General features: G+C 57.8%; 372 protein-coding genes, 9 tRNA genes and 2 pseudogenes (1 of these 383 only partly in view). 128 read left to right on the top strand and 255 right to left on the bottom strand.

Annotated elements, in window-relative coordinates; translation table 11 throughout:
• A protein-coding gene (locus tag HMPREF0573_RS05795; protein WP_013189191.1) for a DivIVA domain-containing protein crosses the window boundary here: on the top strand, positions 1 to 404 show its end. It extends 2,560 nt beyond the left edge of the window; only the last 404 of its 2,964 coding nucleotides appear in the window; its start codon lies off the left edge, out of view; it ends in the stop codon at positions 402 to 404.
• A 15-nt stretch (positions 405 to 419) separates the two neighbouring features.
• The gene (locus HMPREF0573_RS05790; RefSeq protein WP_013189190.1) at positions 420 to 1,484 is read left to right on the top strand and encodes a hypothetical protein; all 1,065 of its coding nucleotides are present in this window, start codon (positions 420 to 422) and stop codon (positions 1,482 to 1,484) included.
• Position 1,485: 1 nt separating this feature from the next.
• On the opposite strand, the gene HMPREF0573_RS05785 is transcribed toward HMPREF0573_RS05790, so the two are convergent.
• From HMPREF0573_RS05785 to lepA, 19 genes are all read right to left on the bottom strand, one after another.
• On the bottom strand, positions 1,486 to 2,022 hold the full coding sequence (locus HMPREF0573_RS05785) for a hypothetical protein (RefSeq protein ID WP_236589666.1): 537 nt from the start codon (positions 2,020 to 2,022) through the stop codon (positions 1,486 to 1,488).
• A gap of 65 nt (positions 2,023 to 2,087) precedes the next feature.
• A complete protein-coding gene (ilvD, locus tag HMPREF0573_RS05780) occupies positions 2,088 to 3,968 on the bottom strand; it encodes a dihydroxy-acid dehydratase (RefSeq protein WP_013189188.1) in 1,881 nt (626 codons plus the stop codon).
• A 203-nt stretch (positions 3,969 to 4,171) separates the two neighbouring features.
• Entirely contained in the window at positions 4,172 to 5,173 is a 1,002-nt protein-coding gene (gene era, locus HMPREF0573_RS05775) for a GTPase Era (protein ID WP_236589668.1), read from the bottom strand.
• A gap of 40 nt (positions 5,174 to 5,213) precedes the next feature.
• On the bottom strand, positions 5,214 to 6,494 hold the full coding sequence (locus tag HMPREF0573_RS05770; RefSeq protein ID WP_013189186.1) for a hemolysin family protein: 1,281 nt from the start codon (positions 6,492 to 6,494) through the stop codon (positions 5,214 to 5,216).
• Positions 6,495 to 6,502: 8 nt separating this feature from the next.
• Positions 6,503 to 6,955: an rRNA maturation RNase YbeY gene (gene ybeY, locus HMPREF0573_RS05765; RefSeq protein WP_004007262.1), complete on the bottom strand. Its 453-nt coding sequence runs from the start codon at positions 6,953 to 6,955 to the stop codon at positions 6,503 to 6,505.
• A 2-nt stretch (positions 6,956 to 6,957) separates the two neighbouring features.
• Positions 6,958 to 7,968, bottom strand: coding sequence for a PhoH family protein (locus HMPREF0573_RS05760; protein ID WP_013189185.1), 1,011 nt, complete (start codon positions 7,966 to 7,968; stop codon positions 6,958 to 6,960).
• A 2-nt stretch (positions 7,969 to 7,970) separates the two neighbouring features.
• Positions 7,971 to 8,873 carry an RsmE family RNA methyltransferase gene (locus HMPREF0573_RS05755; protein WP_004007264.1) on the bottom strand — a complete coding sequence of 301 codons (903 nt, stop codon included), beginning with the start codon at positions 8,871 to 8,873 and terminating at the stop codon, positions 7,971 to 7,973.
• Entirely contained in the window at positions 8,870 to 9,991 is a 1,122-nt protein-coding gene (gene dnaJ / locus HMPREF0573_RS05750; RefSeq protein ID WP_004007265.1) for a molecular chaperone DnaJ, read from the bottom strand. The genes HMPREF0573_RS05755 and dnaJ overlap by 4 nt, the downstream gene beginning before the upstream one ends.
• Before the next feature lie 68 nt (positions 9,992 to 10,059).
• Positions 10,060 to 11,139, bottom strand: a complete 1,080-nt coding sequence (gene hrcA / locus HMPREF0573_RS05745) for a heat-inducible transcriptional repressor HrcA (protein ID WP_004007266.1) — start codon at positions 11,137 to 11,139, stop codon at positions 10,060 to 10,062.
• A 128-nt stretch (positions 11,140 to 11,267) separates the two neighbouring features.
• Positions 11,268 to 12,407 carry a hypothetical protein gene (locus tag HMPREF0573_RS05740; protein WP_013189184.1) on the bottom strand — a complete coding sequence of 380 codons (1,140 nt, stop codon included), beginning with the start codon at positions 12,405 to 12,407 and terminating at the stop codon, positions 11,268 to 11,270.
• Entirely contained in the window at positions 12,404 to 13,174 is a 771-nt protein-coding gene (locus HMPREF0573_RS05735) for a hypothetical protein (RefSeq protein WP_236589671.1), read from the bottom strand. The genes HMPREF0573_RS05740 and HMPREF0573_RS05735 overlap by 4 nt, the downstream gene beginning before the upstream one ends.
• Positions 13,175 to 13,301: 127 nt before the next feature.
• Positions 13,302 to 17,159: a cell wall-binding repeat-containing protein gene (locus tag HMPREF0573_RS05730; RefSeq protein WP_236589673.1), complete on the bottom strand. Its 3,858-nt coding sequence runs from the start codon at positions 17,157 to 17,159 to the stop codon at positions 13,302 to 13,304.
• Between the two features lie 234 nt (positions 17,160 to 17,393).
• Positions 17,394 to 17,519, bottom strand: coding sequence for a hypothetical protein (locus tag HMPREF0573_RS10030; protein ID WP_269089671.1), 126 nt, complete (start codon positions 17,517 to 17,519; stop codon positions 17,394 to 17,396).
• A 21-nt stretch (positions 17,520 to 17,540) separates the two neighbouring features.
• The gene (locus HMPREF0573_RS09555) at positions 17,541 to 17,801 is read right to left on the bottom strand and encodes a Txe/YoeB family addiction module toxin (protein WP_013189181.1); all 261 of its coding nucleotides are present in this window, start codon (positions 17,799 to 17,801) and stop codon (positions 17,541 to 17,543) included.
• 1 nt (position 17,802) lies between these two features.
• Positions 17,803 to 18,060 carry a type II toxin-antitoxin system RelB/DinJ family antitoxin gene (locus tag HMPREF0573_RS05725; RefSeq protein WP_013189180.1) on the bottom strand — a complete coding sequence of 86 codons (258 nt, stop codon included), beginning with the start codon at positions 18,058 to 18,060 and terminating at the stop codon, positions 17,803 to 17,805.
• Between the two features lie 375 nt (positions 18,061 to 18,435).
• The gene (locus HMPREF0573_RS05720) at positions 18,436 to 19,875 is read right to left on the bottom strand and encodes an ATP-binding protein (protein ID WP_041797989.1); all 1,440 of its coding nucleotides are present in this window, start codon (positions 19,873 to 19,875) and stop codon (positions 18,436 to 18,438) included.
• Positions 19,876 to 20,000: 125 nt separating this feature from the next.
• Positions 20,001 to 21,428: a radical SAM family heme chaperone HemW gene (gene hemW, locus HMPREF0573_RS05715; RefSeq protein ID WP_041797988.1), complete on the bottom strand. Its 1,428-nt coding sequence runs from the start codon at positions 21,426 to 21,428 to the stop codon at positions 20,001 to 20,003.
• On the bottom strand, positions 21,428 to 22,375 hold the full coding sequence (trmB, locus tag HMPREF0573_RS05710) for a tRNA (guanosine(46)-N7)-methyltransferase TrmB (protein ID WP_013189176.1): 948 nt from the start codon (positions 22,373 to 22,375) through the stop codon (positions 21,428 to 21,430). Before trmB ends, hemW begins: the two co-directional genes overlap by 1 nt.
• Positions 22,375 to 24,225, bottom strand: a complete 1,851-nt coding sequence (gene lepA, locus HMPREF0573_RS05705; protein ID WP_036324867.1) for a translation elongation factor 4 — start codon at positions 24,223 to 24,225, stop codon at positions 22,375 to 22,377. Before lepA ends, trmB begins: the two co-directional genes overlap by 1 nt.
• A gap of 239 nt (positions 24,226 to 24,464) precedes the next feature.
• Here lepA and rpsT point away from each other — a divergent pair, with 239 nt between their 5' ends.
• On the top strand, positions 24,465 to 24,728 hold the full coding sequence (gene rpsT, locus HMPREF0573_RS05700; RefSeq protein ID WP_036325044.1) for a 30S ribosomal protein S20: 264 nt from the start codon (positions 24,465 to 24,467) through the stop codon (positions 24,726 to 24,728).
• A 368-nt stretch (positions 24,729 to 25,096) separates the two neighbouring features.
• On the opposite strand, the gene HMPREF0573_RS05690 is transcribed toward rpsT, so the two are convergent.
• Positions 25,097 to 25,573: a hypothetical protein gene (locus tag HMPREF0573_RS05690; protein WP_013189174.1), complete on the bottom strand. Its 477-nt coding sequence runs from the start codon at positions 25,571 to 25,573 to the stop codon at positions 25,097 to 25,099.
• Positions 25,574 to 25,790: 217 nt separating this feature from the next.
• On the opposite strand from HMPREF0573_RS05690, the gene HMPREF0573_RS05685 reads away from it, so the two are divergent.
• The 4 genes from HMPREF0573_RS05685 to HMPREF0573_RS05670 all read left to right on the top strand — a co-directional run bounded on the left by HMPREF0573_RS05685 (position 25,791) and on the right by HMPREF0573_RS05670 (position 31,433).
• Positions 25,791 to 28,712 (top strand): leucine--tRNA ligase, encoded by a 2,922-nt coding sequence (locus tag HMPREF0573_RS05685; RefSeq protein ID WP_013189173.1) that lies wholly within the window; start codon positions 25,791 to 25,793, stop codon positions 28,710 to 28,712.
• 89 nt (positions 28,713 to 28,801) lie between these two features.
• The gene (locus HMPREF0573_RS05680) at positions 28,802 to 29,740 is read left to right on the top strand and encodes a metal ABC transporter substrate-binding protein (protein WP_013189172.1); all 939 of its coding nucleotides are present in this window, start codon (positions 28,802 to 28,804) and stop codon (positions 29,738 to 29,740) included.
• Positions 29,737 to 30,543, top strand: coding sequence for a metal ABC transporter ATP-binding protein (locus HMPREF0573_RS05675; RefSeq protein WP_013189171.1), 807 nt, complete (start codon positions 29,737 to 29,739; stop codon positions 30,541 to 30,543). Before HMPREF0573_RS05680 ends, HMPREF0573_RS05675 begins: the two co-directional genes overlap by 4 nt.
• Positions 30,540 to 31,433, top strand: a complete 894-nt coding sequence (locus tag HMPREF0573_RS05670; protein WP_004007283.1) for a metal ABC transporter permease — start codon at positions 30,540 to 30,542, stop codon at positions 31,431 to 31,433. The genes HMPREF0573_RS05675 and HMPREF0573_RS05670 overlap by 4 nt, the downstream gene beginning before the upstream one ends.
• A 9-nt stretch (positions 31,434 to 31,442) precedes the next feature.
• Here HMPREF0573_RS05670 and HMPREF0573_RS05665 read toward each other — a convergent pair whose 3' ends face one another.
• Positions 31,443 to 32,918, bottom strand: coding sequence for a hypothetical protein (locus HMPREF0573_RS05665; protein WP_013189170.1), 1,476 nt, complete (start codon positions 32,916 to 32,918; stop codon positions 31,443 to 31,445).
• A 180-nt stretch (positions 32,919 to 33,098) separates the two neighbouring features.
• On the opposite strand from HMPREF0573_RS05665, the gene HMPREF0573_RS05660 reads away from it, so the two are divergent.
• Together HMPREF0573_RS05660 and HMPREF0573_RS10050 are read left to right on the top strand one after the other, a co-directional pair.
• The gene (locus HMPREF0573_RS05660) at positions 33,099 to 34,106 is read left to right on the top strand and encodes a ComEA family DNA-binding protein (RefSeq protein WP_236589675.1); all 1,008 of its coding nucleotides are present in this window, start codon (positions 33,099 to 33,101) and stop codon (positions 34,104 to 34,106) included.
• 9 nt (positions 34,107 to 34,115) lie between these two features.
• A pseudogene (locus HMPREF0573_RS10050) lies at positions 34,116 to 35,690 on the top strand (ComEC/Rec2 family competence protein); the annotation flags it as partial.
• Between the two features lie 43 nt (positions 35,691 to 35,733).
• Here HMPREF0573_RS10050 and holA read toward each other — a convergent pair.
• Positions 35,734 to 36,822, bottom strand: coding sequence for a DNA polymerase III subunit delta (gene holA, locus HMPREF0573_RS09915; RefSeq protein ID WP_041797986.1), 1,089 nt, complete (start codon positions 36,820 to 36,822; stop codon positions 35,734 to 35,736).
• Positions 36,823 to 36,908: 86 nt separating this feature from the next.
• On the opposite strand from holA, the gene HMPREF0573_RS05645 reads away from it, so the two are divergent.
• The gene (locus HMPREF0573_RS05645) at positions 36,909 to 37,409 is read left to right on the top strand and encodes an HIT family protein (RefSeq protein WP_004007288.1); all 501 of its coding nucleotides are present in this window, start codon (positions 36,909 to 36,911) and stop codon (positions 37,407 to 37,409) included.
• A gap of 177 nt (positions 37,410 to 37,586) precedes the next feature.
• Positions 37,587 to 37,662 (top strand) — tRNA-Lys (locus HMPREF0573_RS05640).
• 300 nt (positions 37,663 to 37,962) lie between these two features.
• Here the strand turns inward: HMPREF0573_RS05640 and nusG are convergent.
• The 6 genes from nusG to HMPREF0573_RS05610 form a co-directional block, all read right to left on the bottom strand.
• Positions 37,963 to 38,778 (bottom strand): transcription termination/antitermination protein NusG, encoded by an 816-nt coding sequence (gene nusG / locus HMPREF0573_RS05635; protein ID WP_004007289.1) that lies wholly within the window; start codon positions 38,776 to 38,778, stop codon positions 37,963 to 37,965.
• A gap of 45 nt (positions 38,779 to 38,823) precedes the next feature.
• Positions 38,824 to 39,084: a preprotein translocase subunit SecE gene (gene secE / locus HMPREF0573_RS05630; RefSeq protein WP_004007290.1), complete on the bottom strand. Its 261-nt coding sequence runs from the start codon at positions 39,082 to 39,084 to the stop codon at positions 38,824 to 38,826.
• 164 nt (positions 39,085 to 39,248) lie between these two features.
• Positions 39,249 to 39,324, bottom strand: a tRNA-Trp gene (locus HMPREF0573_RS05625).
• A gap of 180 nt (positions 39,325 to 39,504) precedes the next feature.
• Positions 39,505 to 40,710: a pyridoxal phosphate-dependent aminotransferase gene (locus HMPREF0573_RS05620; RefSeq protein WP_041797985.1), complete on the bottom strand. Its 1,206-nt coding sequence runs from the start codon at positions 40,708 to 40,710 to the stop codon at positions 39,505 to 39,507.
• Between the two features lie 90 nt (positions 40,711 to 40,800).
• On the bottom strand, positions 40,801 to 41,127 hold the full coding sequence (locus tag HMPREF0573_RS05615; RefSeq protein WP_013189164.1) for a hypothetical protein: 327 nt from the start codon (positions 41,125 to 41,127) through the stop codon (positions 40,801 to 40,803).
• Positions 41,128 to 41,432: 305 nt separating this feature from the next.
• Positions 41,433 to 42,578 (bottom strand): tyrosine-type recombinase/integrase, encoded by a 1,146-nt coding sequence (locus HMPREF0573_RS05610; RefSeq protein WP_013189163.1) that lies wholly within the window; start codon positions 42,576 to 42,578, stop codon positions 41,433 to 41,435.
• A gap of 85 nt (positions 42,579 to 42,663) precedes the next feature.
• On the opposite strand from HMPREF0573_RS05610, the gene mnmA reads away from it, so the two are divergent.
• Both mnmA and HMPREF0573_RS05600 read left to right on the top strand, forming a co-directional pair.
• A complete protein-coding gene (gene mnmA, locus HMPREF0573_RS05605; RefSeq protein ID WP_013189162.1) occupies positions 42,664 to 43,893 on the top strand; it encodes a tRNA 2-thiouridine(34) synthase MnmA in 1,230 nt (409 codons plus the stop codon).
• 150 nt (positions 43,894 to 44,043) lie between these two features.
• Complete coding sequence (locus tag HMPREF0573_RS05600; protein ID WP_013189161.1) at positions 44,044 to 46,632, top strand: glycogen debranching protein; 2,589 nt, start codon at positions 44,044 to 44,046, stop codon at positions 46,630 to 46,632.
• Positions 46,633 to 46,659: 27 nt separating this feature from the next.
• On the opposite strand, the gene HMPREF0573_RS05595 is transcribed toward HMPREF0573_RS05600, so the two are convergent.
• Together HMPREF0573_RS05595 and trpS are read right to left on the bottom strand one after the other, a co-directional pair.
• A complete protein-coding gene (locus HMPREF0573_RS05595) occupies positions 46,660 to 46,995 on the bottom strand; it encodes a hypothetical protein (RefSeq protein ID WP_004007296.1) in 336 nt (111 codons plus the stop codon).
• Positions 46,995 to 48,122, bottom strand: a complete 1,128-nt coding sequence (gene trpS / locus HMPREF0573_RS05590; protein ID WP_004009085.1) for a tryptophan--tRNA ligase — start codon at positions 48,120 to 48,122, stop codon at positions 46,995 to 46,997. Before trpS ends, HMPREF0573_RS05595 begins: the two co-directional genes overlap by 1 nt.
• Positions 48,123 to 48,329: 207 nt before the next feature.
• Here trpS and HMPREF0573_RS05585 point away from each other — a divergent pair, with 207 nt between their 5' ends.
• The gene (locus tag HMPREF0573_RS05585; RefSeq protein WP_013189160.1) at positions 48,330 to 49,931 is read left to right on the top strand and encodes a cell wall-binding repeat-containing protein; all 1,602 of its coding nucleotides are present in this window, start codon (positions 48,330 to 48,332) and stop codon (positions 49,929 to 49,931) included.
• A 217-nt stretch (positions 49,932 to 50,148) separates the two neighbouring features.
• On the opposite strand, the gene rpmG is transcribed toward HMPREF0573_RS05585, so the two are convergent.
• The 3 genes from rpmG to HMPREF0573_RS05575 form a co-directional block, all read right to left on the bottom strand.
• On the bottom strand, positions 50,149 to 50,319 hold the full coding sequence (rpmG, locus tag HMPREF0573_RS09550; protein WP_004007299.1) for a 50S ribosomal protein L33: 171 nt from the start codon (positions 50,317 to 50,319) through the stop codon (positions 50,149 to 50,151).
• 53 nt (positions 50,320 to 50,372) lie between these two features.
• Positions 50,373 to 50,446 (bottom strand) — tRNA-Met (locus HMPREF0573_RS05580).
• A 37-nt stretch (positions 50,447 to 50,483) separates the two neighbouring features.
• Positions 50,484 to 50,556, bottom strand: a tRNA-Thr gene (locus HMPREF0573_RS05575).
• Positions 50,557 to 50,923: 367 nt separating this feature from the next.
• Between HMPREF0573_RS05575 and HMPREF0573_RS05570 the strand changes: the two genes are divergently transcribed.
• From HMPREF0573_RS05570 to HMPREF0573_RS05560, 3 genes are all read left to right on the top strand, one after another.
• Positions 50,924 to 51,547 (top strand): vitamin K epoxide reductase family protein, encoded by a 624-nt coding sequence (locus HMPREF0573_RS05570; protein ID WP_236585831.1) that lies wholly within the window; start codon positions 50,924 to 50,926, stop codon positions 51,545 to 51,547.
• A gap of 16 nt (positions 51,548 to 51,563) precedes the next feature.
• Positions 51,564 to 52,187 carry a hypothetical protein gene (locus HMPREF0573_RS05565; protein ID WP_013189158.1) on the top strand — a complete coding sequence of 208 codons (624 nt, stop codon included), beginning with the start codon at positions 51,564 to 51,566 and terminating at the stop codon, positions 52,185 to 52,187.
• Positions 52,188 to 52,212: 25 nt separating this feature from the next.
• Positions 52,213 to 52,293 (top strand) — tRNA-Leu (locus tag HMPREF0573_RS05560).
• A 511-nt stretch (positions 52,294 to 52,804) separates the two neighbouring features.
• On the opposite strand, the gene HMPREF0573_RS05555 is transcribed toward HMPREF0573_RS05560, so the two are convergent.
• From HMPREF0573_RS05555 to HMPREF0573_RS05545, 3 genes are all read right to left on the bottom strand, one after another.
• Positions 52,805 to 55,630, bottom strand: coding sequence for a sulfide/dihydroorotate dehydrogenase-like FAD/NAD-binding protein (locus tag HMPREF0573_RS05555; protein ID WP_013189157.1), 2,826 nt, complete (start codon positions 55,628 to 55,630; stop codon positions 52,805 to 52,807).
• Positions 55,631 to 55,648: 18 nt separating this feature from the next.
• Positions 55,649 to 60,670, bottom strand: a complete 5,022-nt coding sequence (locus HMPREF0573_RS05550) for a 2-oxoacid:acceptor oxidoreductase family protein (protein ID WP_013189156.1) — start codon at positions 60,668 to 60,670, stop codon at positions 55,649 to 55,651.
• A 172-nt stretch (positions 60,671 to 60,842) separates the two neighbouring features.
• Positions 60,843 to 61,547, bottom strand: coding sequence for a PKD domain-containing protein (locus tag HMPREF0573_RS05545; protein ID WP_236589679.1), 705 nt, complete (start codon positions 61,545 to 61,547; stop codon positions 60,843 to 60,845).
• Positions 61,548 to 61,841: 294 nt separating this feature from the next.
• On the opposite strand from HMPREF0573_RS05545, the gene HMPREF0573_RS05540 reads away from it, so the two are divergent.
• Positions 61,842 to 62,657: an endonuclease domain-containing protein gene (locus tag HMPREF0573_RS05540; RefSeq protein ID WP_013189152.1), complete on the top strand. Its 816-nt coding sequence runs from the start codon at positions 61,842 to 61,844 to the stop codon at positions 62,655 to 62,657.
• A gap of 516 nt (positions 62,658 to 63,173) precedes the next feature.
• On the opposite strand, the gene HMPREF0573_RS05535 is transcribed toward HMPREF0573_RS05540, so the two are convergent.
• Positions 63,174 to 63,389: a hypothetical protein gene (locus tag HMPREF0573_RS05535; RefSeq protein WP_013189150.1), complete on the bottom strand. Its 216-nt coding sequence runs from the start codon at positions 63,387 to 63,389 to the stop codon at positions 63,174 to 63,176.
• 238 nt (positions 63,390 to 63,627) lie between these two features.
• On the opposite strand from HMPREF0573_RS05535, the gene HMPREF0573_RS05530 reads away from it, so the two are divergent.
• Positions 63,628 to 66,021, top strand: coding sequence for a cell wall-binding repeat-containing protein (locus HMPREF0573_RS05530; RefSeq protein ID WP_013189149.1), 2,394 nt, complete (start codon positions 63,628 to 63,630; stop codon positions 66,019 to 66,021).
• 364 nt (positions 66,022 to 66,385) lie between these two features.
• On the opposite strand, the gene HMPREF0573_RS09380 is transcribed toward HMPREF0573_RS05530, so the two are convergent.
• From HMPREF0573_RS09380 to HMPREF0573_RS05515, 3 genes are all read right to left on the bottom strand, one after another.
• Positions 66,386 to 69,040 (bottom strand): cell wall-binding repeat-containing protein, encoded by a 2,655-nt coding sequence (locus HMPREF0573_RS09380; RefSeq protein WP_013189148.1) that lies wholly within the window; start codon positions 69,038 to 69,040, stop codon positions 66,386 to 66,388.
• 390 nt (positions 69,041 to 69,430) lie between these two features.
• Complete coding sequence (locus HMPREF0573_RS05520) at positions 69,431 to 70,417, bottom strand: nucleotidyl transferase AbiEii/AbiGii toxin family protein (RefSeq protein ID WP_013189147.1); 987 nt, start codon at positions 70,415 to 70,417, stop codon at positions 69,431 to 69,433.
• Between the two features lie 3 nt (positions 70,418 to 70,420).
• Positions 70,421 to 70,978, bottom strand: a complete 558-nt coding sequence (locus tag HMPREF0573_RS05515) for a type IV toxin-antitoxin system AbiEi family antitoxin domain-containing protein (protein ID WP_013189146.1) — start codon at positions 70,976 to 70,978, stop codon at positions 70,421 to 70,423.
• 496 nt (positions 70,979 to 71,474) lie between these two features.
• Here HMPREF0573_RS05515 and HMPREF0573_RS05510 point away from each other — a divergent pair, with 496 nt between their 5' ends.
• Positions 71,475 to 73,760, top strand: a complete 2,286-nt coding sequence (locus tag HMPREF0573_RS05510; protein WP_013189145.1) for a cell wall-binding repeat-containing protein — start codon at positions 71,475 to 71,477, stop codon at positions 73,758 to 73,760.
• 282 nt (positions 73,761 to 74,042) lie between these two features.
• Here HMPREF0573_RS05510 and HMPREF0573_RS05505 read toward each other — a convergent pair whose 3' ends face one another.
• The 5 genes from HMPREF0573_RS05505 to HMPREF0573_RS05485 form a co-directional block, all read right to left on the bottom strand.
• Entirely contained in the window at positions 74,043 to 76,244 is a 2,202-nt protein-coding gene (locus HMPREF0573_RS05505; RefSeq protein WP_013189144.1) for a cell wall-binding repeat-containing protein, read from the bottom strand.
• Between the two features lie 462 nt (positions 76,245 to 76,706).
• Complete coding sequence (locus HMPREF0573_RS05500; RefSeq protein WP_236589681.1) at positions 76,707 to 77,606, bottom strand: PDDEXK family nuclease; 900 nt, start codon at positions 77,604 to 77,606, stop codon at positions 76,707 to 76,709.
• Between the two features lie 277 nt (positions 77,607 to 77,883).
• Positions 77,884 to 80,106 (bottom strand): 1,4-alpha-glucan branching protein GlgB, encoded by a 2,223-nt coding sequence (gene glgB, locus HMPREF0573_RS05495; protein ID WP_013189142.1) that lies wholly within the window; start codon positions 80,104 to 80,106, stop codon positions 77,884 to 77,886.
• Positions 80,107 to 80,146: 40 nt separating this feature from the next.
• Complete coding sequence (locus tag HMPREF0573_RS05490; protein WP_013189141.1) at positions 80,147 to 82,666, bottom strand: maltotransferase domain-containing protein; 2,520 nt, start codon at positions 82,664 to 82,666, stop codon at positions 80,147 to 80,149.
• Positions 82,667 to 82,824: 158 nt separating this feature from the next.
• The gene (locus tag HMPREF0573_RS05485) at positions 82,825 to 83,571 is read right to left on the bottom strand and encodes a VIT1/CCC1 transporter family protein (RefSeq protein ID WP_013189139.1); all 747 of its coding nucleotides are present in this window, start codon (positions 83,569 to 83,571) and stop codon (positions 82,825 to 82,827) included.
• 467 nt (positions 83,572 to 84,038) lie between these two features.
• Between HMPREF0573_RS05485 and HMPREF0573_RS05480 the strand changes: the two genes are divergently transcribed.
• The gene (locus tag HMPREF0573_RS05480; RefSeq protein WP_013189138.1) at positions 84,039 to 84,986 is read left to right on the top strand and encodes a tetratricopeptide repeat protein; all 948 of its coding nucleotides are present in this window, start codon (positions 84,039 to 84,041) and stop codon (positions 84,984 to 84,986) included.
• Here HMPREF0573_RS05480 and HMPREF0573_RS05475 read toward each other — a convergent pair.
• The 3 genes from HMPREF0573_RS05475 to HMPREF0573_RS05465 all read right to left on the bottom strand — a co-directional run bounded on the left by HMPREF0573_RS05475 (position 84,970) and on the right by HMPREF0573_RS05465 (position 90,082).
• Complete coding sequence (locus HMPREF0573_RS05475) at positions 84,970 to 85,710, bottom strand: TetR/AcrR family transcriptional regulator (RefSeq protein WP_004007322.1); 741 nt, start codon at positions 85,708 to 85,710, stop codon at positions 84,970 to 84,972. The genes HMPREF0573_RS05480 and HMPREF0573_RS05475 overlap by 17 nt on opposite strands.
• A gap of 311 nt (positions 85,711 to 86,021) precedes the next feature.
• Complete coding sequence (glgP, locus tag HMPREF0573_RS05470) at positions 86,022 to 88,643, bottom strand: alpha-glucan family phosphorylase (protein ID WP_179943735.1); 2,622 nt, start codon at positions 88,641 to 88,643, stop codon at positions 86,022 to 86,024.
• A gap of 107 nt (positions 88,644 to 88,750) precedes the next feature.
• Positions 88,751 to 90,082 carry a DivIVA domain-containing protein gene (locus HMPREF0573_RS05465; protein ID WP_004007325.1) on the bottom strand — a complete coding sequence of 444 codons (1,332 nt, stop codon included), beginning with the start codon at positions 90,080 to 90,082 and terminating at the stop codon, positions 88,751 to 88,753.
• A 201-nt stretch (positions 90,083 to 90,283) separates the two neighbouring features.
• On the opposite strand from HMPREF0573_RS05465, the gene HMPREF0573_RS05460 reads away from it, so the two are divergent.
• Complete coding sequence (locus tag HMPREF0573_RS05460) at positions 90,284 to 91,279, top strand: hypothetical protein (RefSeq protein WP_013189135.1); 996 nt, start codon at positions 90,284 to 90,286, stop codon at positions 91,277 to 91,279.
• Positions 91,269 to 92,255 (top strand): hypothetical protein, encoded by a 987-nt coding sequence (locus HMPREF0573_RS05455; RefSeq protein WP_013189134.1) that lies wholly within the window; start codon positions 91,269 to 91,271, stop codon positions 92,253 to 92,255. Before HMPREF0573_RS05460 ends, HMPREF0573_RS05455 begins: the two co-directional genes overlap by 11 nt.
• Positions 92,256 to 92,352: 97 nt before the next feature.
• Here HMPREF0573_RS05455 and HMPREF0573_RS05450 read toward each other — a convergent pair whose 3' ends face one another.
• On the bottom strand, positions 92,353 to 93,129 hold the full coding sequence (locus HMPREF0573_RS05450) for an alpha/beta fold hydrolase (RefSeq protein ID WP_004011101.1): 777 nt from the start codon (positions 93,127 to 93,129) through the stop codon (positions 92,353 to 92,355).
• A 176-nt stretch (positions 93,130 to 93,305) separates the two neighbouring features.
• Here HMPREF0573_RS05450 and HMPREF0573_RS05445 point away from each other — a divergent pair, with 176 nt between their 5' ends.
• Positions 93,306 to 94,592, top strand: coding sequence for an N-acetylglucosamine-6-phosphate deacetylase (locus HMPREF0573_RS05445; protein ID WP_004011102.1), 1,287 nt, complete (start codon positions 93,306 to 93,308; stop codon positions 94,590 to 94,592).
• A gap of 11 nt (positions 94,593 to 94,603) precedes the next feature.
• Positions 94,604 to 94,906 (top strand): hypothetical protein, encoded by a 303-nt coding sequence (locus tag HMPREF0573_RS09535; RefSeq protein WP_004011103.1) that lies wholly within the window; start codon positions 94,604 to 94,606, stop codon positions 94,904 to 94,906.
• A 129-nt stretch (positions 94,907 to 95,035) separates the two neighbouring features.
• Here HMPREF0573_RS09535 and nucS read toward each other — a convergent pair whose 3' ends face one another.
• The 21 genes and pseudogenes from nucS to rpmE all read right to left on the bottom strand — a co-directional run.
• Entirely contained in the window at positions 95,036 to 95,728 is a 693-nt protein-coding gene (gene nucS, locus HMPREF0573_RS05440; RefSeq protein ID WP_013189133.1) for an endonuclease NucS, read from the bottom strand.
• Positions 95,729 to 95,764: 36 nt separating this feature from the next.
• On the bottom strand, positions 95,765 to 96,202 hold the full coding sequence (locus HMPREF0573_RS05435; RefSeq protein WP_236589683.1) for a DUF2550 domain-containing protein: 438 nt from the start codon (positions 96,200 to 96,202) through the stop codon (positions 95,765 to 95,767).
• 180 nt (positions 96,203 to 96,382) lie between these two features.
• Positions 96,383 to 96,691, bottom strand: a complete 309-nt coding sequence (locus tag HMPREF0573_RS05430; protein ID WP_013189132.1) for a F0F1 ATP synthase subunit epsilon — start codon at positions 96,689 to 96,691, stop codon at positions 96,383 to 96,385.
• 6 nt (positions 96,692 to 96,697) lie between these two features.
• On the bottom strand, positions 96,698 to 98,143 hold the full coding sequence (gene atpD, locus HMPREF0573_RS05425; protein ID WP_004007334.1) for a F0F1 ATP synthase subunit beta: 1,446 nt from the start codon (positions 98,141 to 98,143) through the stop codon (positions 96,698 to 96,700).
• A 33-nt stretch (positions 98,144 to 98,176) separates the two neighbouring features.
• Positions 98,177 to 99,109 carry a F0F1 ATP synthase subunit gamma gene (locus HMPREF0573_RS05420; protein WP_004007335.1) on the bottom strand — a complete coding sequence of 311 codons (933 nt, stop codon included), beginning with the start codon at positions 99,107 to 99,109 and terminating at the stop codon, positions 98,177 to 98,179.
• A 70-nt stretch (positions 99,110 to 99,179) separates the two neighbouring features.
• A complete protein-coding gene (gene atpA, locus HMPREF0573_RS05415) occupies positions 99,180 to 100,802 on the bottom strand; it encodes a F0F1 ATP synthase subunit alpha (RefSeq protein ID WP_036324882.1) in 1,623 nt (540 codons plus the stop codon).
• A gap of 62 nt (positions 100,803 to 100,864) precedes the next feature.
• Positions 100,865 to 101,653, bottom strand: a complete 789-nt coding sequence (locus HMPREF0573_RS05410) for a F0F1 ATP synthase subunit delta (RefSeq protein ID WP_013189131.1) — start codon at positions 101,651 to 101,653, stop codon at positions 100,865 to 100,867.
• A 57-nt stretch (positions 101,654 to 101,710) separates the two neighbouring features.
• On the bottom strand, positions 101,711 to 102,259 hold the full coding sequence (locus tag HMPREF0573_RS05405) for a F0F1 ATP synthase subunit B (protein ID WP_004007338.1): 549 nt from the start codon (positions 102,257 to 102,259) through the stop codon (positions 101,711 to 101,713).
• 9 nt (positions 102,260 to 102,268) lie between these two features.
• Positions 102,269 to 102,484, bottom strand: coding sequence for an ATP synthase F0 subunit C (atpE, locus tag HMPREF0573_RS05400; RefSeq protein WP_004007339.1), 216 nt, complete (start codon positions 102,482 to 102,484; stop codon positions 102,269 to 102,271).
• Positions 102,485 to 102,545: 61 nt separating this feature from the next.
• Positions 102,546 to 103,370, bottom strand: coding sequence for a F0F1 ATP synthase subunit A (atpB, locus tag HMPREF0573_RS05395; protein ID WP_004007340.1), 825 nt, complete (start codon positions 103,368 to 103,370; stop codon positions 102,546 to 102,548).
• Positions 103,371 to 103,479: 109 nt separating this feature from the next.
• Positions 103,480 to 103,983, bottom strand: a complete 504-nt coding sequence (locus HMPREF0573_RS05390; RefSeq protein WP_004007341.1) for a Cg1360 family ATP-synthase-associated protein — start codon at positions 103,981 to 103,983, stop codon at positions 103,480 to 103,482.
• On the bottom strand, positions 103,980 to 105,164 hold the full coding sequence (locus tag HMPREF0573_RS05385) for an MraY family glycosyltransferase (protein WP_004007342.1): 1,185 nt from the start codon (positions 105,162 to 105,164) through the stop codon (positions 103,980 to 103,982). Before HMPREF0573_RS05385 ends, HMPREF0573_RS05390 begins: the two co-directional genes overlap by 4 nt.
• 130 nt (positions 105,165 to 105,294) lie before the next feature.
• Entirely contained in the window at positions 105,295 to 105,942 is a 648-nt protein-coding gene (locus tag HMPREF0573_RS05380; RefSeq protein WP_004007343.1) for an L-threonylcarbamoyladenylate synthase, read from the bottom strand.
• Between the two features lie 179 nt (positions 105,943 to 106,121).
• Positions 106,122 to 106,610, bottom strand: a complete 489-nt coding sequence (locus tag HMPREF0573_RS05375; RefSeq protein WP_004007344.1) for a response regulator — start codon at positions 106,608 to 106,610, stop codon at positions 106,122 to 106,124.
• A gap of 126 nt (positions 106,611 to 106,736) precedes the next feature.
• Positions 106,737 to 108,275, bottom strand: coding sequence for an ATP-binding protein (locus tag HMPREF0573_RS05370; protein ID WP_013189130.1), 1,539 nt, complete (start codon positions 108,273 to 108,275; stop codon positions 106,737 to 106,739).
• A gap of 84 nt (positions 108,276 to 108,359) precedes the next feature.
• Entirely contained in the window at positions 108,360 to 109,730 is a 1,371-nt protein-coding gene (locus tag HMPREF0573_RS05365; RefSeq protein WP_013189129.1) for an ABC transporter permease, read from the bottom strand.
• On the bottom strand, positions 109,727 to 110,533 hold the full coding sequence (locus HMPREF0573_RS05360; protein ID WP_013189128.1) for an ABC transporter ATP-binding protein: 807 nt from the start codon (positions 110,531 to 110,533) through the stop codon (positions 109,727 to 109,729). The genes HMPREF0573_RS05365 and HMPREF0573_RS05360 overlap by 4 nt, the downstream gene beginning before the upstream one ends.
• Positions 110,530 to 112,617 (bottom strand): efflux RND transporter periplasmic adaptor subunit, encoded by a 2,088-nt coding sequence (locus HMPREF0573_RS05355; protein WP_004009026.1) that lies wholly within the window; start codon positions 112,615 to 112,617, stop codon positions 110,530 to 110,532. The genes HMPREF0573_RS05360 and HMPREF0573_RS05355 overlap by 4 nt, the downstream gene beginning before the upstream one ends.
• Before the next feature lie 230 nt (positions 112,618 to 112,847).
• The gene (locus HMPREF0573_RS05350; RefSeq protein ID WP_013189127.1) at positions 112,848 to 113,720 is read right to left on the bottom strand and encodes a N5-glutamine methyltransferase family protein; all 873 of its coding nucleotides are present in this window, start codon (positions 113,718 to 113,720) and stop codon (positions 112,848 to 112,850) included.
• Between the two features lie 126 nt (positions 113,721 to 113,846).
• A complete protein-coding gene (gene prfA / locus HMPREF0573_RS05345; RefSeq protein WP_004007351.1) occupies positions 113,847 to 114,950 on the bottom strand; it encodes a peptide chain release factor 1 in 1,104 nt (367 codons plus the stop codon).
• A gap of 195 nt (positions 114,951 to 115,145) precedes the next feature.
• Positions 115,146 to 115,346: pseudogene (gene rpmE / locus HMPREF0573_RS05340) on the bottom strand (50S ribosomal protein L31); the annotation flags it as partial.
• Between the two features lie 202 nt (positions 115,347 to 115,548).
• Here rpmE and HMPREF0573_RS05335 point away from each other — a divergent pair.
• Together HMPREF0573_RS05335 and HMPREF0573_RS05330 are read left to right on the top strand one after the other, a co-directional pair.
• Positions 115,549 to 117,027 carry a L,D-transpeptidase gene (locus HMPREF0573_RS05335; protein WP_013189126.1) on the top strand — a complete coding sequence of 493 codons (1,479 nt, stop codon included), beginning with the start codon at positions 115,549 to 115,551 and terminating at the stop codon, positions 117,025 to 117,027.
• Positions 117,028 to 117,047: 20 nt separating this feature from the next.
• Complete coding sequence (locus tag HMPREF0573_RS05330) at positions 117,048 to 118,037, top strand: L,D-transpeptidase (protein ID WP_013189125.1); 990 nt, start codon at positions 117,048 to 117,050, stop codon at positions 118,035 to 118,037.
• A 13-nt stretch (positions 118,038 to 118,050) separates the two neighbouring features.
• Here HMPREF0573_RS05330 and HMPREF0573_RS05325 read toward each other — a convergent pair whose 3' ends face one another.
• Entirely contained in the window at positions 118,051 to 118,932 is an 882-nt protein-coding gene (locus HMPREF0573_RS05325) for a stage II sporulation protein M (RefSeq protein ID WP_414018034.1), read from the bottom strand.
• 120 nt (positions 118,933 to 119,052) lie between these two features.
• Here HMPREF0573_RS05325 and HMPREF0573_RS05320 point away from each other — a divergent pair, with 120 nt between their 5' ends.
• Positions 119,053 to 119,910 (top strand): RDD family protein, encoded by an 858-nt coding sequence (locus HMPREF0573_RS05320; protein WP_013189123.1) that lies wholly within the window; start codon positions 119,053 to 119,055, stop codon positions 119,908 to 119,910.
• A 28-nt stretch (positions 119,911 to 119,938) separates the two neighbouring features.
• On the opposite strand, the gene HMPREF0573_RS05315 is transcribed toward HMPREF0573_RS05320, so the two are convergent.
• The 4 genes from HMPREF0573_RS05315 to manA form a co-directional block, all read right to left on the bottom strand.
• Positions 119,939 to 121,600: a DUF5719 family protein gene (locus tag HMPREF0573_RS05315; RefSeq protein ID WP_013189122.1), complete on the bottom strand. Its 1,662-nt coding sequence runs from the start codon at positions 121,598 to 121,600 to the stop codon at positions 119,939 to 119,941.
• Positions 121,597 to 124,929, bottom strand: coding sequence for a glycosyltransferase family 2 protein (locus HMPREF0573_RS05310; RefSeq protein WP_013189121.1), 3,333 nt, complete (start codon positions 124,927 to 124,929; stop codon positions 121,597 to 121,599). The genes HMPREF0573_RS05315 and HMPREF0573_RS05310 overlap by 4 nt, the downstream gene beginning before the upstream one ends.
• A gap of 30 nt (positions 124,930 to 124,959) precedes the next feature.
• The gene (locus HMPREF0573_RS05305) at positions 124,960 to 125,253 is read right to left on the bottom strand and encodes a WhiB family transcriptional regulator (protein WP_004007361.1); all 294 of its coding nucleotides are present in this window, start codon (positions 125,251 to 125,253) and stop codon (positions 124,960 to 124,962) included.
• Positions 125,254 to 125,510: 257 nt separating this feature from the next.
• Positions 125,511 to 126,722, bottom strand: coding sequence for a mannose-6-phosphate isomerase, class I (manA, locus tag HMPREF0573_RS05300; RefSeq protein ID WP_013189120.1), 1,212 nt, complete (start codon positions 126,720 to 126,722; stop codon positions 125,511 to 125,513).
• Between the two features lie 96 nt (positions 126,723 to 126,818).
• Between manA and rfbA the strand changes: the two genes are divergently transcribed.
• Positions 126,819 to 127,682, top strand: coding sequence for a glucose-1-phosphate thymidylyltransferase RfbA (gene rfbA / locus HMPREF0573_RS05295; RefSeq protein ID WP_004007363.1), 864 nt, complete (start codon positions 126,819 to 126,821; stop codon positions 127,680 to 127,682).
• Between the two features lie 32 nt (positions 127,683 to 127,714).
• On the opposite strand, the gene rfbD is transcribed toward rfbA, so the two are convergent.
• Positions 127,715 to 128,578, bottom strand: a complete 864-nt coding sequence (gene rfbD / locus HMPREF0573_RS05290) for a dTDP-4-dehydrorhamnose reductase (RefSeq protein WP_013189119.1) — start codon at positions 128,576 to 128,578, stop codon at positions 127,715 to 127,717.
• Between the two features lie 130 nt (positions 128,579 to 128,708).
• On the opposite strand from rfbD, the gene HMPREF0573_RS05285 reads away from it, so the two are divergent.
• Positions 128,709 to 129,755 carry a glycosyltransferase gene (locus HMPREF0573_RS05285; protein ID WP_236589685.1) on the top strand — a complete coding sequence of 349 codons (1,047 nt, stop codon included), beginning with the start codon at positions 128,709 to 128,711 and terminating at the stop codon, positions 129,753 to 129,755.
• Here the strand turns inward: HMPREF0573_RS05285 and HMPREF0573_RS05280 are convergent.
• From HMPREF0573_RS05280 to HMPREF0573_RS05240, 9 genes are all read right to left on the bottom strand, one after another.
• Positions 129,723 to 130,997, bottom strand: a complete 1,275-nt coding sequence (locus HMPREF0573_RS05280; RefSeq protein ID WP_236589687.1) for a lipopolysaccharide biosynthesis protein — start codon at positions 130,995 to 130,997, stop codon at positions 129,723 to 129,725. The genes HMPREF0573_RS05285 and HMPREF0573_RS05280 overlap by 33 nt on opposite strands.
• 2 nt (positions 130,998 to 130,999) lie before the next feature.
• Positions 131,000 to 132,094 (bottom strand): glycosyltransferase, encoded by a 1,095-nt coding sequence (locus tag HMPREF0573_RS05275; protein ID WP_013189116.1) that lies wholly within the window; start codon positions 132,092 to 132,094, stop codon positions 131,000 to 131,002.
• Positions 132,087 to 133,814 carry a DUF2142 domain-containing protein gene (locus tag HMPREF0573_RS05270; RefSeq protein ID WP_013189115.1) on the bottom strand — a complete coding sequence of 576 codons (1,728 nt, stop codon included), beginning with the start codon at positions 133,812 to 133,814 and terminating at the stop codon, positions 132,087 to 132,089. Before HMPREF0573_RS05270 ends, HMPREF0573_RS05275 begins: the two co-directional genes overlap by 8 nt.
• Positions 133,811 to 134,896 carry a UDP-N-acetylglucosamine 2-epimerase gene (locus HMPREF0573_RS05265; protein ID WP_004007369.1) on the bottom strand — a complete coding sequence of 362 codons (1,086 nt, stop codon included), beginning with the start codon at positions 134,894 to 134,896 and terminating at the stop codon, positions 133,811 to 133,813. Before HMPREF0573_RS05265 ends, HMPREF0573_RS05270 begins: the two co-directional genes overlap by 4 nt.
• Entirely contained in the window at positions 134,893 to 135,327 is a 435-nt protein-coding gene (locus HMPREF0573_RS05260; RefSeq protein ID WP_004007370.1) for a DUF2304 domain-containing protein, read from the bottom strand. The genes HMPREF0573_RS05265 and HMPREF0573_RS05260 overlap by 4 nt, the downstream gene beginning before the upstream one ends.
• Positions 135,327 to 136,088: a glycosyltransferase family 2 protein gene (locus tag HMPREF0573_RS05255; RefSeq protein WP_004011133.1), complete on the bottom strand. Its 762-nt coding sequence runs from the start codon at positions 136,086 to 136,088 to the stop codon at positions 135,327 to 135,329. Before HMPREF0573_RS05255 ends, HMPREF0573_RS05260 begins: the two co-directional genes overlap by 1 nt.
• A 30-nt stretch (positions 136,089 to 136,118) precedes the next feature.
• Entirely contained in the window at positions 136,119 to 137,111 is a 993-nt protein-coding gene (rfbB, locus tag HMPREF0573_RS05250) for a dTDP-glucose 4,6-dehydratase (protein ID WP_004011134.1), read from the bottom strand.
• 78 nt (positions 137,112 to 137,189) lie between these two features.
• Positions 137,190 to 138,758: a DUF2142 domain-containing protein gene (locus tag HMPREF0573_RS05245; protein WP_004011135.1), complete on the bottom strand. Its 1,569-nt coding sequence runs from the start codon at positions 138,756 to 138,758 to the stop codon at positions 137,190 to 137,192.
• A 196-nt stretch (positions 138,759 to 138,954) separates the two neighbouring features.
• The gene (locus HMPREF0573_RS05240; RefSeq protein ID WP_013189113.1) at positions 138,955 to 141,309 is read right to left on the bottom strand and encodes a cell wall-binding repeat-containing protein; all 2,355 of its coding nucleotides are present in this window, start codon (positions 141,307 to 141,309) and stop codon (positions 138,955 to 138,957) included.
• Positions 141,310 to 141,507: 198 nt separating this feature from the next.
• Here HMPREF0573_RS05240 and HMPREF0573_RS05235 point away from each other — a divergent pair, with 198 nt between their 5' ends.
• The 4 genes from HMPREF0573_RS05235 to HMPREF0573_RS05220 all read left to right on the top strand — a co-directional run bounded on the left by HMPREF0573_RS05235 (position 141,508) and on the right by HMPREF0573_RS05220 (position 146,874).
• On the top strand, positions 141,508 to 142,368 hold the full coding sequence (locus HMPREF0573_RS05235; protein WP_004009002.1) for an ABC transporter permease: 861 nt from the start codon (positions 141,508 to 141,510) through the stop codon (positions 142,366 to 142,368).
• Positions 142,365 to 143,609: an ABC transporter ATP-binding protein gene (locus HMPREF0573_RS05230; RefSeq protein ID WP_004007376.1), complete on the top strand. Its 1,245-nt coding sequence runs from the start codon at positions 142,365 to 142,367 to the stop codon at positions 143,607 to 143,609. Before HMPREF0573_RS05235 ends, HMPREF0573_RS05230 begins: the two co-directional genes overlap by 4 nt.
• Positions 143,606 to 144,676, top strand: a complete 1,071-nt coding sequence (locus HMPREF0573_RS05225) for a rhamnan synthesis F family protein (protein ID WP_013189112.1) — start codon at positions 143,606 to 143,608, stop codon at positions 144,674 to 144,676. Before HMPREF0573_RS05230 ends, HMPREF0573_RS05225 begins: the two co-directional genes overlap by 4 nt.
• 68 nt (positions 144,677 to 144,744) lie before the next feature.
• The gene (locus HMPREF0573_RS05220; RefSeq protein WP_236585823.1) at positions 144,745 to 146,874 is read left to right on the top strand and encodes a glycoside hydrolase family 99-like domain-containing protein; all 2,130 of its coding nucleotides are present in this window, start codon (positions 144,745 to 144,747) and stop codon (positions 146,872 to 146,874) included.
• Positions 146,875 to 146,979: 105 nt separating this feature from the next.
• Here HMPREF0573_RS05220 and rfbC read toward each other — a convergent pair whose 3' ends face one another.
• The 3 genes from rfbC to HMPREF0573_RS05205 form a co-directional block, all read right to left on the bottom strand.
• The gene (gene rfbC / locus HMPREF0573_RS05215; protein ID WP_013189111.1) at positions 146,980 to 147,597 is read right to left on the bottom strand and encodes a dTDP-4-dehydrorhamnose 3,5-epimerase; all 618 of its coding nucleotides are present in this window, start codon (positions 147,595 to 147,597) and stop codon (positions 146,980 to 146,982) included.
• An 85-nt stretch (positions 147,598 to 147,682) separates the two neighbouring features.
• A complete protein-coding gene (locus HMPREF0573_RS05210; protein ID WP_236589689.1) occupies positions 147,683 to 148,852 on the bottom strand; it encodes a glycosyltransferase family 4 protein in 1,170 nt (389 codons plus the stop codon).
• Positions 148,853 to 148,943: 91 nt separating this feature from the next.
• Positions 148,944 to 151,097 (bottom strand): DUF6541 family protein, encoded by a 2,154-nt coding sequence (locus HMPREF0573_RS05205; protein ID WP_013189109.1) that lies wholly within the window; start codon positions 151,095 to 151,097, stop codon positions 148,944 to 148,946.
• Positions 151,098 to 151,218: 121 nt separating this feature from the next.
• On the opposite strand from HMPREF0573_RS05205, the gene wecC reads away from it, so the two are divergent.
• The 5 genes from wecC (at position 151,219) to HMPREF0573_RS05180 (ending at position 157,250) form a co-directional block, all read left to right on the top strand.
• Entirely contained in the window at positions 151,219 to 152,451 is a 1,233-nt protein-coding gene (wecC, locus tag HMPREF0573_RS05200; protein WP_013189108.1) for a UDP-N-acetyl-D-mannosamine dehydrogenase, read from the top strand.
• A 121-nt stretch (positions 152,452 to 152,572) separates the two neighbouring features.
• A complete protein-coding gene (gene wecB, locus HMPREF0573_RS05195) occupies positions 152,573 to 153,706 on the top strand; it encodes a non-hydrolyzing UDP-N-acetylglucosamine 2-epimerase (RefSeq protein WP_013189107.1) in 1,134 nt (377 codons plus the stop codon).
• A 38-nt stretch (positions 153,707 to 153,744) separates the two neighbouring features.
• On the top strand, positions 153,745 to 154,866 hold the full coding sequence (locus HMPREF0573_RS05190) for a glycosyltransferase family protein (protein ID WP_013189106.1): 1,122 nt from the start codon (positions 153,745 to 153,747) through the stop codon (positions 154,864 to 154,866).
• A 19-nt stretch (positions 154,867 to 154,885) separates the two neighbouring features.
• Complete coding sequence (locus tag HMPREF0573_RS05185) at positions 154,886 to 156,202, top strand: lipopolysaccharide biosynthesis protein (protein WP_013189105.1); 1,317 nt, start codon at positions 154,886 to 154,888, stop codon at positions 156,200 to 156,202.
• Positions 156,189 to 157,250, top strand: coding sequence for a glycosyltransferase (locus HMPREF0573_RS05180; RefSeq protein WP_169311388.1), 1,062 nt, complete (start codon positions 156,189 to 156,191; stop codon positions 157,248 to 157,250). The genes HMPREF0573_RS05185 and HMPREF0573_RS05180 overlap by 14 nt, the downstream gene beginning before the upstream one ends.
• Positions 157,251 to 157,308: 58 nt before the next feature.
• Here HMPREF0573_RS05180 and HMPREF0573_RS05175 read toward each other — a convergent pair whose 3' ends face one another.
• Positions 157,309 to 158,391 carry a glycosyltransferase family 4 protein gene (locus tag HMPREF0573_RS05175; protein WP_013189103.1) on the bottom strand — a complete coding sequence of 361 codons (1,083 nt, stop codon included), beginning with the start codon at positions 158,389 to 158,391 and terminating at the stop codon, positions 157,309 to 157,311.
• A 144-nt stretch (positions 158,392 to 158,535) separates the two neighbouring features.
• On the opposite strand from HMPREF0573_RS05175, the gene HMPREF0573_RS05170 reads away from it, so the two are divergent.
• A complete protein-coding gene (locus HMPREF0573_RS05170; protein WP_013189102.1) occupies positions 158,536 to 159,528 on the top strand; it encodes a glycosyltransferase family protein in 993 nt (330 codons plus the stop codon).
• 40 nt (positions 159,529 to 159,568) lie between these two features.
• Here HMPREF0573_RS05170 and HMPREF0573_RS05165 read toward each other — a convergent pair whose 3' ends face one another.
• From HMPREF0573_RS05165 to HMPREF0573_RS05135, 7 genes are all read right to left on the bottom strand, one after another.
• The gene (locus tag HMPREF0573_RS05165; RefSeq protein ID WP_041797979.1) at positions 159,569 to 160,933 is read right to left on the bottom strand and encodes a nucleotide sugar dehydrogenase; all 1,365 of its coding nucleotides are present in this window, start codon (positions 160,931 to 160,933) and stop codon (positions 159,569 to 159,571) included.
• A 170-nt stretch (positions 160,934 to 161,103) separates the two neighbouring features.
• Positions 161,104 to 162,180, bottom strand: a complete 1,077-nt coding sequence (wecB, locus tag HMPREF0573_RS05160) for a non-hydrolyzing UDP-N-acetylglucosamine 2-epimerase (protein WP_041797978.1) — start codon at positions 162,178 to 162,180, stop codon at positions 161,104 to 161,106.
• Between the two features lie 76 nt (positions 162,181 to 162,256).
• Complete coding sequence (locus HMPREF0573_RS05155; RefSeq protein ID WP_013189099.1) at positions 162,257 to 163,489, bottom strand: glycosyltransferase; 1,233 nt, start codon at positions 163,487 to 163,489, stop codon at positions 162,257 to 162,259.
• A gap of 149 nt (positions 163,490 to 163,638) precedes the next feature.
• Positions 163,639 to 164,625, bottom strand: coding sequence for a Gfo/Idh/MocA family protein (locus HMPREF0573_RS05150; protein ID WP_013189098.1), 987 nt, complete (start codon positions 164,623 to 164,625; stop codon positions 163,639 to 163,641).
• A gap of 116 nt (positions 164,626 to 164,741) precedes the next feature.
• Positions 164,742 to 165,842, bottom strand: coding sequence for a DegT/DnrJ/EryC1/StrS family aminotransferase (locus HMPREF0573_RS05145; RefSeq protein ID WP_004007393.1), 1,101 nt, complete (start codon positions 165,840 to 165,842; stop codon positions 164,742 to 164,744).
• 32 nt (positions 165,843 to 165,874) lie between these two features.
• Positions 165,875 to 166,507, bottom strand: coding sequence for an acyltransferase (locus HMPREF0573_RS05140; protein ID WP_004007394.1), 633 nt, complete (start codon positions 166,505 to 166,507; stop codon positions 165,875 to 165,877).
• A gap of 143 nt (positions 166,508 to 166,650) precedes the next feature.
• Positions 166,651 to 168,969 carry a cell wall-binding repeat-containing protein gene (locus tag HMPREF0573_RS05135; protein WP_013189097.1) on the bottom strand — a complete coding sequence of 773 codons (2,319 nt, stop codon included), beginning with the start codon at positions 168,967 to 168,969 and terminating at the stop codon, positions 166,651 to 166,653.
• A gap of 220 nt (positions 168,970 to 169,189) precedes the next feature.
• Between HMPREF0573_RS05135 and HMPREF0573_RS05130 the strand changes: the two genes are divergently transcribed.
• Both HMPREF0573_RS05130 and HMPREF0573_RS05125 read left to right on the top strand, forming a co-directional pair.
• Complete coding sequence (locus tag HMPREF0573_RS05130; protein ID WP_013189096.1) at positions 169,190 to 169,924, top strand: glycosyltransferase family 2 protein; 735 nt, start codon at positions 169,190 to 169,192, stop codon at positions 169,922 to 169,924.
• Position 169,925: 1 nt separating this feature from the next.
• A complete protein-coding gene (locus tag HMPREF0573_RS05125) occupies positions 169,926 to 170,378 on the top strand; it encodes a DUF2304 domain-containing protein (protein WP_004007398.1) in 453 nt (150 codons plus the stop codon).
• On the opposite strand, the gene HMPREF0573_RS05120 is transcribed toward HMPREF0573_RS05125, so the two are convergent.
• Positions 170,332 to 171,258, bottom strand: a complete 927-nt coding sequence (locus HMPREF0573_RS05120) for a glycosyltransferase family 2 protein (RefSeq protein ID WP_013189095.1) — start codon at positions 171,256 to 171,258, stop codon at positions 170,332 to 170,334. The two genes, HMPREF0573_RS05125 and HMPREF0573_RS05120, sit on opposite strands and share 47 nt — an antisense overlap.
• Positions 171,259 to 171,354: 96 nt before the next feature.
• Between HMPREF0573_RS05120 and HMPREF0573_RS05115 the strand changes: the two genes are divergently transcribed.
• From HMPREF0573_RS05115 to HMPREF0573_RS05100, 4 genes are all read left to right on the top strand, one after another.
• Positions 171,355 to 172,812, top strand: coding sequence for an LCP family protein (locus HMPREF0573_RS05115; RefSeq protein ID WP_004007400.1), 1,458 nt, complete (start codon positions 171,355 to 171,357; stop codon positions 172,810 to 172,812).
• The gene (locus HMPREF0573_RS05110) at positions 172,809 to 174,140 is read left to right on the top strand and encodes an LCP family protein (RefSeq protein WP_041797976.1); all 1,332 of its coding nucleotides are present in this window, start codon (positions 172,809 to 172,811) and stop codon (positions 174,138 to 174,140) included. Before HMPREF0573_RS05115 ends, HMPREF0573_RS05110 begins: the two co-directional genes overlap by 4 nt.
• Positions 174,141 to 174,612: 472 nt before the next feature.
• The gene (gene purE / locus HMPREF0573_RS05105; RefSeq protein WP_004008972.1) at positions 174,613 to 175,146 is read left to right on the top strand and encodes a 5-(carboxyamino)imidazole ribonucleotide mutase; all 534 of its coding nucleotides are present in this window, start codon (positions 174,613 to 174,615) and stop codon (positions 175,144 to 175,146) included.
• Between the two features lies 1 nt (position 175,147).
• Positions 175,148 to 176,302 (top strand): 5-(carboxyamino)imidazole ribonucleotide synthase, encoded by a 1,155-nt coding sequence (locus HMPREF0573_RS05100; protein WP_004011163.1) that lies wholly within the window; start codon positions 175,148 to 175,150, stop codon positions 176,300 to 176,302.
• A gap of 74 nt (positions 176,303 to 176,376) precedes the next feature.
• Here the strand turns inward: HMPREF0573_RS05100 and HMPREF0573_RS05095 are convergent, their stop codons facing one another.
• The 4 genes from HMPREF0573_RS05095 to HMPREF0573_RS05080 all read right to left on the bottom strand — a co-directional run bounded on the left by HMPREF0573_RS05095 (position 176,377) and on the right by HMPREF0573_RS05080 (position 179,086).
• Positions 176,377 to 177,216 carry a hypothetical protein gene (locus HMPREF0573_RS05095; protein WP_013189091.1) on the bottom strand — a complete coding sequence of 280 codons (840 nt, stop codon included), beginning with the start codon at positions 177,214 to 177,216 and terminating at the stop codon, positions 176,377 to 176,379.
• Positions 177,206 to 177,940 carry an ABC transporter ATP-binding protein gene (locus tag HMPREF0573_RS05090; RefSeq protein WP_013189090.1) on the bottom strand — a complete coding sequence of 245 codons (735 nt, stop codon included), beginning with the start codon at positions 177,938 to 177,940 and terminating at the stop codon, positions 177,206 to 177,208. Before HMPREF0573_RS05090 ends, HMPREF0573_RS05095 begins: the two co-directional genes overlap by 11 nt.
• On the bottom strand, positions 177,933 to 178,295 hold the full coding sequence (locus tag HMPREF0573_RS05085) for a GntR family transcriptional regulator (protein WP_013189089.1): 363 nt from the start codon (positions 178,293 to 178,295) through the stop codon (positions 177,933 to 177,935). The genes HMPREF0573_RS05090 and HMPREF0573_RS05085 overlap by 8 nt, the downstream gene beginning before the upstream one ends.
• Positions 178,296 to 178,411: 116 nt before the next feature.
• On the bottom strand, positions 178,412 to 179,086 hold the full coding sequence (locus tag HMPREF0573_RS05080) for a Maf family protein (RefSeq protein ID WP_013189088.1): 675 nt from the start codon (positions 179,084 to 179,086) through the stop codon (positions 178,412 to 178,414).
• Positions 179,087 to 179,409: 323 nt separating this feature from the next.
• Here HMPREF0573_RS05080 and HMPREF0573_RS05075 point away from each other — a divergent pair, with 323 nt between their 5' ends.
• The 4 genes from HMPREF0573_RS05075 to brnQ all read left to right on the top strand — a co-directional run bounded on the left by HMPREF0573_RS05075 (position 179,410) and on the right by brnQ (position 184,375).
• Entirely contained in the window at positions 179,410 to 180,087 is a 678-nt protein-coding gene (locus HMPREF0573_RS05075; protein ID WP_004007408.1) for a response regulator transcription factor, read from the top strand.
• A gap of 3 nt (positions 180,088 to 180,090) precedes the next feature.
• On the top strand, positions 180,091 to 181,410 hold the full coding sequence (locus HMPREF0573_RS05070) for a HAMP domain-containing sensor histidine kinase (protein WP_004007409.1): 1,320 nt from the start codon (positions 180,091 to 180,093) through the stop codon (positions 181,408 to 181,410).
• A 62-nt stretch (positions 181,411 to 181,472) separates the two neighbouring features.
• Positions 181,473 to 182,657: a site-specific DNA-methyltransferase gene (locus HMPREF0573_RS05065; RefSeq protein WP_013189087.1), complete on the top strand. Its 1,185-nt coding sequence runs from the start codon at positions 181,473 to 181,475 to the stop codon at positions 182,655 to 182,657.
• A 269-nt stretch (positions 182,658 to 182,926) separates the two neighbouring features.
• A complete protein-coding gene (gene brnQ, locus HMPREF0573_RS05060) occupies positions 182,927 to 184,375 on the top strand; it encodes a branched-chain amino acid transport system II carrier protein (RefSeq protein ID WP_004007411.1) in 1,449 nt (482 codons plus the stop codon).
• A 72-nt stretch (positions 184,376 to 184,447) separates the two neighbouring features.
• Here brnQ and HMPREF0573_RS05055 read toward each other — a convergent pair whose 3' ends face one another.
• From HMPREF0573_RS05055 to HMPREF0573_RS05040, 4 genes are all read right to left on the bottom strand, one after another.
• On the bottom strand, positions 184,448 to 186,142 hold the full coding sequence (locus HMPREF0573_RS05055; RefSeq protein WP_004007412.1) for a methyl-accepting chemotaxis protein: 1,695 nt from the start codon (positions 186,140 to 186,142) through the stop codon (positions 184,448 to 184,450).
• Between the two features lie 218 nt (positions 186,143 to 186,360).
• Positions 186,361 to 186,750 carry a 50S ribosomal protein L7/L12 gene (rplL, locus tag HMPREF0573_RS05050; RefSeq protein ID WP_004007413.1) on the bottom strand — a complete coding sequence of 130 codons (390 nt, stop codon included), beginning with the start codon at positions 186,748 to 186,750 and terminating at the stop codon, positions 186,361 to 186,363.
• 107 nt (positions 186,751 to 186,857) lie between these two features.
• Positions 186,858 to 187,379 (bottom strand): 50S ribosomal protein L10, encoded by a 522-nt coding sequence (gene rplJ / locus HMPREF0573_RS05045; protein WP_004007414.1) that lies wholly within the window; start codon positions 187,377 to 187,379, stop codon positions 186,858 to 186,860.
• A 445-nt stretch (positions 187,380 to 187,824) separates the two neighbouring features.
• Positions 187,825 to 188,511, bottom strand: a complete 687-nt coding sequence (locus HMPREF0573_RS05040; RefSeq protein WP_236585819.1) for a TetR/AcrR family transcriptional regulator — start codon at positions 188,509 to 188,511, stop codon at positions 187,825 to 187,827.
• A gap of 140 nt (positions 188,512 to 188,651) precedes the next feature.
• Between HMPREF0573_RS05040 and HMPREF0573_RS05035 the strand changes: the two genes are divergently transcribed.
• The 5 genes from HMPREF0573_RS05035 (at position 188,652) to HMPREF0573_RS05015 (ending at position 194,679) form a co-directional block, all read left to right on the top strand.
• A complete protein-coding gene (locus HMPREF0573_RS05035; RefSeq protein ID WP_004007416.1) occupies positions 188,652 to 191,195 on the top strand; it encodes a DMSO/selenate family reductase complex A subunit in 2,544 nt (847 codons plus the stop codon).
• A gap of 11 nt (positions 191,196 to 191,206) precedes the next feature.
• On the top strand, positions 191,207 to 191,845 hold the full coding sequence (locus HMPREF0573_RS05030; RefSeq protein ID WP_004007417.1) for a DMSO/selenate family reductase complex B subunit: 639 nt from the start codon (positions 191,207 to 191,209) through the stop codon (positions 191,843 to 191,845).
• A 2-nt stretch (positions 191,846 to 191,847) separates the two neighbouring features.
• A complete protein-coding gene (locus tag HMPREF0573_RS05025) occupies positions 191,848 to 192,843 on the top strand; it encodes a dimethyl sulfoxide reductase anchor subunit family protein (RefSeq protein ID WP_004011174.1) in 996 nt (331 codons plus the stop codon).
• Positions 192,844 to 192,919: 76 nt separating this feature from the next.
• Complete coding sequence (locus tag HMPREF0573_RS05020) at positions 192,920 to 193,855, top strand: TorD/DmsD family molecular chaperone (RefSeq protein WP_013189084.1); 936 nt, start codon at positions 192,920 to 192,922, stop codon at positions 193,853 to 193,855.
• Positions 193,852 to 194,679, top strand: a complete 828-nt coding sequence (locus tag HMPREF0573_RS05015; protein ID WP_013189083.1) for a 4Fe-4S dicluster domain-containing protein — start codon at positions 193,852 to 193,854, stop codon at positions 194,677 to 194,679. The genes HMPREF0573_RS05020 and HMPREF0573_RS05015 overlap by 4 nt, the downstream gene beginning before the upstream one ends.
• A gap of 74 nt (positions 194,680 to 194,753) precedes the next feature.
• Here the strand turns inward: HMPREF0573_RS05015 and HMPREF0573_RS05010 are convergent, their stop codons facing one another.
• The 12 genes from HMPREF0573_RS05010 to lepB form a co-directional block, all read right to left on the bottom strand.
• Entirely contained in the window at positions 194,754 to 195,707 is a 954-nt protein-coding gene (locus HMPREF0573_RS05010; protein WP_004011177.1) for a HaeIII family restriction endonuclease, read from the bottom strand.
• A complete protein-coding gene (locus HMPREF0573_RS05005) occupies positions 195,688 to 196,755 on the bottom strand; it encodes a DNA cytosine methyltransferase (protein ID WP_013189082.1) in 1,068 nt (355 codons plus the stop codon). Before HMPREF0573_RS05005 ends, HMPREF0573_RS05010 begins: the two co-directional genes overlap by 20 nt.
• A 232-nt stretch (positions 196,756 to 196,987) precedes the next feature.
• Positions 196,988 to 197,677: a 50S ribosomal protein L1 gene (gene rplA / locus HMPREF0573_RS05000; RefSeq protein ID WP_004007423.1), complete on the bottom strand. Its 690-nt coding sequence runs from the start codon at positions 197,675 to 197,677 to the stop codon at positions 196,988 to 196,990.
• 61 nt (positions 197,678 to 197,738) lie between these two features.
• Positions 197,739 to 198,164, bottom strand: a complete 426-nt coding sequence (gene rplK, locus HMPREF0573_RS04995; RefSeq protein ID WP_004007424.1) for a 50S ribosomal protein L11 — start codon at positions 198,162 to 198,164, stop codon at positions 197,739 to 197,741.
• Positions 198,165 to 198,379: 215 nt separating this feature from the next.
• Complete coding sequence (locus tag HMPREF0573_RS04990; protein WP_013189081.1) at positions 198,380 to 199,684, bottom strand: MFS transporter; 1,305 nt, start codon at positions 199,682 to 199,684, stop codon at positions 198,380 to 198,382.
• A gap of 9 nt (positions 199,685 to 199,693) precedes the next feature.
• The gene (locus tag HMPREF0573_RS04985; RefSeq protein ID WP_013189080.1) at positions 199,694 to 201,337 is read right to left on the bottom strand and encodes an MFS transporter; all 1,644 of its coding nucleotides are present in this window, start codon (positions 201,335 to 201,337) and stop codon (positions 199,694 to 199,696) included.
• A 48-nt stretch (positions 201,338 to 201,385) separates the two neighbouring features.
• Positions 201,386 to 201,470 (bottom strand) — tRNA-Tyr (locus tag HMPREF0573_RS04980).
• Positions 201,471 to 201,722: 252 nt separating this feature from the next.
• Positions 201,723 to 203,003 (bottom strand): UDP-N-acetylmuramate dehydrogenase, encoded by a 1,281-nt coding sequence (locus HMPREF0573_RS04975; RefSeq protein WP_004007427.1) that lies wholly within the window; start codon positions 203,001 to 203,003, stop codon positions 201,723 to 201,725.
• Between the two features lie 50 nt (positions 203,004 to 203,053).
• Positions 203,054 to 205,663 carry a hypothetical protein gene (locus HMPREF0573_RS04970; RefSeq protein ID WP_013189078.1) on the bottom strand — a complete coding sequence of 870 codons (2,610 nt, stop codon included), beginning with the start codon at positions 205,661 to 205,663 and terminating at the stop codon, positions 203,054 to 203,056.
• Between the two features lie 171 nt (positions 205,664 to 205,834).
• On the bottom strand, positions 205,835 to 206,884 hold the full coding sequence (locus HMPREF0573_RS04965; RefSeq protein WP_013189077.1) for an adenosine deaminase: 1,050 nt from the start codon (positions 206,882 to 206,884) through the stop codon (positions 205,835 to 205,837).
• 60 nt (positions 206,885 to 206,944) lie between these two features.
• A complete protein-coding gene (gene htpX / locus HMPREF0573_RS04960; protein WP_004007430.1) occupies positions 206,945 to 207,796 on the bottom strand; it encodes a zinc metalloprotease HtpX in 852 nt (283 codons plus the stop codon).
• A gap of 69 nt (positions 207,797 to 207,865) precedes the next feature.
• Positions 207,866 to 208,765, bottom strand: coding sequence for a signal peptidase I (gene lepB, locus HMPREF0573_RS04955; protein ID WP_004011186.1), 900 nt, complete (start codon positions 208,763 to 208,765; stop codon positions 207,866 to 207,868).
• A gap of 114 nt (positions 208,766 to 208,879) precedes the next feature.
• Between lepB and HMPREF0573_RS04950 the strand changes: the two genes are divergently transcribed.
• The gene (locus HMPREF0573_RS04950) at positions 208,880 to 209,740 is read left to right on the top strand and encodes an SDR family oxidoreductase (protein WP_004007432.1); all 861 of its coding nucleotides are present in this window, start codon (positions 208,880 to 208,882) and stop codon (positions 209,738 to 209,740) included.
• 115 nt (positions 209,741 to 209,855) lie between these two features.
• Here HMPREF0573_RS04950 and HMPREF0573_RS04945 read toward each other — a convergent pair whose 3' ends face one another.
• From HMPREF0573_RS04945 to ndhC, 15 genes are read right to left on the bottom strand one after another with little or no spacing between them, the layout of a single operon-like run.
• A complete protein-coding gene (locus tag HMPREF0573_RS04945) occupies positions 209,856 to 210,908 on the bottom strand; it encodes a polyprenyl synthetase family protein (protein WP_004007433.1) in 1,053 nt (350 codons plus the stop codon).
• A 10-nt stretch (positions 210,909 to 210,918) separates the two neighbouring features.
• Positions 210,919 to 212,505 carry an NADH-quinone oxidoreductase subunit NuoN gene (gene nuoN, locus HMPREF0573_RS04940; protein ID WP_013189076.1) on the bottom strand — a complete coding sequence of 529 codons (1,587 nt, stop codon included), beginning with the start codon at positions 212,503 to 212,505 and terminating at the stop codon, positions 210,919 to 210,921.
• Entirely contained in the window at positions 212,502 to 214,094 is a 1,593-nt protein-coding gene (locus HMPREF0573_RS04935; protein ID WP_013189075.1) for a complex I subunit 4 family protein, read from the bottom strand. Before HMPREF0573_RS04935 ends, nuoN begins: the two co-directional genes overlap by 4 nt.
• Positions 214,095 to 214,106: 12 nt before the next feature.
• Complete coding sequence (gene nuoL / locus HMPREF0573_RS04930; RefSeq protein ID WP_013189074.1) at positions 214,107 to 216,098, bottom strand: NADH-quinone oxidoreductase subunit L; 1,992 nt, start codon at positions 216,096 to 216,098, stop codon at positions 214,107 to 214,109.
• A 15-nt stretch (positions 216,099 to 216,113) separates the two neighbouring features.
• Entirely contained in the window at positions 216,114 to 216,413 is a 300-nt protein-coding gene (gene nuoK / locus HMPREF0573_RS04925; protein WP_004007437.1) for an NADH-quinone oxidoreductase subunit NuoK, read from the bottom strand.
• On the bottom strand, positions 216,410 to 217,384 hold the full coding sequence (locus HMPREF0573_RS04920; RefSeq protein WP_004007438.1) for an NADH-quinone oxidoreductase subunit J: 975 nt from the start codon (positions 217,382 to 217,384) through the stop codon (positions 216,410 to 216,412). Before HMPREF0573_RS04920 ends, nuoK begins: the two co-directional genes overlap by 4 nt.
• On the bottom strand, positions 217,381 to 218,118 hold the full coding sequence (gene nuoI, locus HMPREF0573_RS04915) for an NADH-quinone oxidoreductase subunit NuoI (RefSeq protein WP_013189073.1): 738 nt from the start codon (positions 218,116 to 218,118) through the stop codon (positions 217,381 to 217,383). The genes HMPREF0573_RS04920 and nuoI overlap by 4 nt, the downstream gene beginning before the upstream one ends.
• Positions 218,115 to 219,473 (bottom strand): NADH-quinone oxidoreductase subunit NuoH, encoded by a 1,359-nt coding sequence (nuoH, locus tag HMPREF0573_RS04910; protein ID WP_013189072.1) that lies wholly within the window; start codon positions 219,471 to 219,473, stop codon positions 218,115 to 218,117. Before nuoH ends, nuoI begins: the two co-directional genes overlap by 4 nt.
• 5 nt (positions 219,474 to 219,478) lie before the next feature.
• Entirely contained in the window at positions 219,479 to 222,091 is a 2,613-nt protein-coding gene (locus HMPREF0573_RS04905) for an NADH-quinone oxidoreductase subunit G (protein ID WP_004007441.1), read from the bottom strand.
• Positions 222,092 to 223,420: an NADH-quinone oxidoreductase subunit NuoF gene (nuoF, locus tag HMPREF0573_RS04900; protein WP_004007442.1), complete on the bottom strand. Its 1,329-nt coding sequence runs from the start codon at positions 223,418 to 223,420 to the stop codon at positions 222,092 to 222,094.
• Positions 223,421 to 223,422: 2 nt separating this feature from the next.
• Positions 223,423 to 224,124 carry an NADH-quinone oxidoreductase subunit NuoE gene (nuoE, locus tag HMPREF0573_RS04895; protein WP_004007443.1) on the bottom strand — a complete coding sequence of 234 codons (702 nt, stop codon included), beginning with the start codon at positions 224,122 to 224,124 and terminating at the stop codon, positions 223,423 to 223,425.
• Positions 224,121 to 225,494, bottom strand: a complete 1,374-nt coding sequence (locus tag HMPREF0573_RS04890) for an NADH-quinone oxidoreductase subunit D (RefSeq protein WP_013189071.1) — start codon at positions 225,492 to 225,494, stop codon at positions 224,121 to 224,123. Before HMPREF0573_RS04890 ends, nuoE begins: the two co-directional genes overlap by 4 nt.
• A complete protein-coding gene (locus tag HMPREF0573_RS04885; protein WP_013189070.1) occupies positions 225,491 to 226,231 on the bottom strand; it encodes an NADH-quinone oxidoreductase subunit C in 741 nt (246 codons plus the stop codon). Before HMPREF0573_RS04885 ends, HMPREF0573_RS04890 begins: the two co-directional genes overlap by 4 nt.
• Positions 226,228 to 226,773, bottom strand: a complete 546-nt coding sequence (locus HMPREF0573_RS04880) for an NADH-quinone oxidoreductase subunit B (protein WP_004007446.1) — start codon at positions 226,771 to 226,773, stop codon at positions 226,228 to 226,230. The genes HMPREF0573_RS04885 and HMPREF0573_RS04880 overlap by 4 nt, the downstream gene beginning before the upstream one ends.
• Positions 226,774 to 226,805: 32 nt before the next feature.
• Positions 226,806 to 227,165, bottom strand: coding sequence for an NADH-quinone oxidoreductase subunit A (ndhC, locus tag HMPREF0573_RS04875; protein WP_004007447.1), 360 nt, complete (start codon positions 227,163 to 227,165; stop codon positions 226,806 to 226,808).
• Between the two features lie 572 nt (positions 227,166 to 227,737).
• Between ndhC and HMPREF0573_RS04870 the strand changes: the two genes are divergently transcribed.
• Positions 227,738 to 229,042: an isochorismate synthase gene (locus HMPREF0573_RS04870; protein WP_013189068.1), complete on the top strand. Its 1,305-nt coding sequence runs from the start codon at positions 227,738 to 227,740 to the stop codon at positions 229,040 to 229,042.
• 468 nt (positions 229,043 to 229,510) lie between these two features.
• Here the strand turns inward: HMPREF0573_RS04870 and HMPREF0573_RS04865 are convergent, their stop codons facing one another.
• Positions 229,511 to 230,797, bottom strand: coding sequence for an ATP-binding protein (locus tag HMPREF0573_RS04865; RefSeq protein WP_013189067.1), 1,287 nt, complete (start codon positions 230,795 to 230,797; stop codon positions 229,511 to 229,513).
• Positions 230,798 to 230,995: 198 nt separating this feature from the next.
• On the opposite strand from HMPREF0573_RS04865, the gene relB reads away from it, so the two are divergent.
• From relB to HMPREF0573_RS04850, 3 genes are all read left to right on the top strand, one after another.
• Positions 230,996 to 231,223, top strand: coding sequence for a type II toxin-antitoxin system RelB family antitoxin (gene relB, locus HMPREF0573_RS04860; RefSeq protein ID WP_004007452.1), 228 nt, complete (start codon positions 230,996 to 230,998; stop codon positions 231,221 to 231,223).
• Positions 231,224 to 231,232: 9 nt separating this feature from the next.
• Entirely contained in the window at positions 231,233 to 231,517 is a 285-nt protein-coding gene (locus HMPREF0573_RS04855) for a type II toxin-antitoxin system RelE family toxin (protein ID WP_004007453.1), read from the top strand.
• Between the two features lie 373 nt (positions 231,518 to 231,890).
• Complete coding sequence (locus HMPREF0573_RS04850) at positions 231,891 to 232,583, top strand: class I SAM-dependent methyltransferase (protein WP_013189066.1); 693 nt, start codon at positions 231,891 to 231,893, stop codon at positions 232,581 to 232,583.
• Positions 232,584 to 232,777: 194 nt separating this feature from the next.
• On the opposite strand, the gene HMPREF0573_RS04845 is transcribed toward HMPREF0573_RS04850, so the two are convergent.
• From HMPREF0573_RS04845 to HMPREF0573_RS04800, 10 genes are all read right to left on the bottom strand, one after another.
• Positions 232,778 to 235,840, bottom strand: coding sequence for a glycoside hydrolase family 2 TIM barrel-domain containing protein (locus HMPREF0573_RS04845; protein ID WP_013189065.1), 3,063 nt, complete (start codon positions 235,838 to 235,840; stop codon positions 232,778 to 232,780).
• Between the two features lie 172 nt (positions 235,841 to 236,012).
• Complete coding sequence (locus HMPREF0573_RS04840; protein WP_004007456.1) at positions 236,013 to 237,956, bottom strand: trypsin-like peptidase domain-containing protein; 1,944 nt, start codon at positions 237,954 to 237,956, stop codon at positions 236,013 to 236,015.
• Between the two features lie 251 nt (positions 237,957 to 238,207).
• Positions 238,208 to 239,980 (bottom strand): 2-succinyl-5-enolpyruvyl-6-hydroxy-3-cyclohexene-1-carboxylic-acid synthase, encoded by a 1,773-nt coding sequence (menD, locus tag HMPREF0573_RS04835; protein ID WP_004007458.1) that lies wholly within the window; start codon positions 239,978 to 239,980, stop codon positions 238,208 to 238,210.
• A 245-nt stretch (positions 239,981 to 240,225) separates the two neighbouring features.
• Positions 240,226 to 244,479, bottom strand: a complete 4,254-nt coding sequence (locus HMPREF0573_RS04830) for an FtsK/SpoIIIE domain-containing protein (RefSeq protein WP_013189063.1) — start codon at positions 244,477 to 244,479, stop codon at positions 240,226 to 240,228.
• Positions 244,479 to 244,940 carry an FHA domain-containing protein gene (locus tag HMPREF0573_RS04825; protein ID WP_013189062.1) on the bottom strand — a complete coding sequence of 154 codons (462 nt, stop codon included), beginning with the start codon at positions 244,938 to 244,940 and terminating at the stop codon, positions 244,479 to 244,481. Before HMPREF0573_RS04825 ends, HMPREF0573_RS04830 begins: the two co-directional genes overlap by 1 nt.
• Positions 244,937 to 245,872: a PP2C family protein-serine/threonine phosphatase gene (locus tag HMPREF0573_RS04820; RefSeq protein WP_013189061.1), complete on the bottom strand. Its 936-nt coding sequence runs from the start codon at positions 245,870 to 245,872 to the stop codon at positions 244,937 to 244,939. Before HMPREF0573_RS04820 ends, HMPREF0573_RS04825 begins: the two co-directional genes overlap by 4 nt.
• A 47-nt stretch (positions 245,873 to 245,919) precedes the next feature.
• Complete coding sequence (locus tag HMPREF0573_RS04815; RefSeq protein WP_013189060.1) at positions 245,920 to 246,987, bottom strand: enolase C-terminal domain-like protein; 1,068 nt, start codon at positions 246,985 to 246,987, stop codon at positions 245,920 to 245,922.
• Positions 246,984 to 247,889 (bottom strand): hypothetical protein, encoded by a 906-nt coding sequence (locus tag HMPREF0573_RS04810; RefSeq protein WP_004007463.1) that lies wholly within the window; start codon positions 247,887 to 247,889, stop codon positions 246,984 to 246,986. Before HMPREF0573_RS04810 ends, HMPREF0573_RS04815 begins: the two co-directional genes overlap by 4 nt.
• Before the next feature lie 50 nt (positions 247,890 to 247,939).
• Entirely contained in the window at positions 247,940 to 248,992 is a 1,053-nt protein-coding gene (locus HMPREF0573_RS04805) for a 1,4-dihydroxy-2-naphthoyl-CoA synthase (protein ID WP_013189059.1), read from the bottom strand.
• Between the two features lie 44 nt (positions 248,993 to 249,036).
• Positions 249,037 to 250,158, bottom strand: a complete 1,122-nt coding sequence (locus tag HMPREF0573_RS04800; protein ID WP_013189058.1) for a DUF3048 domain-containing protein — start codon at positions 250,156 to 250,158, stop codon at positions 249,037 to 249,039.
• A 25-nt stretch (positions 250,159 to 250,183) separates the two neighbouring features.
• Here HMPREF0573_RS04800 and HMPREF0573_RS04795 point away from each other — a divergent pair, with 25 nt between their 5' ends.
• A complete protein-coding gene (locus HMPREF0573_RS04795; RefSeq protein ID WP_013189057.1) occupies positions 250,184 to 251,776 on the top strand; it encodes an AMP-binding protein in 1,593 nt (530 codons plus the stop codon).
• A gap of 25 nt (positions 251,777 to 251,801) precedes the next feature.
• Here the strand turns inward: HMPREF0573_RS04795 and HMPREF0573_RS04790 are convergent, their stop codons facing one another.
• The gene (locus HMPREF0573_RS04790; RefSeq protein WP_236585817.1) at positions 251,802 to 252,194 is read right to left on the bottom strand and encodes a hypothetical protein; all 393 of its coding nucleotides are present in this window, start codon (positions 252,192 to 252,194) and stop codon (positions 251,802 to 251,804) included.
• 155 nt (positions 252,195 to 252,349) lie between these two features.
• On the opposite strand from HMPREF0573_RS04790, the gene HMPREF0573_RS04785 reads away from it, so the two are divergent.
• Entirely contained in the window at positions 252,350 to 252,832 is a 483-nt protein-coding gene (locus tag HMPREF0573_RS04785) for a PLD nuclease N-terminal domain-containing protein (protein ID WP_004007469.1), read from the top strand.
• A 138-nt stretch (positions 252,833 to 252,970) separates the two neighbouring features.
• On the opposite strand, the gene HMPREF0573_RS04780 is transcribed toward HMPREF0573_RS04785, so the two are convergent.
• The 4 genes from HMPREF0573_RS04780 to HMPREF0573_RS04765 form a co-directional block, all read right to left on the bottom strand.
• Positions 252,971 to 254,380, bottom strand: a complete 1,410-nt coding sequence (locus HMPREF0573_RS04780; RefSeq protein WP_004007470.1) for an AI-2E family transporter — start codon at positions 254,378 to 254,380, stop codon at positions 252,971 to 252,973.
• 139 nt (positions 254,381 to 254,519) lie between these two features.
• Complete coding sequence (locus tag HMPREF0573_RS04775) at positions 254,520 to 258,413, bottom strand: DNA-directed RNA polymerase subunit beta' (protein ID WP_004008915.1); 3,894 nt, start codon at positions 258,411 to 258,413, stop codon at positions 254,520 to 254,522.
• Between the two features lie 30 nt (positions 258,414 to 258,443).
• The gene (gene rpoB / locus HMPREF0573_RS04770) at positions 258,444 to 261,950 is read right to left on the bottom strand and encodes a DNA-directed RNA polymerase subunit beta (RefSeq protein WP_004007472.1); all 3,507 of its coding nucleotides are present in this window, start codon (positions 261,948 to 261,950) and stop codon (positions 258,444 to 258,446) included.
• A gap of 428 nt (positions 261,951 to 262,378) precedes the next feature.
• Positions 262,379 to 263,164 (bottom strand): DeoR/GlpR family DNA-binding transcription regulator, encoded by a 786-nt coding sequence (locus HMPREF0573_RS04765; RefSeq protein ID WP_013189055.1) that lies wholly within the window; start codon positions 263,162 to 263,164, stop codon positions 262,379 to 262,381.
• 133 nt (positions 263,165 to 263,297) lie between these two features.
• Here HMPREF0573_RS04765 and HMPREF0573_RS04760 point away from each other — a divergent pair, with 133 nt between their 5' ends.
• From HMPREF0573_RS04760 to HMPREF0573_RS04745, 4 genes are read left to right on the top strand one after another with little or no spacing between them, the layout of a single operon-like run.
• Positions 263,298 to 264,179: an SIS domain-containing protein gene (locus tag HMPREF0573_RS04760; RefSeq protein WP_004011219.1), complete on the top strand. Its 882-nt coding sequence runs from the start codon at positions 263,298 to 263,300 to the stop codon at positions 264,177 to 264,179.
• A 21-nt stretch (positions 264,180 to 264,200) separates the two neighbouring features.
• Positions 264,201 to 265,262, top strand: coding sequence for an ROK family protein (locus HMPREF0573_RS04755; protein ID WP_013189054.1), 1,062 nt, complete (start codon positions 264,201 to 264,203; stop codon positions 265,260 to 265,262).
• A 20-nt stretch (positions 265,263 to 265,282) separates the two neighbouring features.
• On the top strand, positions 265,283 to 266,272 hold the full coding sequence (locus tag HMPREF0573_RS04750; RefSeq protein ID WP_013189053.1) for a 1-phosphofructokinase family hexose kinase: 990 nt from the start codon (positions 265,283 to 265,285) through the stop codon (positions 266,270 to 266,272).
• Positions 266,273 to 267,109, top strand: a complete 837-nt coding sequence (locus HMPREF0573_RS04745; RefSeq protein WP_013189052.1) for a class II fructose-bisphosphate aldolase — start codon at positions 266,273 to 266,275, stop codon at positions 267,107 to 267,109.
• A gap of 54 nt (positions 267,110 to 267,163) precedes the next feature.
• Here the strand turns inward: HMPREF0573_RS04745 and HMPREF0573_RS04740 are convergent, their stop codons facing one another.
• The 3 genes from HMPREF0573_RS04740 to HMPREF0573_RS04730 all read right to left on the bottom strand — a co-directional run bounded on the left by HMPREF0573_RS04740 (position 267,164) and on the right by HMPREF0573_RS04730 (position 271,200).
• Positions 267,164 to 268,123: an aldose 1-epimerase family protein gene (locus HMPREF0573_RS04740; protein WP_013189051.1), complete on the bottom strand. Its 960-nt coding sequence runs from the start codon at positions 268,121 to 268,123 to the stop codon at positions 267,164 to 267,166.
• Positions 268,124 to 268,438: 315 nt separating this feature from the next.
• A complete protein-coding gene (locus tag HMPREF0573_RS04735; RefSeq protein ID WP_013189050.1) occupies positions 268,439 to 270,112 on the bottom strand; it encodes an FAD-dependent oxidoreductase in 1,674 nt (557 codons plus the stop codon).
• Positions 270,113 to 270,285: 173 nt separating this feature from the next.
• Positions 270,286 to 271,200 carry a 1,4-dihydroxy-2-naphthoate polyprenyltransferase gene (locus tag HMPREF0573_RS04730; RefSeq protein WP_013189049.1) on the bottom strand — a complete coding sequence of 305 codons (915 nt, stop codon included), beginning with the start codon at positions 271,198 to 271,200 and terminating at the stop codon, positions 270,286 to 270,288.
• Between the two features lie 396 nt (positions 271,201 to 271,596).
• Here HMPREF0573_RS04730 and HMPREF0573_RS04725 point away from each other — a divergent pair, with 396 nt between their 5' ends.
• Entirely contained in the window at positions 271,597 to 273,114 is a 1,518-nt protein-coding gene (locus HMPREF0573_RS04725; RefSeq protein WP_013189048.1) for a DNA repair protein RadA, read from the top strand.
• 34 nt (positions 273,115 to 273,148) lie between these two features.
• On the opposite strand, the gene HMPREF0573_RS04720 is transcribed toward HMPREF0573_RS04725, so the two are convergent.
• The 12 genes from HMPREF0573_RS04720 to HMPREF0573_RS04665 form a co-directional block, all read right to left on the bottom strand.
• Complete coding sequence (locus tag HMPREF0573_RS04720) at positions 273,149 to 274,111, bottom strand: DapH/DapD/GlmU-related protein (RefSeq protein ID WP_004007483.1); 963 nt, start codon at positions 274,109 to 274,111, stop codon at positions 273,149 to 273,151.
• A 107-nt stretch (positions 274,112 to 274,218) separates the two neighbouring features.
• Complete coding sequence (locus HMPREF0573_RS04715; protein ID WP_004007484.1) at positions 274,219 to 275,523, bottom strand: citrate synthase; 1,305 nt, start codon at positions 275,521 to 275,523, stop codon at positions 274,219 to 274,221.
• Between the two features lie 228 nt (positions 275,524 to 275,751).
• Positions 275,752 to 276,075 carry a ferredoxin gene (fdxA, locus tag HMPREF0573_RS04710; protein ID WP_004007485.1) on the bottom strand — a complete coding sequence of 108 codons (324 nt, stop codon included), beginning with the start codon at positions 276,073 to 276,075 and terminating at the stop codon, positions 275,752 to 275,754.
• 24 nt (positions 276,076 to 276,099) lie between these two features.
• The gene (locus tag HMPREF0573_RS04705) at positions 276,100 to 278,004 is read right to left on the bottom strand and encodes a VanW family protein (RefSeq protein WP_236589700.1); all 1,905 of its coding nucleotides are present in this window, start codon (positions 278,002 to 278,004) and stop codon (positions 276,100 to 276,102) included.
• 46 nt (positions 278,005 to 278,050) lie between these two features.
• Complete coding sequence (gene typA, locus HMPREF0573_RS04700) at positions 278,051 to 279,970, bottom strand: translational GTPase TypA (RefSeq protein ID WP_004007487.1); 1,920 nt, start codon at positions 279,968 to 279,970, stop codon at positions 278,051 to 278,053.
• Positions 279,971 to 280,027: 57 nt separating this feature from the next.
• Complete coding sequence (locus HMPREF0573_RS04695) at positions 280,028 to 281,869, bottom strand: dipeptide ABC transporter ATP-binding protein (protein WP_013189046.1); 1,842 nt, start codon at positions 281,867 to 281,869, stop codon at positions 280,028 to 280,030.
• Positions 281,870 to 281,871: 2 nt separating this feature from the next.
• On the bottom strand, positions 281,872 to 282,840 hold the full coding sequence (locus tag HMPREF0573_RS04690; protein ID WP_041797971.1) for an ABC transporter permease: 969 nt from the start codon (positions 282,838 to 282,840) through the stop codon (positions 281,872 to 281,874).
• Between the two features lie 10 nt (positions 282,841 to 282,850).
• On the bottom strand, positions 282,851 to 283,777 hold the full coding sequence (locus HMPREF0573_RS04685; RefSeq protein WP_004008896.1) for an ABC transporter permease: 927 nt from the start codon (positions 283,775 to 283,777) through the stop codon (positions 282,851 to 282,853).
• A 170-nt stretch (positions 283,778 to 283,947) separates the two neighbouring features.
• Positions 283,948 to 285,663, bottom strand: a complete 1,716-nt coding sequence (locus HMPREF0573_RS04680; protein ID WP_004008895.1) for a peptide ABC transporter substrate-binding protein — start codon at positions 285,661 to 285,663, stop codon at positions 283,948 to 283,950.
• A gap of 350 nt (positions 285,664 to 286,013) precedes the next feature.
• Positions 286,014 to 286,307 (bottom strand): hypothetical protein, encoded by a 294-nt coding sequence (locus tag HMPREF0573_RS04675; RefSeq protein WP_004007492.1) that lies wholly within the window; start codon positions 286,305 to 286,307, stop codon positions 286,014 to 286,016.
• Complete coding sequence (locus HMPREF0573_RS04670) at positions 286,300 to 286,551, bottom strand: toxin (RefSeq protein ID WP_236585814.1); 252 nt, start codon at positions 286,549 to 286,551, stop codon at positions 286,300 to 286,302. Before HMPREF0573_RS04670 ends, HMPREF0573_RS04675 begins: the two co-directional genes overlap by 8 nt.
• Before the next feature lie 463 nt (positions 286,552 to 287,014).
• A tRNA-Ser gene (locus HMPREF0573_RS04665) sits at positions 287,015 to 287,099 on the bottom strand.
• Between the two features lie 180 nt (positions 287,100 to 287,279).
• Between HMPREF0573_RS04665 and HMPREF0573_RS04660 the strand changes: the two genes are divergently transcribed.
• The 3 genes from HMPREF0573_RS04660 to HMPREF0573_RS04650 all read left to right on the top strand — a co-directional run bounded on the left by HMPREF0573_RS04660 (position 287,280) and on the right by HMPREF0573_RS04650 (position 290,854).
• Positions 287,280 to 287,900, top strand: a complete 621-nt coding sequence (locus HMPREF0573_RS04660; RefSeq protein WP_004007494.1) for a superoxide dismutase — start codon at positions 287,280 to 287,282, stop codon at positions 287,898 to 287,900.
• A gap of 304 nt (positions 287,901 to 288,204) precedes the next feature.
• Complete coding sequence (locus tag HMPREF0573_RS04655; protein ID WP_041797970.1) at positions 288,205 to 290,181, top strand: cell wall-binding repeat-containing protein; 1,977 nt, start codon at positions 288,205 to 288,207, stop codon at positions 290,179 to 290,181.
• Positions 290,182 to 290,221: 40 nt separating this feature from the next.
• On the top strand, positions 290,222 to 290,854 hold the full coding sequence (locus HMPREF0573_RS04650) for a hypothetical protein (protein WP_236589702.1): 633 nt from the start codon (positions 290,222 to 290,224) through the stop codon (positions 290,852 to 290,854).
• A 159-nt stretch (positions 290,855 to 291,013) separates the two neighbouring features.
• Here HMPREF0573_RS04650 and HMPREF0573_RS04645 read toward each other — a convergent pair whose 3' ends face one another.
• The 3 genes from HMPREF0573_RS04645 to HMPREF0573_RS04635 all read right to left on the bottom strand — a co-directional run bounded on the left by HMPREF0573_RS04645 (position 291,014) and on the right by HMPREF0573_RS04635 (position 295,302).
• Positions 291,014 to 292,543, bottom strand: coding sequence for an NAD(P)(+) transhydrogenase (Re/Si-specific) subunit beta (locus HMPREF0573_RS04645; RefSeq protein WP_013189042.1), 1,530 nt, complete (start codon positions 292,541 to 292,543; stop codon positions 291,014 to 291,016).
• A gap of 3 nt (positions 292,544 to 292,546) precedes the next feature.
• Positions 292,547 to 294,079, bottom strand: coding sequence for a Re/Si-specific NAD(P)(+) transhydrogenase subunit alpha (locus HMPREF0573_RS04640; protein ID WP_013189041.1), 1,533 nt, complete (start codon positions 294,077 to 294,079; stop codon positions 292,547 to 292,549).
• Between the two features lie 119 nt (positions 294,080 to 294,198).
• Positions 294,199 to 295,302, bottom strand: a complete 1,104-nt coding sequence (locus HMPREF0573_RS04635) for a hypothetical protein (protein WP_013189040.1) — start codon at positions 295,300 to 295,302, stop codon at positions 294,199 to 294,201.
• 279 nt (positions 295,303 to 295,581) lie between these two features.
• Here HMPREF0573_RS04635 and HMPREF0573_RS04630 point away from each other — a divergent pair, with 279 nt between their 5' ends.
• Entirely contained in the window at positions 295,582 to 296,364 is a 783-nt protein-coding gene (locus HMPREF0573_RS04630) for a DUF4234 domain-containing protein (RefSeq protein WP_041797967.1), read from the top strand.
• Between the two features lie 3 nt (positions 296,365 to 296,367).
• Here HMPREF0573_RS04630 and HMPREF0573_RS04625 read toward each other — a convergent pair whose 3' ends face one another.
• The gene (locus tag HMPREF0573_RS04625; RefSeq protein ID WP_013189038.1) at positions 296,368 to 299,622 is read right to left on the bottom strand and encodes an MMPL family transporter; all 3,255 of its coding nucleotides are present in this window, start codon (positions 299,620 to 299,622) and stop codon (positions 296,368 to 296,370) included.
• Positions 299,623 to 299,738: 116 nt separating this feature from the next.
• Here HMPREF0573_RS04625 and HMPREF0573_RS04620 point away from each other — a divergent pair, with 116 nt between their 5' ends.
• The 3 genes from HMPREF0573_RS04620 to HMPREF0573_RS04610 all read left to right on the top strand — a co-directional run bounded on the left by HMPREF0573_RS04620 (position 299,739) and on the right by HMPREF0573_RS04610 (position 305,282).
• On the top strand, positions 299,739 to 301,565 hold the full coding sequence (locus HMPREF0573_RS04620) for a cell wall-binding repeat-containing protein (protein ID WP_236589704.1): 1,827 nt from the start codon (positions 299,739 to 299,741) through the stop codon (positions 301,563 to 301,565).
• A 94-nt stretch (positions 301,566 to 301,659) separates the two neighbouring features.
• Positions 301,660 to 302,322 carry a VTT domain-containing protein gene (locus tag HMPREF0573_RS04615; protein WP_013189036.1) on the top strand — a complete coding sequence of 221 codons (663 nt, stop codon included), beginning with the start codon at positions 301,660 to 301,662 and terminating at the stop codon, positions 302,320 to 302,322.
• Between the two features lie 14 nt (positions 302,323 to 302,336).
• Positions 302,337 to 305,282, top strand: a complete 2,946-nt coding sequence (locus tag HMPREF0573_RS04610) for an FAD-binding and (Fe-S)-binding domain-containing protein (protein ID WP_013189035.1) — start codon at positions 302,337 to 302,339, stop codon at positions 305,280 to 305,282.
• 320 nt (positions 305,283 to 305,602) lie between these two features.
• On the opposite strand, the gene HMPREF0573_RS04605 is transcribed toward HMPREF0573_RS04610, so the two are convergent.
• The 4 genes from HMPREF0573_RS04605 to HMPREF0573_RS04590 form a co-directional block, all read right to left on the bottom strand.
• Positions 305,603 to 307,300: a cell surface protein gene (locus tag HMPREF0573_RS04605; protein ID WP_236589707.1), complete on the bottom strand. Its 1,698-nt coding sequence runs from the start codon at positions 307,298 to 307,300 to the stop codon at positions 305,603 to 305,605.
• A 130-nt stretch (positions 307,301 to 307,430) separates the two neighbouring features.
• On the bottom strand, positions 307,431 to 308,894 hold the full coding sequence (locus HMPREF0573_RS04600) for an AI-2E family transporter (RefSeq protein ID WP_013189033.1): 1,464 nt from the start codon (positions 308,892 to 308,894) through the stop codon (positions 307,431 to 307,433).
• A 112-nt stretch (positions 308,895 to 309,006) separates the two neighbouring features.
• Entirely contained in the window at positions 309,007 to 309,516 is a 510-nt protein-coding gene (locus HMPREF0573_RS04595) for a GNAT family N-acetyltransferase (RefSeq protein WP_004007508.1), read from the bottom strand.
• A 124-nt stretch (positions 309,517 to 309,640) separates the two neighbouring features.
• Positions 309,641 to 310,537 carry a Bax inhibitor-1/YccA family protein gene (locus HMPREF0573_RS04590; RefSeq protein ID WP_041797966.1) on the bottom strand — a complete coding sequence of 299 codons (897 nt, stop codon included), beginning with the start codon at positions 310,535 to 310,537 and terminating at the stop codon, positions 309,641 to 309,643.
• A gap of 215 nt (positions 310,538 to 310,752) precedes the next feature.
• Between HMPREF0573_RS04590 and HMPREF0573_RS04585 the strand changes: the two genes are divergently transcribed.
• On the top strand, positions 310,753 to 311,712 hold the full coding sequence (locus HMPREF0573_RS04585; RefSeq protein WP_013189031.1) for a sensor histidine kinase: 960 nt from the start codon (positions 310,753 to 310,755) through the stop codon (positions 311,710 to 311,712).
• Positions 311,713 to 311,737: 25 nt separating this feature from the next.
• Entirely contained in the window at positions 311,738 to 312,484 is a 747-nt protein-coding gene (locus tag HMPREF0573_RS04580) for a response regulator transcription factor (RefSeq protein WP_004011247.1), read from the top strand.
• Positions 312,485 to 312,507: 23 nt separating this feature from the next.
• On the opposite strand, the gene HMPREF0573_RS04575 is transcribed toward HMPREF0573_RS04580, so the two are convergent.
• Positions 312,508 to 312,583: transfer RNA gene (locus HMPREF0573_RS04575), tRNA-Leu, on the bottom strand.
• A 73-nt stretch (positions 312,584 to 312,656) separates the two neighbouring features.
• Here HMPREF0573_RS04575 and nhaA point away from each other — a divergent pair.
• Both nhaA and HMPREF0573_RS04565 read left to right on the top strand, forming a co-directional pair.
• Positions 312,657 to 314,024, top strand: a complete 1,368-nt coding sequence (gene nhaA, locus HMPREF0573_RS04570) for a Na+/H+ antiporter NhaA (protein ID WP_013189030.1) — start codon at positions 312,657 to 312,659, stop codon at positions 314,022 to 314,024.
• A gap of 155 nt (positions 314,025 to 314,179) precedes the next feature.
• Complete coding sequence (locus tag HMPREF0573_RS04565) at positions 314,180 to 315,370, top strand: hypothetical protein (RefSeq protein WP_013189029.1); 1,191 nt, start codon at positions 314,180 to 314,182, stop codon at positions 315,368 to 315,370.
• Positions 315,371 to 315,641: 271 nt separating this feature from the next.
• Here HMPREF0573_RS04565 and HMPREF0573_RS04560 read toward each other — a convergent pair whose 3' ends face one another.
• Genes HMPREF0573_RS04560 through HMPREF0573_RS04540 form a run of 5 tightly spaced genes read right to left on the bottom strand, consistent with a single transcriptional unit; the run spans position 315,642 to position 319,655 of the window.
• Positions 315,642 to 316,670 carry a Ppx/GppA phosphatase family protein gene (locus tag HMPREF0573_RS04560; protein WP_004011251.1) on the bottom strand — a complete coding sequence of 343 codons (1,029 nt, stop codon included), beginning with the start codon at positions 316,668 to 316,670 and terminating at the stop codon, positions 315,642 to 315,644.
• Positions 316,670 to 317,242 carry a DUF501 domain-containing protein gene (locus HMPREF0573_RS04555; protein WP_004007515.1) on the bottom strand — a complete coding sequence of 191 codons (573 nt, stop codon included), beginning with the start codon at positions 317,240 to 317,242 and terminating at the stop codon, positions 316,670 to 316,672. The genes HMPREF0573_RS04560 and HMPREF0573_RS04555 overlap by 1 nt, the downstream gene beginning before the upstream one ends.
• A gap of 31 nt (positions 317,243 to 317,273) precedes the next feature.
• Positions 317,274 to 317,933 carry an FtsB family cell division protein gene (locus HMPREF0573_RS04550; protein WP_041797964.1) on the bottom strand — a complete coding sequence of 220 codons (660 nt, stop codon included), beginning with the start codon at positions 317,931 to 317,933 and terminating at the stop codon, positions 317,274 to 317,276.
• 33 nt (positions 317,934 to 317,966) lie between these two features.
• The gene (locus HMPREF0573_RS04545) at positions 317,967 to 318,713 is read right to left on the bottom strand and encodes a YggS family pyridoxal phosphate-dependent enzyme (protein ID WP_004007517.1); all 747 of its coding nucleotides are present in this window, start codon (positions 318,711 to 318,713) and stop codon (positions 317,967 to 317,969) included.
• Positions 318,714 to 318,722: 9 nt separating this feature from the next.
• A complete protein-coding gene (locus HMPREF0573_RS04540) occupies positions 318,723 to 319,655 on the bottom strand; it encodes an EamA family transporter (protein ID WP_013189027.1) in 933 nt (310 codons plus the stop codon).
• 233 nt (positions 319,656 to 319,888) lie between these two features.
• Here HMPREF0573_RS04540 and HMPREF0573_RS04535 point away from each other — a divergent pair, with 233 nt between their 5' ends.
• Genes HMPREF0573_RS04535 through HMPREF0573_RS04520 form a run of 4 tightly spaced genes read left to right on the top strand, consistent with a single transcriptional unit; the run spans position 319,889 to position 325,996 of the window.
• Positions 319,889 to 322,642 carry an ABC transporter ATP-binding protein gene (locus HMPREF0573_RS04535; RefSeq protein WP_013189026.1) on the top strand — a complete coding sequence of 918 codons (2,754 nt, stop codon included), beginning with the start codon at positions 319,889 to 319,891 and terminating at the stop codon, positions 322,640 to 322,642.
• 5 nt (positions 322,643 to 322,647) lie between these two features.
• Positions 322,648 to 325,221: an ABC transporter permease gene (locus HMPREF0573_RS04530; RefSeq protein WP_013189025.1), complete on the top strand. Its 2,574-nt coding sequence runs from the start codon at positions 322,648 to 322,650 to the stop codon at positions 325,219 to 325,221.
• 59 nt (positions 325,222 to 325,280) lie between these two features.
• Positions 325,281 to 325,700 carry a phage holin family protein gene (locus HMPREF0573_RS04525; protein ID WP_004007521.1) on the top strand — a complete coding sequence of 140 codons (420 nt, stop codon included), beginning with the start codon at positions 325,281 to 325,283 and terminating at the stop codon, positions 325,698 to 325,700.
• Positions 325,697 to 325,996: a DUF3618 domain-containing protein gene (locus tag HMPREF0573_RS04520; protein ID WP_013189024.1), complete on the top strand. Its 300-nt coding sequence runs from the start codon at positions 325,697 to 325,699 to the stop codon at positions 325,994 to 325,996. The genes HMPREF0573_RS04525 and HMPREF0573_RS04520 overlap by 4 nt, the downstream gene beginning before the upstream one ends.
• Before the next feature lie 103 nt (positions 325,997 to 326,099).
• On the opposite strand, the gene purM is transcribed toward HMPREF0573_RS04520, so the two are convergent.
• From purM to HMPREF0573_RS04475, 9 genes are all read right to left on the bottom strand, one after another.
• A complete protein-coding gene (purM, locus tag HMPREF0573_RS04515; RefSeq protein ID WP_004011259.1) occupies positions 326,100 to 327,386 on the bottom strand; it encodes a phosphoribosylformylglycinamidine cyclo-ligase in 1,287 nt (428 codons plus the stop codon).
• A gap of 5 nt (positions 327,387 to 327,391) precedes the next feature.
• Positions 327,392 to 329,065, bottom strand: a complete 1,674-nt coding sequence (gene purF / locus HMPREF0573_RS04510; RefSeq protein WP_004011260.1) for an amidophosphoribosyltransferase — start codon at positions 329,063 to 329,065, stop codon at positions 327,392 to 327,394.
• On the bottom strand, positions 329,062 to 329,283 hold the full coding sequence (locus tag HMPREF0573_RS04505; protein ID WP_004007525.1) for a DUF3073 domain-containing protein: 222 nt from the start codon (positions 329,281 to 329,283) through the stop codon (positions 329,062 to 329,064). Before HMPREF0573_RS04505 ends, purF begins: the two co-directional genes overlap by 4 nt.
• A 100-nt stretch (positions 329,284 to 329,383) precedes the next feature.
• Entirely contained in the window at positions 329,384 to 331,039 is a 1,656-nt protein-coding gene (locus HMPREF0573_RS04500) for an ABC transporter substrate-binding protein (RefSeq protein ID WP_004011261.1), read from the bottom strand.
• A 516-nt stretch (positions 331,040 to 331,555) separates the two neighbouring features.
• Complete coding sequence (locus tag HMPREF0573_RS04495) at positions 331,556 to 332,509, bottom strand: flagellin N-terminal helical domain-containing protein (RefSeq protein WP_013189023.1); 954 nt, start codon at positions 332,507 to 332,509, stop codon at positions 331,556 to 331,558.
• A gap of 237 nt (positions 332,510 to 332,746) precedes the next feature.
• The gene (locus HMPREF0573_RS04490) at positions 332,747 to 333,958 is read right to left on the bottom strand and encodes a flagellin N-terminal helical domain-containing protein (RefSeq protein WP_236589712.1); all 1,212 of its coding nucleotides are present in this window, start codon (positions 333,956 to 333,958) and stop codon (positions 332,747 to 332,749) included.
• Between the two features lie 243 nt (positions 333,959 to 334,201).
• Positions 334,202 to 334,618 carry a hypothetical protein gene (locus HMPREF0573_RS04485; protein WP_004007529.1) on the bottom strand — a complete coding sequence of 139 codons (417 nt, stop codon included), beginning with the start codon at positions 334,616 to 334,618 and terminating at the stop codon, positions 334,202 to 334,204.
• Positions 334,615 to 334,800, bottom strand: a complete 186-nt coding sequence (locus tag HMPREF0573_RS09810) for a hypothetical protein (protein ID WP_036324903.1) — start codon at positions 334,798 to 334,800, stop codon at positions 334,615 to 334,617. Before HMPREF0573_RS09810 ends, HMPREF0573_RS04485 begins: the two co-directional genes overlap by 4 nt.
• Before the next feature lie 735 nt (positions 334,801 to 335,535).
• Complete coding sequence (locus HMPREF0573_RS04475; RefSeq protein ID WP_236589714.1) at positions 335,536 to 336,057, bottom strand: CDGSH iron-sulfur domain-containing protein; 522 nt, start codon at positions 336,055 to 336,057, stop codon at positions 335,536 to 335,538.
• Between the two features lie 768 nt (positions 336,058 to 336,825).
• On the opposite strand from HMPREF0573_RS04475, the gene HMPREF0573_RS04470 reads away from it, so the two are divergent.
• Complete coding sequence (locus HMPREF0573_RS04470; protein ID WP_013189020.1) at positions 336,826 to 337,731, top strand: flagellin family protein; 906 nt, start codon at positions 336,826 to 336,828, stop codon at positions 337,729 to 337,731.
• A gap of 48 nt (positions 337,732 to 337,779) precedes the next feature.
• Here HMPREF0573_RS04470 and HMPREF0573_RS04465 read toward each other — a convergent pair whose 3' ends face one another.
• Positions 337,780 to 338,223: a sterol carrier family protein gene (locus HMPREF0573_RS04465; RefSeq protein WP_041797962.1), complete on the bottom strand. Its 444-nt coding sequence runs from the start codon at positions 338,221 to 338,223 to the stop codon at positions 337,780 to 337,782.
• 135 nt (positions 338,224 to 338,358) lie between these two features.
• Here HMPREF0573_RS04465 and HMPREF0573_RS04460 point away from each other — a divergent pair, with 135 nt between their 5' ends.
• Complete coding sequence (locus tag HMPREF0573_RS04460; protein ID WP_013189018.1) at positions 338,359 to 339,144, top strand: hypothetical protein; 786 nt, start codon at positions 338,359 to 338,361, stop codon at positions 339,142 to 339,144.
• Between the two features lie 201 nt (positions 339,145 to 339,345).
• Here the strand turns inward: HMPREF0573_RS04460 and galK are convergent, their stop codons facing one another.
• Positions 339,346 to 340,746, bottom strand: a complete 1,401-nt coding sequence (gene galK, locus HMPREF0573_RS04455; protein WP_041797960.1) for a galactokinase — start codon at positions 340,744 to 340,746, stop codon at positions 339,346 to 339,348.
• A gap of 98 nt (positions 340,747 to 340,844) precedes the next feature.
• Entirely contained in the window at positions 340,845 to 342,104 is a 1,260-nt protein-coding gene (gene galT, locus HMPREF0573_RS04450; RefSeq protein WP_041797958.1) for a galactose-1-phosphate uridylyltransferase, read from the bottom strand.
• 204 nt (positions 342,105 to 342,308) lie between these two features.
• Here galT and HMPREF0573_RS04445 point away from each other — a divergent pair, with 204 nt between their 5' ends.
• Positions 342,309 to 344,420 (top strand): hypothetical protein, encoded by a 2,112-nt coding sequence (locus HMPREF0573_RS04445; protein ID WP_013189015.1) that lies wholly within the window; start codon positions 342,309 to 342,311, stop codon positions 344,418 to 344,420.
• Positions 344,421 to 344,587: 167 nt separating this feature from the next.
• Here HMPREF0573_RS04445 and gdhA read toward each other — a convergent pair whose 3' ends face one another.
• From gdhA to HMPREF0573_RS04220, 44 genes are all read right to left on the bottom strand, one after another.
• On the bottom strand, positions 344,588 to 345,928 hold the full coding sequence (gdhA, locus tag HMPREF0573_RS04440; RefSeq protein WP_004007539.1) for an NADP-specific glutamate dehydrogenase: 1,341 nt from the start codon (positions 345,926 to 345,928) through the stop codon (positions 344,588 to 344,590).
• 276 nt (positions 345,929 to 346,204) lie between these two features.
• Positions 346,205 to 346,807: a redoxin domain-containing protein gene (locus tag HMPREF0573_RS04430; protein ID WP_004007541.1), complete on the bottom strand. Its 603-nt coding sequence runs from the start codon at positions 346,805 to 346,807 to the stop codon at positions 346,205 to 346,207.
• Between the two features lie 111 nt (positions 346,808 to 346,918).
• Entirely contained in the window at positions 346,919 to 349,249 is a 2,331-nt protein-coding gene (purL, locus tag HMPREF0573_RS04425) for a phosphoribosylformylglycinamidine synthase subunit PurL (RefSeq protein WP_004011275.1), read from the bottom strand.
• 68 nt (positions 349,250 to 349,317) lie between these two features.
• Positions 349,318 to 350,022 (bottom strand): phosphoribosylformylglycinamidine synthase subunit PurQ, encoded by a 705-nt coding sequence (gene purQ, locus HMPREF0573_RS04420; RefSeq protein ID WP_013189013.1) that lies wholly within the window; start codon positions 350,020 to 350,022, stop codon positions 349,318 to 349,320.
• A complete protein-coding gene (gene purS, locus HMPREF0573_RS04415) occupies positions 350,019 to 350,279 on the bottom strand; it encodes a phosphoribosylformylglycinamidine synthase subunit PurS (RefSeq protein ID WP_004007544.1) in 261 nt (86 codons plus the stop codon). Before purS ends, purQ begins: the two co-directional genes overlap by 4 nt.
• Positions 350,280 to 350,336: 57 nt before the next feature.
• Positions 350,337 to 351,320: a phosphoribosylaminoimidazolesuccinocarboxamide synthase gene (locus HMPREF0573_RS04410; protein ID WP_004007545.1), complete on the bottom strand. Its 984-nt coding sequence runs from the start codon at positions 351,318 to 351,320 to the stop codon at positions 350,337 to 350,339.
• A gap of 370 nt (positions 351,321 to 351,690) precedes the next feature.
• Positions 351,691 to 352,179, bottom strand: a complete 489-nt coding sequence (locus HMPREF0573_RS04405) for a hypothetical protein (RefSeq protein ID WP_004007546.1) — start codon at positions 352,177 to 352,179, stop codon at positions 351,691 to 351,693.
• Positions 352,176 to 352,535: a response regulator gene (locus tag HMPREF0573_RS04400; protein ID WP_004007547.1), complete on the bottom strand. Its 360-nt coding sequence runs from the start codon at positions 352,533 to 352,535 to the stop codon at positions 352,176 to 352,178. Before HMPREF0573_RS04400 ends, HMPREF0573_RS04405 begins: the two co-directional genes overlap by 4 nt.
• 21 nt (positions 352,536 to 352,556) lie before the next feature.
• Positions 352,557 to 353,021, bottom strand: a complete 465-nt coding sequence (locus HMPREF0573_RS04395) for a chemotaxis protein CheX (protein WP_004007548.1) — start codon at positions 353,019 to 353,021, stop codon at positions 352,557 to 352,559.
• A gap of 81 nt (positions 353,022 to 353,102) precedes the next feature.
• Entirely contained in the window at positions 353,103 to 353,477 is a 375-nt protein-coding gene (locus tag HMPREF0573_RS04390) for a response regulator (RefSeq protein WP_013189012.1), read from the bottom strand.
• Positions 353,474 to 354,298: a CheR family methyltransferase gene (locus HMPREF0573_RS04385; protein ID WP_004007550.1), complete on the bottom strand. Its 825-nt coding sequence runs from the start codon at positions 354,296 to 354,298 to the stop codon at positions 353,474 to 353,476. The genes HMPREF0573_RS04390 and HMPREF0573_RS04385 overlap by 4 nt, the downstream gene beginning before the upstream one ends.
• On the bottom strand, positions 354,295 to 355,422 hold the full coding sequence (locus tag HMPREF0573_RS04380; protein ID WP_004007551.1) for a protein-glutamate methylesterase/protein-glutamine glutaminase: 1,128 nt from the start codon (positions 355,420 to 355,422) through the stop codon (positions 354,295 to 354,297). Before HMPREF0573_RS04380 ends, HMPREF0573_RS04385 begins: the two co-directional genes overlap by 4 nt.
• A gap of 240 nt (positions 355,423 to 355,662) precedes the next feature.
• Positions 355,663 to 356,100: a chemotaxis protein CheW gene (locus HMPREF0573_RS04375; protein ID WP_004007552.1), complete on the bottom strand. Its 438-nt coding sequence runs from the start codon at positions 356,098 to 356,100 to the stop codon at positions 355,663 to 355,665.
• A gap of 6 nt (positions 356,101 to 356,106) precedes the next feature.
• The gene (locus HMPREF0573_RS04370) at positions 356,107 to 358,629 is read right to left on the bottom strand and encodes a chemotaxis protein CheA (RefSeq protein ID WP_013189011.1); all 2,523 of its coding nucleotides are present in this window, start codon (positions 358,627 to 358,629) and stop codon (positions 356,107 to 356,109) included.
• A 185-nt stretch (positions 358,630 to 358,814) separates the two neighbouring features.
• Positions 358,815 to 359,231 (bottom strand): carbon storage regulator CsrA, encoded by a 417-nt coding sequence (gene csrA / locus HMPREF0573_RS10140; protein ID WP_004011277.1) that lies wholly within the window; start codon positions 359,229 to 359,231, stop codon positions 358,815 to 358,817.
• Positions 359,232 to 359,557: 326 nt separating this feature from the next.
• Positions 359,558 to 360,967 carry a hypothetical protein gene (locus HMPREF0573_RS04360; RefSeq protein WP_013189010.1) on the bottom strand — a complete coding sequence of 470 codons (1,410 nt, stop codon included), beginning with the start codon at positions 360,965 to 360,967 and terminating at the stop codon, positions 359,558 to 359,560.
• Positions 360,942 to 363,035, bottom strand: a complete 2,094-nt coding sequence (gene flhA / locus HMPREF0573_RS04355) for a flagellar biosynthesis protein FlhA (protein WP_004007557.1) — start codon at positions 363,033 to 363,035, stop codon at positions 360,942 to 360,944. Before flhA ends, HMPREF0573_RS04360 begins: the two co-directional genes overlap by 26 nt.
• Positions 363,036 to 363,152: 117 nt before the next feature.
• Positions 363,153 to 364,256 (bottom strand): EscU/YscU/HrcU family type III secretion system export apparatus switch protein, encoded by a 1,104-nt coding sequence (locus HMPREF0573_RS04350; protein ID WP_004011279.1) that lies wholly within the window; start codon positions 364,254 to 364,256, stop codon positions 363,153 to 363,155.
• Positions 364,253 to 364,999, bottom strand: a complete 747-nt coding sequence (locus HMPREF0573_RS04345; protein WP_004007559.1) for a flagellar biosynthetic protein FliR — start codon at positions 364,997 to 364,999, stop codon at positions 364,253 to 364,255. Before HMPREF0573_RS04345 ends, HMPREF0573_RS04350 begins: the two co-directional genes overlap by 4 nt.
• Positions 365,000 to 365,012: 13 nt before the next feature.
• Complete coding sequence (locus HMPREF0573_RS04340) at positions 365,013 to 365,285, bottom strand: flagellar biosynthetic protein FliQ (RefSeq protein ID WP_004007560.1); 273 nt, start codon at positions 365,283 to 365,285, stop codon at positions 365,013 to 365,015.
• Positions 365,282 to 366,550 carry a flagellar type III secretion system pore protein FliP gene (gene fliP / locus HMPREF0573_RS04335; RefSeq protein ID WP_013189009.1) on the bottom strand — a complete coding sequence of 423 codons (1,269 nt, stop codon included), beginning with the start codon at positions 366,548 to 366,550 and terminating at the stop codon, positions 365,282 to 365,284. Before fliP ends, HMPREF0573_RS04340 begins: the two co-directional genes overlap by 4 nt.
• Positions 366,547 to 367,515: a flagellar biosynthetic protein FliO gene (locus HMPREF0573_RS04330; protein WP_013189008.1), complete on the bottom strand. Its 969-nt coding sequence runs from the start codon at positions 367,513 to 367,515 to the stop codon at positions 366,547 to 366,549. Before HMPREF0573_RS04330 ends, fliP begins: the two co-directional genes overlap by 4 nt.
• A gap of 30 nt (positions 367,516 to 367,545) precedes the next feature.
• Positions 367,546 to 368,298, bottom strand: coding sequence for a flagellar motor switch protein FliN (gene fliN, locus HMPREF0573_RS04325; protein ID WP_013189007.1), 753 nt, complete (start codon positions 368,296 to 368,298; stop codon positions 367,546 to 367,548).
• On the bottom strand, positions 368,295 to 369,215 hold the full coding sequence (locus tag HMPREF0573_RS04320) for a flagellar motor switch protein FliM (RefSeq protein ID WP_004007564.1): 921 nt from the start codon (positions 369,213 to 369,215) through the stop codon (positions 368,295 to 368,297). Before HMPREF0573_RS04320 ends, fliN begins: the two co-directional genes overlap by 4 nt.
• Before the next feature lie 105 nt (positions 369,216 to 369,320).
• Positions 369,321 to 369,911 (bottom strand): flagellar basal body-associated FliL family protein, encoded by a 591-nt coding sequence (locus tag HMPREF0573_RS04315; RefSeq protein ID WP_004007565.1) that lies wholly within the window; start codon positions 369,909 to 369,911, stop codon positions 369,321 to 369,323.
• Positions 369,912 to 370,114: 203 nt separating this feature from the next.
• Complete coding sequence (locus tag HMPREF0573_RS04310; protein ID WP_004007566.1) at positions 370,115 to 371,038, bottom strand: flagellar motor protein MotB; 924 nt, start codon at positions 371,036 to 371,038, stop codon at positions 370,115 to 370,117.
• 58 nt (positions 371,039 to 371,096) lie between these two features.
• On the bottom strand, positions 371,097 to 371,876 hold the full coding sequence (locus tag HMPREF0573_RS04305; protein WP_004007567.1) for a motility protein A: 780 nt from the start codon (positions 371,874 to 371,876) through the stop codon (positions 371,097 to 371,099).
• Positions 371,877 to 371,878: 2 nt separating this feature from the next.
• On the bottom strand, positions 371,879 to 372,151 hold the full coding sequence (locus HMPREF0573_RS04300; RefSeq protein ID WP_004007568.1) for a flagellar FlbD family protein: 273 nt from the start codon (positions 372,149 to 372,151) through the stop codon (positions 371,879 to 371,881).
• A 125-nt stretch (positions 372,152 to 372,276) separates the two neighbouring features.
• On the bottom strand, positions 372,277 to 373,731 hold the full coding sequence (locus HMPREF0573_RS04295) for a flagellar hook protein FlgE (RefSeq protein WP_004007569.1): 1,455 nt from the start codon (positions 373,729 to 373,731) through the stop codon (positions 372,277 to 372,279).
• A gap of 21 nt (positions 373,732 to 373,752) precedes the next feature.
• On the bottom strand, positions 373,753 to 374,517 hold the full coding sequence (locus tag HMPREF0573_RS04290; RefSeq protein WP_004007570.1) for a flagellar hook assembly protein FlgD: 765 nt from the start codon (positions 374,515 to 374,517) through the stop codon (positions 373,753 to 373,755).
• 16 nt (positions 374,518 to 374,533) lie between these two features.
• Positions 374,534 to 376,099, bottom strand: coding sequence for a flagellar hook-length control protein FliK (locus tag HMPREF0573_RS04285; RefSeq protein ID WP_013189006.1), 1,566 nt, complete (start codon positions 376,097 to 376,099; stop codon positions 374,534 to 374,536).
• A gap of 1 nt (position 376,100) precedes the next feature.
• On the bottom strand, positions 376,101 to 377,255 hold the full coding sequence (locus tag HMPREF0573_RS04280) for a C40 family peptidase (RefSeq protein WP_013189005.1): 1,155 nt from the start codon (positions 377,253 to 377,255) through the stop codon (positions 376,101 to 376,103).
• Positions 377,252 to 377,791 carry a flagellar export protein FliJ gene (locus HMPREF0573_RS04275; RefSeq protein WP_004007573.1) on the bottom strand — a complete coding sequence of 180 codons (540 nt, stop codon included), beginning with the start codon at positions 377,789 to 377,791 and terminating at the stop codon, positions 377,252 to 377,254. The genes HMPREF0573_RS04280 and HMPREF0573_RS04275 overlap by 4 nt, the downstream gene beginning before the upstream one ends.
• An 11-nt stretch (positions 377,792 to 377,802) precedes the next feature.
• Entirely contained in the window at positions 377,803 to 379,137 is a 1,335-nt protein-coding gene (locus tag HMPREF0573_RS04270; RefSeq protein ID WP_004007574.1) for a FliI/YscN family ATPase, read from the bottom strand.
• Entirely contained in the window at positions 379,134 to 379,838 is a 705-nt protein-coding gene (locus tag HMPREF0573_RS04265) for a FliH/SctL family protein (protein ID WP_004007575.1), read from the bottom strand. Before HMPREF0573_RS04265 ends, HMPREF0573_RS04270 begins: the two co-directional genes overlap by 4 nt.
• The gene (fliG, locus tag HMPREF0573_RS04260; protein ID WP_004007576.1) at positions 379,828 to 380,853 is read right to left on the bottom strand and encodes a flagellar motor switch protein FliG; all 1,026 of its coding nucleotides are present in this window, start codon (positions 380,851 to 380,853) and stop codon (positions 379,828 to 379,830) included. The genes HMPREF0573_RS04265 and fliG overlap by 11 nt, the downstream gene beginning before the upstream one ends.
• Before the next feature lie 2 nt (positions 380,854 to 380,855).
• The gene (fliF, locus tag HMPREF0573_RS04255) at positions 380,856 to 382,472 is read right to left on the bottom strand and encodes a flagellar basal-body MS-ring/collar protein FliF (RefSeq protein ID WP_004007577.1); all 1,617 of its coding nucleotides are present in this window, start codon (positions 382,470 to 382,472) and stop codon (positions 380,856 to 380,858) included.
• A complete protein-coding gene (gene fliE, locus HMPREF0573_RS04250; RefSeq protein WP_004007578.1) occupies positions 382,472 to 382,903 on the bottom strand; it encodes a flagellar hook-basal body complex protein FliE in 432 nt (143 codons plus the stop codon). The genes fliF and fliE overlap by 1 nt, the downstream gene beginning before the upstream one ends.
• Positions 382,904 to 382,910: 7 nt before the next feature.
• A complete protein-coding gene (gene flgC, locus HMPREF0573_RS04245; RefSeq protein WP_004007579.1) occupies positions 382,911 to 383,309 on the bottom strand; it encodes a flagellar basal body rod protein FlgC in 399 nt (132 codons plus the stop codon).
• Positions 383,306 to 383,653 carry a flagellar basal body rod protein FlgB gene (gene flgB, locus HMPREF0573_RS04240; RefSeq protein WP_004007580.1) on the bottom strand — a complete coding sequence of 116 codons (348 nt, stop codon included), beginning with the start codon at positions 383,651 to 383,653 and terminating at the stop codon, positions 383,306 to 383,308. Before flgB ends, flgC begins: the two co-directional genes overlap by 4 nt.
• A gap of 803 nt (positions 383,654 to 384,456) precedes the next feature.
• Positions 384,457 to 384,795: a hypothetical protein gene (locus HMPREF0573_RS04235; protein WP_013189003.1), complete on the bottom strand. Its 339-nt coding sequence runs from the start codon at positions 384,793 to 384,795 to the stop codon at positions 384,457 to 384,459.
• A complete protein-coding gene (fliS, locus tag HMPREF0573_RS04230) occupies positions 384,785 to 385,231 on the bottom strand; it encodes a flagellar export chaperone FliS (protein WP_004007582.1) in 447 nt (148 codons plus the stop codon). Before fliS ends, HMPREF0573_RS04235 begins: the two co-directional genes overlap by 11 nt.
• Before the next feature lie 96 nt (positions 385,232 to 385,327).
• Positions 385,328 to 386,947 carry a flagellar filament capping protein FliD gene (fliD, locus tag HMPREF0573_RS04225; RefSeq protein WP_236589716.1) on the bottom strand — a complete coding sequence of 540 codons (1,620 nt, stop codon included), beginning with the start codon at positions 386,945 to 386,947 and terminating at the stop codon, positions 385,328 to 385,330.
• A 134-nt stretch (positions 386,948 to 387,081) separates the two neighbouring features.
• Complete coding sequence (locus tag HMPREF0573_RS04220) at positions 387,082 to 388,383, bottom strand: sigma-70 family RNA polymerase sigma factor (protein WP_004007584.1); 1,302 nt, start codon at positions 388,381 to 388,383, stop codon at positions 387,082 to 387,084.
• Between the two features lie 180 nt (positions 388,384 to 388,563).
• Here HMPREF0573_RS04220 and HMPREF0573_RS04215 point away from each other — a divergent pair, with 180 nt between their 5' ends.
• The 4 genes from HMPREF0573_RS04215 (at position 388,564) to fliW (ending at position 392,677) form a co-directional block, all read left to right on the top strand.
• A complete protein-coding gene (locus HMPREF0573_RS04215) occupies positions 388,564 to 389,049 on the top strand; it encodes a flagellar protein FlgN (RefSeq protein ID WP_036324906.1) in 486 nt (161 codons plus the stop codon).
• Positions 389,050 to 389,175: 126 nt separating this feature from the next.
• Positions 389,176 to 391,239 (top strand): flagellar hook-associated protein FlgK, encoded by a 2,064-nt coding sequence (locus HMPREF0573_RS04210; protein WP_013189001.1) that lies wholly within the window; start codon positions 389,176 to 389,178, stop codon positions 391,237 to 391,239.
• Positions 391,240 to 391,244: 5 nt separating this feature from the next.
• On the top strand, positions 391,245 to 392,228 hold the full coding sequence (locus HMPREF0573_RS04205) for a flagellin N-terminal helical domain-containing protein (protein WP_004007587.1): 984 nt from the start codon (positions 391,245 to 391,247) through the stop codon (positions 392,226 to 392,228).
• A complete protein-coding gene (fliW, locus tag HMPREF0573_RS04200) occupies positions 392,225 to 392,677 on the top strand; it encodes a flagellar assembly protein FliW (protein ID WP_004007588.1) in 453 nt (150 codons plus the stop codon). The genes HMPREF0573_RS04205 and fliW overlap by 4 nt, the downstream gene beginning before the upstream one ends.
• Before the next feature lie 61 nt (positions 392,678 to 392,738).
• Here fliW and purD read toward each other — a convergent pair whose 3' ends face one another.
• Positions 392,739 to 394,001 carry a phosphoribosylamine--glycine ligase gene (gene purD / locus HMPREF0573_RS04195; protein WP_013189000.1) on the bottom strand — a complete coding sequence of 421 codons (1,263 nt, stop codon included), beginning with the start codon at positions 393,999 to 394,001 and terminating at the stop codon, positions 392,739 to 392,741.
• A gap of 81 nt (positions 394,002 to 394,082) precedes the next feature.
• Here purD and tmk point away from each other — a divergent pair, with 81 nt between their 5' ends.
• The 5 genes from tmk to HMPREF0573_RS04170 all read left to right on the top strand — a co-directional run bounded on the left by tmk (position 394,083) and on the right by HMPREF0573_RS04170 (position 399,030).
• Positions 394,083 to 394,802, top strand: a complete 720-nt coding sequence (tmk, locus tag HMPREF0573_RS04190; RefSeq protein WP_013188999.1) for a dTMP kinase — start codon at positions 394,083 to 394,085, stop codon at positions 394,800 to 394,802.
• Between the two features lie 20 nt (positions 394,803 to 394,822).
• Positions 394,823 to 396,139, top strand: a complete 1,317-nt coding sequence (locus HMPREF0573_RS04185; RefSeq protein ID WP_013188998.1) for a DNA polymerase III subunit delta' — start codon at positions 394,823 to 394,825, stop codon at positions 396,137 to 396,139.
• A gap of 22 nt (positions 396,140 to 396,161) precedes the next feature.
• The gene (locus tag HMPREF0573_RS04180; protein ID WP_013188997.1) at positions 396,162 to 397,733 is read left to right on the top strand and encodes an alpha/beta hydrolase; all 1,572 of its coding nucleotides are present in this window, start codon (positions 396,162 to 396,164) and stop codon (positions 397,731 to 397,733) included.
• A gap of 119 nt (positions 397,734 to 397,852) precedes the next feature.
• Positions 397,853 to 397,925 (top strand) — tRNA-Thr (locus HMPREF0573_RS04175).
• Between the two features lie 766 nt (positions 397,926 to 398,691).
• Entirely contained in the window at positions 398,692 to 399,030 is a 339-nt protein-coding gene (locus HMPREF0573_RS04170; protein WP_004007647.1) for a histone-like nucleoid-structuring protein Lsr2, read from the top strand.
• Between the two features lie 66 nt (positions 399,031 to 399,096).
• Here HMPREF0573_RS04170 and ispF read toward each other — a convergent pair whose 3' ends face one another.
• The gene (ispF, locus tag HMPREF0573_RS04165) at positions 399,097 to 399,684 is read right to left on the bottom strand and encodes a 2-C-methyl-D-erythritol 2,4-cyclodiphosphate synthase (RefSeq protein WP_013188996.1); all 588 of its coding nucleotides are present in this window, start codon (positions 399,682 to 399,684) and stop codon (positions 399,097 to 399,099) included.
• 35 nt (positions 399,685 to 399,719) lie between these two features.
• Here ispF and HMPREF0573_RS04160 point away from each other — a divergent pair, with 35 nt between their 5' ends.
• Both HMPREF0573_RS04160 and HMPREF0573_RS04155 read left to right on the top strand, forming a co-directional pair.
• Positions 399,720 to 400,913 carry a TFIIB-type zinc ribbon-containing protein gene (locus tag HMPREF0573_RS04160; protein ID WP_041797954.1) on the top strand — a complete coding sequence of 398 codons (1,194 nt, stop codon included), beginning with the start codon at positions 399,720 to 399,722 and terminating at the stop codon, positions 400,911 to 400,913.
• An 11-nt stretch (positions 400,914 to 400,924) separates the two neighbouring features.
• Positions 400,925 to 401,968, top strand: coding sequence for a TPM domain-containing protein (locus HMPREF0573_RS04155; protein WP_013188994.1), 1,044 nt, complete (start codon positions 400,925 to 400,927; stop codon positions 401,966 to 401,968).
• A 2-nt stretch (positions 401,969 to 401,970) separates the two neighbouring features.
• Here HMPREF0573_RS04155 and HMPREF0573_RS10025 read toward each other — a convergent pair whose 3' ends face one another.
• The gene (locus HMPREF0573_RS10025; RefSeq protein WP_013188993.1) at positions 401,971 to 402,102 is read right to left on the bottom strand and encodes a hypothetical protein; all 132 of its coding nucleotides are present in this window, start codon (positions 402,100 to 402,102) and stop codon (positions 401,971 to 401,973) included.
• Positions 402,103 to 402,143: 41 nt separating this feature from the next.
• Here HMPREF0573_RS10025 and HMPREF0573_RS04150 point away from each other — a divergent pair, with 41 nt between their 5' ends.
• From HMPREF0573_RS04150 to HMPREF0573_RS04130, 4 genes are all read left to right on the top strand, one after another.
• Positions 402,144 to 403,001, top strand: coding sequence for a phosphatase PAP2 family protein (locus HMPREF0573_RS04150; RefSeq protein ID WP_004008808.1), 858 nt, complete (start codon positions 402,144 to 402,146; stop codon positions 402,999 to 403,001).
• A gap of 90 nt (positions 403,002 to 403,091) precedes the next feature.
• Positions 403,092 to 404,552 (top strand): cell wall-binding repeat-containing protein, encoded by a 1,461-nt coding sequence (locus tag HMPREF0573_RS04145; protein ID WP_013188992.1) that lies wholly within the window; start codon positions 403,092 to 403,094, stop codon positions 404,550 to 404,552.
• Between the two features lie 149 nt (positions 404,553 to 404,701).
• Complete coding sequence (locus HMPREF0573_RS09905; protein WP_013188991.1) at positions 404,702 to 405,766, top strand: histidine kinase N-terminal 7TM domain-containing protein; 1,065 nt, start codon at positions 404,702 to 404,704, stop codon at positions 405,764 to 405,766.
• A gap of 908 nt (positions 405,767 to 406,674) precedes the next feature.
• Positions 406,675 to 408,111 (top strand): sensor histidine kinase, encoded by a 1,437-nt coding sequence (locus HMPREF0573_RS04130; RefSeq protein WP_013188989.1) that lies wholly within the window; start codon positions 406,675 to 406,677, stop codon positions 408,109 to 408,111.
• 29 nt (positions 408,112 to 408,140) lie between these two features.
• Here HMPREF0573_RS04130 and HMPREF0573_RS04125 read toward each other — a convergent pair whose 3' ends face one another.
• The 4 genes from HMPREF0573_RS04125 to HMPREF0573_RS09895 form a co-directional block, all read right to left on the bottom strand.
• Complete coding sequence (locus HMPREF0573_RS04125) at positions 408,141 to 409,307, bottom strand: pyridoxal phosphate-dependent aminotransferase (RefSeq protein ID WP_004007657.1); 1,167 nt, start codon at positions 409,305 to 409,307, stop codon at positions 408,141 to 408,143.
• Entirely contained in the window at positions 409,304 to 410,446 is a 1,143-nt protein-coding gene (locus tag HMPREF0573_RS04120; RefSeq protein ID WP_013188988.1) for a sensor histidine kinase, read from the bottom strand. The genes HMPREF0573_RS04125 and HMPREF0573_RS04120 overlap by 4 nt, the downstream gene beginning before the upstream one ends.
• Positions 410,385 to 410,540, bottom strand: coding sequence for a response regulator transcription factor (locus HMPREF0573_RS09900; protein WP_236589719.1), 156 nt, complete (start codon positions 410,538 to 410,540; stop codon positions 410,385 to 410,387). The genes HMPREF0573_RS04120 and HMPREF0573_RS09900 overlap by 62 nt, the downstream gene beginning before the upstream one ends.
• A gap of 104 nt (positions 410,541 to 410,644) precedes the next feature.
• Complete coding sequence (locus tag HMPREF0573_RS09895; protein WP_013188987.1) at positions 410,645 to 411,049, bottom strand: response regulator; 405 nt, start codon at positions 411,047 to 411,049, stop codon at positions 410,645 to 410,647.
• Between the two features lie 371 nt (positions 411,050 to 411,420).
• Here HMPREF0573_RS09895 and HMPREF0573_RS09890 point away from each other — a divergent pair, with 371 nt between their 5' ends.
• From HMPREF0573_RS09890 to HMPREF0573_RS04040, 15 genes are all read left to right on the top strand, one after another.
• Positions 411,421 to 411,774 (top strand): hypothetical protein, encoded by a 354-nt coding sequence (locus HMPREF0573_RS09890; protein ID WP_236585804.1) that lies wholly within the window; start codon positions 411,421 to 411,423, stop codon positions 411,772 to 411,774.
• Positions 411,775 to 411,787: 13 nt separating this feature from the next.
• Positions 411,788 to 412,066, top strand: a complete 279-nt coding sequence (locus HMPREF0573_RS04105) for a hypothetical protein (protein ID WP_004007661.1) — start codon at positions 411,788 to 411,790, stop codon at positions 412,064 to 412,066.
• Between the two features lie 344 nt (positions 412,067 to 412,410).
• Positions 412,411 to 414,306, top strand: coding sequence for a ribonucleoside triphosphate reductase (locus HMPREF0573_RS04100; protein WP_049776694.1), 1,896 nt, complete (start codon positions 412,411 to 412,413; stop codon positions 414,304 to 414,306).
• Between the two features lie 77 nt (positions 414,307 to 414,383).
• Positions 414,384 to 415,184 carry an anaerobic ribonucleoside-triphosphate reductase activating protein gene (locus tag HMPREF0573_RS04095; RefSeq protein ID WP_013188985.1) on the top strand — a complete coding sequence of 267 codons (801 nt, stop codon included), beginning with the start codon at positions 414,384 to 414,386 and terminating at the stop codon, positions 415,182 to 415,184.
• 66 nt (positions 415,185 to 415,250) lie between these two features.
• Positions 415,251 to 416,441 (top strand): variant leucine-rich repeat-containing protein, encoded by a 1,191-nt coding sequence (locus tag HMPREF0573_RS04090; protein ID WP_013188984.1) that lies wholly within the window; start codon positions 415,251 to 415,253, stop codon positions 416,439 to 416,441.
• Between the two features lie 21 nt (positions 416,442 to 416,462).
• On the top strand, positions 416,463 to 418,313 hold the full coding sequence (locus tag HMPREF0573_RS04085; protein WP_004007665.1) for an N-acetylmuramoyl-L-alanine amidase: 1,851 nt from the start codon (positions 416,463 to 416,465) through the stop codon (positions 418,311 to 418,313).
• A 66-nt stretch (positions 418,314 to 418,379) separates the two neighbouring features.
• A complete protein-coding gene (locus tag HMPREF0573_RS04080; protein ID WP_004007666.1) occupies positions 418,380 to 419,234 on the top strand; it encodes a DsbA family protein in 855 nt (284 codons plus the stop codon).
• A 70-nt stretch (positions 419,235 to 419,304) separates the two neighbouring features.
• Entirely contained in the window at positions 419,305 to 420,225 is a 921-nt protein-coding gene (locus tag HMPREF0573_RS04075; RefSeq protein WP_013188983.1) for a cytochrome c biogenesis CcdA family protein, read from the top strand.
• A 41-nt stretch (positions 420,226 to 420,266) separates the two neighbouring features.
• Positions 420,267 to 421,751: a magnesium transporter MgtE N-terminal domain-containing protein gene (locus tag HMPREF0573_RS04070; protein ID WP_004007668.1), complete on the top strand. Its 1,485-nt coding sequence runs from the start codon at positions 420,267 to 420,269 to the stop codon at positions 421,749 to 421,751.
• Entirely contained in the window at positions 421,744 to 422,298 is a 555-nt protein-coding gene (locus HMPREF0573_RS04065; RefSeq protein WP_004007669.1) for a DUF1003 domain-containing protein, read from the top strand. Before HMPREF0573_RS04070 ends, HMPREF0573_RS04065 begins: the two co-directional genes overlap by 8 nt.
• 59 nt (positions 422,299 to 422,357) lie before the next feature.
• Positions 422,358 to 423,335 carry a 23S rRNA (guanosine(2251)-2'-O)-methyltransferase RlmB gene (gene rlmB / locus HMPREF0573_RS04060; protein WP_004007670.1) on the top strand — a complete coding sequence of 326 codons (978 nt, stop codon included), beginning with the start codon at positions 422,358 to 422,360 and terminating at the stop codon, positions 423,333 to 423,335.
• 211 nt (positions 423,336 to 423,546) lie between these two features.
• On the top strand, positions 423,547 to 425,067 hold the full coding sequence (gene cysS, locus HMPREF0573_RS04055; protein WP_013188982.1) for a cysteine--tRNA ligase: 1,521 nt from the start codon (positions 423,547 to 423,549) through the stop codon (positions 425,065 to 425,067).
• A gap of 21 nt (positions 425,068 to 425,088) precedes the next feature.
• A complete protein-coding gene (locus HMPREF0573_RS04050) occupies positions 425,089 to 425,847 on the top strand; it encodes an AzlC family ABC transporter permease (RefSeq protein ID WP_013188981.1) in 759 nt (252 codons plus the stop codon).
• Positions 425,844 to 426,167, top strand: coding sequence for an AzlD domain-containing protein (locus tag HMPREF0573_RS04045; protein WP_004007673.1), 324 nt, complete (start codon positions 425,844 to 425,846; stop codon positions 426,165 to 426,167). Before HMPREF0573_RS04050 ends, HMPREF0573_RS04045 begins: the two co-directional genes overlap by 4 nt.
• A 78-nt stretch (positions 426,168 to 426,245) precedes the next feature.
• Positions 426,246 to 426,980, top strand: coding sequence for a phosphoglyceromutase (locus HMPREF0573_RS04040; RefSeq protein ID WP_013188980.1), 735 nt, complete (start codon positions 426,246 to 426,248; stop codon positions 426,978 to 426,980).
• A 269-nt stretch (positions 426,981 to 427,249) separates the two neighbouring features.
• Here HMPREF0573_RS04040 and HMPREF0573_RS04035 read toward each other — a convergent pair whose 3' ends face one another.
• The gene (locus HMPREF0573_RS04035) at positions 427,250 to 427,483 is read right to left on the bottom strand and encodes a hypothetical protein (protein ID WP_004007675.1); all 234 of its coding nucleotides are present in this window, start codon (positions 427,481 to 427,483) and stop codon (positions 427,250 to 427,252) included.
• Between the two features lie 139 nt (positions 427,484 to 427,622).
• Here HMPREF0573_RS04035 and HMPREF0573_RS04030 point away from each other — a divergent pair, with 139 nt between their 5' ends.
• Positions 427,623 to 428,105: a CarD family transcriptional regulator gene (locus HMPREF0573_RS04030; RefSeq protein ID WP_004007676.1), complete on the top strand. Its 483-nt coding sequence runs from the start codon at positions 427,623 to 427,625 to the stop codon at positions 428,103 to 428,105.
• Between the two features lie 89 nt (positions 428,106 to 428,194).
• Here the strand turns inward: HMPREF0573_RS04030 and HMPREF0573_RS04025 are convergent, their stop codons facing one another.
• From HMPREF0573_RS04025 to HMPREF0573_RS04010, 4 genes are read right to left on the bottom strand one after another with little or no spacing between them, the layout of a single operon-like run.
• Complete coding sequence (locus HMPREF0573_RS04025) at positions 428,195 to 428,506, bottom strand: P-II family nitrogen regulator (protein WP_004007677.1); 312 nt, start codon at positions 428,504 to 428,506, stop codon at positions 428,195 to 428,197.
• A complete protein-coding gene (locus HMPREF0573_RS04020) occupies positions 428,503 to 430,137 on the bottom strand; it encodes a DUF1538 domain-containing protein (protein ID WP_013188979.1) in 1,635 nt (544 codons plus the stop codon). Before HMPREF0573_RS04020 ends, HMPREF0573_RS04025 begins: the two co-directional genes overlap by 4 nt.
• Complete coding sequence (locus HMPREF0573_RS04015; RefSeq protein ID WP_004007679.1) at positions 430,138 to 430,815, bottom strand: P-II family nitrogen regulator; 678 nt, start codon at positions 430,813 to 430,815, stop codon at positions 430,138 to 430,140.
• On the bottom strand, positions 430,808 to 432,304 hold the full coding sequence (locus tag HMPREF0573_RS04010) for a DUF1538 domain-containing protein (RefSeq protein WP_013188978.1): 1,497 nt from the start codon (positions 432,302 to 432,304) through the stop codon (positions 430,808 to 430,810). Before HMPREF0573_RS04010 ends, HMPREF0573_RS04015 begins: the two co-directional genes overlap by 8 nt.
• A 595-nt stretch (positions 432,305 to 432,899) precedes the next feature.
• Here HMPREF0573_RS04010 and HMPREF0573_RS04005 point away from each other — a divergent pair.
• The 4 genes from HMPREF0573_RS04005 to HMPREF0573_RS03990 all read left to right on the top strand — a co-directional run bounded on the left by HMPREF0573_RS04005 (position 432,900) and on the right by HMPREF0573_RS03990 (position 437,668).
• Positions 432,900 to 433,628 carry an IspD/TarI family cytidylyltransferase gene (locus HMPREF0573_RS04005; protein WP_013188977.1) on the top strand — a complete coding sequence of 243 codons (729 nt, stop codon included), beginning with the start codon at positions 432,900 to 432,902 and terminating at the stop codon, positions 433,626 to 433,628.
• Between the two features lie 259 nt (positions 433,629 to 433,887).
• Positions 433,888 to 435,435, top strand: a complete 1,548-nt coding sequence (locus tag HMPREF0573_RS04000; RefSeq protein ID WP_013188976.1) for an MFS transporter — start codon at positions 433,888 to 433,890, stop codon at positions 435,433 to 435,435.
• Positions 435,432 to 436,154, top strand: a complete 723-nt coding sequence (locus HMPREF0573_RS03995) for a hypothetical protein (protein ID WP_013188975.1) — start codon at positions 435,432 to 435,434, stop codon at positions 436,152 to 436,154. Before HMPREF0573_RS04000 ends, HMPREF0573_RS03995 begins: the two co-directional genes overlap by 4 nt.
• 137 nt (positions 436,155 to 436,291) lie before the next feature.
• Positions 436,292 to 437,668 carry an MFS transporter gene (locus tag HMPREF0573_RS03990; protein WP_041797947.1) on the top strand — a complete coding sequence of 459 codons (1,377 nt, stop codon included), beginning with the start codon at positions 436,292 to 436,294 and terminating at the stop codon, positions 437,666 to 437,668.
• Positions 437,669 to 437,716: 48 nt separating this feature from the next.
• Here the strand turns inward: HMPREF0573_RS03990 and HMPREF0573_RS03985 are convergent, their stop codons facing one another.
• Positions 437,717 to 438,199, bottom strand: coding sequence for an ArsR/SmtB family transcription factor (locus HMPREF0573_RS03985; protein ID WP_013188973.1), 483 nt, complete (start codon positions 438,197 to 438,199; stop codon positions 437,717 to 437,719).
• Positions 438,200 to 438,394: 195 nt separating this feature from the next.
• Here HMPREF0573_RS03985 and HMPREF0573_RS03980 point away from each other — a divergent pair, with 195 nt between their 5' ends.
• The 4 genes from HMPREF0573_RS03980 (at position 438,395) to HMPREF0573_RS03965 (ending at position 444,207) form a co-directional block, all read left to right on the top strand.
• The gene (locus HMPREF0573_RS03980) at positions 438,395 to 440,035 is read left to right on the top strand and encodes an ABC transporter substrate-binding protein (protein ID WP_041797945.1); all 1,641 of its coding nucleotides are present in this window, start codon (positions 438,395 to 438,397) and stop codon (positions 440,033 to 440,035) included.
• Complete coding sequence (locus tag HMPREF0573_RS03975) at positions 440,023 to 441,036, top strand: ABC transporter permease (protein ID WP_013188971.1); 1,014 nt, start codon at positions 440,023 to 440,025, stop codon at positions 441,034 to 441,036. Before HMPREF0573_RS03980 ends, HMPREF0573_RS03975 begins: the two co-directional genes overlap by 13 nt.
• Positions 441,026 to 443,611, top strand: coding sequence for an ABC transporter ATP-binding protein/permease (locus HMPREF0573_RS03970; protein WP_013188970.1), 2,586 nt, complete (start codon positions 441,026 to 441,028; stop codon positions 443,609 to 443,611). Before HMPREF0573_RS03975 ends, HMPREF0573_RS03970 begins: the two co-directional genes overlap by 11 nt.
• A gap of 125 nt (positions 443,612 to 443,736) precedes the next feature.
• Positions 443,737 to 444,207, top strand: coding sequence for a peroxiredoxin (locus tag HMPREF0573_RS03965; RefSeq protein ID WP_013188969.1), 471 nt, complete (start codon positions 443,737 to 443,739; stop codon positions 444,205 to 444,207).
• Positions 444,208 to 444,320: 113 nt separating this feature from the next.
• On the opposite strand, the gene topA is transcribed toward HMPREF0573_RS03965, so the two are convergent.
• Positions 444,321 to 447,062 (bottom strand): type I DNA topoisomerase, encoded by a 2,742-nt coding sequence (gene topA, locus HMPREF0573_RS03960; RefSeq protein WP_013188968.1) that lies wholly within the window; start codon positions 447,060 to 447,062, stop codon positions 444,321 to 444,323.
• Between the two features lie 420 nt (positions 447,063 to 447,482).
• On the opposite strand from topA, the gene HMPREF0573_RS03955 reads away from it, so the two are divergent.
• On the top strand, positions 447,483 to 449,240 hold the full coding sequence (locus HMPREF0573_RS03955; RefSeq protein WP_013188966.1) for a CAP domain-containing protein: 1,758 nt from the start codon (positions 447,483 to 447,485) through the stop codon (positions 449,238 to 449,240).
• Positions 449,241 to 449,369: 129 nt separating this feature from the next.
• On the opposite strand, the gene HMPREF0573_RS03950 is transcribed toward HMPREF0573_RS03955, so the two are convergent.
• The 5 genes from HMPREF0573_RS03950 to uppS form a co-directional block, all read right to left on the bottom strand.
• Positions 449,370 to 451,211 carry a phosphoenolpyruvate carboxykinase (GTP) gene (locus HMPREF0573_RS03950; protein ID WP_004007693.1) on the bottom strand — a complete coding sequence of 614 codons (1,842 nt, stop codon included), beginning with the start codon at positions 451,209 to 451,211 and terminating at the stop codon, positions 449,370 to 449,372.
• A gap of 249 nt (positions 451,212 to 451,460) precedes the next feature.
• A complete protein-coding gene (locus HMPREF0573_RS03945; protein WP_036324921.1) occupies positions 451,461 to 452,747 on the bottom strand; it encodes an adenylosuccinate synthase in 1,287 nt (428 codons plus the stop codon).
• A gap of 116 nt (positions 452,748 to 452,863) precedes the next feature.
• A complete protein-coding gene (locus HMPREF0573_RS03940) occupies positions 452,864 to 453,037 on the bottom strand; it encodes a hypothetical protein (RefSeq protein WP_004007695.1) in 174 nt (57 codons plus the stop codon).
• A 150-nt stretch (positions 453,038 to 453,187) separates the two neighbouring features.
• Complete coding sequence (locus HMPREF0573_RS03935; protein ID WP_013188965.1) at positions 453,188 to 454,597, bottom strand: PhoH family protein; 1,410 nt, start codon at positions 454,595 to 454,597, stop codon at positions 453,188 to 453,190.
• Between the two features lie 97 nt (positions 454,598 to 454,694).
• The gene (gene uppS, locus HMPREF0573_RS03930; protein ID WP_004011335.1) at positions 454,695 to 455,471 is read right to left on the bottom strand and encodes a polyprenyl diphosphate synthase; all 777 of its coding nucleotides are present in this window, start codon (positions 455,469 to 455,471) and stop codon (positions 454,695 to 454,697) included.
• A gap of 83 nt (positions 455,472 to 455,554) precedes the next feature.
• On the opposite strand from uppS, the gene trhA reads away from it, so the two are divergent.
• Positions 455,555 to 456,274, top strand: coding sequence for a PAQR family membrane homeostasis protein TrhA (gene trhA, locus HMPREF0573_RS03925; RefSeq protein WP_236589721.1), 720 nt, complete (start codon positions 455,555 to 455,557; stop codon positions 456,272 to 456,274).
• Positions 456,275 to 456,468: 194 nt separating this feature from the next.
• Positions 456,469 to 456,954, top strand: a complete 486-nt coding sequence (gene greA, locus HMPREF0573_RS03920; protein WP_004007699.1) for a transcription elongation factor GreA — start codon at positions 456,469 to 456,471, stop codon at positions 456,952 to 456,954.
• Here the strand turns inward: greA and HMPREF0573_RS03915 are convergent.
• From HMPREF0573_RS03915 to xseA, 3 genes are read right to left on the bottom strand one after another with little or no spacing between them, the layout of a single operon-like run.
• Positions 456,945 to 458,042 (bottom strand): acyltransferase family protein, encoded by a 1,098-nt coding sequence (locus HMPREF0573_RS03915; RefSeq protein WP_013188962.1) that lies wholly within the window; start codon positions 458,040 to 458,042, stop codon positions 456,945 to 456,947. The genes greA and HMPREF0573_RS03915 overlap by 10 nt on opposite strands.
• Positions 458,039 to 458,299: an exodeoxyribonuclease VII small subunit gene (locus tag HMPREF0573_RS03910; protein ID WP_004011337.1), complete on the bottom strand. Its 261-nt coding sequence runs from the start codon at positions 458,297 to 458,299 to the stop codon at positions 458,039 to 458,041. The genes HMPREF0573_RS03915 and HMPREF0573_RS03910 overlap by 4 nt, the downstream gene beginning before the upstream one ends.
• Positions 458,300 to 458,305: 6 nt before the next feature.
• Positions 458,306 to 459,568 carry an exodeoxyribonuclease VII large subunit gene (xseA, locus tag HMPREF0573_RS03905; protein WP_013188961.1) on the bottom strand — a complete coding sequence of 421 codons (1,263 nt, stop codon included), beginning with the start codon at positions 459,566 to 459,568 and terminating at the stop codon, positions 458,306 to 458,308.
• Positions 459,569 to 459,751: 183 nt separating this feature from the next.
• Between xseA and ispH the strand changes: the two genes are divergently transcribed.
• Positions 459,752 to 460,762: a 4-hydroxy-3-methylbut-2-enyl diphosphate reductase gene (ispH, locus tag HMPREF0573_RS03900; protein WP_013188960.1), complete on the top strand. Its 1,011-nt coding sequence runs from the start codon at positions 459,752 to 459,754 to the stop codon at positions 460,760 to 460,762.
• Positions 460,763 to 461,373 lie beyond the last annotated feature (611 nt).

Genomic DNA, 461,373 nt, shown 5'->3' with positions numbered 1-461,373 from the left:
AGAATAATGAATCTACAAAGGGTCAACCGACACCGATTTTCCCTGATGATTCCAACCCGCGCCCCATGCTACAAGGCGAGGAGCCTCTGGCGGAAGTCGATCCGGACGGACGTTTCATCCCGCACTTCTTGGCTGGGTACCGCTCGAATTTGGACACATTCACTTCTGTGTATGGCTCCCTCGACGAGAGCGGTTCGCGGGTAAAACCGGCTTCTATTGCGAAACTCGAAGCCCAACAGCACCGTAAATCGATTACCACGGGATACCTGGTAACAGTAGCCACGTCGCGACCCCTAGGCGCGGATGATCAGGTCTTTGTGCGTCTCCCGGATGGACGCGAAGTCCCTGTAACCTCGGCGTCTTCGGACTTTGACGGTGTGCATTTGACCATTCCAAAAATTTGAGAGTTTGCCTATCTGATGTCTTACACCCCGAAACATTACAATCCCTATTACGATGCCGCCAGCGAGCAGCGGCGCCGAGTCCGGCGCGGCTTAGTGGCACTAGGGATAACCCTGCTGACCGGGGGTCTGGTAACGGGCGCGGTAGCCGTGACCGTTACTCAGCTGGCTCGTCAGCCTCAGGTGAGCGCCTCGCCCAGCCCTTCCCTCACCTCGCAACGCCCGGGGGATTCTGCGGGTTCAGACACTAATTCAGCGGCAACTAATCAACGCAGTTCCGATTCGAGCTCCGCCCCAGGTGCAAGCCCGAGCGATTCTCCCGCACCCCAGACTCCTGGTGGCGCCCAAGTCCAGGGCTGTGATGGCACGGTGCTGACGTCTCCCGCCGCCGGGCGACTCAGCAGCCAAGATTTGCGCGCGACATTCGAAAAAGTCGGTCGAGACACGGGCGCGACCATTTCTGTGGCTTGGTTTGACCCGACCAGCTCCAAGATTGAAACTGCCGGATCTGCACAAGCGTGGGTGGCATGGTCGACCTCGAAAGTTCCAGTTTCCGTGGCAGTCTCTCAGGCGGGGAAGGCGGGGGCTATGGCTGGTTCCATGTCAGCAGCTTTGCGTCACTCGGATAATGGTGCCGCCGAGGCACTGTGGAAATCTTTGGGCACAAACGATGCCGCTCGGGCTCAGGCCACCACGCAAGTTTTACGTCAAACCGGGGATAACTCGACCACGGTTCCTTCCACACGACTGCGTTCCGGGTTCACAGTTTTTGGGCAAACTCCCTGGACCACCGCATCCCAAGTAGGTTTCATGATGAAACTGCCCTGTTTAGCAGGTTCAGGTCCGGTTGTGTCCAATATGGGGCAAGTCAGTGGCGACCAGCGCTGGGGAATGGGTCGGCTACCCGGCGCGACCTTCAAAGGCGGTTGGGGACCGGGCGTCAGCGGAGGCTACCTGGTTCGCCAAATGGGATGGTACCAAAAAAGTGAAGGCAAGCGGGTACCCCTGGCTATCGCCGCCCAAGCCGGCTCTTTTGAGGGCGGTATCGGCGTGTTGAACAAGCTCGTCGCCGCCGTAGGCTGAGCTACTGTTGGATATAAACCACCGCGTTCTTGCCGCCGGTGCAAACCACCACGCTGGCCCGGGAAAGCTGGCAGTTCATTTTGTATTCTACGTTGGTGACTGGGCTGTACGCATAGACGGCTCCCGTACCACTTGACCGGTATGCGTCCGCCACATTTTGCGCGAAATCGCAACTGGTCACGTTGTTTACCGCGACAGTCGAGCCACACGTGGCGGTAGCGCCGCTGGGCGGCCAAGGAATCTGCCCCCCGCTCACATATTGGGTTTGGGTGGGTTGCTGCTGCACGGTTACGGTCGGCGCCGGGCTAACGGTAACAGTAGACGTTGGTTGGCTCTGTGGCTGTGCCGCATTAGTTTCAGCTCCAGACTTGTTGTGTCCTCCCAGAATTAGCACGACGAGGAATACTGCCAACGCCACGATGATAATTCCCAAACCGGCGGCAATACCGATTAAGACGGGGTTCGTTGAGGATTTTTGTGGCGTCGGGTACGCCATCGGCTGTTGAACGGGATATTGAGGAGGATTAGGGTACGTCATTGCTTTTCTCCTTCGGTATATCTCAGGAAAAATCGTACCACCTGAGTCCTCGCGAAATTGCCCTTTTACATACCGAGCCGAGCCAGCAGTCCTTTCACGTCACGAGCTGCGCCTTTATCGGCAGAGAGGGCGGTGGCTCCATAGAGCTTGAGAGCATCGGAGACTTTCCGATCCCGGTGAGGTTGCCACGGGTGCGGGCTTGCTTCCATCGCTGCGCGACGGCACGCGATTTCATCGTCCGGCACGTCCAGGGTCAGTTCCTCTCGGTTCACGTCAATAATGATCTTGTCGCCGTCCTCTATCAGACCAATTAGCCCGCCCGCGGCCGCTTCGGGGGAAATGTGACCAATGGAAATCCCGGAAGTGCCGCCAGAGAATCGACCGTCGGTAATGAGCGCGCAGGTTTTGCCCAGCCCCCGACCTTTCAAAAAGGACGTAGGATAGAGCATTTCTTGCATTCCGGGACCACCCGCGGGACCTTCGTATCGAATCACGACCACGTCTCCGGGCTGCACGGTCTTGTCGAGGATTTTTTCTACCGCTTCTTCCTGGGATTCCATCACGATGGCGCGACCTTCGAAGTGGAACAGCTCCGGGTCGATACCTGCGGCTTTCACGATAGCACCGTCCGGAGCGAGGTTCCCGCGCAGCACCGTCAGCCCGCCTTTCGCTACGTAGGCGTGCGCCACGTCGCGGATACAGCCCGTAGCCGCATCCGTGTCCAACGTGTCAAAGCGCGCGGTGGCAGAAAACGCGTGGATAGTGCGCTGGTTACCAGGCGCGGCGTGGAACAATTCGAGGGCTTCCGCGCTGGGGGTGCCGCCGCGCACGTCCCAGTCTGCCAACCAGGTGGCAAGGTCTGGATAGCACACGGAGTGAACATTGTGTTGCAAGAGACCGGCGCGGTCGAGTTCGCCCAGTAGCGCCGGTACTCCGCCGGCCCGGTGGACGTCCTCCATGTGATAGTCGTTGTGATTAGGGGCAATCTTTGCCAAGGTCGGTACCGTGCGTCCAATCTGGGCAATGTCCGCCAACGTGAAATCTAGTTCGGCTGCCTGGGCAGCTGCCAGCAGGTGCAGCACCGTGTTGGAGGAGCCGCCCATCGCCATATCCAGGCTCATCGCGTTGGCGAACGCCTCCTTAGTGGCAATGGACCGGGGCAGCACGGAGTCGTCCTCGTCTTCGTAATAGCGCTTCGCGAGTTGCACCACGAGCTGCCCAGCGCGGGCAAAGAGTCCCCGGCGCGCCACGTGAGTCGCGAGGGTGGAGCCGTTGCCCGGCTGCGCTAAGCCCAGCGCCTCGGTCAGGCAGTTCATCGAGTTTGCGGTAAACATTCCTGAGCAAGATCCGCAGGTCGGACACGAGATTTCTTCCACCCGGTGCAGTTCCGCATCGTCGATGTCGTCATTCGCGGTAGCGTTCATCACGGTAATCAGGCTCCCCCGACCTTCTCGTGACGGTCCGACGATGTCTTCCGCCGGGACGCCCTTGCCGGCTTCCATCGGACCACCTGAGACGAAGACGGTGGGAATATTGAGTTTTAGCGCCGCATTGAGCATTCCGGGGGTGATTTTATCGCAGTTAGAGATGCACACCAGGGCATCCGCGGTGTGCGCACGCACCATGTATTCCACTGAGTCAGTGATGATTTCGCGACTGGGCAAGGAATAAAGCATCCCCCCGTGACCCATCGCAATCCCGTCATCTATGGCGATGGTGTTGAATTCGCGCGGCACGCCACCAGCTTGGCGCACCGCTTCAGCTACGACCTTCGCAACCTCGCGCAGGTGAATATGACCGGGCACAAACTCAGTAAAGGAGTTCGCAATCGCGACAATCGGCTTGCCAAAATCGTCATCTTTCATGCCGGTAGCGCGCCACAGGGAGCGAGCGCCTGCCATGTTCCGCCCGGTAGTAGACGTTGCGCTGTTGAGTTTGCGAGTCATGGTGTCTCCTTAACGAGTTGCTTTAATACTCGGAGTTATTTTAATTATCCGGCGCGTATTCGGCGAAACCAGAGGGGTCTTTGCCCACATAATGAGCACAATGCGAGAGAAATAATTATACAGATTCAGGTATAGCCGTGCCGCAGGGTACGGAAACTCAGCTCCGCCCCTGATAAAATCTCACGTAGCAGCGCGATAGGACGTTAGAAACCCAGACGGTTCAACATTTTTGGATTGCGCTGCCATTCTTTAGCGGTCCGCACATGCAAATCTAAATACACGTGATGCCCCACCAAGGATTCAATTTGCGGACGAGCCTTTGTACCGATTTCTTTGAGCCGCGCACCCTTACGTCCGATGACGATGGCTTTTTGGCTGTCACGCTCCACAAACAGATTGACGTGAATCTTCCAGAATTCCCCATCCCCGGAGCGTCCGGGTTGCTTGATAATCTCCTCCACCTGCACCGCGAGAGAGTGAGGCAGTTCCTGGCTCAGGCTTTCCAACGCAGCTTCTCGAATCAGCTCGGAAATCATCGCGGTGTCGTCCTCATCGGTGACCTGGTCTCGGGGATACAGTGGCGGTGACAAGGGCAGGCGCTGCCCCAGCAAGTCAATCAGCGTTTGCACCTGGGTACCTTGGTGGGCTGAAATGGGCACGATTTCGGCGAAGTCGTGCAATTGTGAAACTGCCAATAGTTGTTCGGCAATCTGTTCTCGGGAGGCGGCGTCGGTTTTGGTGACGACAGCAATAGCGGGAAAATGCGCAGTTTTCAGTTGGGTTTCCACAATGCGCCGGTCGCCCGGACCGATAGGCTGGTCTGCAGGAACGCAAAAGACCGCGACATCGACTTCCGAAAAAGCGTCGTCCACCATGTCGTTCAGACGCTGTCCCAGCAGGGTGCGAGGTCGGTGAATGCCGGGGGTATCAACCAAAATCAGCTGAAAATCCGGGCGATGCACAATTCCGCGCGCCACTCGCCGCGTCGTCTCCGGACGGTCGGAAGTGATGGCAATCTTGCGCCCCACCATCGCGTTAATCAAAGTGGACTTGCCCACATTGGGTCGCCCAATCACCGCGGCGAAACCGGCACGGAAGTCCTCGGGCCAATCTCGGGTGAAGAGACCCGAAGCTGCTAAATCAGATGTTTCGTTGTCTCCCATGGTATCCATGGCATCCAAATCCGGGAAATTTATCTGATTCATGGTATAAATCCTCTTGCCTTTCAAACTTTGGTTTTGGTAGCTATTCTTCATCCGGCGCTGGAGGGACGAGCCGAACGGAGATAGCGGAGACCTGGCGGCGGCGCCCTTCTGCCTCGACCGCACACAGTTCCAATCCCTCAACAGTGGCACTCGCACCCACCAGTGGCACCACTCCGACGGCTTTGGTCAACAGACCGCCCACGGTATCCACGTCTTCATCATCAATCTCGGTGCCCAGCAAATCGTTGAGGTCGACCAGAGGCAGCCGCGCCGGGACAATCCAACTGCCGTCGGGCTGCAATTCGGGCTCCTTCTCTGCGTGGTCATGCTCGTCCGAGACTTCTCCAATGACTTCCTCGACCAGGTCTTCCAAAGTGACCAGACCCGCGATGAGACCATACTCATCCACCAGCACCGCCATGTGATAGCTGTTCTGCTGCATGTCGCGCAGGGTGTCATCGACCAGGTTCATCTCTGGAATGAACTTGGCTTCGCGCATAGCTTGTTCCGCGGTCATCTGTCGCGCCGCCGGATCTGAGTTGACGCGACGCAATACGTCTTTTAGGTATAGGATTCCGCGGATGTCATCCGCGTCTTCGCCAATGACCGGCACTCGTGAATAGCTGGAACGCACAAACAACGTCAAAGCCTTGTCCAGGGTCTTTTCCGATTCAATCGTAACCATGTCTACTCGCGGTACCATGACTTCGCGCACCAAAGTGCGCCCCATCTCGAAAACAGACCAAATCATCTCTCGGTCCGCATCCTCGATGGTGTCCGGCTCTCCCATTTGATCCACCATTTCGCGCAGGTCTTCGGCGACTTCATCGCGAGCTTCCTGGTCAGTCTGGCTGGAAGGACCCCGCGCGATACTCAATAGCATCCCGAAGGGTTTCCCTGCATTCCATGCCGTCACCAGGAACGGCGCCAGGTAACGCACTGTCACGTTCGGATAGCGCCGCCCCAACCGATTCCAGGGCAGAGTCATCACCACCAGCAGCAATGTCCCCACCCCGACGACCAGAATCGCCACCAGCCACCAGCTAAGAGGCAGCTGTGACCCCAGCAACGCTCCGCATCCCACCGCCGCGGTCGTCACGAAAGCACGGCAAGCCCGCAAGGATGAGAGCACTACCCGGCGATTCTCCGCCAGCAGCTCTATTTCCCTAGAGTGCTTCGCGCCTTCTTCAGCCAAATCTTCCGCCGAGGCGATGCTGAGCCGCGACACGGCACCTTCTCCCAAGCTCAGTGGCATCGCCAGCCCGAAAGACACTGCCGCGATGAGGGTGAGCACCACCCCAGCTATGTAGGAAAACTGCATGAGTGCCCCTACCGATTCGCCAGAAAGTTCAACAGCAGCTTGCGTTGCAGGGTAAACATGGTTTTTTCTTCTTCCGGCTCGGCGTGATCGAATCCCAACAGGTGCAGCAATCCGTGAACCGTCAACAGCAACATTTCTTCAATAGGAGCGTGCCCGGCGTCGCGGGCCTGTTCCGCGGCGACGTCAGGGCACAGCACAATGTCCCCCAGCACCCCGGCGGCACTGGGCACCCCCTCGCGCCCCGGTGTCAGTTCATCCATCGGAAAGCTCAACACATCGGTGGGACCGGGCAAATCCATCCACTTGACGTGCAGGTCAGTCATGGTCTTAATATCTACAAACATAATGTTGACCTCAGCGGCAGGAGACACATAGAGCTGTTCCAGGCAATACGACACCAGGTCTACGAACTCACTCATCTCCAGTTCCCACGCGGTTTCGTTATTGATTTCCACACTCATGGTTATTTCCTTCCCAAGCCCTGTGGGCTGCGCAATACGGTTTGGCTTTCGTAGGTGTCATAAGCGTTGATGATTTCCCCGACCAGCGAGTGACGCACCACGTCGGCTGCACTGAGGTAGCTAAACGCAATGTCAGGAACATCGCTGAGGATTTCGCTGACCTGTTTTAGACCGGAGGGCTGACGAGACGGCAGGTCTATCTGAGTGATGTCCCCGGTCACGACCATCTTGGAGCCGAAGCCCAGGCGGGTCAGGAACATCTTCATCTGTTCACTGGTCGTGTTTTGAGCTTCGTCAAGGATGATGAAACTGCCGTTCAAGGTGCGTCCGCGCATATACGCCAGGGCAGCGACTTCGATGGTGCCGTCGCTCATCATGCGACTAATGGTGCCCGTATCGAGCATTTCGCGCAGAGCATCATAGAGCGGGCGCAGGTAAGGATCGATTTTGTCAGTCAAGGTGCCGGGCAGGAACCCCAGGGTTTCCCCTGCCTCCACAGCCGGGCGGGTTAATATGAGTCGGGTCACTTCCCCTTCCAGCAGCGCTTTTACGGCGCGAGCCATTGCGAGGTAGGTTTTTCCTGTCCCTGCCGGTCCGATACCAAAAGTGATGGTGTGGGAGTTAATGTCGTTGACGTAGCGGGCTTGACCCTCCGTTTGCGGACGAATGACTTTTTCTCGGCTGACGAAAACCGCTCGGTACCGGGCGTCTGCAGCCCGTGCGGGCAGCTCCGAAAGTGCCGGAGCGAGCCGAGCGCGTTGATTAGTTTGCAAACCATAATCCGGTATAATTCGTTTTATATTGTTAGTCTTAGTGAACTGTGTCTGCACAGTCCGCACCGCCAGTTCCAGGTCCACGTCCGGACCTTGAATAAAAATCTCATTCCCGGCAACCCAAAAGTTAACCATGGGAAACTCGTCTTCCCATTTGTGCAGGTTGGCATCATTCACCCCGAGGACTTGAATCATCGGGATTTCCTCCGGAACTTCAACCGTGACTCGTTTCTGGACCATAGTCACCTACTCTCTGGCGGCGTTCCCCGCCAAGATCCCAGCTGGGATTGAATAACCGCCAGCGCCGCAGGTCCGGCGGAAGAACAGCGCAAAACAGTCGGTCCCAGCAGTGCTGGACGCGCCCCCGCTGCGGTGAAAGCCGTCAACTCCGGAGCGGTAATACCACCTTCTGGTCCCACAATGACCGCAATGTCCTCCGGGGTCTGACCTGCCCGTGCCAGAGGAATCAGCATTTGCGCCAGGTGCTCCGTGGCGAGCTCGTGTAGGACGAACACTGCGGTCCCGCCCTGCACCATCGCCTCGACTTCAGAAAAAATCGTGTTCGCAGCCGGTTTCACCGACTGAGTTTCTGCCCCCTGAGGTTCCGGCACAATGTCCCCGCCGCTTTCCAGGTACTCTGACACTTCTGCCAGCCTCGCCTGACGTGATTGTTTCATAGCAGAAACCGCCAGATTACGCCACTTTTCCCGACCTTTGGCACGCTTCGTGACGGTATCCCATCGGGAAACCGAGCGCGTAGCCCCCCAGGGGATGACTCGCCACGCACCCATCTCCACTGCGGATTCCAGCGCCTGTAAATCGCGTTTTTCCTTGGCTAATGCCTGAATCAGGGTGAGACGCAAGGGCGGCACGGGGTCTGCCACCGCATCCGCAAGCAGACGCAACCGCAACCTCGAATTCTGAGCCGCAACGACTTCTGCCCCAGCGCGCCAGCCCAACCCGTCGACCACATCGACGACCTCACCCAACCGCAGTCGCTTGACCGTAGCATGATGAGCCTCCGCGCCAACTATAGAAATTTCCTCCCCCTCGCGATAACCGCGCAAACCCGCAAATTCAGTGGCTGGTGATGTGCCCGCTTCCCCCGCGCTATCACCCGAAAACCAGAACGTTTGCCGGGTCATTTCCGACCCTTCCGGTGCACTCCGCCAGTGTTCCCGGAGGAGCTGTCGGCAGGAATCGGGGATTCCTCGCCACGCAACCGCGCCAGTTCGCTGAGCAGCTCACGCTGACGTTCATCCAGCCCGGTGGGGACCTCGATATTGAGGTGCACATACAAATCACCGCGACCTTGGCGGTGCAGCCTACCGACCCCCAAGCCTTTCATAATGATGACTGACTCGGGCTGAGAACCAGCCTCGACAGTGATTTTCTTGGTCCCGTCCAGGGTCTCCAGGGAAAATTCCATGCCCAGTGCTGCTGCAGTCATGGGAATTCGTAAGGAAGTGTGCAGGTCGTCGCCACGGCGCTGCAGGACTTCGTGCGGCAGCTCGTGAATTTCCACGTACAAGTCGCCTGACGCACCCCCGGCAGGTCCCGCTTCGCCTTCACCAGAGAGACGAATCCGCGTGCCGTTTTCCACCCCGGTTGGAATTTCCACCTTAATGTTGCGCGTGGCGCGCACCCGTCCTTCCCCGGAGCAATCCGCACAAGGGCGTTCGATGATGGTGCCGTGACCTTTACAGGTTCCGCACGGGGCGGTAGTCATTACCTGCCCCAGGAAAGACCGCGCCATACGTTGCACAGAACCGGTCCCGCCACAGGTAGAACAGGTTTTAGGGCGGGTTCCCGTCGCGCAGCAGCTACCTTTGCAAGTCTTACATTTCACAAAGGTATTAATCTTAATTTCCCGCTCGGTGCCAAACGTGACGTCTTTCAGCTCCACGTCAATCGTGGTCAGGATGTCTTGCCCGCGCCCCCCGCGCGGTGTAGGTCCACTGGTGGACGAAGCGGCACTAAAGAACTCATTGAGGATGTCCGCAAATCCAAATCCGGCAGCGTTGGCTCCATTGAATCCACTGAATCCGCCCCCACCGAACCCGGAACCACCCAGGTCATATTGCTGGCGTTTCTCTGGGTTGCCCAACACATCGTAGGCAGCACTGACTTCTTTGAATTCTTCCTCGTGTTCAGGACCAGCCACGTCAGGGTGCAGTTTACGCGCTAGTTTGCGGTAGGCACTCTTAATTTCGTCCTGTGTAGCGTTACGGCTCACGCCGAGGGTTTCATAGTAGTCGCTCAAAGTTTTTCTTTCCTGCTTGTCTCTGTTTTCGTCCGCTTCTCTCGGTTACTGGTCCGGATAGCTTTGGTTTACTGGTTTAAGATTCGTGACAGATACCTAGCTACTGCCCGTACCGAACTCATCGAGCTAGGATAGTCCATGCGAGTGGGTCCAATCACCCCCACGTGGGCTTGACCGGCTCCTGCTGGAGCGTAGCTGGAAGACACGATGGCGGTATCTTTCAACACCTCGTGACCAGATTCCTCACCGATAATCACGCTCACTGGCTCGGCTTCACGCATCTCGCCGAACAGTTTCAACAGCACGACCTGTTCTTCCAGGGCTTCAACCAAAGCGGTCAGGGTTTCGTTAAACGCACCTGAGCGCGACAGGTTCGCCATTCCTGCCATCACGATTCGCGTCTCTACCGCACCTTGCTCCAAGGCCGCCGCGATGTTTTGTGCCAAAATAGTAGCATTTTCTCGCAGGGCTTGATTGCCCACAGTAGCCAGCCATTCTTGCAAAGCAGCCTGTTGGGCAGGAATATCCGACTGTGCAAACACGGAGGTGAGCGGAGTGCCGATAGAACTGAGGTCTGCCTCGCTAACCTCGTGAGGAAGGTTCACCAGAATCTGATCCACCCGTCCCGTTTCGGAAATAATAATCGCCAATACTTTGCAGTCCGGTCCCGCCCCCAAACGCACCAGCTCCAAATGGCGCAGCCCGGAAGGATTGAACGCCGGAAACTCCACTACTGCCGTCTGGTGCGTCATCTGCGCCAAGAGGCGCACCGTACGCTCCATCACGTCCTCCAGTCCCACCGCGGAAGTAAAGAATTCGGTGATGGCTTTTCTCTCGGGTGCGGAAAGTGGTTTGATGGCCTCGATTTGATCCACAAAGTAGCGGTAGCCCTTGTCGGTGGGGATACGACCGGCAGAAGTGTGGGGCTGGCGAATCAGACCTTCTTCCTCCAGCTGCGCCATGTCGTTGCGGATAGTCGCGGCGGAAACTCCCAGTGAGTGCCGTTCTACCAGAGACTTCGAACCGACCGGTTCTTGGGTTTCAACGTAGTCAGAAACGATGGCTCGCAGCACTCCCAGACGCCGATCCGCCGCCTTGTCTGCCATCGTTCCTCCTGTTTCTCTCTGAGCTTGCCAGACAGTCGCCATGCTGACTCACGAGCCTTAGCACTCACAACCTCCGATTGCTAATCTTACCCCGCTTTGGCGCAAAACTCCCATCCCAGACCCCTGCCAACCGACCAAGCCCAGACTTTCCTGTGCCCGGTCCGACCTCACTAGTGCAAAGGAGAGACAGTCAACGGCCACGGCGATGTCCGCGGAGGCAGAACTCGTGCGAAAATGCCGCCGATGACGGCAGCGACAGCGAGCATAGTCAGCAAGATACCGGACACGGAGGTCGCTACGGAGGTGGCGTTAACCCCTGCTGTTAGGAACGGACCCAGCAGCGTGACCGTCATGACCGCACCAGCTTCAGAGCCGAGGACTTCACCCAGCAGCAAAGACAACACTGCCGCACCCAACAGTAGCCAGATGATAGCAGAGCCGCTGGAGACAGCTTCGGCAGGGATGACGCCCGCGGTGTTAATGAGCTGAGCCATCCACAGGGCAGAAGCGGCGGTAGATGCCACGTAAGCGACATTCAAGACCGCCTGCAAGCCGGCATCTGCCAACCACTTATATCCACTGGTAGACAGCGCCATAACCATGACTACCACCCACACGATTCCCCCCAAATCTGCCAAACCAATCGGCGTGGAGAGAGTCAAAACGATGGAAATGAGAGCCAGAAGGAAGGGAGGCAACAGGGTGAGGGCAGCGTGAGTCTTTGACGAACTGCGATGAACGGTGCCTTCCGCCGTCACTTCCGCGGTAGCTTTGGCAGTTTGTTTCCAAGATTCCCCGTCCGCGGAACGCATTTTTTTCATGGTCATTTGGCTGACCTGTGGCGCAGAGAGAATCGCGACCAGTCCCGCGAAAATCGCCAAAATTATCAGCAAAACCAGCATCAGTAACAGAAGGAAATGGTCATCGACTAACCCTGCTCCCGCTACTACCAGCAACAACGCCACGGTGGTCAGAGGCAGACCGTGAATCGAAACGGACCAGGCCTCCCGTCGCTGCCAGGTGACCTGGCGTCCCAGCAGAGTGTGCAGAGCGGACAAATACCGCTCCATCAGCCCGGATTCCACCATGATTCCGCCGATGACCATCCACAGGATGACCCCGGAAAAAGAATACAGATTAAACGCTCCCACCAGGGACCGCAGTCCCACTCCCGTTACTTGGTTACCGGTCATGAGCGCCAGATTTCCGAGCAATGCCGGCACCCCCAGGGCAAACATGATCGGTACTCGGATAGCCAGGAGCAGCACCGCTATCAGGACAGCTAAAACGACGATTACGGTTGCTGTCATTTCGCGCCGCCTTTCGCAGAGCCCGATTTGCGCGGGACGTTTCGACCCGTCGCCTGCACTCGAATGACTTTCGCTGTGTTGCTGGGCGTTTTGCCTCGCTTTGCGGGTTGAGACTTCTCGGTCTTTCCCCGGCGAGTCGCAGAAGGTCGGGGGGACGGTTTTTTGGTGGCGGGCGCCGGTGAGGGCGTGGGGTTCTCTGCATTAAGTACCCGATATGCCCCGATAAACGAACGCAGCGTGGTGTACAGCATCCCTATTCCGCCGATAAACACCGGTATGACCAGCACCGACATCGAGACACCGAGAGACTTTATTTCTTCGCTACTGACGCTGATGGTGGTGACAAACCCTACCACCGTAGCTAACAGAGCAAATAGCACTCCCATCGCCTCCCCAATCAGATTTTGCAGGGAGGTGCGTTCTTTTGGATCCCCCAGACGCGGTAAGCCCCACACCGTAAGCGCGACGAACAAACTCAGATAGGTGACCCATACCGCCAGGACTCCGCCCCACACTTCGACGGCAAAAAGCGAGATTTTGACAGGATCCGCAGCGGAACCTAACCAGGCTTGCGGCGACGGAAGCTGAAAACCGCCCCACCCGAGGACGGCGATACGGCTCGCTCCATGAAAAATGGAGATTACTGCCAGCACCGCGGACAGTAACATCACGACGAGTCCCGTGAGACGCAGCCACAGCGAACCCGGCACAGCGGAATCTTTCGCGGCTGCGCTCGAGACTGGTACAGTTGGCTGATTTTCACTCACCTTTCGAGTCTATCCGGAAAGCGGATGCCATTACTAGTATTTGAACCCAGTACTGGATTGTGGCGTAAACCAAGGAGGCGACAGCCTGAACGCTGCCGCGTCCGGTGGTGATTGAATTGTGCCAGTTTTATTTCTTTTCAGGGACAGGGTTCGCCTTACCGCTTAATGCTTTAGCCAGGGCATCCAAATCGGAAACTCCCAGCTGACTCATTACGGTCTTGAGAGAATCAGTGTCCTTAATCATGCCCCTGACGCGGTTCAAAGCATCTTGCTTCGCCTTTTCTTCCGCAGCCTTGGTTTGCGCTTCCAGGGCGGCTGATTCTGCCAGGGAGCCTTCCACGACCTTGGAGGCATCGTTGTTCAGTTTGGCACCATTCACCAGTTCAGCGACCTTCGGGCTAACCGCGGACGGACCGCCCACCACGATGGTCTTTTCCGAACCGTGACGGCGCAATGCCTGGTAGGACGGCTCCGGTAGTTCCTTGGCACGAGTCAAAATCAATGCCGCATTTTGATCAGCTGCCAATGCTCCGCCAGAAAGGGCATCGGGGAATGTCTCGCCGCTGACCAGTACCGCAGCCGTGCTACCAGGCTGCGACGCTGCCAGATTTGCCGCGGTTTCATAGCGGTCCCTGCCCATGATCGGTTTGATATTCACCGACATAGTCGTGGGCCAAGGGGTATTTTGTACCGCGCGCACTGCCGGTCCGCCGACCGCAGTAATCTGCAGCGGGCGGGTCTGACCCAACTCTGAGATATAGCTGTAGGTGGCAGGATCCAAGGTGTTGCCTTTGCTCAGCAGCATCAGCGAACCAGTGCGACCAGCTGCTGCCCCGGCGACTAATGCGTCCGGGAAGCCGACGCCATCGGCGATAAACAGGTTCAGCGGCTTGTGCGGGGCAGCCCCGATGAGAGGTTCCGTAGCACGGTTGACCGCCACGGCGGTGTTGAAACGGTCCGGTCCGGCAATACGGTGGATGTTTACCCCGGCATCGCGCAGTTCGAACTCGTCGTAAGGCGTCATCGGCACCTGACCGCCCACCAAGTAAAGGTTCTTCTTGCCCGAAGCCTTAATTTGGTCCATAACTGCGGGCTCCAAGCCGGTCTTCCAAGTGGTCAACAGAATCGGCGCGTGCAACCCGGCAGCAAACGGCGTGGCAGACAAACCGTCAGCAGCCACATTCCCATCAACCAGGACGATGGAATCCCCAGGGAATTTACCGAGTTTCCACGCCGCTATCGCACTCAGCACCCGGTTGCTACCCTCAGCTCGCAGGGTATTCTTGGACAGGGCTTTGGCCAGGCGCTTTTCGTCCGCCTTAGCTTTCTTGTCCCGCTCCGTCTGAGCCTTCTTAGCTTCGTCCGCAGCCTTCTTCGCCGCAGCCTCAGCAGCCTTCTTCTTGGCTTCCTCTTCCTTCTTCTTCTGAGCCTCGTACTTCTCCTTTTCCTTGGGGGACATGCCCGCAGTCGGGTCGTTCGGGTCGGGTTTGACAACTTTATCGTTGACTAACTTTCCGTAGGAGTTGAGGTTTTTCATGTCCTCGGAGGACTTGATAATTTTATTCAGAATATCCGTCAGGTTAAAGAAGGCCTTATTGGTCTTGTCAAGCAGACGGTCCATATCCTGAGCCGTTAAGTTTGGATCAGCCAGTTCATCACGAACTTCGCGCAAATTTTTCTGGTCGCTCTCTGCACCGTTATAGGCCAGGTTTGCGTTGTTATAATCCTTGATTGCCTTCTCATAGCCTTGGTCATGCATCATCTTTTTGAAGCTTTCCGGCATAGCTTCATACATCTTTACCAAGTCGGAATGATATCCCTGCATCTGACCGTATTCATTGGAAATACGCTTCATCAAATCCGCCTGTTTCGCCAAGATGCCCTTGATTTCCTGACGCATATCCTCACGGTCAGCATCATTAAGGGTCCCACCCTTCTTAAGCAGTTCCGTCATCCGATTCATATTCCAAATCTGATAACGTGCCTCCAACATAATTGGCACAGTTTCGTTGAGCGCCTTGTAGTAGGAATCGAGTTTGCGCGGTACTACTGATTCGGCGGCACCTTTGGTCAGGTAGGTGTTATAGGGGTTATTATCAAGAATAGTCTGATTAACTGGAACAGGCTTCTTTGGATACCCAGCATCACAGACAGTCTTTGACGTTACTGAATCAACATGGCAGTGAGCCGCATTGTCCGCTTTGAGAGCCACATTGTCTGCTTGCTTTTTCAGCTCCTTGAGGTAGTTGGTCATTGCTTGGGCGTATTTAGTCCGAAAGGCATCGTCTTCCTTCAGCCAATTATTCTGAGCAGTTTCCACCTTGTCACGCACTTCGTTAAGACCTGATTTAACGGCTCCCACCGCATCACTCACAACCGGATCGAGATGCTTGACTATTTGTTCCTTTATCTCAAGTTGTACCTTGTAGGCCTTAATCTTGCTATCTAGGTCTTCCTTGGCTTTTTTCTCCTCCTCAGCAGCAACTTTCCACGCGTCACGGTTCGCGGCATCCGCGGGATCCGCAGTATAAATCGCCTCAGCTTTCGCAGTAGTTGTCTTAGCCTTGTCGTAGGTAGTTTGGGCTTCGTTCTTGGCATTTTCAGCTTCGTCTATTTTACTCTGGACTGCAGCACGCTCTGTGTCATAAACCTTTTGGTCAGCTAAGGCGCGCTGGTACATAATCGACATGTCCAGAGGATTAGCACCATCAGCAGAGGTGCACATTGCCAACAATTCAGCCGGTTCTTTGGCGATATCCTTGATGTATTTAGGGTCTAGATACCCCGGAATTTCATAATTTGGAGCCAAAGTCGTAGGGGATTTGTAAAGCGATTGATTAATTTCGCCCGCGACGGTCGGATACGCACCAGCAAGCTTAGTGATGTACTCGTTGTGAGAAATGACCGAGTTCTTCGTATCAGACTGGTTCGTTTCAGCGTAGTGCTTAAAATCGTCTATCGGACCAGCTGGCGGCGGAGTCACTTGAGAACAGAGTGCATCCCGCAAATCTGTGTACTGCTTGACTAAATCTGCCTCACTGGACGCTTTAGCTTTCTTTTCCAGAACACGCTGCACGTGTTTACGATAAATCCAGTCCGAGACATTAGCTTCACCAGTGTCCATGAATACTGGAGCACCCTCCGTGGAATACCCCACCAAAAGACCTTGCAGCTTACCGTCTGCAGTGATGACCGGAGTACCCAGTTCTTTCACAGGGTCCTTGGATACGCGAGTCCCGTCAATCTTGAAGGCCGGGACAATATCATTCTTATCGCTAGCGCTGGGAATGTCGAGCCGAGGAATTGCCCCGGAGGTTTCCTGGAAATGTTCCCAGGTCATCGGGGACACCTCGTACTTGCCCGTGGCTCGGAAAGCAATCTGTTTGTCCTTCGTATTTATAGTGATGGCAGAAGCACCGGGAGCGGGTACGAAATCTGTGGTTTCCCAGCCCACCATGTTCACTCTGGTTCCGTCTTGCACGACTCCCGTAGCCTTTGTAACTGGCGAGATTCCCTGTACGTCCCGGTCAAGTTGCACAATGGAAAGCCCGTAAGTGGTTTGCGTCGGAGTCTCCACCCGGACAGAGAAATAAACCCGCTTATCCGCATCAGTCGTGCTTGTGGCATCTTTGCCGAATGTCACCCGGGCAGTTTTTGTAGCCAAATCTTCCATTTTGGTCTTAGCGCGGTTGAAGATATCTCCATACGGATCGTTAGAAAAGGAGAAACAGTCAGAGGAAGTCAACACCTCATTTTTGGATACCAACACACCGGTACAGGTCTTGTACTTTAAATCTTTCCCCCCTAGGGGCACTGCGATCTGAGCCACCGCTGCGCCATTTTTCCCCAAGTCACTGGTCTGCCAGTCTGGTCCACGCAGAGCGTTCGCCGGGGCGACGCCCGCAAAAGCTAAACCGACCGCAAATAGACCCACGATGCCCGCGCGGCGCATTTTCTTCACAACGACGTGACCGTATGTTTCCACTTTTTCCTCCTCGAATACCATCCATGGATTCGCTCGCTGCACCCTCCGGATGATGACAGCATAGTATTCCGAATACTCAGGCGTTTAGTTCGGCTAGCTACCTTTAATTGTGAGACTTTTAGCATCATTTCAGCGAAACCTCGCACACATCCCAGCGATTTTCCATAATTGCAGGTCAGCACCTCAAAGCGCAGGTCATACGACTGCCAATGCGCAAATCTTTTCCTCGCTTTACTAAATCTTGACCACCATGTCCGAACAAATCCTGTCCGTTGCCCCACGCCCCACCAGGCGGGGCTTCGTTTCGCAGGACCACAAGAGGGACGACCACAACCCCATCCGCCCGAATGTACGCGACATTTCCAGTCCCACTAGACAGCGTTAATCCTGGTAGTGTCCTCGGCACTGCAGAATCTCTAAAGTATCTCCTCTAAGACGATAGACCAGCCGGTTTTTCTCATCTATACGCCGACTAAAACACCCTGACAGCTCTCCTTTGAGCGGCTCGGATTTTCCCAATCCAGAAAGTGGATCCCGCTGGGTATCCTTCACCAACTTATTAATTCGGCGTAATGTCTTGCTGTCTTGGGTTTGCCAATACAGGTAATCCCCCCAAGCCCCTTCAAACCAAACGAGACGCACCTCATGCCTCAATCAGGTTGCGTTCCACGCCTTCACCGGCATCCAGCGCAGACTTTGCATCGCGCAGATTGCGCAGGTTCGACTCACTATAAAACGGGTCGGGACGTGAGACCTCAAACGGGATGCGGTTTTCCCCGGTCGCTTTCTTTGCGAAAATCGTAAATGCGGTAGTCATGTTCATTCCCAAATCGCGGCAAAGTTCTTCCATCGCCGCTTTCAACTCCGCGTCCATCCGAATCGTCACATTTGCTGTAGCCATTGCACTCACTTCGCACACTATTATACAACTAACGCACCACTAATTCACTCATGAATCTGTGCCAAGTCTCACCACCACGCGGGGCTTAGTTTCGCAGGGTCCGCAAACGGAACGACCACCACCCCACCCGCTCGAGAGTGCACAGCATTACCATCCAAAGGTTTTCGCCAGTTTCATCCAAAAGTTTCGCCGGATGCTGTGAGGTCAATCGGGCGGCTGCACCCAGTCGGGCACTATATAGCGACGTCAACAGGATTTGGCGCCCTTTTACGCCCGACACTTAACCCGAACTTCCCACTTAACATAACACTTGGGGAAGTTAAGTGGGAAGTAAGTGGGAAGTTTCACAGCGCGCTTTTGCCCCATGCGCTCCGCTCAACGAACCGAGAGAGTCCGATAACGCTGTTTAGGGCTACGAGCCGGTTCCATCGATTCCACCAAACCTTCCTCAATCAGCTGGTTGACTGCCCGCTGTACAGCGGTGCGACTTAACTCCGTAGCCTGAACAATCTCGGTGGTACTGCCAGTCGTGCGCGAATTCAAAATAGCGAGCACATGGTCTTTTGCGCTCGCATAGGTCTCGGTCTTGGCGACATGACGCCGCTCAAAAATAATAGTGAAGCTGGTCAAACTCTCGCGAACTTTTGCTGGAGGCATCAGCGCATCAGCTAGGGACTGCTCTATGACAGCGAAACCAGTGCCACGGTTCTCGGCTACCAATCCCCCATCGGGAGTTCTCACATTTTCCAAAAAAGTCGCTAACCACTGATTTCGAGTCGAACTAAGTCCGTCTTTACCCAAAGAATCCACCGTGACACCCCCGAACAGACCACCCGGACTTGTGATTTCCAACCTGTCTACAAACATATTGACCTGAACCTGCGTCCCCCTCGCGGTCGGAGAGTAGTCCCGGTGCAACAAAGCGTTGACAATAGCTTCGCGCACCGCAACCAGGGGATAATCGGGCAGTTCCTTACGAAAAACGTCATTTATGAGCGCACCCGTGCGCATATTGGCACGCACTTTCCCGATAACCGCCTCCACTAATTCCGGAATAGAGCCCGTGAGATTAGCGCTTTCCAGTAAGCGTAAACCCTTGGTGACATCGCCTTTGGAAGTGCCCGGATACAGTCCAAAAGTCACATTGAGACGCGGGAAAAATTCCTGCGGATACTCCCCCATAGCCAGCAGCGCAGCCAACGACGGGTGACCGTCCTTGGCAACGTGCAGACGCGCATAGGCAGTTTCCGCACCTTGTGCAAAAGTCTTGGGACGCAAAGACTTTTGTCCCGTCAAGAAATCCCGTAACGCCACCGAGTCGAGGTCCTCGATGCCCGCAAGCTCCACATATTCGGTGTCCCACAGCGGTTGATGCTGTTCCTCTAACAGTCGGTCAACTTCATAGTTACGCATCATTTGGTCGGCATCACCGACCCGCAAATAACTGCCCCGATACACGCCTTTCTCAGTCACGTATGCGGGACGTTCACTAGCCAGCACCGGCTCGATGGTGGCGACCAACAACTGGATATTTTCAAAAGGGACGATGTCGACCTGCGGGCGCAGGCACGGGGTAATCTGCGAGCATCGATCGATTAGCGCGTTGCGGGCAGCCAGAGCATCGAATTTGTCTACGGGGGTAAAACCGTCCGCTTCGGAAAGTCCGAAAATCAGCAGCCCTCCACTCGCATTGGCGAAGGCGCTGAGGGTCTCTAAAACCGACTTGCCCACCCCGGTCTTGACTTCGACATTTTGTTGATCTGCTCCGACTAAACGCAACTGCGTGATGATTCTGGCGAGTTCTTCCGCGTCCATTTTTGCCCCTTTACGCCCGACACTTAACCCGAACTTCCCACTTAACATAACACTTGGGGAAGTTAAGTGGGAAATAAGTGGGAAGTTCGACCGCAACAGTCGCGACGGTCACGGCTTGAACCTCTCTATGACACCCCTGCCAAACGTTGAATGACCGTGTCAGCCAGCAGCCGTCCGTGCCGGGTCAGCACCGCCCGGCCCGTGTTGCTGGTCAGAGAGTCAGTTGCCGAACCGTCCTGATGCAAAAGCCCGTCCTGGTGCGAAAGTCCGTCCCCCTGCGAACACAGTCCGACCGATAGCGAACCGTCCTTTTGCGCCAACTCACGGTCCCCCGACGTGGCATCTTCGGGCAGCAATGCGCCGTCCAGCAAGCCCTCCTGAGCTAACTCGTGCGCCTCAGAAAGTAACGCTGCCTGGTCAACCCCGAATTCGCCGGCATATTCACCCAAATCCAGACCCTGCCGCAGACGCAAATTCAGCAGGAGTCTCTCCAGACGGGCGCTGTCCCCCGTGACGATTTCCCGACCGTCAACAGGTCGGTACCCCGCCTGCAGGGACTGCATCCACTTTGCGGGGTGGCGCAAGTTCCAAAAGCGCGTACTACCCAGGTGTGAGTGGGCGCCGGGACCGAAACCATACCAATCTTGGTCACGCCAATATGCCAGGTTGTGACGGCATTCGTGGCCCGGGCGCGCCCAGTTGGAAATCTCGTACCATTGCAAGCCTGCCGCGCTGAGCGTCTCATCAGCCAGCTCGTATTTATCCGCCTGGTCGTCGGGGTCCACCGGAGGGATGTCACCCTGCGCGAGGGCACGCCCCAGCGCGGTCCCCGGCTCGATGACCAGTGCGTAGCAGGACACGTGGTCCACCCCAAGCTCCAGCGCCGCATCCAGCGAGGGCCGCCAATCCGCCAAGCTCTCTCCCGGCGTGCCATAAATGAGGTCCACGCTGACCTCGAGTCCCTGCGCGCGCGCTGCCCGCACGCCTGCCACCAGGTGCTTTTGCTGATGCGTCCGATTCAAAGTCGCCAAGACCGCAGGGACCGCCGACTGCATCCCAAAGGACACCCGCGTAAAACCGCCTGCCGCCAGGGCTTCTAAATACTGCGGCGTCACCGTGTCGGGGTTTGCCTCGGTCGTTATCTCCGCGCCCGGCACCAGCCCGAAAGTTTCGCTCAGACCGCGCAAGACTCGTACCAAATCAGTTGCCGGCAAGACTGTCGGGGTTCCCCCGCCGAAAAACACACTGGTCAGGGCGCGACCGTCCTGGCGACCGCCGCCCTTGTGACTGCCGTCCTGGCGACCAGCGCTGGCACCAGCGCCACCAGCACCGCCCTCGTGACCGCCACCCTTGTGCCCCCCGTCCGGGCACACCGCGACCGACACGGAACAATCCGGTGCGTACAAACCGATTTCACGGAGCAACGCCGCCGCGTAGCCCCCCACTCCGGGACCCAACGACAGATTCGAGTAAGTATTGAAATCGCAGTAGCCGCAACGCCGCAAGCAATAGGGCACATGCACGTAAGCGGAGAGCGTGCGCGGCGAACCCATCAGGCTTCGTCCGCCCCATACCACGGCTCACGCGGGACGAACCCGGACTCGACGGGCTTCTCCGTCTCGCTAACCCGTCCCAAACGTGCCGTCACTTGGAACGAAGCTGTCTGTTCACGTTCTGCCGCCGAACCGCGCGCCAGGCGCACCACGCACAAATCGTGCACACCGCGACCTTCACGAGCCGCCCGGCGTTCAAACGCCGTCACCACCCGACCGTCGAAACGTGGCGCAAACCCGCCGCGCTGACCTTGTGGATCGCTGACATCGGGACGCTGTCCACCATGCGGATTGGACAACCCGAGGGTGGACTCAACCACGTCACGCTGCTGCCAGGCGTAATCGTCCCAGTCAGTCGCCAGACGCCACCGTCCCCCATCCTCCAGCAGGTCAGCCACGATTGCCGCAAACTCCGGCGCCACCAGACGCCGCTTGTGATGGCGAGTCTTTGGCCACGGGTCGGCGAAAAATGTCCACATTTCGTGTACCGTCGCCTCACCGAGCAAAATAGGCAAGGCTTGCAGGGCGTCGACATCCACAACTTTCAGATTGGGCAAGCCGTCATAGTTACGCACCGCCGAGGACACGATTTTTGCCACTCCCGGCAGCCACACTTCAAATCCCAAGTAATTGTTTTCCGGGTGCAGCGCGGCTGAGTGGGTGATTTGTTCGCCGTTACCGCAGCCGACCTCGACAATGAGAGGAGCCTCGCGACCAAATACGACGCGAGGATCCAAGCGTTCCCCTTCGGCTACCATCGTCGGTCCTGCCCCACGTTTCACATCCAGCAGGTAGGCGTCTTTGTACTTTTCAAAGGTCTTTTCCAGAGTCTGCCCCATGCGGTCCCCGCGCCGAGCAAAAGTTCTGACCCGCGGGAAAGGACGTTGACGGTCAGGCATTTCATCGTCACTGCCGGACGGGACGTCGGCTCGAATCGTTTTGCCCATTATTTTTGCGTCTCCTCGTTGGATAGCGCGGCGATGAAGGCTTCTTGGGGAACCTCGACTCGCCCGATGGCTTTCATACGTTTCTTGCCGGCCTTTTGTTTTTCCAGCAGTTTGCGTTTCCGGCTGATGTCACCGCCATAGCACTTGGCAAGCATATCTTTACGCAGCGCCCGAATGTTTTCCCGAGCGATAATGCGGGTGCCGATAGCTGCCTGAATAGGCACCTCGAATTGTTGGCGCGGAATGAGTTTACGCAGTTTCGTCGCCATCGCCGTCCCATAACTGTAGGCATTGTCCTTGTGAACAATGGCAGAAAATGCGTCGACCTGTTCCCCGTTCAGCAAAATATCCACCCGCACCAGGTCGGCAGGAGCCATCCCATCCAGGTGGTAGTCCAGCGAGGCGTAGCCTTTGGTACGGGACTTTAGCTGATCAAAGAAGTCGTAAACAATCTCGCCCAACGGTAGGGTGTAGTGCAGTTCCACCCGGTCCGAACTCAAGTACTCCATGTTCTTCATAGTGCCGCGTCGATCTTGGCACAGTTCCATGACCGGACCGACAAAGTCCGAGGGGGTCAGAATCGTCGCGGTTACTACTGGCTCGAGGACTTCCTTGACTTTACCTTCGGGGAACTCAGAAGGGTTCATGACGTGAGTTTTACTGCCGTCCTCCGACACCACCACGTATTCCACATTCGGGGCGGTAGAAATCAGCACCAGGTCAAACTCGCGCTCCAGACGCTCGCGGATAATTTCGAGATGCAGCAAGCCCAAGAAACCGCAACGGAAACCTGACCCCAGGGCGGCTGATGATTCCGGTTCGAAAGTCAACGACGCATCGTTCAGCTTCAGCTTGTCCAGTGCGTCACGCAACACCGGGAAATCGGTCCCGTCAATCGGATACAGTCCCGAAAACACCATCGGCATCGGGTCGCGGTAGCCCGGCAAGGGCTCGTCGGCGCCCTTTTCCGCAGCAGTAACGGTATCGCCCACGCGAGATTGGCGCACGTCCTTTACCCCGGTAATGAGGTAACCGACTTCACCTGCCCCGATTCCTTTCGTAGGAATCGGTTCCGGGCTGATGACCCCGAGTTCCAGCAGCTCGTGGGTGGTGCCGGTGGACATCATGTTGATTTTTTGACGGGCTGTGAGCGAGCCGTCCATAACACGCACATAGGTCACGACCCCGCGATACGTGTCATAGACCGAATCAAAAATGAGCGCGCGGGTCGGGGCGTCGGGCTGTCCAGCGGGCGGCGGGACCTGGGAGACGATTTCGTCCAGCAGCGCCTGCACGCCTTCTCCGGTCTTGCCCGAGACTCGCAAGCAGTCCTCGGGCTGGCACCCGATGAGGTTCGCCAGTTCTTCGGCGTGCTTTTCCGGCATCGCGCCAGGCAGGTCGATTTTGTTGAGCACCGGGATAATGGTCAAGTCCCCCTCCAAGGCTAGGTAGAGGTTCGCCAGGGTTTGCGCCTCGATGCCTTGGGAGGCGTCCACCAGCAGCACCGCTCCTTCACAAGCCGCCAGGGAACGCGAGACTTCATAGGTAAAGTCCACGTGACCAGGGGTGTCAATCATATTTAGGGCATAGGCTTTGTCGCCCACCTGCCAGGGCATCCGCACGGCTTGGGATTTAATGGTGATACCGCGTTCGCGTTCAATGTCCATCCGATCCAAGTATTGGGCACGCATCTCGCGTTCCGAGACGACCCCAGTCAGTTGCAACATCCGATCCGCCAACGTCGACTTCCCGTGGTCGATGTGGGCAATAATCGAAAAGTTACGAATCAGGGACGGGTCGGTGGCGGCGGGCGCAATCGACTGTAACAGGGCATCACCAGGAATGGGCATGGATTTCCTTATCTTTCTCGCTAGACATTCCATTTTGTCATTTTTCCCCCGTTTGCCCAATCTATTTCCGGGGGACAATCATCACCGCTGCTAATTCCGCGCCGAGCGAGCCTAGATGCCGGACCAGAGGGCCGCGCCCTCCCCTCCTGCTAATTTGCGAATGTGGCATAAATTGACGTAGGATATTACCTTGTGTGTCGCCAAAACCGGCGAAAATCAATACTTTTGAGGGAAGAAAATTGGCAAATATTAAGTCTCAGATAAAGCGGATTCGCACCAACGAAAAGGCGCGCCTGCGTAACCTGTCCGTGCGCTCCGAGCTAAAGACCCTGGTGCGCAAGACCCGCGAGGCTATTGAAGCTGGGGATAAAGCCGCAGCCGAAGCCAACTTGAAGGTGGCTACCCGTCACCTCGACGTGGCAGCTTCCAAGGGTGTCATCCACAAGAACCAGGCGGCTCAGCGTAAATCTAAGCTCGCCACCCGCGTTGCCGCCATGCAGTAACCGGTTTCTCTAAGCTATTTGAAAACGTCCACCTCGGTGGGCGTTTTCCTTTTGCCCACTGACCCTTTAACCCCAATGCACTTGCACGAACAACCGATTTCACTTTGCTCCGTGCCGATTCTGCGCAACTGAAATCGCTATAACCTGTAAGTTTAGTAAACCAGGTGTCAGCAGGGACGCGTATTCTGGGTTGAAATCGGTCGCTCGTGCAACCACTCCAAAAACCAAGCACCCAGCTGCACTGAAATTCAGAAAATTAATAAAAGCACGCTGACGGAAACCAGCCCCGCGCCAAAACCGGCATCCAATTCCCCAGGCAGGGGTCATTGATGTTCAGGAGCGGGCAACTGCAACGTAAAGGCTGCCGCTCAGCCTTGTTCATGGCAAACTACGTACACGGAAGAAGTGTTGCACTGTTTACGCGCTTTGGACACGAATCGCTCTTCGTTGGTAAATCCACCGCCAAGGGAAACCTTCTTGCCGATTTCCAAAACAGTTCCATCCGGCAGAGTTACAGATTTGTCTGAGATCTGGCTTCCTTTGGGCAATAAAGGCATTATCGCGGGAACCTCGTCATCCCCTGCGAGAACCAAACATCCTTGCTCATCAACCTGCAGTGTTCCAGTTACCAAAGCTTCCATACACATATCACTAGACATGTCATTCACGATGGTAAAGAAGTCCACAGTTGCGCTGGGAGACGGGCTTGCCGGTTGCATTGTCGGGCTAGCCGCCGAGGCGTCATCAGCGGGCTGCGTGCCGGACCCACCGCAAGCCGACACACCAAATGCGAGAGCTGTCACTGCAACTATCCCCAACGCACTATTGCGAATAAACGTATTCATGATATTTCTCCCGGAGTCCGAATAACTGTTGAGAAAAAACCTAGCTTGCCGGCAATTTTATCAACCCGGATATTTGGTGTAAATGAATCAAATCCGCCGATTACAGCGTCGCATGGTCGCCTCGACACCGATTTAATACCCTCTGGGTCACGACTTTTTCGCCCGTAGGTCCCCTGGTCTAAACTGGATACGTTGATTGTCGGAAAGAAGAGGAATAATGGCTGAAAACACCCCGGATACCCCAGACACCCCGCAGTACCGCTACACGGCTCAGATGGCAGGGAATTTGGAAGCAAAATGGCAACGGATTTGGGACGAGACCGGCGCTTTTAACGCTGATAACCCCAGCGGTCCCCTGGCTGGTGACCTGGCAAAACGCGAAAAATACTTCATTCTCGACATGTTCCCCTACCCTTCCGGCAAAGGTCTGCACGTGGGACACCCGCTGGGCTATATCGCCACCGACGTGGTCGCCCGTTACCATCGCGCCCAGGGCAAGAACGTGCTCTACACCATGGGTTACGACGCATTTGGTCTGCCCGCCGAACAGTACGCCCTGCAAACCGGCCAGCACCCGGCCATCACCACGCACGACAATATCGCCAACATGAGCAAACAGCTGGCACGCATTGGCTTGTCCCACGACCGGCGGCGTTCTTTCGCCACGACCGACCCGAACTATTTCAAGTGGACCCAGTGGATTTTCCTGCAAATTTTCAACTCTTGGTATGACCCCGAAGCTCCGCGCCGCGACGGCTCCGGAAAGGGCGCGGCCCGGCCGATTACCACCCTTGTGAAGCAGTATGAGGACGGCACACGTCCCACCCCGGATGGACGGACTTGGACCGAACTTTCCGCAGTGGAACAGGCGGAACTCATTGATGCCGAGCGTTTGGCTTACGTGGCATACGCGCCGGTGAACTGGGCACCGGGCTTGGGCACGGTGCTGGCTGACGAAGAAGTCACCGCCGAGGGGCGTTCCGAACGCGGCAACTTCCCCGTGTTTAAGACGAAACTGCGCCAGTGGATGATGCGCATCACCCGCTATGCAGACCGTCTGGATGCCGACCTGGCCACGATTGACTGGCCCGATAAGGTCCGCACCATGCAGCACAACTGGATTGGCAAGTCTTTCGGCGCCACCGTAAACTTCCAGGTCGAAGCCGGTCAAGGGCCGCAGCCGCAGACTTTGCAGGTCTTCACGACCCGACCCGACACCCTGTTCGGCGCGACTTTCATGGTCATTTCCCCGGAACATCCGCTGGTGGGGGCCGAGGACTGCGCGGACACGGAACTGCAGGTGCCGGACACGTGGCCGGAGGGGACCCGACCGGAGTGGACCGGCGGATACGCGACCCCGCGCGAAGCGGTGGCGGCCTATCGAGCACAAGCCAGCGCCAAGAGCGACAGCGAACGGACTGCGGAAACCGACTTCACCGAAAAGACCGGCGTGTTTACCGGCATTTTTGGGACGAATCCGGTCAATAGTTCCCTGGTGCCGATTTTCGTGGCGGATTACGTTTTGATGGGGTACGGCACCGGCGCGATTATGGCTGTGCCCGCCCACGACGAGCGCGATCACGCCTTCGCTCGGAAGTTCAACCTGGACATTATCCAAACTATTTCCGGCCCGGATGGCCTGGATGTGCAAGAGGAACCCTGGACCGGCGACGGCGTCATTGAGAACTCTGCCAACAGCGAAATCAGCTTGAACGGGCTGGGCAAGGCTGAGGCTATCGCGAAAATCAGCGACTGGCTGGCCCAGACCGGGCGGGGCGAAAAGACCGTAACCTATCGCCTGCGTGACTGGCTGTTTTCCCGGCAACGCTACTGGGGCGAGCCTTTCCCCGTGGTTTACGGCTCTGACGGGCGGGTTCACGCCCTGCCGGAAGAGATGCTGCCCCTGGAGCTGCCCGAAGTGTCGGACTTCCGGCCCCGGACTTTTGACCCTGATGACGCCCACTCCACCCCGGAGTCCCCGCTGGGGCGCGCTACGGACTGGATGACCGTCGAACTGGACCTGGGCGAAGGCAAGCAGACCTACACTCGTGACCAAAACACCATGCCGAACTGGGCGGGCTCGTGCTGGTACGAGCTGCGCTACACCGACCCGGACAACCCCACGGCTTTTGCCAGCACCGACAACGAAGCCTACTGGATGGGTCCGCGCCCCGCAGCGGGCAACCTCAGCGGCGGTACGGATTTGTACGTGGGCGGCGTGGAGCACGCGGTGCTGCACCTGCTGTACGCGCGTTTTTGGCACAAGGTCCTCTATGACTTGGGGTATGTGTCCAGTTCAGAGCCGTTCCATCGCCTGTTTAACCAGGGCATGATTGAGGCTTACGCCTATACGGATTCGCGCGGGCAATACGTCCCGGCCGACGAAGTGGAGGGCAGCGAAGAGGACGGCTTTACCTGGCAGGGTCAGCCGGTCAACCGCGAGTTCGGCAAGATGGGCAAGTCGCTAAAGAACATAGTCACCCCTGATCAGATGTGCGCGGATTACGGCGCGGACACGTTCCGGGTTTACGAAATGTCGATGGGACCGCTGGATATGTCCCGCCCGTGGGACACTCGCGCGGTGGTCGGTTCCCAGCGTTTCCTGCAGCGACTGTGGCGCAATATCGTCGATGAAAACACCGGCACGCTCACCGTTACCGATGACGCCCCGGATTTGGCGACCGCGAAAGTGCTGGCTCGCACCATTCACGATGTCACCGTGGAGTATGACAATCTGCGCGTGAACACGGCTATCGCCAAGATGATTGTGCTGAATAATCACCTCACCGGTCTGCCGCAGGTGCCGCGCGAAGCCGCAGAAGCACTGGTCGTGATGGTCGCCCCCATCGCTCCGCACATTGCGGAGGAACTGTGGGAACGTTTGGGTCACCAGGGCGGAATTGCCCGTGCTACGTTCCCGGTCGTGACCGATGAGTCGCTGTTGGCTGCCGAGGAGGTCACTTGCGTGGTGCAGGTGGCGGGCAAGGTGCGCGCGAAAGTCTCGGTAGACCCCGAGATTTCCGAGGCGGATTTGCAGGCAAAAGTCCTGGCGGAACCGGCGGTGGTGAAGTTGCTGGACGGGCGCGAACCGAAACGGATTATCGTGCGTGCTCCGAAGCTCGTATCCTTGGTTTTTTAGGATTTGTCAGTACAAAAAAATCGCTAAATTACGGGATTTCAACGGTTTCGGGCTTGCAAAGTTAGGTATACCTAACTTAGGCTATACCCATGAAGAGAATTAAAAACAAGCAAATTAAAGAAACCTTGACCGTAGCTGCGCTTTTGTGCCTGGGAGCCTCTCTCAGCGGGTGCGGCGGGACCCCCAGCTCCAGCTCGGATTCAGCCGCACCAGGAAAACCCCTGGTTCTCACCACATTTACCGTGTTGCAGGACATGGCTCAAAACGTTGCCGGAGACCATCTGGAAGTCCGCTCTATCACCAAACCTGGGGCGGAAATCCACGATTACCAACCCACGCCCTCGGACTTGAAGTCGGCGCAGAAAGCGAAACTGATTTTAAATAACGGGCTGGATTTGGAACGCTGGTTCACGAAGTTTACCGCCGATCTGGATGCCAAAAAGGTCAATGTTTCGCAGGGCGTAGGGCCCATTCCGATTACCGAAGGCGACTACAAGGGTAAGCCCAATCCCCACGCTTGGATGAGCCCGAAAAACGGCGCCCTCTACGTGAAGAATATGGCAAAAGCCTTCTGCGATTTAGATGCAAAGAACTGCTCCGAGTACCAGGAAAATGCCAAACAGTATGGCGCCAAGATTGAAAAAGTCGGCGAGGACATCACTTCCACACTTTCCCAGCTCGACCCGTCACAACGTACTTTGGTCAGCTGTGAGGGAGCATTCTCGTATCTGACTCGCGACTATAACCTCAACGAGAAATTCTTGTGGGGCGTAAATGCCGAAGGAGCCCTCACTCCCTCTCGCGTAGCGGAAGTGGAAGACTACGTGAAACAAAACCACGTTCCCGCAGTTTTCTGCGAGTCCACCGTGGGAGACAAAATGCGACCCGTTGTGGAAGCCACAGGGGCGAAATTTGGTGGGGAATTGTATGTTGATTCCTTGTCAGACGCAGATGGAGACGTTCCGACCTATCTGGACCTGTTGCGCTACGACGCAGATTTGATTACCCGAGGATTGACTCAGAAATGAGCGATGCTCTCGACAACCGCATAGAGCCAGGCGGGGCTGAAGCTGAGTCCAGCTCAAATTCAGCCCTGCCTATATTAGAAGTCTCAGATTTGCATGTTCGTTACGGAGCTAATGTGGCACTGGAGGGTGCCAGTTTAACCGTGTCACGCGGTCAAATTTGTGGTCTGGTAGGGATGAACGGATCGGGAAAATCAACGCTGTTCAAATCCATCACGAACAGTGTTTCGTATCAAAAGGGCAGCATTAAAGTTGCCGGAATTGACGCGAACCAAGCCCGGAAACAGCGACTGATTGGTTATGTTGCCCAAAACGAGGAAATCGATTGGGACTTCCCGGTTAACGTAAACCAAGTCGTCATGATGGGGCGGTATGGATTTATGGGACCGACCCGTCGTCCCAAATCTGCAGACGTGTCAGCGGTGCAAGCCGCGTTAGAAATGGTGGAATTGCAAGATTTGCAACAGCGCCAAATTGGGGCGTTGAGCGGTGGTCAAAAGAAAAGGGTATTTATCGCCCGCGCGATTGCCCAAGGTGCCCCGCTCCTGCTCCTCGATGAACCGTTTGCCGGAGTAGACAAATATTCCGAAACCAATATCGTCGATTTGCTGCGCAAAATCTCGGCAAAAGGCACCACGGTGGTGGTTTCAACCCACGATTTGGCTTCTTTGGAAAAGCTCTGCGATGAAGTGGTTTTGCTGTATCGCCGCGTAGTTTATCAAGGTGATCCCGCTGGCGCCTTAGACCCGCAGAACCTCGCGAAAGCGTTTGGATTAAATCCCGCCGCGTCAGGAGGTGGACAGTGAATTTTTATGAAGCTTTCATCGAAATGTGGACGCAACAGTTTATGCTCCGCGGCATCATCGTCACCGGAGTCGCGGCGGCAGTTTGTGCCGTGTTGTCCTGCTGGCTGGTCTTAATTGGCTGGTCACTGTTAGGTGACGCCCTGTCCCACGCAATTCTTCCCGGAATCGTCGTGTCCTACCTTTTGGGAACACCCTTCGCAATAGGCGCCCTCGTGGCAGCTTTGCTGGTGGTGGGATTGATTGGCGCAGTGCGGGGGCGCGGACGAGTCAAAGAAGACACCGCTATTGGGGTGGTATTCACGACAATGTTTGCCTCCGGTCTGGTCTTAATCAGCCTGTTCCCCAGTCACATTGATTTGCACCACATTTTGTTTGGCGACATGCTCGGCATTACCAGAGCCGATATGTGGCAGGTCTTGATATTGAGCCCACTCGCTCTGGTGCTGTTGTTATACAAAAAACGGGATTTGGTGCTGTATGCCTTCGACAAGACTCACGCCCACGCTATCGGCATCTCTACAAGCTGGTTGGCGACTCTGTTGCTGGTAGCTCTGTCTTTGACAGTCGTGGTGGCGATGCAGGCAGTGGGCGCAATCCTCATCGTGGCACTGGTGATTACCCCTGGCGCAACCGCCCGGCTGCTCACAAACCGGTTCAACGCTATGCTATGGATAGCTCCCTTGCTTTCCGTATCCTGCGTCGTGCTGGGAGCTTATATTTCTTACTGGTTCGATACCGCGTCAGGAGCCACAGTCGTGCTGCTTGAAGGCGTATTGTTCCTGATCGTTTGGCTGGTGGATTTGCTTCGTCAACAGCGTCTGCAGCGCTATCATGGCGCGCAGTCTGCCGCCCCCGGTCCTGACCCGGAACCTCAACAGGTTGCTTCTTGAGGCACCCCTCTAGGGCAGGCCGAGGTAGCGCAACACTGCCTTGGCACTGCCCTTGTTGAGGTCACCCAGCTGCGCCAACTGACCCAGCCCTGACCCCAGGACAAACGTATCCCCGGTGGTGGCAGCTCCTTTCAATGGTGGCGCGATGCCTTCCCAAAGGAATTTCCCGTCGACCACCCCGTAACTCAGCAGTCCCCCGTTGCCCTCGGTAAACACGGCTTTTGTCGCGTCGGAGGTCAGCGGAGTCCCCGGAGCTTTCAGATTGATGGTGACGCCGTCCCCGGTGGTCCAAGTTTTGGCAGCGCAGCCGGGCCAGGACGCACAGGTTTCCCCGCGGTCCGCCAAAAAATACGTCCGATTGGGCATGAGGACAGGGATTTTCCCAGATTTTAGAGCTGCCATAGCACTGTCAGTGTCTAGCCGAAGTCCGGCGCGCAGTTGGGTGTGCAAGGCTTGTGCCGCCAGCGCGGGGCACTTGCCCTCCCCCACTATCGCACCGTCAGAACCGTAGACCTGCCAATCAATCTGCCCGTCGCCCTGCGGATCTGCGGACGCGAAAAATCCGGCTTCCAGCATCGACATCTGTGCGGCAGTACCAAGCTTAGAGGTGTCCAGGGAACCGATTTTCGTATTGATAATCTGAGAATAGCTCCAAGTATTTTGCCGGTTAGACCCGTCTTGGTTCGAAGTCGTCACCCCCAGCAGGGTCACTGACCCCCGAGTTTGCACCGATAGGGGCTGGGCAGCCTGCGCATTCGGCACCATGAGCGGGAATTTTCCTTTCCAGGCAAAGTCGGGCGTGATGTAAACCGCTTGTGCCCCTGCCGAATTTCCCTCTCCAACCGCAATAGGAACCACCAGGAACTGGTCAAAAATTGCCCCCAACACGTGCTCGCCGGTTGCTAAATTCCAAATGTCATTAGGTAAATCCCCCACCGCAACATTGCCGCTAGGGTCAATCCGCACCACCTTTTTGGCTTTATCAGATTCACAGGTAATCGAGCTCTGCCACAGTTGTTTCAGGCAATAGTCCAGGGGCAGGTCGTCGTAAGTTTTCGACCATTTGGCGGTGCCGGTGGTTTCGTCTATCAGCGCAACAGCCTGGGTTTGGGCTTTCCCATCAGTGCCCTTGACCAGCACCAGCTGTTCATTTTCTGCCAGTTTAGCCGTCACACCGGTAGCGGCATCCTGGGCAGCCAGAGAGTCTTGCGCATCCTGATAGCCCCACACTTGTGCCGTGCGCGGATCTTTCATTTTCGCGGGCATCGCCAGGGTCCAGGCTTCTTTCAGCGGCGCCACCGTGGTGATTTTTTTCACTTCCGCTTTGTTGCGAATCCGGGCGGTATCACCAAACCACTGCATCGTAGCGGTCACCAACACCACCACTGCCAGGACCAAAATAGCTGCGCCAATAATTCGTTCGACCAGGCGAGGCTGGCGCACCGCGGCCGCAGAATTACTTAAATCCGGTTTCTGTTTTCTCACTGCTTTAGTTTATCCCAGCGATAGCAACGAAAAACTACCTTTCAAGATGTTTTCCACAAGGGAAGGCAATTCCGGGTTGTCCACAGGTAAATCTTTTTGGAGTTTTCGCGCCGGCTGGTCGCGATTAGTTTCACAAGGGAGGGTCGCACAGTTCCCGGTGTGACAGAGGAGGCAGCCAGGATGCTAAATAAGTTTGGGCAAACGGACCGTGACCGACTCACGGCCGGGGTGTTTGAGCGAGCCAGAGCCGCGGGGGTGGGTTATCTGGACGACGCCGCGCCGGATTACCCCTCCGCGCGCCGCGCTACACCATCATCCGAATACAGCACGGAGGGGATGCCATCGGCTCGTGGCGCTCTGACGGGGCGTGCCGAAGACCTGGTGCACGGTTTTGAGAATAGCCTCCAGGTCAGACCCGTGGCACAGCGTGAACAGCGGTTACGCCTGGCTCCCAGCCCGCGGGTGGCGACCTTAATTGCAGTATTTATGCTGGTATGCGGGCTTTTAGTGGTGGGTTGGCAAGTCTTGGCCGCTCCCCCCGCGGCTCCGCCTGCCGGGGTGCTGTCCGGGGACGCCACGGGAAAACCGGATTCCAAAACAGGCAGTTCCGCCGGACCGGGGGCGGCGCTGGCAGCTGTGGAGAGAAAATCTGGAACAGCAGGGGTCCGAAAGGACGGTGGTGCTTCCTCACCGGGCGCTGCCCCGCATCTATATCTTCCTGGCGCAAACGGCGCCGAAGTGGTGGTTCACGTGGCAGGAGCGGTGAGCCGCCCCGGCGTGGTTCATCTGGCAGACCCGTCACGGGTAGCGGACGCTCTGGAAGTGGCGGGGGGAGCCTTGCCCGAAGGGGATTTGAGTACTCTGAATCTGGCTCGTCCCCTCACGGATGGGGAAATGATTTATGTGCCTCGACCTGGAGAGACTCCTCCGCCGAGCGTGGGTGGAAATGCGAACAGTGCCCCGGACGGAGGCACAAAATCAGCGGGAGGCGCAGGCGACAAGGTGAACTTGAACACCGCCGACCTGGGAACTCTGCAGACTCTGTCCGGTATCGGTCCCGCCCTGGCGCAACGTATTTTGGATTACCGCGAGTCTAACGGGCGTTTTGCTTCGGTGGATCAGCTCGACGAGGTTAGCGGTATCGGTCCGGCATTGATGTCGCGTCTGCGCGATCACGTGTGCGTGTGAGGATTCGCGATGACTGCGCCGAGTGAAACATCGCTGATTATCCGACGGTTGCGCACCGATCAGGACTACCGGGCTGCCCCGTTGGATTTACGGTTGGCGATTCCGGCAGTGAGCCTGTGGGGGGCGCTCTTAGTGGCAGGAAGTCGTGGAGAGTGCGTCGCCCTCGCGGTGAGCCTCGGATTTGCTCTGGTTGCGGTCATTTCAGCGGTTGCGTTGGGGCGGTTCAATCGTTCACAAGGGCGGGGAGGCAGTCGTCCCGACCACGCATCTGTCCGCGTGGGGACACGCGGCACCAACACCCCCACCCGCCGGCGTCATCGCCTGTTTCCGCGCGGCTCCGGGCTGGCTGCACTGCTGATTACTGCCCTGGTGATTGCCATCGTTTTTGGCACCCTAACGCTGCGTTTAGAGCTGATCTCGCGTGATTACCTGGCGGTAATTGGTGCGCATCCAACCGCCCGCTTTGACATAAAAGCCCAGGTTATTTCCACTCCGAAACCGAGCTGGGGAGACAGCTACCGCGTTGACTTGAGAGCGACCCGTCTGACTTGGCACGGCTTTACTTACCCCACCCGCGCCCGGTTGCAGGTCAAAGGTGCCGGCTGGGACGAAGTTCCGCTCGGCTCATGGGTACGTCTGCGTACCGGTCTGGCTGGTCGGGACCTATCCACTCAATACCTGGGCTATGCGAAGTCTCCGACCACCCCCGAAGTTATCGGACCTCCCACCGGACGGTTTGTGTTTGTCAATGCGGTGCGCCAGCGTCTGCGCCAGGCTACGTCTGGTCTCTCAGAATCAACGGCGGGAATGATTATGGCGATGAGCTTGGGGCTAACTGTCGCCCAAGATCCCCTAGATCAGGAGTCTATGCAGGTGGCAGGATTATCGCACCTGACCGCTGTTTCTGGAATGCACCTCAGTGTCCTGTTGTCCCTGGCGCTGGGATTGACTGCCCGGAAACCTCGTGGCGTGCAAGTCGTGGCGGCGGCAGGGATTATGGGAACTTTCCTGACCATGTTGGAAGGCTCTGCCTCCGTCACTCGCGCGGCGGTCATGGGGGTGTTAACGCTGGTGGGGTTGGGGATAGCCCGCCCCTCCCGCGCGGTGTCCTCCCTGTCCGCGGCGATTATAGGAATGCTGCTGGTACAGCCGTTCCAAGCAACTTCCTGGGGTTTTGCCCTGTCCGTAGTGGCGACGGGCGCTATCGTGACCGGCGGACCTTACTTGTCTGCCTGGTGCGCTCGGTTTTTGCCGCGCCTGCTGGCGCTGCCACTGGCTGTTTCCCTGAGCGCGCAGCTGGCTTGTGCGCCGCTGATGTTGGTGATGCGCGGGAAACTGCAAGTTTATTCCCTACCCGCGAATCTCTTAACCGGAGCGGTGTCCTCCCTGGTGACCGTGGGCGGTTTGGGGCTGGTTGCCCTAGCGGCACTGGCGGGACTCCCGACCGGTCCGTGCGCTATTTGCGCCCTGCCGGTACGGTTATTGGAACAGGGGGCGGCGCATTTCACCGGGTGGGCTGCCGCATGGATTTCGGGCGTGGCGCGATTCTTTGCCAGTCGCCCCGGAGCGGAAGTTGATTGGTTAGAAAACCCGGTGGCAGGAGTGGGTGGACTGTTGATAGTGGCACTCAGTTTCGCGTGGGTGGCATCCCAACTGGCTCACGCACGCCGCTGGCGTATCGGCACACTGCCAAAACCATGGCTTCCAGGGCATATTCCGGATCCCGCGACGCCCCTTTCACAGCTTCGTCCGCGCGGGCTACTGCCAGGATGGCTAGCCCCAGCCGCTCGTCATCCCAGCGCGGTGCGACCGCACGGATTCCCTGAGCAATCCGTCCAAACAGGGGTTTAGGCGGGTCCACCAGGTCCATCGCCGAGATCGCGGGGGGCAGCGAGGGGGAAAGGGACGTCAGTATCTGGCGGATTTTCGTAGCCATCGCGGAGACAATCAATACCGGCGCCACCCCGGTCGCTAAAGCGTGACGTAACAGGCGCAGCGCTTCGCCAACATTGCCGGTCACCGCCGCATCAGCGACGTTAAACCCGGTCGCCTCCACCCGCCCTTGCAAATACTGATCGACTTCAGCCAGACTCAGCGGCTGAGACGGATCTCCCACCGTTTGTAGCAGCTGGGTGGTCACGGCGAGCAATTCCTCGAACTCGTCCCCCAGCGCCGCCACCAGAGCCGCTACCGCGTCCGGGTGGAGAGGACGCCCCAGCCGTCCCGCTTCAGCCTGGAGGAACTGTGCTTTTTCTTCCGGCCAGCGCAGTTCGTCACAGGCATACACCTTTGCGGCACCCTTTTTGCACAAGTCCAGGACCTTTTTCCCGTGATTTCCCCCCGCGTGCCACAGCACCAGCGAAGCGTCCGCCGTGGGCTTTGCCAAGTAAGTTTCTAAATCCTGGAGCAGCTCCGGGTTCGCTTGTTCCAGTCCGGGAATGATAATCAGCGGCATTCCTCCAAAGAGAGAAGGAGAAGTCAGTTGGCTCAGACGGGATGATTCATAAGTCCGGGGGTTGACCTCGGTGATTTCCGGGGGTTCCATCGCCCCGGCTCTCTCTGCCGCGTCCAGGGCCGCCGCACGCAAGCTGGCTATGGCACGCTGCGCGAAAACCCGTTGTTTTCCCAGCAGCAATACCACCGGAGCCAAAGCTGCACGCGACCAGGGTTCAAAAGCCGACTTGGAGCCTCTCGGAGCGTTTTTCTTTGTTGCCACGCTTTAACTCTACATGCCCCCTCGGAGACAAAATTCCCCTACTATAAAAGCGGGACGACGCCGGGAAGTCTCTCCGGTCCCACCCGATGCGCCCGTTCCGCGGAAAAACTGCCCGACCGGACTTTTGCAAGCGAAAGGAAAACTTGATGGCCAGCGTATTTACAAAAATTATCAACGGTGAAATCCCCGGCAATTTTGTCTGGCAAGATGAACAATGTGTCGTGTTCGCCACCATTGAACCGCGCAGTGACGGTCACATGCTGGTGGTGCCGCGGGAGGAAGTCGACAACTACCTAGATGCCGACCCGGATTTGATCGCGCATCTGTCCCAAGTTGCGCAAATTATCGGGCAAGCCGGACGCGATGCGTTTAACGTGTCACGAGCCTTGATAGTCGTCGCCGGTTTTGATGTCCCCCACCTGCATATTCATGTGATTCCGACCGATTCTATGCAAGTACTCAATCCCGATGCCAAAGCGGCGGGAGTGGCGGATGGCATCAAAGCCAGCTGTGAAAAACTGCGCAGCGCCCTGGTGGAAATGGGTTATAGCGCCAATGTTCCCGCATCTTTGGAGTCCCTGGGATAACCGTGTCGCGCCGAGCGGCGCGTTAGTTCCGTCGCGCAGATTCCTAAAATCGCCGCAAATAAGCAGGTAAAAGCCAGTTCGCCAGATTTGCCTCCACGAATCTTAAGAATTGTGGCTCGTTCAATTTGTGAATCTTCCCTCGGAGCGTTAACATTGTTAACCGCGCCTGAAGCGCATGCACCACTAGCTCAATTGGCAGAGCAACTGACTCTTAATCAGTGGGTTCAGGGTTCGAGTCCCTGGTGGTGTACCACTCAGAACATCGCGATTTCAACAATTTCTCTCGCTAGTTTCCGATATTTTACCCCGCTCAATCGCGCGCAGATTAAAGATTAAGCGCGACCTCTCCCTCGTGCCCCCTCGCGGATTCCCGGCGCAATCAGCCAGCCTTCCCCGCCAGCTTTGAGAGTTCAGTTCCGCACCTCCGGCTGGACGAAAAGCCAAGTTTAACTGCGGCTGCTGATGAGATGACCCAGCCCGGCTTACAAGCAAGCCCTAAAAACCCCGGTGGGCGCGGGATGGAAATCCCGCGCCCACCGCCAAGCCTCAAGAATCAGTCGATTTTGGTGACCTGGTTGAAGTTCAACTCCACCGGAGTCTCGCGCTCGAAAATAGTGACCAGCACGGTCAGCTTCTGAGTTTCGGCGTTGACCTCGGCAATCGTCGCGGAGAGCGTCTCGAACGGACCGGAGGTAATAGTAACCGACTGACCCACCTCGAAATCCGCCGCCACCGGGGCAGTCCGCTGCGTCGCTTGTGAAATCTCGACCTGACCGTCTTCCACCGCCACTTTCGCGGCTTCCTTGGCGGTCGGAGCCAGCATATTGACCACTTCCGTAAGCGTCAACGGCAGCGGATCTTGCTGGTTACCGACGAAACCGGTCACAGCCGGGGTGTCCTTAACCAAACGCCAGGAGTTCTCATCCATGTCCATACGCACCAGAACGTATCCGGGGATGCGCGGACGCTGCACCACCTTGCGACTCTTGGGCTTAACCTCGACGTGTTCCTCCATCGGAATCTCGACCTGGTAGACGTAATCTTCCATGCCGGGATTATTTGCCACGCGCTGTTCGATGTTCTGTTTCACACGCTTCTCATAGGAAGAGTACGTGTGCACCACGTACCACCGGCCTGGCAGGGCGCGCAGCTCGACTTCGAGGGCCTGTTTCGGGTCGAGTTCTTCCGTCTCGGTGTCCGCAGTATCCGCGGCGTCCTCGATGATTTCACCAGTTTCCGGGTCCACATTGGCGGGAACTTCCTCCAAAGCGTCCTCGGCGGGCTGAGTGTCCTCAACCGGCTGGCTAGGTTCCGGCTGGGCTTCCTCAGCCACAGCGGCGTTTTCTTGCAATTCGTTTTCGTCTGACATTCTGTATTCCTCGTGGGGTAACGATGTTGAAAAGACCAAACTGGTCTAGCTAAAGATGACGTCGGTGAGGGCTCCGAAACCCAGATCCATCAACCCGACCGCGGTCATGATAATGGCCACAAATACAATCACGACCAAGAAGTAGCGCCACAGTTCTTCGCTGGTGGGATAGACGACCTTTTTCATCTCATCCACGACTTGGCGGAAAAACTGCACGATACGTGCAAAAAAGCCAAGATCTTGCTCAGCGCTAGGGGTCGGCTCGGCTTTTTTCGCCGGCTGAATGGCACCCTCGGTTTCTGCCATTATGTGTTCCTCCTGTAGGCAATTTTTCCCCGCCCAGGGCACACTTCACCCTAAGCAAATTAACGGGGGGATGAGTCAAATTATAGTCGAAAACCCTGCCTAAAGCTAATCGTCCGGGGCTCACCGACCAGACTCGATTGCTCAACATGGTCGATTTCAGCTACTGGCAGGGAAGACAGGACTCGAACCTGCAACCTACGGTTTTGGAGACCGTTGCGCTACCAATTGCGCCACTTCCCTAGGTTGAATCTCGCTTTCACACCGTCAGGTGGAAACGAAAAACACAGCGTCCTCAATGATAGGGCAAAGCCCCCCTAACTTTCAAGCGCACCCACACTGAACCGAACCAAACCAAGTCAAACCCAAAATTAAACCGGGGGCAACACACTAATGCGCTACCCCCGGTGAAATCCAAAAAACCTACTTCACTTTTGCCAACAAATCCTGCACCCGGCTGACCCCTTCGACCAGGTCAGCGTCGGAAAGGGCATAGGACATGCGGATGAACCCGCTGGGCCCGAAGGCTTCGCCGGGAACCACCGCGACCTCAGCCTTGTCCAAAATCATGGCTGCCAACTGGGAAGAGGACTCGATACGCTCCCCGTCCAAGCTGCGTCCAAACAAGCCCGTCACATCGGGATACACATAGAACGCGCCACGCGGCACGGGTACCTGCAAGCCGTCAATCTCGCTCAGCATCCGCACGATGGTCTGACGGCGCTGGTCAAAGGCTTGACGCATCTGTTCCACCGCATCCATCGGACCGGTCAATGCCGCAATGGCAGCTCGCTGGGCGATGTTGCACACGTTGGAAGTCAGGTGGGATTGAAAGTTAGTGGCAGCCTTGATGACGTCGGTCGGACCGTTCATCCAGCCCAGACGCCACCCGGTCATGGCGTAAGACTTCGCCACGCCGTTGACGACCACGCAGGTGTCTGCCAGTTCCGGAACCAGCTTCAGGATGTGGGCGGGCTGAGCACCGTCATACAGCAGGTGTTCGTAAATCTCATCACTAATAACCCACACGCCCTTTTCCACAGCCCACTGACCGATAGCGGTCAGTTCCTCGGGGGTATAGACCGCACCGGTCGGGTTAGAGGGGGAACAAATCAGCAGGACCTTGGTCCGCTCCGTGCGTTTCGCCTCCAAGTCCTCGGGCGTGACTTTGTAGTCCCGATCAGCACCGGCAAAGACTTCTACCGGAACGCCTCCAGCCAGGCGAATTGCTTCGGGATAGGTGGTCCAATAGGGTGCCGGCAGCAACACTTCATCGCCGGGGTCAACAGTAGCGGCAAAAGCCTGGAACACGGACTGTTTCCCACCGTTGGTGACAATGACGTTATTCGGGTCAATTTCGTAGCCGGAATCGCGCAAGGTCTTGGCAGCGATAGCTTCGCGGGTAGCCAGCATCCCTTTACCCTGAGTGTAGTGGTGGTTGGCGGGGTCTTTACACGCCGCCACGGCAGCTTCCACAATGTAATCGGGAGTCGGGAAATCCGGTTCACCAGCGCCGAAGCCGATGACAGGCTTTCCGGCAGCTTTTAGTTCTTTAGCTTTACTATCGACAGCGAGGGTCGCGGACGGGGCAATGGCGGCAAGGCGCGCAGAAACACGATTTTTACTCATGACCCCATTCTTGCACTTTTCATCAGGGCGACGCACCATCTCGTCGCGGCGGGCAGGTCGGGTGGTAGGAAACGCGCACCCGGGATAACCCTATTTCCGCAGTTCCGGGCAGGATTCTAAATCCTGTTTTACCGACCGGGCGGTCCTGACGTAATAGAGCACCGCCGCTGCCACCATCACGAGGCTGACCACGATGGAGGGATAGTCTCGATGCGCCGTGAGGGCAATCACAATCAATGTGACCGCCGCCACCACCGTGAACCCCAGCACCACGCGTGCCAGGAAAATGGCACGTTCGTATTCTTCACGAGTGCTGTGGGGTCTGCCCTGCGAGTTACAGGCAGTGTCTGCGCCTGGTTCACCGCCTGTCGGCTGACCGTCGGGCAGTCCGCCGGTTCCTGCTAAAGGTTCATTCATGGCTTTAGCCTATCAAAGCCGATGAACAGAATCGGAACGAAAGCTCCCCCCGTTCGCGCTGTTTCCACAGGTTATCCACAAGGGGTGGGGACGGGTTAGTGCTTTTGGTGCGGAAAACCGCCAGCGGCTCTGCTTCACCGTGGCCCCTCCCTTAACACCACCCTGAACTGCGGCTTTGTAATGCTTTACCCGAGATTACGCCATTTTTTCGCCCTCCTTATCAACCTGGACTTTACCTGCACATTTCCACCGTAGACTCACTAATCCACAGTTTTTCCACAAGCCGTGTGCATAACTCGTTCGCCCTAGGCAGCGGCTCGACGCAGGGTGCTCTGACGCATCCGACTCAGCGCCCCGGCGACATCTCCCAAGTCCGGTTCAAACAAGTCTGCGTACACATCGAGGGTCAGCGAAGCTGACGAATGTCCCAACATCCGCTGCACCGATTTCACGTTCGCGCCTGCCGAGACTGCCAAAGTGGCGGCAGTGTGACGCAGGTCGTGTATGTGCAATCCGGCTTGTCCGACCGCCAAGGCTGCCATGTCGAAGTGTAAGCGCAGGTTAGAGGCTCGCAGCGGGGTGCCATATTTGGTAGCAAAGAGAAAGTCGTCACCCCCGCGGGTCGCCCTGGTCAACACCCGCAAGTCCCGCCGCAAGAAATCCGGAATCGGCACGACTCTGGTGCGACCGTTCTTGGGAGTGCCAAACACCTGCCGCCCCGACACCTCCGACACTGCCCGCTCGATTCGCATAATGCGCCGATCTAAATCGAGGGCAGCGGGGGTCAACGCCAGGGCTTCCCCGATACGCAAACCGGTGTAGCCCAGCAAGCGCACCAGAATCTCCAGCTGGTTGCCATCCCGTGCGGGAGTCTGTCCACCGCGCACCCTACCCAGCGACGCCAAACCGGTGTCAATCGCCCCGGCCCGAGACTTGCGACGTGTCAGGTACCCGGCACGCCCTTTCTTGCGCAAGAACACCACGTTTTGTCCCCACCCGACGGGCAGACTGACCCCAGCGAGATCGCGGGTCAAACGCCACCACCCAATCTCCAGCGCCAGAGATTCCAGCTGCAACACGCTCAAGTACCGATGGCGTCCGGTACGGCACACTGTCGGCAACGGCACTCCGGCTGCCACGTTGCTTTCTATCTCCCCCAAACGGTTCGCCAACGCCAACACCTGCCCCACGATTTGATACGCCTGGCGCACCCCGGTGGGGCTGACTCCCTGTTCCGCAAGCTTTGCAACCCAGGAAACGACCTGCAGATAGCTGACCTGTTTCGGGGACAGTTCCCCAAATTCCAGATTGACCATGTTTAGCATCGACCGATAGCAAGCCCTGGTGGTCGGCTTTAAATCGACCCGGCTCTCTAACCAAATCCGACCAAAATCGGAGAAAGTCTGCGGTTCCAGGTGCGAGCGCGAGTCGGTGATTAGCTGATTTTCCATTGTTTTTCCTTTCAAATAGGCATCTTCCCGAGGTGTCGGGACCGGCGAGTGCCAGCTCAATGGGAAACGGTAGAATGTGAGGTCATTGAGGAGGAAAAACTTGGCAAAAATTTTAGTGGGACTATCCGGCGGGGTGGATTCGGCAGTGGCAACCGCGCGCCTGCAGGCTGCCGGTCACGAGGTTTCGGGATTCTTTATGCAGTTGGAGTCTCCCTCCCGCCCGTGGTCGCGACCTGTCACCTCCGCCGAGCCGGTGGACGCCCTGGCTGATGCGCATCGAGTCGCGGATTTCCTGGGGGTCGAGCTGCAGGTGTGGGACTTGGCAGAGCGTTTCAACCGGGTCGTGATGGATTCGTTCGTGCAAGCCTATCGTGACGGTCTGACCCCGAACCCCTGTGTGCATTGCAACCGTTTCATCAAGTTCGGCTATGTCATCGAACGCGCTCGCCGGGAGGGCTTCGATTATGTCGCGACGGGTCACTATGCCCGGCTGTGGCGTCCCGGTCAAGTAGGCTTGATTCCGGTGGGAGTCCCCCCGACCGTCGCGGAGGGCGCGTTTCCGGACTTCGCCCTGCTGCGCGGGTCAGCGATAGGTAAGGATCAAAGTTACGTTTTGGCAGGGGCACGAGCGGAGGCGCTGGCGCGAGCCGTGTTCCCGCTGGGTGACGTGACGGACAAAGCCGCCACTCGGGCAGAAGCGGAGGCACTGGGAATCCCGGTGGCGGGCAAGCGCGATTCTTTCGATATCTGTTTCATTCCCGACGGAGACACACGTGGCTTTTTGCGTGGCTGTATCGGGGCAGCCCTCGGTCAGATTGTGGATGAGGACGGGGCAGTGGTCGGCTCTCATGATGGCGCGTTCCAATACACGGTCGGACAGCGTCGCGGCCTGCACATTCCCCGCCCTCACCAGGACGGTGCCCCCCGTTACGTGGTAGGCACGGATGCAGAAACGAACACGGTGTTCGTGGCTCCCCGTCAAGCACTGACAGTCACGGAAATCCAAGCCGGTCCGGCAGTGAACTGGTTGACAGACCCCACCAGACTGGGGCTCGGCGCAACTGGTGAAGGCGAGTTGGACCCGGTCGGGTTGACTATCCAGTTCCGCGCCCACGGTCAGCCCGTCACACCCCAAGCCGTGCATCTGGAATCCAGCACGGACGGAACCAAACTGCAGGTGGCACTGTCGCCCACCGCCGGAGTCACCGGAGTGGCACCGGGACAGTCTCTGGTGCTCTACCAAGACAGTTCCCAGGGGGACCGAGTCATCGCCCAGGCGACCATCACCGCTACGGACTGCGGACCGAACTTGTGACCTCGGAAATCATTTACGAAAAACTCCAGTGCCTGAAATCGGGCAACCGGGGGGAATTCCGGACCTGAAAAAGCCCGATTTACCAGCCACAAGTTAGGCAAAGCTGATAAAATCCGGCAGGTGAAGCGTTTTCCCGGTAGTCTCGACTCTATGACTGTCCAAGAGAAAGGGACGACGCCGGCATTTGCCCCAACTGACGTGATTGCGGAGGAACCGAAACTCGACCCGCATCATTTGGGACCCACGATTACCCAATCCGGGGTCGCCTTTTCCGTCTATGCCCACCAAGCCACAGCGGTAGAGCTATGCCTGTTCGACGCTCCTGACGAGCACGGGCACTACCAGTCCGAACGGCGGATTCGGCTGCGCGGACCATTCCGCGGGATTTGGCACGGCAACATTCGCGGTGTGCGCCCCGGTCAAGTGTACGGGTATCGGGCATACGGACCGTGGGATCCCGACGCGGGATTGTTTTTTAACCCGCAAAAGGTCCTGCTCGACCCTTATGCAAAAGCGATTACGCGGACCCCTATTCTCAGCCCGCAGCTCTACGCCCACCAGGTCGATGCCGAGCTGAAGCCTGTAACCCATGAGCTGACTATGAATCCGCTTGATTCCGCGGATTACAACGCGCTCTCAGTCGTAGTAAACACGCATTCTTTCCCGGTGGCGGACCACCCGCGCACCCCGTGGCCGCGCACCGTCATTTACGAAGCGCATGTCAAAGGTTTGACCCGGCAATTGCCCGGAATTCCCCCCGAGCTGCAGGGCACCTATGCCGGTTTAGCAAACCCCGTCACCATTGATTACCTGAAAAACTTGGGCGTGACCGCGATTGAGCTACTGCCGATTCACGCGAAGATGCCCGAACCGTTCCTGGCGGAACGTAACCTGACTAACTATTGGGGCTACTCAACTTTGAGCTATTTTGCGCCCGAGCCGACCTACGCGACCGAAGCTGCCCAGCGGCAAGGTCCGCAAGCCGTGTTGGACGAGGTCCGTGGCATGGTCTCGTTGCTGCACCAAGCCGGTATTGAAGTCCTGTTGGACGTGGTTTACAACCACACCGCTGAGGGCGGTACCCTGGGTCCCTCCCTCAGCTTGCGCGGTCTGGATTCGCAAGCTTACTACATCTGGAATCACTGCTACCCCAACGAAATGGTGGACTTTACCGGCTGCGGTAACACGATTGATTTCACATCCAACCGGGCGGTGGCACTGTTGCTGGATTCGCTACGGTATTGGGCTGGAGAAGTCGGGGTGGACGGTTTCCGTTTCGATTTGGGGGTCACGTTGGGACGCAACCGCGAGCAGTATGCCCTGCGCCACCCCTCTTTTGTCGGCATGGCGACCGACCCGGTCCTGGCGGGCTGCAAACTCATTGCCGAACCGTGGGACATGGGACCGAACGGGTGGCAGACCGGCAATTTCCCTACGCCTTTTGCGGACTGGAACGACCGCTACCGCGACGGTATCAGGGGATTTTGGCTCACCGACGCGGCAGCGTTAGCGCAGGAGCGTCACGCGCACGGTCCGCACGAGCTCGCTACTCGCGTCTCCGGGTCGGCTGACCTCTACGGTTCCAACATCACTGAATACAACCGCGGACCGGGAGCTTCCATCAACTTCATCGCCGCCCACGACGGCTTCACGATGGCAGACCTGGTGACTTTTGACCACAAACACAACGAAGCCAATCTGGAAGGCAACCGGGACGGGACAAACAACAATAACTCGTGGAATCACGGTCACGAAGGTCATGTTCTCAGAGGTAAAGAACTCGGGGATCTACTCTCGCTCGAAACAGCGACACCAGACGACCCCACCCCGCAATCTGGGGAAGGTCTCTCCCCCCGGTTCAGCCGGATGGATCCCACGACCCCGTTCCAGGGGGATCCCCTGGAACGATCCGAGACGGTCGAAATCGCGACCAGCCGGCTAAAGACCTTACGAAACTTGTGGGGAACCCTGGCAATCAGTTCCGGGACACCCATGATTTTGGCAGGGGACGAGTTTGGGAACTCGCAGAACGGCAACAATAACGCCTACTGTCAGGATGGGCCGATTTCCTGGTTGGATTGGCATTGGCAGCCTTGGCAAAAGGGATTGTTCGAAACTGCCCGCTACCTGCTGCGTTTGCGCGCTGAGCACCCGGTCATGCGTCCCGATGAGTTCGCCTCCGGGATGCCTCAAGACGGGGATAAACTCCAGGATCTGTCTTGGTACAACCGCGAAGGCGAACCTTTAACCCCCGGCGCCTGGCATGATCCGAGTAACCGCGTGCTCCAGATGTTGCGTTCCGGTGCCCCTTGGGACGACGTAGATTTGCTGGTCATGATTAACGGGACCAGGGATGAAGTCCAGATTAATCCCCCGCGGGCGCGTTCCCGCGTGTTTAGGCTGGTATGGGATTCCACCTGGCCCGATCCGAGTGCTCGCGAGGGCAACGCTGCGGAAAAGCTGCAGTTGTTGACCGGTTTGAACTCTGCGGTGCCTTCACCGCAGTCTCGCGACACGAATGACCCGGTCGCACTGTTTGCCGAGGAGGTCGGAGTCACCCCCGGGTCCGGGATTCGTCTGGCAGAAGTCATTTCTGAGCTGCCCGTGACGGTACGCGGGATGAAGTCCCAAATGGAGCCGTTCTCGATGCGGATTTTCTTTGCGGAAGTGCCGGATAACCCCTCCGGGAACGAAAAAATCGATTTGCTCAACACCCTGCGCAAAGTCCAAAAGCGCTAAGGCGACGCCCCGCCCTTGTGAACGCGACTACTCGTCTAACAGATAGTCGCGACGCCCCAGCCTTTGCGGCGTCGCTTTCGCCAGCGAGGACGGGTAGGGTTTGTTTTCCCCTGCTGCCCCCGGACGCCCTTTGAACTCGCCGGCGCGGAAAGAATCCTCCCCGACTTCATATGCCCATTCCAGCAGCATGTCAGTAGTTTCTTCGACCAGCTCACCGCGGGTTTCCGGGCTGACCGACGCGCCTTGATGATCCAGATTGATAATCCACAGGGCGCGCTCTACCATGCGGTCTGCCACGGCCTGAGCATGGTCGCGACGCCGAATCAAGTCCTCTGGCTTCTTGTGATCGTCTTGCGTTTCCATCAAACCCCGTAGTTCATTCCCATAGCGACTTTCATTTCGCGCAGCACGTCGTTGGCTTCATCGCGGACTTTTTCATTGCCGCGCGCCAGCACACTCCACAAGTATCCTTCGTCGCGCATCAGCTCGGCGCGACGTTGACGTAGCGGGCGCAAGTGTTCGTTCAGCGCCTCTGTCACCAGGGCTTTCAGCGCCCCACCGCCACCGGCACCAATCTCCGCGGCGATGTCCTCGGGAGCCTGCCCGGTACACAGCGAAGCGATGAGCAACAGGTTTGACACTTCCGGACGCTGGACGGGATCGAAAGTAATCTGTCGATCAGAGTCGGTCACGGCTTTTTTCAGGACTTTCGCGGTGTCGTCCTCGCTGGCACGCAACTCCACCGTATTGTGCCGGGACTTACTCATCTTTTGACCGTCAGTGCCCAGAATCATCGCGCCCTGACCCAATAGTCCCTGCGGCAGGGGCAGCACGCCATGCCCGGTCTTTTTACCGGTCTGTGGGTCGCGTTGCGGATAACGTTTGTTGAACCGTTTGGCGAGCACCCGCGCTTGTTCCAAGTGCGGCAGCTGGTCCTGCCCCACCGGCACCAGGTTCGCCTTGGCGCACAGGATGTCCGCCGCCTGATGTACCGGGTAAGTCAGCAACAGCCCAGACATGGGACGCGCGGCGGCTTCCAGCTCGGCTTTTACGGTCGGGTTACGGTGCAGTTCCGCCTCAGTCACCAGGGACAGGAAAATGACCAGCATTTCGTGAATGGCAGGAATCTGAGAATGGCAGAAAATCGTGGATTTTTCGGGGTCAATCCCCGCCGCCAGGTAATCTGCCACCAGGTTTAACACGTATTCACGCACGTTGCCGAGGTTGTCCCGGTCAGTAATGACCTGGTAATCCGCGATGAGTACGGTGGTGTCAATGCCAAGGTTTTGCAGGTCCACCCTGGTTTTCAAGGTGCCAAAATAGTGCCCGATGTGCAGGAATCCGGTGGGTCGATCCCCGGTCAGGATGCGGTACTTTCCGACATTTCCCGCCGCGATGTCAGCTGCAATCGCTTTCGAGGTTTCCTGAGCTGCCTTCAAGGTAGCGCGTACTTCCGTCTCGCTGGCCACCTGATTTTCATCCTTAGTCATTTCTTCACTCACCGTTTAAGTCTAACCCACTAACCACGAAAGGCATTTTCAAAAATCCCGGCATGTTACAGTTAATGGTGTCTGTAAGAATCCCCACTTTTGAAACGTATTAGGGGTGTAAGGACTTCACCATCCCATGCGAGATGCAGAAGTAATCAATAGGATGAGTACGGAATTCATCCACCCAACAAGTTAGGAAACACAATTATGAAGAAGTCTGTTTTGACTTTCGGGGCGGCTGCAGCTGCCCTGGCTATGACCGTGCCGATGAGCGCGGTTGCGGCAACCGATTCCGACCGTTACGCTGGCGCAGACCGTTACAACACCGCGATTTCGGTGGCCAGCGCTTTTGGCACCTCCGACGTGGTTTATCTGTCTCGTGGCGACTCCCAAGCCGACGCAGTCGCCGGCGGCAAACTGCCCAGCGGTCCCCTTTTGCTGGTCAACGGCTCCCCCACCGTGCAAAAGAACGTTGCCGAAGCCATCACTAAGTTAAAGGCCACTAAAGTTGTGGTGCTGGGTGGCACTGGCGCGGTTAGCGACGCCACGGTAAAGGCAGTTGCTGGGAAAGCCACCGTGACCCGAATTGCGGGCGCGGACCGGTTTGGGACAGCAGCTGAGATTTCCAAGAACCTGTTCCCCGAGGGCAAGACCAGCGCCAAAGTTTACTTGGCTAACGGCATCACCTTGGTCGATGCCCTGGTTGGTGGCACCATGACCGATGGTGCCCCGGTTCTGTTGACCAACGGCTCCGGCACTTTGCCTGCCGCAACCCTGAATGAAATCAAGCGCTTGAAGCCCTCCGAGGTCGTCGCTTTGGGCGGCGAAGGCGCGGTTCTGCCTGCCGAATTGAACGCGGCAGCGACTGCTAACGGTGCTGGTGGCGGCTCTGGGATGACCAAAGATCAAGCGAAAGCTAAGCTCCAAGCTGATCTAGATAAAGCAGCTCGTGAAGCCGATATGAAACTCGATGGCTGGTACACCATTGCTGACGGCAAGACCGCGAAAGACTTCGTGAAATCCAATGTCAATAATAGTGGTGTCGAAAAAACTATCGAACTCACTGCACCCCGTGTTCTTAAGAGCGAGGTAAAAACGGCAGGCAATGACAAAATTCTGAAGTCTGACACCAAGACGGGTGCAGTTGCCCCCGCCGATGCTCCAGTCCAGCAGACTGAAAAAGATGCTAAGGGCAAGCTGGTGGCGACCTATGTCGGTATCAAGAACGTCAAGACAAAAGAGGACTTGAAGAAAGATTTCGATACTGCCAAGGCTGCTTACGAAGCCGATAAGACCAATAATGCAAAGAAGGAAGCTTATGATAAAGCTCAAGCTGCCTACGATGCCGCCCCTCTCCAAGCAGAGAAAGATGTTTTGGTCGCTCAGGCTAAATTGGAAAAGAAAAAGGCAGATGACGCAAGGACTGCTGGTCCGACCGATGCTGCCATCCAGGCTTACTTGGGTGGAGCGGGTGCCAAGGCTTCTCGCATCGCCGGGGCGGATCGCTACCTGACCGCTCTCGAGATTGCCAAGACGCAGTACCCGAACGGCACTAACGCCAAGGCTCTGTACTTTGCTAACGGTATGGCTTCGGCAGATGCCACCGTCGCTGGTTTCATCGATAATAAGGCTGAGCTGGCTGGTCCGGTTCTGCTGGTGCAGAAAGACTCCGCACCTGCGGAGGTAACCGCTTTTGCCAAGGCGGCTCGCACGGCAAATGCGGCGCTGGCTGGTAAATTCAAGGCTTTGGGTGGCGTAGGCGTAATCTCTGATTCCCTGGTTGACCAGTTCAAAGACTTGCTGAAGTAAGTTCTTCGGGCTTTTTTGGGGGGCGGCTGCAGCCGCCCCCTTCGCTTACCCGCATCCATTCCGCGCCCAGTCCCACCCAAAGCGCCACGCACCCCACGGAGACGCACACCACACTTGTGCCCCTCGCAGAACCCGCGTGTGCTTGTGACCTCGCTCATGAGACACGAAAAACCGGCGTCACCATAACGGCGACGCCGGGAAGCTTGTGAAAAAGCCCTTAGCGGGTTTCCTTATGCGACGTGGACTTCCGGCAACGCGGGCAGTACTTGTTCAGCTCCAAGCGATCCGGAGTGTTGCGCCGGTTCTTCTTGGTGATGTAGTTGCGCTCCTTGCACTCAGAGCACGCCAACGTAATCTTCGGGCGAATGTCTTTCGATTTTGCAGCCACTGTTTTACTTCTTTCTAATCGCTTATCCCCTGCGGTTATCCGGTTCGGGTCCGTAGCGGGGGAGGGATTCGAACCCTCGACCTCACGATTATGAGTCGTGCGCTCTCACCAACTGAGCTACCCCGCCTCGCTGCTCAGCGGCGCGAACCGTCAAGCGTGAAGCGAGCCCCGGCAGAGAATCGAACTCTGGACCTTCTCCTTACCATGGAGACGCTCTGCCGACTGAGCTACCGGGGCAACGAAAGTTTAGTTTACAGGATTCTGGCGCTCGTGACAAACTGAGCTCAACGCGCAGCTCTATACGTATTTTCGTGAGGTTTTCGGCTGGTTCTTTCACCGGTCCGTTTAGTTTCGCGTGCAGCAGGGAATTGTGGGGATTTCAGCGTTTTTGTACCGGTTTCAGGCGTGGGGTGAGTGCTGGGATTTTTTGGGCGTCACGCCCCGACGAAAGTTGGCGAACGGGATTGGCGGGGCAAAGTCGGCGAACGGGATTGGCGGGGCAAAGTTTGCGAGCGGGATTGCCAACCCCCCAGTCTGGTCCCATTTCCGCGCCGTACCGGCACACCAGGACCAGTGTGCAGACATAAAAGTTAGAATAACCCTCATGAAGCAAGAACCCGACGACGGGACGACCCTGAACGACTGCGCTGGTCGACCCACCACCTCCACCCTGGTGCTGCTGATAGTGCTGACGTTCATCGCTATGGCAGCAAGCGCGGAACTGGTGCTGTCCGAAATTCAGACGCTGAAACACCCCGCGGAGCATCTCGGATGCGATCTGAACCCGCTGATTGGCTGTTCGGCTTCGCTCACTACCTGGCAGGCTCACCTATTGTTTGGCATCCCGAACGCGCTGGTCGGAGTCGGGTTATTCGCTGGTTTGGCAGGTGTGTTCCTGGCTTGGTGCAGCGGGCAGATACCGCGCTGGCTGGGGGTGCTGATTGAAGCGGGGCTGACCGGAGGAATGGTGCTGATTGCGTTTTTCCTGCATCAATCCATTTTCGAGTTCACGAAACTGTGCCCGTTCTGTTTTATCGTCTGGACCTGCACGATTATCTTGTGGGTGCAGCTTGGGGCGGCACTGATGCGGCTCGGCTGGTTGTTTCCCGGCACCGGGTTTGCCCGGATTTGGACGGCGCAGCGTTGGCTTATTACCGCGATTATCTTGCTTTTGATAGTCTTGGTCGTAGCAGTGACGCTATCAGACAAACTTGTTTACTTATTCTGACCGAAAGGCGAATGCGGTGCGGAGAGAACTGACCGACGATGAGGAACAATTTTTAGAGACTATCCGCACGATGCTTTTGGCTCGACCGCGCGCCCACGCCGATGCCAGCCGCGAAAACATGCACCGCTTGGCGCGTTTGGCCCAGGCTTTTCTGGCGTCACCAACGTCGCTCAATAACCTGGTGGGACCCGTCTGCCGGACCGGTAATGTTTGTGACTGGCTGGGCGTGTCTCGCCAAGCGATTATGAAAGCCGTGCGGGACGGGCGTTTGCTGGGATTTCGGACTTTGGATCGGAAGTGGGTTTACCCGGCTTGGCAGTTTTCCTCAGCCCAGGCTTACGCGAACTGTGTGCGGATGTTACCGCCCGTAGTGGATATTTTGGGTTCGCGAGGTTTGAATGATTTTGACCGCGCCAAGTGGTGTTTTACGCCGAATGCGCTGTTGGCGAAGGCGGCAGCAGGTTCGGATCAGCCCGGTCCGCAATCTGAATGGCCTTCTCCCGAGGGGTGGATTCGCAATGCAAAACCGCTGGAGGATTTGATTCTGGCTGCCAAGAAGGCAACCCCGGCTCCCCCGGATTCTCCCCAGGCGCTGCCAACACCGCGACTGTCGGACATCGCGCTCGCAGATTTAGCTTGAAATCCGCTACACTATAGTGGCGCCAGGGCGAGTGGCGGAATTGGTAGACGCGCAGGATTTAGGTTCCTGTGTCTTTGACGTGGGGGTTCGAGTCCCCTCTCGCCCACTTTTGTTTGTTACCTGCCGCTTTCGCGGCACCCGGTGTGCGCGCGAGGACTGGCGGCGTTCGGGGGGATGCCTCTCAGTCGCAGAAATGGGGTCCCGTTCTGTTTTTCTAAGCGGCAAAGCCGCTAAGAAAAACTACGAACACCCATATGCTCCTTCGAGGTCCCCCCTCCACCACCGCCCTCGCGTATCCGAGCGAGCAAGTAAACGCCGGCACAATCTGGGGGTAGACGGGCGAGAGGATACTGGGCTACGAGCTTGGTTGCGGATAATGTAATCCACGCACACTCTGAAACCAAGTGAGTTTCACCCCTGAATAGCGCTAAATTCAGGCTATGAGCACAGGAATTTAGACTGGCGAGGCGAGGAGCGTTGGGGGCGACTCAGCGAGAGGCTGGGGGGTGAGCGTTTTGCGACAATAGTCGCGCAAAACGCGAGGGGGTACTCCCCCTTTCGCCTCTCGCGAGCGCCCCCGAGCGACAGCCCCGCAACAAATAACCGTTGGGAATTGCTTACCTGAGGGCAGCTTTTTCCTGAGCCTTGAACTGATTGAATCGGGGCAGGAATTTATCCCAATCGATAGCGTGTCCGTCCAGCTCAGGACCGTCAATACAGGCGTGTTTCCGCACCAATTTGCCAGTTTCGGGATCGACAAAAGGCACCATGCAGGCTCCGCACATCCCGGTCGCGTCAACCATAATCGAGTTCAGCGACGCCACGGTAGGCACGCCATACTTCCCCGTCAACAGACAGACAAACTTCATCATGATAGGCGGTCCGATAGTGGTGATTTCCGCAATCTGGCGCCCATCGCTGCGACCGTCCCGCAGCATTTCTTCCAGCGGCAACGTCACCACACCCTGACGCCCAAACGACCCATCGTCCGAGGTCAACACCACATCCAGCAAATCCGGATACTGACGACGCAGCACTTCAACACGCTCCGGGCTGACCCCGGCCGGATCCCCATACGGGTCGGTCCAGAACAGCAAGTCGCGATGGCGCGCCCCCAGCACCAGGGTCACGTGATTGCCCAGCTCCAAGTGTTTACGGACAATCGGATAGGCGGGCGCTAACCCAACTCCACCAGCCACAAAACACACACTTTGGGTGGCAGAGTCGAATTGTTCCATCTTTGACGCCAAGCCCAGCGGTCCGGCAATCCCGTAAAACGCCTGACCAACTTCCATCGCGCACATAATCTGGGTCGATTTGCCCACCGCTTGCACCACGATGGAAATCCAGCCCTGTTCCCGGTCGAAATCGGCAACGGTCAGGGGAATCAGCTCGCCTTTCTCGTGGGTCATGAACCGGGCAAACTGTCCGGGCTGCACCGCACGGGCGACCGCCGGGGCGTGCAGTTTCATTTCCCAAGTCCGTTCCGACAGTTGGCGTTTTTCCAAGATTCGATAGGCCGAGGCGGCGCTTTGCGTGTATTCCCAAGCGCGTTGCACCCGCTGGCGGACTTCCTCCGGTTCCAATTTGGTCGCCAAATCCCCCATCTGGCGGGCGGCGGCTTGGCCATCTCCGGCTGCCTTAATCGCGGTAGACCCGCCGCGAGAAGCGTCTCCGCCGGAGTAAATCCCCTCCAGATTGGTGGCTTGCGAGGGGGTTTCTGCCGCCCTATCAGCCCCATCAGCCCCGCCAGCCGTACCTGCGCCAGCGCTGCCAGCCTCACCGCCAGTGGCATCTTTACCGACCTTGATGACACCCCACTGCTGCACCGCTAGGTCGGGCTGGGAATCGCGGATAATCGGGTTGGAACTGTTGCCCAGCGCCATAATCACCAGGTCAGCGTCCATTTCCAGGATTTCCCCGGTCGGCTGGGGCCGGCGCCGCCCGGACTCGTCAGGCTCCCCCAGCTCCATCACCCCTACGCTGGCTCCGCAAACATGGTGGTTTTCATCCTCATGAAACTCAGTGGGCGAGCGCAGCTCAGCCACCACAATACCCTCTTCCAAAGCGTGATGCAGTTCCTCCACGCGAGCCGGCATTTCCGCCTTGGTCCGCCGGTACACAATCGTGACGTGACCGCCCAAGCGCCGGGCGGTGCGTGCCGCGTCCATCGCCGTGTTTCCTCCGCCAATCACCAGGATTTCTTTCCCCGCGACTTCGGGCAGGGGCGTGTCATAGTCGGGCAGGTTGCCGTGCATCAGGTTTACGCGGGTCAGGAACTCGTTGGCGCTCATGACCCCGTTGAGGTGCTCGCCGGGCACGTTCATGAACTTTGGCAGCCCGGCGCCGGTACCGACGAAAATGCGCCAAAAGCCCGCTGCTTTCAGGTCGTCTAAGGTCGCGGTCTTGCCCACCACGAAGTTCGTCACGAAACGCCCGCCCAGCAGGCGAATCTTGTCCACTACGTCGTCGACCAGCTCGTTAGGCAAGCGGAACTCGGGAATCCCGTATTTCAACACCCCGCCCAGGGTATGAAACGCTTCGAACACGGTGACCGGGAAACCCTGGTTCGCCAGCAAGAACGCGTTAATCAATCCGGAGGGACCCGAGCCGACGATGGCAATCGGGGGCTTTTCCGCGGTCTGCCACGGGTCGGGGCGCCCTTCGAAACGTTTGAGAATCGCTTCGTTGCCGTGCACAATTTTTTCCCGCTGGGGCAAAAACCATTCCAACTGACCAATCTCTATGGGACGCGCCTTGTGCACACACACCCCTTGACATTGCAGCTCCTGGGGACATACCCGCCCGGTCACGTTCGGCAGCGGGTTTGACTCTTCCACAACACGCAGTGCCCGGTCAAAATCGCCCTCTGCAATAGCCTGCATCACGTCCGGGACGTGAATCTGCACCGGGCAGCCCCCGACTTTGCGCCCCTGCAAGAAAGCGCCCAGTTCACAGGGGCGATCCGCGCAGTGTTTATCCCGCATGGATTCCAGCCACACAAACAGGTCGACTTCCCGCTGGGTATAGCCCTGGGTCAAATATCCCAAATACCCTTGCGTGACCAGGTCAAAGTCATGTACTCGCTGGGACGCCGGGCGCACGTAGGGAGCGACGTGGCTGGCAGCGGGCCAGTTGTCGCTCAGCCCCGCAAACATCGGGTAGCGCTCGGACAACCAGGTGTCAATCGCGCGAATAAACACGCGTTTCTTGCCCAGCGGCAAGTTCCACAGGAAACGCATCATGATGCGTCCCACCGTGTCCTCGCGTTCCAGCAGTTCCCAAATTTTGCGGGTCAGCGCCTCGGGCAGCTCTCCAGTATCAAAAGCCGCGTGCAGCTGCGCCAAGCCTTCAGCCACAAACATGGCTTGAAACAGTTTCGGGTCGGCGTTAAACCGGCGTTCCAAAATGTTGAGTTGCACCGTGTTCATCGTGTCAAGCATCGGTTTCCCCTCCCCCGGTCACGAGATGATTTCCGCGTCACAGTTCGCGACGACTTTCGCAATGCGGGCGCGCAACTCGTCGGTCACTTTCACGTTTTCCAGCGAGCCGGGAATCAGCCGCGCCACCGGAGTGGGCTTGCCATCAACGATTTCCGTAGAAGCCTCGAAATACTCGGGAATCTCTTGATAACAAGTCTTGCAGTCCGTGCATTGGGCTATTTTCTCTAGCTCGTAGCGAAAGGGCGTACCGGAACCTGCGGGGGCAGAACCGCTCGCGTCCGACCCGGAGGCACCACCGGTCGAGCTGGCTCCCCCACCGAATCCACCCAAGAACGGTAGTGGCGTCGTGGTAGTGCCGGTCGCGGCGACTTCTGCCATCGCTTTCGCCATGAGTTCAATCATTTCTTCTTGCGACTTCGCGGCGGCGTCACGAGTTTCGGTCAACTTCTTTTCCAGGTCAGCTTGGGCTTTCCGGGCCGCAGCCAGGTCTTGCCCGGCCAGGTATTGCAGGAAAGTCCAGTATTCCCGGCACTGCTCGGTCAGCTTCACGATGGAGGGCGACACCTGGATTTTCACCAGATTCCCCTCCGCGCCAGTCGTATAGATAAACGGAGTGGCGGTTTCCCGCGCGGTCGCGTCCATTTCTATATATTCCGCCACCAGGGTCGGGTTTTCGGCATTGTCCGGCAGTGGTTTGAAGTGTTTCTTAAACCGCAGCTCAGAGTAGGCAAAATCTGCTGGCGTGTACGGCAGGTCCATCAGCTGGGTTTTTCCGTCCGCATCGTGGTAGCTGAGTTTGTAGTGTGACCAGAGCTTCTTTACATCCGGGTTGCCGTCGATGATGAAACGGTCACTGAACTCGGCGTGTGCCGGTTCGTGAACAAACAGCGGGCTGACACGTGATTTCACCGCCATCCGACTGTGTTCACTGGCCATGTCGTCCCCGATTCCGTGTTCGGGCTGGCAGGGGGTGTACACGTCTATCAGCGCCGGGTAGTCGACTTGCGCCAGCGCGCGAGACACGTTCTTTAGGAAGTGCCCCTGGTAAGCCGTGGAGGTAGACACCACCAGGACGTTGGGGTGCATCGCTGCCAACAGACCCAGCTCTTTGCGCTGCTCAGATTTACCTTTCAAATATTTGCCGTAGCGGGACAGGTCCGCATCTTGCCCCTCCAGTGAAGCCGTGGACGCCTGACCGCCCGTGTTGGAATAGGCTCCCGTGTTCAACACCAGCATCTTTATGGGGGTTCCGGATGCCATGATGCGGCTCATCGCCCCAAAGCCAATGTCATAAGACGCCCCATCGCCACCGATGGTCATCACCGCCGGCATCAACGCGAGTTCCTCGTCCGTAAAGTGTTTCCATTCCGGAGCATCGCTGGGAATCGCCGCGCCGGTCGCGCCCGCGAGGATGGCACGGGCTTGACGCAGCGCTAACACGTCCATCGACAAATCGGCTGCCAAGCCCTCGTAAATACCCTTCGCCAAGGGTTGGGCATCTTGGAACAGCCCGTTGACCCAAGGCTGCTGGTAAGGGTTAAACGGTGCGGTCGAAGCATAAACCGAGGAACACCCGGTCGAGTTCGCCACTACCGCGGCCGCCGGACCCCGCCCTCCTGCCGGTCCTTCGTAACGATACAGACGCTGCTCCAGACGCGCACGCACCTGATCAATCAGCTCGCCCAGCGCCGTGTCGGTGACAGCGTGGCGCTTTTCTTCCAACGCTGCTACCAATTCCTCAAGTTCCTGACGGTGACGCAACACTCTGCCATTGTTGATGTCGTTAGCCAAAGCCATGGTTTGACGCACGGCAGTGACTTCGCCACATCCACGGCACGCCCCGTGCCCGCCAATGGTCGCGTAATAGTTGTCGCGGTTCAGGAAAATCCGCTTCATGTCGAGGCTGGGTCCACCGTTCGGGTCGCTGAATTCGCTCGGCGAGTTCGGCAGTTTTGTCAGGAACGCAAAGCGCTGCTGCGCCGTGTCCAGCACCTCATCGTCTTGGTCGGTACCAATCAGGGCGTGCGGACCACACACCGCCACGCATTCCAGACAGCCGGTACACTTCCACGGGTCGACAGTCGCGCTGAACAGGACTCCCGCACCGGGTTGGCGTTTTTCAGTGGAGTCAAAGAACGGTCGGGTGCGTGCCACCGGGAAGGTTCGTAACGTGTCTGCCACCGCCGCTACCGCCGCAGGGTCGGCATTTTGTGAGGTCGCCACCTCGGTAAAGACATCCGCGATTGCCGGACGCGCCTTCGTGTCCAACAGTGCCTGGCGCATCGCCCCGGCAATCGCCTCCACCTGCGATTGCAGGCTCGCGCCGGCTTCACCGGTCTGTTCTATAGCAGTCTCCAGCAGGGTGTCGATAGTGAACACCGTGTTTGGAATCGCCCCATCCGGGCACGCCAGAGCACATTCCATACAGCCGGTACACACGCTTGGGTCGAACACCGGGATAGTACGGCGGAACAGACCCTTGTCCTTTTCTGCCGAGGACGCCGGGGGCAAGAAATAGCCAGTGCCGGGATAAACCGGGGCTTCGCTGATGGTTCCCTGCGCAAAGGGTTCCGCCACGACCCGCCGGAAATAATCCCGATCGAACAGCCCGGCGGTCAACGCACAGCCACTGGCGCCACGCTGGCACATTGTGGCTGACAGGGAGGCGTTCAAAGCCGGACGGGAATGCCCGGATCCCGCCGTCGCGCCTGCCGACCCGCCCTCCGAATCAGCGTCGAGCTGTTCCCAATCGACCTTTTGCGTCGCGCTCGCCCCGTCCTGGACCACAGCCATATTTGCTTCTACAATCGCCGGACCTTTCGCCCCGAACTTGTGCTCGATTTGTTCGCGAATCTTTGCCAGCATGTCCGCTTCGCTGGCCCCGGAAGCAATCCGGTCCACTTTGGTGGCGATAGCCCCGATGAAAGCCACACCCATCATGCGGGTTTGCAAGCCCGGATTGGGGGCGTGCTTCAGCGCGACCCCAAAAGCGTCGAGGATAAACAGGTTGATGTGCCGATCCCGAATGATTTGTTTCGCCCGGCGCGGCAGGCTCGCCCACAGCTCGGCGGGAGTTTTGTCAGATTGCAGGATAAACGTCCCGCCCTCCGCCAAGCCTTTCAGCGGGTTCGTGTGCGCAAACACCATGTGGTCCGGGCTGACCACAATCTCTACGTCCTCCAGCTCGGCGTTCGTAATCCTGATAGTTTCCGGGCTCAACGTGATGTAGTAGTTCGTGGCAGCCCCCGATTTTTCCGAACCGTACTTCGGGGCAGCTTTGCTGTGCAAGTGCAGCATTTCTGCCAAAATGTCTGCCAACAGTTTCCCGGTAGCAATTGTGCCGTAGCCCCCCACCGAGTGGAACCGAATCCGCATCGCTTCCTTAGGCAGCAGGTCTTTCGGGTTTTCTTCCAGGTGAAGTGCCATTTTGGTAGTTTCCGGGTACGCTTCACGCAGCCGGTCCTGCATCGCTTTTTGTTCCCCGGTCGCGTCATCGTCAAAGAACGTCGAGCCGATATAGAATTCAGGAGCCAATTCACCCGCCTGCATCGCTTTGAACGTGGCGATGAGGTGACGCGGCTGGACATCGTGACCGCCCAAGCCAAAGAACCCGGTGGACAACTGGGGCATTTCCCCAGTCTCTACCGCCGGAATATCCGGGTAGCGCGCAGGCAGATTGCGCTGCACCGCCGCCGCATTTTGCCCGGCTTTCACCAGCGCGCTGTTGACGAACTTGGTCAACGCCGCCTGGTCGGAACGCTCCAACACCGTCACGGCTTTCGCGCCTTTGAGAGCCGCCACCAAGTCAGCCTCCGGGAACGGCTGCAACATGACAATCTGGACCAGACCGACCTTGAGACCCCGACTGCGCAAGTACGGCAGCACCGCCCGCACGTCCTCGCAAATCGAGCCGACCCCAACCATGATAAAGTCAGCGTCTTCACAGTTAAAGGTTTTCACCGGGGCGTAATCGCTGCCGGTCAGAGCGTTATACTCGTCCATCGCCTGGCGCACCAGCCGCGGCACATCCGCAACAAAGTGGGTGTGGTGATCAGCCACCCCGGCTTGGAAATCCGGCTGGTTTTGCACCGGTCCGGTCAAGCCTGGATTGTCAATATCCACCAGGGATGGGATCAGTTTACGGGTACCTCGCGCCGGCGCATTGACCCACTGGCGACGCCACTTGGCGACTTCCGCCGCGGGTAGATGCCCCGCGATTTCCCGATCAAACAGCTCTCCGCAACTATCGTTTTCGATGGCTTCGGCGTTATCGGCGCAGTTCAGGAACGACCGCAGCGCCTCGAGGGAGGCGGGCGCCAGCACCGACCTTTTGTTCTCCAGGAACTGACCAAACTGGAAAGCCCGACCTTTGGCACCAAACAAAATTTCCTGAGCGGCGGTGGGGCAGGGAATGTATCCCTTGGGATCGCCCAAGTATTCCTTTACCAGTTCGGCTTCCGGCAGGCGCGCTTCGCTCATCATGTGGGAAGTCGCGAAACCATCCATGCAGTTCGCCACCGGAATCAAGGACAGCGACGAGGCACGGTATGAAATCAGCGCCAGATTCGCGGCCTCCTCCGGGTTCGCTCCAAACAGGACCGTGTAACCGGCTGGGAGCAGGGCATATACGTCATCATGGCCACCCATCACGTTCAGCGAGTGCCGGGACACCACGCGCGCCGCAACCTGCAGCACAAAACCGCCGATGCGCTTGCCGACAGTGACATAGTGAGACTCCAAACCATAGAGAATCCCCTGCGAGCTGGAGGCATTTGAGATGAACTTGCCGCCGGTCAGCGCCGCGCCCATTGCCCCAGACTGAGCGGAATGCTCCCCCTCCGGCTCAAAGAAGAAGGGGTGCTGTCCCCACACGTTCTTTTGACCCGCCGCTACTGCGGCTTCGAACGTTTCCGAGATTTCCGTCGAAGGCGTGATGGGATACCCGATGACTCCTCCACACACCATGTTCATTACGCGGGCAACCGCACCGTTGCCGTTGATCACTTCCACTTTGCCGGGATACTTTGGCTGGTCTACCATTACAAATTCCTCTCGACGGGGTATTTTGGGATTGCGTGGCCGTGGCCCAGTGATTCGCATCCTACCCTGATTTTAGTAACGTCTCTTTGCCCACGCGAGGGCTCCGCGCGAGAGGCGATTTACCCGCTACCCTGGAACTGTTCGGAATTCAAGGGTTCGCGCGGTTTGGCATTTAGGAAAGGTAGGGAATCAAGTATTTGACGAGGAACTCGGTTGAGGTACTTTCGGTGACGACATCGCCGGGAATTTCCTGAGGTTTGTCTTTCCCAATAGCCCAAGTCGCCCGCCAGTGGATTCGGCAGTTAATCGTGTAGCTGCCAACACGTTGATATTTATGAGTAACTGTCCCCTCTGGCCAGGGCGCTCCCGCATTCGCGCCGGAATCCGTGGTGTTGCCGTCACCCCATTTCCATTCAAACCGTATTGGGACGGCGATGATGGTCAAAGTCTGCGATGCCACTGTTTTTACGAACTTTTGCGGCTTCGCGTCCGCCCAGACATACACGTCTTTATTCACCGCTACGTGACCTTTAGCGGGATTCATAAACAATTTGGGAGACTCAACTTTGACTTTCAGCGCTTCGCGAAGTTCCCGGTTCCAGTCATAGGAATTTTGGATGGAAACACCGTTTGTCGACTTTTTCTGACCTTTCGACCCGCCGGAGCCCTTCGCGGCGGAATTTGCCGAGGCCGAGTTGTAGCCGAAAGACTGGGAGCGAGAATCGGAAAAAGATCCGCTGATGACCCCCTGAATCACATTACCCATTCCGCTGAAGTCCCCAACGATGGCGTTCGCCACGCCGGTCCCCACGCCTGAAAGCGCAAATAAAGTCGCGATGGCTGCGGTAAACATCCGGGCACGTCGGGGAAAACTCACATTTTCAAGCTACCGTGAAGGTAGCGCACTGACCAAACCCGCGCCAGCCGGTCGGGGACCCGCCGTCCTGGGATTTCACGCAAACGCACAGGGCTGACCTGCGATTTGCCAAGTTTTTTGCCAGCATTCATTAATCATTGGATTTATAAGGTGGAATATGGGCAGTAGCTGCCATTATTGGCAGCTACTGCCCATATTCCACTGTTTATCCACAGCGACAGCGAAACCGGGGTTTTCCACAGGTAATCTGAATCGGCATTGATTTTGTTTCCGGCTGTGTCGCAAGGTGGGGTTATGGAAACGATAAACTGTGGCGTGTACACAGTAAAACAGCTGCTCACGGAGTACTCCACGCGCGACATTGCGGATTTGGTTGAGGCTGGCAACCTGGTGCGAATTATACGTGGCTGGTACGCGGGACCGGAAGCGGACCCGGATGTCGTCCGCGCGCTGAAGCATGGAGGCAGACTGGGTTGCCTGTCCGGGTGCGCAAAGTATGGACTCTGGGTTCCCCACCAAACCAACACGCACGTAATCTTGCCGGAAAATGTTCCCCTGCCCGCTGCGAGATTTGTCGAATTTCACCGCTGTATCGCGACCCAGCACGCCCCCGTTTTCGGCTTGGAAGATTGCCTGTACCAAGCCATGCGCCATCATGATGCCGAGACGGGGCTGATTGTGCTGGAATCGGCGTTGCAGGCAGGATGCATCGGTTACGACCAAGCAAAACATCTGGCAACGCGGGTGCAAAAGAAAAAAATGGCAACGTACCGGTTCCTGAACCGAGGGGCACAATCCGGTAGTGAAACCAGGGTCAGGTTATTTTTCCAGCGCCGCGGGGTCAGCGTGCGTACCCAGCATCGGACTGCACCCGGATGGGCGGACCTGCTGGTCGGCAACTCGTGGATAGTGGAATGCGATGGGAGGGAGTTTCATGACAATCCCCGCGCTTTTGAGATTGACCGCGAGCGGGATTTATCGAACGCCACCGCTGGATATCTGACTACCCGGCTGAGTTACCGCCAGATTTGGCACGACTGGGAGCGCACCACCCAGAGATTGAGCAATATTTTGCAAAAACGCCGACACCGCATCGCACCCCGAGCGTGACGAGATCCCCGGTTGGAGATATCCCAAGTAGGAAGTACTTATGATTGAAAGGGCTCAGATTGGAAGCAACCGGTTTAAAAGCACCCCGGTCGGAAATCACCCCGAATTCGAAAACACCGGGTAGGAAACCCCCGGGTAGGAAAGTGCCCCAGATTTAAAATTTGAAAGCACCCAGACGAAAAAGTATTACGAGTTTTAGGCACTCGGCGGTTTTACGGGCGGGCTTGTCGGTGAAACACCAACTATTGCCGAAGATTTGTCGGCAGTCGGCTGTCGATTTCGCAGAGGCTCCCGTCCAGACTCCAGATGTTCAAAATTGATGGCAGCCAGAAAACCGAACTGCGGAACTCCGCTTGTTTGATAGTGGATATTAGATAACAACTGCCGGGATTTTTCAACGCCTGCGCCTGAATCCGGGTGCTGCACCGTTGGCATCTGAGATTATGAGGTGGAATATGGGCAGTAGCTGCCAATAATGGCAGCTACTGCCCTATTTTCACCTTATATTCACATCCTTCATTGGTCACTGCCGAAGTTTTGCCCCCCAGCAGGACCGAATCGATCCGACATCCGAGGCGATTTCATCGCCAAAAATCCCTGCCAATTAGCTCCGAACTGGGGATTTGCCATACATAACAGCGGAGTTGACGATGCTCCGGCGATTTTCGCCCCGTTCTGATTCACCGTCCCGGCTCGCTGCGCTTTAAACCCACGACGTTTTTCTGTGGTCACGCGCCCCCATCCCACAAGCCGTGTTCAGATACCCAACCCCATCGCCACAGCAGCCCGAAGGAATCAACTCTAGGTCTCTCAAAGACCAAATCGGCTCCGAGTAGAATTGTTTTCGTCGCCACCAAAACGTCCCGCAATCGTTGAATCTGCGCGGTTTTTCAATACACTCCGGCGACCTTTTCAATTCATCTGAGCAAAATTCCACCCTTTATTACCCAGAAGAAGGGTTTATTTGAAGATGAATTTGAAGAAGAAGTTTGTGATTGGTGCTGCTTCGTTGGCGCTGGTTGCTGGCATGGGCGTCGCCCCCGCGATGGCTGCTCCGCAGCCTGGGGATGAGATTAAGTTCCCTGATGGTGGTACTTTCACTCGCGTGTTTGGTGATGAGCGTATTGATACTGCTATCGCGGTGGCTGATCGTTTGAACAAGGACACGGAGCAGAGTCTGAAGGTTGCTTACCTGGTGTCTGCTGGTCAGAACCATATGGTTGATGCTGCTACTTCCGGCATGTTGAAGGACGGTCTGGTGTTCTTGGTTCCTCAGGACAAGGCTGGTCAGCTTTTGCTGGGCGCGACCATGAAGAACAAGTTCTCGAACGTGAAGAAGCTTGTTGCTATTGGTGGTACGAGCGCGGTTTCTGATGAAGCGGTTGCTAATGTCAAGAAGATGAACGCTAACGTTACCACGACTGGTCGTCTTGAGGGTAAGAACCGTTACGAGACGAACGTGGCTGTGGCTAAGGCTGCCTACAAGAATAATGCTGGTATTAATCGGGTTTACTTGACTCGTGGCGATAACCTGGTTGACGCTTTGGCTGCTGGTTCCGTTGCTGATGGTCCGGTGCTGTTGGTTAACCATGAGGGCGATTTGGATCCTGCTACGGTGGCTTACTACCAAGGCTTGCCGAAACTCAACAAGGGTGTTGTCCTTGGTGGTCAGGCAGCTTTGTCTGATGAGCAGGTCAACAAGCTGCTGAAGGACATCAAGCTTCTCGATCCTTGGAGCTACTTGAAGTCCACTGCTGAGCGTAAGGCGGCTGTGCAGGCTGCTGCTGCTAATTACTTCGGTCAGGATGCTTGGCAGCGTCAGCAGAACTCGATGCCGCTGAAGGAAAAGTTCGAGCCGAAGAAACTGGATTCGTACGACTTCTTCGGTCAGGGTGCAACCGCTGCGGTAGCGGGTACTTCTAAGAATCCTTCTGATGTTAACACCAACGCTGTGGTGACTGATACGAAGAAGGCTTTCGTTGGTTACAAAGAGCCGATGACCCTGCTGAATAAGAACATGTTGGTGGTAACCAACAAGCATGTTGCTTTGCAAGCTGCTTTGGATGTTGCTCTGCGCAATGCTAAGGCCGAAAAGGTGAAAGCAGCCCAGTTAACATCTGCTCCTGCCGGTAATAATGCAGATGCTAAGTTGTGGCAAGCTGTTAAGGACATGTACGGGCTGGATCCGAAAGCTATGCAGGTCGTTATTAAGGACGGCAAGATTTCCGATTCTGGTGCTTTCGAATTTGATACCGACACCCAGGAGATTACTGGTTTGAATGATGCTTTGTTCGCTGATGTTCAGGCTAAGTTGTCTGACGGTGGTGACTGGGAAAAGAGCAAGGTCTACAAGGTTGGCGCTGCACAAAAGTCTACTTTGGCTGATACTGTTTACGCGGTAATCAATGCTGATACTGACGTCGTCGTGGGCGATGCTGTTACGGATAAGCTTATCGGTGTTAACTGGGATGCTTTGTTCAACGTGATGAAGGACGAGCAGGCTTCCATGGAGAAGAAGACCAAGGAAGCTAAGCAGGCTTTGCTTGATGCGGTCACGGCTTACTACAACGGTGAGGGTATGAAGCTGTTGACTGGTAGCGGTAAGGGCTGGTCGCGTCTTGATGGTGCGAACCGTTACGAGACTTCTGCCTTGTTGGCTGTCTACGAACTGCAGGAAGGTAAGTACGTTAACGGTTCTAAGGTTGATCCGGCTAATGGTCGTGTTTACCTGGCCTCTGGTGACGATGCTCACCTGATTGACTCTGTGGTTGCTGGTCAGTTGACGGATGGTCCGATTCTGCTGGTTCCCGCTTCTGGCGAGATTGACAAGTCTGTGATTCAGCACTTGGCTTACTTGAAGTACAAGCACACCAACCTGGGCACCTACATGATTGGTGGTAAGGTCGCGGTATCTGACGAAGTCCGCGACGAGGCTGTAAAAGCTTTGAAGCATGCTAAGGATTACGCTGGCGCTGATTCTCTCGGCTCGGTACCGGCAGCACCGGCAAAGCCTTACACCACTGCCCCGACCCTGCAGGCTGCTGCGACCCCGGCTAAAGATGGCACTTCTGTCAAGATTGGTGAAATCACCAACTATGCCGCTGTCAAGGCTTTGCTCGAAGACAAAAAGGGTGGTCCCATTGCAGCTGCTGACGTGAAAGTTACCATCTCCGCTGGCTCTGCATCCGATGTTAGCAACAAAGTAAGCGATGTTACAGTCGACCTTGCCAATGGCGAAATCAAAGCCAAGATTGATAGCACCGCTACTGGTTCTGGCAAGTTCAAGTTCCAGGTGACGGTCAAGGGCTACGGCGATCGTTCAGACACTAAGGCTACCGAAACTGAGGTAACTATCGCCGCCTAGGTCTACCGGTTACATTAGGCATAAATGAATAGAGTTGTGGCTCCCGGCGTATGCCGGGAGCCACTCTCGTTTAACCTGCTTTGTGTTCAGTATAGAGTCGCATTAACAAGTTCCTGGCTGTTTTTCGCGGGTGTAAACGCTGCCAGCCCGACACCCACCCAAACCAGAAAACCCAGATAGGTACTAAACTACGAGATTCTAAACACTACCCCGGCAGACAATCCCTAAACCTCATCGCCATTGATTCCGGCACCAACTCTAACCAGCACACAGCGCTGTGCCCCAGGACCGTGAGGTCCCGGGGCGCAGCGTTTATTTAGTTGGGGTCTAAAGACCAGGGGTCTTTAGAAAGTGTTACCAAGGGTTACTTGGCGGGTTTATCTTCGGACTTTTCCACGACCTTCTTGCCGAACATAGCGTTGACAGCGTTAGTGAACACGTCGTCGGAGATAGCGTTCTTGCCACCCACAGCCCAAACAGCGTTAGCAGCAATACCTTCCTTCAACAGTTCCGCCTTACGCGGGGCAGTGCCCTTACGCTTCAACTCAGAAGCAACCAAAGTCTCCACATCGCCCTGACCAGGAACCAACAGAATCGTGCCGTCCTTCACAGTCCCAGCGAACACCGGGTCAATCAAGTGATCCTGAGTACCAGAAGCCAAGTACACCGATTTCATCTGATCGAAACGACCCTCGCCCCACTGGCAGCCCTTCATGAGAACATCCGTATCAGGCTTGGACTGGAAGATAGACAACAGAGCCGAAGTCTGGTAACGATCCTTACCATTAATACGGCAAACACCATCCTTACCATCCCCACCAAGCATCTCAGAACCATTGGGGTTAACAACCCAGTTGTAATCCATGACCGCCTTAATTAGCTTCTCACCAGCAGCCTTCTGCATCTTCTCAAACTTAGCCACACGCTCATTCACAAGCGCCTTAACCGCAGCCCAGTTAATCGAATGATTCTTATTCACGTCAGTAGCGTTACCGTCAGTCTGGTTAGCCGTAAAGATATCTTTCAAGTCCTTAGCGTCACGCTCAGCCAAATCAGCAATAGTCGCGTTGAACTCGGTAGCAGACAAGCCCGCACTCGAAGCATCCTCAAATGCCTTCTTGTGGTTGCTATTGTTCTTGTCCTTCTCAATGTAGAACAAGTAAGCACCAGAAGCCTTATCAGCATTCACCATCGGAGTAGTATTCACACCCGACAAGCGAGCCGCCGAATCATTAGACACGAACGTGAACATGCCAGACTTCTTAATCTTTCCGTCGTTGGTCAGCTCAACCCAGTTCTTATCAACCGAATCCTTACCGAACAAAGCCACAGCAGCCTTGTACAAATCCGTAGTTTCGTGAGTACCAAAAGCAGCCGGAGCCATCAAATCGTCAATAGCTTCGTTAGCGTTATCCTTAGTTGCACTGGCAGCGCCCCAACCATTGGCAGCCGTGAAATTGGTCGTGTCTGCAACACAAACGCCAATAGCCTTAATCACATCATCCAACTTCGCGTTATCAGCAGGCTTTGCACAAGTAACACCATCACCGGCAACATCATCCATAGCCGTACGCAAAGCGGCAACCTTGTCAGCATCGACCTGCTTCAGCGTAGTAGCGGAGGTGCCAGCAGCAGAAGTAACAGCACCCGACAGAACGGTATTATCATCGCCAGCCTTACCACCTACGAGAGCAAGCACATTGGCGATAGCGGTCTTCAAAGCGGACGCATGGGCTTCAGAAACCTTGCCATTCCAAGCACCAGCATCACGGTGTAGCAACTCTTTACTTGCCAGCTGACCAGCAGTGACCTTAGCGTTCTTCACGTCCTGCACAGCCTTGTCCCAAGCACCCTGCAACGCATAGATACTCTGATTAGCAGCAGTGCTGTTATTCCACTGCTTTACCTTTTCGTACTTCGGAGCCAGCACCGTGTAGCCCTCGAAAGCCTTACCGGTAGCATCAATACCATCAGAGATATCGATATTGTTCTCGTTCTCAGTCATCTCACCCGGGTTCAAAGCGCTCTTACCCAAGGAGAAGAAACCCTCCGGGCTATTAATCGCTTCGAGTTCCAAAGCGCGCTTCTCCGGGGACAAACCGTCACCATAGTTCCAGCGAGGAGCCTTGGACATGTTCGCGGTAGTCTGCTGCCAAGCTGTCTGACCGAACCAGACCGCGGCAGCGCTCTTCACAGCAGCCTTGTAAGAAGCCTTCACTTCCTCAGCAGTCCACGGGGTAACATCAGGATGCTTAGGCAGATTAGCCCCCTTGAACAGCTTATCGACCTGCTCCTTAGACAGCGCGTCCTCGCCACCAATCACCATAACATGTGCGTCGCGACCGATACCCAGGCTCTTCACATAGTCAACCACGGACTTATCAACATCACCCTCATGGTTAACCAACAACACCGGAGCCTTCTCCAACGTGCCCGCAGCCAAAGCATCCACCGGGTTATCCCCACGCGTCAAATACAGGCGATCAGCCCCAGCCGGGTAAGCCTTCTTAGCAATCTCCACCGCGGTCTCGTAACGGTTCTTACCATTCAAACGATCAGAAGCCACACCCGCAGCATCCGCAACGTTCTTCAAATCAGCATCAGGCACCACACTCGTGCCACCCACCGCAACAATGGTAGAAACACTGGGGAAAGTCTTCTTAATGAACGCACCCAGCATCTTCTGAGTCGTCGCATCCTTCGGCGCAGACAACATCGGGCCATCCACAGACGCATCCAAGTTATTACGGTTCAACATACCCGCAGTCGCCGCGTCAACCACCGCGTCATAACCAATCAGGTACACAGTCTGAACCGTGTTCTCCTTATCCTTGTACGCCTTAGCAGCCACCGCCATCGACGTCGCCAAACGGCTCTCACCAGCTAAACGCTGCGCGTCCAGATTGAACTCACCGCCATTAGGCAACGGCACAACCGCAGCCATCGCGGGGGCGACGCCCATGCCAGCAACCAGCGCCAACGAAGCAGCACCAATCACAAACTTCTTCTTCAAATTCATCTTCAAATAAACCCTTCTTCTGGGTAATAAAGGGTCAGGAATTCCGGGTAAATACTGGGTAAATACCAGGGGCGCAGACGCGCGAGAAATCCCCGTGCCGATACCTGCCAGGGTTGCAGGCACATAGGCATTTTCGGGTAGACACCCGCCAGTGCTGCAGGCAAACCAGGAGGTTTTGTGAGGGGATACCTGATGGGGTTGTGACTAACTAGTGGTTTTTTGGCTGTAGCTGCCATTATTGGCAGCTACAACCCAAATACCACCTTATAAACCCCCAAACACCGAAACATCCACCCGACCAGACCCTAAAACCCCGGGCTACACGAACCGCAAAAACCGCCCGGGGATACTATTGAATCCTCGACAAACATTAATCACGCAAAAATGCTCTTAACTAGCTTCGTCGACGAGACAGAGCCAGGTATTGAGTTCCTCAACGCATACCTGGAGAGACCCGTTTACACCGCTTTCCTCAGATTCTGTAGTAAAACTTGTTTCCCAGTGCGGCCACGCCACTACTCGTGCAGGCCATGTTTGCACCTTCACGCCCAGGTTAGCGGCTTCGCGCGCCCGGACTTCGAACACGTCGTGTATCGCTGCTGCAATCTCATCCAGTTCTGGAGCCCCGCTACGTTGCACCAAGTCACGTAAAAGCAGCAGGTCAACCACATCACGCGAACGGTCGTTTACAAGCTCAGGGGGTTGATGCGGGCCGGTGACCGCGTGCACCTTCTGCGCTATCTGGTAGCTCATGGACAAAGTCGCAATCCTAGCTGGCGATTCAACACCAAAGCCAGCCAACGAGGGCGCCGCCACGCTTTCCACCAACCGCCCGGCATCACCCTCATCAGCGGAAATCTCGACCTGGACGCGACGCCACGTAACACCCTTAATCAACACCAAAACATCAAAACGCCGCGGTTTCAGCACACGCCCGGGCACCGTGATGACTTCCGCTTCCGTGCGTGAAAACTCGAAAGGACCCCAAGACTCAACTAAAACCTTGTCTAATTCATTAAAGAAAGTGTCGAAATCCGTACGCACCAGACCATCGATATCCCGCGTGTTGCGTGTCGTATCCCCGAGCCGGTACTGCAACATAGTCCCGCCTTTCAGCAAGAAAAACGGACCCGAATTCTTCCCATCTCCCGCAACACAGGCCCGCTGCAGCACTCCAGTCACCACCGTGGCAGCAATCAACCAACCCAACCGTGGCCCACGCGTCCCCAACTGCGCTTGAGCCTGTTCCACCCACTTATCCAAAACACGAGCCGAAAACGGCTCTTTACTCTTGGCTTGCAACAAACCCAGCCGCGCAGCTAACCCTTGCAAGCCCGCCGGTTCCTCCAGACGCTGGGAATCCCGCAATTCTGCCATGACTCACACCCCGTCCCGATGTGCCAAAGCAGACAAAAATAGCTCGTGCTGCGTCGAGGTCAACAGCCCCCGTTGCAAACCCAACTCACCCGCACGCTTCAGCACCCGTGTCGATACCCCGTAGTCCACGCACTGGATCAAGGCTGTTGACACTACCACCACCGGAAGCCCTTGGCACCAAGCTCGTTCCCGTGGCTCCAAATCCTGGTAATGAACCACAAACCCTTCACCATCTGAACGCCGCACACGTCGCCCCCGACCAACCGTCACATGCTTCACCTCGGGCAGGCTTTCCGTGACTTCCCACACCTCCAAAGCCGTCTCATGGCTCAAACAAGCCCGGGTCTCTCCTGTCCACAAAACCGGCAAATGGTAAGCATCCCAGGGCGTCTGCGCCACACCTGGCACACGATAAACACCCCGGACCAGACGCCCAATCCGGTCCCGAGATACCATCTTGGACAAATCCGCGTCTGTCACCCCTGCAGCGATTGCCTGACCTCGAGTCACAAATCCGTGCTGGTCAAGGGCAATCTCGCGCAAATCATCTAATCCAGACATGTCAATACCTTACCAAAAAGGAAAGGTATTGACAATCGCTGACCTCTCATGTTACGCCCTCAGCCTTGCAGGACAGACGGCCAACACGAGCGACCATACCCTCATTAACAAACTCCCCGGGTTACGTCGATCGGGTCGAGATTCTTCACCTTTCAATAGTCTCCCCGGGCGGTTTTTGCGGTTCGTGTAGCCCGGGGTTTTAGGGTCTGGTCGGGTGGATGCTTTGGGGTTTGGGGGTTTATAAGGTGGTTTTTGGGTTGTAGCTGCCAATAATGGCAGCTACAACCCAAAAACCACTAGTTAGCCACACCCCTGCCGAGTATCAACTTGCCAAACCTCCCCGGTTTGCCTGCAGCACTGGCGGGTGTCTACCCGAAAATGCCTATGTGCCTGCAACCCTGGCAGGTATCGACTCGGGGGTTCCCGCGTGTTTACGCCCCAGTATTTACCCGGAATTCCTGACCCTTTATTACCCAGAAGAAGGGTTTATTTGAAGATGAATTTGAAGAAGAAGTTTGTGATTGGTGCTGCTTCGTTGGCGCTGGTTGCTGGCATGGGCGTCGCTCCCGCGATGGCTGCAGCGGGTGACCCGGTTTTGTTGCCTGGCGGTAAGAAGCTGGTTCGTGTGGCTGGTGATGCTCGTGTGGAGACCTCTCTGGAGGCTGCGAAGTTGCGTATGAAGCAGGGCACTGTTTCGCGTGCTTATCTTGTGAACCAGAATGCTTTGGTTGATGCTGCTACGGCTGGCATGGTCAAAGACGGTGTGGTTATTTTGGTGCCTTCTGACAAGGCTGGTCAGTTGTTGCTGGGCGCGACTATGCATAAGGATCCTCAGCTGAAGGACGTTAGGACTCTTGTCGCTGTTGGTGGCGAAACTGTTATGCCTAAGGCTGCTGTGGATAACGTAGCGAAGATGAATCCCAGCATTACGGATAAGTCTGAGCGTTTGGGTGGCGAGAACCGTTACGAGACTAACGTGGCTATCGCGAAGAAGGTGTTCCCTAATGGGGGCGCAAATCAGGAGTTCTTGTTGGCTCGTGGCGATAACATGGTTGATGCTCTGACTGCTGGGGCTTACGAGAATGGTCCGACCCTGTTGGTGAATCCTTCCGGCAAGGTGGATCCTGCTACTGTGGCTTACGCTAAAAAGGCAAAGATTAGCACCAAGTCTGTGATTTTGGGTGGTGAGGGCGTGTTGCCTACCGCACAGGTCGAGCAGTTGTTCGAGGGCAAGGTTGCGGTTGATCCATGGAAGTATCAGACCACGAACGCGGATTTGAAGAAGGCTGTGCAGGAAGCTGCTGCGGCTTACGAGGGTCAGAAAGTGTGGCAGGGTCTGAACGGTAAGACCCAAGATGCCGACGATAACCTGAAGAATTTCTTCGGTCTGAATAAAGGAACTGTTAATTGTACCGAGACCGAGGACATCACTGATATTGATGTCAAAGATGGTATTGCGGCTGGCAAGAAGTGCTTCGTTGGCTACAAGAAGTCTTTGGCTAACTTGAAGGTTAACGCCCAGGCATTGTTGGATGCCAAGAATTCTGGCAAGAAGACGATTAAGAACCAGTTGGGTGCGGTGAAGGATGCAGTCGATGCTGCTGTAGCTAGTAACGTGTCCGCGATGTCCTCTGGACAGCCTGCGCCGAATACTGCTGCTGCTCTGGCTACTGCAGGTAATGCCACTTTCAACGGTATCAACCAAAAGTTTATGGCTGCTTATGGTGGTGTCTCATTGACCAAGCCGACTTTGGTGAATGGTGAGTTGGATAACCCGGGTTCCTTTACTTTCGATGGCGATGGCAACATGACTGGTCTGGATCAGAAGAAGATTGACCAGATCGTCGATAACTACATCGCGGACAAGGGCGATACTGAGTTCATCAAGGTTGATGGCAACCCTGGTGCTGGTGTGAAGCTGGCTGATGTCGCTAAGACTCAAGGTGGTACTGACTACGAGTTGACCGCCGTTAACGCTGGTGAGGTTTTGAACTACGCCGCGGTTAAGAAAGCTATTGAGGCTCGTGTGGCTGAGCAGGTGAAGACCACGGCGGAAGCGAAGAAGGCTTTGGATAAGGCTGTGGCTGCGTACAAGGCTGGTCCTGAGGCTAAGGTGACGGTTGGTACCGGTTCCGGTCTGGCTCGCTTGGTTGGTGAGGATCGTTACCAGACTTCTGCTTTGCTGTCCTACTGGCTGCGTGCAGAGAAGACATTCACTGATACCTTCGTGTACTTGGCTTCTGGTGACGATGCTCACCTGATTGACTCTGTGGTGGCTGGTCAGCTGCAGCATGGTCCGATTTTGCTGGTTCCCACGAGTGGTGACTTGAAGCCGTCTACCGTGTCCGAGCTGACCCTGATGGGCAAGCAGAAGACCCTGCAGGGTGGCTACGTCATGGGTGGCACCGGCGCTGTTGAAGACGCCGTCGCCCAAGCCGCAGGCAAAGCCATCGCTGAAGGCGGCAAGTTCGTGAACGCCCCCGCAGCACCCGCGGCTGCGAGCCCGGCATATGGCACAATGGATTTGTCCGATACTAACGAGAAGGTATTTCAGCCTACCAACGCTGCTGCTAATCCGTCCTGTACCGCTGAAACTCTGACACTGGATCCTTCTAGTACTGCAACAAACCCGACCAGTGTGGTTGCCAGTGTTGATGCTCAGTGCAAGATTAAGGTAAAGGATCCTGGCTACACCGGCAGTGACGCAAAAACTATTGTTTTGAAGATTAAGAACACTGGAGCTACGAATCCTCTCACCGTGACCGTCAATACCAAGCGGTAATTGAAGCCATAAGGTTTCACCAATAACTTCATATAGTTCTTTGCCGGGCTGGGCGACCAGCCCGGCAAAGAACTTTTTACAGCCCTAGACGACCGGAAAGGCTAAATACGTGGTAGCGGGTGACCCAGCCAGACCACTGTTTTATTGGTCATGCGCGTGTGCGGGCTGTTCACCCGGTCAAGGCGCGGTTCTACAAACAACTGTGCCCCAGGACCGTGAGGTCCCGGAGCACAGCGTTTATCTAGTTTTCAGTCAGTATTCAGAACGAATCCTGGTTTGAGACTACTTGACCTCGGTCCAAGTGGAGTAGGTCTCGGTAATGACCTCGCCAGAAGAGTTCTTAGCGGTAACCTTCACACGGACATAGGACTTCGGGTTAGGAACGTTATCGAAGATAATCTTGACCTTGCCATCCTGGTCTAGAGAAGTGGCAACACCGGTCACTTTTCCTTCGGTTCCGGGTGCTGTCTTACCCAACTTGGAATTCACCATCAGCACATCACCGGTGCCGGTATTGCCGGTACGACCGTACCACTCGATGGACAGGGTAGAACCGTTAGGCATATCCTTTGTGGTAACAGCAATCTCAGCTATCTTGGTGGCAGACGTATCCCAGGTTCCGAAAGAAACCTTGCCGGAAGCAGCGGTGGCCGGGGCGAGCTTCTCCAGCTCGGCAGCACCGTTCTCGTCAGAGATAACACCAGTACCACCAATGAAGGTCACGTTCTTACGAACGTAATCCACGGCCTTGTCCCAAGCCAGAGCCTGTTCACCAGTCACGGAAGGAACAGAATCCTTGTTGACCAACAACACCGGGCCAGGACGTTTCGAGTTATCAATGTAACCAGCGACAGCCGCGTCAGCGAAAGACATACCGTTAGCAAAGTAGATACGAGTCGGATCAGCCTTATCGCCCTTCTCACCGTAAACGTAAGCAGCAATCTTTACAGCAGTCTCGAAACGATCCGCACCACCAAGACGATTCACGTTGTAGTTCACAGCGGCACCATGAATCAGCTTGTCCAGAGCCTCAGAAGCCTTAGTCTTAGCCTTAATCGCAGCAGTATTAGCCTTACCAGCAGCAGCCGCATCGGCCTGCAACTTAGCAACCTGAGCCTTCAAAGCAGATTCCAACACTGCAGTCTGACCAGGGACGTCGGACGTCAACTTAGCAGGATCCAAACCGATAGAAGTCACGAACTCCTTACCAGTAGTCTTAGCAGTCACATCCGGGAACACCTTTTGAACATCAGCCAAGGCAACGCCAGAACCAAGACCCTTGTCGGCAGCGCTAATAACCTTGTCAAGGTCAGCATCAGTAGGAGCAGCGTTGATAATACCAGTAGCGGCGATCAGCTTGCTCTCCAAGGTGCCGGTAGGTGTTGCGTTGACATCAGCTGCAGCGGTATCAGCGGCTTTCTGAGCGTTCGCGACAGCCTTGGTGGTGCCCAGGTAGGCGGTGGCTTCAGCGCCGGACTCGAGCTTCTCCGTCGGGGAAGCATCCTGAATCGCGTTAACGTAAGTTTCTTTCTGTGCCACACCATCAGCATCATTCTTCAAGAACCATGCATTGGTAATACCGGCGGCTAGGGTAGCGTCGACCTTCGGCCAGGTCGCAGCAATCTTAGCCTTCGTAGTGGGGGTAGCACTGATAGCGTCAGTGAACTGGTCCTGGGTTGCGCCGTTGACCTTGACCCAGCCATTCACAGCCAAATCAGCCTTAGCGGAAGCCTCGACAGCAGCCTTGTTATCCTCCAAGAAAGAATCAATCAGAATGGTCTGAGACACAGCCGCACTCTTCAAGACCGCATCAGACACAGCACCGGTACCACCCAAAGCGTACAGGGAAGCCTTACCACCAATCTTGTTCAAAGCCTTAGCAGTAGCAGCCGGCAGTTTGTCAGCACCATCAGTCAGCAAGATCACACCATCTTTCAGCTGACCGCCAACCAAGGCATCAACCAAAGTCTGACCATTAGCCAAGTACACACGATTCGGCTTCAAACCCTGCTTCTCAGCAGCCTCCGCAATCTTAGCGGCAGTCTCGAAACGATCCGCACCAGCGATACGCTCAGTCGTGGCAGTACCAGCCACAGCCTTCAAAGCCTCATCAGACACGGCACCGGTACCACCCAAAGCGATAACCTTGCCAGCATTGAGCTTCTTAATCGCGTCAGCAACCTTAGACTGCACCGCCTTATCGCCGTTCACCAGCAACATCGGGCCATTCTTCAACACGCCACCAGCGATAGCATCCACCAAGGAAGCACCGTTAGAAACGTAAACCGTAGCAGCGGACGGATTCTCACCATTCTTGTCAGCCCAGCCCTTCAAGGCAACCTGAATAGCGGTATCGTAACGATCCGTACCCGCCCAACGATTAGCCGAAATATCAGCCGGAGCAGCCATCGCGGGGGCGACGCCCATGCCAGCAACCAGCGCCAACGAAGCAGCACCAATCACAAACTTCTTCTTCAAATTCATCTTCAAATAAACCCTTCTTCTGGGTAATAAAGGGTGGAATTTTTTAAACCACCCAGGTGATCCAGGACGGAAGCACCCAGGAAAAGTTTACACCACCCAAGTGTTCTGTCAATACTGCGAAAGACCCAGAGTCGCGAATTCTCGCGGTTTATAGGACCTCACGCTTCCGAGGACTTCCCCGGAACCAAGGAACCCAGCGCACCCCGTGGCTATCAGCTTAAAGGGACACAGGAACCTTGCTAACAACCTCTATATGTAAAGGCTCGACGCATTCTTACACAACACCGAGAAATATAGGTGTGATTTAGGTCACAGCTAGACCTAGAGCGGTTGTCTCTCCGACACGAACGACCGATTTCAACGCACTCCCACCCAGAACCTCGGGCAGCAAACGACCATCACCTGCGACTTTACCGACACCCCGGCGTACAATCACCCGTTTTCCCCGGCGAAATCGGTCGTTCATGCACCGCACCGGACCAGATAGCGCTGTATCGGGTCTAAGAATCGACCGCTGATCACATCGTTATACGTAAAACGCATGGTGTCGAAACCACGCAGCAACGCTTCACGAGAACGAGCGCGATCTTTATCAAACTCAGCACGGCCGCAGTGATATTCATAGCCATCAAATTCCACGATGAGATTACCGATTAAAAAATCCACCTCACCTATACCTTTTAAAGTCACCCCGGTTTTAACTTCCGCGTCGAGCTGCTCTCGGAGCTGTAAACGCCCCACAGTTTCCAGTGGCGACCGGGCTGCCGCATCGCAATCCTCTAGGGCTGCCTGAATCGCTGTGCGGCGAAGGTGAGCGACGGCATTTTCCAGTATTTCTCGATTTACCAGGCGTTTGTTTAAAACTGAATCCAGTATCACCACTCTCTCGATGTGGGTGTGCACACACTGCAAGGCTCGAAGAGTCGCGTTCAGCGGGCTGGCTAAATACGGACTGGAATAGCAATCATCTGCGTAAGCATAACCTTGACAGCCTCCTGGGAAGGTCTGCCGGAATCCACTTTTCGTGGAATGCAACCATTTCTCGCGATGCAACAGGACCTTGCCGGAATGGCGACTGTGATAGTCCTTGCTCACCGCCAAGTGAATACGTTCGGGGTTCTCCCAAAGAGCTACCCCCATCATCTCTAATGCGCTCACACAAGTCAGACAGCCTCGGTGAACGAAGGCAGCGACCACCCGAGAATCAACAGCGGGTAGAAATAGTGTGCTGCGTCCTTGACGCAATACCAGTTCCGACTCTAAGGCACGTCTGACTTTCTGCCTGCTGGTGGCTTTGATTGCTGCTCCCATAGTGGCTACCCCACCCTGGTCTTCCAGATACTCCTGCACAGTGTCATTCATGCATTTGATGATGTTATACATCTTTAGCTTATGCAAGCTTTGATTTGTCACTTGTGGATAACTCGTATTTTGGACAGATTATTGCTTGCACGAACGACCGATTTCAACGCACTCCCACCCAGAACCTCGGACAGCAAATGACCATCACCTGCGGTTTTACCTACACCCCGGCGCGCATACACCCGAATTCCCCGGCGAAATCGGTCACTCGTGCACCTGCCTCATTGACTATGACGCAAAATCCCAGGAGCGCCCTCTGGGGCGCGCTGCAACGTCCTTACCGCGGGCGGTACGGGTTATCCTCGGCGGGGCGCAAAATCACGACACCCAGCGGGGGAATCCGCAAAGATACCGAGCAGGGGCGGTTATTCCACGGAATCTCCTCAGCGGTGACCTGACCCAGGTTACCCACGCCGGAGCCGCCGTAAACTTCAGCGTCCGTGTTTAGCACCTCGTCCCACTGACCAGCGAACGGCAGTCCGACCCGGAACGGATCATGAGGATTGCCACTAAAGTTCGCCACCACTGCCAGCAAGTGACCCGATTCAATCCCTGAAGGATCCGATTCCGCCACGGACCGGCGCAGATACGTAATCAAGTTATGGTCAGCATCGCTGGGCTCAATCCACTCAAACCCGCGATAGTCATCACACCACAGCGCCGGGTTGGACGCATACAGGTGGTTCAAATCGGTGACCAGTTGACGAATCCCCTGATGCTCGGGAATGTCCAGGTGCCACCAATCCAAGGATGCCCCCGAATTCCATTCCGCGCCCTGACCAAACTCGGAGCCCATGAAGATGAGCTGCTTGCCCGGATGCGTCCACTGGTAAGCAAATAGCAGGCGCAATCCTGCCAACTGGCGCCAATAATCGCCGGGCATCTTGGACAGCAGCGAGCCTTTGCCGTGCACGACCTCATCGTGGGACAGCGGCAGCACAAAGTTCTCTGAAAAGGCGTAGACCAGGCTAAACGTCAGCTCGTTGTGATGCCACTTGCGGTTCACCGGGTCCTCTGCCAAGTAGCGCAGAGTGTCATTCATCCACCCCATGTTCCACTTGAAACCAAAACCCAGACCCCCCTCGGAAGTCGGCTGGGTGACGCCGGGCCAGGCGGTCGATTCTTCGGCAATCATGACCGTGCCGGGGCAAACCCGGTAGCAGGTCGCGGTGACTTCTTGCAGCAGGGCGATAGCCTCGAGGTTTTCCCGTCCACCGTACTGGTTCGGGTGCCACTGACCTTCTTTGCGGGAATAATCCAGATAGAGCATCGACGCTACCGCGTCCACCCGCAGACCGTCAATGTGGAACTCTTCCATCCAGTACAGGGCGTTAGCGACCAGGAAGTTCTTCACTTCACGCCGACCGTAGTTGAATACCAATGTCCCCCAGTCCGGGTGCTGACCCCGCTGCGGATCGGGGTCCTCGTACAGAGCCGTGCCGTCGAACCCCGCCAGCGCCCAGTCATCCTTGGGGAAGTGCGCCGGAACCCAGTCCAAAATCACGCCAATCCCGTTTTGGTGCAACGCATCCACCAGGTAACGGAAGTCGTCAGGCGTCCCAAACCGGGCGGTCGGAGCATAGTATGACGTGCATTGATACCCCCAAGACGGTCCGTAGGGGTGTTCCGCCACGGGCATGAACTCCACGTGGGTGAAACCCATTTCCTTAACGTAAGGCACCAGGTGTTCCGCCAGGTCACGGTAGCCATAGCCTTCTCTCCACGAGCCGATATGGCATTCGTAGATGCTCATAGGCTGGGTATGAATCGGATGAGTGTCCACGTTCGTGGCACGCTGTTCCATCCACTCCGCATCGTTCCAAGTGTGGAACTGGTCAGTGACCACCGAGGCGGTGGCGGGAGGAATCTCCGTAGCGCGCGCCATCGGGTCAGCCTTTTGACGCCAGTTCCCGTCGGGACCTTTAATGTCGTACTTGTAGCGTGCGCCTATCTCAACACCGGGAATGAACAGCTCCCACACCCCGGATGCCCCGAGGCTGCGCATCGCGCACCCCGACCCGTCCCAAAAGTTGAAGTCCCCCACGACCTTCACCGCTTGTGCGTTCGGCGCCCACACCGCGAAAGCCACACCTTTCACGACCCCCAGCGGACCCTGGTACTCCTTTAAATGAGCACCCAAAACGTCCCACAGACGCTCGTGACGCCCTTCTGAAATCAGGTAAGTGTCCATTTCGCCCAAGGTCGGCAGGAAACGGTAGGGGTCATCCCCCAAGACTTCCTGATCACCGTAGGTGACTTTCACCCGGTAGTCCTCGACTTCGGCGTGCGGGATGACTGCCACCCACACCCCGTCCTGTTCATGTTCCGCGGGGAAGTCACCGTGTTCGGTGACGATGGTGACGCTTTGCGCCATGTGACGCACGGTGCGGATGGTGACATCCTCGCCGTCCGAGTGTGGTCCCAGCACCGAGTGCGGAGAGTAGTAGTTCGCGTAGGCGACCTGGTTCAAAAGTTCCGGGGAAACGGTGATTTTAGCCATGAGGTAATTCTGTCACATTTTGCTGTGCTAGTGTTTGGGTTCACTCTGGAATGGGGCTGAAACTGAAAATATGACCGGGCGCGGTAGAGGGATTGAGCTGCACAAAATTATCCGTCCCCCAGGTATATTCACCGCCAGTCAGCTCATCATGCACCACAAACAGGCGTTGCCCCTCACCGGGCGCGGCAACCTCCGGGAACTCCTCCGGGCACAACCCTAGTGACGGCAAATCCAGGTGCACCCAGCCGGACTGGGTGTGATGCGGATCCAGGTTCACGACGACCAGCACCGTGTCCGCCCGACCGGTCGGGGAATGCGCCGCGTCAATATGCTTGGAAAAAGCAATAATGGCGTCATTCTCGATAGCGTGGAACTTGATGTTACGCAGCTGCAACAGTGCGGGATGCGCAGAGCGAGCCGCGTTCAAGGTGCGCAACAGGGAGGCGATGCCGTACTTGTCACGCGCCGCCCAGTCATAGACTTTCACCTCATATTTCGGGTTGTCGATGGATTCCTCGACGCCCGGACGCTGCACATGCTCGCAAAACTCGTAGCTGCCCCCGAGGATTCCCCAGGTCGGAGCGGCGGTGGCAGCCAGCAGCGCACGCGCTTTAAACGCTTCCACCCCAGCCGTCATATAGTCGGTCAAAATGTCCGGAGTCATGGGGAACAGCGCCGGTCGCAGCACGTGCGCCGTTTCATAAGCCAGTTCCTCGAAGTACTCGGTCAGCTCCGCCTTTGTGTTGCGCCACGTAAAGTACGTGTAAGACAGGTGGAACCCCGCTTTTGCCAGCCCGCGCATCATCGCCGGAGCGGTGAACGCCTCCGCGAGCATCACCACTTCGGGGTGGGTTTGGTGCAAGTCAGCCGCCAAGCGCTGCCAGAACCGCACCGGCTTAGTGTGTGGATTATCCATGCGGAAAATCGTGACCCCATGGTCAATCCAAAACTCGATTACCCGCCGGATTTCGGCATACAGCCCGTCCGGGTCATTATCAAAGTTCAGCGGATAAATGTCTTGGTATTTCTTGGGGGGATTTTCGGCGTAAGCAATCGAGCCGTCAGCCCGAGCCGAAAACCATTCGGGGTGAGCCTTTACCCACGGGTGGTCCGGAGAGCACTGCAGGGCAAAATCCAGCGCAACCTCCAGGTGGTTGCGCTGCGCCTCCGCGACAAACTCGTCAAACGCTGCAATTCCGCCCAAAGCCGGGTCGACCGCATCATGTCCCCCATGCTCGTTACCAATCGCCCACGGCGAGCCGGGATCGCGAGGTCCTGCCACCAGGGCGTTGTTGCGTCCCTTACGGAAAGCGCGCCCAATCGGGTGGATGGGCGTGAGATAGATAACATCAAAACCGTCGGCAGCCACCTCGGGCAAGATTTCCGCTGCCGTGCGCAAGGTCCCCGGCACAATTCGACCATCCAACCCGTAATATGCCCCGATGGAGCGCGGGAAGATTTCGTACCACGCTCCTGCCACGGAACGTGCCCGGTCCACCCGCAGCGGGCACAGTTTCGTGCGCGTCGCCAAATCCCGCAGCGGATTCTCTGCAAAAATGTTCGCGACCAGCTCGTTTGTGGCAGCCGAGAGACGCACCTGGGGGCGACGCTTTTGCTCACGCAAGCCCGCAATCGCGCCTTGCAGCACTGCCACGTCAGCCGGGGGCAGTGGTTCAGCGGGAGACGCGGTGTCACGAGCCGAACCGTGGGCGGGTTTCGCTTCGCCGGCAATCGCGCGTTCCAGCAGGCGGGCGCCTTCCTCCAGGGTCAGCTCCACGTCAATGCCCGCCGGAATTTTCACATTGGCGTCATGCACCCAGGTTCCATAAGCGTCAATCCACGACTCGACCGCGAAAGCGTAACGTCCCACGGTGTCGGGTTGGAGCCAAGCTTCAAATTGGTTTTCACCAGCGCCGATTTCATACATGCGAGCGCGATCCACGATTTCCCAAGCGGTTGGGTCGTCCGGGTCAGGAGCGCCCGCGGGGCTGCCCGCCGGCGCATAAAGGTCATAGCCCTCTTCGCCGCGGCGTTTCGGATCAGCGGGGCGCAACAGTACCGCGTCAGCGCCAAAGAGGGAATGCCCGTCTACAAACACGGTGGCGTGGACCGGGAACAGCTCACCGACCGCGGCTTTTGCCGGGAACAGCCCGTCCTCTACGGTGGGACGCAGCTCAGTGACGCTGATACGGTTTAGTTCCGCGTCAGCAGGCAGGTGGTAAAGGTTTGCGGAGGGTGCCGGAACCGCCGGGGTCGGGGTTGCGGTTTTTGCCGCAGTGGATTTTTCAGCGGTGGACTTTGCCGCAGTGGATTTTTCAGCGGTGGACTTTGCCGCCGCGGATTTTGCCGTCGCAGTCGGGGTTGATTTTGTGTTACGTCCCGCGGATTTTGCCGCCGGCTTGGCAGTGGTGGGGCGAGATTTGCGGGCGGCAGCCGGTTTACTGGGCTGGCTGGACGGGGGCTTTGCCGCCGGCTTCGTCGCCGGACGAGTGTTAGAAGTGGAATGGCGCCCCGGTTTCTTGGCGTCAGAATTGCCCGCAGAATTCGTCGTCTCGCTCACATCTGAAATTCTAAAGCAAAACCTGGGAAATTATGGTCGCTCCGGCAGGGGTACATGCGGCTATCGGAAAGCCGGAGGCAGCGTCGACATCCAACCAGCACACCCCCGCCGCGAGAAACTGAGACCACCCGGAAACCCGGCGCAACGCCCTTGTGAACCTAAACAGCAGCCCCCACGAAATGACCGACTCCGCCGGTGACAATCATCGCCAGGGCACCCCCGACCATGACCCGAATCACCGCCCGCAGCCGCGGAGCCTCGCCGCGCCATGCCGAAAGCCAGCCTACCAGCGCTAATGCCAGCATCACCAGGATGAAGGTGGCTTCGATTTTCCACGGACCATTGAGCAACAGAATCGCCAGTAGTGGTACCAGCGCGCCGACCATAAAGGAAACCGCCGAGGAAAAAGCCGCCGCCCAGGGCGAAGTGAATTCCTCAGAGCTCAAGCCGTAATGGGCTTGGACGTGAGCCTCGACCGGATCGTGGGCAGAATACTCCTGAGCGACCAGGGTTGCGGTGGCGCGGGATAAGCCCTTTTCGATGTAGTTTTCCACCAGACCTTGAAATTCCCGGTCCGGGTCCTGGGCAATCAGACGGCGTTCCTTTGCCACCACGGCTTTTTCCGTGTCGCGCTGGGTGGACACCGAGACGTATTCGCCTGCCGCCATCGACAATGCCCCCGCGACCACCGCCGCAATGCCAGCAGTCGCAATCGCCATCGTGTTTTCCGGGTTCGCTGCCGCCACACCCACGACCACGCCCGCGGTCGAGATAATACCGTCATTAGCTCCCAAGACTGCAGCTCGCAGTCGATTGAGACGCGAGGAAGTCACTGCCGACTGGTCGTGTTTTTCATCCACTTCGCGCGACTGTTCGCTAGGTTTGTGCGCCAAATGATTACTCATGATGCGTCACCCCCGTATCTCCGTCCAGTACTGTTTATCCGATTTCAAATTACGGGGTTTTTGGCGTTATTTCAACGAATCTAAGGCTTTCCTTGGTTAGGTGTGGCTACTCCCCGGGAGGGGTGGCACGCGGGGATTGGGGCGCCTGGTGAGGCGAGCAGAGCCAGGAGACAGCGCGAACGAATACGAGCACGGAGGGCGTGGCGGGCAAAGCGAGCAAGGCGAACGGGACGGGACGGGCGGGACGATAACGTCAAGGGCGGAACCTCACTTGTGAAAAATTCTGGCGTTTTGCAGCGCATTTGCGGAAATCCAGCCAGCTGGAGTCAATACCCGGACAGTTTTACGCGCTCCGCGATTTTCCCCGCTTGGACTTGATACCGTCGAGGCTTAACGGGTTAAATATCAACTAGACTGACTTGATTGATTGGTCACGCGGTCCGATTTAGGAAAGATGAGGCACAGACATGAACGTTCCCGCAGAACTGCACGATATTCCCGCTGGTCAAGATGGCGAAGCTGGTTCGGGCGGTTCCGGCACGCCGCAAACAATTCCGGGGCCGCTGGTGCGTGATGTCACTGATGAAACGTTTTCCCAGCTGCTAGAGCTTTCCAAGACAGTTCCGTTCCTTTTGGACATGTGGGCGCCCTGGTGCGCTCCGTGCCGTCAGCTGGGACCCATTTTGGAAAAGGCGGTAGCGCAGGCAGGCGGGCGCGTCGCTTTGGCAAAGGTCAACGTGGACGAAAGCCCCGCCATCGGTCAGGCATTCCGGGTGCAGAGCATTCCCGCCGTATTCTTGCTGATGAACGGTCAGCCCGCACCGTTGTTTAACGGCGCCTTGCCCGCTTCGTCCGTGCAGGAAGTCATCAACAAGGTCATCGCGTTGGCGCAAAAGGAAGGTGTCACGGGTCGCGTTGAGACTGACGGAGCCGAGACGGCTGGGCAAGCCGGCGCCAACGGAGTCACCGGGACTGCCACCCCGGCTCCGGACGCGCCGTCCGCGATGCCTGAGGAAATTGAAACCGCGCTGAAACTTCAAGCCCAGGGCGACTATGACCAAGCGATCGAGACGTTAGAGACTTATTTGAAAGCCAACCCCGGTGAATCTAGCAAGGTGAATCCGCTGCTGGCAAAAGTGCGGTTGCAAGCCCGCTCGGCAGAAGCCAAGCCTGCCACCGAGACAGCTGGTTCGACCGCAACCGGCGAAGTAGCAGCACAGCTTGAAGCCGCGGATGCCCAGATGAATGCGGGAGATGCCGCCGGGGCACTGTCCCGCTTGCTCGCAGTCGTGGCAGAAACCAGCGGCGAAGATCGCGACGCGGCACGAGCGCGATTGGTCGAGTACTTCGCGATTCTGGGCGATAATCCGCTGGTCCCGCAGATACGTTCGAAGCTGGCTACTTTGCTTTACTAGCCTTTTTTGCCGCGGGCTTGGCAGCAGCAGTCTTTCGCGAAGTTCGGCTCGCGGGCTTAGCAGCTGACTTAGCGGCAGGTTTCCGAGCAGGTTTAGTCGCTGGCTTAGCCGCCGGTTTGGCTGCGGGTTTAGCCGCAGATTTCCTGGTGTGAGACGTTTTTCCGGATGACCCGCTAGCTGCGGCAATAGCATTCGTGACCTCTGCCGACATAGTGCGCAAGCCCCGGGAAAGCGCTCCGGCATCATCAAAACCTGCTGCCAGCGTGAGCGTACCTTCCACCCCGGACAAGGTGCGTTCCGACAGTGAAGCCGCCAAGCCACGATCCACACCGAGGCTGAGCAGCGCTTTCGTCAGCGCGGCACGCCATGTGTTGAAATGTGCCTGCACTTCCGGCGCAAAATCACGAGCAGCAGCGTCATGAACAAGTTTGCCCCAAATGCTCTGTTTCTCGCCGTGGTCAAAAAACGCCAAGATTCCGGTGAACATCCCGGTGACATCCCCCGCTTCTAGCGGTGCCACCACGGCGGCTTGAAAGTCATGTTCCACTGCCACCAGGACTTCCCGCATCATCTGTGCTTTACCGTCAGGAAACAGGTGATAGAGCGAGCCGCGTCCCAATCCGGTCGTTGCTGAAATCTCTGCCATGCCCGCACCGGTATAACCTCGCGCCTGAAACAGAGCCGCCAGTTTTCCTACTATCTCCACGCGATTTGGTTTCCCCACCGCCGGTCCTTTCCGTGAGCCAATCTATCTAATCGACAGTATGGCGAATTTTTGACCGTTCGTTCCATTGACGCGCCGGCTTGCCCAGTTTTCGCGAAAAATCCCTCGGCATCGGGGGTGTGCGGAGATTATAAGGTGGTATTTGGGCAGTAGCTGCCATTATTGGCAGCTACTGCCCTATTTTCACCTTATATTCACACCCCAGCGAGTATCCCCCAACAAACAGCGACTCGAACGCCCGCAGGCATAGAAAAGCCCGGTCGGCTGGGTTTCCCCAGCCGACCGGGCAAAATGCGGTCAATCTCGCAAGTTTAGTTACCGAAATAGAAGTGCGTCTCCGGATTATCGGCGGCGCGCTCCGCGTTGGTCACCAGACCCAGCTCGGTGTAGCCCGCCATCAAGGGATGGGTCGGCACCACACGAACCTGGTATCCCAGCGGACCGGCATTGTTCAATCGAGTCTCCAGGCGGTAAGAAACCACGCCGTTTTCAGCATGTTCTGCCTGCATCGCCAAGACCTCAAAACCGGACAGGTCATCGTTAGATGTCACACGCCCCAGCAACAACTGCACCTCCACGTCTTCAGGATGCAGATGCCCCAGTTGCACGTCAGCAAAGAACGAGGCGCTGTCCCCCACGGTGGCGACATCGCCGACCTTGGCGTCAACGTGTTTCACCGCGACCTGGTTCCAGCCCGAACGCACCCGCGCCTTGTAGGCTGCCAAATCGCGAGCTGCCTGGTGACCCGTGCCGTTCAGCACTCGACTGGACGCAGCAACCGGAGTGTAGAGGTTTTCCACATACTCGCTGACCATTCGCTGCGCCTGTACGCGCGGTCCCAAAGTCGCCAACGTGTGACGTATCATTTCCATCCAGTTGCGCGGAATCCCGTTTTCGTCTCGATCGTAGAAGCGCGGGGCGACCGTGTTCTCAATGAGGTTGTACAGACCTTCGGCCTCGATAGCGTCACGGCGCTCCGGGTCATCGACTCCGTCAGCAGTGGGGATGGCCCAGCCATTGCGACCGTCATACATTTCGTCCCACCAGCCGTCCAAGATGGACAGGTTCAAAGCTCCGTTGATGGCGCACTTCATGCCGGAAGTCCCGGAGGCTTCCAGCGGGCGCAGCGGATTGTTGAGCCACACGTCCACGCCGGGCATCAGGGTTTGTGCCATATCCATGTCATAGTTGGGCAGGAATGCGATGCGATCACGCACGTCGTACTGGTCAGCGAAAGCCACCAGACGCTGAATCAAGCTGACGCCCTGTTCGTCGTCCGGGTGGGATTTCCCTGCCACGATGATCTGTACCGGGCGCTCTTTATTCGTCAAAATGGACGCCAAGCGTTCCGGATTGTTAATCATCAACGTCAGACGCTTGTAAGTCGGTACGCGACGAGCAAAACCAATGGTCAAGACGTCAGGATCGAGAATTCGGTTCGTCCAATCCAACTCGGCAGGAGACGCCCCGCGCTCCAGCCAAGACTCACGCACCCGCCGACGTGCGTCCAGCACCAACTGTTCACGCAGTTCACGACGCAAATTCCAGAGTTCCTCATCGCTGACGCCGCCTTCCTCCGGGGGACGCGCCCAGCGATAGGTGTTGACATGTTCGCCGGGTTCCTGGTGCTTGCGCGCCAGCTGTGCCAAACGACCATCGGTCCAGGTCGGACCGTGTACCCCGTTGGTGATAGAGGTGATGGGCACCTCGGAGACATCAAAACCGGGCCACAGCTGGTGGAACATGCTGCGTGATACTTTGCCGTGCAGCTGGGCAACACCGTTTGCCATGCGCGCCATACGCAAGCCCAAAACCGCCATATTGAACACGTTGGGATCCCCGCCCTCGTACGTTTCCGCACCCAGAGCCAGCAGCTGATCGGTGGTCACTCCGGGAATCTCAATCGGCGCCAAGTAGCGTTGCACCAGGGACCGGTCAAAACGGTCGATACCGGCAGGAACCGGCGTGTGGGTGGTGAACAGTGTGCCGGAACGCACCGCTTCAATAGCCGTACCGAAATCGAGGTGTTCCTCGCCGGTCATCAGCTCACGGATACGTTCCACCGCCATGAATCCGGCGTGACCTTCGTTGCAGTGATACACCTCGGGAGTCGGCGCGCCGGTCAAACGAGTGTAGGTGCGCAGGGCTTTCACGCCACCCACGCCCAGCAGCAGTTCCTGTTCCATGCGGTGATCTTTCGACCCGCCATAGAGACGGTCGGTAACCAGGCGAGCAGCCTCGTCATTCTTGACCACGTCAGAGTCCATCATCAGCAGGGCGATACGACCCACTTTCGCGACCCACACTTGTGCATACAAAGTACGGTGGTCGGGCAGAGGCACGTCCACCAGCGCGGGGGTGCCGTCGTTTTCCCGCAGCAGAGTCAGCGGCATGTTATCCGGGTCAATGACCGGGTAGGATTCACGCTGCCAGCCTTCGCGGGTCAGGGACTGGCGGAAGTAGCCCGCCTGGTACAGCAGACCCACGCCGATAATCGGGACGCCTAAGTCAGAGGCAGACTTCAGATGGTCGCCTGCCAGAATCCCCAGACCGCCGGAATACTGAGGCAACACAGCCGTTACCCCGAATTCTGCTGAGAAATACCCAATCGCGCTGGGCTTGTCAGCATTGTTGAACTCGGACTGGAACCACTGCGGCTTTTCCAGGTAGTCGCTCAGGTCGCGTTCCAATTCTGCGGCTCGGTTTACAATGTCCGGATTTGCGGATAATTCGTCCAGCTTTTGCACTGAAATCGAACCAAGGAAAGCCGCCGGATCATGACCGACTTCCTCCCAGACTTGCGGATCTAAGGACGCGAAGAAATCGCGTGTTGGCCGGTTCCAAGACCAGCGCAGATTTTGAGCCAAATTTCCAATTGGCTTCAAATTTTCGGGAAGAACGGATCGGACAGTAAATCTTCGTATAGCTTTCACAGTCCAATTCTACTGTGGGAGTCACCTATTTGCGAAAATCTTAACTCAAAATATAGTTTTGGCGGTCCCTAAGGACCGCCAAAACTTGGGGGTGTCATGAAAAAAGATTATTCGCTGGCTTCTTCCGGCAGAGCGTAAGCGTCGACGTCGGCGGGCAACTCGACCGGTTCGCGCGTCTCTTCTTCCTCTTCCAGAGCCTGCAAGCCAGAGATGGCATCGGCAGCGCGAGACCCCAACAGACCACGCATTTCGTCGAGGTAGGCGGCCACAGATTCGCGCTGACGTTCCAGCTTTTCGACCGTGCGCTGCGCGGCGGCGCGCTCGGCTTGGGCTTCGGCGCGAGCCGCTTCACGCAACTGCTGCGCTTCGACTTCCGCAGCCGAGATGGTCGCTTCGGCAGTGCGGCGGGCGTCCTCTTGACGGCGACGCACCACAGCATCGGTATCGGTCAGCAGGCGCTCGGCACGCTGCAAAGTCTCACCGAGGTGCTTCTCAGCGTCAGCAACCTGAGCCTTCGCGGTGGCGACCATCGCGGAGGTCTCGGCACGAGCCTGTTCGTGGGCTTGTGCGTCAGCTTCACGAGCGGCGGCACGAGCGGAGGCAATCTCAGTTTCGGTGTCTTGACGAGCCTGTTCGGACTCGGCGCGCAGACGCTCAGCTTCGGCACGAGCGTTAGAGATAATCTTGTCGGCTTCGGCGCGGGTTTCCGCGAGCAGCTTTTCAGCCATCTGCTGAGCCTGTTCGCGCACCTGGGTGGCTTCGGCAGTAGCAGTCTCGCGCAGCTCTTGAATCTCCGTCGCGGCTTCGTTGCGCAGGGCGGTGGTTTCCTGTTCAGCCTTTACCCGAGCCTCGACATAATCCTTTTCGGCTTGGGCGCGCTGCAGTTCGGTTTCGCGGTCAGCCGTGGCTCGCAGGTCGTTGACCTGGGTGTTCACCTCGGCACGCAAGGAGGCGGCTTCACGTTCCGCCGCGGCGACCAGTTCATCAGCGCGGTGCTGGGCGTTGGTGAGCACGGTTTCCGCTTCGGTTTCTGCCTGGGTGGTACGCTCCTCGGCTTCACGGCGGGCCTCAGCCAGCATCGAAGCCGCTTCGGCTTCGGCGCGCTGGGTCAGGCGCTGCGTGTTAGAGCGGGTCTTTTCCAACAGGGATTCCGCGTCAGCATTCGCCTTATTGATGACGGTAGTGGACTGTTCCTCAGCCGACCGCAGCAGTTGTTCGATGCGCTCACCCAGACCGGTATAGCTGGACTTGTCGCTTTCCTTTAGACGACGCTGAGCTTCACCCAAATCCCCAGCCAGGGTGGCGTTACGCGCGTCGAGGGTTTCGACCTCACGGCGAGCCTCAGCCAAAGCCGTCATTAAAGTTTGAATCTGCAGGTCAACCTGAACGCGGTCGTATCCGCGCATCACGATTGGAAAATCTGTCTGCTCTTCGGTCACTTGTGAGTCCTCCTAAAGACGTCAACCAACGGGCAAATTAACCTGCCCCGCCAAACTTAGTATAACGATACCCTAAGTCTATAACGAAACAACCCCTGATTAACCATTTACACGAACCTTTATGACATGGCTAAGTCGCTGTGCGTCGCCATTCTCGGTAAAGTTAAATGGTAGCCGGTTTCAAATTTTTCGAGGAGACTCATGTCATCGAATCGCACTGCCCGTTATCTCAGCATTGCCCTGCTGTTTCTCTCGCTTTTGGTGGCTTTCGCCGGGATTTCTCGCCTGACTTTCCTGCGCCCCAGCGCGAATGTGGCGTTTCAGAGTGAACCGACTCGGACAGCAGTCGTCCTGACGGGGAAAAATTTGCTGGAATCTACGGGAGATAAAGTCACGATTCGTGCCACCGGTCCCGCAAAACAAGAAGTCTTTTTAGGAATCGCCCTGACTGCCGACGCCCAGGCTTTCGCCAAGTCAGTCGACCACTTAGAACTCACCGATTTCAAAGCCGATAACCAACTGGCTTCCCGAAGCATTAAAGCGAAAAAAACTGATTCTGCTCCTGGCGAACAAACTTTGCCCGACGGCTTTCAACAATTAGCTACCCCCGCACAAAGCGACACCGCAGACCTAACATCCTTAGACATTTGGAAACAAAGCGCTCACGGCACCGGGAAAGCCTCCCTGACCTGGCAGCTCAGCGATAACCGCTGGAGCGCGGTGGCTTTTGTAGTGAATCCTCCTGACAAACCGGACAAAGCCGACAAATCTGACAAATCTAGCAAAGCTGCCCACACCCCCAAAGCGGCAGGACCGCAGCTGGAGCTGAAGTGGAAACTGAAGCACGAACCCTCCAGTTTCTGGGGAATTCTGCTGGTCATTGTGGGAATTATCGGCGCGGGAGCCATCGGAACTTTCCTGACTCTGCTGGTGCTGTCCGAACGACGTTCGCGCGCCAAACGCTTAGATACTTTGGAAAAGGATCAGGCACGCCAGATTGCCAGTCAGGTCACTTCCGCGGTCACCGGCGACGCCCCCACAGATACCGGCGTGATTCCGGCAGTCCATCCCACCCGGCGTTCCCTGCGGATGGCGGAAGAGGCCGAAAATCGAACTCGGCGTGCCAAAAAAACGCGGCGTCGCGCGGAAAAAGAGGAACCGAAAGACGCCGAGACGGAGGACACTCATGAAGAATAAACTGACCGCCCTGCTGACCGCGGGGGCAACCGCGCTCGCCCTGACCGCTTGTTCCTACACCCCCACCCTGGTGACCTCCCCGAAAGCCGGCAATGAGCCGCCCGCCTTGGACCAGCAGCGCATCACGAAAATCACCACGGAGGCAAACGCCGCCGCCACCGCCGCAGACGGCGCAAAAGACCAACAGCAGCTCACCAGCCGCTTCGTCAACCCGGCTCTGCGGATGCGCAACGGGGAATACATGATGACCAATGCGACCCGCGGCGCGAACCTGGGGTCACTCCCCCTGGCGAATCCCCAGGTCGCAGTGGTGCAGCAGGATTCAGACTGGCCGCGTTACGCCTTTACAGTTTCGCCCTCAGCGGAGGGACAGCCCCTGTACGTGTTCGGTCTGGTCCAATCCTCACCGCGCACTAACTACGCCGTGTGGGGCTACACAAAGCTGTTTCCCAAAGCGAGTTTCCCCGCGACATTCAAGCCTGAAGTCGGCTCGCCACGCCCCGCGGCGAAATCCAAAGATTTTGCGATGGCGCCCGGAACCTTGGCGCGGACTTACGCCGGCTACCTGAACGACCCCAACAGCACCAAAGACGCTTTTGACACCGAAAATGATTCTTTCGCGGCAACTTTCGCCAAACGACGCGCTGACTATGCCACTATCTCTCAGCAAAACCGCGGTTTGGAATTCAGCATGACCGCCCGACCTGCCACCGACGGATTCATCTCGCTGGGCACCACGGACGGCGGAGCCCTGGTCATGGCGACTCTCAACTACGACTTGACTATGAAATCCCCACGGAAACTCCAGCTTTCTGCCCTGGCTCAGGCCTATACCGGAAAAACGACCGCTGCTTCGACCCTAACTGAGACGCACACGGTGGTGGCGCTGTTTAACCTGCCAAACAAAGCCAGCCAGAACCAGAAAGTTACGGTTTTGGGCGCCTCCGATGCCGTCACGGCGATGACCGCGGACTAGGGCGTCGCGCTAGCCTTTCAGGGTAGGTTCCCAAGCAGCCTTCACCAGGGCGTTCGTTCACAAGGGCGGTGCCGCGGGCGGGTGGGTTGGGGACGGTTTACATGCACTGGGGATAGAGCGCCATCAAACGACGCGAGACGGCGCCAGGATTTTCAATCGGCACCAGGTGTGAAGTCTCGTGGACTTCCACGACTTCCGTGCGGGCAGCCTGTGCCGTCGCGGCGGCGCACTCCGGGGAAATGACCGGGTCTTCCTCGCCGCGCATGACCAAGACCGGCTTGTCAAAACTCTCCAACAGCGCAATCCGATCCGGACGAGCCGCCATCGCCCGCTGTGCCCAAGAAATTCCCTCGTTAGAGGCTTCCTCAGACCACTGCACTGCCTGGGAGACGACTTCGGGACGCGACCGGCGAGTCGAAGCGGTGAACTGAGATTCAATCTGGGGGGTCAGCAGGCTCGCGCGGTCCCCTGCCAGCATGGTGATGAGGTTTTCAAAACGATCGGCTTTTTCACTGACTGTATCCGCGTCTGCCCGCGTACCAATCAGACCCAGACCAGCCACCACGTCAGGGTGGCGCTCCAAAATCGCCAAAGCCACACAGCCCCCCAGCGAATTGCCCACCGGAATGATGCGCTCGATGCCGAACTTGCCCAAGTTTGCCACGATTTCATCCGCAAATACATCCAGCGAGGGGGTGTCCATCATCGGAGGAGTTTGACCAAATCCGGGCGCATCCACCATCAGCAGCGGCACCCCACCCAAACGATCCGCGGTCGGCAGCCACATCTGGTGATCCATCGGGAAAGCGTGCAGCAGCACCACCGTCGGACCAATCGGTCCGGGGATAATGTCGCGGGCAATCATGTTCAGCATGGTTTTATCTTAAAGGATTTCCTCTGATACCGGGTAAACCCGAACGGTTTTGCCCCATCTGCCGACTCCGCCAACAGCGACTCACCGGCACTCACCGGAGTCGCTCCCGCTGGCGACAGACAGGACACGGGGTCACATATTACTTTGAAACAACGCAAAAATGCGATAATCGGAACATGAGTGAACCTTTTGCAGTACGCGGACGCATCGTCACGCCGTCTTCCATAATTGTTGATGGAGCCGTCATCGTCGACGGGGAATCTATAGTGTGGATGGGAGAAGCGCCCCAGGCGCAAGCAGCAGGTTACGGTGCTGAGGTGGTGGCAGCGCCTTCCCCAACAGACGGACGCTACATTTTGCCCGGACTGGTCGATACGCACTGCCACGGAGGTGGCGGCAGCGCCTTTCCTACTGCCACCACGGTCGAAGCCATGATGACTGCCGTGTGGGAACATCGGGTTCACGGCACCACCACCCTGGTTGGTTCACTCTCTACGGCCTCCCCGGAAGACCTGCGTCGCCAGGGACAGATGCTGGCAGACCTGTGTGACGCCGGGGAACTGGACGGAATCCACTTTGAAGGTCCGTTCCTCGCCTCGGGACGGCTGGGCGTGACCGGGATGTTGCCCGGAGACTCCCCCGCCGATGCCATTCCGGGGGAAGGGCTCACCGCCCAAGAACGCGAGGACCGGGCTCGTGCCGTCCTCGGTTCGCAAGATTTCGCGCAAGTCCAGCCACCAAACCCCGCGCTGACCCGTGAGCTGATGATTACCACCCGCGGGCACACGGTGTCGATGACGCTGGCACCCGAAGGCAAACGCGCCATCGGTTCCGGCTCGGTGGCAGAAGTTTTAATCGAAAATGGGGCGGTCCCCGCTTTTGGACACACGGTCGCCTCGGCTGAGTTTATCCGCGGGGCTGCGGCGTGGACCCGAGAAAAGCTGGGGCTGACTCCCGCGGAAAAACTGCGCTGTCCTCGATACATAGTCACGCACTTCTTTAATGGGATGCAGCCTTTCCATCATCGCCATCCCGGTCCGGTGTTGGAGCTGCTGGCAGATGCCGCCGGAGGGGGCTGCATTCTGGAGCTGATTGCGGACGGGCAACACGTCGATCCCAGCGCCGTACGCAATGTGTTTGAGCTGGTCGGACGCGATTCGGTGGTGTTTGTCAGCAACGCTACCGCCGACACCGGCATGCCCTTTAGCGAACCAGACTCCGCCGAGGGCGAGCCCAACCTGCACTTGGTAGACATCGTGCGCCGGGCGTGGAAAGGCGCGGGAATCCCGCTGACCGACGCGGTGTACTGCGCTTCTGTACAGGGAGCCCGCATTTTGGGACAGACCAACATCGGTGAAATTACCCCTGGTAAACGCGCGGATTTGCTGGTCACGGACGAGAACCTCTATCCGCTGGCAGTGTATCGTCGCGGCGCTCTGGTGGCTTCCGTACCCAAGAATTAATCGGATCTGCAGTGCCCAGTCAGCGAAAATCCAAACGTCACGGTCAGCCCTATCGTCCCTTGGACATGCAGCGTCTCGCCAGTGTACCCCGAGTCGTGACGCGCGCCGGGCGGGAATACCACGTTCAGCGTCTCAGTGGCAGTGCCGGTCAGAAGTCATACGTCTGCCCCGGTTGTGGGCACCCGGTCGACGCCACTAGTCCGCACATTGTGGCGTGGCCGCTGACCGCTCCTTTTGGGGTGGACACGGGTGTGGGGGCGCGCCGCCACTGGCACACTTACTGTTGGGGCTCCGGCACCACCGGGGGATATTGAAGCCCCCGTGGCGCCGACACTCCGGTCAGGCTCGTGCAATCACGTCGTCCTTTGGCACAAGTGGGGGGGCGTCACAAATTGCGGTAATCTTTCGGGGGTCGGCAGCGTCAGAGGCAGGTTCCCCAAGGTTTAAAACAGCCGATTCTCGGCATCAAAATCCAAGCCGCGCATGTCATCGTAATCCAGCAAGACGCAGCGAATTCCCCGGTCTGTAGCCAGCGTACGCGCCTGAGGTTTAATCTCTTGGGCAGCAAAAATCCCGGTAATTCCCTCCAGGTCAGCCTGTCGCCCCAGCAAATCCAGGTAGCGAGTCAACTGTTCCACCCCATCAATTTCGCCGCGGCGTTTCACCTCTACCGCCACCGGACGCCCTTGTGCATCACGAACCAGCAGGTCAACCGGACCAATAGGAGTCGGCCATTCCCGGCGCACCAAAGTCCAGCCCTCGCCCAACCGCACCGCGACCTGTTCTGCCAGCAGCTTTTGCAGATGCGCCTCGACCCCGTCCTTTTCCAGCCCCGGATCGACCCCCAAATCGCAGACGATGTCTTGATAAACCGTCGAGATATTAATCAGCAGGGCGTCCCCGGATTTGGCTTGCACCCGCCACGTCTGGGAACCTTGTGGGGAATCGGGGTCTTCCAGCTCAATGTGCAGCTGACAGGGTGGACTCATCCAATTCAGGGGCTTGTAGGAACCGCCGTCGCTGTGAATCAACACAGAACCGTCGGCTTTGACCATCAACAGGCGTTTCGCCGCTGCCAAATGCGCGTCCAAACGCCCCGAGTAATTGACTTCACAATCCGCTATGACCAGGCGCATACAGCAAGCCTAACCGAAGCGCGCGAACCAGGAAACTCAGTAAACCATCTGGGTGCGCGGCGGAGCAGATTCTTTCCAGCTAACCAAGCCGGAATAATCATGTTCATTCATCGCCAGCCAAAAATCGTCCGGCTCGGAAAATCCCTGACGCGGCGCGCGGCAATGCAAAATAGCCAGGGCAAAGTCTGACCCCGGCTCTGTATCTATCGCTGCTTCTAAAATCTCAAAATCCGCGCGTTCCCAACGGCGATTTGAGCCCCAACGCAGGGAAATAACCCGATACCACTTCAGGAAATCCTCGGAATAATGGCACACCCCAGCCCGCCACGGATCACCGGTATGAGCCCGCCACGCCACATTAAAAGAGCCATTATTTTGAGCTTTAAAACGCAAGCGCGCCAGGAAATAAATCGCCAGCGCGCATATCAGGAACAGCATCAGGAGCAGTCCAGTCAGCATAAAACTGGTCGACATACCCATGAGCTCCTCCTCACATTAAGTGCCAAAACATCCAAACCTAATCAGGTCAATTTGCAAATGGCGGGCGTCTCGAAAGACGAACCCGCCACTGCCATCTCCGAGAAATCCCCGTAGAAAGCGAATAGCCTTATGGGACATCATATCCCAATCAGACTCATTCGTGTAAGTTGCACATTATCCTGCCACTGCAGGGGTCAATTCCGCAGAGCTGTCAGCCAAATTGCGTTCCAGCACCACGGTGACGGTGTCATTATCCACCGAGGCAAACCCAGCTTCGACCGGGAATTCATGCGAACCCGCTTTTCCGGTCGAGCCCGGTGCGTCCACGCGTACCTGACCTGCCCGCAGCACGACCAACAGCGGCTGGTGACCTGGCAAAACCCCCAGGTCACCGTCTGCGGCAGGCATGATGACCTGGGACGCTTCTCCCTGATACAGGGTGCGCGAGCGGTCTACCACCGCCACTTTCAGCGTGTCTGCCATGGTTTATCACATATCCTTTTGCAGTTTCGCCCAGGCCGCTTCGAGATCCTCGATGCCACCAATGTTAAAGAACGCCTGTTCCGGAATATGGTCATACTTGCCTTCGCAAATCCGCTTGAACGCCTCGATGGTCTCGCTCATCGGCACGGTCGAGCCGGGCACGCCGGTGAACTTTTCTGCCATGTAGGTGTTCTGGGACAGGAACTGCTCGATGCGACGTGCGCGCGCCACAGTGACCTTGTCCTCTTCGGAGAGCTCGTCCACACCGAGGATAGCGATAATGTCTTGCAGTTCCTTGTTCTTTTGCAGAATCTGTTTGACCTGGGTCGCGACCTCGTAGTGTTCCTTGCCGACATAGCGCGGATCAAGGATACGCGAGGTCGACGCCAGCGGGTCCACCGCCGGGTACAGACCACGCGACGCGATGTCACGAGACAGGTTCGTGGTCGCGTCCAGGTGCGCGAACGTGGTCGCCGGGGCCGGGTCGGTGTAGTCGTCAGCCGGCACGTAGATGGCCTGCAGCGAGGTAATCGAGTGACCGCCCGCGGAGGTAATGCGCTCTTGGAGCTGACCCATTTCGTCTGCCAGGTTCGGCTGGTAGCCCACGGCGGAAGGCATCCGACCCAGCAGAGTAGATACCTCGGAACCGGCCTGGGTGAAACGGAAAATGTTGTCGATAAACAGCAGCACGTCCTGGTTTTGCACGTCACGGAAGTACTCCGCCATCGTCAAGCCAGACAGTGCCACGCGCAGACGCGTCCCCGGCGGCTCGTCCATCTGACCGAACACCATCGCGGTCTTGTCCAAGACGCCCGCGTCTGCCATCTCGTGAATCAAGTCGTTACCCTCACGAGTACGCTCGCCCACGCCGGCGAACACGGACACACCGCCGTGATCCTGAGCCACACGCTGAATCATCTCTTGAATCAACACGGTCTTGCCCACGCCAGCGCCACCGAACAGACCAATCTTGCCACCCTGCACGTATGGGGTCAGCAGGTCGATTACCTTAATGCCGGTCTCGAACATTTGAGTCTTGGACTCCAACTTGTCGAAAGCCGGAGGGGTGCGGTGGATGGACCAGCGATCCTTGACCTCCAGGGTTTCGCCTTCTTTCAGGTTCAAGCATTCGCCAATCACGTTAAAGACGTGCCCCTTGGTGATGTCGCCCACCGGCACCGAAATCGGAGCGCCGGTATCCACGACCTTGGCTCCACGCACCAAACCGTCAGTAGGCTTCAGGGCGATGGAGCGGACGATGTTATCGCCCAAGTGCTGAGCCACCTCCATCGTCATGGTCTGGGTCTGTCCAGCTTCGGTGCTGCCCATGCCCGTGTACTCCACAGTCAAAGCGTTGTACATCTCAGGCAGTTGATCCGGGGGGAACTCCACGTCCACGACCGGGCCAATAACCCGGGAGATACGACCGGTTCCTGGGGTTTTCTCACTCATTTTCGTTTCCTCTAATCGGCGTTTGGTAATCGGTTATTTCTTAGAATCTTGGAGCGCATCAGCACCGGACACAATTTCCGTAATCTCGGTGGTGATGTCGGCCTGACGGGCCTTGTTCATGTCCAAAGTCAAGGTGTTAATCAGGTTGGATGCGTTATCGGTCGCGGCGTGCATAGCGTTTTGACGGCTGGCAAGCTCAGCAGCAGCAGCGTGCAGCAAGGCGGTACGAATCCGCGATTCTACATACAGCGGCATGACCGTCTCGAGGACTTCCTCGGCGCTGGGCTCAAAGTCATACAGGGGCATGACGGATTTGTCGGTCCCCTCGCCCAACCCCATGCCATCAATCTGGATAGCTTCGTCGGGGTCGATGACCTTAATCGGCAGCATCTTGCGCACCTGAGGCACTTGGGAAACCATCGAACGGAACTTGGTGTACACCATGTACAGCTCGGACACGCCACCCGCCTCGGGCGACTTGAGGAACGCCGCCAGAAGCGTCTTGGCGATTTCCATCGTCCGTTCCTCCGTCGGCTTGTCCGAGTCCCCGGTCCATGCCCGGCGCACTTCCATGCCACGGAAGTTGAAGTAGGACAAGCCGCGGCGACCCGAGACATAGATCACCGGGTCTTTGCCTTCCTCACGCAAACGCTCCAACAGGCGCTCCGTCTCCCGCAGGATAGACGCGGAATAAGCCCCTGCCATGCCACGGTCGGAAGTGACCGCTAGAACTGCCACCCGATTGGTGTCGGTGCGTTCGGTAATCAGCGGATGATCGAGTTTGGCGTGGGCAGACACCGCCGCGACTGCTGCTGCGATAGCCGAGTCATAAGTGGTAATTGATTCCGCCCCGGCACGAGCCTTGCCGACACGGGAGGCGGCAATCATCTCCATAGCCCGGAAAATCTTTTGCAGAGTCTCAGTAGACCTGATTCTCTGCTTGAGAGCCCTTTGCGAACCTGACACTTTGCCCTTCCCTTACGTTCTGTTCGGTTACTTCGTTGCTAATCTAGTTGCTCCCGTAGGAACATCCCTATTAGCGCTTGGCAACTATCTGTTCCTCGGATTGCTCTGCCTCAGCATCGCCTGCAGCGGCATCCAAGTCCGCCTGGGGAACCAGGTCGTAAGACTTGCGGAAATCCTTGACGGCAGTTTCCAAACGCGCCACCAGTTCATCCGGCCACGCACCCTTTTCCCGAATTTCAGCCAGGATGGTGCCTTCGTTACGCAGGTAATCCAACCAGTCCTTTTCGAACTGAAGCACCTTGTCGGTAGCGATGTCGTCCAGGTAACCGTTGGTGCCCGCCCAGATAGAGCAGACCTGTTCCTCGACGGGATAAGGCGTGTACTGGGGCTGCTTGAGCAGCTCCATCAGCCGCTCACCGCGGGTCAGCTGCTTGCGAGTCGTGGCGTCCAAGTCAGAAGCCAGCATGGCGAAAGCCGCCATCGAACGGTACTGCGCCAAGGTCAGCTTCAAGGTACCAGCGACCTTTTTCATAGCCTTAATCTGGGCGTCGCCACCCACACGGGACACCGAGATACCTACGTCCACCGCTGGACGCTGGTTCGCGTTGAACAGGTCGGACTGGAGGAAAATCTGACCGTCGGTGATGGAAATCACGTTGGTCGGAATGTAAGCGGACACGTCGTTCGCCTTCGTTTCGATAATCGGCAGACCGGTCATCGAACCGCCACCCAACTCGTCGGACAGCTTCGCACAGCGTTCCAGCAAACGAGAGTGCAAGTAGAACACGTCACCGGGGTAAGCCTCGCGCCCCGGCGGACGGCGCAGCAACAGCGACACCGCACGGTAGGCCTCAGCTTGCTTGGACAGGTCATCAAACACAATCAACACGTGCTTGCCCTGGTACATCCAATGCTGACCGATAGCCGAACCGGTGTAGGGAGCCAGGTACTTGAAACCTGCCGCATCCGAAGCGGGAGATGCCACGATGGTGGTGTACTCCATCGCCCCAGCGTCTTCCAGCGCGCCCTTGACAGAAGCAATCGTGGAGCCTTTTTGACCGACCGCCACGTAGATGCAACGCACCTGCTTGTTGGGGTCGCCCGACTTCCAGTTATCGCGCTGGTTCAAAATCGTGTCGATGGCGATGGCGGTCTTGCCGGTCTGGCGGTCGCCAATAATCAACTCACGCTGCCCACGCCCAATCGGAATCATGGAGTCGATGGCTTTCAGACCGGTCTGGAGCGGCTCAAACACGGAACGGCGCATCATCACGCCGGGAGCCTGCAATTCCAGCGCACGGCGCTCACCCAAGTCCTTGATTTCACCCAGACCATCAATCGGGTTGCCCAGCGGGTCAACCACGCGACCCAGGTAACCATCACCCACCGGCACGGAGAGCACGTCACCCGTACGGTAGACTTCTTGACCTTCCTCAATCCCCGTGAAATCACCCAGGACGATAGCGCCAATCTCGCGTTCGTCCAGGTTCATTGCCAGACCCAGGGTGCCGTCTTGGAAGCGCAGCAGCTCGTTGGCCATAGTGCCGGGCAAGCCCTCGATGTGGGCAATGCCGTCAGCAGTTTCGGTCACGTAGCCGATTTCCTCCGCAGTTGCGGCAGATGGTTCATACGCATCCACAAACTTGTCCAGGGCGTTCTTAATGTCCTGGGGACTTATTGATAGCTCAGCCATCAGCATTCCTTCTGTTGTCGTTCCATAGGGACTTGCCCTATCGGTCATATTTTCGTTTCGTTCTAGCTTGCCAGCTTGCGCCGGAACTGCTCGGCGCGAGACTTGACCGCGCCATCCATCACCGTGTCACCCTGCACAATCTTGATGCCACCCACCAGCTTCGGGTCTACCACTACGTTGACCTCGACCTGTTCGCCGGTACGAGTGGACAGCAACTGAATGAGCCGGGACTTTTGGGTGTCGCTCAACGGCGTAGCGGTGTAAACCGTCGCTATCCCCCGCTGCCGCAACCGCGCTGCCGAATCCAGCAAAGCCCGCAGGTCAGCAGTGAGCCGACCGGGAGCCGCTTTGGCAATCACCGCGTTTACCAGGCGTAATGCCAGAGGCTTGACCCCCTCACCGACCAGAGAGTTGAAAGTCTCCAGACGCTGATCCAGGGAAGCGCGATGATTGTCAGTCAAGAAGTTACGCAAATCACGGTTCTGGGATACCACCTGGCTCATCGCAAAGATGTCGCGTTCGACATCTTCAAGCTGACCATCATCCTGGGCAGTTTTCAGCAACACGTGGTTTGCCAGCAACCGGCAGGCCTCTTGCAAGTCAAGCTCGCTGGACCAGCGTCCAGCAGCGAGTGCCAGCACTCCTTCCAGAGCCGGGTCCGAAAGTTTCGAACCCAAGATGGTGCGAGCCAGTTCTTGCTTGTCAGCAGCGGTACGCGCCGGGTCAGACAGGTTACGTGCCAGGCGGATATTGTTTTCCAGCAGTTCAGACAGGGCAAAGTATTCCTCGGCGACCGCGGGACCAGTCTTGGTCGTGGCTTTTCCCAAGGTCTTATCGACAGCCATGACCATAGCGGCCAAGGTCCTTACCGACGAGGCTCTCATTGACTTCCCTTACTTTCTCTATCTTTAAGCCACCGGCTGAGCTTCGAGTTCGTCGAGGAAACGATCCACGACGCGAGAGCTCAGGGCTTCATCCTTCAGCTGTTCGCCCACAATCTTTTCCGCGAGCTGGGTAGCCAAATCGCCCACATCCTGACGCAGGGAGGCTTCCGCTGCCGCCCGCTCAGCAGCAATCTGGCGCTGAGCTTGCTCGATGATGCGCTTGGCTTCTTGATCAGCACGTTCCGTAGCACGGGACACGATGTCCTCCGCTTGCGCATTGGCTTTGTTGCGAATCTGGGCGGCTTCTTCCTTTGCGTCACGCAGTTCGGATTCAATCCGCTGCGCCGCAGCTGCCGAGTCCGCCTGTGCCTTTGCCGTAGCGTCCAAACCCTCTTGGAGCTTGTCAGCGCGTTCCTGCACCAGCCCGTCGTACTTCGGCAGAGCGACCTTCACAACCACCACCAAGATGACCAGGAAGATAATTGCCGACCAAACGATGTCGTAAGTCTCTGGCAGCATAGGGTTCGGGGTATCGCCCGCCTTAGCTACTAGTGATACCAAAGTGCCTAACATACGTGCTCCTTACCGGAACAGGAAGCCCGTTACCAAACCAATCAAAGCCAAGGCTTCGACGAAGGCGATACCGATGAACATGTTAGTGGTGAGCTTTCCGGACAGTTCCGGCTGGCGGGCAATAGCGTCCTGAGTGTGACCAATCAGAATGCCCAAGCCAATGCCAGGTCCAATGGCGGCCAGACCATAGCCGATGGTTGCGAGAACAAGTGCACTTCCAGTCATGTTTTCTTTCCTTATTTGTTGTTATTCTCATGCCGGTTGGCGTGAGAAGCCTATTGTTTTTCTAATGTGCGTGTACGGAGAGGTTCACATACACCGCGGTCAGAATCGCGAAAATGTACGCCTGTAGGAAAGCCACCAGGATTTCAAACAGGGTAAACGCGAAAGCTGCCGCAAAAGTCAGAATCCCTATCGGGGATAGCGCCGAGAGATGCGCAAAGAGGAAATAGTTCGTGGCGCTCAGAGTCAAAGCTAGCAAGAAGTGACCGGCAATCATGTTTGCCAACAAACGGACGAACAGAGTAAACGGGCGAATGATAAAGGTGGAAATCGCCTCAATTGGGGTCAGCAGGAGATACAGCGGCCACGGCACGCCCGGCGGGAATAGCGAGGACTTAAAGAAATGACCCACACCGGTCTCGCGAATTCCGGCATAAATGAAAACAAACCAGGCAAACACTGCCAACAGCAGCGGAAAGCCCGGTTTTGCGGAACCCGCCAGGTTAAAGCCAGGAATAATACCCGAAATGTTCATGAACAGCACCGAGAAGAATACGGTCGTGATAATCGGGGTGTATTTACGCCCGATTTCCTTACCGATGACTTCCTCAGCAATGCTCTCTTGGCAGAATTTAAAGCCAAACTCCAGCATGTACTGGGCACGTCCCGGAATGAGCTTGGCTCGCGTGGCATACAGCACCAGGCACAACACCAGCAGCAGGGTCATGATGAGACGAATCATCATGACGCGGTCAATAGTAAAAGGCGTTCCGGCGAAAGCAACTACCGGGGGGAACAAGTCCATAATGGTGGGGGCATGGAACGAGTCATCTGTAGTGGGAACCAAATTCGGCACCAATGCCGACATGAGCGTCAACTGCACTCCCATTGTTCTCCTTTGAGTCCTAATTCACGAGTTCGCCTAATAACGTTACCACGAAAATCAGCCGTGATTAACCCACCTCTTAACAAGATGTGGCGAAAAACACACTTTTGTTCTATCGAGATGGGTTTTCCTCGACCGTTTCAGATTGTGACGAGGTCACGACCGAGTCCAACAGGGGCACCCGCGCTTTGGTCAGCGCCACCGGGAAGACGATGGCTTGCACCAAAATCATTGCTAGCAGGGTGAAAAAGATGGTTTCAGCATCCAGCCCCGGCAATTTCCGCGCCACCCCCACAGCCACCAAAATGACAACTACTTTTAAGACGAAATCTCCGCCCATGCCTGCCATCATCAAGTCGGGATGATTCAGCGTAAACAGGTGTGTGGCAAACGTCACCGCCACCAGACCCGCGCCTACGACGGCACATAAACCAATGGAACGCAGCCCCGCCGCCCCCACCAGCCGCGCGGCTAAGCCCGCCGCGACCAGCAACACTGCCACCACCGCTAGGGAAATCGCAAGCAATGAAAACTTCACTGCCCGGCGCGTTCCCGCCCCCACCGAAGCCGCGTGAAAAGCGTCCGTTGGTACTGACAAAGGAGTCGTTTCGTTCACGACTTTACGCTATCAGAAAGGGCGGAGTCATGGTACAGGGCGTGTTCCGGACCGTGGGGCTGACGATATTTCGGGTTGAACCAGCGGTGTACGCCTTCGCGCCAAGCGGGCAGAATCTCAATTGTCGCCACCATCGACAGCAAGGACGCCACCAACATGACCACCAACACGTAGCGCATCCGGAGCAGAGTCAGAGACGCTGCCCCCAGGGAAAACACTGCCGTCCACAGATACATGACCAGCACGGCGCGCACTCGCGAGCGCCCGGCGTGGGAGAGGCGATGGTGCAGGTGACCAGCATCGGCTTGGAAGGGCGACTGGTGATGATACAGCCGCCGTATCACTGCGGTGACCATATCAATTATCGGGATTGCCAACACTGCCAGGGGCAAAACTATGGGCAGGAAGGACGGAAAAGCCTGGCGGAAATAAACTACTGCCGGGTCAATCTGACCGGTGACAATGATGGCAGAAGCCACGGTCAGTAAGCCCAGCAGCATCGCGCCGGTATCGCCCATAAATATGGAGGCGGGGGAAAAGTTGTGCGCCAAAAATCCCAGGCAGATTCCTGCCAGCGCCGCTGCCACCGTCGAAGCCAAAGAGGCATACGACGCAGCACCGAGCGTGCGCGTCAAAGTATAGGAATAGATGAACAAGCCGGTGGCGCTAATTGCCATCATGCCGGAGGCTAAGCCGTCCAAGCCATCTACGAAGTTCACTGCGTTGATTGCAGCCACCACTACCAGCACTGTGACCAGCAGAGACAATCGGGACGAACCAATCGTCAAGCCAAAAATCGGGAAAGACGTCAGCTGGATGCCCAACCAGGACATCAATCCTGCCACCAGGATTTGCCCTGCCAGCTTCGTGTACCAATCCAAATCCCAGATGTCGTCGATGACACCCAAAATCACAATCAGGACGACTCCCACTGCCAAACCTTTGATGTTATGAAAGCTAGCTGCGTCTGCCAAGAATGGAGTATGCGAAGCGATAGCTAACGCCGTGAGGAAACCCGCGCCCATGGCTACACCGCCCAGACGCGGGGTGGGAAATTCGTGGACGTCACGTTCCCGCACCGGCGCTAAAGTCCCGGTAGCCAGGGCAAACTGGCGTACCAGCGGAACCGTCAGGTACGTCACCGCGACCGCAACCAGGAATATCAACAGGTAAAACTTCATACGGGCTTTAGTTTAGCGGGTTAGTGGCGCGGGATTCGTGTTTGTTTTAAATAAAAGGTGGGATATGGGCTGCAGCTGCCATTATTGGCAGCTACTGCCCATATCCCACTATATAAACGCAGGGGAGCCATCAGACCAGGGCGGCGAGGATGTCAGACAGCGGAATATCGCCCTGACGCAGCAAGCGCGGGGAATCCTGTGTCAAACGGACAATGGTGGATGGATGCCCAGAGGGAGACACGCCAGCATCCACGTAAACGCTGACCCGTTCCCCAAAATAGTTCGTGGCGGCGGCAATATCGGTAGCGGGAGGTCGCGTATGCAGGTTGGCAGACGTAACCGCCAGCGGACCGGTATAACGCAGTATTTCGAGGGCACGAGGGTGGTCGGGCTGGCGCAACGCAATCGTCCCGTGAGTCTGACCCAGGTCCCAGCCCAAAGCTGGGTTGGCAGTCACGATTATGGTCAAAGCACCGGGCCAAAAGCGCTCTGCGAGCAAGCGGGCGGCGCGCCGCTGACTCGCGCTAGCCTGCGGTTCCGGCGCCATTAAATCCTCCAGTGCTGCCGGACCGGAAACCAACACCGGCGGAGGAAAATCCTCGCCCCGACCTTTGGCATTTTGCAAACGCGACACCGCCACGGGCGCGAACGGCACCGAAGCTATTCCATAAACCGTATCGGTCGGCATGACCAGCAGCTCGTCACGTTTCACCGCTGCGTCAATCACTGCCAAGTCAGTCTGGGTAATGGGACCGGTCAGAGCATCAATTATTTTCATAGAGCCGATTTTAGTCCCCCGGTCGACCAAGCTGACACCACCGGAACAGACACTCCCACCACCCTTGTGACCGAGGCACCAAAACAAATACCCGGAGCAGCTCCGCAGTAGCGCGCAATAAGCCAAAGCGCCCGAAGCGCTAACCTATTGCGCTGTCACCCCACGTGCTCAGCAATCGGCTATTCCGGGCGGTTGAGCCATTTGGTTAACTCCGTTGCCCGCGCCGACTCCAGGGCTGAGAGATAGGGCACCGGATCAATGCCCGCCAACTCTACGTAATCAGTCAACATGGTGCGCACCACGTCTTGCAGCTCCTCGGGTTTCCACGGTTTCGCCACGTACTGATCGAGCCCAGCTTCGTTCACCGCGCGCACGGTGTCAGCCAGGTCAGCCTGACCGGTCACCAGGACTTTGCGAGTCAACTGGGTGCGTTCGTCAGACATCATCTGGCCCATGAACTCGATACCGGTCGTGCCGGGCAACCGATGATCGCACAGCGCCAACGCCAGGGCATCACCATCGTCAGAGATTTCGTCGATAACCTCCCAGGCATCGGGCACATCCTCCGCCGGCTCAATGCGTAAAGTGTCCGCAAATCCCAGCAGGTCACGAGTCACGGCGGCACGAACTTCCGGTTCATCTTCAAGAATTAGGATGGCGAGTTTCATGGTTTCTCCTTCATTGGGGATGCTCCTATTCTTTCATCCCGTCGTGAAGTTTGGACAAATTTGCCCTAAACGTCAGAAAACGAGAACTGACGAGCCACGCAAACCTGCCCGACTTGGCTGGTGAATCTAAAGCGAGACGGGAGTCCCCGCGATTGGCAATTCCACGGTGGCCAGGGTGCCCCTCGGGTGGGAGACGTTTTCCAGGCGGATGGTCCCGCCGTGATTTTCCACAATCGAGCGGCACAACCCCAGACCAATGCCCATTCCAAACCGCACTTCGCCGCCCTTGGTGGAAAAATGCGGCTCAAAAATGTGTTCGATGACGTCAGCCGCGATACCCGATCCGGTGTCGCGGAAGGTCACGACGATTTGGTCGCCGCGGGCTCTGGTCGCGATGGTCAACTGACCAATCATTCCCGCCAGTTCGTCTCGATTGGTGGGGCGCTTGCCGACCGCGTCGCTGGCGGCAGAAGCCTCGCCGGACATGGCCTCTACCGCGTTGGTAATCAAGTTCGTCCACACTTCGTCGAGCTGGCCGGGATGGCAAGAAATTCGTGGTAGGTCGCCATAATCCACGTTGAGGTCGATTTTGTCCAAGCGGTGTGACAACAGGCGCAGCGTGTCCTGCAGCCCGGAGTTGATGTCGACGTTTTGTACCGGATCCCCATCGGGACGGGCATAAGAGCGCAGCGAGGCGACCAGGTCAATGATGCGTCCCGAGGCGGTGCGCAGGTTGCGCAGACTGGTGCCGATGGCAGCCGCCTGTTCCAAAGCTCCCAGATCCGCGTCCGGGTCGGCTTGCAGGTCTCTGGCGAGGTTGCGTGCCAAGTCGGTGCTGTAGACTCCCGCCACGGACAGGCGTTCCACCAGGCTCGCGTCTCCGAGGATTGCCAACAGCTCGCGTTTGCGCGCCCGCGTTTCCTTGGTGGACAAGAACGGGGCATCCTCCGCATTTTCCAGGGACTCCAGAGCCAGGTCGCGCCAAGTCGGGTCCGGGCAGGTCGACAGCAACATACGCATATCCTCATGAATGTAATCTGCGGCGCGGCGAATCGCTGCCACCGGATTGTTGAGTTCGTGCGCCACTCCCGCCGCCAACTCGCCCAGTGAAGCAAACCGGGCTTGAGCAGCCATTTCCTCCCTGGTTTCGCGGAGTATTTCCAGGGCTTTTGCCAAATTTGCCCGCTGCACTGCCAGTTGGTCTGCCAGCACTGCCGACTCAATGTGGAGATTTTCGGCACGCCGCAACCGGCGGTCATAAGTGCGCATAAACAGGGCTGCCACCAGCAGCGACACTCGTGAGTCCCCGGCGATAATCATGTTCATTTCGTCGAGAGTCAGTTCGATTCCAACGACTTCTTCGGTCACCACAGCGGTAAAGAACGCGCCGATTTCTTCCCCGGAGGATAACATCCCGATGATGCGCCCGGTCGAAGCGTGGTGCATCAGTAAGTCCCCGCTCGCCGAGGAACGTTCCAGCGCGATGCTGCCCGATAGTGCCAGGATAATGCTGCGAACCGGCTGACCTTCCTCCGTCAGATGCGCCCCCACCGGGAACGTAATCCGCTCCTGGGGTCCCAAGATAGTCTCGGCGCGACGCACGATTTCGGCAATGATTTCTTCATCGTCCTGTTCGAGGTCAAACACAAAGCGTCTTTCGTACATGCCACTATCATGCCGGAATTTTTCCTGCGCACAGGTAGGTTTGCGAGCCGAGGATTGTTTTGAATCAGGTCGACGAGACTCCGACTACTCGTAACGCAGCGCCTCGATGGGGTCGAGTTTGGCAGCTTTGGACGCTGGATAGTAACCGAAGAAAATCCCGATACCCAGCGAGAATGCCAGCGAGAACAGCACTCCGCCCAGGGGCGGAATCGCGGGATTACCCATCGCGTTAGCTCCCAAATATCCCGCGAGACCACCAAACGCCACTCCGAGAAGACCTCCCAGCAGACACACCATCATGGCTTCAACCAGGAACTGTAGCCGGATATTCCACTGGGTCGCCCCCAGGGCTTTGCGAATGCCTATCTCCCTGGTACGTTCAGTGACCGACACCAGCATGATGTTCATCACCCCAATACCGCCGACCAGCAAACTCAGACCCGCAATCACCGACAGCCCCATAGCGATAGTGGAAAAGACGTTCTTAACCTGGTCCATCATTGAATCCATAGAATCAATTTGCACTCCATACTCGGAGTCAGCCCAGGTCTTATCCAAGAACTCCTGCAAATCGTGTTTCAAAGCCTTCGCATCAGTACCGGGAACCGGGCGCACGGTCGCCCAGTTAAAACCGGGTTCTTTGGTGCCAGTAACTTCCTCTTCCAGGGTGTAAGGGATATAAAAGGTCGTTCCACTCGACCCTCCGCCCCCGCCGAGGAGGGCTCTGGCAGCCCCTTTCATTTGCACCTGCCGGACTACCCCGATGACTTGGAAAGTCGTTTGGGACTCGTCGCTGTCAAACTCGAAACTCTGACCCACGGCGTTTTGCGCCGCTCCCCCGAACAGTTTTTTCGCTATTTCGTCAGTGACGACTGCCACCGTGTCCGCACTGTCCACTTCGCTGTCTTCAAAACCGCGACCGGCGACCAGTTCCATGTTTGACCCGATGAGGAAATCCTGGTTGGTGGTTTGCACATCCGCGTCCACGTCTCCGCCCGTGCCCGTAGCGGTGCCGTAGCCACCCGCACCTTGCACGCTGATACCTTTGATTTGGCCGGAAAACTCCTCACGGATTTGGTCCAGGATTTCCGGAGTCAGATATTGGTCGTCGCCGTCGCTATCCGTGCCAACAGAGCTGGTACCGTCATTCCCGGACATGTCCTCGTCCTCTTCATCAGGCTCTGCGGGCATGCTGCCGTCATCTTCCGTACCAGGCTGATCTTCGTGAGATTTATTCTTGGCGATGTTTTCCTTGGTATCCACCGAGAGGTACATATCCTGCCCTCCCAGAGAACCCAACGAGTCAGTCACCGCGCTGGTCACCCCGCGGGAGATAGTGAGAATCGCCACCACGGAAGCAATCCCGATGATGATACCCAGCAGAGTCAGAATGGCTCGCATCTTGTTCGCCCACAGTCCCGCCAGGGCCAGGCGCACGTTTTCTCCAAAAGTCATTGGGCACCTCCTGGGGTGGGCACGCCCTCGCCCAGCACACCGTCCACCATGGTAAAGATGCGCTGGGTTTGCTGGGCAAGCTCGGGGTTGTGGGTAATCAACACGATAGTTTTACCCTGCTCGCGGTGCAGCCGGTGGAACAGGTCCATGACCATCAAACCGGTGGCGGTGTCCAAAGCACCGGTCGGCTCATCTGCCAAAATAATGTCCGGGTCATTGGCCATCGCCCGCGCGATTGCCACCCGCTGCTTTTGCCCACCGGACAACTCGCTGGGCTGATGGTGAATCCGTTCGCTCATGCCGACCAGTTCCAACAGTTTCAGCGCCCGTTCACGCCGCTGAGCACGCCCTACTCCGGCATACATCATGGGCAGTTCTACGTTCTTTAACGCATCGGTACGTCCCACCAGGTTAAAGTTTTGAAACACGAACCCGATGGAAAGCGAGCGTATCAACGCGGCTTCGTTATCGTCAGCTTCGGAAATATCCACATCTCCCAACAGGTAACGACCCGAAGTAGGTCGATCCAGCAGTCCGATAATGTTCATCAGGGTGGACTTGCCCGAACCGGAGGACCCCACGATGGACACGAACTCTCCCGGATAAATCGCCAGGTTTACACCCTTCAACACAGTTAGCTCGTGGTCGGTACCCAGAAAGAACCCCTTGTAAATGTCGCTCAACTGGATGACCGGCTGCGGTGCTACCGCCCCCGACTGACCGCCACCCTGCGGAGCGAGCGCGGGAGGGGACGCTGGTGCAATCACCTGACCCTCAGCATGACCTACCGGCAGGCTCATCATCCCATCGCTCCATCTGTCTGCTCCATTGTCTGTGGAGTGTCGACGTAGTGACCAGTTTCTCCAATCAAGTCGAGATAGTTCATGGCGTTATCCAGCACGGATGTGCCGTCTTTGATGCCTTTGCCCTTGATTGCTGCCATGCCGTTACCTTCCACCAGGACTTCTACCTGGACTTCACGAATCTTCGGCTGTTCTGAGTCAGGGTTTTCGACCACCAGCACGGACTTTGGACCATCATCAGCAGACGTCCCCGGCGCCATCATTCCTCCCGAAACGGGAGCTTTGGGAGAGTGCGAGTCCTGACCATCTACCGGGGTGGCAGAGTCAATGAGGGCACCTTTTGGCACAGTCAAAGCGTTCTTTTGCCCGGCGATAATCGCCTTAACCTTGGCGGTAGACCCCAGGCGCAAGCCCTGTAAATCGCCCGTCACCGTAATCTGCACCGGGAACATAACCGAAGTATTTCCACTCCCGCTCCCGCTGCTACCACCCTGGTCAGCACCCGGACCGGACGGCGCGGCGGTCTGGTCGACGGCTGCCGGAGAGATAAATGCCACGGTCCCCGTGAATTCCTTGTCTCCGGTGGCGGGGGTGGTAAAAGTGACCTGGTTACCCACGTTGAGCTTGGCGACCCCGGATTCTTTAATCTGGGTTTCAATGACCATATTTTGATCGTCTTCCACCGTCATCAGGGAGCCTTCCGGCGCGGCACCGACCTTGGCGGTTACGGAGGTCACAATGCCTGCCATCGGGGACGTCACGTGCGCCGAGCTAATGTCTGCCCGCAGCTTTTGGATGGCGCTCTGACCTTCTGCCATGCCCGAGCCGGCAGTGGCTTGCGCTGCCCGCAATGCCCGCAGATTTGAGTTCACTTCCTGGGCGGCATGGATTTTGGCAGAGTCCAGGGCGACTTTGGCGTCAGAGACGCCGGTTTGCGCCTTGGCGACCGCTTCGCCCGCATCGGCGATTTGGGAGTCAATCTGGCGCAGCGCAGCGCGGAATTGGCGCCGTGCCATGCCCAAGTTTTCGCTGGCGTGGTTGGCGTTTTGCTTGGCTTGAGCCTGCTGGGACCACGCGTCCTTGACGGCTTTCTCGGTAGCATCGGCGTTTTGGTCCTTCGCGTCGACCTCCGACAACAGTTCAGCGATACGTTGCTTGGTTGCCTCGATTAGCTCAGCGAGCTTATTCGGATAAGCCTTCAGTGTCGGGTCCTTCTTAATTCGCTCTAATTCTTTCCTCGCTAGTGCTAAATCGTCCTTAGCGGAGTCCCTTTCAATAGCCGCAATATCGCGCTGCGTTTTCGCATCTGCCACCGCGGCCCCAGCCCGGTTCGCTTCCATTTTGGCGTTTTCAGCTTCTTGATTTGCAGAACGCAAAGCATTTTCCTGGTCCAGCAAAGCCTGCAGAGTGCGGTTATCCTTTTCCTGCTTCATCTGGTCATAAGCGCGGGATGCTTTCACATATTCGTTCTGCGCTTCGTGCAGGGCGGTCTGCGCCCCGCGAATATCCTGGTTCAAGCCCTGATCCAAGGCACTTTTGGCGTTTTGGTAATTTTGCGCAGCCTCGTCAATGCTGTTTTGTTGAGTGACGCGACTCTCGTTTAGCTGGGACTGCTGACTGGACAGCTGGGACATGGCCTCAGAGCTGTCCAGCTGCGCTAAAAACTGCCCCCGACTCACGCGGTCCCCTGGCTTTACGTTGAGCGTCTGTACTTTCGAGTTCAACGACGAAAACAGGGTCATGCTCTTGGCGCTTTTCAGCGTGCCGGTCATGCTGAGGCTCTTGGTCACGTCGTCTTTCGTAACGGTAGCGACGTCCCCGCGATAAACGGCGGTCGGGTCGTACTTGGGCGCCCCTATCCCCAGCAACGGCGGAACAACCAGCCCGGCGACAACCAAGACTGCCACCACGCTCACCCCGATAATGATTTTCTTTTTCTTGCTTGATTTTTTCTTGCCGAATTTCAGCTTTTTCTTGTCCTTAATCAGGGATTTCGAGGACTTTGCCGAACCCTCTCCCGCCACGGCAGTGACAGGGGTGACAGTCGGGTCATCGACGGGAGTGATCACAGGTTCGTCGCTCACAATAACTCCTTATTATCAAAAACGCTTTTGAAAAACTATAAACTCCGGGGGACGATTTCGTCCTGTCAAAAGCGTCGTAACCAGGAAAATCAGTCCGAAGTAGGAGACTTTACCAGTGCCCGGATACGCCGCTCTCAACCCTCAGGAGGAGACAGTCCCAGATTATCCCGGCTCCCCGTCAGCTTGCAATCAGGGATATCCCTGATTTAACCCTGACCAGCCCTCAGCCTTCACGCCATAGCTTGCAAGAAACGAGGGCGTCCTGCCAGGTCACACCGGGTTTGCGCGCCCCTGAGTCCGAGTGCTTCGGCAGCTTTCACCAAGGCTTCACCTTGCGACTCGGCGTGTTCCATCACGATGGTGGCTCCCGGCAGTGCGACCGCGGCGGCGGCAGCCAAAAATGCCCGCGGGCGTTCCAAACCGTCAGTGCCCCCGCCATAGAGTGCCAACTGCGGGTCTTGGGCGGCTTCGGGTTGCGTGACCGGGTCGACCACGTAGGGCGGGTTAGTGGCGATAACGTGGAATTGTGGTGGGATTTCGGCGCGCACAAGGGCGTTGCGCAGCGTTTGCGGGTCGGTAGCGTCAGCGAGCAGGACCCGCGCCGCTACTCCGGTAAACCGGGCGTTTTCCGCCGTCAATTCCACCGCCGCTTCTGACACGTCCACGCAGGTCAGCACCGACTGGGGAACCTCGGAGGCAATAGACAACCCCAATGCCCCCGAACCGCAGCCGAGGTCCAGCACCCGCGGAGCGACCCCTTGCCGCACCCAATCCGCTGCCGCGTCGATGGCCCCTTGTGCGACCCACTCCGTCTCGGGACGCACCACAAACACCCCCGGGCGGGCGTGTAGGGTCAGGTGGCGAAAGTACATGACCCCCATGACGTGCTGCAACGGAACCCGGGTGGCGCGCTGTCCGACCAGCTCAAAGAACCGTTGCCAGGTAGCCCCGTCCAGGCGCTCGCCGTAGCCGGGTCGGTGACCCAACACGTGCTCCAGCAGCAGGCGCGCTTCACCGGGAGCATTGTTGATTCCGGCCTCGCTCAACACGAAAGCCGCGTCATTGAGCGCCGACCGCGCTGCCGCTTGCTGGGGTATCTGCATCGAATTCCTTCCGCCGTCTGGGAAATACACACCTATGCGGCGAATCCACGGGCGTCAAACCTGCTGTTTCGCCTGGATTGCCAGGTCTGACAGACCGGCGCTATGGGGAGGTTTGAGCCGGGGTGGTTAGTGGGCGGACTTGCCCACTGCCGCCAGGCGGGCGGCTTCGTCGGCATCAATAGCGGATTGGATGACCGGAGCCAGGTCGCCGTTGAGCACCTGGTCCAGGTTGTAAGCCTTGTAGCCGGTGCGGTGGTCAGCGATGCGGTTTTCCGGGAAGTTGTAGGTGCGGATTCGCTCGGAGCGGTCCACGGTGCGGACCTGGGAGGCGCGCGCCTCAGCCGCTTCAGCCTCGCGCTTCTCTGCCTCCAACTGCATCAGGCGGGAACGCAGCACCCGCATCCCCGCTTCTTTGTTTTGCAGCTGGGACTTTTCGTTTTGCATCGACACCACGATTCCGGTGGGCAGGTGGGTGATGCGCACCGCCGAGTCGGTGGTGTTCACGGACTGACCCCCCGGTCCTGAGGAACGGTACACGTCAATGCGCAGGTCATTAGGGTCAATCTCGATGTCTCCGGTTTCCTCAGCCTCCGGCATGACCAGCACGCCTGCTGCCGAAGTGTGGATGCGCCCCTGGGACTCGGTGACCGGCACGCGCTGGACCCGGTGCACCCCGCCCTCGTACTTCAGGTGTGCCCACACGCCTTCCTCCGGGGAGGGGTTGCCTTTCGCTTTGAACGCAATCGAAGCGTCTTTGACTCCACCAAGGTCGGATTCAGTCAAGCCCAGCACCTGTACCGCCCAGCCCATCTTTTCGGCGTAATGCTGGTACATCCGCATCAAATCACCAGCAAACAGGGCAGATTCCTCGCCGCCCTCACCGGCTTTGATTTCCATAATCACGTCACGGGCATCGTCAGGATCCCGCGGGGTCAGAGCCTCAATCAAATCAGCGTTGGCTTGCTCAAAAGCGGCTTCAAGACCGGGGATTTCCGCCGCAAAGTCCGGGTCCTCGCCTGCCATTTCGCGCCCGGCTTCCAAGTCGTCACGCGCCTGCAACCAGCTCTGCACCACGGTGTTGACACGGCTCAGTTCCGCGTAACGGCGACCGACCTTGCGGGCATGAGCCTGGTTGGAGTGCAGGTCCGGGTCGCTCATCTGCACCTCAAGCTGGTGATACTCCTCCAGCAGGGCTTCCACACCGGCAAATTCTTCAGGAAAGTCGCTCATTTCGGACCTTTCAGTTCGCTTTCAAAATCGAGGTGAGTACGGGGAAAATACCAGGGAAGTCCCTGGCAAATAAAAGACACCGGTCGGTAAAATGTACCGACCGGTGCCAAAGTTCTGCTATTCCGCTGCAGCGGCAGAAGCCTTTGCGGCGTCTTTCTTAGCTTTATCTGCAGCTTTCTTCTTGGCATCGTTAAACTTGGCGTAGCGAGCCTCGAAGCGAGCCACACGACCACCGGTGTCAAGAATCTTTTGCTTGCCGGTATAGAACGGGTGGCAAGCCGAGCACACATCCACACGCATCTGACCGGAAGTCAGGGTGGAGTGAGTGGTAAAGCTGTTTCCGCAGGTGCAGGTGACCTCGGTCAATACGTATTCGGGGTGGATTCCCTGTTTCATGATTACTCCTTGGGTATAAAGGCTCCGGGTCCCGCGGCGGAGGCTTAGGGTGAACCGGAAAAACCAAGGGTCTATTATGCCACAATCCACAAAGTCACACCAACTGGCGCTACTACGACCGTGGGGCTACACCCGCTGGTCTGGGGACTTCTCGATTCAATGCGGTAATCAGTTATCATAAACATGGCATAGAGGGGAAACCATGACACAAGATTCTACAAATCCACAGCTGGAAATTCGTGGTATCGTCAAGAAAAAACGCCGCTGGTCCATCGTGGTCGGCGTCAGCGCGGGGGTTCTCGCCCTCGGTTTGACCGGTGGCGGCTGGGCTTACGCCGCGCACTATTCCAAGTTGGCCCTGCCCCACACTACGGTCGGAAAACTCGACGTCGGGGGCATGACCCCCGATGAACTGAAACGCCATTTGACCGACAACTGCCAAAATCTGCGCGTCACCTTTAGCGGAGACATTCCCCAAAAATCCTTGAGTCTGGGACAGATGGGTTTTGACTGCGACGTTCCCGGCACCGCCGCTGTCGTGATGAAAGCCAACCACAACCTGGGCGAAGTCTTGGCGTCCACCGTCAAAGAACGCCAGGTCACCCCCCTTTTCACCCTTGATAAAGTCGTCGCCACCCAGGCCGCTCGTGCCCTGACCGCTGGACGATCCGACACCGTCGTTGACCCGCATCTGGGATTTAACAGTGAACGCGGCACTTTTGAGGTGCAGGCGGGCAGCGCTGGGCAAGGCGTCGACCCGAAAATCGTCATCGCCGCCGCTCAAAAAACCTGGAAGACCCAGACGAAACAAACCCTCAAGGTGAAACTGACCAAAGTTTCCCCCATCGCCCCGGATGCACAGCTGAAAACTTGGGCAAAGACCGGAAACGAACTGATTGCCCCGAAAGTAAACCTGATTGGTCGCAAAGTCGGGCATGTCATTCCCCCGGCAGATAAAGCCCAATGGGTCGAAGTCACCGAGAACGGACCGGTCATCAGCGAAAAGAAAGTGCTGGATTGGCTAAAAACGTTTACCGACGAAAAAATCGACGTGAACCATGGTCCCGGCGAACGCACCATGACGAAAGATGGCTACCTGTTGACCCTGACCAAAATGGCTCTGGACTCCAAGAAAGTCTCGAACAATGAGACCATCGCCGCCGAAATCACCGCCGCCCTGAAAGCCGGACAAAACTATCGCGGCGTTTTTGAAATGGCAGTCCAGGAAGGCAAATTTCACGACACGGTCGTGGACGAAAACCTGCCCCGCCCGCCCTACAAAGCCAAGCCGGGGGAAAAGTTCATCAGTATCGACCTGACCAACCACACCGTAGCGGCTTGGGAAGGCGACAAAGTTGTGTGGGGACCCGTCGAAGCAGTCCACGGATCGCTGCCATCCCCGACCTATCCCGGAATTTTTCACGTCCAAACCAAACTGGTGAACGCCCACATGAAAAACGATAACGCCTGGGACGGTGCTTATGACACGTGGAGCCCCTGGACCATGTATTATCACGGCGACTACGCCGTACACGGCACCAATACTCGCTGGAATTGGGTGCAGACGAACTACGGTGGGTCACACGGCTGCGTAAACTTAAAGCCCGCCAATGCCAAAGAGCTGTTCAATTGGGCTCGAGTGGGAACTCCGGTGGTCATCCACCGGGCTGGGGTCCTCTAGGTATTCGAAAGGTTCCATGGATGCCCTTCCCGTATCATCCGACGCATTTGACGCCGCAGCATCGGCGTGGGTCGCTCACATCCCACCCCGGCTCACTCGCGCTCGGGGCAGCGTTGCTGCTGGTGTTCGGAGCGAGCTGGCTGACATTTAGCCACCCGCCGGTGTGGAGCCCGGAGCAGTCTGCCCAAATCAGCGCTGCGCGCCAGGCAGCATGTCAGCGCAGCGTCACTTTGCGTCTGGGGAGCAAAAGCTTTTTAGCTAAGCCCGACCAGGTTTGCTCCTGGCTGCAGCCGGTACCGCAACCCACCAAACAGCTCAGTCCTCAGCCGCTGCCCAAGCCCCAGTTCAACGTCAACGCGATTACTCAATGGGTACACTCCTGCACCTCCCAAGTCGAAAAAACCGCCGTAAACGGAAAACGACAGGTGGACAGTGCGGGTCGCCTGGTGAGCCTGCTGAAAGATCCGGTCAATGGGGCGACGGTAGACCACCCGAACAGCCTGGTTACCCAGATTAAAACAGCCCTGCACAGCAGCACCGGCAACGTGAAAGTCGCCGGAAAGCTGTCTCCCCACCACGCCGGTTTCGATGACACCGTGGTGGCAGATCCGCCGCTGACCTACCACCCCCAACCCAATGAGAAATGGGTTGACGTCAACCTGACCACCCACACTTTGGCAGCCTACGAAGGCGATAAGCTGGTCATGGGACCAGTCCCGGTCGTTCACGGACACCGGCTCGCCCCCACCGTGCAGGGCGTGTTCAAGATTTATTCACGAGTTCCGTTCCAAGACATGACCGGGATCGGGTTTGACGGACCGTATTCCGAGCCGGCGAACTATATCCAGTATTTTCACAAGGGGTTCGCCCTCCACCCCGCACCGTGGCGCACCAGTTTCGTCTATACTCCCGATACCGGTTCGCACGGCTGCGTCAATATGCGTCCCGACGATGCCAAGTGGATGTGGGATTGGGCGGACACCAACACCACGGTGGTGACGCACCCGTAAGTCCGCCGGTCCGCTACGCGACGTAACCAGCAGCTGATTCGTCCAAATCCCCAGTCAAACCGGCGCGCTGCGCGCGTCGACCGAAAACCACAATCCACGCCACGAGGACCGCATAAACCACCACTGCCACCGCTATCTTTACCGGTGTCAACAATGCAGACGGCGTCAAGAACGCTTCTTCTAGCCCCGAAATCCCCAGCAGGATAATCAGCCCGGCTGCCACCGGTCCGAACTGGCGACCTGCCCGCGCCAAGGACACCATGCGTGGATCCTCACCGGGCACAAACAACGCCCAAAACAGCCGCAGCGCCGCGGCGCAAGACAACACGATACAAGACAGTTCCAGCAACCCGTGAGGGGTGATAAGCCCGAAGAAAATCCCCAAATCACCGTACTTTGCCATGATGGCTCCTGCCACCCCCACATTGGCGAAGTTCATCAACAACTGGTAGACCGGATAGGCACCGGTAAAGAACATAGCCACCATCATCACGGCAATCGTCGCGTTATTGGTCCACACTTGGGCAGCAAAATCCGGGGCAGGATAGTTTGAATAATAGGCTTTGAAAGAATCTTCGGCATATTGGCGCATCTCAATCTCGGTTTGCTGCGCCAGCAGAATCTCGGGATGGGTATAGATCCAAAAGCCCGTAAACACCGCGGTAATCAGCGATAACGCCAGCAGCGCCAGGAAAACCGGTCCAATTCGATACAGCGCCAGGGGCAGAGTCACGGTAAAGAACCCGCCCACGGACTCCCGAAACGTCCGGCGCGTCCCCCCGATACGCCCTCGTGCCGTGGACACCAGATTCGTCAAATCCAACACGACATCCGGGTCAGTCGGTACGGAAGTGATAGTCGCCAAATCCGCACTAGCGCGGTGATATAGCCCCATCAGTTCGTCGATTTCTGCCCCGCTCAGACGGGGTTTGCGGTTTAACGCCGCCAGGCGTTTCCAGTCCTCAGTCCGCCCTGCGGTATACGCATCGATGTCCATGCTGCTAATTTATACTCAATGGAACAATTTAGCGGAACGAAAATCCGACCCGACGTGGTCATCACCGGTGAAGCCATCGCCCTGCTGGTGCAGCCGGCGTCACTATTTTTGCGCGTCGCGGCAGCTATTGTCGATGCCATCGTCGTGATTTTAGGGATGATTATTACTTACGAAATCCTGTTCCTGATTATGGAGCTGCGCGGTGACGGCGACGAGATTCCATTTTTTTCCAACGAGGCACAAGTCGCCGCGTTCATCTCGATAGTCACGGCGGTATGGCTGTTTTTGGTGCCGATGCTGGTCGAGACGCTGACCCGCGGCAAATCGCTGGGACGTTTCATCGTGGGGACGCGCATAGTTCGTGATGACGGAGGTCCCATCACTTTGCGCCATGCTTTCGTGCGCACCCTGATTGGCTTGGGCGAGCTATGGATGACGATGGGTGCCGGGGCGATTATTGCGGCATGGACGAACCGGAGAGGCAAACGCATCGGGGATATTTTCGCCGGAACTTACGCCGTTTCCGAGGCGTCCGGAGTGACCCGTAGACCGCTGCTGCTGGCTCCGGAGCTGGCAGATTGGGCAGGGGACGCCAACGTCGGAGAGCTTGACGGGGTCACCACCGTAGCAGCACGCCGGTTTTTGCAAAGCGCCACCAAGATGGACCCAATCCACCGTCAGCGCACCGCCCAAGCGCTCGCCACCGCCCTGGTGAACAGGGTGTATCCACCACCGCCCCCCGGAACTGACCCAGAGCGCTTCATCGCCGCGGTCCTGGTGCTGCGCCGGGACGCCGAGTATCGCACGAACACTGCGATTCAGGCACGTTTGGAACAGAGACTTTCCGCGGTGTCTGGCTCGCGATACGGGATTTAGCGTCTCGCCCTCGCTTTTAAACCACTGCTCAGCTGGTGAGATGGACATAGATTTGGCTGGACACAGCCAGGTCGGGAATCGGCTCTAGGGCATCAATCCCATCACCGTCACCCAAGTTCGTGGTGACCAGCTGGGTTACATACAAATCCGGGGCTTCTACCAGCTGCGGAGTTTCTTCCTTGAGGGGCATCACCGCCGTGGTCATCGCGTTGACGACATGGGTGGTTTCCGCAATCCGATATTCCTGAGGTTTGTTGGTGAGATTTGTGACCAGCAGCTGCCGCTGGGTTGCGGCGGGTCCCATCACCACTCCTCCGCCGGTAGACAGCGCGGGCAGCCACGCCACATCGCGCACAAATTTGTCCGGGTCCGTGGGAGAAACCGAGCCTTGCCGATAGATGACCGCTCCTGCCACCACGGGCTGAGTGGCGTTGACAACCACCGCATAGTTGCCCGGCTGCAAGCCACCCAGCGTGAAATCCAGCACCGCGCCGGGATCCAAATCCAGGTCTTTGCCTCCCGGCAGCGGGAAACGACCGTTTTCGTTGACGACTTCAATGCTGGCTCGTGCCGTATCCGCACCAGGATTTAACAGGCGCACCGCGCCAAGACTCCCGTCCATCGCCACGCCCGGAATGACCTGGGTGGTGTGTGGCAGGGTCGAGGCGTGTACCAGGGAGACTCCCCCCGCGGTCAAGCCCAGCAAACTGTGCGTCTGCAGTGAAGATGCCAGACCGGCTCCGTTTGCGGTGACTCGCACCACCAGACGCTGGCTCCCTCCCACCTGGGATTCCAGGGGAATGGCTTGCAGCTGATGTGCAGGCACGTTGATTTTGTCCCCGCGGGGAAAATCGAGTTTCCCGGTGTCTCCCCAGACTTCGACCTTGGCATCCACCGGATTGGCGGAGGGGTTCATCAGCTGCAACACGCTCGATTCCCCGACCTCGCTCGAACCGCCGACCAGCCAGGATTCCAACTGTGCCGGTTGACAGGACGCACTGGCCAAACCACGATAGTCACCCGAAGACACCGACTGTTCGATGTCAGCCGCCGCCAGGGCAACTTTGCCATCCCACGGTTGCGCCGTGAGGAAACCGCTGACCGGAGTGGAAAAACTGCCGTACAGCATCGCCGATTTCGGGGTCAGCACGAGGTCGTTGCGGGGATTCTCCGGGGGCGGGGCGACTTCTTCGGGGTCATTTTTTGAGGCGTGCGCGGTCCCGGCATGATGCGACTTAGTTTGGTTCGGGGTCGTTTCTGCCGGAGTCGGAGTGGCGGGCTGCGGGGCGCGTCCCAGCGAGCCCAGGGGCTGGTAGACAGCCTTTTCCGGAACCCTATCAGTGCGCGCCAAAACGGTGGAGGTCATCGACCCCGCGATTTTGGGCGGGGTCAACGGCTTGCCCTCCCCATCGACCGCTGCCGGATTCACCGTAGGCGGCACCTGAGGACAAGCCAAGGTAATCTGACCGGGAGGAACCGGGACCGGCTCGCCATAGTGCGGCTTCTGAGCAGCTGCCGGTCGAGTCAAACCAATGGCGACCACCAGCCCGGCCACGGTCACGACCAGCAGGGTGGCGAGGAACCAACGTACCCGCTCCCACCGGCTGACCGTCGCGTAACGGGAGTCCGCCGATTTCACTTCTGGGGACTTCGCCTCTGGCAGCGTATCCTCAACCGTTTCGAGTTTCACAATCTCACCTCCGACACCCGACGCAGCGGTAGGGCTGCTGCCAGGGCAATCAGCAGGGACACCAGCAGCACCGCACCCCACAGCTGGTGGGGAAGATAAGCGTAGGTGATGGTCACGGTGCCGGAGCTGGGGGGCAGCTGATAGAGCGCATTCCACTGACCCGTTTCTACCGGGTCGATAATTTTGCCGTTAAACCGCACGGTAAAGCTGCTATCAGCACGTTCGCTCAACGCCAGCAGGCGTCCCGCCGGTCCCTCCGGGACACGAGCTTTCCCGCCACGCACGTTGAGAGCCTGCGCCTTGACTTCACCGGTCGGCCAGGACGGGTGTCCCCCCTTCCACTGGGCAGGAGCAATCCGAGCCAGGCTCGCCGTGGCGGAATCAGCCAGACGCCACACCGTGCCAGCCTCCGTGGTGGTAATCCGTTCCAGTGGCGCTGCCGAATCCAACGTGTTGACCAGGGCAGTGGTCGCGGCATCACGACTGGGGGGCACGATAATGAAGTTCACGTTCAACTGGGCGAGCTGTTCGCCCAGCTTCGGAGTGGAACCCCCCAGCACCGCTGCCACCGTGGTCTGTAGCACCGCGTCAGCCGCATCGGGGGTACGGGACCCGGTCACGTTACGGTAATTTTTCAGTTTCAGATAGGGGGAAGCCTCAAAAGTCGTGTCCCGCCAGTCCCGCCACAGACTCGCCGTCACCAGGGTGGATTGGTGCGGGGCGCTGGCGACCTCCAGGTTCAGCGCCCGCAGGTGGCGCGGGGAAGACTGCCCTTGCGCGACCGTAGCGGGAAGGCTCGCCTCCCGGAACGTTTTCAGGGCGTTAAAGCCGGAATCGGCAGGAGCCGCAAACTGGTTTACCAACACCGGGGTGGCACCCAAGACCGGAATCAACAGCGCGGCTGCCACCACGGCTTTAGCGCTGCGATTGCTCCAGTTGGCAATCTCTACCGGCATTGTCAGCTCGAGACGCCCCATCGAGAACAGGGCGGACGTAATCAATCCCGCGTGAAACACCGCCAGCCCCGGTCCGCCCCACGCGCATACGGCGTCAGCTCCCGAAACGGAAACCGGGGTGGAACTCGCCAGCCACGCCGTCACCACGCCCCCCAGCGCAAACAGCAGACTCCAGTGCGCCCCGGTGGAACGACCCGGAATAATCACCCCCACCACCACGGTGAGCAGCAACAACCCCAGGGGCAGGAAAGCGAGAATTTGCCAGCCCGGCAGGGCAATGGGCAGGGCCGTCGCCGCCACATCAAGCGGCCACGCCGTGAGCAAATCCCACCAGTTCGGCATAGAGACAGGCAGCGGCACCGACAGACTGGACAGCCACAGCGACCATTGGGCAGGCGAACTCACCGTGAGCATCGCTGTGGGCAAAGCCAGCAGCACCGCGGGAGACAACACAATCAGAGCATGAACGGCTTTCAGCCGTAAACGGGCAGGAATGCGGCTAAAAGTAGAAGCTCTCGTCTCCGCTTGCGCACCGGCATAAAGCGGGTTAGCGACTCCTTTCAGCATCGCCAGCCCCACCAGCAGCACCACGGGAATGACCATAATCACGGACGCACTCACTGTCAGGAACCCGGTGAGGGCAGCAATACCAACCTGAATAATCGCGGCAGAATGCACGCTGACGGTGACCGGTTCGATTTCTCCCATCACGGTGCGAGTCACGGGCATCCCCGTGCCCCGCGCTAGTGAACCAACGAAAAGGGGCACGCTCACTGCCAAAATCCACACCGGCAACTGCCCCAGCCCCATACTGACCAGCAGGTTCGGACTGAGAATCCAGGACAAGGCAGCGAGGGCACGCAACGTGCGAGAGTCCGTGAGGACTCCGCTAGCCCACCACGCGCTCAGCCAGGCGAGAGGCAGGGTCACAAACAACAGGACTGCCAGCACCACCGCCCCTTTTATTCCGACCAGACCGGCAACCTGTCCCAGGCTCGCCACTTCCAGCCCTAGGGGATCCGTTGCCCCGACTGTTGAGCCATAGCCCAGACCGGCAGGAATCCACCCGGAAATCAGGTCATTCCAAAAGTCTCGGTTGCTGGCCGGCAGGTTCGCCAATGCTCCCCCAGACACGCCGCCGATGGCAAAGCGCCAGCCCACCAGTGCTACCAGAATCAGAGCGGCAGCGACGCTCCACACGAGGGTGCGATCCAAGGATTTTTCGGTATAAAAATTACGTCGTGCGACCCCGTCCGGAATCTGGGGACGGCGCTGATCCTTCGCGACGCGCCGGGCAGTCGTTTTGGCTTGGCGGATTTGGGACGACTTCGCTTGGAGGGGTCGCAGGGTGCGGGGGCTAATCTTGCTTTGTCGTGCCCGTCGCAATCGGGATTGCCACGCTGCAAAAGGTCGGAACACCGTTACCAGGGTGGATTTCAGTTCTCCTGCCGCCAGTTTTGGCTCTTTCGTGATGATTCGCCAGAGCACCCGCAGTGCGCCGAGTACCAAAACTGCCAGGGGGAGGAAGATAAACTGCCACCAGGGCGCTGCCACCATCCAGTTGTGCAGCTGGGCGGTGCGCCGGGCAGCAAAGGAACGCTTCGGATTCGGTTCCAGCTTGCCGTTGGCATCCGCATCGCGCCCGGTGGGGTCAAAGCTGCGGGCAGAACGCGCGGGACGTCCTCCATCGGGACCGCGCAGCCCAAAGTAGCCTGCCATCTTGTGATAAACCACGGCGTGCGGCGCCACCATGACCCGATACCCCGCCAGGCGAACCCGCCGGGAAAACTCCAGACCATCACCGAAAGGTCCTAAGTGCGGGTCGAAACCGTCCAGACGGCGAAATGTGTCCCAGTCCACCAGCATTCCCGCCGTGCCCACTGCCAGCACGTCTCCGCGACCGTCGTATTGACCCTGATCGACTTCGCCGGTGTCCATTTCTTGCAGACGGCGCCCGGAGCGAGTCGCGTGGATGCCGACCTCGACGATTTGATTGGCTTTGTCCCACAGTCGCTGTTTCGCCCCCACCACTTTGATGGCAGAGTCAGATTCCAGGACTTTCAGCTGTTCAGCCAGGCAGGTGGGAGCGGGGGCGGAGTCATCGTGCAAAATCCACAGGGCGTGGGGTTGTCCCGGCGGGGGCGTCGGAAAATCGGGTTGCGCGGTAGCTTGCCGCAGCGCTTCGCCCAAGTTGGGGACTCCCGGCGTTTTCAGGACTTTTGTGCCGGAACGATGCGCGACCCCGGAGCTGGAAACGTCGATGACGAACACGTCGCGCGGCGCCAAGGTTTGTCGCGAAACCGCCAAAAGGGTCGCTGCCAAATAGGGCGTCTCCCCAGAAGTGACGATAAGGGCGGTAACTGCAGTGCGCACAGAGTTAAGGATATTACTTCCCTATTGGAGTCAGGACACGCGACGCTTCAAACGACGGCGTTCCCGCTCGGACAAGCCACCCCAGATCCCAAAGCGCTCGTCGTTTTCCAGCGCATATTGCAGGCATTCAGCCTTTACTGGGCAGCAGGAGCAGACGTTCTTCGCTTCCCGTGTCGAACCGCCCTTTTCCGGGAAAAAGGCTTCTGGATCGGTTTGAGCACACAGCGCCTGAGCTTGCCAAGCGAGTGGTCCGTTGAGAATTTCGTCAATCTCTGGGGCTGTATCAGCGAAATCGAGATCGCCTTCACCAAACAGATTCCACAAGGACCCTTCACCTCATTCGCTCGGACAACTTCTGTAGACTCGGCACCGCGTCTCAGAGGGGCCAAGAACCGTTACCTCTAAGTTACACGCGTGTGATTCCAGAGTTCAAGTGGGTTCAGGCTCAGAGTTTGGCTCCAGCACGCGAAAATCCACCAACCGCACAGCTTGAGCGCAAATGTGAGATATATCACATACGCTCGACACGCCCCTGGAACGTTTGCCACAAAAGCAGGTTTGAGAATAATTACCTACTCGTCTCAAGGAATATCGGTCTGGAGCACTACCCCAGTTCCAGCAGCATAGACCGGAACCTTATCTGCCCGGACAAACACAACCTCTCCCGGGTGCAACACCAGACCGGCAGTCGCCCCATCACGCATAGTCGGAGTACCCTCCAAACACAGAATCAGGCGCCCCCCGTGACCGGGCAACGCCAGTTCCCGCCCATCCAGGCGGGTCACCGAAAACTCGAAATCATCCACCGGTGCATAGAACACCTGGGTCGACTCCGTCACCCACTCGGGAGCGATGCGCACCGGCGGGGCAGCGACATAATCCAGACAGTTCAACAGCTCCTGACAATCCACGTGCTTTTCAGTCAGCCCTGCCCGCAACACATTGTCCGAACTGGCCATCACTTCCACCCCCAGCCCGGACAGATAGGCGTGAATCCCACCGGGGGGCGTAAACAGCACCTCTCCCGGTCGCAACGTCACCGGGTTCAGCATCGCTGCCACGATTACCCCCGCATCCCCCGGATAGGAACGTGCCAAACCCATCACGGTCCGGTCCACGCGCACGGACGGCGAGGTTCCCGCCTGCAGACGATCCGTCATCGCCGCCACCGTGGCCTCGACCTGCGCCGCTTGTGGAGTGGTATGGGGAGACAAGAGCCGATCCACTACCGTGCGGATGCCTTGGGGGGACGTATTGACCCGCAGCATGGACACGATTTGCACCGCTAGCTCGGTGTCTAAGTCAGCAAAAATCTCGATAATGCGCCGAGGCGCCCGAAACCCTGCCAGCGCCTCGAACTTCGTAATCGCATAGATGAGTTCGGGTTTATAGTTGGGGTCTTTGTACAGCCGCTGCGGAGAATCCAGCGGGATTCCCGCCAAATCCTCAGCTTTGTAGCGTGCCTCGGCACGGGATTTGTCCGGATGGACCTGCAGGGACAACGGGCGTTTCGGGGCGATGAACTTCATCAGGTAGGGCAGGCGCGGTCCGAAACGCTCCACCACCGAAGCCCCCAACGTACCGACCGGATCAGCCGCAATCCAGTCCTCCAGGGTCAAAGGGTCCTCCTCTACCTGACCGGACTCATCAAGCAAAACCGAAGGCGATAGCTGGTGAGCACCGAACCACACTTCTGCCAGCGTCTGACCGGGCGTACCAATGCCAAAGCGCTCCTGAATAGCACTATCTGAGCCCCAAGCGTAGCGTTTCTCAATCCCTCCGATGCGTTCCACGGTGTTTCCCCTTTCACTGGTCTGGGATTAATTTTAGGGAGGTTTTCGCCGTTCATAAGTCATTTCGGGAGGCTTTTGGTTGATAGGCTTAGTTTCATGCGTGGAATTATTTTGGCCGGCGGATCCGGCACTCGTTTGCATCCCATCACTCTGGGCACTTCGAAACAGCTGGTGCCGGTCTATGACAAGCCGATGGTGTATTACCCTTTGACGACTTTGATTCTGGCAGGAATTCAAGACGTCCTGGTCATTACCACCCCGCACGATGCCCCGTCTTTCCATCGTCTGCTCGGTGACGGTTCTCAGTTTGGGATTCACCTGGAATATCAGGTGCAAGAGGTGCCCAATGGGCTGGCTCAAGCGTTCGTGTTGGGGGCGGATTTCATCGGTTCGCAAGAAGCCGCCCTGGTGCTGGGGGACAACATTTTCTATGGTCCGGGCATGGGCGACCAGCTGCAACGCTTCAAGGGGATTGACGGCGGGGCTGTATTTGCCTACCACGTCCACAACCCCAAGGCTTACGGAGTGGTGGAGTTCGACGAAAACTTCCGCGCGATTTCTATTGAAGAAAAACCCGCGCAGCCCAAGTCAAACTATGCGGTGCCGGGGCTGTATTTCTATGACAACGACGTGGTAGAGATTGCCCGGAACCTACAGCCCAGCGCCCGCGGGGAATACGAGATTACAGACGTCAATAGGGTGTACCTCGAAGCCGGAAAACTGCAGGTCGAGGTCCTGCCGCGCGGCACGGCTTGGCTGGACACCGGGACTTTTGACTCCCTGGCGGACGCAACCGCATTCGTGCGAACCGTGGAAAAGCGGCAAGACCTGAAAGTGGGCTGTCCCGAAGAAGCCGCATGGCGCCGCGGATTTTTGAGCGACGCGGAGCTGGTCAAACGCGCCGAGCCGCTGCGGAAATCCGGCTACGGGGATTACCTGCTGGGGCTGCTGGAGGCATAGTGCCCCCGCGTTGACGCCCCGCAACGCGCGGTTCAATCCAAGTAATCAGCCAAAATCTCTTTAGCTGCTACTTCCCAGCGTTCCTCCCAGGGACCGATTGGCTCCAATCCCAGGTCACGGATAGTTTTGTGCGCCAAAACGGAGAAAGCCGGGCGCGGGGCCGGGCGCGGGAAATCAGCGGTGGTGACCGGAACGACCATCGACGGATCCTTGCCCAGGGAACGTACGATAGCCTGCGTGAAACCATGCCAGTTCGTCTTGCCCTGAGCTGTCCCGTGATAAATTCCGCTGGGCGCTTTCGCTGAAATCAGGCGCCAAATCAAATCTGCGAGGTCACGAGTCCAGGTCGGTTGACCATACTGATCTGCCACCACTGTCAGTCGGTCATGTTCCCCCGCTAAACGCGCCATCGTCTTGGGGAAACAATTGCCCTTGGCGCCATACAGCCAGGCAGTACGCACAATCAGGTAATCCTCGCTGAGGGAACGCAGCGCCCATTCTCCCGCCAGCTTGGTCCGTCCATAGGCTCCTGCCGGTTTCGGTAGAGCGTACTCTTCGCAAGGCGTCTCTCGGTCTGCCGGTTCATCAAACACATAGTCGGTAGAAATATGCACCAGGCGTGCCCCGATTTCCCGGCACTGCGCTGCCAGATACTGCACCGCGGTCGCGTTGATATCAAAGGCCGCACGTTCTTGTTCCTCAGCCTTATCAACCGCGGTAAAAGCGGCGGTGTTGACCACCACGTCAGCCTCCACCACGTGTTCTTTGACGGAAGACTGCACCGTCAAGTCGATTTCCGGACGGTCATAAGTGCGCACGTCCTCCCCCCGGGATTGCAACATCTCGACCAAATCCTGACCGAGCATTCCGTTTGCTCCCACAACTATCCACCGCATTTTGTTTCCCTTCCATTGATTCGCCTGAGTATCAGGACTGTTTTGGGACGCTTTCGCGAGCCAAACCTACCGGGTCTTGTTCCGTGTTCATCATACCCGGCTTTTTCGGCGGGCTTTTATAATGGTAGAGATGAGTACCCAGATTTGGCGCCGCGACCTCACCCCGTTCCCTCCCCACCCGACCTTGGGGGTGGCCATGACGACCTGTAACGGTTCCCGTTTTGTCGCCACGCAGGTACGCTCCATTTTGAATCAACAACTCCCTATTGACGAGCTCACCATCGGGGACGACGATTCTGGTGACAACACCGTAGAGATTGTGCAGAGCCTGGTGGATGATTTTAATCGTCAACATCCCGCCCATCCGATTCGTCTCAACTGGCGCTTACACCGTCCCCGGATAGGAATTCGCGACAACTTTTCTGACGCAATCAGTGCCACCACGACTGATGTCGTGTTTCTCTCCGATCAGGACGATGAATGGGGTCCCGAAAAGACCACGGTACTAACCGCCGCTTTGCGCGACGCGGAGCTGGTGCATTCCGATGCGGTCTTGACCGGCTCCGACGGGCGACCCCTGGGGAATCCGCAACGTCCCAAGAGCCTGTTGCGCGAACTAAAAGCCTCGCCGTCAGAACTGCAGCACTTGACCGAGGGAGATGCGTTTTCCGTACTTTTGAAACGTAATCTCATCACCGGGGCAACGGTGGCGCTGCGGGGAGAATTCGCCCGCGAAAATATGCCGACCCCACCGGGGCTGCTGCATGATGAATGGTTGGCAATGATGGCGGCATTAGACGGACGGTTACGCCTGGTGCAGACTTCTGTGCAACACCCACTAACGTACTACCGCCAACACGGAGGGAACGCAGTCGGGGCTCGCAAGATTACCTTGCGAGACCGTTGGAAACAGCTCACCGCGGGAAATGAATCGGATAACCAGCGTCGGCTGACCCGCGCGCGGTCCTTGGCTCAAGCTGCCGATACACGTCAGCTGGGCACGCCTTCGCAACGCCACGACCTGGTGAAAGCATTGGCGCACCAACAAAGCCGCAGTGACCTGCCCCACCATCGGTTAGCCCGGATTCCCGGCATCGCTGCTGAAGCCATCCGGGGCAACTACAGCCGGTACTCTCGCGGCTGGCTAACCATGATTCGCGACCTGCTCTCTGCCTAGACGCCCCAGCGCGAAGCGAAGCAACGAAGCAGAGAGAAGATATCCCAGCAGCGAAGCCACCACGAAGCCGGCAGTGCCTCGAGAAAGCGCCTCACCGGGAGTCACCCACAGTGCCGCTACGGTTCCAGCCAAGGTCACTGCCCAGGTCAGCACGGCATAGAGATATTTTTGTAATGAAACAAAAACTGCGGCTTGGAGCAAAGCTGCCCCCAAGACCACCGTCGCCGCGAGGATGACCGCCACCAACCAGCCGGGAGCCACGTAAGCGGGACCGAACAACAGGGCTACTGCCCACGGACCCAACCACCAGCCCAGAGCAAAACTTGTGAGGGCTACCGACACGGTCGCGAAAAAGACCTTTCCCAGCAGGGTATAGAGTTCTGCGGCGCGCCCCGCCGCGAGTATCCGGGTAGTCTCAGGAATGACCAGCGCCTGAATCGGGGAGAGCAGCACCAGCGGGATACGGCACAGCGTCACCACTGCAAAAAATACGGCAAGACCGCGTGAGCTGCCTAGTAAGCCGGTCACCAAAGCCGGGTATCCAGTCAAAATAGCAGCCAAAAGGGCGTTTGCCGCCCCCAATGTCAGCACCCGTCCCGCTACGGTCCGCCACGGCTCTCGTGAGTCTGGGGCAAATGGATGCACCCGTAAGCGCCCCAGAGCCACTATCCAACCGTAGGACCCCAAGGCGGTCGCGACTAATGCCCACAGCAGAGAAGGGGCGGTCAGCCAAATCACGAAAGGCAACAGTCCCAGCAGGCGCAGCACCGGTTCAGCCACCAATATCACCGCGTAGATGCCTTCCCTCCGACTCCCCAAAGCCAGACCTCGCATCGAAAATTGCGCTACAAAACCTAGATAAGCAAAAGCCAACACCGCCAGCGTAATCCAGTGAAAAGAACTGGTGCGAGACTCCGAAGTATCACTCCCAAGCAAAACCGCCCCTCCGGGGGTGACCCCGACAAGCAGCAACACCATCCAAGCAAATCCGAGAGCCACGAAGTTGAGCTGCCATATCGAAGCCGGAGGGTTCTGCCCGCGAGAGTGGGCTAGGGCGGTCTGACGCGCAGTTTCCTGTTCTACCAGGGATAGCGCCGACCCCCCGGCGAAAAGGACTCCCCACAAGGCGATAAACGCAGCGTTTTCATCAGGAGGAAGCCACCGTGCCACCCATGCCAACAGCAAGATTCCGAGCAGGCTGGCTGCTATCAGCGCCACCCCAATTATTCCCACTCGTTTCACGGTTATTCCCCCTGCGAAACCGTGGGGTCGAAGGATTGCGGTGTAAACGCGGCGGTTTCCTCGGGGCGCGATTGTTTTCGGTAGCCGGCACGGCATCCCAATGCCAAACCCCTCAAAAATCCGCTTCCGAAAATGATTCCGAACGGGAGAGTCAAGGCACCCACCGCACAGGCTTCGCCCCTGGTTCCCCCACAAGCCTTCACGGCACCTCCCGCCGCGGCACTACCAGCTAATGCCAGCCCTGCCACCACACGAGGATGCCAGTGCAGCAGCGCAAATCCAGCCAGGGCAGCACCTCCCGCCCCCGCAAGGATTCCCAGTAAGCCAAACCAAGGCACACTTCCCAAATAAGAATCCACAAAAGTGGTGCCGCGGTAAAAGCATTGCTTCGACCACTTTCGGGGTGTGTCTTTGCCGAAATAATCACAGCTCACTGCCGGATCGAGACTGATACCCGGCACAGCCGCCAAGGAACGCAGCAAACCGGTGTCATCCGAAACAAGTTTGGGATTGTCAAAGCTGGAGGAGAATTCCCCAACCGCTGCTAAGAGCCGTTCCCGCGGCGCAAAGAAAGCACCGGTGCCTTTGGGATAACTATTAAAGTTTGCGGAATTGATAGTGACGGGACGGGGGTTCATCCAGTAGTGACGCCACCAGACCTTTGTCAGTCCAGACCAAAACGCTGCCCAAGGACTGGTGGTGTTAGCCAGTTGAACATGAAAATTCCAGACCTCCCGAACCTGATGAGAGGCTTCACTGGCGAGCAGTTCCTGTCTGAGTCGGCGCAGCGCATCCGCGGCAAGGTTCACTCGGGCATCAAGGAGCAGGACATAACGGGTTTGCGCCGCGGCAAGCCCCCGGGAACGCGCCAAGAAACGCCCACTGTTTGGTTGACGCAGCAAGAAAATCTCGCCCTGCTGCGCCAAGACATCGAGTTTGGCAGCATCCACCGGACCGGATCCGTCATCAACCACGATGAGACGAGTTTTAATCCCCGCGTGGGCAGCAGCAATTTGCAGATGAGCGGCTGCATCGGAAACATGGTCGCCTTCGTTAAATACCGGCATAACTACGTCTAGCTCAGTAAAGTCAGGCATGGGATACCTCAAGTTCACCAGAGTTTGTTTCGGTAAGAGTGTCCCGGTGCGCGGGCGAAACGTGAACCAACCACAAGGTAGCGAAAACCGCGAAGATAAAGGTCAGCGCGCCGATAATCCAGGTCTGGAGAGGTAGCGGGGCGGGAAAATCCCACCACCATGAGATTTTACTATTGAGATTCACTCCACCTTTCCAGGTTTCGCCGCGAACGTAACGTCCTACCACCGCAAAGAGGGATTGCAGATTTGCCCAGCACATAAAGAGCAGCACAAAAATTTCATAGCACAGAGTACTGGTCACGAATTTGTGGGCAGGTTGGTCCGGCTCCGCGCAGACCGGCGGTAACAGCCAAATCACCATCACGATGACCAGCAGCGGAAGCATGTATCGGGGCTGGTAGCGGTTGATGTCGACGTAGTTTTGCAAAAACATCACCACGAAAGGTACTCCCAACAATGCACCCAAACTGAAAAAGATGCCCCAGAATTTTCGTGCCGTGAACGTGGACAAGCCCAGAGAAATCAGCACTCCCACCGCGATGGCAGAAGCAAAAACTCCTTCAGGGCGCAGGTTGACGTCAAACCATCCCGGCCCCCATCCGGCACCCCACAAACCGAAAAAGAATCGGGGCAGCGACATGGTCAAACCAAACAATTTCCCCAAAAGACCAGGCATTTCGCGATCATTATCGCCGGAATCGCTCAGGGCTTCGTTCTGTCCGGAGGTAGCGGTGACTATCAGACCGAGCACCGAAGCAATGATTGAAAAGATTAGCAGCCAACGGCGGCGTGGGCAGCGCGGAATCAGCATCCAGATGCTCAACGACACAACAAAAATATAAAACGCGGCATCAGCGCGCGACGCCATTGCCATCAGGCACCCCAGGGCAGAAAGCACCACTAAGACTATTTGCCGCCACCGCAGCGACACGGGAAGACGCGCGGGCGTTGTGGCGGGAAAAACTTCGCGGCGCGGCTCGCTGAATGCCGCGGCGTGAAGCCCCAGCCCGAATCCCGCGACTCCTATCAGAGCCCAGGAGGAGGGATTATTTGAGGCGATTAAATAAATCCCCATCGGGACCCACGACCCCACCAAAGCAAGGAAATACCACGGTCGGAATCGCGGTGGAGCCAGTAACAATATGACCCCGAGCAGCAGCACCGCCAAAGCCACGTTGCACATCCGCATTGCCACCACGGAAACCTCCACGTTTTTTCCCACCAGGAGATGCTGTAGCTGGTAGTAACCCCAGGGATAGTCGCCACGATCAACACGATTGGTAAATGCCGTCTCGCCGTCAAAGTCTTCGCTGCAAGCCGCTGAAACCTTTGACTTCGTCACAAAACAGGTCAACTGGGTGAAACGGGCGGGAACCTTCACCGCGGGTTTGCCGTCGATGGTCTTTGTGGCACATCCGGAACTTTCCACCGGTCGTGGACACCAGATACTAGCGAGGTGATAATCGTCGTCCGGAGAACCTCCCGGCGGGGAGGCTAATGACCAAGCGAAACCGGTGAGCAGAAACCCTCCCACGGCTATCAACACCAGCACCGCGCGCAGCCACAGTGGAGCCGCAACAGCCCAGTGTCCGATTTGGGCAAACTTTCTCCGCATGCCCCCTATGGGTTTTTCGGTAGCGGGGGTGGCACCAATCTGTACTGTTCCAGAACATGTTGGCGCCGGCTCGACACGGTCGGCGGGGAGGTTCGATTCGCTCATGCTTTCTCCGTCAGGGTGTCCGCGATGATTCGCGATGGATGATAAGCCTCCACCAGTGAATCAAACTGATATTCTCTCCAATGAGTTAGGAAATCATCCAAAATTGTTAAATCCATCTTGGTCAACACCACATTACGACCTAAGCCTTGTTGCCTTTCGGTGTGCGCCCGGTGCACCGCGGTCGGAACTCCCAGTACCGCGCATTCTTCTTGCAGTCCGCCGGAATCCGTGATGACTAAAGCTGCGCGGGTCAAAATCGCCATGAAGTTTATGTAGCGTTCTTTCTCTAAAACTGTGATGTTACCGTTCAAGATAGAGGTCAGACCATATTTCTTAAGCAGCACCCGTTCGGATTGTCCCAGCATCAGCACCACGGGCATATCCTCCGCGAGACGCTCGACTCTGCGCAATATCGTCGTATAGTCGTTCTGATTTTGCACCAGTTCGAAACGATGCAGGGTAACGAGTGCAAAATGTTCAGGTAAATCTTGCCGCGGGGTGGTGTGATTAATCGCGTAACGCAACGCATCAACTACCGTATTTGCTTTCGTCACGATAATCCGCGATCCCCGCGTCACAGAACTCGCGAGGTTATCCCTTTCCAGCTCTGTAGGGGCGAAATGCAGCTGCGCTAAGCGACCAACGATACGCCGGTTAATTTCTTCTGGGAAAGGATTAAACAAGGCTCCGCTGCGCAGCCCCGCTTCTACATGAGCGACCCGGCAACCCCACAGTCGTCCCATTAGCGCGCCGATAACAGTCGTGAAGGTATCACCATGTACCACCACAATCCCTCGGTCACACCGCCTGCGAAATTCCGGAAAGAAACGCACAAAAGTCCCAGCAATGCGGGCTAACCACGGGATGACTTGACCGGTCCTCGCCACGGTTTGACGATGCGAGGACGGCACAAAGTGCGCGTCTTCCGGAGGCAGTCCAAAGTCTTGCAGGACCTCGGAGGCGCCTTCGACATGCTGGTCAGTGGCCCATAGTTGGTATTCCACCCCTCGTTCCCGCAGTTCACGCAAGATGGGGGCGATTTTTATGTATTCGGCGGTAGTACCTGCGATGAAAGTAATCATTGTGATTTGTTCTCCTTTGCGTCCTCATCCGGAGCGAAATCAGTCGCATCAGCCCCTGCTCGCGGATGTCTGGTAACGCCGGTTTTCCGTTCCAAGACTTCAATCCGCTGTTTTAATAAAGCAACTTCTTCCACCAGATGCCTTTTTTCGGCGTCACTGCGGCTCAAATCCACCGAAAACTGTAAAGTCATCAGCAGTAAAACGACCCCAGAGAGGAAAAACCCCAAGTTCAGGGGCACTACCACACCGAGACTCTTTGCCACCCACGTCAAGACACCGGGGAAAATGGACACAACCAATACCGCTACGCCAACCAAAAACCACCATACGGAATATTTTTCTTTCATCCCCGAATTGCGCAGCGCCAAGATAATCATCAGGAACACCAGGAGAGAAAAAACCACCCCGATTAGGTACGTGCCACCCATCATCACTTTCCTCCCTTTCGCCGGGACAATGCTACCAACAATGCCAAACCAGCCCGGAGCAGGTACACCGCGGAAGCTACCGGACTGTGGGAAGGCTCTCCCCCCAGGCGCGGGCGCATCTCCACCGGCACTTGCATGATGCGCAGTCCCGCTTTTGCCGCAATAACCAGAGCTTCGATGGTGTCACCGAGATACTGGGCGGGGAGTTCCCGCGCAAAGAGTTCCATGCCCCGGCGATTGACCAGTTTAAATCCTGAAGTCGTATCCGTGAGTTTTGTCCCGCACACCCGGGAGAGCACTATTGCTAACAGACGCATCGCTAAACGCCGGGGTCCGCGTGCCTGATAGTCTCCGCGACCGGCAAAACGAGCGCCGATGACGATGTCAGCACCTTGTTCTTGACAGGCTGTCAACAGGTTTTCCACATACAGCGGATCGTGCTGCCCATCGCCATCAATCTGAATCGCATAATCATAGTCATGTTCCACCGCGTAGCGATAACCGGCTCGCATCGCTCCGCCAACCCCCAGATTTAAGGGCAAATCGAGCAGCTCCACCGGTGGACCATAATTGCGTACTATGTCGGGAGTGGCATCTGTGGAGCCATCATTGACCACCAAAATGTCGGCGCCCAAATCTGCCGCTACCACTTGGTCCAAGACCACCGGCAAGGTCACCGATTCATTCCAGGCAGGAATGATAATCAGGGTTCTCGCGGCTTGCAGCCCTGTCCCGGTTTGCTGCTCATCTGCATTTGCGTCCAAGGGTGCTCTCAGTCATTTTGTACGGAGTGTTCAATGACCTTGCTGAGCATATTTGGCCTCAGTTTCGACCTTGGCTCCTCGCCACCAGTCCTCGTGGGTGGTGTACCACTCGATGGTGTCGCGCAACCCCTCCTCGAACGAGGTGAACCGCGGGGTCCAGCCAGTTTCCTCGCACAGCTTCGTGTTGTCAATCGCGTAGCGTCGATCGTGACCGGGACGGTCCTTCACATGGTCAAAATCATCCTCGGGGAATCCCATCATGCGGTTCAGGGCTTGCACGACTTCCAGGTTGTTCTTTTCACCATTAGCACCAATCAGGTAGGTTTCGCCCAACCGACCTTGGTTAATAATCGCCCACACGGCAGTATTGTGATCCAACACGTGAATCCAATCCCGGACATTCAACCCATCTCCATACAGGCGCGGGCGCACCCCGTCGATACGGTTCGTAATCATGCGCGGAATGAACTTTTCCACATGCTGATAGGGTCCATAGTTGTTTGAGCAGTTTGAAATGGTCGCCTCCACCCCGAACGAACGCACCCAGGCACGAACCAACATGTCGGACCCCGCTTTTGAAGCTGAGTAGGGTGAGGACGGCAGGTAGGGAGTTTCCGGCGTGAACTTGTGGGGGTCGTCTAGCGCCAGGTCGCCATAGACTTCATCGGTCGAGATGTGGTGCAGACGCACGTGGTGGCGTCGGCAGGCTTCGAGAATGTGGAAGGTACCCACCAGGTTGGAGTAAATAAACGGCGAGGGATCCACCAGCGAGTTGTCGTTGTGGGACTCGGCAGCAAAGTGAACCACCAGGTCAGCATCCTTCACAAGGGAGTCCACCAGGTCACGGTCGGCCAGGTCACCGACCACCAGGTTCACTCGGTCCAGTCCTTCAATGGAGGCAGGATTGCCGGCATAGCCCAGCTTATCCAGCACCGTCACGGTGGCATCCGGGTAATCCTCTACAGTAGTGTGGACAAAGTTAGCGCCAATAAAACCGGCTCCGCCGGTGACTAAAACATGCATTCTCAGTTCCTTCTTTCGTCTCTCTACGTTTCTCAGCCTACCGTGGTACTGGAGAGATTTTAACCACTCTCGCCGCTGTTATTCCGTTCTGAGGTCCTTTTCAGCGCTTTCCGGCTGGTTTTGTCTCGATTCTCGCAAAATGATTACTGCCCAGATTCCAAAGGTTAGCACTTCCATGACCAACCAGAAATGGGGACCCGGCACTCCCTTCCACCACCAGGTCGATTCCCCCAGGAGATACTGTGTGCCACGCCAATAGCGCATCGCCACCGCATAGAGCGCGACAGACGCAGACACGGTCGTCCCCAATCCGGTTACCCACCGCTGCACAGAAACCATCAGGGCAGAGCGATTGAACGGATAAAGCCACACCCCCACAATTAGTGTGAGCAAAGGCAACAGGTACCGCGGTTGAACATAAACACCGACGGTAGCGTGTTTTTCAAACAACAAGAGTAACGGCATCGCCACATAAAACAGCAGCAATACCAACGCAATCAGGTTAGTTCGCCGCGACGCCTGACACAGCGCTAAAAATAGCACCCCGGAACAGACAGCGAAACCCAAGAACGGCACCACTCGAGGCAGGTCGATTTCCAGAGCACCCAGAGGCCACAGCCCGAAAACGCCCAGGAAATAATCTGGGATGTTGAGCAGATTCATGAAGATATCGTGACGGCTCTGTCTCTCCGCTGCATCGCGTCCCAATACCGCCGCAAAAAAATCCCCCAGCACGGTTGAGTGCAGGAAACGAGCGGACACGGCAATAATCACCAGCAAAAACACCACCAGGGAAACTGCCACCCCGCTGATGGTGCCTGCCCCCCGGAATCGGCGACGTAACGCCGAAAAATCCAATCCCCAAGCTAATGCCGCAAGGAGAGCCAAACCACAAAAGACGACGGAGTCCCAGCGGGCCCCAGAACCGTACATAAAAGACACCACCGCCAGAATCACCAAACCTGCCCGGCGCTTCACACTCGCTGAGTCCCGTTCCATAGCTCCGCAAATCGCAAAGAATACCAATACCGGAGCCAGCGTCGCCCAGGAACTGGGGTTGAGGGAAGACAGCAGGGACAATCCCAAGGGAACTTGGGTGACCAAAACGGTCAGCCACAGGTTACGGCGCCGGTTCCTCCCCAAAAGACCAGCAACCGCTCCGGTCAGTACCGCTGCCAAGGCTGCATTGACCAGGCGGGTCAACATGGTGGTCAAGACGAGGTTTTTCCCGGCATACAAGCTGTGGAATCTGTAATAAAACGACGGATAGGCACCCTCGGAATTCCAACGCTTCGTCCGGTGCATCTCAGCGTTGCCGGATTTCAGTGCAGACTCGACGCAGGCTGCAGAATCGGTGGGTGTTTTAATGTAGCAGTTCACCGCTTCAGTATTCGTGGGCACTTCCACAATGCGCGCATCGGTCGCGGAGTGACGGCAGGTTCCCCCACGGTTCTGCGCAGAACACAGGATGGAATTCAAGTGAAAGTCTGCATCGGGCGTGCCTCCCACCGGAGCAGCCACCGCCCACGGCACCAGAATCAGGAAAAACAGCAGCGGTAGAATTAGCAATTCGCCCCAGCACCGCCACCGCACAGACTGCGCAAACTGCGCAAACCGCGCCGCGGGATGGGAAACTTCGGACCTCAAAGTGTCTCCTTAAATGCGGTAAAGATAGCTTATTCATTGTAAGGGAAAGCTGCAGCAGGATGGGGCTTACGGTCAATCGAGTCCGCCAGGTACCGCAAGTTAATCAACATTCAGAGATTTTTTGGTGTCGGCTGGCGCGATTAGGGGTAAAAAGCAGTGGTGGGGACTTTGCAGTCCCCACCACAGACAGTTGCGATTAGTTGCAATCGTAAATACGCGGATCTCGCGGTACGTACGGATTGCTTCCTAAACCGGGAACTTGCCAGCCGGTGCAGCGCGCCCCGAACACTTGATCGTTGCCCAGCTGACCGTCGGGATTGTAGCCCCAGCACCGCGCGCCACCGTCACCGGTAATGGCGCAGGCGTGCGCCCACCCTACTGAAATGGCTTTCACATGGGTGTCTATCGAGCCTACGATACCAATCCGCACCGAAGAGTCATCGTTATCTTTAGCTGACTGACTCCTGCCGACCTGACCCGCATCGTTGAGCCCCCAGCAATAGACTCTGGAATTCGGCCCAATAGCACATGAGCTGTTACGTCCCAAGCTAAACCCTTTGATACTGCCCCAACCGGAAGCGGTATAAGACTGCGCGTGACGATGCACCGGGAATTGTCCATTTGTCGGTGCCATCGTCGCCGGATTAATGTCTTCAAAGAACTGCTCGCGAGAGTTGTATCCCCAGCAATGCATGGAATTCCCCATTTTGGCGCAAGCATAGTACGACCCGGTTTCCAGTTCAGTCGCCCCGTGTACCGAGGTCACCTGTCGAGGGGTCAGTGAATCTGCATAGGAGACGTTGGCTAGCCAGGGATAGCCTTGCCCAGCCACCTGGTTATTCGTGCCCTGACCCCAGTCATGACGGAACGTCCCCCAACAGTACACGTCACCATTGTTGGTCAGCGCACAAGAATAGGTTTCTCCAGTCACGACTTTCTTTGCAGCTTGAGGTATTCCAGAAACCGCTAGAGGCGTGGGTGATGAGATCTTGTTGCCATTACCCAGCTGACCCCACTTATTGTCGCCCCAGCAATAGACCGTGCCGTTCGCGACTGCGCAGGAATGTCCCGTCCCGGTGGGAATCCAGTCCGCCCTGTCTTTACGGATAGACCAAGGACCATTGGTTTCTCCCGCCGCGGCAATGGAGGTCACTCCCGTGAGCGACGGCACCAGAGCGGGGGTGGTCCGGGAGTTGGTGTCCCCTTGTCCCAGTTGACCGGTAACGTTGGACCCCCAGCAGAAGGCATGACCGGCGGCATCATAGGCACAGCTGTGGGTCAGACCCGAAGAAACTTCCGCCACATTGGTCAATGTCGACACCAGAGCCGGTTTGCCCACGTTCGCATTGTGACCGGTAAAGGAGTGATACGTTTCCGGCAGCGGATCGGTGGCTAGGTTAAAGCCATAATTCGGCGAGGCGTTGCCAATTCCAATCTGACCGAAACGGTTTGAACCCCAGCAGTACAGGTTTCCTGATTCGGCAACGGCGCAGGTGTGGTCACCGCCCGCACTAATCTGGCGCAGTTTCTTGGGATCGCCTTGTCCGGTCGCAGGTTTGCTGTCAGGTTTAGCCCGCCCCTCTGCCAGACGTTTTGCGTCTTGCAAAGCTGCTGTCGGCACGGAGCCTTCTCCGCCCAATGCCACGATTTGCTGGGGTCGAGTGCTAGATAGATACTGAGCGACAGCTTGCGGAATGGTATTGCTGTGCGCCACCAGCAGCACCGGACCATCGGTGAGGCATCCTGCCACGACCGCATCCGCGAAAATATCCCCACGGGTCAGGTAAACCCGAGAGACCTGATTGGGATTACTGACCTTCGCGATTTCTACAGAAGTGGCGTAACGATTATTTCCTTGCAATGCCGAAACTATCCCGTAGTGAGAGTTTTGGAAGTTGTTAAACGTGGCAGCTCCGCCCAAACGCACCGGGCTACCGCCCAAACGCTCAATTTCTGCCTTTACCGCCTTGGCATCAGCGCCGTCGGTACGGGGAGCTAGAAGAATTGCGGCTCCGGGAACGGTTCCTCCCGCTACTGCATCCGGAGAGCCGGTCCCGTCAGGTCCTAACCCGTCTGCCAAGAGAACTTTACTGGGCTTCGCGGCGGGGAAGGCCCGTTTAGTAATTTCTATAGCTGTCAAGAAGCGGGTTTTGCCGGCTAGTCTCTCGGTCTTTCGACCTTGCGCGGCGGAATCCAGCACTGCTTTCGAGACTGAGCCTTCGCCGCCCAAAGCCACGACGCTCTCAGGGTTCATGCGCGCTACCGCTTGACGAACCTCCACCGGGGCAGTGCCTGATCTCGGAACCAGCAGTGTCGGACCGTCCGTTAATGCTCCGGCGGCGAGGGCATCTGCAAAGACATCCTGACGTGCCAAATACACGTGCTTGGCAGTGCTAGGGAAGCAATGCAAGCCCACGTTAACTGCGGTACTGATTCGGTTAGCTCCAGCGATTCGTTCGGTGACGCTATTGGCAGCCCAAGCCGGAGCAGCTAGTGCTGCCGCGCAGGCAAATGCGCTGAAATAGACGACAACGTCCCGCAACTTTCTCATATTTCCTCCAGAAATCAAGATTGAGGGTTCTGATTTGATTTAAATCGCATTCTAAAGTAGTCCTGCATACACAGAGGGCGGTTTGATAAAACTCAGATATTTTTCAAGAAGACCTCAGGAGGGATGTCTAATCAGACTTTTGCCAGCAGCTAAGCGTTTCCGATATACTTTCTCGATGTCTCATTTCAAGGCATCTCGATGGCTTTTGGAGGATTGCTAAGCATGAGCTCAGGCAAGACCGAGTTTAACGATGTCCGCGACACTAATCTGATTTCTCGCCGCTGGAACCTCATTAGAGCTTTTGGGACACGCGATTTGAAAGCGCGCTACAAGGGATCTTTTCTGGGCTGGGCGTGGTCTTTGCTGGTTCCTTTAGCCACGCTAGGCATCTACACCGTGGTGTTTAGTGTGATTTTTCGTGGCGCTCCTCCGCCAATGGGAAATGGTCAAACTATTTTCGTTCTCTGGCTGTTTGCGGGTCTGACCACGTGGACATTTTTTTCATCATCGGTAAACGGAGGCATGGCAGCTCTGACCAGCTCCGGCGGAATGCTCCAAAAGGTGTATTTCCCCGCTTATGCCCCCGTCATGGGAGCGGGCTTGGCTGTCGGCGTGCAGTCGCTGATAGAAATCGGGATTTATGTCCTGGTGATGATTGTCCTGGGAAATATGAGTTGGACCTGGCTGTTGGTGCCGCTATGGATGATATTGTTCATCGCGGCCTGCCAAGCCTTCGCGGTGATTGTTGCGGTGCTCAACATTTACTATCGTGATTTGGCTCACCTCATCGCTATTGCTTTGCAGTTGCTGTTTTACGCGACGCCGATTATCTATCCCCTCTCCATGGTCAATGCCTCCTGGAAAGGGATCAGCTTAGCGTTCATAATCAAGCTGAATCCCCTCACCGAGTACATCGAGCTGTATCGTAATCTGGTTTACTCGTTGAATCCGGGTTCCCTCGGTCAGTGGGCGGTCTGCGTCGGTACTGCCATCGTGATGATGCTGCTAGCGTGGTGGGTATTAAGCAGAAAAGGTCGCGATCTGGGAGAGAGAATTTGAGCGATATTGCGGTTTCAGTAGAACACGTCACGAAAGAATTCGTCCTCCAAAACGAACGTCGTGATTCCCTCAAGGAACGCCTGGTAAAGGGGCGGTCTAAAGGCGGGAAAACTTTCCGAGCGTTAGATGATGTTTCTTTCCAGATTCCCAAAGGCTCGACTTTCGGACTGATAGGGCACAACGGTTCAGGCAAATCCACCATGCTCAAGTTGCTGGCAGGCGTGTATCGTCCCACCTCTGGAAGCGTCATGGTCAACGGGAAAGTGTCGGCTTTGCTGGAGCTGGGAGCGGGCTTTCACGGAGACTTGACGGGGCGTGAAAATATCTTTCTCAACGGCGCGATTCTGGGCTTAACCCATAAAGAAATCGAACACTCGATTGACGAAATCATCGAGTTTGCGGACATTGGTCAATTTATTGACGAGCCGGTAAAGGTCTATTCTTCCGGAATGTATGTCCGGCTCGGATTCGCCGTGGCGGTGACTTTAGATCCCCAAATCCTGATTGTGGATGAAATCATTGCGGTTGGGGACGAAGAATTCCAACGTAAATGCTTTGACCATTTGTATCAGCTTCGCAAGAAGGGCTGCACCATAGCTTTCGTTACCCATTCTTTGGGCTTGGCTCAGGATTTGTGCGACGAAGCAATCTGGCTCGATCACGGTAAGACTCAAAAATTAGGTAAGACCAGAGAAGTCATTGACAGCTATCTCAACGCGGTCAATTCTGCGGAAGCTGAAAAAGCCTCCGCGCAGAAACAGGACGTTTTAGCTCCCGTTCCACGCCAAGGATCCGGCGAAGTACGGATGTCCAAAGTCGAAATTATTGACGAAGCCGGGAAATCAGTGCCTTTTGCGGTGTTTGGCAAACCGCTAACGCTGCGGATTTGGGCTCATGCGGTAGAACCGGTCTCCGACGTGGAGGTCGGTCTGGCTTTCGTCCACCAAGATGGGATGACCTTGGCAGGACCAAATTCGGGAATGCAAAAGGTGAAGTATTCTTTCCCAATCGGTGATTCTTTCGTAGATTTTCACTGGTCGTCGCTGATGATTCAACCCGGCACCTACGGCGTATCCACTTCCTTTATTGATTCTGGACATCCCTATGATTATTCCGACCGGGAGTTCGACATCACTATCCGCAGCGAAAGCGCCATCCCCGATCCGGGTCTGGTTCGCCTCAACGGACAGTGGAGCCGCGAGATTAACGATTCTTTAGCCGGAAAGGATGCAGAGTCATGAATGATTCCGAGAACCCAGATTTGCGCGAAGAAAACAGGCTGCTGCGCGTGGCACTCGAACAGACAAAGCTAGATTTGGCGCGTGCCGGCGAGCAGGTTGAAAAACTCCAAGATGAACTGCAGCACCAGCGGATGTTCGCAGCCACAGCGATTGGTCAAGTGCAAGAAATGCGGGCTTCAAAATCCTGGCGCATCACCGCACCGCTGCGAGCTTTATCTCGTAAATCCCACGGAGCGAAGCAGCGAAAGCAAGATTCGGGACCAACTATTGTGCAATCCGGTAGAGACCAAATCACCGTGGAACGCGGAGACGAAACAGCCTTGACGACTGCCGAAAAAGTTGCGTTGGTCGCCTCCTGGAGTAAAGAGTGCACGGCGAGCAAGTCCGTTTCTGTCTATCTTCAAGAACTCGCGAAAAACGGCTACGCAACCGTCCTGATTTCTACTTGCGAAGCTCCCGGAAAATTGCAGTTCCCCCACGGAATTCCGCAGCAAACGATAGTGTTGCGTCGCCCCAATGTGGGATACGATTTCGGCTCGTGGGCGCTAACGCTGGATCGCTACCCACAAGTGCGTCAGGCTGCGCACGTCTTGATTACGAACGATTCCATGATTGGACCTTTCGAGTCACTCCAAGATTTACTACGCCTGACCGAAGAGCCCGGACCTGACGTCACTGCCGCAACGCTTTCCTACCAGGTCAGCGGTCATTTCCAATCTTTCTTCGTGTGTTTTCACAATGGTATTTTAGATGCTGAGCCGTGGCGACGCTTTTTTGATTCCATCCAGGAAAAGAGCGACAAGATGAGCGTGGTGCTCTCTTACGAGTTGGGGATGCATGACGTTTGTGTCAAAAATGGTTTTTCCCATAAGGAACTGTTCCTTCCCACCGACTTGAACTCCGGAGGTGGCAACCCCACCTTAGTGTCGTGGTCAGCTTTGGTAGAGAAAGGTTTTCCTTTTATCAAGCGGACGATTTATACAGATCCGTCAACTGCCCCCGGTGGAGAATCCCTCAAGGAATTCGTACATTACCGTTACAACGAAGATTTAGAAGATTGGGTTTGAGATTCGCCGCCGATAACCTTTGGTAACCATCTCGAAAGCGAAACTACCGGAACAGAAAGAAGTCTAGAGTGCGTTTAAAGTTTCCCACCCCCGCTAGAGTTCGTCGAACCTTGGCACGCTACCGGCAGGCTGCACGGGTACGCGTATATAACGCCATGGAGGACGGGCGACTCAGCCAACTCTGGAACAAAAAACACGCCCCGGTCGACTATTTAGACTGGGTAGCACGTGGCGCAGGACGACGCGATTCTGGGCACCCGGATGCCTGGCGGGTGGACTCACAGTTCGATTTTGAGACTGACTGCCGCCTGGCGGTAGTCATGCATGTCTACTATCCAGACTTGGTCACAGAAATCGTGCAACGACTGAGTAATATCCCCGTCGAGTTTGACATGTTTATCACCAATGCCAGCGGCGCGGATTTACCGCTGCTCCCCCAGCAGATTCACGAACGTCTGCCCCTGTTAAAACACCTGGTAGTGGTCCCGGTCGAGAATCATGGTCGGGATATTTTCCCACTGGTTCAGCTGGTAAATTTCGGGGCTTTGGATCCCTACCAGTTAATTTTGAAAGTCCACACCAAGAAATCCGCTTGGCGGGAGAACCACCCCGATCTGGAAGGTTCCGGAGCCCAGTGGAAGGACGAATTCTTAGACGCACTGCTGGGAAGCAAAGATTCCGTAGAAAAAATCATGAGCGCATTTGGCGCTGACCCCTGGCTGGGATTGGTGACCGCTCCCGGTAACATCGTGGGACCCCAATTTTGGGGCGGAGATCAGGCACTGACTGCCGAGCTGCTGCGCCGGCTGGAAATGCAGTTGAAGCCTTCTAAACTCAAATTTGCCGCCGGTTCAATGTACTGGGTCCGTGGCTTCGTGATTCAAGGATTACGGTCATTGGGTCTTTCTGCCACAGATTTCGAGACAGAGGCAGGGCAGATTGACGCCACGACCGCTCACGCCCTGGAGAGAGCTATCGGAATTCTCACGACCGAGGCCGGATTGAAACTGCGCGAGACTAACCAGCTCGCTCTCCCGATGGATAAATCCGGTAACGACCACGTGGTCCCAGGCACTGACCACTATCTTGAGCAATCTTGGCAGCGGTTCAACCCGACCTCACAGATTCAGCCCATTGCTCGGTTTATCCCGTTTTATCTGCCACAATTCCACCCCACTATCGAGAATAACCGCTGGTGGGGAGCCGGTTTCACGGAATGGACGAACGTCACCGCTGCCAAACCCGTTTATCAAGGTCACGACCAGCCAAAATTGCCTTCTGATTTGGGATTTTACGATCTCAGATTGGACGAGGTTCGAATCGCTCAGGCAGAGCTGGCCGCCCGCCACGGAATCAACGGTTTCATGTATTACTACTATTGGTTCGCTGGCAAACGCTTGCTAAATCTGCCGGTGGAACGCCTGCACAGCGCCGACCCCGCAACGGTCAATATGCCCTTCTGCCTCATGTGGGCCAACGAAAACTGGACCCGCAGTTGGGACGGACGCAACAAAGATATTCTGATTGGACAACGTTACGATGACGTTCCAGCCGAAAAATTTATTGACGATGTGGTGGAGTTCCTGCGCGATTCACGCTACATGCGCGTCGCAGGCAAAGCCATCCTAGCTATCTACCGTCCCGCCCAAATTCCTAACTTTACCGACGTGGTGAAGCACTGGCGGGAACGTGCTCGTGAGCTCGGCATCGGCGAACTGTGGTTATTGAGTGTGGACGTAGCTACCGAGTTCGATGGATTGGGAGCCTCCGTGTCCGAACTCGGTCTGGACGGTTCTCTAGGTTTTCCTCCACACAACCTGCCCTGGGAGGGAGCACCCGCCGGAAGCGTGAAAATGCGCCGGAAAATGCGCGGTTCGGTGCTGTCCTACCCCGCATTGGTTCAGGTAGCAACCGAAAAATTACGCCGCCTGCCCAGGGAATTATCCCCCGGAGTTATGGTTAACTTTGATAACACCGCCAGACGCCAATGGAAACCCGATGTCTGGTATGGTGCCAATCCTTATTTGTTCCGCCGCTGGCTAGCTGCTGCAGCACGCTCTGTACTGGATCGACCAGCACCGGAACGCATCGTGTTTATCAATGCTTGGAATGAGTGGGCAGAAGGCGCGATTCTCGAGCCCACCCAAAGGTTCGGTAAGACCTATCTACAAGCAGTTCGCGACGTCGCCTTCGGGTAACCACCGCGAGGGGCAACTCGACCTAAATCGTGAGCAACCAGCCCACCGGGTCGACCACGCTCTGTCCGCGAACGCCGGCTAGGTGTAGAGACTCGATTGACCAGCCTAGCGCCCCAGCGACGCCACGTAGTCCAAAGTCGCCTGATAGTCCGGCAGCAGGTCCTGTTCACGAGCCTCGACCAGGCTCGGCGCGGCGGTGTCCTTTTCCGAAAGAATGACCTCCAGCGGTCGACCCGCCAAGTCGTGGTCGGGCCACTTGAGCGCCACCTCGGGGTCGACCGGGGAAACCCCGTGTTCGCGCCCTGGATTGTAGCCCTCCGAACACAGGTAAACCACGGTGGAGTTGTCCTCCAACGCGACGAAACAGTGCCCCAAGCCTTCTGAAAGATAGATAGCCCGGCGATGCTCGCCCTCCAGCAGTACCGAGTCCCACTGACCAAAGGTGGGGGAACCCACGCGAATATCGACCGCGAAATCCAACACGGCACCGCGCGGACACATCACATATTTAGCCTGGCTGGGCGGCACTTCCGCGAAATGAATCCCGCGCACCACCCCGGCTTTGGAAATGGAACAGTTCGCCTGCACCAGGTTCAGCGGATGCCCCACGACCTCGGCAAACTCACCCATCTTGTACATTTCCATGAACGCCCCGCGCTCATCGGGGAACTGTTTAGGGGTAATCTCCCAAGCGCCAGCAATTTTTAGTTCGCGGTATTCCATCGCGTATTTCCTCCCTGTTCCGTGGCTGTTTCAGCCATCAATAGTTTAGTGGGTTTTTCCTCACGTGCAGAGCGAGGTCGGTCGGTCAGCGGGCAAATCCGCTGGCTGCCATCGTTTCGGCGTAGACCTCGTCGTATTCCGCAGCGATTGCGGACGGCGAATAGCGGTCCCCTTCCGTTTCGGCAATCTCGCGGGGTTCTATCGCGGCGGTCGCCGCCTGCAACTCCTGGCACGCCTGGGCCCAAACCTTCGAGTTCTTTTCCGACACGATGCGCACGAACCGCCCGGTATCCGCGCCAATCCACTGCAAATCGCGGGCGCCTTCGCCCAGCACCAGGGGGCGACCCGCCAGGAGCGCCTGGAGGGCAGGCACGTAAAAGTTTTCTTCCTTGGTGGGACCAATGAACAAATCCGCAGCGTTGAGGGCTTCCGTCACGCCGACCTCGGCAGCAGAGACGAAACGCACATACTCCTCGAGTTTCAGTTCTTTAATCTTTTCCTGGCTCCGAATCTTCGCGACGCCTTCACCGACCCAGGTCAGGGTCGCGTCCACCCCGGCGGCGCGCAGCGTTTTCACGGTGCGAATCGCCACTTCTGGCTGATGTTTCGCGTTGACCGCACCGACCGAAACCAAGCGCAGCTGACCTGCCACGCGCGGACGTGGGGCAAACTCACTATTAGCAGGAGCGGGGCTTGGCACCCCTGCCAGCTGCGGCACCGGGGGATAGAGCGGGGAAGGCACGATATAGGGCACCGCGGCGGTATAGGAGGCGAAGCGTCGGGCAGCAATATTCTCGAGCATTTTCACTGCCGGGGCGGTCAATCCGTCAGGTCGCAGCAAGATTTCCTCCACCGGCAAGACTTCCTGAGGCCAATCCATCGGGCTGGTCAGCTGCCACGGCTCGGTATGCACCCAGGCACAAGCCAGCTGTTCGTTCTCCCGCTCGGGCAACCCAAACGGAATCAGGGAACGCTGGTTCATGGTGTGAATAATGTCGAAACCGGGAGCTAGGGCGTACACAATCTGAGCAGCCCGTTCGAAGTCCTCCGGGGCACGCATTGTGTTCGGAAAGCCCCGCACATCCACGTTGGCGTCGGCGTAGTGGCTTTCCTCACCACCAGCCGCTTCGGAACGCAAATGCACCACCGTCACCTGGTGATTCATCCCGATAGCCTGGGCATTCATACGCACGAACACGCCGGAATTGGGTGATTCAATCGTGGGATATTCCGTAGTAACAATGGCAACCTTCATACTGTCCATTATGTCTCAATAGTGCGGTCAGGTTGCTGATTCTGGTTGATGGACTTGTATCGACTGCACCAGGGCGGGGGCACGGATTCGTTCAGCGCACGTGTCCGGGACAGGTGTCATAGTTGACACGGTACAGACGCTGACCGGTGAATTCGGTGCTCCTGGTGCCCACCGTGTTTTCCGCGATTTTTTGCAGCATTTGCGAGGGCGGACGAAAGATAGCGTTCGGTTCATTCCAAAACCAAATGTAGATGCCGTACCGCGAGCCAGCCGCCTGGGTGTCGTTGTCCGAGTAGTAGTGCGTCACCCCTTGTGCTTTCAGATAGTCACACGTTTCGGCGGAAATCTGACCGTCATAGAGGTCTTTCGTAACCGCTAGGGCTCGTCCCGTGGGATAGTTCAAAGCGGGACGCGCCACATGGACCCCGCCCAAAATCCACCAAAACGGGGTGCCAATCTGCGGAGCCCCCCAAATGACGGCATCGCGGGGCAAAGTCGGAGCCACCCGCTCAATAAACGCCTGTTCGGAAGCGGTGACCATCGTGCCGCGGACGATCACCGCCGGATCGTAGGAACCGTCAATCACCGTGAGACGTCCCCCCAAGGTGCCTCCGCACCCGCTAAGCAATACCACCGCAGCTAGTGCCCACGAAAACCACCGGTAGCTCCGCGGGCGAGCCCGCTCACGTGACCAGCCGACCAGCCGTTCCAAGCCGCGGGACAAGGCCAGTGACCCCAGCGGATAGACACACATCAACACCAGCGGGGCAATCCGACCGGACTGCAGGTACCAGGGTGCGGTGAGGAAGTATCCCGGCCACACCGGTCCGGCTGCCAACAGGAAAAACGTTACGCTCATGACCAGCCCGCCTACCAGCCACAACAAACGGCACTGACGCACCAGCCAGACGCTAGCCACCACCGCTGCCGCCGTATAAATCGCGCCTCCCAGCCCGAACCCCACAAAGAACGGCCCTTTCGGATAGTCCATCAGCAAACGCCAGGTCAGATCCCAAGTGTGGTTGTGCAAGTTGGCAAATTTCGACATGGAAACCAGGCGGGGCACCAGTGCCAGCCAAAACCCGACCCCCAGCAACACTGCCACCGAGAGGGGCACAAACAGTTTTACCCCTCGTGACACCTGCCACCTGCGCCACCTGCGCCACCCCAGCACCAGCACCGGCACGAACATCAACAGCACCAGATTGAACACTGCTGCCGGGTGGGTGCAGCCCAGACCTGCCAGTCCCACCAGCCACCCCAGGCTCATCCACGGGGCAAGCTGGGAGGACAGCAGGTTGCGGCGGAAGTTTTCGCGGACTTTTTGCGTGAGTCGCCGTACCGTTGAGGGGGCAGAAGGTGCCCGACCGGGCGTGTCCGGGGATGTCCCGGCAGTCTCGTGGCGGGGATATTTCACCGGGGTGGGACGCAACCGATAGATGGCGACGGCAAAAATCACCATGCCTGGGGTCGCCAGGAGCGAGAAAGTGTAGGGCGGGGTCGCCAGGTTCGCCACATAGTTGGCGGTTAGGGTCGAGCTGGTGGCAGTACCCAAGGCAGTTAGAGCCGCGATGGTGCGGCTCGCCGCACCCGCACCTTTCCAAGCAGTCAGCGTCAAGAGGGCAAACAGCCCCAGCAGGGCAGGCCACAGCACCAACACCGCCGTCATGGCACCCACGTAAGCCTGTAGCGGGGAACCGGGTAGCAGCGCCACCAGGTTGTGAAAGATATTGGGATAATATGCCCCGACCCCTTCGTTCATAGGGGCTAACGTGATCCAGGGACTAGCCGATGCAAGCTCGCGCGTATAGCGAATTCCGGACAGGTGAAACACCACGTCCCAGGTTTGGGGAATCCGGGTCGCGACGCGAGTCGACACCAGATAAGGCAATGCCGACAGTACGGCACAGCCGGCAAACACCGCCCACAATCCCCCGGAAACGCCACTGGAAGGAACCCGGGGCCACACCGCTCGTGACCCCGGACGCAGTGTCCACAGCCGACCCACCACGAAAGGCAGACAAATCACTCCCAGCAGGGGCAACGCCAGCCACGCCCGCCACGGCAACTGCAGCCCGATAGCAATCCAGGTCGCTCCTGCCCACATGCCCAAACTCACCGCCGGGGCGGCTACGACGCGCAGAGCTCCGTGAATCCCTAAACCCCACAGCACTGTCAGCCCCGGCACCAGCAGATAAACCAGGGCTACCAGCGTCGCACCAGTCAGCAACAGGGAGTTAATCAACGTCAGCGATTCCTTTCGGAGGATGATTTAATTCTAGCTGAGAGCGAGTCTCGAAGCTTTGCCAAGATTCTGAAAAGGTCCCTGACGACGACTATGATTTAGGGGACGAAAGGGAAGGCATATGGTTGCAAAAACGGTACAGGTCGTCGGATTGGGGTATATCGGACTGCCAACAGCGGTGGCTTTGGCAGGAGCCGGCATCACCATCAAAGGCATGGACGTGAATCCCACCCATGTGGATTCAGTCAACGCCGGAAAAGTACCGTTTTTAGAGCCCGGCTTGGATGAAGCCCTGCAAAAGGTTCATGCGCAGGGCTTGATTTCGGCTTCCACTCACGCCAGCGCGGCTGAGGCTTATATCGTTTCCGTGCCCACGCCTTTTAAAGGCAATCACGAAGCAGATTTAACTTATGTGATGGCGGCTGCCGACGAGATTTCTCCCTACGTGTCCAAGGGCGTTCTGGTCATTTTGGAATCGACGTCCCCGCCGGGAACGACCGAGGCTATGGCGGATCGGATTACCGCGAACCGACCGGAGCTGCGCGGTCAGCTGCTGTTTGCGCATGCCCCTGAGCGGGTGCTGCCGGGTCGGATTATGGTGGAGATTTTTGATAACAATCGCATTGTGGGTGGTTTGACTCCCGAAGCCGGAGACGCGGCACGGGAACTATACGCCACGTTCTGCCGCGGTCAGATACGGGTCACCGACGCGAAAACAGCCGAGATGTCGAAGCTGGCGGAAAACTCTTTCCGGGACGTGAACATTGCTTACGCCAACGAGTTGGCCAAGATTTGTGAACGTCTAGGCATCGATGTGTGGGAACTCATCGAGCTGGCTAATCTGCATCCGCGGGTCAATATCCTCCGGCCCGGTCCCGGTGTGGGCGGGCATTGCATCGCGGTCGACCCGTGGTTTATCGTTGACGCGGCTCCCGAACTGGCGCGCCTCATCCGTACCGCCCGCGAGGTAAACGACTCACGTCCCGACGACGTCATTACCCAGGTTCGTTCCACTTTAGCCACGCTGCGAGGGAAAACCGACGAGCCGGTGAAAATTGCGGCTCTCGGCTTAGCCTTCAAACCCGATGTGGACGATTTGCGCACGTCTCCGGCAATTACTGTCGCGGCGAAACTTGCGGAACTTCCGGGCGTTACCGTCTTGGTCGCGGAACCCAACGTCTCGACCCTGCCGACCGCATTGAGCGATAAGCCCAACCTGAAACTGGTAGACCTGAACCAGGCTTTACGTGAAGCCGACCTGGTGGTTGGCTTGGTCGCGCACAAACAATTCAAGGCACTCGACCCAGCTGCAGTTGCTCAGCCCGTGATTGATACCTGCGGAATTTGGCGCTAGCAGCGACGTGTCACCGCTACGCCAACGCGTCCACCGCACCCGTCACGGACGCCCTTGGGCAATGACCGCCTTTCTGCCCCTCACTTTTGTCTAAAATGGAACCGTGAGTAAACCGTGCGTATTGGTAATTTATGGCACCCGGCCGGAAGCCATCAAAGTAGCTCCCGTGGTGTTAGCTTTACAGGACTCTCAGCTGGATGTTAAAACCCTGACCACGGGGCAGCATCCCGAAATGGTTGCCCAGGTCAACAGCATTTTTGGGATTACCCCTGACTTTGCAATCGACGTGATGCGTCCCGGACAATCGCTCAATATGCTGGCTGCCCGAGTGCTGCAAGGCTTGGACACGAAATTGGCAGAAATCCGACCCGACGCCATCATGGTAGAGGGGGACACGACCACGGTAATGGCGGCTGCCCTGGCTGCTTTCAACCTGCATATCCCGGTGGTGCATTTGGAGGCCGGGCTGCGTTCGGGCAACATCAACCTGCCCTTCCCGGAGGAGGCTAATCGTCGCCTGGCGGGGCAAGTCGCGGCGCTGCACCTAGCGCCCACCCCGAAATCCCGGGACAACCTGCTGCGCGAAAACGTCGATCCCCGCCTGATTGCCGTCACCGGTAACACCGTCATCGATGCTCTGCACTACGTGGTCGACACAAACCAAGCTGGTGAGGGTTTGTCCCCCGAGTTTGACGCCGCCTTGACACGTCCCGGACTGAAAGTACTGGTCACCGCGCACCGACGGGAGTCTTGGGGACAACCGCTACGCGAGATGGCTCGTGCTCTTGCCCAGTCCGCCACCGACCATCCGGAAGTACATTTCCTGCTGCCTGCCCACGCCAACCCCGCCGTACGCGAAGTACTGACCGAAATTTTGGGCAGCATTCCCAACGTGACCATTGGCGACCCGCAACCCTATGCTGCCTTCTGCGGACTGTTAAAGGGCTGCGACCTGGTGCTGACCGATTCCGGCGGGATTCAAGAGGAGGCTCCGGCGCTGGGCAAACCGGTTCTGGTGATGCGCGACACGACCGAACGTCCCGAAGCCATCGCCGCAGGAACCGCCCGCCTGGTGGGGACCACTTATGAGTCCGTCCACTCTGCCCTGGAAGGAATGCTGATTTCTCCAGAAGCCCGCGGGGTGATGGCTCACGCCGTGAATCCTTACGGGGACGGTCGCGCCGCCGCGCGGGTAGTGGCAGCTCTGGAACAGCTGCTGGGGGTCGGAACACGTCTCCCGGACTTCGAAGCCTGAGAATCCAACGATAGAATACCCCTGTGGCTAAATTGAAGATGCTGATTGTGTCCTACTCCCGACTGGTGTCTGACGCGCGGATTTTGAAACAAATTAACCTGTTCAAAGACGCTTACGAGCTGACCACCTGCGGCTACGGACCTGCCCCGGAAGGTGTGGCTCAGCATTATGAAATCCCCGGTGAAGGCACGTATTGGCAGCGCAACCGGCTGGCCACCATCTTGCACCTGTACACCTGGGCGTATTGGTCCTCCACCGCCTCCGCGTGGTGTCGACGCAACCTGCCACAGGGATATTTCGATGTGACTTTCGCGGACGATATTGATTCCATCGGGGTGGGGCTGTGGACGAAACCAAAACTTGGTATCCATGCTGACCTGCACGAATACTCGCCGCGGGAAAAGGAAGACGTCCCCAGGTGGCGAATGTTTGTGAAGCCCTACATGGAATGGCAGGTGCGTCATTTTGTGAAACGGGCTGACTCGTGTTCCACTACGGCTACGTTCTTTGCCTCTGAATATGAAAAAAACTTTGGCATTAAACCAACGTTGGTCGTCAATGCCACCCCGTTCCATGATTTGCAGCCCACCGAGACTCCTAAAAACGGTCCGATACGTTTAGTTCACGCCGGAACTTGCCGACCGGACCGCTTTGCGGAAGTCATGATTGATGCGGTTGCTAGTTTGCAAGATAGATATACCTTGGATCTGTATCTGGTCAACAACAACTCCAGCTACTTTACGCAGTTAAGCGAGAAATGCCGCGAGATACCCAACGTAAATCTGTATCCCGGCGTGCCTTACGATAAACTCATCGACACGTTGCACCGCTACGACCTCGGTTTTCACAACCTTCCCCCGGTGAACTTCAATAACCGTTACGCTTTGCCGAACAAGTTTTTTGACTTCATCCAGGCACGTATCGGAATGGTCATCGGTCCGACCCCGGAAATGGTCTCCCGCCTTGATGAGTACCAGCTGGGTCGGGTCGCCGCTGATTTCACGACAGGAGCGTTGCGGGAGGCACTGGACAAAACCACTCCCGCAGAAGTCGCAGCGTGGAAACAAAACGCCCACCGCCACGCCCATGAACTGTCTAGTGAAAATGTCGTGGGGCTGTGGAAAGACGCTGTTGACCGCATCGTGGCAGCAAAGGGTTAACCCGGACGGAAATTAGCTGATGGACACCAACAATCGTCTGCGAGCTTGGCTGCGGAAACAAGCCGAGGCGCATCCCGTTTTGTCCAATATCAGCATCTTGGCGACGGGAACTGCCGCCAGCCAAGCCGTTGCCATCATTGTTTCGATATTCACTGCCAGAATTTTCACCCCGGAAGCATTCGGAGAATTTGCGCTCTTTTCCTCCATTTCCAGCATCTTCGTGGTCATCGCCACCCTGCGCTATGACGTGGCAATCGTGCTGCCGGATACGGATGACGAAGCTCGCCAACTGGCCCGTCTCGCCACCCGCGCGAACCTGGTCGTATCGGTCGTGGCGACAATCCTGGCTTTTGCCACGCGACCAGTCGTGCTACAGGTGTGGGGTTCAGAAACATTGGCCACCTGGCTGCCGCTGGTGGGACTGGCGATTTTTTGTTCCGCCCAAGTCGCGATTTGGCAGTATTGGTACAACCGCCAGCGACAGTACCGCGTCATCGCGCTGAATCGCTTTGAGTCTGGCGTGGGTTCGTCTCTGGGACAGCTGGGATTTGGACTCGGAGGTATGCGCAGTTTCCTGGGGCTGATTTTCGGGAACTTCATTGGCTTGCTGTGGGCGCTGTTCAATCTGGGGCGCCAATCGGGAACCGTCTGGCATCCCGTGGCCCCCGATACCCCCCGGATGCGCGACATGGCACGCAAATACCGCAAAATGCCCCTGCTGAACCTCCCCAATGCGCTGGTGGATGCGGTGCGAACCAACGGTATTCAGATGTTGATTGGGGTCGCGGCGCTCGGTTCACTGGGCCAGTTTAACTTGGCTTGGCGAGTCCTGCAGGCCCCGATTTCCCTGTTGAACGGGGCGATCTCTCAGGTGTTCCTGGAACGCATGGCACGAGTACAGCCGGGACAGCTGACCGGACTGGTGCGGGCGGTGATGAAACGCGCCTTCCTGTTCGGGGTGGGTCCTTTCGTACTGCTGTGGATTGTGGCGCCGTGGCTGCTCCCCTTCGTTTTCGGTCCCCAGTGGGTGGAAGCTGGCTTGATTACCCGCGCATTGGTGCCATGGTTGGCGGTAAACTTGATAACTTCCCCGATTTCTGGGGTGTTCGTGGTGACCGGGCGGCAGGCCTGGATTTTATTGCACGCCATCTTGTTTACCGCGATTCCCCTGGGTTGGCTGGCGTTTTCCCCGCTGGATTTCCTGTCAACCCTGCAGATTTTGAGCCTGATGATGGCAGTGATGCTGCTGATTTTGCTGGTATTGGCGGACCTTGCCGCCCAAGCCTGGGACCGGAATAGTGGAGCAAAGGAGACCAAAAACAGTGACCAAGAATGATACCACCGTAGTTATCGCCTGCCACGACCCCAACCGCCCGATTCGACGCGCGGTCGCTTCAGTGTTACGTTCCAGCGGAGTAAATGTGCTGGTCGTAGCCCATAATACGGATTCAGAAGGGATGCGCACCGCCTTGGGCCCGCTGGCCTCCCGGGTGCGTGTGGAGCCGTTTACGGATGGTATCCCCTCCCCGGCGGGGCCATTCAATCACGGGTTAGCCATCGCAGACACCCGCTTCGTGTCAATCATGGGTTCCGACGATGTCCTGGAAACGGGGGCAGTCGATTATTGGCGTGCGCTGGCGAAACGTTGGGACGCTGCTATGGTGTTGACGCGACTGCACCGCGGAAAAGCCCGCCGTCCGATTCATGCCCCCGCAGTTCGCCCTTGGCTCTACGGGATAGCAGACTTTGCCAAAGATCGGCTCTATTATCGTTCCGCCCCGTTGGGGTTAATGCGTCGCGAACGCCTGGAGGAACTGGGACTACACATGACTCCTGACTTTCCGGTGGGTGAAGATATTGCTTTTTCGATGCGACTCTATTCTTCGTCTCCAGTGGTGGTGCAGCGTCGCGGACCCGGCTACCTGGTCGGCGAAGACGCGAAAACGCGGGTCACCACTACGTCTCGACCGGTAGATCTGGAGCTGCAACACATCACTGATTTGTTGTCTCGGTCTTGGGTGGCAGATTGGAGTGCAGAAATGCGCGCCGGGGTGGCAATCAAGACTCTGCGGATTCACGTTTTTGGACTGTTACTGAACCGAGAAATGGATTTTTGGACACCCGCCCAACGTGTCTCTCTGGCGGCGATTGCCCAATCTTTGTGCGATTTTGCCCCCGGTTGTGAGCGGGCTTTCTCACGAGCTGACACGGCTTTGTTGCATGCCATCTTAAACCCACAATCCCCCAATGAACAGCTGCTCCAGTTAGCTCAGGCTCGGAGTCGGTTCTTTACGCCCGCAGCCCTCGTTCCGGCGTATGCACAAGGGTGGTGCCACCGGGAGGGACCACTCCGTTTTGACGTGGCTAGTTTCCTGGTGCGCTAACTTTAGCTCGACGCAAACTAAGGGCACCACGCGACCTGACGCCCCGACCTTGTGCGGTCTACCAGCCCCGCCAGGAAGGCAGCCGCTCCAAAAGTGCGGGGTCCCCCGCCACGGCGGCCTCATAAACTTTCCGGTAGGACTCCCCGACGGTTTGGCTGGAAAAGGCTGCGCCGATACTGGCGGCAATAGTCTCGGCACTAGGAGTGTTATCGGGAGTGGCAGTCAACAGTTCGGTCACCGCGTCCGCGTAGGCGGTCACGTCATGGGTGGCGATAGCCCGCCCCACAAAGTCGCGCATATACTCAGGGTGACCCCCTGCCGTGCCGACCACCACGGGACGACCGTTCAGTATCGCTTCGGCGCAAGACACAAAGAAATTATCGCCGTGAGTGGGACCAATAAACAGGTCTGCTGCCTGGAGTTCCGCCGAAACTCCGCCCTCCCCGGTATAGGGCAAAGGTCCGGTCAGTCGTAAAGGCAGACCGTGATTGGTCGCATAGTCACGCGCGGCTTCTTCCAAAGGTCCCTGACCCACCCAAGTCAGTTCCGCCCGACGCCCTCTGTGGCGCAGCTCCTCCACGACTTGTAGCGCAAAAATCGGATCCTTGCGTTCCACCAGTCCCCCGACTGAAATCAGACGCCAGGGCTCTGGGGCAGGTAGTTTCCGCGGAGTCAGGTCAGGCACCGGCTCTACGACGCAAGGAACCTCTACCGTGGGGCGATGCCGATATTGGCGGATTGGCTGGGACAGATAGGGGCAAACGGTAGTGACAATGTCCGGAAGTTTCTCCAGCCGAAAAATGACTTTTCGAGCCTGTCGTAGCAGTAAGGTCAGTGAGTCGGGGTTCGTCAGCCCGGACCAGTGCTCAGTGTGTACCCACGGCACCTGAGGGCGCGCCAAAGCTGTAGGCAACAGGGTGGACATCGCCATCGAGTGAATCACGTCGGCGTCCCCCACGGAACTGCGCAGGTGACGCGAAGCTGACACTGCCGAAAGCGGGTTGAGTGGCTGGAACGCGATTCGCAGCCCCGCGATGCCTTCGTATTGGAAACGTTGCGGGGAACCTCGGTGATCCGCGTCCAAATGAACGACTCGCACTTGGTTCCCGGCAGCGGCAATCGCATGTAAATCCTTCACCACAAAAGCACCGCTGGAGGGACGCTTCTGATGAGGAAACCAGGTAGTTACAGCCAAAACACGCACCTGACCAGTCTACACTGACCCAGACTCACGGTGATATCTAAGTATCGAGCGCCGACTGGCTTTTCCCCCTAAAATAGGGGTATGAGCAGCGCTGATTCCCCTCGAGTCCTGCACTTCAATGATTGTGCTAACGTCGGGCAGTCCCTGGTCCGCGCTGCCCGGCAGCAGGGTTGGGATTGGGATTATCTGTCGCCCGCCTTGGTGCGTCCCCAGGTCAATCCCGGATCCGGTCTGTCACGACTGGCTTGGACCCCATATTTCTTCCGTCGCTGGTCCCACCTGCGACGAACGGATGTGGTGCACGTTCACTACGCCACTTCGGTACCGCTGATTCACCAGTCTCCCCTTCCGCAGCGTCCTTACTTTCTGCACCTGCACGGGAGCGACATTCGTCGCCGCTGGAAAGAAGCACCGTACCATGACCAGGTACAGCGTGCCATCGACGAAGCTCAGGCAGTTTTTTACACAAACCTGGACACCATCGAAGAAGCCACCACCGCACGTGGCGACGCGGAATATATGCCGGCTTTCGTCCAGACTGAGTTCCTGCCGAAGTGGCAGCTAGAGCACAATGCCCCGAAAATTATTTTCACCTCGCGCTGGGATGACGACAAAGGCATTGCAGAACAACTACAATTCGTGAGCGAACTGCGACGGGCTTTCCCCCAGATTCCCTTGGAAGGCTTGGATTGGGGCTACGGCGCCGCAGCGGCGAAGTCTCTGGGCGTGAAGCTGCAACCAAAAATGAAACATGCGGATTACTTGCAGTGGCTTGCCGGCGGGACCCTCGCTATCGGTCAAGCCAACCGCATTCTCGCTGTCTCTGAATTTGAGGCTATGGCTATCGGTTTGCCCTTGGCGGCGCTCGGTTCCCGGATTCCTCGCCCGGATGACGGCAGCACCCCTCCCGTTATCGAAGGAGACATGGAAACCGTTATGGCAGGAATTGCTCAGGCATTGCCAGATCCTCCGGCAATGGCTGCCGCTCTGGGGGGCAAAGACTGGGTGTATAGTCACCACCAGGCTTCGCCTTATGCTGTTCGCTTGGAGAAACTCTACCGCGGCGCTATCTGAACTGACGCAGTCTGTACCAGAAACAAACAGGTTCGATTCTTTAAGCGTCAGTCGCCAGTTTGGCGCCAGCAAAAGCCGTGGTCGCGTCGCTGTCCGCGCTGGCGCCGCCACCGACCCGCAGGTAGCGCGCGGTGGGGAAACGCGAAGGCGTGAGAATGCCGCGACCGTCAAAAATCACTTTCGCCCCGGGCAAGTCCGACTCGGACAGTTCCCGGTATTGGGCGTGATCAGCCTGCAGGATGGCGGCTTCGACCGGCTCGCCCAGGTGATAAGGCTCCCAGCCAAAGCCACGCAGCTCCTCGTCACTAAACATCGGGTCGTGCACCACCACGTGCGCCCCGCGCCGCGAAAGCTCCGCGACAGTGGTAAACACGCCGGAAAACGCGGTTTCTTTGACGCCGCCGCGATACGCCGCCCCCAGCACCACCACGGTTGCCCCGGACAGCGCCGTGCCCTGCTCAGCGAGGGCTTGTGCGAGACGTTCCACCACGTAACCCGGCATTTCCGAGTTTGCCACCCGGGCGGAACGCACCACGGTTGCGTCAGGGTCAGTCGAGAGATACAGGCGGGGATAGACCGGGATGCAGTGCCCACCCACAGCGATGCCGGGACGGTGAATGTGGGAATACGGCTGAGAGTTACAGGCGTTAATGACTTTCATCACGTCGATCCCGGCGCTATCAGCGAAACGCGCGAACTGGTTAGCCAGCCCGATGTTCACATCCCGATAGGTTGTTTCGGCCAGTTTCGCCATTTCGGCAGCTTCGGCGCTGCCCATATCCCACACGCCGTTGGGCTGAGGCAGGTCGGGGCGCTGGTCAAAATCCAACACCGCGCGATAGAACTCGAGACCGCGCCGAGTCCCTTCCGCGCTCAGCCCGCCCACCAATTTCGGGTAGCGACGCAGGTCAGCATACACTCTCCCGGTCAACACGCGTTCGGGGGAGAACACCATCCAAAAGTCCTGGCTCTCTCGCAGACCGGAGAGTTTTTCGAGCATCGGCTGGAAACGGCGCCGAGTCGTGCCCACCGGCAGGGTCGTTTCATAGCTGACCAGCGTGCCGGCGGTGAGATTTTCTCCAACGGAAGTCGTGGCGGCGTCCATAATCGCGAGGTCTGGCTCCCAGGTCTGGTCATTGACGAACAGTGGCACCACGATTACGACCGCGTCCGCGCCGGGAATTGCCTCAGCATAGTCCGTGGTGGCGTGCAGCTGCCCGGTCGGAACCAGCTTTGTCAGGTATTCACCCAGGTGAGCCTCACCTGGAAACGGCTCCACCCCACTGTTGATGGACTCAACCGTGCGCGGATTGATGTCTACCCCCACGACCTGATGACCCTTTGACGCGTATTGCGTCGCCAGCGGCAGACCAATCTTTCCCATTCCCACAACAGCGATTTTCACGGCGTTTCCTTTCCTTCGCGACACTTTCGCGATGTCTTCTGGGCGTCTGGGCGTGAATTTGGCGCCATCCGTCCACGGTTGATTTTACGCTAGACGAGTCCCCCGGCGGGCAAGAGTTCCTGCGCCGTGACCGGCACAACCGAGCTGACAAACCGGGTCAAGGGCGCAAATTAGCTCTGCGCAGCGTGCTCCCGCAGGACCTTCACGACCTCTTGCGCTGCGGCACCGGTTCCGTAGGGGGTGGCGGTGGTTGGCTCCGGCAGAGGTCGGGTTGCCGACTGGACCAGGGAAGATGGCTCCGCCAGTTCATTCCAACCCAGCTCAACCGTCTCTACCCACTCAGTTTGTGGTCGCACCGTGGTGGCAGGGACTCGCAGCAAGAACGCTTCCTTTTGCAGTCCGCCGGAATCCGTGACAATGTGGCGGGCTTGCAGCGCTGCCGCTACCAGCTGCGGATATGCCAGCGGTTCGTGCAAGTGAATGGCTCCACGGGTCAGGTTCACGCCCGCCGCCTCCGCTTTGGCGCGCAAGCGCGGGTGGGCTAGCAGCACGACGGGGAACGGTAGTTCCGCGAGAGCCGCAACCACGGTCTCGAGACGGCTCGAATCGTCAGTATTTTCGGCTCGATGAATGGTGGCAAGGGCGTATTGAGAGGGCACCAAGCCGAGTTCAGCGGGAATCGGGTTCGCAATCTGCCCGGATTGCACCCGGTCGCGGATGGTGAACAGCACGTCAGTCATCACGTCTCCCACCAGGACCGTGCGATTCTGCAAACCTTCCTCTGCCAGGTGTTGCATCGCGACCTGGGTGGGTGCCAGCAGTAAATCCGCGGCGTGGTCGGTGAGCACCCGGTTGATTTCTTCTGGCATATCCCGGTTAAAGGAACGCAACCCGGCCTCCAGGTGTGCGACCCGCTGGTGAATCTTTACCGCCGCTAATGCCCCCGCCAGTGTCGAGTTCGTGTCCCCATAAACCAGCACCCAATCCGGCTGGGCCTCAGCAATGACCGGTTCCAGCTCGGCGAGCATCCGCCCGGTTTGCACCCCATGACTGGCACTGCCCACGTTGAGATGTACGTCGGGACGCGGAATCTCCAGGTCTTGAAAAAACACTTCGGACAGCATCGGGTCGTAGTGCTGTCCGGTATGGACAATCAGGTGTTCCACTGCAGTCTGGGCGCACGCCCTCGCAATCGGTGCCAGTTTCACAAACTGGGGGCGCGCCCCCACAATCGACATGATTTTCACGTCTCTAACTTACCAATCCCGGAGCATCTGTACCTAGGCATGACCCGCTAGCACCCCACGGACCTGACGCCGGAATCTAGTGACGTATCCGCGCCAAAACCACCCGTGCCGCGTTCTGACCGGTCAAACGCAACGAACGGTGCTCCTGCACCCACTTTCGCGTCTCACCAGACCGCAACCGCCCCTCTAAAACGCTGGTCAGTGCCATTTTCAAAACGTCGGGGTCATAAGGCAGGGCCAAACCTAACTGGTTTTCGGTGATGTCCGCGGCAGCCGGACCCGCGCCGACGTAAATTACCGGAGTTCCGCAAGCCAGCCCTGCCAGCACCTTGGTCGGGTAGGCAAAATCGTAGCCCTGTCCAGGTTTGATACTGACCAAGCAAGCTCGCGCCTGACGCTGCCACGCCGCGGCCTGTTCCGCAGACACTTGATCAAACAGAATCCGCCCCGGTTCTAGACGCGCAGCAATCTCGTGCATAGTGGCAAAAGAACTGCCCTGCCCCAGGAACAGCAGGCGGGCGCGGGGAAACTTCGGGGCAATTTCCGCAAACACCTCGGCAAAAATTTCTGCCCCCTGCCATTCCGAGGCAGTACCGGCATAAACCAGCCAATCCGTCTGTGCGACCTCATCCGCGCTCAACCCTGCCACCGGCAGCGGGTCAGGACCTAGCTCGGTGAACACCTCGGTATCAATCCCATTTTCCACCACTGCCACCCGCCGGGCCCCCAGCTCCTGACAACGCGCTGCCACCTGGTCAGACACGGCGATGACCGTGGCGGCTCCACGCAGGGCGAAACGTTCCACCACCCGCAACGCCCGCACCACCCAGCTCGGAGCGCTCGTCTGCGCCGCATCTGACCAAATATCAGCCGCGTAATAGACGTAAGGACGGCGTTTCAGAGCTGCCAAAACCCGCAGCATCGCCCCCGTGGTCGGCGGTGGCTCGCTGACATAAACCCTGGGGCTAGGGGCGCAAAGGAGCCGGAAAAACGCGGGAATATCAAAACTCATATAGGGCAGGTAGCCGCGGATATACCCGGTTTCGTCGCGTTTAGCCTGGACTCGTTGGACGTGCAACAGGTCCCCCGCGCCGGTTTGCGTTTCGACTTGCGCCCGCGCATCTCGGTCAGTGCCGGGAGCCGGAATCGTGGTCAGCACGCTTACGGCGGCACGTTGTTCTAGCAGGGCTTTCACTAGGGCTTCGAGCCGGAACGAGGCCGCGGCCGGCTCCGGGGCAAAAATCCGGGACACCACGGTGACATCAGGACGTAGGCGCATAGCTCTATTCTTTCCCAGTTTTGCGTTCATAAGGGCGGATTGGCTGCGTTTTTCGGTTTGTCAGGGGGCTGGTCGGGCGTGAACCCATCTTGTGTCGCTCTGCCAGCCGTGGCACAGCGACACATTTTGCAGATTTCTGACGGTGGACAGTAGCGCCGCGACACGTTCGGCTCGCAGCTCTACAAGTCGACCGTTTGCCCCGTGTCTCGTGACTGTACCATCGCCTCCAACACCCTGAGGGTCTGCAGCGCGTCCGTGAGCGGCACGATTCGGCTGGCGTCCCCATTCAGGGCAGCCACAAAATTCTCATGCTCGACCCGCAACGGTTCGCGCTGATCCAAGGCATATTGGGTTACTTCCCCCACACTGACCCCGCGAACGTTCGCCACCTGGTCCCATTCCACAGCCTTGGTGCCATTCTCATAGAACGTCAAAGTAGAGTTCATCGTGTCCGCGACCAGCGCGCCCTTTTCACCGGTAACGGTGGTCAGGCGCTCCTTGAAAGGACTGAACCAGTTAACGATGTGGTTCACCAGCACCCCGTTTTCCAGCACCCCGGTGGCAACCAGCAGGTCTTCATGTTCGCGGCCGGATTTACGAGCTGTCCGGGCAGACACGGATTGATAGCGAGCACCGGCAATCCACGCGGTCAAATCCACGTCATGGGTAGCCAGGTCCTTAATGACCCCCACGTCTGAAATTCGGGCAGGGAACGGACCTTGGCGTCGCGTGGCAATCTGGAACACTTCCCCGAGTTCGCCGGCAGCAACCCGCTTTTGCAGTTCGATTAACGCCGGGTTACAGCGCTCTACATAACCGGCAGCACCCACCAGATTGGATTGCTGGAAAGCGCCCACGATTTGTTCCCCTTCTGCAACCGTACGTGCCAGGGGCTTTTCGATGAGGGCCGGGATACCCGCGGCAGCCAGCTGCAACGCCACCTCCAGGTGAAAAGCCGTGGGCACTGCCACGACCGCTGCCTCGATACCGGCGCCAATCAAAGCGGTCACGTCAGGCAGGACCTCAAGCTCTCCTGCCACACCGAACTTGTCCCCTGCCGGATCCGCCACGGCTACCAGGGTTTCGCCGGGGGTTTCGCGGACGTTGCGGACATGGTGGCGACCCATACTCCCGATTCCGATTACTCCAACACGTATTTCCTTCATAACTTTCCTATCTGCTTTGAGTTCCGGCTAAAACGGTCCCCCGGACCGTTTCTAAACGCCTCCACACCACCACGCGGCGCCCCCATGCTAACGCACCGGCGCCACGCTGTTGTTATCTAGGCACCGGCTTTCACCAGGGCGTTGACGGCGGTCACGATGCGCTCCAGATCCTCCTGATCCAGGGAAGGGTGTACCGGCAGAGACACGACTTCGCGGGCCGCCGCTTCGGTCTGGGGCAGGTCCAAGCCCGGCGCAAAGTGGCACAGGGACGGCAACCGGTGATTGGGAATCGGGTAGTACACACCGGAACCAATCTGGTACTCCTCGCGCAAAGCCTGGACAAACCCATCGCGATCGGCCTTGACCCGAATCGTGTACTGGTGGAACACGTGAGACGCTTCTGGAGCAATCGCCGGGACGGTCACCCCCTGCAGGTTCGCACTTAAGAAAGCGGCATTTTCCTGGCGTTTCGCCGTCCAACCCGCGACCTTTTTCAGCTGCTCACGTCCGATTGCGGCGTGAATGTTCGTCATGCGCAGGTTAAAGCCAATAACTTCGTTCTGGTACTGCTTTTCCATGCCCTGATTGCGGTACAGACGACATTTACGGGCATGTTCAGAGGATTCAGAAGTAATCATGCCACCTTCACCGGAGGTCATGTTCTTGGTGGGGTACATCGAAAACGCCCCGAAGGTCCCAAATGTCCCCACCTGTTGACCATTCCAGGTGGCTCCGTGAGCCTGGCAGGCATCCTCAAAAATCATGAGGTCGTGTTCGCGGGCAATCCGACCCAGCTCGGTCATATTAGCCGGGTGTCCATAGAGGTGTACCGGCAAAATCGCCTTAGTGTTCGGTGTAACTGCCGCTTCAACCGCTGCGGGGTCGAGACAGAAGTGTTCCGCTTCAATGTCAGCGAACACGGGCTTTGCCCCGGTCAGCGCCACCGAATTCGCCGTAGCGGCAAAGGTAAAGGACGGCACGATAACTTCGTCTCCTGCCCCGATTCCCGCCGCCAGCAGCCCACACAGCAGGGCGGAGGTTCCGGCGTTGACCGCCACCGTTTCGCGCCCCGCTCCCAGCTGGGAGGCGAAAACATGCTCGAACTCGGCCACGACGCTGCCCTGAGCCAGCATCCCGGTGCGCAGTACCGCATCCACTGCTTCGCGTTCTTCCGCGCCGATAATCGGCTTCGCGGCGGGGATGAATTCTTTACTCATATTGTCTCCTTGCTTGTGTTTCTCAGCCGTACTTAGGCTTGGTCCAAAGTCAGTATTCCGTCGGTTTCGGTATAGGTCTGTCCGGTGACGGGGCACTGCCAGCGCCCGGTCTTGCCCGCCACTGGTTGCAGGCGCACCCCAGCGCGTCCCACCCAGCCAATCTGGCGAGCCGGAACGCCGACCACCAGGGCGTAATCAGGGACGTCGCGGCTGACCACCGCGCCGGAACCGACTGTCGCCCACTGCCCCACGGTAACCGGGGCGATGCACACTGCCCGAGCCCCGATGGCGCAGCCGTGACGCAATGTCACCCCCACGGCTTCCCAATCCGTTGCGGATTTCAAAGTACCGTCTGGGTTGATGGCTCGGGGCCACTGGTCATTGGTCAAAACCGCGGCCGGTCCAACGAACACGCCGTCTTCCAGCATGGCTGGTTCATAGACCAAGGCATAGTTTTGAATTTTGCAGTTCGCGCCGACTTTCACGCCGGCATCAATGTAGGCTCCGCGTCCCACAATGCAGTTTTCCCCCAGCACCGCGTCTTCGCGGACCTGGGCGTAATCCCAAATCGAGCAGTCGGCACCGATTGAGGCCGACGGCGCGATTTGGGCGGTTTCAACGATACGACCCATAGCTGCCTTTCCGAGCAAATCAAACTCCTCCATCTTATCCCAACCGGGTCTTACGGAACCCGACGGAATGCGGTAAATCTCAGACCTCTCCGGTTTCAGCGACCTCGACTCCGCCGATAGTTTGGGCGCAAAAAACGGGGGCTCGGGATTATTCCCGAGCCCCCGCTAGTCAGAACTTATTTGGAACCGGCTGGTGCAGCCGGAGCCGGGATAGTGTCCAGGGTCATGAAAACTTGTTTCATTTGCTCCGCAGACACCGCGCCCGGACCGCCCAAAGCGGTGGCAGCGCGCGCCTGGAGACGCACAATCTCAGCGGAAGTGGCTCCATCCAGAGAATTCCCCAGCGCGTTGGGCAACAGCAGAATCGGTCCGTCGCTGAGCACTCCTCCAGCTACGGCATCGACAGGGTTAGTGCCCGAAGCGAGATAGACATGTGCTGACCCATTGGGGAACTGATACTTGCTGATTTCACGAGCGGTCTGGTAACGGTCAGCCCCAAAAACCCGCTCGCTGGTTCGCTCGCCGGCAGCTTGCGACAAAACCGCGTCGGACACTGCTCCCGGACCACCCAAAGCCACTACTTTCGCCGGGTTAATCGCCGCAATCGTTTGGGTCACGACCGCCGGCAACTTGCCGTTGGTAGGAACCAAGATGACCGGCCCGGCGGTCAGTGAACCGGCAGCCAGCGCATCTACCCCTCGTGACATTTCCGCCAAGAAAACGGCACTGGCAGGTCGGGTTTCCGCAGCGTGACGAGCAATGAGGGCAGAAGTCTCCACCCGGTCGCGACCCCCGATTCGGTCAGTATCCACTCCTGCTGCCACCGTATTCAGCACCGCGTCACTGACCGCGCCGGTACCGCCCAAAGCGACCACCTTGGTAGCTTTCGCTTCTTTCACGTATTTCGCGACCGCGGCTTGGGCATCCCGCTTGTTCAGCACCAGCACAATCGGACCATCCGTGAGTGACCCTCCTGCCAGCGCGTCAGCGGTGTTCACCCCGTTGGCTACGTAAACCGTGCGCGCCCCCTGCGGGAAGGCATAACGTGCGATGGACAGGGCAGTCCCCACCCGGTCTGGTCCTGCCAAAAGCGTGGGGATACCCATGCCGGCTTGATTTCGCTGCGCTTGGCTGAGGCCGGGGGGAACGATGGGGTTTCCTGGCTCAGAAACGTAGTACGCCACCATTTGTCGCAGCGTCGGCAAGAATGCGTAAAAGGCGTTGCCCGGACAGGCGGTAGCCCCGACGTCACGGTGCCCGGAAACTACCGGAGCCAGAAAATCGTGTCCGTCTTTACGGATGTTGGTTCGCAGATTCAACGGATTCAAACCGGTGGGACGCAACTTGTAAGCCACGACGCGCGCCACCGTATCTACAGCCGCGTCCGAGGGGCGGTATTCCATGTAGTTGCCCAGCACGGAAATCCCGAAAGTCGTGCTGTTTACACCATAGGCGTGCCCGCCGACGATGTTGGAGGACCAGAAGTCACCCGCACGCCCTTGCCAAGCGCGACCAAAGTTATCCACCAGCACGTTGTAGCCGATGTCACCCCACTTCAGACTGATGGCGTGATAGCGATAAATGGAACGCAGGATAGCCGGAACGTCACCGGGGGAATAGTTATTTCCCGTGGCGGTATGGTGCACTACTGCTCCGCGGACCGCGCCTGCCCGGAGTCTCCATCCCATCCAAGACTCGTTCGCTCCCCAGTCGGCTCGGGAATAAACCGTGGCGGGACGTCCCGTTGCGGGGACATTGGTCCAAGCGTTTCGCGCCGGGTCGGGAGGAATGACCTGTTTACCAGCATCATTAGTTTTGTTGGGCTTTTCCTTGCCCCCATCGGGACCGGTGGCGATGCCAGGTTTCACTCCGGCAGACACAAATGCGTTCGTGTCTCCCGTTTCCACGGTCGCATAAGCGTGGTCCTCGGCTCTGGTTTGGGAATCAATCACTTCTACGGTGGGCTGCAGTTTCGCCCCCCGCGGGACTACCACCGCGATTTGCGCTTTCGCGACGTTGGTCAAAATCCAGGGTTCCGTCACGTTCAGCTTGTCGTCTTTCGTGGAATCGAATTCGTCGCCGATGGTTTGCCACTCGCTCCAGGTTCCGGCTTGCAGATAACGCCCCATTACCACCAGGGGCTGCGGACCGCGAGGTGACCACCGGGCTGCTATCAGCGCCACGGGTGCCTGCACTTTCACAGTGGAGACGAGTTTGTCTGTCGGGCCAGTGTTGGCAGCAACCTCGTGGTGCGAGGACCGGAGCATACCCCGACTGTCAAACAAAGGTACCTCGCCTCGCTGGGAGGCTTGGAAAGCTGCCGTTTTCTGGTTTAGCTCCGAGTCACCCAGAGTGTCCAGAGTTGCGTGGCTCGCAAAATTAGAGCTGACTTTATCGGTGATACCGCTGTCCCGTTCCGCTGCCACTGCCACCGCTGCCGGACTCGCCAACAGACTCAATACTACTAAAGACCACATGATGCCGCGTTTGCGCATAAGTTCCTCCCATCGGTGCTGCAATTTAGCATGACTATTTTAATCATCTCTGTCCAGAGATTTTTACAAAAAATCCAAAATTATCTCACGGTTTGATATGCTTTGATGCTTAATTTTCACACCAGCAACAATAGTAACGCAGCTGCAGCTATCCACCGCAGCTCTCTCGGTTCCAAAATACGCTTTCACTGATTTCATCCTCAAATGACACAATATAAAGGTGCACGAAACAGGGAAGGACACCAGCCAAGCTGTGCCGCAGCCATCACCAAACCAGCCTGCGGCTCAAGAGGTCGCTTTAGTGATACCCATCTATAACGAGGGTCCCGTCATCACCGAGGTCTTGCAGGAAGCCCGACAGACTTTCCCGCACCTCATTTGTGTCGATGACGGTTCCACCGACAATTCCGCTGCCCTGGCTCGCGCCGCTGGCGCCACGGTCCTGACTCACGCTATCAACCTCGGTCAAGGGGCCGCCCTACAGACCGGAATCACTTACTATTTGCAAGCCACTGACCTACCCTATGTCGCCACCTTCGACGCCGACGGTCAGCACCTCACTTCTGACGTCACCGAAATGTGGCAGCGCGCCAAAGCGGAGGACTTAGACATCATTTTTGGCTCCCGTTTCCTCTCTGACGTGCAAGAAATGGGACGAATCAAACGCATCGTCTTAAAAACCGCTGCCTGGGCTACCGCTCGCACGACCCACATGAACCTGACCGACGCACACAACGGGTTGCGGTTGCTCTCGCGCCGGGCTGCCAGCACCCTAAACCTGAAACAAAACCGCATGGCCCACGCTTCTGAAATCGTGGCACAACTGGGTAAAAGCGGGCTGCCGTGGGCGGAAATGCCAGTCCACATCCGCTACACCGACTATTCCAAAGCCAAGGGGCAGTCCCTGTGGAACTCAATAAACATCGTCATGGATTTGCTGATGGGGGTGCGTTAACGTGGACGTTTTCACAAGTGTGGCCGGGCTGGTTCCCGTCTCGGTTCCGACATTGCTGGCTGGAGTCGCCGCCGGTCAGTGGGGTATCAAGGTCGTCCTGCTCCTGGTGGTTGGGGTGGGGCTGGTTTACGTGTCTCGGCTGCAAGGCGCCCGCGACCTGGCAATGCGACGTATCTTGGCACTGCTGTTCGCGATTTTGGCAGCCGTGGCAATCATCTATCCGCCAGTGATTTCCGCAGTCGCTACGTTCCTCGGTGTCGGCAGAGGTACCGATTTACTGCTGTATCTGCTGGTCATAGTGGTGTTGGCAACCTGGCTGGTGCAGTGGCGTTACAACATCGCGGTGCAGGCGCGCCTGACTGAACTGACTCGGGCGTTGGCCCTGTCCGAGGCCCGTCACAACGACTCTAATGACGAGCCAAAACCCAATACCGCAGCCGCAGACCCCAGCTAATCAATCTCAGCAACGGCAACACAGAGGGACGACCCGCATAGAGCCGATTTAAGAAAATCCGCGCCGAATCGTGATGAGCCCGCAAGGCACGCAGGTTGCGTTTCGCTCCTGCCCCCAGCGTCTTGTCCCCTGTCGTGGCGCCCTGCTCGTGTATTGCTACGGCGTTGCCCACAAACAGCGCCCCGCGTCCCAGGAAACGCCGCGCCCGCCAAGCCAGGTCCATGTCCTCAAAGTACATAAAGTATGCCGGGTCAAAGCCACCCAGTTGTTCCCAATCCGCGCGGCGCAGCAGGATACACGCCCCACTCAGCCAATCAACCGCGGCCGAGTCCGTCCCGCGCCAAGATGATCCCCAATACCGGCGAGTCCACGGGTTTCCCGGCCACACTCGTCCCAGCAGCGCGTGACCAATCCCTATAGAAATATAGGGAAAAGACCGACCGGTCGGATAGCGCGTGCCGGTTTCGTCCACCAGCGCCGGACCGATGAGGGCAGCCTCGGGATGGGCTGCAGCAGCGGCAATCAGGGCATCCACAGCGCCGGGGGTCAGGCGCAAATCTGGGTTGGCGAACACCAGCCACGGCTCCGTTCCTCCGAAGTCAGAACCAAAATTGCTACCTGCCCCGAATCCCGGATTGTTAGGCAAGGAACGGTATTCCGCCCCGAATTCTTGACAAGCTGCCACCACCGCGGGGTCGGGAGCCTCTGAGTTATCCACCACGACGGCGTGAATCGACCGGGAAGATGCTGTCGCTAAGCTCTGCAGCAGCCCGCGAATTCCCTCCCCGCAGTGATAAGCGACCGTGACCAAGCGAATAGCCGAGTCACTGTCGCCAAATGCCGGAGTCGGGTTGGGGGGGGTGGCGGACACACTCGACACGTACTTTCCTTCCCGGGCGCACAAAATCTAGAAAAATCATCGGGTCTGGCACAGCCGTACCAGGAAATACCCGACACTTAAGTCTACAATGGCTTGGTGTCATCAAAGCACCACCCTATTGCCACGCACGCTGCCGCTCTGACCCGCCCGCGGCGGGGACTGCGCATTTTCAGCCTGGTGTTCATGTTCTTGGCAGTTTTTAGCCTGAGTTTCGCGGGCATGGTCAACGCAGATATTTCTTCTTGGACCAAAAAAGCCAACGTAAATAAATTTCTGGACCAGAATCGTCACGAAAAGAAAAATCCACGGGACAATTTCGCCAACCGTGACTTGAACGTGATGGTAATCGGGTCTGATCATCGAGCCCAGAAAGATTACGACGAAAACGGCAGGCTGGTTACCGGAATGCGTTCCGATACCACTATGGTGGCGCATATTAGCGCGGATCGCACCCGGGTAGAGGTCATGTCGATTCCGCGTGACCTGATGGTAAAGCGACCGGCTTGTCTGCGCGCTGACGGAAAGACTGAACCCGCCAGCCCAGGTTATGTCCAGTTCAACTCCATTTTTGCGCTGCTGGGACAGGAAGAAGACGTAGCTGCCGCTACTGCCTGCACCATGAAAACTGTCGAACAGCTGACCGGGATTTTCCTAGATGAATTTGTGGTCGTTGACTTTGATGGCTTTGAAAATATGGTTGCCGCCTTGGGCGGGGTGCCGATTTGCCTGGATGAAAAGATGAAAGACAGCAAAGGCGCCATCGACTTGCCCGCCGGTTGCCACACTTTGGATCCCCAACAGGCACTCGGTTTTGCTCGAGCCCGCTACGGGGTGGGAGACGGCTCGGACATTTCCCGGATTGGTCGCCAGCAAAAGCTGGTCGGAGCCATGATGAAGGAAGCCAAGAGCCGTAACATGCTGACCGATTTGCCTTCGCTCTATGCGTTCCTCAAAGCAGGAATGAAATCCCTCACCACCTCTGAGAACTTCGGCAATGCTAAAAACCTGGGCGGATTGGCATTTTCCTTGGCTAAAATCAAACCTGATAACATCCGCTTTTACACTCTGCCGTTTGGGGAATACGCTCCGGATCGGGCACGCGTCGCCGTGGCATACAATGCCCCGAATATGTTCGATGCGTTGCGTTTAGACCAGCCGGTTCCCCCCGAGTTCCCCTACCAGGACATGAACGGGAACCTTCACCAGCCCAGCGAACAGACCGCGACATCCTCGCCTTCGCCGGATTCCGCCAGTTCCGGGGGTTCCGTTCCGGCACAAGGGAGTAGCACCGGTCGCGCGGGAGGGGCACCTTCGCGGGGGACGACCGCGACGAGCAGGGCAAACGGGACGAACTTTGCACACGCCGGGCAACCCGTGGGAGGCTCCGCGAGCAGCAACTCTGCCAGCAACGTTGAAACTCCGGCGCGCGGCGCCGATACTGCCCCCAATTCAAACTCGGTGAGTACCGGCGAGGTCGGAGGAAACTCCGCGCACAATGCACCTGCCGGGGAGGCATCCGGAGACAGCAGCATGGGGCAGGAATCCGCGCAATGACCTTGCCACCGTCTTTTCCGCCAGGCAGTTCCCAGTCTCACCCTCACCCCGACAACTCTCCCCAAATTCGGCACCAGGCAGCGAATCAGCCGACTTACCCGGCTTTTCCCAGCAACCCCAACGGGACCAACCGCCCCGATTTGCGCACTGCTGTGGTGGTAGGCAGTTCCGCCACACCTGCGACGCAACACCAGGGGCTGAGCTATACGGATTTGGCGCTACCAGCCTCTTATGCCCCCGGTTCCGCAGCGAACCACTACCCCGGCACCCCCGGCGTACGCCCCGCGGAGTCTTTCCAGCCCCAGCCCGCCCCCACAGTGCCCGGTTCGGAGTCCTATCTGTCCGCCGAGCCTCCCCATTCCGGCGCTATCCACACTCGTAGCTGGTCCAAACGTATCTTCCTCACCCTTTTGACCCTGCTTTTAGCGATGGTTTTGGCGATTGTATTTTGGGGATTGTTCCTGAACAATCGGGTCAATACGAATATAGGTCGCACCGACGCCCTGAGCGGGACCGCCGACACGCCCGGCACGACTTGGCTCATCGCCGGTTCGGATTCTCGCGAGGGCACTGCCGAAGCCAGCCTCGGAGTGCAAGGTCAGCGTTCCGACACCATCATTTTGGTACACCAAGCCGCCAACGGCACCGCCATGATTGTTTCCCTGCCCCGCGACTCCTATGTCGAGATTCCGGGTCACGGTCATAACAAGCTCAATGCCGCATTTTCCGAGGGAGGTCCGGCGCTGCTGGTTTCCACCGTCGAAGGCTTGACCGGACTGACCGTTGACCATTATGTGCAAATCGGTTTCAACGGGGTCTCCCAGGTCGTCGACGGGGTCGGCGGGATTAACCTGTGCTGGGACCAGACATTTTCCGACCGGGTCTCCGGGCTCAGTTGGCAAGCCGGATGTCACGACGTAGACGGGACGACCGCCCTGCTATTTGCGCGGATGCGCTACGCCGACCCACTGGGTGACATCGGGCGCACCCAACGTCAACGCCTGGTCATCAGCTCTACCCTAAAGAAAGCGCTGAGCCCGGAAGTACTGATTAATCCGGCCCGGCAAGTGGCACTGGCAGATGCGGGCGCGGCGGCGCTGACAGTTGACCGCTCCACTCAGACGATTGACATTGCTCGGCTCGCGCTGGCACTGCGGAAGGCCGGGGACGCCGGTCTGCAGGGGGTGCCACCCATTGCGTCTCTCGGTTACAACCCCGGTGGTGGTGTGGGGTCGACGGTGAAGCTGGACGAGAACCGCACCCCCGCCTTCTGGGAAGGGCTGCGTAACGGGACCCTCACCCCTGCCGACCTGACCCCGCAGTTCTAAATCTGCTGTTATTGCTCATTTAGACAACTGACCGGGTGGGGTATAGCTCGTTTCAGATACCCCGCCGGTCGGGGTGTCGCTCGCGAAGAGCCGCGCTGGGCGGGGTATCGCTCGCGGAGGTCTCGCGCGACTTGGGGGGTCACAGACCCCCCTCGGAAAATGCTTGCGGAGCATAGCATTTTCCTCACCCCCTAGTGTCGCCTGCGAGTACCTCCGCCTTCGCTCTCCCCGCCCAAAATCACAACCCTCTATCCACACCCGAATCCCAGCTAACAACACTCGGATAAACCCCTGCCCAAACCGCAATCCTCGCGACGCCCAGCCAGATTACGGCGCGAGCGACACCTCGCCCCCAAACCACAACCCTTGTGATGCCCAACCAGATTATGGCTCGCGCGGTAACCAACAGAGCGCGGGGAGGAATGGCGCAATCTCCGCACCGGGCGGCAAATCGGCGGGGTAGAATGACATCATGAGCGATGCTGCAGAAACGCCCCTGGTGGGCTTGGTGATGGGTTCGGATTCCGATTGGGCGACGATGTCGGCTGCCGCGGAGGTGCTGCGCGACTTTGGAATTCCTTTCGAGGCTCGGGTGGTGTCAGCTCACCGGATGCCTATCGACATGCTGGAGTACGGCACTTCAGCGGAAAAGCGCGGTTTGCGAGTGATTATTGCCGGTGCGGGCGGGGCAGCGCACCTGCCGGGGATGCTGGCGGCAGCTACCGTGCTACCGGTCATTGGGGTGCCGGTACCGCTGAAACACTTGGAGGGCATGGATTCCCTGCTGTCTATCGTGCAAATGCCCTCCGGCGTGCCGGTCGCGACCGTTTCTATCGGCAACGCGAAGAACGCCGCCCTGCTGGCTGCCCGCATCTTGGGCGCCGGAGAAGGACCACAGGCGGAACAGATGCGCGAACGCATGTTGCAGTATCAAGCCCTGCTGCGTCAGGTAGCTATCGACAAGGGCGAAGCCTTAAAGAACGTGATGGACACGGAGGAGAACTGAGTTGACCACCTATCATCCGCCCGTGGTGGCGTGTATCGGCGCTGGTCAGCTGGCTCGAATGCTGGCTACCGAAGCCGGTGAGCTGGGATTTTGCCTGCGAGTTTTAGCTGACTCCCCCTCGGATCCGGCTGCTTTCGTGTGCCCGGAGACGGTGGTGGGTTCTGCTGATGACCCCGCAGCGTTGCGCGAACTGCTGGACGGGGCTGACGTGGTGACTTTCGAGCACGAGTTGATTCCGGACACGGTTTTCGATGTCGCCGCCGCGACTGGTGTCCCGGCTCGACCGGCTCAATCCGCACTGCTCTATGCGAAAGACAAGCTGGCGATGCGTCAGCGTTTGGGCGAGCTGGGACTACCCATGCCCGCTTGGGCCAATGGGGCAGACTTGGATGCGGTCAAGGATGTGGGTCGACGCTGCGGTTGGCCGCTGGTGGCAAAAATTAGCCACGGCGGTTATGACGGACGTGGGGTGCGCCTGGTATCCAGTTTGGACGAGTTCAAGACCTGGCGAGAGGGCTTGGATGAGGGCATCGAATGTCTGGTCGAGCAGAGGGTTCCTTTCAGCAGCGAGCTGGCGGTAATGGCAGCACGGCGCGCTTCGGGGGAACTGCGCACCTATATCCCGATGCAAACTTGGCAGGAACAGGGACAATGTGCGGCTGTTTTGGAACCGGCTCAGATTCCGGTGGACATCATTGACCAAGCCGAGGAATTGGCGCGCCAGATTGGCGTGGAGCTCGATATTACCGGAGTCTATGCGGTTGAAATGTTCCTGGTGAAAACTCCCAATGGCAAATACCACCTGTACATCAATGAGCTGGCGATGCGTCCGCATAACTCCGGGCACTGGACCCAAGACGGGTGCGTAACTTCCCAGTTCGAACAGCATTTGCGGGCGGTCTTGGACCTGCCGTTGGGCGATACTTCCCGCACTGCCCCCTACACCGCGATGGCTAATGTCTTGGGCAGCAAACTGGAGGACCCTGCCCAAGCCGTAACGAAAGTGATGGAGAAATATCCCGAAGCCAAGATTCACCTGTATCGCAAGAGTAACCGCCCGAAGCGCAAACTTGGTCACGTCAACGTCTGTGGCACCGACCCTGACCTGGAGCTTTCCTCCGCCCGCGCGGCCGCTAACCTGCTGATGGGCAAGTAACCAGCGCCCCGACCTGGTGACCCTAAAAAGTTGTGGCGGTCCGGAATACCGAGCCGCCACTATGAAACACCCGACTAGCGCAACGACAGGTGTCGAGACAGCGAGTTGTGGGCAAACCAGTAGCCGATAATCAGCAGGGGGATCATGCTCAGCGTTCCCAGCGGGAGGAATATGCCAGTCCCCTCGTTAGTCCGCGAGAGGATAGCGCCGAAAAGCAGCTTTGCCTTGGCGTCACCTGCCAAACTCGTAATGTGCAACGTCACCGGCACCAGGAAAGTAAACAGAGCCAACACCGCTTCATAAACCACATAGATGAGAATGGCGCTGATGGTCACCGCTTTGTTGGTGGACAGGTAAGCGAATCCGAAACGATTGGCTAGGGCGGAAAAGCACACCACCCACAGCACAAACTGTGCAGCTGTCAGCAGCAAGGTCACGATTATGAAGACGATGAGAACTACGGGAGCCCCTTGCAGGAGTTTCCCGATGGCTTCCCAGGGCGCCACGAATTTGTCGCCAAAGCTTAGCTTGGCGCCTGCCGCCCCCGCCATCTGGGTAAAGATAACCCAAGTCAGCGCCAGGCAGCTCCAACAAATGCTGAGCAGAACCGCGATAAACAGCCACAGGGACTTCGTCCCCAGCACGATTCCACTCGAGACGGGCAAGGTGTTTGTAAAGTAGCCGCGTTGCCCGTAGGTGGTCTGGTAGTAATACTTGGAACCCGTGATAAACACGAGGAAAGGAATGATGATTGACACCACGGTACCGAGGGTGGTCCCCGTTACCGACAGGAAACTTAGGTTAGTGAGGCTCAACAGCCCCGAGGCAAACACCACCGCCAAGCCAAGAACCAGATAAAGCAACAGTTGCCAGCCCATTTCCCTGGCTTCATGCTTGAATAACTTAGCAAACATGGGAGTATTCCTTCCTAAAGATTTGATCCAGGGACATACCGTAGGCTTCCCGCAGCTCATCGGCTTCGCCCTGTTTGAACAGTTTGCCCGCGTGCAGGAATACGGCTTCGTCCAGCACCGGCTCAATGTCGGTAACCAGGTGGGTGGAAATAAACAGAGTCGCTTCGGGGTTCCACCCTTTCACAATGGTGTCCAGCAGGGCTTGGCGCGCCGCCGGGTCCACTCCCGAAATCGGCTCATCCAGCAGGTAAAGTCGGGCGGAGCGTGACATTATCAGCGCTAGCTGCAGTTTTTCACGCATCCCTTTGCTCATATGGTTGGTGGTTTGGCGGCGTTGTAGCCCCAGGAATTCCACCAGTTCCATGGCTTTTCTCGCATCAAAGTCCGCGAAATAATCCGCGTGCCGGTTGATAGCCGCTGCTACGCTGATTGATTCGGGCAGCCAGGCGGCATCAGGCAGGAAAGAGGTCATGGCTTTGGTTTTCGCCCCGATCTCTTGACCACCAATGCGGACTTGCCCGCTGGTGGGTTCCAGTACGCCTGCCAAGATTTTTAGCAGGGTGGTCTTGCCGGAGCCATTTTCACCCAGCAAACCGATGATTTTTCCGGCATTCAAGTTAAGGGTGAGCTGGTCCAGTGCCGGCTTTGTCACCCCGTTTACTTTGATACCCCAATAACGTTTGGTGAGGTTGGACACTTCCACTAAGGGTTGCATCTCAATCACGTCCTTTCCATTGACTATTCAACAGATCTTGGGCTTCGCTGAGGCTTAGTCCCAAAGTTTTCATGTCTGTTATGAAGTTGCGCACGGAGGTTTTCGCCAGATTCTTGCCAAGTTCCCGGACAGCCCGGATATCCTCGGTGACGAAACGCCCCAAGCCCCGGCGCGAAGCAACCAAGCCGGTACGCTCCAGCTCGGTTAACGCCTTTTGCATAGTGTTGGGATTGACCCCGTACTCGGCGGATAAATCGCGCACAGAGGGAATCTGAGAACCCCGCTCCCACGCTCCGCTGGTGATGCGCCGTGAGAAGTCGTCAAGTAACTGACGCCAAATGGGCGTTCCAGTATCAAAATCCATCAGCTTCTCCTTACCTAAACAAACGCGGTACCATGTTTGTGTACTACAACACTAATACACCATCACACAGCTGTCAAGGGGAAACTTTTTCCGGGGTAAATAGAGGGGGATTCAACTTAGCCCCATAGAGAGGGCCAGAATATCCCCAGTTCGCCAGCCAGTTTTCGCAACAAGGGCAGAGAAATCCCGATGACATTGTGCGGATCACCCTCGATGCCACTAATGAATGCCCCGCCCAAACCGTCAATGGTAAACGAGCCAGCGACTTCCAGCGGTTCCCCGCTAGCCACATAGGCGCGGACCTCTGCCTCGCTGAACTGCGCAAAATGCACCACGGTAGACTCGGTGCGCCCTACTTCTGCAACCGGTTCGGCTGCCTCGCTGCGCAAACGCATCGCCCAATGTCCGGTGTGCAACACCCCCGAATCTCCCGACAGGGCGCGCACCCGCGCGAAGGCAACCTCCGGATCATGGGGTTTACCCAACACTTCGCCATGAAACTCCAGCATGGAGTCACAGCCCACCAACAAGGTGTCCGCACCCGGCGAAAGCGACGTCTCGAGTTCCCCCGCTACTGCCCGCGCTTTTGCCTGCGCCAAAGCCAAAACCTGCGCTGCGGGATCAGCCCCCTGGGCGCGCAGCTTGGTCAGCAGAGTATCCTCGTCCACGTGAGAAACCTGCACCACCGGGCACAACCCCGCCCCCTGCAACACTTTGCGTCGCGCCGGCGAAGCGGAAGCCAACACCAAGCTCACCGCAGCAGTACCCCTTACAGAATCAGATTTTTCCATGCCTCTAGCTTAATCGCGCGGGTTTAGATCGCCGCAACCCAGCCAGCACCACAGACGTTCCCGCAGTTCAGCCCTGATGCACCCAGCATCCACTACCGGCGGACATCGCGCCGTTGGACGCACCGAAAATGCGGAAAACTACTGTTAAAATTAAGCGTTCCGTTGAATAGCGCAACGGGTCAAAAAAGGGTAAAGTTTTATGCGATGATGACTTAGAGTTTCCATAATCTCCCAGTTTATGAGCACCCGCATTATTCCAGAGTGTCGGTCAAAGAAGAGAGAACAGAACCGGGAGGAATAAACACGAAAGCAGAGGAACAGGAATGACCAGAGTCCTTTTAGTCGAAGACGATCCCGCCATCGCGGAACCGCTGACTCGCGCTCTACAGCGGGAAGGCTACGAGGTCGGAGCGCACGTTACAGGCGGTTCTGCCCTGAAACAAGTCAATGACTCCGACATGGTGATTTTGGACTTGGGGCTGCCTGACATGGACGGTCTGGATGTGGCACGCACGATTCGCGCCCAAGGTATCACCATTCCGATTCTGATTCTGACCGCGCGTACCGGCGAAGTCGACATGGTGGTGGGCTTGGATGCTGGGGCAGACGATTATGTGACCAAGCCGTTCCGTCTGGGCGAGCTGCTGGCTCGCGTGCGGGCACTGCTGCGGCGTTCTGGCGGGGAAATCACTGAGGAAAGTGACCTTTCCGCACAGGACGTGCGCATTGAGGTTTCCGCTCATCGTGCTTTCCAGGGTACACGGGAATTACAGCTGACCGCGAAAGAATTTGAACTGTTGCGAGTGCTGGTGCGCGAGGCTGGCGCGGTCGTGGAGCGGGAAGCCATCATGCGGGAAGTGTGGGGCGGGGACCCGTCGGGTTCCACCAAGACCCTGGACATGCACGTCTCGTGGCTGCGCCGCAAACTCGGTGATGACGCGAACAATCCGCATTACATCACCACAGTGCGCGGCATGGGCTTCCGCTTTGAAACTGCCTAGCCCTTGCGCAAGCAAATCCTGGTTTCTATCCTCAGCGCGGTAACAATTGCTGTGCTGCTACTGGGTGTACCTTTGGCAGCTTTCGCCGTTAATCAGCTGTGGGACTCGGCACGCGCGGATGTTGACGCAGCAGCTAAACAGTATGCTCTGGCTCTGGATCGCACTTCCCTGACCGGGCACTACGTGACTGATGTCACCATAGCGAGCTGGCTGTGGCCGGGACGCGCTGCCGACACCAGGGTGGAAGTCACCACTCACGACGGGCGCGACCTAAGCTTCGGGACTCGCCCGGTGTTTCCGCTGGTCTCCCGAGTCGAGACTGCCACGGGTGCCACTTTGACGGTAATTTCTTCGTCAGACAACGCCCGTTCACGTTCTGTGGTGTTCGTTTTGGTGACTCTTTCCGGGGTGGCAGCATCAGTATTTGTCGGCGCGTTTATCGCGATGCGGTCGTCCCGTCGGATTTCAGCACCGTTGATTTATCTGTCTGCCCAAGCCGAACAGCTCGGTTCTGGCGGGGTACGTCCGCGGGTAACCCCTTCCGGTATTGAAGAAATCGACCTGGTGCAAGACGAACTGGTTCGTGCCAGTGAAAATCTGGCAGGACGTATCGCCGCGGAGCGCCAGTTCGCTTCGGATGTCTCCCATCAGCTGCGCACTCCGCTGACTGCCCTGTCTATGCGACTGGAAGAAATCCAGATGATCAGCAGCGAACCGGAGGTACAGCAAGAAGCCGAACAGTGCCTGGACCAGCTGGAACGCCTGACCGGCGTGATTGAAGACCTGAAACGTAACTCTCAGAACGCAGGCGGGGGCACCACCCAGGCGATTAACGTGGACGAATTCCTGGTACACCAGCAAAACGAGTGGGAAAACCAGTTCCGAGCGGCGGATCGCCCGCTGGTGTTCCGTAATGAAACGGACCGTCCCGCCCTGGCTACCCCCGGTTCACTCGGTCAGGTCATCGCCACCCTGCTGGAGAATTCGTTGAAATACGGGGCAGGCACGACTACCGTGCGCGCGAAGATGAGTGGCAACAAGAAGGGCATGTATTTCGAGGTCAGCGACGAGGGTCCGGGGGTGGATGACGAAATCGCCCCGGATATTTTTAAGAAGGGCGTTTCGGGACACGGTTCGACCGGGATTGGCTTGGCGCTGGCGAAGCAGCTCATTGAGGCGGACGGCGGGAAACTCGAACTCATTGTGCGCCGACCCCCGACGTTCCAGGCTTTTGTCGCCACCGTACCGGCATCTCTGGATCCGAACAAGGTGTTGCCCCAGGGTGCCATTATTTCCGTCTCCCATCCCAAGCGCCGATTCTGACTTTCCCGGTTTCTGCGGCGATTTTCCCCGGTAAAGGGCGTTTCCCTGGATAGGATTTTTTTGTGGATGATTTTCGGGAAGGTAACTGGCTGTTGCGTGCCGATGCCGCGACCGGTTTGCGGGCGCTGCACCAGGCTGGGCAACGTGTGCAAATGATTTACATCGACCCGCCCTATAACACCGGAAACACTTTCGCCTACCACGATCGGCGCGCCAAGGACGAGTGGCTTGCGATGATGCACCCGCTGCTGGCGACAGCCCGCGAAATCCTGACCCCCGACGGTCTCATCTTTATCTCGATTGACTTTAACCAACTGTGTGAGCTGAAACTGGAGATGGACCGCACTTTTGGCACCGAAAACCTAATTGGAAACTTCGTGTGGGTCTCTAACTTGAAAGGTCGCCAGCTGGGGGCAGGTCCTGCCGGAACGCACGAGTACATCTTGACCTATGCCCGTGACGCTGCGCAGGTCGGCAAGCTCCGCGGTCGCACCGAGCTTTTGCAAAAACTCATGCCTGCCGTATACCACCTGCCCCAGCGCCAGGTAAAGCATGATGCGCGCGGGGAGTATGTCACCAAGAATGAGCTGTATAACACGAACTCAAAGTTCAACGAGGTCACTGCCCCCTCGATGGTGTTCGATATTCTCTATCATCCCCAGACCGGGGCGGTACGCACCAGTGAGGTCGGGGCGGCGGACCCCGAACTGGCTGCTGCCGGCTGGATTTGCGCTCACCCTCATCCAAATGCGAAACCGGGACTCAAGTACCACGCGTGGCGTTGGTCGCGGGCGAAAGTGGAACGGGATTACGCAGACCTGGAATTTCAGGTGCGCGGACGGGGGGAACATCGCCATCTAAAGATTTATACCAAAATCCGTAACTTTCACGAAACTGCCCTGAAAGACCTGGTTATCGGACCCTCGACAATTTCAGGACAGCGGGAACTACAGCGTCTGGGTCTGGGCGGATTGTTTGAAACTCCAAAGCCCACGAAGCTGCTACAAGTCCTCATCGAGGCCGCCACCAGCCCCGGCGATACGGTCCTGGATTTCTTCGCCGGCTCGGGCACTACCGGGCAGGCGGCACACACCACGGGGCGACGGTTTGTGTTGATTCAACTGGAAGAGACGTTCAGCTCGGCTAAATCCACCCCCGCTAGCGAGCATGGACTCGACACTATTGCTGACCTGACAGCCGCGCGGCTGCGAGCCGCCCACGTCCCTTTCCGAGAAACGACACTGTAACCATCCCCGACCATCCCCGCAGTGCTCACCGGCACCCTTGTGAACACCCTTATGACCATCCCCTCGGGCACAGCCTTCGGCGGTATCCCGCGGAACTCCGACCTGCCACGACCGTGTACTGCCACGATTCCCCCCGCCCCCGACCCGCCTTGGTGCAGAAACCCTAAAAATCTGTGAAAAACCGGGAAATACGTGGTAAATCCGACTTGTGCTAGGCTTGATTCCCAAGAAAGTCTAAATAGTTTGCCACCATTAAGGAAGGTCATAGTATGAATTCTCCCAGCCGTAAAGGCTTCGACACCTACCTTTTAATTTCCGGGTTTGCCCTGTTTGCCATGTTTTTCGGCGCGGGCAACTTGATTTTCCCCTTCCAAGTCGGCGTCAGCGGGGGCGCCAATGTAATTCCCGCAGTCATCGGCATTTTGCTGACGGGAGTGCTGTTCCCCGTGGCAGGGATGATGGCGGCGTCCACCGACGCTTACGGCGCGGGGCGAATTGCCGACCGCATCGGGCACATTCCGGGGCTGATTTTGACCGTCGCGGTATTCCTGTTTTGTGGGATGTGTTACGCGATGCCCCGCGTGGCTACCGTATCTTGGGAGATGGCTATCCGCCCTTTGACCAGCTTGGGAACCCAGACCGGGGATAACGCCGCGAATCACGTCGGGCTGTTTATTTACTCGCTGATCTTCTTTGCCATCGTGTTGATTCTGTTGAACCGCCCCGATCGGATGCTGGACCGCATCGGACAGTACCTGACCCCGGCGCTGCTGATTTTGCTGCTGGTGATGATTGCCATCGCCATGTTTAAACTGCCCAGTGTCGAAACGATTCACCCCAATCCGTCCTATCAGGCTTCGCCCTTTACTGCCGGGTTGATTACCGGCTACGGCACGATGGACGCTCTAGCATCCCTGGTGTTCGGGGTGGTCATCATCACCCAGTTGCACGCTCACGGCTACAACGAAAAGCGTTCCGTGTTCCGGGCGACGACCTTTACTGCGGGTATTGCGGGAGCATCCCTGGCTATCGTTTACACGGGCTTGGCATTTGTGGGTACCCGCGTAGCGGATCAGGAGATTGCTAACCCGGCAGCCGGTCTGTCCTTGGCGGCGCAAATGATTTTCGGACCAATCGGACAAAGCCTGTTCTCGATTATCGTGTTCCTGGCATGCTTGACCACCGCTACCGGGCTGATGGGAGCTTCAACTCAGTACTTCTGCGATTTGCTCCCGAAGGTACACCGTTCCGCTATGCTGGCGATTCACGTGGTGATTTCCCTGCTGGTGGCTAATCTGGGTCTCGAGAACATCCTCGCCATCGTGGTGACGATTGGGTTGGCGACCTATCCTCCGGCAATCTGCCTGATTATGATCGCCCTGCTGGATTACACCATGAAACGCCAGCTGTTCTGGACCTACCGGCTCTCCGCCTGGGTAGCCACCCTAATCGGGATTTTTGAAGCCATCTCTACTTTCAAGCTCCCGGCTTGGGAGCACGTCACCGGCTGGCAGCAGGCTTTGCAAGATGTTTTGCATGTCCTTCCGCTGGGCGACGTGCAGATGGGCTGGCTGACCCCCGCTCTCGCTGGGGTCGCGGTCGGTATCGCCATTGACCTGCTGCACCCCATTGATGTGGCCAAATTGCCGATGTCCCAGACTCCGACCGGGATTCCCGACCGGGACTCAGAGAAAGACGACCTGCCTGTCGAAGGCTAAATCTAAATGTCTGTGTGGGGCTCTGCCGACCGGCAGAGCCCCACACATTTACCTAAATCAAACGGCGGTGAGTTAGAAACGGAACTTTTCCATCTCTGTTTGCAGACCTCTTGACTGGTTTGCCAGCTCTTTGGTCTGGTCTACCATTCGTCGCAAAGCTGCCGAGGAATTATCTGCACCGTGAGCCACCGAGGCAATATTTTCGGCAATCTGACCGGCACCAGCGGCCGCGTCCTGAACGGAACGTGACATTTCGTTGGTAGTGGCAGACTGTTCTTCCACCGCGGCAGCGATTGTGGTCTGGTAATCGTTGATGCTGGAAATAATCACTGAAATCCGCTCAATGGCACTGACCGCAGCCTCGGTATCCTGCTGGATTTGAGTGATTCGCGCACCAATATTTTCAGTAGCGGCCCCTGTTTGTGCCGCGAGATCTTTGACCTCCCCTGCCACCACGGCAAAGCCTTTACCGGCTTCGCCCGCGCGGGCAGCCTCAATGGTCGCGTTCAGGGCCAACAGGTTAGTTTGTTCGGCAATAGCCGTGATTTCACGGATGACCTCACCAACTTCCTTGCTAGATTCGCCCAGCTTTTCCACCACTTGACTGGTTTCTGCCGCAACCGCGGTAGCCTCACCTGCGACGCGCGCAGCATCGTTAGCATTGGCAGAAATTTCGCGTATGGAGGCACCCATTTCTTCTGCCCCGGCAGCAACGGTTTGAATTGACTGGGATACTTCATTCGCAGCGTTGCTAACCAATTCGGCTTCGGAACGCACTTGTACGGCTGCCGCCGCAGACTCATCAGCTTCCCGCGCCAAATCCATCGCGGTGGCATTGACATTGCCAGTCAAGCTCGCAGACTGGGTAATCAACTCGCCGATTTCAGTGACCGAGCGGTCCATTCCCTGGCAAATCGAACCCATTTCGTCGCGGGCTTCATAAGCGGTGCGTTGCGTGAGGTCACCGTGACCCATCGCCGCGACGACATCATTAACCAGCTGTAGCGGACGGCTTATGACCCGGTACAGCAATATCCCCAGTGCCAATCCGATTGCTAACGCCAGTGCCAACAATATGCCGATGATGATAATGGAACTGAGCCGGGTGTAGTCCACATCGGCCTTCCGCTCCCGCTCCAGCGCGGTAAAGCGTTCGGTGATGGTGTTATAGGCATCATAGTAGGCTTGGCGCGCATTTTGATACGACTCACCCTGGAGACGCTGCGAGTAGAGAGCACGGTCGTCCACAAGGGCGGCTGATACCAGTTCGTCTTCCAATACCTTTTGCCAGTGGTCGATTGCGGCAAAGTATTCATCGAGTTCTGGCACAGTTTGCGCGATGGGGTTAGAAGTGATTTCCTGACGCATTTTTTCCACATCGGATTGTTTAGCCTTGAACGCTTCATGGAACTTATTCTTTTCGGCAGGAGTAGGTAAGCCTAAAGTTAGCAACACATCAGAACGGGTCGAAATCAGGGTGGCATCCATGGCTGCCATTGACCGCGAGAACTGGCTGACAGCCAGCAAGCGGTCCGCGTCATCGCCTAGGGTGTTGAGTTTCACAATAGAGTATCCCGAGAGCACTACCATCAGTGCCAACAAGGCAGCAATAACGGTGGTGAACTTGGCAGACAGCTTTAGATTCGAAAATAAGTTTCGCTGAATCTTTGTGCTTACCCTCTTTGCTGGCGCTTCAGAACTTCCTGATTCCATAGCGTAATTCCTATCGTTGATTGTTGGATTATTAGACTTTATTTTTCTTACCATCGGTCAGTTTTTATTGCGCGCCCCGTAACAAAGTCACGGCGCGAGCAATATCATGGCATAACCGATAGCTCATAATAACCCGACTGCAACGCTTTGCTATTTATTTCAAAAAATTAACCACATACATATAAAGCAAGCACTGCAATTCCGTGCAGTGCTTGCTTTATATGTACTATCAAATCACGGTTTTCGGAGTGCCGCGCACTCCGAAAATGTGACTACTTCAAGGTGACGGTAGCGCCGGCCTCTTCGAGTTCAGCCTTGGCCTTTTCAGCGTCTTCCTTCTTGGCACCTTCGAGGATGGCCTTGGGAGCGCCATCAACCAGGTCCTTGGCTTCCTTCAAGCCCAGACCGGTCAGAGCCTTGACAACCTTGATAACCGGAACCTTGGAGGCGCCAGCGTTCTCGAGCACGACGTCAAATTCGGTCTGCTCTTCGCCACCAGCAGCGTCGCCACCAGCAGCCGGAGCAGCAGCCACGGCTACAGCAGCCGGAGCAGCAGCGGTCACGTCAAAGACCTCTTCGAACTTCTTCACGAAGTCGGAGATCTCAATCAGGGTCATATCCTTGAACACGTCGATCAGTTCATCAACAGTCATTTTCGCCATTTTTGGCATCCTTTCGGTTTATCCACCTGGTGATTCCTGCACACCGGGCGTCGCTCTCGCTGATGCGAGCGCTTTTTTCTTTGAATCTAGGTCTAAAGTAAAGCGCCTTAGGCCGCGAGCTTTTCGCGGTAGGCGTCGATGGTACGAACCGTCTTGGAGGCCGAAGCCTGGAACAGCCCGGCAGCGCGAGTTTGCAGCGCCTTGAGCAATCCAGCGGACTTCGCCAGCAAAACTTCGCGGGATTCCAGGGAAGCGAGTTTCTTAACCGCATCGGTGTCGAGGATTTCCCCGTCCATGATGCCAGCCTTCAAAACCAGCGCCTTGTTTTCCTTCGCAAAGGTATCCAGAGCCTTAGCGACGCTAACGACATCGCCATCGGCAGGAACGAAAGCAATCGCGGTCGGTCCCACGAGGTATTCGTCGAGACCTTCCAGCCCAGCTTCCTTCATAGCCAGCTTCGCGAGCTTGTTCTTCGCTACGGAGTAACGCACGTCCGTACCGAGCGAGGTACGCAGCTCTTTCATCTGCTTTACGGTCAGACCACGGTATTCGGTCAAAATAACAGCGGCGGAGTCCTTCGCGGATGCCGCGAGAGACTGCACATCTGTGACTTTATCAGGCCTTGCCATGAGCCCTCCTTCCGTTTTTAGCCGGCTGCACGGGATTCGGGCAATAAAAAAGCCCCGCGCGCAAGAGCCGGGGCGTACAGATACGGTTCCCGTCCGTTTTCTGGGTTTTATTGCCACAGAAGGTCGGTGGGTACCGTTCATGATTCGCTTATCGTTTCCTGCGCAGGCTCAGCTATCGCTGAATTATCCGTTCGGACCGGCGGTCTTAGGCTCGTTCAGGCTAGCACATTGCCCGCTTGGAGCCAAATTACGGTATCTGCACGCGGAGCTTGCCACTAGGCAACTCCGGTTGCTGGAGTTAGTGGAATGCTTGGCACCAACGACCGTTTTCACCCCGCCGAACATCCCTTTCACGAAAGCGAAATCGCCACCACCTGCATTTTTACCAAAACGAGAGATGAAGATAACCCTGAATCTGTGTTGAAATCGGTCATTCGTGTCCGCGCTAGGGGTGCAGAAGCTGCTCAATGGCGTGACGCCGCCGGTTTAAAGTGGTACCGGGTTGGTCGAACTTGGTGAACTGCCAGGGGGCAGCCAGACTCATGAAAGTATTAATGGCGACTTCCGGGCTGGTTTTCATTTCGTTTTGCAGCCAGGAGCGAATAATTACGAAAGTATTTTGCACCTGCTGCTCGGCAGCCATCTCTATCCAAAGCTCACCGTTGTTTTCTCCGGAATAAGTCACGTAATCCAGGACGTAGCGACGCAGGTATTGGTGAAAATAGTCGCTGAAATAGCCGCGCGTTCCCGACGAGGGCACGTCGAGGAAAATATGCCCGTAGACTTCGGCGTGACTGGCAATATGCTCCAGCAGCTCGATATAAATTTCGCGCCAGCGCAACAGGTAGTTTTCCCGGCTGGCACGGAGTAGCTGACCGATAGCCGGGAAGAACTCGTGGATTTCTGCCAGTAAACACTTGGCTAAAAGTTCGGCGGGGCTGGAGGCGTGAGCGTAAAACGTCCCTCGAGACACGCCCGCAGTTTTCGTTAGTTCTGACACGGAGACATCTTCTGGAGCCCGCGTGGCGCAGAGACGCAAAATGGCTTCATTCAGATTGGCTCGCGCGCGGGCATAGCGCGGATCCATCACTACTTCTCCACTCGGAAAGTTCAAAGGCTCATTTCTCGCCACAAAAGCATTGTGGCACAACCCTGAGACAGCCCGAAACAAAATGAGAATAACACAATACCCTATTGAACACCTGTCCAATAGGGCGTAATATAATTCCCGAAGCAAAGTGACTTCATTTCAACTCCGGAAAAGGAACACTTATGGCACATCAGAGCGAAACCCCCTCGGGAATCTCCCGACGGTCATTTTTACAATGGTCCGGTGTGGCTGCGGGAACCGCCACCTTGTTGAGCGTGGAAGGCTCCCTTCCGGGCTCTTCGGAGGCAAACGCGGCTGCATCTGACGACACCAAGCTGGTGTGGTCGGCTTGTACCGTGAACTGTGGTTCGCGCTGCCCACTGCAGCTGCAGGTTAAGAACGGTCGGGTAGTACGAGTTCTGCCTGACGACACCGGCACGAACGAACTCGGCTCGCAATCCGTGCGTGCTTGCGTGCGCGGTCGCTCCATTCGGCACCGGATATACAATCCGGATCGGCTGAAGAAGCCCTTGAAGCGTAAACCCGGCACGAAACGTGGTGCTGGCGAATGGGTCGAAATCAGCTGGAAGCAAGCCTTGGACGAAATCGCCCAAAAGATGAAAGAAATCAAAGCGAAGTACGGCAACGAAGCCTTTTACATCAACTACGGCACCGGCACCCTCGGATCTATCGTGTCTACCTCGTGGCCCCCGGATGCGACCGCCTTTGCCCGCCTGATGAACTGCTGGGGTGGCTACCTGGATCACTATTCCGACTACTCCACCACCGAAATCACCACTGCCTACCCGTACTTTTATGGGTCTTGGTTCGGTTCTAACTCACTCGATGACGCGGCACGCTCGAAACTGCAGGTCATGTTTGGCAACAACCCGCTGGAAACCCGCATGAGCGGGGGCGGGCTGACCTTCACCACGCTGGAGACAAAAAAGGCCTCTGGAGTGCGCACCATCATTATCGACCCGCGCTATTCCGAGACTGCCGTTGACCTAGCAGACCAGTGGGTGGCATTGCGTCCGGGGACGGATGCGGCTCTCGTGGCAGGCATGATTCACGTCATGCTGGAGGAAAACCTGCACGACCAAGCCTTCCTGGACACCTATTGCATCGGCTTCGACGAAGCCCACATGCCTCCCGGCGCTCCTGCGAATGCGTCTTACCGCGCCTATATCGAAGGCAAAAAGGACGGCGTCGAAAAAACTCCCCAGTGGGCTTCTGCCATCACCGGAGTTCCGGAACAAACCATCCGCCAACTGGCTCGTGAAATTGCCACCGCAAAGCCCTGCGCAATCACCCAGGGGTGGGGTCCGCAACGCCACGCCAACGGCGAAAACGCCGCGCGCGCCATCTTCCTGCTGGCTTGCGCGACCGGCAACGTGGGCGTCCCCGGCGGCGGTAACGGAGCTCGAGAGTCCTCACCCGGACTGGGAGTCGGCAAGAATCTGACCAGCTCGAAACCAAACCCGTCGATGAAGATTATCTCGGTGTTCTCCTGGCTGGACGCGATTGAACACGGCGAAAAAATGGACACGTTCAACTCGGGGGTCATGGAAAAGCCCGAGCCGGGAGCGCGTGACTTTAAAGTCCCGGTAGATGACAACGGCACCCCGACCAACACGAAGCTGGATGTCCCCATTAAGATGGTGTGGCAATACGGCGGAAACTCGCTGGTCAACCAAACTGGGGAAAACGCCGCTTCGGTGAAAATCCTCCAAGACGAATCCAAGTGCGAACTCATCGTCGATTGCGATATTCAGATGACGGTGTCTTGCCGATACGCTGACTACGTCCTACCTGGCACTTCTGCCGCCGAGGAATGCGACTATCATGCCGGGGAAAACGGCGCACCGATGGCGTATGGGATTGTTTCCTCCCAAGCCATCAAGCCTCTGTATCAGTGCAAGGACGTTTACACGATTTGCACCGAGCTGGCTGACCGCCTGGGTGTAAAGGATGACTTCACTGAGGGCAAGACTCGCGAAGATTGGCTGAAAGAGGCCATTGACACCGCGCGGGAGGATGACCCCGAACTGCCCACCTACGAGGAATGGAAAAAGATGGGCGTCTACCGTCGCTACGAAGGACCGATTGTCTCGATGGAAGACTTCCGCACGGACCCGCTGGCTAACCCCCTGTCGACGCCCAGCGGAAAGATTGAAATCTATTCCCAGCGCATCGAACAGATGGCTACCAAGTGGACTTTTGACGCCTTCCGCGAAAAAGCTGAAGGCGACCGGCTGGTGCCTTTGCCCGAGTACGTCGAGACTTGGGACGGACCGGCAGCCGCCATGACCGGCAAGTATCCGCTGCAATGCATCGGTCACCACTTTAAGGGTCGGACCCACTCCACGTATGGAAACGTGGACTGGCTGCGCGAAGCCCACCTGCAAACCATCTGGATTAACCCGATTGACGCCAAGGCTCGCGGAATCAAGAACGGCGATTTGGTGTTTGCCTACAATGACCGCGGCACCGTGCGAATTGAAGCGAAAGTTACTCCCCGCATTGCCCCCGGAGTGGTTTCCCTACCGCAGGGAGCCTGGTATCACCCGGTCGATGCCTCCGAGGTAAAACCTCCAGCCGGCGCCAATCCGGATATTCCGGTGGACATCGGCGGAAACACCAACACTTTGTCCTCGCTGCACCCCTCGCCCTTGGCGCACGGCAACGCGGTACATACCATCACCGTGGAAATTGAGAAGGCTTAGGAGGACATATCATGGCTGAAAACTTCACCAAAGCTGGCGCCAAGTACGGGTTCTATTTCAATCAGACCCGCTGCAACGGCTGCAAGGCCTGCCAGATTGCCTGTATCGACAAGCATGACCTGCCGCTGGGCGTACACTGGCGCAAAGTCGCGGAATACTCCGGCGGGACCTGGAAAGTCCAAGGCAACACCTTCCAACCGAAAGTGTTTGCCTACTATGTCTCCATTTCTTGTAACCACTGTGAATACCCGGTCTGCATGGAGGTTTGCCCCACCACCGCGATGAGCCGCCGCGAGGATGGCACCGTGTATGTGGATGAGTCGAAATGCGTGGGCTGCCGCTACTGCCAGTGGGCTTGCCCCTACGGCGCGCCCCAGCTCAACCCGGAGACTGGTCACATGTCAAAGTGCGACCTGTGCTACGACTATCGCTCGGAGGGCAAAGACCCGGCGTGCGTCGCGGCCTGCCCCTCCCGGGCTCTGGAGTGGGGTCCCATCGACGAACTCCGTAAGAAACACGGCAACCTCAACGGTATCGCTCCCCTGCCCGACCCGTCCTTGACGGAACCGCACCTGGTCATCGAAGCGCACCGGGACGCGGAACCGTGGGACCAAGCCACCGGCGAAATCACCAACCCGAAGGAGATCTGAAAATGGAAGAACTCCCTATGATTCTGTTTACCGTCATCGCCCAGATGGCGATTGGGGCTTTTTGGGCTCTGGGCTTTGTCCAGCTGCTCGGAAGGCTCCGCAAACTGCCTGGTGAATCCATTGACCGGGTGACTGACACCTCCCTGTTCGCAGTCGGACCGCTGCTGGTTCTCGGGTTCTTTGCGGCATTTTTCCACCTGAATGACCCGTTCCATGCGCCATTTACGCTGTTGCACGTCGGCTCCTCCTGGCTCAGCCGCGAACTGTTGAGCGGGGTACTGTTCGGCGGTTTCGGCTTCGTCTTTGCGGCATGCCAGTGGAATAAGTGGTTGACCCGAACCCTCCGTGACGCGTTGGCAGTCCTCACTGCGCTGAGCGGTCTGGCTCTGCTGGCGGCAATGAGTGGGGTCTATTGCACCGTCAAAACTATTCCGGCGTGGCATACTCCCGCGATTCCCGTGTTCTTCTTTGCCTCGGCTCTGTTGACCGGTCCGCTCGCGGTAGCGCTGAGCCTGCTGCTGGTGTGGAAAAAGGCACTGTCTGCGACCGATACGGTGTCTGCTCCCGAGAGCTGGAAAGACTGGCGTCAGCATCTGGCAGTCGGTCAAATCAGCGATGATCTGAAGTCGCTGGTGCATTCCGCGATGCAAATCCTCACCATTGTGTCGGCTGCCAGCGGCATCATCATCATGATTACCTACCCTGCCTACCTGTTGGGTCTGCATCAGCAGGGTGGGGCGGCAGCTCACGTAGCTGACGTTATCTCGGGTGGTTTCCTGACCTGCCGTCTGATCCTGCTGGGTATCGCGGTCGTTGGCGCGGGTGTGTTTGCGTTCACCCAGATTCGCTTGCATTCACAGCCCACTACCACTCTGACGGTCCTGCTGTGCGGATCGCTGCTGCTGGCATTCATCACTGAACTGCTGGGTCGAGCCGTCCACTACGAAGGCTTGTGGCATGTAGGCTTGAATACAGTGCAACACGTTATCGCACCCTAACCGGGGTCCTAGAGAAACCTCGGTGGCTCCCGGCGCATTACCGGGAGCCACGCTTTATTACAGAAGGAAGATACCCATGAGTCAGCTAATCGACGCGCCCTCTCTCGATACTTTTGCCGCGTCTTTTTTGGTCTTGGGCCGGCTGCACCTGGGCCACGCAACTCCGGACACCCGCCGCGAAGTCTATACGAACCTGTCCGACTGGCCCTTTTGGAACGAACCTAACCCCCACCCGGAGCTGGCAAGCCTCCACGCAGACGCCCACACTGCCCTCACTCGCGGCACCGACCTGCTGAAACGCTCTTGGGAAAGTCACGAAGAGGACTCCACGATTCGCATGGATCAGGATTTTCTTTATGGAGTTTCTGCCACCGCCCGAGTCTCACCCTTTGAGTCTGTCCACGTCGGCGAGGAACAGCTGGTGTTTGATACCGAGACGATTCAAGTCCGGTGGTACTACTCTCAGCTAGGTTTGCGGGCTCCCCAGCTGCATACCGAACCGGATGACCACCTCGGGTTGGAGTTCGCTTTTCTGTCTCAGGGCTGCCAACAGATGCTGTCGGCGCTAGATGCGGGGCGGATTGAGGATTACCACCGCGTGCGCGACATCGTGGTAGCTTTCACTCGCGAACATCCTTTGCGGTGGATTCCCGCGACTCTGCGCGAAGCCGAGGTCCAGGCGCAAACTGCCTGGATGCAGGGGGTCGAAGCCCTGAGCTACGCTGCCTTCGCGTCTTGGGTCGTGACCCTGTCGACCCGGGGTCTGCTTCCCGTCGCGGAGGTTACGTCCGGGTTCGCTGCCCCCTATCGAGGTATTACGGCAGTTCACAAGGGAGTTGCGACGGGTAAGTTTGGTGACCCCGGCGTACCGGGGGTAACGCGCGACGCGGGGAGCACCGCGGCACGCCTCCGCCATGACCTGCCCGGTGATTCCGGAACTTCGAGCGAACCAGGCACTCCTGACAGCCCCGAAAACCGCTCTGACCGCACTGTGGAAACCCCATCCTTATGAAAGACTCCCTGCGCGAACTGCTGCGCTATTTGAGCGCGGGGGAAGTCCCCGAAACTCTGGTTCTGGCGTGCGATCACAACCCCCTGCCGCACATACCCCGCCGGGTGTGCGCGCTGCATTACGATGCCTGCTGGAGCGGGGCACCTTTGGGTTCCCTCGCGCAGATTCTGGCACTAGGGGTGAGTCAGATTGCCTTTGTGCCGTGCTCACGAGGTGAGGGCTTGGGGCGGCTATTACAGCTCGGTGACGTGGTTTTCCCCGGTCGCTTGCGCCGGTGGGAGACAACCCACCAGGGCAGGTTCGCTGGAAAATGGGTTGAGGTTTCGCAGCTGGGGGTATCGCGCCGGTCGTTCCTAGGGCTATCCACCACCTGCGCCCTGGATCTTCACGCCAACTGGCAAGAACGCAGCGCGCAGGCTTTTGCCTTGTTGGGGGTATCTGAGCCGCCGTCGGACCTGCCACCAGCGTGGACACTGCAGGTTGGCAAGTGTAGCGTCTGCGGGGTGTGCGTCGCTGCTTGCCCACACCAGGCTTTATCTCTGACACCTGATCCCGAGGACGCGGATGTGCTCGCCCTCACGCAAGACTTGGCTCGCTGTGAAGCCGATGGCGCCTGCCTGAAGCTATGCCCGGAACACACCTTGACAGCGCAAGGTCACCCCACTTGGTCACAAATCCACACCGGAGCCACCCAAACCCTGACCGAAGTAAAAACGAAGATTTGTCCCTCGTGCCGTAGCCGTTTTCCCGCTACCGCTGGCGAGCTCTGTCCCCTCTGCGCATTCCGCCAGGACCACCCCTTCGGGTCCCTCATGCCCCGTTAGGAAATCAGAACCTCCGGGAAATCTGGTTTAGAAAATTGCACCGTCAGTTGACGGCATTCACCAGCAGCATGTCACTATTTCCATTTGCACTCTATGGTTAGTACCGAAACAGGCATACCGATAAACTGCACATCAAATTTGAGACTGGGTTCAACCCTAGAGCTGGCATTATGGATCCTGAAACTGAGCTGCCAACCATTGTTTAAATACATTTCTACAGTGTTGGTACTACCCTGTTTAAACTTTAGAGTCACAAGCTCGGTAGGAAGTTCAACTATAGGTGCAGATATTGTGGCTACAGTAATCGCGCTAGGTCTGTTCAATGTACCATGGATATTGAACGTGCTGATGATGGTGAGATGGCTGCGGTCATGGCTGACGACTTTGTAATAGTCTCTCGTACCAATGAGGTACTCAACCATTTTTCGCGGCATGTCAGGGTTAGCAGTATAGGCTCGGTACAGCTCGTCGATAAATGCCTGAAGCAGAGGTACGTAAACCGTTGTGTCTTTGTCGCGAATTTCGGACCACTTAAGACCTTGAGCTTTTTTAGCCGCCAGACAGGTAAAGATCGGCTCGACGTCATCCCAATACCTCTGACTACAGGGAATGCCGAACCACTCGTTGCCAAAGTCTAATTTGTGGCTGAGACGGCTATGCTTAACCGCTTCATGATTGTGCTTTACACTGAGACCGATTTCCCACTCAATAGCGTCCCGTTTTATAACTATGTCTCTAACATCGCCCTGTATTCCAGCACGGTCAGGTTGAAACTCTAACGTGAGCACATCTGGATTGTCCTCACTCAACATGGGTTCTAGCTGGAGGATTGCATCTACTGCGGAATCAGCGGAGAGCTGGAACACTTCGCGCATATCTCCGCCAATTTGATTCCAGGCACTTTGATTTGCATAGAAGCTAGAATTATGTGCAATTTGGGTATTCCTAGTGTGGTGAAGTGTCTTGAATAAGGAATTTATCCAGGCATACTCATAAGCGCGTCCGTGATCATTGCTGTTTGCACCCATGAGCTTTTTTACCTTTCGGCGCCATGCCTTTAACTTCGTGGCCTCTCCCGGTCAGGAAAAGCCTGATTGCGGTGGCAATCTCGAAAGCAAGATTAACGGGGACGGCATTCCCAATCATCTTGTAGGCATTATTTGTCTCTTTGTAGATAAATTTGAAATCGTCGGGGAACCCTTGTATTCGCGCCACTTCTCGTATTGTCATGCGGCGATAGAGATTCTCACTGCCTTCGACAAAGCGACAGTCATTTTGACCAAATTTGACCATTTTCGGGGCCTGCGGATGCAGTTGGCATTGGCGACCCGATGCCTGCACGGTAAACGCTTGCTCATCCCAATTTTTAACTCGGTTCCGGCTCATAAAAATTGGCGAAAATGCCCCGGTAAAGTATTCATTATTATTAATTGCCTGAGGATTGTGACGGTTTTTCTCTGCCGCGGGGACAGCCGTTTCTTGCAAATCCCATATCACATCGCGCAAAGTAATTTTTTTGGCATCATCCTCAGTGGACCCCTTGGGGAACACGAAATCGATGTTTAAATCTTTTCGGAATCCTATATAGAATACACGCTTTCGTTCTTCGGCAACCCCATAGTTTTTCGCATTGACCATCGTCAAAGTAACATCGTATCCGGCTTCTTCGAATAGCGTAATTATATTTTGTACAGCTTCACTATGCCGGTTTGCCAACATTCCGCTGACATTTTCTGCCAGAAAGAATTTCGGTCTGAATTCTCTCAAAATGCGAATGTAATCATAAAACAACTGCCCGCGAGCATCTTCAATCCCTCGTAAAGCCCCAGCTTCAGACCAAGACTGGCAGGGCGGACCACCGATGATGCCATCAACTTCACCATCAACAAAGGGCGCTATATCCTCAATAGTAACCCCTCTGATGTCTCCCTCAATGAGATGCGTATGCGGATGATTGGCTTTGAAGGTTTCATAGATTGTGGGATCAAATTCATTAGCTACCGGTATGTTAAAGCCGGCCTGTTCAAATCCCAGGTCAAGCCCCCCACACCCGCTAAACAAGCTAATTACATTCATACCATTTGTCCTCATTTACCATAAGCGTTGCCAAGCTCACCTACGAATCATCCCACTATGCGCCGTTTACGACGTTACTTACAGGTTTAGCTATCCCCTGCCGGACCGCGCAAATCCTCAACTTCAATCTATCAAGCGTCCGGATGGGTGCCTAATCACGCACCTTCCTTCCATACTCATTAAATACCTTGTGGGGTCAAGGTTACCCTTGACCCCACAAGGAAGATATTAACTATTCCTTGGTCGCTAGGGACAGCGGAATAGAGGGACCCATCGTAGTGGAGATAGAGACCTTCGTAATGTAGCGACCCTTGATAGTCGAGGGACGCAGGCGCTGGACTTCTTCCAGGACCGCCCGGAAGTTCTCTGCCAGCTTGGCAGGCTCAAACGAGCATTTGCCGACAATGAACTGCAGGTTGGCGTGCTTGTCGACACGGAACTCGATACGACCACCCTTGATGTCCTTGACAGCCTTCGCCACATCCATGGTGACAGTACCGGTCTTGGGGTTCGGCATCAGACCACGCGGACCGAGCACCTTACCCAAACGACCGACCTTGCCCATCAAATCGGGCGTCGCCACGGCGACATCAAAGTCGGTGTAGCCCTTGGAGACCTTTTCAATGAGTTCGTCCCCACCGACCTCGTCGGCGCCCGCAGCCTCAGCGTCTGCAGCCTTATCACCTACGGCAAAAACCAGGACCCGAGCGGTTTTGCCGGTGCCGTGAGGCAGAGAAACGGTGCCGCGCACCATCTGATCAGCCTTGCGGGGATCAACGTTCAGACGCATCGCAACCTCAACGGTCGCGTCGAACTTCACGGGGGAAGTATCTTTTACCAGCTTGAATGCGTCATCAATGGGATAGAGAGTGTCGGGAAGAATCTTCTTCGCGGCCTCGTTGTATTTCTTGGCGTGTTTCATGTTCTGCTCCTTACGCAGTCGTGGTGTGGGCAAACACTAAGCCCCTCCACAGTTTTGACGATTAACCGACCGTGATGCCCATGGATCGAGCGGTGCCCGCGATAATCTTCTTTGCGGCCTCGATGTCATTAGCATTGAGATCTTGCATTTTTTCCGAAGCAATCTTTTCTACCTGATCCCAGGTCAGATTGGCGACCTTGACGGTGTTCGGGGTGCCCGAACCCTTCGGAACGCCCGCAGCCTTACGAATCATCTCGGAGGCAGGCGAGCTCTTGAGCACGTAGTCGAAGCTGTGGTCTTCGTAAACGGTGATTTCTACCGGAACCACGGAGCCGCGCATCGATTCAGTCTTGGCGTTGTAGTCCTTGCAGAATTCCATAATGTTTACGCCGTGTTGGCTCAGTGCCGGGCCAATCGGCGGTGCCGGGTTTGCCCCACCGGCTTGAATCTGGAGCTTGATAACTCCGATGACTTTTTTCTTAGCCATATTTTGGGTCCTTTTCAATAGGGGTGTCGACCAGAGGTTTCCACCCAAACTCTTTTAACTTCATGAAAATCGTGATGACACGGTTTCCACTCGGTCTGTGTCCTCTCCCACGGCGGTTTCCCCGCGGGACGCTACCCGTTTATAGGCAGCAAAAGGCGCGCGCCATCAAGACGCACAAGGAAATATTCTAACGCTCCCCCGGCTTTTGCACCAATTTAGCCAATTCCCAGATGCGCGGCAGAGGGACGGGGCAGGAAGACCATCAACACGTAAAGCCCCAGCAGCACCAGGAATCCAAAGTGCAGACCCACGGCTGCCAGCAGCACCCCCAGCAGCAGCGGTGTCACGATAGCACCAGTCCCGGAAAGGCAACTAATGACCGCCGCCGCATGTTGCTTTTGCACCCCCGGCAACCCGGAAAACTCAGTCGCGCTGATGGGATACAGACAGCTCACACCCAAGCCGGTGATAAACAAACCAACTACTGCCACCGCGATTGAAGGCACAAAAGCGACCGCGACTGTGCCACAAAATCCTAAGCCCACAAACACCCACCAGGCCCAATAGCGGCGAGCAAAGGCAGCCCCACCCAGACGCCCCACCGCCATACCGACGGCAAATGCGGTCGCCAAACCCGAAGCCAGCGCCAATTCAACCCCCAATTCCCGCAGGCGCGTCACCGCCCAAGCGTACATGGCGAACTCGACTCCTGCAGTAAGCCCGAGCCTCATGATTTGGGAAGTAACCAGCCATCTGGAGGGCTTCACGCTGCCCCTAGGAGGGACTCCGGAGTCGGCGGCAGCGCCAGAAGTGCCCGTCTGGTCGCGGTGTCCGTCCGCAGCAGGGGTGGTGGCCGGGTCGCCGTGCCCCTCACCAGTTGCGGACACCGAATCGATTGCCGCACTCAACCCCTTTTGCAATACCTGACGGAACGGTACCGCCGGGAGCTTCCACCCCCATACCAAAGTGGGCACTGCCATCACCAGGACGAACCACAGCGCCATGCGACCAAAACCGGGAAAGACGCGTTCTACCAGGGCAAAAAGCACCGTCGTCACGATTGACACCGACGAGGAAATCCCGACAGTCAATGACATGTATTTCGTCCCCTCGACACCCACGAAAGTGCCGGCGACCCCTGCCGAAACAGTGGTGCCTCCCAAACAAGCCAAAGTCACCCCCACCAGGCTGACCGTAATCGAGGGACTCCAAGCTACCAGACACGTCCCCAGCAGGACCAACAGCGGAGCCAGCCGCAGCGACCAAACCGGTCCGTTGCGCATCACCCAGGGTGCCAGCAGCCCCGAAACCAACATGCCAAAGCCATAGGCGGCACCCAGCCAGTTAAGCGCCTCCGGTTTCACGCCGAGATCTCGGGACAGGGTGGCAATCAGAGAACCGGCAGCCGTGACGTAAAAACCTGCCATCGACAGCCCCAGTGCCATCGGCGGGAACATGCGTTTTTGGTCGTGCCAGATTTCCGGCCCTGCGTTTGCAGAGTTCTGTGGCTTCGCGTTCATGTCTCACCTTCATTTTTTCGCGGCGGTCGGGTGCGGCTGTCGAGGAAAGAAAACAAAGATTATGGCTACTACCAGGGCTATCACTATGCATCCCGTACACCCCGCGAAAGACAGCACATAGCCGTGACTCCAAGCGTTTGCCACCGCCAGGTCCACTCCCGGCGTGGTGGTTTCCAATCCCGCGGTGGCACTAAAGAACACCCCGGTGAGAATCGCCGTTCCGATAGCAGTAAATATGCGCTGTCCGGTTTGCTGAATACCCCCGGCAATACCGCCTCGAGATGGCGGGACTTCCAGCATCGCCTGCGTTTGGTTCGCCGATCCCATAGAACCCGACCCAAAGCCCAGGACTGCCAGCCCCACACTGATGAGCCACACGGAACCACCACGGGCGAACAGCACCGCCATTACCGCGGTCAGTACCACGCCCACCAGCATTATCACCAGCGACCAGGCTTGGATGCTCCGACCGTGTTTGATGGTGTAGCGTGCCACCACGATGGAAGTCAACCCGGATAGAAACGCGCCGGGCATCCCGCTGAGGCCGGCAATCAGGGCAGTCTCACCGAAACCGTTTTGCAAGAACATGGCGTTGATGGCATACACAGAGGGCATACCCAAAAATTGGATAGCACCAATTGCGCTGGCGAAACTGTAGGAGGGAATCTTAAACAGCCGCAAGCTCACCATCGGGTAGCGTCCTCGCGCCTCGTAGGCTCGTTCCCACCAGACCCAGCCGGCCAGCACCGCGAAAGCCGCGGGAATCAGGACGAAACGCCACAGCGAACCGGTCGTGACGAAAGGCAACATCATGCCGATGACTGCTGCCCCCAGCAAAATCATCCCCACCGGGTCAAGGTCGACGCGGGGACGTTTCGGGACTTTCTTGCCAGACTTGGTAGCGAGGGCGATGTCTGCTTCCAAAGCCTCGATGCGGGCGCGACGCGCGAAGATGCGTTCCCGCTTAAACGGCAGCCACAGAATCGCACAAGCCACCCCCAGCAGACCCAGCGGCAGGTTGATGGAAAAAGCTAACCGCCAGCCTTCTTCCCTGCCAAAAATTGCAATCAAGAGACCTGTCAGCATCGGTCCTAGCGCCACAGTGACGGAGACGACCAGCCCCATCAGAGCGTAAGCCAGCGCGCGAGCCTGACCCGAAAAATACTGTTGAATGATTCCCGCAGTCTGGGGGCTAAAGATACCTGCGGCAAATCCTTGCAAAATGCGCATCCACACCAGCATGGATCCGGAAGTTGAGATGGCGCACAGGAATGAGGACAGGGAAAATAGCGCCAGACCCAAGACGAACAGGAGTGACCTGCCAAACAAATCGCCAATACGCCCCATCGGCACCATCGATAGTCCAATAGCCAGGGCATACCCGGAAATAACCCACTGCACCTCTTGTGCGCTGGCTCCAATAGAATCGGGCAACACCGCGAGGGCAACGTTCACGGTGGAGACTTGCAGCAGGGTCAGAGCCAGTCCCATCAGGACCACAACCAGTATCAGCGAAGTGCGATATTTCTTGGAAGAACCGGGGACAGTGATAATCCGCGGGTCGCCATTATCAGCCTGGTGGAGAACCTGCGGGCTTTCGTTTTCATCTAAAAGTTCGCCGTTTTCATCGGGGACTTCAGTATTTTTTGCCATGTGTCGCCTGAAATTTCTGTGCCGTAAAAATAACCCAGAATAAAGTGATGGTGGCGGGTAAGGGATTCGAACCCCTGAAGCATTGCGCAGCTGATTTACAGTCAGTCCCCTTTGGCCACTCGGGAAACCCGCCATACGCTGAAAGCGCCCAACTAGGCTACCAGATACGACGCTATTTTCGCAAACATCGCTAGAGCAGAGTTTTGTAGATTACGGAGGCGATTGCATGAACGACCGATTTCAACTTGAATTCCACAGTCACGCTCGTAGTGATGTTTATAAAACTGCTGGTGGGCGCATTTTTAAGCTGTCAAGAATCTGATCAGGCGCGGCGAAATCGGTCGTTCGTGCCGAGTAATGCGTATCTGCGACCGCTCGCGGAGCATTACAAAATGACCGGCTCGGGCACCAGGGTAACCCCGTAAATCCCCTGCACCGCGGCAATGATATAGCTGGACAGGGCCGTGATGTCCGCGGCCGTGGCGTTGCCGCGGTTCGTCAACGACAGGACATGCTTCGTCGAGACACCCGCGCCTGCGCCCGGCAGGGAAAAACCTTTCGAAATGCCGGAGTGTTCGATGAGCCAGGCGGCAGATAGTTTCATTCCCGCCTGCCCGCTACCCCCCGGCAGCGTCGTCTCCCAGCGGGGAGCGTCCTCTGGCAACCCCAAAGCTGCCACCTCCGCGGTCGGCAATATCGGATTGGTAAAGAACGACCCTACTGACCAGGTGTCGTGGTCAGCGGGATCCAAAACCATGCCCTTGGAACGCCGCAACTCCAGCACCGCTGCGCGTATCTGCGCCGCCGGCACGACCGTGCCCAGCGGCACTCCGAGCGCCCCCGCCAACTGAGCGTATCTGACCGGGGTGCCCCCGCCGCGCTGCAGGACAAAATCAGCTTCCAGCACAATCCAGCGTCCGGTGGCAGGGTTTGTGCCGGGACGCGCCGGAGCGAACTGCGGTGTCCCGGAATCAGCCTCGACCTGCAGGCGAGACTGTTTCAGCAGGGAATCCCGGTAGCCGAACCGGAGGTCTGCCGCACGTAAATACACCAGCTGGCGCTCCTGTCGGTCCCACGCGGTGACTCCCAGCAGACAGTCCGCGACCTCCCCACCGTATGCCCCGATATTTTGCACGGGCGCTGCCCCGACCACACCGGGGATTCCGCTCAGCGCCTCCAGCCCGGAAAACCCTTGCGTCACACAAAACTCCACCAGCCGGTCCCAAGCCAGCCCGCCAGACGCGCTGAGAAATACGCACGAGGGAGTGGCAGCGGCCAGCTCCTGAGCTTGCGCCACGACCGCGGCGGCGTGGGAGTCTCGGGACGCACCAGGGCGCTGCTGAGGTCTGTCCGATGAGTTTACTCCGCCCGGATGCGAGTCAGGACCAGGTTCTGCAGTATGCGCCGAATCAGTACCGCCCATCCGCAAATCGCGAAACTCTGCCAGGGTAAATACCTGCACGTCCTCGCGACCATCGCGAAGCACCAATCCGGGAAAATCCCCATCCACTGGCACCAGGTTCGACCCACCACCCAGAAAGAGCAGCGGTTCTCTTGCCGCATCTGCCTGCGTAACCGCTTGAATCAGTTCGTCACGCTGCCGGCTGTGCAAAAATCGGCGCGCGGCTCCACCCACGCGCAAAGTACACAAATCTGCCAATCGCACTTTACGTCTCCTTACGCCCAAACCCTACCACCTGGTTCGGACCGCCCCGCTTAGGGCAGCTCTTCGATTTCGGCTTCGTCCTCGACGAATTCTTCGTATGGTCTGGGGGCAGGTCGCGGTTTCGCAAAGGTCGGCGGGTACACAGCCCGCGGGTCGATAGTTTCCTCGGCGGTTTCCGCGTTTGCCGGGGCATAAGGTTGCGCCGGATGAGGTTGGTTTGGTCCGGCAGCGTTCACCATGCCGGGATTTTGAACGAATCGCGGGTCCGCGGGTGGAACCGGTTGACCAGGGTTAACCGGCGCGCCGGACCCTTGCGCGCCCAGCGATACCGGGTTTACCTGCGGGGTTGCAACTTGCGCACCAAGCTGTCCCGCGTTGACCAGCGGGTGCAGGGACGGCGCTACGGGAGCACCCACGGTGGAATATCCTTCCATCGTTCGCGCCAAAAAGGGATAGCCCGGAACAGATTGATTTTCCGGCGTGGCGGGATTGGCAGGATTCACAAGGTCAGCCGGGCGGGCGGGATTCTCAGGTACCGCTGGTGCCTGCGGTGGGGATGGCGTGCCTGGCAGCGGAGCGTTCCCTCCCGGCATCGCGCCTGTCGTGGCAGCTCCCGGCAGTGGCGTGTTTGTCTGCATCGGTATCCCCGGCGTCCCCGATGCCGGCAGAGGTGTCGGCGCGCCTGGTTCTACCGGCACGTTCGGTACACTTAGCGCACCCGGCGCGTTCGGTACACCCGGCGCGGCAAAACCGGAATCCGGAGGGGCGACGGGATTGCCGGGAACTTCTCCGGGGACTCCATTGGTCCCGCCCGCGTCCAGGTAACCGTAGGGCTGCCCGCCGGGAATGGTCGGCGTGCCACCGGACCAACCCCAGGGGTATGCCCCGTAGGCCTCCGCGGCGCTGGGATCCATCTGCCAATATCCCCCGTTGTAACCGTAGGGGTCAAAACCGTATCCACCGTAGGGGTCAGCGTATCCGGGGTCCCCATATAAATCCGCGTAAGGGCTGGTCGTCCCATAGCTGTAGCTGTCTACATACGGCTGCGCATAAGGGTCCATCCCGAAGTCTCCGTAAGGGTTGCCGTACCCGCCGTAGGGGTTGGCATAACCGTAGGGGTCGTAGGCATAAGGATCGAATCCAAAAGTTTTGACCGCTAGTTCCTGCATCTCTTTTTGCTTTTCCCAAGCCTTTTCCTGACGCTCCATCGCGTCTTTTTCTTTGTAAAACTCGCCCCACTCCTGCAAAGTCTGTGAGTCCAAACCGACCGCGGTGTCGTTGACGGATTGTCCCAATAAGTTTGCCAAGCCCGAATCCAGATTTGCGGATTCTTCCTCGTGTTCTTCTGGTAAATCGACAGTTTCTCCAGGGTTACTGTTCGGGTCCCGCACGATGGCAGGGTCAACCGGAATCAAGCTGGAGGCTACGCCCTCGTTCAAGGCGACGCGGTGTTCCACCAGTTCGCGCACAGCTTGGCGAATCTCTGCCAGCCCTTGACGTTCCTCCGGACTCAACCCAACCCCCGCACGCGCCGCCACTTTTGCCATATATGAGAAGGCTTGGGCGACTTCCTCGGGGGCTGAACCGGAACCCGGCGCCGTCAGCAGGTCCTTTTGTGGATTGTCCAGCACGGTCAAGAAATAATTTTTCTTGGGCTGGGGGACCGACCCTTTAATGAGTTCGTCCTCGTTGTAGTCCAACATATTCCGGAAGTTTTCCAAGGTGAACAGTTTTGGGTCGCGTTTATCGCTGAGTATCTCGATTTTCAGTTCTTTCATCAGCCGCCGGGACGGATCCAGTTTGCGCATAAACCACCAGGTCGGGATGCAAGCGAGAGCTAGGGAGCTGAGAGATACCGCCCAGCTCAACAACAGAGAGACAGCCGAAATCGCAAACGGACCGCTTTCGTATTGCAGTTGCGCCAGGAACTGCAGGCACCGCGACACTCCTGCCCCCAAAATGAACGTGCAAAACTTTTGCACATTGTTCAAGTCCTCGCGGCGCAACGCCATGTCCACCGCCAGGGGCACCCCCGGAACGGGGTTGCGCCAAGAAATCCGGTACTGGATGTATATCGCCATGCTCAGGAAGATTGCGCCCTCTATCAGGTAGTATCCTGCCGATGCCATGATTTCTTCCCCCGAAATCGAGGCGTTGGGCTTTTCGAATACGACTCCCCCGACTACCAGCATGATTTCCGTCGCTATCCAGATGAGGATGTACACCATCCAGGCGCGAATCCGAAAGCGCGGACTGATGACCCAGTTGTGGTTCGGTATCCAATTCAGAGGTCGAGGAAACCACACGTGAATCATCAACAGGTACGGCACCAGGAAAGCCACCCCAATTAACAGCACCAGCATGGTATTCATGGAGTTAAACGCATTTTCGGAAAGCAACCCCGAGTTATACATACTAATCAGGACAGCCGGGCTGAACATCACGGCAATCAGGGCGAAAGATATAGCGACGCGGAAAGTCCAGCCCATTTGAATCAAAGCTCGCCGGTGGTGCATCGGCATGGCGCGGGGAACCTGGGGTCGGAGCGGAACCATGAGGATAAAAATCGACAGCAGAATCGGCAGCGGTCCGTATTTCGTAAAAATCTGAAATGCCCACGCCACCCCGTTAGAGGGGAAGGTTAGCCAATCATCGAACACTTTGACGCCTTACCGCTGGTAATCCTAGATGTTTCTCATAGAGCCGAGAGCTGCGGTGTTGTCCGCAACCGACTTCCTGCCGTTTCCTGTATAACACTCCCCAAACCAGCTCGAGACATCCAGCCAACTCGTCACTGTCTCGGAGAGCAAACATTATCAGATTTTACCCGTTTAATTCCCAGAATTTGAACCTTTGAGCCACGAATCAACCTGGGTCAGCAGTTTTGCTTTGTTTGACATGCTGGCTCGGGACGCCCGAATCGAACCCGCTGCCAACTCCGCCAGTTCCCGGTCGGTGAAGCCGGAGACCTGGCGGGCAGATTCATACTGGTCCAACAGCCGCGACCGGAACAGCAACGGGTCGTCCGCGCCCAGCGCAATCGTGGCACCGACCTGAAACAGGGTGCGCAAGGGAACTTCGGCGAGGGTGGAATACACCCCTAGGGATACGTTCGAAGCCGGGCACACTTCCAGGGCAATACCGTGGTCAACCAGCGATTTCAGCAGGTCGGGTTGTTCCGCAGCTCTGACTCCGTGACCCAGGCGGGCGGGGTGCAGGTGTTGCACCACCTGGGCGATATGTTCCGGACCGCGCAGTTCCCCACCGTGGGGAAAACTGGCGAGCCCTGCCCTGGCAGCGATACGAAATGCCGGCTCAAAGTCGGGGGTGGAACCGGCGCGTTCATCATTGGAGAGCCCGAATCCAATGACTTCCCCCGGCTGGTCGCCCGCATAGCGGGCAGCTAAACGCGCCAAAGTCCGGGCGTCCATCGGGTTGCGGGTGCGAGACGCCGCCACAATGACCCCGATTTCTACCCCGGTGGCGGCAGTGGAAATTTTCGCTTCGTCCAGGATGATTTCCAGGGCGGGGGTCAGTCCGCCCACCCAGGGGGCATAAGACGTGGGGTCGACTTGAATCTCTAAACGTCGCGAGCCTTCGGCGGCGTCGTCCTCGGCGGCTTCCCGCACGATGCGGCGCATCACCGCTTCGGAGCGCACCAAAGCTCGTGCCAAGTCATAGGAGCGCTGAAAGCGGAACCAGCCGCGTTCGTCAGCCGGGACGTGTAGCGGGTCGCCTTCTCCCATGAAACGCGGCAGACGCTGTCGGCTTTCCCGAGCCAGTTCCAGCAGGGTCTGGGGACGCATCGCCCCGGTGAAGTGCAGGTGCAGATGCGCTTTGGGCAAAGCCCGCAAATCCCGTTTTGGTTCACTCACAGTCATTAATCTAGGGGTTTTTCGCGCCGGGGGAAACTTCGCCCCGAAGTTGGCAGGGGCTCGAGATTAATATCCCGCCATTTCTTCCAGACGCCGAATCCGCTGATCCATCGGGGGGTGGGTGGAGAACAAGTTGCGCATCCTAAACGGGTTAGCAATCATCATGGCAGACACGGTTTGGCGCTGTGGGGTGGGCGCTAACGGAGCGCGCGCCACTCCGGTCTCCAGCTTCTTTAGCGCCGAGGCCAGCGCCAGCGGGTCATTGGCGAGGCGCGCCCCGTCCTCGTCCGCATCAAACTCGCGGGTCCGGGAGATGCTCAGCTGAATCAGGGAAGCCGCAATCGGCGCCCCCAAAGCGAGCAGTAAACTGGCAACCGCACCCCCGTTTTCTCGATCGCGCCCTGAGAAAAACAGGGCAAACTGGGCTATTGAGGTAATGACTCCCGCCAAACCCGCTGCCACCGAGGAAGTGAGAATATCCCGGTTGTACACGTGCATGAGCTCATGCCCCAGCACCGCCCGCAGTTCGCGGGGTTCCAAGATGTCCAAAATGCCCTGGGTGACGCAGACGGCGGCATGTTGGGGGTTACGCCCGGTCGCGAAAGCGTTGGGGGTTTGGGTCGGGGCTAGGTATAGCGCCGGCATGGGTTGGTCGGCTTGCTGGCACAAGCCCTGTACCATCGAGTACAGTTCGGGGGCTTGTTGGGGGGTGAGCGGCTGGGCGTTCATGGCACGCAACGCAATTTTGTCTGAATTCCAGTAACCCACTGCGGTTTGAATCAAAGCAATGGCTCCGAACACGATTATCCACATGCCGTTTCCGGTGCCGCGCGCCAGCAGAGCCCCGATTGCCAACAGTACCATCCACAGGATTCCCATCAGAGCTGCGGTCTTCAAGCCATTAAAATGTTTCTTCACGGTTTGATTGTAACGATAAGTGAGCTACTTCTCGCCGGAAAGTATCCGCCTACGGTACGAATTTTCGCGCTATTGGTTGTCTTTTGAATCCCGCGGGGAAACTTCCGCACCGGAGGTGGCACCGGGCGAGACAGCTGCGGGGGCAGGAGGTTGCGGCGAGGACGGTGGTTCAGACGGAGGGGGTGCTTGTTTCGTCACGCGCGGCAGCTGGTTGAGTCCGGGATTGGAAAAAACTTTCACCCTGTTCACCGGGAAGTAGCGCAGGATGGTGCGTCCGACGATTTGTTCTTCATCCACAAACCCGTGGTTGTTGTCGTCCTGATGGTAGCGAGAATCCCCGGAATTGTCTCGGTTGTCCCCCATCACCCAGTACTTGCCGGCGGGCACTGTCACGTCAAAAGGTACCGGCATCAGGTTCGCGCCCTTTTTCAGGTAAGGCTCTTCCACAACTTTGCCGTTAACCTCAATCTGGTTTTGGGCACTGCAGCAGGTCACGTGGTCTCCCCCGACCCCGATGACTCGTTTCACCAGGTATCCTCCGGGATATTCAGGTTTCAGCTGCAGCACGCGCAGTCCTTTATCAACAGCCTGTCCGAACGAGGTTGCAGCAAAACCGGTGGGGTTGTCGTTCTTGAACTCGTCGGGGAGCCAGTCGTGGCGGTCCTCGAATACTACGATGTCACCGCGTTCGACGGGCTGAAAGTTCTTCATTTTAGAGACAAAGATTCGATCCCCCTTCATCAGGGTGTTTTCCATCGACTCGGAGGGAATCACGAAAAACTGAAAAATGAACGCTTTTGCCAACGCCATTAAGACGACGGCGACAACAACTCCCACGACCAGGTCTAGCCACCACGGCGAGTCTTTAGCCCTGCCGCGGTGAGTGTGCGACCGTGTCGTATCGGGGGTCACCGTGGCGAGCTCGAGAGGGTCACCAGTCCCCTCGGTCCGCTGCGTCTTTTTTCTCACGCCCTCAATCCTACCGTTTGACTACCGAGGAATGCGTCTCAGGATTAGAATTTGGGCTAATCCGGGGTTTCTGCCAGCCCTCGGTTGAGAAATCTTTGCAGGAAGGCGATTGAGATGTTGTTTTTCAAACCTTACAGAGCGCCGGTTAAAGGGGCCGTGGTGTTGATTACCGGGGCGGGTTCCGGGATTGGTCGACTCATGGCGATAGAAGCTGCCCGACGTGGGGCGAGGGCAGTGATTGTGTGGGACATGAATGCCGAGGCCGGGGCGGAAACTGCCGGTTTGGCAGAAGCTGCCGCTACGGCTCCGCAGTTCCGTGCCGGGTCGTTTCACGTGGACGTCACGGATGCGACGGCGGTGCATGAAGCTGCCAATCAGACTTTGGATGAGTTCGCCAGGGTCGACATCCTCATCAATAATGCCGGTATCGTCACTGGGAAACCCCTGCTGGAGACAACTGACAGCGAGGTGCAGCGGTCTTTTGCCGTGAACACAATTGCGCACTATCGCACGGTTCGCGAGTTTTTGCCGGGCATGATTGCACGAGACCGGGGCTCGGTGGTGACTATTGCTTCGGCTGCCGGGTTGGTCGGGGTCCCGCGTCAGTGTGATTACAATGGTTCCAAGTTTGGGGCGGTGGGTTTCGCGCAGTCGATGCGTGAGGAGTTGCGCCACATGCGCAGTCACGTCCACACTTTGCTGTATTGCCCGTATTACATTTCGACCGGCATGTTTGACGGGGTTAAGACCAAGTTCCCCCTGGTGTTGCCCATTCTCACTCCGGAAAAAGTTGCTACGCAGGTTTTGGACGCGATTGACAGAGGGACCCAATTTAAGGTCCATCCTCCGATTGTGCGCCTGGTACAAATTTTGCAAGCATTCCCGGTACCTTTCATGGACGCCTTGGTGGAACTATTCGGCGTCGCCGACACAATGAATGAGTTCAGGGGGCGCGCCGGCGACGCTACGAAGTAGCGTCAAATCGGCGCGCCAGCAGCGCGTAGCCGTTAAGAAACGGCACCGATGTGCCGTTTTAGGCGAAGCACCACAAAACATAAACCGGCGACGCTACGAACAGGATTAAGCCTGACTATTGGAGCCGATTAATTTGGAGGTGCGCAAATTCGACCAGGGCGCGTTTCACTTCGCTATCCGGAATGTTTTGCAGGTGTGCCAGGGCGCGTTCTACCCATTCGCCCGCCAGGCGTTTCGTTTCTTCCGTCACCGGATGGGCTGCCAATTGGGCTGTGACCTGGGCTAAAACCGCATCGTCCTGCAGGGCGTCAGTATCGGCTATCGCCTGCAGCAAGGCGCGGTCAGGACCAGTGTCGCGACCGTCCTGCACGGTCTTTTCCAGCAGCAGGACGGGGAAGGTTTTCGTGCCGTCACGCAGGTCGGCGCCGGGGGTTTTCCCGCTTTGTGCCTCGGTGGCTTGCAAATCTAGCACGTCATCAGCAATCTGGAAGGCCACACCCAAATCCTCACCGAACTGGGTCACTGCCGAGACTGTAGCGGCGTCACAGCCGGATAGTTCCGCCCCGTACAGCGCCGCACAGCCAATCAGCGCGCCGGTTTTGTCTCGCAATACGTCAATATAGAACTCAATCGGGTCGTCATGGCTGTCGGGACCGAAAATGTCACGCATTTGCCCCTGACACAATCTCTCGAACGTTCGGGAGTGTTGCGCCACAATGGTGGGATTAAGCCCTGAAACCAGCAGGGACGCGCGGGAAAAAATCAAATCTCCTGCCATGACCGCCAGGGTGTTGTTCCACTGCACATGCGCCGCAGGTACCCCGCGACGCATGGTAGCTTCATCCATCAAATCGTCGTGATACAGTGAAGCCAAGTGAGTCAGCTCCACCGCGACTGCACCTTGCTTGACCTGGGAGGACACCGGCTGATTCGGGGCTCCCAGCTGGGAAACCAACAGGGTCAGCAGGGGTCGCATCCGTTTCCCGCCAGCGGCCCGCAGATGGGACACCAAGGCAGAGGTCTTTTCGCGCTGTGTCTGCGTTTCCTGAACCAGCATCTGTTCGATGTCATCCAAGGCATCCCGGAGTTTTGTTTCCAGTAAGCCTGGGGTTTCCAGAACAGATTCTGTCGAGACTGGGTAATGCGTGTCCGCCAGTTTTTTTCTCACGTATCCAAGACTATGCGCCGAGGGTAAACAACGCCAAAAGGGGCTGGCTGGCAACACCTAACGCAACGGTCGTCAACGCACACAGCACGATGACACACTTGGTCAAGCCGTCACCAGCGGAGATGGTGGCAGTGTCGGGGGCAGGTTCGGTAAAGAACATGCGCATGATGACCCGGAAGTAAAAGAACGCGGTCACGACTGAGGCCAGTAACCCAATCAGAATCAGAGTCCCGTTGGCAGGGTCAGCCGCCAAGCCCGCCTCGAATACGAGGAATTTACCGATGAATCCTCCGGTCAGGGGGATACCCGCAAAGCTCAGCAGGAAGATTGCCATCGCGGCTGCCATTGCCGGGTGCTTGCGCCCCAGACCGTCCCAAGAGCTCAGCGCCGAAGCCTCCCCACGCACCGTGCCTTCTGCGTCCTCGTCACGCACTATCGAGACGACCGCAAAAGCACCAATGGTGGCGACACCATAAGCCAGGACGTAAAAGGCTATCGAGGCAAAAGCGGTAGCCGCCGCCCCAAACAGGGCAATCATGATGAATCCCACGTGCGCGATGGAGGAGTAAGCCAGCATCCGCTTCACGTCGCTCTGGACGATACCCAGGAAAGTGCCCACCACGATGGTCGCGATAATGACCACCCACATGAGGATAACGAAGTCCCAGCTCAGTTGGGTGTACAGGAAACCGTACAGGTGCAGCAGCGCACCAAACGCAGCGACTTTCACACCTGCCGCCATGAAGCCAGAAATCGGCGACGGCGCGCCTTGATAGACATCGGGAGCCCAGGCGTGGAACGGTACGGCGGAAACCTTAAAGAACAAGCCCACCAGCAGCATGGCTCCGCCGGTCAGGAGCATCCAGTCCAGACCTGGATTCAGGGACACCGCAGTGGACATTTCTATCAGGTTCAGGGTCCCGGTGTAGCCGTAGAGCATGGTGATACCCATCAGGAAGAAAGCCGATGCGAACGCGCCGAGGATAAAGTATTTCAGACCGGCTTCTTGGCTCAACAGGCGGCGACGTCGACCCATCGCGCTCATGATGTAGAGCGGCAGGCTCATCAACTCCAACGCCACGAACAGGGTCAACAGGTTCCCCGCACTAATGAACGCCATCATGCCGCCCAGCGAAAACAGGAACAGGGCGTACAGTTCCGTGCGCTGGTAGCGAATCTTAATCGCGTAGTCCTCTTGGGACGAGCCGGGGGTGTCCGCTGCCTGGGGCGCAAAAGAGCCGTCGTTCGGGGTGGAACGGTCCACGACCACGAGCGCCGCCAACAGTCCCACGACCAGCAAAACCAGTTGGAATCCTAATGAGAGACGATCCTCCATAAAGGTTCCCGCCGCGATTTGTCGCGCTCCTTGGTGACCAACAGCGATAAAACGCCAACCCACCAGCACTATTGCGGCAAGGATGCTGGCAATAGTGAGGAATGCGTTGGCACCTTTACGGAAACTCGGCCAGGGGAAAGCCTCAATCAGGGTCGCCAATACGGCTGCCCCTAACAGCACCAACAGCGGGCTCAGCGCATCCCATTCCACCACGGGGGTAACCTCCAAGGTCTTCACAAGCACCGGAAGAATCGCGTTCATTGGGCGCCTCCTTCGTTCGTGGCTATGACTTCGGGGGCAGACGCCGACCCGCTCTGTGACACCGCTTGATACATGAGAGCAGCATCAGGCTTAATCAGGTTCAAAGTCGGTCCCGGCAGGACCCCCAAACCGAACATTGCCAAAACCAGCGGAACCATGATGAACTTTTCCCGCCAATTCAAATCTTTGACAGTACGCACCGCCCCGTCAATCGGTCCGGTAAACATATTCAGGTAAGGCACCAGCAGGTAAACCGAAGCCAACACGACCCCCAAGATTGACACCATCGCCGCTGCAATGTTCAGTTTAAACGTGCCGACCAGAATCAAGTATTCAGGCAGGAAACCGGACAGACCGGGCAGGGCGATAGCCGCCAAACCTGACACCAGGAACAGACCTGCCAAAGTCGGGGTCACCCTCTGGAAACCACGGTAGGCAGCAATTTCTTGGGTGCCACCGCGTGTGGTCAGCCAACCACTCAACAGGAATAAGCCGGCGATAGAGACCCCGTGGGCGACCATGTAGAGCATAGCGCCTTCAATCGCGGTCTGAGAGCCAATGTACAGTGCCAACACCATGAACCCGAAGTGGCTCACAGAGGTGAACGACACCAAACGCAGCAGGTCCTTTTGCGAAATCGCCGCCAGCGCCCCCCACAGAATCGAGAGCACCGCCAGCACCACAATAACCGGAGCTACTTTGGCGGATGCCGCGGGGAACAGCTGCCAGCAAAACATAATCATGCCCCAGGTCCCGACCTTGTCCAGCACGCCCACCAGCAGCACGGAGGTGCCACCACGGGCGACTGCCGCGGTCGAGGGCAGCCAGGTGTGTACCGGAACCATCGGGGCTTTAATCGCAAAAGCGACCAGGAAAGTCATCATCATCCACATGCCTGCCGCGCCGGGGTGGAAATTCCCGGAGGTTAGGTAATCCATGTGGAAAGCCTGGTCGCCACCACCGGAATGCACGTACACGCCGATGATGCCAAACAGCATCACCAAACCGCCCACCAGGGAATACAGCACGAACTTGATGGCGGCGTGGCGACGCACTTGGGCGTCCCCGTTACCGTAACGACCCACCAGGAAGTACAGCGGAACCAGCATCCCCTCAAAAGCGATATAGAACAGCAACAGGTCACGGGCACAGAACAGCAGCACCATGAAAGATTCCAAAGCTAGGATGAGGGCGGCGTAGCCAGCTGCCGTGTTCGGGTCGGTGTCGTCCCGCCAAGAAGCCAGAATGACCAGGGGGGTCAGGGCGGTGGCGAGGATAATCATCACCATCCCCAGCCCGTTGACACCAAGCGCCCAAGACAGCCCTATTGCCGGCATCCACTCGTAGGATTCGCCCAGTTGAAAAGCTCCTGGCGTATCCGGAGCAAAGTCAAAGCTGGTAAACAGGGCCACCAGTACGCCTGCCAGGACGGCACCGGACACGGCGAGGCAGATTTCCTTGCCGATGGAACGTAGCCAGGGGATGAGCCATATCGCCAGGGCGAAACCCATGGGGATGCACACCAGCAAAGTCAACCAGGGGAAACCAGCCGGGGTCGGAATAGTCGTTTGAGTCAAAACCATGTTCATCCTTTGTTTACCTCACAGCCTTGTCACCAATACCAGGGCAAGAGCCAAAACTGTGCCGAACAGGGTCCAGCCAGCATAGCGACGCGGCGAGCCGGAGTGGAGTGACGTCCCGACCTTACCGAGCCACAGCGAGAGCCGACCGGAACCTTCCACAATGCCGTCGAGGACCGCCCGGTCTGCCACTGCCACCCCGGAGGACAAAGCCAGCGTCGGGATAATAGCGACCTTTTCATTGACCGCATCTTGGTAGAGGTCATCACGCGCTGCCATAATCAAGGCGTTGGCTTCGGGAATGGCGGTTTCTACGGGGCGTTTCATAAACAGCGCCCACGCGGTGACCACGCCGATGATGACTACGGCTAAGGTCAGCCCCATCAGCAGGGCTTCGGGCATGACCGGCTCGCCGTGGGGAACCGTCTGACCGCGGGCACCGATATTCACAATCGGATTCAGCCAGGTCACAAAGAGGTTGCCTACCGAAAGCAGACCGCCCAGCGCGATGGAGAATACGGACAGCACCAGGAGTGGGATGGTCATCCACGGGCTCGCCTCATGCGGGTGGACCGGGGCACCTTCCGCCTCGGTGGTCCAGCGCGCCTCCCCGTGGAAGATGAGGAAGAACAGGCGAGACATGTAGAAAGCGGTGATACCAGCACCGACCAGGGCAACGAGACCAAATACCCAGGGGTACCAGGTTCCGTAGTTCGGGTTGGGCAGGAAGGCTGCCTCGATGATTTTGTCTTTGGAAAAGAACCCGGAGAACGGCGGGATTCCCAGGATAGCCAGCCAGCCGATAAAGAACGCGAACCAGGTAATTTTCATGACCCGGAACAGCCCGCCGAAACGGCGAATGTTGACCTGCTCGCTCATCGCGTGCATGACCGAGCCGGCAGCGAGGAACAGTTGCGCCTTAAAGAACCCGTGGGTAATCAGGTGGAAGATGGCAAACGCCCAGCCGACTGGACCCAAGCCCGCCCCCAGCATCATGTAACCGATTTGGCTCATGGTAGAGGCTGCCAGCACCTTCTTCATATCGTCTTTCGCGCACCCCACGACGGCGCCGAACAGCAGGGTGATTGCCCCGACAATGGCGACGACCAGGGACGCGACCGGGGTTTGGGTATAGATAGCGCCGGAACGGACCATCAGGTACACGCCGGCAGTCACCATCGTGGCGGCGTGAATCAGCGCGGACACCGGAGTCGGACCGGCCATAGCGTCACCCAGCCAGGCTTGGAGGGGGAACTGGGCAGATTTACCACATGCCGCCAGCAGCAGGAACAGACCAATCACGGTCGCCCAAACCGGCTGTAGTGTGGCGCCCAGCACCTCGGCAAAGTCCACCGAACCCACCACGGCGAACATCGACATCATCGCCAACAGCAGCCCCAGGTCACCCACACGGTTCATGATGAAAGCCTTGTTCGCAGCCAAGGCATTGTTGTGGACCTGGTTCCAGAAGCCAATCAGCAGGTAAGACGCCAAACCGACACCTTCCCAACCGACGAACGTCACCAGGTAAGAGTTACCCAGCACCAGGGTCAGCATGGATGCCACAAAGAAGTTTAGATACGCAAAGAACCGACGCCGATCGGGGTCAGCTGCCATGTATCCCACCGAATAGATGTGAATCAGACCGCCGACGAACGTCACCAGCATCACGAACGAGATAGATAGCGGATCCAGCAGCAGACCGAAATTCACCGTCAGTTCCGAACCGGGCAGCCAGTTCCACACCGTCAGGCTTTGTGCCCGATTCTCGGGGGAACGTCCCAGCATTTCTGTCAGAATGACCACGCCAATCCCGAAGGACGCCCACGGTGCCAGCATCCCCAGGAAGTGTCCCCAAGCGTCCACGCGACGTCCCGCAATGAGCAGGAACATGGAACTTATGAAAGGAATGGCAATCATCAGCCAGGCATATTGGGCCATGCCGGTGGCAGACCCGAATTGCAGAACCGCGCCGGTAGCCAGCCCGTTGAGTGGATTGAAAGTTTGCAGCATGTTTTCCTTTCCCCCTTAGCCGTTCAACAGGTTGAAGTCGTCGAGGGAGGTGGTGCGCCGGGAGCGGAACAGCGACACAATCAGCGCCAGACCGACCACGACTTCCGCAGCCGCCACGGTCATCACAAAGAACGCCAGGACTTGCCCGGTCATATTAGTGTTGGCTTCTCCCAGAGCCACCAGCGCGATATTGCACGAGTTCAGCATGATTTCCACGCCCATCAGGGCGATGACCGCGGAACGGTGGAGCAGCACGGTCAAGGCGCCTACGGCAAACAGGGCCAGCGCCACGAATACCAGGAACATCACGTTCATGCGTCTTCTCCTTCAGTCGTGGCGGTACCGGGTTCGGTGTGGTCCGCAATAGTTTTATCAAGCGGTTCTGCATGGTCTGGCAGGGCTTCGGGAGCGCCCGGTCCGGGCATTCCCACCGCGCCGGAACGGGCGACCGCCGCGGAGGCTTTCGCGCCATGCAGCCCGACTCCCCCACTAATTTCGGCAGCCAAAGCACGCGCTGTCCACGGCGAGGCTTCCCCGAGCGAACGGTCTTCCCCGAGGACTCGCACCACGCGCGGCACCGATTCCGGCACCGGGCGTTGAGTTTCACCGCTGATAGCCGGCACATCCAAAGCGTTGGTTTCCGCATAGACGCCCGGCGGCACGGTCTGACCCAGGACGTGACCACCGTCGCGGTATGCTTTCATCCGCTGCTTCACCAGGAAAGGCTGGGTCAAGCGCGGCAGCAGTGCCTCGGAGTGAGTCAAGCTCATCGCCCCGACCGCTGCCACAATCAGCAGGGTGGCAACCATTTCCAGCGGTGCGTAGTAGGTGTTGATGACTTCAGAAGCCAGGCGCACCGGATTGGGATCCCCGCTGGGGCGCGCCGGAGCCCCGTTCACCGTGGTGTTTACGGCAGCAACAATCGCCATAATCCCGAAAGCCACGACCAGCAGCACGGCTGCCGCTACCGTCCCGACTTTGGAGTCTCTCGGCGAGTCCACCGCTTGCACCCCCACCAACATAATGACGAACAGGAACATCATCATGATGGCGCCGGTGTAAACCACAATCTGAACCGCGCCCAGGAACTCGGCTCCGACCGAAAAGTAGATACCCGCGACACACACCATCATGGCGACCATATATACCGCGGCGTGAACTGCTCGATTCGACAGCGCTACCCCCAATGCCGCAATCAACGCCAGCGCGGAACATGCCGCTACGAAGATTGTCTGACCGGTGCCCATTTCGGGTAATTCCGCGACCGCTTGCAGCAAGTGGCTCATGCTTTCACCTCCTGTGCCGGTTTTCCGGCACTGACCAAGGAGGCATCCTGCGGACGATGACTCGCAACCCAGTCAATCTGGTCGGGAGTCGCGCCGGTGACGCTTCCGTTGTAGTAATCCATGTCAGAAGTGCCTGACGCCATCGGGTGCGGCGTGCTGAGCATCCCGGCGTTTAAAGGAACCAACAGGCGGTCCTTTTCAAAAATCAAATCCTCGCGGTTGTCGTCCCAAATCTCGTAATCGTTGGACATCGTGAGGGCTCGCGTCGGGCAGGCTTCGATGCACATGCCGCAAAAGATGCAGCGCAGATAATTGATTTCATAGACCCGCCCGTATCGTTCCCCGGCACTGTACTGTGCCTCCGGGGTGTTTGCGGCGGCCTCTACATAGATGGCGTCCGCCGGGCACGCCCAGGCGCATAGTTCGCAGCCCACGCATTTTTCCAAGCCGTCCGGGTAACGGTTCAATTGGTGACGTCCATGGTAGCGCGGCTGAGTCGGCACCTTTTCAAAAGGGTACTGTTCAGTCACGTAAGGGCGGAAGAAGTTGCGGAACGTGACTCCGAAACCGGCGACTGCTTTCAGCGATTCCGCCAGGGGACCTTTCTTTTTCCGTTGCCACAGTTGCGGATCTGGGTCCGCCACGGGTTCAGGATTGGTCAGTGCTCCAGCGTCGGGATTGTCCGGTTCGTCCGGGGATGCAACCAAGTTGTTGTCAGAAGTTTGCGCGCTCACTTTTCTTCCTTTCCGCCCGTGATGGCAGTCTCAGCCGGGGTGCTGGGAGTTACTTTCAAGAGTCCAGACCGCGGACTGGGAGGCAGCTCCTGTCCAGGGAGGGGCGGGACCGGGAAACCATCCGCCATCGGGTCAAAGGGCTCAGGGGCGACCGGTTTCACTTTCTTGACGGGAATCAGCATCACGATAATCAACAGCACCACGCAGACCCCAGCCACCGCAAACATGATTTGTTGCGAGTTGAAACCGAAGAATACGGGCAGAGCCTTAATCCACGCGACTGCCATCATCCACACGAACCCGACCGGAATCAAGACCTTCCAGCCGAGATTCATGAACTGGTCATAACGGAAACGCACCTGGGTGCCACGCACCCACACGAAAATCCAGAACAGAGACCACACCTTGACGTTAAACCACAGAATGCCCCACCACGGCGACCCGGTGACGGGATTCATCAAGTCCCACGCCCACGGCGCTTTGTAACCGCCCAGGAACATAGTCACCGCCACGGCGGAAACGTTAAAGATATTGATATATTCCGCCAGGTAGTACCAGGCGAAGTTCATTCCCGAGTACTCGGTTTGGTGCCCTGCCACCAGCTCGCTTTCGCATTCCGTCAAGTCGAAAGGCAGACGGTTCGTTTCCCCGAAAGAAGCGATGAGATACACGACAAAGGCAGGGAGCAGACCCAACAGCCAGCTCGGATCCTTTTGCGCCTCCACAATTTCGGAGGTGGACATAGAACCAGCCATGATGAACACACTGACCAAGGCGGTGCCCATCGCCAGCTCGTAAGAGATAACTTGTGCCGTGGAACGCACCGAACCCAACAGCGGGAACGGAGAGTTCGCGGACCAACCACCTAGGACGATGCCATAGATACCGAGGGAAGAAATCGCCAGCACAATTAGGGTGGCGACCCCGGAGTCGAACAGCTGCAGCGGGGTGGAAATCCCGAAAACTGTCGCATTTGGCCCGAACGGAATCAACGCGTAAATGGCAAAAGCCGTGAACGCCACCAGCATCGGGGAAATCAGATAAATCAGGGTGTCAGCGCCCTTGAGACGGAAGTTTTCTTTAAACACCATCTTGCCGGCGTCCGCAACGGCTTGGAGCAGACCGAACGGACCGCGCACATTCGGACCGGGACGGGTCTGGATGCGCCCCAGCCCACGGCGCTCTACCCACAGCGCCAACAGCACGTAGAGAATCAGCACCACGATGATAATCAGGGCTTTAATCAGGGAAATCCACCAGGTTTCCTGACTGAAGTCAGCCCCTTTCGGAGCCGGAGCCGCGGCGGACCACAGGTCAGTACCTAGGGCGGTCAGGATAGGAGTCAATGTGTACATAATGGTTACGCCTCCGCTGCTTTCAAGCTAACAAGCTGACCGTAAGCCGAACCCAAGGTTTCGTGAACCAGGGATCCGGGGGAGCATTCCGGCATCCACACGACCCGATCCGGCATGTCCGTGAGCACCACCGGCAGGGTCACGGTACCTCGCGGTCCCGTAATCTTGGCAATATCGGTAATGCCGTTCTCCTGGGCGGTTGCCGCGCTCAGGCGCACCACCGGGACTCTGGCAGTTCCTGCCAAATCCGGTTCGCCATCCTGGCAGCGACCCGCATCCAGCAGTGGCTTCCAGGTAATGACCAAAGCCTGCCCCGCTTCGGGGGGAACAATGGGGGGATCCTGCCGGAAAGGCGCCCCCAAACGAATGCCTTCCCAGGAACCCAGTTCCTCGTACTCATGCCAGATAGCAGCCAGAGAGTCCAACCCCAGGTCGTATCCCGCAGCCCGACCCAGCAGGTTCATGACCTTCCAGTCCGGCAACGCGTGCGATGCCAAAGCCTGACCGAAGGGACGCAGTCGTCCCTCCCAGTTGACGAAAGTACCGCTCTTTTCGTGGGGCGGTGCCACCGGCAGCACGACATCGGCATATTGGGTGATTTCGGTCTGGCGCACTTCCAGCTGGATGACATGCTTCACGCCTTTGAGGACTTCTCGTGTCCCCTCCGGGTCCTCCAGGTCGCGCAGGTCAACCCCACCCATCACCATAGTGGTGCCGGGCAGGAACTGTTCCCAAGCCTCGGGGGTCAGCATACACCGGAAGCACAGCGGCAGATTCTCGTGCAGCGGCTCCGTCAAGCCCCACGCCGCGTCAATGTTGGCACGAGCCATCGGATCGGTCACCAGGCGACCGCGTGGCAGCAGACCGGGGAAACAGCCCGCCTCGATGGCGGCACGCGAACCGGCGCGGCGCGGTATCCATGCCCACGCAGCGTTGGTGGCGTCAGCCAGGCGCGCGGCATACTCCAGCTCGTCAACGACCAGGCTGGCACGCTCCCCCATCAGCACCAGCGCACCGGGTTGGCTGAGGGATTCTTTCACCCAGGCAAACTCGCCTTGGCCAGCGATGATGTCTTGTAAAATCTGGAGTTGCTCCCCCGGCTGGTTTTGCACCAGGGTGGCGCCGAGTTTGCGCGCCCCATCGCTCAAGAACGGGGCCAGCGTGGCGACTTTCGTGCCGTGGTTTTGCGTGGCTTTCCGCAGCCGCAAGAACAGGGTGGCGCATTCGTCCTCCGGTTCCAAATCGACCAGGAACACAAACGGTGCTTTTTCAATATCTTGGTAGGTCACTGTTACCGGACGCCCCGCGACCCGCAGTTTGATGAAGTTCACCTCATCCATGCGGAAGTCTCGCGCCCGCGCATCCACGATGTTCGATTTGCCCACCACGTGCGCAAACTTGCCCCAAGCGTAGTAATCTTCGAGGGTGAGATGCTCGCCGGGAAAGAACGTGACCTCGGAGTTTTGTGCAGATTCTTTAACATAGGCGGCAGCCCGCGAAAGGGCGGTGCCCCAGTCAGTTTCCTCCAACTCGCCCGCGTCGTTACGCACCATCGGGCGGGTCAAGCGGTCTGTAGAGGACTGCCAGGCGAACGCGTAACGGTCCTTGTCAGAAATCCATTCCTCGTTGACCTCGGGATTATCCCCTGCCAGGTGACGCAACACGACCCCGCGGCGTGCGTCGACCCGGATTTCTGCCCCGCTAGCATCCTGGTCGGTAATCGAGGGGGTAGATATGAGATCGTGGGGACGCGCCCGGAACCGATAGGAGGCATTCGTGAGCGCCCCGACCGGGCAGATTTGGGTGACATTGCCGGAAAAGTACGAGGCGAAACGTCGACCGGACACGTCACGATGCGCCACGTCCGGGTGTCCCGAATGCATCGAACCGATGATGCCAGGCTCTCCGCTGGGGCCGGTCATTGATTCACAAGGGGTGACGGTAGCGCCGTCCGGGTTCGCCTCCTCGTCATATATTCCCAACACCTGCGTGTCGAAGGAACCGATGTTTTCCCCCATAAAGAAATGGTGATCGCATGGAGAGGAACCGCCACCCCGCCCTTGTAGGTCCAAAAATACGTCCCCGGCGATTTCCTTGCCGAAACGCACGCAGCGCTGGCACAGCACGCAGCGATCCCGGTCCAGCAAAATCTCGGAGGTCAAGCGCACTGGCTTGGGCCAGACTCGCTTTTTATCAGTGAAACGCGAAGTCGGATTGCCTTCCATGAAGGTCTGGTTTTGCAGCGGGCATTCCCCGGCTTTATCGCAAACCGGGCAGTCCAGCGGGTGATTGACCAGCAGGAACTCCAGGATACCGTTCTGAGCCTTCGCCGCGACCTCGGAGCTGAGCTGGGTGTAAATCTCCATCCGATCCGTGCAGGTGGTCGAGCAAGCCGGCATTGGTTTGGGCATCTTGGCGACGTCTCCCTGCCGGTTGGGCATGGCGACCTCCACCAGACACGCCCGGCATGCTGCCACCGGCTTCAGCAACGGGTGGTCACAGAAGCGCGGCACGTACACTCCAGCTTGTTCACAAGCCCGAATCGCCAAGGTGCCTTGGGGCACCTCCAGGGGCTTGCCGTCAACTTTAATATTGACCATTTGCACTTCGTCGCTCATTTATTTACCTACCTCACCCGCTGCCTCGTGGTAATACACGCTGCGTTCGTAGGGGAACAACTCCCAAGCCGGAGTTGTGTAGCCTTTTTCAAACTCGTCACGGAAACGTTCGATGCCCGACTTCACCGGCGTGATGGCCGCGTCCCCCAGCGCGCAGAAGCAGCGCCCACCAATCTCGGAAGTAATCGACAGCAGCTTGTCCACGTCACCCACTTCACCTTTACCGGCTTCGAGACGGTGCATGATTTGCTTCATCCAATAGGTGCCTTCCCGGCACGGGGTGCATTTGCCGCAGGATTCATGCTGATAAAAATCCACCCAACGGGTCATGACACGCACCACCGAAGTCGTTTCGTCAAACACTTGAATCGCTCGGGTCGCCAGCATCGACCCAGCGGCGGCGACTTCCTCATAAGTCAGGGGAACGTCCAGTTCAGCGGGGGTAAAGATGGGTGCCGAGGAGCCCCCGACCGCCCAGAATTTCAGGTCGTGTCCAGCTCGCACCCCGCCGCAGTATCCCAACAGTTGCCGCATCGTAATCCCGAACGGCGCCTCGAACTGACCGGGGCGGGCGACGTGACCGGAAACCGAGAAAATCCCGTGTCCCTTGGACTTTTCTGTGCCCATCGCGGCGTACCAGTTATCCGAATACTTAAAAATACCCGCGACCTGGGAAATCGTCTCGACGTTATTGATGACGGTGGGACGGGCGTACAGCCCCTGAGCGGCCGGGAACGGCGGTTTCAACCGCGGGTGTCCGCGCCTGCCTTCCAGCGAATCCAGCAGGGCGGTTTCCTCACCACAGATGTAGGCTCCCGCCCCGGAGTGGGCAGTAATCTTGAGGTCGCCCAGCAATCCCGCCTCGGTTGCTTCCCGGATAGCAGCCAGCAGTCGGCGCAGCGGGTGGGTCACTTCTCCGCGCAGATACACGAAAGCGTGTTCGCAGCGAATCGCGCGCGAACAGATTGCCATCCCCTCGATGAGGGCGTGCGGGTTCGCCATGATTTGCGGAATATCCTTGCAGGTCCCCGGCTCGGACTCGTCAGCGTTCACCGTCAGGTAGCGCGGCAAACCGTCATCGGGAGGCAGGAACGACCACTTCAACCCCGCGGGGAAACCGGCACCACCACGCCCGCGCAACCCCGAGTTCTTGACCGCAGCCAACACCTCCGCAGGATCCATCGAGTTGGCTTTTGCCAGACCCTGGTATCCCCCACGTGCCCGGTATGCCTCCAGGGTCCAAGACCGGTCCACGCCCCACATATCCGACAAAATCGGGGTCAGTGGCACCTCACCGCCAGGAATATCAGTCAGGTTCAATTCACTCATGACTATTCACCTTCCTTCGGTTCGGGAGCTGACCAGCCAGGGTCGCTGGGGATTCCCCAACCCTTTTCCGCGGCGATACGCTTGCCCAACAGGGTGGGGACACCGGCAGAATCACCCTCGTCCGCCAGTCCGTCCTCGAATCCCGCCAAGAGGTGTTCGTTTTCCTTAAAGGTCGGGACGCGATTTGGACCACGAGTCGGCTGCACCGGGTTGCCCGCCCGCAAATCGTCGACCAGTTTCACCGCCGATTGCGGGGTTTGGTTATCAAAGAATTCCCAGTTCACCATAATGACGGGGGCAAAGTCGCAGGCAGCGTTACATTCAATCGCCTCCAGGGTGACTTTCCCGTCCGCGGTCGTTTCTCCGTTGCCGATGCCCAAGTGGTCACACACGGTTTCCCAAATTTCGTCGCCCCCCATGACGGCGCACAGCGAAGTGGTGCACACCCCCACGTTGTATTCCCCGTTGGGACGGCGCTTGTACTGGGTATAGAACGTAGCCACCGCCGAGACTTCTGCGGGACTGATACCCAACAGTTCGGAACACAGCTCGATACCGTTGGCGGATACGAAGCCGTCCTCAGACTGGACCAGATGCAGCAACGGCAGCAGCGCCGAACGCGAGTGCCCCTCGGGATAGCGAGAAATAATCTCTTGACCTTCGCGAACCAGGCGCGCTTTGACGTCCTCGGGATACGGTTTCATCGATCCACACCTCCAAACACCGGGTCAATCGAACCGATTGACACCACCAAGTCAGAAATCAAACCACCCTCGCACATCATGGAGGCAGACTGCAGGTTTGCATAAGAGGGGTCGCGGAAGTGGGCACGGTACGGGTGGGTGCCCCCGTCGGTCACCAGGTGCACACCCTGGATGCCCTTAGCGTGCTCGACCTGGGCGTAAACCTGACCGGGCGGAATCCGGAAGCCTTCGGTCACCAGCTTAAAGTGATGTATAAGTTCCTCCATCGAGTGCCCCAGAATGTGCGACACATGCTCCGGGTCTTGACCTTGGCCATCGGCACCGATGGTGAGCTTGGAGGGGTAGGCGAACTTCGGGTCGGCAATCATCACCGGCTCTCCCTCGCTCTGTTCTAGGCGATCCAGCACCTGATACACGATGCGCAGAGACTGATACATTTCCTCGAAACGCACCTCGGTACGGGTGTAGCAGTCGGAATGGTCGCGGGTGGGAACATCGAACGTGTACGCCTCATACCCGCAGTAGGGCTGCAACTTGCGCATATCCAGCGGTAAACCGCCTGCCCGCAAGCACGGACCGGTCAGGGACAACGCCATCATGGTGGACAGCGGCAGCCACCCCACGTTCTTCATCCGACCAATAAAGATCGGGTTGGCCATAATCAAGTCCTGCATTTCGCCAATGTCGCGTTTCACCAGCGGAAGCTTTTCCCGAATCATGTCTATGGTGTCATCCAGCAGGTCGTTGGACACACCGCCGGGACGCATATAGGTGTTGTTCATTCGCAGGCCGGTGATGTGCTCGAAAATCCGCAGGATTTCTTCGCGACCCCGGAAACCGGTGGTCAGCATGGTCGTCGCGCCCAACTCGTTCGCGCCGGTACCGACAGCGACCAAGTGCGAAGCAATCCGGTTCAGTTCCATCAACAGCACCCGGATTTCGCTGGCGCGCCGCGGTACCTGATCCGTCACCCCCAGAGCTTTTTCGACTGCCAAACACCAGGCGACTTCTGAAAAGAACGGCGCTACGTAATCCATCCGGCTGCAGTAGGCGACGCCCTGATTGTAAGTGCGGTATTCCATAGATTTTTCGATACCGGTGTGCAGGTAGCCGGTGCCCAAACGGCAGTCCTTAACCGTCTCGCCTTCCAGCTCCACAATGACGCGCAGCACGCCGTGGGTGGAGGGATGCACCGGACCCAGGTTGACAGCAATCCGGTCATTGTGAGCCGACTCGAGGTCAGCCGACATCGCCGACCATTCCCCGTCATGAACGGAGAACTCCGGCATTCCCGCCACGGAGTCGCTCGCCCCCGCGGCAGCATGAACATGTTGCGTTTTTGCCTCTGGGTTTATCGTTTCGGTACTCAACTGTAGCTCCTCCGCGTGTCAGCCGGCGGGACAGTGCCGCCCTTGAATTGCACTGGAATCCCGCCCAGCGGGTAGTCCTTACGCTGCGGGTGCCCGACCCAATCGTCGGGAAGCAGGGACCGGGTCAGAGCCGGGTGCCCGGTAAAGATGATGCCCATCATGTCGAACGCTTCTCGCTCGTGCCAGTTGTTTCCAGGGTAAATATCCACGATGGAAGGGATTTTCGGGTCATCTTCGGGAGCCGCAGTCTCGATGCGCAAGTTGTGGTTGTGGGTCACACTGATGAAGTGATACACGGCATGCAGTTCCTGCCCGGTGTCGTGCGGGTAATGCACCCCGGAGACACCCATGCACAGTTCAAAGCGCAGGTCCTGGTCATCACGCAACGCTTTTGCGACTGTCACCAGGTGTTCACGGGCGACGTGAATCGTCAGCTCGCCGTGGGAAACGACGACCCGGTCTATGGCAGTGAGAGGATCCACCCCGGCCCCACGCAAATCCTCCTCCAGATAGTCCACGCAGTCATCGAACCAGCCCCCGTAAGGCTTCGGGGATTGCCCCGGCATCCGCACTTCTCGGTGCAACAGACCGTAGCCGGAAGTGTCGCCAGTGCCGTGGACCCCAAACGGGTTGTCCCGCACTCCCAGGGATTCGCCGCGAGGATTAGCGTACTGGGGCAGCTTCGGCTCCAGGTCACCCTCCGGGGCGGATTGCAAATCTTGAGTTTCTTCGCTCACGCCATCAGTCCCTTCATGTCGTTCAATGAGGCTGCCTGCAGCGCCGCCGCTTCCGCTTTGCGGATGGCTTCCTCACGATGCTTGCCCAAAGGATCTTGCTTGATGTGGTCGCGTAAGCTCAGCAATGCCCCCAGCAGCATTTCCGGACGCGGCGGGCAGCCCGGCAGATAGATGTCTACCGGCACCACGTGGTCGCAGCCCTGCACGATTGCGTAGTTATTGAACACGCCACCGGATGATGCACAAGCCCCCATCGAGATAACCCACTTCGGGTCTGCCATCTCGTCATATACGTTGCGCATGATGGTGGCCATCTTGTGCGAAACCCGACCCGAAACCAGCATGACGTCGGCGTGGCGCGGAGAGGAGCGGAACACTTCCGAACCGAAACGGGCAATGTCGAAACGTGACGCGGCAGTCGCCATCATCTCAATAGCGCAGCATGCCAGCCCCATCGTGACGGGCCAAATCGAGAGAGAGCGTGCAAAATCAGTAATTTTTTCCGGGAAGGCCGCCAAGCCGTCAGAATCTTGATCCATCATTTTTGGTTTCCTCCAAAATACTTGGAACGTTTTTAATTCCAGTCAAAGCCGCGACGGGCCCACACATAGATGAAAGGCACTGCCAGCAGTTCCACGAAAGTCATCATCACGAACAAGCCAAACTTTCCTTGCTGGAAAAAGGAAATCGCCCAGGGGTAGAGAAACACCACCTCGATGTCGAAAACGATAAACATCATGGCGGTCAGGTAATACTTAACCGGGAAACGCGCCTGGCTTCCACGATTCGGAGTGGGGTCGCAGCCACATTCATAGTTGGCATTCTTAACGCGGTTTGGCTTCGTGGGACCGAACAGGTAACCCGCCAAAACTCCTACTAATGCCACCACCCCGGCCACTAACAGCATAATCAGCAGCGCTACGTAAACATTCATAGCTTCTCCATCTTTAAACCGCCCGAGCTGCTTGCCGGCACTATAGCCAGCAGATTTTTCCCAAGCGAGTTGCCAGTTCCACCCTACAGTTTTTCCCTTTACTCCGGGAAGCTTTGTCTGCAAGGCGTGATTATCTCCGGGTTTGTCCTGGTTTTGCGCCCCCTGCAGCATTTAACGTGGATTCGATTTAGGAAAAAAAGAGTTTTCATATTGGGACCTGGGTCCCTCTCAGAGGGAAAGGAGCCAGGGGCACCAAAAAACGGGGAGGCAAAATAGCTCGGGTCCCTTCCAGACAGGAAAGATGCCAGGCAACAGCCGCCGGGGGTCCAGTCGCTCTGTAGCGTGGCTTCACCGGCTCAGTAATATCACGATGCGGCGACACAGAGACACGCTCGGGCTGAACGCCAGATTGAACCCCGGACCTCGGGAGCGCTCGGCAAACCTCGCCTCAAATTCCGGTGTTGCGACAGGCGAGCGGTTCTGCGCTCTCGGGCGTAGGGCTGCGTCGGGAGTCTACCCGCGTGCCACCCTGCCGGTTTTGGGCGCTGAGCGGGGGAACCTAGGATGGATGGGTGCTATTCGTCCACACTCGCGCCCTTGACCGCGATTTGTCCCCGGAGCTGTTCCCTATGGACGCCGCGGCACTCCCCACGAACGGATTTTTCTTTGCGTCTCCCCCTGCACAAGGCGCCCCCCTCACGTTGGCAGCGCCAGGTTTAGGGGATATTCCCGGTCAGGACTTTGCGCCAGCCTGGCATTGGGAGGACGGCTCAGACCTGGATCGGGCAGGCGCAGCGTGGTACCTGGTAGGACGCCACGCCCAGGTGTTTGATGCGGTGCAGCGACGCGGCACCGGTCCGGTGGCTTTCGCGTCCTTTGGTTTTAACAGCGCGGCGACCCCGGTTTTTGTCCTGCCGTCATTCCTGGTGGGCAGCGACGCCCAAGGGGCGTGGATTACCGTGGCTTATCAAGCCGAGAGTGTTGATGAGCCTAGAGCGGACCGATTGTATCGGACCGCCCTGGCTTGGATTAAAAACTTTCCCCACCGCCAGCGCCAAGATGCCCTGCAAACGCAACCTTCCGCCGTAGTGGGAAAAACGTCTTACCAGGAAAACGTTGCCGCCGCCGTGCGCGCTATCCGCGAGGGCAAAGCGGAGAAAATCGTGATGGCTCGCCCGGCTCGCTTCGAGTTCGCCGGGGAGGCTGGCGCGGAACGGGCACGGGCAGCCGGTGGGGCTTTGGCCTCCCGCCTGCGCGAACGCTACCCGACTTGCTGGATTTTCAACGTCGGGGGGCTGGTCGGGGCCACGCCGGAGATGCTGCTGGACGCTGCAGCGGGACGGGCACATTCGCGGGTTTTGGCAGGCACGGCGACGCCCGGCGAGGACGTAGATTTGGCTCATTCGGCGAAGAACCTGGCGGAACACCAGGTGGCGCTGCGTTCTGTGGCCGAGCCTTTGCGTCGCGTCGACCCCGATTTAGAGGCGAGCGGGCCGTACCTGTTACAGCTGCCGAATCTGACCCATTTGGCTACGGATTTGCACCTGCGGGTGCCGGCGGGCAAGACGCTGTTACACCTGGTCGCACAGTTTCACCCCACGGCGGCGGTGTGCGGGCTGCCGCGGGAGTTTGCGCGGACGTTCATCTCCCGGTTTGAAGCGGATCGCGGGCGTTACGCCGGGCCAGTCGGCTGGGTCGATGCCCAGGGCGGGGGCCAGTTGGCTTTGGCGCTGCGATGCGCCCAGCTCGATGCGCTCGGCGTGGAGGCCTGGGTCGGGGCGGGCATCATGGCAGATTCTGACCCGGAAACCGAATGGCAGGAAACCGGGGCGAAACTGGCGCCAATCCGGGATTGTCTGAACTTGTCGGCTGATTGACCCGCGGGGCGCGCCCCAAAATTGCAGCCCCGGCAGGGGGAACTGCATGAACGACCGATTTCAAAAGAAAATCCGTATCACAGCGCCCTTGCGCATTTGCAAAACCGCTGGTAGAAGCGTTTCCGGCTAAAACAGGGCGCGCCAAACCGAACCGAAATCGGTCATTCGTGCACGCCCGCTAGACTCCCCGGCGGGAATAAACAGTGGGATTTGGGCTGTAGCTGCCATTATTGGCAGCTACAGCCTTATTTCCACCTTTTATCCGCAAAAGTAACCCGGACCGGAACAGCGGGTACGACCGGAGCAGGGTGGCGACTCAGTGAGAGGCTGGGGGGGTGAGCATTTTGCGACAATAGTCGCGCAAAACGCTAGGGGGTACTCCCCCTTCCGCCTCTCGCGAGCACCCCCCGCGACGAAGCGCCCACCACCACTAAAAAACTTATCCCGGCACGGGACTAACCCCGGAAACTAATCGAGACTGTTGGGATTAAGCAAGAAATCGAGGACGCTCATGGTGAGGATTCCGTGCTGGTCATAGGTGGGTTTCACCGTATCGCGCACCAGCAAGATTTTCTTGAAACTGTCCGGGACCTCCACAAGCGGAGCTTTCTCTTGGCGTTCCTTTTCCGAGTCCGGGATACGCCAGGCAGATTGCAGGTAGCAGCGCCGCGAACCAAGATTTGCCACGAAATCTACCTCGAGGTTTTTCCGAATGACTTTGCCATCTTGACGAGCCTGTTTTTCCACGCAACCGACATCGACCGAGAAACCCCGCAGGCGCAGCTCGTTATAAATAATGTTCTCCATCAGGTGGTTTTCCTCGACTTGGCGAAAGTTCAACCTGGCGTTACGCAGGCCCACGTCCTCGAAATAGTATTTTTGCGGACTCCCGATATATTTCCGACCTTTCACGTCATAGCGAGACGCCGCCTCAACCAGGAAAGACTCCTTTAGATACGCGATATAGGACGCGATGGTGTTCGCGCTGAGTTTTGACTTGAGAACACTCTTGAATGTCGCCTCTATCCGCGACGGGTTCACCAGCGAACCAACCGAGGACGCCAGCACATTCACCAAGTCCTCTAGCTCTTGCGTCTTCTCAATTCCGTTCCGGGCAATAATGTCCTTTAAATAAGTTTCCGCAAACAAGTGTTCCAGGTAGCGCGACTTTTGCTGGTCACTACGCATTGACAGCACCAGCGGCATTCCCCCATAGAGCGCATACTCCGCCCAACCGCCATACCGGTCCCCGTCGAATCCACTCATGTACTCTGCAAAAGACAGTGGCCGCACCCGGACTTCGTCCCCACGTCCGCGAAACTCGGTCAGAACATCAGTGGAAAGCATCTTCGAGTTACTGCCGGTCACATAAACATCGATGTTGTGGGAACGGAGCAACCCATTCAAGACCCCGTAAAGGCGCGGAGCCGACGTTCCTTTCAGCTCTTGATCTGTTATCGCATACTGAACTTCGTCAATGAGCACGTAGTATTGTGAGGTTTTGTCAAGGAGTCTGGATTTCAGGTAATTGTTGAGCGCGCCGGGGTCGCGGTAAGCTGTCGCGTCTTCCGTATCCAGCGCGATTTCAATAATGTGTTCATCGTCCACACCCAGTTCCCGACGCAGATAATCGGCAAACAGCCTAAACAGCAGGTAAGTTTTTCCGCAGCGTCGAACCCCGGTAATGACTTTAATCATCCCGTTTTGCATCCGATCAATGAGCTGGTTGAGATAAACGTCCCGGCGGATTTCCATACTGTTAGTCTACTTCACTTTGAGCGATTTTGTTACATGTAGCAAAATCGCTCAAAGCACGCGTGTGCGCCAGACCAGACACAGGACTCTGCGCCATTAACACCAAACCCCCTCACCAACAGTGAACTATTCAACTCACCATCGACATTTAAGTGCTACACTTAACGTATTACAGCGCAATGCGAGGGGGAGATTACAATGGCGAAAACTACCACCGCGATACGTTTTGACCAGCAGGAACGTGAGTGGATACAAGCATATGCCGACTTCTTAGGAATCAGTTTTTCACAATTTATCCGTCGGGCAGCGTTAGAAAAACTGGAAGATGCCCTCGACACGCAAGACTATATGCAAGCCCTGAAAGAAGACGACGGCACCCGTTACACCACGGATGAGATTATGCGCGAAGTCATGGAAGACGAGTGACCCAAGCAAATGACTTATCAAGTCCGCTGGACCAATGCCGCTCGCAAAGACCTAAAAAGTATCCCTAAAAAGCAACGCATCCTCCTCGTGACGTGGGTCCGCGACCACCTGGACGGGTGCGAGAACCCCAGAGGCATCCCCCAAGGTAAACAGCTGCAGGGAACCAAAAACGGCTGGCGCTGGAGAATCGGTTCCTACCGAGTGATAGGACAGATTAAAGATCAGGAACTGGTGATTAACATTGTCCGCGCCGGGCACAGACAAGGTGTTTATCGCCCCTTACCCAAGATTTAAGCCACTGATTTATCCCACCAGCAAACACGAGCACTACACACGACCTTCCAACCCGACAAAACTAAAACCACAACCCCGGCACAGAGCGTTGTCAGGATGGCTTTTTGGCGAAAATAAGTACGTAAAATCGCCAATATTGGCGATTTTCAGGACCTAAAACCGGTTTTGGGCTTCATGCGCGGGATCTTATGGGGACTTACACGAACGACCGATTTCAAACCAAAATCCACGATATTGCCCCACCTTGCTTGTGCAAAACCGCTGGTAGACCCGATTCTAGCTGAATAAAGGGGCTCCAAAGCGAAACGTAATCGGTCATTCGTGCAGGGCATGACGTAAACCCCGCCACGGGCCTGGCGGTAGGATAGAACCTATGCGCGCGAACCTAGACAAGAATCCTCACGACGTCCAATCCATGTTCAATGCCGTGGCTCGACGTTACGATTTGATGAATTTCCTCGCCTCCCTGGGGCAGGAAAAAATATGGCGCGCCCACGTGAAGCGCGCGGTGGTGACGCGACCATTTCTGAAAGTTCTGGATGTGGCCGCTGGGACTGGCGCCAGCTCGATTGAGTTCGTGCGCGCCGGAGCCAAAGTCGTGGCAGTTGATTTTTCCGAAGGCATGATTGCCGAGGGGCGTCGACGTCACCCGGAGATTGACTTTCAGCAGGGTGACGCGATGAACCTGGACTTTCCCGACAATACTTTTGATTGCGTCACCATCAGTTTTGGGCTGCGCAACGTCTCGGATCCGGACCGGGCTTTGCGCGAGTTTTACCGGGTGGTGCGCCCCGGCGGGCACGTGGTGGTGTGCGAATTTTCCCGACCGACTTTTGCCCCGTTTAGAGCCGTTTATCGGTTCTTTTTGCACCGGGTTATGCCGCCGATTGCTCGGTTGTTCTCGACCGACGCGGTGGCGTATGACTACCTGGCGGAATCTATCTTGGCTTGGCCCTCTCAGTACCAGTTCGCCGCCCACCTGCGCGCGGCAGGTTTCGAGCGCCTGCAGCTCAAGAATCTCACCGGCGGTATCGTCGCCCTGCATCGAGGCTACAAACTGAAGTAACCGCCGGTCCGGGGGCATCTCCTAGAATCGGTAAAACGTAAAAGTTCCTGGTGGCGTTTTTTCGTCGCACACCCGGCTTTTACTGACAATGCGTGGTGATAGCCGCATCTCTCCGAAGTCCCGATGACGCCGGCGCTCAGCCCCACCTGGTCGTACCACTGGGGATATTTCTGGTCACCCCTGCGGCACCTCGCCTAATTGCTGGAACACTTGAGAGTGAAAGAAAATTCGTAGTGCGGTGCGGCGACTTGGTAGCATTCCTGCAACTTCGGTCCGCAGCTTTGGGAACCGATTCCCGCCATGCGATGATCCAGACACAGCACGGTTTCCGGGACCTCGACCAGTTCATAATCGTGAGCTTTCGCCCCCAGTTCTTCTTGCGTAAAGTGCGACGCGTTGAAACTGAATTCCGCCCCGCTCACCACCTCTAAACTGGCGTTCTCGCCGCTCAACTTGAGGTAGTCACAGGAGCAGCGCGACCCGTTTTCTTGTGGGCGCAAATAGTGCTGGAACAGGTCCCGAACGGGGCTGCAGAAACGCCCGTGCCAGGCAGAACGACGTTTGTCGAGGTAGTTTTCGTGCGGTCCCAGCCCTGACCAGTCCGCTTGGGTAAAGTCTTGGTCCAGGAAGATTCGCCATCCCAAGCGCGGTAGTTCCGGAAACTGCGTATCACGGGTGACGCTGGCGTTCATCCGCAAGGCTCCATCGTCGCCTAATACCCATTCCAGGTCTGCTTTTAAAATGGGCTGAATCGACGGCGCCACCAGCGCTACCTGCGATTTCACCACCATACTGGTGCCGGACACCACCTCGACTGAATAGGCATAGGGGGTGCAACGGTCATAGTGTGCCCGCTCCCACCGCGTCCGGATATACGCGTCGTTGTCGGTCGGGGCACGCCAAATGTTGAGTTCCATCGGTCGGGTCAGGAGCGCCCCCGCGCGGCCACGCCAATCGGTGAGCATTCCGGTGAACCGGGAAAACACGTAGGTGTATGCGCCCAGCTCAATCGTGATTTCCTTGGGACTGGTTTCGATATGGGGAGCGTGAGGTGCCGGAATGGTCCGGAGTTCCTGGCTGAGCTGACGGGCAGGCAGACAGCGCGGGTCGGCGTTATCCAGAGCAAACTCGTCGAACCCCAATAAATGCCCCGTCTCCAGGCAGGCGAACGGACGGGACAGGTACGTTTCCACCCTCAGGAAACACCTCCCGCCGGCAGGAACGTCCATGGAAAGAGGAATTTCTACACTCTGGTGGGGCGCCAGCGGGGGCAGCTCGATAGCGCCGCTGTCCTCCGCGCCGTCTCGCGCCCTCACCCATTTTAGGGTGGCAAAATCGGCGGTGTTGAGGTGATCAGCCATATTTGTCGCCCGCAGCAACCCAGCCTTTTGGTCATAGCTAAACCGCAAGGGACGGTACACATTTTTAACCTCCCACAGCCCGATATGCGGGGTGCGGTCGGGGCTGACCAGCCCGTCGACGCAAAAGTTCCCGTCGTGGGGGTATTCCCCCGAGTCTCCACCGTAGAGCAGACGACCGTCGGCGTCTGGCACCGCGTGGTCGCACCATTCCCAGATGAACCCGCCGCACATGCGCGCGTCTGCCTGCACCAGGGCCCAGTAATCCTCTAAATCCCCCGGACCGTTGCCCATCGCGTGACAGTACTCCACCAGCAGGAATGGCTTGTCGCCGAGATTATCCAAGTAGTCTGTGATGTCGGAAAGCAGGGGGTACATTCGGGAGTACAGGTCGATATTGTGGTAATCATAAGTGCGGTCGCGGGACCGATGATAGGCGCTTTCGTAGTGCGTCACCCGGGTGGGGTCAAAGTCTTTAATCCACTGCAGCGCGGTTTCGACAGTTACCCCGTAAGCACATTCGTTGCCTGCCGACCAGGAGAACACGCACGGACGATTCTTTTCGCTGTGAACACAGCGCTGGACCCGGTCCAGGATGGCAGGAATCCACTCCGGGTTGTCCGCGATGGGTTTATTCCACAGCTCCACCACGTTTTCTTCCGTTTCGTCGGTCAGGACGCGGTTTCGGGTGCCGTGGCTTTCATTATCCGCTTCGCTCATCACGTAAAATCCCAGCTCGTCGCACAGATGATAGAACTGGGGGCAGTTCGGGTAGTGGGAGGTGCGCACCGCGTTGATATTGTGCTGGCGCATCAGTTCTAAATCCCGTTTCATCTGGGCTAGCGAGACGACCGGTCCGGTTTGCGCTTCACTTTCGTGACGGTTTACGCCTTTGATTTTGATGGGGTTGCCGTTCATTTTCAGCACGGCGTCAGTGATGGTCACGGTACGGATGCCGACCCGTTCCGTGATGACTTCGTGCGCAGATTCCATCACCATGGTATAGAGGCGGGGTGCGCCGGGATTCCACAGTTTCGGGTGTTCGAGGTGGAACTCGGTGGCATGGGTGTAGGTTTCGTCCCCATCGCACAAGGGGTGTAGCTCGGTTTGCCCCACAATGTTGGGGCCGTCGGTGAGCGTTACCGTGACCGGGCAGGGTTCCCCACGGAAATTCGCGCGCAGTTTTACGCCGGCACCGTTGGGCTGTATCTCGGTGGTGAGGAAGTAATCGTTGAGGTGTACCGCGGGGCGTTTCAGCAGGTAGACATCGCGGATAATGCCCGAACAGCGGAACTTGTCCTGGTCTTCCAGGTAGCTGCCATCCGACCATTTACAGACCAGTACCGCCAGCGTATTCGTCCCCTCTCGCAGAAACTCGGTGACCTCAAAAGCGGAAACCGTGTGGGAGACTTGTGAATACCCCACGTAACGCCCGTTCAGCCACAGGTAGAAACACGAGTCAACGCCCTCGAAAACGAGGGTGGCATCGGGGGCTTGCGGATCTGGCTGGTAGTGAAACTCATGACGGTAAGCGCCAGCGAGGTTGGTATGGGGCACATAAGGGGGGTCAAAAGGGAAGGGGTAGTTGATGTTCGTGTACTGGTGGGAGTCGTAACCGTGGTACTGCCACGCGCCGGGTGTGGGAATCGTGTCGGGAAGCCCCGCAGCTCCGGGAGTGAAAAAATCCTCCGGCACGTCCTCTACGCAGGGATAGAATCCGAACTTCCACACACCGTTGAGCAGCTGGAAACGGTCTGAACGCTCACGGTCCAGGTTGAAATTCGGGATTTGCGCCGGGGCGCGCGCGACCTCGGGGGAAACCGGAATGTAGTAAGCCCGCGGCGCCACAGTATTTTCGTGTAAAACGTTGAGGTTCTGGTGGTGATTTGGTAACTGCATAAAAGTCTCCTCGGGGAGGTGCCATGGGAATCGTATCCACCGACGCTGGTGTCATCGTTCTCACCGGCACTGGTAACGATAACACAGTTTTGCCGGGGCCGGCGGTGCACATAATTGCCAGGCTGGCCGCCACCCGTAGGTAGCGACCAGCCAGCTAAGCTCATGCTCGCGACTATTGCGCCTGGAGCGTCACGGGAATCTTCTTTTCTGTCCCGCCGCGCACCACGGTCAGTTCCACCGTGTCACCCACGGCATACTGCCGCACGAAGCCGACCAGGGACAACGAGCCTTTCACGGGTTTGCCGTCAATCATGGTGATGATGTCCCCCTGTTTCAGACCGGCTTTATCAGCTGCCGAACCGGAGTTGATTTCTTGCACCCGCGCCCCCAAGCGGGACACTTTGTCTACGGTGGCGACCTCTTGACCCACAACTACGCCGAGCGCCGCGTGTACCGCTTCGCCGTGATCAATCAGCTGGGTAGCAATCATCGAAGCCTGATTAATCGGGATGGCAAACCCCAACCCGATAGACCCTGCCTGCCCCTCTCCGGTCGAGCCGCCAGAACCCGAAAGACTCGCGATAGACGAAGTCACGCCCACTATCCGCCCTCGTGAATCAAACAAGGGACCGCCGGAGTTACCCGGATTCACCGCCGCATCCACCTGAATCGCGTTCGTGGTGACTTCGGTGGGAGCGGTGCTTTTTTCAGGCTGGGAAGGCTGCAGCATCCCGCCACCACCGAAATAACGGCGCAGACCGAAGGGGTCACGTTCATCCTCATCATCGGAACCGCCCCCCTGCACCGCCTGCACTCGCACCGGACGGTTCAGTGCCGAGACAATGCCCGTGGTCACTGTGGACGACAGCCCCAGAGGGTTACCGATAGCCGCGACTGACTCCCCGACTTTCAAGTCGTCAGAGTTACCCAACGGCGCTACGGTCAAGTCTTTCGGAGGGTTCTCGATTTTTATCACTGCCAGGTCGGTCAGCACGTCACGACCCACAATTTTGGCTTTGTACAAGCGCCCGTCGGACAGTTCCACGGTAATGACTCCGTTGCCGTCCGCAGCCCCCGCCACCACGTGATTGTTGGTCAGGATGTGACCTTTCGAGTCGATAATCGAGCCGGAGCCCTGGTCGGATTCGCTGTTCGTTTCCACCGAGATTGCCACCACGGCGGGACGGACCGCTTTGGCGACTGCCTCCCAGTTCGGGTTCTGCGAGTTGGAGTTCGCTACCGGCTCGGGGGTGGCGACGTCTTTATCCTCTGGATTAAACAGGGTGGAACTGGTCGTTTCCCCGTCATGCCCGAGCAAACCGCTCTGTTCGACGGCGTACAAACCACCGGTGCTCAGCAGCGAAGCCGCCACTGCCACGCCAATCAAGGCTCCCCAACCAGGACGGCTTTTTTCCGCTTTGCCCCCTGGGGTTGCTGCCCAAGTCAAGCTGTTTTGCAGCGGGTTTGTCGCCCCGCGGCCGCCAGCAAAGGGGTCGGATGTCGCAAACGGGTTGCCTCCGGGATTGCCCGGCTGACCGGGGTTCATCCCGTTTGGCTGCCCCTGGTTCGGACTGGTCGCGGCAGGTGACGGGCTGGCAGGGTTCGCGAGGGGGTCAGAAAATCCCGGAGTGGTACCCCAAAATGCGTTGGCGCCGTACTGTGTCGAAGGGTTCGGCGATGCCGGATTGGTCGTGTTGGCAGCATTGGCAGAAGTGGGGTCGGTCGGTTTGGTCGAGGCAGCGTCGGGCACACTGGTGAAGTTACCAACGGGCTGTTCAGCCGGGACGCTCCCGGATGGACTGGTGAACCCGTCACCACCAGGACTTGTGAAACCGTCACCGGACGGACTGGCGAACCCCGCGCTGACCGCTTCGCCAGAGGTCGGCGCAACCGCGCTGGCTTGTCCAGCAGGGGTGACCGAGATAATCCGACCGCTCAGGCTCGGAGTTTGTGTCTCGGGGGTCTGCGGGCTGGCCGGCGCCGCGACCTCATTAGAGTTCTGGGGATTCATGGGAATCTGCGTTTCTTGATGTTCCGGGGTGGACCCGGTGTTTTCCCGGCGTTCCGGCGCGGACGCCTCCTCGGGGGAAGCCCAGGGATTATTCGTATCGCTCACTGTTTACTCCTCATAAGTTCTCTTCGGTTTTAACCCGGCGACTTCAAAATTACCTGGGATGCAGGCGGCTGGCAGTGACCAAAGCTCGTTCCCAGGTAGGATTTGCCGGGTTTGCGCTTACTTTCTGCCGGCACTGGCACAGCACAGGTATCGCGTCAACACCAGCACCGGAACCGACGTCAGCGTAAAGGGTCCCAACTTTGATTCGGACGCTGCGGGATATGTTGCCGCAGCTGCCGGAATCTTCAAAGTCAGGTGGACGGGAGGATGACCTCCATCAGGCTCAAACCCCTGACCGGTTGGCACAGAGCCGCCACCAGCTCTGCCGGGCTGCCTATCTGCACGGCTTGCCAGCCCGCTGCCCGAGCCAGCTCGCAAATGTCTCCGACCTGGGGGGTGAGGAACATCCGCGTGAAAGTATCCGCCGGAGCTGCGCCGTGTTCCAGGCTGCCAAAAATCCGTCCGCCCCCGTTGTTTATCACAATGACCTGCAAGTTTGGCACGGTTTCTACCCGACCGTGGCACAGCGCCCCCAGGTCATGAAAGAACGAAACGTCCCCCAAGACCAGCCGCATCGGTTGCCGCCGTGCCAGCGCGGCTCCCCACGCCGCAGCAATGGTGCCATCAATCCCCGCCAGGCCCCGGTTGGTAAAGACACGATGCCCCCCGAACGCACCGTCCTGGTGATTTACCGACTGGACGTCTGCCTGCTCGGGGGCTGGAATCAGGTTTCGGGCGAAATTGCGCGCCACCGTGTCAAAAACTCGGATGGTCAGGGAGGCTCCCAGGTACAAATCCAGCGGCTCGGACACAGTCATGGTGCTGTCCCAAATCGTTTGTGCGGCGCGGTGAAAACCCCAGTCACGGGTCAGCGCCGCGACGGCGTTTTCCCCCGCGGCACGCCACATTTCCAGCCAGTTTTCCGGGGTCTCGGCGGTGGGATGGCGGGGAGTCGCGACTGACGACGGTTTCGCCACTTTCTCCAGTTCACAAGCCAGGGTGGCAGCGTCTGTCCAGTGCCGCGCGATGTTGCCCGCCAGGTTCACCGTTGTTCCCGGTGCACCCACGGTTTCCACGGGAATGTCCCGGCGAGAAATGAGTCGCGTAATCGGCCGGGTCAGGGTGGGACGACCCGCGACGATGACTCGTTCCAGGTTGTGTTCGACCACTGCCGACAATGTGGTTCCGGCAGCTTTGGCGTATCCTCGCATCGCGTGAGGATGGCAGCGCCAGGCGGTTTGCGGCTCGGCAAGGACGGGAATCCCCGCGTTTTTCACTACCTCACGCAAGTCCGCGTAGGTGGCGTCGCTGAGGTCCCCGGCGATCAGCAGGGTGCCGCGGGGTGACTGGTCGGGGTCAAAAGGTTCCTCGCGGGCGTTGGCGCTGACGCTAGCGCTGGTTGCGGCGAACGCTTCGATAGCTTCGGGGGGCGCCAGAGGTTCGATAAAGCTAGCATTGAGGTGTGCTGGACCGGTGGCTGGGAATTGTTTTTCGTTGGTGGCAGGATGGGGAGGAGGAGCTTCACCCCGACAGGCTGCCGCGACCTCAGAGACTACCTCTGACAATACAGCGGAGGTAATGCCGGGTTGTATATCGGCAGCGAAACGCACGAATTCCCCGAAAATTCCCGGCTGCCAGGTGGTTTGATTCGCACCAGTGCCGCGTAGTGCGGCGGGACGATCCGCGCTGAGGATCAGCAACGGCACCCCCGCATGGGCTGCTTCCATCACAGCGGGGAGGGCGTTGCCCACCGCGGTGCCGGACGTCATCACCAGAACTGCCGGGTGACCCGCTCGTGCCGCCCCTAGCGCCATAAATGCCGCGTCCCGCTCGTCAATACGCACGTGCAGGTCCAGGCGGTGGCTGGCTGCCAAGTGGTTCAAGGCATATCCCAAGGGGGCATCACGAGAGCCGGGACAGTAAAACCAATGCGTGAATCCCTGCTGCACCAATAAACGCGCCAGCTCCTCAGCGTATTGCTGGGATGATGCGTCTTGACCGTGTCGCTGCCTGGTGTCGTCCACAACTCGCCCTTTCGCTGCTTTGCATCCTTTTTTGCGTCTCCCAGAATCTGGTGAAACCGTTGAAATGCCAGGAAACGAAAGCTGTTTCGGAAACTGCCAGATTTTCGTCTCCGGGGTCAATGCTACCTTTCAAGTACTATCGCACGTACCGAAGGGAGGTTTATGGACAGAACACCGTCAGACAGTTTCGATTCAGTTCAATGCTGACATGGCGCGAATGTTTAGCCATCTTGTTGTGCGGGCACTCAGCCGTTTTCTTGGGGCAGCTGGATTTTGGTGGCACGACCGCCGTGAATCCAATATCCGCGGGCAGGCGGAAAGGCAATGCCGTCTTGAGGGACGCTAACGCCAAAGATGGCGGCAGTGTCGGAGGCACTCAAACCTAGAGAGAGTCCCGCGGCGGGGGCTTTCACCGCCGCATTCAGCTCGGAGTCTGTCATCCAAGACAGTCCGTCGCGGGAAGTGGCAGCGCCGGAGGCAAAGACCAGGTGTCCCTGGCGACGTGCCGCGCGGATGATGTCTGCCATCGCTGTGGCAGCGTCCGTGTTCTGCGCGAATCCGGGCAGGTCGGCAATAAAGATAGCTAGACCGGGGAATCTCGGCGGGGACTTTTGCTCCGCGACGGAGAGCAGGTGGTGATAAAAGTCGCGGAAGTCTGAAAAGCCGCAGGCTACCGCGTCCCACATCGCCAGTCCTGCCAAGGTTTTCAACGCGGGCGAGCTTTCCTCACGGCTCTGTGCAGACAACAGCACCATCCCGGTGTCTGGGCTGGAGGTGCGCAGCGAACGAGCCAGCCAGCGCAGGACTGCCAAGCTCACCGCCCGATCGACTTCCCCGCTACCCCGCGCAATGAGGTACACTCCGCTGGTATTGGTGTTGATTTGTCGACCACCGGGGGCGCTCAGTCCCAGCGCCATTTCTCCCGCAGGAGGTGTGGCGAGGGCGGTGGCAAACACCGGCACGGCTAACCGGGCAATCCGGTGGGCTGGAGTTTTTGCCAAGGCGCTCAAGCGTTCCAGGATACGTGTTTGGGCAGGCTCGGAGGGGTCGTTACCGAGGACAGCTACCTGAATAGCTCGCGGGTCATCGGCAACCACGCCACTGCCGGGGATGGAACCGTTCAACTCGATTCGCATCCCAAATGCACCTCGCCAGGCCGCCGGGAGGTTCTCGACGCTGTCGGCACTGATGACGAAGTGGATCCCGACGACCCTGCCGCCGGTGATGAGTTCCAGAAAACTGGCGGAGCTGGCTCCCGGCAAGGACTCCAGCACGGTTTCCAAACCGTCAATCGCGACAATAATTCGCTCACCACGGTCCATTTCGTCGCCGTCAACAGCATCCGTGCCGAGGGGCATGCCAGGCTGCTTTGCAGGTCGTGTGCCACGCAGCACAGCGCGCAGTTCAGGAAAATCACGGGTGGCGTTGCGCTGCGCCACTGCAGTGCGCCAACGCCACCTGCTGACCAGGTATTCCATCGTGTCGGCAATTGTCTCCGGCTCGTTGGCATGAGCTACCACTCCCACGTTTGCCCAGTTAGACAGCACATCGAGAGTCGAGTCGGCGCTGCAAACATAGAGAGCAACGGGGTTACCTCCGGTGTTTAGACTATCGGCAGCAATAGCTCGCAACACTCCAGTGCGCCCACTACCGCGCGGACCTGCCACGAACAGGTTGCCCTCGTGGTCGGGACTAAACCCAAAGGGGACGACTTCTTGACGCCCCAGGTCATCGCGCACTCCCAGGCGGAACTCCGCATCGCTGGATTGCCCCAAAGACGCCAGGTCATAGACTTTCTCCAGCCCGGAGGTCCACCGCCGGACGGTAGATTTACCGCTATAAAACGACCCTGCCAGCACCGAAAGCGGGGTCAAAGCCGCCGAGTCCCCACTTGTGTCAGTCCGAGGAAAATTCCCCCTCACCAGAGCCGGGACTTGCCGCTGACTGCCCGTCGACAGCGCCGGGGGGAACTCCGTTCCGCCCAGGGGCGTGAAATTCACGGGAGCCAATTCGGGATCACTAAAATCCGTAACCATCAGGGAATTTAAGGTTTGAAAACTGGTCGCAACCCCGCCGACCAGCAGAATTCCGCGACCGGGATGTGAAAATGCCGACCGCGAATCAATTTCGAGACTGCCACAGACCACCTCCAGGGCTGCACCTTCCAGATGCAGCACAACACGTGTCGGCAGATATTTCAAGGCTTCACGGGGCAATTTTTCGGTATTCCCGATACTCACCACCAAATGCAACCCCAGGGAGCGGTACATATGCAGCCGTTCAGCCAGCTGCGAGAGCTGCCGCGCGGTAAACGACTCTCCCACGGCGATGACGACAATTAAATCCGCCGGAGTACCCGATATTTTCGCCGCGTGCGCCCGCACCAAGCTGCCCGCCCCGGATTCCCTCAGCCAGTTGTCTCGACGCTCAGTCTCCGCCTCCAGGTAGCGCAGCAACCGGGCAAACACAGCATTTCCCCGCCCCGACTCAATGCCTAAACAGTGTGGAGTTTGCCCCAGTTCACCCCAGTTCGTAGCGCGGGAATCAAAAATTACCCAGCTCACATCCTCCGGACGCCGGGTCAGCGCCAAACCCGCCAGGTAAGCAGCGATGGCATTGGTCCGGGCAGCCTGGTTTTCTCCCGCTACAACAGCGTTTTTACCGTCAGCCAAATCCAACAACACCGGACCGGCAGCACCGTAGCCTATCGCTGCCGTACAGCGACCCCCGTCTCCCGACTCACCAAAAACCGCCGTGCTTTCCTCAGCTGTCAGGGGATAAACATCGGTCAACTGGGCGCTAATAGGCAAAGGCTCGGTGGTTTTGCCCGGTAGCTTCAGATTAGCCAGGAGCTCCGTAACTTTCCGCGCACCAGGGGTAGTCAGCAGCAACGGTTCCACACTCAGTTGGGTCGGACGGGCTGACTGCAGTGGAATCCCGTTAGCGGCGGTGTGCCGTCCCGCCGGCGGGGTAGTTCCGGGAATGCGGGACACACCGTCCTGCCAAGACCCGGTCGCCAGGTCCAGAACTTGCCGCACGGCACTCACCGCACTGCCGAGATTATCAACGGCGTTAACCAGCCAAATCCCGGACTCCCAGGCAAAATCTTCCCATCGAGAGCCTGCCGGGACTTCTCCGTCGATTACCAGCAACAGGCGCTGACGCGAACCGCGCTGCCCCTTTTGACCGCTCCAGGCTTGCGCCAACCTCTCGGCGCTCGCTTCACTCAGGTCACAAACCGGCTCGACCGCTAAATCCTCGCGCACCGCGGCGCCGTGCGGCAGATAGTTAACCCACGTCCACTGTGCAGGTTTCGTCCCGGCGACCACGATTTTTAAGTCGGCAGGGGAATAGCGCAAGGCAGCGCGAATCAGGAACTGATTCAGCGCCGGTCCACGCAAGTTCTCGGGACCTGTCATCGCCAGCGGACCGGAATCCGCCGGAACGAAGACCACTTCCAGACCGGTATGCCCCTCGCCGATGGTAGCGGCACCAATGGCGTTAATCCTGCGGTTAATCGCCGCGATTTGCCCCGAGGCTGCCTGCCCCATCTCCGCGTTAGACACCGAGTCCGGGACCGCGGCTCCGGCTGACCGGTGGACGACCGCGGCGGCTTCTGACCCCGTACTCGATCCCGCAAGCGGTCCCCAGCCGCGAAACGGGGTCGCCGTTCCGTGACTGCTCAGCGTAATTTCTGGATAAACCTGGGTGAAACCGACCGGAATGCGCATTTGCACACTCGCGTGTCCCCACAGTCCAGGCAGCAGGGCGTGGTGGGGATCCGACAGGTCGGGAACACTGTCGCGTATCGCCACGTCACGGCGATGCAAAGCTGCCTGAATCTGGGGAGTGAGCGCAACCATGTCCCGCTCATAACGCACCCAAGCCGCCCGGTTTTGAGTCAACGCCCACCCGACTTCTGAGCCACCCGCAACTACTGCCAAACTCAGCAGGGCAAACGCGACGGCACTGGGGAAGATGACTGCCAGCACCCCAAACAGCACCACCGGCACCACGGGTAAGGCAAGCGTCGCGGGATTTGCCAACCACAAGCGTGGTCGCGCCGGCATTTCTATGTTGATTCCCAGCGGTTCGGGGTCAGCAGCCGGTGGGGGTGAATACGCCAGCAGCGACTTCATGCCCGCGGGAGCCGGCGGTAACTCGTCGCTCTCCCCCACCAGTGCCAAACCTGCCCCCGGCGGTATCGGCGCTTTTGCCAACGGCAAATCGCGCGGCAGCACGTAAGGTTTACCGACCTGCGCCGGATGTGTCCCGCCCGACTCACCGCGCGGGACTTGTGACCCCGACGTCTCGGCAACGACCGGCAGGGACCCGGTACCGCCCGGATCCAGCAGGGGCGCCAACGGCGTGACGCTGAGACGAGACGTCTGCCCGCCGCCTAAAGTGGTGACCACATCTGCCACTCGGGCACGGGCGTCTGCCTGCAGCAAGACTTCGGCAGGGCTGCCATCCACCAAGATTCGGACTGGTCGTCGCATCAGGCTGCAAACCTCAACAGGTAGTTTGGCGCCAGTTCCAGCACGTCACCGGGCTGAATGTTGTACCGCTTGTGCGGCTGTAAATCCACAATCTGACCCGTCGCCCGGCACAAGCGGGTGCCGTTATCAGACCCCAGGTCCTCCACGGTGACTTCCCACCCCTCGGTACAGATTCGGGCGTGAGTGCGGGAAATTTCGAGAATTTCCGGCGGGGTCGTCAGGGAAAATACCCCTTCGCGCCCGTGTGTCTCCGGGGCGCGACCGACCACTAATTCGCCTGTCAGCTCGACAGTCTGTTGGTCGGTGGAACGCACCCAGCCCAGTTTCGGGGATGCCACTTGCATCGGCGCGTCCAGGACACCACCGCACACTCGACAGCGGGGAAAATCCGGCGGGTTATGGTGACCCAGCGGACAAATCCGCACGGTAAACGGGGTACCTCCATCAGCACAGTGTTTCATCGTGCCCCCTCACTGCCCGGAGGAGGAGGCGGGGGTGGCAAAAGGGAGTTTGGGGGCGCGGGCGACTCGGAGAGCGCAGGATCAGCCGGTTCCGTGGGGGCGAGTGCGGATTCCGGGGCGGTCACGTCGAGCACAATCGCGGTCACATTATCGTGCCCGCCCGCCTGTAAAGCCAGATTCACCAGTGCGTTCACTGCCGCTTCGGGGGTGGGGTTGTCGCCCAGCGCCCGCCCGATGGCACCGTCATCAATCATGGAATGCAGCCCGTCGGAGCACACCAGGAAACGCCGGGGCGACGCTACCGGATAAGTCCAGGTATCAATCTGGGGTAACCCGGCTTGACCAGCGCCAATAGCGCGGGTGATGACGGAGCGGGTCGGCCAGACTCGGGCTTCTTCCACGGTCAGCATTCCCGCCTCGACCATCTCGGCGACTTGGGAATGATCCCGCGTCAGCCGGGTCAACAACCCCTCTCTCAACACGTAAGTTCGCGAGTCCCCCACATTGAGAACCAGGAACTGCGCCGGTTCTGACCCGTCCGTAGCGGGGGCTGACGCTGACCCGTCAGCCGCGGACTCCCCTAGTGGACCGAGCACCACCAGACCGGTGAGCGTGGTTCCCGGCGGCGAAATCGTGTAGTTAATGTTGGCTTCAACCAGCCCCATGACTTCCTCACAGGCTGCCTCCAGAGATTCCCGCACTACCCGCAGATTAACGTCCGTGCCGGTCAGAGGCTGAATGTGCCCCAGCAGCGTGGCAGAGGCTTGTTTCCCCCCGGCATGACCGCCCATCCCGTCTGCAACTAAAAAGAACGGTGGAGCCGCCAGGAAAGAGTCCTGGTTTTCAGCCCGTTTCAAGCCGATGTCGGTGGCGGCAGCCCAGCGCAGCGTCTCCCCGTGGGCGAGTGTCCAGGTGCCGGTTTCAATCTCCATCGGTTTCGTCCTTCGCTCTCTCCTGATAGCTTCATTGCCGCTGCTAACTAAAGTCTAGCGAACCTGGCGGCTACCTGTTCAACTCGATTCCGCCACCACTGCTGCACTTCCGGGCTGACAGGTGGCAGATTTCCTTTCAGTTCCAGGGTTTCCACCGGATACAGGAATCCGTTTTCGATACGGGGATCCGCGGTGAGGATACTATCTGTGCACAAGCGGAGTGTTCCAAGTCCACAGGCGGCTTTCGTTTGTAGCTGGGTCGCGAGAGCCAGTCCGGCACTCAAGCCCACCCCGGTATCTAAAGCAGAGGACACCACCAAAAGGGGCGCGCTTGTGCCACCCGGAGCAGCTGCCCGCAGCCCATCTGCCACCAGAGCCGCGGCACGCGCCGGTCCCCCCAGGGGCATTGCTTTGATGACAGCAGCGGCCAGCCCACTGGCGAGGACCTCGGTGAGCTGCCCGCCCAGGCGAATAGTTTCGTCTGCTGCCACCGGAATCCCCGTCGCCCGCTGCAGTTCGACCAGTTCAGCCAGAGTCTGACAGGGCTGTTCGGCATACTGCAGACCGCCCGGACCGGCGGCTTCACCCAACCGCGGCAGCGCGGCTGTTGCCTCAGCCAGGCTCCACGCCGCGTTCGCATCTACCCGAATTTGCCCGGTCGCCCCCAACGCCGCACGCACGGCGCGAATCCGCGCAATATCGTCCTCCAGGCTGCTGCGCGGGTCGGCGACCTTCACTTTTGCTGTGCTACAGCCGGACTCCCGGACCAGCCGCGCCGCGGTGTCCGGGTCCACCACCGGCACCGTGACATTGAGGGGAACCGGAGAGAGGGGTGCGGGAAGTCCCCGTGCCGCTACCGCAAATGCTCCCGCGAACCAGGTGGCAGCGACTGGCGGAGGATAGTTCCGGAAGGGCGCCGCCTCAGCCAGACCGGCACTGCCTTGTAAAATCAGCCCTTCTCGCACGATGATATTGCGAAACTTGACGCGCAACGGCACGGCAAACACCCATGCCCGCTCGATTCCCTGCGCCGTAAACAGCTCGGCACCGTCCGGACCGGGTTCAAAAGGGGACAGGCGGGCGGAACTGCCAGAATCTTCAACGTGGCTGGTCACGACGACACCAATGCACCGGTCGCCCTCCCGGACTCCGGTAGGGTCAGCGAGGCGGCGACTTTTGCTCCCACGTCTGCCAGCGGTCCGAAATCCGAGCCAGCTGCCTGAAAAGCCAACACCCACAGGGTGTCCCCGATAGCCGCCGCCCAGCGCTGCTGTACTCCCCGACCGTCGGGCAAGCACGAATCAGCCCAAATGGCAGGGCTTTCTGCCAACTGCGAAGTTCCAACTTCCCGCGGCTGCCAACCGGCAGGAACTGCCAGGCGGCGCAGCCAATTCACGCTATTCTCTGGATTTGCCAAGGGCGCGGACATCAGCAGAATCCGTGAATGCGGCGCAAAATCATGGGGGGTATCCAACGCAAAACGGCTTTGCAGTTTCAGTCCGGAGACGCGCGCGGGCGCGCTTGGTTCCAGGTTCAACACCCAGGTTTCGGGGTAAGCCAGGGAAACCCCGTCAATCATTTGGGTGTCGAAATAATCAAACCCACGCCGGTTGACTGCCCGTTCCCGGCGCTGCTGCGCGGAGCGGGTGCGTTCCAGTGCCCCCAAAGCTCCATAGAGACGTTCCTCTTTCATCCACCGCGGCTGCAACAGACTCGGCACCGGGGCGGGAACCAACGCCCAAAACGCCACGCCCAGACCTATCAGCGCCAGCAAAGCCGCCAGGGGGATGCCCCACACTCGCCAAAATGACAGCCCGGTTGCATAGGTCACGCAGGCCTCGAAAAATGTCACCCCCAGGCACAGGATGGTCAGACCCGGAATCATGATGGTGACGATGCGGTTACCCAAATCAGTCTTTCCGAATCCGTCCCGCAGGAATTTGGCGTAGGGCGTCGCCCAGGTCATGACTACCAGCGCGATTCCCACCAGCGTGGCAACCAGGAACGTGAAATCCACTCTGACCTTCTTTCGGGGTTACATTTCGGGTTTGGTGCTACCGCATCCTCTTAGTAATAATACGGAAACTCGTCCCAGTTCGGGGCGCGCTTTTCGAGGAAAGCGTCGCGCCCCTCGCGGGCCTCCGCGGTCCTATATGCCAGCCGGGTTGCTTCCCCGGCAAACATTTGCATCCCGACCAGGCCGTCATCCACCGCGTTGAAAGCATATTTCAACATGCGAATCGCCTGCGGGGATTTCCCGGCAATGGTCAGTGCCCAGTCCCAGCCGACGCGTTCCAGGTCCTCGTGCACCACCGCGCGGTTCACCACCCCCCAAGCCTCGGCTTGCGCGGCGGAATAGGTCTCAGCCAGGAAGAATATCTCGCGGGCTTTCTTATCTCCGACTTGCCGAGCCAGCAGCCCCGAACCGTATCCGGCGTCGAAGGACCCGACGTTGGCATCGACCTGTTTGAACTGGGCATGTTCCCGGCTGGCGAGTGCCAAATCACACACCATCACCAGCGAGTGTCCCCCACCGGCAGCCCACCCGTTGACCAGCGCAATGACCGGTTTCGGGGTGGCACGAATGAGGCGCTGCACCTCCAGGATATGCAGTCGCCCGTAGCGTCCAGCCGCGTCTCTCGGGTCGGGGAGGTCCGCAGTTTCAGGAGTTTCCGGGTGTTTCAGGTCAGCAGTCCGGTCGGCAAGGTTTTGGGGTTCACCAGGGCGTTCGGTCGGGTTTGCCGCGCCCTGTGGCGGTTGCAACGACTCGCTGCGCGGTACGGTCACGTGATACTGGTAACCGTCAGCGCCGCGCACCCGCTGATCCCCGCCACTGCAAAACGCATAGCCGCCGTCACGCGCCGGCCCGTTGCCAGTCAGCAAAATCGCTGCCACGCTGGCAGTCATGCGGGCGTGATCCAGGCAGCGATACAGCTGGTCGACAGTTTGGGGACGAAAGGCGTTGCGCACTTCGGGGCGATTGAACGCGATGCGCACCACCGGCGCCGGGCTGCCGTCTGCCAGCACGCCCCGGTGATAGGTCACATCGCTGAGCCCCTCCAGGTCGACTGCCCGCCACCGTTTTGCCTCAAAAATATCTGCCACCGCATTATCTTCCACGCTTAGATTCTAACTGTTCACCAGCGTGTTACGGTCGGCTGGGGTTATTGGAAACTGAAGTTCGGATTGGGCAGCAGCTCAATCCAGGTGGTACCCCGGTTGAGCAGGACGGGCTCGCCGGCAGAGTCCGTCAACTGCAGTGGCGAGCCTTCGGAGTCTTTGGACCAAGTCACTTTGGCGACTGACCCGCCACTGGCGACGTAGGCGGTTCCGCTGCCGGTCAGCACCGTTTCTGGGACTGTAGCCCCCGCAGCGTCTTTCGCACCAGTGTCGATGATGCTGGTCAGCACCACCACCACGTTATCGGTCTGCAACGGCGCTCCTGACCGAGCGCTCGCCGCTGTTCCCCCGTCAACCCGCTGCCAGCGAGAACCGGTCCAGTTGTAGCTTGCGACCAGGGACGGGAAATGCGCCACGAGGGTGTTCGCGGGGTTTCCGGACGAGACCGCGGTGGGCTGCTCCCCCTGGTCGGGGTTGGCGAAATCAAAAATTTGGGGAGCGTCAGGCTCCATAGTGTGTTCTTTGCCGACCTTTTCGTAAAGTTTAGGAATCGATAGATAGAGGTTGTGGGGCATGGCACGGAACTTCACCCGATACAGCGCCCCCCGCGCCTGATCTTCGTTGAAGCCGCGCAGTCCGGACGCGGAAACCTGAGATTCAAAGGCGGGGACACCCCCTGAATAGACCAGCATCCCACCGAATGGCGCGGCGATGCCCGGATCCATCGGACGCACGGAACGCACCGGACCGATTTCCTCGGGAGTATGCGCATGGAACACCGCGTTATACCGGGTCATCCCGCCTTCAACCTGTTCTTCGAACACGATGTCGGCGTCTTCCAGCCCGGATTGCGGACGCGCCGCCACGGTGTTTTCCACTTTCACCGCTACCACGGGGTGCGGAGTCGAGTCTTCACGAGGGAGACCGGTCAAGGGCCAAGTGGCGGGTTCCTCGGGCTGGGCGGTGGGGGTGGGAGTTTTTTTCCCAGGTGCCGGATTTACACATGCCGTCAGTCCCAGCATTCCCAGCATTGTCCAGAAAGCCACCAGAACCGCTAGAATCTTATTGAAACCGGCTGTATGACGGGTTCCAGGCGCGTTGCGACGCTCGTCGTAAACGACTCTGTTTGCCACATTTTCCGCGGTGTTATCCCAGGTTACAGCCATAAATGAACTTTAGCGTTAAGGCAGGGTGAAGTTGGTGAGTGACACAGCGAAGCGGGGGGTTCCCGTCCGGTTCTGTTTCCTGACGGGTGGCACGAAACCCCATGACGTAGTCAATCTGGCTGATGGTTTGGATACCGCGATTGCGCCTTTTCTGACTACCGAGGAACAACTCGCCCGCAGCGGTCGGCAGGTTACGGATGACTACGACTGGGAGGCTGCGCTCGCGGAAATTCGTGCCGAAGAAAACGCCGATGAGCCCACCTCACCCGCAGAAACAGACTCGCCGACGGAACCGGACTGGTCCGCACCAACCAGTGAGTCTCCCCAGGACACCGCCTCTCCGGAAACACCCCAAGATGACGCACCGGCGGATACCCCCTCAGATCAGGCTCCCCGCCAGGAGGTTCGGGAAATCCTGGTACCCATTGCTCCGGGAGTGGATCCGGAACGCGCCCGCAGGATTTTACGGTCGCGACTCAACGGTCCCCTCCCTGCCAAAACTGACTTGATTATGCAGACCTCCGGCTCCCAGACCGGCGACGGGCATTTGGTGGCAATTTCTGCCAGTGCCCTGGTGTCCTCTGCCCGTTCGACTCTGGCTGCCCTGGGCGGACCGGGTCGCTGGATTCTGGCACTACCGACTCACCACGTGTCCGGGCTGCAGGTGCTGACTCGTTCGCTCATTTCCGGGACAAAACCCATCATTGTGGACACTACCAACGGGTTTAAACCCGCCAGTTTGGTGCGCGCGGTTACCCGCGCTACCCAGAACTCCACCCTGCCGGTCTACCTGTCCCTGGTGCCCACTCAGGTATCCAAGATTCTGGACGAGGGCGGAGACGCGGTCGACGCATTGGCAAAAGTGGACACCATCCTGGTGGGAGGAGCCGCGTTTACCCCATTCCTGGCAGACCGGGCGAAAGCCGTAGGCTGGCATGTGGTAGAGACTTACGGGATGACGGAAACCTGCGGGGGCTGCGTCTATGACGGGATTCCCCTGCTGGGCACCCAAGTTTCTACTGTCGGCGATACCGTGTGGGTTACCGGCACCTCCCTGATGGAAGGTTACGTAGAGAAACCACCAGTCGGCATGGATCCCGCAGAGGCCTCTCCGTGGATTCAAATGGGACCACGTCGCTGGTTTAAGACTTCCGACACCGGTCGGATGGAAGGTCCGCGTTTGATTATTCAGGGGCGCACCGATGATGTCATCAACACCGGCGGGGTGAAAGTCCATGCTTCCGCGGTGGAACAGGCTTCTTTGAGTGTGACGGGGGTCGGTGAAGTGTGTGTGGTCGGGCTGCCCGATGCCCGCTGGGGTGAACTGGTCACCGCGGTGGTGGTACCCGGAGACGACCTCGATGTGGATTTGTTGGCTCCGATGCTGGGTTCTCCGGCGTCCTTGGGGGTTCTCGGAAAAGACGGAATGTCAGAGCCAGATTCTCTGGCGGCGCGGATTCGCACTGCTGTTACCGCGGAGCTTGGCGCTGCCCACGCGCCTCGTGTGGTGGTGGTAGTGCAGCATCTGCCCACCTTAGGACCGGGCAAGGTGGCTCGTCACGAAGTTGCCGAACTGGCGAAACGGGAACTTCGCGCCGGTCGCGCCTGGGTGCGCTAACCGAGCACCGCGGGACCGGGCGGGCTTAGGACTGCGCCCGGGGGCGTTGGAGGCGGTTTCGCACCAGCCCTGCTATGAGGTTGGGGATAAACGCGAAACCGGCGTAGATGCCGGTGAACAGGAAAAATTCATCCCAGTAGATACTGAGGTTAGTGGCAGCGTGCATCGCCAGAAAGAAATGCGGAATAAACAGTACCACCGGAGCGAGGAGCCACCACAGCGACCAGCCGTTGACGATTCCGTCTGCCACCCCGCATCCCAGTCCTAAAAGCGGTAACGCCAGGTAGAAAATCAGCAAAATCCACCCCATACCGTCATCGCCTACAGACTTAAAAATAGGTTGGGTCACATAGGGCAAAGCCAGGAACAGCACGGCGTAGGCTGACCAGATAATCCAGCGCGATTGGGGGTTAGACATCTGCCACCACTCCTTTGTGAATGAAAACCATTTGATAACCATGATACCGGTCGCCCCCCACATTATTTATACTATTTTTCCGTTGGCTATCTTCCAGGCATGTCCAGAAATCGACAAAGCAGGAAAGACCACGGGTTTTACGTTAAGATGAAGCCGTGGTCAGAGTTTTGTTGTTTATCTTGTGGTTGGCGCTGGCTTTGTATGCGCTGATTGATTGCATTCGCACCCCGAAAGATAACCTGCCCGGCAAGATACCAAAAGTTTTGTGGATTATGCTGATTTTGCTGATTAGCCCCATCGGGGCAATAGCGTGGATAATCGTGTCCCGCGTCGCCGCTGCCGAAGCCAAGGGTGGGGTGATTGAACCAAATATCTGGTCCAGTGAGGAATCCGTGTCCCTCAGTTTCGGGCACAGACCTGCCACGGAACAGCCCAGCGCTCCTGACGATGATCCAGAATTCCTCGAGGAAGTCAGCCGGAAATTGCGTGAAAAACAGCGTGAAGAATACGAACGCAAGAAGCGGGAGAAAGAGGATGAGAAGCTCCAACCCCGCCCGGACAAAAATTCCGCCCCAGAGAATCCCACTGACCCACAAAATCCTCCGGACCCCGCGGACTCCCCGGACACGAAATCCTGACATCCGGTCTCGTGCGCCTGCCCGCAGTCGCGCGCATTTGCTAATTGATAGCCCGCGCCCTGACTTCCTGCGCTAGCCAGCGGACCGCCAGATTTCGCATCGGGGAATCCAGCCCGGCAGGATCTGCAAGATTTACCGCTACTCCGCGGTTTTCGCGGACGGGTCGACCTTCTTGGCTTTCTCTTTTTCAGCCTTTTCCGCGGCTTGCTCCAAAGCCTCCTGGTTCAGCTCTTCCAGGGTGGCTTGCGCCCGCGCGCGTTCTTTTTCTGCCGCGTCCTGGATTTGTTCCTCACGCAGTCGCGTATCTATGCCTCGGGGTATCCCGGTGGTGTCGTCGACACCATCACCGTCACGGTCACGGAATTCACGGCTCGTCACCAGGGAGGTGGGGGCATCGGAAGGACGGAAGAACACATCAATCCATGCCGTGCGCGGGTCAGAATCCACGAAAATCGCTTTAAAGAACAGCGTCAGGGGCACTGCCAAAATCGCACCCAGCGGACCCATCACCGTGGACCAGACCATCAAAGATAGGAACGAAACAGTGGCGTTCAAGCCCACCGCGTTCCCGGCAATGCGGGGCTGCAAAATATTCAGGAACAGCAGCGACGCAACCATGTAACCGATGAATACCCCAACGGCGGGCCACACTCCATCTAGCGCCAAAGCCAGCAGGATTGGGGGAATCATGGACAGAATGAATCCCACCGCGGGAATGTAGTTCGCGACGAAAGCGAGGATACCCCAGGTCCAGGGGGTCGGCACCCCAAACGCATAGAGAATTCCGACGTCCACCAGTGCTACTACGGCACCAAAAACGGTGGTCATCAGGAAGTAGGTCCGCACCCGCAGGGAAAAGTTGCGCAGGGCGATGGCGAAACCGGGAGCATAGGATGCCAACTCGGCGGCGCGACGTCGCACCACCACGGTGTCTCCGACCACGAAGATCGCCACCATGATGATAAAGAACAGGGTGGTTCCAGCCCCGCTAATCTGGTTAGCAAAGCCGGAGAGGTAGGAAAATACCCGGTTTATGTCCACGTTCTTCCAGGAATCTAGCACGGCAGAAGTGTCGAAGCCACGCCGATCCAGCTGGTTGATGGCATGTTCATAGAGAGCCTGGAACTTTGCGCCGTAGCGAGGCAGTTCAGTCACCATTGCGGTGATAGCAATCGCAATCAACCCCAGCATGATGAACAGGATGGCGAACAGCAGCACAATGTTAACCAAAGCCGCCAACCCCACCGGCCAGCGATGGCGAATCAGCCATTCTGACGCCGGGCGCACCGCCAACGCCAGCGAAAATGCCAGGAAAGTCGGCATGAACACCCCGGCTATCAGAGATAGCAGGAAAATTATCAGCGCGCTGGCTGCCAAAGCGAACGCGAAACGCATCCCGGTCGGCCAGGCCTCCAAACCGGATGCTTTCTGCTCGGCTGCTTTTGCCGCGTTAGCACGCTCCGCTTCCGCGCCGGCGCTGCCCCTATCACTGATTACACCAGGCTTTACCGCCTGCACCATCCCTTTTGCCTTATCAAGCATTCCCATAGGAATAACCCTACCAACCGAGCATTGAAAAACTGAAGTTCCCGGTCCGCCAGCGCAAACTGGTGAACCGGGAACTCCCAAACTATTGAATTAAACCCGCTTCAACCCTGAAATCACGGCTGGTCGGGCAGCTTCGACCCTATCCCCACGGGTGTTCCAGGTCGACATCGTCATCGAACAGTCCGAATCCGGTCGTGTCGCTGTAAGGCAACTGCGACATCAACACTTCGTGACCGCCCGCGGAAGGCTTGATTTCCACGCGACGGTAACGGCTCAGACCGGTACCAGCCGGAATCAGCTTGCCCAGGATGACGTTTTCCTTCAGACCCGACAGCGGATCGTCGATGCCTTCCATTGCCGCGTTGGTCAGAACCTTCGTGGTTTCCTGGAAAGAAGCCGCGGACAGCCAGGAATCGGTAGCCAAGGACGCCTTGGTGATACCCATCAGTTCGGAACGCGCCGAAGCCGGCTGTTTGCCCTGTGTCACGACCCGCTTGTTTTCCTCGCGGAACTTCGCCTGGTCGATGAGCTGACCGGGCAGCAGCATGGTGTCGCCGGATTCCAGCACGGTCACGCGGCGCAGCATCTGTCGCACGATGACCTCGATGTGCTTGGCGTGAATGTCTACGCCCTGGCTGTGGTAGACCTGCTGTACTTCGTTGACCAGGGAACGCTGGGTTTCAGCTTGGCCTTTCACGCGCAGCAGCTTCTTCGGGTCGATGGGACCCTGGGTCAGGCGGTCGCCCACCTCCAGGTGATCGCCGTCGGAGACCAGCAGTGCCTGGCGGCGAGACACCTCGATGACCAGGTCTTCCTTGCCGTCGTCACGAGTGATGATGACCTCACGCGGACCGGACGGGTCGTCGTTTATCTTTACCCGACCGGCTGCCTCGGTGATGGTGGCTTCACCCTTGGGGGTCCGCGCTTCAAACAGCTCCTGCACACGCGGCAGACCCTGGGTAATATCGGCAGCCGAAGCCGCACCACCGGTGTGGAAGGTACGCATCGTCAGCTGCGTACCGGGCTCACCAATGGACTGCGCGGCAATAATACCGACGGCCTCGCCAATGTCCACGCGCTTGCCGGTAGCCAGAGACCGCCCGTAGCAAGCCGCGCAGGTCCCCACCGGTGCGTCACAAGTCAGCACAGAACGTACCTTAATCTGGGTGATGCCGGCCTTGAGCAGCTTCTTAATCGCCACGTCACCGACATCCTGCCCGGCTTCCAGCACGACGTTTCCAGCTTCGTCTACCGCGTCAACTGCCAAAGTCCGCGCAAAAGCGGTGGTCTCGACCAGCTCGTCGGGTTCAATCTGACCATCCTCGTTGACGAAACCGATGGTAATGTTCAAGCCCTTGCGAGTCCCGCAGTCTTCCTCACGGATGATGACGTCCTGAGACACGTCCACCAGACGACGGGTCAGGTACCCGGATTCGGCAGTACGCAAAGCCGTATCCGCCAGACCCTTACGCGCACCGTGGGTCGCGATGAAGTACTCCAACACGGACAGACCTTCGCGGTAGTTCGACTTAATCGGGCGCTCAATCAGGCGCTGCTTCGGGTCGGACACCAGACCGCGCATACCGGCAATCTGTTGAATCTGAGACCAGTTACCACGAGCCCCGGACTTCACCATGCGGTACACATTGTTGCGTTCGGGGAAGTTCTCGCGCATTTCCTCTGCCACTTCATTCGTGCAGGCTCGCCACAGGTCAATCAAGGCGCTGTAGCGTTCGTCCTCGGTGATGGCACCCAGGTCGTAGTCGGCTTGGACATCAGAAGCGAGGTTTTCGTACTTTTCCAAAATGGCGGGCTTGGTCGAAGGCGGCACCACGTCCGTGAAGGAAATCGTGATTCCGGACCAGGTCGACCAGTGGAAACCGAAGGACTTGAGGGCATCCAGGGACACCTCAATATCGGCCTTTTTATACAGCTCCGCCAAATCGTTGACGATTTTGCCGAGTTTCTTTTTCTCTACCACGTAGTTGACGAACGGGTAATCGCGCGGCAGCGAGTCATTAAAGATGACGCGCCCCAGGGAGGTCTTCAGCTCGAAGCGTTCTCCCGGCTGCCAGCCCTCCGGCATTTCCATATCCTCCGGAGGCAAGTCGCCCGGTTCCATGCGGATCACGCAGGTTTCCTGCAAAGCCAGGTCGCCATTGTCATAAGCCAGGCGGGCTTCGGCAGGGCTTGTGTAGTACTTCAGCACCCGGTTGCCGTCGGGGTCAAACCGCGGAGCATGAACCATTTCCGGATCTTCTTCCGAGGTCAGGTGGTAAATACCGATAATCATGTCCTGGGAGGGCATGGTCACCGGACGACCGTCCGAAGGCTTCAAGATGTTGTTCGACGACAGCATCAGCACGCGCGCCTCAGCCTGGGCTTCTGCCGATAGCGGAACGTGAACTGCCATTTGGTCGCCGTCAAAGTCCGCGTTGAACGCGCCACAGACCAGCGGGTGCAGCTGAATAGCCTTACCTTCCACCAGCAGCGGCTCGAAGGCCTGGATACCCAAACGGTGCAGGGTAGGAGCACGGTTCAACAGCACCGGGTGGTTGGTAATAACCTCGTCCAAAACGTCCCAAACCTGGGCGTTTTGCCGCTCCACCATCCGCTTGGCAGCCTTCACGTTCTTGGCTTCGCCGTTTTCCACCAAGACTTTCATCACGAAAGGCTTGAACAGCTCCAGAGCCATCGTCTTGGGCAAGCCACACTGGTGCAACTTCAACTGCGGACCAACCACGATAACGGAACGTCCGGAATAGTCCACGCGCTTACCCAGCAGGTTCTGACGGAACCGCCCCTGCTTACCCTTGAGCATATCGGACAGGGACTTCAACGGACGGTTACCCGGTCCGGTCACCGGACGTCCACGCCGACCGTTGTCAAACAGGGCGTCCACGGCCTCTTGCAACATCCGCTTCTCGTTGTTGACGATGATGTCCGGGGCCTTCAATTCCTGCAAACGATTCAAACGGTTGTTGCGGTTGATGACGCGGCGGTACAGATCATTTAGGTCAGAAGTCGCGAAGCGTCCACCGTCCAGCTGCACCATGGGGCGCAGGTCCGGGGGAATGACCGGAATTGAATCCAGCACCATCGCCGACGCCGGCTTGCCGGTCTGGAGGAACGCATTAATGACTTTCAGGCGCTTCAGGGCGCGAGTTTTCTGTTGGCCAGTCTTGCTCTCCACGACCTCTTTCAGCGCTTCGGCTTCCGCTTCCAGGTCGAAAGACTCCAAGCGATCCTTTACCGCCTGCGCGCCCATACCGCCCTTGAAATAGGTGCCGTACAGGGCGTACATTTCGCGATAGACCAGCTCGTTACCCTCCAGGTCGCCGACCTTCAGGCTCTTAAACCGGTCCCAAACTTCGTCATGCAGTTTCAAGTCAGACTCAGCCTGGTGGCGCAGCGCGCGCATTTCCTTTTCACCGTTGCGCTTGACCTTGTCGATTTCGGATTTCTCGGCGCCTTCCTTTTCCAGCGCCGCCATATCCTGTTCCATCTTTTGGGCACGCTTTTCGATGTCCAGGTCACGGTTCTTTTCGATTTGTTCACGAGCCAGGTCGGATTCCTTTTGCATATCGGCAAGGTCCTTGTGGCGGCGTTCCTCGTCAACGTCGGTAATCATGTACGCCGCGAAGTAGATGACCTTTTCCAGGTCTTTCGGAGCGATATTCAGCAGGTAACCAAGCCGAGAAGGCACGCCCTTGAAGTACCAAATATGCGTGACGGGAGCAGCGAGTTTAATGTGACCCATCCGCTCGCGACGCACCTTGGAACGGGTGACTTCCACCCCGCAGCGTTCGCAGACAATACCCTTGTAGCGGACGCGCTTGTACTTCCCGCAGGCACATTCCCAGTCACGGGTCGGTCCGAAGATTCGTTCGTCGAACAAGCCTTCTTTCTCAGGCTTCAGCGTCCGGTAGTTGATGGTTTCCGGCTTCTTGACTTCGCCGTGGGACCAGCTGTTAATGTCGTCCTCGGTCGCCAGACCGATGTGCAACTTGTCAAACTTGTTTGCATCCAACATGTGTTTTCTTTCCTCTTCTTCCGGTCCGTTTTAGGCGTTCATGAATTCATCGGTCGTCAATAGGCCGGGGGCGTTGGGTCGTTTGCCCAAGTCGAAGCCGAGACTGTTGGGTCCGCGGCTGGCTTCATCTTCATCATCGCGCAAGTCGATGGCGTTTCCGGCCGCATCCAGTGCTTCCACGTTCAGGCACAGCGAACGCATTTCCTGCATCAACACGCGGAAAGATTCCGGAATGCCCGGCTGGGGCAGGTCCTCGCCACGCACGATAGATTCGTAAACCCGCACGCGTCCTTGCACGTCATCGGATTTCACCGTCAACAGTTCCTGGAGGGCATAGGCGGCGCCGTACGCCTCCATAGCCCACACCTCCATCTCACCGAAGCGCTGACCACCGAACTGGGCCTTACCACCCAACGGCTGCTGGGTAATCATGGAGTAAGGACCGGTGGAACGGGCGTGAATCTTGTCATCGACCAAGTGGTGCAGTTTCAGCATGTACTTGTATCCGATAGCAATCGGGTACGGGAAAGGTTCCCCGGAACGACCGTCGAACAGCTTCGCTTTGCCCATTTCGTCGATGAGCGGACGGTCGAAGTCCTCGCGGACGCGGGTGTTTCGCAACAGACCGGTAATCTCGTCTGCCTCGGCACCGTCGAACACGGGGGTCGCCACGTGCTGTCCCGGCTCGCAGACTTCCAGCGGAACCCGCTGTGCCCACTCTTCACCGGCCTTGCGGGCTTCACTGACATCCCAGCCCTCGTGAGCCAACCAGCCCAAGTGGAACTCAAGTACCTGACCCAGGTTCATACGACCGGGCACACCCATCGGGTTCAAGATAATGTCTACCGGGGTACCATCCTCGAGGAACGGCATGTCCTCGACCGGCAGAATCTTGGAGACACAGCCCTTGTTACCGTGACGACCAGCCATCTTGTCGCCGACCGTCATCTTGCGACGCTGGGCGATAAAGACGCGAACCATGTGCTTTACGCCAGGTCCGAGCGCGGCGTCGTCGTCCTCATCGGTGAATTCCTTTACCCCGATGACGATGCCGGATTCACCGTGGGGAACCCGCAGGGAAGTGTCACGCGCTTCCCGTGCCTTTTCGCCCAGGATGGCACGCAGCAGGCGTTCCTCACTGGTCAGCTCGGTTTCACCCTTGGGGGTCACTTTACCGACCAGGATGTCACCCGCATTGACCTCGGCACCGACGCGGATAATGCCGCGTTCGTCCAGGTCCTTGCGAGCTGCTTCAGAAACGTTGGGAATATCCCGCGTGATTTCTTCCTCGCCCAGTTTCGTATCACGGGCATCGATTTCGTGTTCCTCGATGTGAATCGAAGTCAGCAAGTCCTCAGAAACGACCCGCTGACTCAAGATAATGGCGTCCTCGTAGTTCAGCCCTTCCCAGGACATGTACGCCACCAGCAGGTTCTTGCCCAGAGCCATTTCTCCGCCGTCGGTAGCGGGACCGTCAGCCAGCACGTCTCCGGCTTCGACCCGGTCGCCTTCGTCAACGATAGCCTGCTGGTTATAGCAGTTGCCCTGGTTGGAACGCTTGAACTTTTCGAGCGTGTAGAGGCGGGTTTCGCCGTCATCTTCCTGGAGACGCACCAAATCGGCGCTGACCTCGGTGACGACACCGCCCTTCTTGGCAACGACCACATCGCCGGCGTCAATCGCGGCGCGTTTCTCGATACCGGTGCCCACCAGGGGAGCTTCAGTCTTTAGCAGCGGCACTGCCTGGCGCTGCATGTTTGCACCCATCAGAGCGCGGTTCGCGTCATCGTGTTCCAGGAACGGAATCATCGCGGTCGCGACCGACACCATCTGACGAGCCGATACGTCCATCAAGTCGACTTCTTCCGGGCTGACCAGCACCGGGTCGCCGCCGGTAGAACGGCACAGCACGGTGGACTCTACGAAGTGCCCATCTTTCGTGAGCTGCGCGGAGGCCTGGGCGATGTTTTTGCCCTCTTCATCGTCCGCAGTGATGTAGTGGATTTCGTTGGTGACCACGCCGTCCTTGACCACGCGGTAGGGAGTTTCCACAAAACCGTATGGGTTGATGCGCGCGAAAGTTGCCAGCGAACCAATCAAACCAATGTTCGGACCTTCGGGAGTCTCCACCGGGCACATCCGCCCGTAGTGGGAAGGGTGCACGTCACGAACTTCCATCCCCGCCCGGTCTCGGGACAGACCGCCCGGACCCAAAGCCGACAGACGGCGCTTGTGCGTCAGACCTGCCAACGGGTTGTTTTGATCCATGAACTGCGACAGCTGCGAAGTTCCAAAGAACTCTTTGATGGCTGCCACAACGGGACGGATGTTAATGAGGGAGTTCGGGGTAATGGCTTCGACGTCCTGGGTGGACATGCGTTCCTTTACCGTGCGCTCCATGCGGGACATGCCCGTGCGCACCTGCATCTGGATAAGCTCGCCGACCGGACGCACCCGGCGGTTGCCAAAGTGGTCGATGTCATCCGTCTTGATATGCAGTTCGGTTTCCTGACCAGCAGCGTCCTTGACCGCAACCGTGTCATCCCCAGCGCGCAGTGCCAACAAGTAGCGGAACGCAGCCACGATGTCGGTCAGGTCCAGGGTGCGTTCGCCCATTTCCCTCTCCACACCGAGCTTCTTGTTGATTTTGTAGCGTCCGACCTCGGCGAGGTCGTAGCGCTTGGGGTTGGTGTAAAAGTTGTGCAGCAGGTTACGTCCGGCCTCCGCGCTGGGCGGCTCGCCGGGACGAATCTTGCGGTAGATGTCCTCCAGGGCCTGATCCTGGGTTTCAATCGCGCCATCTTTTTCCAAGGTTTCCAGCATCAACGGGAAGTCGTGGAAAGCCTCGCGGATTTCACCAACGCTCATCCCCAGCGCCTTGAGGAAAATAGTCGCGGACTGCTTGCGCTTGCGGTCGATACGCACCCCGACTGTGTCCTTCTTGTCAATCTCGAATTCCAGCCAAGCACCGCGGGAGGGAATGACCTTACCCAGGTAAATGTCACGGTCGGAGGTCTTGTCAGCAGTCTTTTCGAAGTACACACCGGGGGAACGCACCAGCTGGGACACGACCACACGCTCGGTACCGTTAACGATGAAGGTTCCGCGCGGGGTCATCAGCGGGAATTCGCCCAAGAACACGGTTTGGGTCTTAATTTCGCCGGTTTCGTAGGTAATGAATTCCGCGGTTACGTACATCGGCGCATTGTAGGTCAGGTCCTTGTCCTTGCATTCGTCGATGGTGTAGTGCGGGCTTTCCAAGGTGTAGTCCTTAAAGGACAGGCACATGGTGCCGCCATTGTCCTCGATAGGGCTCATCTCGTTCAAAATTTCTTGCAGTCCCGAAGTGCGGGGGACGTGCTTGTCACCGGTTTTGTCGGCTTCCTTGACGCGTTCCTGCCAGGCTTCGTTCCCCAGGAACCAGTCAAAAGATTCGGTCTGCAGCGCCAACAAATTCGGCGGTGCCATCGGTTCATCAATTTGGGCAAAAGACACCCGGAAAGGGTGAGTGGAGGATTCTTTGGATTTCGTAGCCAAGATTTCCGTTTCCTTTATGTCGTATAGATGGTCGGGATTTTCAAACCGGCTCCCCCGCGCACACGGTCGCGGCAATCAGCCTGGAAAATCTCGATGCGCTGCGGCGTTTGAACATCTCATCCCTCGCTCTACCTGCCCTGATATTGCCGGCGCATACTTACGCAATATCAACGGTAACAGGTGGCCTCGGACAGAGAACACGCAAATAACAACTCTATAACTTTTGCGGCTTGTAAGCAATTTTCCGCCGTTGAATTTCGGGGACTGTTCTCAGCGAGGGCAGCTACTCAATCCTCCCTGAAGTGAGTTTCCGGCAGACGCATTTCTCGAGGCGGAAAAGCGAACGTGAAAGTGCAGCTAAACCCGACAATGATTTTTATAAGTGTTTTGGCGCTGTTTAAACAACTTAATTTATTTGGTTATCGGTTCTAGGCTGTCAGCACCTCGATACCGTAGCTTTCCAGCGCTTCTAAGCAATGCGCTTCGACACTATCCGTGAGGATTTCGTCAATCGGAGCAAAATCGCAAATCCGGGCGGTTCCCAACGCGGAGAATTTGGAACTATCTGCCACCACGGTCACTCGTTGCGCGGAACGTAGAAAATCAGCGTTCGTTTCTGCCTCCAACAAGTCATCATTGAATAAACCACGGTTCACGTCAATGCTGACCACTGCCAAAAACACTCGCGACATTGCCAAATTGTCCAATACCAGTCCGGACATATTGCCCACGACTTCATAAGAACAGGGGCGTAGCGTCCCACCCACCACGATGACTTTGATTTGGGGGCGTAGCGCCAGTTCGTTAGCGATGTTAATGGCGTTCGTGACGACCGTAATCCCCTGGCGTTGAAACGCGGAATCTTTCGCAACACGCAGCGCCAGTTCGCGAGAAACTTCCGTAGTGGTGGTTCCTCCGTTCAAGCCGATAACATCTCCCGGTTTCACCATTTTGGCAGCCGCTTTCGCCAGACGTTGCTTGATCCTGCCTTGGTTGACGGGGCGATACCGCAGCGGCAAATCTCCTGACAGTGGATTCGCTACTGCTCCTCCCCGAACCCGGGTAATCATCTGTTGAGATGCCAATTTGTCCAAATCGCGGCGTGCGGTGGCGGGAGACACCCCCAGCAGGGTTTCGATGTCCTCTACCTGAATTGAGCCGTTTTCCAACACTAGATCGAGGATTTTGGTCAGTCGAAATGATTGATATGCCATACGCCTTGCCTCCTGATTGATTTAATATGTCTCTAACATGAAATTTAAATCAGTTTTAAACAATTTACTTCTGCTTGCGTGGTATTTTTATTTCTGAAAAATGTCGTCGATTTTGTAGGGAGAACACACCGCCATGAGCATCACCGCTGAGGAAATCGCCAGCCAACCCGAAACTTGGAAACGAGCCATTGACCTGCTCGTGTCCCTGGACTCTCAGTTTTTCCCGAAAAAGGGTCAGAGCGTCGCCATGATTGGCTGTGGCACCTCCTGGTTCATGGCACAAGCCTATTGCCGAGCCAGGGAAGTCGCCGGACACGGAGTTTCTGACGCTTTTACCGCCACCGAATTCCCCCTGACTCGCCACTATGACATGGTCATCACCCTGTCTCGTTCGGGCACCACCACGGAGATTATTGATATCCTCAAAGCCTTGCACGGCAAGGTTCCCACCCGTTTAATTACTGCCGTCGGCAACGGTCCCGCCACGCCCTTTACCGACCGGGAACTTGTTTTGGACTTTGCGGATGAAACGTCGGTCGTGCAGACACGCTTTGCCACTACGGCCCTGGCTTTGCTGCGTGCCAGCCTTGGGGAGGACCTGACGAAGGCTATTGCCGATTGCACCGCGGCTGTAAATGCAGAAATTCCCGCTGCGTTCATCGATGCGGAGCAGTTCACTTTCCTCGGCACCGGCTGGACTTACGGTCTCGCCAACGAAGCCGCGCTAAAGATGCGCGAAGCCTCGCAATCCTGGACCGAGTCCTATCCCGCAATGGAATACCGCCACGGACCGATTTCCATCGCCGAGCCAAACCGTATCACCTGGATTTTTGGCGCCATCCCGCAGGGTATGGAGACGCAAATCGCGGCTACCGGCGCCACTTTGGTCCACCACGACTACGATCCGATGGCGTCCCTGGTGCTGCTGCAACGCGTCGCGGTAGCAAGGGCGGAACACCGGGGGCTGAATCCTGACACCCCGCGTCACCTGACCCGTTCAGTGATTCTGTCCTAATTCCGCGCCCGTCTACACCTCATGCCCATGGAGGGACAGATGCCACCCGAGGAGCTTTCGACAGCCCACCCCGATTCCGCCCCGGTCTATGCGTTAGCTTTTGACGTCGGGGGGACCGACACCAAGGTGGCTTTCGTGTCCAACCGGGGTTCACTGGTGAAGCTGCCCACCCTGCCCACTTCCACCGGTGGTGCGGTCGGGCTGATTGCACAGATTAACGACCAGTATCTGCAGATTCAACAGGCGTTGCGCCAGGGCAAAATCCGCGACGCCGACGGCACCGCACTGCCGGCGGCGCGGGTGTGCCAAGCCGTTGGGGTGGGCGTTCCCGGCGTGATGGTGGAAGACACTGGAATGACCATCACCTCAGCTAATCTGGGCTGGGGTCGCTTTCCTATGCGCGATCGTTTAGAGGAAGCCCTGGGTTGTTCCCTTGCGCTGGGACATGACGTTCGTTCCGGGGCGTTAGGCGAAGCCCTGTTCACGGGACGCAAGGAATGCTTTTTCGTCGCTATCGGGACGGGTATCTCGGCAGGAATCGTGCTCAATGGGCAGGTACTGAACCGTAGCGGCTTCTCCGGAGAAATCGGTCAGATTCTGCTCCCCAATCCGGATTTGAACTACCTGGGGAAAGCCACAGCACCAATTCCTGCACAGGCGACCCATCTCCCCCTGGAACGAATTGCGTCCGCCGAATACACCGCCCGTCGCTATGCCCTTCTGAAAGGTCTCTCCCCGGAAACTGCCCGCCCCACGTCTCGTGACGTGTTCCAGCGCGAACGGGAAGGCGACCAGTGCGCTCACCACGTAATCGAAACCGCCACGCAGGCATTGGGAGTGGTCCTCGCCGCCAGCCTGGCGACTTTGGGAGATTTGGAAGTCATCGTGGGCGGAGGACAATCCCAGGAAGGTCCCGACTACCTAGAGAGGCTTCGCCAAGCGACCGCCACGCATCTCGTGAACCTGCCCGAACCCAAGTTTTCCTTGTCACGCTTTGGGTCTCAAGCACAACTGTTGGGGGTCGCGGCGCAGGCCTTCGCAAAAGCCCAGGTACCGATTGTTCCCCTCACCCGCCCGTCATAAGTTTCTTTGGAGAGACTCCGATGCCCCAGATAATCACGTTTACTCCCAACCCTGCCTTAGACATCACCTACACGGTGGATGCTCTCCAAGTCGGCGCCACCCACCGGGTCGAAGATTTCGTTTACCGTGCCGGAGGTAAGGGTCTCAACACCGCTTCAGTGCTGGCACAGATGGGGTATCCCGCCCGCGCAGTCGGATTTTTCTCATCCCCGGAATATCTCGCTGACCTGCAAAAACGAACCCTAGAGCGGCACGGAAACTTTAGTTTCCAGGCTTTGCCCATGCCATTTCTAAACCGCCAATCCGTCGCCATCGTTGCAGCGGGAGATGCCACAGTTTTCAACGAGGCCGGTCCAAACTATGGCACTCTGACACCTGCTGAAGTTACGCAGAGTTGGGAACAGCCGTGGCGGGAGGCTCTGCAGCTGAACTGGGCGTCTCCCCAGGCTATCGTCAGCATCAATGGTTCTTTCGCCCAGGGTAGCCCCGCGGGGATGCTAGATCGGCTAATCGCCGGTCTGCACGATCTAGGCTGCTGGGTGTTGGTGGACACGTCCGGAGAATACCTGCTCGAAGCGGCGCGGGCAGGCGCGGATTGTCTCAAACCGAATGTGGCAGAACTGCGCGGCGCCACCGGTATTACTGAGTTGCCCGCCGCGGCACGCGCTTTGCTGGACCTGGGGGCACGCGCGTTGCTGATTTCAGCAGGAAAAGATGGGCTGGCATACGTGGAGCATCCCGGCGCGTCCGCTCGCACCGCCCTTTTGCAAGTCGAGTGGGCAGCCCCCGGGATGACTTTGGCAGGCAACCCCACCGGAGCGGGAGACGCGGCAGTAGCCGGGTTCCTGTCTGCCAGGTCCGAAAACCTGCCGACGCACGAGGCTCTCGGGCGTGCGGTTTCCTGGTCAGCTGCCGCGGTTCCAGTCGCGGTCGCGGGCGCGGTACAGACCGAAATGGTGGCAACAATTGCCACTAAAATGACTTTTCGAACTGAAGAATGGAGTGCATAAATGCTGTGTGATATACGTAAACTTGCTGCTGAGGCCGCCTCGGAGGGAGTCGGACTGGGCGCTTTCAACGTGGTGCTGCTGGAGCATGGCGAAGCCCAAATCGCCGCGGCAGAAGCCGTAAACCTCCCGGTGATTCTGCAGCTGTCCCAAAACGCTGTTAAGTACCATCATGGCTGGATCGACCCCATCGGTTGCGCCGTACTCAAACTCGCCGAACAGGCAAAAGTCCCGGTCGTAGCGCACCTCGATCACGCTGAGGACCTCGACCTGTGCCGCGCGGCGGTAGATTTGGGCTTTACCTCGATTATGTATGACGGCTCCAAACTGCCGGATGCGCAAAACCGTGACACCACCGCCCAGATTACCCAGTGGTGTCACGACCGTGGCGTGAGCGTCGAAGCCGAATTAGGCGAGGTCGGCGGCAAGAATGGAGTCCACGACCCGAGCGCACGGACAGATCCGGAGGATGCCGCCAAATTCGTGGCAGATACCGGCGTGGACTTGCTGGCGGTAGCAGTGGGGTCATCACACGCGATGACCTCGCGGGATGCCACGTTGGACACGGAACTGATTTCTGCCATTAAGCAAGCCGTGCCGGTTCCGCTGGTCTTGCACGGTTCTTCCGGAGTTTCCGATGGCGGGATGCGCGCTGCCATTAAAGCGGGGATGACCAAGATTAACGTCTCCACACACCTGAATGTGGTCTATACCGCCGAGGTCCGTAAGGATTTGGCGCAAGGTCCCCAGCTGGTTGATCCTCGCAAGTATTCCCGTAACGGTAACGCCGCCTTACAGGCAGAAGTGGAACGTTTGCTGCTCTGGTACGCGGGCAAATAGTCATTGTCTGCCCGACGTTGCAATGCCGATGCGGAATCGCTGGTCAACCGCCAGCTAGCCCGTGATGGCGCGAATTCCGAAAGCCAGGGTTTCCGGTTTCCCCGGTTCTAGCACCAGCACGTCCTGGTGACGGCACAAGGCGTTCGGCGGGCAGGTCATCGGTTCGACCGCCAGCGCACGCCCGTCAGGAACGCCGGGAAATGCCTGCTGACGGGCAGGGTCGGCGGTATAGATTTGGAGCCACCGACACCACGGTCCGGCACTGAGTTCCGCCCCTGAACCGTCCGCCCGGCACAAGGTCGCCCGCACTCGCCCGCCGGCGTCGGGTTGTGCCCGAAACGCGTGGTCAAGCCACAGTCCGTGCAGCGCTACCGGTCGCACTGGGCCCAAAACAGTGTCCGCGGGTTGCTCCAGACCAGTCGGCAGGTTGCGTGTTGAATCGAGCACCAGGTTGTTGCCTACCGAGATACTCAGGGTGCATTCATCCGGGCTCGCAGCCCCCGCGCTCAAATAGGGATGCCAGCCGAAGCCAAACGGGCAAGGTGTCGTGCTGAGGTTGGACACCCGCAGCTCCCCGCGCAGCCCCCGCGCCGCATCAACGCTCCAGTTCATCACGTATTTGAGTCGCCACGGCCAGCCCGGCTGCGGTTCCATTTCCAGAGTGAGGCGTACCGCTGCGGGGTTGTCGGACGTTTCGGGATTGAGTTCCCAAGGGAGTTCCCTGACGAAGCCGTGAATGGCATTGTGGCGTTCAGGCTCGTTAATTTCGAGCTGATACGTTTCGTCTTGAAACGTGAATTGTCCGCCGTCCACCCGGTTGGGCCACGGCGCCAACAGACACCCCGCCGCGAAAGGAATCGGGGAGACTCGTGACAAGCCCTCTGGCGGCACCGGAGGGGTCACCACCAGCGGTTCCCCCGCAAAACTCAGAGACCATAAACCCCCACCGAAGCGGGAAATCTGGGCGCGATATTGACCGGCACAAAGTTCTAGAAAGTCATCGCTCGAGGTCATACGCTGATTTTAGCAAGGGTGGGAAGGGGAAAACTATCACCTTTTCTTAACGGCTCCGCGCCCTGAGCGCTTCGCCCCTGTTTTGCCGCCTTTCGGCAAAAATGCTCAGTGAGAAAAGAAACTCGCAAATAGGGATTGCGGTTTGCGTTTGTCTTCTGGGCAGGTACACCACTGGTCCGGCGGGACGCTGGCTTGCACCGCTGCAATGTGTTGACCGCACCCGGTCCATGTAGTCTTTCCGCAGTTCGCACACTTTACTGGAGAGCACATCTCATTCCCTTTCCTCGATTCCGGACTGGTCTGTTGGAAGCCATGTTACATTTCCAGCACCGCGCCGGGGTTATCAAAATAGTAAGCGAAAACCGTATTGACCCCGCCAGACAATACTTTAGCATTAATTCCCGCGGATTCCAGAATTCTCTGTGCCGTCCAGGCGTTAGCCCCGGTATCATCGCTCAAGTACACGGTTTTCCCGTCGACCCAAGTCCGCACCTCATCGAGCCGCGAACGCAGTTCCGTCAAGGGTATACACCTGGCGCCCTTTAGATGCCCGGCATTAAACTCCGGGATTGGACGCACATCGAGGACAGGCGTGCCGGGGTCGAGGTGAGCCACCTCCTCGGCATACCACAGCTTCAGCCGACCACGCAGCACATTTTCTGCCACATACCCCAGGAAATTTACGGGATCCTTTGCTGCGGAATATGGGGGCGCATACGCCAAATCCAAGTCAATCAAATCAGGGGCAGTCAGCCCCGCTTTGATAGCTGTAGCGATAACGTCAATCCGCTTGTCCACTCCGTTGCCCCCGATGCCTTGCGCACCCAGGAGTTTGCCGTCCGCGGCCGCGAAATGCAGCATCAGTTGCATCGGTTGAGCACCGGGCAGGAAAGTCCCGTGGTCGGTGGGGTGAGTGTGGATAGTGCGGTAGGCGATGCCTTGTGCATCGAGCTCAGCCCGGTTTGCCCCGGTCTGGGCCACAGTCATCGGTCCCACCCGAAAAATCGAGGTAGAGATAGGTTTAGGCAACGGACGAGCGGATTTCGGGTCAGCGATGAAGTCTGCGATAAGCCGGGCAGCGCGGTTAGTCGGACCAGCCAGCGCAACCGGTCGTGCCATTCCCGTCACCCCGGTCTGCTGCGTAACGGCGTCACCACAAGCGAACACGTCAGGCAAGCTGGTGCGTCCATGCTGATCAATTTCTAGATAGCCTCGTTCGTCAGCCCGCACTCCCGCCGCTACGAATGGCTCGGTGGCGGGAATAGCACCCGCTGCCAACACAATCAACTCCGTTTCCAAGCACTGCCCGTCTGACAGTTCCGCCAGGACGTGAGCTGGGAAATCGCGAATCTGGGTGACGCGAGTGTTTGCGATGACTGTGATGTTTAGCGACTGCAGGGCTCCGGTCACCAGGTGCGCCATTTCTAGGTCCAGCGGGGGCATGACATGGGCGCCGCCTTCCACGATAGTCGTGTTGATGCCGCGGCGAGCCAGGGCTTCCGCCGCTTCGATGCCGATGAATCCCCCGCCGATGACCAGCGCTGACCGGGCAGATTCCGCCAGGTCCACAATCCGTTGGGCATCATTGACCGTGCGCAGCGTGCGCACCCGGAGGGAATCCAACCCGGCAATCGGCGGGCGGGCGGCTTTGGCGCCAGGGGAAAGAATCAGTTTGTCGTAGCCTTCGGTGAATTCTCGCCCGTCCGCGCCACACACCCGCACGGTTTTCGCCTCCGCGTCCAGACCGATGACCTCGTGATTCACGCGCACGTCCAGGTTCAGTTTCGCCTGCAGGCTCTGGGGCGTATTCAGCAGCAGGCTTTCCCGTGCAGGAATCTCTTGACCGACATAGAACGGTAATCCACAGTTGGAAAACGAAGGGTACGGTCCCTTTTCAAACACCACGATTTCAGCAGACTCGTCCAACCGGCGCATTCGCGCCGCAAAGGACAGACCGCCCGCGACTCCGCCGACCACTACCAGCTTCATTCGCTCTCCTTTTCTTCGGTTTGTTCAGAAGGTTCTCCGGGCGACTCCCCGGTGAGCTCTCGACCCCATCAACATAGCACTAGGTGGTGTGCTAGGTGAACTGGCTACTACCGCCCGTAACGAGTTGCCGCCCATCCGCACTGGGCGCCATTCTGAAAAACCGATTACCCCGGCTAGAGCAAGGCAAACAGCAGTCCGAGCAAAGCACCATACGCCAAAGTTAAGAAACCCGTGTTGCGCAAAGCCACAATCAGGGCTTTTCCAGTCTGGTGCGTACGCACCGGACGCATAGTCAGCAATGCCCCCAGCCAGAGGACCAGCTGCACTACGAAACCACTGGTCCATTGAATGAATCCGCCTGGAAAGATTTCCGGCCACGGCACGAACAGCACCGTCAGCGACAACAGCAACGCAATATAGATAAAAAGCCGGTAAATGCGCCGCGACCAGGCATCGCCCAAACGCACTGCCAGGGTAACTTTGCCGGATTTCCGGTCCGTAGGAATATCGCGCAGATTATTGACCATCAGCAGCGCACAGGACAGCAACCCCAGTCCGCTGGCCAGCGCCCAAGACTGCCACGGCAGGACTTGTGCCTGCACCCACAGCGTTCCCTGCACCGCCAGCAGTCCGAAAAAGACAAAAACCAGCAGCTCAGACAGGCCTATCCCGGCATAACCATAGGGGTGTTTGCCACCGGTATAGCACCAGGCAGCCGCGACCGCTGCCACACCGGCACCGAGGAGCCACCACGACTGGGAGATGACGGCAACACCCAGCCCCACGATGCTCGCCAACGCGAAGCAGCTCAGCGCCACTGCCAAGACTTTGCGCGGATTTTCCCCACTTCCGACCAGGCGCGGCGGACCGACGCGGTATTCATCCGTGCCACGGATTCCGTCGGAATAGTCGTTGGAAAAATTCACCCCGATTTGCAGCAGCAGCGCCACTGCCAGGCACCACAGAGCCAGCCCTGGATCCATCTTGCCCAATCCGGCGGCAATGCCGGTGCCGAGCAGGACGGGTGCCGCCGAAGCCGGGAGGGTACGCAGCCGCGCTCCTTCAATCCAGGCTTGAGCAGTGGCCATCAGGGTTCCTTTCCTTGCTTATCAGTCTTTGCAGCACCGGGTTTTCGCGAAGTTTAGCGCTTCACGAGTACCTGAGAGTGTTTGTCAGATTCCAGCAACATTTCGCCCTAAAAGTCTAGCGCGGTTTCAACGTGAAGTTAACCGGTGGAGTTGCGACCATTGCCTTTCCTCGGAGTAGTGGCATGAACGACCGATTTCAACCCGCAATCTGGGTTCTTGCAGACCCTAATTTTTCTAACACTGCTGGTAGGCGCGATTCTAATTTCTCGGAGCCGGCACCACACACGGTGAAATCGGTCATTCGTGCGAGACCACCCCGGTTTAGGGATTCAGTGCGCACCGGCAGACCTCAAACTCATGATTTTTCGTGCTCGGGGCTTGTGAGACGATGGAGTTATGGCAAAGGAAAAAACGGTTTACGTGTGCTCCAGCTGTGGGGAGGAATGGCCCAAATGGACTGGTCAATGTCGCAGCTGCGGTCAGTGGGGCACCTTGGAAGAGAACGTGGTCCTGGCGAAAAGTTCCGCTCGGACGACCGGGTCGGGCACTACCCGCAGCACCGGTAGTTACGGACGCCCCGCGTCCCCGGCTAAACCTATCGGCCACTATTCCACCGAGCGGGCGGTGCGTCTACCTACCGGAGTGGGCGAATTCGACCGGGTTCTCAGCGGCGGTATCGTCCCCGGCGCGGTCATCTTGCTGGCAGGAGAACCGGGAATCGGGAAGTCCACGCTACTGTTAGAAGTCGCTGCCCGAATTGCCCAAGGCACCGCTCCGCGCTCTCCTAGGGTTAGCGAGAATAGCCCCGGGTTGCGCTTAGTCTCTGCAGATTCAGAAACGCCCGCGACTGTGGATACGGAGGGCAAAACTGTCCTGTACCTGACCGGTGAGGAAACCGCCGAGGCAGTACTGTCTCGCGCTAAGCGCATTGGCGGAGTGGCAGAAAATCTTTATCTAGCAGCTGAAACCCAAGTCTCGCAGGCACTGGCTCAAATCGAGACTACCAGCCCGGACGTAACTATCGTCGACTCCATCCAGACCCTGACCGATCCGACTATGGACACTTCTATCGGCGGCCCCGCGCAAGTCCGCGAAGTTACTGCCCGACTCATTGACGCTGCCAAAAGCCGTCACATGGCACTAATTTTGGTGGGGCATGTTACCAAGGACGGTGCGGTGGCAGGTCCGCGCACGCTGGAACATCTGGTGGATGTAGTGTGCCAGTTTGAAGGCGAACGAACCGGGGAGCTGCGGCTGTTGCGCGCGGTAAAGAACCGCTACGGGCCCACGGACGCGGTCGGATTCTTTCAAATGGTGGAATCCGGCATCGAAGGCATCGAGGACCCCAGCGGTCTGTTCCTCAGCAAAACCGCCGAACCGGTGCCCGGGGCTTGCGTCACCATGTCGTTGGAAGGTCGGCGCGCTCTGCCCATCGAGATAGAAGCCCTAACCACCCCGATAGCGGGCGGTTCGCCGCGACGCACAGTTTCTGGTTTGGATTATTCCCGCACCGCCATGATGCTGGCAGTCCTGCAAGCTCGACTGAAATTACCTTTTGGCACCCTAGATGCCTACGTCTCGACAGTGGGCGGAGCCCGAGCCGTCGAGCCGGCAGTGGACTTGGCGGTTGCGCTCGCGGCGGCGTCAGCAGTGACGGGCCAGGTCATCGACCCCGGTCTGGTGGCTTTTGGGGAAGTCTCTCTGACTGGGGAGATTCGTTCCTGCACCGCAGTGTCTCGCCGGGTGGCAGAAGCCGCGCGACTGGGATTCACCGGCGCTATTGTGCCTGCCGCCGCCACGAGGGATTTAAAGACCCCACGGGGATTCAAGATTCAAGCTGCTGCAAACCTGCGCGAAGCAATGAGCCTGGCTCTGCGCCGCGCCCCCGCCTCGCCTCCAGACTGCGAAATCTGAGTTAAAACCGGAACGCCGCCAAACTGGCGGATTCTCAATCTGAAAATTCGATGGCAGCACCGCCACGAGACACGGCCTCGACACGACCCGTCTGCGAGTTACGGCGAAACAGGGCGTGTGACACCCCGGACAGTTCCTCTGCCAACATCGTCTTTGGCTCCATAAAGAACCCAGTTTCACCAGGCATGACACCACCGGAAGGCATGTAGTAAACCTTGGTGTCACTGTTCAAATACAGACCACCTTCAATGACGCAGTCGTCACCTAGGGGAACCGCCAGACCGGAGTTCGCCCCCATGTGGCAGTTCTTGCCCAAAGACACGCGCTTGTGCATCCCCACCGCCAACGTACCCGCCGTGGAGGCACCGCCAGCCAGAGTCGTGCCTTCATCCACGGTCACGCCTTGTGATAAACGCCCCTCAATCCGGGCAGCCCCCAAGGTTCCCGCGTTGTAGTTCACAAACCCGGTGTAGCCAATCTGGGTGCCCGGATGCAGGTAAGCACCCAAACGAACGTTCTCAGTATGGGCAATGCGCACCCCGCTCGGGGTCACATAGGTGGTCATGCGGGGAATCCGGTCCACACAGCGGATGTTGGCGCCGATACCGTACTTGGTCATCAGACGCAGACGAGTTTCCTCAAAGTTTTCGTAGTCACAGGCACCGCGGCTGGTCCACGCCACCATATTCAGCTTGTCGAACAATCCTTCCAAGCTCAAAGTGTTGGGTTTCACCATCCGGCGTGACAGGGAGTGCAAACGCAAATACCCGTCGGGAGCGCTTTGGACATCGTCCTCCAAATCGGCAGTCACGGTGATGACCTTGTTAATAATCATGCGGGCATCGTCTTTGCCCTCCAGGTGCGTCAGCGTCGCAGCCAAAGCCTTCGCTTTCGCTTCATCTACGTCACCCTCGTAAATGTAAGGGAACCAGGTGTCCAGCGATTTGCCGCTCTCGGTTTCAGCCGTGAGACCGACACCCCAAACTTTCTTAACCATGTTTTCCTTCTCTCTAGTTGACAACGGCTTGACGCGACCCGCTACTCCAGCAAAACACGTTCCGTGTCGCCGGTCAACAGACCGCGGGCGGGAAGGCACAAAATCGCTTACCTGACGGAACGGGCACGCAGGTTCTGGTAGTGGCGTTCGGAGTGACCGATGTACACCTGACGCGGGCGAGCAATTTTCGTCGCCGGATCGGCAACCATCTCGCGGTACTGGGCAATCCAGCCGGGCAGACGACCCACCGCAAATAACGGGGTAAACATCTTCATCGGGAAGCCCATCGCGCGGTAAATCAAGCCCGTGTAAAAGTCTACGTTCGGATACAGGTTACGGGAAACAAAATAGTCATCACTCAGCGCGATGCCCTCCAGCTCCAACGCCAAATCCAGCAGTTTGTCGGATTTGCCCATCCGGCTCAAGACTTCGTGGGCGGATTCTTTCACCAGAGCGGCACGCGGGTCATAAGCCTTGTACACGCGGTGTCCAAAGCCCATCAGTTTGATGCCGTCTTGCTTGTTCTTCACCCTTTCGACGAAGTTCTTAATCGATATATCCGTGTCACGCAGCTGCATCAACATGCGCAGCACGGCTTCGTTAGCCCCGCCGTGCAGTGGACCAGCCAGCGCCCCCACCCCGGAAGCTACCGAAGTATAAAGGTTTGCGTGCGAGGAACCGACAAAACGCACGGTTGAAGTCGAGCAGTTCTGTTCATGGTCAGCATGCAGGATAAACAAACGATCCAAAGCGCGAACCATCGCCGGATCAATGTCAAAAGACTGATAGGGCAGCCCGAAACACATCCGGATAAAATCCTCGGTCAGTTCCCGAGAGGCGTCGGGATACAGTTGAGGCAGACCGGCGGCACGTTTCGCAATAGTCGCGACCATGACGGAGAGCTTGGCCAGCAGCTGAATCGTGGCTTCTTCAAGCTGTTCGGGATCGAGGGGGTTCAAAGTGTCCTCGTAGTAGGTCGCCAGACCGGCAACCCCCGCCTGGAGGATAGACATGGGGTGACCGTTCGAGGGGAAAGCTGTAAAGAATGCCTTGAAGTCTTCAGGCAACAGGCGGTTGCACTTGATTTTGTGGGTGAATGTTTCCAGGGACTTCGCGTCGGGCAGGTCTCCGTAAATCAAGAGATAGGCGACCTCTACGAAGCTGGATTCGCGAGCCAGTTCCTCAATCGGATAGCCCCGATAACGCAACACCCCGTTAGCGCCGTCAATGTAAGTTATCTTGGATTCACAGTTGGCAGTGTTGCCAAAGCCATAGTCCAGCGTCACGTTGCCGGTGGTGCTCAACAGTTTGTTAATTTCGATACCGTTGTTGCCCTGCGTGGCCTGGTGAAGGGGGGTATCCAACCGCGTCTGGTCTGATTGAATAAAGTATTCTCCGTTATTCTCACCCATGAGATTCCTCCTCAAAATTTTTTGATTTTCATATCTACGCTGGTCGGCAACATCGCCAGGCTAGGGCACTTTGGGACTTAAGTCCTTACAAATATAGTACTCCCGTCACCCGTGTTTCGTCCAATATTCCGGGCAACATTATATGAATTTCACAAGACCGATGCTGTCGGTACCGTACCGTTCTTCGAGGGGGACGTCAGCTTGGTAAAGCTGCGTTCATCGCACAGGTTATCCCTGGGGTGGCAGCGCGGCAATCATCGGGTCGTCCTTGTCGACCTTGCCCACTACCGAAGCCCCACCGGGGGTCGGGTTATCAAAATCAGCGAAAAAGTCCCGACCAGCCCGCAAGAAATCCGTCCACGGCTCGGGCAAATCATCCTCGTAATAAATCGCCTGCGGCGGACATACCGGCTCACAAGCCCCGCAATCCACGCACTCCAAGGGATTGATGTACAGGGTGCGTTCCCCCTCATAAATGCAGTCGACCGGGCACTCATCGACGCAAGCCTTATCTTTCACGTCCACGCAGGGTTGAGCAATTACGTAAGTCATACGTATATCCTACCCCGGTCCGGTCTATTGCCCCTCCGGGGAGTCCGCTCCTGCTGCCGCAGCTTGCTCCTCACGAGCCTTTTGGGCAGCCAGGTCCTTGGCACAAACCACTGCATTATCCGGCGCATAGGTGTGCGTGTAGGTCTTGGAATCGACCTTCTTGCCGTCCAGGTAGCGGGTGCGCGTGTTGCTGATAGTAAACCCGGGCTGACCCGCACCGGAAGGCACGCACTCGGACCAATTGTTGACCGTAGTCTTGGGCTGTACATAGTTAGTCCGGGGGCTTTGTGAAGATTCCACGGTGTAGTACTTGGTGCCCCAGATACGCATATGTAACTGACCTCCGCCAGTCCACCCCTGCAGCACCACGGGAGTCGGATTCGGGTTTTTCCATTTCAGATCCAAAGACCCGGTCCAGAGCGTACACTCGCGTCCGGCGGGATACCGGGTAAAGTACACCCCGTGCGGGTTGAACTCCACCAAGTCCATTCCCGCAAACCAAGCCGCGTTCAGAGTCGTGACACACATCTGAGACAACCCACCGCCGATAGCCTTGGTGTGTACGCCGTTTTGAAAGACCCCCGAAGCTCGCCAACCATTCTCGGGCGTCAACGGACCCAAGTCACGTTCCAGAGAGAAATCCTGTTTCGGCAGATAGACCTTGCCCGTCAAGATTTGCGCCGCCCTGGTCAGATTGCCAGTCCGCACGCTGTCTGACGTCAGCGGGGTGGCAAACTCACCAATGACTTCCTTAACCCCAGCTTTATTGGCGTCATCGGTGGTGAATTGGGGGGCAATCGGGGTCAAATCCACGCTCACCTCACGGTTTTCCTGCGAAATCGCGCCCATCGTCACCCGGTCGGACAGCTCTTTGGAATCAAGTTTGGCCCCATCCACAGATGCCACCACCTGCGGGGATCCCGAATCAAAGCTGAATCGGGCATTAACCGGTTCGGTTTCTAAACCTTTGGTGTTTGCCAACGTGTATTTCTTTAGTTTCTCGCCATCTAAACTGGCTTTTAGCTTTTCGCCCTGCAGGGACCACGTTGCGTCTTGGCACAGTTCCGCAGTGGGAATGTCCAGGCTTTGCCCGCCCACGTTGAGTTTCACCGGGGCACTCAGAAGGGTTTTTGCCTCGCCTTGGGCGGCAGTGTCCAGTTGCGCTTGGGTCGACTTTGGCGCACTAGACTTGCCGGGAAGGTTCAGGGGGTCGCCCGGTTTCCACCACTCCCGGTGCAACAGGGCGGTGGCAGCTTTCAGGTCCAGCTCGCGTCCCGGAGCGGGCTTAACCGGCTGGAGCTGGCTATCTTGGCAAATGAAATCTGCCTCTTGCGGAACGGATTTTAGATCCGCCGCGGCTGCCGACACCGCTTTGTCCAGGGCTTTTTCATCAATTTTCGATCTCAGATCCAGTGGACCAGTTCCCCCGAAATGAGCCAGAATTTTGACGGGGTTCAAGGAAAAATCGGCGACCTCATGCACGGAAGAAGTGAAATCGGGCTGCAATCCGGCTGCGGCTGGGTCAATGTTTGCGGTTTTGGCTCCCAGTTTCACCGGGAAGGGTTGTTTCAGCCGGGGACCCAATTGAGAATCAAGCTTTTTGATTGCGTCCGTAGGGGACATTCCCCCGACAGTGACTCCCGCAAAAGACGATCCTCGCGGCATACTGCCCGAGACGGCGACAGCCGTCCCAGCATAAGCCAGTGCCAAAATCCCAATGGCGGCACCGATAACCACTGGAACCTTGCCATTACGCTTCTTGTCCTGCGCGAAACCGGGAAACATTTCGGTGGCGTTGGCATCCCGCGCCCCGCCCGGCACTTTTCCAGCCGGTCTGACGGGTCGAGGACTGGGTCGGAGCTTGGGGGGGCGTGGCTCCGACGGGGAACCACCCGGTTTCGCCCCTTTATTCACGTCTTGACTACCCATCGAATCCCTCCGCGGTATCTGCCCTCCGTAAGAGTGCTCCGCCGAATCACTGTTCGCGACGGCGTCGCGCTGCATCTTTGTAGCGCGTTTCCGTACCTAAGATTACCTTACGAATCCGCACGGCTTCGGGTGTTACCTCGACGCATTCATCATTTCCAGCGAATTCCAGGCTTTCCTCTAAAGTGAAGTTAATCGGCGGGGTCAGACCTTCAAAAGCGTCCTGGGTCGAGGAACGCATGTTGGTCTGCTGCTTTTCCTTGGTGACGTTGACAATCATGTCTTCGCCGCGCGGGTTCTCTCCGACGACCTGACCCTCATATACCTGTGAGCCGGGCTGAATGATGAAGTTACCGCGCTCCTGCAGTTTAATCATGGCGTAGGGGCTAGCTTTCCCGGCGCGGTCGGCAACGAGTGAGCCAGTCGCGCGCCCTGCAATGTCGCCCTGCCACGGCGCCCACCCGGAACTGACCGAGGAGGCAATCCCGGTGCCGCGTGTCTCGGTCAAAAACCGTGTCCGGAAACCAATCAAGCCTCGGCTCGGAACTGTAAATTCCAGACGCACCCAGCCGGTTCCGTGGTTGGTCATCGTGTTCATCTGACCTTTACGCGCCGCCAGCAGCTGCGTCACGGTGCCCAAGTGTTCCTCCGGGACATCGACGGTCAGAGCTTCCATCGGTTCCATCACTTTGCCGTTTTCCGTTTTCGTAACGACCTGGGGTTTTCCGGCGGTCAGTTCGTAGCCTTCGCGACGCATCTGTTCCACCAAGATTGCCAAAGCCAGTTCGCCACGCCCCTGCACTTCCCAGGCGTCCGGGCGTCCAATATCCACGATCCGCAGGGACACGTTACCCACCAGTTCCCGCTCCAAACGGTCCTTGACCTGGCGGGCGGTGACTTTTGCGTCCTTTACCCGCCCGGCAAACGGCGAGGTGTTGATGCCAATCATCATCGAAATTGCCGGCTCGTCCACCCGAATCAAGGGCAGGGGACGCGGGTCGTCCACATCGACCAGAGACTCCCCGATGGTGATGTCTTCAATGCCTGCCACGGCGACAATATCGCCGTATTTAGCGGACTCGGCAGGAACCCGTTCCAAGCCGTGCGTGGCCAGCAGCTGGGTAATCTTGACCGTCTCGACCATGCCGTCCTGGCGCGCCCATCCCACCGTCTGACCTTGCCGGATGGTGCCATTGTGAATCCGCAGCAGCGCCAGGCGTCCCAGGAATTGCGACGCATCGAGATTGGTGACGTGCGCCTGCAGCGGAGCGTCCGGATCATAAGTAGGTCCCGGAATGTGCTGCAAAATAGCCTCAAACAGGCACTCCAGGTCGCCGTCGGGAACATTACCGTTGCCGGGGTTAGTCAGGGACGCCGCCCCGACCTTTGCCGAAGCGTAGATAATCGGCAGGTCCAGCAGCTGATCCAGGTCCAGGTCGTCTTCGCCAAGTTCCCCACTGGCTTCCAAGTCAGTGGCCAAGGTCAGCAGCAGGTCGGTAGCCTCGGAAACGACTTCATCAATACGCGCGTCGGGGCGGTCGACCTTATTAATGACCAAGACGACCGGCAAACGCGCCGCCAAGGCTTTACGCAACACGAAACGTGTCTGGGGCAGGGGACCTTCTGAGGCGTCCACCAGCAGCACCACCCCGTCCACCATCGACAGACCGCGTTCGACTTCCCCGCCGAAATCAGCGTGTCCAGGGGTATCAATCACGTTAATGGTGACACCCTGAGGACATCCGCTATCCACCGCAGCCGGACCGCAATACTTGACTGCGGTGTTTTTAGCCAGGATGGTGATGCCTTTTTCACGCTCCAAATCGCCCGAATCCATGACTCGTTCCGGACCGTCAGCCCGGAGCCCCTCGGCATGAGCTTGTTTCAACATGGCGTCGACCAGGGTGGTCTTCCCGTGGTCGACGTGCGCGACGATGGCGACATTTCGAATATCTTGACGCTGTGCCATAAACCCTTTTCTGATAGTTAACGGTTTTCCAAAAACAACGTCCTATTGTAACGCCGCTTAGTCGCCGTTGAACAACGGAATGCTGGCGCCGGGAATCGCGTCAATCAAGTCCCTGGTGTAATCCTGGGAGGGGTGATCAAAGATTTCGTCTGCCATGCCGGTTTCCATGACCCGACCCTGCTGCATCACCACCACGTCGTCAGCCATCTGACGCACCACTGCCAAGTCATGCGTGATGAACAGGTAGCTGATGTGTTCGCGGTGTTGAATCTCAGCTAAAAGCTGCAAAATCTGCTCCTGCACCAGCACATCCAGGGCGGAAACGGCCTCGTCCAAGACGATAATCTCAGGACGCAACGCCAAAGCTCGCGCGATAGCGACACGCTGGCGCTGCCCGCCAGAAAGCTCTCCAGGATAGCGACGCATCGCCGAACGCGGCAGGGCGACTGCATCCAGCAGCTGTGCCACGCGTTCTTCCCGAGCCTTCCGGTCACCCTTGCGATGCACCAACAGCGGTTCCTCAATACAGCGGTAGACGCTAAACATAGGATCGAGTGAGCCGTAAGGGTTTTGGAAGACGACCTGCATTTTCGCGCGCATATCGAACAGCTCGTGTTTGTTCAGGGTCGACAGGTCGGTACCTTCGTAATAGACCTTCCCTGAAGTGGGGTCGATGAGGTTCAAGATGATGTTTGCCACCGTGGATTTACCGGAGCCGGATTCGCCCACGAGTGCCAAAGTCGTACCTTTACGCAGTGCAAAGGACACATCATCCACTGCCTTGAGCTTTTTGGCAGCGCCTTTCGAGCCGCGTACCTCAAAAGTCTTGGTCAGGTTTTCGACGCGGATGATTTCGTCCTTGTATTCATCCAGGCTGGCTCCATGGGTCAGCAAATCTTCAGAAACCTCGCCACGGTCTTTCGCAGCTTGGATACGGTGTGAAGCCAGGGATGGCGCGGCGCTGACCAGGCGCTTCGTATAGGGATGTTGGGGCTGTTTCAAGATGTCCAGAGCCGGACCGGATTCCACCACGCGCCCACGGTGCATGACGACCAGGTGCGAAGCCCGTTCTGCTGCCAGACCCAAGTCGTGTGTGATGAACAGTACCGAGGTGCCGCGCTCGTGCGTCTGCTTCTGCAGGTGGTCGAGAATCCGCCGTTGCACCGTAACGTCCAGAGCGGAAGTCGGTTCGTCAGCGATCAGCAGCCGCGGGTCGGCAGCCAAACCAATGGCGATGAGGGCGCGTTGGCGCATCCCGCCGGAAAATTCGTGTGGATACTGTTTCGCGCGCCGTTTCGCGTCCGGCAGTCCCGCTTCTTCCAGCAGTTCCACCACTCGGTCATTCTCACGACCTTTGGCTTTGCCGTTAGCTCGCAGGGCTTCACGCACCTGGTAACCGATTTTCCACACCGGATTCAGGTTCGACATGGGATCTTGGGGCACCATGCCGACGTGCGAACCGCGCAATTCCACGTATTGGCGCCGACCCAAACTTGTGATGTCGTGTCCCTGGAACAGGATCTTGCCACCCACGACTTTGCCCGTACCGGGCAGCAACCCGATGATGGCAGAGGCAGCCGTGGACTTACCGGAACCGGACTCACCCACAATAGCGATGGTCTGACCGGGATAGACACAGAAGTTGGCTTTACGCACGGCGGAAACCATTCCCGTGGAAGATTTGAAAGCCACTTCCAAATCGATAACTTCCAGCAAGGGCATCGTCTCGCCGGATTTCGCAGCTGCATAGGAGGTCGAACCCAGGATTAGTTCGTCTTGGGTCGCTTCCATTTCGGCAGCGGTAGCCGGATTGTCAGCACCTTCCAGCTCTTGGTTTAATACCGGCATCCCCGAGGCTTCAGCAGCGGCCTCGCCGAGGTTCTTTGCAGTGTCACTCAACGTTACTTCCTCGCTTTCGGATCGAGGGCATCGCGGACCACGTCACCCATCATGATGAAGCTCAAAACGGTCAGAGCCAGCGCGCCAGCGGGATAGAACAGCACGGACGGATTCTGGCGCAATGCCGACTGGGCGCGAGAAATATCCCCACCCCAGCTGACCACGTCAGAAGGCAAGCCCACACCCAGGAAGGACAGCGTCGCTTCTGACACGATGAACGTCCCTAGGGCCACGGTGGCGTAAACAATCATGGGAGCAATCGCATTGGGCACGATGTGGCGCAAAATGATACGAATCTTGCTCTCGCCCAGGGCTTTGGCGGCATTGACGAATTCTTCGTTCTTGGTTTGCATCACTGCTCCGCGCGTAATACGCGCGATTTGCGGCCATCCAAACACCGCCAGCACCAAAACCACTGTAAAGATAGTGCGGTTTTCCCTGAACATCTGCATCACTACGATGGCTGCCAACAGGAACGGCACCGCAAAAACAATGTCCGTAATGCGGGAGAGGAACGAGTCTAGCCAGCCCCCAAAGAAGCCTGCCAGGGTTCCGAATGTGCCGCCAATCAGCACCACTACCACGGTGGTTAAGATTCCCACAATCACGGAGGCGTGCGCCCCATAGACTGTACGCGCCATGATGTCGCAACCCTGCCGGTCGAAGCCGAACGGGTGCCCCATACTAGGCTTGCCGTAAGAGTTCTTTAGCTCGCAAAACTTCGGGTCCACACTGGTAAACAGGCTGGGAAAAGCCGCCAGCATAATAGCGAACAAGATGATGGCAGCAGCCACCCAAAACAGGGGTCGTTTGCGCAGGTATTTCCAGGCTTCTCCCCACATGGAGGAAGGCGCGCGGTCATCGGCAACGGCGTCTACCGCCCCCAAACCCGTTTCGTCGGTTTCTGAAACGTAGTGGGACTGTCCGGGCAAATTTTTCGTTTCCACAGTGCTCTCGTTTTCGTTTGCCATTTCCCCCTCCTTACTCGTAGCGAATCCGCGGGTCCAGAAGGGCATACATCAGGTCTACTATCAGGTTCGCCAGGACGTAGACCATCACCAACACGGTGGTAAAAGATACGACAGTAGCAGGTTCGCCTTTGATAATGGCTTGGTAAATATTTCCGCCCACGCCGTTGATGGCAAAAATACCCTCGGTTACAATCGCGCCGCCCATTAACGCACCCAAGTCCGCACCGAGGAAGGTCGCGACGGGAATCAGCGAGTTACGCAGGATATGCACCCGGATGACTCGTCCGGGACGCAGACCCTTGGCATAAGCGGTACGCACGTAATCAGCCGACACAGTTTCGGAGACAGATTGGCGGGTCAGGCGCAGCACATAGGCAAAGGACACTGCCCCTAGCACGATGGCGGGCATCAGCAGCCTTTCGAAGGAAGTATCCCCGCCAACCGTAGTGGGCAACCATCTCAGCTTTACCCCTATCAAGAACTGCATCACGAAACCAATGACGAAAGTCGGCACGGCAATTACGAACAGCGAAACCACCAAAACCGTGGCGTCAAAGACGCCCCCGCGCTTCAGACCCGCAATCGTCCCAAACACAATCCCAAAGATGGCTTCAAACGCCAAAGCCATCAAAGCCAATTTAATGGTCACGGGGAAAGCCGAAGCCATCACCTCGGTAACTTCCCGCCCTGAGAACGTCAGTCCGAAGTCTAGGGTAAAGATGCCTTTCAGATAGAGCAGATATTGCACGATGAATGGCTGATCCAAGTGGTAACGCCGGCGCATGGCGGCGGCGGCAGCCTCGCTCAAACCACGATCACCGCCCAGGGCTTGAATCGGATCGCCTGGCATCAGGAACACCAGCGCGTAGATGAGCAACGTCGCACCCAACATCACTGGAATAATCTGCAGGAGCCTGCGGCCGAGATATCGTCCCACGGCGCCTCCTTGTCAAAATCGAAATAATGCAATGATTCTACCTCGATAAGGTAGTGAAAACGTAACTGCGGCCTGGGAGTGACATTTCCTACCCAGGCCGCAGTCGTTCATTTTTCAAGCTTTCCTGGCGGTCTTTCGACACGTCAAGTCAAGCCCAAATTATCGCCAAATTACTTGGTGATGTAGAAGTACAGCGGCTTGGAGTGCCAGTCGAACTGGACGCCCTGCACGCCTTCAGCCCAACCGCCGGTGACGTTGGAGTACCACAACGGAATCGCCGGCAGTTGCTTCATCAGGATTTCCTGAGCCTGATCGTAGATCTTGAAGGCTTCCTTCTGATCAGAGGTGTTCAGAGCCTGCGCGAGCAGTTTGTCGAATTCTGGGTTGGAGTACTCACCGTCGTTAGCGGAACCACCGGTGCGGTAAAGCGGACCGAGGAAGTTATAAGGCGAGGGGTAATCTGCCTGCCAACCGGTACGGAATGCCGTCTTAATGGTGTGCTTGGTGACTTCGTCACGAATGGACTTGAAGTCGGGGTAAGGAGCGCCCTTAGCCTCGATGCCCAGAGTGTTCTTAATGGAGTTGGCCGTCGCGTCAACCCATGCTTGGTGACCACCATCAGAGTTGTAAGCCAGCTCAAAGTCACCGGTCCACGGCTGAATCGCGTCAGCTTGCTTCCACAGTTCCTTCGCCTTCTTCGGGTTGAACTTCAGCACTTCGTTGCCCTTCACAGAAGGGTTGTGTCCGGGAATGACCGGGGCAATGAAGTCAACTGCCGGAGTCCGAGTGCCCTGGAAGATGGTCTTGCAAATCTCGTCACGGTCAATCGCCATCGAGATAGCCTGCATACGCAAAGCGCCAGCCTCACCCTGGAAACGGTCATCAGACTTCGGGAAAGTGAAAGACTGGAAGATGGCAGAAGGATCGTTCACCGAGCGGTCGCCCAGCTCATCCTGGTAGGTTCCAAATGCGGAGTCCGGAATCGCATCCAAGACATCCAGAGAACCAGACTGCAAGTCACTCATAGCCGCATCCTGGGTGGAGTAGAACTTGAAAGTCACCCCGCCGTTCTTCGGCTTGCGATCGCCCTTGTAATCCGGGTTCGGAATCAGTTCAATCTGTTCGTTATGCTTCCAGGAGTCCTTTTTCACCAGGTAGGGACCGTTGGTGATGGGGTTTTCGCCGTAAGCCTTCACCTTTTCCGGATCGCCGATACCAGCCTCCGGCATCGGGTAGAACGCCGAGTAGCCTAAACGCAGCGGGAAGTCAGATTCCGGCTGGTTCAAAGCCACGGTAAAGGTGGTGTCATCCACCACGTTCAGACCGGTCATATCCACAGTGCCGGTACCGTTCTTGGGGTCGGCTGCAGTGGCGTCTTCCGCGGCCTTCAAGGCTTCGTCGTAGCCCTGGATGGACTCAAAGAAGCTGGCGTTGAGCATGTTATGCTTCACTGCCTGGTTCCAGGCATCCACGAAAGACTTAGAAGTCACCGGAGTGCCATCCGAGAACTTGGTATCGCCCTTAATCTTAATAGTCCAGTTCTGGTTGTCGTCAGACTTGATAGATTCGGCAACTTCCATCTGGGGGTTGCCTTTGGCATCGTAGTATTCCAGACCGGAAAAGATGTGGTCCAGAATCAAACCGCCGCCGGTTTCATTAGTGTTAGCGGGAACCAGCGGGTTCTGGGGCTCGGAATCGTTACCGACAATTACCGCATTGGCATTTGTTTTGCCTTCAGCGCTTCCGCTGTCCGAGCCAGATCCGCAAGCAGTCATCGTCAATGCCAGAGCTGCCGCAGCAGCGATGGCAGTCAGTTGCTTCTTCACGAGGTTAGCCTCCAAAGATTTCCTCAGCTTGGCGCTGTCTATCAGCGCCGTCGCCGACATTTTCGGGTAATACCACTTTTGTGGCACTTGGCTAGTTTACATTCAAAACCTAAATTTAACTAAAAACATACCCATCATTTACCTTTTATCCGCATTTGTGGTGCCTTAAGTCCGCAATTGGTCAGCGTTTATCCGTGGCAGCATTGCGTTATTTTGGGTTTTCATGCGACTCAGCTGATTTTCGGGGGTGCACGTGGATTATAAGGTGGGATTTGGGCAGTAGCTGCCATTATTGGCAGCTACTGCCCAAATCCCCCTGTTTATTCACAACCGAGCAAATATCTTCCGGAATTTTCCGGAGTTTATACAGCGCCGGTTGGCTAGCGCAAGACCGCTGCCTGGAGGTGTCCCTAGACTTCTGCCAGTGCTTTATCCAGCAAATCGCGCACCGCAGCACTCTGGGTCAGGTGGTGCTCGTTCATATATTTACTAAGTTTTACGTCACGTTCCTGGTCGATGCGCACCCGCAGCACCTTGACGGCTGGGCTATCTCCCACACTTAGAGGGCGACCACGCATCCGCTTCTCACCCGCTTCAAGCTGCGCCATGCTGTAACCACGTTCAGCCTCAGCTACGTCTCGCACCAGCATTTCCGCTTCCTCCGGGGAAAGCTCGTCAAATTTCCTTACCTGTATGTCACTCATTTCGTCCTCCTTCCATCAGTTTTTGATACCTCTTACGCATGGGCATCGAATGAATCAAAGCTTCGCCGAAAAGCTCCGTCTCAGCAGTCACGACTTCCAAGGCTTGCCCACTGGAAGAAAAACCCAGGTATAACACTTTCCTCGGGTCTTCCCTCATCAGAAAACTTCGTAAAGAGTGCTGCACCACATAGAGTGAATCCTCCGGGTCAATCCCATGCTTAAGAGCCGATTCGAACACTTCCACACGATTATTGTGCCACATAAATGTAGTCACCGCCAGGAGGGTACCGCCGAGAATAGGTTTTCAGAATCTTTGTTGTCCATCTCCCATTCCAAACAAACTAAAAACCCGACAGAGTACGTGTCAAAAGCGAAAGGAAATACAGTCCGGAAGATGATTGATGGTGTTCTAATTGAAGTCACTGCCTAGATTGTGGTGGTGCCGTGTTTCCAGTAGGCGCGGTAGTTGCCGGATTTGAGTTTTTCGATGGTTCCGAAGCTTCTTTTACCCATTTCTGCTACCCCTTTTTCTGGTGTGGTGATTGTCTCTCGAAAATTCTCTTTTAGGTTTTTTGAGGGACGAGCGAGGGACTAGAAGACCATAATACGCCGAAAATAACCGAAAACAACCGGGAGTGGGGCGGGGGGTTAAACCCACTCATAGCAACGAAAAACCCCGGTATCTCAACGGAAACCGGGGCTAGTTGCGGAGGATGGGGGATTCGAACCCCCGAGGGCTTGCACCCAACACGCTTTCCAAGCGTGCGCCATAGGCCACTAGGCGAATCCTCCAGGTATTAAGTTAGGCTACGAAAAGCAGCGCCTACCATTGTACATATTTCCGCGCCGAGCGAGAAATTCAGCGACCGCGATTTTGCTATAGGCGATACTTCGCCAAAAGTTCGCCTGTGCTCCGATAGAATCGAGCCGTCGGGTCAACCCAGATCTGACGGTAACAGTTAGGAACAAAACATGGCGGTTTACACGCTCCCCGAACTCCCCTACGACTATGCTGCTCTGGAGCCGCATATCTCCGGCAAGATTATGCAGCTGCACCACGACAAGCACCACGCTAACTATGTAAACGGCGCGAACACGGCTTTGGAAAAACTCGAAGAAGCCCGCGCGACCGGCAACTTTGCCACGATTAACCAGCTAGAAAAGGATCTCGCCTTTAACCTGGGCGGTCACGCCAACCACTCTGCCTTTTGGAAGATGATGGGTCCCGCCAACGACACCCCGGATCGCCCCAGCGGTGAACTCGCTGCCGCGATTGATGAATACTTCGGCTCTTTTGAAGCCTTCCAAAAGCACTTCACCGCCGCCGCGACCGGGCTGCAAGGCTCGGGCTGGGCGGTGCTGGCTTGGGACAGTGTGGCAGGTCGCCCGGTCATCTTCCAACTGTTTGACCAGCAGTCGAACGTTCCGATTGCCCAGATTCCGCTGCTCATGCTGGATATGTGGGAACACGCTTTCTACTTGGATTACTTGAATGTCAAGGGTGACTATGTCAAGGCCTGGTGGAATGTGGTGAATTGGACGGAGGTCGAAAACCGTTTCCATGCCGCCTCTAAACATCACGGCGTGCTCTAAACCCAGAACAGCTATTTCGCACGGTGGCGGCGCTTCGCGTCGTCACCGTCGCGTTTTACCCCCGAAGCCCCACCTCCGGATTTCGGCTTGCCCGAACTCAGGATTCTCTGTCGGGCTTTGCCTGAGCTGCAGCTGAAAGCAAAACCTGAAACCACGCTGCCCCTGCCACCCCTGCCTGTCCATACTTCGGCACCTATTGTTCCCGTTTTCCCCGAAATTCCTAGGAATTTATCACCAATTTCAACTACAATTTGTGCTGCAACATTGCAGATTTTGTTTGGTTAGATGAGATAGGTGATGTATTTTGCCTCGCGTCACACACACGCCACGTGCGGTAATTAGCAGCTTCGCGGGCATCGCCGTCGCAGCCAGTTTGCTCGCTGCCACAGTACCAGCTCATGCCGACGAGGACCTGACCGACCCGCCCCAAACCGGAGCACCCGCAGCGGGAGAGTTTGCAAGCCCCGACCCGCAAGACCCCAGCGCCCACGCGTTACCGCGAAACACTCCCGGTAATGCGGGCGTACCCGGCTCAGATTCCCCGGTTCCGCCTGGTAGCCAGATTTCACCGGACAGCCCAGTTTCTGCCGGTGCCCCCAGTTTGGTTCCCACCCTCGCTGGGGCGACTCCCGCGGGACGCCCTGATTTGTCCCGAGTCGCGGGAGTCAGCAGGTTTGAGACTGCCGTCACCATCGCCCGCTATACCTTTATTACTCCCCCAAAGACTGTCTATCTGGCAGAAGGGTGGAAACTCGCCGACGCGATGGCGGCCGGTTCGCTGCGGGATGGGCCTGTCTTGCTAACCGCCAGCCACAACTTACACGCCGCCGTCAAAGCCTATCTGCAGGAAATCAAACCTGAGAAAGTTATCGCGCTGGGCGGCACCGGGTCGATTCCGGAAAAAGTCCTGGAGCAAGCCAAAGTGTCTGAGACGACCGAGCTGGAACGGATAGCGGGAGCGGACCGCTTTGAAACCGCTAACGAAATCGCCAAATACGCTTTCCCGGACGGCTCGAACATCGTTTATGTTACCGATGGCACGGGTTCACAAGGCGTCATTGGACCAGATGCCCTCACCGGCGCGTCCCTGCGTAACGGTCCGATTCTCTTCGGTTCGCGCCAAAACGGGCTCTCTGCGGACACCCTGGATGTTATTTCTCATCTGGGAGCCAAGGAAATCGTCCAACTCGGATCCAACCAGTTGGGGTCCTATAAACCCACCAGATACCTGGCAGGTCCGCATCGTTACGCAACCGCGGTGGAAGTTTCCAAACAGGTCATGAAAGACCATCCCGAGGTACACATTGCCTACCTGACCAATGGTTTGGTTTTAGCCGACAGCGTGGCTGCGGGAGGTCGTCTCGATGACGGCAGCGTTCTGTTGACCGAACCGGATTGGCTGCCTTATGCGGTGTGCGAGCATATCCGCACCAGCGGCATCAAGAAAGTCATCGCCCTGGGTGGTGACAGCACTGTCACCCCGGAGGTCCTCAACGCTGCAAATGAGTATGCACAAAACCCCGCTAAGCCTTGCTTGCAAACTCGACCGGTGGTGCGGGGATGGGTCGCTCCAGGCTACTATCTGCAAGCTGTGGACAAAATTACTCCCCCGCCGGGTACCGTGGTGCCCCAATCGGGGTGGAATGGAACCAAAGTGCGGGAAGTCCGCGCCCGTCTGGGGGTTGGGGTTCCGCTAAATGCCAGTATGACTTTTGATCGCGCGACCAGGAATGCAGTGGTGCGTTTCCAACGTCGCAGCGGGCTGCCCGCCTCGGGCGTAGTGGATTACGCCACTTGGGTCAGGCTGACCGGGCGCCCTTGGAATATGGATAATTTCCAGATGCAGCCTCCTCCGCTCAAAGCCAATCGGGAGCAGCGGATAGATGCCATGCTTTCCTTTGCTCGCGGTCAAATCGGCACTCCCTACACGTGGGGCGGTGCGGGTCCGACCGGCGATGGTTACGACTGTTCGGGACTGGCTCTGCAAGCTCTGTATGCAGCCGGCATCGACCCGCAGCCGATTAATGTCATTTCCCACGCGGCACCCACCTATCGCACTTCCAAGCAGCTTTATGCGCACCCCGGTCTGCAGAAGCTCCCGTTCGCCTACCGAATTCCTGGTGATCTGGTATTTTGGCAGGGACGCGGGGGCATCTATCACGTCGCGATATACGTGGGATCGAACCAAGTTATTGAGTCCAGCTACGGTTACACCAGGCAGCGCCCTCTGTATAAATGGGGCAATATCGCTCCTTACATCGTTCGCCCTCTGGCGACCTAGTCGGATGCCCCCCGGATAACCGTAAGCAAGGCAGGTCTCAGTGTCGTTTCGGATGAGCCGTACTCGCGTTTTCGTGATTCTGATTGCCGTCATCATGGCTGTGGTGCTGGCAGCAGCAGTGTGGTCGTGGCGGTCGTCGCGTCGCGCTGAGGATGACACCCCGAGTCCGGCGGGTCCGACCGTGAAATCTTCGGCAGGACCAAATGCCCAACTGCCCCCGGTGAAGGCTGGTTCGAAAGGGTGTGCTGCCATGGATACGGTCTTGAGCAACCTTCTGGAGCAGTCTCCGCAAGGCAAAACGTTTACGCAACGAGTAGCTCAGATTCAAGCCCAACAGACCAACCCGAACGCAGGAACGGTCAATGCGGCCCCCGAATGGGCACAGTTTTTGCAGATTCTGCCCAAGCACTATGCGGAATTTGCCGCTGCTGGTGGAACGGATCGCGACGCGCGAAAGGCGTTGGACAATTTGCACAAGATTGTGGAGATAGAGCCGCGGTTAATCTCCGGTGAGATTCCCGAGTACACAGATCCGGAGGCGGCGCAGCGTTTGCTGGACGAGGGCACTGCCCCGGCACAAAATCCAAAGTATGTAGAGAGCCGCACCCAGCTCGATAAAGCCCTGGATCAAGTGACCTGGTGCCTGCCGACCTGGCCGGTTATTTTCGGCTAGCACCCCTGCCTGCGCCGTCGTTGCCCGGTGCGATTTTGGTGGCAGTCACGAGTCGTGCGCACGAACGAATTGTTTTGCGGTCGGTTAACGTCGGGTTGTTTTTGGGGCTTAAACACGGTTTCCCCTGCCGAAAGGCAGGGGAAACCACTGGGCAAAGCCTCACAGATTCTTAATTATTTCCTCCACGGAGACCTTGGCATCGCCAAAGAGCATGTCCGAGTTCTCGTTAAAGAACAGCGGATTTTGCACCCCGGCATAGCCGGTCGCCATCGAACGCTTGAAGATAATCACGCGCCCCGCCTCCCAGACGTGGAGCACCGGCATCCCCGCAATCGGAGAGCCCGGCTCGTAGGCGTCAGGATTCACAGTGTCGTTTGCGCCGATGACCAGGACCACGTCAGTATCGGGGAAATCGTCGTTAATCTCATCCATCTCCAGCACGATGTCATAAGGCACTTTGGCCTCTGCCAACAGCACGTTCATATGACCGGGTAGACGCCCTGCCACCGGGTGAATCCCGAAACGAACCTCCACGCCCGCCTCGCGCAGTTTCTTGGTCAAGTCTGCGACCGCAAACTGCGCGCCCGCGGTAGCCATGCCGTAACCGGGAGTGATGATGACGGACTTGGCGCCCTTCAAAATCTCCGCGGCTTCGGGAGCTTTGATTTCGGTGTGTTCACCGTAATCCTTGGCTTCCTGCTTCGGGCCCGCGCCCTCGCCGAAACCACCGAGGATAACGGAGATAAACGAGCGACCCATGCCTTTACACATGATGTAGGACAGGAACGCACCGGAGGAGCCGACCAGGGCACCGACGATAATCAACAGCGGGTTGGACAGCATAAAGCCCGCCGCCGCGGCCGCCCAGCCGGAGTACGAGTTCAGCATGGACACGACCACCGGCATATCCCCACCGCCAATGGCTGCCACCAGGTGCAAGCCGAGCACCAGGGAAATCGCGGTCAGAACGCCCAGAGCAATCCACTGCTGCTGAACCAGAGCCGCATCGGCGCTTGCCGGGTCGGTTCGCTTGGCGACAATCATCCACACAATCATGGCGACAACTGCCAAAATCATCAGGATATTGAGGAAGTTACGCGCCGGCAGCATTAACGGCTTGCCTTTAATCTTTGCCGAGAGTTTCAGGTAGGCGATGATGGAACCGGTAAATGTCACCGCGCCGATAAAGATGCCAATCCCGACTTCGCCGAGGTGGAAACCCATGTCACGGACAGTTTCCGCGTTGTCGGTGCCCGAAAGCTCCATGAAGGTGTTAAACCCGACCAGCACCGCTGCCAGACCTACAAACGAGTGCAGCAAGGCGATGAGTTCGGGCATTCCCGTCATCTTAACGTTCTTGGCTTTCCACAAGCCGATAATCGCCCCCAGCAGCATACATCCTGCCAGGATAGCGGCCGTTTGACCGACGTGAGTCACGGCGTTTGCCGGCGGGGTGGCGGTCAGGGCGACAAAGATAATCGACACCAGCGCGATGCTCATGCCGGCGATACCGAACTTGTTGCCGCGCAGGGCGCTGGCCTGGTTAGACAGACCTGCCAGTGCCATGATGAACAGCAGGGCGGCGATGAGGTAGGCGAAGTATTCGACGTGTTCACTCCAGTAAGCGAGGGTGGTCATGTCGGCATGATCAGTTGCGTTAGCCGCAAAATTCACAAGTGTGGGCAACATGGCTTAGTCCTCCTTCTGGAACATCTTGAGCATTCGGTGGGTCACGAAGAAACCGCCGAAAATGTTGATGGATGCGATTAGGATTGCCAAACCAGCCAGACCGGTCACAATCCACGAGGTCGATTGTGCCAGCGACAGAATCGCACCGACCAGGATGATGCCCGAGATAGCGTTCGTTTCGCTCATCAGCGGGGTGTGTAGCGAGTGGGTCACGTTGGTAATGACATAGAACCCTGCCACAATCGCCAGCGCCAAAATAATGTAGTAGGGCAGCATTGAGAATGGTGTCACTGCGACCAGGGCTATGCCCAGCACGGCTGCCACAAAAATCCAGAAGTTCCGCATGGCGTGGGGCTTTGGCTTTTCCGGTTCCGGTGCCGCGGGCGTTGCCGCGCCGGGGGCGGGCTTGGCGGGGGCTGCCGATACTGAAATGGCTGGCGGGGGCCACAGCACGTCCTTTTCGCGGGCAATAGTGATGGACCGCACGACTTCATCGTCCAGGTTAAAGACGATGTTGCCGTCCTTTTCCGGGGTCATCAGCTTCATGAGATTCACAATGTTTTGCCCATAGAGCTGGGAGGCCTGACCGGGCAGACGGTTGGCAAGGTCGGTGAAGCCAATGATGGTTACGCCGTTATCGGTGACGACGACTTCCCCGGCCTTGGTCAGTTCACAGTTGCCGCCTGCCATGTCCACGATGACGGAACCGGGCTTCATGCCCGCCACCGCTTCTGCCGTGAGCAGCAGTGGCGCGGGACGACCCGGAATCTGGGCAGTGGTAATCACGATGTCGGATGCAGCTGCCTGTTCGGTATAGAGTTTCAGGGCTGCTTTGGCTTGATCCTCACTCATTTCCTTGGCGTAGCCGTCGGAGGATTCCTGAGCGGGGGCGGGAATCTCTACGAATTCGGCGCCCATGGATTCCACCTGTTCGGCAGCGGCGGCACGCACGTCGGTGGCTTGGACGATGGCACCCATCGAGTTCGCGGTGCCGATGGCTGCCAGCCCGGCGACACCCGCGCCGATAACGTAAACCTTGGCGGGGGGCATCTTGCCGGCAGCGGTGACCTGACCGGTGAACAAGCGCCCGAAGGCATTAGCGGCTTCGATAACTGCCCGGTAACCAGCGATATTTGCCATCGAGGACAGCACGTCCATCGCCTGAGCACGGGTAATACGCGGCACGGCATCCATTGAAATCGCGGTCACGTTTCGCTCGGCGAACACTTCGGCGATTTCGGGATGAATACGCACCCCGAGGCGTGAAATCAACACGGTGCCTTCGCGCAACTGATCGATTTTGTCTTGCGGCGGGGTGTCCAAAGTCGTGACAATGTCTGCCTGCCAAACTTCCTGTGGTCCCACCACTTCGGCACCGGCATCGCGATACAGCTGGTCCGGGTACGATGCGTCAACGCCAGCTCCGGCTTCGACGATGACCTCATAGCCCAACTTAATCAGTTTGCCAACGGTGTCAGGTGTGGCAGATACCAGTTTTTGCCCCTCAGCGGGCTCTCTCGGTATTCCTATGCGCACGTATAACTCCTGAAATACTTAACTTAGTTGACGACGTTTGAGCCGTCGCGCGGGGTTTTCCCGTGATACAACCAGCTTATCAGGAACCGTCAACGCTAAAAAGGTCGGCAGAGTGGCGTCTAGTAGGGCGTAACGTAATCAATCAGGGCCGCAATCGAAGGCACATAATTATTCACCAAGCTGTTTACGATGGAGATTGCCAGCAAGATGGCAGCCACGGACGCTATCTGAATGGATATGTTCCAGCGGGTTGAATCCGGGTTCAGCAGTTTCATCGCTATGGTGCAGTTAATTTCGAGCATCAAGAACGCTGCCGGTATCACTATGTACCACATCAAATTAAACAGCGTGAAAAATGGCGAAGTGAGAAAACCGTTCATAAATGCGGTGATGATAATGGTCGGAATCATTATCACCGTCGGCAGCACCAAACCTGTACCCACAATGTTTGCTGCTTGCGTGAACGTGATGGGGGTCTTGTGGAATTTGGATTCTGCCATGAGCAATACTGACCGCAGCGAGATCAATCCGAACGTGACTCCTCCACCCAATACCAGATTGAGCAAAACATTAATTAAGGCAATGAGCAGAGCCGAAAAGGTGCCGTTTATAGCTGCAGCTCCGGCAAAAAACGCCCCGTAAATCCCATAGACAATGCTGAATGCCCCTGCCGAGACAAACCACCATTCTTTGATGTGGCTATTGTCGAGAATGGTTTTGACGGTTTCCCCTTTGAAGGGGTTGACTAAAGAATCAACGAAAGCCTGCGGCACCTGACTGGGAGTTTTAGGGGTCACTGGTGGCGCTGCCGGATAACCGGGTGTCGTCCCATAGACATTAGCGCCGGGCTGTGGAACGTATCCTGGCACGGGCTGACCAGAGGGCACCTGTCCGGGAGTCGCATAAGTGGGGGTGGGCGAGACGGGTGGAACGGGCTGAGTCGGTTGCGGCGCCTGCGGGGTCTGCGGCGTGGTCGGAGCCGAAGGGGAGTTCATCGGGGGTTGCGGATAGCCCGGCATTGGTTGGGGAGCTGCGCCGGGTGCCGGCGCGGAAGGTGGCGAAAATACCGCATCGGATGCTAGCGGGGGCGGTGGCAAATCTGGATCAAGCTGAGGCGGATTCGGTGTCTGCTGCTGAACCGGCTGCGTCTGACTGGAGTGAGCCGCAGCGTGGCTGGATGGACCATTGGCTTGAAAACCTGCGGGGCTGGAAGGAGTAGACACTTAGGTTTCCTTTCAATCGACTTTGCGTTAAACGTCACCTTACCACCGACCTAAAGGTTGCCGAACGGCTATAAGACTTCGTTATTGTCATAGTGCGGTCCGCGCCGTAGCTAGGCGCCTGTCGTTGACCAAGTTCGTCGACAGGAGCTTCCCTAACGCTTCTGACCAAAGGGGCGGGATGGTTGCGGAAAATACAGTCCCCAACTTCGTATTATTTCCGCCTCAGAACGTTACACTGACCGTAGCAATTTGAGTATCCGCTAGTGGAAGGAATCTCAAGTGACCAGCCCATTCCTGCCCAACACCGATGGTAGTATCGCTAAGCCAGACTATACCCCTCACGTTTCCGTTTCTACCCCAGGACTTTCACCTTTCGGACAGACTTTCCCCGGAGCATCAGAGCCCTCGGCATCGTCAGAAGCGAAGGTTGCTGCCCCGACCCCAGGCACAGACGCTCTGGGACAGGACGCAACGCAGACCCCGGCAGCTAATGCGACTGCTCCCGCAACTGTAACCGTCACCAATCAACCTGCCAGCGTCACACCGCCAAATGCGCCGCAAAACTTTTCCCCTAGCCCGCTCAAAGACCCCACGGCGTTATTACAGCAAGGACGGATGGGCAGGTTTAAAACCAATCGCAGCTTCTGGGCATATTTTTTCCTTTCTCCGCTCACCTTCGGTATTTACGGTCTGATTTTTATGTACGCCATGACCGAAGACCTCAACACTGTGGCTTGGAGAGACGGCAAGAAAACAATGAACTACCTCTTGCTGATTTTTATCGTCGGACCGCTGACCCTCGGCATTGGGTCAATTGTCTGGATAATTAAAGTATTTCTACGTATCGAGAACCAAATAAAGGTTCGCCAGATTAATTACAACTTCAGCCTGCTCAATGAACTTTTGTGGATGATTCCCGGTACGCTAATTTTGATTGGACCGTTCGTTGGCGCGATTAAGTGGGTTAAGGCCATGAACTTGCTGAATGCTGATGCCAACTTGGAAATGCAACAAATGCAGGTCACCCAGCCGGTTCAGACCGTAGTCAACGTTTACCGGTAATCCCTATTCCCAGTGACCGATTCGTTCTGAGAACCGGTTATGCAACCGACGGAGGGGTCGTGGCGCCCACCAGTTCACCCGTCCAAACAGAGCCATCACGGAAGGCACCAGTACCATCCGGACGATAGTGGCGTCAAAGGCGACCGCCAACGCCAAAATAAATCCAACCTGCTTCAACACAATCATGTGTCCAGTCACGAACGCGAGGAACACAAAGACCAAAATGGTCGCTGCGGAAGTAACAATCCGCGCTGATCTGGACAAACCTTGAATCACGGACAGACGTGCCGACCCGGTCTCGTCCCACACCTCTTTCATCCGAGACAATAGGAACAGCTCATAGTCCATCGACAGCCCGAAGCCGAAACACATCAGCATCACGACCACGTAAGACTCCAGCCCCGGCAGCTTCTGCGCCCCCAGTAGCTCCACCCCGAAACCATCCACAAAGACCAAGGTGGAGATTCCCAGGGTTGCCATCAGTGACAACGTGTTTATTACCAGGGCTTGCAGCGGTATCACTATCGAGCCAGTCATCAGGAACAACAGGATGATAGTGATTATCACCAGCACGCTAAGCACCCAGGGCAAGCCTTGCGCCAGCGAAGAGATGAAATCGATTTGGTTCGCCGCCTGACCGATGACATAGCGTTGGAAATCGTGGGGTTTATCCCGAATTTCCTGCACGACCCGCTCCGCTTCCGGGGAACCAGCATCCGTGGTTTCCAAATCCACAATCGCCACGGAGTCTTTGGTATCGCTCAGTTGTGCAGCAGCGAAAACTTGGGCGATACCTTTGATGTCGTGAAGGTTTGCCGCGGTCCACGCATCGAGTTCTTCGGGCGTGGTGTCCTCCGCCACGATACGCACCGGGGGCAGTCCCGTGCGCGGCACTTGCGCTGCCAAATCTTCGTACAAAAGCCTCTGTTCGTTCTGGACTGGCAGCATGTCCAGCAGCGAGTTGCGCAGGTTCAGGGTCGCCAGCGGCAGGCACGCTGCCACCAAAACGACCGCCGAGACAATGAATGACAGCCAGGGACGGCGGGTTACCCCGACTGAGATGCGGTAAAAGAACGTGTTTTCTGTCTCCGGGTCAACTTCCGGCGCACCCTGCGGATCTAGGCTCTGTTTCACCCGGTGCTTCACATGTGCCGGCTCGACGTTGCCCATGAAACGGCTCAAGAACGGAATCCGGGACAGAAGCGAAGGCTTTTCCAGGTGGGCAGACGCCATGAACATGAGGGCGGACACTAAAGTCAGCGCGGCAATCATCGCCAGCAGCACGGTAGAAAACCCTGCGATTCCCAGTGACTTCAACAGTTCCGGGCGGAAGAAAATCATTCCGGAGGCGGCAATCGCTACGGTCAGGGCACTAAAGAACGTGGTTCGCCCCGCGGTTGCCAGGGTGATTTCCAAAGCCCGCAGATAGCGCGGGTTCAAAGCCTCCAACCGCTCACGAGTCTTGGGTTTTTTCACCCCGGAAAAGTCCGGTTCCCACTCGTCTGGAGGAAGCTCTCGTAACCGCACAAGTTCCTCGTGGTAGCGCGACACGATTAGCAAGCCATAGTCGATGGATAGACCCAATCCCAGCACTGAGATTACGTTGACCGCAAAAGACTGCTGTGCAAACAGGTAGGTCATCCCCAACATAATCGCCAAGGCGGTAGAGATCGCCACCAAAGCCCCGGACAGTGGCAGCAAAGCCGCCAAAAATCCTCCAAACACCACCGCCATAATTAAGAAAGACAGCGGGATACCAATTGATTCAGAACGCACCAAGTCTCGCTTTAGGGTCTGGATTCCCGCATCGTTTACCAAGTCTGAGTCCGTGATTCGCACCTGGAAATCCGATTGCACGGCGTCTTTGGGCAGCGCCGATTTCAGCGTGACCTCCAGCTTTTCAAAAGCCTTCTCCACGTTCCTAACGTCCGGCTCGAACTGTTCCGGCGGATCCTCTTGGGCTTTCCCATTCACCCGCAAATCCATAGTCGCTACGATGACGAACCCCTGACCGTCTTTTGCCACCAGTTCCCGCGCTTGGGAATCGAGCATGGCATTGTATGCCACGAATGGATAAGACACCTTGTCTACGTGAGGCATCTCTTTAAGGGTCTTTTCAAACTTTTTCAGCTCGGTGTGCAGGGCTTTCGAAACGGGCCAGTCGGGTTCGGACAGCGCTTTGGCTTTATCACCCAGCGCTTTCGCACCGTCACCGATGGCTTGCGCGCGGTCTGCCAGGTCTTGGGCAATGTCCCCCTTATCTTTTGCCTGATTGCCCAGTTCCCGCGCCCGGTTGCCTTTCGCTTTGGCTTGATTGCCGAGCCGGCGGGCTTGCGCGGCGAGACTTTGCGCTTGGTTTCCGCTGGCAAGCGCCCGTTGTCCAGCTGCCTGCGCTTGGGCACCGATTTCTTGGGCACTAGCGGCCTGGGTTTGGGCTTCGGTGCCGGCAGCTTGGGCTTGGGCACCAAGACGTTGGGCAGCAGCGCCCTGTTCTTGGGCTTCGGCACCTGCCTGCTGTGCCGCGGCACCAAGCTGTTCCGCTTGCGCTTTTGCTGCCCCAGCACCCGCCATATCGCCACTGGTGGCGAGCTGTTGTGCTTTTGCTCCGGCAGCCTCGGCTTGCGCCTTCAAATCTTGCGCTTTCGCTCCCGCCGCCTGCGCTTTTGCTCCGGCAGCCTCGGCTTGCGCCTTCAAATCTTGCGCTTTCGCTCCCGCCGCCTGTGCTTTTGCTCCGGCAGTCTCGGCTTGCGCCTGCAACTCTCGCGCTTGTGCTCCCGCCGCCTGCGCTTCATTCCCCAGGGATTTAGCTTGGTTGCCCAAGCTGGTGGCACGGTTGCCCAGCTCGGTCGCTTTCGCCCCGAGAGCGCGCGCCTGTTCCCCCAGCGCCTGAGCCGGGTCCCCCGCCGCTTTCGCTTCATTGCCGAGTTTCTTGGCTTCGTCTCCCTGATTCTCAGCTTTAGACTTTAACTCATCCAGCTGACTCGCCAGCTTCGGAGCCTGCTCCCGCTCTGCCCGTAAATCGACTCCGGAAACGTAAGCCATCACAGAATATGCCGCGGTATGGTGACTCTCGACCAAGACTTGCCCCGAATAAGATTCCGATGGGGTCGCCTGCGGAACGTCAGAAATGAGCCGATTCCACAGGGGATTTCCGAAGCCAGTCATCGCACTCAGTGAGGTGGCAATGACCACCAAAATCCAAAATGCCAGCACTTTCCTCGGCCTGAGGGCCAAGAAACGCGCCAGCTTGACATACATACTTCTAATGTAGTCATCCGGCGAGAAAGTCGCACCCGAATTGGAACTCCGTTTTTATCCGCACGCAAAACTGCGAGGGTTGGATAAAACCGCGCCGATAGTCGATAATTGGCCTTATGTTCCGTGGTTTTACATTACGTCGCCCCCTGTGGGTTTCGGTACTGTTCATGTTGGCTTTCGCCCTAGTTAGTATCGTTCCGGTGGCACCAGCCCGCGCCGAGACCGCCGACACCCCGTCTCAGGACCTGTCGACCGAAGTACACCAGCTCCTCCAGCCCGCTCCTGCTGACCAACCAGACAGCACGACCCCCCTTGTGAACTCCCCTGAAACTGGATTAACCCAAGCTGGACAGATTCCTGACCCGCACCCCGCCACCGTCCAGATTATTATCGGACCGGGTCCGGACGGAATGGCATCCATGTGTTCTGGGGTTTGGGTCGGACCTAACATGGTGCTGACTGCGGCGCACTGTTTTAAGAGCCTGCCCCAAGGACCGGCGCGGATTTATTCTGCCAACTCCCACCTTCCGGGGACTCCTGCCGTCGCCACCGGGGTAACTTGGGACACGACTTCACAAGGCGACGTGGCGCTGATTGTGACCACACCGGCGAACCATCCCATTGCCCCGGTCAGCGCGGCGATTCAGCCCCCCGGCACCCCCCTGCTCATTTGCGGACAGAACTACATCATTAAAGAATCCGCCACCATCGAGGCGGTCTCCCAAATGATCGGCGGCAAAGGAAACTACTGCGCCAACGTCAACACCTTGGATGCTCGGACTGCCCAGCGTTTCCAGATTCCCCCTGCCGGAAACATCCTCGCCACCGTGCCGATGGCGGTAGATCGGGGGGATTCCGGCGGTCCTCTGTACAATGCTGCTGGCGAGGTGGTCGGTATCACCAGCTCGAAATCCCACACAGCTTTCAGCGATAACAGCGAACAGCTGCTGTTTAACGCGGCCTCACCGATGTCGCGCTTCGCGCCGTGGTTGAGGAGTTTAGGGGTGTCGGTGCACGGCAGCGAGGCTAATCTGGCGTTCAAGCAACTGCCGCCAAACGTGATGCGGGTCAGCGGTGCCAACCGGATGGAAACTTCCGGGATGATTGCCGAGGCTTCTCCCAACGTGGAAACCCTGATTCTCACCACCGGTTTAATTGCCGCCGATGGTTTGGCAGCAACTCAACTCTCCGGGGTCACCAGCTCGGCGCTGGTCTTGTCGAATTCTCGCAATCATCTGGACTCCCAAGCCGTGAAAGCCCTAGATAAATTTGGGCTGCGCCGCGTCGTGCGCGTGGGAGGAACCGTAGGTCTGAGCGCTGCCGACCGGGCGGCGATTGCAGCCAAAGGTCTGGAATTGGTGGAGCTGGTCGGCATGGATCGATTCGACACCGCCCGGAAAGTCGCGCAATATCGCGATTCTTTAGGGGGCGACCCCAGCGTGGTCTTGGTGGCTGACGGCATCAACTTCCCCGACGCCCTCGCTGCCGGCGCTGCCGCCGGAGCGCTGCGCGCCTCCCTGGTGCTATCCAGTCATGCCAGCCTGCCCGACACTACCCAAAGCTACCTGAAACCCCTTTTGACCAGCGCTAAAATCATCACGGTGGGCGGTCCGGCACAGTCTGCCGTCGCCTCGGCGGGCATTAATCCCAGCGCCACCTACACCGGGACAGACCGCTACGACACTGCCCTTCGTCTCGCCACCGGTCTTGACCGCGGGCGCAACGTAAACGGTCTGGTGATGGTGTCGGGACAGAACTTCCCCGATGCCCTGGCAGCCGGAGCCTACACCGTGAAGCAAGGTGCGAAACTTGTGCTGATACCTCCCGCCGGGTCGAAACCCGCCTTTTTGCGGAGTTTGTGGGCATCCACCGGCTCCCACGGGGTCATCGTCGGTGGCACCGGCGCACTGTCTGACCAGGACGTAGCCTGGGCGCTGCGCTAGCCGCCCTCTTGCGGTTTGGGGTTCGCCGTTTGCGGTTTGGCGTTTGCGCTGCGACCAGAATCCCTGACTCTCGACATTGATTAAGATTGGAACCATGGTTTTTACTGCGAATTTGCTGGAATGGTTAAAAGACCCCGACGCCCTGTTGGAACACCTCATTTCCGCCTATGGGGTGTGGATGGTCGCCATTGTCGCACTCATTGTGTTCATCGAGTCCGGAGTGCTGTTCCCCGTGTTGCCCGGCGACTCGATGCTGTTTGCGTTGGGGCTGCTCCAAGACCGGATGCCGGTAAACCTCGCCGTAATCCTGTTCGTGCTGATTGTGGCAGCGATAGCCGGCGCCCAAGTCGGCTACTGGTTCGGGCTGCTGTTCGGCGAGAGGTTCTTTAAACCTGACGCTCGCGTGTTGAAAACCGAATACTTAGATAGTGCCCAAGTGTTCTTTCACAAGTGGGGTGGTCCCGCGGTGGTGTTGGGACGTTTCATCCCCTTCGCGCGCACTTTCGTGCCTATCGCTGCCGGTATCGGACGTTACGGCTGGGCGCATTTCACCCTGTGGAACGTCATCGGCAGTATTGCCTGGACCGGGGTGTTCATCGTCGCGGGAATTTCGCTGGGCGGAGTGCCCTTTATCCGCAACAATGTGGAGCTCATCGCCGTTATCATCATCGCGGCATCAGTCATCCCCATTGCGCTGGGAATTTTGAAAAAGACCCTGAGCAAAACTCCGGAAAGCGGAGATGCTGAGGAAAAGTAACATACACTAGGGCCATGGTGAAATACCTCCAAGATCCACTGAATCGGGCCATTTATTCGACGGATGCCTCAAACTATCGCATCGTGCCCGACCGGATTGCTCAGCCGAAAGACCTTGACCAACTGCGTGACACGATTTTGGAGGCTCTCTCCACCGGCGTGCCCCTCACGATGCGCGGTCGCGGCACCTCATGTTCCGGCAACTCCATCGGACCCGGTCTGGTCATAGATACCTCGCACCACTGCAACCGGATTTTGTCCTTTGATCCTTCCGCACGTCAGATTACGGTGGAACCAGGGGTGGTGCTCGCCGATATTCAAAAGGTCGGAGCGCCCTTTGGGCTGCGTTTCGGTCCCGATCCGTCCACTTGGACGCGAGCCACCGTCGGAGGCTCGATTGGCAACAATGCTTGCGGTCCGCACGCCCAAGCCTGGGGACGCGTGGCGGACAATGTCATTTCGTTGGACGTTATCGACGGTTTTGGACGGGAATTTACCGCCGCCTCCGGCGCGGGTGCGCTGGACGCGGTACCAGGTTTGCAGCGCCTAGTTGACGAAAATCTGGCGCTGATTCGCACGGAATGCGGGCGTTTTCACCGGCAAGTTTCGGGGTATTCACTGGAACACCTGCTGCCGGAAAACGGACGCGACCTGGCAAAATTCTTGGTTGGCAGTGAGGGGACTCTGGTCAGCGTGCTGCGTGCCACGCTTCGTCTGGTGCCGGTGCCGACCGCGCCGGTGATGGTGGTGCTGGGATACCCCGACATGATTGCCGCTGCCACCGATGTGCCGCTGATTAATGACTTTTCGCCCCTCGCGGTGGAGGGCATGGATTCCCGTTTGGTTTACACTTTGGCGCAAAAGCCGGGGGTTGGTGAGCTGCCTGAGCTGCCGGAGGGTAATGCTTGGCTGTTGGTAGAGATGGGCAGCGCCACCGAGGATTTGGAGACCACCCTGGCTCGTGCCAATGACCTGGCGCAAGCTGCCAACACCCGCGCCACCCTGGTGCTGCCCCCGTCCACGCAAGCCACCAAACTTTGGCGGATTCGCGCCGATGGAGCCGGGTTGGGCGGACGCACCCCGCTGAACCCGGATGGGAGCGGCAATGATCCGGCGTGGCCTGGCTGGGAGGATGCTGCGGTTCCGCCCCAGAATTTGGCGGCGTATCTGCGAGATTTCACCGATTTGATGCGGGAGATGAACGTGGACGGGATGCTCTATGGGCATCTCGGTGACGGCTGTTTGCACGTGCGGTTGAACCTGCCGTTGGGGGCAGAGGCAGGGCAAGGGCGTTCACGGGAGTTCTTGGAACGTGCCGCTGACCTGGTAGGCAAGCATCATGGTTCGCTTTCAGGCGAGCACGGAGACGGTCGGGCTCGCTCAGAGTTGCTGCCGCGGATGTATTCCCCCGCACTGATTGATTTGTTTAAGCAGGTCAAAGCCCTGTTTGATCCGCGGGGTTTGCTGAATCCTGGCGTGTTGGTCGATCCTGATTCGCTGGATCAGAATCTACGTCTGGCAGCGGCTCAGGTCATTCCGGCTCTGCCCGGTCAAGGCTTTACTTTCCCGAAAGACAAGGACTTTACTGCCGCGGTGCATCGCTGCACCGGAGTCGGCAAATGCTTGGCAATGAACCAGGTTAAGAACGCTTGGATGTGCCCCAGCTATCTGGCGACTGGTCAGGAAAAGGATGCCACCCGCGGACGTGCCAGGGTGCTCCAAGAAGTCACGAACGGCACGCTCATTAAGAATTTTCGCGACCCGAACCTGTTGCGAGCTCTCGACTTGTGCTTAGCATGTAAGGCGTGTTCCACGGCTTGCCCGACCGGGATAGACATGGCGGCGTACAAGTCCGAGTCGCTGTATCGGGCGTATCGCCGGTCGTTGCGACCCCGCTCGCATTACCTGTTGGGTCGATTGCCGGGCTGGCTGCGTTTGGCGCGACGGATTCCCGGCGGAGCGGGTCTGGCAAACAGTGTTTTCGGGGTAGGGTGGATTCGCCGCCTGGTGTTTCGGCTGTTTGGGCTCGATCCGAGCCGTCAGATGGCGCATTTTGCCTCCGAGTCATTCCGGACTTGGACACGGCGTCACGGCGGATACGCTGCCGAACCGGAATTCGACACGGACGGGCTGGTGAGCCCACACACGGATTCGACACCGGAGGCTACGGAACGAGTCAATGTTGCTGCCGCATCAGCGCGCGAGGGCAGCCAACCCGCTCCCGAAGCTAAACCGTGGGTCGCCGTGTGGGCAGATTCTTTCTCGGAGGGAATCGCCCCCGATGGTGCTGAGGCGGTAGTGGAGCTGCTGGAAACGGCGGGATACCAGGTGTATGTACCGCGTCCGGCTTGCTGCGGGCTGACCTATGTGACCACCGGACAGTTGGACAAAGCCCGACACAATATGCGGCACCTCTGTCAGATTCTGGGACCCCTGGCAGTTAACGGGATTCCAATCGTCGGCGTGGAGCCATCCTGCACCGCGACCTTGCGCGATGACCTGGAACGTTTACTCCCCGATGATCCGCGCGCGCACGCTATTGCCCGAGCCACGCGAACTTTGGCAGAGCTGCTCAGTGACCCTGAGACTGCCCCGAACCCAGATGTCTGGCAGTTACCGGATTTGCGCGGAGTCCAGGTCGTTGCCCAGCCACATTGCCACCACTACAGCGTCCTGGACTGGGAAACCGACCGCAAGCTGCTGGCAGCCACCGGGGCAGAGGTCGTAGAACTGGCAGGATGCTGCGGCATGGCAGGCAATTTCGGCATGGAACGCGGTCACGTCGAGGTTTCAAAGCGGATTGCCGAACACGCTTTGCTGCCCGCTCTGCGTGAACACACGAACGCAATCTTCCTAGCTGACGGCTTCAGCTGCCGTACTCAGGCGGAACAGCTGGCGGGTAGCCACGGGATTCACCTAGCGCGACTGCTGCTGGGACCCAGCGCTCGCGTCGAAGCCTAACCCCACTGCGCGACGATTCCGCACCAAATCAACCAAAGAGCACCCGGAAAACACCCGGTGAATCCAGGTATGCGCGCTCCTATAAATCCAGAGATACTCGCTGGGATGTGAATATGAGGTGGGATTTGGGCAGTAGCTGCCATTATTGGCAGCTACTGCCCTATTTCCACCCTATAATCCACGCGCGTCCCATGAAACCAGACAAGTCGCCCGGAGAAACCCGGCATAAAACTTAAAAATGTTTCGGTGTGCCCTCTACGCACACCGAAACAAATTAATAGTATTAGCCCCCACACGGGGAATATTTCCCAGAATGAGATTTAACGATTGCGTTGAATTTCAGCGTTAATCTCAGCTTGGGCTTCAGCGAGGGTCGGTCCCTCGCTAAAGCCCAGGTGCCAGAACTCCCAGCCGTCGACATCTTGACCGAGCTCCCGTGCCGCATCGCTGGGATCATGAAATTCGCGACCTTCCAGAATAATGACCCCGCGTTCTGCCAGAATCGCGGTGACTTCTGCCGGGGTGCCATTAAAGTCAATCAGGGCGACCAGCGGGGTGTCCTCCCCGGTCACTTGGGCGATGATACCCAGCCCGGTAGCGTCGCGGTACAACAGGTCGAATTCGTCTGGCTGACCCGCCCCTGGTGTCTCTGGCGTCTCCCGCGTCAGGGATGTCTCCGAGACTTGCACAGTTTCAGCGGGCGACACCAGCTGTGCCGGTTCGTTCTCAGCTTGGGCTTGTGCCTCTGCTGCCAAGGTTTCTTCGCTGGCAGGCGCCCGGTGTGAATGATGTACCGGCGGTAGCTCCCCGGTATCTGTGCCGGAAATAATGTCTGCAAAGGACGGCGAGTCTGGTTCTGCAGCACTGCCGTGATGGGTGGTAAACAGCGACTCTACCGGCTCGTCATCCTCTACCGTAGCCAACGGGGACACTGCCGACGCCCGAGCTGCTTCCATAATGGAGTGGCGGGAAATTGACCCGGTTTGCAGCTCTGGCTCGTCTACCGGGGTTGGACTGTCCGCAGTGTTCGCCAGGGCGGGTGCCGTACTTTCCGCAGTCTCTGCCGCCGGTTCCGAGTCGGGCACCACGGGTTGCAAAGTCGTCTCCGCCGGCTCTGCGCTGCCAGATTCGCCTTCCGGCGCGGCGGCTTCGGGAACCGAACCGGGCGCCATCGGGGTCGCCAAATCGGTGACCACTCCGGACACCTGATCCGGACCGGACTCCGCCTCAGGTATCACAGATTCCGCATTTTGCATATCCGCATCGGTGGCAGAGGTAATCGCTGGGATGCGGGCTCCCCGGCCTGCCAAAAGATTCGTATCGTGGCTGAACAGCGAGGACGCGACGCGCTGTACATCCAGGAACCTACGCCCGTTGGACATTTCGCGCACGCTGACATGATGGACTTCCAGTCCGGAGGGGGTCAACGCGTCCAAGGCGGGGCGCACATCGGGGTCAATCTCGGTGGCGACCAAAATCAGGCGCGGTCCCGCCGCCAAGTTCGGTGGCATAGCATCGCGGAATTGCGTCCACCCAGAACGGAAAGCGCTGACCCCGCCGGGATAGGCGGCAGCTAAATCATTCCACCCCAGATTCGACACTGCCCCGAGCCGTGCCAATGCCGCAATTAAACCGCTGGAATCCAGCCGATCCACCACTTCGACCAGCACGACCTGACCGGAACCGTCCAAAGCGGTCAAACGCGGGGACTGCTGGGGAAAACTGTGCTCAGTCCGACCCGCACCCCCGGACCCTTGTGACGTCCCCGCTGGTTCCGCAAACTCTCCGGGCATCCCAGACACCGGCGTCACAGTCATATCGTTCCAGGTCACAGGGAAAAGCGGGCGCGCAATGACTTCGAGGACTTGGCGACGGATGGAATCCAGAATCTCCCCCTGGGCTTCTGGTCCTACGGGATGGCCAAACTGGGCAGGAATCAGGTGACCTTGGTCATACTCAAACAGCGACATCGCAACCTCAATCGTCGGGACTTTAGCGAGCCAGCCTGTAAGGCTCAACTTCCCCTATCATCTCACGTTTTTACTCCTGTTACATACAGGCGTGGGAAGCATTTGAAAAAGGTCGCGATTTTCCCTGCCGTGATTCCGGTGAAGCTGGCGTTGCGTCGGGGGCGACGGGAGGTCACGATTAGGACTTTTCGGAACCAGCCGGGGTTGCCGAGTCCGTCGCGGACCCGTCAGCAACAGCGGTGTCACCAGCCTTTTCGGTCGGGTCTTTCGCCGGGGATGCCGTCGCCGCGGTGGATTGCTGCCGGGAACGTTCCTGGGTTGCCATCACTTTCGCGGTGTCCTTTTTGGAGCCACCAATATAAGACGCCGCCACCTGGGCGTGAACCGTGCCCGGAGCCCCGCCAATTCGGTCGTGACGGGTGGATAGCTCCGGCATCGAGTCGTGTCCGGTCAGGTACAAAACCACGGTGTTAAAGAATGCAATCACCGGGACCACCAGCAGCGCTCCGATGATTCCTGCCAGGAAGGTTCCTGCCGTCACGCCCAGCAGCACTGCCAGTGGATGCAAATTAACCGCGGAGGACATCAGCATCGGATGCAGCACGTTCGATTCAATCTGTTGCACTGCCAAAATCACAATCAGCATTATGACAGCCGCCATGAAACCTTTATCTAGCAGCAAAATCAGCACAGCGATAGCCCCGGTGGTCACTGCCCCCACAATCGGGATAAAAGCGCCGATGAAAATGAGCAAAGCCAGCGGAATAGTCATCGACCCCGCCCCCAGGACCGCGGCTCCGATAGAGATAAACACGGAATCCACCAAAGCCACCACTGCCTGTGCCCGGATGTAACCATTTAGCGTGGTCCAGCCGCGAATCGCCGCCTCGTGTACCGGCTCACGAGCGGGCACCGGCAACATCCGAATCAACCAAATCCAAATCTGGCGACCGTCCTTGAGGAAAAAGAACAGGCAGAACAGCGAAATCAAGATGGTGGTGACTACGCTGGCGACCGAAGAGGTCACTGACAGCGCCGAGGACGCGATTGAGGAGGAATACTTGGTGGCAAAAGCGGTGATTTGGGCAGTCAGCTCGTGAATATATTTCTCGATTTGTTCCTGATCCAGTTTCAGGGGACCGTCGCTCAACCACGCTAACGCCTTGTCGAAACCACCCCCGGCTTTCACCAGCAGGGCGGGCGCGCCGTGCGCCAGCTGCGAAGTCGCAATCCAAATCATCGCGACAACCAGCCCGACCCCCACGAGCAGGGAAATAATCGCGGATAGGGTCTTGGGAATGTGCCACTTTTGCAGGCGGAGATGCATCGGCTCCAACAGCAACGTCAACAGCAGGGCAATGGCCAGGGGAATAAAGACGATGGATACTTTCGTGATTCCATACAGAATCAGCCCCAGTGCCGCAACGATGGCCAGGAAACGCCATGCCCAGCTGGCTGCCACCCGGATTCGCCACGACACAGCATAAGCCGAGTTCGGACCGTTTTCCACCAGCGGTGGGGCGGTCGGTTCCAGCTCGTCAAAGTTAGGAACCCGATTTTGTGTGTCTCGCCGGGCAATGACCTCACGCCACCACCCGCGTCTGTATTCAGCTCCGGCGTTCAATAACGCTTTCTTTTCCATCGCACTTCCGTTTCGATTGGTTGTTGTCAAAAGTTTCATTCTGGTCGCCCCGCCTTTTGGAGCGTCGCGACTGGGTGAGCACAGACCGAATGCCGAGTGAAAGGAATAATGCTTAGCGCACCATCCGGTTGAGCGTCAGCCCGTAGTTGACCTCGCGACCGGTCATGGCTCCGTCCGAGAGGAACCCGGCACGCCGATAAAATCGGTGCGCTCGTTTTTCCCCCGGATACCCTGCCGGTAGCCACAGTTGGGCTGGCTCTTGAGGACCGACCACGTATTCCAGCAGGCGCCGTCCCAGACCTTGCCCCTGAAATTCTGGCATCAGGTAGTGCATGGACACTTCCCGTTCCCGTGCGGGCGGGGTCACGTGCTCGTTGCGAACTGTCTGTACCGTCATGGCGATACCGACCACCCGACCGTGCTCAACCGCAATAGCAATGCGGCGTCCTGCCGGATCCGAAGTCAACAGATTGTGCCACTGCCCGACCAAAGTCGGCTCATCGAAACGGGAACGGTATTTTGCGTCAATAAATTCACCGTAGTTAGCCAGCCACATGCGGGCATGAGCCACCCCCATACCGGCAGCATCCTGAACTTCTGGCGGGCGAATGTTGACAGTCATTACTCTCGATTCCGTGTGATGTTTTCTCTAAGTCTAACTTCTGAGGGGAGGCAAACGGTATCCTCCCCGCGGGTTAACACGAAACTGCGCTGAACATTCAGACCGGAAACTCCGGAACACAAACCTAGTTGTTATCGGACGCAAAGTACGCAAAAATCCGCAGGAACTCAATGTAGAGCCAAATCAAGGTCACCATGAGCCCAAAAGCGGCCGTCCAAGCGGTTTCCTGAGGCGCCCCGTTATCGACCGCAGTGACGATGTAGTCAAAGTCCGTAACCAGCGAGAACGCGGCTAATCCGATGGCGATGAGGCTGACCACAATCCACAGCGGGAAGCCACCGATGGTCGGTGCGTTGGGGCCGTAGAAGGACCATGCCGGGTTGATGAGGCTGACCACCATGTTGCCCAGATAGAACACAAAAATCGAAAACATACCAACTGTGATGACCCGCATCAAGGTCGGGGAGTTCCGCACCACCTTGGTCTTAAACAGCACCAGCATCACCAGGGTGGTGACCAAGGTCGCCACGATTGCTTTCATCACTACACCGTCGTAAAGCGCGGCGAACAGGCTGGAAATGCCACCTAACATGACGCCCTCGAAAGCGGCGTAACCCAAAATCAAAGCCGGGGAGGGACGGCGCTTAAACGAGTTCACCAGCCCCAACACCAAAGCTACAAGCATCGAGACAAACGCTACGCTCATGCCCAGACCCGGATTGGTCGCGGTCAACGCCCAAGACCCGGCTCCGAAAAGCAGGAGGGTCCCGAAAGTCACCACCGTCTTAATCAAAACATCGTCCATGGTGACGGGACGGCTGGCAGAAGTCGTGCCGTATTGTTCTTGTCCCTGCGGAGTGGGGAACTGCTGGGGGCGTTCCGGCGCGTAGCTCACTTGGGGAGCGTCACCGGGATAGGTCTGAGTTGCCCCTCCGCCGACCTGGTAGCCGGGCATAGTCGGGTATCCCCCCGGAGTGCGCTCGGTAAATACTTTGTTGCGGGTAAACACTGGATTACTCATGTCGCTCCTTATAGTCTCAACAGTTTTATCGTAGCGGATTTCCGGGTTTCTGCGAGGCTCAGTCCTCCTGCTGCGGGGGGATTTTCCGGTATGCCGCCCGTCACGAAGCCAGCGAAAACCAGCTATGTCACAATAGGTTGGTGACTACCCCCCCGATTCCCCGCCAGCCCGGCGGCAATGTTGACCCCGCGCGGCGCCGAACCCTGCGTGGTTTGGTGTCAAACGCGCTGCTGATAGTCACGTTCTTAGTGCTGTTCGGAGTCGGTATTTTGGTGGTAGTCCAGGTGGGGTTCCTGGAGCCGCAGGAAAATCTGGCTGCCCGCGGGATGCTGGCGCTGGTCATCACCCTGCTGATGGTGGTGGCAGTGATGCTGGCACGTATCGTCCAATTGGGACGCGACCGGGTGGACGAGCTGACGTTGCGTAACCGCCAGTTGGAACTGGAACGCGAGCAATCCGAACAGATTGCGGTAGCTGACGAACGCGCCCGGATTGCGCGGGAGATGCACGATATTGTGGCTCACTCACTGACGGTGTTGATTGCGATGAGTGACGGCGCCACCGCCGCGATTGACAAAAACCCGGAACTCGCCAAAGCAGCCTTGCGCAATATGAGCGAGACGGGGCGGGCAGCACTGGCAGACACCCGCCGCCTGGTGGGAGTGCTGCGCCAACCCACCGAAGTGCCCCAGAACCTTGACCCCAACGCTCCGCAAGTCGCCCCCGCGTCCTCCCTGGAGGAAGTCCGTTTCACCCCGTCCCCGGACTTGGCAGAAATGGAGGGGCTCATTGCCCAGTTCCGAGCGGCTGGTCTGCCCATTACTTACCGGTATTCCGGGGATGAGGTGCCGGCTGACGGTCCGCTGCAACTGACGATTTATCGAATCGTCCAAGAGTCTTTGACTAACATTTTGCGTCATGCTCCCGCCTCCACCGCGGTCGAGGTTGATTTGGAAGTGCAGGGAAACGGCATTCATATCGTCGTGTTTAACGCCACTTCCTTGGCGGGGATTAACCCCGGCGGCGGAAAAGGGCTGATTGGGATGCGCGAGCGTGCTGCGGTTTATGACGGTCATGTCGAGGCCGGTCCTACCCCCGGCGGGTGGCGGGTAGAAGCCTCCTTGCACTGGCAGGCAGAAACTCCGAAGCCTGAGGGCTGGGTCATGCCCGCGTGAACGACTTTTAGGGGACAATAGAAACGTGAGTGACAACGAGAACGAACCGGGACAGACCGCGCAATCCGCGGAATCCGCACAGTCCGCGCCTAGTGAAGCCATCAAAGTGCTACTGGTCGATGACCAGTCCCTGATCCGGATGGGATTTCGGATGGTGCTGGAAGCCGCGGACGACATCACGGTGGTAGGCGAAGCGGCAGATGGCAAAACCGCACTACAGATGGTCAAAGCGACCTCGCCTGACGTGGTGCTAATGGATGTGCGGATGCCACACATGAACGGCATCGAAGCGACTTCGGAGATCATTACTGGCAACCCAAACGTGAAAGTCCTCATCCTCACCACTTTTGACCTGGATGAATACGCTTTCGCCGCACTGCGAGCCGGAGCCAGCGGATTCCTGCTGAAAGACGCCAAACCAGAGGAACTCATCGGCGCCATCCGCAATGTCGCCCACGGGGACGCCACGATTTCTCCGCGCGTGACGAAACGGATGCTTGAAATGTTCGCCCCGCAGCTGCCCGGAGAACAGGACGAGGTGGAGGAAGCGAACCTGGTCGATAAAGCCCTGCTGGACAGCCTCACAGATCGGGAGACTGAGGTCCTCACCCTCATCGCACAAGGTCTGACCAATCAGGAAATCGCCACGCAGCTGTTTATTTCGATGACTACGGTGAAGACTCACGTGGGCAATATCCTGAACAAAATCGGTGCCCGCGACCGCGTGCAAGCGGTGATTTTTGCTTACGAAAATGGTCTGGTTTCCGCCTAAATCCGCCAGATTAGCGGGAGGAATGGTACCCCCGGTCGGATTCGAACCGACACTGAACTGATTTTAAGTCAGCTGCCTCTACCATTGGGCTACGGGGGCGGTCGCATTTTTCAACTTGGTTAATCATCCATTCATTTGGGGATTTACTCAAATCGAACCTAGACTGTGGATTATGGACAAAGAAGTGCCAAGCAATGATAAAGAATACGAAAACCTCGACAAGGGTCTGTTCGGAGAGCCGGACTTAGCCAGTCCTTCCCCGACAGACTACGATGCCGCGGTTCAGGCTGGCGAGCAACGACTCAGCCCGCAGCAGCGGTTTGCTCGGTTTGTTTCCGACGACATCGTCGGAGGGCTGATTCTGATTATCGCTGCCGTGCTCGCCCTGGTGTTTGCCAACACCCCTTTCCGCGAGGGGTATCAGGCAGTGGCACAGTTCGTGCCCGACCCTGGTCTGGCGCAAGCCGCCGCCACTGACACCCTGTCTGTGCTGCAAAAACTGCACCTGTCCATGCCTATTGAAGAGTGGGCGCGTGACGGTATCCTGGCAATTTTCTTTTTCACCGTCGGGTTGGAGCTAAAGGAAGAGTTCACCCACGGCGCCCTGCACGATCCCCGCACCGCGGCGATGCCGATTATTGCCGCGGTTTTCGGGATGGCGGGCCCCGCCCTGGTCTTCGTAGTGGTCACCGCCATCACTGGCTCTGGAGCTTGGCACGGTTGGGCGATTCCGACCGCTACAGATATTGCTTTCGCGGTCGCGATTTTGCAGATTTTTGGTCGTGGCTTGCCTAACGGGGCGCGGACGTTCCTGCTGACCCTGGCTGTGGCAGATGACCTGGGCGGGATTATCGTCATCGCCGTATTCTATGGTTCTAACCTGAATCTGGTTTTCCTGCTGCCGATGGCGGCGTGTGCCGCCCTGTTCGGGTTCCTGTGTCACAAGCGGAAAGGTCACTGGTATTTCCTGCTCCCTCTGGGGGTGCTGACCTGGTACTTCATGCTGGTTTCCGGCATTCACGCCACGATTGCCGGAGTGGTGCTGGGCATGGTGGTTCCCGCCGATAAGCGCGACTGGGAAGTCCACAATATGGTGGAACAAATCGCGATGAAGGTGAACCCGGTTTCTGCCGCGTTTGCGGTGCCGTTCTTTGCATTCTTTGCCGCGGGGGTGGACATTGTGGACACTCCTGGCGGGGCGCTGCAAATGCTGGCAAATCCCGTAGCGATAGCGGTCATGTTGGCGTTGCCTTTCGGGAAATTGTTGGGAATCTCCGGTTCCGTCTTCGTGATGGAAAAGTTCACTCCTCTGCACTTGGAAAAAGGCGTGACCATGGGTGATATGGTTCCGATTTCGCTGGTGGCAGGGATTGGTTTCACTGTGGCGCTGCTGATTTCGCACCTGTCTTTCCGCGGCGACGATTTGTTGACCCAAGCCGGTTCTATCGGTGTGGTCATGGGCACCGCGCTGTCCATCATCTTGGGTGCGGTTGCCCTGCAGCTGCGTCTGGCTTTCCGCCGGTCACACGCCCACGAGTGAGGACAGTCCACCCCGCCCTTGTGCATCAGCCCGACCCTGCGGACTTGGGAAAGAAAATAACCCAAAAGGGTATGTCCGGCGTCGGGCGCATCTGATATTTTCGAAGTGAGGAATCGGCGTTGGGTCGCTTCCCGGAAACCTAGAAAGGCGAACAAATGCGGAGTTTGCGCAAGAAAAGCCTGGTGGCGGGCATCGCAGCAATCGCGCTGGTAGCATTGAGCGGCTGCGAAATGAACGTCAAACTGAAAGTCATCGACGAGCACACCATTGAGCCTTCGGTCATCGTGGCGATGAGCGAAGCCGAAAAGGACATGCTTTCCTCCATGGGCGACGGCGGGAAAGTGACCTGCCAGGATCTCGCGGATACGGAAAATGAAGGCGAGGCCACGGTCAAAGATTTGAGTACCGGCGGGGATATGAAATGCGAGATTATTCTGCCTCAGGAACAGAGTCTCAATTCAAGCAAGAACCTGAAAAAAGACGGCGATGACCTGGTTCTGACCCTACCCAAAGAGGACATTGACGACCTGAAATCGAAACTGAACGGTGCTGGGGACACCAGCGAGATCGGTATGGATTCAATCACCATGAACCTGATTATTCAGATGCCCCACGGTATCAAAACAGCCACCGTGGACGGGCAACCCGTTGATTTCCAGGGTGACAGTGTGACGCTGGACCTGACCGACCTCGGCAGCGAAGTTAAAGTGGTTTCCTCCCCTGACATACCTGCTGGAAACAGCGTCGATACGGCTGATTCCAAGTACGATTCGGACAGTGACCACACGGCTGCCGGGATAACCAGAACGTCGGTCCCCGGGTATTTTTTGCTGGCGATTCCCTTGTTTTCAATCCTGATTGTTGCCGGAATCGTCATTCTGATTGTGGTGCTGGTCAAAAAGAGCAAAGCTAAGGCTAATCCGGTGACTCAGTTCGGCCAGCCGATGAACTACGGGCAACCGGGGCAGCCCCAGTTTGGGCAACCCACACAGCCACAACCTTTCGCACAACCAGGGCAGCCACAGCCCTTCATGCAGCCGGGACAGCCCGCCCCAACGCAATCCTTCGCACAGCCTAGCGCGGGGCAACCTGCCGTGCAGACCTCACAACCCCAGTTCGGGCAACCCAACCCCTTTGCCCAGCCAGGGCAACCTACCCAAATGGCAAACCCCTTTGCTCAACCAGCGCAGCCAGGACAGCCGGTTCAAACCCAGTTTGAACAGCAGAATCAGCCTGACCAGACCCAGCTTGGGCAACCGCAGTCTTTCGGGTCGAATATTCCAGACCAAGCTGGTCCGTCCCCTGAACCGACCGACTCCACCCAGAATCCAAATCCGCAAAACTAGCCCCCAACATATTGCCCCAGGTTGGAGATACCTGCCGGGGTTGTGAATATAAGGTGGTATTTGGGCTGTAGCTGCCATTATTGGCAGCTACAGCCCTATTTCCACCCTATAATCCACGCCCGCCCCGACACTCACCAAAAAACAGCGCTCTATTTCCCCGAAAACCTGGAGTAAAACCTATTTAGAACGGCTCGGGGCGCCAGATATGGCACCCCGACGCAAAGAGCGCGGGCGAAGTCACCGCACCAAATTCAAAAACCAGCCCCGAAAATCAGGGAATCTGAGACAGGATAATCCCATCGAGGATGTCATTTTCAGAGGTCAAGACCGGGAATGCGCCACGGGGTTCGCCGGTAGACACCGTTCCCGATTCCGAGCGACCCGGGAACGAACCGGGAGCCGGATGAGCCTCCAACCAAGCCAAAATCCGCTCCCACACCAGGACTCCGCCAGCAATCTGGCGCACCCGCTGCGGATGCATGGGTCCCAGCTGGGCTTTTTCCTCGTGCGGCATCCGAATCAGGCGCTGGGCGTGTTCCCGCAGCGCCCCGGAATCCAGCACGGCACCGTTGATTTTATCCGGCTCATAACGTTCCAACCCCAATTCCAGGGCGGTCAAAGTCGTGACCGAACCAGCGACCCCAACAATTTGGCAGGCGCAATCCAACGGCACCTGGGCTGCAGCCTGGGTAATCATCCCATCGACAAACTGGGCAGCTTGGCTGATTGCATCCTCGCAGGGCACACCTCGTGCATCTTCGGCGGGACGCAAGTAACGTTCGGTGACGCGCGTGGAGCCCATATTCATCGACACCGTGGCACTGACCTGGTCAAACCGACCGGTAGCGGGGTTAATCTCTCCGAACGCAAATTCGGTGGAACCTCCCCCAATGTCTACGGTCAGTGCCGGGCTGGCAACGTCGCGATGCGCCGAGAGCGTCCCGGTGAATCCCAATGTCGCCTCGAGTTGTCCCGAAATGACCTCCGGGATAACCCCCAGCCGTGCCTGTACCCCGGCGCTAAACTCCGGAAAATTATCCGCGTCCCGCGAAGCGGAAGTCGCCACCATCCGGATTCTCTGGACGTCCTCACGGCGCACATACTCGGCATATTCCGTGACCGCTGCAAAAGTCCGTTCCAGCGCGGCTGACCCCAGGTGCCCAGTCCGGTCCACTCCTTCGCCCAAGCCCACAATCCGGTTCAACCGCACCACATCGGTCATCGTCCCGGACTGGGGGTCGACCTCACTAATGAGCAAACGTATCGAGTGAGTCCCACAATCAATTGCTGCTATACGCATTACCGATTCTCCTCCCCCACAGTTTCGTCAAATTTCCAGGCACAAGTCGTGGGCGTCCAACGATGCGGGTTGCTGGCGGGCAACTGTTCCAACCGATCCAACACCCAATCCCCGATGGGATTTACTCCCCGACCTGCCGCCAATGAGTGTCCAAGCAGGGCGTGGAAACACTTGACCCGGTTCGGCATTCCCCCGGCTGACACCCCCGCGATTTCGGCGACTTCCCCGATTCCGGCGGCTTCACCCGCCTGGGTGCGCTGGCGAATATAGAGCTCATGGGCGCGCGTATAAGCCGCCGCTATCTGCGGGTTTGTCTCCAGCAGGGCTTCTGCCTCGCGCATGACCCCGTTTGCCTCCAAGTGTGAGGCGGCTGCGACTGCTGCCGGGCAAGTCAGGTAATAAAACGTGGGGAAAGGCTCGCCACCGGGCAGGCGCGGGGCGCTCGCAATGACCGCGGGGTGACCGGCGGCGTCACCGCCGCATCGGGCGGCAACCCCTATAACTCCCCGCGGGACACGCCCCAATTGAGCTGCGATGATACGCAAATCTTGCGGGCTAGCGGGTGTAATCACAAGGGCTCCTTTGTCAGTTTACGGTTAGCGCTCAGTTGCGGGTCGGGGTGTTCTTGGGGTTAGAGGCTTTTTCGGGGGTGGCTTTGTCAGCAGGCGTCGCGGACGGTCCGGCAGTTTTCGCGGGTTTTCCAGGGGCGGGAGCCGCCCCGGCGACTTCCAGCCCGGTGACGATTTGGCGGAACCACGGCAAATCATTCGTGTCTTTATCGGTCCAGCCGCTAGTCAGCTGCGGTTTTTCCGCACCGGGAGGATCAACTACGACATAGGTGACTTCGCCGGGTTTCACGTATCCCAACCGTTCACGGGCTTGCCGGGAAATATATTCGGGGTCCCGATAGCGTTTGATTTCCGCTTCCAGCTCGGCGTTTTGGGCTTTGACTTGGGCGATTTGGGCAGCGAGCGCCCGCGCCTGTTGCTGCTGATCCATCCAGGAGCGCAGCGGGGAAAACACCACCAGGAATACTGCCAGCGCCACTGCTGCCAGGGTGAGGATACGTGCCAGACGGGTCGAGCCGGGAGCATCCTCGACGCGGGGACGCGACGGGGCTTTTACCGCGGGCGAGGTCGGGGCGGCGTTTTGGCGTGAGTTCTTCCCAGCTCTCCGCGGGGCAGCGCCTGACTGCGCCGAGCTGCGCGGGGTCGGCTGTGCCGCATCGGAGAGTTGACGCGGTTTCAAACTGGGACGCTTCACGTGGACATTATCCCAAAAATCTGCAGGGTTCCGTCACGAGACAGGCTTTTGCGCGTAATCTCGCGGACCGAACAGGGCTGACCCGACCCGCACGCACGTGGAGCCTGCCGCAATCGCCAGCTCGAAATCCCCGCTCATGCCCATCGACAGTTCCCGGCAATCTGCCCCACCAGGCAGCCCTAGCACTGCCTCTCGCAACCCTGCCAGCTGGGAAAACATCTCGAATACACCGCGTTCTCCCACCCGGTCTATGTGCGCTGCCACCGTCATCAAGCCGATGAGGTGCAGTCGCGGCTGATCAATCACCAATCGCGCCAGTTCCAGAGTTTCCTCCGGGGCGACCCCGTGTTTCGCGTCCTCACCGGAAGTGTTGACCTCAATCATGACTTCCAGTGTGCGTCCTGCCTGGTCAAGCAGACGGTTCAGGGTTTGCGCCAGTTTCGCCGAGTCTAGGGACTGCAGCTCCGCGCCATAAGCGACGATGAGTTTGGCTTTGTTGCGTTGCAGGTTGCCAATCTGAACCCAACGGGGGCTGACCTCGTTCCTGTCAGCGCACAAGTCCAGGTTCGCCCCCAGTTCCGCGGCTTTCGTTGCTAGTTCCTGGGGTTTATTTTCCCCAAATTCACTCACTCCCGCGGCGAGAGCTTCACGCAGGTCCGCGACCGGGTGAGTTTTGCTGACCGGCAGGATGCGAATCGACTCGCTGTCGCGCCCCGCGGTCGCGGCAGCTGCGGCGACTCGTTGCGAGAGGTCGTGCAAACGTTGTGAGAATCCGCTCATAAGCCTAGTTTAGTCCGCTGACGCGACAGGGACGGGGCTGACGGAATCGGCAGGGGCGACAGAATCAGCAGGGGTGGCGGGATCGGCGGGGTCGCGCCGATAGGTCATCGCCACCGCTATCGACACCAAAATCAAACCCCCAACTTCTGGCCAACTCGGGATTTGCCGCAGCATAATCACTCCCACCAGCAGGGACGTTACCGGCAGCAGCGCGGAGAGCAGCGCGAAAATAGAGGCAGACACGTCACGCAGCACGACCAATTCCAGGATGTAGGACACGAAGGAGGAACACATGCTCATCAGTAACGCCAGACCGAATACAGACCACGAGCTAAACGCAATATGAATGTCTGGCCACGCCAGAGGCAGCTGCAGGCACGAACCAAACGCCAGGGCTACTGACAGGGAATCAATCCCGCGCCCCAAAACCGCTACTTTGCGCCCCAAAGCCATGTATGCCACCCACATGCTCCCGGCGACCAGTGCCCAAATCAAGCCCACCCGTTCGGCAGGATTGCTCATGTCCAAGCCCAGTCCACCAATCATGACCACGCCGGAAAAGGCCAGCAGGACGGAGAGCTTGCCCATCCAACCGGCGATGCCGATAGCTGCAAAAATGACCGGTCCCAGGAATTCCACGGAAACGGTGGTACCCAAGGGAAGCCTGGATACGGCCTCGTAAAAAGTCATGTTCATACAAACCAGTGCGGTCCCGAACAGGCAGGACCACACGTAACCGCGGGGAGTGAGCGCTCGTGCGCCCCACGGTCGACGCCATGCCAACATCAGCACGGCAGCAAACACGGTGCGCAGCCATGCCACGGTCAGGGGTCCCATCAGGGTAAACAGTGTTACCGCGACACCGGCTCCCAAGTATTGGATGAAGCCCTCAGTAAAGAAAATCAGGGGTGCAGGAACGGGTTTTCGGGATTTTCCAGGCATTCAGCCATTGTAGACTGCACCTGGCACACCGTGAAAAACACTGTTCCTGCCATTTTTCATCACCGCTTGGGATGTTTTACCAGTTCACACCATTTTGTAAAATTGTGTCCAGATCGCGAGGTCCTTCTGCCCTCCGCTGCTCGCTGAGCGGGTCGCGAGCGAGTCTACCCTTTGTAACGAGTTGCACTTCTCTCGGGCGCGGAAACCAGCACCTTGGCGGCAAATGTGAAAGAATGCAGAGAAAGGAGGCGAACTTGGTCAATCAAATCCCTGCGGCATCACCGAGGTTTTCCACCACGCTTTCTCCGGTCTCGGATTCTCTCATCAGCGTTCGCGGTCTGACTAAAATTTATGGTCATGCCGATACAGAGCGCGCCGTCACGGCTTTAGACCAGGTGGATGTGGATTTCCCCCGCGCCCAATTCACTGCCATTATGGGTCCTTCCGGTTCCGGCAAATCCTCCTTGCTGCATATTTTGGCAGGGTTGGATTCGTTTCAATCTGGCACGGTGACGGTCGCCGGTCGTGACTTGTCGGGGCTGAATCCCGCGGAACTGACCCGGTTTCGCCGTGACACGATGGGGTTTATCTTTCAGGCGTTTAACCTGGTGCCCACGCTGACCGTCGCGGAAAATATCGAGCTGTCAGCGTTGGTGCGCCGCCAGTCTCCGGATCGGCGCCGGATGAAAGCCCTGGTCAAAGAGCTTGATTTGGAGTCTCGGCTGGATGCGTTTCCCGCCGAGCTGAGCGGGGGGCAACAGCAAAAGGTCGCTTGTGCTCGCGCTTTGCTGGTCACTCCCGAGGTCGTTTTCGCTGATGAGCCGACCGGGAACCTCGATTCGGCGTCTTCGGCACAGGTCCTTTCGTTCCTGCGGGCAGCAGCGCGCGACTGGCAACAGTCAGTCATCATGGTCACCCATGAACCCGATGCCGCTAAATATGCTGACCGGGTGCTGTTCCTGTTTGACGGTCAGATTGTTGCCCAGCTGACGAACCCGACACGCGAGGCGATTCTCGCAGCCGAGCAAAACCTCGGCGAAGTGCGGAAAGCCCGGAAACACGCGGGACAGCCCAGCGCACCCCAGACTTTGCGGGACGTCGATCCGGCAGCGTTAGAAAAAGACCTGACCGCCGTCATGAGTTTGCCAAAGATTGAGGACGAAACAGACTCTGAACAGCCAGAACTTCCTGCAGATACCGCCACGGGCTTGCCAAAATTGGCTCCCGTTACAGCACTGACTCCGCCGGCGGTGCCGGACTCGCCCAGCACCGTCCCGACAGCGCACACCGTCCCGACACCGGCTCCAGAGCCGGCTTCGGTGTCGGCGCCAGAACCGACATTCGCACCTGTGGCACCCCCCGCGAGTCGCCAACGCGACACCGCCCTCACTTTTGCCAACTTGGGCATTGCCGAGGCCAATCCCGAACCGAACGAACTGGCAGATTCCCTGGCTCGGGGTGATTTCAAGTGGCCCAGCATGTCCGTAGCGCACCCTGCCGCCCAGGAGGACACCAACGATTTGCTGGGGAAACCACTGGCATCCGGGTTTGCTAATCCCGATACCACCAGGGACTCCGCATCAGGTTCCCCCGCTAATGCCAAAGAACTCAGCGACTTTGACTCCGTGATTTCCGGGGCTGCCGAGTTGGCAGCCAGCGGTTCCACCACCCCGGCTGCTGACAGTTACGAAACAGCACGTCCCGAGCGTCCGAACATCCCGGATACAGACTCAGGCTCTGGCGATACCGGGTTTAATTCGTTTGATTTTATGGACAAGCCCGCGCGTACAGCGAGCGGTGAAGCTGACTTGGAGGTGTCTGTTCGGCGGCGCCGTCCGATATTGGGCAGTTTTGGTGCGGGGCAGCCCGCACCCACACTAACGCCCGCACCAACGCCCAGCCTTCCCCCAGATGCGGTGGCTCCCACTATGCCCACCGCGCCCACCGCGCCCGCTGCTCCAGTCACCCCGCCGCTGGCACCTCCGGTCGAGCCTCCGGTTACGCCACCAGTTGCACCGCCGGTCGCGCCCCTCGCGGTAAACGACCCGAACGCGTGGGTGGACAACCCTCCCACACTTGTGCCCAGTTCGGCTTCGTCCCGGATTCTTTCCGAGGCGTTTGTCCCCGAAGCTGTCCCGGCACCCCCTGCTGAGCCCGAGCTGGAGCGCCCCGAGTTGCCCGACAGTTTCTCGGCACGATACCCCGCAACACCCCCGGCAGAAGCCCCGACCGCGGTACCATCCGCGCCGCAGCCACAGACTTTCCCGACCCCCCGACGGGTCTCCCAGCTGGAAAGCACCCTCAGCGCCCCGGACGCGTTCGCGCGCCAACCCGAGCTGCAGCCTGAACCGCGCCCTTCACCGGAGCCGACCCCGGCTCCCCTGGCGCAACCGACCCCGGCTCCCCAGCCAGCACCCCAGCCGGAACGCTCAAAACCCGCCGCGTCCCGCACTTATGACGGACCGCGCCGCTCGCGCCGACCTGCGGTCGACCCGCACTTGGCAGAAGCCGAAGGCAAGAACGAACTGCTCGCCATGATTGAACAGGCGGAAAAACTCTTGGCAGCTTCGGGCGCAGCCATCAACGCTGCCACCGAGACACTGCAGGAACCCGACGCCCCGCGCGACTCCCGCGCTTCGGCAGCGACTCGTGCCCCTCGTGGCGCCACGCCCTCAGCAACCCCAGCAGCTCCGGCGACCCCGCATGGCGGGAACCCGAGCTTGCCCAGTCGCGGAAAGACCCCCGATCAAGAACTGCTCATCGCCCGCGCTGACGCCATGTTAGCCCAGGCAGAAGCCCGGTCGGCGGCTCTGCAGGATGATTTACGCAACCTGGGACGCACCCCCGCCCCAGCAAGCCCGGCGATGCCAGGTACCCCAGTCCCCCCGGAGGCGGCGACAACCACTGCCCCCGGCACGGACACTCCCGAGACTTTCCCTCCCGACTGGCGCACCCAATCCTTGCGATACCCTCCTAAGGGTCGGTAGACGCCATGTGGAAACTCATTTGGCGCGAAATCACCCGCCGCGGCTCCCGCTTCGTTCCCACCGTGTTCGCCGTCGTGCTGGGCGTGACATTCCTGACCGCCACTTTGGGGATAACTGACCTGATGACAGACGCGGCGCAGTCCTCCGCGACCGCGACGCTCGACGGGGATCTCTATGCCGTGGCGCCTCCGGTAAAGGACGCTCCCGCGGGTGACCTGAACTCGCGAGGTAGCATCAGCGATGAACTCGTGCAGATTATCGAAGACGTCGACGGGGTCGCCCATGCGGTGCCTCAGTTCGAGGGTCAGGCGGTCCTGTTAAATCAAGACAAACAGCCCGTCTCGGTAGGGCTCAGCCCGACCTTGGTGCGCGGCGCTTTCCCCTATCCGCCCGGCCCGGAAGTTGCGGCGGGACGCCTGCCGCACGGACCGAAAGAAGTCATGCTGGAACTGCACATGGCACGTCGCGCCGGACTGCAAACCGGCAAAACTGCCACCCTGATTTGGGCAGGGACGACCCATCGCCTGAAAGTCGTAGGGCTCGCCCAGTTTAAAGCCCCGCTCGGCACCACCACTTTGGCTTTCGTGGACGGCAAAGACGCAAAGACTTGGTTCTCTCCCGAGGGCAAGGTCAAACTCATCGGCATTCACGTAGCCCCCGCCGCGGACACCAGCAATGTCAAGCAGCGGGTCCAAGACGCTGTCGGTCCCGATGCTGTCATTTTGACGGGAGCCGCGCTGCGCGCTCAACAGTCCGCGGCGATGGCGCGCACGATTGGTTTGGTGAATCTGCTGGCACAAGCGTTTGTGGCGCTGGCGCTGCTGGCGGGCGCTTTCCTGATTACAAACACTTTCGGGATTCTGGTCACTTCCCGCTATCGGATGCTCGGGATGCTGCGCACCCTGGGCTATAGTCCCCGTGCGCTGCGGATGTTGGTGGCTGGCGAAGCCCTGCTGATTGGGCTGGTCGGCTCCATTTTGGGCGCGGGAGTGGGGCTGGCGCTGGTGCTGGGAGTCCGGCAGGTGCTCGTGACACAAGGGTGGGTGTTCACCCCCGGTATGCCGTTGGGGCTGGTCCGGGCGCTGGTGATTGTGGCACTGGGAGTGCTGATTACCGTGGCGGCTGGTTTGCTTCCGGCTTGGCGCGCCGGGCGGATGACCCCGCTGGATGCTCTGTCTGCGAGCGCACCCGCCCCGGAGGGTCGGCTGCGCGGTGCCACACTTTTGGGACTGACAATCCTGGTTGTGGCGGTCGGTCTCGGCGCGGGGGCGCTGGTGGAGTCGTCTCGGTCAGGAGTGGGGATGCGCGCGATAGCGCTGGCTGTGGCAGCTTCGGTGTTGGGGCTGTTCGGGGTGCTGTGGCTGACCCCCGTCCTGTTGCGCCCGTTCCTGTGGGTGTTTGCCACGCTATTTCGTCGTTTTAACCGGCTGCCGGCGCAGTTCGCCCTGCGCAACCTGCGCCGCTACCCGCGTCGCACCTCTTTGGGGGCAGCCGCCCTGGTTATCGGCATTGCTATCGCCACCACCGGGGGAATTCTGGCGGATTCTGCCCGCCAATCCCTGCAATCAGGGGTGGTCCAGGAAGTCCAATCCGACCTGGTCGTAGCTTCGCTGCAGCCCTCCACCAATGTGTCACCGGTGGTCGGAGTACTGCGGAAAGTGGACGGGGTGCGTTCCGCTGATGCCGGTATCTTTAGCGCCCCGATGCTGGTACGGCTCGACCGAGATTCCACTCGGTCTTTAGTTACTGCCGGCATCACTGCGGATGATGCCAAAAACCTCATCTCACTGCAGGTCAAAGCAGGTGATGTCGAGGGTCTGGCGAACGGTCAAGCTCTGGTGAATGCCCGTGACGCGGCTCGAGAGGGTTGGAAAGTCGGGAACGCGATTACGGTGACGGGCCCCCGCGGGATTTATTCCACCAAGGTCGCCGGGATAGTGCGTTCCACCCTGCTGGACGCAGCGATTTTCCTCGATCCGGAGTATCTGCGCCAGGCTGCTGGTCCTGAAACTCTGGCATACCGCTACATTTTTGTGAACCTGGACAGCCAGCGCGACACCCCGTCTGCGGCTGAAATCCGACAGGTTCAGGGTCGCATCCAGCAAGCCCTCAACCCGTTCTGTGTCTACCGGGTCTTTACCCCCGTGGAGCTGTCCCACGCGCTGTCCCAAACCACCACGCAAGTGCTGTGGCTGATGTATGCGCTGCTCGGGCTATCAATCATCATCGCGATTTTGGGGATTGTGAACACTTTGGCGCTGGCGATGATAGAACGCCGGCAAAGTTTTGCCCTGCTGCGAGTGCTGGGGTTGGCCCCGCGGGAGGTACGGGCCTCGCTGCGGTGGGAGGCATTTTTCTTGGCGCTGCTGGGCGCGGGGCTGGGATGGATTTCCGGCGTAGTCATCGGGTTGCTGTGGCGTTGGCTGCTGCGCGACTTGGGGATGGGCGCGTGGGGTATCCCGGCGCTAGGTCAGCTTGGTTTCGTGGCGCTGGCTGTCGCGTTGGCAGTTTTGGCAGCTTCACTACCCGCTCGCAAGACTTTACGGGCCCCGGCTCTCATGGCGACTTTGGCTTCCTGAACGCAAATTTTGGGGAAATAGTAAACTAGGTCTGAAGTGATGTCGACGAGGAGGCCGGGATGGCTATAGAAGAACCAAAATTATCGCTGGGGGCGCTGTTTGCGCGATTTTCCACCCAGATTTCTGACCTGTTCAGGGCTGAGGTCGCGTTGATGAAGGCTCAGGCAAAAGCCGCCGGGTCCCGGTTCGGTCTGGCAGCAGGGATGCTGGCAGGGGCGGGCATATTTGGGTTATTTATGCTGGGGTATTTGCTGAAAGCAATGTTCTTTGGGTTTACGATGTTGACCGGTTCGCTGTTGTGGGGAGCGTTGATTAACGCGGCGGTGTTGCTGGTATTGACGCTGATTTTGGTTCTGGCTGGGCTATCCGCAGCGAAACGCGCCAAGGCAACTATCCCGGAACCTCAAAAGCACGTGAAGCGGGACGTAGAGACGTTGAAAGCTGCTCTCAAGCGCCCGGATTTAGGAGCGGAAAAATGAGCGAAAACATTGCGGAGAAAAAAGATTTTAACGGTAGCCCTGAGGAAATCGAGCGTCAGATTGAAACTACCCGCTCTGAAATGGGTCAGACCGTAGACCAGTTGGTCGATCGGCTTCATCCCGCTAATCAGGTCAGGGAAGCCCAAGCGAAAGCTCAGGATTTTGCGCAGCGAGCCAAAGCCACCTTTACTGACGCCCTGGATGGCGACGCAGCATCACAAAAGAAGCTGGGCGTTGTGGCAGGTGTTGTGGCGGGCGTGCTGCTCTTGGCTAGACTGCGCCACCGCCAGAGGTAACTGCTTTTTGTCTGTAAGTGGTGGTATTTAGGCAGTAGCTGTCAATAATGGCAGCTACTGCCCATATTCCACCTTATATTCACGCCACGCCTGGTTACCGGGGCTAATACTGGTATTCACCGCGCAATACCACGGTGCCACCAGAGACCCCTTTGGTCCCCGAAATCAGGCGCTCACCTGCGGGAATGCCGTCGCTGACGGTTCCCATGACAAAGGCTTCCATACCGGCGCGCTGCGTTGCTTGCACAGTGGCGGGCACAAAATCAGGATGTACCAGCGCCACCATGCCCACGCCGAGGTTCCAGGTGTCCTCGGCACTGGTCACGTCCACTCCACCCAAATCCATCAGGTAGCGGAAAATCCCCGGCACCTGCCAAGTTGAACGATCCACCACGGCGTGCAGCCCGGCAGGAATGACCCGGCACAGATTCGCGGCCAAACCACCCCCGGTCACGTGGGCGAACGCGTGTACCCGGTTTCCGTCCAGTTCCCCAACGAAATCTCCGGCTTGGCGGGCAGCCAGCCAGCCAGAATTTTCCAGGTCCAAACACAACCGGGAATACAACCGGGTCGGTTCCAGACAGGCGTGCCCCAGGGAATAATCAGCGCCATCAGCAAACGGCGAACCGTGGGGCGCCACCACCCCGTAAGACTGGGGAATCGAGGACTCCCAAGCCACGCCCGCGTCTGCCACAATTCGGCGCACCAGGGAATACCCATTGGAATGCAGACCACTGGCACCAAACCCCACTACCATGTCACCTGCACAAACGCGCTGGGGTCCCAACAGTCGGGGCGCGTCCACCACACCGGTGGCAGCCCCGGCGACATCGAAATCCGCCACGCCCAGCACTCCCGGATGCTCGGCAGTCTCGCCTGCCACCAGCGCGCAATCTACCGCCTGGCAAGCGCGGGCGATGCCCTCGACCACACCCGCAATCATCTGGGGGACCACCCGACCACAGGCGATGTAATCGGTCATGAACAGGGGTCGCACCCCTGCCGGGGTGAGGTCATCGACGACCATTCCCACCAGGTCTTGACCGATAGTGTCATAAATCCGCATCGCTTTCGCCAGCTCAATCTTGGTGCCGACCCCGTCGGTAGACGTCGCCAACAGGGGGCGACGCATGGTGGTCATCCCCGCTGCCGAGGCATCATAGAGTCCCGCGAACCCGCCGGTACCGCCCAAAACTTCCGGCCCCTGGGTGGCTTGCACTGCGGTCTTCATCAGTTCCACCGCGCGGTCACCGGCCTGGGTGTCCACGCCGGCGCGGGCATAAGCGTTTACCGGGTTGGTCAGATTAGCAGTGCCATTTTCACGCGGATTATTGCCTGTCGTCCCTCCGGTAATCGCATCGGTAGCGCCAGAGTTAACCTCGAAATTCATGCCGGTCAGTCCTTTCCCCCACAGTAGCTCAATCCCCGCGGGAGCGCCCCCGCGGTTTCCAGGTCCGCCAAATGTGTGGGGTATCGCCCGGAAAAGCAAGCTGTACACAGCTCATTGTCGGGCTGATCCGTGGCGGCAACCATGGACTCATAAGACAGGTAGCCCAGGGTATCTGCCCCGATGGAACGGCAAATTTCGGAAATATCCATACCGGTGGCGATGAGCTCGGCGCGAGTGGCGAAATCAATCCCGTAATAGCAGGGCCACATGACCGGCGGGCTGGAAATGCGCACGTGTACCTCAGCGGCTCCCGCAGCGCGCAACATCTGGATGACGGCCCGCTGTGTGTTGCCCCGGACGATGGAATCGTCCACCACGATTAGGCGCTTGCCTTCAATGACGGAGCGCAGGGGGTTGAGTTTCAGACGGATGCCCATCTGGCGCATGGCTTGGGTTGGCTGGATGAAAGTTCGCCCCACGTAGGCGTTTTTCACCAGACCTTGCCCAAAGGGAATGCCAGATTCCTCTGCGTAGCCGATGGCAGCCGGCGTTCCGGAATCCGGTGTCGCCATGACCAGGTCCGCCTCAACCGGATGTTCCCGAGCCAGGGCAGCTCCCATCGACCGGCGCGCGGCAGCGATGGAACGCTGCGCAATCGTGGTGTCTGGACGCGCCAGATACACGTATTCAAACACGCACCCCGCGGGTCGCGCCGGGGCAAAGTTCTCAGAATGCACCCCGTTTTCATTGATAGCAATCAGCTCGCCGGGCGCGATTTCGCGCACGAAAGTCGCGCCAACGATGTCCAGCGCGGCAGTTTCGGAGGCGACTACCCAACCGTTAGCGAGCCGTCCCAGCACCAGGGGTCGTATCCCCTGCGGATCGCGCGCCGCGTACAGCGTGGTTTCGTCCATAAACGCCAGGGAATACGCGCCGTCCAGCTTCGGCAGGATTTCCCGCATGACGCTCAGCAACGGCGGTTCGCCGCCTATCGACACGGCGCGGGCAGACACGGCGTCAATAATCTTCATCAACAGCATGGTGTCTGACGAGGAATCCTGCAAACCGTGTGCTTTTTGCTCTTTCACGTCGGCGACGGTTTGGGCAGCTGCGTCCTCGGGTTTACGGCAGGCAGCAGGGCTGCCGGCAGGGTTCACCAGGTCGGGGCGGGCGGTTGGGGTCTCTGTTGCGGGGGTTCCGGCAGCAGGTTTCCCGTCGGCAGGTTTCCCGTCTGTGGGCAGCAGTTCTTCCAGCAGGCTGCGCGTGTTCACCAGGTTCCCGTTGTGTGCCATCGCGAGGGTCCCGAAAGCGGTGGGTCCCAGCGTGGGCTGGGCATTGTGCCAAGAGGACATCCCGGCAGTCGAATAGCGAACGTGCCCTAAGGCGAGGTGACCTTGCAGGGAAGCCAAGTCCCGGTCTTTGAACACCTGAGAGACTAATCCCATGTCCTTGTAAACCAAGATTTTGGATCCGTCTGAAGCGGCGATACCGGCGGATTCTTGACCGCGATGCTGCAGGGCATAGATGCCGAAATAGGTCAGACGCGCGACTTCTTCGCCCGGCGCCCAGACACCAAAAACACCGCACTCATCGTGCGGTTTATCGTCAGAGTCGTGTCGAGGGGAATCGGCGGGAGAGGTCATTGCCACATTACCGAAGATGGGCGACCCCGGCTTCACGCGGCGTCCCCGCCGTCATCCGGGTCATCTTCAGCGTAGTCAGCCCACTTATCGTAATCAGGCTCAGCATATTTGGCGTAGGGGTCATCGTCCCACGTATCCTCACCGGACTTACCTGATAGTTCCCGCTGCAACGCCTCGAGATCCATTTCTGGAGTCTCATATTTCAGTCGGCGTGCGACCTTTTGCTGCTTAGCTTTCTGGCGGCCACGGCCCATTGCCCGAGTCCCTCCTTGAAGTCACGATTGGTCAGCTTTTAGTTTATCCCCTGACCTAAGATTATGCCACTTGTTTAGCTCGTTTCGAGAGCGCCTCAGCTTAGTTCGCGCTGACTTTCCAATACTGCACGCTCCCCCGCCAATTCGGCACTACATCCGCAATCTTCGCGGACCACCCAATCAGGGATTTCGCGTGCCACAGCGGCAATACCGGCAAGTCACGCAGCAGTATTTCCTCGGCACGCTGGTACTCACGGTTAGCTGCCGCGTCATCGCTCACCCCGCGTGCCTGATTCAAAACTGCGTCGAAATCCGGGGCGGAATACCCGATATTGTTGGCATACCCGTCGGTGGCGAAGCACGGCTGCAGGTAGGAATGCATCCCCGGATAGGGCGACTGCCAATCCACCAGGAAAGCTGCATCTATATCGTGGCGGGTCACTGCCAAATCTATGGCTCGCTGATCGAGGTAGGACTCGCCCGCGGTGCGAATCCCCAACGTCTCGCCGATAGAGCTCAAAGCGGCATCAATCCAGGTATTCAATCCGTTATCGGGACGAGCGATGGTAAAGGTGTCCCCGTCGGTCCAGGGTGAAATTTGGTTGGCGCGCTCCCACAAGCTCCGGGCAGTGTCTGGCTGATAGGTCAGCACTTCGTTGCCCGGCAGCTTCGTGGTGTGACCCGCAATTGTGGGGGTCACGAAATCGGTGGCAACTTCCCTGGTGCCGTTAAAGAACCGTTTCACGATGTCGTCGCGGTTGATGGCTTGGGATATGGCAGCGCGACGCAGCCTGCCTTCCTCGGTGCCCAGTGCGAAGTGCCCGCTAGAGGGGATTGCCAGGAACTTCACGTGCGCCGAGGACACGGCGAGGGTACGTTTCCCGAGCTGTTCGGTGAAGCTGTCTTTCGCCCGGTCTGGCAGGGTTTCATCAATGTCTAAAGCGCCACGGGTCAGGTCTTCGTAGGCTTGGTCCGGGTCATGATAGAACTTGAAAGTCAGTCCGGCATTCTGGGCTTGGCGGGGTCCGTGATAGCGGGTGTTGGGCACCAGGGTTAGCTGAATGCCGTGTTCCCAAGCGCCCTCCCGCGCCAGCATGTATGGTCCGTAGCCATAGGGGTTTTCGCCAAAGCCCGAGGTTACGTTACCCGCCGAGTCGAATGCGGAATCGGGCAGTGGCACAAATGCCGGGTCGGTCAACCGCATCGGAAAATCGCAGGTCGGCTGGGTCAGATAGACCTTAAAGTGGGTGTCGCTCAGGCGCTGCAGGCCGGTCAAGTTTTGGTTTGCGGTGTCAGAAAAGCCTTCGATGGGCGCAAACAGCCCCGCTTTCAGACGCCGGTTGGAGGCTTTGGCGGCATCGTTCCAGGCCTGGATGAAGTTGTCAGATTTCAGCTTGGTGCCGTCGGAGAATACTTCGCCGGAGCGGATTTGAATGTCGTATTCGGTACAGTCCGGGTTGGGCACCACCGCGGTAGCCAGTTCGTTTGCAATGGTTCCGTCCGGGTTCAGGTAGGACAGTCCGGAAAATAGCAGGGGGGTAAAGGTAGCTCCGGAGGAATACGAGGAATCTGCGGGAATCAGGGATCGCTCCGGTTCGATGGCTGCCACGTTGATTAAGGTGTCGGTGGGTGTCCCTGGTTTCAACAGGGTGTTGGTCGAGGTCGCGGGGCTGGAACACGCTGCCAGTCCGGTGGCAACAATGACCACCAGTGCCGCCAGTGCGCCCCTCGCGGTCAGTGTTTGCTTGATTTGCACCGGGCCTCCCTGAGCGGTTTCGTTACGTACGTTTTTATCTTACCGATTTGCCCGGTCGGCGCGGGGGTGCGATATGCGCCCGGGCTGGACCGGTGTGGCACGAACGACCGATTTCACTGCGCCCAGAGCCAAATCCCCCCGGAGCAAATCGCACCTACCTGCGGTTTTATTCAACCAGAAGGCACCAATAACCCAGATTCCGGGTTGAAATCGGTCACTCGCGCAACTGCCCCGAAATTCCGGGGATAACCGGGAATGAAACCTATTTAAACGCTCGGTGTTCCATATATGGCACACCGAGCCGAATTAATAGGATTAACGAGTCCCATTCCAGAAAGGTCGCGCGGCGGTGCGACAAAGGGGGGCAGGCTGCGGGATGGGGGGTGGCGGGGCAAGGCATGGTAACCCTTAGGGATAGGCGTGGGTTAGCGGGGGATTAAACGGGGGGGACCCCCGCGAGAGCGGGGGTCCCGATAAGCTAGAGCCGGGCTACAGCCAGCCCGTCTGTCAGTCCGCTTAGCGGAGCAGGGACAGCACGGTCTGGGGAACCTGGTTGGCTTGCGCCAGCATGGAAGTACCAGCTTGCTGCAGAATCTGACCGCGAGTGAACTGCATCATCTCGGAAGCCATATCCGTGTCACGGATACGAGCCTCAGAAGCAGACAGGTTCTCGACAGCCACATTCAGGTTGTTGATGGTGTGCTCGAAACGGTTCTGGACCGAGCCGAAGTCAGAACGCAGCTTGGACACGGCGTGAATGGCAGTATCAATCTTGCCAATCTCTGCCATATAACCCTTGTGGTCTTTGATGGCGATATCAGCCTCTGTGCCCTTAACCGAGTACTTGGTATCGAGAGACTTCAAGGTAGTGGTAACCAAGTCCTCCAACTGAACAGAAATGTCGTCAACCTGAGCATCACCGTTAGCACCGACCTGGAAGGCCAATACACCTTTAGACTTACCCCACCATTCGGCTTGATCTTTACCTGCTGTTTCTGCAATCGCAAAGTCTGAACCAGTTACCACTGTGTCCTTGTCAACCTTTGCGCCATTCCACAGCAGCTTGCGACCATCAAAGTTCGTGGAAGCTCCCACACGAACCAGCTCCATCTTAAGCTGACCCATTTCCTGCTCGATGAAAGCACGAGCCTTAGAATCGTTAGTATCGTTAGCGCCCTTCACAGCCAGCTCACGCATACGCTGCAGCATGTCATGAACCTCATTCAGGGCACCCTCAGCGGTCTGGACCACGGAGATACCATCCTGAGCGTTCTTAACAGCCTGCTTGTTACCACGAACCTGGGAGCGCAAGCCCTCAGAAATCGCCAAGCCGGACGAGTCATCGGCAGCCCGGTTAATCCGGAAACCAGACGACAACTTTTCCAGGGACTTGCCCAGATTGGACTGGGTCAAGGACAAGTTACGGTAGCTGTTCATAGCCATGATGTTCTGATTAATAGACAAAGCCATTTTTAAAATCCTCCTGATTAGACCAGTCGGCAATTTACCGTCCTGGTAGCCTTGCGTCAGACTTCCTGTCCGACAAACCAGTCAATCGGATAGCAGACAAGAAACTTTAGGAAAAATGTTCCCGAGATTTAATTTTACGGCATTTTCCAGCCCACGCCAGGAAAATTCCCTATCCACCAGCACCCTGCATCGACCGGCAGGGGACAAATCTGGGTGCGGAAACACCCGGATTTCGGGCTACGCCACGCTCAGCAGCCGCAGGATCCCGCGGGGTGCCGACAGCGCCTGAGATAACACCGCGCGGGAAGACTGGTTCAAAATCAGCCCCCGCATGTAGTTCATTGACTCCGCTGCCATGTCTACATCCTGCATCCGGCTCTGGGCAGCGCAGAGGTTCTCTACCGAGACATTCAAGTGATTAATCGTGTGGGCAAAGCGATTTTGCACCGCGCCGAGCGCGGCACGCGCCCCGGAGATGACCTGAATCTGATCATCAATGTTTTCGAGGGAACGCTGGAATGCGGCGTGGTCAGCATCCTGGGGAATGTGACCAATCTGATTTTTGGCAATATCAGTCACATCCACAAAGGTAATCGCGATGACCTCCATATCGGAGGCATTCGCCCCCACCTGGAAACGCAACGCATCGGCTGGCTCCACATATTTCCCGCCCAGAATCCGACGTCCCATCGCTTCGGTGGCCTGACCAATCCGCCCGATTTCCACGCGGATAGCGTCCATCTCGGCACCAATCTGGACCCTGGCACGCAGTGAATACGTATCGTTGGCGCCTTTCACTGCCAGCTGACGCATCCGCTGGAGCATATCGTGGACAGCATCCAACACGCCGTCTGCCGTCTGAGTCAGGGAAATTCCATCTTGCGCGTTCTTAATCGCCTGGCGGTTACCCAACACTTGCGTCCTCAACCCCTGCACCAACGCCAGACCGGAAGAATCATCGGCAGCCGAGTTAATGCGTTTACCCGAGGACAGACGCTGCAGGGACTGGTGCAAGAGCTGCACCGCGCTGGCGTTATGCCGGTAAGCATTCAAAGCCATAATGTTGGTGGTGATGCTGCGCGGAGCGCCTCCACGTGCCTCACGGGACCGCGGCGCACCCCCCAACGGGGTCAACACCGCGTAGCGTGAAAAAGCCCCGGATTTTACAGCAGCGAGACGGGTCCCCGGCTCGTCAGAACGCGCAGCCCCGGAATCGGGAACAGCATCGGCGGCAGGGTCCCCCGCATCCTCGGCAGCATCCCCCGCCCCAGAAGTCTTGCGCAGCGACCGGGACGTCTCAGCACAGCGCGTGGTGCCAAACGAGGGCATCTCGGTGTCATCATCCGAGAAAGGCTCGGTACAGTCATCGGAGCCGGGCGCAGAAAAACCCGCCGCGGACATGCCTGACGACACGGCGACGGAGTATCCATCCACAATTAACGTGGTCATCGCTCCCACCATCCTTGGGGTCAGTTCAGAGGGGTCAGACACGGGGTGTCAACCCATCACCGAGGAACATTCCTTGCCCTCGCGCAGGACAGATTTCGGTTTGCCCGAAATTGCACCATAAATTTAGTGTAAAGCGCGGCGGGCGAAATGTGAACAGTCCCATTTCAATTGTGCAAATGACAGGACAAATGCCGTCCGCCCGGGGAATGCACCCAAAAGGCCTATTGAACAGGAGAACACGCCTTAGGCATGGGCAAGTTGGGACACGCGCTGAGGGCTGACCCCCATCAAAGTGGCTATGTCGCGCACGCCGAGGTTGGCCTTTTTCAGTTTTGCGACCGCGGAACGCGAAGCGGCGGCAACTTTCGCCTCGGCATCGCGGGCTTGCGCGGCAGCCTCTTTATATTTTTCAACTTCGCTAATGTATTCAGCCATGTCGACAACGATGTGGACATCGAAAGTGTCTTCCGGGCGGCCGGTCATCAGGGCTGAAGCGTCCTTGACCATGTCCACCAGCTGATCCAGGCGCTTCGCCTGTGTGCCGTATTCCTTGCCATCGCAAGTGAAGTCGGCCACCCACCAGCCGTTTTCACGGATAGCATGGGCGGTGACGTTGGTCATCTTCTGGGTTTTCGAGGTTTTTGGGGTTTTTGCGGTCATCGGCTTGCCCTCCTGATAATGCCCTTAGCAAGGTGTTCCTGGATTTCGCGGTGGCGCGGGATTGGCTCGGACCATTGCCCTATGCGGACTTTGGTGTGGTTGCCGCCTTCTTCGAGTTCCAGCGATTCGCCTTTGCGGCTTGCGATATCGGCAAGGCGTTTCAGCAAGTCGCGGCGTTTCATGGATTAATACTAGGGTACTTGAACGATTAATTCAAGGGTTATTTACTCATAGCATCTGATTGCCACCTGAGGCCAATATACACAAGGGAAAAGGACAAATCACCCCCGCCGAGACCAAGCAGCCCCAACGTAAGAAATCTGCAAGTGCCGCGACTAAGTGCGCAAATTCGTCGAAAAACCGGTGCCATATCGCTAGCAAAGTCGCGCGCTACCCATGCCGGCAAACAAGGGACACCCCGCACTACAGACGGGTTCGCAGCGCCGTCCAACAAGCGCGTTAGTAAAACGGAAACAATGGACTTGAGCATTTGCTCCGAAAGAATAGATACAAAGATATCATCCATACCTCTTGCCGTGTGGGGGGATGGAAAAGTTTGCTGGGGCATGCGCTCGAACCCAGAACAATCGCAGTGAACACAGTGAAATCTGGGTGCATCGGACATGAGATAGATTGCAAAGAGAAATACTCCCCAAGGAAGCACAGAAACATCAGTTGAGTTAATCATGTGTTTCTGTTGTGTGCGGGAACCTAAAAACCAGCACCAACCCGAGAACGCAACCAAGGGGAGAACGACGCAGGGCGAGTGTAATCCAAAGCTTGCTCCAGCCGGCGAACCAGGGACGTTCACCAGCCGTGATGTCGGGCTCTGTCTGTTCGCCGCGGTCGACCTATCAGCAGGCCCGACAACAAGCAGTACGTTTCAGACCCGCCAACCCACGATTCACCCGCTCGCGTCAGCCGTTGATATGCCCGTCATCGAAGCCGATATTCACGTGGCTAGCATCACAAAACGGGGTGTTCTTGGTGTCCGCACACCGGCAGAGCACATAGCGATTTTGCACCGGGTAGGTTTCACCGTTCGCGTCCGTCAGCGGAATCCCGCCCTGAACATAGATTCCGGCAGAACACTCATTTTGGGGGTCTTGGGCGACGACCACCAACGGCTCCAAATCCGGTTCCTGCACGGCACCCTGCGGGTCCAGGCGCGTCAAACGGTCCGCCGGGCATTCGTCAATGACCTTGGTGGCCGCCGCCACCTCGGCCGGAGTTTGCGCCGTGGCGACCTGCGTCCACGCATCCCCGGCGGGTCCGTGACAAAACCGGGCGTAAGCGCAGCGCCCATCGTCGCCCATCCGCAACTGGGGGCCTTCCACAATGTCGATACGTTCGGTATAAGGCTGGTGATTGGCCGTTTCCGTACCCGCAAAGTCCACCTGATGATGCGAACCGTCACAAAACGGCTTGTCATGCGACAATCCGCAGCGGCACAGGGCGTAAGTTTCGCTCTGGGGCAGGGCGCGACCCGGATCCTAGGTGTAGCCCGACCCATCGGGATGAATCCGCGCTTCTCGCAGCGGTACCCCGCCGGTCACCAGGTAGGGCCCGCCCGCGCTGACTTTGATTCCCATTCCCTTTGCTGACTGAGACATCGCAAACTCCTCGCTAAAACTTGACCATGAAAAGGTCAATAAAGTTTATAGAATCTGTACAGAACTGTACTCGCAATAACCGCCTCGCGCGCGAGATACGGGATTTTCCCGGGGTGCCCCACGACGGGAACGGTTCGACCGTTTTCGGGGGTCACAAGGCCGGGGCACGAGCTGTTTGCCGGCATGGCTCTCGGGGGGACGATTTTTGCCGGCACAAGGCCGGGGGTCACGAGGTCCGACCCCACGCGTTTTCGCGCACCCCCCGCGGGCGGCAACAAGGCGAACCGCGAACGAAACGGAACCGGGGCCAAACAGCGTGCCCCCGCCTGAAAAAAGACTGAATTAAACCCGAGCTCCCCCGGATTTTGCCGCAATTGCGTCCCTTACCAGGCGGTAATCTTTAGTCTTATAAAACCGCATCGGTCGAGGTCAAGGCGACACGCCGAGATTAATTGTCCTGACAATTACCTGAAATAGGGATTTCCTGCAGAAATGCCCCGTATTATTTCTAAAGCGGCAGCACAGACTGCCGAATATGTCAGGTGTAAGTCGACGAGGCTGACACAGCTGAATAAATCGATAATGGAGACATAGATGCAGTTGAATGGTTTGGGCAATTACCAGGCGAACGCCTTAGGCGCGCCGTGGAACAATGCCACGACCTCCAAAGAGCTCGCCACCGCGAACCACGGACCCTCCGGGCTGAGCGCCGGTTTGAACGCCCTGCGCGGAGCGTCCCGGACCGCCCCGGTCGCGCCCGCAACCACCCCGGCAGGGAGCCATCATGCCACGGTGGACGGTTTCGGCGACGAAGTCCGCGTCTCTCCCACTTCCAGCACTCGCGCGGAAGTCTCAATCGAAAACTATAAATCCCAAACTGCCCAAGCTGCCGTCACCACTGCCAACGTGGTCAACGATTCCCTGGGAAAGACCGACCAAGTCCTGACCGGCATGAAAGCCATCGTCTCGGAGCTGTCCAATCAATCCCTGACTCGCACCCGGCGCGCCGAACTGACCGAAGCTTTCGGGCTGCTGGCAAAGCGACTGGATAGCCTGGTCGACCACGAATCTTTCGCGGGACACAAGACCCTGGACGGTCGATTCCGCGCCACTTTCACCGTCGGCGATTCCGCCCGCGTCACCGTCGATGCCACCCTGCCCAACGGCAAAAGCTTTAACACCGAAGGCTTGGGACTCCAAGGCTTCGCCGACCTGTTGGCAACATCGCACCGCAACGCCACCCCGGCAGTCGTGCAGAGCCTCAACATTGCCCAGGGTGCCGTCGCCCAGGTCCGCACCGGTTTGAGCGAAGCGACCGCCTCGACGGTAAACGCGATGTCTGCCAGCTCCAAACTGTTGAGCGCCGCTATCGGAGGCACCCCTGCCCTGGCTCAAGGTTTGGTCGCAAACACGATGTCGCAGCTGTCACAATCCGGCTCTGCCGCCTTTACCGCCCAAGCAAACACGGCGATTTCTTCCGCCCTGCGGTTGCTGTCCTAACGGACGCACCCCTCGGCACCCGCCGAGTCTCCCGTCTCCCGCGGAGATTCAGATTTGCAGCGGTAACAACGCCCCCAAATCCGCACGATTCCCCGAAGCTGCCACGAGTCCTCGTGAAACGGCTGTCGACCAGGTCAGACCCCCGACTGTCAACGCCAACCACACTTCCGGAGACATCTCAATCACCGCCGGCGGCGTTCCGCGCCGATGCGTCGTCCCCGGCAAAATCTGGACCGCTCCAAAAGGCGGCACCCGCACCTCCACTGCCTGACCCGGCGCTGTGGCTTCCAACCGCTGCAGGGTGAAACGCACCGCGGTCGCCACCGTGTCACGCGGGATTTCCCTGGTAAAATCCGGCAAATGTCCTGTCAATTCAGTGAACGAGACGGGCGCCGGAGAATCCCCCACTCCACCGCCATGAGCTGGGCAGACAGCGGAAACACAAGCAGAAACGGCAGCGCGACCGGCTGCGGAAGAAATCTTTTTTGCCACGACAATAAACTCCCTATTCCCAGGTTGCTTTCAGGATGCTATCATTGATTAAACAGCTTGGTGACCGGGAGAGTCACCATCCATACACTTTAGTCCCAGGATTACCGGAACGATGAGACGCTAAGGAAGGCCATCATGGTAGTGCAACTGACCACCAACACCAACGTCAGCCTGCAGGCAATGCAACCGGCAGCTGCGATTGCCCCCGCTCGGAGCACCGATGCTCTGCAACGCGCGGCGGCACCCAACCACGCGGATTCCTTGGATTTGCGGGCAAACCCCCTGGCAGCGAAAGTCGGTCAAACTCACCAGACCCTCGCCGCTGCCCAACGCGGAGTGGAAGTCTTACGTGTCGCCAACGAACACCTGGATGCCGCCGCGAAACACCTGGAATGGATACACAGCGTCGTCGAAGCGGGCAAATCCGACCCCTCCGCCCGTTTGGCTCTGGCTGACGGACTCTCCCGCCTGGATCAAACCCTGCACGCAGCTCGCTATCAAGACCAGGCTGTCCTGGACGGCACCGACTTTTCCATCGCTCCCGGCGCACACGGCGCAGGTGTCACCGTGGCAATCGGCTCTGCAGATTTGCAGGATATGGCGTCCCTGTTGGCTACCGGGGGACGTGGCATCGCCGCTATTAATTTGGATGACAAAGCCACCTCGATGAAATCCGTGGACCACGCCGATTTGCTGCTGTCTCACGCCAAGATTCAAATCGCGGCACAGACTTTCGCGCTGGGCGGACTGTTCAACTCCCTGACCGGCAATCTCGACGAACTGGGCGGTCCGGCTCTAACCCCCGACCGGGCTGGCGCTGCCACACAGGACGCCCAGTCCACTATTGCCGCTGCCCCCGCAGCTGCGATTGCAGCGCATCGGGTCAGCACGACTGCCGCACAAAACCTGCTGCTGAGCTAATAAAACACTACAGACATCTGGGACCGGTCTCTGGTGAGACCGGTCCCATGCTATTTGATGTTTTGGCACCTCGCACGGCACGATTCACCGCCGACCCCAGCTGGTGCCATTCCGTGCCCGCGACGAACCGGGCTGGTGACACACCAAGCTGGTGACACACCTACCTCGTGACGAACCGACCTGGTGAGGACCGGCAGCGAACTAAACCTGACCGGCAGCAGCGGAAGGTTCCCCGACCAAGAACGCGGGGCGTTCCCAACCGGCTTGGAGGAACGCGGCAGTCACGTCTCGCGCAACCCGATCCACGTCATCCAGGTGAACCAGTGCGATAGCACAACCGCCGAAACCTCCGCCCGTCATGCGCGCCCCCAACGCCCCGGCATCCCGCGCCGCCTGAACTGCCAAATCCAACTCCGGGCAGCTGACCTCATAATCGACACGCAGAGACTCGTGAGATTCGTTCATCAGCTGACCCAACTTGTGCCAATCCACCGTGGGACGCATCAGCTCGTAAGCAAAGTTGCGGGTCCGCACGATTTCCGTGAGCACATGGCGCGCCCGACGGAACACTTCTGCCGCCGATTCGCCCTCGCCCAGACGCTCGGAGAGCCTCGATAAAATCGTGGCAATATCAGGGTTTTGCAGCGGACGGTCAAAGTCAGAGGGCTGCAGCACCCCCGCCAGCTCGCCCAGGAACTCCACCCCCATCGCCGCCGCCGCAATCTCGCAGGTCTGACGGCGCGCCGCGTATTGACCATCTGCCAAGTCATGACGCGCCCGCGTATCAATGACCAACAGTTCCATCCCCGCTGGTGCCAGCGCAAACGGGAAATCGATAGTCTCAAACGTCCGGCAGTCCAACAGAAACACTTTATCCGGGTGGCTCAGCAACGCTGCCGCCTGATCCAGCCCCCCCGTAGGCGCTCCAACATAAAAGTTTTCTGCCCGCCGGCCCGCGTCAACCAGCTGGTGACGACCGGGAATCGACCCCGCCAGGCCAAACCCGCACAGCGCATCCACCCCGACCGCCACGGCACATTCCAGCGCCGCCGACGAGGACAGCCCCGACCCCAGCGGCACGCAGGAATCCACCGCAATATCAAAGCCGGTCGCCGCCCCCGGCTGCTCCAACACGTCCTCCAGGCTCAAAATCGTGCCCCCCACGTAAGCCGCCGGTCCGCGCACCAATCGCGAACCGTCCTCGGGAATCGCATCAGTCAGACCACGGGAAAACTCGTCCAAATCCAGTTCCAGAGCCGCACTGCCGGGGGCGAACTGGGCGGAAATCAGGCGCAACCGGCGATCCGAGCGCGGACGCATCGCGGCGTAAGTCGCGTGCGGCAGAGCCAGTGGCAGCGCGACCCCGCCGTTGTAATCCGTGTGTTCCCCGATGACATTGACCCGTCCGGGAGCGCGAAACACGCCCGCCGGCGCCGTCCCAAACGTGCGCTGGAACAGCTCGGTGACGCGGGCAGCCCCCTGTTGGGTCGGGTAGGGGTTCATGAATAGTGGCTGCGCCGAGTCTGAGCCAGCCGGGGGATTGACCGGAGTGGCAGGGGCGGCAGGGGTTTGGGCTGGATTAGCGGGGGTGGAATCGCTCATGTTTTGCCTCGTTTCGTGGTGTAGATTATCGGATTTGGTTCAGAAGGGCGGTTGACTTGGTTTACCCATTTAGGGGGTAGGCGGTGGGGCGGTGGCGCCTAGCGGAAAGTCGTGGGATAGTCCAGACCCGCAAAAGCGTCCAGTTCCACACACTCGCGCGCCGCCTGGCGGGCGCGAGTAGCGATTTTTTCCGGAGTCGTGTCGGAAATCCAGGCACCCATGCCAGATTCGGAACCCGCCAGGTATTTCAACTTGCCCGGTGCGCGCAAGAAAGAGAAAAACTCGCAGTGCAAACCCAGCTGGTCGCGGCCGTCCGCGGGCGACACCGGCGCTTGGTGCCACGCCGAAATATAGTTGACGGGCAAATATGCCCCCGGCTGCGCATCCTCGCCACGCGCCGGTTCCCGATGAAAATGGTTCGCCACAATCATCATCTTTAGGTAAATATCTGCCAACGCTTCGCGCTGCGCCGCGTCCAAAGCCGCGAAATCCGGCACGATACGCCGCGGCACCAGGTGAAACTCGATAGGCCACCGTGCCGCAACCGGGACATAGAGTACCCAATGCGCATTTTCTGCCACCACACGCGTGCCTGCCTGGAGTTCCGCGTCCCGCACGGAGGCGATGAGGTTCACCTCCGGGTCACCGGTTTTCTGCCCCAGCGCCCGTGCCTGGCGCAGCATCGCCGCGGTTTTCGGAGTCAGGTAAGGGTAAGCATAAATCTGACCGTGAGGATGCGACAGGGTGACCCCGATGTCCTCGCCGTGATTTTCAAATACGAAAACCTGTTTTATTTGGGGTAACGCCGACAGCGCGGCGGTGCGATCCGCCCAGGCTGCAATGACGGTTTGCATCCGCTGCGGTCCCATCGAAACCAGGTTCGTGTGCAAGTCCGGACCGAAACACACGACTTCGCAACGCCCGTTCGCGGGGCGTTCACAAAACAGGTCCTGACCATCCGGGTGAGTCTCGGCGTTACTTACACCGGGGACTTCCAGCAGGGACGGGAAACGGTTTTCAAAAACCACCACGTCATAATCAGTGTCTGGGATCTCCCCGTCCTGATAGGTCGCGCCGGGACGCGCCGGACCCAGCGGATTAGCATCCGCGGGCGGCAGGAAAGTGCGGTTCATACGATGCGCCGCCATCGGAATCCAATCCCCCGTCAACGGGTCCCGACGCATAATCGGACCCGATGTACCTCTTGCATCCCCCGATTCAAACCGAGGAGGCAACGGGCGCGGATCGTCGCAACGACGAGTCGCCCGCCCCGAAACATAAGGCTCAGAATCATCAAAATAGAACAAATCGCGGCCATCAGCCAGTTTTATCGCAGTTTTACGTACCAGGTGTTCCATCACGTACCCCTTTCCGGGGTTAATTCTAAGCAAAACCTGCGCCCAAAGTGGAGGTATATGTGCCAACTGTGCGCAACTCTGACAATCCGGGAAAGCACCCCGTGTCGATGCGACGGGCGAACCGCGAAGATGCCCCCACACAGAGGGGCGAAACGGCGGGGCAAGCCGGAGAACCGCGGGGCGGGGGTCGACTAAACTGGTTGCATGGATAACATCTATGCTCACGGAATCGCGCGCGTAGCCAGCGCGACTTTTACCATCCAGCTGGGAGACCCCCACGCTAATGCCCGCCAAATCGTCGAACTGGCACGGGCTGCCGCTGCCCAACACGCCGCCCTGGTGGTGTTTCCCCAGGACTGCCTGACCGGCGTGACGCTCGGAGATTGGGGTGCCAACACCGCGGTCGCCAACGCCACCGTGTCAGCACTGCATTGGATTGCGACCCAGACCGCGGACCTGTCCATCGTGACCATAGTCGGGGCGCGGCTCGGCGGGGTGTCGCGCGCCGTGTCCATCTGGGGCGGAGACGTCCACGACGACATGGAACAGAGCTGGGGATTTTCTGCCACGAACCTGCCGGGGCTGCATATTGTGCCCGTAGTCGGCTCGTTGAATCGACTGGCTAACTACGACGCCCCCACTCCGACGAGCTTTTATACCCGCAACTCTTTCGGCGCTGCCATGTCCGGGAATTCCCTGCCCACCGCCACGGTCATCGCCCACCTGGCGGCACCAGCGCACACGGTCGGCTCCATCCGGCACCTGCACCGCGCGGCCCGGACCCTGTCTCGGGACCTGCACCTGGCAGTCGTACAAACCATCGGTTCCCACGGCGAGTCATCCACCGACGGGACCTACAGCGCCAGCGGATACATTGCCGCTGATGGTCAGGTCCTGGCTGCCGAAACGCACCTGAGCCAAGCCGGTTTGACCCTGGCAGACATCGTGCTGCCGGAACTGGCGCGGGCAGTGCGCTACACCGGTCCGAGCTATACCGAGCTGACCGGATACGGAAGCTTCGAGGTAGCTCTGGATTTGAACACCGAGATTCCCCTGCTGCAGCCCCCCGCGCAGCGTCCCCTAGTGCCTGTGTCTGACCGGCGCTACCGGGCTGACCTGCGGGAAGCCTTTGATATACAGCGCGATGCCCTGGTGCGACGCTTGCAGGCGCTGGGGAATGCGAACATTATTTTGGGGATTTCCGGCGGTTTGGACTCCACGCTGGCACTGTTGGTCGCTACTGCCGCCCGCGACAGCGCTTTAGCGCATGAGTCGGGGCGGCAAACGGCGGAGCCGAACCGCAAAAGCAACGATTTGCTTTCGCCGGCGGAGCACCTTGAAAATACCCGCGACAGCGCTGGTTGCAAGCCGGAAATTCTCACCTTTAGCCTGCCCGGCTTTGCCACTTCGGCACACACCAAGAGCAACGCTCAAAAACTTGCCGCCGCAGTGGGGGTGAACTGCGAACTTATCGACATCCGCCCGGCTGCCACCGAGATGCTAAAGACGATGGGGCATCCTGCCGGACACGGCGAACCCATCTATGACGTTACTTTTGAAAACGTACAGGCAGGGCTACGCAGCGACTACCTGTTCCGCCTGGCTAACCAGCGACACGGATTCGTGCTGGGAACCGGGGATTTGTCCGAAAGCGCGCTGGGGTGGACGACTTACGGGGTCGGGGATCACATGAGCCACTATTCCGTGAACTGTGGGGTACCCAAGTCGATGATGCCTGATTTGATTCGCGAAGCCGCCACGGTGCTGATTGAACGCAATCTCATCTCCGACCCCGCGGCACTGCGGGACACGGTGGAATCCATCATCGCCACCGATGTCACCCCGGAGCTGATTCCTGACCATGACAGCGATGGTCAGACGCAACACCAGACGACCGAGGGGTCAATCGGACCGTACCTGTTGCATGATTTCTTTCTGTACCACACGCTGCGCGGGGCCGGACCGGACCTGGTCGGGTTCCTGGCGCTGGCAGCATTTACCAAACCCGAGGAATGCGCCGACCCGGGTGCTGCACACGCCGCGGGTACGGATGATACCTGCCCGGATTCCATCGGCAGCTCTCCGTGCTGTTCCCATGGCAGCGGGCAAAACGAGGATCGCTACTTTACCCGCGAGGAAGTGCTGAAATGGCTGGAAGTGTTTTATCGCCGTTTCCTGACCCAGCAGTACAAACGCTCTACCTCGGTCGATGGACCGGTCATCTGGGAGGGCATGACGCTGTCGCCCCGCGCCGGGTTCAATTTCCCCTCGGATTTATCCCCCGCAGCCACTTTGGCGCAACTGCAAAACCTGTAATTTGCACCAGCACCCCGGAAATACGTGCACGAACGACCGATTTCAAACCAGAGTCAGGGCTTTCACCCCTTATCAATTTCCTAAACTACCAGGTTATAGCGATTTGGATATTGAAAGTTTGACTCCAGCCAAAGTGAAATCGGTCGTTCGTGTCAGCTAGGCAAAAATCAGATGACGCCGTGAGCCAGCATGGCATCAGCGACCCGGCGGAAACCGGTAATGTTCGCGCCATAAACATAGTCGCCAGGCTTGCCGTATTCCTCAGCAGTCGCCAAGCAGTCGTTGTGAATCTCTCGCATCATGGCTTCCAAACGTTCCTCGGCATATTCAAATGACCAGCGGGAACGCGAAGCGTTCTGTTCCATCTCAAAGGCGGAAGTCCCCACCCCACCGGCGTTAGCAGCCTTGCCCGGCGCGTAGGAAACGTCGGGAGCGGACTGGAACACTTCAATAGCCTGCGGGGTCGAAGGCATATTTGCCCCCTCTGCCACATACTTGCAGCCGTTCTTAACCAGGGTTCGCGCGTCATTTTCGTCAATCTCGTTCTGAGTAGCGGCAGGCAGTGCTACGTCCACCGGGACAGCCCAGACTCGACCGGAATCGTGGAACTCCGCGCTGGGACGCTGCGCCGCATAGTCAGAAACCCGACCGCGGCGATGTTCCTTAATCTCTTTGAGCAAGTCCAGGTCGATGCCTTCCTTGTCATACACCCAGCCGTCAGAGTCCGAACAGGTCACCGGCTTGGCACCGAGCTGCTGGGCTTTCTCGATGGCGTAAATCGCCACGTTACCCGAACCGGAGACAGCGCAGGTCAAACCTTCCAGAGACTCTCCGCGATCTTCTGCCATGAACCGGGCGAACATGACCTGTCCATAACCGGTCGCTTCGGTACGAACCAGCGAACCGCCCCAGCCCAGACCTTTCCCGGTCAACACGCCAGCTTCGTGCACGCCGGTCAGGCGCTTGTACTGACCGAACAGGTAGCCAATCTCGCGACCACCCACACCGATGTCACCAGCGGGAACGTCGGTCTTGTCGCCAATGTGACGGTACAGCTCGGTCATGAAGGACTGGCAGAACAGCATGACCTCGTTATCCGACTTGCCGTGCGGGTCAAAGTCAGAGCCGCCCTTGCCGCCACCGATGCCCTGGTTCGTCAAGGCGTTCTTAAAGATTTGCTCGAACCCCAGGAACTTGATGATGTTGCGGTTCACCGACTTGTGGAAACGCAAGCCGCCCTTGTAGGGACCCAGCGCGCTGTTGAACTCCACGCGGTAGCCCCGGTTGACCTGGACATCACCATTATCATCGACCCAGGGAACGCGGAAAATAATCTGGCGTTCCGGCTCGGTCAAACGCTCCAGCAGCCCGTAGTCGGCGTATTCCGGATGCCGTTCGATAATCGGATCCAGCGAGATGAGCACCTCAGTCAAAGCTTGGAGAAACTCCGGTTCGCCGGGGTTACGGTGAGCAGTTTCTTGTAATACTTTTTCTAGTTTAGGATGCACGAGTTTACGCTCCTTTGTTTAATTGATTTTGTCGCGCCAAATATACCACCTGTCTCATTTCGCAAAAGAATCGTTCCGCATCTTGGACGTGTCTCGTAGCGTTTGGGGAGGGTCGCGGCGCCCCCTGGTGCACACCCCGAATCCCCACCAACACGGACAAAACTCGGCAACCACCCACACCGCCCTGGTGCGCCCGATCCAAACGCACACAACGCCCATCTAAAAAAGCGACCGGGAAACCCATGGGGTTCCCCGGTCGTGAAGATGAAAACCAAATCAGATTGACAGCGACACCATGTTCGTAGCCGCTTTGAACACATCGAGAGTCGGTTCGCCCGGATGCCACCCGCACGAAGTCAAACCGCCGGATTGCAAAGCGTTGAGCTGGCGCACCAGCTCCTCGGCGTTACGCCCGACCGAGCCATCGTCAACCGAGACAAAACGCACCCGGTTATCGGGGTCGACCAAGAACGACGCACGATCACACACACCATCGCGGTTCAACACCCCGACCGCTTTCAAGAAGTCATGAGTCAGGTCGCTCGCCAAGGGGAACGGGACGTTTTTCAGCAGCTCGTCCCTGGAGCGCCAAGCCAGGTGGACGTACTCGGAATCAGTGTTCACCGCCACCACGTCACAGTGGCGTTCCTGCAAATCCTCATACACTCCGGCGATTCCGGCTAACTCGGTGGGGCACACAAAAGTGAAGTCCTTGGGCCACATGATAAACAGTCGCCACTGCCCCTCCGGCACGTCAGCGGAGCGCACCCTGGTAAAGTAGTCTTCTTCCTTGTTAACGGGCAGCTCAGAGAGCACCCCGCCGACTACTGCCTGAAAGTCGTACTCCGGGAACTCGTCGCCAATTGTCAAAATCGCCATAGCTTATATCTCCTCTGGACTGATAGTCAGCGCTAACCACTGACGTGGTAATTCTATGCGAAAGCCGCAAAATATGCAGGTTTATGCGGTTTCGCTACCTCTACGCGAGGGTTATTCGAACAAATCGGGCAAGACCTGGGTGCTGGCGTGAACCAAGTCTTTCACCGCGAAGCTCACTTCACCCTGCGAGAAAGTAATCGACAGGTCATGCCCGCCACTTTCGCCAATCCGCCACACACCGATGCCCGCCGCTGCTGCGTTGCGACACACCTCGTCAACCTGGCTCGTGCGAACACAAACCACGGCTCGTGCCTGCGTCTCACTGAACAGCAGCGCCGTCGCGCCCAGCCCCGTTTCGGCCTCAAGCTGACGCAAGTCCAGGCGCGCCCCGATTTCAAAACGGCACGCCATATCTACCACGGCCTGTGCCAAACCGCCGTTAGACAGGTCATGCGCTCCGAGGTGAGCCTCGCTGGTCGCGCCAGCAATCAGCACTTCACCCAGCGCCTGTTCCGCGGCAAAATCCACCACCGGCGGTTGCCCGCCGAAGTGCCCGTGGAATCGCGCCCACGCCGACCCGTCCAGCTCCGCGGCAGTTTTGGCGCCGAGCAGCAAAAGCTGTTGCCCTTGCCCCACAAAACCGGCAGGCGCCACCCGCGTCACCGAATCCATCAGCCCCAGCATACCCACCACCGGGGTCGGGTTGATAGAAGAATCCGGCTGACCCATCGTGTCCCCGGACGAGTTATACAGCGAAACGTTACCGCCGGTCACGGGCACTTTCAGCGTGGCGCAGCCGTCTGCCAAACCCGTCATCGCCGTCACCAGCTGCCACATGGCGTCCGAATCCTCCGGGTTGCCGAAGTTCAGGCAGTCGGTAATCGCCATCGGGCGCGCCCCGACCACGCACACATTGCGGTAAGCCTCCGCCAGCGCCTGCTGCGCCCCAGCATAAGGATTCAACTTGGTGTACCACCCGTTCGCATCCGTAGCCAGCGCCACCCCGCGCCCAGTCTCTTCGACCACGCGAACGACCCCGGCATCATCCGGCTGAGACAGAGCGGTGTTGCCGCGCACGAACCGGTCGTATTGGTCCGTCACCCAATTCTTTGCTGCCTCGTTCGGGCTGGTCACACACACGTCAAGGATTTCTTGGCGCAGTTTCTCCGGGTCGGTGTCCCCCGGCATCGCCAACTCGTCGCGCGCCATCGCTTCCAACACCGTGTTCGCGTTCAGCGCGTCTTGCCAAGACGGTTTCGCATAAGGGCGGTCGTAGACGGGAGAATCAATGGCAACCGTTTTCGGGTCCACGTCCACAATGCGCTGACCGTGGTGATCCACCGTCAAACGCCCGTCCCCGGTGACCTCGCCAATCACAGCATATTCCACATCCCACCTGCGGACAATGTCCACAAACTCGCTGAGGTGCGATTCTGAAACAATCGCCATCATGCGCTCTTGAGACTCGCTCATGAGGATTTCCCCAGCGGTCAAGGTCGGGTCACGCAACAGGACTTTCTCTAGGTCCACGTGCATACCCGAGTCTCCGTTTGCTGCCAGCTCGGACGTGGCGCAGGAAATCCCCGCCGCTCCGAGGTCTTGAATCGCCTCTACCACGCCGGCTTTAAACAGCTGTAAACAGCATTCAATCAAGACTTTTTCCATGAACGGGTCGCCGACCTGGACGCTGGGACGCTTTGCGGGCATCCCGTCCTCGAACGACTCGGACGCGAGGATGGATGCCCCGCCGATACCGTCACCGCCGGTGCGTGCCCCGAACAGCACCACGTGGTTACCCACCCCGGTCGCGTTCGCCAAGTGAATGTCCCCATGCCGCAGCACCCCCAAGCACAAGGCGTTGACCAGCGGGTTTCCTTGATAGCTGGGGTCAAACTCAGTCTCGCCGCCGATATTGGGCAGCCCCAGGCAATTTCCGTAGCCACCCACGCCAGCAACCACGCCATGCACCACGCGAGCCGTATCGGGGTGGTCCACCGCGCCGAAACGCAGCTGGTCCATGACCGCAACCGGGCACGCCCCCATCGCCATGATGTCGCGCACGATGCCACCTACCCCGGTGGCAGCGCCCTGATACGGTTCGACAAAAGACGGATGGTTGTGCGACTCGACTTTAAACGTCACCGCGTAGCCGTCCCCGATGTCGACCACCCCGGCGTTTTGCCCCATACCCACCAGCAGATTTTTCTTCATTTCCGGAGTGGTTTTCGCGCCGAATTGTTCCTTCAAATGCTTCTTTGAGGATTTATACGAGCAGTGCTCGGACCACATGACGGAATACATCGCCAGCTCCGCCGCGGTAGGGCGGCGTCCCAGAATCTCTTTGATGTGGGCATATTCATCATCTTTCAGCCCCAATGCCCGGTAATCTTGCGGCTCATCGGGGGTCTGTGCAGCATTTTCAACGGTGTCATAAGTCGTCATGAATGGTTCCTTCAGTAGTTTTGGGTGGGCGGTACGGTCAGTCGCGGTTCTTCAACCTGGGCTTTCGTTTAGACCAGCACCGCGTTAATCGCGGAAGTAAAGAACTTAAGACCGTCAGTTCCGGCGCGGTTGTGCGAGCCGGGAGTGGGACCGAAACCCGGCTCCACAGCGTGCTCCGGGTGGGGCATCAAGCCGACCACGTTCCCTTTTGCATTGGTAATCCCGGCGATGTCGTTTAGCGAACCGTTGGGGTTACCCAGCGGACCGGCATAGCGGAACACGACCTGACCTTCGCCCTCGAGGCGTTCCACGGTGTGCGGGTCAGCCCGGAAATTGCCCTCCCCGTTTTTCAGCGGAATGAGGATTTCTTCGCCCTCGATAAATTCGCTGGTCCATGCTGTGTGATTGTTTTCGACCCGCAACACCTGGTCGCGGCAAATGAACTTTTTATGCTCGTTACGCATCAGGGCGCCATCCAGCAAATGCGCCTCAGTCAACACCTGGAACCCGTTACAAATCCCCAGTACTGGCATACCCCGACCAGCAGCCTCGACGATAGACTCCATCACCGGAGCGAAACGGGCAATCGCGCCACAGCGCAAATAGTCCCCGTACGAAAACCCGCCTGCCAAGACGATGGCGTCAACCTCGTGCAAGTCTGCATCCTGGTGCCACAGCTGCACCGGCGTGGCGCCTGCCAACCGCACCGCCCGGCGCGCGTCTTGGTCATCGAGGGTCCCCGGAAACGTCACGACCCCAACTTTTGCACTCATGCTTGGTCCTCCGTGACGGCTTTGACAGCCACAACGTCCTCGATAATCGGGTTGGACAGCAGGGTCTGTGCCGCCTGACGTGCCGCCTCAAGGTCCGCTTCGGTGACATCACCAGCGGTGTCCAAGGTGAAGCGTTTGCCCTGACGCACGTCCACAAAGTTTTCGATTCCCAGGCGAGCTAACGAGCCTTTAATGGCTTTGCCCTGCGGGTCGAGAATCTCTGGTTTCACCATAACCTCAACAACGATTTTTCCCATTTTTGTTCCTTTTCCGTGGATAGGGGCTTTCCGGGGTTCCGGCAAGCGTTTCAAAGTTTAGATGAGAGGTTGACCGGTCAGAATCCGGTACGCCTCGAGGTAGCGTTCGGTGGTGCGCTGGACCACCTCGGGTGGCAAAGCTGGCGGTTTGGCACTGCCGTGACGATCCCAACCCGACTGGGGGCTTGTCAACCAGTCTCGCACGTACTGCTTATCGAAACTGGGGGTGACCTGCCCCTCCACCCAAGCGTCGGCGGGCCAGAAGCGCGAGGAATCCGGGGTGATGACTTCGTCTCCCAGCACAAAAGAGGCAGATCCGTCGCTGACGGTGTCGCCGTGAACGTAATGTCCCGGCAACGCGCCGAATTCAAACTTGGTGTCAGCCAGGATGATCCCGCGTTCCGCCGCGATCTCGGCAGCTTTGCGATACACCAGCAACGTCAAATCCATGAGGTTTTTTGCCACCGCCCGTCCGTGCAGTTGGGCGATGCGGGCAGCGGACACATTTTCATCATGTTCGCCCAGTTCAGCCTTAATTGCGGGGGTGAAAATCGGCTCGGACAGTTTCGAGGCTTCCCGCAGCCCCGGCGGCAGGGCAATGCCGCACACCCCACCAGATTGCTTGTATTCCACTAATCCTGAACCGGTCAGATATCCACGAGCCACGCACTCGACCGGATACATCTCCAGTCGCCGGGTAATCATCGCTCGTCCCGCTACCTCTGCCGGCACGTCAACGCCCAAATAGTGCGTGTCCACCAAGCCGTTTAGCTGGTTAAACCACCAGCGAGACAGTTGGGTCAACACCGCTCCCTTGCCGGGAATGGGGGTATCGAGGATAAAGTCATAAGCTGAAATCCGGTCGGTCGCCACTAACATCAAACGATCCGCGGTAGCGATTCCGGCAGCGTCTTCGGGAATAAAGATTTCCCGGACTTTGCCTGCTGCCGCCTTTTTCCACCCTGGAATGTCTGGAATCTCAGTCACCGGGTGCTCGAGAACGTCGCTGGGAACATAATCTGGAGCTACAAGTTCAGCCATGCGTTCATTCTTTCACACAAGCGCCAACGCCCTCAAACCACCCTGCAAGGGTTCGGATAGCTCGATTCTGCCGCGAGCGCAGACAGCGAGTCGGTAAACGCCGGCAAAATCCGGGGATAACTGGTCGGAAGTACCGGAGGATACGTGCTGGGGTGTGAATATAAGGTGGGATTTGGGCAGTAGCTGCCATTATTGGCAGCTACTGCCCTATATTCACCCTATAATCCACGCACACCCTGAACCCGGAATAAAACTTATTAATGTCTTGGCGCAACTAGGGCATTGCAGGTTAAAACGTTTTTCCCCCGGCACGCAGCCGGGGGAAAAACGTAAAAAGAATCAGCTGGGCTAAACCCCCAGCGGGAAATCGCTAGTTAAAGCACATGACGCCGAAGCGACCCTTGCCGTAACCTTCGATGTCGAGGACAGAATCGCGACGCTCCACATACGAGGTAACCATCTTGTACTCGTTACCGGGCAGTTCCTCGCCGGGAGTGTACATCAAACCGATGGTGACGTGAGGGGCATCGTCCTTGTTCAACAGACCCGAGAAAATGTTGAGGATTTCGTAGACATTCTCAATGTAGCTGTCCGACAAGGTGCCGTTGTTGATTTCGTCTTGTGCCCCCGCAGCGGGAATCAGCTGCAGGGCAGCACCGGCATAGGCACACAAATCCAGGTCCATAATGCAGGCGGCACAGACGTTATTCATCGCATCGTTAAAGAACGCCACGCAGCAGCCGAATTCCTCATCCGGCTTGAGAATTTCGTAGTCCGGCGAAACCTCAACGCTGCGTCCTAACAGCATTTCAAACAGGTCGCGAATCTCTTTCGCGGTAGGCAAAGGGGTGGCACTCATCGGTTGAACGCTCCTAAAATTGACTTGAAGGTGGCGGCATCAAAAGGCTTTTGAATCAGGAAGTTCGCACCCGCCTGTTGTGCGATTTCCCGCATCTGAGGGGAACCCTCGGAAGTCACAAACCCGACCGGAATCTTTGACCCCGTCGCCCGCAGCTGCTGCAGCATCTCAATACCCAGCATATTTGGCATATTCCAGTCAGACAGCACCAAGTCAGGGGATTCTGACAGCGCCAACTGCAAAGCCTGAGCGCCGTCCTCGGCCTCCATGACTTCCCAGTCGAATCCCGCCTGGCGCAGGGTACGCACCACGATTTGTCGCATCACTCGCGAATCGTCGGCAACAATAATACGCATCGATTACCTCCGTGTTCACCCTTAAGCCGCGTCTCGCGGGGTATTAAGGTCACTTATCGAGACTACCAGGAATTTGCCTTTCCAGTTGAGGTTTACGCTAACTAAAGGTGAATCCTGGTCAGTCGGTTTTTCTTTTTCAACTTTGGGAAGAACCAGGTTTCCGGAATCTTCCACGATTGATTTCATATTTCCGCCAATCACATTGACGATTTCTCCAAAAGCGTCCCGCTGGTCCTCTTCGGTCACTTCATCAGTTTCGCCCAGGAGGTACATGGCTCTGGTCAGGTCCTTGGCTGTGGAGTCTTCCATCGCTAGCATGACACGCAGCTGCTTATCCCCTTGAGATTCTATCCAAGCATAAATCGGATCCTGAAAAGGCTCGATTTCTTCGGTCCATTCCCTCACAGTGCCTTCGCGTTTATCAATCAGGGCATAGAAAACGTCGTTCGCAATGTTCAACACCGCCTCGCGAATTTCCTGGTCCATTTTGCTCTCCTCGTGTTCCTTACTGACGACAGACTCCGGGCATTTGGTTTCACCGACCGTCCCGCAGGGTCTGACAGTTCCTCAAGTCCCCAACCCCAACAGCATGAGCTTTTCGTTGACGGCTTCGGGAGTGAAAGGCTTGATGAGATACTCGTGCGCCCCCGCCGCCAAGGCACGCACAATCTGCGAGTGCTCCGACTCGGTGGTCACCATCATCAACGTGATATTGCGCAGTTCCTTTTCTGCGCGGATATTGACCACCAGTTCCAGCCCGTTCATCACCGGCATATTCCAGTCGATTGTCGCCAAATCGACACGTCCCGTGGCGGGGTCATGCAAGATTTTCATAGCCTGTTCCCCATTGTTGGCCTCCAGGACTTCAAATCCTTCCCGGCGCAGGATACCGCCGATGATTTTACGCATAGCACGGGAGTCGTCAACGATTAATGCTTTCATTTCCCGGCCCCTTTCAACTTATAGACCGCGCCACTCGTCAAGGTCACACGCTCCCATACCGGATCCATCCCCATGGTGGTTTCCGCCGCCCCCAAGAACAGGTAGCCACCGGGCACCATCGAGTGCGCCACGCGACGCAAGACCTCACGCTTCGTGTTGATATCAAAATAAATCAAAACGTTACGGATGAACACAATATGGAAAGGACCACCCTTGGGCGGGGTCGACAACAGATTGTGTTCCTGGAAATTAATCCGCGACCGCAGCGACGGGCTAATGACCCAGTTGGCGCCCTCACGAGCAAAGTAACGCACCAGCATAGGCGCCGGCAGACCGCGGTTTACCTCCAGTTGAGTATAGAAACCCTGTTTCGCTTTAGCTAACACTGCCCGAGAAATATCCGTGGCGACAATGGAAAAATTCGGCGCCTGTGGCATTTCCAGCAAACTCATCGCAATGGAATATGGCTCCTGACCGGTGGAACAAGCCGCGGACCAAATCGAGAGGTTACGGTGACCAGCCTCAGCCAAGCCGGGAATCACGGATTCGGTCAAGCCCTTAAACGGGGTGACATCACGGAAAAACGAGGTTTCGTTGGTGGTCAGTGCTTCCGCAATATCTTGCAGGTCCCCAGCCCGGTGGGTCGCGATAACCTGTTGAATCCACTTGTCCACCGCAGTTTCGCCAGTAAATCCGGCTTCCCGTGCCAAAGGAACCAGCCTGGATTCCACCAGGTATTCCTTTCCGGCGGGAAGTTGGATAGCACTGCGTTGCTTTACCAATCCCGCCACATAATCAAATGTTTGGCGGGTCAGGCTCATCGTCTGGCCTCCGGAGCATAAGCCTGGACGTGGCGCTGAATCTGGGTGGCAATCTCATCTAGCGGTCGGATTTCGTCTGCAAAGCCCGCGTTAGCTACCGCCCCCGGCATCCCCCAAACCACAGAAGTCTGTTCGTCCTGCACCAGGGTGCGTCCTCCTGCTTCCAAAACCTTGCCACAGCCGTTCTTGCCGTCCTGACCCATGCCAGTCAGCACGACTGCCAACATATCTCCGCCATAGAGATTCACCGCGGAGTCAAACATGACGTCCACGGAAGGACGGCAAAAGTTTACCGGCGGGGTCTGGGTCAATTTCACGCGTGGAGCCCCGGCATTGCCGGCAAAAGTCATATGGAAGTTGCCCGGTGCCAGATAAATGTGACCCGGCGCCAACATCATGCCTTCCGAAGCCTCCTGCACCGTCGCGGAAGTCAGCTTGTCCAAACGCGCCGCCAACTGGGTGGTAAACACCGGGGGCATGTGCTGGGTGATGACCATCGGAATCGGCATGGGACGGCTCAATCCGGAAATCACCTTGGTCAAAGCTTCGGGACCGCCGGTGGAAGAACCGAGAATGACGATACGAATCGGCTTGTCCGGCATACCCGTACGGTCGTGGAGTTTGAGCGGACCGGCAAACATGGTCGGCACGGAAGAAATATTGGCGCGCGCCTCGGGGGACAAATTGGCAGAGACCGCCCCAATCGCGCGAACTTTGCTGGGCAGCAAGCCCAAAATGATAGGAACCAGCTGTTCCCGCACACTTTGAATGGACTGCTGGACGGAACCCTGGTTAGCCGGTTTCGTCACGTAGTCCGTAGCGCCGGCAGAGAGGGCTTCCAAAGTCGCGGTCGCGCCACGCTGGGTCAGGGTGGAGAACATGATGATGGGGTCTTTACAGCCCATCTTGCGCAGCTCGCGCACCGCCTCAATACCGTCCATTTCGGGCATTTCTATGTCCATCGTGATGGCATCAGGCTTTAGCTGTTTCCACTTCATCAGCGCCAGTTTGCCGTTCGGGGCAGTACCTACGACCTCCAGACTGGGGTCAGCGTTGAGCGCATCCGTAACAATCTTGCGCACCACGACAGAATCGTCCACCACGAGGACTTTAATGCCAGCCATTCTCTCTCCTCAGCTGCGTATTCTTCCCTGTTAAGGTTAACTGGTTTTACAGTTCTTCGCCCAACAACGGACGGCCATCTTTGCGACGTTCCCGACTCGAAACGCGCGCGGGTACGTACAGATTACCGGAAAAGCCGCACCCGAAAAAATATCGCCGCCACCCGTCCTTGTGCAGACAAATCGGAGGGAGCCACCGCAGTGACCCCCTCCGATTGAGCAATCTCAGATTACGGCACGAATTTACGACCCCCGGGCTTCCGCGCCGATAGCGACCACGCGCTCGACATCGAGGACCAGCAGCAGGTCGTCGCTCAGCTTGTACGCACCCAGGATGAGTTCGCGCATATCCTGACCCAGTGTGTCTGGCGGAGCCTCGAAATCAGACTCGTCGACTTCGCGAACATCACCAATTGAATCCACCATCAGCGACAGCGTCTCACCGTCCAGCACCACCACGACCATCATGGCTTCGCGGGGATCCTCGCGCGGCGGCAGGTGCAGCTGATTGCGCAGGTCAATCAGGGTGGCAATCTGTCCGCGCAGGTTCACCAGACCGGTGATGGCAGTCGGCGAGAGCGGCACGTTGGTGATGTCCTCACCATGCAGAATCTCGGTGACCTGGTTGACTTCAATGCCGTAAAGGGCTCCGTCCAAGCGGAAAGTTACGTACTGCGTCATCGTTCATCACGCTCCGACCATATCCAGACGAGAGTTCATCTCGAGTTCGGCGTTGAAATCTTCGATTTCATCGAAGAACGTCGGGTCGGCAGCGCGAACCGCCTGTTCGACGTCCAGCAGCTCGGTGACCCGGTCCTTCAACACCGCAGAACCCAGCAAGCCGTGATCTTCGATGTTGGAGTGCTTGCGCTTGTCGTCCGCGACGATGTCCAGAATCTCGCGAACCACCATAGCCACAGAACGCTCGCCCCGGCGATACACCACTACCTGCAAGTCCTTCGGCTCTTCGTAGTCCATGACCCCGAGCAGGCGATCCAGACGGACGATAGGCAGAATCTGACCCCGGTATTGGATAACCTCGCGACCACCCACGCGCTCCACTGCCTCGACGCTGATGTGCTCCAAACGGGTAACGGCAGCCAGCGGAATCGCCACGCGGCGACCATCGCCAATCCCGACCACCAAAGCCTGACCGGTCATCTCGGAGCTGCGAGCCTGCGCGGCTTCCGCATCCATCTGCGCCTTTTGCGCCGCCTGAGTAGTCGCGCCAGTCAGGGACTTGCGCGCCACCGCGCCAATATCCAGAATCAACGCGACACGACCATCGCCCAGCAGGGTCGCGCCCGCGTACAGACCGATGGACTTGAGCTTCGAGGACAGCGGCTTGACCACGATTTCTTCGTTGTTGATGACCTTGTCGACCACCAAGCCGAACCGCTGATCATCGTTTTGCAGCACGGCAATCACGCCGTTGGCTTCGGAACCGCGGTCGCTGGCTTCCTCGGGGTGCAGCACGTGGCTCAAGCGAATCAGCGGGAGCAACATGCCACGCAGGCGGTACACCGGCGAGGCGTTGACATACTCCATGGAGGTTTCCTTGCGGGACGAATCCAGCACGACCAACTCGAGCAGGGACACCTGCGGGATGGCGTAAAGCTCACCGTGAGACTCAACCGTCAGAGAAGGCTGAATCGCCAAAGTCAGCGGGATGCGCATCCGCCACGTCGAGCCCTTGCCCAACTCGGATTCCACATCGACCGTACCGCCAATAGCCTCTACGGAAGTCTTGACCACGTCGGTGCCGACCCCACGACCGGAGATATTCGAAACTTTCTTCGCAGTCGAGAATCCCGGCAGGAACAGCAGGTTAAAGATTTCCTTGTCGCTCATTTCGCCGAGCTGCTGCTGGGTGACCAGACCCTTGTCAAGAGCCTTGTTTGCCACCACAACCGGATCGATACCCGCACCGTCATCGATAATGTCAACTACAACCTGACCACCGGCGTGGTAAGCCTTCAGGGTGACGGTACCCTTCGGGTCTTTACCAGCAGCCTTGCGCGCCTCGGGCGATTCCACCCCGTGGTCGACCGCGTTACGCACCATGTGCGTCAGCGGGTCCTTGATGGCTTCCAGCAGGGACCGATCCAGTTCGGTGTCCCCGCCAATCATGACCAGCTGCACGTTCTTTTCAGTCTGCTTCGCCAAGTCACGCACCACGCGCGGCATCTTGGACCAGAGGTGTTCGATGGGCTGCATCCGGGTCTTCATAATGCCCTCTTGCAGCTCGGTGGCAACGATAGACAAACGCTGGGATGACTGCACCAGGTTCATGTCGGTCATCGAATCGGTCAGGCGCACGATTTGGTTACGCACCAACACCAACTCGGACACTTCGCGCATCAACACATCCAGCAGGTCGACATCCACGCGGATGGAAGAGTCCGCGGCGGAACGGGACGAACCGTGTTCTGCCGGTTTCGCATCGTCCTTCTTGGCAGCGCGCAGCGAGGACTTCGGAGCTGCCGGTGCCGGGGGCTCCGGCTTTGCAGCCGGGGCAGCCTGAGCTGCCGGGGCAGCGGTCTCGGCAGGCGCCGGGGCAGCAGCTTCAGCAGCGCCATCACCCAAGTTTACGTTGCCGTTTTCGTCAGCAACGTTTGTCAAGAACGGGACTTCCGCCGGGGCATCCGCAGCCGGGGCAGCTGGCGCGGACGCCAAGTCCTCGCCCAAGTTTACGTTGCCGTTCTCATCAGCAACATTAGTCAAGAACGGGACTTCCACCGGCGCATCCGCAGCCGGGGCAGCAGCCTCAGCCGGAGCCGGTTCGCCTGCCATACCATCGGCAGCCGGTAGCGGCGCACTCGACGTCTTGCCTTGAATAGCTTCAATCTGAGCGATGACGGATTCAATATCCACGTCGCCCTCTTGACCGGTTTCTTCCACCGAACCCATAATGTTACGAATGCGGTCTACCATCAGCAGCAGCACGTCAGCGGTCTCTTGATCCATCTCACGTACGCCGTCGCGGAGCTCGGAAAGCAAGTTCTCACCGCGGTGGGCTAACTTTTCAAGCCGGTTGAACGCCAGGAATCCTGACGTGCCTTTAATCGTGTGAATAGTCCGGAAAATTGAAGACAGGAGTTCTTTTGAACCAGGTTCGGATTCCAAAGACACCATGTCTTGCTCGAGTTGATCGAGGTTCTCATAGGACTCGACCAGGAATTCGCGGACAATTTCATCCATTTCGCCCATAAAGCGACCTCCCAAATAAGTGGCGCCTGCGGCACCGTCTACGCAACAGTTTCGCGCATTTAAATGAGTTATTTAGCAAATTCAGCAAATTTTCAGCGATATTTCTCTATTTCTAGAGCACTTTTGGACGATTTGCCCAGCTTTGGGGGGAATTTTCTCACGACCGGACAAACAACCCACAACGATTATTTCGTCACCGGCGGGTGCGGTTTCGGAATCGGTTTGGCAGCGGGGGACTTTTGCTGTGGTGCGACCGACGCCGGGGTGACCCGAGCCGAGACGACCGGGGAGGCTTGGGACGAAGCCGAAGCGGCGCCTGGGAGCGCCGCCGAACTCCGCATCAGTCGGCGCAAATCCAGAGGCTGCCCAGACTTGGGCTTAATAGATTGCAAGGACTGCAAGGCAGCAGCGGCTTCGGTACCCGACATCGCTGCCTGGTTTTCTTCAGAAACAGCCTGGACCAGTTCTGCCCGGTTGACCGGAACGGAACGGGGGGCATCCACACCCAAACGCACCGAATCACGGTGGACTTCCACCACGGTAACTACGATGCCGTCACCGATGACAATCTTTTCGCCTACACGCCTTGATAAAACCAACACGGAACTACTCTACATGAGACAACCCCGTAAACTCACTCTTTTACCCGCGAAAGGGTCGCTCCGGGAAAACCGCCGCAACGCCCTGGTGAGGAAGTCCCTGTACCCAGCCTGCCTTGCACGAATCACCGATTTCACGGCGCGATGTGCCGACCTGCCAAAACCAAAATCGCCCTAACCTGCAAGTTTGAAAAAACTCAGGGCAGCACGCCCGCGACTTACAGGTTGAAATCGGTCGTTCGTGCAACCCGCTCCAAAAATCCAGGGGAACCTCACGCCCAAACAGAGCCAAAATTCGAGGTAAAGACACCGGTTTATTGGCGAGGGAATCAGTGTGCGCCGGCGAAAATGTCTTCCAGCAGCATCTTCCAGGCTTCTCCGCGCGCGGGGACCCCGTCCAACATGCCGATGGGAATGCCCACTTCAAACAGGGCGCCGGGATGGTCAGATTCCCAAATACGCTGAACCGCCAGGGCATCGGGACGTATCGCGTCAGGCAGACCGCGAATCCAACTCTCGATTTTATCCGCAGGATTGCGCGCGTCGACTACCGCCCAGGTTTGATCTACGTAAATAACCGAGATGAGCTTCGCCATGGTGCGTCGATGCGCTTCAATGAGCGAATCTGCCAGAGCCAACACACAGGTCTGTCCCGGATGTTCCTCCATCAAGGACTTCAGCTCTTCACCAGAGCGCGCCCGCAACGCTTCGCCAGGAAGGGTCGTCTTTGGTCCGCCCAGTACGCAATAGGCATCTTGTCCCAGCCGACCTGCCAAACGTTGCGCGGTTTCTACAATCGACAGAGAAATCGGGGAGGAACCCACCACCACAATCGTGGAACCAGGCTTTTCCAGCAGCGGCACCGGTTCGGGCAGCGCTGCGACCACATCATTCAACGCCATTTCGCTGGTGTCGACAGTGCCGTTAGCGACGGCTTCCGCCAACTTCTCTCCACCGGGCACCCCGGCGAACAACTCCGCGGGGAATCCCAGTTCACTCAGCGCTGCTGCTGGCAGTTTCGGACCGGGAGCAACACGCGGAGTGGAGGTGATGATACGTCCCGCCGTAGCGCCCGGCGCTGCCGCCCCCTGGAGGCGCGCATCAAAAGCCCCGCTGGCAGGTCGTGTCAGGGACCCGATTGCACCGGTTACGGCGGAAGCTTCACCCGCCACAGCCGGGATGCCCGATTCTGGCTTTGTATCGTTGATGAGAGCAGCCGCATCCCCAATTCCCATTTGTGCCATTTGGGCTTCCAGCTGGGCTTGGGCAGCTTCGGTGTTGGAGCTGAGCTGGGAACGAGCTTCGTCAAGCAGGTGTTCCAGTCCGGGGTCTTTCTTGGTGGGAGAAATCGCGCCGTCGTCGTCTCGCACAGTCTTAGCGGCGGGAACCGCAGCGGTATCGCCAGGTTCACGAGCGCCGGGGGGAGCCTGTTTCTTTTGTCCCCAGCCAGCCTCATCAGCTTGTTCCGAAAGAGTCTTGTGGATGGGCTTAGGTTTAGTGCTCGCGGCAGCAGCGGCAGCAGCAGGGGTGCCGGTAGCGTTGCGGAAGCTCTGGGGCGGTTCACCGACCCCCTCGACTTCCACCAGGACTTCATAATGTTCCTTGGCGAACATCCCGGCCAGACCGCCCTTACGGACTTTTTCCGCTTTGAGCACGGTGACCCGTCGACCCATGCGTTTCACTTGGCCGATGAGGACGTCAAGGCGATCGCCTTCAACCAGATATCGCGTGGCTGCCACTTATCGTTCCCATCGTCTCGATCATTACTTTTGCGCCCGACACTTCGGTGTATGACAGCACCGGCAAGCGCGCTATACCAAGGTTAACAAGTTTTCGCAGCGCTGGGCGTAAGACAGGCGCGCAAACTAAAACAACAGAAAATCCGGTTTGCTCTGCCTGCTCGGTCACTTCACGGGTCTGGTTCAGGAAATTCTCCATCCGGTCCGGATCTAGAGCCAGCTGCGAGCCATCATCGCCGGGACGCACGCTCTCCAACAGAGACTGCTCAAAAATCGGATCCAAAGTAATCACCCGCAGCACCCCGTCCATCACATATTTTGCGACAATCGAGGGACCCAGCTCCGCCCGAGCTGCTTCAATCAGCTGCTCCGGCTCGGTGGTTTGTTTGCCCTTGACAGACAGCGCCTCAAAAATGCGGGGCAGGTCCAGGATGGGGACCTGTTCTTCCAGCAGACCCTGGAGCACCACTTGGACTTCACCCAGAGACAGCATCGCCGGAATTAGTTCCTCTACCGCACTCGGGTTCGTCTGGCGCACCCCATCGACCAGAATTCGCACGTCTTCACGAGACAGGAGTCGCGCCGCGTTCTCGCTGACCAGCGCCCCCAGGTGAGTAATCAGCACGGAGACTCGATCCACCACGGTGGCTCCTCCCAGCTCCGCGTTGTAGCGCAGCTCCACGGGAATCCATTTACCGGTCAAACCGAACACGGGTTCGTTGGTAACGTCACCCGGCAGGTCATCCAGCATGTCGCCCAGTGCCAGAACTTTTCCAGGTGGGGCGATGCCACGACCGACTTCCACCCCGGACATGCGGATGACGTAGGTGGATACCGGCAGGTCTACGGAATCACGAGTCCGCACCGGGGGCAGGACAAAGCCCGACTCGAGTGCCACTTTGCGGCGCAGACCGCGCACTCGTGCCAGCAGGTCAGTATCGGTGTTCGCGCCCACCAGGTCGATGAGGTCGGGAGCGAGGAGGATTTCAAGAGCCGGAACCCGCATCTGTTCAATGAGCTGTTCGGGGGTTTCGCCGGCAGGCTTGGAGTCGTCCTCCTCGACTATGATTTCCTCTTCGGCTTCAACTTGCTTCAGTTTCGCCATCGCACGCCACCCGGCATACAGCAGCAAGGCGCCGATGATAAAGAACGGGGCTTTTGGCATCGCCGGAATAATTCCCATCAGAACGCACGCCACCCCGGCGATGAACAGCGCGGCAAAGGACTGGGTCAGCTGACGGGAAAAGTCTCCGCCGATACCGCCCTCGGGAGAGTCCTTGGAACGCGTGACGATGACGCCGGTCGCCAGGCTCATCAGCAGGGAGGGAATCTGGGAGACCAGACCGTCACCGACCGTCAGCTGAGAATATGTCGAGATTGAATCACCAACCGGCATCCCCTCGACAACCATACCGATGATGAACCCGGCGATGAGGTTGACGATAGTAATGACAATACCCGCGATAGCGTCGCCTTTGACGAACTTGGAACCACCGTCCATAGCGCCATAGAAGTCAGCTTCGGAGGCGATTTCAGCGCGCCGGGCACGAGCGGTTTCTTCATCAATGAGTCCGGAGTTCAAGTCGGCGTCGATAGCCATCTGTTTACCGGGCATAGCGTCCAAGGTGAAACGCGCCCCCACTTCCGCGACACGCCCCGCGCCGTTGGTAATGACCACAAAGTTGATGATGACCAGGATGACGAACACCACCATGCCGACGACGAAGTTACCGCCGACCACGAAAGTCCCAAACGCTTCAATGACCTTGCCAGCTTTCCCGGAGCCACCCCCGGATCCGGGCGTCAAAATCAGTCGGGTCGAAGCGATATTCAAACTCAGTCGGAACAGGGTCAGCACCAAAACCAAGGTCGGAAACACCGAAAAATTCAACGGCTTGGACACGAACATGGTGGTGAGCAGGGAAATCATGGACAACATGATGGACATGGTGAGGAAAAGGTCCATCATCCACGGCTGCAGGGGGAAAACGAGCAACATAACGATGCCGACAATCCCCACGGGGACTATCAGCCTCGAAATTGTGGCGGCATCAATCTTGCCCTTCACGTGCCGGTCTCCTCACCGCCAGGGACTCCATTCCTGCTATATCTTACCGTTCGAACATCGGCAAACGGGTCTTTTACATTAGATTTTCCTACTTTTTTAGGGATACGACACACTTTGTCAGGACTCCCTCGCAAACAGGTAAGACGGCATCTTGTGAACTCCCCCACGCGTCCCCCGCTTTTTCAAAATCAACACGAACGCCAGGACCTGAGCGACCGCGGTATAAAGCTCCTCCGGAATCGCTGCCCCGACCTCGACCGTAGAGTACAGGGTACGCGCCAACGAAACATCCTCTACCTGGGGAATCTTCGAGTCTTGGGCGACTTCACGAATCCGCGCTGCCACGTGATCCACACCCTTCGCCAAGACTTTCGGGGCGCCCTGTCCCGCTTCGTATTTCAGGGCGACCGCGTAGTGGGTCGGGTTCACTACCACTACGTCAGCATTAGCGGCGTCGGCAATCATCCGGTTGCGGCTCATGGCGATGGCACGAGAGCGGCGCTGGGACTTAATCATCGGGTCGCCTTCGTCCTGTTTGTATTCCTCCTTGATTTCCTGTTTGGACATCTTGGTCTGTTTCTGGTTCTTTTTAAAGATAAACAGTGCATCCAAAACGGACACTACGATGCCGGCAATGACCGAAGCCCAGATGAGCAGCCACATCTTGCCTTGACCGTAGGCAATCAGATTCCACAAGGAGATATGCCCCGCTGCCCCCATCACCTCGGTGACCCCGGAAATCACCACGTACAGCACGACACCCACCGCAACGGTCTTGAGCAGTGCTTTTAACCCGTTCCACAACGCCTGGACGCCAACCACTTTCTTGATACCTTTGACCAAGTTCAGGTTCTGCAATTTAGGTTTCAAGTGTTTGGCAGAGGGGAACACCCCTCTGCCCTGGATGATGTTTACCATCACCGCAATCAGCAAAATCGCCAGCATAAACGGCAGCAGCGTCCACACAATCGTTCCCAGGGAACTGCCCAGGTATCCAACCAGTTCGGACTGGGAGGGGATTTTCGTGAAAGTGACCGCGGTAATCGTCTGGCGGCGCGCATTTTGAAACGCCGTGTCTATCAGGGACGGGAGCAGGGCTGCCCCGGCTGCCAGGGAAATCCAGCCGGTCAGATCCTGAGATTTTTGGAGGCCACCTTCTTCACGAACTTTCTTTAGTTTTCGCGGAGTGGCCTTTTCAGTCTTTTCCCCGGAATCGCTCACTGGAACACCCCCTGAAAACTCACCATGACTTTATCCATCAGTTTGTCCACGACCTGTGGAATCACCACCATAATCAGCGGCGCGGTGAACGCGGTCATCATAATCTTCAGGGGGAAGCCCAGTGTAAAGGCGTTCATCGCCGGCGCCACCTTGGTCAACAAACCCAGACCCATGTCGGTGAGGAACAGTACCAGCAGCAGCGGTCCGGCGATTTCGATGGATGCCACCATCAGTTCTCCGAAACGAAATACCAGGCGGTCAGCATAGTTACCCATGTCAAAGGCAGCACCTATCGGCATGGCATTAAATGACCGCGCCAGCCCCAATATCAGCAGCTGGTAGCCGTTGGTGGCAAAGAGCATCGCCATTGCCGACAGCTCATAGACCCGCCCAAAAGTCGCCTGGTTCGTCATGGTGAGCGGGTCGAAAGCTTGTGCCATCGCGAAACCGCCTTCAAAGTCAATCAGCGAACCTGCCATCTGGAGCGTCGCGACGATAATGCGCACCATTACCGCCATCGCGAAACCAATCAGGGCTTGAATCAGCAGCTCAAACAGGAACACGTCCGATCGGTCTACGGGTCCGATGCGTCCCATGCAGGCAAACCCGAGAGCTGCGCCCAGCATCGCTTTGATACGTCCGGAAATGGCGCGGTTATTGAAAGGGGGACAGAAAGCCAAAAAGACCGTAGCGCGCACGCTAGCCAGAGCGAACGCGGTGAATAAAGCGAGATTGACGGTCACGGCACACCTCGCCCTAAGAATTAAGCAGGGTTGGAATCCGCGCCATCATGTCTTCGGTGGTAGTGACCAGGGTTTGCAGCATCCAGTAACCCGTAATGTACAGGGCAATCCCCACAGCGACGGTCTTGGGGACGAAAGTCAGTGTGACTTCTTGGATTTGGGTGATGGACTGGAACAGTGAAATCAGAAAACCCACGACCAAGGAAGTAATCAAAATGGGTGCTGACAGCTTAGCGCCCATCAACATGGCGGTCAGCGCGAGGTCCAAAACTGCGGAAGAATTCATCGGTACGTTCCTATCAAAGTCTTGGTCAGCAAGCCCCATCCGTCAACCATGACAAACAGCAATACTTTGAACGGCATGGAAACCATCACCGGAGGAAGCATCATCATACCCATACTCATGAGGGCAGCACCGACGACCAGGTCGATAACCAAGAAAGGAATAAACACCACAAACCCGATGATGAAAGCGGAACGAACTTCAGAAATCATAAACGCTGGCACCAGGGTGGTAAAGGGGGTTTCTTCCAGACTGGGCGGGTTGGGGCGGTCCGCGGCGCGGGTCATCAGGGCGATGTCCTCCTCGCGGGTCAGCGGTCCCATAAACTCACGCACCGGCTTTTCCGCGAGTTTGAACATGTCCTGCACTTGAATCTTGCCGTCCATATAGGGTTGCACCGCATCTTGCCAGATTGACGTGATGGTGGGACTCATGATGAACAGGGACAGGAATATCGCCAATCCAGAAATAACCTGATTTGGCGGGATTTGGTTTAGCCCCATGGCGTTACGAGCCATTGCCAAAACGATGAAAATCTTGGTAAAGGACGTCATCATCAGCAGCAGTGACGGCGCGATTGAAAGCACGGTAATCAGCAGGAACACCAGCACCGCAGTGGACGGCGCTTTGTCCCAGCCGTTGACGTTGAGTTGGATGCCCGGTTTTTCCGGATTAACCGGCGCGTTGGGGTCAGTGGGACCGATGATGTCCCCCGGATTCGGATTCGGGTTGGTTTGTCCCGGCTGGATTGTTCCTACGATTCCCACAAGCGCGGGTTGTCCTGGTTGACTCATTGCGGTGCTGCCGGGGGTTGCCGCTTGGCTGGAAGCGGACGCGACAGGAGTAATCCCAGCGGCAGGGTCAGCGGAGGCATGGGGCATCGAAAAATTAATGGCAAACACCGCGATAACCGCCAGGAACCAGACCAGCTGCAGACGCAGACGAGCCACGCGCTGTGCGGGGTTGAGTTCCCGACGCTTCAGCCCGAAACCATAGCGCGAACGACGGACGCGTTCACGGTCTTCCTGAGCCAAGCGAGCGGTATCAACAGTGCCGTATTCGGGCGCGAGGGTATCCACCGTAAAATCGGGAGGTAAAGTCAGCGTGACCCCCAGGCGTTCCCAACGCGCCGCACTGGTGCGGTACTGTTCGCGCACCGCCTGGCGAAACGCTGCCTGACGTCGTGCTTGACGCGCCTGACGCGCCTGGGCATAGGCTTGAAAGTCCGCCACCGAAGCGGCGTGTTGCGCCAGCAGCAGCTCGCTCATGCGGATTCACCGCCCGTAGTGGCACTCTGTGACGTGGTAGAGGGAGTTTCCGCCGCGGGCTTTTTAGTAATCTTTGCGGGTTTGGTCACAGCTGTTTTCGCGGGGATTGCCGGGTCGTTCGCGACAGGTTTCCGCGGTCCTTTCGCTCCGAATTCGGCGGCAATCTGCGCTGCGAGAGCATCCATCTGCGCCTCGGTGACCTGTGACTTCGGCTTTACCTGGGCAGGAGCCGGGGCAGGGCGGGAGGACTTAGCGAGTTTAGTCTGCACGGCGGGACGATTCTGTGCCGCGGGTCGAGTCTCGGTAACGTCCCGACGTACCGGGTCTGGAGCGGGGCGCGCCACTCCGTGTTCGACTCGCTTGGTCGCCCGCGCCAGCAACTCCCCGAAAGGTCTGGAGACTGGCTGATTTGCGCGCTCTTGAAAAGCCTCGGCCGCAGCGCTGAGTTCCGCAGACATTTCCTCGGTGTCATAAATCTCAGCGATTGGAGTAACGGCAGAATCCCCCGCCCCCACCAGGAACATCCGTCCCCCAATCTCGATGAGCGCGACTTGTGACACCCGCGAGAGCTGCAATCGAGACACCAAACGCAACCCCGGTCCCTCGTAATCACCCAGGTTCGTACGTTTCACCCAGCGCCACAACAACCACATCAACAGGAACACCACCACGATTCCCACAATGAACCGCAGGAATACCATCATGGGGTTCTCGGCAGGCGCACCGGCAAAAGGCGCGGTCGGGGTGACCACGTCAGTGGCAGGGGAACTCGGTGGGGCGCTCCCTGTAGGAGTGGTCGCGGGAGCTGTCGGAGTCGGTCCGACCAACTTCGTGTTACCGGTCGGGCTGGGACTGTTCGGATCTGCAGTGGTGGCGCTACCCAGGGTAGCGACAAAGCCATTGAGGCGAACATAACCGAGCGTCGTCCACGCCGCACCGGTCTGTAAAACGCCCAGCAAGCTCACTGCGCACACCTTTCCGACTGATTCAACCCGCTAGGACTGGCTCTGATTCTGTTGATCCGCCAGAGAGACAATTTCCGTAATGCGGATGCCGTATTCTTCGTCAACCACGACAATCTCTCCGCGAGCAATCAAGCGACCGTTCACCATCACGTCAGCAGCTGAACCTGCCGAACGATCCAGCTCAATCACCGAGCCGGGGGACAAATCCAGCACGTCATGCACTGCCAGCTTGGTCCGCCCGATTTCTGCCGTCAAGGTCATCTCGACGTCATAGAGCAGCTTCATCGACTCCGCACGCTGTTCCGGAGTGGCAGTAGATTGGGTGATTGGACCTTCCGGGGCAGCTTTAGCTTCCTCCGCGGGGGCAGATTTCGGAGCTGCCGGTGCGGGGCGTACTGCCAGCCAGCCTTCCACTGTGCCGTCTGCCACCAAAGTGACTTTGGTCCAGTCCTCGCTGTTCAGCAGGTCATCAACCGTGCCCTCGGTGGTATCTTCCATAACCCCGGTGCCCAGGGAAGAAGCAGCCGCTTGCAACGCCGGCAGCAAAGCCTGGGTCTGGGTCATTCCCTCCGCGCCCTCTAATGCCTCGGCAATGATGGAGGACGCCACCAAACACACCTGCAGGGATTCCTCGGAGGATAAAGTCGTGACAACGGCGGGAGAATCAGCACCCGGCATCGGGTCGCCAGGCTCCCACGAGGATGCGGTGAGCTCCGTGGTTGAGGGCAGCAGGGGGATGGCTGCCTGGGCAGCTTCCAGTACCTGGTTCGGGGTCACGCTCATTTCTTTTCTCCTTTGTTAACGGAAACCACCATCGCCGCTAGACGCGACCCGGAAGTTCCAGCAGCGGTTTCTGCCAAAATCAAATCCCCAACCACCAAGTCTAGAGGTCGGGAAGTCGGGTGTATTAAAGGTAAGGTATCACCGATAGCCAGACCATCGAGTTCGCGCGGATTAACATTGCGCGGAGTGAAACGCACCGCTACCCCAATCGGCACGTCTTCTAACGTATCTACCAGGTGTTGACGCACCGCCGCGGCTTCCGCCTTTTGCTGTTCGGTACGAGTATCGTGCACGTCCCCCTGATGGATTGCATCCGTAATCATCGACACCGGCATCATGATGGAGCAGTCGTCCAGATGTTCCCCCGCAGTCAAAGTAATCGGAGCAAACAACACCGGGGTGGAGCCGTCTACGACCTGCACAAACTGCGGAGCATATTCGATGGTGCGGAACTGACTGTCCAGCGGCAGCATGGATTGGAAAGCTATATCGAGGTCAGCCAGCACCCGCTTGAGGAAGTCAATGAGTACAGAAACTTCCACCTCAGTCAGTTCCCGGTCCGGAGTGGATTCCACGTCTCCGGTGCCACCCAGCAGGTGATCGACCCAGGCGAGAGCAGTCTGACGAGGGAACTGTAGGACCCCCTTGTTGCGCCCCCCTTGGAAATCGATAATCACCATCAGGGTCTGATTAGGCAGGGTCTTAATGTAGTCATCGTAGGAACGCATGGACAGATCCCCGACTTCGCCGGTGATTACCACATGCAGGCGTCCCACCAGCTGATTAACCCAGTGTCGGGTGAAGGCTTCCAGGGCCATCTCCATAATGCGCGCGTACTCGCGCGGGAGCTTCATAGGTTTACTAAAGTCGTAAACTCTCGCATCCACATCGGTCTGAACGATATTTGTCTTTGCCATCGCTGTCCATTTTATCCAGGTCAACCGGTAGATTTGGGGGTTTCCTGGCGTTATGAGAAAGAATCGTCTCCCGTATCAGGGCGTCCCCGGTATCACCAGTGAGATTTACTGATACGCGAAAGTGGTGAACTGAACGGTTACCACGTGTCCGTTATAAGGCGGAATCGGACTCTTGTTCAGCTCCGCAGTATATTTCTTTTTCATCTCCTCTATCGCACCGGACTTATCAAAGTCTTCTTTTTTCATGCCTTTGAATATCCGCAAAGCCGCATCACGAGCCGGGGACGGATCAATTTCTGAGCTGCCCTCGCCTTCTGCCTTGACATCTTCATCAAAGTAAATCGTGGCAGCAAACGACATATAGCCGTCATCGAGGTTGATGCTGAGTGGCTCCCCGGTCGACACCGAGAGTTCACCCATCACCAAAGCCTTGGTGGTTTTCGCAGGTTTCGGAGTGTCCTCGTCGCCTCCCCCGCCGAAAACACCCAGCAGTTTCAGCGCCAGGAACACACCTACCGCTAAGACTGCCAAAATCACCACAATCAGGACGATGACGAGAATCTTTTTCAAGCCACCGCCACCGCCGGGATTCGCTCCTGCCGGGGGCGCGGTCGGGGGCGCAGCCGGCTTAGCGGCCGCTGGGGCCGGTCTTGCTGCGGTGCCTCCCGCTGGTTTCGCTCCAACTCCGACTGGCATATTTCCTCCCTAAAGTCCTGACCATTGTGGCCGGTTTTGGTCTGTGTTTAGAATCGCACCGCGTCAGAGACTCTCAAAATCACCGACACCGGGGCGACTCGCATTATCCTTCTCTACGTTACCTATAAAGTCCTGCTCTCGGGGCTGCTTGACGTCAGAATTATAGCTTTCCTCACGTCACAGCTCGCTGAGCTCACCGCACCTCAGCCCGCATCTCCCTCTGAGCTTTGAGCGCCCTCCGGGGACGCTGGCTGCGGGGACGGTCCGATTTGGGGCGCTGCCGGGGCAATGTTGCCATCTCCGGAAAGCTGTTTAGCCGCATCGGGCAGGAGGGCACGGACAGAATCCTTCGCGGTGGACATGATTACAATATCCACCCGCCTATTGAAAGCCCAAGCATCCTGACCGGGAGTAGCCTCAGTCTGGTGGTCTGCCCCATAAGAAATCGAACGCAGCTTCGTTCCGGGCACGCCGTCATCTTTGAGGGCAATTAGCACCTCGATAGCCCGCGCTGAAGCCAAGTGATAGTTCGAGGGGAATTTTGCACTGGAAATTGGCTGCGGGTCAGCGTAACCTTCGATGGCGATGCCCTCTTCGATAGACATCAGGGTCGGCGAAATTGCTTTCAAGACTTCCCGCGCAGTGGGCTGAATCGTCGCATCGCCAGTCTTGAAATAGGTATCGTTGGCGACCATACCCAGCACCAGACCCTTGTCGGTAATCCGCATTGCCAGGGAGCCTTCCTTGCCGGCGTCCTTTAATTGTTCCTCGACCTGCTTCTTAATTGAGTTCAGGTGACTGGCTTCCCGCATGGCTTGGATACGTTCGGGCTGCGATTCAGGATTTTGGTTCAGGTTCCCCATTAGGGTCCCCAGCTGCACCGCCGAGGTGGACCCTGCCAAAATCCCCAGTCCGCCATCGGTTTGGAGGGGATTGGCAATCTGGATGGTGGAATTGAAACCTGCCGCCAGGGAGGTGCGCAGTTTCGACAGCTTGCCCTGGTCGACTTGTGAAATCGCGTACAGCACCAGGAACAGGCACATCATGACGGTAATCATGTCCAGGTAGGATACTGCCCAACGCTCGGTGTTATCAGGTTCCGGGCATTCATGCTTACGCTTGGCCACGGTAGGTGCCTCCTCTCGGTGAGTTACGGGAAATTGGTGTTCGGGTCACAAGTTCGGGTTAGGCGGCTTTTTCGCCTTTTTCACCCTTTAACTGGTTCGGCGGAATCAATGAGCGCAGACGTTCACCGACCTGACGCGGGTTCGCCCCGGATTGCAGACTGATGAGCCCTTCCGTGACGATTTCCATCCGCGCCAACTCCAGCGTAGAAATCCTCTCCATCCGGGAGGAAAGCGGCAACCAAATCATGTTCGCACTCATCAGACCCCACAGGGTAGCCACGAAAGCCGAAGCAATCAGCGGACCCAAGGTTTCTGGCTCGGACAACTGCGTCAACACGTGGACCAGGGAAATCACGGTGCCGATGATGCCGATAGTCGGGGCATAACCGCCGGCTTGCTTAAAGAATCCGTAGGCGGATTTATCCGATTGCTTACGAGCCTCAATCTTGTCAGACAGCATAGACCGCAAATCTTCGGGATCCATACCGTCAATGGCTGCCATGAGACCCTCGCGCATGAACTGATCTTCAATGCCCTTCGCAGCATCTTCCAACGCCAACAAACCTTCGCGACGAGCCTTTTCCGACAGCGACACAATGGTGTCAATCGCGTCGGTGGCATCCGGAACCTTGGCGGTAAAGGCCTTTGGAATCCTGCCAAACGCATAGAGGAAGTCCCTCATAGTGAAAGACGCCATCGTTGCCAGGACGGTTCCACCGAACACCAGAATCATCGGAGGGGGCAGCAAGATGTTTGAAATCTCAGCACCCTCCATGTACAGCATGGCTACTACGGCTGCCAGTGCGCCAACTACGCCAACAATTGCTGCGGGATCCATACTTAGTCCTCCGAATCTTTCTGTATGTTCACCACGGTCAGCTTCGCCGCGGAAGCCAAAGTCCGGGAATCATCTTGGATGAGTTCCTCCACGCGAGCCAGCAGGCGGGCGCGATCCTCACGAATCAGTGCGATGACTTCGGTCACGGTCTGGGAAACCACGTAGCGGGTAGCATCCACCATGACGATAATCGTGTCAGGCGTTGACTCGACGCGCTCAATCAGGTCGGGATTCAGGACAAAGTCCGACCCGCCCAAGCGTGTCAACGCAATCATGGCTGCTCCTCTCCGCGATTTTTCTTAACTTCGGTGCTTTTTCTGAGATCTAAAGGTTTTTCGGGATTTTTCCGGGAATTATGCTGGAATTTTCACCCCTGACTCACTCCCGGTCTATCCCTGACCTAGCGCTTCATATTCACCAGTTCCTGCAGGATTTCATCCGAGGTGGTGATGACCCGGCTGTTCGCCTGGAAACCGCGCTGGGACAGAATCAGGTTCGTGAACTCGGCAGCCAGGTCGACGTTCGACATTTCGATGGCGCCACCCGTCATGGCGCCACGCTGACCGGTGCCAGCTTCGCCAATCTGGGGCTGACCAGAGTTACCCGTTTCCACGAAGTAAGAACTGCCCGCCTTTTCCAAGCCCAGCGGGTTGGCAAAGCTCGCCACAGCGATACGCGCCAACGCACGGTTATCCCCGTTCGAGAACGTGCCGCGAATTGTGCCGTCAGCCTCGACCGAGTACCCCGTCATGTAGCCTGCCATATTGCCATCGACCTGCTTTTGACCGAAGTTATTAACCCCACCGAAGCCGGTCAGAGCCGATAGATCCAGGTTAATCGGCTGCTTGGTGACATTCGGCTGTAAAATGCTTGACGACTTCGGGGTCGTTGTTTCATTCACATTCACCTGATCCAGTTTGAATTTGACGGTCTTCATGGCTTTCAGGGAATCCTCGTCCAAGGTACCGTCGGTCTTAAACTTGAAATTCAATACGCCATCGCCATCAGCAGGTTTGACCTTTGAACCGCCGATGCTGACCGAACCTCCGTCTTCAACCTCTAATGCGATGCGTGCCCCACCGTCATTCGTGAGCTTTTCACGTTGAGTTTCGTCCAGTTCTTTGAACACGTTTGCGTCATAAGCACGCAGCTCCCACATTGGTTCCGAACCCGGATTGGCAAAATCGTTACGCGCGAAGGTCAGCAGGACATCGTGCGGGTTGCCCTTGTCATCGTAAGCGTGCACGATTTGGGAACGCTGGAACGCGTTGTCCGGGGAAGTCTTGGAGCCGGTCGGATCCATGTAAATCTGGTCAGCGGGAATGTTGCCACCGTAAATGACCTTGGTAGTCGGTCTGCCTTCTACCGTCTTGGTTAACGGCAAGGTGATATTGCCGGGGGTACCCGAAGCGTTAATAGTACCGTCCTTGTCTCCCATCCAGCCCTGTACGAACGAGCCGTCCGCCGCCACGACCTGACCTTGGGCGTCCAAACCAAAGGAGCCGTTACGGGTGTAGACGCTGGAACCGTTCGTTTTGCGCAGGACATAGAACCCGTCGCCATTAATCATGGTGTCCAGGTTACGACCCGTCATCTGGGCAGCGCCGCCGGTGAAGTTTTGGGTGATGGACTGGAGCTTCACACCCAAACCGACCTGCGCGGGGTTCATCCCGCCACGTTCGTTCAGTCGGGGGGCTGCCCCGGAACGCACCAGCTGGCTGAACGTGTCCTCGAAACGAGTCGACGCGCTCTTAAACCCAGTGGTATTGACGTTAGCAATGTTGTTGGAAGTCACATCGAGCATGGTCTGGTGGACACTCAAGCCCGAAATCCCGGTAAACAGTGAACGTAACATTTTCTCTTTTCCTTTACTAGATTAAGCCGCGGGGGCTGGAGTGTTGGTTGCTTGATTATTAGTCTGTGTCGCCGGGGTGGGAGTCGCTCCCGTTTGCCCCGGCGTGGTTTCCGCAGCAGCGGCAGCTCCCGCAGCTGCTGGTGTCTTCTGAGGTTCGGCAGCCGCACCGGGCTTTTTACCTTCTTTCACCGCATCACTAATGGCTTTATCCAACGGTGAATTTTCCGTCGGGTCCGCAATACCCAGGATGTCAGACATCTCCACCTTTTCTTTGCCGATATGAGCCAAGACCTTACCGTCAGCCAGGAACTCGACAGCATCAATCTTTCCGGCGGTGGTCACGGCGTTGCCCTGGGCATCAACCGCGTCATACACGGCGGTCTTGCCGACCATGGTCGTACCCTGAGCGCGCTGTTGCGCCTCAAAAGACTTCTTGGAGGCCTCGGTCATCTGAATCATCTGTTCCATGTTCGTCATGGTCGAGGTCTGTTCCAGCAGTTTTGCGGTATCCATGGGCTCGGTCGGATCCTGGTACTTCAACGTTGCCAACAGCAGCTTCATGAAGTCGTCTTTGCCCAGTTTGCCGGGGTTTTCCTTCGTTTGAGCAGCCTTGTCAGTTTTCTGTCCCTGGTTCATTTTCTTAAGGAACAGGGCTTCTTTCTCCGCCTGGCTCATTTCCTTGGTGGTGGCGAGGGTCTTCGCGTCCTCTTTTGCCTTGGCGTTCGCCCCGATTGTGTAGTTATCCACAATCGGATTAGCCCCGGCGCCTACTGCATCAACTGGCATTATCTTCTCCTCACAATCACGCGAACATATCCACCGAACCGTCGGTGCCGTCCTTTAGGACGTCACCGACTTTCGGCTGGGTCACGACGTTTTCTGTTTCAGTTTCGGTTCCATCCGTTCCGGCTGCGCCCGCCTGGCGAGCCTGTCCGGTTTCCTTGTCGGAAGAACCGGCTCCCGCGCCCGTGAACTGGGCAAACTCTTGGGCGTCTGTCGCCACATCCAAATCCGCCTGCAACCCGGTAGACGCCAGGTCGCGACGCAAGTCACTCAGGGCTTGGCGCAGCTGTTCGCGCGCCGCCTCCGACGCTCCCAGCAGCTGCAAATGCACCGTGCCGTCAGCGTGGAAGTTCGCTGCCACCCGCACCGGACCGAACGTCTCGGGATTGATAGCCAACTTCAACTGGTGTTGACCCTGACCCAACATTTTCAACCGCGACAGCTGGTGTTGCATCTGATCAAAAAGCTGTTGGTTCAGGTTCGGGGCGTAAGTCGGCGCAGCCTGGCTCACCGGGTTCGGGGTGGATACGGCAGGAGCGGCAGCCGGCGCGGCGGAAGCCACGGGGGTGGTCTGAGCAGAAGTACCGGACACGGCGCTCACCGCGGAGGTCCCCGCGTTAGCCCCTCCCGCAGCTGTCGTATTTGCGCTGTTACCAGCGGTTTGCGCAGCTGCCGCCACCGCTTCTGCCATAATCTGTGCAGGCTCGATTCCCTCCGGCATCACGGGAGCCACGGTCTCGGGCAGTGCCGGGAGGAGCGACGGGGCTTTGCCAGATTTCAACTGGGCGGCAATGTCTGCCCCGTCGATTAGTTCTGACTCCGGCGCTGTCGTGGTGGGCGCAGCGGGAAGCTCCGGAGTGTCCGGAGCGGTTTCGGGCTGCAGGGGAGCGACTTCCACAGTTTCCGGAGTCGACTTTGCAGGATTCACCAGTGGGGTCGTGGCAGGTGCCGCGGTTTCCTCTGAGGTGAGCGAAACGGTCAGTTCCTCCGGGGAAACTTCTGGCGTTGCGACTGGGGTTTCCGCCAGCGTTTCCACAATCTCGGCAGCGACATTCACCCCGGTTGACGCTGTCATCGTGTCAGTCGCGGTAGTCTCCGCGACGGAAGTGGAATCCGAGGTTTGCGCCGCATCAGCCGATTTGCTCGCATCATCAGCCGGCTTATCTGTGGATTTCGCGTCTTCGGCGCGCTTACCATCGCTGGTCTGATCCTGCGCCGCAACTTTTTCGGGTCGCTCGGGGCGACCCGGGCGCTCGTTGCGTTCGAGTCGTTCCGGGCGCGCCGGCTTGTCGGCTCGCGCTTCCTCCGGTCGATTGGTGGCACCACGACGGGTACTGGACGGGCGTACCGTCGCCACCGGTTCGGGGGTCCGCGCGTGGGAAGGCTTTGCCGCAGCAGGGCGGGAATCACGAGCCGGGTCGGGGTGGTTTTCCCCGTGACGCGCCACGCCTGCCGCGGGAGTGCGCGCTTCGGTCGCTAACGCACTCATGAGCGACTCAAAAGCAGTGGTGTCGGCGGCTTTCGCGCCTGATGAAGCGGCTTGGGCAGCAATCGCTGCCGCATTCGTGTCCTTAATATCAATCATGTCACACCCCCAGAGAAGAACGTAGGGCGCCCAACGCGCTTAAGGACGAAGCGGTATTGCTCAGGCTTGCGTTGGCTCCCATCGTGCCTTGGTTACCTATCAAAGCTCCCAAGCCACCAGCAGCGTTAGCACCGTACAGGGAGGACCCTCCCAGGAACTGACTGAGCAGTGTCGAGCTGTAAGAATTATTCGAATTGGCGGTACCCAACAGGGACGCCAGCGGATTAGCCCCCGCCGTGCCTGCCCCCGCTCCTGACAAAGCTCCTACCAGCGCAGCTGCCAAGTCAGCGGACGAGTTGCCCGGATTAGCCGCACCGGGGTTCGCTGCGCCAGGCACAGCGTTATTTTGTGGCAGAGACGTATTGTCCAAAGCTCCCAGCAAACTCGCCAAACCTGACCCCGCCGCACCCGGCGTCGTCGCACTGCCGTGGCTCGGAGCTGCGGGATTTTCCCGCACCGCAGGAACAGGCGAAGGCGTGCCAGCCGAAGGCCTCCGAGGTGCGACTGCGGGATGCGGGGCGGGGCGCGGATTTGCGACCGGAGCAGCTCCGGGCGCGTCACCAGCGGAACGCATGACACGGCGGATGGTCACAATCGGGCCCAAGTCAGAAACGTTAATTTCCGTCACGGTCTTGCCCGGACGTGGCGCATGAATGGCTTTACCGTTGCCGACATAAACCGCCACGTGCCCAGAATTGCGCGTAATCAGCAGGTCGCCTGGTTTCGCATTCTTAATCCCGTCCACTTCCACGCCGGAATGCTGCTGATCATAAGTGACGCGCGGCAGCGTCACCCCGACCTGCCTGGCAGCAGTCTGCACCAATCCGGAACAATCCAGTCCCTTGGCGGGATCCGTACCACCCCACACGTAAGGCACCCCGATGTAGGAGCGCACCTTTTCCACAAATGCTTCAGCTGTCCCCGGGACTCCCTGAATTTCCCCTTTTCCGGAGACCCGGGTGGGTGTGGACTTGTTAGCCGCGGAAATCTGGCTGGCTAGCTTGGCGCTGAAATCCCCGGAAGTCCCGGAAGTTTTCGACGCAGAACCAGCCGCCCCGCTCTCAGTCAGAGAGACGGGGGGACGACCGTGATTATTCAACGCGTTAATCATGTCTTGAATCGCACTGATTCGTGACTGGACACTAGCCAGGCTCACAATTTACCTCCCTCGGCAAAAGCCGGGTATCGCTGACCGACCGAGCCTGCCACAGGCTCCTCCGGGAGCGTCTCCCTCCTTGTGCGGACACGCAGTTCCGCACCGGTTTTGCCTTCCGTGGCACTGCCAGAGTTGCCCATATGAGACGCTAACTCATCAAGGACAACTTGTTCCTTGTGTAAGTCATCGGCAATAACTTCTTCCGCATGACGATTTTCAAGCTTTTCTAAGGTTGCAGTCAGGCGTCGCGCTCCCTGCCATTCATCCTGACGCTGATCGACCACCGCTTGCGCGTACTCTTTTCGCGCAATTCCCTCTTTAATCTGCATCATTGCCGCGTTACGCATCGCCGCAGCGACGGCGAGGTTGGTGGCTCCGGAAGTCTGCATGGAACCGAGACGTTCCCGCGCCGAGGACAGTTGCTGGTCAGCGTGGTTTAAGTCAGCGTGAGCCGAGGCGAGACGACCTGCCGCCTGATCCTCTTGCAGCTGACGCAAATTCAGTAAACCCTGGAGACGAAATGCGCGATCCACCATTTACACCACCCCTATGCCGCTTCCTCAGACTTGAAAGCCTGATAGAGGTCGAACAGTTGCGACCAAGCTGCGTCGAATTCGACCTTCTCGTCAGTCTTTTGCGTCAGGAATGCTTCAATCTCGGCATCATATTTCACTGCCGTATCCACCTCGGGATTGGTGCCCGCCTGGTAAGCCCCCACATCCAGCAAGTCCTGCACAGAACGTTTTGCCCCCATAATCTGACGCAAAGCGGTTGCAGCTTCCCGTTGCTCCCGCGTCGTGACTTTGGATGCCACCCTGGAGATAGAACCCAGCGCGTCGATAGCCGGATAGTGTCCCGCCACCGCCAGTTTCCGATCCAGCACGACGTGCCCATCCAGGATAGAACGTGCCTGGTCAGCAATGGGTTCATTATGGTCATCCCCATCCACAAGCACGGTGTAAATGCCGGTCACAGACCCGATAGCACCGGAACCTGCTCGTTCCAGCAATTGCGCCATCATCGAGAAAGTCGAAGGTGGATAGCCGCGAGTAGCGGGCGGTTCACCTACAGAGAGACCAATTTCGCGCTGTGCCATACAGGTACGGGTCAGGGAATCCATCATCAGCAGGACGTGGCGACCGGCATCCCGGTAGTACTCGGCGACGCGGGTGGCAGTGAAGGCGGCGCGTTTACGCAGCATCGGGGACTCATCCGAAGTCGCCACCACCACGACCGAACGGGACAAACCCTCCTCGCCCAAATCATCTTCCAAGAACTCACGGACTTCCCGTCCACGCTCACCCACCAGGGCAATCACACACACTTCAGCATTCGTGCCACGTGCAATCATCGACATCAATGTCGATTTACCGACCCCGGAACCAGCAAACAAGCCGATGCGCTGACCGCGCCCTAACGTCACCAGCGTGTCCAGGACACGCACCCCCATCGCGACCGGCATATCAATCCGGGCACGTTCCAAAGCATTGGGAGCCGCTCCATGAATCGGTACCCGGTCAGCCGCATAAATCGGACCTTTGCCATCCAGCGGGCGTCCGGCAGCGTCGATAACCCGTCCCAGCAGAGCCGGACCGACCGGAACTGTGGCAGGTAAGCCGGTACCGCGCACCGGGGAACCGACCCGCAGACCGTCCAGGTTATCCAGAGGCATACACGAGGCGATACCCGCATCCAGCGCCACCACTTCGGCGGGGACACCGGGGTCGTCCCCCACCAGCACGACTTCACCTACAGAGCACTGCAAACCGCGAACCCGGACAGACAAGCCCACGACGGATTCCACCTCGCCGACCCGCTGCGGACGTGAGGCATTCAGCAGACTCACGAAAGATGGTAAAGTAGCCAGCTCCAAGGCGCTCACTCCTCGGCTGCTTGGGCGGACGCCAGAGCCTCTCGCGCACGCCGCACAGCCGAAGTCAGCCGGGCATCCAGCAACCCCTCCGGCATGTAAGCCACCGCGTCACCCGGATCCAGTTCCGAATCGGGAACCAGCTCCACCGGGCAATCCACGCCCAAGCTGGTCAGCGTAGCCACATCCTGTGGGTTCATATTGACCTTCACAATGTCTTTCGGGTCATTCATCGACAAAGCTCGCTGTAACGCTGCCTTGGCGCGAGTCGGTTCGTCGGACAGTTCCGCCCCTAATAGGGCTTCCGCTAAATCCAGCGCCGCTTCCATCAGCGCGGCTTTCATTTCTTCGATGACCAGGGCATCACGGGAGGAAACCGCATCGGCGATAGCCTGGATTTCGTCCATCGCGTCGACATACGCCTCGGTGCGAGATTCTTCAGCCAAACGCGCCTCCTCATTGAGGATGTGGCGTTCCTGTTCGGCTTCACGAGTCGCCCGCTTTTGACCGGCTGCCCACCCGGAGGAAAAACCTTTGGCGTATCCGAAAGCCTGCGATGACTTCCCGTCGCCCTTGATTTGGTTTGTTGCTCCTGCCAAGCGGAAGGCTCCGGCAGAGTTCGCCCCCGCAGCGGTAGACAAAGCCACCGGATTGGGCACACCGCCGCGGCGCTGGTTTTCTTTGACCTCCAAAAGGTCTTGATCAAGCCACATATTCGTCTTCCTCCTCGCGGCGGATGACAATTTGTCCAGATTCCTCCATCTTGCGAATCAGCTGCACGATTTCGGAACGGGCCTCTTGCACCTGGCTCATGCGCACACTGCCCAGCATGTCGATTTCTTCCATAACATTCTGGCGAGCACGCTCGGAGAGGTTCTTCATCAGGCGAGAACGCAAATCTTCGTGAGTACCCTTGAGAGCCATCGCCAGGCGCGCCCCGTCGACTTGCCGCAGCACCAGCTGAATACCACGATCTTCCAGCATAACGATGTCTTCAAAGACGAACATCCGGGAGCGAACTTCGTCAGCCAGGTCTTCGTCGCGTTCCTCCAGTCCGGTCAGAATCATCTTTTCCGTGCCCGGATCCGCCCGGTTGATGATGTCGACAAGCGGTTCAACACCACCGATAGCTTGCATTTCTTCGGAGTTAATGACTTGCTCAGCCTTCTTTTGCAGGGACTCAGCGACCAACGCCACCATTTCGGGGTTCGCCCGTTCCATCTGAGCGATGCGCACTGCCACTTCGCCCTGGAGTTTCGGTCCTAAACCTGCCATGACTCGCGCGGCATGATCCGGACGCAGATGCGCCAGCACCAGGGCAATCGTCTGCGGGTGCTCGGCGGAAACCAAGGTCACGATTTCCCGCGGGTCGGCGGATTTCAGGAAGTCAAAAGGCTGCCCCTGCATTCCCTGCATCAGGCGTTCCATGATTTCCGCAGCTTTTTCCCGACCGAAAGTCTGTTCCAAAACTTTTTGAGCGTAATCCAGACCACCGCGCCCCAGCTGCAAACTGGCGGAGGCTATGGAGTTTTCATAGAACTCGTCAATAACATCTGCGGTGATTTCGCGGGGGACATTGGTCATCCGCAAAATTTCAGCCGACAGTGCCTCGACTTCATCATCATTCATTTCGCTCATGACGCGAGCAGCACGGTCTTTGCCGATTTGAATCAGCAACAAGGCAGCTTTCTGCAGCCCGCTCAGAGTCAGGGCTTGCGACATTACCATGATTAGCGACCTCCCATCCAGGCGCGCAGCTGCTCAGCAACCAGTTGCGGTTTATCGAGAGCCAGTTCGGCAATTTCCTCGCGCTTAGCTTCAATCTTAAGCAGGATCGGATCCGGTTCAGGCTCGGGCTCCGGCTCAGGTTCGGGCTCCGGTTCGGGTTCCGGAATCGTGGCAGCTTCAATCTCGAGAGCTTCTTCTTCCGGAGCGCTCAAGGTGTACGGATCGGGTAGCTGATCCAGCTCGCCGAGGTCCAGAGCCTCACGTTCACGAGCCTTGGCGCGTTTCTTTGCCACCGCCGCGATAATAATCAGCAGCAGGATAATCAGCCCGGCGATGACCGCCTGCCGAATCAGAGAAGCTGTCTTGGCAGCGGCTTCGGCTGCAGCTTCATCAGCCGCAGCCTTTTCCGCAGCTTTCTTGGCGGTGTCATCGAACGGAGAACGCGAGATATTCACGACATCTCCAGTCGCCGCATCAATACCGGTAGCTGCCGCCACCATGTCACGTACCTGAGCCATGTCCAACCGCCGGGCGGTCTCTTGATTCAACACGACCGACACGGACTTGCGCAGCGCCGCACCAGGGGCACGAGTCGACTGGGTTACTTCTTCATTGACAGCGTTGTTTTGCACATTTTGGGTATTGGTGTAATTCCCGCCGTTATTGCCATTCAGCTCGTAGGGGTTCCCAATGTTATCCGGTCCCAGTACGCCACCGACGACTGCTCCGCCGCCGCTGTACTGTTCGGCAGCGTTTGAAGCGGACAGCGGTTTAACCCCGCCCTCCGGGTCGGTATAGACCCGAGTGGTCTTCACCTGATTGTCTTGGGACAGGTCGACTTGCGCCGAAACACGGGCATTACCGGCTCCGACCAGGGGTTCCACCACTGCCAAAGCCTTGTCGACCAAGCTCTTTTCCATTTCTGAAGCCGCGGCGGCGCCCCCTTCGACCTTGTCGGACAGGCTGTTGCCCAACGTATCGACCACGGTCACTCCCGTTTTATCCAGATTAGGCACCGATGCCGCGACCATATTAATGATGGCCTGTACCGTGTCATTAGACACGTCCTTGCGATTCTTCGGGGTGATGGTCACAGAAGCGGTGGTGGCAACGGGTTTCTTCGGGTCGGCGAACACGGTCTCTTGCGGGATGGCTAGCGCCACGGACGATTTATCAATGTCATCCATCGTGTCAATCGTCTTTGCCAACTCACCTTCCAGAGCGCGTTTCTTTGCCATTTGCTGTTGGAAGTCGGAAGCTGCTACGCCTAAGTTATCCAAGACGGCGTAACCGGAGGTGGGCTGGGCGGGCAAGTCGGCAGCCGCCAAGCTCATGCGCGCGCTTTGCACATCTTTCGCCGGTACCTTGACCACGCCATTGTCGGCGACCTGATATTTGATGCCCTGGGAATCAAGCTGTTCAGTCACGGCAGCTTGATCTTTATCGGTCAAACCGGAGTACAGCGTGGTGTAATCCGGGCTTGCCACCCAAGAGTACAGCACCACACCGCCCAAAATGAGCACGGCGACCCCGATAATCGACAGGGTCTTTTGTCCTAAGGAAAATTGTCCGACGGTATTTTTTACTTTATCTACTGCGTTTACAATGACCGGTGGCATTATGCTTGCATCCTCATAATCTCATTGAACATGTCAACTGCCTTGTTCCGAATGGTAGAGGTCAGTTCCATAGTCAGCTGGGATTCTGCGGCTGCAATAGTGTATTGGTGGACATCATTGAGTTGCCCCGTGAGGGCCTGCACACCCAGCTTCTTGGCGGTACTCTCACGTTGCTGCATGTTATACACCGCATCGGCAAAGATATTGCCGAAAGAGGTTTCCGCGACATCGCGGACATCTCCACCCTGCGGAGTCAGACCGGTGCCGGTCGGGGCGACGGACGAGGCATTGGTGCCCAGGCGTGCCGGACCGGCTTGGGTGGCTGCGGAACGTGAGAACCCAAGGGATTGTACTAAGTCATTGGTCAGCTGCTGGGTTCCGGTCAAAGAACTGGTCAGCCTGCTACCAATACCGTCTACAGAGTAAGGCACGGCTTACTTACCTCCCGATTTGCAATGCTGCTTCATAAGTGGACTTTGCGCGATCCACCACCGCAGCGTTCGCCTGGTAAGCCCTTTGCGCCATAATCAACTGGGTCATCTGTGATCCCAAGTCAATATCTGGGTGGCGGACATACCCTTCTTCGTTCGCGTTCGGATCGCGGGGGTCGTACACGATCCGACCATCGGTGCCACCGAGCGCTATGCCCGATACCATCGTGCCGGCTGGACGCCCGTAATCAACAGCCTGAGCCACGACGTAGCGCGCCCGGAAGGCTTCCTCGTTCATGGGCTTGGTGGTGTTGATGTTGGCGATGTTATCCGAAATGCAGTCCAACCATTTACGGTTAACCGTCATCCCGGTACCAGCTATGCCGATTGCTCCAAAAGTGGTCATGACGTCGTCCTCATGGCCGAGCGAATGTTGGTATATTCTCCACTGATTGCTTGGGTAGCCAGCTGAAAGCGCAGTACCGTATCCACACTCGAAATGGTCTCAGTGTCCAGGTTGACATTGTTACCGTCGATGCGAGTGGGTTCCAAAGAGCGTGCAGTGGCGATATGCGTGGTGGCAGGGTGTCCAAACTGAACGGCACGAGCCAGTTCGTTTTCAAACGATACCTTGCCGGCTAAGAATCCCGGCGTCTGAATGTTGGCAATGTTATCGGCGATGACTCGCTGACGCATTGACAACCCATCCAGCGCGGTACGCATTGCTACGTAACCAACAGAATCAAACATGACGACCTCACATGTTATCTCGCTGGATCATTCCTCGATCCTCATTACCCGCATAACTTCCTGCTAGCGGTCCAGTGCTTTGTTGCGCTGACATATTCAAGTATCGGCAGTTCCTAAGCAATTGTCGAGGAGTTTTGTTAATTTGTTTTGGGCTTCAGGGGACGTTTTTTCAAAAACCCGCATTTTTACATCAAGTAGGTTTTTGTTAGGACAAATGACCGAACTATACGCGCTGGTAGAGAAGCTTTCTGAAAGGTTACACAGGTGTAATTTACCGGATTATCAGCATCGTATTTTTACCACCCTGTAATTTTTCGATTCGGCGGGTTTTGTTCACCGTTAGTTCCTTTCTCCATAAAGCAGGAAACCGTTTAGTTCAGTTTCCTTTCAGTTTGCAGTACCGCGATGCCTCACACCGATCCATCCTCATCGATTGTCAAATTGTCAGCAATTTTAGGTATATTTACGCGTTTTTCCGCGCGACCTGCTCAGACACAAATGCTTTAGACATGGTAACTTTCTGAGGCTTAACTGAACATTAGAGGAAACTCACGCAGATTTACAGATTTTGGCTAGCTTGTAGACGGGCGCGAAAAATAAATTCACTTGCGTTCACAGGTTGAACTTATATAGGACTTACGTCCCTTATGTGATGTTTGTCACATTATCTGATTTGTATGCAATTACCCAGCGCTTTTCCCGCCGCTTTGCCTAAATACTCAGGGAACTTTCAGGAAAAGGCACTTTCCTGAAAGTTCCCTATGAATGCAAAGAGTCCGTCTCGTTTTAACCGTGGAGTCAGCCTACCCCTCGAAATCTACGTACCGCGGAATGGGGTCAGATTTATTTTCCGGAGGAATCTTGCGCAACTTATCGCGTTCTTCTCCGGCGCGACGCAGCTCCTCCTGATTCTTTTTCATGGCAGAACGGACTTTTTTCCCCAAATCGGACAAGTCTTTCTGGACCCGACGCGCCCGCGGCGCCAAGTCCGGAGGCAACGGTCCGAGCTGCGGAGGCTGCCAACCCGAATCTTCGGGAGGAATCTGACCAGATCTTAACAGCTTCCGATCCTCCACAATCTGCGCTTCGAGCCGATCCAGCTCGCCCTCCCACCCCGGAGAGTTAACGTGACTAGCCGACACCCAAATCACCTCGTGAGTTGCGCTTGACCTCACCGTTCTTAGCTATCCCCGTAGACTTTGCTTCCTCCGCCTCCAGCTGTGCTGCTGCCTGTTTCCACGCATCCGCCAGAGGTTCAAATAGCTCCCGAATCTCTTGGGCTTTATCAGCATCGCTCTGCACGTTGGCGTTAACCAGCTCTTTCATGGCATACACGTACAGGGCCATTAGACCTTCCGCGCCGTCCCACACATCCATCCGCAAGGACGACATCAACTCGGCGATAATGTCTTGCGCATGAGTCAGATTTTTATGCGCTTCAACCCGGTTCTGACCGCGCAGGGCTTTTTCAGCCCGCCCGATATCAAGCAGCAGCCGGTCATAGAGCATCGTCAGCAACCTGGCTGGTGAAGCGGTGACAATAGAGTCCTGCTGGAACCTATTAATGGCGGTCTGCATACTATCCTCCACTAGAACAAAAACTTACCCTTAACCATACTTCGGCTGGGTTAACAATGTCAGAAACCCAGCCGAAGAATGTCAGATTATGCAGTTTTACTGGCCTCCCAGCTGAGACAACTGCCCAGCCAGCCAAGTCTGCTGCTGCTGCATCCGCGCCAGCATCGTTTCCAAAGAGGAATACTGTTTGTACAGCTGCGCCTCTTTACGATCCAGACGATCACCGTATTCACTGATGCGATCACGATAGTACGAAACGGTCTTTTGCCGCGACTCGATGGACCTGGTCAACGACCCTTCGGTGAAATCCGAAACCTTGGATGCGACGTCCCCGACTTTCTTGGCGAACTCCACCATGACCTGCTGGACTTTCTCGGGATTGCTTTCCATGGCCTTTTTAAACTTCTCCGCGTCGAACTTCAAGTTCACTTGCGAGCCGTGTACCTGACCGTCGGCGCCTTTCTCGACACCACCCGAGAAGCCAACCCCAAACGTGGACAGAGAATAAGTTTGTGACTTGCCCTCAGCATCCGTGACGGTAATCCCGCTGGAGACAAGCCCCATAATCTTGTTCTTGAGTTCGCGTCCCTCCGAATTACCCAAAGGACCGGCAGCGGTATAGGTGAAACGCTTATTAGTGGTCGGATCAATGCCTTCTTTGGTGACGCTTTGCATCCCCCGGTTCAAAGTATTCAGGGCATCCGTCAAAGCACCCATCATCTTTTCCATCTTGCCCGCAGCCACATCGAAGTCCCGCGTAGCATTAACCTTGACGCCTTTTAACAGGGCATCGGTATAGAGCGGAGTACCGTCGGGGTTGGTCTTTTGCACCACATTGGACAAGTCAATTTTGACGTGGTCCATAATCTGAATCTCGTTCGAGCCGTAAGTGCGTTCTTGACCGAGCAGACGAATCTTGGCATCCGAAGATTGATGGATGATGTTCAAAGCCTGTTCCTGAACGCCGGTATTCCTCACGGCGGTAGCCAAAGCGGCGGCATCCTCGTAAACATAATGAGCCGAGTTAGTGGCAGCGTCCGTCTTGGACGTCTTGGCATTCAATCCCAGACCCTGCGTAATGTCACCGGCGAAAATCTTAAAGTCGCCCTTGTCGGCCCCGGTCTCTTTCCCGGTAATCTGAAGCACGTATTTGCCCGTCCCGTCGGGATTATCACCGACACGCACTGACGTGGCGCTGATTCCCGAATCGGAAGCCGCATTAATCGCCCGCGCAAACGCCGGAGCGGTGGCTGAAGACGGAGAAATCGTGGTGATTTTGTCTCCAATCATGATGGAAATCTTGGGCGGCTCACCTTTCGCCTTAGCGGCGTCATAGAGATTCTTGACACCGTCCAAATCCAAAGTCGCCTGCTTCGACTTCGCGACCTGCAAGACATCGAATTCGACCGAGCCAACCTGGGCTCCAGGAGTAGTGGTCACTCCTACCATCGGATCGGATGATGTCGCCTTAGCAGCTTCCCAAATCTCGGCAGTATCAAAACGGACGCTTTCTTTGCTAGCACGCCCGTAGACGTCCCAAGCAGCCCGCTTGATATTAGAAAACTTAGTGTTCATAGTCTGCAGGGATTGAACTTGAGACTTGTACTCATTTTGTTTTGACTCAAGTTTCCGCAGCGGAACCTGTTCCAGCATCATCAATTGCTTGACGATGCCCTGAGTATTGAACCCACCCAGTCCGGGGATTGAAATTCCCATGATGTGCTCCTTCCATGGAATAAGGGTGTCATCCCATCCTGAGATAACGCCGAGGCTCAGGACGCCGACCGGCATCCCACTGACACTACCTCACGCTTAATCATCGGTGATTAGGAGCGAAATTTAAGGAGAAATTATTTTTTTCTGCGGTTCTGACGCGCCGCAGCCCGCATATTTTGTTGCCGAATGGATAATCCTCCCAGGTAGGAGGTGGTCGGTGGGGTTGGGGGTTTTTCTTCCTCTGCCGGTGGTTCGACAGCAGTTTTGACGCCAGGAGAGCGGGCTTTGTCTTTACTTTTAGGTTTCTGCGATTCTGCGGCGGCGCGTTTAGCCTCTTGCTCCGCTTCGATGCGAGCTTTTGCTTGTGCCGTGCCCCGGGCGTGACCAGCCAGGAAGCTCTCGGTGGAAGTGCCCTGCAGGTCCGCGGTAACGGGCTTTCCCTCCCCGTCCTCACGGCGAGACGAACCCGCCGATTGCCCGGACGAAACTTGTGACAGAGAATCACGCAGAGACGACGAACGGGGGCGGGGAACCCCGGAAGCATCCCGCGGGCGACCCCGTGCTGACGAGGAACTGGGAGGTGGAATCAGCGTGTCCTCTATCTCCAGGTCCGGGTCTGCGTCTCGTCGCAACATCTCATCGGCGTGATCTTCAATCTTTTGGAAGTAGCTCTCGCGACGTTTCTTAACGATGCCGGTGACTTCCTCATTTTCTTCCGCAGCTGTTTCCGGATCGAGGTGGCGGTTCATCCCCTCACGCATCAGGGTGAGAGCTTCCGAACGAAGCTGCGACACGCGAGATTGGGTCACGCCTAACTCATCTGCCACGTCCTGAATGGGACGCTCCTCAAAAAAGACCTGTTCCACCACGTAACGCAGGCGCTGCGGGAGCGCTCGAACCGACGCGTGTAAGTACACCAAGCGTTCGTCATCCAGCAGGGTGTCCTCCGGGGAGGGGCTTTCGTCAGGCAACTCCAGGGAGCGCTCGTCTTCACTACCAACAGGCGCATCCATAGAGACAACACGACGAGCCGCGTCTTGCTGGGCAGACTCGACCGACTCCACGTCCACCCCCAGAGCTGAAGCGAGTTCCTCTTTCGTGGGGGCACGTCCCGCCGCAGCAGTGAGGGTAGAGGTCATTTCCTCCAGTTGCTTGGTGCGTTGGCGCGCCCCGCGCGTCGCCCAGTCCATAGAACGCAGTTCATCCAGCATGGCTCCGCGGATACGGTAGATTGCGTAGCGATGAAAGGGTACCCCGGTCGCGGAATCGTAAGAATTAGCGGCTTGCACCAGAGCCAAAGAACCCGCCGAAGCGAGGTCCTCACGCTGCACAAAAGACGGCACACGGCGTAATAACTCCGCGACTTGGTAACCAACCAAGGGGAGGTTATTTTCAATTAGTTCATTGCGGTTCACTTCGCCGAGTGAATCCTCCACCGTGTCTCTCCTCAGAAAAAATCGCAGGTGCAGTCCAAATTAGTTTACCTTTTTAAACCATTTAATTAGCGATAGATTAATGAGTAATCGGCAGGTTTGAGCGATTGGCAATTTTGCCGGTAAGTTTAGCTAAAGAGCTGTCCAACACTGACGATGGGCGGGACCGAGGAGGAGAGTGCCATGTCATTAGACGCATTATCACGTCAACTGTGGAAACAACGTGAAACTCTGGAGGTCATGCTGTTCAAGCTGGAAGAAGAGCGTTTAATCACTGCCACCGCCTCGTCCCGATGGTTGCCTCGCGCCACGCGTGAGCTGGAAGCTGTCATTGCGCAAGCCCAGACGATAGAACTGGAACGTTCCATGGAATCCGAAGCCGTGGCAGTCGACTTGGGACTGCCCCCCGACGCCTCCCTGAAAGAAATCGCCGCGGCAGCCGAAGAACCGTGGCAGACCCTGCTGAACCAACACCGCGAAGCCCTCATCTCCCTGACTTCTGAAATTGCCGATATGTCCCAGGCAAATCAGGAAGTCCTGTCCTCCCTGCAGCGCGCCACCCAAGAAACCCTGATGAGTATGCAGGACACCGAAGAAGTCTACGGTGAAGACGGCGGAATCCACGTTTCGGGAACTGGCGAATCCACCATCCTCGACACCTCAATGTAAGAACAAGCGCGCGGGGGTTTTGGAAAAATTCTCATATCCGAGCCTTTCACGCCGATGGGCTTAAACGCGGACGCGAGAAGCGTCACCAAGATTTAGTAAGCACTCGGCTCGAGAAAGGACATTCCGATGGGTTCAACGTTTTCTTCGCTGAACGCCGGATTGACCGGTCTTTACGCAGCCCAACGTCTCATTGAGGTTTCCGGGCAAAACATCAACAATATGAACACTCCCGGATACACGCGCCAGCGCGTCGAGCAACGCGCTCTGGGTATCGGTTCGGAACCGTCAGTCTTTGCTGGTTCCGTACCGCAAGGCGGTGGCGTAGAGATTACTCGTATCCGCCGACTGGACGATTTTTTCTTGGACGCAAAACTGCGTTTAGAAACCGGTCGCGCTGCCGGCACCAAAGAAACCAGCGAGGCATGGAAAGGCATCGAGTCCGCAATGGACGAACTGGGACGCATGTCGGTATCCGATTCCATGCGCACCTTCTTTAAGTCCTGGGGAGACGTCAATAACAACTCCGATAACCGCGGAGCGCGCGCCAGCACTCTGGGTGCCGCGGAAGCCCTGGTCACCAATATTAAAACCGGCTACACGCACATTAACGACTTGTGGAAAAACGGGCGCGAACAGCTCGACGCATTAGTGGCAGACTTGAACACCACGATGGATTCTGTCCAAAAGCTAAACGATCGCATCCGCAAGACTACGGTATCTGGCGGTAACGCTAGCGGTGCGGTCAACCACTTGAAAGACGAGCGCGATCAGCTGATTATGCACATTTCGAAGCTGACCGGCGCGACCGTGCGGCAGGGTTACTCGGTGTACACAAAAGAAAACGCTCCTCACCCCAGTATGATTGGTCAAGCCTACGAGGACGGCACCGTGGAAGTCATGCTCGGCGGGAACTCCCTGGTCGGCAAGGACTACGTGAACCACTTTGAGGTGGAAGGCGCCCGCGATATGGCGGGTATTGACGCGGCTCCGCGGGACAAGTACAAGGCTGCGGTTGACGCCCTGAAAGCCGGTGGTAAGGATATCACTGCAACGTTTGAATACCACGGTCAAAAAATTCAGAAGTATCAAGCGCACGTGCAGCGTTACGAAGTCGGCGACGAGATTTTGAAGCCCGACGGCAGTAAGAAGAAGTTAGACTCCGGCGATTCCGAAGTCGGTACCAAGTACGTGGCGTTTTACGACATGGAAGATGTCCAGAAGGGCACGAAGAAGCTGAAAGAAGCCAAAGTAGAAAAGACCGAGCAGGGCTTTACCGAATTCACTTTCATGAAGGACGAGGGTCCAGCACGGTTACGCTGGGAACTGGGGGGTCACGTGGTCGCCATCGAGGATGGCACCATCGGCGGGTTAATGCAAAACCTGAAACCGGCTCAGTTCCCCGGAGTCTCGGGCACGATTGGCAGCGGCGGAGCTTGGGCAGAAACCGGCAAGCTCTACAATGACTTGGCGACCAACCTGGCTGATGAAATTAACGGAATTCATGCCAACAACGTGGGTCAAAAGCTCCCCGACGGTTCCACAGGAAACAACAACACCAAGACCCTGGTAACCAAGGAAACCAAGTTCTACAAAGTAGACTTGACCAAACCCGTAAATGACCGAGACCGCATGCAAGAGCTAACTGGAGAGACTCTAAAGCGTATCGACTATAAAACTGAGGAAGCTTACGATACGGCTGTTAAACAGAAAGTCGCCAAATTGGAAAAAGACCATCAAGGCTCCGGCATTGTGTACGAAAACGTGAAAGAGGACGGTGGAGACTTCTTTAAGTTCGCCGCTACCGACAATAAACTGCCCGCCGCCATGCGTCTGTCCGTCGCCGTCAAAGACCCCCAGATGATTGCCGCCGGTCAGTACGTCAACGGGGTCTATGACGGCTCAGTTTCCCTGGCTTTGGGCAACCGTCAAGACGCGCCGACCTCGGCAATGAACGAATGGTCCAAGTCAGTGGTGGACATCGGGGTGCACGCCAAGGGTGCCGATGACAAGCACACTCTGGCAGAGCAAACGCGCCAGATTGCTGAACAGCAGCAAAAGTCGCAGAGCTCCGTTGATATGAATGAAGAAGTAATTAACCTGATACAGGGTCAGCACGCCTACGCGGGCGCAGCACGCATCATGAGTACCGTAAACTCGATGCTTGAGGCCCTCATCAACATAGGTAGGTGACAGACATGATTACCCGCATGACAACCTCTATGATGGCTGGCACTACGCTGTCCACGATTCAACGCAACTTTAACCGGCTGGCTGATGCCAACAAGAAACTGTCCTCCGGTAAACGCATGTCTTTTGCCTCCGACGATCCGGCATCTTCTGTCTCTTCCATGCGCCTGCGCAAGGAGCTGGCAGCGACCGAACAGTACAAGCGCAACATCAGTGACGCGAACTCCTGGCTGGCGACTTCGGATGCTGCTATGCAATCCGTCGCGGAACGGTACACGGAAGCCCGCACTTTGCTGATTAACTCCATTGACGGAGCTTTGGGAAGTCAATCCCAAGGCGCGCTAGCAGCTCAGTTGCGCAAGGTAGCCGAATCCATCATGTCGCAAGCTAACGCGACCTACCTGGGTCGCACCGTTTTTGCCGGGAACTCTGACAAAGGTCTGGTGTTCAAAACTGGCTCTGACGGGCACGACACAATTTTCCTCGCCGCCGAAAAAGACGAAATCACCGCCAAGACTGTCGATCGCCGCATCGACGCGGACACGACCGTGCAAGCCAACCTAGACGGTAACAAGCTCTTTGGCACCGGCACTATTAAGTGGGACGATAACGACAAAACCAAGCTGGATACGGATAACAACCCGTCAGTCATGAACCTCTTGGTTGAGGCTGCCAAAATCTTGGAATCTCCGACCGGTCCGTCGGGTGACAATCGCTCAAAGATTGAGTCTATCCAAAAGGAACTGACCGAACGGTTCGCAAAACTACAGGAGGCTCAATCCGCAGTCGGCGCCCGGCACAAGCAGGTTTTGGAGGCCCAAGAAAATGTGATTTTTGACCTGGAACAGGTCAAAGGTCAGATTTCATCCGTAGAAGACATTGACATCCTCAGCGCCACGATTGACATGTCCTTGGCTTCCATGGCTTATCAATCATCCCTGGGTTCAACTCAGCGTGTCGTGCAACCAACTTTGTTAGACTACTTACGATGAGCACCAACGACGAAGTTACCGAAAACACTGAAAACGCCGGCGATGGCGAGGATTTTCCGACCCTCAAAATCCGCATGGTACGTCCCATGCCAGGTCTGGAGACGCACCTGGATTTCAGTCTCTCTGCGGTTGATGAAACTGGAGTCTTGTGGACTTTGAAGTCCATAATTGACCCTAATGTGCGCCTGTTCGCGGTTCCCCCGGTGGCGTTCTTTGACGGTTACACTCCCCTGATTCCCTCCTCCGCGCGGGAACGCATCGAGATGAAAGAGGGCGAGGAACCCTTTATTCTGGTCATCGTCCACCCGGCATCCGGTTCGTATCCCCACACGGCAAACCTGCTGGCACCCCTGGTGATTAATCCAGAAAACATGAGTGCGATACAGGTCGTCCTCGAGGATCAAGACTGGCCCCTCCAGGCTCCCATCGGGGATCCCAAGGAAGCCTAAGATTTCCATACCACGATAAACCGATAGCGCCCCGACACAAGCCGTGGCGCTATCACGATTTTTAAAACTGGGCGATGTCGGTACGGAAGTGTGAGCCCTCCAGGGTGATGCTATCCATTGCCTGATAGGCACGCTGCCGGGCTTCACTCAAATCGCTCCCCCGCGCAACTACTGACAGCACTCGACCCCCGTTAGCAATCAGCTGACCAGAATCACTGACTTTCGTGCCCGCGTGAATGATGTGCACTCCCGGCACCTGGCTCGCGGTCTCTAGACCGGTGATGACACCGCCTTTCACGGGTGCCTGCGGATACCCGGAGGCAGCTAGCACCACATTCACCACAGCTTCGTCACTGACTTGGAGCTGTTCAGCCGCCGCCAAGTTACCGTTTGCCGCCGCTGCCAGCAGTGCCAGCAAATCGGTATCCAGACGTTCCAACACTGACTGAGTTTCCGGATCCCCAAAGCGAACGTTGAACTCAACCACTCGCGGACCGCGCGAGGTCAAAGCCAACCCGACATAGAGCAACCCAATAAATTCACAGCCCTGGTCTGCCATCACGCGACACACCGGGAGGGCAATCTCTTGGGCAACCCGTTGCGCCAAATCCTGCGGAGCCCACGGCAGCGGAGAATAAGCCCCCATGCCACCCGTATTGGGACCCTCATTATGGTCATAAGCGCGTTTGTAGTCTTGAGCAATGGGCAAAGCAACTGCGTCGCGACCATCACAAATACAGAACACCGAAGCCTCGGGTCCCTCCAGAAATTCTTCGATAACAACCGCAGGCTCGTGAGGGTTCGCCACCGCTTCAATACAGGCGGCAGCATGTGTCAGCGCGACATAAAAGTCAGACGTCACCACCACGCCTTTACCGGCAGCCAAACCATCTTGCTTGACTACATAAGGAGAGCCGAAACGTTGCAGGGCACCCCGCGCTTCTTCCAGCGTCCGACAGGCTACCGAAGCAGCCGTAGCGACCCGAGCCTGCTGCATGATTGTTTTCGCAAAGGCTTTCGAGCCCTCCAGTCGTGCTGCCAAACGTCCCGGACCAAATACTTTGAAGCCCTTCTGGCGCAGGACGTCAGCGACGCCTTTAACCAGCGGGGCTTCCGGACCAATGACCACCAGGTCGGGATGTAGCGACTGCGCCAGTTCCAGCACCTGTGCGGGGTCATCAGCCGCACAGGGCACGTTTTCACCGACCGTGGCAGTGCCGGGGTTACCGGGTGCAATCCACAGTTTCTCCAACAGCTCTGATTTCGCAATAGCCCTGGCCAGGGCATGTTCACGCCCGCCACTTCCCAAAAGTAAAACCTTCACAATTTCAGTTTAATAGCTTTTTAGATTTGTCCCTAATAAGGAGCCAATTTTTGCTTTCGGGTCGGCTGCTAGGATGTGGGTATGTCGTTTACAGAAGCGCTCGGAATGGGCGAATTTCGCCCCCAAACCAACGTTGATTTTGGTCGCGTAGCAGAGATTCGCCCTGCCCAGGGTCTGTTTGTGGCGTTTGAGGGCTGCGACGGAGTGGGCAAGACCACCCAAATTGCGCGGGCTGCGTCGTGGGTGCGGGAACAGGGTTGGGACGTCGTCGAGACGCGCGAGCCCGGTGGCACCGACCTGGGGGTGGCGTTGCGTCAACTGCTGCTGGACGCGGGAGACGTGTCCCCTCGTGCCGAAGCGCTGCTGTTTGCTGCCGACCGGGCGCAGCACGTGCACAAGCTCATCATCCCCGCTATCAATGATGGCAAAGTCGTGATTACCGATCGCTATCTGGCTTCATCGATTGCCTATCAGGGGCACGGACGGGAGCTCGGCGCCAGGGAAATTCGCGATTTATCCCTGTGGGCGACGGGAGGATTGGTACCAAACCTGACTGTACTGCTGGACCTAGACCCCGAGGTGGCAGCGGAGCGCCAAGCTGCCGATGCATCCCTGGGCGGTCCGGATCGGATGGAACGCGCCGGAATCGAATTCCAAAAGCGCGTCCGCGAAGATTTCTTGCGCATGAGCGAGGGTCAGGACACTTGGCTGGTCGTCGATGCCAGCCTGCCCGTTGCAGAAATCGCTACCCAGGTGCGGCTGCGCTTAGCGCAGCTGCTACCGGTCATAAAGTCCTGGTGAGCCGGAAAGTTGCGGTAAGTATGAGTATCAATCCCAGCGGTGGAGTGTGGGCAGAGGTAGCCGGTCAGACCCGAGCTATCTCACAGCTATCCCAAGCGGCTGCAGCCGCCAGGGACCTCATTGCTGCCCAAAACCACCCTGCTGACCCCGACATCTCACCAGATGGCGCAACCCCAGCCGGAGGGACGGACATGGATTCTGGCACCCACCGCGCCGCCATGACCCATTCCTGGCTGGTAGTCGGCCCGCCCGGCTCCGGACGTTCCACCGCTGCCAAAGCCTTCGCCGCCGCTTTAGAATGCGAGGACACAGACAATCCCGGTTGTGGAATCTGCCCAGCGTGTCGCGATGTACGCCAAGGCACCCACGCTGATGTCAGCGTCTTAACCACAGAAATGGTCGAAATCAAATTTGATGATGTAAAAGCCCTGGTCCAACAGGCTTACCGGCGACCCGTCCGCGGAGAGTGGAACATCATTATCATCGAGGACTACGACCGCATGAGCGAATACAGCTCCAACCTGCTGCTAAAATCCATCGAGGAACCACCCGAACGTACCGTGTGGGTGTTGTGCGCTCCCAGCGCCGCCGATGTGCTCTCGACCATTCGCTCCCGCACCCGCCTGGTGCAGCTCAGTCTGCCCAGCCCCGCCGCGGTGGCAGAGCTGCTGGTGCGGCAAGACGCCTCCATCAGCCCCGAATTAGCTGCCGAAGTTGCTGCCGCCGCCGAGTCTCATGTGGGACGTGCCAGGGCACTGGCTTATGAACCGCAACTGCGCGAAGAACGGCTGGGGATGCTGCGGATGATTTCGCAAATGCACACCACCGTCGAAGCGATGTGGACAGCCGCCGCCCTGGTGAAACTGGTAGACAAGCAAGCCGAGACCCTGCGCGGTGCGAACGACCGGGAAGAACGCGCGAAAGTTCTAGAGGCTTTCGGTTTGGCTGCAGATACCCCCGACTCGCGGCTGCCCCGCGATGTAAAGTCAGCCCTGCGGGGAGCCAAGCTCAGCGAGACTGATGCGCATCGGCGTGCCCGGCGCGCCAGCTTCGACACTTGGGACCGGGTTTTGGGCGACATTTCAGGATTTTATCGCGACGTTATGCTGGCACAAGTGGGGTCCGCCCAGCCACGTATCAATCTGTCGCGACCTGCCGGTGAGCTAATCGATGCTTACGTAGCGAGGGTCGGCATCGGACCGCAGTCCCTGGCACAGACCACATCCCGGTTAGAGGCAATACGTAAAGCACGCCGCCGCCTGATGGGAAACGGAAACATCGCCCTGGACATTGAAGCGCTTTGTGTGGAACTGGTGGACCGGAATAGGGCAAAATGAGCTAAGGCAAAACGGAAGGGAAATGATGAACAAGCTAACCAAAGGTTTGGGGATTGTGGCTGCCGTGGGACTGGCGCTAGCAGGATTGGCAGGCTGCGCCCCGGAAAAACCCCTCGCGCAACCCTCCAAACTGCCCAAGCCCACCCAAACTGTGGATCAACCGAAACTTTCCGAGTATTACTCCCAAGACCTGCAGTGGAAGAACTGCGGCGGCGACTTCCAGTGCGCCATGTTGGAAGTGCCCCTCGACTATGCAAACCCCCAGGGCGAACACGCCAAAATCGCGATGAAACGCCTGAATACCGCCAACAAAGAAACACGTATCGGGACTCTCATCATGAACCCCGGCGGACCCGGAGGCTCGGGACTGGAAAATATGAAACCCGAAAATGTGGCGTATTTCTTTAGCGACACGGTGCGCAAGTATTACGACGTGCTGGGATTTGACCCCCGCGGCGTCGGGTCTTCACAGCCCGCCATTAAATGTCGCACTGACCAGGAACTTGATGAGGACAGCTCGACGTACTATGACCTCTCTACCGAAGCCGGACGCGCTGCCGACGCCGCCGAAATTAAAGCCTTGGGGCAAAAGTGCCTACAAAACTCCCCGCAAATGACCCGATTTGCCAGCACGGAATATACCGCCCGTGATTTGGATATTATGCGCGCCGCTGTTGGCGACGACAGGCTCTACTACCTGGGATTTTCCTACGGTACTTACCTGGGCGCCATTTATGCAGACCTCTTTCCATCTCGAGTGGGACGCATGGTGCTGGACGGGGTGCTCGACCCATCTTTGAACATGAACCAGGTTTCTGCCCTGCAAGCCAGCGGATTTGAAGCCTCCCTGCGCGAATTCGTGACCGAGTGCCAGAAACAGCACGCCAAGCAATGCCCACTGCACGGTGACGTAGACGCGGGAATGGCACAAATTAAAGCCCTGCTGGACTCTCTGAAAACCAACCCCATGCCCGCCAAGAGAGGCCGCGAACTGACCGTCACGCAAGCCTTTACCGGACTGATTGGCAATATGTACAACACTGCATCATGGTGGCAGCAACTCCTGCCCGCCCTGTCCCAAGCCCTAAACGAGTCAGACGGCACCGCCCTTCTGAACAGTGCCGATTTTTACAACGAACGTAATGCAGACGGAACCTACAAAAACAATTCCTCGGATGCTTTCGTGGTTATCAACTCCCTGGACTACGAGCCAATCGGCAATATGGCGCAATGGAAAGCCGATGCGGCAAAAATTCAGGTAGCCTCTCCTACCATCGGAGAATTCTTCACATACGGTTCGCTGGGCGCGGAAAGCTGGCCAGTCAAAGCAAAAACCACCGCCAAACGCGAAGTCAATCCCCAGCTAGAGGAAGACATCCTACTGATTGGAACCACCGGAGATCCTGCCACCCCACTAAAGATGGCACAACACACCCGACAGATGATGGACCACTCCAAACTGTTGACCGTGCAAGGCTGGAACCATACGGCATATAACTCGTACGCACCGGGATGCGTGAAAACCATCACCGACACTTACTTGGTTTCCGGCAAAATCGAGGCTGCGAACAGCGACACCTGCCAGCTGGATTAGGTGCGTCCACGGCGCGAGGGGACAGGCAGCGGGGTCTGTCACCGGGCTGCCTCCTGCCTATCACAGTTTGGAACCGTCCGTTTTTCAGGCTAAAATGAAACCCGCGCATTTTGCGCACCGCCGCCTTAGCTCAGTCGGCAGAGCGATTCACTCGTAATGAATAGGTCGAGAGTTCGATTCTCTCAGGCGGCTCCGTTTACACAGCGGCTCGAGTTATCCTCGGGTCGCTTTTTTCTGTCTGGAGCTCCACCTAAAACAGTCCACAGGACTGTTTCTTAACGGCTCCGCACCACCACGAGCGGCACACACGCTCCGCGCTGCCGCCCCTCTCTCAGGCGGCTCCACATCTTTAGTTGATATTCCAACGAAAGCTCAAGCTAGAGGATAATGAGGATTGGCAATTAACGTTCAATTAACGTTTGGCTAACCACACTAGCCATGACTTTTCGGTATCTAAACGTCCATAACTGGACACTAAAACCATGAATGCCACCACTGGAACTAACACCCCGGTCACGGATTCTCTCTATCCCCCTGGCTCCACACAAGAATCGGTTGCCGTCTTTGGATAATACTTTGCAAGGATTCGCGGGTACTGATGTGGAAGTTGTTGATTACCTCGACTGTCACTGTAGAGAATGAAAATGAACCAAAGTCATTTCAATAGCTGCATATTGGCGCGATGAGAATACTCCAGTTCCACTGCCAACTCGACAACACGATTCTTGGACTCTCGGAAATGTTTCCTCGAGATAAACCAATGCCCTCAAAATACTCGGAACGATAACCAGGACTTACCTGGCGACACATTGTGCAAAACGTGGGTAGGTTATTCAGGTTTATTATGCGTCCAAGCACAATTGTGCTTGAAGAATTTGTTACCACCATGGATTTGAATTATTTATTCCCCAATGCCTAATATATATCTGTTCATTCACTCGTGCTTGGAGGGCATATCATGGCCAAGAAAGTAAAAACCATCCTGATAGACGATATCGACAGTTCAGACGCGGCAGAAACAGTCGCTTTTAGTTTGGATAACGTCAATTATGAAATTGATTTAAATGCAGCCCACGCTAAGGAGCTGCGCGACAGCCTGCAGCGTTGGATTGATGCTGGACGTAAAGTTTCCGGTCGTCGCCGCCGCGGCACTACCCCGGCGGTAAATAACGAAGTTCGCGAACTCAACCGTCGCGTGCGCGCTTGGGCTGGTGAAAAAGGAATCCCGGTCAACGACCGCGGTCGCGTCCCGCAAAAACTCATTGACCAATACCGCGACGCCACCGGCGACAAGTAAGAGATATTCTCACCGAAAACTTCATAACTTGTGAGGACTGACCGTCCGGCTTATTGCGAAGGAACTTTATTCTCGACGCAATAAACAAATTGCCAGGGCGGCCAGTCCTTCCTTATTCCCCGTAAATCCCATGCGATCAGTGGTGGTCGCCGAAAAAGACACCGGTGCTGCCAAAATGTTTCCCAACGCCGCCTCCGCTTCTGCGTAATGCGAACCGAGACGTGGTTCCTGACCGACGACAGTCACGCTGGCGTTAACCACCACCCAACCGGTCTCGTGCAACATCCGCATCGCCGCACGCAAAAACACTTCCCCACTGGCTCCGGCATACTCGGGACGCGATACCCCAAAGTTCGTGCCCAAGTCGCCTAACCCGGCTGCCGCGAGCAGGGCATCGGTCAAAGCATGGGCGGCAACGTCCCCATCCGAATGCCCCTCCAGCGGCGCATGGTCGGGAAAAGACAAGGTCCCCACCCGAAGTGGGCGACCCACCACCGGCGCACCGGCAGCAAAACGATGTGCGTCAAAACCCTGACCTACTCGAAAATCCATGCATAAAATCCTAATTGGAATGTCGGTGGTATTTAACCCTTTTGGGTGGTGTATTCCCCTGACCAGCACTTTAGTCTGAGGATGGTAGCGAATTTTGTTCATCCCCAGCGGATACAAGCTAAGGAGGTCAGCCAATCGTGAGCGATGTACAGCTTAAATGTCCGTCCTGCGGTGCTCCCATTAATTTTGATGTGCCCAGCGGCAAGATGAAATGCGGCTTTTGCGGGGCTGCATTCACGGTCGAGGAAGTTAACCAATTCAACGGTATCTCCCAAGCCAACGCGGAACTCGCTGCCGCGCACGCGCAACAGGTGGGGACCGCCGGTGCCGCCGGCGGGGCTGGCCCCGCTGCGACCCCGGAAACCCAGATTTCCACCACTCCTGCCGAGGGTCACCCCGGCTGGGTGGAACCCCCGCCCACCTATCTGGACGCAGCGACCGGACAACAAATGGCTCAATTCCAATGTAATTCCTGCGGTGGGGAAATCATCGGCTCACCCGACATGGTCAGTGCCCGGTGCCCCTGGTGCAACAACAACTTCGTGGCGACCGGACAGCTGACCAGCACCCGCGTCCCCGACCGGATGATTCCTTTTGCAATGACCAAAGAACAAGCCTTGGCGGCTTTCAAAGCCGAAATGCGCAAGCTGAAGCTCATTCCCAATGAGTTTAAGCAGGTCAGCGTGGACGACATCCAAGGCGTTTACGTGCCTTACTGGCTGTATGACGCAACGGTCACGGGCGAAGGTAACTACCGGTGCGAAACCATCCGCACCTGGACCGATTCTGATTATGAGTACACCGAGCATCGGGAATTCGACGTGTATCGCAGCGCCAACGTTGCTTTCCTGGATGTGCCGGTGGCGGGCACCACGAAAGTGACCGATAAGCTCACGGAATCCATCGAACCTTTTGACTACACCAAATCTGTCGCGTTTTCCCCCGCCTACCTGACGGGCTTCATGACCAACAAATACGACGTGGAAGCGCAAGACGCCAACCCCCGTGCTTTGGAACGCATGAAAGAATCTACCGAGACGGTGCTGCGGAACTCAATCAGCGGCTATAACTCGGTGTCGACCGTCAGCACCTCCATCCAGCCGGCTTTCGGCGAACTTGAATACGTGTTCTTGCCGTTATGGTTGATGAATGTCGATTTCCAAGGCAAAAACTACAACTATGCGATGAACGGGCAAACCGGCAAGTTCGTGGGCACGTTCCCGGTATCCGAGCGCAAGTACTGGGGCGGACTGTTAGGCATCGCCATCCCCATCGCCATCATTTTTGGCGCCATCTTTATTCCGTTCCTGATGCCGATATTTTTTGATTGAGGTGAGAAATCATGAATATCCGTAAGACGATTCTTTATTCCGTGGGCGCACTAGCGGTGGCTCTGGCTCCGTCGGTTGGTTTCGCCCTGCCCGCAGCGGCGGGCGCAGAAGTCAGCCCTGCCGCGTTTTCCGTATCGGTTGCGTCACCGGGGGTACTGCCGACGCTGACTCCGCCCCCTAATCCGGACGATGCCCCGGAAACTAGCGACGAACCGGCTGACTCCGCGGACCTGCCGCTGACCGAATTTGGCGACATCATCAAATTCCCTTATGGAGAGCAGTTTCCCTACGTGGGCGGACAGTCGGACGTAAAATCCGCGGCGCCTTTCATCCGCGACCACTCCGAGGTGTTTAGCAAGTCAAAGATTGCCGGCTGGGAAAAGCAAATGACCGCTTTGGCTGACAAGTACGGGATTGCGCCCTATATCGTGACCGTGGACGATTTCCGTTATCAAACCCCGCAAAAGTGGGGAGCGAACTACTACAACGTTAACCAGCTTGGTCTGGGGGAAAAGGACGCCAGCGGGGTGCTCATGGTCATTAACCCCAGCTCGCGTGATTTGTGGTTCCTGGGTCACGGGGCCGGTGAGCAAGCATTTACCGTCTATGGCATCGAAAAGCTCTATGACCACGTCAAACAACCCTTGGGTGATGACCACTGGGACGACGGCGTGGACGTCTTCCTGACCCAGGTGGCGGATTACCTGGAACAATGGAAATCCGGAACGCCCTACAGTGCGAGCCACCCACTGCCCCACCCCATAACCCTGGAGTCAACCACTGCCGGGGTCGCCGGGGCGGCAGCTCTTGGTGGCGGTGCCGGCACCCTGGTGATGCGCCGAATCAGGAAAAAGCACGATACTGCACATTTACAGTGGGGAGCGATTTATTACGTCGTGCCTGGTTCGGACCAGATCACCGGCTCCAATGATGTCTTTGTGAACGAATACATAACCCACGTCGCACGTCCCAAGAGTAGCGGCAGCTCCGGCCACCACGGCGGCTCGTTCAGGTCTGGGGGTACGTCGTTTAGTTCCGGGGGCGGTAAGTTCTAAGTTCACGATCCCAAGTCCGGTGGCATGGCGTGCTCGGCAGCGCGGTGTGTCCGCTGTCGCCGCGCCCCCGCCGGCAGCCGCACCACCTGTGAACGAGCCTCGTCACCGACCTTGTGAACAGGAGCAATGCGCACCGCGTTGGCAACGCCCTGAATAACCGACCTAAGATTGACTCGTGAGTGAGGTTTCGGCGCCACGGCTAACCCGCAATCAGTTTTTTCGACTGGTTGCGGCGGTGGGCTGCGCAATTCTCGCCGCGGTCATTGCCCAACGGTCCCTCCACACCATCAAGGGGCAAAACTTTGACGGTCTGACTCGGTTTGCGGTTAGCCGCGGCAAACCGTACCTGTTCGGGGCGGACACGGCAGCACTGGACACGATTTCTATGGGTGCCCTCATTGCTCTGACCGGGGTGGTTTTTTTGATAGCTGCCGCCCGCAAACGCCGCGAACTGGGAATTCGCGTGCTGGTTTTGGTGGCAGGCGCGAACCTGACCACCCAAATCCTGAAACATTGGATCATCCACCGCCCCGCGTTGGGCGTCGACTATCAAGGATTAGCGAACTCGCTGCCCAGCGGACACACCACGGTAGCGATGACCGCGGCAATTGGAATTGTCATGGTCGTCGTGCCCAAGTGGCGTTCTGTGGCGGTGTTTATCGGCTGGCTCACCGGCAGTTTTGTCGGCATCGCCGTGATGCTCAACCAGTGGCACCGCCTCTCCGACGTGCTCACCGCCATTCTGATTGCGGCAGCGTGGGGTTTGGTGCTGACGCCCCGGGAAGCTACCAACCGTCGTTTCGGTCATACCCACCGCGTTACCCTGTTGGTTTCCCTGGCCGCCGCCCTTCTCGGAGCGCTCGGAATAGCTGCGGTATGGTTGCGGATGACCGACGTTCCCCTGTCCGAAGCTGCCTTGCAGGCGACTGCCCGGACCTCACTCGGTCTAGCGACTGCCGGAGCTTCTGTCCTCACCATCCTCGGTCTGAGCGGTCTGGTCCTGGCGATGGTAAACACACAAGCCCGCCATTAAACCGGGTCGGGACGATTTCACCCTTTTGGGTGGTTACTGACACGCGAGACACCGTTAGCCTGAGGGGGTCTGTTCTATCAGGAGGTAACCATGATTGTTTCTATCCCTAGTTTCCCCTCTCTGTTCAGTCGTGTCGGGGCAGGATTCGCGGTGAGTGCCCTGGCTCTAGCCGGTTTAATGGTTCCGCTAGCTCAAGGGACGGAATTGGGTGAGACTCAGACCAATCTCGGCTGTCTCGCTCAGGACCGCTTGGGAGGCCAAAACGCCATCGAAACATCTGGCCTGGTGGCCGCCCAGGCTTATCCGGAGGGCTCCCAAAAATTCCTGGTGGCCTCCGCGCGCAACCCCGTTGACGCTCTGCCAGCCGCAGCCCTAGGTTGGGGTCCCGTACTGCTGACCGATGGCCTCAACTGGGATTTGCACACCCTCGCCACTCTGAACACTGCCTACATTGTCGGAGGACCGGGGGCGGTACCAGCATCGGCAGAAATGTTCTTTGCTGAACATGGGATTGAACACCACCGGATTCAAGGCGCAGACCGCCATCAGACCGCCGCAGCTATTGCGGAGTCCTGGGCTTCTACCAATGGACAACCAGAATACGTGTATGTCACCCGCAATGCTGGTGCTGGTTCTCCGGATGCCGTGGCGGCCGCCGGGGTGCGTAACGGACCGATTTTAACCTTCACCACTCCGGCTAGCCGGCAAGCCGCGGCGGCAAAAATCCACTCTCTGAAACCGCGAAGCGGGGTGGTCATCCTGGGCGGTGCCGGTGTGGTCAGCGATGCCGAAGCCCAGGTCTTGGCAGGTGGTCTGCCCTGGCAACGCCTGGGCGGTCAAGACCGTTACGAAACATCTTGGGTCATCGCCAACTGGATACTGCAATCTAAATCCCGCTCCCATATCTATCTGGCCAGCGGTCACGCTTTGAAAGATGCCATGGTGGCAGGGGCTTTCAATGACGGGGTTATCTTGTTGACACCACCCGATGGTTCCCGCATTTTCCAGTGGGCTAATGAAATCAACGCCGATGGCATCACGGTTATCGGGGGACGCGGTGTCGTTTCTGACACAGCCGCGCATAACGCGGCTTGTGGCAAGACCCCGGGAGTGGACGAAAAAGTGGTAGCGAACCTGCTGTACCCGTCAACGGAACACGTTTGCACCACAGAAACTTGGGATAGTTTGCACAGCCGGGGATTGATTCCGTCCATGCCCTCTGCGCCCAATGCGTGCTGGATACCGCGCGACCGGATTAACGAGCAAGTGAAAATCGTTCGCCAATCAGATTTTGACCAAGACGGTTTCGGTGATGCTGTGGTCTACCTGTATAGCAACGACGGAACCTCAGTGTACCTGGTTCTATACAACGCTTACGATCCAGCACATCCCTACGTGGCATATTTGTGGGGAGGCAATGGCGACTGGGATTTCCGCATCACGGACGATCCCTTTGCCACGTTTGACCTGATTGCCAACGGCGAGGTGGTCCGCAACCTAGCTGTCATCCGTAACCACGGGGTCCCCGAAATGCTAGAACCGGTTGGTTAGGTGGCGTTGCTATGAATCCCCCGAGAGCTGTAGCTCGGCTTGCGCAGGTGATGGGACTTCACAAACCCCCCCACCGTCACTTTTCGTTGCAACTCAGCCCAAAGGTTCGTGCTCCCTGATAAAATTGGCAAACCGCAGACGGCAGGACTTTGCCACAGTCACAGACCGGAACCTCCCCGCAAGATTTGGAACGGGCACTGCGCCGTGGCTGGTTTTGCTTGACCACGGATCGGCGCGCGGCTCAATCCCCCGCGGGTCCCTCAGCCCATTACGCCCCCGCCCCCACGCTCACCGCACAAATCGGCATCTGGCAACGCAGCCCCAACGGCATCAACGGAACTTCGCCGCTAGCGACGCTGCCCCCCGGTTTCTTTAGCCCCCTCGACTATCCCTCTACGAACCCGGCTTTTCGGGAACAAATCCACGCCGAAACAGTAACTCACCTGAACAATTACGAGGAATTTATCTGGAATGCCAGCCTCTACAACGACACCTACGGCGGGTCTTGGGGATGGGAAAACACCAACGAAGCCTACGAACTGGGAGGATTCATTGCCCTGCTGGTTTTCCTGAGTTTCTGGGCAGGGTGGCGGTTCTGGACAGCGACTTTCACCTACGTACGCTGGGCGGTGCTGGTGCAAGCGGGGATACTCGCGCTGTGGATTATGGCGCGGATTATCAAACACGCCTCTCTCGGGGTTTTCGAGCGTTACACCTGGTACTACTATTACGTCCCGATTTATACGACCTGCGCAATCTTGTTCTTTGTCATGTCCCACTCCAGTCGCGGGCGCCCGCCAGGTTACTGTTTCTTGCGCGCCGCAATTATAGGAGTCGGCGCGACCCTGATTCTGCTGGTATATACCAACGATTTGCACCACCTGGTGCTGCGCTTTGGCACCGGGCAGTCCGGGGTGGATTACAGCTACGGTCCGGGATACTACCTGTATTACACGGCAGCGCTGCTGGTTTTCGCAGCGGTCATCTATGCCGGTTCGTGGTCGCTGCAGGGGTCATTGGTTGCGTCTGGTGGCGGGAATCGGGGTGCTGTTCCTCGCGGTGTTGTTCTATTCCATGGCGTACACGGTGCGAATCCCGCTGGTTCGCGCCACCGAAACCGTCCAAATGTATTGTGTGATTTTCGTGTTGGCGTGGGAGATTCTGTTCTTTATCGGAGCAATTGGGCAAAACCGCGGCTATCTGCGTTTCTTTGAAAAATCCCAGATTCCCATCGAAATTGTTAACCGAGATTGGCTCCCCCATTACCGCACTTCCCACCCCCTCAACCTGGACCAAGGCACTCGTCAGCAGCTGCGGGACGGTCAGGGACCGGTGGTGGTCACAGACACTTCGGTACAGCCGAACCGAACCGTATACTGTCAAACCCGTCCCGTGGACGGCGGTCACGTCCTGTGGGAAACGGACGTCACCGCGGTGCAGGATTTGGAGCGGACCTTGGCGGCACTGCGCGCCCGCGAGACTCACCAAACCGAAATTCTGCGCGCCGAATACGAAGCCACGTTAAACATGGAGGAATCGGCCGATGCCCCCGTCCTCTTTGATCGGCTCGATGACTTGATGAACGCGTCCCTGGGCAGGATTCAAGCCAATACCGCCCGGCTCAATGTGCCGTTGGACGAAAGTGAACGCTCCAATATTTTGCGCAACATTAAGATGGACCTGGGTTACGCCAAACGCGCGGGTCTGTTGACTTTACAGAACTTTGAGAACGAAACTGTTTCGGTCAATGCCCTGACGACGTTTATGAGCCAATCCTGTACCGATTTTTCCTACGCAGGAGCGGTGGCTGGATTGCACGGTCCGACTACCGGCGCTGTGCAGCCCCAAGTGGCGCTGTGGTGTTTGGAGGGCTTGCACCGCACCTTGAACCAGCTCATTGGGGCTGCAGAGGTGGCAGTGTTCGTTAACTTCGAGGTCGCCCCAGATGGTAAAACCGCCCGCCTGAACTGGATTGTTGACCTGCCCGAGCAGGACCTCCCCCTGTTCGACCCGCTCTTAGCCTGGTCTCGCGCCCGAGTCGAACTGTACGTTGAAGACGCCACCTGCCACCTGAACATGATTATCAGCGCTGGTGAACCCACTTTGGCACCGGAGGTAGCGCATGAGTGACCAACTCTACAATCTCACCTCCGTCCAGATGGGAGCCGCTACCACCCTCATGTGTATCGGCTTATTGGCGGCATGCCTGCTCACCATGGGGCAATGGCTCATTCATCGACGGCGTCTCGCTACGGTGTTCCTGTTCAGCGTGGTGATTTTGCTGGCGTTCTATATGTGGGCCTTCGCCACCGTTTTCATTCATTCCCAGACCGGAATTTTTTGGCTCCAAGACCGTAACTTTGGGTGGTTTGTGGTGGTTTGCTTGGGGCTGGGGGCGATGACGATGGGAACCAACTACCGCTATGCCGAGATACCCCTGCTGGTGACGTTGACCCCGACGATGCCCCCTTTTGTTACTGCCGGGGGAGTCTGGGTGCTGCTCACCTCCGGAGCATTGACGACTTCCTGGCTGTGCGTCCAGGTGTGGCGAGATTGGCAATTGTTACACCGTGATCTCAGCCCTTTCAGCGTCAAAGAGGCCTTGGACCGACTGCAACACGGGATAGCGTTCGCCAAATTCCGGGGTCGCAGCAAGTTTGCCAACGCCGCTATGGAAGGGCTTTTGGGGCGTCTGGGGTTGACATCGTTGACTAACATGGGGACGTTGGAACGCCAACTATGTCAATTCAGGTTTGAGACGAAAAACCACCAAGCGAGTCCTGATCCCCTAAACTGCTGGGAAGAAAACGAAGACGGAACCTCCCGGCTGCGGATTACGGAACCCGATGGGCGGACTTGGGTGTTGACCCAGAGTCGGATTCGAGACGACCGGCGGTCTTGGATTCAACTGCTAGCTGTCGATGTCAGCGACTACATGACACTCAGTTACCAGCTTTCAGCAGAGATTGACGCCCTGCAGGACCGTCAAAAACGCCTGGTCAGGGAGACTTCGCGGCTCGATGAGGCCCTGTCGCGCCGGCTCATTTTGTCTGCCCGGTCCACCATTCACGACACGCTTTCCCAGCGGATTTCTTTCGTTCACCGGTTCTTGGAGGACGAAGTGTCGGACGATGAACGTCTGCATCGCCTCCAAGGCCTGCTCGAGGATTTGCCCTCCGACCTGAGCAAAGACCGCGTCACTGCCACCCCCGAAATTTGGCTGGAGACCCTGCAGGATTTAGCCACGGCGGCTGAACTGGAACTGCATATTTCCGGTGACCTGCCACCCCAGGTCAACAAAGCCCGGATGTTTACGGATGTGCTGCGCGAAGCCATCACGAATGTGCTGATTCATACGACTTCTTGCGAAATGGAGGTGCGTCTGGATCAGGACGCCTCCAGCTTCTGGATAGAAGTCTCTAATCCCAGCACCATGGAGACCGCGCTGACCTACGGCACCGGTCTGAGCAACTTGGAATCCCGGCTCGAAGCCCTCGGCGGTTCCCTGTCCGTGTTCACCACCCCACGTTTCACCCTGCGCGCCCGCCTGCCGCGCTGAGCGGGAATCGTTTCCTACCGGTTCGACAATCAGAGTTGGTCGGCGATGCTTGCCAGCAGGGCTTTGGTCGCGAATTGGAACGCCGGAGCGTCGAGCAGCAGCGACACAGACACCACTCCAACAAAAGGCATATCGAAAAAATATCCCGGCTGTGCGGTAATCCCTCGCCGGGCAATCAGCCCGGTGATGAGCGCGTCCTCGTCCACGTGGGCAGGAAATCGCAGCAGCGCATTCCAGCCGCCTTCGGGTTCCAACAGGCTCACGGTGCCACTGGGTTCTGTACGCACAAGGTCTCTCAGGGTGGCGAGGTTCTCGCGGCAGCGTTGCCGGGTGGCACTGGTCGCGGCGGGCACCGCTGCCAAATATTCCGTCAAGCGCTGTGCCAAAACATCGGAAAACGGCAGGTAGGCATCCGCGATTACGTCCAACCGCGCGCGCGCCGCCACCACGTCGCGCTCAGGTCCGGACACTTCCAGCCACGCGATTTTCAACCCCGGCGCACTCAAATTTTTACTCATCCCATCCAGGGCAAAAGTCAGTACTTCCGTGGTTCCTGCCAAACGCCGACGGTCAGCGGGCTGGGTGGGAGCGCCGGGCAGGTCGAAGTCAAAAAATACTTCATCAGCGATGAGCGCTACCCCGCGGTCTGCACAATAGTTCAGGAGCCGTTGACGATCCTCTCCGTGTACATAAGAGCCGGTGGGATTGTTTGGATTGATTGCCACTACCGCGCTGACCTCTCCCGGATTGAGCTCGCTCAGCTCCCACCGGGAACCTACCCAGGTCAGGGGATAGAAATCCACTCCCACGTTTTCCAGCCCGGCAATGGTTTCTACCAGGGGGTATCCCGGCGTCGGGGCAGCGAGCCGGTCACCGGGATCGCTGGTCAACTTCGTCAACCAGGTATAGCCCTGGGAAGTAGAACTCAATAGGTACAGGTTTTCTGGATCAACCTCGCGACCATCACGCTCACCCAGCCAGGCAGCCAGTACCTCGCGGGCGGCGCGGGGTCCCCGCGGGTCTGGTTCATAGGGTGGCAAGCCCGGCGCACCTAACCCCCAGCGGGTCGGATTAGAATCAGCCAAATTCACTTTCAACATGCCGTCCCGTCGGGCCGCACGCTGGGCGAGAGTCACGGCGTTGGGTTCATTCAGTTCCACCCGTTCAGAAAATTTCACGTGTTCTTCGCTCCTCATGATTTAGGCACAGAAATAGAGATACTGTATTGACCTGAATCCAGCCTGGTTTCTAGCTGTCCTCCCAATTGGTTTACTTTTGACTTCATACTCTTCAAACCCAGCCCACTGGGTGTGAATAAGGCATCTTCACGAACTTGGTTAGCGCTAAAGATACGTATTTGCGTCGCTGTGCAGCGCACTAAAATGTATGCTTTAGTATTTGGTTGCCCGTGTTTCATGATGTTCGTAGCGATTTCTTCGACCAGTTCGGTAAGTATTTCAACGGTTTGGAGGGGTTGTATTTCATAGCCGCTCAGGGTGCATTCCGGGATAAACCCTACACTTTGTAACTGGTTTTTAATATGTTCAAGGGTTTGAGGCAGGCTCTTAAATCCTTTACACCTTACGACTTCTTCGCCGGTTGCATCACGTCCCAAATCCTCTGTAAAGTCCCTTAGTTGGGAGAGAGCCGAGACCGACACTTCACGAATTTTCACGCCTATAGAATCGCTCTCGGAGTCTTTAGCTTTTGGTAGCAGGCGTGAAAGTAAAATCAGTTGTACCAGTTTGTTGGAGAGATTGTCGTGAAGTTGGTTTGCCAAGTTCTCCCGGAGGGCTGAAATCCGCAGGCGCTGCGTAGCTTCCTGGGCTTCCTTTTGCGCTCGCAGCTGATTGAAGCCAAAGCCGACCAGTAGGGGAATTAAATACAGAACCATCCCGAATTTGCCGGAAAGCGAGGCTATCGACGAGTGTCCGTAGTAAACGGCGAAAGCTGAGACAGCTCCGAGAATGATTCCGACATAGGGTGGACGCCGAGTAATTAGGAATCCAATCGACACCAGGGAAAGGTAAAAACCAGAGCCTTGCTCCAGCGTTTGCGCAATAGCAACCGCAGCGATAAACCACACGGAAACCAGCACCGCCGCAACGGAGGGAAACCTCAACCCGAAAGCCACAAAGACAATAGAAAGACCAATCATTATGAAGTCCAGGACAGTTTTTGCATTCAATATCAGCGCCAATACCTGCAGCAAGATGCCTATCGTAATCACCAAATAGCGAAGCCAAGGGCTATTTATAGTCATCCGGTACCCCTCAATCGATGATACCTTGGCGTATTCCGTGCGCGACCGCACCTGCACGATCAGCTGCGTCACATTTCTGCAAGATGGATTTGATATGGGTTTTAACAGTGTTTTCGCTAATCTTGAGTCGACTGGCTATCTGAGAATTCGTGCGTGACTCGCTCATAAGCGTCAGTATTTCCTTTTCTCGCGGGGTTAAAACTGTATCGCTTGGTTCGCCAGCGTGACGTTTCACAGCCACAAGAGCCGCGTCATCGGTGAGAACAGAAATCAGTTGCCGGGAACACGTAGGGAAAAAACCAGCTCGCCAGCAAGGGCCTTCCCCAGGTTTTCAGCGATTAGTGCCGGGTCGTCCTCTTTCACGAAATAGCCTGTGGCTCCGGCGCGAAATGCCTCACGGATTTTGTCAGCCCTGGTTAGTACGGAAATCATAATCACGGCTGATGTTGGGGATAAAACGTGGAGTCTTCGAACCAATTCAATCCCATTCATGCCTGGCATACTAATATCCACTAAAAAAACTTGCGGTTGTGCGGTCTCATCTTGATTCAAGCGCGCTAACGCCTCCGAGGCTGTTCCGACCGTCCAGGAAACCGTAATCCCATCAACCCGGCCCAACAATGTCTTCATTGCGTCTCGGGCGAATGCATCATCATCGATAATCGCTACGCGCACAAAACCATACTAGCCCACGTCGGGAGGGGCTTACCTCGCTATCCCATCCTGCTATCTCACCCAATCGGGTGAGCCTTGAGGGTGATGTGCAGGGGTTTGACAATCCCTAACCTTGAAAGTATCCGCTTCAAAGAGCTGTATGCGCTTTCTGTTCAGAAAGGAAAATCATTATGAAGTTCGTTAGTAGTATGGTCGCTGGTATCGGAATCACAGCAATGGTTCTTACTAGCGTGTCTCAAGTTACCGCCGTTCCCGCCTCGGCATCACCTCGAAGCCTAACGTCCGTAAACAACACTGCCTCCGTAAACGGTTTCACTTTGTGGACCGGGACTCAGGGAAGAAAGATTCAGCAAATTGGAGGGAGTCTCCGTTTGGTATTAGCACCGGGAGATACCGTTGAAATCACACCAAACGGAATGAACGCTCTATGGAATAACCGAGAGGGTGTCACCTTGGTTTCGTTTGACGCAAAAATCATGTTCTCTTCCGATAAAGCCAGCATTAAATTCGATGAAAACAGCTCTACCCTTTACGCCGTAACACACGATGAAAACAGTGATGGCAGTGGTACTAGGTATGGTTGTGCCAACAAGTGGGTAGCATGGGGATGGACCGTTGCCTGGACAGGTCTCGTCTGTGTCCCCTTCGGGATTGCCACAGGAGGAGTTGGCGGCTTTGCTTGCGGAGCCGCTGGTGGGGCGATCGGAACCGCGATTTCTTGCTAGGAGGCGGCGCAGGATGAAAGATACGTCGAAAATTAAGTTCATGCGGATGGGGGAATCCGCTTCTTTTGGGGCAATGCTGACTTTGATTACGGCTGTGATGTTTACCGTCAAGTCGGTTGACATTCCGATTTGGGCCTGGATTATCGAATTTGTGATATTGAGCGGAATCGCTTTTGTCATCCCACGTCAACCTCACACCGTAACCCCCGAGCAAAAACGGCTCTTGATATTTTCCTCGATTACCGCAGTTTTGCTAATCATTGCCCTGGTTGTCATTATTGCCGTGAGCTAACTTTTCCTCCAGACTTTGCGGGGATGAGCACCCATCATGCTAAGTTAACCGGGGAAAACACACGCTCACGAATACGTTTTGCCAGAGCACTAGACAGACATGTAAACCCGATAATCTCTAAAATCCTCACAATTATCGAGTTGACGTACAGTTCTCGGTTGTATCCAGACGCGCAGCGACACGCACAGCGGCGAATCCCCGCAACCCACAGACCTGGGCAAACACAATATATAGGGGTTCAATTGAGCCATGCGCACAATATATAGTTGATTTATCCAAATACCCCCCTAGAGTATTTTCTTGTGTTCTCCGCACTGGGAGATGAGGAGATGAAAGGAAAACAGATGACTGCGACGAAACCAGAGACGACCCCCGTATTTGAAACCAATCCACGCCACCACATGATTGACCCCTTGGAAACTGTGGATGAGTACCTGAGCCAAGCAGACTGGCGGGTCAACGCCAACGCTAACCAGGGCTACTCAGTAGGCGGACTAATCCTGAATGCGGCGGGCAAGATGGTCGCCAACTACTGGCTGGACAAGGTTTATCCCGCCGCTGCCGGACACGCCCACCGCGACGGCGACTTCCACATTCACGACCTGGATATGTTTGCCGGATACTGTGCCGGCTGGTCGCTGAAACAGCTGCTGCAACAGGGTTTCAACGGGGTCAGCGGGGCGATTGCTTCCAATCCACCGCGGCATTTTTCCTCGGCCTGCGGGCAAATCGTGAACTTCCTGGGCACGCTGCAAAACGAGTGGGCTGGCGCCCAAGCATTCTCTAGCTTTGACACCTATATGGCACCTTTCGTCCGCCTGGACGACATGACGTATGCCGACGTCAAACAGTGTATGCAGGAACTCATCTACAACCTGAACGTACCGAGCCGCTGGGGCAGTCAGTGTCCGTTCACGAACCTCACTTTTGACTGGACCTGCCCACCGGACCTGCGCGACGAAGTACCGCTCGTAGGCGAGGAACTGTGCGACTTTGCCTACGGGGACCTGCAGGCTGAGATGGACATCATCAACCGCGCCTACATGGAGGTCATGACCGAGGGGGACGCGGACGGGCGCGTGTTCACTTTCCCCATTCCGACCTACAACATGACCAGGGATTTCGATTGGGATTCCCCGAACGCCAACCTGCTGTTTGAGATGACGGCAAAATACGGGCTGCCCTATTTCCAGAACTTCATCAACTCGGAGCTGGACCCCGGTCAGATTCGCTCCATGTGCTGTCGATTGCAGCTCGACCTGCGGGAACTGGTCAAACGCGGTAACGGGCTGTTCGGTTCGGCAGAACAGACCGGGTCTATCGGGGTGGTGACCATCAACCTGGCACGTTTGGGTTATCTGCACAAGGGCGACGAGGACGGTTTGCGTGCCCGCTTGCGTGAACTCATTGAGTTGGCTTCGGTGACTTTGGAACGCAAGCGCGTCACCATCCAGTACCACATGGACCACGGTCTGTTCCCCTACACGAAACGCTACCTGGGGAATCTGGATAACCACTTCTCGACCATCGGGGTCAACGGCATGAACGAGCTGATTCGCAACTTCACCGATGACGCTTATGACATCACCGATCCGCGTGGGCACGCCCTGGCAGCTCGGATCCTGGACGGGGTGCGCGAACAGATGGTAGAACTGCAAGAAGCCACCGGACACATGTACAACCTGGAGGCGACCCCCGCCGAGGGCACCACGTACCGCTTGGCAAAAGCCGACCGGAAACGTTTCGGGGACAAAATCCTGCAGGCAGGCACGACCGAAAACCCCTACTACACGAACTCTTCGCAGCTGCCTGTCGGGTTCACGAACGATCCGTTCCTCGCCGAGGAACTGCAAGAGGAACTGCAAACCAAGTACACCGGCGGCACCGTGCTGCACCTGTACATGGGCGAGGCCGTGTCCAGCGCGGAGGCCTGCAAACAGCTGGTGCGCCGCTCCCTGACCACCTGGCGCACGCCCTACATCACCATCACGCCAACGTTTAGTATCTGCCCGACGCACGGCTACATTTCTGGCGAACACTTCACCTGCCCGCAATGCGAAGCGAAGGGTCGGCACCAGGAATGCGAAGTCTGGACGCGGGTTATGGGCTACTTCCGTCCGGTCCAGTCCTTTAACATCGGCAAGAAGGGCGAGTTTGCCGAACGGCAGTATTTCAATGAGTCCGCAGCGGCGTCCCACGGGGAGCTGCGCTCGCACCTGGCAGAAGCGACCTTGGTTTAGCTCTAAAGACTGAATCTGCTACCCAGGTAATCCGACTGGGTTACCTGGGTCATGCATTTAATCAAGAAGGAGCGCCCATGTCCACAGCAGTTACGGATAGCACCGCGGTCAGCCCGCTCACGGGTTTGGTCATCGCGGGGGTGACGCCGTTTTCCACGGTAGATTGGCCGGGAAAATTGGTGGCATCCGTGTTCCTGCAGGGATGCCCCTGGAACTGCGGATATTGCCAGAATGTTGCCATCATTGACCCGCGGGCGCCTGCCGGTTACCAGGAGGCAGACTTGTGGGAGCTGCTGGGGCGGCGGCGCGGTTTGCTGGACGGGGTGGTGTTTTCCGGAGGGGAGCCGACTCGCCAAGCAGCACTGACGCCCGCCGCCCAGCGGGCGCGTGACCTCGGCTTTCTGGTGGGGTTGCACACCGGGGGAGCCTACCCGAAGCGTCTGGAACAGCTGCTGAATGCCGGGTTGCTCGATTGGGTCGGTTTGGACGTAAAGGGTCTGGCACAAAACTATCCACAAGTGGTGGGGCGTCCCCAAGCGCATCGCGCCGGCACAGACGCTTGGCGGGCTTTGGACCTGGTGTTGGCAGCGCATCGCGCGGGAACGCTGTCAGACTATGAGGTACGCATCACCGCCTATCCCGGAACTGATCCGCGCGATACGAATCCCGCAGCCCTCCCCGCCTTAGCCCAGGCTCTGCATGAGCGCGGGGTGGAATGCCTAGCGGTGCAACAGGCTCGACCAGACGGTACACGCCCGGAATTTCAAGAGCTTTGCGCCCAAAATCATGCGAAATCCTTTGCGGTTGACTTGGCTCGCCAAGCTGAAGAACTCACCGGGATGTTTACACATTTCACTTTTCGCGGAACCGCCGGCTGATCCCACAACCCTCGCCAAACCCCAAGGTACACATGGAAAGACGCGAATTTATGGAATAATGACCGTATGGATGAACTACGCTCCCAGGCTAGTGACCCGTCTACTCCCGGTTTGGATCTACAACAGCTGGCTACCAATGCGGAACTACGCCCTTTAATCGCGAAAAACCCCGCGGCATATACGGGACTGCTCGATTGGCTCGTGAACAAAAAAGAACCCGAAGTCCTCGCCGCCCTGCGTGAGCGGCAAGCGGCTTTTGAAGCTGGTCAAATCATGCCCATGCCTTCCCTACCCCTGCCCGAACCGTCTGCGTCACCAAGCCCCCGCGAATCGGCAACCCCCACAGCTCAGGAAACTCCCGAGACAGTCGAACCCACCTCCACTGATACACCGCAACCGACCACCCTGGTGCCTGAGGCAGCCACGGATTCCACCACCGGGGAAACTCCCGGAAGTCCCCACCGCACTTCAATACTGGGGCAAAACCCCGCAGAAACCACAGTCTTGCCGCCGATAAACGCCCCCATATCCAGCCCGGTAGCGGCTCCCGGTCTGCCTCCGTCTTTCCCCCCCAATGCCGCACCAAGCCAAAACTTGGGAACCGGATACTATGGCGCGATTCCCGCCGCAGCGACACCAACTCAATACCTGGCTCCCGTTAGCGGTAACGCCCCGATGATGGCTCCTGTCCCCGAACCCTATCTGCCAGCGGAAAAGCCAAAATCCAACGCTGTGTTGTGGGTCATTTTCATCATCCTGCTGCTTGCAGTGATAGGGATGGGTATCGCGGTAACCTTGGTGCTGACCGGGGTTATTGGTGATGATTCCCCTCAGACTGACACGAACTCCCCAAGCACCGCCAGTGAAGCTCCCACCGCCACAGAAAAGGCTCCCGCCCCAGCCAACGCCCAAAACATCCAGTCTTTTGTCACCGAAACCGGAGACTCCACCTGCCGGGTAGACGGCGAAGAACTCATCTGCCAGGTGCGCAACCTGGTCAGCACCGCGGCAGGCTGCACGCCAAAACAGGATTCTTTGGTCATCAGCATGAAAGACGGCGACCCAAACGTCACCTGCCAGCCCAATCAGAACTATTCCCCCAGCGGAGACACGATTCTTCACGATACTGCCATGACGTATCAAAATTTCGCCTGTCAATCGAAATATACCGGCACTGAATGCTGGAACAAGATGACCGGCAAAGGCTTTTTCTTTGCCAAGCAGGACTACCATCAGCAAGACGCCCCCGCGCGATAAGCAAACATATTCAGGAGAAACATGCCTAACTGGGAGGAATTCGACACCTGGGAACCGACCCAGGATTACCCTTCTGCGCCCCCGGCACGTTCCTCCTCCCTGGGCGAGCCCCCGAGCCGCCACCTGCCCCCCGCCCTAGGTGCGGCGTCTCGCCCCGAGCGCGATTCAGGATCTAGCCTGGCGGATACCCACGCTGCTAGCTTTTTTGAAGAGTTTTCCGCCGCTGCCGAGGCGGCTGGTGCCGCCAGCGCCAACCAGATACCGCAACTGCCCTACGGCGATAATCCGGGGATTGCTGCCCTGCTGGCCAATGCCCAAAACATGCTGAACGCGGACGGTTCGCAGCACCAAGATCCTCCTTTCACCCCGTCAGCAGCTGCGGATACTCCGGAATTCCACGCCGCGGAAGTCCCCGACGCGATGCGCGCGGATTTCGACACCCCCCTGGCTCCGGGAGAACCCGCCAGCCCCCCTACCCCCACCACCCCACCGGCACGAACCACGAGTCCCACGGGGCGCAAACCCACGCAGCGCCGACCCGAACCGGTCCATTCCGAAGGGTGGAAATCTTTAGTGTCCGGATGGGACGAAATGGGCGGGACCAGCGCTGCCACCGCCTCACCCCGAACCGGTGCTCCGGGGACCGGCGCTCGTCCTCTCTCGAAAACGCACCAGACTTCCCCACGCGCCGCGGCACACCCGGACACTGACTGGGAACGCCTAAAAGCGGTATCCCCGCGCACTCCGCAAAAAACTTTGGGCACCCCACCCTCACGGGCAGATTTATCTGAACCACGCTGGAAGTCCCTCACTGCCCAAACTCCAGAGGGACCCTCCAAGTTACGGTTGCGTCGAGTTGGTACGGGAAGCTCCGAACCGCGTCCGAGCGACGGTATTTCGCCGCTGGTAGTCCTGGCAGGAGGAATCATCCTGTCCCTGGTCAGCGTGGGAATCGGGGTGAGCGCAGGGATGAACCTGGTGCCGCGTCCGACCGTGACCGTCACAGCTACCCCCAGAGACTTCGCCAAACCGAACTCGAACAATCCAGACTCCATCGGAAACGCAGACCCCTCGGAGGACCCCGCTGCCGGGACCGCCGGGGGACTGAGCGGACTGAAAGTCGCCCTTGATCCGGGACACAATGGCGGTAACGCCGCCGCTTGGCAGCAAATCGGGACGAATGTTCCCGACGGACGCGGTGGTCAAAAACCCTGCAACACGACCGGCACTGCTACCGCTGACGGCTACACCGAACACGAGTTCAACTGGAAGATTGCGAACGCCCTAAAGACCAAACTGGAGGCAGCGGGAGCCACCGTGTTCCTGACGCGTGATTCCGATCAGGGCGTGGGTCCGTGCGTGGACGCCCGCGGTCAGTTTGCGCAAAAGGTCGGGGCGGACGTGATGGTGTCTATTCACGCCAACGGAACCACGGACACGGCTCAGCACGGATTCTTCGTGATGATTTCAGAGCCGCCCCTGAATGAGGCTCAAAAACAGCCCGCCTCAGATTTGGCTACCAAACTGGTGAAGTCTCTGCAAGAGGGCGGATTCACGCCCCAGTCCGGCGGGTCTATCAGCAGCGGGATATGGAAACGTTCCGATGTGGCGACATTGAATTTTTCGGAGGTGCCCGCCGCAATGGTGGAGCTTGGAGAGATGCGTAACCCGGCTGATGCTGCCCTGATGAAGTCAGATACCGGTCAGGAACGCTACGCCCAATCCTTGTTCGACGGTTTAAAGGCGTGGGCAGAGGCAGCCCGACCGGCATCGAAACCTGCCCCGGCAGCTTCGGGTACGACAGCGGCGACATCGCCGCAGTCTCCCGCTGCGGGGTCGCCCTCCCCGGCTGCCCCTACTGGCGGACAGTAGCAGCCGGGCGGCAAACCGCACCTCCGTTATGCTTTAATTAACCAGTCTTTGGAATATGAGGGGAAAATGAGCGATAAGAACAAATCTGTGGAACGCAGCGCCGCTAACGTGTGGGCTTTGAAAATTATTGGTGTCCTAGCTGTTTTGGTGCTTTTAGCCATCGCGTTTTTCCTGGGGCGCACCACGGCTCCGGGAGCGAACACCCCCGCAGCCTCCCCCAGCAGCCCGCAAAAAACCACTGCCGGTGGCGCCACTGCTGGTGACGCGCAAAAGGCCGTGGCAGATTTCGTGGCGCAAACGGGCTTGGTCCCCGGTCAAGACTTCGCCTCCTCCGTCACGAACGAGGGCGGGCTAAAAGCCATGAAAATCCTGCGAGACGGGGCGGATGAGCCCGAACGCACCCTCGGGAAGCCCGACGCCCCGGTGACACTGACTGTATTGAGCGATTTTTCCTGCCCGATGTGTACCAGCTGGGGCAACGATACGCTGCCGAAACTGCAAAAATACGTAGATGACGGCACTCTCAAAATCCAGTGGCACAACATGGTCATTTTCGCTGACCAATATCAATCCGATATAGCCGCCAAGGCTTCAATTGCGGCAATGAAACAGGGCAAACTGTGGGATTTCGTGCGGGCAGCCTACCACACCGCGCCAGAGGGAGAGCACCCCACTTATGACGAAAACAAAGTCATCCAAATCGCTCAATCCATCGGCATCACTGACTTGGGTCGGTTCAAGACCGATATGAACTCCCCCGAAGCACAAGCCACCGTTTCCGAGGAAACCGATTCCGGGCATTCGGTAGGTGTCAACGGCACGCCGTTCTTCGTGCTGGGCGATTCCACGATTTCAGGAGCCTATCCGATTGAATACTTTGAGCACTCTATCGAGTACCAAAAGTTCCTGGCTACCAAATAGGACCTGGTCACCAAGCGATTCAGGTTTCAATCTCACAGCGGACCGTTAGACCCGCGGGGAAGGACGCAAAATGGACTCAGTGACCTTCGCGGTGGCGTATGCCGGAGGGATTCTGACCCTATTTTCACCCTGTTCCGCCCTGCTGATTCCGTCTTTCTTTTCTTACGCTTTTTCGTCAAAGACTAAGTTGGCGTCCCGCACCGCCGTGTTCTTCCTGGGGCTTATGGCGGGATTACTGCCCACCGGAGCCGCCTTTGGGGCACTCGGGGCGATGTTGAACGCGAAACTGCGCGGTCTGACGGTGTGGGCGGGGCTGGTCATCGTCCTGTTCGGTTTGTGGCAAGCCTTGGCGCTGCCGGTACCGAACTTTGGTCGACTGCGCACCCGCTGGCAGGTCTGGAAATGGCAACGCGCCACGCGACAAGCTCAAGTTTCAAACCCGTCCCCGCGGGAGGGACACGTCCCGGTGGAACGCACCGCACCGGCAGCGATTTTCCTGTTAGGGCTGACTTACGGAGTCGCCGCAACCGGCTGTCAAGCCCCCATCTTGGGCTCCATCCTCGCTTTCAGTGTCAGCGGTGGCTCTCCCGTGACCGGATTCTTTACCATGTTCGCCTTTGGCGTGGGCATGTTTACCCCGGTCGCGGTGCTGTCATTCGTATGGAACCTGATTCCGAATCGAGTGCTGCGCCCGCGCCCCATCAAGGTTTTGGGGCGCGATTCCACGCTCGGAAACTTGGTTTCCGGGCTGCTGATTACCCTGTTAGGTCTGGTCATGGCGCTGTCGGGTCCCGGTGGTCTGGCAACTTCCCTGCTGACTGCCAGCGCCCAATCAAATCTGGAGTTTGCGGTACAACGCACCCTCGCGGGAATTCCCAACTGGCTGTTCTGGCTGCTGGCCGCGCTGCTGGCCGCCTTCGTGACAGTTTATCTGTGGGGAAAGCGCCGCCCCTACCCTTCTGACGACACCGCGGCCGACTCTGCCTCCTGAAGTTTCCCACCCTCACCGGCGCAAACAGGTAGGATTTAGGCGTGAGCAGAGACGAAGTGGAACGCGTCTTCGTAGGACGCCTGGGGGGAACCGCCGTTTTTGATCCCATTGGGGATCCGGTGGGAAAAGTGTATGACGTGGTCGTTTTGCTGCACCGTCGACCGCCCGTCGCTGTAGGTTTAGTGGTGGAAGTCACGCGCGCCCACCGGGTTTTCGTGCCTATCACCCGCGTCACTGCCATCAAATCCGGCGCCGTCATCACGACCGGGCTGGTGAACTTACGTCGTTTCCAGGCTCGCCCACTGGAAACCTGCGCGATTCAAGACGTTTTGGATCGAATCGTGACGTTAAAGGACGGTTCGGGTCAGGCACAGATTCTGGATTTGGCAATAGAACGGCAAAAGGACCGGACTTGGGCAGTAACGGAACTTTACGTGGCGCGGGCGCGCCGGGGGGCTTTCCGCACCCGGCTCGGGGAAACCTTGCATGTCGGAATCGACGAAGTCACTGGTTTATCAGTCGGGGGCGCCGATCAAGCAGCGGATTCCCTGCTGGCCACTTTGGGAGACATGAAACCTGCCGATATGGCTGACGCGCTGCACGATTTGTCTGATTCCCGGATGCTTTCGGTCGCTTCCCAGCTGCCGGATAGCCGCCTGGCTGACATCCTAGAAGAGTTGGAGGAAGACGATCAGGTAAAGATTGTTTCCTCCCTGGAACCGGCGCGAGCCGCCGACGTGTTGGATGTCATGCAGCCCGACGACGCTGCCGACCTGGTGGCAGAACTTCCGCGAGAAGTCGCGGCTAACCTGCTGGAACTGATGGAGCCGGACGAAGCGAAAGACGTGCGGCGTCTGCTGGCTTACGATGAAGAAACAGCTGGCGGTCTGATGACTACCGAGCCGGTGGTACTGGCTCCCGACGACACGGTTGCCACCATGCTGGCGCATGTGCAGCGCCGCGACATACCTCCCGCGCTGGCAGCCATCGCCATGATTGCCCGCCCGCCCCTGGAGACGCCCACCGGCAAATTTATCGGGGTCGTACACCTACAACGAGCCTTGCGGGAACCGCCCCACGTCATGCTGGGAAACATCGTCGACACCGACCTGGAGGCCGTCACCCCGGATCGTTCGGTGGACTACCTGACACGTACTATGGCAACGTACAACCTAACGGCTATCCCGGTCGTGGGACCAGTTTCCGGTTCCCTGCTGGGCGCCGTCTCGGTTGACGACGTTTTGGACCACCTGCTGCCGGATGACTGGCGGTGGGATGACCGCGCCGAAGCGGAAGAAGCCGCCATTGCGGAGGCCGAAGCCGCTGCCGCCAACGATGAGGAAACCGCACAAGACACCGGTGCTGCCTTGGCTTCAGACGATGCGGAAGGCGCCCCCAGTGACGAGGATGACGCCACGGTCACGATTCTCCCGACGAACGCCCTCGTGACGAATCCCGACCGGGCCCCGCAGTCACTGCCAGAAACCGGGAAAAAGGCAGGTAAGGAGGTCAACCCCCATGTCTAAGGGATTGGAGACCCCCACCGACGGACGTCGCGGAGTGTTCGGGTGGCGGCGGCGCTCCCAGATGGGCGCCCAGGATCGTTCGCTATTCACCAGGGTGGCAGAGAGCACTGCCCGGTTCATGGGTACCTCCAAGTTCATCCTGTGGATGACCGTCTTCGTGGGGGTCTGGATTGCCGCGAACCTGGTGTTGACCCGTTCCCTGGGGGATAACCCGTGGGATCCCTATCCGTTTATCCTGTTGAACCTGATGTTTTCCACCCAGGCTTCCTATGCCGCACCGCTCATCATGTTTGCGCAAAACCGGCAGGATGACCGCGACCGCGTTATTGCCGAGCAGGACCGTCAGCAGGCTGCCCGAACCTTGGCTGATACGGAATACCTCACCCGTGAAATTGCTGCCCTGCGTTTGGCAGTATCCGAGCTGGCGACCCGCGATTTTGTGCGTTCCGAAATCCGTGACCTGCTCGATGAGCTGGAACAGCGCACCGCTGATTCCTCCGAAGAACCAGACGACACGTACTCTGACGCGAATCCTGTGCAGCGCTGACGGTTTACCTGCCCTGGGCACACAGTGAGTTTGCGCCCAGTGAAATCCTCTTAGGTAAAATGGTTGGCATGAGTCCAAAGAAATCTGCTTCACACGCCCCGAAAGGCAGTGGCGGGGTACGCCGGCACCGCTTGAAAGGCAAGGGACCGACCCCGAAAGCTGCTAATCGTCCTTATCACCAGGCATACCGTGACCGTCTGGAGGCGGAACGCAAAGCCACGCATACCTCGGGAGTGACCCAGCGGGCTGCTGCAAGAGACAGGTACCGTCCCAACACCGCTGCTGACAGCGAAATCATTTTCGGACGCAACCCGGTCGTCGAAGCCGCTGCCGCCGGGGTGCCGCTGAAACGCTTGTTCGTTTCCGCTTCGCTCATGAAAGATGAGCGCCTGTCCAAAGTGGTGCAGCGCGGGGCTGCTTCGGGAGCAAAGCTGCAAGAATGCTCCCCCGCCGACCTGGACCGTATCACCGCGGGAGGAACCCATCAAGGAATTGCGGCAGAAATCGCCGCTTACAATTACGCCGAGGTCATGGATTTGTGGGACCGCGCGGTGACTCGGGCTAAATCTGAGCCGAATCATCCCCCCCTATTGATTGTGCTAGACCAGGTCACTGACCCACACAACCTGGGAGCGACGCTGCGTTCCGCGGCGGCTTTTGGAGCTGACGGGGTCATTATTGGCGAGCACCGGTCAGCTTCGGTCACCGCTGCCGTGTGGAAAGTTTCCGCGGGGGCGGCGGCGATTGTGCCCGTCGCTAAAGCGCGAAACCTGACTCATGCCTTGCAGCAGCTGCAGGCGGAGGGGGCTTTCGCTATCGGTTTGGACGGCGGGGGGGACGTGGATTTGCCCGACTTGAAGCTGGCGGATCAGCCCCTGGTGGTCGTGACCGGCTCGGAAGGCAAAGGGATTTCCCGGCTGGTGCGCGAGACCTGCGACCAGATTGTGTCCATCCCCATTGATAAACGCATGGAGTCGCTAAACGCCGCTGTCGCTACCGGCATCGCCCTGTACCAAATCGCCGCCCTGCGGGGTTAGACGAGCTGAGGCTGCCGCGAAATTGGGTATGCCGTGCACGAATGACCGTTTTCATCGCGCCTTAAGCTTGCTGCACGCCACTCAAATCGCTACAACATGCGGTTTTAGACCTCGCACGTCGCGCCAATCCCATAATTTGTCTTGAAATCGGTCATTCGTGCATGCGCCACGACTACTGCACCAAACAGCACCGAACCAGTAGACTTAGCTCATGAAGATTTTTGATTCCGCCACGCATGAAGTCCGCGACTTTGTACCGGTCACACCGGGGAAAGTGGGGCTCTATCTGTGCGGACCAACTGTGCAAGGGGCTCCTCACCTGGGACATTTGCGCGCCGCGCTGAACTTCGACGTGCTGGTGCGGTGGTTGCGCCGGCGGGGATACGCGGTAACTTACGTGCGTAACGTCACGGACATTGACGACAAGATTTTGGCTAAATCAGCCGCTGCCGGCGTGCCGTGGTGGGAGCTGGCGGCACATTTCGAGCGGGAATTCGACTTTGCGTACCGGGCTTTGAACACCGTGCCCCCGACCGTGACCCCGCACGCTACCGGGCATATTCCCCAACAGATTGCGCTGATTGAGCGCTTACTTGAGCGGGGTCACGCCTACAGCGACACGAACGGCAACGTGTACTTCTCGGTCACGTCCCTGCCGGACTACGGCGCGCTGACGAACCAGCCGGTTAGCGAACTCGCTTCTACCGAGGACGAGTCCCAAATCGACACCGCCACCGAGACGGGCAAGCGCGACCCGCGTGACTTTGCCCTGTGGAAAGCCGCAAAAGACGACGAACCCAGCGACGCAGCTTGGGATGCGCCCTGGGGACGCGGGCGTCCCGGCTGGCACCTAGAATGCTCCGCCATGAGCCAGGCCTATCTGGGCGACACGTTCGACATTCACGGAGGCGGGCTGGACCTGCGCTTTCCCCATCATGAAAACGAGATGGCACAGTCGCACGGAGCTGGCTGGGGATTTGCCCGCTACTGGATGCACAACGCCTGGCTGACGCTCAAGGGCGAAAAAATGTCGAAGTCTGTCGGCAACGTAGTCGGGGTACGCCGCCTGCTGGAGGATTGGGATCCGGCAGTGGTGCGGATGTCCGTGGTCACCACGCACTATCGGACGAATCTGGAATACTCCGAGGATTCCTTGAAACAGGCGGCTTTGTTGTGGGACAAATTCACCAGTTTTCTCCTGCAAGTTCCTCGGTCCGTCCCGGCGGAGACGGCGGCTCCAGAGGTTCGCAATGTCTATGGCGACGTCAATCCAGACCTCGCCCGGCAACGCGAACTCGCTGCGGTCGAGTTACCTGATGACTTTGTGGCAGCTCTGGACGATGACCTGAATGTTCCCGGCGCTCTGCCCGCGCTGCACCGCACATTAAAAACCGGTAAAGCGGCTTTGAACAGCGGAGACACGACAGGCGCTCAGCAGGAAGCCCTGCAATTGCGCGCCATGTTAGACGTGTTCGGTCTGGATCCACACGACCCGGCTTGGGTCGCGTCTGTATCCGCGGCCGAGACTCCTGGCACTGCGCCCAACCCCACAGAGACCCCAAACGACAGCCTAACAGCGCTGGTCACCGCCCTTTTGCAGCAGCGTGGTGAGGCGAAAGCGCAGCGAGATTGGGGTCGTGCCGACGCGATTCGTGACCTGTTGCAAACCCACGTCGCCCCGGTGGTGGACACCCCTGCCGGCGTCCAGTGCGGTTCGGTCACGTTCAGCTAGTCTCGTGAAGCAGGTCAGACTGTGAAAACACACGATTTTACCGCGGGAATCAAGGCGGGACTTCCCATCGGGCTGGGCTATTTCGCAGTGTCCATCGCCATTGGTATTTATTGGGCACAGGGTCACTTGCCGCCACTCTCTTCGGCTATTTTTTCCCTCACTAATGTGTCCTCTACCGGTCAGTTTGCGGGCATATCTATCATTGCTGCCCATGGCGGTCTGGTGGAGCTAGCTATAACCACATTATTGGTGAATTTACGCTACCTGTTGATGAGCACCTCCCTGTCTCAACGCCTGACCAGCACCAACCCGCATCCAGTCGGGACCTGCAAGCGGATGTTGCTGGGGCTCGGCGTCACCGACGAGATTTATGCCATTAACATTGGTCGCGCCCATGTCGGTTTCGCTCATTATGCGGGTTCGATGATTCTGCCCTTTTTAGGCTGGGTCGGGGGTACTCTGGTCGGAGCGTTTGCCGGTACGGGGCTGCCTAAATCGGTCGAAAACGCGGCGGGGATTCTGCTCTATGCCATGTTTATCGCGATTGTCATCCCCCCGTTTAAACAGTCCTCGCGGGTAAAAATCGTGACCGCAATCGCAGCAGGGACTTCAATCACACTCACTTTTGCCCCCCTCGTGTCCCAGCTGTCCTTGGGCTGGCGCATCATTATCGCTACCTTGGTGGCAGCGGGACTAGGGGCCACGTTCTTTCCGCCCCAGGAGTCGGCAGCGAACCGGGATCATTCCGACAGCACAACCGGGAAAGCAGGGGAATCATGAGCTACATACCCGCGGCTATCCTGGTGACCGCGCTGGTCACCTATGCTTTGCGCACTCTGCCGCTGCTGGTGTTGCGCCGAGACATCAAGTCCCCCTGGGTGAATTCTTTCCTGTATTACGTGCCGTGGGCAGTATTGGCAGCCATGATTATTCCCGCTGCTTTCCTGTCCACCGGTTCCTTGATTTCCGCAGTGTTGGGCATTGGGGTGGCACTGGTGCTGTCCTGGCGAGGACAGTCGCTGTTTGTTGTGGCTGTCGCGGCGGCGGTCACGGTGTGGGTGTGTGAGGTCGCACCAGGATTCCTGTCCGCGCTTTCGTGAATTCGCTAATGCCCCGCCACGCCAGAAACCAGGACCAAATGCCCTGTTACAGGCAAACCGCTGTGGAAGAATGAAACTATGACATACAAACTTGTGTTGCTCCGCCACGGCGAGAGCGAATGGAATGCAAAAAACCTGTTTACCGGGTGGGTTGACGTGCCTTTGAGTGAAAAGGGGCGCGCCGAAGCTACCCACGGCGGTGAGCTGCTTAAGAAGGAAGGCATCCTGCCTGACGTCTTACACACTTCCCTGCTGCGCCGCGCGATTATGACCGCTAACTTGGCATTGGACGCGTGCGACCGGCACTGGATTCCGGTGCACCGCTCGTGGAGATTGAACGAACGGCACTACGGTGCCCTGCAGGGCTTGAACAAGAAAGCTATCCGCGATGAATACGGCGAGGATTTGTTCATGCAGTGGCGCCGTTCCTATGACGTGCCGCCGCCCCAGATTGAACTCGGTTCCGAGTTTAGCCAGGACGCCGATCCACGTTACGCCGGCGAGCCGATTCCGCGGGCGGAATGTCTCAAGGACGTGCTGGAACGTGCTCTGCCCTACTGGAAGGATGCAGTCATCCCAGACCTTAAGACCGGCAAGACCGTCATGGTGGCAGCCCACGGCAACTCGCTGCGCGCCATTGTGAAGCACTTGGATTCCATCAGCGATGATGAGATTTCGGGTCTGAACATTCCCACCGGGATTCCGCTGTACTACGAGCTGGGCGGAGACTTTAAGCCTGTCTCGCACGGTCGCTACCTGGATCCGGATGCAGCCGCCAATGCGATTAAAGCAGTGGCGAATCAGGGCAAATAGTCCCTCAAACAACTGTTTGGGGCGCTTCGGTCTGCCGAGGCGCCCCATTTTTGTGGCTCGTGGGTGGTTTGCGGAGCGGGCTGGAGGTTCCGCGGTCCCATTCACCCGGTCAGCGTGTGACGCAGAAGGTCGGTGGGTCAGGCTAGTGGGAGACGTCGCTCACCGGTCGGGCTGGAGTTTGCTCGGATCCGCCTGCGGGGCCGCGCAAACCCGGAAACATACCGGGAGTGTCGCCACTTTTCCGCGAGTTTCCCGGCGTGTCGCGAATTCTAGAATTCGGTACCCCGCGACGGTTCTGCCAGAATCCCACGACGCGACACTTCATAGACCGGAGGATCCAGCAGTTCCGCCTCAGTTCCGTGCAAAGCCGCCAAATCCGCAGCTTGTGAAGCCACCACCCGACGCGCCGCCCGGACTGCTTTTCGTTTCACCGGAGCGTTTGTTAGGTCAATGCCTTGTTTCTTTTTACGCCCGGACTTCTTTTTTCTCTTCGGTTCAATCATTGTTACCTCGGTAAATTATCGTGCATTGGCGGGCTTTTTTCGCACCATTGCGCCAAAAGAGGACACACTTTTAATTGCTCTTTACCACAAAATTGTGATAAGATAAGTATATCCACCTCAAAAACGGGAGATTTTCAATATGACATTTAAGGTTGGAGAAACCGTCGTTTATCCCCATCATGGGGCTGCCACGATCGAAGAGATCATAACCCGAGTTATTGGAGGTGTGGAACGCGAATATCTCAAGCTCCGTGTAGCCCAAGGCGACCTCACCATCCAGATTCCATCCGAAAACGTCGAGATGGTTGGCGTCCGCGACGTCGTTGACGAAGCCGGACTGGAACACGTCTTTGAGGTGCTGCGCGCCAAAAAGACCGACGAGCCGTCCAACTGGTCGCGTCGCTACAAAGCCAACGTGGAAAAAATCGCTACCGGCGACGTGGTAAAAGTTGCCGAAGTCGTGCGTGACCTGTCCCGCAGGGACTCGAACCGTGGACTATCCGCCGGTGAAAAGCGGATGTTGACCAAGGCACGTCAGATTCTGGTTTCCGAACTGGCATTGGCTGAAAAGACCAATGAAGAGGACGCTTCGCTGCGTCTGGACGAAGTCTTGGCTTCCTAAAACACCATAACTTTTACAAATAATAGTTGGAGGAAAACCTCCAACTATTATTTTTTGTCCGCTGTGCCCGTTTGTAGGCTGTGCCCGCCCTACTCGGTCGGTTGGTAAAGTCCGCGCACGCGGGTCGTATTTTGCACGAAAACAATACCGTTTCCGGGCTGGCGCAAATCCAAAGTCTCGTAAATCGTATCCACAATCTGCGGGGTATTCGCCTGGTCAGCCAAAATCATCACCAACTCTTTTTCCGGTTCGATACCCATCCCAAACAGGGTAGCGGTTTCGTGAACCCCGGAACCGCGCGCATTAATAATCGTCCCACCGTGCGAGCCAGCCTGCACCGCCGCGTCGATAACCTCTTCGGCGTGGCCTTTTTCCACAATGGTCAATATCGCCTGAATCATGAGTTTTCCTTCTTTCCGTGGCTGGTATCAGCCAGTTGATGCCCTGCCGCGAGGGCAGCAGCGCGGGGGGTCGATTTTGCACAAGCGGTAGGGGACGCGAGAGAGTCGTCGCCCTCAGTCGGGGCGGGGCTCGCCCACGGGTCTTTGGCACGCAAGTTCGTCCGGCGCCGGGCGCGAGCCTGGAACACGACACCGAGCAGCTGAATCACAATCGGAGGCATCAACGCGACCATAGTGATGAGTCCCAGACCATCCTCCACCACATCCGCTGTGGGCGTGCCGGCAGCTGCACCCTGCGCAAAAGCCAACACAAACGTGGTCAACATCGGTCCGGGCGCCACCCCGCCACCGTCAAAAGCCAGCCCGCCGAACAGTTCTGAAGACACAAACGCCAGCCCGACCGCCACCAGGTATCCCGGCAGCAGCAGGTGCCACAGCTCTAAACTGGGCACTACCAGGCGCAACGTAGACAGCAGTACTGCCAAGCCTACACCTAGTGCCATCGCTGCCATCACCGCAGAGGCACGCACCGAACCCGAAGTGACCTCCTGGACCTGCTCCGTCAGGACGTGCACTGCCGGTTCTGCCAACACCGCCAGGAAACCCAGCGCGAAAGCAATGGTCAGCAGTAACGGCGCGCTGCCGTGAAGTGCCAAGCTCACCCCGATAGTGCGCCCCACATCCATGAAACCACCATTGGCGCCGGTCAGGAAGAAAGTCAGCCCCAAAAACGCCATGACGATACCCGCAATGACGCTTCGACGCACGGACTTGTGCAGTTTGAAAACCGTGACGTTTCCAATCAAAAACAGCGCCAAAAGCGGAGCGAGGGCGAGACTAACACTGCGGGCTTCCATCGGGAAATGCCGCACCAGCGGTTCAAATAAATGGGTGGTGTCAGGGGTCAGGGTCGGTCCAGTGCTCGGCAGGGCGCCCAAGTGCAGCAAGATAGACGTGATTTGCAGCGCCAGAATCGCCCCTACACAAGCAATCGCCACCAGCCCGAAAGCGTCCGATTCGCTACGCGCCGAGTCACGTTTCAGGGACGCCACCCCGGTCGCGAAAGCCAACACGACCGGCACCGTGAGCGGTCCGGTCGTGGCACCGGAGGCGTCGAAAGCAATCGCCAGATATTGCATCGGAGCTACCAACGCCAGCAGCGCCACCAGCGCATAAGACCCCAGCAGCACCCAGCGCAGTTTCCAGCCTCGCAGAATCCGCACCATGCCCAGACACAGCAATACTGCCAGCCCAGCTGAAACCACCACAATCAGCAGGATGGAGGACACGACTCCGCTGGTCAGCGTGTTGACCTGCGCCGCATAGATGAGAATATCCGGCTCTGCCATGGTCAACAGGAAACCCAGCACAAACGTGACGGTCATGACCACCGTCACCCGTCCGGACTTCACCACGGTAGAGGACATAATCCGTCCAATAGGGGCGATACCAACCTCGACCCCCAGCAAAAACAGCGACAGTCCGACGATAACCGCGACGGCACCCAATCCGAAACGTGGCAGCAGCACGCCCGGCAAGGGAACTACTGTGAGATGCATCAGCACCACAACACCGGCAATGGGCAGGACCGATTTGGTCGTTTCCCAGAGCTTTGCGGTTAAGGTATTCATCTATGCTCCCTGGTACAGCCCGCTGACGGCAACCACATTTTGGGTGAAAAGGATACCGTGGTTCGGTTTTTCCAAATCGAGACGCTGGTCGATGGCTTCCTCTATTTGAGGGGCAGTCTGGGCAGGGGCGAGCATAAATACAATGTCTTTTTCCGGTTCGATTTCCATGCCCAGCACCAGTTCGGTTTGGGCTACTCCCGAGCCGCGTCCGGCGATGATAGTACCTCCGCGAGAGCCGGCACTTTGCGCCGCCTCAACTACGTCTTCCGCCCGACCGTGCTCCACGATTGTGGTGATGAGTTGCCACTGTGTAGGTTCCGTGGCGTGATCTGCGGGGGGTTCGGGCCAACGTTCGATGGCGGACGTTCCCGCGATACCCTCCATTTCAACCGCAAAAGCGATACCCCGGTTGGGTTTCTCGAAATGGAAACGTTTTGCCAGGGCGCCCATCGCGGTTTTGGCAGTAGCGGTGTCCGCTCCCATGATGAGGACTTCTTTGCGGGAATCCACCACGCCGATAGCGTTGAGCCACTTATTTTTGATGGTGCCCCGTCCCAGCATCACCGTCGCGCCACGAATCCCGTGTTTTTTCGCCTCAGCAATAACTTTGGAGGCCATCTGGTCATTGACCACCACGTACAGTAACACGGCGTCTTTGTGCCAGTCTTTCTCAAGCATGGGAAACCTTCCTTGTCTTAGAAGAATATATTAGTCCGAGAATTTGAATGGTAATCAGCGGCGTCATGGCTACCGTGGCAATCACTCCCAGTCCGTCCACCACCACATTTGCCCCCGGCGTCCCCGCTGCCGCCCCCTGGGCAAAAGCTAGGACGAAAGTGGCAGTCATCGGACCGGACGCCACCCCGCCAGAATCAAAAGCGATACCGGTAAACAGCGACGGGGCGTAACGCATCATCACGATTGCCACGGCATATCCCGGCAACAGGATGTGCCACAGCTCCAGTGTGGGCACCAGGACCCGCGCAGTAGACAGCACGACCGCCACGCCCACCCCTAGTGCCAGCGAGAACATCACCGCTTTGCGGCGCACCGCCCCTGCCGTAACATCCTCTACCTGATCCATCAGCACATAAACTGCCGGCTCCGCCAGAATCGTCACTATCCCCAGCAGGAATGCCACTGCCAGCAGCAGGGCGGGAGGCTGGTTAGCTGCCAACGTTTCGCCAATGGTACGCCCCACGTCCATGAAGCCCGCGTTGACCCCGGTCAAGAAAACCACCAATCCGGCATAGGAAAACACGAGGCCCCAGATGATACGGCGCAGTTTCGCCACGTTCAAGGGGAAAAACTTTGCCACAGCACCCACCACGAATGCGGTCAGAATCGGAGCCAGTCCGAGCGCCACATCGCGAACCTGACGCGGAGCTTCTTGTGCCAACGCCGCAAGGGGACTGAGATCCAACACTTCCGGGGCAGGAATGTCACGAGGAATCTGACCCAGTTGAAATATGACCGCAGTGACCAACACTGCCAAAATTGCCCCCGCGGAAGCAATCCCCACCAGCCCAAACGCATCGGCTTCTCCGCTGCGGGAATCCTTTTTCATCGCAGAGACGCCTGCCGCCATCGCCAAGATGAACGGCACGGTCAATGCCCCGGTAGTGGCTCCGGAAGCATCGAAAGAAATTGCGAGGTACTCAGTGGGGGCAAAAAATCCCAGGACCGCCACCAAAACATAAGCGCCCAGGAGAATCAATTTCAAGGGAACGGAACGGATGATGCGGACCATTCCGATGGTCAGGAGCACCGCTATCCCCAAGCTCACCACCAACACCAAAAAGAGCTTGCCCAGCATTCCGCCGGTAATCAGCTCCACTTGACCGCCATATATGTGCAGGTCAGGCTCAGCAACTGAAACAAACAGACCCAGCACAAAAGTCGCTGCTATCACGACTGCGAGCTTGCCGGATCGAGCGATAGCGTGACCCAGCAGCTGCCCGATGGGGGTCAGACCAATATCCACTCCCAGCAGGAATATCGCCAGCCCCACGATTATGGCTAACGTGCCCAAGGCGAAACGTGCCGGCAGTGAGCCTTCCAAGGGAACCAGCGTGAGTGCCAAAATCACGACAATGCCCACAATCGGTGTCACAGAGAGCAGCGTCTCTTTTAACTTTCGCAGCGGGGCAGAAAAATCAGCAAGCAACTTGGCTCCTCCATAGGGGCGGTTTTATGCCAGCCTATCAAGTTATTCCGCCAAAAAGTATCGCTCAGGCAGCGCGAGGTCTGGCGGAGTTCGGGGGGATGCCTCCGCCACCGCCCTCGCGTAAAACCGGCTTGTATTGCACGAATGACCGATTTCACGCCGATAAGTGCGGGCTCCACGCAACTAGAATCGCCATAACCTGCAGGTTTAGAAAACCGGGACTCAATGATGGTCCAAATTCTGGGTTGAAATCGGTCGTTAGTGCAACTATTCCGAAAAACCACAGAAGTTTTCACACCTAAACATGGCAGAAAATCCGGAGCATAGACACCGATTTCGGGCAACAAAATCTGGGGATACTCGCTGGGTTGTGAATATAAGGTGGGATTCGGGCAGTAGCTGCCATTATTGGCAGCTACTGCCCTATTTCCACTCTTAATACCACGAGCACCCCGAAATCCACCAACGAACAGCCCTTAAATTCTCAAAAACCGAGGATAAAGCCTATTTACGCGGCTCGGAGTGCCTGATATGGCACAGCGCAGAGAATTAATCGAACGCCAAAACTAGGGGAAAATTTTGGGGGTAAATTGGCATGGTGAGACTTTTTGTGGTGCTGACAGCGGCGGGGTCGGGCACTCGACTCGGCTGCGGCATGCCCAAAGCACTGGTTCCGGTAGCGGGTCGCCCGCTGCTGGAATGGGCTTTAAAAGGTCTGCCCAGCTGTGATTTTGTGGTTGTCAACGCCCCGTCGGCACAGCTCGACCGTTTTCAATCGGTGGTTTCCGGTTTCGACTTCCCCACTTTGGTCGTCCCCGGCGGTTCTTCACGACAAGGTTCCGTCGCAGCAGCCCTGCGCGCACTGATAAATGCGGTGGGCCCAGCACGAGACGATGACCTGGTCCTGGTTCACGACGCAGCCCGCCCTTTCACACCCTCCGCCGTGTTTGACCGCGTGGTGGCAGCTTTGCGAGACGGCCACCGAGCCGTGGTTCCTGCTCTGGCAGTCACCGACACAATCAAGGTCGTAGCTCCGCGGACCCGTCCCGACGAGCCTGTCGAGATCGTCACTACCACCCCAAACCGCGCGACTTTGCGCGCAGTCCAAACACCCCAAGGCTTTTACCTGCATGAGTTGGCTGCGCTACACGAGCGGTTTGCCGAGCGGGCGATTGCGGAGTCCACCGCGTTTTCCGACGATGCGGCGCTGTATGAAGCCACGAATCAACCAGTCGTAACCGTAGTTGGCGATTACGCCGCCTACAAAATCACCACCCCCGCCGATTTGACCCTCGCCGAATTCCAGCACTCCCCGCACCGCTGACGTCCCCACTCCTAAGCAACGAACACCCTGGATAACACGAGAAACTTAACCAATCCCGGAGATAAAACCGGTAGGTTAACAGTAAAGTCGGCAAAGGGGAAAGACATGCCAAAACCAGGCGGACCCAACCAAAAACCAACTTGGTGTATGGGGGCGCGATGGCAGCGCGAAGCGCACGAGCCATCGCGAGACAAGCGCGAAGACGTCAAAAAACGGTCCAGGGGACCGTTTTAGTCGAAGCTCTTTGAAAGGGAAAACAATGGTAAAAGAAGGCGGATTCGTCCAAAAGTTAACTTGGTGTATGTGGGACGCCGGCGGCGCCTCCGTTAACGCGGTCGCGACCACTTTCGTGTTCACGGTGTACCTGACCGGGGCCGCTTTTGGCAACCAAACCGCCTCTTCACAGGCTGTCTCAACCGGCATGACCATCGCGGGGATTATCGTGGCGTTGACCGCCCCTATCACCGGGCAGCGCGCGGATCGGCGCGGCAAAGGAACATTCTGGCTGGGAGTGTTTTCGGCAATCATCATCGTTTGCTTGGCAGCGATGTTCTTTGTGGCTCCGCACCCGAACTTTCTGTGGCTGGGTGTGGGTCTGCTGGCGCTGATGACCATGTTCTTCGAGTTCGCCACCGTGAACTATTACGCCATGCTGACCCGGATTTCCAACGCCGACAACATCGGAAAAATCAGCGGCATCGGCTGGGCGAGCGGGTATTTCGGCGGAATCGTCCTGTTGATGTTCCTGAACTTCGGGTTTATTTCGGAAAATAACTTCACCGGCTTGGATACCTCGAACGGCATGGGGGTGCGGGTCGCGATGCTGGTAGCCGCCGCATGGTCGCTGATTTTCTTTGTGCCGGTGCTGTTCACCGTACGCGGGCGAGTCGTACCGGGTAGCGAAAACCTGCCGCACGAGTCCATTTTCACCTCCTACAAAAAGCTGTTCCAAACTATCGCCTGGTTGTTTCGCAACGCCCCGAACGTGCTGTACTTCCTGATTGCCTCCGCGATTTTCCGCGATGGATTGTCCGGCGTGTTTACGTTCGGCGGCATCATCGCCGCGGTGACCTTCGGTTTCTCTGCGGGGGAAGTCATTATTTTCGCAGTCGTCGCCAACGTCGCGGCGGGTATCGCCACGACGTTGATGGGTTTCTTTGATGACAAAATCGGCCCCAAGAAAGTCATGATTTTCTCCCTCATCATGCTGGTAGCCTGCTGTTTGGGCGTTTTTGCCCTGCACGCCCAAGGCAAAATCATCATGTGGACGATTGGGCTGTTCATGACGTTGTGGGTTGGTCCGGCGCAGTCCGCGTCCCGTTCTTTCTTGGCGCGACGCATTCCCGAGGGTCACGAGGGCGAGGTGTTTGGGCTCTACCAGACGACGGGGCGTTCGGTGACGTGGCTGGCTCCCCTGATGTTTGCCCTGTTCATCAGCTTGGGTCAGCAGTTTACCTCGTTTATCCCGCCCGCTTTGCTGTCCGTGACTACGGGTCCGGGCGGTCCGATGATGGCGATTCATGCGCAGGCTCAATACTGGGGCATCCTCGGGATTGGGCTGGTGCTGCTGCTGGGGTTGTTGATGTTGCTGCCGGTGCGTGAGGACCACACCGTCCTCAAGCGGGCGCCTCAAGAAGCGCCGGAGGTTTCCGTTCCTGCTGCGGTTTCGGGCGACTCCACAAGTCTGGAGGGGGACGTTTCCGTGACGGTATCGCCCTCCGGGTCCGGCCAGCCGGTGGAACTCCCGGTGGAAACTCCCCCACCCAGCACGCCAGACCCCACACAAACCCCCGGAGGTGCCCAATGAAACGCCGACTTATCTCCCTAGTTACCGCTGCCGGTCTGGTGGCGTTGAGCTTGACCGGGTGCGCCTCAGATCAAAGCAAAGTGGACGCGAAACCGGCGCCCGGTTCTCCTGACATCGGCGCGACGGCCGCCATTTTCGCTGACCTGATACTGGCGGGGCACACGCTCACACCGTTTAACGAGGACGAATCCACCCAGTTGCGTCAACAGGCCGACCTAGCGGGGGACCTGGTGCGCGAACTGAAAAATCCCAACAGACTGAAGTTTGCGCCCGCTGGCTCCGGCTGCCAAGCCATGATGCGCAATTCTTTCAATCTTCCCCTGCTGCACTGGTCCTCTCTGGCGGCCCCAGCGCCTGACGGGCAGGCGGCAGCTCAAGTGTTCCTGGCGCCCTCCGAGCAGGACGTGCGATCCATGATTGATGACCTCAACACCATGGTCAGGGACTGCGAGGAAGTGACGGTGAGCGCCCCGACCGGCACTGTAAAGATGACTATAAAAGCGAACGACCCTGCCGTGTCTTGCCCCGCCGGATACCGCCAAACCGTGACAAGTAACCAGGTAAGCCAGACTTTGGACGTGTGCTACGTCCCGCAGGGTAACGCAGTTTTGGCACTGTCCCTGGTGGATTCCACGGACACCGCCCCGGATATAGCGCAAGATTTCCATGATTTCTCGTCGCGTTTCTATGCGCGACTCGCCCCGCTGTACACCAAGTAGTCTCTCTCCCCTGCACGAGTTCCGCTGCCCCCACCTTTTGCACGCTACCCGGTCCCCTGCGTGCCATATCTGTGGCGTTGCTTCCTGAGCCGTTTCGGTCGGTCAGCGGGCATTCCGCCGAGGAATATACTGGCAATATGTCGTCAGTTCGCAAATCTAAGGCTCCTGGTCCTCGCCAGCCTGACAGCATCCTGGCTTCTCCCGATCCTGCCATGATTGATGCCGCCCGCACCGAGCCGGGCGGCATTCCCATTCCGGTTGAGGATTTGCCCTTGACTGCGCTGCGTCCTGCCGCCCAAGCGGCTTTCACCGGCTACACCAGTCACGACCCGGAATACCGCCGCATCAAGTTTGCCCTGTTCGTAGCGGGTTTCGTGACGTTCGCGCAGATTTATGAGGTGCAGGTGCTGCTGCCGGACATCTCGAAGTTTTTCTCGATTTCCCCGGTCACAGCGTCGCTGGCGCTGTCGTTGACGACCTTGGCGCTGGCAATTTCGATGTTCTTTATCGGACCGTCCTCGGAGCGTTTGGGGCGCCGCCCGATTATTTTGATTTCCCTGTTCGTGGCTTCCCTCCTGGGTATTATCCTGGGCTTTACCCCGAACTGGGGGTTGCTGATGGTGGGGCGTTTTGTGCAAGGCATGGCTTTGGCAGGTTTGCCCGCGGTGGCGACGGCTTACCTGGCTGAGGAAATCTGTCCGGCTGAGCTGCCCAAGGCAGCCGGTTCTTACGTGGCGGGCACCGCGATTGGTGGCATGTTGGGCAGGATTCTCTCCGGGTTTTTGTCTCACCTGGTGGGGTGGGACATGACCATCACTGTCCTGGGGTGCATCGGCGTGGTCGGCACGCTGCTGGTGTGGCTGCTTTTGCCTCAGCAGGAGGGTTTCTCTAAGGCTGAGCCGGGGTTGAAAGCCCTGCTGCAACACACTAAGGATGTCTTGACCGAACCTGGTTTGGTGCTGCTGTTCGTCGTCGCCGGCACCGCCCTGGGTGCTTATCAAAGCATCCTCAACATGATGCCTTACCGTTTGACCGGCGCGCCTTACTTCCTGGCGACCTGGATTGTTTCCCTGATTTTCCTGGTCAATCTGTTTGGTTCGGTCGCGGCTTCTACGGCAGGTAGCCTGGCTTCGCGTTTCGGCAGGCGGGCAGTAGTTCCGCTCGCCGGCATCATCTATCTGGTGGGGATTTTGATGATGTTAGCCAGACCGTTGTGGGCGATTTTTGCGGGTCTGGTGGTGTTTACCATTGGATTCTTTGGGGTTCATTCCGTCGCGACCGGCTGGGTCACGGCCCGAGCGGTGTCCGGGGTCGGAGCCACCGGTCAGGCTTCGTCAGCCTACTCGATTGTGTACTATGCCGGTGGCTCGATTTTCGGCACGTTGGCAGGTTTTGGCTGGACTGCCTTGGGTTGGCCGGGAGTGGTGGCAATTTCTGGATCACCGGCAGTTGTGGTCATCGTCTTGGCGTTGATTCTGCGCCACATCAAACCGCTGTCCGCTTCTGGTTACTGAGCCGAGTTCCGCATTACCGCAGCGTTTCTGGGATTTCTCACCATAAAGCTACACGTGGATGTGCCCAATAAAATGCAGCATCTGGTGTGCAGCGGTGTCTTTCAAGGTGTAGCGCATCAAGCGCCCGTCGCGATCGGCGCTAACCCAACCTTCGTCACGCAAGACCCGCAGCGCTTGTGAGGCTGCCGTCTGGGTAATCCCCGCCGCGTTAGCTAAATCCTGGACGCAAGAACCGGGATAAATATGCATATAGGACAGCAGTTTCAGCCGGGTTAGGTCGGCGAGCAATTCGAAGCGAGGCGCCCAGGTGTTCGCAATCTCATCGATGTCTACCGGCTGCATGGGGGGGTGCGCCGGTCGACCATGGCGGGTCTGGTTTTCGTCGTGAGTTGCCTCTGATGCATGAGGTTTTCCGCTTTTGTGGGGCGTCAGCTCCGTCTCCGTCGCGCACCGGCATCCCGCACCAGTTCCGTGAGGATGCGCCAAGATTTCGCGCAGGGCACGTATCTCGGCGGCGGGCAGCTTGCTCATGACTATTTCCTTCCTTGCATCTCTCCAATTGTGACATTATCCATCTGATTTTGCCGCGTTATCTCTGGATTTCCTTGCTACCGAGAGAATTGCCGCAATACTGACCGCATGGTAATATCTTTGCGAACTGACATATGTCTATGTAGACATTATTAACCCTGCATGAAAGCAATACGTTACACACAAGGAGCAGCTATGTCTCACCCCTGCCACCCTGGCAAATTCAACTTAAAGACCCTTGCTGTCAGCGGCGCTGCCGTGGCACTAGCTTTGAGCCTCAGCGCTTGTCAAGGAGGTACCTCCCCGAAAGGCTCCGCTGGCGCCGGCAAATCCGCAGCCGCCGATGAAATCACCCTGGCGGACGCTTTTGAACTGGGAGGATACAACCCCACCAACGGCTATGCCGAACTCGGTGTCTCCCCCATGTATGAAGGTCTGCTGGGGCTGGAAAGCAAAGACCCGCATAAACTACCGGAGCTGCGTCCAGTCCTGGCGACTGCGATGCCGACCTCTAACGCAGATAAAACCGAGTGGACCGTGGAAGTCCGCGACGGAGTGAAATTCTCGGACGGCAGCGATTTTGATGCGCAAGACGTGGTGGCTAATTACAAAGAAGTGATGAATCCCGACACGGCTTCGGAAATCGGAGCCTCTTACGAGATGGTGGACCAAATTAACGCAGACGGAAACAAGGTCACTTTCAAGCTCAAGTACCCCTACCCCGATTTTCCCTCTCGACTGCTGCTAGGACTGGCACCTGGTGAATACATGAAAGGTGGATTGGCGAGCGAATCTCCCCTAAACACCAAACCCGTAGGAACCGGACCATATGTCCTGAAAACGCTCAACAGCCAGAAAGCCGTGTGGGTAGCCAACCCCCATTATTGGGGCAAGGCACCGCAAGTTAAGCAGCTGACCACTGTTTATGTTCCCGACGATGCCGCTCGCGTGGCACGAATTCGCACCAAAGAATTCGACGGTTCGATCATTCCTCCCGCTTTGGCAAACAGCCTGAAAAACCTCCCCGGTTACCAGGTGGTACATGCGGATTCCGCTGACTGGCGCGGAATTAGCTTCCCCGGCAGCAACGCATTTTGCGCCGACCTACAGGCCCGGATTGCCATGAATGAAGCCGTGAACCGCCAGGAAATCATCAAAAAAGTACTGTTTGGGGCGGGTAAACCGGCTTCCACCCCGGTTTCTGCAGTTTACGAGGCTTACGACCCGGAAGCACAGTATAAGTTCGACCTGGAGGACGCCAAGAAGCGTCTGGACGCTGCCGGCTGGAAACCCGGCGCGGACGGGATTCGCGAAAAAGACGGTCAGCGTGCGGCTTTCACCCTGGCTTACAGCTCCAATGACACCGTGCGCCGTGACCTATCGGTGGCTTTCGCCGCCGCCATGAAGCCACTGGGCGTAGACGTGAAACTGGAAGGAACGACTTGGGATGCGCTGGATGGACGCCTGGACAAAGTCGGTATCTTGCTGGGTGGCGGCGACAAGCCGTACTCCATCGACACTCAGGTGTACTCGATTCTGCACACCCGCGAAGCAAATACCTCGCAGTACGATAACCCCGGCAACTACGGCTCGCCGGAAATGGATAAAATCCTGGAACAGGCACGCAAATCCGGGGATGAATCCGAACGCGTGAAGCTCTACCAGCAAGCCCAAAAGCAGTATTTGGAAGCCCCGAACCACGTGTTCCTGGCATTCTTGCAGCACACTTATGTCACCCGTGATGCCGGCTGGAAGACCGGGAATCTGACGGTAGAGCCACACTCTCACGGCGTGAATTGGGGTCCGTGGTGGAACCTGGGGCAATGGGAGAAGTAAGCACCGGAATAACTCTGCGCCTGGCGCGTCGCCACGAGCGACGCCGCCAGGTGTGGATTTTGGTACGCAACCGCCTGTTGGCGTTGCCGGTGCTGCTGGTGGCGATTTCAGTAGGTGTTTTCCTGCTCGCCGCCGTATCGCCCTTGAACCCGCTGGTGGCGTACTTGGGGGACCGCTATCAGTTCCTCAGCGCCACCCAACGGGAATCCATCGCGAAGGCGCTTAATTTGGATCAATCCTGGCACGGAGCCTGGTTGGCTTGGGCCAGCGATCTGATTCATGGCAATTTGGGGTATTCGCGCACCTATAATCAACCCGTCGTGCAAGTCTTGGCAGAACGCTGCGAAGCCACCCTGGTGCTATCGGGGGTGGGTCTGGTCCTGGCTTTCGTGCTGAGTATCGTCTTGGGGATACTCGGGCTGCGATGGAACTGGCTGGGACGCGTATTCCAAGCTCTCATGCTGTTTATCCAAGCCATCCCCCCCTTCGTGTTGGCTTTGGGGGCAGTGTTATTCCTGGCTTTAGGAACCGGATGGTTCCCCGCCGGGGGGCGCACAGGTCCAGATGCCACCTCATCCTGGGAGTTGTCGTATCTAATCTTGCCTGCCAGCGTGTTGGCGTTAACCCAAATGCCGTGGATGCTGTTGACCTTGTGGGAACGTGCCCAAGAGAATCTCCATTCCGACTGGTGGAAAGCCGGGATTCAACGCGGGATTCCGCAAAGCACTTTAATCCGCCGTTCAGTCCTGCCGCTGTCCCTGGCTCCCACCATCACCATGGTGGGGATGCGCCTGCCGGAACTGATTGTCGGAGCAGTGCTGGTCGAGGAAGTCTTTTCTTGGGGTGGACTGGCGGCAGCGCTGGTAGCTTCCGCTAAAGGACTGGATTTACCGCTGCTAACTTTTCTGACTTTGGCATCGGCAGCACTGGTAATTATCGGCAATCTGGTCGCTGATGTTTTGTATCTCTATTTCGATCCACGGGTGCGCTATGAATCTTAAGTTGACCTTCCCCGTTTCACTGCGACGCGCGTTTAGCCCCAGCCGTCTGTCTTTCTACGCCCTTGTGTTGATGCTGCTCTATGCGGCAATCTTGCCGTTTTTTGCCGGCACGGATTTGCACGAGGCGGATTTGTCACAAGCACGGTTGGCGCCCAGTGCCGCACATTGGTTTGGCACTGACTTGGCAGGGCATGATTTGTTGGTGCGCGTGGCTTTGGGGCTGCGGGTCAGCATTTTCGTGGCAGCAGTCTGTGCTGTAGTCTCCACGGTCATTGGGGTACTGATTGGTGCCGTGGCAGCGTCCTGGGGCGGAAAAGCCGACTCGTTGCTGATGCGCTTTACCGACACGATTAATGCACTGCCCCAGCTGCTGCTGGGCATTGCGATTGTAGCGTTTTACCCCGGTTCTCTCGTGGCTATTATCGCTTCGATTGCCTTGGTGCATTGGTCGCCGGTTGCGCGTATTGTGCGTTCCATTGCCCTCTCCACACGTGAATTGGAGTATGTCGAAGCTGCGTATCTGGCAGGCGCGAGCCACTGGCAGGTGGCGCGTAAACACCTGCTGCCTTCGGTGTTCGGTCAGATGAAAGTTAGTGTCGTACTGCTGTTCCCCCACGCGATTTGGCACGAGTCTACCCTGTCTTTCCTGGGTCTGGGGATTTCTCCCGACCAGCCTTCGCTGGGAACCCTGCTAGAGGTGGCGCGCACGGAAATCCTGATTGGCTGCTGGTGGGAACTGGTGTTTCCAGCAGGTGCATTAGTACTGTTGACCCTGCTCATTTTCGGGTGGGCTTCGGGTTTGGGCAAGGCTTCGCGCGGTGCAGCCAGAGAAACAGATTCCGCAGAGTCCGACACTTTGGTAGGGGATTTAAGTGTTCCTGCCAGCGACGTTCCCCCGTGTGTGCATGAGGCTCCAGCCGGGGAACCAGACGAAAATACCGCCCCACCCGCCTTGGAATTTCAGGATTTGAGCGTTACGGTTCCGCGTTCTGGCTGGATTTCTGACCAGCGTCAGAAGTCCCTGACCGGCAGCACCGCCGCAAAGCCAGCATCGACAGCCAATTCCCCCACGGAACGCGACCTGGTTTTGGAAGACCACGTAAACCTGCAGGTTAAACCCGGCGAACTGCATGTACTGCTGGGACAATCCGGGGCAGGGAAATCGATTCTGGCAAAAACTGCCACCGGAATGCTGCCCGGAAAGATGCAGGTCAGCGGGCAAGTCAGCGTTGGCGGGAGAAAACTTTATGGCAAAAACTGTCCCTGGCAGACGATTCGGGGGCATCTCATCGCGGTGGCGTCTCAATCCAGCGCCACAGCTTTCGCGCCGAACCGTACCGTTGGCGACCAGCTGGAAGAATCCGTCAAGCTACTCAGGCGCCGGGACCGGGCGGAATTGCTTTCCGTGGCGACCCCCGAGCCCGCGACTGTAACGGATTTGTGCGAAATGACGGGATTTCCTACGGATTCCCTGGCGGCTTATCCGCACGAGTTGTCCGGCGGCATGTTGACCCGTGCTAACTTGGCTCTGGCTTTGGCAGGGAACCCCGCAGTGTTGATTGCGGATGAGGTCACCGCTGGATTGGACGAAACTCGGCGCGACCAGATTTGGCAGCTGTTGCGAAAGTTAGCAGACCGGGGTCTGGCAGTGTTGTCCATCACCCACGATTTGGCGTTGTTGCTGGATTTGCCCCTGGCAGACCAGGTGACAGTGCTGGGTCACGGTCAGGTGTTGGAGCAAGGCACCGCAACGCAGGTGCTCGATACGCCGCGACATCCTTACACGCGGGAGCTACTAGCGGCTTTGCCGCGCAACATGGCACGAAACAGGACCGATACATCCGCGCCGCACCCCGCTTCTGACCACGAGAACCAACCTCGACCGGCATCCGAAGTGACCCACGAAACCGTGTTGGAGGTACGCGACCTGACCGTCGGATACCATGGCGTTCCGGTGGTCACAGCCTTTAACCTGAGCCTGCACCGCGGCGAAACCGTGGGATGGTTCGGAGACTCGGGTTGCGGCAAAACCACCACCGCCAGGGCAATTGCCGGGCGCCTCACTCCTCTGACAGGTCGAATTCGCTGGTGCGGCTCCGGGGAAACGACCACTCCACAGGGCAAAAGCCCCGCCCCTAAACAGCGCCCGCACGTGACGGTGCAACCTGGAGTGGCGATGCTGTTCCAGTCACCTCGACGTTCCGTGAATCCGCGGTGGACGCTGGGGCAAATCATCGAGGAACCGTTAGTTTACGCGGATGTGCCGCCAGACGTGCGCCGCAAACAAGCCGCGGAAATCTGCGAGGAACTGGGTATTCCCTCTGAGTTTAGGCGGCGCTTCCCGGCGGAAGTTTCAGAGGGTCAGCTGCAGCGCGTCGCCTTGGCCAGATGTCTATTGACCAATCCCACGGTGCTGATTTGTGACGAGGCCACTGCCATGCTGGACACTTTCAGTACCGCCAGCCTGGTGCGGGCGATTCAGCGACGCTCGGCACGGGGACTTGCGGTTATCGCCATCAGCCACGACCGGGAACTGCTGGATTACTGGGCTGATTACAGCCTGGAACTGGGCTAATCCGCAACCTGCGACGAGATAATTTGCCGGCTTTGCCCCCGCCCCGACAGCGGAACAAACTCAGTCAACTCCAGGTGTCCCGCATCGCCCTGCCAGCTAACCCCGTCCGCCTATAGGATAGAGGCATGGAACAGAAACTAAGCGTGGGCGATGCGGCCCCTGACTTTACGATCGAAACCACCGAAGGTGCCTTCCACCTGGTCGAGGCTCTCCAGTCTGCAAAAGCCGGGGTGGTCGTGTACTTTTACCCCCGTGCGATGACGCCGGGCTGCACCACGGAGGCTTGCGACTTTCGCGATTCCCTAAACTCCCTGAAATCCGCGGGATATACGGTCATCGGCATCAGCCCGGATGAAATCCCCGCCCTGGAAAAGTTCCGTGACAAACAGACCCTGAACTTTGCCTTGGGCTCCGACCCGGAGCATACAGTCCTATCGGACTATGGTGTGTGGCAGGTGAAACCTCTGACGAAAAAACTCGGAGTGGTGCGTTCGACCTTTGTGGTCAGCCCGGACGGCACGTTAACCTCCGCGAAATATAACGTGCGCGCCACCGGGCACGTCGCCCGCCTGCGCAAAGAACTAGGGTTGGACTGACTCGCCGTCCCGCGGCTTGACCGCGGGGTTCCCGCCGGCTTCACCACCACGTTTGGCACTCGGGTTCCCTGCAGGGCGGTTCCACCAACGGGACGAACCCGGCAGGCTTTCGCCTACTTTTTCGCGGTTTTGGCAGTAGTTTTCTTGGCGGTTTTCTTTGCTGTAGTCTTGCGAGCCGGCGCTTTGCGTTTCTTAGTTGGTCCCTTGGCGCGTTTAATCGCCAAGAGTTCAAACGCCGCGCTTTCGGTCAACGTCGCGGGGTCGGTGCCGCGCGGCACGGTGGCATTCGTGGTTCCATCCGTCACATAAGGTCCGTAGCGACCATTCTTAAGGGTGACTTTCTGACCCGTTTCGGGGTCCTCACCAAACTCCATCATCACGGTTTGTGACGTCGCCGCCCGTCCGCGAGTTTTCGGAGCCGCCAGCAACGCCAACGCTTGCTCGGTCGTCAGCGTGAACAGCTGTTCCTCGCTTTCCAACGAGCGCGTGTCGGTGCCGCGTTTGATGTAAGGACCATACCGCCCGTTCGACGCCACGATGTCCACGCCTTCGCTGTCCTGCCCGACCGTGCGCGGCAAGCTCAACAGTTGCAGGGCATCTTCCAGCGTAAGCGTATCCAGGGACTGTGTTTTCAAAAGGGAGGAAGTCCGGTTTTTGGTTTTCTTTTTCGCAGTCTTCTTGGGCTTAGTTTCACCATCGGTTTCAGCTTGTGGTTCGGGCTGCAGCTCTTCCACATAAGGTCCGAACCTGCCGTTCTTGGCGACAATTTCCAACCCAGTTTCGGGGTGTACCCCCAACACTCGATCACCCTGGGCGCCTTTTTCCAACAGTTCCTTAGCGACCTGCAGGGTCAGCTCATCGGGAGCCACCGTGTCGGGAACCGAAGCGCGTTCCTCACCACGCTGCAGGTAAGGTCCGTAACGCCCCACGCGCAGGGCAATACCTTCACCCAGCTCCACCGTGTTCAGGGCGGCGGCGTCAATGTCTCCCAGTTCTGCCACCGCGCGCTGCAACCCTAATCCTTGCAGGTCGGAGCCTTTACCTTGCCCATACCAAAAATTCTTCAACCACTGGGTGCGGTCGGCTTTCCCAGCCGCGATTTTATCCAAATCGGCTTCCATATCGGCAGTGAAGTCGTAATCAATCAGTCCGGGCAGGTTTTCTTCCAGCAGTTTCACCACCGAAAACGCCAGCCACGACGGCACTAAGGCTTGCCCGCGGCGATACACATACTGTCGGTCCACAATGGTAGAAATCGTGGAGGCATAGGTCGAGGGTCGCCCTATCTCACGTTCTTCCATCGCTTTGACCAGCGAGGCATCCGTGTAGCGGGCAGGCGGGGTCGTGAAATGCTGACGATCCTCGCCAGAGTCCAAGTGATCGAGTTGCAGCCGATCCGCGGCTTGCATCCGCGGCAACCGTGCCTCCCCGGTCTTGCCCCCGCCGGGAGTCGCCGCCGGTTCATCACCCTCATCCCGACCTTCTTCGTAAGCGGAGAGGAAACCAGGATTTTCAATCACTGTTCCCGAGGCTCCGAACTCGGCACGCACCGATCCGTCCGCAGGGACCGCCGCGATTTTTACTGACACCGTGGTACCGGTGGCGTCGTTCATCTGGCAAGCCAGGGTGCGCCGGAAGATGAGGTTGTACAGTTTCCACTCGCGCGGGTCGAGTTTACCTTCCAAGCTGGAGGGCAGTTGGAACTTTTCTCCGGCGGGACGGATAGCTTCGTGGGCCTCCTGTGCTCCCTTCGTTTTCGTTTCGTAGACGCGGGGTTTATCCGGAACCGCATCATTGCCGAAACGGCTCACCGCCAGGGACCGTGCGGCGGAAATGGCCTGTTCAGACAGGTTTACCGAGTCGGTACGCATATAGGTGATATACCCGTTTTCATACAGGGACTGTGCCACACGCATAGTATCGCGCGAGTTCAAGCGGAGCTTCCGGGAAGCTTCTTGCTGCAGGGAGGACGTGGTGAAGGGCGCGGGGGGACGACGGCGGTAGGGCTTGGAGTCGATGTCATCGACCGACCAGGTTGCGCTCTCACTGAGTGCATCATCCAACGATTGCGCCGCCGTACCGTCCAAGGCAAACACCCCGGACTTTTGCGCCGCGGACTTGAGCTCTCCGTGCTCATCAAAGTCCTTGCCGGTGGCGATGCGTTTGCCATCCACCTCACGCAGGGTAGCGGAAAACTCGGTGCCGCCCGCCGCGGGGGTCAGCCACGCCACTAAATCCCAGTATTCAGCGGACTTAAACTGCATCCTGTCGCGTTCCCGGTCGACAATCATGCGAGTCGCCACCGACTGCACCCGTCCTGCCGACAAGCCGGTGCGAATCTTGCGCCACAAGAGGGGAGAAACTTCATAGCCAACCAAGCGGTCCAGGATGCGGCGAGTTTCTTGGGCGTTCACCAGGTCGGTGTCCAGCTCGCGGGGGTTGTCGAGGGCGCGGTTGATAGCGTCTTTGGTAATCTCGTGAAACACCATGCGTTTCACGGGGACTTTCGGTTTGAGCACCTCCAGCAGGTGCCAGGCAATAGCCTCCCCTTCGCGGTCCTCATCAGTGGCGAGCAGGAGTTCGTCGGCATCTTTCAGCCGGGCTTTTAACTCGCTGACTTTCTTTTTCTTATCCCCGTCAATCACATAGTACGGCTCAAAGTCGTGATCCAAGTCAACCGCAAATTTCGCGTAGCCAGTCTTTTTCAACGTGGCGGGAAGGTCCGAGGGTTGCGCGAGGTCGCGAATGTGACCCACCGATGCCTCGACGTCAAAGTCTTCGCCGAGGAACTTCCCAATGGTCCGGGCTTTCGCCGGAGACTCGACAATCACGAGTTTTTGGTTTGCTTCAGCCACTAAGTCTTACTCCTTTTAAATGCGCAAAAAATGAGTTTTCTCTCTGAAACATACCTCGAATTCCCCGATTCCGTAAAATTCAAGGATTTCCTGCCGACTTCGTCACCATCTAATTTGTTAGGACTAAGCTCTCGAATTGCCTGTGATTTATCTCACAGTAAAAACACTCCTGTCAGGTTCATCCGATTTGCATGGTCCCTACTGGCAACGAAAACCAACGGTAAACGGCGCGCCCAGCGGCAAATCCCCCGCCACGCCCTTTTGCCGACACCGCCTAAAATATGCCAAGATATTGATTTTTCATTTATGACTTATTGGCTGCCGATACGATTAAAGGGGGCAGGTGTGCCCAAATCACCAGTTTCCATTTCTGTGTAAGGGGTCTGGAGTGTTGCCATTTGTGAGGGGAGGGACTGAGTGATGCGCCGTGCGTTAGACACTAAACTAACGCCACTTCTGGCGTTCATCTCGATAGTCTGCATCCTCGTAGCGTGCCTGCTAGAGGCACCTCCGCTCCCGAACAGCGAGAGATTGGGCGCCGCAAAAGCTCCCGGTCATGTCCACTCCGCCGAACTGCACCAGCCAGCCCCACCGGATGACAATTTTATTGACACGACTTCAAAATCCGAAGTTCGCCGTGCTTACCTGGCACATTACGAAAAAAACATGATTCGTCCCGCCATGAGTGTCGGGGTGGACCTGGAAAACTGTAATCCCGGTCAAGCCGTCACGGACGGGATTCGCCCGGTCCTGGATGCGTGGAATTTCATGCGCGGGCTCAACGGTCTAAATGCGGTGGCGCTGGACACCTCCGGGGCGATTGCCCCCTACACTCAAGCCGCGGCCATGGTTAGTGCCCGCAACGGCAAACTGTCCCACTACCCGGCAGTTGAGGGATTCGCTTGTGCCACCGAAGATGCGGTGCGGGGTGCCCGGCACTCCAACCTCGCTCAATCTATCTCGCAAACCTCCGCGGAGACAGCCCTGTGGTACTACATGGATTATTCCAATCAATCCAACCCCATCAATGACCAGCTGGGACACCGTCTGTTTATGATGGACCCGCAATTGTCCCTGACTTCCATCGGCGCCACCGCGGGCTATACCGCCATCTCGGTGCGGACCGGCGAACCATATCCGGGACTGCCCGCCGAAGCCATGCACAATCCCCAAGCACCCACTCCGGAATGGATGAGCTGGCCCTCGGCAGGATTTTTCCCCAAACAACTGTTGACCTCAGTCGGGGAAACCAACTCCGGAATGGACGTGGAACGTTGGAGCTTCTCGGTGCTAAACGCAGACCTTTCCACTGCCAAAGCTACCATTATCGACCCGAACGGAAACCCGATACCTCTAACCACCATTCACCCTGGTGAACGAGGGGTAACGTACTCGCCCCGCGCAATCGCAGACTATTCCACCCTGCTGATGAAGTTCCCCACCATCGAGAAAAAGCCGGTAGGTCAGGAAAATCTGGTGTACAAGGTGAAGATTGAGGGGGTTAAGAACGCCCCGCGGAGCACTTACGAGTACCAAGTAGCGCTGTTCGATCCGTTGACCCCTCTGGAAAAGACTCCTCCCCATCTGCAGCTAATGGAACAGCCTCTCACCGGTGTGGGGTACAAACTGGTCAACCCCATCAGTATGCAAGTCTCCGCTTGGCCGGTGCCGAAATATCAGTGGCAGGAACGGGATCACGGTGGAGTCTGGACAGACATTCCCGGAGCTAACCAGGAAACCTTCACTCCTGATGGCATCTGGTCCTGGGAGCGTTCCAAGAACACCGAGTACCGTCTGGTTGCGATTTCTTCAGAAGGGACCGCTACTTCTGAACCGGTACGGGTGGCGGTGCAGGGGTTAAAGAACATGCCTTCGAGCGCAAAAGTCCCGGTGGGGTCGCGTGTCTCTTTCGAAGCGTCGCCGATTATGGATCCCGATGGCTCCCTGTTCGACACGACCTATGAGTGGCAGGTGAAACGCGCCGGAATCTGGCAGCGGATTTTCGACGACGGGCATTTTGAGAACACCACCACGAATCGACTGTCCATCAGCCGGGTCACACTGGCAGACCAAGGTCTGCAATTCCGTCTGGTGGTCCGGTCCAAGATTTTCAAACTATCCGGCTATGACGTGGTAGTTTCCTGGTCAGACGGCAACGCCAAGCTGACGGTCTACTAAGCTCACGTCTGCGCTGTGCCCGGTTCGAGGTTTAGGCTTTCTGGCAAACTATTGGCATACAAAGGCGGGCAGCCACCGAATGGTGACTGCCCGCCAAAATATTAATGGGTCAGTGCCTTTGCGCACTAACTACTTGGCAGCGTGCAGGCGCTCACGCAAGGCTTCCAGCTCAGCCTTTAGCTGCGCCGGGAGCTTGTCGCCGAACTTCGCGAAGTAAGCCTCGGTATCCTTGGTTTCCTCCAACAAAGCCTCGGGGTCAATTGCGAACAACTTGTCCCAGGTGGCGCGATCCAGGTCAATCCCCTCGGTGTTGAAGTCCTCGAACTTCGGGTACTTGCCGGTCGGACCATCAATGGCATCGACCTGACCGGAAACACGCTTTACAATCCAGTCCAGGACGCGGGAGTTATCACCATATCCGGGCCACAGGAAGTTGCCGTCCTCGTCCTTGCGGAACCAATTGACCTGGTAGACGCGCGGGAACTTGTCGCCCAGCTTCTCTTGCATCTCCAGCCAGTGACCCCAGTAGTCGGCCATGTTGTAACCGCAGAACGGCAGCATCGCAAAGGGGTCGTGACGCAAGGACCCAGCCTTGACGTCGGTGGCAGCGGCAGTGACCTCAGAGGACACATTGGAACCGATGAACACGCCGTGAGCCGGGGTGTACTGTTCAGCAACCAGCGGGATGTTGGTGGCGCGGCGACCGCCAAAGAGCACCGCGTCAATCGGCACGCCTTCGGGAGCTTCCCAGTCGGGGCAGATAATCGGGCACTGCTTGGCTGGGGCGGTGAAACGGCTGTTCGGGTGAGCAGCCTTTTCGCCGGAGGCCGGAGTCCAATCCTGACCCTTCCAGTCAATCAGGTGTTCCGGAGCCTCGGTGTCGCAACCTTCCCACCACACGTCACCGTCATCGGTCAGAGCCACGTTGGTAAAGATGGTGTTTTCTTTCATGGCTTCCATCGCCATCGGGTTGGTCTTGTGGGAGGTTCCCGGAGCCACACCAAAGAAGCCCGCCTCGGGGTTAATGGCACGCAGGGTACCGTCGGGACCGGGACGCATCCAGGCGATGTCATCGCCAATCGTCTCGACTTTGTAGCCCTTGATGGTGGGCTGCAACATGGCGAGGTTCGTCTTGCCACAAGCCGACGGGAACGCTGCCGTCACGTGGTAACGATTGCCAGTCTTTTCGTCCGTCAGGCGCAAAATCAGCATGTGCTCTGCCATCCAGCCGTCGCGACGCGCCATAGTGGAGGCGATACGCAGCGCGAAGCACTTCTTGCCCAGCAGAGCGTTCCCGCCGTAACCCGAGCCGTAGGACCAAATCTCGTTGGTTTCGGGGAAGTGCGTGATGTACTTCGTTTCGTTGCACGGCCAGTTCGTGTCCTTCTGACCCGGTTCGAGTGGGGCGCCCACCGAGTGAACTGCCGGAACCCACGGCTTGCCCGAGTTAATCAAGTCCATCGCCTTAGCACCCATGCGCGTCATGATGCGCATGTTCAACACCACGTAGGCAGAGTCGGTCAGCTCGATGCCCAGCTGGGAAATCGGACCGCCCAACGGACCCATCGAGAACGGCACCACGTACATGGTGCGTCCTTTCATCGTGCCCTGGAACACGCCGTTTTCCCCAATCAGGGTTTCCTTCATTTCCTTGGGGTCAGCCCAGTGGTTCGTAGGACCAGCGTCTTCTTCCTTTTCGCAGCAGATGAAGGTGCGGGATTCCACACGCGCCACGTCGGAGGGCAACGAACGCGCCAAGAACGAGTTCGGGCGCTTCTCCGGGTTCAAACGGGTAAAGATTCCGGCATCAACCAGCAGTTGCGAGAGACGATCCCATTCCTCTTGGGAACCATCACAGAACTCAATAGATTCCGGAGTAGTCATTGCCGCAACCTTAACAACCCAATCAACTACCTCTTCAGGAGCATTTGCGGGAGCAGCAGCGCGGACATCGGATTCAGTAACAGCCATAAAGGGCCTCCTCCATAGAATGTTTCTCTTACACGCTAATTATCGCGCATTTTCGAACATTGTGCAGGGAGTTAAGTCCCACTCCGAGGTGAATTTGTGCAACTTTTTCACGGTCAAAAGGTCGGTGCAACCGTTCCTCCGGATGGTACGGGTTACCGGTGGTGAACCACCGGTCCGACAGTACCGTACGGAAGAACCTCCCACCCGCGCTTTTGCGCAGGCAAGACCCTAGCAAAAACCGTAACGGTGTCAGACGAGGCTGTGTCGCACGATAGCGTCTTCACGAGACGCGCCCGTCCCGATGACGGAGATGCGGCAGCCGACCTTTTCCTCCAGGTAAGTGACGTAATCTTGCGCCGCCTGAGGAAGTTTCCGGAAGTCGGTGATGCCACTAATGTCCTCGCCTTTCCAGCCAGGGACTTCTTCGTAAATGGGACGGGAGGCGGCGAAATCAACCGAATAATCAGGCATCTGGTCGGTGCGTCCACGCGGCGTTTCGTAGCCCACGCAGACCGGAATGGTTTCAAACTCCGACAAAATGTCCAATTTCGTCATTACCAGGTCAGTCAGACCGTTGACCCGCACGGCGTATCGCGCCACTACGGCGTCAAACCAGCCGGTCCGGCGCGGACGTCCCGTAGTCGCTCCGTATTCACCGCCGAGTTTCCGCAGTGTTTCACCAGTATCGTCGGTCAGCTCCGTCGGGAAAGGTCCCTCCCCCACGCGAGTCGTGTAGGCTTTCATGACTCCGACCACGCGGTCGATACGGGTCGGTCCGATGCCGGTCCCGGTGCAGGCGCCACCCGCGGTGCAGTTCGACGAGGTAACGTAAGGATAGGTGCCGTGGTCGATGTCCAGCATGGTCGCCTGACCGCCCTCAAACAGCACCACCCGATTTTCGTCCAGCGCGTTATTCAGCACCAGGGAAGTATTTGCCACCATCGGGCGCAGCCGCTCCGAGTAGGACAGCAGTTCCTGGGTAACTTCAACGGGGTCAATCGGTTCGGCATGGGACCAGCCCTGGGAGAGACTCTTCACAAGGTCGGACATGACGGTGACTTTTTCGCCCAAGATTTCGGGGTCAAACAGGTCTTGGACTTGAATCCCGATCCGGTACATTTTTTCAGCATAGGTCGGACCAATTCCGCGACCGGTAGTACCGATTTTGCGAGTGCCCCGGAACTTTTCCGAAGAATGGTCTATGGCGATGGCGAAAGGCGTAATCACGTGGGCACGGCTAGAGATGAGCAACCGGTCACAGGGGACACCCCGCTTCTCTAAGTCATCGATTTCCTGGAACAAAACTTTCGGGTCGATGACGGTGCCGTTGCCGATAACCGGGGTCACCCGCGGAGACAGAATGCCGGTGGGCAGCAGGTGTAGCGCAAACTTTTCCCCATTAACCACCACAGTGTGACCAGCATTGTTGCCACCGTTGTATTTGACCGAAAAGTCCACGTCTTTGGCCAGCTGATCAGTTGCTTTTCCTTTACCTTCGTCGCCCCACTGGGCTCCCAAAACTACTATCGCAGGCATTGTTCTTTCGTCGTCCTTTGAAAATCGGAATCGCGCCATACGCGCAGGCTCAGTCTAGCAAAATCATCGGAACTTTTATCCCCTCCGGCTCTGACCAGGGGAGAATGACCGGGCGCTCAAGGACGAGAAGACGCCTCCAGCTCAGCCCATTCCGAGGGAGTCAACCGAAATACGCCCTTTTCCTCCGCCAAGCGCTTGGAAGCGAGCGCGGCAGCGATGGCTGAGCGCATCAGCAATGATTGTGCCTCCGGAGGAAACGGGAGATTTTGCGGGTTTTCGTCATCACGCACGGGTATCAAACTAGCATTCAGTGGCAAAATGCTGCGGTATCAACACCCGAAACCGCCAAAAATCAACAGGAATTGTCACCTTCGAGCGTGTTCAAATCCGCGTCACACAATAGCGTGGCGCATCGGGGACAGACTTGGGGGCGCAGTGGCTTAGTAATCGAGCAGACTGGTGACCAAATCCGCGATGGCGCTGCGTTCCGAACGCATCAGGGTGGTGTGCGCGAACAGGGACGAACCTTTCAAATCTTCGATAACTGCCGCGATACCGTCATAGCGTCCTACCCGCAGATTATCGCGCTGTGAAACATCATGAGTCAGCACAATTTTAGCGTTCTGACCCATCCGCGAGAGCACAGTCAGCAACACGTTACGTTCCAGCGACTGCGCTTCGTCCACAATCACGAATGCATCATGCAAGGAACGACCGCGAATGTGGGTCAGCGGCAGCACTTCCAACAGCCCCCGCGCCACCACTTCGTCAACAACCTCGGGAGCCACAATCGAAGACAGGGTGTCGAACACGGCTTGTGCCCACGGATCCATCTTTTCCTCGCCACTACCGGGCAAGAACCCCAAGCTCTGACCCCCGACCGCGTAAATTGGGCGGAACACGATAATCTTGCGGTGCTCGTGACGCTCCACCACCGCATCCAGCCCCGCCGCTAAAGCCAGCGCTGACTTGCCGGTTCCCGCCCGTCCCCCCAGGGACACAATGCCGATATCGGGGTTAACCAGGTGATCCATTGCGATACGTTGCTCCGCGGAGCGACCCTTCACGCCAAACAGTTCCCGATCCGTGCGCACCAGGTGTACCTGGTAGTCATTCCAGATGGTTGCCAAGGCAGAACCGCGCGGGGAACTCAAAATAATTCCGGTATGGATGGGCTGTTCCTCCAGCGAGAGGATTTCAGATTCAGCGACTTCGACACCGCTATCGGGTTCGCACCCCAGGCACTCCGAATCGTTGCTGGCGGCGAGGTCGTCAGCTTCGTCCCCTGGTTCGTCAGTCAACACAATCGTGTCGAATTCCACCGCGCCGTCTTGATACAGCCGCGACATGTCCTGTTCGCTCATCTCGCCACGAACGACCCCGCGATAGGTGTCTGCCCGCGACAGCGAGTTACGGTACACATCCGTGTCCAACCCGAGAGAAGACGCTTTCACCCGCATTGGCAGGTCTTTGGACACGACCGTCACATCCGCCCCAGCTTTTGCCAGGTTGGCGGCGACTGCCAAAATCTTCGTGTCATTGTCGCCCAAGCGCATACCGGAGGGGAGCACCGAGTCGTCGAGAGAGTTCAGCTCGACCCGCACGGTCCCCCCTTGTGAACCGACCGGAATCGACCGATCCAGCCGACCGTTCGCAATCCGCAAATCGTCCAGCAAGTGCAGCGCTTTGCGGGCAAAATATCCCAGCTCCGGATCGTGACGCTTTTTCTCTAACTCGGTGATGACCACCACCGGCAGCACCACCTGATGTTCAGCAAACTTGAGCAGCGCCTTTGGATCGGACAACAACACGGACGTATCAAGCACATAGGTGCGCGCGGGGGTAGCCATATCTCGACTTTATCAATAGCACGCGGTTCTCGTGTGCAAAAGCAACGTATTTCCGCACTTCCTCCTGTGCAGTTGGTCGGACGGGAGGTAGCGCGACTCACTTACCCAAGCGACGTTCCCGATTTCCGTAGTCGCGCAGGGCACGCAGGAAGTCGACCTTGCGGAAGCTCGGCCAGTACGTTTCACAGAAATAAAACTCTGAATTCGCGCTTTGCCACAGCAAAAATCCGCTGAGTCGCTGCTCCCCCGAAGTACGAATCACCAGGTCAGGATCGGGTTGCCCCTTGGTGTACAGGTGTGCCTCGATATCCTCCAGTCGGAGTTGGTCCGTTACCTCCGCCAAGGTTTCGCCTTTCTGTGCGGCTTCGGTGAGGTATTCCCGCACGGCATTCACGATTTCCTGGCGTCCCCCATAGGCAACGGCGATATTGACCACCAGTGCCTGTTCTGGTCCGGTGCCGTCAGCCGCGCGCAAGATATCTGCCAGGTCGGAATCCAACAGAGACGTGTCGCCCAGCACCCGCAAATGGTATCGACCCGAGGCTTGCAGACCTTGCACGGTCCGACCGATAACATCTTGCAAGGGCTGCAGCTCCGCGGCTTTCCGTCCCAGGTTGTCTATCGAAAGCATCCACAAGGTGACGACTTTCACGGGCCATTCCTCGCACCACTGCAACACTTCGGTAATTTTCAAAGCCCCACGCTGGTGTCCGCGGGTCGCCGGAGCGCCTTCCGCTTTCGCCCAGCGCCGGTTTCCGTCCAGGATAATGCCGATATGCTGCGGCACCCCTGCCGGGTCAATCTCATGAGTCAAACGTCTGGCGTAAATCTGGTAAAGAATTCCGGGCTTTGACTTTTTTACGGAGCTGCTCACATAATCAGTTTAAAACATAAAACACTTAACTTGCCCGTCCTGGAGCGCCGCGGATGGGGTGAGGTGTGCGGGGGGGGATTGTTATGGGTAAAAACTCTGGAAGGACGCTAATGCCGCGTCTGGTTAATCCTCGCACCGGACGGCCCTACACTTTTCAACGCTGGGACTGGAAAGCGATGCGCCGCAAACCAGCTATGCGCGGCTGGATTCACACTGTCGCCACCCCGCTGTCCATGACGGCTTCTATCGTGTTGCTGGTTTTGGCGCCGTTATCTCTAAAGTTCGCCTGCGTCGTCTATATGCTAGCTTCCTTGGTGCTGTTCTCGATGAGCGCGGTGTACCACATGGGTTCGTGGCCCAAAACGGTGGACGCGATTTTGCGCCGCTTCGATCACGCCAACATTTTCCTGTTGATTGCCGGCACCTACACACCTATCTCGTTCGGTCTGCTGGCAGGACAAGACAGAGTCATTTTGCTGTCAGTAGTGTGGGTAGGGGCGATTTTGGGGATTACCACCTCCCTGATTTGGCCTCACGCCCCGCGCTGGGTGACCACGATTCTTTACGTTGTTTTGGGCTGGGTCGCGTTGATGTATTTCCCCGAGCTCTATGCGGCTTCTCTGCCGGCGTTTTGGCTGTTGGTGGCAGGAGGTTTGGCGTACACCGTCGGAGCAGTGATTTACGCTACCAAGCTGCCGAACCCCAGTCCCAATATTTTCGGTTTTCACGAGTTTTTCCACGCCTGGACGGTCGCGGCTTGGGCGTGCCACTGCGTCGCGGCGTATTTCGCGATACTCGGTTAGGGTTTCACAAGGTCGGTGGTTCGGGTTTCCTCACAGCAGCGGACTTTTGCCGGGTTGATTCGTTTTTTCTAGCGTTTTACTTGGTTTTATTATCTGGTAGAGTGATGAGCGCTTGCGTTGCGGCTGATTTCTAAACTAGCTTGCTTTCTTGCCTGACGCAGGCGCTAATCTTTTAATCTTTCAAGGAGACGATTATGGCTGAAGAAGCGAAGAAAAACTGGATGACCCAGGCGTCTTTTGACCGTCTACAAGCGGAACTCGACGAACGCACGGGTCCGATTCGCTCTGAAATCACCAAGAAAATTGACGCGGCCCGCCGCGAAGGTGACCTGAAAGAAAACGGTGGCTATCACGCGGCTCGTGACGAACAATCTCAAAACGAAACCCGCATCCTGGAGCTGCAGGAAATCTTGAAATACGCCGAGGTAGGCGAAGCCGCCACGGACGGCACCATCGGACCGGGTAGCGTGGTAGAGGCAAAAGTCGGACCGAAAAAGATGACTTTCCTGCTGGGGTCACGTGATGCCGCCAAGGGAATGGACATTCAAGTGTTTTCCCCCGACGCCCCCCTCGGGGTGGCATTGGCTGGTCATCGGACCGGCGACACCGTGGAATACGTGGCGCCGACAGGCAAGAAAATCAAGGTTGAGGTGCTCGACACGCATCCCTATCAGGGCTGAGATTTTCCTTTCTTTTCCGCGCGTTTGGTGCCAGAAACCGCCCAGGATTTAGACCAGGTGGCAATTTTGGCGTCAAGTGGCGCGGTGAGACGCGCCATCAGCCATGCCAAGCCAACCGTCGCCGCGAAGCACGCCAGGGCGTAAACGTAGGGGGCGGCATCAGCCATGCCGAGTTCCTGCAGCGTCAGCATCGGCAAACGCTGCAGCACGTAAACCCAGAACAGGTGTTTACCAAACCAGTACAGCACCGGGTTGCCCAGGTGTACGTACAGTGTGAGTTGTACGATTATCAGGCAGAACAGCATAGCTTCAAGCTCAAACACCAGGAAGCTCACGTGGTCGAGCTTAACGGCGAGGACAAAGAGCGCCGCCGTGATGAGTAGCGCAGAGACGTAACCCCAGGTGCAGCGGTAGACGCGCTCGAAGTGCTCGCGGGTCAGGCAGTAACACATGCCCAACAGATAGCAGCACAGCGTGTTGTAGGTGTAGGTGGCGTTTCCTTTGAAATGCCACATGAACACGGTAAATACTCCCACCAGCACACAGTTCAGCAGGAAAGCCCGCCACGGACGGTTTCGGAAAATGCTAAACGCCAGCCAAGTCAGGGCATAGAGCACCAGAATCGCAAAGATGTACCAGCTGGAAGAACCGATGGACTTCCAGCCAAGGAACGCCCAGGCGGTCTGTGCCGGGGTGAACGGGCGGACCAGCGACAGGTTCATGATGATGAACAAGACCTGGGCAACGGCGAAGTTCACCCAGGTCACTGCTACGCGCTTCAGCGGCATGGTGTGGACATAGCCGGGTTTGTGCGCCAGTGAATGCGCCACTCCGAAACCGGAATAGAACAGGAACAGCGCTACCATCAGCTGACCGAGTCCGGTCGCGACGTGGTGCATCACCCCGTCCCACGCCGGGTTATAGGGCATGTAGGAACGGATGTGAGCATAGAACACAATCAGGATAAAGACACCGTTAATGCGGGTGGTGTGATCGTGGTCCAGGTATCCCTCGAAATTGTCAGCGCGCCGATGCAGCCTGGCGCCCCACAGCACCAGAACGATAATGAAGAGCAGAAACAGGTTCATTGTGCTTGACGTTCGGCGAGTCGCGCTGTGGCAGAGTCGAGGATAGCCTGGCAGCGCGAGGCTAGCGCTTCTCCGCGATCCCACAATTTCAGGGTGTCTTCCAAGGGCGCTTCGGCGTTTTCCAGGGCCTGCACGGTTTCGATGAGTTCGGCGCGCGCCGCCTCATAGCTCATCTCCGTGACATCCTCGTTTCCTGATACTCCCGTTCCCGCTTCATCAGCTGGGTTTGCGGTTTGTTGAGGATTACTTTCGCTCATGATTCTTTACCTTTCATCTCTGTGCGGATTGGTGCCAAAAACCGTGGCGACCAAGGAGCCACGCGCCAACACCGCCTCCAGGAGGTCACCCTTCTGAACTGCACCAGCATCGGTCACGACGGTTTGATCGGGTTTACGCAACACGGCATAGCCGCGTTCCAAAGTGGCTTGAGGCGAGATGGCTCGCAGGGTGGCGCGAGCCGCTGCCAAGTCACGTGCCTGATTAGCCAGGACCGCCGCCACTCGCGACCGCAGCATTTCCACGCCATGATTGATATCGCGGCGTCTTTCGTCCAACGCTGCCTTCGGATTTTGCATGACCGGTCGGGAGCGAATCGCGTCAAGTTCGCGTAACCCCAGCTCAATACGGCTGGAAATGAGTGCCGTCATCCGGGTGCGCGCACCGGTCAACCCCTCAATTTCAGCAGCCAAATCCGGGACAATCCGCTTTCCCGCATCGGTGGGGGTAGAAGCGCGGAAGTCAGCTACAAAATCCAGCAGCGGGGTGTCTTCCTCATGTCCCACTGCGGAAACAATGGGGGTACGCGCGGCGTACGCCGCGCGTACCACGCGCTCGTCAGAGAATCCCAGCAGGTCCTCCAGCGCCCCGCCCCCTCGCGTCACGACAATTACGTCAACCTCGGCAAGGGCATCAAGCTCCGCGATAGCCGCGCTGACTTCCGCTGCGCAGCGTTCCCCCTGCACCGCAACCTCGCGAATCTCGAACTGTACCAGAGGCCAGCGTCGCGTCGCGTTTTCAATCACATCTGCCTGTGCCCGCGCTGCATGACCGCAGATAAGCCCTACCCGTCGCGGGAGGAACGGCAGGGACTGCTTGTGTTCCCGCGCAAAAATTCCCTCCGCAGCAAGCTTTTGTTTCAGCTGTTCCAGCTGTTCCAGGAAACCACCCAAACCCGCCGGGTGAATCTCGGACGCCATCAGGGACAGCGACCCGGTCTTGAGGTAAAAATCGGGCTTGACCCGCATGACCACGCGCGCCCCCGCACTCAACGCCGCTCCGGCGGCAGCCACCACCCCGCCAAATGCCTTGACCGGCATAGACATATCGGCTTCCAGATCCTTTACCACGAAAAAGGACATGCGGTTACCGGGGCGCTGGTTGTATTCGATGATTTGCGCTTCTATCCAGGTCGGATCGACCCGGTTAACGTAATTTCGCATGTTTTCGCTCAGACGACTGAGTGGCCAGGGGTTTTCCCGGGTCGTCTCGCGCGCCAGTCGCGCCGGTTCTGGTTTTGTCACTTCCATGACTCCATCATGGCACAGACCCCGGAGATGAAAATTTCCAAGTTTTGCCCTGGCACGCAAACCGCTAAACTCAAGGCAGCTGCGCACCCACCCGAAACGGTTCGTCACCCGAGACGCCGCGAGGGGCAGCTGGTGCGCCACGGAGAAACCCTCCCGAGGACCCTAGTGCGAAAGTGAAGACAGATGGGGAAAGTTTTGCTGGCGTCGCCACGCGGCTACTGCGCCGGGGTCGATCGCGCCGTTACGGCGGTGCAACGCGCCCTGGAAGTTTATGGTCAACCCATCTACGTGCGCAAAGAAATCGTGCACAATAAATTTGTGGTGCGCACCCTAGCGGCTGCCGGCGCGATTTTTGTTAATGAATTATCTGAGGTTCCCTCCGGTTCGCGAGTAGTATTTTCCGCGCACGGCGTTGCTCCGAGCGTCTACGCCGAAGCTGAACAGCGCGGTCTGGAAGTTATCGATGCCACCTGTCCACTGGTCTCGAAGGTGCATCGAGAGGCGCGACGTTATGCCAACGAAGGCTACGACATTATTTTGATTGGTCACACCGGTCATGAGGAAGTGGAAGGAACCTCGGGAGTAGCCCCCGAGAAGATTCACGTGATTGACACTGATTGGATTGATACCTCGGAGTCTGCCACAACGGGCACAGAATCCGCCGACACCACCGCCACCGGCACACCCCCTGCGGATCCCCTGGCAGGTCTAAGCACCGACCCAGATGCCAAGCTAATCTGGCTGTCCCAAACGACTTTGTCGGTAGATCAGACGGCTGCCACCGTAGCGCGTCTCCAGCGGCGATTTCCCGGTTTAATTAGCCCACCATCTGACGATATTTGCTTTGCCACCCAGAACCGACAGGGCGCAGTTAAGGCTATGGCGCAACAATGTGAAGTTGTCATAGTTGTCGGTTCGGCGAATTCTTCCAACTCGGTGCGACTGCGGGAAGTCGCCGTCCAGGCCGGAGCCGGAGCGGCATACCGGATTGAAGGCGTCCACGAGCTGAACCCCGACTGGTTTACCGGAGCTAGCACCATCGGGGTGACTTCGGGAGCTTCGGTACCGGAAGTCCTGGTGACCGAGGTGTTGGAATGGCTGGCGCAACATGGTTTCGATGAGGTGCAGATGGTGCAAACTACGCAGGAAACAACCTCGTTTGCCTTACCGAAGCCCCTGCGCAAGCAAAGCTAGGCGGGCACTAGCGGCGCCAGCATACCCGCGAGGTCTGGCGGCGTTCGGGGGGATGCCTCCGCCACCGCCCTCGCGTAAAACCGGCTTGTATTGCACGAATGACCGATTTCACGCCGATAAGTGCGGGCTCCACGCAACTAGAATCGCCATAACCTGCAGGTTTAGAAAACCGGGACTCAATGATGGTCCAAATTCTGGGTTGAAATCGGTCGTTAGTGCAACTATTCCGAAAAACCACAGAAGTTTTCACACCTAAACATGGCAGAAAATCCGGAGCATAGACACCGATTTCGGGCAACAAAATCTGGGGATACTCGCTGGGTGGTGAATATAAGGTGGGATTCGGGCAGTAGCTGCCATTATTGGCAGCTGCAGCCCTATTTTCCCCTTTAAACCACGCGCACCCCGATACCGAGGAAGGTTTCACGACTGAACAGCGCTGAAATCTGGTTATACACACAGGAATTCGAGCGAGCTGTGAGCGGAGTGTACCCCTGCGGGACGTGATAGTGTCCGCGGGAAGTTAGGCGGGCGGGGCGGAGGGCGTTGGGGGCGACTCAGCGAGAGGCTGGGGGGTGAGCGTTTTGCGACAATAGTCGCGCAAAACGCGA

The organism is Mobiluncus curtisii ATCC 43063 (assembly GCF_000196535.1).
GTDB lineage: Bacteria > Actinomycetota > Actinomycetes > Actinomycetales > Actinomycetaceae > Mobiluncus > Mobiluncus curtisii.
Note: the sequence above shows the minus strand (reverse complement) of the source record. Positions and strands in the feature narration are given on the sequence as shown.

What these genes read in the sequence shown, in the direction of transcription:
- HMPREF0573_RS05790 (WP_013189190.1), top strand. Translation starts at nt 420, where the DNA reads ATGTCTTACACCCCGAAACATTACAATCCCTATTACGATGCCGCCAGC.
- HMPREF0573_RS05785 (WP_236589666.1), bottom strand. Translation starts at nt 2,022, where the DNA reads ATGACGTACCCTAATCCTCCTCAATATCCCGTTCAACAGCCGATGGCG.
- ilvD (WP_013189188.1), bottom strand. Translation starts at nt 3,968, where the DNA reads ATGACTCGCAAACTCAACAGCGCAACGTCTACTACCGGGCGGAACATG.
- era (WP_236589668.1), bottom strand. Translation starts at nt 5,173, where the DNA reads ATGAATCAGATAAATTTCCCGGATTTGGATGCCATGGATACCATGGGA.
- HMPREF0573_RS05770 (WP_013189186.1), bottom strand. Translation starts at nt 6,494, where the DNA reads ATGCAGTTTTCCTACATAGCTGGGGTGGTGCTCACCCTCATCGCGGCA.
- ybeY (WP_004007262.1), bottom strand. Translation starts at nt 6,955, where the DNA reads ATGAGTGTGGAAATCAATAACGAAACCGCGTGGGAACTGGAGATGAGT.
- HMPREF0573_RS05760 (WP_013189185.1), bottom strand. Translation starts at nt 7,968, where the DNA reads ATGGTCCAGAAACGAGTCACGGTTGAAGTTCCGGAGGAAATCCCGATG.
- HMPREF0573_RS05755 (WP_004007264.1), bottom strand. Translation starts at nt 8,873, where the DNA reads ATGACCCGGCAAACGTTCTGGTTTTCGGGTGATAGCGCGGGGGAAGCG.
- hrcA (WP_004007266.1), bottom strand. Translation starts at nt 11,139, where the DNA reads ATGGCGACTGTCTGGCAAGCTCAGAGAGAAACAGGAGGAACGATGGCA.
- HMPREF0573_RS05740 (WP_013189184.1), bottom strand. Translation starts at nt 12,407, where the DNA reads ATGACAGCAACCGTAATCGTCGTTTTAGCTGTCCTGATAGCGGTGCTG.
- HMPREF0573_RS10030 (WP_269089671.1), bottom strand. Translation starts at nt 17,519, where the DNA reads ATGTCGCGTACATTCGGGCGGATGGGGTTGTGGTCGTCCCTCTTGTGG.
- HMPREF0573_RS05725 (WP_013189180.1), bottom strand. Translation starts at nt 18,060, where the DNA reads ATGGCTACAGCAAATGTGACGATTCGGATGGACGCGGAGTTGAAAGCG.
- HMPREF0573_RS05720 (WP_041797989.1), bottom strand. Translation starts at nt 19,875, where the DNA reads ATGGACGCGGAAGAACTCGCCAGAATCATCACGCAGTTGCGTTTAGTC.
- hemW (WP_041797988.1), bottom strand. Translation starts at nt 21,428, where the DNA reads ATGGGTTCGCCGCGCACGCTCTCCGCTTACGTGCATGTGCCCTATTGC.
- trmB (WP_013189176.1), bottom strand. Translation starts at nt 22,375, where the DNA reads ATGGGCAAAACGATTCGAGCCGACGTCCCGTCCGGCAGTGACGATGAA.
- lepA (WP_036324867.1), bottom strand. Translation starts at nt 24,225, where the DNA reads ATGCCCATTCCTGGTGATGCCCTGTTACAGTCGATTGCGCCCGCCGCC.
- HMPREF0573_RS05690 (WP_013189174.1), bottom strand. Translation starts at nt 25,573, where the DNA reads ATGAATACGTTTATTCGCAATAGTGCGTTGGGGATAGTTGCAGTGACA.
- HMPREF0573_RS05685 (WP_013189173.1), top strand. Translation starts at nt 25,791, where the DNA reads ATGGCTGAAAACACCCCGGATACCCCAGACACCCCGCAGTACCGCTAC.
- HMPREF0573_RS05680 (WP_013189172.1), top strand. Translation starts at nt 28,802, where the DNA reads ATGAAGAGAATTAAAAACAAGCAAATTAAAGAAACCTTGACCGTAGCT.
- HMPREF0573_RS05675 (WP_013189171.1), top strand. Translation starts at nt 29,737, where the DNA reads ATGAGCGATGCTCTCGACAACCGCATAGAGCCAGGCGGGGCTGAAGCT.
- HMPREF0573_RS05660 (WP_236589675.1), top strand. Translation starts at nt 33,099, where the DNA reads ATGCTAAATAAGTTTGGGCAAACGGACCGTGACCGACTCACGGCCGGG.
- HMPREF0573_RS05645 (WP_004007288.1), top strand. Translation starts at nt 36,909, where the DNA reads ATGCGCCCGTTCCGCGGAAAAACTGCCCGACCGGACTTTTGCAAGCGA.
- nusG (WP_004007289.1), bottom strand. Translation starts at nt 38,778, where the DNA reads ATGTCAGACGAAAACGAATTGCAAGAAAACGCCGCTGTGGCTGAGGAA.
- secE (WP_004007290.1), bottom strand. Translation starts at nt 39,084, where the DNA reads ATGGCAGAAACCGAGGGTGCCATTCAGCCGGCGAAAAAAGCCGAGCCG.
- HMPREF0573_RS05620 (WP_041797985.1), bottom strand. Translation starts at nt 40,710, where the DNA reads ATGAGTAAAAATCGTGTTTCTGCGCGCCTTGCCGCCATTGCCCCGTCC.
- HMPREF0573_RS05615 (WP_013189164.1), bottom strand. Translation starts at nt 41,127, where the DNA reads ATGAATGAACCTTTAGCAGGAACCGGCGGACTGCCCGACGGTCAGCCG.
- HMPREF0573_RS05610 (WP_013189163.1), bottom strand. Translation starts at nt 42,578, where the DNA reads ATGGAAAATCAGCTAATCACCGACTCGCGCTCGCACCTGGAACCGCAG.
- HMPREF0573_RS05600 (WP_013189161.1), top strand. Translation starts at nt 44,044, where the DNA reads ATGACTGTCCAAGAGAAAGGGACGACGCCGGCATTTGCCCCAACTGAC.
- HMPREF0573_RS05595 (WP_004007296.1), bottom strand. Translation starts at nt 46,995, where the DNA reads ATGGAAACGCAAGACGATCACAAGAAGCCAGAGGACTTGATTCGGCGT.
- trpS (WP_004009085.1), bottom strand. Translation starts at nt 48,122, where the DNA reads ATGACTAAGGATGAAAATCAGGTGGCCAGCGAGACGGAAGTACGCGCT.
- HMPREF0573_RS05585 (WP_013189160.1), top strand. Translation starts at nt 48,330, where the DNA reads ATGAAGAAGTCTGTTTTGACTTTCGGGGCGGCTGCAGCTGCCCTGGCT.
- HMPREF0573_RS05570 (WP_236585831.1), top strand. Translation starts at nt 50,924, where the DNA reads ATGAAGCAAGAACCCGACGACGGGACGACCCTGAACGACTGCGCTGGT.
- HMPREF0573_RS05555 (WP_013189157.1), bottom strand. Translation starts at nt 55,630, where the DNA reads ATGCTTGACACGATGAACACGGTGCAACTCAACATTTTGGAACGCCGG.
- HMPREF0573_RS05550 (WP_013189156.1), bottom strand. Translation starts at nt 60,670, where the DNA reads ATGGTAGACCAGCCAAAGTATCCCGGCAAAGTGGAAGTGATCAACGGC.
- HMPREF0573_RS05540 (WP_013189152.1), top strand. Translation starts at nt 61,842, where the DNA reads ATGGAAACGATAAACTGTGGCGTGTACACAGTAAAACAGCTGCTCACG.
- HMPREF0573_RS05530 (WP_013189149.1), top strand. Translation starts at nt 63,628, where the DNA reads ATGAATTTGAAGAAGAAGTTTGTGATTGGTGCTGCTTCGTTGGCGCTG.
- HMPREF0573_RS09380 (WP_013189148.1), bottom strand. Translation starts at nt 69,040, where the DNA reads ATGAATTTGAAGAAGAAGTTTGTGATTGGTGCTGCTTCGTTGGCGCTG.
- HMPREF0573_RS05520 (WP_013189147.1), bottom strand. Translation starts at nt 70,417, where the DNA reads ATGGCAGAATTGCGGGATTCCCAGCGTCTGGAGGAACCGGCGGGCTTG.
- HMPREF0573_RS05515 (WP_013189146.1), bottom strand. Translation starts at nt 70,978, where the DNA reads ATGTCTGGATTAGATGATTTGCGCGAGATTGCCCTTGACCAGCACGGA.
- HMPREF0573_RS05510 (WP_013189145.1), top strand. Translation starts at nt 71,475, where the DNA reads ATGAATTTGAAGAAGAAGTTTGTGATTGGTGCTGCTTCGTTGGCGCTG.
- HMPREF0573_RS05505 (WP_013189144.1), bottom strand. Translation starts at nt 76,244, where the DNA reads ATGAATTTGAAGAAGAAGTTTGTGATTGGTGCTGCTTCGTTGGCGCTG.
- HMPREF0573_RS05500 (WP_236589681.1), bottom strand. Translation starts at nt 77,606, where the DNA reads ATGAATGACACTGTGCAGGAGTATCTGGAAGACCAGGGTGGGGTAGCC.
- glgB (WP_013189142.1), bottom strand. Translation starts at nt 80,106, where the DNA reads ATGGCTAAAATCACCGTTTCCCCGGAACTTTTGAACCAGGTCGCCTAC.
- HMPREF0573_RS05485 (WP_013189139.1), bottom strand. Translation starts at nt 83,571, where the DNA reads ATGAGTAATCATTTGGCGCACAAACCTAGCGAACAGTCGCGCGAAGTG.
- HMPREF0573_RS05480 (WP_013189138.1), top strand. Translation starts at nt 84,039, where the DNA reads ATGAACGTTCCCGCAGAACTGCACGATATTCCCGCTGGTCAAGATGGC.
- HMPREF0573_RS05460 (WP_013189135.1), top strand. Translation starts at nt 90,284, where the DNA reads ATGTCATCGAATCGCACTGCCCGTTATCTCAGCATTGCCCTGCTGTTT.
- HMPREF0573_RS05455 (WP_013189134.1), top strand. Translation starts at nt 91,269, where the DNA reads ATGAAGAATAAACTGACCGCCCTGCTGACCGCGGGGGCAACCGCGCTC.
- HMPREF0573_RS05450 (WP_004011101.1), bottom strand. Translation starts at nt 93,129, where the DNA reads ATGCTGAACATGATTGCCCGCGACATTATCCCCGGACCGATTGGTCCG.
- HMPREF0573_RS05445 (WP_004011102.1), top strand. Translation starts at nt 93,306, where the DNA reads ATGAGTGAACCTTTTGCAGTACGCGGACGCATCGTCACGCCGTCTTCC.
- nucS (WP_013189133.1), bottom strand. Translation starts at nt 95,728, where the DNA reads ATGCGCCTGGTCATAGCGGATTGTGAAGTCAATTACTCGGGGCGTTTG.
- HMPREF0573_RS05435 (WP_236589683.1), bottom strand. Translation starts at nt 96,202, where the DNA reads ATGTCGACCAGTTTTATGCTGACTGGACTGCTCCTGATGCTGTTCCTG.
- HMPREF0573_RS05430 (WP_013189132.1), bottom strand. Translation starts at nt 96,691, where the DNA reads ATGGCAGACACGCTGAAAGTGGCGGTGGTAGACCGCTCGCGCACCCTG.
- atpD (WP_004007334.1), bottom strand. Translation starts at nt 98,143, where the DNA reads ATGAGTGAGAAAACCCCAGGAACCGGTCGTATCTCCCGGGTTATTGGC.
- atpA (WP_036324882.1), bottom strand. Translation starts at nt 100,802, where the DNA reads ATGGCTGAGCTATCAATAAGTCCCCAGGACATTAAGAACGCCCTGGAC.
- HMPREF0573_RS05410 (WP_013189131.1), bottom strand. Translation starts at nt 101,653, where the DNA reads ATGGTCATGGCTGTCGATAAGACCTTGGGAAAAGCCACGACCAAGACT.
- HMPREF0573_RS05405 (WP_004007338.1), bottom strand. Translation starts at nt 102,259, where the DNA reads ATGTTAGGCACTTTGGTATCACTAGTAGCTAAGGCGGGCGATACCCCG.
- atpE (WP_004007339.1), bottom strand. Translation starts at nt 102,484, where the DNA reads ATGACTGGAAGTGCACTTGTTCTCGCAACCATCGGCTATGGTCTGGCC.
- atpB (WP_004007340.1), bottom strand. Translation starts at nt 103,370, where the DNA reads ATGGGAGTGCAGTTGACGCTCATGTCGGCATTGGTGCCGAATTTGGTT.
- HMPREF0573_RS05385 (WP_004007342.1), bottom strand. Translation starts at nt 105,164, where the DNA reads ATGAAGTTTTACCTGTTGATATTCCTGGTTGCGGTCGCGGTGACGTAC.
- HMPREF0573_RS05380 (WP_004007343.1), bottom strand. Translation starts at nt 105,942, where the DNA reads ATGAAAATAATTGATGCTCTGACCGGTCCCATTACCCAGACTGACTTG.
- HMPREF0573_RS05375 (WP_004007344.1), bottom strand. Translation starts at nt 106,610, where the DNA reads ATGAAACTCGCCATCCTAATTCTTGAAGATGAACCGGAAGTTCGTGCC.
- HMPREF0573_RS05370 (WP_013189130.1), bottom strand. Translation starts at nt 108,275, where the DNA reads ATGTACGAAAGACGCTTTGTGTTTGACCTCGAACAGGACGATGAAGAA.
- HMPREF0573_RS05365 (WP_013189129.1), bottom strand. Translation starts at nt 109,730, where the DNA reads ATGACTTTTGGAGAAAACGTGCGCCTGGCCCTGGCGGGACTGTGGGCG.
- HMPREF0573_RS05360 (WP_013189128.1), bottom strand. Translation starts at nt 110,533, where the DNA reads ATGATGAGCCTGCCGGTAGGTCATGCTGAGGGTCAGGTGATTGCACCA.
- HMPREF0573_RS05350 (WP_013189127.1), bottom strand. Translation starts at nt 113,720, where the DNA reads ATGCAGATACCCCAGCAAGCGGCAGCGCGGTCGGCGCTCAATGACGCG.
- prfA (WP_004007351.1), bottom strand. Translation starts at nt 114,950, where the DNA reads ATGAGCGACTTTCCTGAAGAATTTGCCGGTGTGGAAGCCCTGCTGGAG.
- HMPREF0573_RS05335 (WP_013189126.1), top strand. Translation starts at nt 115,549, where the DNA reads ATGACACAAGATTCTACAAATCCACAGCTGGAAATTCGTGGTATCGTC.
- HMPREF0573_RS05330 (WP_013189125.1), top strand. Translation starts at nt 117,048, where the DNA reads ATGCCCTTCCCGTATCATCCGACGCATTTGACGCCGCAGCATCGGCGT.
- HMPREF0573_RS05325 (WP_414018034.1), bottom strand. Translation starts at nt 118,932, where the DNA reads ATGGGGCTATATCACCGCGCTAGTGCGGATTTGGCGACTATCACTTCC.
- HMPREF0573_RS05320 (WP_013189123.1), top strand. Translation starts at nt 119,053, where the DNA reads ATGGAACAATTTAGCGGAACGAAAATCCGACCCGACGTGGTCATCACC.
- rfbA (WP_004007363.1), top strand. Translation starts at nt 126,819, where the DNA reads ATGCGTGGAATTATTTTGGCCGGCGGATCCGGCACTCGTTTGCATCCC.
- rfbD (WP_013189119.1), bottom strand. Translation starts at nt 128,578, where the DNA reads ATGCGGTGGATAGTTGTGGGAGCAAACGGAATGCTCGGTCAGGATTTG.
- HMPREF0573_RS05285 (WP_236589685.1), top strand. Translation starts at nt 128,709, where the DNA reads ATGAGTACCCAGATTTGGCGCCGCGACCTCACCCCGTTCCCTCCCCAC.
- HMPREF0573_RS05275 (WP_013189116.1), bottom strand. Translation starts at nt 132,094, where the DNA reads ATGCCTGACTTTACTGAGCTAGACGTAGTTATGCCGGTATTTAACGAA.
- HMPREF0573_RS05270 (WP_013189115.1), bottom strand. Translation starts at nt 133,814, where the DNA reads ATGAGCGAATCGAACCTCCCCGCCGACCGTGTCGAGCCGGCGCCAACA.
- HMPREF0573_RS05265 (WP_004007369.1), bottom strand. Translation starts at nt 134,896, where the DNA reads ATGATTACTTTCATCGCAGGTACTACCGCCGAATACATAAAAATCGCC.
- HMPREF0573_RS05260 (WP_004007370.1), bottom strand. Translation starts at nt 135,327, where the DNA reads ATGATGGGTGGCACGTACCTAATCGGGGTGGTTTTTTCTCTCCTGGTG.
- rfbB (WP_004011134.1), bottom strand. Translation starts at nt 137,111, where the DNA reads ATGCATGTTTTAGTCACCGGCGGAGCCGGTTTTATTGGCGCTAACTTT.
- HMPREF0573_RS05240 (WP_013189113.1), bottom strand. Translation starts at nt 141,309, where the DNA reads ATGAGAAAGTTGCGGGACGTTGTCGTCTATTTCAGCGCATTTGCCTGC.
- HMPREF0573_RS05235 (WP_004009002.1), top strand. Translation starts at nt 141,508, where the DNA reads ATGGCTTTTGGAGGATTGCTAAGCATGAGCTCAGGCAAGACCGAGTTT.
- HMPREF0573_RS05225 (WP_013189112.1), top strand. Translation starts at nt 143,606, where the DNA reads ATGAATGATTCCGAGAACCCAGATTTGCGCGAAGAAAACAGGCTGCTG.
- rfbC (WP_013189111.1), bottom strand. Translation starts at nt 147,597, where the DNA reads ATGGAATACCGCGAACTAAAAATTGCTGGCGCTTGGGAGATTACCCCT.
- HMPREF0573_RS05210 (WP_236589689.1), bottom strand. Translation starts at nt 148,852, where the DNA reads ATGAAGGTTGCCATTGTTACTACGGAATATCCCACGATTGAATCACCC.
- wecC (WP_013189108.1), top strand. Translation starts at nt 151,219, where the DNA reads ATGGTTGCAAAAACGGTACAGGTCGTCGGATTGGGGTATATCGGACTG.
- HMPREF0573_RS05190 (WP_013189106.1), top strand. Translation starts at nt 153,745, where the DNA reads ATGCTGATTGTGTCCTACTCCCGACTGGTGTCTGACGCGCGGATTTTG.
- HMPREF0573_RS05185 (WP_013189105.1), top strand. Translation starts at nt 154,886, where the DNA reads ATGGACACCAACAATCGTCTGCGAGCTTGGCTGCGGAAACAAGCCGAG.
- HMPREF0573_RS05170 (WP_013189102.1), top strand. Translation starts at nt 158,536, where the DNA reads ATGAGCAGCGCTGATTCCCCTCGAGTCCTGCACTTCAATGATTGTGCT.
- HMPREF0573_RS05155 (WP_013189099.1), bottom strand. Translation starts at nt 163,489, where the DNA reads ATGAACGCAAAACTGGGAAAGAATAGAGCTATGCGCCTACGTCCTGAT.
- HMPREF0573_RS05150 (WP_013189098.1), bottom strand. Translation starts at nt 164,625, where the DNA reads ATGAAGGAAATACGTGTTGGAGTAATCGGAATCGGGAGTATGGGTCGC.
- HMPREF0573_RS05145 (WP_004007393.1), bottom strand. Translation starts at nt 165,842, where the DNA reads ATGAGTAAAGAATTCATCCCCGCCGCGAAGCCGATTATCGGCGCGGAA.
- HMPREF0573_RS05140 (WP_004007394.1), bottom strand. Translation starts at nt 166,507, where the DNA reads ATGGAGGAGTTTGATTTGCTCGGAAAGGCAGCTATGGGTCGTATCGTT.
- HMPREF0573_RS05135 (WP_013189097.1), bottom strand. Translation starts at nt 168,969, where the DNA reads ATGCGCAAACGCGGCATCATGTGGTCTTTAGTAGTATTGAGTCTGTTG.
- HMPREF0573_RS05110 (WP_041797976.1), top strand. Translation starts at nt 172,809, where the DNA reads ATGACCTTGCCACCGTCTTTTCCGCCAGGCAGTTCCCAGTCTCACCCT.
- purE (WP_004008972.1), top strand. Translation starts at nt 174,613, where the DNA reads ATGAGCGATGCTGCAGAAACGCCCCTGGTGGGCTTGGTGATGGGTTCG.
- HMPREF0573_RS05095 (WP_013189091.1), bottom strand. Translation starts at nt 177,216, where the DNA reads ATGTTTGCTAAGTTATTCAAGCATGAAGCCAGGGAAATGGGCTGGCAA.
- HMPREF0573_RS05085 (WP_013189089.1), bottom strand. Translation starts at nt 178,295, where the DNA reads ATGGATTTTGATACTGGAACGCCCATTTGGCGTCAGTTACTTGACGAC.
- HMPREF0573_RS05080 (WP_013189088.1), bottom strand. Translation starts at nt 179,086, where the DNA reads ATGGAAAAATCTGATTCTGTAAGGGGTACTGCTGCGGTGAGCTTGGTG.
- HMPREF0573_RS05075 (WP_004007408.1), top strand. Translation starts at nt 179,410, where the DNA reads ATGACCAGAGTCCTTTTAGTCGAAGACGATCCCGCCATCGCGGAACCG.
- brnQ (WP_004007411.1), top strand. Translation starts at nt 182,927, where the DNA reads ATGAATTCTCCCAGCCGTAAAGGCTTCGACACCTACCTTTTAATTTCC.
- HMPREF0573_RS05055 (WP_004007412.1), bottom strand. Translation starts at nt 186,142, where the DNA reads ATGGTAAGAAAAATAAAGTCTAATAATCCAACAATCAACGATAGGAAT.
- rplL (WP_004007413.1), bottom strand. Translation starts at nt 186,750, where the DNA reads ATGGCGAAAATGACTGTTGATGAACTGATCGACGTGTTCAAGGATATG.
- rplJ (WP_004007414.1), bottom strand. Translation starts at nt 187,379, where the DNA reads ATGGCAAGGCCTGATAAAGTCACAGATGTGCAGTCTCTCGCGGCATCC.
- HMPREF0573_RS05035 (WP_004007416.1), top strand. Translation starts at nt 188,652, where the DNA reads ATGGCACATCAGAGCGAAACCCCCTCGGGAATCTCCCGACGGTCATTT.
- HMPREF0573_RS05030 (WP_004007417.1), top strand. Translation starts at nt 191,207, where the DNA reads ATGGCTGAAAACTTCACCAAAGCTGGCGCCAAGTACGGGTTCTATTTC.
- HMPREF0573_RS05025 (WP_004011174.1), top strand. Translation starts at nt 191,848, where the DNA reads ATGGAAGAACTCCCTATGATTCTGTTTACCGTCATCGCCCAGATGGCG.
- HMPREF0573_RS05020 (WP_013189084.1), top strand. Translation starts at nt 192,920, where the DNA reads ATGAGTCAGCTAATCGACGCGCCCTCTCTCGATACTTTTGCCGCGTCT.
- HMPREF0573_RS05015 (WP_013189083.1), top strand. Translation starts at nt 193,852, where the DNA reads ATGAAAGACTCCCTGCGCGAACTGCTGCGCTATTTGAGCGCGGGGGAA.
- HMPREF0573_RS05010 (WP_004011177.1), bottom strand. Translation starts at nt 195,707, where the DNA reads ATGGGTGCAAACAGCAATGATCACGGACGCGCTTATGAGTATGCCTGG.
- HMPREF0573_RS05005 (WP_013189082.1), bottom strand. Translation starts at nt 196,755, where the DNA reads ATGAATGTAATTAGCTTGTTTAGCGGGTGTGGGGGGCTTGACCTGGGA.
- rplA (WP_004007423.1), bottom strand. Translation starts at nt 197,677, where the DNA reads ATGAAACACGCCAAGAAATACAACGAGGCCGCGAAGAAGATTCTTCCC.
- rplK (WP_004007424.1), bottom strand. Translation starts at nt 198,164, where the DNA reads ATGGCTAAGAAAAAAGTCATCGGAGTTATCAAGCTCCAGATTCAAGCC.
- HMPREF0573_RS04990 (WP_013189081.1), bottom strand. Translation starts at nt 199,684, where the DNA reads ATGAACGCGAAGCCACAGAACTCTGCAAACGCAGGGCCGGAAATCTGG.
- HMPREF0573_RS04985 (WP_013189080.1), bottom strand. Translation starts at nt 201,337, where the DNA reads ATGGCAAAAAATACTGAAGTCCCCGATGAAAACGGCGAACTTTTAGAT.
- HMPREF0573_RS04965 (WP_013189077.1), bottom strand. Translation starts at nt 206,884, where the DNA reads ATGACTGTGAGTGAACCAAAACGGGATTTGCGGGCTTTGCCCAAAGCG.
- HMPREF0573_RS04950 (WP_004007432.1), top strand. Translation starts at nt 208,880, where the DNA reads ATGTTGTTTTTCAAACCTTACAGAGCGCCGGTTAAAGGGGCCGTGGTG.
- nuoN (WP_013189076.1), bottom strand. Translation starts at nt 212,505, where the DNA reads ATGAACGCGATTCTTCCGGTGCTTGTGAAGACCTTGGAGGTTACCCCC.
- HMPREF0573_RS04935 (WP_013189075.1), bottom strand. Translation starts at nt 214,094, where the DNA reads ATGAACATGGTTTTGACTCAAACGACTATTCCGACCCCGGCTGGTTTC.
- nuoL (WP_013189074.1), bottom strand. Translation starts at nt 216,098, where the DNA reads ATGCTGCAAACTTTCAATCCACTCAACGGGCTGGCTACCGGCGCGGTT.
- nuoK (WP_004007437.1), bottom strand. Translation starts at nt 216,413, where the DNA reads ATGAACGTGATGTTCCTGGTATTCGTGGCGCTGGCCCTGTTTGCCGTA.
- HMPREF0573_RS04920 (WP_004007438.1), bottom strand. Translation starts at nt 217,384, where the DNA reads ATGAGCCACTTGCTGCAAGCGGTCGCGGAATTACCCGAAATGGGCACC.
- nuoH (WP_013189072.1), bottom strand. Translation starts at nt 219,473, where the DNA reads ATGTACACATTGACTCCTATCCTGACCGCCCTAGGTACTGACCTGTGG.
- HMPREF0573_RS04905 (WP_004007441.1), bottom strand. Translation starts at nt 222,091, where the DNA reads ATGAGCGACGAAGTGCAAATGGTCAATATTAAAGTTGACGGCAAGCCC.
- nuoF (WP_004007442.1), bottom strand. Translation starts at nt 223,420, where the DNA reads ATGAGTGAATTGAACCTGACTGATATTCCTGGCGGTGAGGTGCCACTG.
- nuoE (WP_004007443.1), bottom strand. Translation starts at nt 224,124, where the DNA reads ATGAAACCGTATCCCGAGGACGTCAAAGCGCGCCTGGTTCGCGAAGGT.
- HMPREF0573_RS04880 (WP_004007446.1), bottom strand. Translation starts at nt 226,773, where the DNA reads ATGATGGATCAAGATTCTGACGGCTTGGCGGCCTTCCCGGAAAAAATT.
- ndhC (WP_004007447.1), bottom strand. Translation starts at nt 227,165, where the DNA reads ATGAATGTTTACGTAGCGCTGCTGATTATGCTGTTAGTGGCCGGGGTG.
- HMPREF0573_RS04865 (WP_013189067.1), bottom strand. Translation starts at nt 230,797, where the DNA reads ATGGAAATCCGCCGGGACGTTTATCTCAACCAGCTCATTGATCGGATG.
- relB (WP_004007452.1), top strand. Translation starts at nt 230,996, where the DNA reads ATGGCGAAAACTACCACCGCGATACGTTTTGACCAGCAGGAACGTGAG.
- HMPREF0573_RS04855 (WP_004007453.1), top strand. Translation starts at nt 231,233, where the DNA reads ATGACTTATCAAGTCCGCTGGACCAATGCCGCTCGCAAAGACCTAAAA.
- HMPREF0573_RS04850 (WP_013189066.1), top strand. Translation starts at nt 231,891, where the DNA reads ATGCGCGCGAACCTAGACAAGAATCCTCACGACGTCCAATCCATGTTC.
- HMPREF0573_RS04845 (WP_013189065.1), bottom strand. Translation starts at nt 235,840, where the DNA reads ATGCAGTTACCAAATCACCACCAGAACCTCAACGTTTTACACGAAAAT.
- HMPREF0573_RS04830 (WP_013189063.1), bottom strand. Translation starts at nt 244,479, where the DNA reads ATGCGACGACCAGTCCGAATCTTGGTGGATGGCAGCCCTGCCGAAGTC.
- HMPREF0573_RS04825 (WP_013189062.1), bottom strand. Translation starts at nt 244,940, where the DNA reads ATGAAACACTGTGCTGATGGAGGTACCCCGTTTACCGTGCGGATTTGT.
- HMPREF0573_RS04820 (WP_013189061.1), bottom strand. Translation starts at nt 245,872, where the DNA reads ATGGAGATTGAAACCGGCACCTGGACACTCGCCCACGGGGAGACGCTG.
- HMPREF0573_RS04800 (WP_013189058.1), bottom strand. Translation starts at nt 250,158, where the DNA reads ATGGCTGTAACCTGGGATAACACCGCGGAAAATGTGGCAAACAGAGTC.
- HMPREF0573_RS04790 (WP_236585817.1), bottom strand. Translation starts at nt 252,194, where the DNA reads ATGTCTAACCCCCAATCGCGCTGGATTATCTGGTCAGCCTACGCCGTG.
- HMPREF0573_RS04780 (WP_004007470.1), bottom strand. Translation starts at nt 254,380, where the DNA reads ATGGGAATGCTTGATAAGGCAAAAGGGATGGTGCAGGCGGTAAAGCCT.
- HMPREF0573_RS04775 (WP_004008915.1), bottom strand. Translation starts at nt 258,413, where the DNA reads ATGTTGGATGCAAACAAGTTTGACAAGTTGCACATCGGTCTGGCGACC.
- HMPREF0573_RS04765 (WP_013189055.1), bottom strand. Translation starts at nt 263,164, where the DNA reads ATGGCATATCAATCATTTCGACTGACCAAAATCCTCGATCTAGTGTTG.
- HMPREF0573_RS04760 (WP_004011219.1), top strand. Translation starts at nt 263,298, where the DNA reads ATGAGCATCACCGCTGAGGAAATCGCCAGCCAACCCGAAACTTGGAAA.
- HMPREF0573_RS04755 (WP_013189054.1), top strand. Translation starts at nt 264,201, where the DNA reads ATGCCCATGGAGGGACAGATGCCACCCGAGGAGCTTTCGACAGCCCAC.
- HMPREF0573_RS04750 (WP_013189053.1), top strand. Translation starts at nt 265,283, where the DNA reads ATGCCCCAGATAATCACGTTTACTCCCAACCCTGCCTTAGACATCACC.
- HMPREF0573_RS04745 (WP_013189052.1), top strand. Translation starts at nt 266,273, where the DNA reads ATGCTGTGTGATATACGTAAACTTGCTGCTGAGGCCGCCTCGGAGGGA.
- HMPREF0573_RS04740 (WP_013189051.1), bottom strand. Translation starts at nt 268,123, where the DNA reads ATGACCTCGAGCGATGACTTTCTAGAACTTTGTGCCGGTCAATATCGC.
- HMPREF0573_RS04735 (WP_013189050.1), bottom strand. Translation starts at nt 270,112, where the DNA reads ATGAAGCTGGTAGTGGTCGGCGGAGTCGCGGGCGGTCTGTCCTTTGCG.
- HMPREF0573_RS04730 (WP_013189049.1), bottom strand. Translation starts at nt 271,200, where the DNA reads ATGGCCACTGCTCAAGCCTGGATTGAAGGAGCGCGGCTGCGTACCCTC.
- HMPREF0573_RS04725 (WP_013189048.1), top strand. Translation starts at nt 271,597, where the DNA reads ATGGCAAAGGAAAAAACGGTTTACGTGTGCTCCAGCTGTGGGGAGGAA.
- HMPREF0573_RS04720 (WP_004007483.1), bottom strand. Translation starts at nt 274,111, where the DNA reads ATGGTTAAGAAAGTTTGGGGTGTCGGTCTCACGGCTGAAACCGAGAGC.
- HMPREF0573_RS04715 (WP_004007484.1), bottom strand. Translation starts at nt 275,523, where the DNA reads ATGGGTGAGAATAACGGAGAATACTTTATTCAATCAGACCAGACGCGG.
- fdxA (WP_004007485.1), bottom strand. Translation starts at nt 276,075, where the DNA reads ATGACTTACGTAATTGCTCAACCCTGCGTGGACGTGAAAGATAAGGCT.
- HMPREF0573_RS04705 (WP_236589700.1), bottom strand. Translation starts at nt 278,004, where the DNA reads ATGGGTAGTCAAGACGTGAATAAAGGGGCGAAACCGGGTGGTTCCCCG.
- typA (WP_004007487.1), bottom strand. Translation starts at nt 279,970, where the DNA reads ATGGCACAGCGTCAAGATATTCGAAATGTCGCCATCGTCGCGCACGTC.
- HMPREF0573_RS04690 (WP_041797971.1), bottom strand. Translation starts at nt 282,840, where the DNA reads ATGGCAAACGAAAACGAGAGCACTGTGGAAACGAAAAATTTGCCCGGA.
- HMPREF0573_RS04680 (WP_004008895.1), bottom strand. Translation starts at nt 285,663, where the DNA reads ATGTCGGCGACGGCGCTGATAGACAGCGCCAAGCTGAGGAAATCTTTG.
- HMPREF0573_RS04675 (WP_004007492.1), bottom strand. Translation starts at nt 286,307, where the DNA reads ATGAGTGACATACAGGTAAGGAAATTTGACGAGCTTTCCCCGGAGGAA.
- HMPREF0573_RS04660 (WP_004007494.1), top strand. Translation starts at nt 287,280, where the DNA reads ATGGCGGTTTACACGCTCCCCGAACTCCCCTACGACTATGCTGCTCTG.
- HMPREF0573_RS04645 (WP_013189042.1), bottom strand. Translation starts at nt 292,543, where the DNA reads ATGTTGCCCACACTTGTGAATTTTGCGGCTAACGCAACTGATCATGCC.
- HMPREF0573_RS04625 (WP_013189038.1), bottom strand. Translation starts at nt 299,622, where the DNA reads ATGTATGTCAAGCTGGCGCGTTTCTTGGCCCTCAGGCCGAGGAAAGTG.
- HMPREF0573_RS04620 (WP_236589704.1), top strand. Translation starts at nt 299,739, where the DNA reads ATGTTCCGTGGTTTTACATTACGTCGCCCCCTGTGGGTTTCGGTACTG.
- HMPREF0573_RS04615 (WP_013189036.1), top strand. Translation starts at nt 301,660, where the DNA reads ATGGTTTTTACTGCGAATTTGCTGGAATGGTTAAAAGACCCCGACGCC.
- HMPREF0573_RS04610 (WP_013189035.1), top strand. Translation starts at nt 302,337, where the DNA reads ATGGTGAAATACCTCCAAGATCCACTGAATCGGGCCATTTATTCGACG.
- HMPREF0573_RS04600 (WP_013189033.1), bottom strand. Translation starts at nt 308,894, where the DNA reads ATGGAAAAGAAAGCGTTATTGAACGCCGGAGCTGAATACAGACGCGGG.
- HMPREF0573_RS04595 (WP_004007508.1), bottom strand. Translation starts at nt 309,516, where the DNA reads ATGACTGTCAACATTCGCCCGCCAGAAGTTCAGGATGCTGCCGGTATG.
- HMPREF0573_RS04590 (WP_041797966.1), bottom strand. Translation starts at nt 310,537, where the DNA reads ATGAGTAATCCAGTGTTTACCCGCAACAAAGTATTTACCGAGCGCACT.
- nhaA (WP_013189030.1), top strand. Translation starts at nt 312,657, where the DNA reads ATGGACAAAGAAGTGCCAAGCAATGATAAAGAATACGAAAACCTCGAC.
- HMPREF0573_RS04565 (WP_013189029.1), top strand. Translation starts at nt 314,180, where the DNA reads ATGCGGAGTTTGCGCAAGAAAAGCCTGGTGGCGGGCATCGCAGCAATC.
- HMPREF0573_RS04560 (WP_004011251.1), bottom strand. Translation starts at nt 316,670, where the DNA reads ATGCGTATAGCAGCAATTGATTGTGGGACTCACTCGATACGTTTGCTC.
- HMPREF0573_RS04545 (WP_004007517.1), bottom strand. Translation starts at nt 318,713, where the DNA reads ATGAGCGGATTCTCACAACGTTTGCACGACCTCTCGCAACGAGTCGCC.
- HMPREF0573_RS04540 (WP_013189027.1), bottom strand. Translation starts at nt 319,655, where the DNA reads ATGCCTGGAAAATCCCGAAAACCCGTTCCTGCACCCCTGATTTTCTTT.
- HMPREF0573_RS04535 (WP_013189026.1), top strand. Translation starts at nt 319,889, where the DNA reads ATGCAGAGAAAGGAGGCGAACTTGGTCAATCAAATCCCTGCGGCATCA.
- HMPREF0573_RS04530 (WP_013189025.1), top strand. Translation starts at nt 322,648, where the DNA reads ATGTGGAAACTCATTTGGCGCGAAATCACCCGCCGCGGCTCCCGCTTC.
- HMPREF0573_RS04525 (WP_004007521.1), top strand. Translation starts at nt 325,281, where the DNA reads ATGGCTATAGAAGAACCAAAATTATCGCTGGGGGCGCTGTTTGCGCGA.
- HMPREF0573_RS04520 (WP_013189024.1), top strand. Translation starts at nt 325,697, where the DNA reads ATGAGCGAAAACATTGCGGAGAAAAAAGATTTTAACGGTAGCCCTGAG.
- purM (WP_004011259.1), bottom strand. Translation starts at nt 327,386, where the DNA reads ATGAATTTCGAGGTTAACTCTGGCGCTACCGATGCGATTACCGGAGGG.
- HMPREF0573_RS04505 (WP_004007525.1), bottom strand. Translation starts at nt 329,283, where the DNA reads ATGGGCCGTGGCCGCCAGAAAGCTAAGCAGCAAAAGGTCGCACGCCGA.
- HMPREF0573_RS04495 (WP_013189023.1), bottom strand. Translation starts at nt 332,509, where the DNA reads ATGGCTTTGTCTATTAATCAGAACATCATGGCTATGAACAGCTACCGT.
- HMPREF0573_RS04490 (WP_236589712.1), bottom strand. Translation starts at nt 333,958, where the DNA reads ATGACCACGTTAATTGTGGATGGATACTCCGTCGCCGTGTCGTCAGGC.
- HMPREF0573_RS04485 (WP_004007529.1), bottom strand. Translation starts at nt 334,618, where the DNA reads ATGACCGCAAAAACCCCAAAAACCTCGAAAACCCAGAAGATGACCAAC.
- HMPREF0573_RS09810 (WP_036324903.1), bottom strand. Translation starts at nt 334,800, where the DNA reads ATGAAACGCCGCGACTTGCTGAAACGCCTTGCCGATATCGCAAGCCGC.
- HMPREF0573_RS04470 (WP_013189020.1), top strand. Translation starts at nt 336,826, where the DNA reads ATGCAGTTGAATGGTTTGGGCAATTACCAGGCGAACGCCTTAGGCGCG.
- HMPREF0573_RS04460 (WP_013189018.1), top strand. Translation starts at nt 338,359, where the DNA reads ATGGTAGTGCAACTGACCACCAACACCAACGTCAGCCTGCAGGCAATG.
- galK (WP_041797960.1), bottom strand. Translation starts at nt 340,746, where the DNA reads ATGAGCGATTCCACCCCCGCTAATCCAGCCCAAACCCCTGCCGCCCCT.
- galT (WP_041797958.1), bottom strand. Translation starts at nt 342,104, where the DNA reads ATGGAACACCTGGTACGTAAAACTGCGATAAAACTGGCTGATGGCCGC.
- HMPREF0573_RS04445 (WP_013189015.1), top strand. Translation starts at nt 342,309, where the DNA reads ATGGATAACATCTATGCTCACGGAATCGCGCGCGTAGCCAGCGCGACT.
- HMPREF0573_RS04430 (WP_004007541.1), bottom strand. Translation starts at nt 346,807, where the DNA reads ATGGCGATTTTGACAATTGGCGACGAGTTCCCGGAGTACGACTTTCAG.
- purL (WP_004011275.1), bottom strand. Translation starts at nt 349,249, where the DNA reads ATGACGACTTATGACACCGTTGAAAATGCTGCACAGACCCCCGATGAG.
- purQ (WP_013189013.1), bottom strand. Translation starts at nt 350,022, where the DNA reads ATGAGTGCAAAAGTTGGGGTCGTGACGTTTCCGGGGACCCTCGATGAC.
- purS (WP_004007544.1), bottom strand. Translation starts at nt 350,279, where the DNA reads ATGGGAAAAATCGTTGTTGAGGTTATGGTGAAACCAGAGATTCTCGAC.
- HMPREF0573_RS04410 (WP_004007545.1), bottom strand. Translation starts at nt 351,320, where the DNA reads ATGGCTGAACTTGTAGCTCCAGATTATGTTCCCAGCGACGTTCTCGAG.
- HMPREF0573_RS04405 (WP_004007546.1), bottom strand. Translation starts at nt 352,179, where the DNA reads ATGAGTGCCACCCCTTTGCCTACCGCGAAAGAGATTCGCGACCTGTTT.
- HMPREF0573_RS04400 (WP_004007547.1), bottom strand. Translation starts at nt 352,535, where the DNA reads ATGCGTATTATTGTTGCCGACGATTCGCGAGTGATGCGACAAATCGTG.
- HMPREF0573_RS04395 (WP_004007548.1), bottom strand. Translation starts at nt 353,021, where the DNA reads ATGGACCAGGAAATTCGCGAGGCGGTGTTGAACATTGCGAACGACGTT.
- HMPREF0573_RS04390 (WP_013189012.1), bottom strand. Translation starts at nt 353,477, where the DNA reads ATGAAAGCATTAATCGTTGACGACTCCCGTGCTATGCGTAAAATCATC.
- HMPREF0573_RS04385 (WP_004007550.1), bottom strand. Translation starts at nt 354,298, where the DNA reads ATGAGCCTGACCCGCCAAACATTTGATTATGTGGCGGGATTGGTAAAG.
- HMPREF0573_RS04380 (WP_004007551.1), bottom strand. Translation starts at nt 355,422, where the DNA reads ATGGCTGGCATTAAAGTCCTCGTGGTGGACGATTCTGTCGTGGTGCGC.
- HMPREF0573_RS04375 (WP_004007552.1), bottom strand. Translation starts at nt 356,100, where the DNA reads ATGACGCAGTACGTAACTTTCCGCTTGGACGGAGCCCTTTACGGCATT.
- HMPREF0573_RS04370 (WP_013189011.1), bottom strand. Translation starts at nt 358,629, where the DNA reads ATGGGCGAAATGGATGAAATTGTCCGCGAATTCCTGGTCGAGTCCTAT.
- HMPREF0573_RS04340 (WP_004007560.1), bottom strand. Translation starts at nt 365,285, where the DNA reads ATGAATTCTTCCGCAGTTTTGGACCTCGCGCTGACCGCCATGTTGATG.
- fliP (WP_013189009.1), bottom strand. Translation starts at nt 366,550, where the DNA reads ATGAGCGAGCTGCTGCTGGCGCAACACGCCGCTTCGGTGGCGGACTTT.
- fliN (WP_013189007.1), bottom strand. Translation starts at nt 368,298, where the DNA reads ATGAGCGTGACCCCGAACCAGGTACTGGAAGCTGCCCAGGCAGCCATC.
- HMPREF0573_RS04320 (WP_004007564.1), bottom strand. Translation starts at nt 369,215, where the DNA reads ATGGCAAAGACAAATATCGTTCAGACCGATGTGGATGCGAGAGTTTAC.
- HMPREF0573_RS04315 (WP_004007565.1), bottom strand. Translation starts at nt 369,911, where the DNA reads ATGCCAGTCGGAGTTGGAGCGAAACCAGCGGGAGGCACCGCAGCAAGA.
- HMPREF0573_RS04305 (WP_004007567.1), bottom strand. Translation starts at nt 371,876, where the DNA reads ATGGATCCCGCAGCAATTGTTGGCGTAGTTGGCGCACTGGCAGCCGTA.
- HMPREF0573_RS04300 (WP_004007568.1), bottom strand. Translation starts at nt 372,151, where the DNA reads ATGATTGCGTTGACACGCTTGGGCGGGTCGGACTTTGTCCTGAATCCC.
- HMPREF0573_RS04295 (WP_004007569.1), bottom strand. Translation starts at nt 373,731, where the DNA reads ATGTTACGTTCACTGTTTACCGGGATTTCGGGCTTGAGTGTCCACCAG.
- HMPREF0573_RS04290 (WP_004007570.1), bottom strand. Translation starts at nt 374,517, where the DNA reads ATGCCAGTTGATGCAGTAGGCGCCGGGGCTAATCCGATTGTGGATAAC.
- HMPREF0573_RS04285 (WP_013189006.1), bottom strand. Translation starts at nt 376,099, where the DNA reads ATGATTGATATTAAGGACACGAATGCGGCAGCGATTGCTGCCCAAGCC.
- HMPREF0573_RS04275 (WP_004007573.1), bottom strand. Translation starts at nt 377,791, where the DNA reads ATGGTGGATCGCGCATTTCGTCTCCAGGGTTTACTGAATTTGCGTCAG.
- HMPREF0573_RS04265 (WP_004007575.1), bottom strand. Translation starts at nt 379,838, where the DNA reads ATGTGGCTTGATCAAGACCTTTTGGAGGTCAAAGAAAACCAGCGCCGC.
- fliG (WP_004007576.1), bottom strand. Translation starts at nt 380,853, where the DNA reads ATGGTAATGTCGCAAGCCCTGACTCTGAGCGGGCTGCAGAAAGCTGCC.
- fliF (WP_004007577.1), bottom strand. Translation starts at nt 382,472, where the DNA reads ATGCCACCGGTCATTGTAAACGCAGTAGATAAAGTAAAAAATACCGTC.
- flgC (WP_004007579.1), bottom strand. Translation starts at nt 383,309, where the DNA reads ATGACCACTTTTGGAGCAATCGGCATAGCTGGTACCGGGATGACGGTT.
- flgB (WP_004007580.1), bottom strand. Translation starts at nt 383,653, where the DNA reads ATGTTTGATTCTGTTGGTTACGTAGCAATGCGTACCGCGCTGGATGGG.
- fliS (WP_004007582.1), bottom strand. Translation starts at nt 385,231, where the DNA reads ATGCAGACCGCCATTAATAGGTTCCAGCAGGACTCTATTGTCACCGCT.
- fliD (WP_236589716.1), bottom strand. Translation starts at nt 386,947, where the DNA reads ATGGGAATTTCAATCCCCGGACTGGGTGGGTTCAATACTCAGGGCATC.
- HMPREF0573_RS04215 (WP_036324906.1), top strand. Translation starts at nt 388,564, where the DNA reads ATGTCATTAGACGCATTATCACGTCAACTGTGGAAACAACGTGAAACT.
- HMPREF0573_RS04210 (WP_013189001.1), top strand. Translation starts at nt 389,176, where the DNA reads ATGGGTTCAACGTTTTCTTCGCTGAACGCCGGATTGACCGGTCTTTAC.
- HMPREF0573_RS04205 (WP_004007587.1), top strand. Translation starts at nt 391,245, where the DNA reads ATGATTACCCGCATGACAACCTCTATGATGGCTGGCACTACGCTGTCC.
- fliW (WP_004007588.1), top strand. Translation starts at nt 392,225, where the DNA reads ATGAGCACCAACGACGAAGTTACCGAAAACACTGAAAACGCCGGCGAT.
- tmk (WP_013188999.1), top strand. Translation starts at nt 394,083, where the DNA reads ATGTCGTTTACAGAAGCGCTCGGAATGGGCGAATTTCGCCCCCAAACC.
- HMPREF0573_RS04185 (WP_013188998.1), top strand. Translation starts at nt 394,823, where the DNA reads ATGAGTATCAATCCCAGCGGTGGAGTGTGGGCAGAGGTAGCCGGTCAG.
- HMPREF0573_RS04180 (WP_013188997.1), top strand. Translation starts at nt 396,162, where the DNA reads ATGATGAACAAGCTAACCAAAGGTTTGGGGATTGTGGCTGCCGTGGGA.
- HMPREF0573_RS04170 (WP_004007647.1), top strand. Translation starts at nt 398,692, where the DNA reads ATGGCCAAGAAAGTAAAAACCATCCTGATAGACGATATCGACAGTTCA.
- ispF (WP_013188996.1), bottom strand. Translation starts at nt 399,684, where the DNA reads ATGAACAAAATTCGCTACCATCCTCAGACTAAAGTGCTGGTCAGGGGA.
- HMPREF0573_RS04155 (WP_013188994.1), top strand. Translation starts at nt 400,925, where the DNA reads ATGAATATCCGTAAGACGATTCTTTATTCCGTGGGCGCACTAGCGGTG.
- HMPREF0573_RS04145 (WP_013188992.1), top strand. Translation starts at nt 403,092, where the DNA reads ATGATTGTTTCTATCCCTAGTTTCCCCTCTCTGTTCAGTCGTGTCGGG.
- HMPREF0573_RS04130 (WP_013188989.1), top strand. Translation starts at nt 406,675, where the DNA reads ATGAGTGACCAACTCTACAATCTCACCTCCGTCCAGATGGGAGCCGCT.
- HMPREF0573_RS04125 (WP_004007657.1), bottom strand. Translation starts at nt 409,307, where the DNA reads ATGAGGAGCGAAGAACACGTGAAATTTTCTGAACGGGTGGAACTGAAT.
- HMPREF0573_RS09900 (WP_236589719.1), bottom strand. Translation starts at nt 410,540, where the DNA reads ATGAGCGAGTCACGCACGAATTCTCAGATAGCCAGTCGACTCAAGATT.
- HMPREF0573_RS04105 (WP_004007661.1), top strand. Translation starts at nt 411,788, where the DNA reads ATGAAAGATACGTCGAAAATTAAGTTCATGCGGATGGGGGAATCCGCT.
- HMPREF0573_RS04100 (WP_049776694.1), top strand. Translation starts at nt 412,411, where the DNA reads ATGACTGCGACGAAACCAGAGACGACCCCCGTATTTGAAACCAATCCA.
- HMPREF0573_RS04095 (WP_013188985.1), top strand. Translation starts at nt 414,384, where the DNA reads ATGTCCACAGCAGTTACGGATAGCACCGCGGTCAGCCCGCTCACGGGT.
- HMPREF0573_RS04090 (WP_013188984.1), top strand. Translation starts at nt 415,251, where the DNA reads ATGGATGAACTACGCTCCCAGGCTAGTGACCCGTCTACTCCCGGTTTG.
- HMPREF0573_RS04085 (WP_004007665.1), top strand. Translation starts at nt 416,463, where the DNA reads ATGCCTAACTGGGAGGAATTCGACACCTGGGAACCGACCCAGGATTAC.
- HMPREF0573_RS04080 (WP_004007666.1), top strand. Translation starts at nt 418,380, where the DNA reads ATGAGCGATAAGAACAAATCTGTGGAACGCAGCGCCGCTAACGTGTGG.
- HMPREF0573_RS04075 (WP_013188983.1), top strand. Translation starts at nt 419,305, where the DNA reads ATGGACTCAGTGACCTTCGCGGTGGCGTATGCCGGAGGGATTCTGACC.
- HMPREF0573_RS04065 (WP_004007669.1), top strand. Translation starts at nt 421,744, where the DNA reads ATGTCTAAGGGATTGGAGACCCCCACCGACGGACGTCGCGGAGTGTTC.
- rlmB (WP_004007670.1), top strand. Translation starts at nt 422,358, where the DNA reads ATGGTTGGCATGAGTCCAAAGAAATCTGCTTCACACGCCCCGAAAGGC.
- cysS (WP_013188982.1), top strand. Translation starts at nt 423,547, where the DNA reads ATGAAGATTTTTGATTCCGCCACGCATGAAGTCCGCGACTTTGTACCG.
- HMPREF0573_RS04045 (WP_004007673.1), top strand. Translation starts at nt 425,844, where the DNA reads ATGAGCTACATACCCGCGGCTATCCTGGTGACCGCGCTGGTCACCTAT.
- HMPREF0573_RS04040 (WP_013188980.1), top strand. Translation starts at nt 426,246, where the DNA reads ATGACATACAAACTTGTGTTGCTCCGCCACGGCGAGAGCGAATGGAAT.
- HMPREF0573_RS04035 (WP_004007675.1), bottom strand. Translation starts at nt 427,483, where the DNA reads ATGATTGAACCGAAGAGAAAAAAGAAGTCCGGGCGTAAAAAGAAACAA.
- HMPREF0573_RS04030 (WP_004007676.1), top strand. Translation starts at nt 427,623, where the DNA reads ATGACATTTAAGGTTGGAGAAACCGTCGTTTATCCCCATCATGGGGCT.
- HMPREF0573_RS04025 (WP_004007677.1), bottom strand. Translation starts at nt 428,506, where the DNA reads ATGATTCAGGCGATATTGACCATTGTGGAAAAAGGCCACGCCGAAGAG.
- HMPREF0573_RS04020 (WP_013188979.1), bottom strand. Translation starts at nt 430,137, where the DNA reads ATGAATACCTTAACCGCAAAGCTCTGGGAAACGACCAAATCGGTCCTG.
- HMPREF0573_RS04015 (WP_004007679.1), bottom strand. Translation starts at nt 430,815, where the DNA reads ATGCTTGAGAAAGACTGGCACAAAGACGCCGTGTTACTGTACGTGGTG.
- HMPREF0573_RS04005 (WP_013188977.1), top strand. Translation starts at nt 432,900, where the DNA reads ATGGTGAGACTTTTTGTGGTGCTGACAGCGGCGGGGTCGGGCACTCGA.
- HMPREF0573_RS04000 (WP_013188976.1), top strand. Translation starts at nt 433,888, where the DNA reads ATGGTAAAAGAAGGCGGATTCGTCCAAAAGTTAACTTGGTGTATGTGG.
- HMPREF0573_RS03995 (WP_013188975.1), top strand. Translation starts at nt 435,432, where the DNA reads ATGAAACGCCGACTTATCTCCCTAGTTACCGCTGCCGGTCTGGTGGCG.
- HMPREF0573_RS03990 (WP_041797947.1), top strand. Translation starts at nt 436,292, where the DNA reads ATGTCGTCAGTTCGCAAATCTAAGGCTCCTGGTCCTCGCCAGCCTGAC.
- HMPREF0573_RS03985 (WP_013188973.1), bottom strand. Translation starts at nt 438,199, where the DNA reads ATGAGCAAGCTGCCCGCCGCCGAGATACGTGCCCTGCGCGAAATCTTG.
- HMPREF0573_RS03980 (WP_041797945.1), top strand. Translation starts at nt 438,395, where the DNA reads ATGTCTCACCCCTGCCACCCTGGCAAATTCAACTTAAAGACCCTTGCT.
- HMPREF0573_RS03975 (WP_013188971.1), top strand. Translation starts at nt 440,023, where the DNA reads ATGGGAGAAGTAAGCACCGGAATAACTCTGCGCCTGGCGCGTCGCCAC.
- HMPREF0573_RS03970 (WP_013188970.1), top strand. Translation starts at nt 441,026, where the DNA reads ATGAATCTTAAGTTGACCTTCCCCGTTTCACTGCGACGCGCGTTTAGC.
- HMPREF0573_RS03965 (WP_013188969.1), top strand. Translation starts at nt 443,737, where the DNA reads ATGGAACAGAAACTAAGCGTGGGCGATGCGGCCCCTGACTTTACGATC.
- HMPREF0573_RS03955 (WP_013188966.1), top strand. Translation starts at nt 447,483, where the DNA reads ATGCGCCGTGCGTTAGACACTAAACTAACGCCACTTCTGGCGTTCATC.
- HMPREF0573_RS03950 (WP_004007693.1), bottom strand. Translation starts at nt 451,211, where the DNA reads ATGGCTGTTACTGAATCCGATGTCCGCGCTGCTGCTCCCGCAAATGCT.
- HMPREF0573_RS03945 (WP_036324921.1), bottom strand. Translation starts at nt 452,747, where the DNA reads ATGCCTGCGATAGTAGTTTTGGGAGCCCAGTGGGGCGACGAAGGTAAA.
- HMPREF0573_RS03935 (WP_013188965.1), bottom strand. Translation starts at nt 454,597, where the DNA reads ATGGCTACCCCCGCGCGCACCTATGTGCTTGATACGTCCGTGTTGTTG.
- trhA (WP_236589721.1), top strand. Translation starts at nt 455,555, where the DNA reads ATGGGTAAAAACTCTGGAAGGACGCTAATGCCGCGTCTGGTTAATCCT.
- greA (WP_004007699.1), top strand. Translation starts at nt 456,469, where the DNA reads ATGGCTGAAGAAGCGAAGAAAAACTGGATGACCCAGGCGTCTTTTGAC.
- HMPREF0573_RS03915 (WP_013188962.1), bottom strand. Translation starts at nt 458,042, where the DNA reads ATGAACCTGTTTCTGCTCTTCATTATCGTTCTGGTGCTGTGGGGCGCC.
- HMPREF0573_RS03910 (WP_004011337.1), bottom strand. Translation starts at nt 458,299, where the DNA reads ATGAGCGAAAGTAATCCTCAACAAACCGCAAACCCAGCTGATGAAGCG.
- xseA (WP_013188961.1), bottom strand. Translation starts at nt 459,568, where the DNA reads ATGGAAGTGACAAAACCAGAACCGGCGCGACTGGCGCGCGAGACGACC.
- ispH (WP_013188960.1), top strand. Translation starts at nt 459,752, where the DNA reads ATGGGGAAAGTTTTGCTGGCGTCGCCACGCGGCTACTGCGCCGGGGTC.